Raw genomic sequence first — 461373 nt, 5'->3', positions numbered from 1 at the left:
CCCGTACTCAGTCATCACGTCCAGCGCCACGTCGAGAATGCGTTGGGTCACGGCTGGATCGCGCTCAATCTTTGGTCTGGCCACAGCCTGCACCCTACGTCGACGCGAGCGTGAGCTGCCTAGGCGCCGAAGAATCTCGTCGGGAGAATGCGCCCAAAACCTTGCGTCGACCTCCCCATAACGCTAGCGTCAAGCATTGCGTGATCAGTGATCATGAAACCTTGAGATGGTTGCTCAGCCGAGCCGTCATCCCTACCACGCCATGCCGGCCCACGCCATGACCGATCCATGGATTAGACACCGACGTCTGAGGAGATCGCACACACATGACCAACGTAGAAGCCTCGCCAGCCATCACTCTCGACCAAGAGATCGGCCGCCGTGAAGAGCTGGCCGACCGGTACACCGGTATCCACTTCCTCGAGGACATGGGGGCTGGGATCTTCGGAAAAGCCAAGGGCGAGAATGTTCTGCTCATCGCTCTGCATTACCGCGTCGGTGGATCTGTCTGGGGAGTCGGCGACACGATCATCAACAACACCACGTTCCACGCCGCACCGTATGACCGGCAGAAAATCGAGGACAACGACTTCATCAGCCATCGCATCGACCCGATCCACCGCGTCGATGACTACACGATCACGAAGGAAACCGACCGGGTGGTCTGGCAGGCAGGTGACCGGGCAATCATCGCCCGGCCTCCCTTCTGGGACATCACGGGTGAACACCTCGGCGTCGATGTCGATGTCACCATGGAGCGAACGAGCGAACCCGACTGGTACATCGGCACGTGGGAAGACCTTCCCACCGAGGGACGCGGCGGCCGCGACTTCTGGGCCAAAACCAGCGGCACCATCACCGCCAGGGGCAAAAAATATGAACTCGAGGAGCACTCGTATTCGATCAACGAGCATCTCGTCTTCGGGGAGAACTGGGTCGTCGAGGCCCGCTCCTTCCCGGTCCAATACTTCTACCACCTGTATCGCAGTGACGAACTGCAGATCTTCCTCTACGCACGTCCTGATTCCGGCGTCGTCTACAGCCGAGTGGTGTTCACCGACGGCAAAGAAATCTTCTACGACTGGGACCAGGTCACCGTCGAAGAGGAAGAGTATTGGTTCGACCCGCAGACCCACATCCGGCCTCCGGTCAAATTCCGGGTGAAGCTCGACTCGCCCGAAGGCCGGGTCGAGCTGGCGCTGACCGCCTACAGCCGATCCATCTACTCGTTCCAACTCTCTGAAGGCACACGGACGCACTACAACTACTTCGTGCATAGTCAGGGCCAGTTCACCTCACCCGACGGCAAGACCATCCCCATCAAAGACAGCGAAAACGACACCTGTTTTGCCGAATGGGGACTGACCAGCCCCCTCGGCAGCGGCGCACCACTACTAACACCGTAAGGCCCCACACGTAGTCATCTTGGCGAGCCCCGATACCGTCAGCATGGCGCGCCGGTGATCGACGAGAATCGGGCGTCCAGAGGGGATGCCCCCGACCCAGCCAGCGGTATTGCGCTCGCCGTTTAACATAGTTAACCTAGTGTGCTGAGTCGCCGGGCGAGCATCGGCCACGATTTCGATCGATTATGACAGTCGACTGCCGTAGTATGCGACCCGCGGGTGCTTGGACTTCGCGCTCGTTCGCTGCCGCTACGGAAGGACGTCATGAGCGAGAATCGGCCTACGGCAACATGTCCCGTGAAGAATATTGAGATGAACACTCCGGAGTCGCCGGCGCTAGCGCACTTCCATCTGCTGGATGAGTGTCAGGACGAGGCCCGGCCGGTCTTCCGCAACACCGAGGCCGGCATTGGTTACTGGGTGTTCACCGACAACTCGGTGATCCTGGACGGACTCCAGCACCCGGAGCTCTGGTCCAGCAGCGTCATCGTGCCGACGGAACCGGAGCCGCCGTACAAGTGGATCCCGATCATGATCGACCCGCCCGACCATGCCAAGTGGCGCCATGTGCTGGCCGAGTACTTCTCACCGGGTCGCGTCAAGGGCCTGCGCGACGCGCAGCAGAAGTTGGCCGCGGAACTGATCGACCAGGTCGCGGGCGAGGGTGGGTGCGACTTCGTTGCGCGGATCTCGCGGGTGTTCCCGTCGACGGTCTTCCTGACGATCATGGGCATGCCCGTGGAGGATCTCGAGAAGTTCCTGGCCTGGGAGGACATGATCCTGCATCAGAGCGGGGTGGGCGAGGAAGTCAACGCGGCCCGGCTCGAGGGCATGACGCATGTGATGGGTTACTTCTCGGGCCTGATTCAACAGCGACGCGAGAACCGTGACCCGGATGCCGACGACATCGTCAGCAAGGCCATCGACTGGACCATCGACGACGAACCGATCAACGACCTGGAGCTGCTCAACTGCCTGCTGTTGTTGTTCATGGCCGGGCTCGACACGGTCTCCAACCAGCTGTCGTACGCAATGCTGCATCTGGCCACCCATCCGGCCGACCGCGCCCGGATCGTCGCCGAACCGCAGCTCATTCCGAGGGCCGTGGAGGAACTGCTCCGGGTTTATCCGATCGTGCAGACCGCGCGAAAGGCGACCCGGGACATGGACTTCCATGGGTGCCCGGTCAAGGCGGGCGACATGGCGTCGTTCTCGTTGGCGTTCGCAGGCCGGGACGAATCGGCCTACCCCAATGCCCGCACGGTCGACTTCGACCGCGGCGTCACACGTCACCTGTCCTTCGGCGGCGGCCCGCACCGGTGCCTGGGTTCGCATCTCGCCCGACAGGAGCTGGCGGTGGTGCTGGAGGAGTGGCACAAGCGCATTCCGGAGTACGAAGTCTCGGGGCAGCCTATCGAGCACGGCGGTCAGGTGTTCGGCGTGGATTCGCTGAACCTGACGTGGGGCTGAGGCCGTCGACCCATAGGAAAGCACAATGCCCAACACCGTCGGATTCCTCGGCGCCGGACAACTCGGCGAGCCGATGGTCGAGCGATTGCTCGGCGCCGGCCACGATGTCTCGGTGTACGCCCGCCGCGAGGAGATTCGCCGGCGTTTGGAGGCGAAAGGTGCGGTGGCGGCCGCTTCGGTGGCCGACCTCGCGCGCGGGAGCGACGTCCTCATCTCGTGCCTCTTCTCCGACGCCCAGCTGCGCGAAACCGGGCTCGGTCCAGAGGGTTTCATCGCCAATGCGAAGCCGGGTGCGGTGTTCGTCTCTCACACGACGGGCACACTGTCCACCCTCGAGGCGTTGCGGGACAGTTCTGCCGCGGCGCCGATCGTCCTCGACGCGCCGGTCAGTGGCACCGTCGAGAACATCGATGCGGGCACGCTGACCGTGTTGATCGGCGGGCCGAGTGATGCCGTCGCCTCGGTGACGCCGATCCTGGCCGCATATGCCGACCCGGTGGTGGCGACCGGCGCACTGGGCAGCGCGTTGGCGCTCAAGTTGATCAACAATCTTCTATTCGCAGCCAATGCTCAACTTCTCTGTGCAGCAACGCATCTGGGCGTTCGGCTAGGTGTCGACCCGAGTGTTTTGCTGTCCACCCTGCAGGTGTGCAGCGCCGGGAGCCATGTGGCCGCCCACGCCCATCGCATCGGCGGGATGGATCGTTTCGAAGAACTGGCGGGGCCGTTCCTGCGGAAGGACATCTCGGCGTGCCGTGAGGCGGCGGCCGAGGCGGGTGTGGAGCTGGGACTGTTGGGCACCGCTGTGCTCGAGGGGCCGCTGGCCCTGGACGTCGACTCGGCGACCGCAGGGTCAGACCGATGACGGGCCGGCTCGCGGGGAAGGTGGCCTTCATTACCGGCGCCGCAAGGGGACAGGGCCGTGCACACGCGGTGCGGATGGCCGAAGAAGGGGCCGACATCATCGCCGTCGACCTGGCGGGCCCATTACCTGACTCAGTGCGCTACCCGTCGGCCACCGCCGATGACTTCGCCGAGACGGTGGAGATGGTGAAAGCGACAGGTGGCCGAATCATGGCTACCGCCGCGGACATCCGCGATCTGGATGCGCTGCGGACGGCCGTCGACGAGGGCGTCGAGGCCTACGGCCGGCTGGACGTCATCGTGGCCAACGCCGGAATATGTGTCCCGGCGCCGTGGAACGAGATCACGCCCGAGTCGTTTCGCGACATCATCGACGTCAACGTGACTGGCACGTGGAACACGGTGATGGCGGGCGCGCAGCGGATCATCGACGGGGGTCGGGGCGGGTCGATCATCCTGATCAGCTCCTACGCCGGTGTCAAGGTGCAGCCCTACATGGTGCACTACACCGCTAGCAAGCATGCCGTCACAGGGATGGCCCGGGCCTTCGCCGCGGAGCTGGGCAAGCACGACATCAGGGTCAACAGCGTGCATCCCGGTCCGGTCAACACTCCGATGGGCGGTGGCGACATGATTGCCGCGCTGTTCGCCGCGATCGAGACCAACCCCACGCTGAACAACATGGGGACCCCGTTCCTGCCGCAATGGGCCTGCGAGCCGGAAGACGTTGCCGCCGCGGTGTGTTGGCTGGCCTCCGACGAGTCGCGCTATGTGACCGCCACCCGTTTGTCGGTCGACCAGGGCATGGCGCAGTTCTAGCGAAGCGCCGGATCTGATGCCTTTCGACCACCGTCAGCTGCGCGACAAGTGGTATAGCGCCGGTTGGTACTCCGACCGCACCTGCCTGGACGCCTTCGAAGCGGGGGCGGTCGAGCACAAGGACGTGCCGTTGACATTCGTCATCGGCGATTCGGTGTCCAGTCCGACGGTATGCGAAATCCACGACCGGGCCGTGGCGTTGGCGGCGTCGTTGCAGCGGCTGGCGGTGCGCGACGGCGACGCCGTCGCGGTACAGCTGACCAATCGTGTCGAGTGTGCAGTCGCGTATCAGGCGGTGTTGTTGTGCGGGGCAGTGCTGGTGCCGATCGTGCACATCTACGGTATGGCCGAGGTGGCCTTCGTTCTCGACCAGTCGGCTGCGAAGGTACTGATCATGCCAGAGCGGCACGGATCGATCGTGTATAGCAACAGGCTGCAAGATCTTTCGCGGATCGACTCGCTGCAGCATGTCGTCATGCTGGACGCCGAGCCGGGCGAGGGCTATCTCGCGTGGTCGCAACTGGACACACCCGCCGCCCGGTACCGGCGCCCCGCAGTGGCCGCCGACGACGTCTGTCTGCTGCTGTACACATCGGGCACCACGTCGGCGCCTAAAGGCGTACAGCACACCAACAACACGGTTCTCGCCGAGCAGAGAACCATGCCGGCGCTGCTGGCCGGTAAGCCCGACGACGTGTCGCTGGTGACCTTTCCGCCGGGCCACATCGCGGGCGTCGGGTCGATGCTGCGGCCGTTGCTCAGCGGCGCCCGGACTGTCTTCATGGATGGTTGGGACCCGGCGCGGGCGGTCGAGGTGGTGCACCGTTTCGGCGTGACCTGCACCGCGGGCACACCATTTCACCTCGCGGGCATCCTTGATCTGGGTGACACCGGAGACAAGCTGGCAAGTCTGCGGGAGTTTCTGGTCGGCGCCGCACCGGTCGCCGAGGAGATCGGCCGGCGTGCTGCGCAAGCCGGGATCAGCACCTTCCGCAGTTACGGCGCCACCGAACATCCCACCGTCACCGGCGAACACGAGGGACAGCCGCAGTGGGCCCGGCTGGGTACCGATGGAAAACCGCTCCCGGGCTCCGAGATTCGCATCGTCGGGTCAGACGGCACGGACTGCCCGATCGGGATAGGTGGCGAGGTCGTCGTGCGCGGTCCCGATCAATTCATCGGATACCAGGATTCCGCTTTGAACACTGAGGCGTTCACTGACGACGGTTGGTTTCGCACCGGCGATCTCGGGCACCTTGACGCCCACGGCAGATTGACCATCACCGACCGGATCAAGGACGTCATCATCCGCGGTGGCGAGACCATCTCCTCCGGTCAGGTCGAAGAGGTGCTCAACGCACATCCCGCCGTCGCCGACGGCGTTGCCGTCGCGGCCCCGGATTCGCGTTACGGCGACGTGGTCGCCGCGGTCGTGGTCCTCAAACCGGGGTATGCGCTCAACCTCGACGACCTGCGGGCCCACTTCGCGGCATCCGGGCTGGCCCGGCAGAAGACCCCGGAACGTCTCGCCATCGTCGACGAGCTACCGCGCACGTCGTTGGGCAAAGTGCGCAAGGCGCAACTGCGCAGTGACCACTTCGGCGCCGCTAGGCGTTAGTGTGACCGGACCCCGAAGTCGATGTCCGCAATGCCGGAGAACGGCGTGAAGCCGGCCTTGTCCAGCCATGACGGCGCTGCCTTATGTCCCGGTTCGGGGCGTGCCCAGTCCACCCAGGAGCCCCAGTCCTCGCGGCGCAACTTCTGTTGCAGCGTTTGCGGATGCGCGTCGGCGGCCGTGGCATAGCGCTTCGCGAATTGCTTCATCTCGGCCGGAATCCAAACGTCCTCCTCGGAACGCCACTTGCCGCCGCCGGCATACTCGATGAATTGATACGAGGGGAAGTCGATGGGCAGACCGCCCGGTTGCGGATTGTCGGCGCGATTGAGCACCTTGTATGCGACCCGCGTGCCGTCGACGATGTACCAGACCAGCGGACTGTAGACCTGCGGTGCGGCACCCATCGTTCCCTCGAGGAACTTAGTGATCTCCGTCGGGCCGGTGAACGTTCCGTAGAAGTGGTCGAAGTACGTCGCGTCGTCGGTGAACAGGTGTGCCCAGGCGTGCCAGTCCTCGAGTACCGGCCCGGTCATGAAATACCGCCGGAACTCCCGCTCGACCTCTTCGACGTCCGCCGTGGTAGTCATCCTCCGAGCCGCAGGCCCGTGTTTCGGGTGCCAAACACGTCGGTGGCCATGATGGCGCCGAGTTTCTGTGCATCCCAGCGCTTTTCGCCATTCGAGACAGACGCGACGGGGTGCCAGCCCTTCAGGAGCTGGAGATGTTCGCCCATCGCACGGATCACTTGACCGCTGACGTGGCCGGCCTCGGGGCTGGCCAGCCAGGCCACCACCGGCGACCCCAGTGAGGGGTCCTTGGGGTCGAACTCGTCCTCCGCGCGCTCGTCGGGCTCGATCGGAGCCTGCGCGCCGGGCATGGAGGCCGACATCCGGGTGCGCCCACCCGGGCTGATCGCGTTGACGGTGGCGCCGATCGACGCCAACTCCAGGCTCAGTGTCTGGGTCAGACCGACGATTGCGGCCTTGGCCGCGCTGTAATTGGTCTGCCCGAAGTGGCCGTGCAGACCGGCGCCGGAGGTGGTGTTGATGATTCGGCCGTAGACCTTTCCGCCGGATTCCTTCGATTCCGCGCGCCACTTGCGAGCGACCGCGCGGCTGGTGAGCCAGCTACCGCGAACGTGCACCCGCATCACCAGGTCGAAATCGTCGGCGGTCATGTTCCAGATCGCCTTGTCGCGAACGATTCCTGCGTTGTTGACGACGATGTCCAGCCGCCCCAGCTGCGAGTAGGCACGCTCGACGGCGAGGTCGACCTGCTCCTCGTCGCCGACATCGCTGAAGTCGGAAACAGCGGTACCACCGCGGCTTTCGATGATCGCCACCACCTCGTCGGCCACCTTGCCGGTGCCCTCGCCGGACAGGCTGGTGCCGAGGTCGTTGACGATCACGGTGGCGCCGTGCTTGGCGAGTTCGAGAGCGTGGCCCCGGCCGATGCCGTGCCCCGCCCCGGTCACCAGGGCGACTTTGCCATCGAGCAGTCCGGTCATGGGTTCTCCTCGCTAGGTGTGAAGACTGTCAGATAGGGGCTGTCGGGATCGGTGTCGTCGACCGGGCGGAAGACGGCGGTAACCGGCATTCCGACCCGAAGGTCGTCGAAGTCCGCGCCTTCAATCGTCGTCATCAGCCGAGGGCCTTCGGTCAGTTCGACGAGCGCGGCGACATACGGCACTCGCTCCTTGAACGGCGCCAGATCATTCACGTAGACAGTCGAATACGTGTAGAGGGTTCCAGTTCCGCTGGCCTGTACGGGCGCAACGTCCTCGCTCCAGCAGAACGGGCAGAACGGGCGGGGGTAGTGATGGACCTTGCCGCACGCTGAGCATTCGGCGATCAACAATTGACCCTGCCTGGCGGCCTCCCAGTAGGGAGCGCTTGCCGCGTCGATGGTCGGAATGTCAGCGCGAGCCACCTTTACCACCCGGTGAACTCGGTCGGTCGTTTCTCCACGAACGCCTGCACGCCCTCGGTGGAGTCGTGTGAATACGACTGGATCTCCTGTGCCATTGCCTCCGCGACGAATGCACCGGAGCGGTCGGTGTCGGGTGAGTCGTTGAGCAGCCGTTTGGTGAACGCGATCGCGGAGGTCGGCGCTCCGGCCAACCGGCCGGCGAAGTCGGCGACCGTAGCGTCGAAGTCGGCGGCGCTGACCACCCGGTTCACCAGACCTAGCGTGAATGCTTCGGTGGCTGAGAGCTTTTCGCCGAAGAACGCCATCTCCTTGGCTTTCTGCATGCCAATGCGGCGGGGCAGTAGATAACAGCCGCCGCCGTCGACAACCAGCCCACGCTTGACGAATGACTCTGCGAAGTAGGCGTTTTCAGTAGCGATCACCAGGTCGGAGGCGTACACGACGTGGGCCCCCAGGCCCGTGGCCGCACCATGCACTGCGGCAATCACCGGTTTATTGCAGTCCAGCACGCTGGCCACCAGCTTCTGGGCGCCGTTCATGATGCGCCGGGTCGGCTCCAGCACTCGCTTCTCGCCCCGCGCGCGCCGTTCGGCGAGCGATCCAACGTCGGCGCCGGAGCAGAAGTGCTTGCCGTTGGCCCGCAGCACCACCACACGTACCTTCTCGTCGGCGTCGGCGGCGGCCAGTAGCGCGATGAGGGCATCGCGGTCGTCGGGACGTACCGCGTTGGCGGCTTCGGGCCGGTTCAGGGTGATCGTCAAGACGCCGTCCGCGATGTCGGACAAAACTGCTGCCTGCGTGTTCATGGTGTGTACGTGGCCTTCAGGTGTTTGATGCCGTTAACGAAGTTCGACCTCAGCATGACCGGTTCGCCCGCGGCGGTGATGTCGGGGTAGCGCGCGTAGAGCATCTGGAATGCCACGTTCAGCTCAAGCCGGGCCAGGTGCGCACCCAGGCAATAGTGCGGTCCCGGGCCGCCGAAAGCGATGTGGTTGTTGGGTTTCCGCGCGATGTCGAAGCGCTCCGGCTGGTCGAAGACCGCGGGGTCGCGGTTGGCGGCGGGATACCAGACCACAACTTTGTCGCCGGCGTTGAAGGTGTGGGTGACCTCGCCGTGGGCGTCGGTCAGCGTCACGCCGTCGCGGGTCACCGTACGGCGAAAGTGGATCACCGGGCTGGCGTATCGCAGGATCTCCTCGACCGCGGTGGACACCATGTCGTCGTAGTTCGCCAACAGTCGGTCGCGCTGCTCGGGGTGGGCGCTGAGAATGAGCAGCCCGTGGGTCAGTGCATTGCGGGTGGTCTCGTTGCCCGCGCCGATCAGCAGGATGAAGAACTTCGCCAGCTCCTGGGGTGTGAGGTTTTCTTCGTCGGAGTTGACCAGTTTGCTGATCACGTCGTCGCGGGGATGGGCGATGCGGTCCTCGGCGATGCCCTTGAGCAACTCGATGAGCTGCTCGCTGATTTTGGTGACCGCGGCTCCGATGCCCGCGACGGTCTGGTCGGGTACGTACTCGGGGTCCGAGGCGCCGAGCACGATATTGGTCGCCCGCAGGATGAACTGTTCGTGTTCGCGTGGAACGCCGAGCATGGTGTCGATAATGCGCAGCGGCAGCAGCGTGGCGAACGAAGAGACGAAGTCGCACTCACCCGTGCGCGGCATCTCCTCGAGGATCTCGGCGGTGGTCTCTTCGACCAGGCCACGCAGCTCGGAGAGTATGCGCGGGGTGAAGCCCCGCGAGACGATCTTGCGTAGCCGCATGTGTTCGGGATCGTCCATGTCGATGATGGAGCCGCGGTATTCGCGCATCTCGGCGGTCTGGTCGAAGATCTGCGTGCCCTGCCCGGAACTGAAGTCGCCGGGGCGGCGGCTGATGTCGACGACGTCGCGGTGGGCGCCGATCGCCCAGAACCCTCGGGGCCGCGGCGAGTCGGGTCGGTTGGTGCGGACGAACACCGGGCCGCCGGCCTCGCGAAGGCGCCGGTAGAGCTCGCTCCGTTCAGCCGGACGCTCCTGCCACCACCGCAGATCGATCAGTGGTGCGAACTGCTGCTCGTCGGTGTCGATCGCGCTCACAGCACCCGATTCTGGCACCCATGTCACTTATAGGCAATGCCGGGGTGCTGGATCAGATCGGGCAATGTCTCAATATTTGTTCGCTCGCGGCACGAGTTATCTAACGTTAGTGTCACTGCAAACGGAGGAACGGAGAAGAGCACATGACTTTACGGGTCGGCATCATCGGCGTCGGGTGGGGCGCACGTGTGCAGGTGCCCGGTTTCCGGGCGGCGAAGGGCTTCGAGCCCGTCGCGCTCTGTGCGCGTACACCCGATCGGCTGGAGCGTGCGGCGGCCAAACTGGGCATCGAACAGACCTCCACCGATTGGCAGTCTTTCGTTACCCGCGACGACCTAGACGTCATCTCGGTCGCGACTCCCACCGTGCTGCACCACGAAATGACGATCGCCGCACTGGCGGCGGGGAAGCCGGTGTTGTGCGAGAAGCCGCTGGCGGGCGACCTCGAAGCGGCCCGCCACATGGTGCGTGCTGCGACCGATTCCAAGCTGCCCACCGCCTGCTGTTTCGAAAACCGGTGGAACCCGGACTGGTTGGCAGTCGCCGACAAGGTGCGCTCGGGCTTTCTCGGTTCGCAGTACCTCGCCCGGGTCAGTCGCAGCGCGTCGTATTGGCATCCGAGTCATCCGCTGCAGGCACATTGGATGTACGACCGCGAGCAGGGCGGCGGCTATCTGGCCGGCATGCTGGTGCACGATCTGGACTTCCTGACCAGCCTGCTCGGCCGCCCGGTGTCGGTGTGCGCGGAGGTGCGCACCAGCGAACCTGTCCGCGAACTGCCCGACGGGGGGACCCTACCGGTCACCGCCGATGACACCGCGGCACTGCTGATGCGTATGGAGTCGGGGGTGACCGTCATTTTGAGCCTCTCCGTTATGGGCGCCCACGCCGATCACTACCGCCTCGAATTGTTCGGCTCCGATGGCACCATCATCGGCGACGGCGACTTGCGTTCCGCGGCATACAGCCTCGGCGCCGCCACCGATGCGGGATTGAGTCCCCTGACGGTGGATGAACGCGAACCCGCGCACCCCGAGCGGTTGCCCGGGGGCCTGGCGGGTCACGCCAGCAGGGCTATGGCGCTGATGCTGCAGGACTGGCTGCCCGCGTTCGACGGTGGTCCCAGCGGCGCGGCTACCTTCGAGGACGGGCTGTTGTCGCTCGCGGTGATCGACGCCGCGCACCGCTCCGCCGAAGGTGGAGGGTGGGAGCAGGTGCAGGTTTGAGATGTGCGACTAAAAATAGGCTTCACCTCGACGGTGGCGGGACCCGAATGAACTGCGTCAAGAGTGAACAACGGCGCGGCTTGCAACGTCGTGATCGCCTGCCGTTGGCTCCGACGATGTGATTGATCGTCAAGCGCAGAGGGCTGTAGTCGGGACGTAATCAGTAGCGGAAGGGAAGTGCCCAATGAGAGGCGGACCGTCGATCAAGCATCTCGACGACGTACCGGCTGAGGAGATGCTGCGTTATGAGTTCGCAGATGGCCGTACGGCGTCGATATGGGAGAAGTGGATTGAGCTGTCTCCCCGGTACTTCGCGTTCTGGAACAAGTGGGACCCGGGGGCCATCTCCTCGCAGCACGGTCACACCGGCGATCACAGCAATTTCATCCTGGCCGGCGAGATCCGCTGCGGCGACGTGGTCGCCCGCGCAGGCACGCACATCATGCTTGAGTGGGGGGACGTATTCGGACCTTGGGAGGCCGGCCCGCAGGGGTGTGAACTGTATGGGTTCATCGCCGGTGAGGGACAACCGTTCGGCGGCGATACCGCCGCGTACGAGGCACTGCTCGAGGCGCGTGGCGCCCGGTCGGTACCGTTACCGATGCCAAAAAATCTACCGCCGTGGATACGTGCCAAACTGGGTGCCTCATTCACCTCATCGATTACCAACTGGGTGGCGTCGACCTGAGCCGCGCGGGTGTAGCGCCCGGTCGTCGGGTTAGTTGAGGGACGAGCCGGCATCAACCGTCACGTGCCGGCCGGTTATCGCTCGCGATTCGTCCGCCGCCAAGAATGCCACCGCGGCGGACGCATCCGTGTCAGCCCAGGTCGTAACAGGCCATGACATGGTGGAAAGCGACGCCGCGCCAACGCGATCAACGTCGAGCATGACGGGCCGATACAGCCGTCCGGCGTAGCCAGAGTCGTAGCCGTTCTCCGAACCGCTGGCGGTATTCACCCGAATACCAAGCGGGGCAAGCTGTTTAGCTAGCATCTGCACATACTGCGAAACCATCGACTGCGCGAGTTCATACGCCGCCCCGCCCGGTCCCTGCGGCCGATCGTGAAGAGGTCCTTGCGCCGACGATGAGGGACCAGAAGCGATAAGGGACGCGCCTTCGCTCAAACGTGGCATCGCGGCGCTGAAAGTGTTTACCACGCCGAGAAAGTCGACGTCGAACGTGTCGATGAAGGCCGCGATCGGGGCTTCCGCCCGAGTTGGGGCGATGGCGGCGCTCGCGACGACGACGTCGAGCGCGCCGAGTTGCCGTACCGCGGTGTCGACTGCGATCTCCATTTCGGTTCGATCGCAGACATCGCAGCGGTACACCGCCGCTCGTCGGTCGAGCTTCTCGATCATGCAAGCGGTGCGGTCGAGGTCTTCGCTAGTGGCGAGCGGATAGTCACACGAAGGGATGTTGTCACACAGATCTACCAACATGATGTCTGCGCCTTCGCGGGCCAAACGTAGCGCGTGGCTTCGACCCCGTCCTCTGGCTGCACCGGTCACGAGCGCCACCTTGCCTGCCAGACGTCTGCTGATCACGTCGCTCCTCCCCAGAGCCATCCCGCGGTCGCGAGCGTCCCGGCAGTGTCCACGCACTTCAGCCGAGGAGATGACATCTCGCTTCCTTTCTCACGCTGCACTCGGTCGATGTGCCGCCAGATCGTCCGGTCACGTGCCCAGCGGACCTCGTATGTGAGACCGCATTGCCTCAGCCGAGTGATCCCTCGGCAGGCGGATAAATCAGTACGCCACGGATATTGGCGCCGGCGTGCATGTCGGCGTAGCCGTCGTTGACCTTCTCCAGGGGGTAGGTGCGGGTGACCATGGATTCGAGGTCCACCTGCCCGGCGCTGTACAACTCGAGGATCTTAGGGATGTCGGCACGGGGATTGCCCGAGCCGTAGAGGGTTCCGACAATCTGCTTCTCGGTCAGGGTGAGGTCCATCAGATTAGCCCGGATCTCCCGTTCCAGCATTGGGTGGATGTTGGTGACCACCAGCCGGCCACGCTTGGCCGTCATGGCCAGCGCCTGGCCGACTAGTTGGCCGTCACCGACTCCCATAGCACAGATGAACTTGTCTACGCCGCGGTTCCAGGTAGCTTCGGCAACAACGGCTTTCGCCTCGTTCCAGTCGGCCGCGGTATGAGTGGCTCCCATCTTGACCGCTTCGGCCCGTTTGTACTCCGAGGGGTCGATGACGGTGATGGTGCGGGCACCCGCGAGCCGCGCGCCCTGGACTGCCGCGGCGCCGATGCCACCGACCCCGGCGATGGCAACGGTGTCGCCCGGCCTGACGTTGGCGGCATAGACCGAGGATCCCCAACCGGTGATGAAGCCGCAGCCCAGAAGACAGGCCAGGTCGAGGCGATAGTGGTCCGGGATCTTCACGCAACTGGCCTCGTGCACCACGGTGTGGTGGGCAAACGAGCCGATACCGCAGGCCAGCGCGAGGTCGTCGCCACCGAGATGGTGGCGAGCGGTGCCGTCGTGAATCTGCATGCCCGAGTAGATCTTTGCGCCGAGGTCGCACAGACTCTGGTGGCCCGTCGAGCACGACGGGCACCGTCCGCACGACGGGATGAAGCTGAACACCACGTGGTCGCCCGGCGACAGCCACGACACGTGCTCACCGACGGCCTTGACCACGCCCGCGCCCTCGTGCCCGCCGATGCAGGGCAATCGGATCGGCATGTCGCCGGTGACGAGATGGTCGTCGGAGTGACACATGCCCGAAGCGTGTAGTTCGATCAGCGCCTCGGTCGCCTTCGGCGCGTCGAGCTCGATGGACTCGATGGACCAGGGTGTGTTGCGTTCGAACAAGACCGCTGCTTGAGTCTGCACTGGAATCCCTTCCGGCTCAACGGATGATGGCTTGATGCTCGACAAACCCGGCGATGCCCTCGGGGCCCCCCTCGCGGCCGATGCCGGACTGCTTGAATCCGCCGAACGGGCTGGCGAAGTCGAGCACGGCGGTCGAGTTGACGGCCACTGAACCCACCAGCAGCTGGGCCGCCACCGCCGCCGCCCGTTCCGCGTCGGCAGACCACACCGCGCCGACCAGCCCGTACCGGGAGTCGTTGGCGATGGCCACCGCCTCAGCGACGTCGTCGGCGCCGGTGTCGTCGTAGGCGATCACGACCGCGACCGGTCCGAAGACCTCTTCGCGGGCGATCTCCATGTCGTTGGTCGCGGCGACGACCGCGGGAGAGAGGAACCACCCTGGACGGTTGGGCCGCTCGCCGCCGACCAACACGGTGGCGCCGTCCTGCCGCGCGCGCCGCAGGAACCCCTCGACCCTGTCGCGCGCAGCCTCGTTGATCAGCGGACCGATATCGGTGGCCCGGTCGGCGGGATCCCCGACGATCAGCTCGGCGACGGCGGCCGTCAGTGCGGCCACAAATTCGTCGTAGCGGCTGCGCGGCAACACGATTCGCGTCAGAGCGGCGCACAGCTGACCGTTGTTGCCCATCACGCCGGCGACCAAACCCGGCACCGTCGTCTCAAGCGGCGCATCGGGCAGCACGATGGCCGCGGACTTGCCGCCCAGTTCGGTGCTGCAGCGGCGGATTCGGGAGCCACACGACGCTGCGATCCTGGCACCGACGGCCGTCGAGCCGGTGAAGCTGACCTTGTCGACCCCCGGATGTTCGGTGAGCAGCTCGCCGGTTTCAGCGCCCCCGTTGACGACGTTGACGACTCCGTCGGGCAGTCCAGCTTCCTCGATCGCCTCCATCAGCACGCCGAATTCGAGCGGGGCATCGGGCGCCGGCTTGAGCACCACTGTGCACCCCGCCGCCAGGGCGGGACCGAGCTTTAGCGCTGCGATGAACAGCGGTGTGTTCCATGGCACGATGGCGCCGACCACGCCGACGGGAAGCTGACGCACCTCGACGGTGCCGCCCGTCACCGATGGACGGGTGGTCGAGAAGGGATAGTGCGGGGTGATCGACGCGTAGGCGCGCAGCACGCCGACCGCGGTGATGACCTGACCGAAGGTGCTCCAGGATCGCGGCGAGCCGATCTCCGCGGTGGTCAGGTCGGCCAGTTCACCCTTGCGGGCGCTCAGCGCGTCGGCGAGTCGCCCCAATGCGGCACCGCGATCGGCAGGAGCGACCCGCCCCCACGACTGCAGCGCGCCGCGGGCGGCGGCGACCGCGGCGCCCACGTCGTCGGGGCCGGCAATACCGACGGTGCCCAGCAGCTCGCCGGTGGCCGGCGACGTCACATCCAGTGTTCCGGCGTGCGCGCCCGACACCCATTTGCCTGCGGCATAGCTTGCCGCCAACTCCACCATGGGCACCGATTCTGGCAGCAATGTCATCTTTGGACAAGCAGTCCATTGGCTAAGAAGCGACGATTTAGTTTCAGGTCTTCACTTTTTCTGACAGTATTGGTCACTATGAGTGCATCGTCCGATAACGACGCCGACGGTAATTCCGGACGGCCGTGGGACCTGGTCGTGGAGCAGGGCAAGGTCGCCGAGTTCGCTGAGGCCATGTTGTGCGACGATCCCGCCTACCGTGGTCCTGACGCGATCATCCCGCCGACATTCCTGACGACCGCAGGCCGCTGGGCCCCGGCCGGTGTCCGGGTTGACGTGGGTTTCGACCGCAAGCGCTTGCTGCACGGCGAACAGGAATACACCTTTCACTCCGCCCCGCCCGCGGCCGGTGACGTCCTGACCGCACGGGAGAGGATCGTCGACCGGTACTCGAAACCGGGCAAACGTGGGGGCACGATGCGTTTCGCCACCGTGGTTACTGAGTACCGCGACGCCGGCGGAGCGCTCGTCGCCGAGGCCAAAGCCACCTTCATCGAGACGGCCCCCCGATGAGTCCCGGCGACGGCGCAGGCGGACAGACCACGACGACCACCGCATTGCGTGTCGGCGTGCAGGCGCCGGTCCGCGAGTTCGGACCACTGACTCGGCAGATGTTCGTCCGCTACGCAGGCGCGTCCGGTGATTTCAACCCCATGCATTACGACGATCAACTCGCGCGTTCCGCCGGCTACCCTTCGGTGTTCGCCCAGGGCATGTTCTCCGCGGCGCTGCTGGCCGGGTTCGCCACCGATTGGCTGGGCGCGGGCAGCGTGCGCCGTTTCGGCGTCCGCTTTCGCGAGCAGGTCTGGCCGGGCGACGTGTTGACCTGCTCGGGCACCGTGACCGCCGTGTCGGCGGAGCCTGACGCCGAACGGGTGATCGTGGAGTTGACCGCTACCCGGCAGACGGGCGGCGTCGCGATCACCGGCACCGCCGAGTTCGTCAACCCGCGGAACGCCGCTCGATGCGGCGCGGGTGACGCGGATCGGCCATAGGCTGGAAACATTATGTCCGAAGCCTCGATCGTCCGCCGGGCCAGCTACGGCCCCTCCAGCCCCGCAGTGGGCGCTCGCGGTGCCAACACCCGGGGCCGTATCGCCGAGGTCTCGCTGGAGCTATTCGGCCGGGTGGGCTACTTCGACACCTCGGTCGACGCGATAGCCAAAGCGGCAGGGGTGTCCCGGGCCACCCTGTACCAGTACTTCAAAGGCAAGGACGAGATCTTCCTGGAGCTGCTCAACGAATGCGGCAGCGCGTTGTTTCGGGTGGCGCGTCGCATCGGTCCGCTCGGCCCGGACGAGGTCGGCTTCGACAATCTGAACTGGTGGCTAGGGGAGTGGAGTTGGGTGTTCGACAAATACTCCACGATGTTCGTGCAGTGGACGGCGATCGCCTCGTCGGACACCAAGGTGCGTCCCGAAATCACCCGGTTTGTACGCGGTTATAACCACCGCCTCGCGGAGCGGCTCGCCGGCTCGGGCCTCAACGGCCTGGACCCGGAGGTCGCGGCCATGGCGATGACCGCGCTGGTGCACCGCCTCAATCTGTTCGTGCACACCGACCGGGCTTACGGTCGCAGCGCCAAGGACGCGGTTGACACGCTGTCGGTATTCCTGCAGCTGATGTTGTTCCCCGATACTCCGCGGTCGGTGTTGACGTCGTTAGGTCTGCATGCCAGCGCAGACCCGGGGGCTGACGTGGACGCGCTCGAAGTGCCCCCGGCGCCAGACGTTTCGGGGCTGTCGGTCAGCGAGCGCACCGCCAGCCTCAGTAAGCGTGCCGTCATCACGGTGAATGCTCTGGCCGATGCCGGCGCCGCTCAATTCCGTGCGCGCGGCTACCGCAGCACCAGTGTCGACGACATCGTCGAGTCGGCCAGCGTGGCGCGAGGTACGTTCTACAAGTACTTCAAAGACAAGCAAGATCTGCTCGCTGCCGTGGCCGCCGAAATCTACAGCGCCGGAATGGCGTTCGCCGACCGGATCGCCGAGGTGGATCCTGTGGGCAAAACGTCTACGCTGCCGCACTGGCTGGGCACCTACGTCGAGTTCTACGACAAGTATTCGGGCTGCATCGAGGCCTGGGCCGAGGGCGCCACCGACGATCCCACGATCGTCAGCATCGGCGAGAACGGACAAGTGCAGATGGACATCGGGGCGGCCAGGATGCTGATCCGCGGATCGGATCGGTACCCGTTCGATCCGGTGGTCTCGGCACTGATCTTACGGGCGCTGGTCACCCGCGTGCCGCAGGCGGCCCTCGATCTGCCCGAGCCGATCGACGACGACGAACTCATCGATGTGTTGATCACCTGCATCCGCCGCGGGTTCTTCGGACGCAAGAAGTAAACGGGCTCCGCTATGCGGTCGTAACACCTTGGGCGACAAGCTCATCGATCGCCTTCATCGAATATCCCAAATCGCACAATATTTTTCGGCTGTGCTCACCCAGCGCGGGCACGTCACCGATCAACGGATCGACGCCGGCCAAGGCAGCGGGCGGCGGCAGCGCGGCCGCCGGACCGCCCGGTGTCTGAATCTCCTGCCACCGGTCCCGGCCGACGAGCACCGGATGCAGCCACAATTGGTCCACATCATTCATCCGGGCATGTGCCACGCCGGCCGACTGTAGGCGCTTCTCGAGCTCTTCAGCGCTCAGCCGCGCGGCCGCCGCAGCGATGATCGCCTCCAACTCGTCGCGGTTCGCCACCCTATCGGGATTCGTGGCGAATCGCGGGTCGGCGACGAGATCCGCTCTGTCCAAGACGGTCTCGCAGAGCCGTTGCCATTCGGCTGGGTTCTGTACGGCGAGCAACACGGTTCCGCCGTCGCCCGCCGTGAACGGGCCGTACGGAGCGATCGTTGGATGTCGCGCACCCGTACGTTTCGGCGCCGTTCCACCGTATCGACCGTAGTAGAGCGGTTGGGACATCCATTCGACCAACGCGTCGAACAACGACACTGACACCGGCCGGACAACGCCGGTCGTGGCGCGGGCGTAGAGCGCGGTGAGGATTCCGGAGAAGGTGAACATGCCCGCGGCGATATCGGCGATCGACACTCCGGTGCGCGCCACTTCGTCCGGCGAGCCGGTCACCGACAACAGTCCCGCCTCGGCCTGCACCAGCAGGTCGTAGGCCTTGCGGTTGCGCCAAAGGCCGTCCTGCCCGTACCCGCTGATCGTGGCCGTAACGGTCTGCGGGTGAGTGCGGGAAACCGATTCGGCATCTAATCCCAGCCGGGCCGCTGCGCCCGGTGCAAGATTTTGCACCAGCACGTCGGCGCCCTCCAGCAGACGGTCGAAGATGCGTCTGCCTCCGGGTTGCTTGATGTCTACGGTCAACGACTCTTTGCCGCGATTGAGCCAGACGAAATAGCTCGACTCGCCGTGCACCGCGCGGTCGTAGCCACGGGCGAAGTCGCCACCCTGTGGTCGCTCGACCTTGATCACCCGCGCGCCGAGATCGGCGAGTTGGCGGGTCGCATATGGCGCCGCGACTGCCTGTTCGAGGCTCACCACAGTGATGCCCGCCAACGGGGCATTCGTCATGCGGTGCCTCCGAGGATGATGTGACGAAGATGTCAGAAGAACGATATCAGTTTGTGGTCTTCAATTTCGAATTGCACATGACGTACCGAAATCTGTGAGTACGCAGTGTCAGATGACGGCTGGACTGGTCAGGTGGGAGGCCGCGACGGCCATTCCGGTGATCCATTCCGGCACCGGCTCGTAGACCAGCGGCGTGACCGGCCGGCCGCCACCTGCCGCGCCGGCGGCAAGCCAGGTCCGGACCTCGTTGGCGCCCGCACCGGCGCGGGCGTGGGCGGTGTCCACGAGTTGAACCAACGCGGCGACATCCCAAATCGACATGGCATCCAACACTTCGCCGTCCCAATCGGGACGGATCTTGGTACGCGCGTCCGCCATACCCTCGGCGATGATGCGCGCCCGGTCTTCGTCGCTGAGGTCGTAGGTGTCGACCTCTAAACTCGGCGGTGAATGTGACAACCCTCCGGTGCCGATCACCAGCACCCGCTCGGCGATCCCGTCGAGGAACCGGCCGACTTCCGCGCCGAATTCAGCGACCCGACGACCGTTGGGCAGCGGAGCCGTGGCACAGTTCACCGGCACCGGGATCACCGGCTTGATCGCCAACTCCCCGAGTAAATCCCGAACAGGCTGCGCGAACGCGTGATCCAGCCCGATGTCGCGACATGCGGCGACATCGAACCCGGCCGACAGCAGGTGTTCACACAGCTCGCGTGCCAACGTGGACGGGACATCCAGGTCGCCGGCCGGATGGCCGCCCTCGGCCAGAATCGACGCGGACAGCGCCACCCCGAAGGCGGGCACCACGTGGCGGAATGCCCGACGATGGTCGCCGCCGAACACAATGACGACGTCGGGATCGAACTTCTGCGCTTGCTCGGCCGCTGATGTCAGTGCCGAGCGGAACCGGCGACCGAAGGCGTGTTCGACATCGCGTTCCTTGCCCGGGCTATGGCTCGCGCAGACCACCAACCGCTCCGACGTCACGCTCATCACCTCTTCGCTTGAAGTGACACCAATGTTAGATGAGTCGCCGTCCAGCCATGGCATCACACCGTGATGACGATGCCTTGCGTCAGCGCCACGACGGCGCCGAGGATCACGATGAACGCCACGCATGCCGCAACAAGGCGCACGGTCTCCCCGCGCAGCGCTGCATCGGTCTGCGGAGGCAGGAAGAATTCGGCGGCCAGATCTTTCATGCGGTCACTTGTCACCGCGGCTCCTTTCGGATCACGGAACGTAGGGGCTGTCGGCGCCGGTCACGGTGCGCAACACCACCAGCGGAATGATCAGGAAGACGAAGAAGGTGACTTGGAAGACGATGAACCAAGCGCCGAGCCGCATGAGTTCGAAGCGCCACCGCGGAATCACCACGTCGTAGTTGAGGTAACCGTCGAATTCTTGCTGTTTGGTCAAGACCGCTTGCCTGGCAGCCAAGGCCGTTGCGCCCCGACTCTCGGTGTGGCCGGTCGGATGCGACCCGGTCCGCGGGACGGTGAAACGATCCAAGCGGCAGAATCGCTCGAAATGGTTGAGGCCGCGAATCGGCGATTTACCGGCCCAGTAGGCGATCAGATTGGGCCACACACACATGATGCCGATGGTCCAGAGCAGCGTGATGCGACCCCCGTTGCCCCACTGGAGAACGGGTCCAATGCCGGGATCGTATGTCCACCAACCCATTGCCGTAGCGGTGCCCTCGACCACGAAGTCCCAGACGTAGTTGACCGGAATCGCAAGCACCAGCATGGATTTGAGCATGCTCCAGCCGAACCGTGTGGACACCCATTGACTCAGCCACAGCACCAGGATCGCGTGCACTCCCCAATACACCGCGTACGCGAACGGCATGAACAACGGATCGTGGGGCGTCTTGATCGGCAGCCACTCGAGCAGATGGTGTTGCGCGAAAGCCGGACTGTAGAACAGCATCTGGCCCCAGTCACCGATCGTCTCCATCCAGTACACCGCGAGGCTGTTGAACAGGAACAGAAACCCCCACGTCAGGCGACGCCGCCGGATGACATCGGCGATCGCCAGAACGATGAATAAGCCGCCGGCGATCGGTATCACCCAGTTGAAGAACCAGACACCGGATGGATGGAGGGTCGCCGGTGGCGCTAGCTGTGACGTGGCGAAAAGCATCGTTGCCTCTCAGCGAGCGCGGTTCATTCGGTTGGCTACCTGTGTAACCTAGTTTACTATATTCCGTTTGTCACCAGAACCTGGCTGGAGGTTGGCGCTGGATGACGGCTCGAACGCTGCGGCACCGCGCCGGCTCGGCGGTCGCGAACCTCACCGCGGCGGGCGAGCTTGTCGCCGCAGTCTTGCCGGCGCTTCCCGGATCCGGCCCGTCGTCAGCGGCGGATGTCACGACCGAATGGTTGACGAGACACCTGGCGAGTACGACGCCGGGTGCTGTCGCGCAGCGCATTTCGGTCCTGGACGGCACCACGGGTACGACAGACCGTCGGCGCCTGGCCGTCAAATGGAATGGCCCGGGTCGCGCGGCGGGACTGCCCGACCATCTGTTCCTCAAGAGCACCCCGCTGTCCGCAAAGAACCGCACGATGGTGGCGGCGTTGGGGATGGCAGTCAACGAAGCACGCTTCTACAACGAGGCCGCCGACGAGCTCGGCGGTGTCGCCCCGCGCTCCTGGTACGCGCATGCCGGGGTCGGAGCGCGATTCCTGATCGTTCTCGACGACATCGTCGCCGCCGGCGCCCGGCCGTATGCATTGGCCGACACATGCGACATCGTCCACGCGCAGGGATTGATCGACGCCTTTGCGACACTGCATGCCCGGTTCTGGCAGAGCCCGCGGTTGGTCGGGGATCTGTCCTGGGTCCGAACCTGGAGCACCCGGCCAGGGTACGGCGTGTTGACGACTTTCTACTCTCGCGGCCGCCGCGGTGCGCTTCGCCGGGTACGCCCCGAGGTGACATCCGCGGTGCGCGCTGTCGCGGCGGCTCTCGACACGCATGCAGCTAAGTATTACCGGGAGTTCGAGTCCGGGCCGTTGACCCTGTTGCACGGCGACTCGCACCTGGGCAACACCTTCGCGTGCGCCGATGGGCGTTCCGGACTACTTGACTGGCAAGTGGTTTGGCGAGGGCCAGGATTGCGGGAGGTGTCCTACTTCATGACCACCGGCCTGGAACCGGAGATGCGCCGCTCTGCGGAGCGCGATCTCATCGAGCAGTACCTGGAAGGTCTGCGCGCCGGTGGAGCAGAAGACGTACCAAACTTCGATGTCGCGTTCCAGCGGTATCGCCTCTTTGCCGCCGAGGCCTGGGATGCGACGGCGATGACGATCAATTGGCCGGGCTTGCAGGCACAGCAGAATGCCGACGCCGCCTTTCGCCGGGCATGCGCGGCCGTGCAGGATCATGACACCGCCGCGCTGATGAACCGGTTGTACCGATAGCCGCGTTCGTTATCCGATCCCGCACATTGACACTATGGCAGTGAACTGTCATCTTTGATTAGTCGTGCCAAAGGAGTTGCGCAGTGACGGATTTGAAGTCGCCCCGAAAGGCAGAGTCGTCGGCCATCGAGCCCGCGCGGATCACGACCATTCGGCCGGTGCTGTTCTGGTCGAGCGTGGGTGCGGTTTTCGTCGTCATCGCCGCCTACGTCTACATCTCTTGGATAGTGTCCGGCAATGCCACACCGGTGAATCCGGGGCCGGACCCGATCCCCAGAGTCACTCGTTTGGCGATGACCGCCTTCCAAATCGGCTGTCCGATACTGGCATTGATCGCGATCGTCTACGTAGTCCGCAAGAGCATCCGCGAGCGTCAACTCTGCGTCGAGGCCGCCGTCGTGATCGGCTCGGCCATCGCCTGGTGGCACGACCCGTTGATCAACTGGTTTCAGCCGGCACTGTTCTACAACGCCGGGCTGTTCAACTTCGGCAACTGGACGCAGAACATCCCCGGCTGGCTCAGCCCCGATGGTCGACTGATGGCCGAACCTGTGCTGATGGTCGGAATGATCTACGTCTGGATGCCGCTGGCCATGGGCTCGCTCGCCCGCTGGGGCATGGGTCGCGCCCGGAACAGGTGGCCGGCTTTAGGACCCGTCCGCACCTTCTGTGCCGGTTGGCTCACGGTGTACGTGATCGAGTTCCCGCTCGAGATCTTTGCCGTGCGCCACGGTCTGCTCGGCTACCCGGCGTCGATTCCCGGCGTCACGTTGTGGGCGGGTCAGACCGTGCAGATTCCGTTGTACGGCCCCATCCTGTGGTCGCTGGTGCTGAGTTCGAGTGGCGCACTGATGTTTTTCCGCAACCGTGACGGCAGAATCCGGGTCGAGGCGGGCGTGGAGACGTTGCGGTGGGCCGGGCCAGGGATCAGAGGACTGCTCAGGGTGCTGGCGGTGACCGGATTTTTGCACGTGGTGGCGATCGGTGTGTACGACGTGCCGGTGAACCTCGCCGGCTTCTACGCCGGTCCGACTCAAACCTATCCAAGCTATCTGCGTACCCAGTACTGCGGACCGGGAACGCCCCGGCATTGCCCCGATGGCACCCGGATGGCCGATCGTTAGGTTACGGCTATTTGAGGACCGCGGGCAGCGCGGCGAATTCCTGGCGGATCAGATCATCAAGCGAGCGACCCGGTGTTGACAGCCACTGGTTGAGGGCGCGCTCGACCAATAGCATGCCGACAGCCGCCAAGAGCCGGCATTCGCTGTCGGGTGCCGGCAATCGGCGTCGTTCGGCGATCACCTTGGCGACGGTCTCGGCGTTGGCCTCATGGTTTTTACGCTCGCGGCCGAGCAGCACCAGCGACGATGCAACGGCGTCGTGGTACTGCGCGATCCTTTTGCGGATGCGCTTGAGGCCCGGCGCCAGCAGGGCGAACGAATTGGCCAATGCCTCGAAATCGGATGCCTTCTCCGGTTGAGCCAGGTAGACGCCGCTGACCGCGTCGATGAAGTCGTACTCACCGAAGAAGAGCACCGATTCTTTGGTGGGGAAGTAGCGGAAGAAGGTTCTCGGTGAGACGCCGACGCTCTCCGCGATCTGGTCCGTGGTGGTCTCGTCGTACCCGTTCGTGCTGAACAGGTTCAGGGCGGCGTTGAGCAGAGCATTGCGGACCCGGTCCGCGTGCGCGTCGCGCGGTGATCGGTCGCCCCGGGCCATTGCCCAACCTCCTCCTGCGTACGACTGTCCTGACAGTACAACGATCACGGGTGAGGGCACATCGTTGACACCTGCCGTTGCACCAACGATACTTCCAATTTATGACAGTTGACTGTCAAACGACCCAAGCGCCGGCCGGCGCGGGGTAGAGAGGATCTCCGTCTCGATGACCGAGCTCGGCACAACCGGAACGTTCAACATCAACGATCTGCCCTTCGCGGAAGACCGCACGCGCGCGTGGCGCGAGCTGCGGGAGGCCGGTGAGGCGGTGAGCTCTGGCGAGGAGATTGTGCTCACCAGCGCCGAGGCTGTCGAGTTCGCGGCGAAGAAGCCTGAAATCTTCTCTTCGGCAAGGGCTTTTGACCGGCTGGGAAGTCCGGTTCCGTTGGTACCGATCGCGATCGATCCACCAGATCACACCCGCTTCCGGCGCATGCTCGACCCCTTCTTCAGTCCGAAGAAGATGGCCGAGCGTGAACCCGAGTTACGCCGGCAGGCCGGCGAATTGATCGATGCCATTGTTGCCCGCGGCGAGTGCGACGTGGTTCCCGATCTCGCGACACCGTTTCCCTCGCAGGTTTTTCTGACACTGTTCGGTCTGCCCATGGCCGACCGTGACCGGCTGGTGCAGTGGAAGGACGCGATTCTGCAGTTCACCGATCCGAGCAGCACCGAGGCGACCCCGGAGGTGATGGCTCATGCGCTGGAACTATTCAGCTATCTGACCGAGCACATCGCCGAGCGGCGCGCCGATGCGACCGGTGACGACATGCTCACCCAGCTGATCCAGGACACCGAAGAAGGAGGTATGTCCGACAACGAAATCCTGGGTCTGTGCTTCATGTTCGTGCTGGCCGGCCTCGACACCGTTACCTCTGCCGTTGGGTTTTCTCTGGCCAGGCTGGCGGCCGACGACGACATGCGCCGGCGTATCGCGCACGACTTCACACTCATACCGGCGTTCGTCGAAGAGATTCTGCGTGTCGACGGCCCGGTACCGTTCGCGCCACGTGTCACCACCGAGGAGGTGGAAGTGGCAGGCAGGTTCGTGCCCAAGGACACCACGGTGATGCTCAGTTATGGCAGCGCCGACCGCGATCCGCGCCGATACGAGGATGCCGACGAGATCCATCTCGACAGCAAGGCCGTGCATTTCGCTTTCGGGCGTGGACCGCACCGCTGTCTCGGCTCACACCTGGCGCGTCTCGAGCTCCGCCTCATCCTCGAGGAGTGGCACTCACGCATCCCCGAATACACTCTTGCGCTGGGCAAGCCGCCACAGATGCCGTGGCCGACCGGGACGATGTCCCTGCAATCGGTACCGCTGTGCATCACGCCGTCGGCGCGGCGCCAGTAATCTGGCGCCTGCCGCGCAAAGGCTCAGCCGACCTTCGGGATTATTTCCTCCGCTACCCATTGCATGTGGTCGAGGTAGGCGTTAAGTCCTTCCAGCTCTGGCGGATTCACCCAGGTGTCGGTGACGCCGCGCTCGGCCAGCATGTTGCAGTTGTCGATCACCTGCTGGGCATTTTGGCCAAACTGCGCGTTGGGATCGTCGATGATGGCGTGCTCTTCACCAATGGACAGCACCGCCAGGCTGTAGAACAGGGAGAACGGCCGATCATCGAATTCTGGTTGTGAGCGCAGGTAATCCATCTTGGCCGGCAGTTCGTCGGGCTTGGTCAGCCACGGTGCCCAGCCGTCACCGAATTTGGCCGCTCGGCGCAACACCGCGTCGGCGTCTCCGCCCATCCACACCGTGGGGTGGGGCTTGGAGATGGGCTTGGGTCCGAACGCGACGTCGTTGAACTTGACGAACTCACCATCGAAGGTCGGCGAATCACTGTCCCACAACTCGAACATCGCGGCCAGACATTGGTCCGCGATGCGACCGCGCTTGTTGAAAGGAATGCCGATCGCGTCGTATTCGTCCTTGAGCCAGCCGACGCCGACGGTGGCCTGGGCCCGACCGCCGCTGAGCCAGTCGAGCGTCGCGATCGCCTTGGCCATGACGACAGGGTTGTGCAACGGCAGGATCGTCACCATCGAGCCGATCGTGATCGTCGAAGTGGCGCCCGCAATAAAGGCCTGAGCGGTGGTCGCGTCGAAATAGTGGTTACCGGAAAACTCGAGATGGCTAGTCGAGGTGAGGAAATGCTCGGGCAGGAACACCATCGAGTAACCCAACTGCTCCGCATGTTGAGCGACTCGGGCGATGTCGGCGCCGGTGAGGTGGTGTTCCCACGGCTGCGTGATCGCCGCGACGTGCATGCAGTTCGGCAGATTGACGGCGAATCTCATGTTGCGCCCTCCGATTCCATGGGCCGGTGGCGGACCGCCGACCGAATGATCCGACGGCACGTAGAGCGTGACCCGATCATTATGACAGTCGGCTGCCAATCGTCAAGATCCAAGTGGCCAGCGTTTGAAGATGCAGATCGTCTGACATAGTGGCTCGTCCAGTGCGATAATCGACTACAACTGTGACAGTCTACTGTCAAGCGATACGACCAGGAGAACCATGCACACCGGCCCTAAGGTGCCCTTGACCGATCCGATCCGGGGCAGAAGCGAACCCGATCGCCTCTGGACTCTGACGAACGTTGGCGAAGCGACGCCGGACATCCTCTCTCCGCTGTGCTGGTCACTCTGGGGGACCGGTGTCGAGTTCGCTTCCCGCGGCGGCCTCTACGACTTCGGAGTGCTGGGGTCATCGGCGCTTCGGGTACCCGACGACCCGAATCAGTGGAGCACAGCCTGCTTCTTCGGCAGACAGGCTATGAACGTCGATCGCGCCCGCGAACTCGCCGGGTTGCTGCCCGGAATGACCGGGGATGACTTCGAACGCGACTTGTTGGGCGCAGTGCGGCCTGATGCGGCTCCGACCCGTAGCGACCCCCGCCGGTTACCGGCAGTCGTCGTCAAGGCGCCGTCGGTGCTGGCGCGAGCGCGGTCTGCTCCGCGCCGCCTGCACCAGCGCCAGATGGACTGGTGGCGGGCAACCGTACTAACTGGACGATGGCCTGATCCGCGCAATCTGCTCACTGATTCCTCCTACCGGTTCAGTGCGGCGATGCGGGTGCATGTTCGTACTCGTCTCATCCTCAATGTGTTTCGCGCACAGGTCGAATCGGTTGCCGTCAAGGCGGGTCGTGGTGATCTGGTGCCGGCGCTGTTGGCCGGGTATGGCGGCGTGATCGAAACCGAATTGGCCGATGACGTGTGGTCGTTGGGGCACGGCCGGATCACGTTAGACGAGTTTCTTTCTCGGCACGGTTTCCATGGTCCCAACGAGGGCAATGTGATCGGTCATTCGTGGCGGGAGGACCCAGACGCGGTCCTGCGTGCGGCCGCCGCCCACAGCGGCAGGCCCGAGTCCGACCGCCCGGCGGTGCGTGCAGAACGTGCAGCCGCGACGCGCCGGAAAGCCGAGGCCGACTTGCTCTCAACGCTTCCCGCGGCGCGACGCCTGTTGGTGCGTCGCCTGCTGGCATCGACGGGGGCTCAGGTGCGAGCCGTAGAACTGACCAAGGCCGCGTTCTTGACCGCCGTTGACGGATGCCGCGCGGCAGCCGGCGGGTTCGGTGCTGAGCTGGTCGATGCCGGGACGCTGGATCGGGTTGACGACGCCTGTTACCTGACCGTGGACGAACTGCTGGCTCCGCTGCCCGCGAACGTGCGCGAATTGGTGGAGTTTCGCCGAACCCGGCGCGAGGAGTACCGGCGCCTTGAGGTGCCGTCGGTTTTCACCGGGATGCCGGAGGCCATCGAGCGGTCGAATGAGCCGCCTTCAGAGGATGCCGTCATTCACGGAACACCCGCAGGCCCAGGGATCTTCGAAGGCATCGTAAGGGTGGTGGTCGACCCGGAATCCCAAGACACCCTCGACGACGGTGAGGTGCTGGTCTGCAAGTTCGTCGACCCTGGCTGGACCGCCTTGGTTTCGCTGGCGGGTGCCCTGGTAACCGACATCGGCAGTCCCGCCAGTCACGGGGCGATCGTCGCGCGCGAGCTCGGTATCACGTGCGTGGTCGGAACAGGCAACGGCACCACGGCATTACGCAGCGGCGACCTCGTGCGGGTGGACGGCTCCACCGGTGAGATCGCGGTGCTGACCCGGTCCCGGTCCGCGGTGGAGAAGTGAGCGTGCAGCCGGGCGCGCTCTCTTCGGGTCTGCCCGCGGCCAAAGAGCAAGTCGTGACCAGTTGCCCGCCGGTGCCGGGCTGGACCGAGAATCTGCTATTCACGCCCTACGACCCTGGGCACGATGTCGGCATGTGGCTGCATCTGGGCACAGTTGCCGACATGTGGGAGATGTGGGAGGACCGCGTCCTCATCGCGCTGCCCGCGGACCAGGGAGTGTTGTCCATGTGGGCGTATCACCGCACTGTGCCCGAGCGCCGGCCCGCGGGAGCCAATCTGGCTTTCCGGTGTGAAGAGCCGTTCGTGAAATGGCACATTACTTTTGACGGATTCTGTCTGCGGTCTCCCTATGACGCGATGCGCTCCGCACCATTGCCCGACGGGCCGAAGACCCACGTCCGCCTGGATCTGGAAGTGCACGGTGTGACTCCGGTGTGGGACGCTGAGGCCAGTCCACTGACCGACTCGGGGGCCGGCATGGCCGAACAGAGCTGGGCCAGAGAACACTACGAGCAACTCACCCGTGTCGTCGGCGAAGTCACCGTGGGGTCGGAGACCTTCCCGTTCGACGGTGGTGGCTGGCGCGATCATTCGCGTGGGCCACGCGGGGCCGACACTCTCACCGACTGGGGCGGCCACGTCATCGCCGGGGGAGTCATGCCCAGCGGCCGCGCATTCGGGTTCTGCAGGTATTGGGCCCGCGACGGGCGTATCACGCTGCAGGGTGCTTACGTGGTCACCGACGGTTCACTGCGACACGTGGCACTGGAGGAGATTCCGCCGCCGGCGGTGTTGCAGCGCGACGGTGAGCAATTTGGCTGCAAGCTCGACGGTCAACCTATCGAGGCCACCGTCTGCTCATCGCTGTGGCTATCGATGGCCGACGGCCTGCCCTATGGGCTGGTGAATCCGGCGCAGGCCTACACCGTCAGCTGGGCCGAGGTGACGTGGGGCGGGGAGACCGGCTACGCCTACCTCGAGAGATCGAGTCTCACCGACCCGCCGCCGCGTTGACTATGACAGTTGACTGTCATAGTGTGACGTAATCCCGGCCGTTGCGAAAGGTATCCGACGTGGCTCCGAATCTGTTCATAGCGCTCACCAACCCGATCGAGGGTCAAGATGACGCCTTCAACAAGTGGTACGACGCTCAGCACTTGCCGGAGGTTCTCGACGTCCCGGGAGTTGTTGCCGCCCAGCGTTACGACATCGTCGAACTGAAAGTCCCGGACGGCCAAGAGTTGCCCGCTCAGTTGCCGCCGCCGACACACCGCTACATGGTGATTTACGAGCTGGACAACGAACCCGACGTCGTGATGGCGGAATTCCTGAAACGGGTCATGGCCGGAACGCTGTCGCTAGGGGAGTGGCTCGATCTGACCACCATCTCCCTCAACGGATGGGCGCCACGCGGCAAACGCGTTCTGGCGGATAGCTAGTGGGCGACTTACTTGCTGTCATCCACGCTCAACGCGCGTGTCGTCGTTTTGATCCGGACGGCAAGGTGCCCGATTCCGACGTCGAGCAGATGCTTGCCGCCGCGGTGCACGCACCGAGTGCGGAAAACACCCAGCCTTGGACGTTCATCGTAGTCCGCGACGACCGCAACCGCGCTCTGCTCGCGGCGTGGTGGACAGAAACATGGAACGCGGGCGGAGGTGACTTCGTCAAGCAGAGCGTCGAAGACAAGGCATTGGTTGCTGACCTCGAGTTCGGTTGCAGTCAAGGAGGTTTCGCTGCGGCGCCAGTGGTCATCGTGGTATGCGCTGACACGGACCGGGTGCCGGAGATCTATGCGCCGCCGTCGATCTACCCGGCTGTGCAGAATATGCTGCTGGCTGCCGCCGACCTTGGCTACGGTTCGTGTTTGACTACCGGCATGACCACGTTTGGTGTCGACCAGGTGCGAGAGCTGTTGGAATTGCCGCAGAATCTGATCCCGATGGCCGCAGTATATGTCGGTGTGCCCGCACGCAAGCTCGCACCGCCTCGCCGCCGTCCAGCCACATCGCTGACATGCCGTGAGCGGTTCGGCACACCTTGGTGACTAGATTGGAGAGCCGCTGATGCCATTGGCCATCACCGAAGATCATCGCGCCCTCGCCGAAGTAGCGGCCGCGATGGTCGCCGGGCGTGCCGGCACCGCGGGCGCCCGCCGGATCTTGCTCGACCGTGACAAGAGCGACCGCTGGTGGTCCACCGACGGACTCTGGAAAGAGATGGTCTCCACCGGCTGGCTCGGCCTGCATATCGACGAACGATTCGACGGTCAGGGTTACGGTCTGCCTGAACTGACGATCGTGTTGGAGCAACTGGGCCGCGCTGCGGTGGCCGGACCCTTCCTGCCCACGGTCGTAGTGTCTGCGGTGATCGCTGAAGCCGGGATGGACGGGCAACGGCAACGGTGGTTGCCGCGGCTGGTGTCCGGTGACGTGATCGCAGGGATCGGCACCGACGGCGGTGCTGTCGTTCGCGATTCGGCGGTCACTGCCGCAGCGGTACCGGCATTGGCCGAGTCAGGTGCGGACCTGTTTTTGCTTCCCGCCGGTGACGACCTGGTGCTGCTGGCAGCCGGTGAGGGCGTCAGCGTTCGGACTATCGAATCGGTAGATCGGCTGCTGGCCCCGGTGGTGGTACTCGGCCTGAACTCGGCACCGGTACTTGAAATCCTCCCGGGTGCCGCCGGGACGGCGTGGCGGATCCTTCGACTGCTGGCCGCAGCCGAGGCAGTTGGCGGGTTGAGCGCGTGCACCGAGATGGCGACGGCTTACGCCGCCGGCCGCGAGCAATTCGGCAGACCTATCGGTTCGTTCCAAGCAGTCAAGCATCACTGCGCGAACATGCTGGTCGACACCGAACTCGCGGTCGCCGCTACCTGGGACGCGGCTCGTGCCGATGGTGCGGAGGCCGAGCTGGCCGCGGCCATGGCGGCCGGACATGCGTTGACCGCTTATCAGCGGGTGGCCTTGCAGAACGTGCAGGTGCATGGCGGCATCGGGTACACCTGGGAGCACGACGCTCATCTCTACATCAGACGGGCTACCGTTCTGCAAACATTCGCCGGCGACCAGGATGCGTTGCGGGACAGAGTCATCGCGCTGCAACGCGACGGCGTTCGCCGACGCCAATCGGTAGACCTCCCCGAGGGCGCCGAACAGTATCGCCAGGCCGCACTGGATTTCCGGTCAGAGCTGGAGGCGGCCGACGCCGACGATCACCAAAGGCTCTGGGCGCGCAGCGGTTACCTTCAACCACATTGGCCCACTCCGTACGGCCGGGCCGCCGACAGCGTCGAGCAGCTGATCATCGAAGACGCCCTGCACGGTTTGGGCAAACCTAGTCTCGGCCTCGGTGAATGGGTGGTCCCAACGCTGCTGCAACACGGTAGCCCTGAGCAAGTCGAGCGACTGATCTGGCCGAGCCTGGAGGGCGACCTGCGGTGGTGCCAGCTGTTCAGCGAGCCTGGCGCCGGCTCGGACGCCGCGGCGGTTGCTACCAAGGCCAGGCGGGTCGACGGTGGCTGGGTGGTCAACGGTCAGAAGGTGTGGACCAGTGATGCGGTGAACTGCCAACGCGGTCTGGCCACCGTGCGCACCGATCCGAACGTGCGCAAGCACAAAGGCATCACGGCGATGATCATCGACCTCGCCGACCCGGCTGTGCGCATTCGCCCGCTCACCGAGATCACCGGCGAGACGCTGTTCAACGAAGTCTTCTTCGACGACGTTTTCGTGCCCGATCGTGATGTGGTCGGCGGTGTGAACGACGGGTGGAGTGTAGCGATGGCTGCCTTCGGCAACGAACGCGTGTCGATCGGTGGCGGCTCGGTCACCATGACCGCCGGCGCTTTGATCGATCTGCTGGCCCGCCACCGGCCCGGCGACACTGGCATCGCCCGCGAGGTCGGTGCGTTGCTGATCGAGTCCTACACCTTGGCCACCCTGAACTTGCGTCAGGCCGCCCGAGCCGTCTTCGACGCCGGACCCGGAGTCGAAGGCAACATCGCCAAGTTGTTCGGAGCCGAGCACGCTCAGCGGGTGGCAGAGTTGGCGCTGCGAATTGCCGACCGGGCCATCCTGGTCGGAGAGGAACCCGATGTCGTACACGACTATCTGTTCAGCCGGTGCCTGACGATCGCGGGCGGCACGTCGGAAATTGTGAGAAACCTGGTCGCCGAACGCATTCTGGGCCTGCCACGCGACCCGGCACCTAAGTAGATCGGAGAGACATATGGTTTGTGCCGTGGTCGGGATCGGCCGTACCGAGTATTCCCGCAACTCCGGCCGCACGACCCGCGGCATGGCCGTGGCTGCCTGCCGCGACGCCATCGCCGATGCCGGACTCACGGCGGCCGATGTCGACGGTATCTGCACTTTCATGGCCAACGATTCCGAACAGCCGATCTACGTCGGCTGGGCGCTGGGCATCGACGAATTAGCTTGGGCCAACGCGATGTATGGCGGCGGTAATCTCGTGGCTGACCAAATCGCCACCGCTGCCGCGGTCATCGAGGCCGGTATGTGCAAGGCCGTGTTGGTGTATCGGTCGCTAAACGGACGCTCCGGCTATCGGTTCGGTCACATCGAGGGACCCATGCGGGTCCAGCACCACGACCAGTTCGACACAGCCTCCGGTTTCATGGTGCCGCCGCAATGGTTCGCCATGTGGGCTCGTCGGCACCAGCACGAGTTCGGCTCAAGCAGTGAGGATCTCGGTCAGATCGCGATCACTCAACGACGCCACGCAGGGCCCAACGAGCACGCCCTGCGACGCGAACCGCTGACCATGGATGACTATCTCGCCGCCCGCTGGATCAACGAGCCGTTCCGGGTACTGGACTGCACATCCGAGGTTGACGGTGCGGTGGCGGTGCTGATTGTCGGGGAGGACATCGCCCGCAACACCAAGCAGCCCCCCATGTGGCTGGTCGGATCGTCGAATTCGCAGGGCGGCGCCGGTTGGAGCGAGTGGGACGACCCCACCGAGATGTACTCCCGCTCAGCGGGTCCCAAGATCTGGGAAAAGACAGGCCTGAGTCCGTCGGACATGGATGTGGCCTGCATGTACGACTGCTTCACGTACACGGTGATGGCCACCATGGAGGGCTTCGGCTTTTGCGAGAAAGGCGAAGTCGGCAAGTTCTTCTCGACCGGGCGCGCCACCTACGGCGGAGACGTAGTGGTCAACCCGCACGGAGGGCTGCTGTCCGAGGGTTACATTCACGGCCTCAACCACCATTACGAGGCTGCACTGCAACTCCGCCACGCCGCCGGCGTGCGTCAGGTCGACGATGCCCAGCTCGCGCTGGTCACTGCCGGTGGAGGGCCATTCGGCGGCGCCAACGTCTACAGCAGGGAGAAGCCATGACGAGTCCAGCGCTGGTGGCACCGATTCCGGTGCCTGACCCCGATTCGGCGCCCTACTGGGAGGGTCTGAAGAACGGTTCGTTGATGTTGTGCCGCTGCGACGACACTGGAAAATGGATCCATCCGCCGTTGGAACGCAGCCGGTACACCGGTGGCCCCGTGCACTTCGAGGAAGTCAGCGGGGACGGCACAATTTTCAGCTACATCGTCGTGCGCCAGGCCCTCGTTCCCGGTCGGGTGCCCCCGTATGTCGTCGGGCTCGTCGAACTGGTGGAGCAGCCGGGCTTGCGGATCAACGCGGTCATCGACGCGGATCCAGCCGACGTGCGAATCGGGCAGCCGGTGCAGATGCGCATCGTCGACCTCGGTGACACCGGTTATCGCATACCGGAATTCGTGATCAAGTAGGCGCCCGCGATGACAACTGATCAAAAGCCCGTCGGCGCGGTTGACCGCCGGGGTTCGGCAGAAGGTGCGCACCGGCCGGAACACATGGCGACGCATGTTCTTCCGCTGCACCGATGCACTTCGGAGCTGAGTCACGAGGTCGGCGGCAAGGCCACCGGCCTCGGGGCGCTGACCAAGCAAGGTCTGTCGGTTCCGCCAGGGTTTGCCGTCACTGTGAGCGCCTACCGCGAGGCCATTGCCGCCGCAGGAGTCGCGCCACGCATCGCGGAATCACTGGCGACGACGGGCACCGACCGGGACCGGTCGGCGGCAACCATGACGCTGTTCGACCAAGTCACCCTGCCGGAGAGCCTCGCTGCCCAAGTTGTGGACGCTTACACCCAGATGGGTGGCGGGCCGGTAGCGGTGCGGTCCAGCGCGATTGCCGAAGACACGGCCGAGGCGTCGTTTGCCGGTCAGCAAGATACCTATCTGTGGATCGAGGGTGCGCCCGCGCTGCTCGAGGCCGTTGTGCGTTGTTGGGCAAGTCTTTACACACCGCGGGCGATCGCGTATCGCCGGCGGTTCAACGTGGCTTCCGTTGACGTGGCGATGGCGGTCGTTGTTCAGCGAATGGTGCCGGCAGTCGCAGCGGGCGTGACGATGACGTTGGAGCCGGTGACGGGAGACCGTGGCCAGATCTATATCGCGTCAGCTTTAGGCCTGGGTGAAGGCGTGGTCAATGGCGACGTGGAAACCGATAGCACCTGGGTCGACAAGGCCCGCATGTGCGTGCGCAAGCGAAAGATTGCGCGCCAGACTCGCGCTCATCGGTACGAAAACGGGGCGGTCAGAATTGTCGATCTCGCCCCCGGCGAGGGTGATGTACCCAGCATCGATGACGACACGCTGCTCAAGGTCGCACGCCTCGCCCTACAAATCGAGCAGAACGCCGGGTACGCCGTGGATGTTGAGTGGGCCGTGGACGCCGACGGCGAGGTTCACCTGCTGCAGGCCAGGCCGGAGACCGTCTGGAACAACCGATAGGGCCGAACTTCGAGGATTGCGCGCCAAATGTCCTGCGCCACTGCACCGGTGACCGGTCGACGTGGCCGACGACCAAGGACGATGGTGCTGTTCCTCAGCTCAACAACTTGCCGGTGCCGAGATCCGCATAGGCCTCGGCGAAGCGGCCGAGCACAGCGCGCACGACCTCGACCGAATACATCTGATCGGGCGTAATGGCCCACATGCAGAACCCCCACGCCGGGCTCTGCCGATAGGCGCTCCACATCTGTTCGCGGTCCGGCACCGACGAGACGCCGGCGTCGAGCAGTCGCCCGCGGTAATTGTCGAGGAGCTCGCGCTCATGCTCGCGACGCGAAGCAGGCGACAACGCGCCGATCAACGCGTAGCCGACATCGTGGGACCACGAACCCCGTCGCACCAACTGCCAGTCCAGGAGCCCCACGCGGCCATCCGGTAGAACGTACGTGTTGCGTGGGTGCGGATCCCCGTGCAACAGCGTGATCGGTTCGTGAGCCACCCGGTCCTGCAGGGTCCAGAACGCCGCCTCCATGGCGTCCATGTCGGCGCCCGTTGCGTTGAGAAGCTCCCGCTTATAGGGAATGTCGACGAACGCGCGGATGATCGCGAAACCGTTGGTGCGCAGGAATTCCGCGAACCCGCCGGTGACGGGATGCTGCAGCCACGCCAGGTCGCCGCTCGCATCGAGCCTCGGATTCGCCCAGAACGGGGCGTGCACGCGGCTCAACGTCGCCAACAGCTCGTCGACCTGCTCGACGGGCAGACCGGCCACCGCGTCGGGCACCCGCGCTCCGCGCAAAGTGATGTCCTCGCCGATCACCATGAACTGCGACGGGCCGTCGAGATGTTCAGCGAAGTAGGTCGTCATGGTCTCGACGTCGAGGTCGTCGCGAAGATTGCGATAGAACGTCGTCTCGTCATCCAGCAGAACCGTCCCGCCGCCGCCCTCCGATAGCGACTCGTCGACCGCGGCAGGAAGATCGTGCACCGTACCAAGTTGTGTCTTGACGAAAAGCTTTGATGGCAAGTCGGTGTCGTCATCGGCGTAGTCCACGTCGAGATGGATGTGTGAGGTGGTTCCTTGCCAGGTGCTCCGGACCCGCACATCGGTGACCGTCACCGCGGGCCGGTGGCGACGCAACAGCGAGGTCAGAACGGCCGGAGTCAGGTCCTCGGGAGACCGCAGCGTCACGGGCAAGGCTTGGCTGGTCATGTCGCGTCCTAACCGACGGTTTGACAGTTGACTGTCACACTAGCAGCATCTGGCCCAGCGGAATGATCAATTCTTGACGGGCCGAAACAGCGGCAACCACACGCGACTGTCTTCCTCGCCCGAGAGCGCGGTCCAGTCTTCGAAGAAAACCTCGACGGCCATCCCAACGTGGATCTCGTCCGGGGAGACGTCGACCACGTTGGAAATCAGTCGGGTATCGGGCTCCTCGGCAAGCTCCACCATCGCCACAATGTAAGGCGGTTCGTAACCGGGAATCCAATTCTGGCGGTTGACTGTATACGCCGCTACGGTGGCTCGCCCCGAAACGCGTTCCGGCGCAACGTGAGTGCTTCTGCAGCGCCAGCAGGCCGGCCCGGGCGGATGGAAGAAGTGGCCGCAATCGTGGCACCGGCTGATCAGCAGCTCGCCGTTACGCCCGCCCGTCCAGAACGGCCGCGACTCGGCGGTCGGACTAGGTGCCAAACGCAACTGGGGGCGTTGATAGGTCACGATCCGACCAACGATCGACCGATGACCAGCCGCTGAATCTGGTTCGTGCCCTCGAAGATCTGGGTGATCTTGGCTTCGCGCATGTAGCGCTCGACACGGTAATCCCTGGTGTATCCGTAGCCGCCGAAGACTTGGACGGCGTCGGTGGTGACCTTCATCGCGGCGTCGGTGGCGATCAGTTTCGCCACGGAGGCGTTGCGGGAGTATGGCAGTCCCGCGTCTCGGCGCCGCGCAGCATCCAGGTACGTGGCGCGAGCGGAGTCGACCGCGGCGGCCATGTCGGCCAAGAGGAACGCCAAGCCTTGATGATCGATAATCTTGCGGCCGAACGTTGTTCGCTGCTGGGCGTAAGAAGCCGCTTCGTCGAGCGCGGCCTGCGCCAGCCCGACGGCTACCGCGGCGATGCCCAGACGGCCCGAATCCAATGCACTGAAGGCGATCTGGAGACCTTGCCCCTCGGCACCGATCCGACGTTGCTCGGGGACGAACGCATCGTCGTAGTGTGCCGTAGTAGTCGGGATGGCGTGCAGACCCATCTTCTCCTCGGGTTTGCCGAACGTAAGGCCGTCGGTGCCCTTATCGACTAGAAAGCACGAAATACCCCGTCCGCCTTCGCCTGTGCGAGCGAATAGGTTGTAGAAATCAGCTATGCCGCCGTGGGTGATCCAGGCCTTGGCGCCATTGACGCGGTAACCGCCGTCGGTCGCAGTGGCCTTGCAGGTCAGAGCGGCTGCATCGGAACCGGCTTGCGGCTCGGACAAGCTGTAGGCACCGATCGTGTTACCACCCAGCATGGTCGGCAGCCACTGCTGTTGTTGCTCGTCGGTGCCGAACGCAATCAACGGATGGCAGGACAGCACATGGACACTGACAGCCACAGCGACTGCGGCCCATCGAGCTGCCAGTTCCTCGAGAACCTGAAGGTACACCTCGTAGGGTTGTCCGCCGCCACCCCATTCCTCCGGATGCGGCAATGTCAATAGCCCCGTCTCACCCAGCGTCGCGAAGACGCCGTCGGGATAGGTCTCGTTCTTTTCGTGCTCGTCGACGATCGGATCGAGTACCTTGTCCGCGACATCACCAGCTAGCTGGACTAATTCGCGTGCCTCGGGCGTCGGCAGCAGGCGCTCGACAGTCATGGACGGCCGTCCTGCCACTCGCAGCAAGTTAATTCCGCAGAGAGATTCCAGAGCCGTCGTGCGCTGTCTGCGTCGCGGGCCTTCTCTCTGAGCTTGGTGGGCTTCGGCTTTCCCCACTGATGCATCAAGCCGCGCGGCGCGATGTAGGTGCCGTTGGGCAGCGTCGTGGTAATCGCCTGAATAGTCGAGCGGGCGCCGTCGGATGGGCTCTGCGCGATATGTGGCGAGAGCACCCGGCCCGCCCACTGCAACACGCCTGAACCGTTGCGGGTGATCCCGGTGTCCGTCATGCCGGGATCGGAGGCGTAGGCGGTCGTACCGCGGGCCACCAATTCGCGCACGAACAACAGGTTCGCCAGCTTGGACTCCCCGTACGCCGACCACGGGTTGTAGCGGCGACGGTGGTAGTTGAGGTCATCGAAGTGCATGCGGGCGGTGCTGTAATTGGTGCTTGCTACCGCCACCACCCGATCGCGGATCCGGCCGCCAAGCAGGCATGTCAACGCGAAATGGCCTAAGTGATTGATGCCCATGTGAGCCTCGAAGCCGTCGGCCGTGCGGGTCAGCGGCAAGCCCAACACACCGGCATTGTTCACCAACACATCGACGTAGTCGACGGTGTCGGCGAACTTGCGCACGCTGGTGAGGTCGGCCAGATCCAGCTCGCGCACCGCGACGTCGCCGGGCATCGACGCCGCGGCTTGGTGCGCCTTCGTCAAGGAGCGGCAGGCGATGACCACGTCGTGGCCGGCAGCGGCCATTGCGTGCGCGGTCGCCTTCCCGACGCCACTATTCCCGCCGGTGACGATGATTCGCACGTCGGCCGTGCCCTCCTTTGAGCCTTTGAGACATTTCACGTAAACAGTAAACTATTTATCGTTTTGGTGAAATGGCTAGGGGAGACGCGATGGCTTTCCGCCCGACGAGTCCGGTGCACCCGCTCGGATGAAGTGGCTGGACCGAATCTGCGCTGTCCACGAGCGCAATGAACGTCCCGCTGTCATTGGTACAGCGGGTTCCGTCACTGGCCGCGAACTGATCGGAAAGAGTGTCACAGCTGCGGACTTGCTCGTCGATCTCGACGTGCAGCCAAGTCAGCCCATCCCTGGGTTGCTCACCACCAATGCCGATGCGCTGGCTTTGCTGCTCGGCGGTGCCGCCGCCAACCGACCACTCGCTCCGCTCGGACCTAGGCAGACCGCTGCGGAGTTGGCCGAAACGGTGCGGCGGAGCGGCTCGCCGGTCCTTCTCGCCGAGGCGGCGTTCGTCGAGATGGCTCGGCAGGTCGCCGACGCGGTTGGGATACGGGCGGTGACAATACCTTCCCTGCCAGTGTCGGGGCGTCCGTTGCACCCGGAACCAGCTCCCACGGCAATCTATCTGCACACCGCGGGAACAACCGGAATTCCCAAAATGGTCCCGCTCACCGAGCGAGTGCTCGGCGCTCGCGCCGAGCTGCTACGCCGCTTGATCGGAATCGGCCCCGACGATCGCTATGCCACCGGCTCACCGTTGCATCACATCGGGGGACTGGGCAACGTCCTGGTAGCGCTCACGGCAGGGTCGGCGGTTATCCCCACCAACAAGTTCTCGTTCGACTGGTGGCGCAACCTCAAGCAACTCCAGGCCACTCACTGCCTGCTCGTGCCGACCATGATCGAGATGTTGCTCAGCGAGCGGCTTCTCGACGCCGTTCCGATTAAGACATTGATCTATGGTGCCTCGCCGATCACCGTCGAGACGTTGCGACGGGTTCTTGACGTGCTGCCAGACGTCGCGATGGTCAGTCTCTACGGCCAAACCGAGGGCAGCCCGATCACCAGCCTGGGCCCAGACGATCATCGATCGGCCGCGGTCAAAAATCCCGAGATCCTGTACAGCGTCGGTCGGCCGGTGAGCCGGCTTCGTCTGCGAATCGACGAGCCGGACCCGGCAGGAATCGGCGAAGTGTTCGCCGCCGCGGCGCACCTTTCCGCCCATGCCGCCGATGGATGGTTGCATACCGGTGATCTGGGTGCGATGGATGCTGACGGTTATCTCCGTCTTTGCGGTCGTCGGCACGACATGGTGGTTCGTGGTGGGGAGAACATCTATCCGCTAGAAGTCGAAAATGTGCTTAGCGCCTACCCCGCGGTTGCGGCGGTCGGCGTTGTGGGCGTGCCAGACACGCGACTCGGAGAAACGTTGGCCGCGTTCATAATTCCGACGGACTTGACTCATCCTCCGCGGCCCGATGAGCTAGGGTCCTTCGCCCGTATCAAGCTCGCTGGCTTCAAGATTCCGCAGTACTGGTATTACGTCGACGAGCTGCCGCTGAACAGCGCTGGCAAGGTCGTTCGCGCCACACTTCGGACGTCACATCTTCAGAGCCAGCACGACGCGTCAACGTGAGTTATTTGCACACGCTGGACCAGGAGACGGGGGCGTCGCGTTCCCGAGGATCTGGCGAAGACGCAACTGTCGGAGCTCTCCCCGTTGGCTCACATCGCCGAAGGGAATAACTGAAAGCGCGGCTAGTAGCTGGTCTGGCTGGACTTGTACGGACGTTCCCTGGACACCCATCCGTTATATAGTTTAATGTCTTAATCTATGCCCTTAGCTGTGCGAAGCTGGTCGGATCAAGAGGTGGACCGAGGGGCACTTTTCATGGGCCCGATTGCGGCGACTCTGGTCATTGGTTAGAGCCGCCAGCCATGAAGTGTCGAAAATCGCTGGTTGCTTTGATTGTCGGCGCAGTTGCCGTCGGCGGGCTTCTGTCAACGCCACCGCCGCGGGTACATGCCGCTCCGGCGCCTGAGGTCGAGTACGTCTACGACGTGGTGGTGCGGCGGCATTACGCATTTCCTGGCAATGATGCGCTCAGCTACGGCCACGGAATTTGCGACAAGGTCGGCCGGGGCGAGGGCTACGGGCAAGTCATGGGTGACGTCAAGAGCGACGTAACTCCGAACGACGAGTTCGCGGCTAATTACCTGGTCTCGTATGCCGTCAACTTGCTTTGTCCTGAGCTGATATGGCAGCTGCGGAATTCAGCCGCTGGCTACCAACCGCCAGGCGGAGCAGCCGCGCCGGGTACCTATTACTGAGTCCATCTTTTCGTACTCGCTCGGGCGCTGGCTATCTCGGCACTCGAGGTGACGTCCGATCGTCGCTCCCACGTGATTGTCCGAACGTGGGAATTGAATGTGACGTCAACGATCCGCTAGATATGCAATTCGCTTCAAGGTGGTTCCGCCACACTTCTCCAAGGATCGGCGTAATTCCGCCGCGTGCACGCGAAACAATATCTTGTGCTGGCAGCCAGCTAAACTACTGTGCAACATCGGCTTTCGGTCGCTACAGGCCGACAGGGCCGCGGTCGGGGTGACGAAAATCAGGGTTGTCGGGTGAGGTCTCGGACAGAAGTAGTGCGATTAGTGCTCAAAAGGTCAACGTACAGTGTCGAATTCACTTTGTCCCACGAAGACTGGTGGCACACTCTAGAAATGCAAGAACGACGGAAGCGAGGGCCAGGACGCCCGCTCGCCGTGAATGCCGATGAGACGCGGTTGCGAATCATGGAAGCTGCTTTTACAGTCTTCAGCGAACGCGGCTACGACGGCGCAACGTTCCAGGCCATCGCGGCACGCGCCGACTTGACCAGACCGGCCATCAATCACTACTTCTCAAGCAAGCGGGTTCTGTATCGCGAGGTGCTGAGGGACGCCAACAAATCAATCCTCGAGGCCGTTATTAGTCGGGCAGAATGCGAGAACACGTTTGTGGCACGCCTGACCGCGTTGATCGACGCGGCGGGCAAAGCGAATTCTACGAATGCCGCCGGATCGGCATTCCTACTCACAGCCATACTTGAATCGCAACGCCATCCGGAATGGAACAGCGTTGAGAACGATTCCGTACGGATCACTCGGGAATTTCTTATGCGCGGTGTCAATGACGCGATCGAACGCCACGAGGTCGCCGCGGATATCGATGCGCCGGCCTTGGTCGAGACGCTGATGGTCGTGCTTTGTGGGGTGGGCCTCTATGCGGGTTATCTCCGTAGCTACCAGGTGACGTCGACCATCATCGACATGGTCCAGCAACTTCTGGAAGGCGCGTTCTGGCAATCAACTGAGAAGATGACTGTCGTGCAGCCACCCCACGCTTCTGCGCCAAGCAATGCGTGAAGGATCAGTGACTGCCGCTAATGCGTGCCCCAGATCGCCGCGTTGACTTCGCGTGAGCCGACGGGTCATGTCCCATTGCTTGCGATGGTTGAGAATCTGCCTTGAGCTCATTTGTCCGAATTCTGCGCCACGACGTACGGCGGTTTATCGGCAGAAGTCCGATCGATTCTGTCATATCAACCGGCGCGACGGTCACTCATATCGCGAAGTGCATCGGCCACCGTGGTGAGCGCCCGGAAACTTGCCTCGGGAAGCCGATCAGCGACGTCGGCCTGGGCCAGAACTTGATTGGCTGCGCGTGCGTCATCTGCTGCCCGTTCAGCAAGCCGGGCGACGTGATTGAGCCGCCAGGCGCTGTCCGGCATCCGATGTAATTCGTCCAGTTCGCGCGACCGCGCGCGTACGGCGTGTTGACGCCAACCGGAGGTCATGCTTGATACGCCGTCTGGACAACATACGGGGTCTGCGCATGTCAACGTTCCCCGCAGGTAACCGCTGTTCAACAGCACCTCGGCGACGCGGCTCGAAACGCTGCGTCCGAAGCGGCCCAGGTAGATGCGCTTCGTCATCTGCGGTCCCTTCCCGGGCTCAGGCGGCGGCTTGGGCCGGCGCGCGCGGGTGAACTCCGCTAGGTCACATCGTTCGTCAGTACCCAGTCCGGTTTGGTAACCGACCGCGCCGGCGGCGACAGCTGCTAGCCCGTACTGTCCCTGACGCCAAGCGATTATTGGAACAGCTGCACCCATATGCCGTACGGTCGCCAAGTAGGCGCCGAGCCTGTCCTCGGTGTCGCCCAGAGGTGAGCGACTGGACGACAGGGCCACAGGCACATAGCGGACGTTGATTTTAGCCAGACTCCGGAGGAATTCTTCGACTCCTTCCGCCCAGGAGCGTTGCGAGCCAAAGGCTTTGAGATTGCCAGCGAAAACCGGCGCGACGGGGAGGTTGATGCGTTCACCGGCTAGGTACTCGGCAGTCCTTTGATTGGCCGCGATCTGAATCCGAAACCAGGGGTCGTCCGGCGACTTGGCGTAGAAGTACGGGGGCACCAAGATCGATGCTCCGTGGTCCAATTGGAACGCGAGCGACTGCTGTACGAGGGTGGCTATCGCGGAATCGTCTGCGAAGTGCTGCGCCGTATGTGCCTGGGGTGCGGCGAATTCAAGGGTGGCCCAGGCCGAGGCTGGCGCTTGTTCGTCCTGGAACAGGTGAGTCAACGGGTCGATCAGCAGCGGCAATCCGGCGGCTTCCGCCGCCTCTCGCAATGCGGGCTGTACCGCGGCGGTCGGCGCGTCGATGACGAGTGTGCGCATAGGCACCCGGCGACCTGCGAAGGGCACGCCCGCCGTGGCAGGTGCCATGAGTTCCTCGATCACGCGATTGTCGTTGCGGCCGGCGCGCACGAAGAGGTCCATGGTGCCCTCCAATCTGACTATTGATACGCAACTATACACGAAGTACAGTATGAAGTTAGACATGAAGTGCGTGCGAAGTGAAACAGGAAGTAAGGAATGGCCGTCGGCAAAGCTCAGACCCTCGTCTACACCAGAGTCGTCGCTGATGCGCGCCGCGGACTGACCGTCAGTGAGATCGGTGGCATCACGGGTGTCAGCGAGCGGTCGGTCCACAATTGGGCGGCTGGTAAGAGCAGGCCGGAAGGGGAATCACGGGACCGGCTTCTGGAGCTCAAGTACGTCATTGAGGGACTATCTGACGTCTATGAAGACGAGGGAATCGAGATATGGCTCCATTCCCGGCAGCGCAGCCTCGGCGGCCAGTCGCCACTTGAACTGCTTCGTGACGGCCGCTTCGACGAAGTACTTGATGCGGTCGACCGGCTAGCCGGTGGGCCTAGACGATGACCCGGCCCCGGACGCTCGCTGAGCGGATCGCCGGCATCGGCGGCGTTGAAGTCGAGGGTGTCTTCATGCGCCATGCCGCTCCCAATCGCGACGCGTTCGCAGGTGGATATGCCGGCCGCTGGGGGGAGTCGATCCCAGTCATCTATCTAGGGCGGCCGGTCGACAGCTGCATCGAGGAGGCGTATCGGCATCTCGTGGACGAGGTTGGAGTGCCGGCGCATTTGGTGAAGCCACGCACGCTGTATCGAGTGCGAGTCGAGGTCGAGAATGTCCTTGATCTGCGATCAGAGCAGGCACGCAACGAGGTTGGCCTCGCCGATACGGACATAGCCTCACCTGTCGGGGAATACGCGGCCTGCCAGCGCGTAGCGGCGGTTGCGCATCAGCTTGAATACCATGGCATATTCGCGCCCGCCGCGACCGGCCTTGGTGAAACGCTGGCCCTATTTCGTCAGCGTGTGGGTATCGCCGAACTCCCGGTGGTTGTTGACCAGCAGCAGTGGAACCATTTGCCGCCCCGGCCGGGAACGTCTACTGCTCGCCTTAGCGTCGTGACCGATTGATTATCGTGGCACGCTGTGTAACTGGGTTTATTGTCTACCCGTGATAAGCGGACTCGATCTGACGGCGGCGTTACGAACCGAACTGACGTCTCACACACGGCTATTGCCCAAGCGGCTCGACTATGCGCTGCTTAAGAAGCGGCAGGACCAACTTCGTCGATGGATCGAGGCGCAGACCAAGCTGGCGCATTGGGGTGGGCCGGCCGACATCGTGCAGGCCGAGAAAGTTCACGGCACCAGGCCGCTCGCGGTGATGACGATCGAGGATCGCACGGTGTATCGGGCGCTCGTCGATCGACTGGCGCAGCAGTTGCCAGATGACTTGAGACACCGCCAATCAAATGCAGACTTCCAACGTGCGCCGCTCGATCAAACGCCAGCGGCGACGTATATCACTGTCACCGACATCGCCTCGTACTACGTCTACGTCGATCACGATGTCCTCGTGGACGAGTTGACCTCGCAGACTGGCGATTACGACGCGGTCGAAGCAACTGGCACACTCCTTGACAAGGTAATGGGAAGGGGGATCGGGATACCTCAAGTCAGTACAGCATCCGACGTCCTTGGGGATACCTATTTGGACCGAGCCCGCCGCAATCTGATCAGGCGCGGCTTATCAGTTTTTCGCTATGCCGATGACTTCCGGCTCACGGCTTCGTCGTTGCTCGACGCTCGTCGCGATCTCGACGTGTGCGGTGCGGAGGTGTACCGGCTGGGCTTAATGCTCAATGACACTAAGACCTTCACGAATCGGCGCGAGACATACGAGGCGAACTTGAGCAAGTTTCGCGACGCGGAGAAGCGCCTCTTCGAGACCGCGGTCGATGACGAAGAGGAGGCGGCTGAGGATGGGGTGCGCCTGTTTGGGCTCTCGCTGCTAGTTGACAGCTACTCGGATGAACTCGAGTCAGGCGATGACGACGACGAAGGGCAGGACGAAGACAACGAGGAGGAGGCCGACGGTCCCCAGCCTGATAGTGACTCGAAAGATGCTTCAGAAGAACAGGATTCGTCTGAGGCCGCCACGTTGTCAGACTCGCCGCTTGGCGACGTTGATGAGGACGAGACCATCACTGATTCCGACCAAGCCGTCGAGGCAGATAAGGCGCGCGCGAGCGCGGCTGCGAAGGCATGGTCTCTGTGGCTCGAGCGGCACACGCCGTCATTGGACCCTTGGAGTTTTCCACCACGCGTACCTGAGGACGACGCCGTCGTTCGTAGTTTGTTGGGCTACGCGCTGCCCATTCTGGGCAGCGCTGGCAATACGGAAGTGCTTGACTCCCTGAAACGCATCCTGGACATCGAGCCGTCGCTGACGCCACAGCTGTGCGTGTATCTCGAAAATCTCCCGAGTACTACCGAACGTCGAGAGGCTGGGCTACGTGAGCTCGATGCTCTGCTGGAATCGCCAGTCGCGCTGAGCGACTGGCAAAGACTGTGGTTGGCCCACGCGTTGGGCGCATACGCCGCACCCGAAGAAGCGAAAGACCACCACAGCCAGAGACCACACATCGTGTGGTTGTCTCAGCAACTTCGTTCCGATCAAAGTGGCGTAGCTGCAACGGCGCTAGCTACGCTCGGACGGTTAGGCTGTCGAGCAGCGGCAGATGAGGATCTCGTTCGCGTCGTCGAGCGCGTAACCGCTCCGTGGCGCACACTCGCGTTATTCGGTCTAGCGCTGCTCAATCGCGGTCTGGCGTCTCAGTGCACGGTTGACCGGCTGGACACCATCTTGCTCGAAGCGATGGCTGACGAGTCATCGTGAGCCGCGTTCACAGCCGGCAGGCGGAGGACTCGCTCGGCTTGATAAACCGGACGTTGGCAGGCCATACCGAAGCGTTGCGTGCGCTGTCGAATCGCGACATGGAGCGACGCCGTCGGCTGAGACCTGACGTCGACAGGGTTCAGCTGCAGCGCCAGGCGACGCTCGTTCGATTCGTGTCAATCGCTGAAGCGTTTGTTGTTGAACGACTTACGGACCGCGTCGGTTCCTGGGCCGACGGAACTTCCGAGCACGTCCAGGGGATGTGGTCGTCGGAAGTAATCAAGGCGATTGCGACCTGGGAGAAGCTCAAAGAGCAGTACAAGCAATGGCTAAATGTCAACGACTCGGCTCTATGGCGGCCGATGATAGGGCTAACTCAGGTGCGAAACGCAGTAGCGCACGGACTGGGGGTGCTCACCAAGATGCAGTTGCAACCCAGGAGTTACCAGAGAACGATCGGCATGCTCCGTGAAATCGGAATCTCGCCGGATACGGACCATCGAATTGTGTTGAGCGACGAAGATATAAGGAATGCGGCACGAATCTGTCGCGAATTCGTAGCCGCCCTCGACATGCAAACCCTGGCAGCGGCCGGTGACTGATCACAGCAAGCGGGTCGGCGACCACGCCACTCTGACGGTTCCACAACCAAACAAATCCCGCGCAAAGGCGACTTCCTGCACAACCGTACGGCTATAGGATCCGCCACGAAGATGAGAAAAACCCGTCCGCCATTTCCATGAGAATCCTACAAACCCGCAGGTAAGCGGCTCGACATCCGCCAGGCGGAATGAGAACCTACAGAAAGCTGTAGGTTCTCAAATCCCGTTTCCAATTCTCAAATGAAATGTCCACTTGATGTCCAATTGGACATTTGAGTGAGACGGCTGAACCCGTGGATCGTCGTCTGGCCGTAAGACAAGTCAGCTCATGACTACTGGGGCGGAGGTTCTGCTGCGGCTTACGGCCTCAAATATCAGTACCTGGCGACGCTCGAGTATTTTCTGCGACACCTGCGCGAACACCCCGAGTTGATTCCGTGCGCGGGTCTGGTCGTGGAACCGATGCTCAAAGATACCGATGACGCGAACGACGACATCGTCGATTTCGCGATCGAATTGAATGATGTTGCGGTCCACCACGTTCAGGTCAAGGCCACGACTAAGCCCGACCAATACCCACTGCAACCGGCCGATGCTCGAGCCGGTCGTCGCTGATCATTCGTTGACCATGGACGACGACAACCTCGAACTGATGCGCATCGGCCAGCCGGCCGGTAGCTGGGCCGACCGATGTGAGACTATGGCGACAATGGACAATTGCAATTATGAGAATGAATATATGCGCAGCTACCCGGCGCGGATGCCTCCCATAGCGCGGCGGCAACTCACGGAAGCTGACGGCCTTCGCGACCGGCGTGCGCCCGGGGGCAAGGCATGAGACCGCTGCCGCAGCTCACACCGTGGAATCAATGGTTCTGGACGTCCGGCCAGGACGGCAATCTGCGCATTCAGCGCTGCACCGAGTGTGAGACGTACGTGCACCCTCCAGTGCCGATTTGTCCCTCATGCCGGGCGACAACGGCCGAGCCCGAGGTGGTTTCCGGTCGGGGGACAGTGGTGGGCTATACCGTCAACGCGCACCCATGGCTGCCCGGATTCGAGCCGCCCTACGTCATTGCCGTCGTTGCGCTCGATGAGTGCGCCGAGGTGCGCCTGACCACCAACATCGTCGGCTGCTCACCCGAGGACGTGCACGTCGGTCAGCGCGTCTCCGTGCGATTCGAAAATGTCGACGACGTCTGGATCCCGCTGTTCGAACCCACGGGTGGCACCGATGAGCGGGACCTGCTGGGGCCGCCCGCTTCTCCCGTTCCGCGTCAGCCGGTAACGACGGAGCGGTTTGAGCATCGATCCGTGATATCGGGCATCGGCCGGTCAGCCACCGGCCGCCGGCTGATGGTCGATCCGTTGTCGCTCACGATGGACGCATGTCTTGCCGCGGTTGCCGATGCCGGTTTGGAACTGTCTGATATTGACGGTCTTTCGACGTACCCGGGACCCGTGGGCATGGGTATGAGCGAAGGCGGCATCGCTGCCGTCGAGGAGGCTTTGCGCATACATCCCACGTGGATCAACGGCGGCATGGATCTACCCGGCCAGGGTGGCGCGATCATAGCCGCGATGATGGCGGTGGCCGCGGGCCTTTGCCGACACGTCCTGTGCTTCCGGACGGTGTGGGAATCGACGTATGCCGCGCTTCGGCTACCCGGGGGCGGCGGGCGCGTACCGGGGCCCCAGCAATGGTCGTTGCCGTTTGGCGCCGCCTCGGCGGCCAATTGGATCGGTGTGAATGCCAACCAGTATCTGCATCGATACGGTGCGAATCGGGAACTCTTCGGCATGATCGCCGTGAACGCGCGGCGCAATGCCGCGCTCAACCCGTCGGCCATCTACCGCGAACCGATGACCATGGACGACTACCTCGCCGCGCGGCCCATCACGTCACCGTTCGGCCTCTACGACTGCGACGTTCCCTGTGACGGCTCGATCGCGGTGGTGGTGTCCGACGCGTCGATCGGCGGTGATCTGCCGCGACTGGCCATACGCTGCGACGCCGTCGGAACGCAAGTGGCCGAACGTATCTCGTGGGATCAGGGGACGCTCACTCACGAGCCCCAGGTCATCGGCCAGGCCGCGCATTTGTGGAGCAGAACTGATCTGCGGCCCGAGGACGTCGACCTTGCGTTGCTGTACGACGGCTTTACGTTCAACTGCGTGTCGTGGCTCGAGGCCCTCGGCTTCTGCGGCTTCGGCGAGGCCCAGGGATGGCTGGATGGCGGCCGGCGCATTGCGCTGGACGGCGAGCTTCCACTGAACACGCACGGCGGCCAGCTGTCCGAGGGACGCCTGCACGGATTCGGCTTCCTCTACGAAGCGGTGCTGCAATTGCGCCACCAGGCCGGTAACCGCCAAGTCAAAGACGCACGCACCGCCGTCGTCAGTACCGGTGGGGGAGTTCCATCCGGCGTCATGCTGTTGCACCGCGCGACGTGACGTCGCGACGCTATTCGAAGGCGATGACGCCCCGGATGTTCTTGCCCGCGCGCAGGTCTTTCATGGCCTCGTTGATGTCATCGAGCTTGTACTTCTGCGTGACCAGCTCATCGAGCTTGATCAGCCCCGCCTCATACATCGCCAATAGTTTCGGCATGGCCTCGCGGGGGTTCATTTCGCCGTAGAGCACCCCCTTGAACGTCTTGCACGAACTGACCATGTCAGTGAGGACGATCGGCACCATCAGGTCGGTGATCTTCGGCATCCCGGTCAGCACGCAGGTTCCGCCCTTGCGCAACAACATCATCGCCGTCATTATCATGTCCGCCGGCACGACCCCGGGCGTGAGAACGACCCGGTCGGCCATCACCCCCCAGGTGATCTCCTTGACCAGTTCCAGCGCGGCACCGATGTCGGCAGCGGCGTGGGTGGCCCCGAACGTCGGCGCGATCTCGCGTTTGAACTCGTTGGGGTCCACGGCGACGATGTGCTTGGCGCCGGCGACTTTCGCGCCCTGCACGGCGTTCATGCCGATTCCGCCGACACCGACCACGACGACGGTATCGCCGGCTTGGGTACCCGCCGCGACCGATCCCGACCCGAATCCTGTTGTCACCCCGCAGGACACCAGCGAGGCGGCCTCTAGGGGGATCCAGTCGTGGACTTTGACGAGCGAGCGCTCGGAGGCCACCACGTATTCGGAGAAGGTGCCGACCTGCATCATCGCCATCAGGTCTTCGCCGCCGAGGTGGCGACGGCGGGTGCCGTCGGTGGTCATCGCCTTGCTGTAGATGTCGGCGCCCACGTCGCACAGGTAGGTGTAGCCACTGGCGCACCATCGGCAATTGCCGCAGGCGGGCAGAAACGAAATGGCCACATGGTCTCCGGGCTTCAGTGATGTCACCCCGGGCCCGACCGCTTCGACCACACCGGAGCCCTCGTGTCCTCCGAGCATGGGGAACCATTCGGGCACCGGAAGGCCAGACGCCCGCATCATCTCTTCCATCTCCGCTGTCGGCACACTGTCGCCGGTATAGAAGTGTTCGTCGGAGTGACAGATGCCCGCATAGGCCATCTTGACCAGCACTTCGCCCGCGTGCGGCGGATCGAGCTCCACTTCGGTGACTTCCCAATCCACACCGACACCGCGCAACACCGTTGCTTTGGACTTCATTGCGTCTCTTTCGTTAGGGGTTTCACCATTGGCGGAGTTCCTTCACCGCGTCGGAGGCGCGCGGGGCCAGTGTCAGGTAAGGGATGAAACTGCTGTTGCCGCAGTGGATCACGGAATGGACGACCTCGGTCAGGTGTTCCGCGTCAACGAGGCCGCCCACCATGTACTTGTTCTCCATCCAGTACCTGATGGCCGCTTCCAGAGCGTCGGGGTCCCAGCTTTTGTTGAACTCGGTCTGCGCGTCGCCGGCGCCGCCGAGGCTGTCGCCCACGGCGAGACGGGTGAAGCCGATCTCCGGATGTTCGATACGCCAGGCCTCAACGAGCTTGTCTAAGGCGCTCTTGGTAACCGAGTAGGCCCCGAGCAGCGGCCAAGGCGTCGTGTAGGACGCACTCAGTGAGGACAGGTATACGGCAGAGCCGGCCGTCGCCGCCAAATGCGGGGCGGCGGCCGCGGTGACGAGCGCGGCGCCGGTGACATTGGTCGCGAACAACTGTGCCCATTGTTCCGCGGTCACCTCGCGCAGTGGAGCCAACACACCCATGCCGGTCGTGTACACCAAGGCGTCAAGACCGCCGAGCGCGCCGACAACCTCGGACATCGCCTTTTTGCAGCTGTCGGTGACGGTGACGTCGCACGCGATGGCGACCGCGCCGTTGCCGGCATCCTTGGCGGCCTCGACCAGCCGGTCGTATCGACGCGCCAGTAGCGCGACGTGCGCACCGCGTTGGGCGAGCCCGGTGCCGATGCATCGGCCGAGGCCCGCGGAGGCGCCGACGATGGCGACCCGCATCGGTTGATTTCCGTTGTCAGACATCGAGCTTGGCACTCACGGAGCCGAGGGTCGAGCCCACGGTGCGTTCGAACCGACCGTGGTCGAAGCTGCGGATCTCGACGTCGTGGTCACCGGCACCGGCACGCAGGGCGCCCACCGTGCACTGCTCTCGGGTGCGGTGTTCGAACGGGTCGAACGAATACCACCGACACGCATTCTCGTAGGTGATCTTGTTGATCTCGTCGTCGGGCAGCCCGGCCATGACGAGGGCGAGTTCCTCGGCCGCCGCGGGCCACGACGAGTCGGAATGCGGGTAGTCGCACTCCCAGGCAATGTTGTCGATGCCGACGTCATGGCGCAGCTTGACCCCGATCGGATCGGCGATGAAGCAGGTCAGGAAGCGCTCCCGGAAGACCTCACTGGGCAGTCTGTCGCCGAAGTCCTGGCCCGTCCACAGGTGATGCATTTCGTACGTGCGGTCGAGCCGGTCGACGAAATACGGGATCCACCCGGTGCCGCCCTCCGAGAGCGCGAACCGTACGTCGGGGAATTGCTTGATGACTCGCGACCACAACAGGTCTGCGGCCGCCGAGCAGACATTCATCGGCTGCAGCGTGATCATCACGTCGATGGGCGCGTTGTCGGCGGTCATCGTGATCTTGCCCGACGAGCCCAGGTGGACCGAGAGCACCGTGTTGGTGTCCGACAGCGCCCGCCACATCGGATCCCAATAGTCGTCGTGGAAGCTCGGGAAGCCGAGGGTGGCGGGGTTCTCGGTGAAGGTCACTGAGTGACAACCCTTCTCGGCATTGCGACGGATCTCCTTGGCGCACAACTCCGGATCCCAAAGTACGGGTAATCCCATGGGCAGGAAGCGTCCGGGATACGACCCACACCACTCGTCGATGTGCCAGTCGTTGTACGCCTGGGTGACGGCGAGCGCGAGGCTCTTATCGGGGTGGGTGGCGAACAGCCGGCCCGCGAAGCCGGGAAAGGACGGGAAGCACATCGACGCGAGCACACCGCCCGCGTCCATGTCCTTGATTCGCTCGTGGATGTCGTAGCACCCCGGGCGCATCTCGTCGAAGGCAGTGGGTTCGATGCCGTACTCCTCGCGCGGGCGGCCCGCCACGGCGTTGAGGCCGATGTTGGGGATGATCGCGCCGTTGAACGTCCAGACCTCCGAGCCGTCGGACTGCCGGATCACCCGGGGCGTCTCGTCGGCGTACTTGTTCACAACCCTGCCCTCGAACAGGTTCGGTGGTTCCACCAGATGGTCGTCGACGCTCACCAGGATCATCTCTTCGGGCTGCATGGGACTCCTTGTGCAGAGGTTGAGAGCGAGACTATCAGGTTGTAGAGGAACTATATTCAATTACGGAAATGTACATTTTCAGAACGGTAGCGTTTGACCATGAGCAAATCCAGAAACGCTACCGCCGCAATACTTTTCGGGGCGCTATGGCGAACGAGAGCAACAGCCGGTCGAGGACCTTGGCGGCTCGGCGGCGTGCCCTGGCGGGATTTGCGGCGTGCGCGACCAGACGTGAAGCCTCCTCGAGCGCCGCGACGAGCATGTGCGTCAGCTCCCCGACGGGCTGGTCGTCGATGATGCCCTCTGCGATCGCCTCGCGGACCAACTCGTTGATGAGGGCGATGCTGTTGCCCTCCTGGATTTCGCGCAGGGTCTGCCAGCCCAGCACCACCGGACCGTCGACGAGTATCACCCTCTGCACGGCGGGCTCCGTTGCGGCTTCGAGAAATCCGTGCAGACCGCTCGTGAGCCGTTCCCACGGGTCCGTGCCGGGCGGGGGAGTGGCGATGGACCGCAGCGTAAGGTCGTTCTCAACGTCTTCGAATACGGCCCGAAACAGCTCGGCCTTGTCCTTGAAGTGGTGGTAGAAGGCACCGCGCGTGCCGACGCCCGACTTCGCCACGAGGTCACCGATGCTCGTGTTGAAGAATCCGTGCTCCACGAACAGTTCCCGGCCCGCCTCGATCAGGTCGCGGCGAGTCTGCTCGCCACGGGCACGCCGTTCATCGTCCGCACCACCGCGCTGCGCCATGCCGATGATCGTAGCAACATTCAGTCTGCATGTTGAGGGGCGTGCCCAGGTGTTATCAGCGCACGATCCCGCGAACAGTCATGAGCCCAAGGTCGGCGTGGGACTTGAAACCCGGCGGGCCATCACAGATGGCGGGGATGGCGTTCACTGGTTCCATCGCGGTCCAGGCGTAGCCGATATAGCCGGGCTTCGCGTGGTCTCGTGCATCTTGGCTGCCCCGCAGGATCAGCTCGGTTCCCGGGTCGCCGTCAATCACCACGCGGTAGTGGTAGTAGGGGTCCCAATCAGGTTTCGGCTCGATGGCGTCGTGTTCAACAAACGAGTAGAGCTCGTGCAGCGTGATGAATGGCCTGCCGTCCACCCACGCCGTCCAGAGATGATGCTGGGACGCGACGGTGCCCGTCTTGATCACACCTTTGAGGCCGGGCATGTCCATGTCCGGGGATCCCTCGTACGGGATATCGCGGGTGGCCGTGCCGAGCTGCACGTCTGTCGTGAACTTCTCCACGGTTTTACCCAGCCCTTCGACAACCATCGTCAGCGACTGTGCGAACAACGACCACGCGTCTTGGAAGAGATTTCCCTTCGCAAATTCGACCGGGGTTTTTCCGAACCCCATCTCGTCCAAGTACTTCAGGGTGTCCTTATTGAAGTTCACCGCCTCGTAGATGTGGATGTGGTCGGTCTTGCCGACGATCCGGGCTAGCGTCAGAACGAGAAGGTCCGCGGCGTAGCCGGGGTGGATGCCACCTCCGTGGAACGAAGTACCGCCTTCTTGGCACGCCGCTTCGATCTTGTCGATGTCCGCGCTGTTGGTTTCGGTCCGATGCCACCACGCACCACCCGAGGCAACGACGCTCTTTCCTCCGCGGAGCAGTCGGCAGATCTCGTCGACGTCCGACCAGAGCGGCGCGTAGAACACGCAATCGGCGTCGAGTGTCTCCAAGGTGGCCTTATCGGTGGTTGCGTGTACCCCGATCGGTCCTACCCCGACGAGTTCACCGGCGTCCCTACCGACCTTCTCCGGGCGATTACAAAGCACTCCGACCACTTCGTAGAGAGGGTTGTGTGCGAAGTGGCGCAGTGCGATCGTGCCGACATTACCCATGCCCCACTGGATCACGCGGTACTTCTTCTGGATTGACGGCGCGTGGGACTCCTGCGTCGATGTGAGCGTCATTCCGTCTCCTCCGGATGTGATCCCCCGCTCGGAAAAACTAACATGCCGAAAGTTCGCTTTGCACTTTTCGTAAACCACCATTTTCGGCGGGTGCGAGTTTGCGGTGGCGCGGTGGGCCTCAACCTCCATACTGTATGTTGCCGCTATGGCAGACGAGGTTCGCGCATACGGTTCGGTCGCTCCCCTGAAAGTCGGCTTGCTCAACGACTATCCGACGTCCGGCGACACCGACAACGACAGCGTCGCCGCGCTGCGGCTGGTGATGGATGAAGCCCTTTCCTCGGGACTGATCGACCGGCCGATCGAACTCGTCACCCGCAATGTGGTGGGCCTGCCCAACGGGACCTACCAAGTGGTCGAGCGGGCCTTCGACGAGCTCGTCGCGGAGGGTTGCCTGGCGATCTTCGGGCCGTGGGTGTCGGATAACGTGGTGCCGCTGCGTTCCCACGTCGAGGCCACCGCGCGGGTTCCGATCGTCACTCTGTCGGGATCGGAGGGAGCGCTCGGCGACTGGTGCTTCGCACTGAACAACGGCTCGATGCCCGAGGAGCCGGTGATGCTGGCCGCGGTGATGATCGGCGACGGTCGATCGCGCATCGCCATTGCCTACGAGGCATCGCTCATCGGTAAGGAGTACCTCGCCTTCGCCGAGAGAGCCTACGACGCCGCGGGTTTGAAGGTCGTTGCGACCGTGGCGATTCCCCAGGTCGAAGCCGACAAGTCCGAGACGGTCACTGCGTTGCGTGCGGCGGAACCCGACGCGCTGGTGCACGTCGGGTTCGGGCACGGGCTGTGGGGCTTCACGGATGCGCTGCGCGCCGCGGGCTGGGATCCGCCGCGATACACGACGACGGCGTTCGAAATGGCACACATCAGCGCGGAGTGGAGGCGGCACCTATCCGGATGGATCGGCCTGGACAGCTACGACGAGCGCAACACGGTCGGACAGGCCTTCCTCGGCCGCTTCGAGGCGCGATACGGTCGCCGGCCCGGACACTCGATGCCGGGCCTGTCGCACGACGCGGCCACCGTGATCGTGCGTGGTCTCGCCGCGGCACGGCCGTTGACCGGGGAGGGTGTGAAGAACGGGATGGAGCAGGTGAAGCTCGTCCCGTCGGCCAGCGGCGCGCCGGGAACGTTCCTGCGATTCGGCCGGTTCATCCGACAGGGGTGGATGGGTTCCGATTATCTCGTGGCCCGAAGGGTTTTGCCCGACGGCAGCGCGCACGTTTTCCATGCGGCGCCCAGCGACCACATCGCCCGCGCGGTCGGTGGTGCCTCAGGCTAGTTGGATCGCGCCGAACACCGGTGCTGTCACGACACCGGGTGGCCGGGCCAGCACGTACGGTATGGCGCGAACCGCGCTCATCGCGATCATCAGGTGACCTGGCATGGCGTGCTGGCCCGTCGATGGCGCGCCGTCGAATGCCACGTCGAGCTGGAGTTCAAAGCTGGGCTCACCTTTGATGACCGCGCGGATCAGCGGCGCCTTTTCGCCGGGCGCCAATGGAGCCATGCCCCATTGTGGAAGGTCGCGGGTGAGCACCCACTCCTCGTGAATGGCCAGCAACGGGCGTCCCGACCAGTGGCCGACCCACGAGAATCGCTGCCCGACAACCGTTCCCGCCTCGATCGTGCCGGCCAGGACGTCGATGTCGTGGGGCAGTGTGGTGGCGTCGACCGCCACGTCGATGTGGGACAGGGTGATCCCGAGGACGTCGGCCGTCGCATTGAGGGCCTGGCGGTAGGCCATGTCGAGCTTCTTGATGATCGGGGAGTCAATGCTGACGTCTTCCGGCGGTCTGCCCATGCCCATCAGGTCGACGAGCATCGGCCGACTGTCCACGGCGGAGACGTCGGTGGCCTCGTAGAGGTCGATGCGGTCGATGGACTTACTCAGCCCCGTCACCGTCGCGACGAGCCGCTCGAACATGAAACCGGGGTTCTCACCCGCCGCGTGAAAGCGTGACCCGCCCGCTCGGCACGCCCTGGCGAACATTGCCTCGGTCTCTTCGCCGTAGGTGGGTAGGTGGTTGTACGACGTGGTGGTGATGACGGTGCTACCCGCCGCGAGCAGGCGGCAGATGTCCGCAGCGTTCGTCTCGACGGCGTGGGCCTTGCTGGCCGCGTGCACGACGACATCGGCGCCCAGGGCGATGATCTCGTCCTTGTCCGTCGTGGCGATCACACCCGTCGTCGGTGGCCGCCCGCAGAGCACACCCGCGTCGAGGCCGGCCTTCGCCGGGTCGTACACGAGCACGCCCACTAACTGATAACGCGGGTTTTCAATAAGCTCCTGCAGTGCGGCCCGGCCGACGGCGCCGGTCGCCCATTGCACGACTCGAATAACCAATCGAACGCTCCAGGTTGCTCTTTCGGACTTCCCCGAGTTCTGGTTGGTTCAACCTACATGATGTAGGTTTGCAACCGACAAGGTGTAGGTTGAACGGTCGTACGGGAGGTGGGCACGTGACGGAGCCTGCGGTTGCTGGCGACATCGAGCAGCGCATCCGTGATGCGCAGGAGAAGTTCAACGCCGGAATGGGCGCCGACGGCGCCGCGACCCCCTACCCGCTGCTGCGCGAGTTGCGGCGGAAGGCGGCCGTTCACCCCGGCTGGCCGGAGATGGGCGTCCCCGAGGACGGACCGGACGGCACGAAGACATTCACGGCGTACTCGTTCGACGCGGTCAAGGCCGTCTTCACCGACAACATCACGTTCAGCACCCGGATCTACGAGGACATGGTGCGACCGCTGCAAGGCCCGACGATCCTGGAAATGCAGGAACCCGAACACGCGACGTATCGCAGATTGCACGAATTCGCGTTCGCCAGGTCCTCGATGAAACGCTGGGACACCGAACTCGTTGGGCCCCTCGTGGACCGCACGATCGCGAAGTTCCGCGACAACAAGCGCGCCGACTTGGTCAAAGCGGTGTTCATGCCAATCCCGGTCCGGATCATCGCCGCCCTGCTCGGCTTGCCCGAATCCGATGTCGGCGAGTTTCACCGGCTGGCCATCGACCTGCTGGGCTTTCGTGCCGACATGGAAACGGCGATGAAGGCCTCGGCTCAGATGAAGGAGTATTTCGTCGGGGTCCTCGCCGACCGGCGCAAGTCGCCGAAGGACGACATGGTGACCATCCTGTCTCGGGCCGAGATCGACGGCGTCAAAATGTCCGATGAACAAATCTACGGATTCATGCGCAATCTCTTACCCGCGGGAGCAGAGACCACGTCGCGCTCGACGGCCAGCCTCGCGTTGGGTCTGTTGACCCACACCGACCAGCTCGATGCGCTGCTCGCCGATCGCAGCCTGTTGCCGCAGGCGATCGAGGAGGGCATCCGGTGGGAGACGCCGCTGCTCAACTTCATCCGAGAGGTCACTGCCGACATCGACTTTTTCGGGCTCCATATCCCGAAGGGTTCGACGATGATGGTCAACCTCGGCAGTGCCAACCATGACGAGACGCGATGGGAGGACGCCGAGTCCTTCGACATTTTCCGGGAGCGCAAGCCGCACATCGGGTTCGGTCACGGCGCGCACGTGTGCCTGGGAATGCACCTGGCGCGGTTGGAGAGCACCAAGATCTTCGACGCCTTGCTCGACGAACTCCCGGGGCTGCGGCTGGACCCCGACGCCCCGCCGCCCTACGTGACCGGCACCATGTTTCGATCACCGCCGCGCCTCGACGTGGTATGGGACTAGAGGAAGCCGCCTGACATGACTCGCGTGATCCAGTGGGCCACCGGGGTGACCGGAACGATGTCCTTGCGTCACGTCTTGAGCCGGCCGGACCTGGAACTGGTCGGTGTGCGGGTCTACGACGCGGGCAAAGCCGGGGTCGACGCGGGCGCGCTGTGCGGGGTCCCCGAAGCGGGAGTGTTGACGACCGCCGATCGCGACACCATCATCGGAACCGATGCCGACGTGGTGCTCTACATGGGCAAAGTGGAGACCGACACGCCGGGCTGCTTCGCCGATGTCTGTGATCTCTTGGCGTCGGGCAAAAATGTCGTAGCCACCGGCAGTCGGTTTGTTCATCCCCGCTCACTGCACGAATCGCTGGCCGACGCCATCGAAAAAGCTTGCCGCACCGGCGGTTCGTCGTTTCTGGGGCTAGGCCTGTATCCGGGCTTCGTCGGTGAGTCGCTCGCGCCGATCCTGTCCCGGCTGACCGAGCGCACCAACCGGATCAGTGTGCGGGAGGTGCTGAACTACTCGACCTATGCCAGCCACGACCTGATCTTCAATGCGATGGGCTTCGGTCATGCGCCGGATGATCCCGCCCCGTTGCTGACCAACACCGACTATGCCGCGAGCGCATGGATCGGCAGCGCGACGGTCCTTGCGCAGGCGCTCGGACTCCATATCCGGTCCGTCGAGGGGTTCCGCGAGGTCGTGACGACGCCGAGGGCGCTGACGGTGGCCGCCGGGGAGATTCCGGCAGGAACCGTGGGCGCCATGCGCTTCGGAGTGGTGGTCGACTGCGGCGAGACCACCCTCGCCGTCGAACACCTCACCAGGATGGCCGACGACCTGGCCCCCGACTGGCCGACGGAGATCGGTTATGCGGTGACCTTCGAGGGCAAGCCCAACATGACTTTTCAACTCGTGATCGGCTCCCACGGGGAGGATCATGCCGAGCAGGGCTGTCTGGCCACCGCCATGCACGCCATCAACGCCATCCCCGCCGTGATCGCGGCTGAGCCGGGGCTCTACGACTTGTCGACGATCACCCCGTTCGTCGCGCACTGGACTGAGCGCGGCGTCGTGCCCGCGACGTAGGCGCCCACACCTACAACTATGCGAGGAGAGTTGAGTGCTCAAATCGATTGATTTCCAGGTCCTTCGCGAGGCACCGTCCCTGGCCCATTATCGGCGCGAATGGGTCCCGAGTCCCGGCATGGGACTGTCGGGAATCTGGCTCGGCGCAGTCGTCGCCGACGCATCCGGTCAGAACTACTGGGGGGTGCGGGGATGCGACGACTTCCTCACCGGAATGACCCACGTCGTGTCTCCGGTGTGCGGCTTTCGCTCGCTTCCGAAAGACCTTGGCGCCGAGGCGCCCCACCTCTATCCGGAGTACTCGACGCTCGACTGGTTCGAGCCGCTGCAGTACGTCGACGATGGTAAGGCGGTGCGGCTATCGTATCCGAGCGGGCGAATCGAACGCGACGCCAACGAGTTTCACTGGTATGACGCCAGCAATCGATGGGAGATCCACGGTCGGACGGTCAGCGACATCGTCCTCACCCACGTGCCCGCCCAGGACGGCATCGACGACGATGTCTATTACCGCCATGAGCTGATGTACGCCACCGGCAGGGTCGACGGTGTCGAGGTGTCCGGCTACGCACACCAGGACTTCGCGTACGGTCCGCCGAAAAAGGTGTACACCGAACTCCCGATCGCCCGTCACCTGCAAGGCATGTGGGTGTCTTGGCTGCATGAGTTCGACGATGGGCAGTTGGGCGGCGGCAGCTTCTGGCAGGGGCGCGACGGCGTGGCTTTCGGGCCGGGCTATCAGCTTAAAGACGGTGTCACCACGGCGCATACGGACATCGTTGCGAAGCCGACTTTCAACCAGGCCGGAAGGATGTCCGCGCTCGAGGCGACCATCGGCGCCGATTCTTACACCTTCACCTTCGAATCCAGCGGTAGCCCGCTGCACGTCTTCGGTTCCGTGACCGCAATCTCGTCGGGTGCGCGGCCGGCGCGAAGCTGGTGCTGGGTCGAGTACGCCGGAAACATGCTGACACCGGAACTTCTCGACGCGGCCACCGCCGTGTTCGCGCTGGCGCGCGGACTCGGCTGACCACGGATCAGATGAAGTCGGACCCGCCGTCGACGTTGACGGTGGCACCTGTCACGTAGCCGTTTCGCCGTGACGCCAGATAGGCGGTGACGGATGCGACCTCTTCGGGCAAACCGGCACGACCGACGTCGCAGGGATGGCCATACGTCCGCTCGACCCACGTCATCACATGCTTGGGATCCGATGAGTCCAGCCCCCCTGCGGCAAGCACTTCCCTCAGCGTCTCGGTGAAGCTAGCAGTCACAATGGTTCCGGGGCAGACGCAATTGACCAGGATACCCTCGGCGCCAAGGCTTTTAGACAGGTTCTTGGTGAAACTGGACAGGGCTGATTTGGTGGCCGTGTAAGCCACCAGGCGCGGGCTCTGGCGCTGGATCGAGTGCGCCGAGAGGGTGACGATGCGGGCCCACTCGGCGGCTCGCAACATCGGCAGTGCGGCCCGCACCGAGCGCACAGCGGAGAGCGTTCCCAGTTCGAACGCGGCGTGCCAGTCGTCGTCATCGAGATCCTCGAATGCGCCCGCGTTCGGTCCGACGGTGTGCACCAGGACGTTCAGGCTGTCCCAGGCATGACCAACGGACGCGAACGCCGATGCGATGGATTCGGTGTCGGACATGTCGACGCTGATCGTCAGCACTTCGGGAGCTCCCGCACTGCGGATTTGCCTCGCAGCCGAGTCCAAGTCGGCCTGGCCGCGCGCCATGATCGCCACGGAAGCGCCCTCGGCGCCGAGCCCCTCGGGGATCGCCAGCCCCATTCCCTTGCTGCCTCCGGTGACAACCGCGGTGGCGCCGTCGAAACCCAGATCCATTGAGCCGTCCTCTGAGGTGCTGTGAAGGGCTACTGGCCCTTGATGATTCGGGGCGCCAGGTGAACGATCTCGCTGACCACTGTCGGGTTGGCGCGCGACATCGCGATCAGGGAAAGCATTGCGTTGGCCACGTCCTCCACCGTAGACATCTCGTCCGGGATCTGACCCCCGTGCGCCCAGGCGCGGTATAGATCGGCCAGCAGGTCCCGGTCGGCTCCGCGCAGGATCTCGGTGTCACAAGTGGGGCCGACGCTGACCCGGATCACGGCGATCTCGGGATGTTCGGCCCGCCAGGAGCGCAAGATCTCGTCGAGCGCGGCCTTGCTCGCGTGATAGGCGGCCACACCCGCGCGGGGGCGGCCTACATCGTGGCTCGACGCGATGACGACCGTCGCGCTGTCGGTCAAGTGGGGGAGGGCCGTCCGCAGTACGTGGGAGGCCCCTACGGCGTTGACGGCGTACGCGTGCAGCCAGGTCTCCACGTCGGTCTCTTCGATCAGCGCGAACGGCACCACGGCACTGGTGAAAACCACTGCGTCGAGCTTCCCGAAGTTGGCGGCAACGGCGCTGATGACGGATTCGATGGCGCGCGGATCGGACACGTCGAGTTCGTGGGCCGTTCCACCGAGCCGATCAGCTAGTTCCGAAAGGCGGTCTACCCGCCGTGCGGCGAGGGCCACCGCAGCACCCCTGGAGTGGGCGGCAAGGGCCAACGCCTGCCCGATGCCGGACGATGCCCCGATGATCAACATCCGCGTCCCCGCGATGCTGGAGTGCCGGTCGCTCATTGCCTGCTTCCTTCGGATGTTTTCATGATTGATGGCTGCGCCGACACTACCTTGATTCTCGCATATGAGAATCATTATTCTCAGGCGGGCCGGATCGGCCGCGCTCGACTCGGGCAAAACGGCCGGTTCCGGGGCAGCTGTGCTGCCTTTCGTCGATCGGCGCTGACATGGGCGGTGCGACGAACGGGACGCGTGTCGGTCAGCAAAAGAAACCGCCGGCAAACCCGCGGAGGTCACGGGGCAAAGTCTGACAAAACTGGGCGGAAGGCTTGTTTGCGATTTGCGATAGCGAATACTCTCGACGAGACGACCTGCTCGGCGGGTAAGGAAGGACGACCGCGTGACGCAAACCGTGGGCGGCCAGCCGTACTTCCACCCGTCCGACTTCGAGATCGACGACGCCCCGTATCCGGTGTGGCAGCGCATGCGTGATGCCCTGCCCCTCTACCACCACGAGAAGTATGGATTCTGTGCGCTGAGCCGATCCGAGGGCGTCGCGCGCGAGCTCACCAGTTGCGACGACTACCGCTCGGGCAAGGGCACCATCATCGAAGTCATCCTCAAGGCCTCCCTCCCTGCGAGGTCATGACGTGGCGAATACCGTTGACTCCAACACTGCTACGGGCTCCGTCGAACCGGTTGATGCCAGCGCGTCAACGCTGCTGACCAGGGCCGGGTGGGGGCTTTTCACCGTCGCTTACCTGGCCTTCGCGGTATTGACCGTCGCGACCGTTCAAACGGGCACTCACGGGGATCCCCGCACCACCAATCCCACCCCGGGCCCCGTGCCATATCCGCCCTTCCTCGGGTTCGATAACTGGCCGCTGGTAGTCGCCTTCAGTTCCATTCCGATGGCGCTCGGCCTGATCGGATCGTTGGTGTGGCTCTCGGTGCGACAGCGCAGGCTGCATTGGGCGGTGGTAATCGCGTTCGCAGGCCTGATCACCGGCGCACTGGATCCGTTGGCTAACTGGGCGACGTTCGCGATGTTCGACCCGCGCATGCTGCACTTCCCGCGGTCATGGCCGTATATGAACATCTCGCCCAACCTGGAGCCCGCGTTGTCATTCCTGGGGGGTTACGCGGCCTATTACCTACTCAATGGGCTGGGAATCCTGCAACTGCACGACCGCTTCTTGGATCCTATGGTCCGGAGAACCAGTTGGCTTGCGCGCCATCGGCTTGCCGCGGTTTTCTTCGGTGCGTTCGTCATCGCCATACCGCTTAACGGGTTCGTCCAGTTCAGCTGGTTGAGGTTCGGTATCTTCTACTACTCCGAGGCGGTGGGCCCGACGCTGCGGATCGGCCACATCCATTTCCCGCTCATCATGGCGGTGTACGACTCGTTCATCTTCGCGATGGTTGCCGTCATGTGTGTCCGCGACCAAGGGGGCGAGCTGGTGCTGATCAACCGGATTGCCCGCCGGCTTCCGGCGCGGTCGGGCCGCAAACAGGTCACGCTGACGCGCCAGCTCCTCGTTTCGGCTTCGGTGGGCCTCGTATCGTTCGGGGTACCGCTGGCGGTGTTGTCCGGGCTACGGGTCGCGGGGCTGTCCGCACCCGCATATGAGCAGAACCCGTATCCGAATGTCAAGGTATACGACCCGTATGGGCATCTCGAGGAATCGGGCAAGCCGGGGCCCTTCTACACATGAGCCCGATCCGAAGGGTCCCCCACCAGCGTGTCGAATCGATAATCGCAATTTCGTTGATCGGAGGCAGCGGTGATGACTGACCACGGTTTCGGCCGCCATCGAGTCGTCCACATCGGTACGGGTCTCACGGGAAGAGAAGCGTTGCGGGCCACGATTCTCGATCCGGCACTGGACCTTGTCGGGATAAAGGTGTCGACACCGAGCAAGGTCGGCACAGATGCGGGTCGGCTCTGCGGGGTCGCGGACGTGGGAGTGACGGCCACCGACGACATGGCGGAAATCATTGCACTAAAGCCCGATTGTGTGTCCTACTGTGCGACGGCGGTGCGGCGGGAGGAGGACGCGATCGCGGATATGGCCGCGCTGCTGGAATCAGGGATCAACGTCGTTACAATCTCGACCATCCCGATGGTCTACCCGCCGGCTGCGCCGAAACACTGGCGTACCGCGCTCGATTTGGCTGCGAAGAAGGGCAATTCGACCCTTTACGCTACGGGTAGCGAACCCGGATTCATAAGCCTCAACCTTCCGACCGCCCTGCTCGCCGGCGCGGGCACCGTCGATTCGTATCGGATGGACGAGTACGCGGTGGACTTGGACAAGTCCTATCCGATCTGGGATGTGTTGCACGAGTCAATGGGTTTCGGCAAGCCGGATGGCCACGTACCCGCCCGGATAGCTTCGGGCAAGGTGAATCACGACTGGGAGGCGGTCGTGCGTTACCTTGCGGACGTACTTGGGATCGAACTCGACCGTGTGGAACTCGACTGGGAGACCCTGCTCGCTCCCGTTGATCTACCAACTGCGGTGGGCGTGCTGCCGTCGGGAACGATCTGCGGGCATCGCTGGCAGCTTTCCGGAGTCGCCAACGACCGGCCAGTAGTGGCAGTCCAATATTTCGCGACGGTGAGTTCGACACCGTGGCCCGAACACTGGCCGAAGCCCTCGCGCGTGGAACAGGGCGGAATGGTCTTTCGTGTCGAAGGAAATCCCAGCATGAGCCTGGAACTGTACCTCGAACCGTCCAAGGAAAATCACGTCAATCCGGGAATCACGGCCACCGCGATGGCCGCGGTGAATGCCATTCCTCGCGTGGTGGCCGCAGCGCCTGGCGTCATCGAATGGCCCCTGGCCGGACCCGAAATCGTTACTCGGCTCTCCCGCACCGGACGATGACCCTATTCGCGCTGTTACACGGCGGGCTGCATTACGGCTCCTGCTGGGATGCGGTCACCACGGAGCTGGCGCGGCGAGGCCATCGCGTGATCGCACCTGATCTCCCGGTCGATGACGACTCGGCCGGGGCGCTGGAGTGGGCGCAAGTGGCGATCGCTGCGATTGAGCGAGAAGCTGATGGCGCATCCGACGACGTTGTCGTTGTCGCGCACTCGATTTCGGGACTTTGCGCACCCGTCATCGCCACGCTGTACCCGGTGCGCCGAATGGTGTTTGTCGGTGGCCTCCTGCCCGTCCCGGGCCACTCGTTCGTCGAACACCTGGCCGCCAACCCCGATGCGATCACATTTCCCGAGCCGCAAGAACAAGGTACCGGACCGTTCGGTCTTACCTGGGAATCGGTGCGGGAAGGCTTTTACCATGATTGCCCGGAATCGATGGCACGTCATGCGTTCAGCGAACTACGGCACCAGGCGTTCACCGTGTTCACGGAGCGTTGCCCGATCAGCCGCTGGCCCGATACGCCGTCGACCTACGTGCTCATGCGGGACGACCGCGCCGTGGGGGAGTCGTGGGCTCGGCGCAACGCGATCGGCAGGATCGGGGCACGGGTCGTCGAATTGGACGGCGGCCACTCGCCGTTCTTTGCCCGTCCGGCCGAGCTGAGTGCGGTGCTGCTAAGCCTGGACGACCCCGACATGCTGAAATTGCAGCTGCGGTAACAAACTTCGACTCATCTGATGCCAGCCACGCAACCGCGTTCGCGACGTCCGCGGGCATCGTCACCGCGTAGGCAGCAGTTGCTTGGTGAAGCCGTATTGTGGATGAGGGTAACGGCGCGGTCCGATGTTCACCGTCTAGCGAAATCCAGCGCGTTGCGGGGCGCGGTGATCGGCAGATCCAGCGATGTGGCGATGCCGGGAGCCGCATCGATGACGTACGGGATGGCGTTGACAACGCGCATGGCCGTCGCCTCCATGGCGTTGTCATTCGCCGATGCCGCGGTGCCTTCGGTACCGAAGCGAAGGTCACAGTGGATGTGCGGTTCACCCTCGATCACGATGCGGTAAGTGCCGTGTGGCGCCGACGCCCACTGCGGCGCCAGGTCGGGAGCCATGCGGTTGATGTGCTCGATGGTGATCACCGGATGGCCGGCGACTACCCCGGTGGTCTCGGCCCTCACTGCTCCGCAGGTGCCGGCCGGAATCAAGCCGCACGCCACGTGTAGGTCGCGTGGCGTGATCACGCGCTCGTAGCGTTCGGTGATCTCGTCGAGTTCGACGTCGAGGGCGCGGGCGACGAGACCGATCGGTGGTCCCCAGGCGAACCGCTGTGCGCCCTCGAGTTCGAGCATCGGTTTGAAATCCAGTGGGCGACCGAAACCCATGGCGTCGAACATCAGGTACTCGTTGGGATAGGCCGAGTAGTCAAAGATCTCTTGTGCACGGACCGAGCGGATCGTGTTAGACAGGGTGGACAGTATGACGGCGAACTGGTCGCCGGCGAAGCCGGGTTCGATACCGGACGTGTATATCGTGGCGCCGCCGGCGAGCGCCGCGGCCCGCACCTGATCGGCCAGGTTGGGAATCCACCGGTCGGGAAACATCATTCCGGGCGTGTTGGTCGTGACCACATTGATGCCGGCCCTCAAAATGCGGAGATAGTCGCGCACCGCGGCCGCATCCATTTCGTCGCTCATGGCCGCATACACCACGCAGTCGGGCTTGAGCTTGATGATGTCGTCGAGATCGGCGGTGGTCGTGACGCCGACGGGGCCGACCCCGACTACCTCACCGGCGTCGCGGCCCGCCTTCTCGGGACTGTGCACCCATACACCGACCAGGTCGAGGTGTGCGCGGCGGTTGATCGCGCGCAAGGCGATGCTGCCCACTCCACCGGTGGATATGACTGCGACGCGTAAGATTTGGTCTACCACGTCAATTGCTCCTTCGTAGGGTGCTTTTGCGCTACAGGTCGGGAATTGGCAGGGATGAATTCGGCCCCTGGAGGCCACCGTCGACGATGAAGGTCGAATTGGTGGCATAGCAATCGCGGGTGGACAGATATAGCGTCAGTCGGCCGAGGTCCGCGACGTCGCCGATACGATGCAGGGGCGTCAGCTCCTTCAGCTTCTCCTCGGAGCCCGGCATGAGGTCGAAGCTTGACTGCAGTCCGGTCGTCATAAAGGCGCCCAGGGCGATGGCATTTACCCGGATCTTGGGGGCGAGCTCCTGCGCCATGGCTCGGGTCAGAGCTTCGAGCCCGCCCTTGGCCACGGAATAGGGCAACAATCCACGGATTCCGAATCGACCTGCACCGGAGGAGATGTTTACGATGGAGCCCCGTCCCACCTTCAACATGTGGGGCACCGCGAGCTGGCTCATGATGAAGGCAGAAGTGACGCAGTAGTCGAACGTCTGCCGAAGGTTGTCGTCGGTGAGGCTCAGAAATGGGCCATACGTTGCGAAACCAACGTTGTTGACGAGGATGTCGATTCGGCCGAACTTGTCGACGGCGGTTTGCACCACGCGTTCGCTGTCCGAACGTTTGAGTGCATCGGCAGTGAGCGCGAGGCCTGTACCGCCGGCTAGTTCGATATCCTTGACCGTCGCTTCCACCTCGGACGAAGTTCGTGCCGTGCCAACGATGGTGGCGCCCGCTTCTGCGAGTACCTTGGCGATGCCTTCGCCGACGCCGCGTCCGGCGCCGGTGACTATCGCCACCTGACCGTCCAGCTTGAATTGTTCGAGTGCCATGAGCGCCTCTCCGCACGGGTTTTGGGTTCGCAGCGGCGAATCTACCGTAATGAGAATCAATATTTCCGGTTATCGGAAAGCGCCCTTTAGGGTGTCGTAGAGTCGTTCGTATGCCGCAGCCACTGTTGCACCACGTCGTGTTCGCGATCGGCCTCGAGCGGCTCGACCGCGCTGCGGAGTACCTGAGCGCATTGGGCTTTCAGTTCGAGGCTTTCGAGCTCGAGCACCTCGGCCTGCAAATCCGACTCGACTGGGACCGCGGTTTCGCGCTCATCGCTCCCACCGCGGCTGCACCGACGGACGCGGGCACCGCGGCGGAGTTCTTGTCCCGCAACGGCGACGGCCTGTTCTCTGTCGTGATCCGTACCGCGGATTGTGATGCTGGCGAACACATCGCCGCGCGATACGGCGTCAAGCCCGACTTCCGGCAGCGGCACGAAGGTGACGGCTTCGAGCTGACCGAAGTCAAGCTGGAGCCGTTGTTCGGCATTCCGTTGACACTGATGACCACGAATATGGCAGACGAACAGCCGGTCACCCCTTAGGGTGCGCCAACAGTTCGCTGAGCTGTTGCGCCAGCTCCGACTTCTTGACCTTTCCGCTCGCGGTGAAAGGGAGTTCTTGCTTCGCGGTGACCCAGATGAACTTCGGAACCTTGTACGCCGACAACCGGCCACGCAGTTGCGCCCGCAAGGACTCGCCGTCGAGCGCCGAGTCGCCGCGTGGTACCACCGCCGCCGCGACCACCGTGCCGTGCTCCTCGCTCTCGGCGCCCACCACGTATGCCTCCAGCACGCCGTCGCAGTCGGCCAGCGCCCGCTCGACCTCGCTGGGTGTGATGTTGGTGCCGCCACCCGTCTTGATCAGATCGCCCAACCGACCGGTGAACCTGATCCAACCGTCGTTGTACTCGACGCCGCAGTCGCCCGTCCGGTAGTAGCCGTCTGGAGTGAACACCTCTTCGCGCTCACGTTTGTGCAGGCGTTGCATCAACGAGTATCCGCGAACCCAGATTTCGCCCGGCGCGCCGACGGGCACCGGCCGCCCCGTGTCAGGGTCGACGATCAGATGGTGCAGCCCTTCGATGGATACTCCACCGGTTTCGGACCGCTCGGGCGGCTGCGGCACATAGGGGTCGACCCCAATGTGGTTGCCGCACAGTTCCGTCATCCCCAGCGCGTTAGGGCCCTTGGGTCGACGCGCGGGCGGCACCATCGCGGGCATGCTGGTCCGTTGCACCGAGCTCAGATCGCGTCCAGGAAAATCGGGATGCTCGGCCAGAGTCTTACCCTGCTGGGGCCAGCCCAGCGTGATCGTCGCCCGGTGGCGCTCCATGAGTTCCAGGGCCTCGGCCGCGTCGAACGCGGGCTGGGTGACCAGCGTTGCGCCGTGGTGGATCACGGCATGCAATCCGGTGATCAGACCTCCCACCCAGAAGAAGGGCATGGCGGTGAACATCACGTCGTCGTGGGTGACCCCATAGGTGAACGTGAGGTTGTAGGTATGCCGCACCAGCGCGCCGTGGGTGTGGACGGGACCCTTCGGGTCTCCGGTACTGCCCGAGGTGTAGATGATCGTCGCGTCGTCGGCCGGCGTTACGCACAGTTCCACATCGACCAGGAAGTCGGTGTCGCTGGCCGACATGTTGCCATCGCCGTCGATCGTTGTCGTCCAGGCCTGATCGGATGGCCCCCACACGGCAACGGTCCGCAGGAACGGCGCTTTGGGTACGGCGATGCGGCCCGGCTCGCGCTGATCCGACAGCCCCGGCAGCGCCTCCCGGAGGCGGGCGAGGAAGTCGTGATTGCGGAACCGCGACCACGTCAGGATCGCGTGCAGGTCGGCATGGCGTGCGGTCCAGGCGAGTTCGGACGCCTGGTAAAAGGTGTTGAGCGGCACCGCGACCGCGCCGATGCGTGTGGTGGCGAACCAGGCCAGGGCCCAATCGACGCTGTTCGGCATCAAGATTCCGACGTGATCGCCCTTGCTTATACCCTCCGCCAGCAGGGCGATCGCCAGCGCAGCCGAGCGCCGGTCGAGGTCGATATAGGTCAATTCCTGACCATCGGCGATGAGGAACGGCTTGTCCCCGAAACGTGCCGCGCAGGATCTCACCAGAGCGGGAATCGTGGGCAAGATCTTCGGGAAGGGCATGAGCGCAGGATAGTAGCATTTGCAGAAAACGAGAACAAAGGTTCTCATTCGTTGCTTTCGGCCTACAATTCCGCCATGGCCGCAGAAGCGGGGCGTCGGTCCACTGGCGATCGTTTGGACCGGGTCGAATCGAGTCTCGCGATCAGCCAGCTGCCCAGTAGATACGCGATGGCCCTCGACGCCCGGGATCTCAACGCGCTGGTGGCGTTGTTCGTCGACGACGTCGACGCCGGCGCGGAAGGCCGCGGCAGGGATGCGCTGAAGCGTTGGTACGACCGGGTACTTCGGCGGTTCTACCGCAGCATCCACCTGATCTGCGGCCACCAGTTCGATTTCGTCGACCCTGACCACGCGACCGGATCGGTGTATTGCCGCGCCGAACACGAGGACGGCGACGGGTGGTTTGTGATCACGATGCGTTACGACGATGTCTACGAGCGCCGCGGCGGCCAGTGGTGCTTCGTCAAGCGGCGGGAGCATCCTTGGTACTCGGTCGACGTGACGGAGCGCCCGGGTCCGGAATTCATGCGCTGGCCGACCGACGTTCGGTTGCGTGCGGCCATGCCCCAGCGCATGCCGACGTGGCGGGCCTTCTGGGCCGACGGAGATCCCGCGCTGCCCGAGCGGTTATCGGCGCGCCCATAGCCTCCGGCGCCGGTTGCCTCACGCGCCGACGCGGTTTACAAATCCCTCCGAAACTGACATTCTCAGATAATGCAATCGCGCGTTTTCGCCGTTGCTACCCTGCCGGTGCACTCGCACCCGTACCACTGAGACCGATGGAGGCCGTCATTTCCGACGACAAAGTGCTCAGCGGCGTCCGCGTGTTGGAGGTCGCGGCGTGGACCTTCGTCCCGTCGGCCGGCGCCGTGCTCGCCGAGTGGGGGGCCGAGGTTATCAAGGTCGAGCCCCGCGAGGGCGGTGATCCACAGCGTGGCCTGGTCACGATGGGCATCGTGGACGAGGGCGGCGGCGCGGTCAACTACATGATCGAGATACCGAATCGGGGGAAGAAGTCCATAGGCGTCGATCTGAGCACACCCGGCGGCCAGGACGTCATCCGTAAGCTCGCTGCCACGTGCGACGTATTCCTCACCAGCTATCTGCCGACTCGCCGCAAGAAGATGGGCATCGACGTCGACGACATCAGGGCAGCGAATCCCGGCATCGTGTACGTGCGCGGGTCAGGCCACGGCCCGAAGGGTCCCGATTCGGACAAGCCTGGCTACGACGGCGTCTCCTACTGGGCGCGCGGCGGCATCGCCGCCATGCTCACCGAAGACGGCGACGAGTTGGTGCGGTCGCGGCCCGCCTTCGGAGATCTCCTCGGGGGCATGGCGATCGCCGGCGGGATCGCGGCCGCTCTGTACAGGAAGGCGACCACCGGCCAGGGTTCGGTGGTGGATGTCTCCCTGCTCGGGCTGGCCGCGTGGAACCTCAGCCCCGACGTCGCGGTGAGCCAGATCCACGGTGGCAGCTCGATCCCGAAGTACAGCCACGCCGACGCACCCAACCCGCTGGTGGGGACCTACCGCACCAAGGACGACCGCTACGTCCAGCTGATGATGCTGCAACTCGACAAGTTCTACCCGGAAGCGATGCGCGCCATCGGCCTGCCCGAATTGGTCGAGGATGAGCGGTTTGCCAGTCCCGCAGCACGTTTCGCCAACCGCACGGAACTCATCTCGCTCATGGACGAGGTGTTCGCAAAACGCACACTCGCGCAATGGCGCGAACAGCTGGCCGAACTCTCTGGCGCCTGGGGGGTTGTCCAAACCCCCGGAGAACTCTGTGATGACCCGGCGGTGACCGCCAACGGCTATGTCGCGAACACCGCCACGATGAACGGCTCGCCATACTCATTGCCCACAAACCCCGTCCAGTTCGACGAACGGGCCGTTGTCCCGCCGGGCGCACCCGAACACGGCCAGCACACCGAAGAGGTCTTGATGGAGGCAGGCTTGGACTGGGACACCATCGCGACCTACAAGGAAACCGGGGCGATCCTATGAGTGCAACGCCATCGCAGATCGCGTCTGAGAATCCTGTTGATTTCGACCCGTTCTCGGACGACTTCTTCAATGGAGCGTTCGACACGTACCGTCGCCTGCGCGACGAGGCTCCCGTTTATTACAACGCAAAGTGGGACTTCTGGGCCTTGACCCGTTACGACGACGTGGCGCCCGCTACCAAAGACTACGAAACCTTCTCGTCTGCCAAGGGCGCCACGCTGGACATGGTGCAGGCGCACGACGATGCGCTGCCGGTGCCCAAAGTGATCATCTCGATGGACCCGCCCGAACATCAGAAGATGCGCCGGCTGGTGAGCAACGTGTTCACCCCCCGCGCCATCGCCGCGCTGGAAGACATGGTGCGCGAGAAGGTCTACGAGCGCATTCATGCGCTCGACCCGTCCTCCTTCGACGTGGTAGCCGACTTCTCGGCCCTGTTTCCGAACGAGGTCATCACCACCATGCTGGGAGTGCCGAAGCAGGACCGCGACCAGATTCGTCTCTGGCTCGATCTGCTGCTTGAACGGCGCCCCGGTGAGATCGCCACCACCGCAGAGGGTTTCGAGGCCTCGACGAAGACGGGGATCTATTACTACAACCTGGTGCAGAAGCGCCGTGCCGAACCCTGCGACGACATGATCAGCCGGCTCATCGAGACCGAGATCGAGCGAGACGGGCAGGTCGAGAAGCTCACCGATGTGGATATCACCGGCTTCGCGACCATGCTCGGGGGAGCGGGCGCGGAGACCGTCACCAAGCTCATCGGCAATGCCATGGTCGCCTTCGCCGACTTTCCCGACCAGTGGCAGAAGTTGCAGAAGGACCGTAGCAAGATTCCGGCCGCGATCGAAGAGTTGCTGCGCTACGAAGCGCCGTCACAGTACCAGGTCCGCACCGCTACCCGCGATGTGACGTTGCACGGCAAGACAATTCCCGAGGGTAGCGCCGTCCTGCTCGTCACGGGTTCAGCGACGCGCGATGAGCGGATGTTCCCTGATCCTGACCGATTGGACATCGACAGGGAGCGCAAAATGGGCTTCAATCTCGCCTTTGGCTACGGCATACACAGTTGTTTGGGGGCCGCGTTGGCGAGGATGGAGAGCCGCATCGCCCTAGGCGCGCTGCTCGATCTCCTCCCCGAGTACGAAGTCGATCGCAGCGGGTTGCGGCGGGTGGCAATGTCCAATGTTTGCGGGTGGTCCAATGTCCCCGTCGCACGGCGGGCGGGCTAGCGCCTCTTGAGTCCGTCACTCAGGAATCCCCGCACGACGTGGGCACGGACGAAGTCGGCGACCACGTCGTCGTCGCCCATGTCGAGATAGGGCGACGGGGTGGTGAACAACGAGAACAACATCCGCGCGAACCACTCGGTCGCCGACCGGATGTCAAGGTCACCGCGGACCTCGCCGGTCAGCCGCGCCGCGGAGACATACGGTGCGAGAAACTCGCTGCATTCCCGCAGGAGGGTCGACGCATTCTTGGTCAACATCAGGCTGACCTCGTCCTGGTCGAAATACGATTCGGGCTCCACGACTCGGCGCGCCTGAGCGACGAAAACGCCTGCACGCGTTAGCTTTTCCTCCAGCGTGCTGCCGCCGTGCCGATCGATCGCCGTGGCCAGCCTGCGATAGAAGCGCTGGGACGCCGCCTCCGCACAGCTTTCGACGATCGTCTCCTTGTCCCGGAAGTACTCGTAGAACGTGCTCCTGGACACATCCGCGACACGTGCGATGTCGACGATCGTCGTTTTCCGCAACCCGTGCGTGCGGAAACAGGCGAACGCAGCCGAGATGAGCACCTCGCGGGTGTCGACCGCCGTCGCGTACGTCATCTCGATTCCCGGCTTCCCCGCTCAGCGATCGGGCGCGAGGATCAGTCCGCTCGTCGGAACGCCTGTACCCGACGTGACCAGCACGTGTTCGACGTTGTCCACCTGATTGTGGGAGGTGCCGCGCACCTGTCGGACGCCCTCGGTGATGCCGTTCATGCCGTGAATGTAAGCCTCGCCGAGCAACCCGCCGTTGGTGTTGATCGGCATCCGGCCGCCCAGTGACAGTTCTTCGACCGAGACGAAGTCCTTGGCTTCCCCGCGGCCGCAGAATCCGAGCTCCTCGAGTTGAGTGAAGACGAAAGGCGTGAAGTGGTCGTAGAGGAAAGCCGTCGAAATGTCTTGCGGTTTAAGACCGGAATCCCGCCACAGCTTGTCGCCAACGACTCCCATTTCGGGCAGGCCGGTGATCTCCTCGCGGTAGTAGCTGGTCATCACCTCGCCGTCGTAGGCGGCTCCTTGCGCGGCGGCCGTGATGACGGCGGGCGGCTTGGCCAGGTCGCGGGCGCGCTCGACGCTCGTCACCACCATGGCGACGCCCCCGTCGCTTTCCTGACAACAGTCGAGCAGCCTCAGCACGGGCTCGATGATCCACCGCGATTGTTGGTGCTGCTCAAGGGTTATCGGCTTCTGGTAGAACCAGGCGTCGGGGTTGTTCGCGGCGTGCTTGCGGTCGATAACCGAGATCTTCCCGAAATCGGCGTTGGTGACGCCGTATGTGGTCATATAGCGCTGCGCGTGTAACGCGACCCAGGCGGCCGGCGTCATGAACCCGAACGGCGCATAGGGAGCCATCCACAGCGGCGTCACTCCCGGCTGGCGGCCGGCGCCACCGAAGCGGAACCCGGAGCGCTCGTTGAACGCGCGGTAGCACACCACCGCTGATGCCGCACCCGTCGCGACCGCCATCGCGGCCTGCATCACCGTTCCCGCGGCGGCGCCACCGCCGTGGGGGACCCTGGTGAAGAACGTCAGGTCCCGGATCCCGACATTGCGGGCGACCTCGATCTCCTCGTTGTCGTCGACGCTGAAGGTGACCATGCCGTCGATGTCGGCGGGACGAAGACCGGCGTCGCCTATGGCGGCTTTGACTGCCTCGCAGGCCAGTTGCATCTCGCTGCGGCCCGATTCCTTGGAGAACTCGGTTTGCCCGATCCCGACGAGCGCCGCCTTGCCGCCAATCCCGCAGGAGCCCCTGTTCATGCATCCATGCCTTCGAGCAGGCTGAGCACCGCGGTTCCCGAGACGTGGTCGCCGAGGCTGTTGGCGCCCCTGAACGTGACCTCGATGAATCCTTCGCCGTCGGCCGACGATTTGTCCGTGACCGATCCGGTGAAGCGCATCGGATCATTCGGGTAGGCCGGGACGCCGAGGCGAATGGACAACTTTTTGATCATCGCCTCGGGGCCCGCCCAGTCATGAAGGAACTTCACGCAAAGCCCATTGGTCGTCAGGATGTTCAAGAAAATGTCTTTGGATCCCTGGGAATTCGCAAAGTCGCGGTCATGGTGCACGGGCATGTAGTCGCGGGACGCGATGGCCCCGGCGACGATCAGTGTGGTGGTCACCGGGACGTCCATCGGGGTGACTTCCTCGCCCACGTTGATGGAATTCCATGCGCGCGTGGTGGTGCGGTCGACGGTGGAGGTCATGCGTTTCCTTCCGGGTATGTCGCGCCGAGCCGGGCGAGTTGTTGGGGGGCAGAGCCGAGCGAGAGCTCGATCTGCTTGGCCCACAGGAAATAGCGGTGAAGCGGGTAGGTGACGTCGATGCCCATGCCGCCGTGGACCTGTTGGGCTGATGCGACGACCCGTGCACCCGCCTCGGCGGCCCAGAATTTGGCGATGGCGGCCTCGCGGGCGGCGGGTCGGCCTTCCGCGATCAGCCACGCCGCGTGCCAGGTGGTCCACCGAATCGCTTCGACGTCGATGAATGCATCGGCCAACCGCTGCTGCACGGCCTGAAATGAGCCGATCGGCCTGCCGAACTGCTCGCGCTCGCCGGTGTAGGACGCCGCGATCTTCAACGCGCGCTCGGTCACCCCGACCTGCATGGCGCACAGCCCGACGAGCGCCCTGGTGTACAGCGAGTCGACGGCATCCCGGCCACCGGCCTCGTTGAGTCGGTGCGCGACGGCCCCAGCGAACTCGACGTCGGCGTAGGGCTCACCATTAGTGGTTTCGGCCGGTGTGACGACGACGCCCTCGGTGGCCGTCTCGACGACGAACAGGCCCGGTCCGTCGTCCGCGCGTGCCGAAACCACGATGGCGTCGGCAAGCTGCGCGGCGGGCACGAGTTCCTTGACGCCGTCCAGGATCCAGGCGTCGCCATCGGGCCGTGCGGTGGTGCGTGGGGCGGCCGGGTCGGAGCTTCCCGGTTCGGCGAGCGCGGCGGTCAGTATCGTGCTTCCGTCCACCACCTTCGGTAGGTACCGTCGCTGAGTGGTCGAGTCACCGTGCCGCGCAATCGTATCCGCGCCGAGCACCAGGGTCGCATAGACCGGCACCGGCGCAACACTCCAGCCCACTTCCGCGAGCAGCACGCCGAGGTCGAGGAAGCTGCCACCGCTGCCGCCAACCGATTCGGGTAGCGCGATGCCCAGCAAGTCCGACGCCGCCAGCTCACGCCACAGTGCGGGGTCGAAACGAATCTCGCCCGATTCCAACGCGGTGAGGTGCTCGGTGGTGGCGCGGTGCTCGAAGAGCTGGCGGGCCACCTTGCCGACGGTCTCTTGTTCTTCGGTGAAGGAAAAATCCATGTTCGCCTGGTGCCTCGTGTTCAGCGGGTGGGCCGGAACTGGTGCAGCACCAGCTCGTCCCCGGTCGGGATTGCTTCGAACTTCTCGTAGAAGACCTCGACGGGCATACCGACGTCGATGGCCGCCGGTTCGATATCGCACAGGTTCGACACGATGCGCACACCTTCGTCGAGCTCGATCAGTGCCACGACGTAGGGGTATTGAAGGAAGGGGAGCGGCGGGTATTGCGGCATCACGAAGCTGTAAACCGTTCCGCGCCCGGTTGATTCGATGGAATCCCAGTTGAGCGACTGGCAATTTCCGCACATCGGGCGGGGCGGCACCCGCAACGTCTTGCAGTCGGTGCAGCGCTGGATCAGCAGCTTGTGGTCCTTGAGGCCCGACCAGAAGAATTCGGTGTCCGGGCTGATCGACGGAGCAAGTCTGGTCGCCATCAGCTTCCCGTCTTGAATCGCAGCGTGCGGAACCATTGGCGGCCGATGACTTCGCCGTTCTGATCGCGGTAGGTGGTCACCCACGTGACGAAGAATCCTTTGCCCATCGCGGTCGTCTTCTCGTCGGAGATCGAGTCGAACACCGTCTCACCGGTGATCTCGTCACCGACGCGGGGATAGCGTTCGATCTCAAACTCAGAGTTCGTCGCGATGATGCCCGTGTAACCGGCGTCGGAGAGGAATTGCAGCGGGTTCGTCTTGATCTCGATCGGCACGCCGCCGCGCTCATGGATGCCGGCGAGCTTGGGCGGCGGCATCGTCCAGCTCTGCAGCATCACCGGCGGGGAAACCAGGCCACCGTAGCGGGAGTTCTCCGCGAACTCGGGATCAAGGTAGGCGGGATTCATGTCGTCCAACGCGTACGCCCAGTGCCGGATCATCGCGGCGTTCACCGGATCGGGGGCGCGGGAGGGTCTGCCGACTCCGTCGGTGGGCGTCCCGATCAACGCGTCGAGGCGCTCGCGCAGGTCGTCTTTGGCTAGCTCTGTCACGTGGATTTCTCCTTTCCGGAGGCCCGCACGTCTCGGGGTGCGCGCGGCATCCCGAGGCCGGCCATAGCGATGATGTCGCGTTGAAGTTCGTTGGCTCCGCCGCCGAATGTGTTGATGACCGCCAGCCTGTAGGCGCTCTCCAGCTCGCCCTTGAGCGGAGCCGCCGAGTCCTTGCGGACACCCGCCTGCCCGACGACTTCGAGCAGCTCGCGGGCGACCTGTTGAGTGAGTTCGGTGCCGAAAACCTTTGCCGCCGAGGCCTCGCCCATACCGAGGGCACCCGAGCTCATCGTCGCGTTCACGCGCAGGTTCAGCAGCCGGTAGGCGGCGACCTGCGCTTCCACCCGGGCCAGGGCCTGCTGCACCCAGGGCTGATCGATGACCATGCCGTCGTCGAGCGGTGTCGTCGACGCCCACTTGAGCGTCTTGGCGAAGAGCGGCTCCAGGGCACCGAGGTTGCCCAGGGCGGCGCGTTCGAGGTTGAGCTGGTTCGTCACCAGTGTCCAACCCTGGTTTTCGCCGAGCACGATGGCGCTCTCGGGTACCCGGACGTCATCGTAGAACGTGTAGTACGTGGACACCCCCGGCATGGTGTGTAGCGGCTTCCAGGAGAACCCGGGCGAGTCCGTCGGCACGATGAACAGGGTGATTCCCTTGTGTTTCTTGACGGTTGGGTCGGTGCGCGCCGCCAGCCAGATGTAGTCGGCGAACTCCGCGCCGCTGGTGAACATCTTTGAACCATTGATGACGAACTCGTCGCCGTCCCTGACCGCGGTGGTCCGCAGCGAGGCGAGGTCGCTCCCGGCGCCGGGCTCCGAGTAACCGATCGCGAAATCAACGGTGCCCTTGAGGATCGCCGGGAGGAACTTGGCCTTCTGCTCCTCGGTGCCGTACTGAATGAGCGTGGGGCCCACAGTGTTCAGGGTGACAAACGGCAACGGTGCGTTGACCCTGCGCGCTTCCTCCGAGAAAATGTACTGCTCCAACGCGGTCAGCCCGCCGCCACCATATTCGACCGGCCAGGCGACGCCGAGCAACCCGGCATCGCCGAGCGCCCGCCGGCACTCGGTCATCGCGGCGCCCCCCTCGGTGAGGTTGGCGACGGCGGCGCGGCGCTCCGGGGTCATCACCGCCTCCAGGCGCGTCCGGTAGTCCTTTCGGAGCTGCTCCTGTTCGGGCGTGTAGTCGAAGTCCATCAGTTGCCCGCCCCCAGTCGGATTGGCATGCGTTTCACGCCCGGCACCATGGTTGCGCGCAGCCGGGTCACGTCACCGGTGAGCTCGATCGTGGGAAAGGCGCCCAGTAGCACCTCAAACATCACCCTGGCTTCCAGGCGCGCGAGCTGGGCGCCAAGGCACGCGTGCTCCCCGGCCCCGAACGCGATGTGCGGGTTGGGATTACGGGTGATGTCGAACTCTTCGCAGGTGGGCCCAAAGATCTCTTCGTCGCGGTTGGCGGAGCCGTAGAGCATGACCACTGTGTCGCCCGCCCTGATCTGCTGGCCGCGGATCTCGACGTCCTCGGTCGCGCGGCGGGCCATGTGGGTGACCGGGCTGGTGAATCGCAGCATCTCCTCGACCGCGCTGGGCAGCAGCGACGGGTCCGATCGCAGCAGCGCGAACTGGTCGGGGTGGTCGATCAGCGCCAACGTGCCCAACGCGATCAGGTTGCGCGTGGTTTCGTTGCCGGCGACCAACAGCAGGAAGGAGAAGTTGAGCAGATCCGCGTCGGTGAGCCGCTCGCCGTCGACCTCGGCTGCGGCCAGGATGCTCAGCAGGTCGTCCTGCCCGCTGACCTCGCCGGAGCGCCGCGCGGCGATGAGCTTGGTGAAGTATTCGTACAGCTCACCGAGGGCGACGATCGAGTCCAGTTCGATGTCCGGGTCGGCGGTGCCGACCGCCGCGTCCGACCACGCGCGGAACTGCTCCCAGTCTTCGGGTGGGGCACCGAGCATCTCGGCGATCATCCGGGTGGGAAGGGGCGCGGCGATCTCCTCGGCGAACTCGTACTCTCGCGACGGCTCGACACTGTCCACGATGCCCTTCACGATCTGGCGCACCTTGGGCTCGAGCAACTGCACCTGCCGGCGGGAAAAGCCGGAGTTGATGAGCTTGCGGAGCTGCCGGTGGCGGGGAGGGTCGGTGAAAATGAGGTTGCCTTCCTGAACGGGTTCAGGCTGGCTGGGATCCGGAATCGTGATGCCCTTCGTCGACGAGAAGGTCAGTGGGTGGCCCGAAACGTAGCGGACGTCCTCGTACTTCAACAGCGCCCAGAAGTTGGTGACGTCGTTCCACACCACTGGCGTCGTGTTGCGGAGTTCCCGGTAGACCGGGTAGGGATCGCCGGCGTAGAAGTCCGGAGAGTGCAAGGGAACAGTAGTAGTGGGCACCGCATGCCTTCCTTGGACACTGGGCTGGCCGGACAGATAACGCAAGAATGTCCGTTTCCATGCTGTCTACAGGAGAGCCGGATCATCTGTCAATCGCCGCATATTAGGCTAAAAATGGCTCAAATTAGCCGTTGACGGCGTCGCGGTCGGCGTGTACACACAGGTTGAGTATGTAAGTTATCTCGGTGGCGTCGCCCGCGCTGCTTCACGATCGTGCAGTCAGGAAGGCAGGCAGGATGGCTGGGTCGGGTTCGCTCCTCGAGGCCTACGGTCACTACATTGACGGCCAGTGGACCGACCCGGACTGCGGACGCTACGACGTCGTCAATCCCGCCACCGAGGTGGTGATCCAAACGGCGCCCGATGCGAGCGTGGCGCAGGTCCGGCAGGCGGTCGCAGCGGCCAGGTCCGCCTTCGACACGGGCCCGTGGCCCGCGGCAGAGCCCGCGGAACGGGCCCGCTGCCTGCAACAACTCAGCGATGCGCTGATGGCCAGGAGCGAGGAGATCTACGCACTCGCGCTGGCCGAGTGGGGTTGTTCCGCGAACGAACGGCTGATTCACGTCGACGGACCGGCGTTCATGGTCGGCCATGCCGCCGAGCTCGCGACGGAGCCAGCCGAGGCACCGATGGATGCCTGGGGGGCCGCGGGCACCACGCTGCTGCGCTACGAACCCCTCGGTGTGGTGGCGGCCATGACGCCGTGGAACTTCCCGCACACCCTCAACGTCATGAAGTTGGGCGCGGCACTGGCGGCGGGAAATACGCTGGTGCTCAAGCCTTCCCCGCTGACACCGCTGGCCGGGCTGGCGTTGGCGCGAATCATCGACGAGGACACGGACATTCCCCCTGGCGTCGTCAACGTGGTGACGCCGAGCAGCGTCGAGGCCAGCAGGAGCCTGACCCTGGATCCCAGGGTCGACATGGTGAGCTTCACCGGTAGCTCTGTCGTCGGCCGCGACGTGATGGCGGGAGCGGCGACCACCATGAAGCGCGTTCTGCTGGAATGCGGGGGCAAGTCGGCGACCATCCTGCTGCCCGACGTCGACGTCAGCGACGACCTGTTGGAACGGCTGTTGTTCGAGGGATGCACAATGCATGCCGGTCAAGCCTGCATTCTCAACAGCAGGTTGCTGCTGCCCGAGGCGATCCACGACGAGGTGGTGGACCGGCTCGCCGCACTGTCCCGCGAAGTCGTGATCGGCGATCCCGTCGATCCGGCGGTCACCATGGGTCCGTTGATCAGCCGCGAGCACCTCGACCGTGTCGAGGGCTTCGTCAAACGCGCCGAAGCCGACGGTGCGACCGTCGTGGCCGGGGGAGCCCGCCCGAAGGATCTGAACAGCGGTTTCTATTTCGAGCCAACGATACTCACCGATGCAGCCGCCGATTCGTATATCGCGCAGGAGGAGGTGTTCGGTCCCGTGCTGACCGTCTTGCGGTATCGCGACGACGATGACGCGGTGACCATCGCCAACAATTCGTCTTATGGCCTCGGCGGCGCGGTGTGGGGAAGCGACATCGACCGCGCGGTGGCCATCGCCCGGCGGATGAGGACCGGACAGGTATCGGTCAACGGCACGATCCCCGGAGACGCGCCGTTCGGAGGCTTCAAGCAGAGCGGCATCGGTCGGGAGGGCGGCGTGATGGGACTGCGGGCCTACATGGAGCCCAAGGCCATCGGGATACCCGCGTGAACCGACCCCTGGCGGGCCTGCGCGTCGTCGAGTTGGCCTCCGAGATCGCGGGCCCCTATTGCGCGAAGCTGCTGGTGGACCTGGGCGCCGACGTGCGCAAGGTCGAGCCCCCGTCAGGTGACCCACTGCGCCGTTGGGGTCCCTTTCCCCCAGAGGGCCCTCATCCGGAGCGAAGCGGGCTGTTCGAGTACCTGAACGCCGGAAAGTGCGGCGCCACGGTTGATTTCGCGCAGGAACGTGGCCTTGAGGTCCTGCGCGAGATGATCTCGCAGGCGGATGTCCTGGTCGAAGACTTACCGGGGGGCGCACCTGAGCGCCGGGCGTGGGGTCTGGACGCGCAAACCCTGGCCCGGGTCAACCCGGATCTCGTCGTGGTCCGGATCTCCAGCTTCGGCCAGGAGGGGCCACTGCGTGACCGGGTGACGACTCCGCTGACCCTGCAGGCGGCGGCGGGTTGGATCAACGTGCGCGAGCCCGGCCGGGCGCCGCTACAGGCCGGCGCCCGCATCCCGGAATACATCGCGGGCGGATACGCGGCCCTCGGCGCGCTGACGGCCCTACGCGTCGCTACGGCCGAAACGCACCGGCCGGTCGAGGTGGACGTGTCGATGTTCGAGTCGCTGTTGGCGACGCTGCCCTATCCCATGCTGATGGCCGCGCGCCTGAAAAGCCTTGGCTTGCCGATGAATTCCAAAGCCGCGCCGATGCTGGGTATTGTGCGTGCCTCCGACGGCTGGATCGGGATCAACTGCCTGACCGGTCAGCACTGGCTGGACGTGTGCGCGATGGTCGGGTTGCCCGAGTTCGGCGACCACCAGCTCGCGATCATGCTCGGGGGGCCCGAGCGCGACGAGTTCTTCGCCAAGGCCCAGCCGTTCCTGGAATCGATGTCCGTCGCCGATCTGGTCGAATTGAGCCAGGCCATGCGCATACCCGCGGCGCCGATCACCGACGGCGACACGATCCTGGGCTGCCCGCAGTATGCGGAGCGAGGGTTTTTCGTCGACGCGGCCACCGACGGATGGCGATTCACCAGGCCAGGCGCGCCGTTCCGGCTCTCGAAGACCCCGGTACCGCCGCCATTGCCCGCTCCCGCCCTCCGAACAAACGGCGCGCAGGCCAAGTGGAGCAAGCGCGACGCACCGCGCCCGACGGGTGACGTCGCCGACGTCTCTTTGCCGTTCGCCGGGTTGAAGGTCTTCGACTTGAGCACTTTCTGGGCGGGCGCGTATCTGACGTGCTACCTCGGTGCGTTCGGGGCGGACGTGATCAAGGTCGAATCCATTCAGCGGCCCGACGGACACCGCTACTCGGGCTCGCTGCTGCGCGAGGGCGACGACTGGTACGAGCGCGGGCCGCTGTGGCAGGGAACCAATCTCAACAAGCGCGACATCACGCTGGATCTCACCTCTGCCACCGGTCGAGAGTTGGCGCTGCGACTGGCTGCGGAGGCCGACGTGGTGGTGGAGAACTTCTCGCCGCGCGTCGTCGAACAATTCGGACTGGATTACGACTCCATCGCGCGGGTCAATCCCGGCGTGATCATGGTGCGGATGCCTGGGTTCGGGCTCCAGGGGCCGTGGCGCGACTACGTGGGCTGGGCGCTGAACATCGAACAGGTGTCAGGGATGTCGGCCGCGACCGGTTATGCCGACGGCCCGCCGTGCAATCTGCAGGGGCCCGCCGACCCGATCGCCGGCGTACACGCCTGCGTCGCGCTGCTGGCCGCCCTCGAGCTCAGGCGGTCCACCGGCGAGGGCCAGCTGATCGAGGCGGCGCAAATCGAGGTCGGCGCGGCGGTGACAGCCGAACCCGTCATCGAATACTCGTTGACGGGATCGGTGCGCCCGCGTGAGGGAAACCGCCACCGCGAATACGCGCAGGGCGTCTATTCGACCGGCAATGTCGACGAGTGGGTCGCAGTCTCGGTGCGTGATGACGGTGACTGGCGAGCGGTGCTGGAGGCCATTGACCGTCCCGACCTGCGCGACGACCCTCGATTTGCGTCCGCTGCAGCGCGCCGGGAACACCACGACGAATTCGACGAGGTACTGGCGAATTGGACGTGCGAGCGGACCGCGGAGGAGGTCATGGCGACGTTTGGCCGGCATGGTGTGCCCGCCGAGCGACTGTTGACGGCCGATCGGATGTATGACGTCGAGCAACTCGACGCGCGCGGCTTCTATCAGGACCTGGACCATTCGATCACCGGCCGACAGAGGTTTCCCGGCTGGCCTTTTCGCATCTCGCCGGGACCCGCACACCAGCACAGGGCCGCCGCGCCGACACTCGGGCAGCACAACGCCGAGGTGCTTGGAGCGCTTGGACTTTCCGCTCAGGAGATTGCCGCGTTGCGGGAGCAACGAGTGATCGGGGAACGCGTTCTGAACGCGTAGTCGATGAGCTCGGCCCGTTCGGTCAGGCGTCGATCATCGCGGCGATCGTGTCGACGACGCACGCCGGGCGATCGCTGCCCTCCACTTCGACGGTGACGCGAACCGTGGCCCGGCCGCCTTTGTCGTTGCGCTCAACCTTGAGCAGTTCGGCGCCAGCCCTGATGCGGGAATCGACCGGTACCGGGGCGGGGAAGCGCAGCTTGTCGCTTCCGTAATTGACTTGCATCGCCAAGCCGGTTACCCGGTAGATCTGTTGCACGAGAATGGGTACCAGCGACAAGGTCAGATAGCCGTGGGCGATGGTCTTGCCGTAGGGACCGGCGGCCGCCTTCTCAGGGTCGACATGGATCCATTGATGGTCACCGGTCGCCTCGGCGAACAAGTCGATTTCCTTCTGCGTGACCTGGCGCCAGTCGCTGAAACCAAGGTGCTCGCCGACGTGAGCCTCGAAGTCGGCGATTCCGTCGTAAACCTTCGGGGATGTGCGCGCCCGGGTCATGCCGGAACCTTGAGCCCCAACTGCTCGATAGCGTTGCCTCCCATGATCTTCGCCGTGGCGGCCTCGGAGACACCGTCGAGCCGGTCGACAAAGCTCAGCGGATCACCGATGCCCTCGGGGTGCGGGAAATCGGAGCCGAACATCACGTGATCCTCGCCCATGATGTCGATAATCCCCTTGAGGTCGTCCTCGAGGAACGGATGGATGTAGATGTTTCGCTTGAACACCTCGACCGGGTGCTCGTCGAACTCCTTGGGCATGATCTTGTACGCAGTGTTGAGCTGCTCGAGCAGATTGCGGACCCACCCGCTGCCGTTCTCGACGCAGAAGATCTTCAGATCGGGGAAGCGCGACAACGCGCCGTGGCAGATCATCGCGGCCAGGGTGTCCTCGATGGCGCGGTGGCCCATCACGACTTCGCGTAACGCGCTCGGCTTGAAGGACAGATACTCGTCGCCGCCTTCCCACTCCATGAGGTGTTTTTGGTAGCCGCTGTCCGAGGCGTGCATGGTGACCGGCATGCCGGCGTTGACGACCTCTTCCCAGAACGGGTCGAACTCGGGGAGGCCCATGGAGCGCGAACCGCCGAACCGGCTGGGCACGGGTGCGGGCCGCACCAGGAATGTCTTCATGCCGCGCTCGAGGCCCCAGTGGAATTCCTTGATGGCTTCGTCCACCAGGGGCAGGCAGATCACGGGGGTGGCGAAGATCCGGTCGTGGTAGTTGAACGTCCAGTGCTCGTGCATCCACTCGTTGAGCGCATGAATGATCGCGTGCGTGAGGATGACGTCGTCGGTCGTGCGTTCCTCGATGAGACTGGCGAGCGTCGGATACATGACGCACTGATCGATGCCGAGTTCGTCCATCAGTTCCAGTCGCGGCGCGGGTGACTGGTACGCCGGGATGACATCCATTGCCTCGCCGATGAATTCGCGGAAGTTGAGGCCTTCGGGATTGTTGCCCAGGAAATAGTCCTCCGCGCTGCCCGGCCTGGCGACTCGCTCGAACGTCGGGTTGGGGATCATGTGGCTGATGTGGTCCTTGACGACGAGTTTGGGTCGGCCGTTGACCTCGACGTAGCCGACCTTTCCGCGGTGCTCCTTCGGCAGGTACTTGGTGAGCGCGTCCGTCGTCTCGTACATGTGGTTGTCGATGTCGAAAACCGGGTACGGCAGAGACCGGGGTGACATGAGGCTATCCCTCCTCCGAGCAGCGAATATGATCGTTTACGCTAAGTGAGAACGACGTTATCACTTTGGCTTTTCAACATCCAGACGGGGTCAGGACGCCGGGATCCCTTTCCACGCGTCAATCACGGCATCGGTGGTGGTCACCGTGGCGAGCAGGGACAGCGTGTTATCGATGATGGACTCGGCATACTCCCGTGGATACCCGCTCACCGCGTCACGCGGCAACACGAACTGATAGCTGCGGTTCACCGCGTCCATCGCGAAGTTCTGGATGGCGATGTTGACCGAAACGCCCACTCCCACAATGGTCTTGATGTTCATGTTCCGCAGCACCGAGTCAAGATCGGTACCCGTCATCGGTCCGACGCCGTGGGTGCGGGTCAGCACGAGGTCGCTGGGTACCGGACCGAGTTCGGGCAGGACCGACGCGCCGGGGCTGCCGGGAGTCAGGTCGGCGGCGAACGATTTTCCGGCCATGAACAGCCGGGCATTGCTGTTCGATCCTCGGTTGTCCGGGCGTTTCTCGATCAGGCAGTGCACGACCGCGACACCGGCCGCCCTGGCGGCGCCGAGCAGCCTGGCGATGTTGGGAATGGCTTCGCGCCGGGCCTCTTCGGCGAGCAATGGAAGGCCGGCCTGCGGCCCGATCACCCCGCCCTGGCACTCCTGGGTCACCAGCGCGGTGGTTGCGGGATCGAGCATGGCTTGAAGGCTGGGTTGTGGCATGAGAATAGACGTTATCGTGTGCTGGAACTCAATTTCCACGAGGAGGACCGATGGAGGCTTGGGAGCTTGAAGTGCGGGAGTCGGTACGGCAGACGTTGGCCGACTACACCGCCGCCACCGATCGATTCGATCTTCGTGCGCTGGCGGCGTGTTTCTGCGACGAGGGAGTGCTGGAATTCACCGGCGGTGCCGAGCGCTTGACGGGGCCCGCGCAAATCGAGGCCGGCCTCGGCGCCGCGGTGACCCGGCCTTCGACACCGGGCCAGCCGGCACGGCGCGCTCCGACCCACGTCCGCCACCATGTCTCCAGCATTCGGTTCGGGTCGGTGGCAAACACCAGGGTCGAGGTCAGCAGTTACTTCGCGGTCCACACCGACATCGGACTCGACCACTGGGGCCGCTACCGCGACGTTCTTGTGCCCCTGAATGGTCGGTGGCTGTTCGCCCATCGCCGGATCAGTGTGGACGCGTTCGCGGCCGACAGCCTGATGGCCTAAGGGTCATGCCGTGATGAACTCCTTGGCGAAAGCGCGCGAACGTTCGATGAGTTCGCTCCGGTCGGAGCCGGACGGGGCGATGGTCAACCAGGTGACCCCGGCGGCAGCGAGCCGCGCGATGATGGCGTGACGTTCGTCGGCCGATCTGCTGTCCTCCAAGAGGTTTCCCGCGGAGAAGCAGATGTCCAGCGGTGCGGTGCGGCCGATTTGGGCCGCGTACTGCTTGGCCCAGCCGATCGCGACCTCCAAATCCTCGATGGTCGAGATCTCCGCGGTGCGCGATGCGGCGGCGTAGCCGAACGTGTTGAACGGCGCCCACCCCTGAGCGCGCGATACCGCCCGGCGCACGGCCGGCTTGCTGTTGCCGCCGACCCATACCGGTGGGGGAGTCGTCGGCAGCGGGCGCAGCCGAACACCGCGGGCGGCGAATGACGTCCCCTGGTAGGCGATGTCCTCACCGGTGAGCACCTTGTCCAGCACGTCCAGCGCCTCATCGAGCAGAGCGCCGCGGTTGTCGAAATCGATTCCGAGCGCCTTGAATTCGGGTTTGAGATATCCGGCGGCAGTTCCGAGGATGAGGCGCCCGTTGGACAACGCCGCGAGGCTCTGGATCGATTTGGCGCCGAGAAACGGATTGCGGTAAGCGGCGATGTAGACATTGGTCAACAGCTTGACGTCGGTCGTTGCGGCGGCCGCGAAAGCCAACGCGACGAACGGATCAAGGGCGTGGTGGCCGCCGTGGTCGAGCCACTTCGCATCGGGTGCGGGGTGATCGGTGACGTGGACGGCTGCGAACCCGCTCTCCTCGGCCACTCGCGCGATTTCGGCGATCGCTTCAGCGGTTACGAACTCATCGACCGTTTCGACACGATGAGTCGGCAGTTCGAGGGAAAAGGAGACGGTCACGAGGATCCTTTCATTCAGAGACGAGCGTGGCCAGGCGCTGCGCGTGGTAGTCCGGGTCGCCGAAGATCAGCTGACTGGCCTTGGCGCGCCGGACGTACAAATGGGCGTCGTGTTCCCAGGTGAAGCCGATTCCGCCGTGGATGCGCATGTTGTCGAGCGCAACCTGCAGGAAGGCTTCCGAACACACCATCTTCGCGACCGACGCGGCGGTCGGGAGATCATCGGTGCCGGCCACTGCGGCCGCATGCGATTGGGCCGATCGCGCGCCCTCCACCTGAACCAACATGTCCGCGCACCGGTGCTTCACCGCTTGGAAACTACCGATCGGCCGACCGAACTGAATTCGATTCTTGGCGTAGTCGACGGCCATATCGAGGCACCGTTGCGCCGCGCCGACCTGTTCGGCCGTCAGCGCGACGAGCGCGAGGTCCGATGTGCGGGCAAGGAAGTTCGCGGCACCACCGTCTGTTCCGATCAGCTCCGCCGGTGCGCCGTCGAACTGCACCCGCGCCACCTTGCGGGTGCGGTCGAGTCCGGCCAACGGCGTGCGACAAAGCCCCTCTGGCCCGGCACGTACCGCGAACAACGACACGCCCGCGTCGGTGATGGCCGGCGCCAAGACGACGTCCGCGGTGTGACCGTCGATAACGAGCGGCGCCTCACCACGGATCCGATAACCGGCGCCCCGGCGGTCGGCCCGCAACGTCACGGCATCCGGGTCCCACGCGCCGAGTTGGCCGTTGAGGATCAGCGTCGCGGTGGTGGAACCGTCGACGAACCCAGGAACGAACCGCTCCACCGCCGCGTCGTCCTCGCTGGCGAGAATGGCCTGGGTCGCCAGCGCCACGGTGGCGAAGAAGGGGGAGCACACCAGCGCGCGTCCCATTTCCTCGAACACCACCGCAAGTTCGACCACACCGGCACCGGCCCCGCCCCATCGTTCCGGCACGACTATGCCCTGCAGTCCCAACTCGCCCGCCATCTGGCGCCACGACGCCTCGTCGTACCCGATGTCCGTCGCCATCAGCTTGCGAACGGTCTCGCTGGGCGATGTCGCGCTCAAGTAGTCGCGGACGACGCTGCGAAGTTCGTCGACCTCACTTGACGGCACGCCGGGCCTCCCGGTTCGGCCTCACCCGGGCTGCTGCGGGATCTGTGATACGCAACGCGGCAGACCGAACGCTCAGCGGTGCCCACCCGATCATGTTGTCGTACAGCGGTTTTGATGGAGTCATGTCTTCCTTTGCGCGATCGCGGCTGACGCCGGCGTCCCTCACTCGGGCGCCTGGCCATCCCGCGCGAGATGGCCATTGTCGGATCAGGATAGTATGTTTTGTGAAAATAGAGAATAATCATTCTCGCGCTTAAGGAGCGAAGCGGTGACGACGAAACTCGACTACGGCATCTTTGACTGCGACACCCACTGCTACGAGACGCGGGACGCGTTCACCCGTTATCTGCCGGAGGAGTTTCGGGACCGGGCGATCACCACCGTGCGCGGAGCGGACGGCGTCGAGGTGATCCTTGCGGGACATCGGGTCGCCACGTTCAACAGCGAAGGGGGACTGGGCCTCGATGTCGCTTATCGGCCGGGCTCGCTCAAGGAGATGCTCAAGCAGATGGGATCGGGCAACCCCGAGGAGTCCTACGAGCCGCAACCCATGCAACCGGAATTCATCGAGCGCGGTGCACGCCTTGCCGTCATGGCGGAGCAGAACATCGAGCGTATGGTCATCTATCCCAGCGGTATGGCCCTGGCCGCCGAACACTACGTCGACGACACAGCGGCACTGTACGCCAACCTGCGCTCGTTCAACCGATGGTTCGACGAAGAGTGGGGTTTCAACTACGAAGACAAAATTTTCGCCACGGCGCTGATGTCGTTGCGCGACTTGGATTCTGCGATCGCCGAGACGGAGGCCATCATCGCGCAGGGCGCAAAGTTCGTGCTGTTGCCGACCGGGCCGGCTTACGGTCGATCGCCTGGCGACCCGTACTTCGACCCGATTTATGCACGCTTGCAGGAGGCCGGCTGCATCCTGGTGTTCCACATCATGCCGTTCTGGTACTTCAATGCGATCTCGCCCGCCTGGGGACAAAACTCCGACCCGGCTTCTTGGCACATGTCGGCGTGGCAGTGGATGAATGTCTACGGCCAGCGCCCGATCGAGGAGACGTTGTCCGCTCTCATCTTCGACAACCTCTTCGGTCGCTTCCCGGGCCTGAACGTCCTCGTCGCCGAGCACGGGGCGGAATGGGTGCCGTTCTTCGTCAAACACATGGACAAGAGCAGAGGGATGGGCCGCAACGGGCCTTGGATTGGTGGGAAGCTGACGGAGCGGCCTTCGGCGATCTTCCGCCGTCATGTCCGTGTCGTGCCGTACCCCGAGGACGACATCCCAGGAATCGTCGCGGGCTTGGGATACGACGACTGCTTGGTGATGGGCTCGGATTACCCGCACGCCGAAGGCCTGGCCGTGCCGGCCGAATTTGCCAAGCTGCTCGACCCGCTCGACGACGCCACCAAGCGGCGGATCATGCGTGACAACGCCGACCAGTTGCTCTCCCGGAGCTAACCGCCCGATGGCAGACGACGACGTCGACCTCGACCTGCTGCGCGGGTCTGCGCGGGAGTTTTTGGCCGAGCGCGGCGAAAAGGAATCCGTCAAGGACCTTGCCGCGATGGACTGGACCGCGCTGCTCGTCGGTGAGGAGGCGGGTGGCGCAGGCTGGCGTCCCGTCGAAACGTGCGTCATAGCCGAAGAACTCGGACGAGCGAACGACAGGTCGGCATGGTTCGGTACCACAATGTCGGCCGGCGCGCTTGCCTCGGCGCCCGCCGATGTGAGGGAACAGTTGCTCCCCGGTCTGCTCGCCGGCACGACGGTAGCGGGCTTCGCCGCCGCGGACGCCTCCGCACGGATCATTCGCGGCAATGAAGTCGACATCATTGTGCTTCTGGGACGCAACGGAATTCACCTGATTCGTGACCCGGATCCCGCGCGGACGGTGCTGGACGGCGACTTGCTCGACGTCACCAGAACGGTCTGGCGTATCGACCTCACCGACGCGCCCAGCACCCTGATCGGGCCGCCCGGCAGGGCCACAGAGCTGATGGCCGTGGCTCGGCTGCTCGTTTCCGCCGACTCCTTGGGCGCCGCCTCGATGACCCTTGAACGTCTGACGGCATACCTGCGGGAGCGCGTGGCGTTCGGGGCGCCGATCGCGAGCTTCCAAGCGATTCAGCACCGGCTCGTCGAGCTGCTGGTCTTCGAGGTCAAAGCCCGGGCCGTCATCATGAAAGCGGCGCGCGCCATAGCCTCCGGCGACGAAAGGGCGACCGCCCTGGCGGCGGCCGCGCACGCGTTCGTGGCGGCGAAAGCATCGGCCGCCGTGGACGAATGCATGCAACTGTCTGGCGGCATCGGATTCACTTGGGAGTACCCGCTGCACTACGAACTGCGTCGCGTCTTCACCAACTCTCACCTGATCGGCACGGCGCGGTCGAGTCGCGCGCTGCTGGCGGAGGTGTCCGGCTGGTGAGCGCTTTCGTCAACCGGCCCACCGAGGCGCAGCTGACCGAGTTCAGGCATCGCGTCAGGGCACACATCGCCGAACACGCACCGGCGATCGAGGCGCGCGAAGGCCACCGAGCGCCCGAGACCGCCGAGCAGGAAGCCCTGTTGCGCACGTGGTTCGCCGGCTTGTTCGAGGCGGGGTTTGCCGGTGCGGACTGGCCGGTCGAATACGGCGGTCGCGACGACTACCACCCGCTGCACGACCGCATCGTGAGCGAGGAGATCCTGCGCGCCCGCGCGCCGCGCCCGGTGGACCAGGTGAACCTGGCCGCCCATGTCCTTCTGCACTTCGGGTCCGACGAGCAGAAACGAATGCTGCTGCCATCGATTCGGCGCAGCGAACATGTCTGGTGCCAGTTGCTCAGCGAGCCCGACGCCGGCAGCGACATCGCCGGAGTGCGCAGCCGCGGTACGCGGCAAGACGACGGCAGCTGGCGCCTCGACGGGCAGAAGACCTGGATCACCGACGGCCACTGGGCCGACATGGGCCTCGCTCTGATGCGCACCGACCCGGCGTCGTCGCGCCACCACGGCCTGTCGGTCTTCGCCGTGCCGCTCTCGGCAGACGGCGTCGAGGTTCGTCCGATCCGCACGATCGGTGATGCGATCGAGGTCAATGAGGTCTTCCTCACCGGAGTCCGCGTCGGTGCCGAGAGCCTGATCGGCGCAGCGGGCGACGGCTGGTCAATCATCATGGCGGGCCTGGACTTTGAACGATTCGGCATCGGTGGAAACGTCGTTCTGCTGGAACTGTTGATCGATGATCTGGTCGTCGTGGCCCGCCACGCGCAGGTCGACGGCGCACCCGCGCTGGAGTCCGCCGACATACGCCAGAAGGTCGCCGAGTTGGCCGTGGAGGTCGAAGTGGCCAAGGCGTTCATCGACGATCACGTGGAGCGGCTGACATCGGGCGACGAACGACCGGGTGACGGCTCGATCGCGAAGTTGAGTTTTGCGGAGACATACCACCGCGTCGCGGCTTACGGCGCGGAATTGGCGGCGTCGACGGCGGTCGTCGGCGGCGAAATCCATGAACTGGGGCAGGCCAAACAACGGTTGCGCGAATGCTGGCTGTGGTCGCGCGCCTACACGATATCCGGTGGCAGCTCGGAGATGATGCGGAACATTCTTGCCAAGCGCCGACTGCACCTGCCGAGCCGATGACCTCACGTCCTGCGGCGCAGACCTACTGGTCCCTGGTGGAGACCGCCGCGCGGGCGCACCCCGACTGGGTTGTCCTCGCGGACGACTATGGGCGCAGCCTGTCGTGCGCGCAGCTGCGGGACTCCGCACTGACTTGTGCGGCGGCGCTGGCGCAGCGGGGGATCGGTGCGGGCACGGTGGTGTCCTGGCAACTGCCGACCACGCTGGAGACGATGGTCGTCATGACGGCGCTGGCGCGCCTCGGTGCGGTGCAGAACCCGGTGCTGCCGATATGGCGGGAAAGCGAACTGCGGTTTGTGACAGCACAACTCGGGACCGAAGTCATCATCGTCCCGGGAGTGTGGCGCGACTTCGACCACACCGCGCTCGCGTATCAGCTCGCCCGTGAACGTGCCGGTGAGCGGCCCATGTCCGTCGTGGTCGTCGACCACGACGCACCAGTCACCGGCGGGCTTCGGCTGCCGGTGGGGGAACCAAAAGAGCTGCCTCCACCGCCGAGCGGCGGCGAGGAACCGCGGTGGATCTACTATTCGTCGGGCACGACGGCGGCACCGAAAGGGGCGCGGCACTGCGACCGGTCGGTCATCGCCGGTTCGGCAGGGGTCATCGGGATCGTCGGGGCGTCCAGTCGCGACGTCAACCCGATCGCGTTTCCGGTTTCGCACATCGGAGGCGCCGCGATGCTCTCCGCGGCCCTGCTCACCGGGATGAAGCTGGTGCTGTTCGACGCCTTCGACCCTGTCGAGACCCCTGTCGCCATCGCGGCGCACCGCCCGACTCTGCTGGGCAGCGCGACGCCTTTCTTCGTCGCCTTCATGGCGGCGCAGGCGAAGCATGGCGACGAACCGCTCTACCCCGATCTGCGGGGCTGCGTCGGAGGGGGTGCGCCAATCACCGCCGAGCTCGGTCACCAAGTGCGACAAACGCTTTCGGTCGACGGCGTGGCCAATGCGTGGGGCTTGACCGAATTTCCGGTCGCCACCTCTCAGGCGCCGAACGGTCCGGCGGAGCTGCTGGATCACACCGTCGGCAAACCGGTGCCCGGCGTTGCGGTACGGGTCGTCGACGAAGCTGGACAGCAGGTGTCGCGTGGCACGGAGGGGGAGTTGCGGCTCAAGGGGCCGCAGTGCTTCCTCGGCTACGTCGACGCAACTCTGGATGCCCACGCGTTCGACGCCGAAGGATGGTTTCGCACAGGAGATCTGGGCCGCATCGACGACGACGGCAACGTCGTCGTCACCGGCCGGATCAAGGATGCGATCATCCGCAATGCGGAGAACATCTCGGCCTTGGAGGTCGAGGGTGTCCTGGCCAGCCACCCGGCGGTGGCCGACGTGGCGATCATCGGGGTGCCGGATGAGCGGACCGGCGAGCGTGTTTGCGCCGTCGTCGTCGCGCGCCCGGGTGTGGCGGTGACGCTTTCGTCGGTCTTCGAACACTGTCAAGCGCGGGGACTGAGCAAGCACAAAACGCCCGAACGACTCGAAATCGTGGATGCGCTGCCCCGGAATAGCACCGGCAAGGTCCTCAAGACCGAGCTGCGGGCGCGGTTCGGCTGAAGCACTTCATCGGGCCCTGCTAGACGCCGATGAGCTCCTTGAGGTTGCCGCCCATCACTCGTGCCCTGGTGTCCTCCGGAAGACACTCGAGCTCCTTGACGAAATCCGCTGGCTCGGCCAGCCCCTCGGGGTGCGGGTAGTCCGAGCCGAACATCACTCGATCCGCACCCAGGATGTCGACGAGGTGCGACATGTCCTCCTCGTGGAACGGATTGATCCACACGTGTCTGCGGAAGACATCGCAGGGATGCTCGCTGAAGTCGTATGGCCTCTTGCGGTATACGCGGTCGAACACGTCCATCAGGCGCTGCGCCCACGAGCCGCCGTTCTCGACCACGCCGATGCGCAGGCCCGGGAAGCGCTCGAACACCCCGTGCGCGATGAACGCCGCGAGCGTGTCGAAGATGTTTCGGCTCTCCTCGTAGATGAAACCCCGCAGCTTGCTCAGCGCGAATCCGTTGAACTCCGTAGCTTCCTCCCAGTCGTCGACGTAGCGCTCATAGCCGGAGTCCGAGTTGTGCATCTGCACCGAGATACCCGAATTCTCGACCAGTCGCCAGAAATCGTCGAACTCCGGCAGCGCCGGTGACCGCGACGTGCCGTCCTCGCGCGGAACGGGTGCCGGCCGGATCAATACCGTCCGGGCGCCATTGTTCAGGCACCATTCGAGTTCCTGCACGCCCAGCGCGGGATCGTTCAGCGAGATCGCAGGAACGGGGAAGATCCGGTCCTGGTAGTTGAATGTCCAGTCGTCGAGTAACCACCGATTGAACGCATGCGTGACCGCGTGGGTGAGCTCGGTGTCGGATTTGGTCCGTTCTTCGAGCATGCCCGCTGTCGTCGGGAACATCACGGCGCCGTAGACGCCCTGCCGGTCCATCAGCGCTAGGCGTAGGTCGGGCCGCCTGAACTCATCGGGGCAGCGGATCGGTTCGGCGAGCTCCCGCAACGTCTTGCCCTCTGGGTTTATGCCCCGGAAGTAATCGGACCAGGCGCCGGGTGTGGGGATCACCTCGTATGTCGGGTTGGGGATGCACTCCGTGACCGTGCCCAAGATCTGCAGCTTCTTGCGGCCATTGACGTCGATGAACTTCAGCGCCTCGGCGTATTTCTCCGGCAGATACCGCGTGTAGGCGTCGATCGTCTCGTACATGTGGTTGTCGGCGTCCCAGACCTCAAACGCTTTGTCGTCGCTCACCAGCACCTCCAGCAGGCGTGAGAATATTGATTCTCAATCATAGCGAACGTTGGTATCTGCAGGGAACGGGCTCAGAGGTTCATGAAATGGCCGCCATCGACACCGAGGGTTTGCCCGGTGACGTAGCGAGCGGCGGGACCGATAAGGTATGCCACGGCTGAGCCGATATCGATTTCGGGGTCTCCGATGCGTCCCAGCGGGATTCGGCGTGCCAGCCTTTCCTCCATCGCCGGCTCGGCGCTTATCGCCAAGGTCATCGCGGGTGAATATGCCAGCGGTGAAACAACATTCACCGTGATGCCGTGAGGGGCCCATTCCCGCGCGAGGCTCTTGGCGAAACCGCGCAACGCGCCCTTCATTGTGGCGTAGAGCGGCAGGGTCGCGCTGCCTTCGATGCCGGCGGGCGAGGTCATGACGAGGAAGGTGCCGCCCCGCTTCTTCAACGCGGGAAATGCTGAAACGGCGCAGAAGTGCGCTCCACGAAGTGACACCGAGTAGTGGTCGCCCCAAACGGAACGATCGACATCAGCCAGTTGGTGCGGCTGGCTCGAGGCGTTGCTCGTGGCGTTGTGCACCACGGCATCGAGCCGCCCGGTGGTCGCCAGGGACAGCTGTATCGCGCCCGCCACTGCGTCAGGGTCGGTCACATCGCATCGTGCCCACGTCGCATCGTGGCCCCGCGCGGTGATTTCCTCGGCGACGGCCAACCCGGTCTCGGACCGGGTGGCGACGACGACGTGCGCCCCGGCCGAGGCGAGAGCCATGGCGATGCCGCGGCCAACCCCGGCGCCCGAACCAGTCACCAGCGCGGTGAGACCGTGCAGGCTCATGGCAGCATCACCGCCCCTCCGTCGGCGACGATCGTCTCGCCGACGAGGTGATCGATATCCGGCCGCAAGAGGAATTTCACCGCCTCGACGACGGTGTGGAGAAGCGTCGAATCGTCGTGGACCACAGCCGCGGTGAGGTGCGCGGTAAAAGAGTCCATCTCGGGCGTGAACAGTCGCAGAGGGGCCGCGACCAGGTTGACGGACACGTCTTCGCGCTTCCATTGCCGCGCAGCGGATTTCGCCATCGCGCGGATGCCTTCCACTGCGGTGGTGTACGCCACCAGTCGGGCCGCGCCCGCCATGCCGATTGTCGGCACGACAACGACGATTCGTCCCCCGTGCGGTGCTAACGCGGACCGTGCCCGCTGGAGCGCAGCGAGGGCGGGCCACATCATCCCGTCGACGATATGATCCCATTCCTCGCCACTGAGGCCGGCCGCGTCGGACGGCCGCGGGGCCGGATCGGTACCGACGACTACGACCGCTCCGGTGATGCCCGATGCCAGCCCACGTCCGGGTACCGCGACGATGCCGTCGAGTCCGTCTGCCAGCTCGCGCGCCAGACCGTCGGCCGCGCCCAAGACGACTGTGGACGACGCCACGTCATCGACTCGGCTGGCGCGCTAGGCGGTCATCGTGAATTTTCACCAACTCCCTGAACCCGATACGTACGTACCGGGGTTTGGGTTGGATGCCCCAGTCGTCGCGGGCGGTGTGCTGGCCGGCCGCTTCGGGTGCTCCCCCGAACGGGGGCCCACCGAGTGGATAGGGCTGTTGGCACTGGAGACTGTCGTCGGAGAAGCGCACCTTCATGAGCTCACTGCAGATCTCGGTCAGCGATAGCGTCGGCCAGCCGTACCAGACCGCCATCACAGGTACGGTCAACGAGCCCTCGATGACCAGCCCGAACAGGCAGACGTACAGCCCGCGTTTGAGCCATTTGTGCATTCGCGCCCACGTCGGGGTGGTTCCGACCGGCAACGGCTCGACCGAATCCTCGGTCCCCACACTGGAATTAGACACGGCGGTCCCTCCTTCGGTGCTAGTCGGAAAAGATCTCTCGGTTGACGGTGTGCAGGTACGGGATCGCGAGGAACGGCGTCACGTAGAAGATGTTGAATGCCCACCACCCGAGAACCGGTAGCCCGACTGCCGTATAGCGGACGTCGGCGTACATCGTCATGTTGAGGATGTAGCCGGTCCACACGATCACTCCGAACCAGCACGTCACGATCGTCCACTGGTGGCCCCAGCGTCTCATTTGGAGCAGCCCGATGGCGGCGGCGATGCGCATGGGAAAGGCGATCAGCACGCAGACCATGACCCAGGCCTTCTCGCCTGGCGCAGCGGCTCCGCCGATCCAGAGTTCGTTGTAGTGCCAGAAGTAGCCGGCGTCGATGAGGTTGCCCCATGCGGTGAAGACCGTGCGGGTGATCAGGGCGTGGTTGGCGAATAAATCGAGCGCCCAGCCGATGCTGTTGAGCGCGGCGTCGAGGATGATGACGTATCCGATGAGCGTGACCATCATTGGCCGAACCGACAGCCCGTCGCGCTGCGCCTTTCTCAACAGATAGATCCCTCGGCAAAATATGGGCAGGCCGACGATGCCGAGGACGAGGGTGCCCATGAGCGCGGTGCCGGCGATGCACCATCGATCCGCGCGCCGTTGCATCTCACGCGTTTGTGCCTCGTGCTCGTCCATGGCGGGCGATCGGGTTGGACTCGTCATTGATCACCAATCCCTCGTGAGATACATCTGGAGCTGGATCGCGAACATCGCGATCAGCACTCCGTAGATGAAGACCTGGAACGCGATCAATCCACGTTTGCGTCGTCGATCCTGCTCGTCCACTGTGTCTCCTGCGTCTATCAGAAGGTGCCGATGTTGGCCAGCATCCAGTAGAAGAATGCGACAAGGCCACACATCACTGCCCAGGTCACAGCCAGTCGGACCAGTTCCTGCCACATGAGACCCTCCTAGCGGGGTGACGACTTGCCACCAAACGTTAACATCACTCTCAGAAATGAGAACAATCGTTTTCGTCGCGTAGGCGTTGGAGGGACAGGGTCACACGTCCGCGAGCGCAGCGAGGTCGCGTTTGACCACCTTGCCGACATCGTTGCGGGGCAGCTGTTCGACGAACACGATGCGTACCGGAACCCGGTAGGGCGTCAGACGCTCTCGACACCACGACACGAGGCCGGCCTCGGAGACCGACTCATCGCCTCTGACGACGAACGCCCACGGCACCTCCCCGAGCCGCTCGTCGGGAACGCCGACGACGGCGGCTTCGCGCACCCCGTCGGCGGCCAGCAAGACGTCCTCTACCGTGCCGGGAAACACTTTGAGGCCACCACGATTGATCATGTCCGATACTCGGCCGTCGAGCCACAGAAAGCCGTCGTCGTCGAACCACCCGAGGTCGCCGGTGTGGAACCAGCCGTCGTCGGTCAGCCGGTCCAGGAAGGCTGGATCGATCTTCCGGGCGGCCGTCGTGGGCGTGCGGACCATCACCTCGTCGTCGGCGATTGTGACGTCGATGCCGGGCAGCGGCCTGCCGACCGAACCCAGTTTGGTCTCGCCCCACTCCCGGGCGTCGGCGGCCGACCAGCCCACCACCTCACCCCCGAGTTCGGTCTGGCCGTAGGAGTTCAGCACTATCACCCCGAATTTGTCCCGGAACCGGCGCGCCTGCACGGGCGACAGGGGAGCGGTGATCGACCGCACGATCTTCAGTGGCGAGAGGTCGGCCACCGAGTCGTCGTGCAGAACCATGGTCAGCGCCGCGGGCGGCAGCACCGTGGATCGCAGCTGGTGGCGCCGGACCAGCGCGGCGAAATCCGTCGGGGAGAACCGGTCCATCAGCACGACGCCCGAACCGGCCCGGAACGCGAACAGCACCTGGTAGATGCCGGCCCACAGCGACAACGACAAGGGCACCAGGTTCGGCATGGGGGGCCTCTTCGGTGGGGCCGACGCATTTTCCAAGCCAGGTTTCGTGCCGCGAAGTTTGGCCAGCAGCCGGTCGATCAGATCGAGTACCGTGCTGTGACGAAGCGGCACCGGCTTCGGCGGTCCCGTGGTGCCGGAAGTGAACTGCAGCAGCGCGACGTCGTCGTCGTAGCACGGCTCGCCGGCCGAGTGGCCTGACGACGCGACCCTGGTCCACGACAGCGCCTCGCCGGTGATTACGGGCAGGTGATGAGTCGAGAAACGTTGTGCGAGTGCGGGGGTCGTGATGATGGCAACGGGGCGCAGCGTTTCCAGCTGGGCGAGGATCTCGGGATCGGCCGCCCTGGGGTTTAGCGGTGTGTACACGCCGCCGGCGTGCCACGTGCCGAACAGCGCGGCGATGGTGGTGGCGTCGTTGGGCAGCATCGCGGCGACGACCTGTCCCGTCGCCAGCCCGGACTCGGCGAGCAGCTTGCCGAGTCGCTGGGCACTGGCCGACAGCTCGTCACGGGATACCTCGGCGCCGACCGTGTGCACCGCGACGTCGGGTAGACCGTCCAGCAGCGTTGCGAGGTTCACGAATCAGCCTCCAGGGGAGCCCAGTTCGGAGTTCGCTTGTCCGCGAAGGCCAGGGGGCCCTCGTTCTGGTCCGGATGGCCCCACATCGATGTCAGGTGTTTCGCACCTTCGCGGCACGCATCGGTGAGGCCGTATTCGAGCGCGCCCCATAGTGCCCGTTTGGTGGCGCGCATCGCCGAGGGCGAATTCTTGGCGATCTTCTCGGCGAGCTCCTGGGCGGCGTCACGCAGCTTGTCGGGCGGGTCGATCACCTGGCTGATCATGCCGAGTTCGTACGCGCGCTGGGCGGTGAGCCGTTCGTGACTCCCGACGAGTGCCATCCGTAACACCGCTTCGGCGGGCATCTTTCGCATCAGTGCGATGGTCTCCAGCGCGCTGACCTGACCGATCGAGACGTGGGGGTCGACGAAGGTCGCATCCGACGACGCGATGACGATGTCGGCGTCAGCCACCCAGTGCAGCCCGCCGCCCGCGCACACCCCATTGACGGCAGTGATGACCGGCTTCTCGACATTGCAGTGCCAGGCGCTCAGCTTCAGATCCAGTGTGCGCATGGTCTCCTGGAATTGCAGCACGGCCTCGCCGTCGAGGTCCTCGACATCGGCGCCCACCTGAAACGCCCGGCCGTTCCCGGTGTGCACGATGACGCGGACGTCGGGATCGGCGTTCAATTCCGCCCACGCCCTGGGAAATTCCTCGCGCATCACGGCGTCGTAGGCATTGAGACGGTCAGGGCGGTCGTTGATGATCCATCCGACGGGACCCCGTCGTTCAACGATGAGTCTGTGGTATGTCATGGAACCTCCGCTACGTCGGGCAGCGGTTGCCACTGCGGCGCACGCTTCTCGCGCCACGCCCGGACACCCTCGGCATGATCGGGGTGATTGCGGAGCCGCCAGATCTCCTCGGCGGCGTCGCTGCGCGCCTGCGTCATTCCGACTTCCAAACTGTGCCAGAGCGCCTTCTTCGTGGTGCGTATCGCGGTCGGCGAATTCGTGGCGATCGCGGCCGCGAGACGGCCCGCCGCCGCGCGGAGCTGATCGGCCGGCACCACCTCGGACACAATGCCCAACTGGTAGGCACGCTGCGCCGAGATGCGTTCACCCTTGCCGCTCAGTGTCATTCGCAGAACGGCCTCCATCGGCGACTTGCGCAGCAGCGTGATCGCCTCGTACGCGACGGCCTGCCCGATGGAGACGTGGGGGTCGGTGAAGGACGCCTGCTCGGCGGCGATGACGATGTCGGCGTCTGCGACCAGATGCAGGCCCCCTCCCGCGCACACCCCGTTGACCGCGGCGATCACCGGTTTCCACACGTCGCAGTGCCAGGACGAGATCTTCAGCTCGGCATCCCTGGTTCGGCGGGAGTGTCGTCGCATGGCCGCCTTGTCCCGCGCGACCTGGACCACGTCCATCCCGGTACAGAACGCCCTGCCGTTGGCGGCGTTGACGATCACCTTGACGTCCGGATCGGTATCGAGGTCGGCCCAGGCGGCCTCGAGCTCGTCGAGCATCAGCGCGTCGAAGGCGTTGCCCGCCTCGGGCCTGTCGAGGATCAACCAGCCGATCCCGTCGGCCTTGGACACGATCAAGCGTTCATAGGCGCTCACGAACGGGGAATGTCCTTCCAGGGCTTGCCCTTCCAGGGGTCCGGCTCCTTCGGCAAGCCGAGCACGCGTTCGCCGAGGATGTTCTTGTTGATGTCGGTGGTGCCGCCCTCGGTGCCGTTGGCGAGGCTGCGCATCATGCCCTGCACATCCCGCGGCAGAGCGTCCGGATCGTCGTGGGCAGGCCAGGCGATCGCATCCGTGCCCAGCAGATCGACCATGAGGTCCTGGATCTGCTGATTGATGGTGGCCTGGTGCACCTTGCCGATCGACGAGGCCGCGCCGGGGGACTGGCCGGCCGAAAGCGCTGCGCGCACGCGGTCATTGGTCCAGCCGCGTACCCGCTCTTGCGCCCACAAGCGCATCACCTTGTTCCTGATCACGGGATCTGCCCAGCGTCCGGTCTCCCTGGCGAGGATGATCAGTCGTTCGGCGCTCGACCCGCCGAGGCGGCCCATCCCACCCGAGCCCGAACCCGACACCATCTGTCGCTCGCTGGACAGCGTCGACGCACTCACGCGCCAGCCGTCGTTGACGGCGCCGACGCGGTGGACGTCGGGCACCCGCGCTCCGTCGAGGAAGACCTCGTTGAATTCGGCCTCGCCGGTGATCTGGCGAAGCGGTCGCACCTCGACGCCCGGCTGGTGCATGTCGAGCAGGAAGTACGTGATGCCCTTGTGCTTGGGCTGTTCGGGATCCGTCCGCGCCAACAGGATCGCAAAATCCGCCTGATCGGCCCACGTGGTCCACACCTTCTGACCGGAGATCACCCAGGAATCACCGTCGCGCACTGCGCGGGTGGCCAACGACGCGAGGTCGGAGCCAGCGCCAGGCTCGCTGAAGAGCTGGCACCACTTCTCCTCGTTGCGCACGATCGGCGGCAGGAAGCGCAGCCGCTGATCCTCGGTACCGTGGCTGAACAATGCTGCCGCCGCATTGTTGAGCCCCAAGGGATTCAGACGCGTCAGGCGAAGCGGGCGGAGCACCTCGTCGATCGCGCGCGCGACTTCGTTGCCAACACCCAGGCCGCCGTGTTCACGCGCCCACGTGGGTACGACTAGGCCGGATTCGGCGAAGGTCGGATACCACTGTTGGTAATCCGCAGGGCTGCGGACCGCCCGCATGGTCGCGGCGTCCTTGGCCGCGGCCGAGCGCCAGGCGGCCGGAACCTCGGCCTCGATCCACTGCCGCACCGCCGCGACCGCATCGTCGACCGGCGTGTCAGGGCGGATCGGTAGTTGCGTCATGATCTCAACCTCTTCAGCGGCCCTTGAATGCTGCACCGCGTTTGTCGCGGAAGGCCGCCAAGCCTTCCTTGAAATCCTCACTACGACTCGACAATTCGAGTGCCAATGCCTCGTTCTGGAGATGGCGGTCAAGGTCGAGGCCGTTGGCGCTGTGCAGCAACCACTTGGTGAGTCCGAGCGAAACCGTGGGCGCTTCACCCAGTTCTCTGACGAGTTGTTCGGCCACCGAGGGCAATTCGTCGGATGCGCAGGCGCCGTGGATGATGCCCCACTCGGCGGCGCACGTTCCTCCGATTTCCCGGCCGAGCATCAGCAGCTGTCGGGTGCGTACCAATCCGATGAGCCGTGGCAGTAACCAGGCTGCGCCGCTGTCGGGGGTGAAGCCGCGCGCCATGAACGGCTCCCAGAACCGGGCGTCGTCGGCGGCGACGCAGAAGTCTGATGCCAGCGCGATGTGGAAGCCCAGGCCGATCGCCCAACCTCGGACCACGGCGACAATGGGCACCTGCGTCTGAAGCATCAACGGAATCAGCCGATTTGCCTTGTTCGGTAGGCGGCGCTGCGTGCTGCCCACGCGTGGTTTCCGTTCGGATTTTGCGTTGTTGGCGATCAGGTCCGCGCCCGCGCAGAAATCCGGTCCGGTGGCGTCGATCCTGATGACCCGCACCGATTCGTCGGTGCCGGCATCGACCAGATGACCGATCATCGCGTCCAGCATCGCGTCGTTGACGGCATTACGGCGTTCGGCGCGGTCGAGGGTCAGCCGCAGGGTCGGGCCCTGCTGTTCGGCCAGAAGGCCGGGAACACTGCGGTAACTCATGTGCTCAGCGCTCGGCGAACTGTTCCGTTACGGCGGTCAGCAATTCGCCGAGGTTCGTCGCGCCGCCCGGCGGGTCGGGCAGGCGCACGGGCCCTCGGTCGCGGCTGGGCAGCAGGATGGTCGCGTGTCCCGGCGCGGTGATCTGGCCGCGGTGGTTGGTCGCCGCGAGTTCGAGGTCGACGGCGGGGCGTTCACCGTCGGCGAGGTACTTGCGGACGACGGTACCGGTGACGGTGTGGACGTCGCCGACGTAATTGAACAGACGAAACTCGCAATCGAGCTTCCACAGCCAGGCGTCATCACCCATCCAGTCCGTGCACAAGTGGATCAACCACGTCTCGCGCATGCGCCCGTAGTCGAACGTGGTGGGATTGCCCGCGTTGCGCGCGGCGTCGGGCTCCCAGTGCACGCGTTGCTGGGCATCGGGGACGCCGTACTCGTTGGGCGTGTAGAAGCGGGGGATGCGCTGCCGGTTCCGCCACGCCAGTCTCAACGGACGCACACCGTACATGCCCATACCCATGCCGACGTGCCAGCAGACCATGTCGGTGACCGTCAGCGGGCCCTTTGTCAGCGACCCCAAATCGTCGCCTTCGTCGACGTCTTCCCACCACCGCGGCTCGGCGCCGCGCGGGCTTTCGCGCCCGTAGCGTTCGTCGAGCTCGGCGATCTCGTCAGCGGTCCACGTCTTGAGTTGGACGGCTTCGTATTTCTTCCGGCCCCGCGCCTTGCTGCGCTCGGTGCGAATCATGTTGCGGTACTGGCCGCCCAAGATCGTGCCCTCGTCGTCGCGGAACACCTGGGCGGACCATTCGTGGATGGCGCGGCCGGCAAACTCACTGCTCTTGTCGAGCGCGGCCACCAGGGCATTGCGCCTGAAGACGCGGTGGTTGGCGCGCAGCGGCGCCCACCATTCCCGAGCAGATGAGGCGTAGAAGGCATGCACCCCGCGCAGTGGATCGCCCTTGGTCAGTGCGCGGTCCTCGTCCGAGAGTGTCGTGACTTCGTCCTCCCCGATCAGCGTGTCGCCGCCAACGAGGGCGGGTGGGGCCACAGACTCTCCCCATAAAGACTTCGCGGCGTATTCGGGATCGGCCCACAGCGGGTTGGCGTCACCGTAGCTTTCGGCGACGTGACGAAACGTGTCCTCGTTGGGGCGGTAGTAGTGCGGTGGCTGCGTGTGCGGGACGGCAATGCCGATGGTAGCCCGCAACCTGGCCAATCCCTCGTCGGTGATCCGCCCCGTCTGCCCCATCGGATTGCCTCCTCGTTGTGGCGGCCCGTGTCGTCGCCCGGACAAGGTGGAAATTAAGATACCCGAAAAACGGAAACGCCGTTAACGCAGGGGTGAACGAGATGTCAGAACAAGCATCCGGAATCGTGTGTGCGATCGGTGCCGACGGCGTCGCGCGGGTGACAATAGATCGCCAGGAAACGGGAAACTCGTTGTCTCCGTTGGCGCGTGACGCACTAACCGAAGCATTCGTACGGGCCAATGACAACCCCGCCGTCCGCGCGGTGCTGTTGAGCGCCAGCGGCACCCGGCACTTCTGCGCCGGGGCCGGCCTCGCACCGCAACCGGCGGGCGCCGGGGCCGCCGTCGAGCCGGTGCAAAAGCGTCCGGGTGACATCGCGCGGATGCTTCAGCAGGGCTGGCAGCGGCTGGTCGCGTCCATTCTCGACTGTGACAAGCCGGTGGTCGCGGCGGTCAAGGGCACGGCCGCCGGGGCGGGCGCGAGCTTGGTTCTGGCTTCCGATCTCGTCGTGATGTCAACGGAGGCAAAGCTTGTCGAGGCGTTTGTGCATCGTGGAATCCTGCCGGATTCCGGCGCCATCCACCTCCTGACGAGGATCGTCGGCCTGCGCAAGGCGACCGAATTACTGATGCTCGGTGAGCCGGTCGACGCGGCCGCCTGCGAAAGGCTGGGACTGGTCAATCGGGTGACCGCGCCGGACGACACCGACGCGGTCGCCGAGGAACTCGCCGGACGGTTGGCCGCGGGCCCGACGGTGATGCTGACGCTGACCAAGCGGCTGCTGTCGGTGTCGTCGGAGTCGGATCGGCACCGCGCATTCGAGCAGGAGGCCTGGGCGCAGGAGGTGGTGTCGCGCACGGCGGACCTGCAAGAAGGCCTGGTGTCGTTCGCCGAACGCCGGAAGCCCAAGTTCCTCGGCCGCTGACCTTCCGCGTCAGCCCGCGATGGGTCCGCCCCGAATGGTGAACGCGGCGCTGTCGTCGATCTCGTCGATAGACGACGCCACCGACTCCGCGGTCAGCGCCGTGTCCTCGATTCCCTTGGTGACACCGATGAACACGCGTGACACTTTGCCCGCGCCCACCGAGTAGATGTGCGCGGTGCGGTCGCACGACCGATGACACAGATAGACCACGACGGGCGTGACGAGCTCGGGATGCATGGCCTTGCCGGCGTCACCCATGATGTTTTCCGTCATCCGGGTCCGCGCTATCGGGGCGATGGCGTTGACGGCGATGCCGTTGCGGGTGCCCTCGATCGCGAGAACGTGCATCATGCCGACCAGGCCCATCTTGGCGGCGCCGTAGTTGGCTTGACCGAAATTTCCGAAAAGGCCGGTGCCCGAGGTCGTCTGAACGATTCGGCCGTAATTCTGCGCCCGCATGATCGGCCACACCGCCCGCGTGACGTTGAATGCGCCGGAGAGGTGCACGGCAATGACGGCGTCGACCTGCTCGGCGGTCATGTTCTTGAACGCCGCGTCGCGCAGAATCCCCGCGTTGTTCACCAGCACATCGACCTGCCCGAAGGCCTCCAGCGCGGCGGCCACGATCGCCGCACCGCCCTCCTCGGTGGCCACCGAGTCACCGTTGGCGATCGCGGTACCCCCGGCCGCGGTGATCTCGTCGACCACGGCCTGGGCCGCCGATATCGACGCCCCGTCGCCGTCCACCGAACTGCCCAGGTCGTTGACCACGACCCGGGCGCCGCGGCGGGCGAGCTCGAGTGCATGGCAGCGGCCCAGTCCGCCGCCGGCCCCCGTGACGATGGCTACCTGGTTGTCGAAAGTCATTGAATGCATGGGTGAGAGGTTACATTTACCTAACCGAGAACAACCATTTGCATCTGAGGCGTCGGAGGAGGCTCATGACTGGCCCGGCTGAGTTGCTACGACATGCGCGCCGCAGAGCCGAAGAATTGCGGCCCCGCTACCGAGCGGCCGGTTTCTGGACGGCGGAGCCGATCGACCTGGTGGGACCCACCGCGGCGCGGCACCCTGCCCGGGTTGCCGTCGCGGATCGCGGCGCCGAACTGACCTACGGCGAACTGGACAAGCGCATCGACTCGGCCGCCCGAGCGATGGTCGACGCCGGCCTTGCTCCGGGTGGCGCGATCGTCGCGGTAGTCGGTAACGACGTGGACTCGGTGGTGTCGGTCCACGCGGCGCTGCGGGTGGACGCGGTGGTTCTGCTCGTGCCGCGCAGTGCCGGGGCGACGCAGATCGCCGACATCCTCACCCGCACCGGTGCACGATTCGGCGTAGCGCCGAACTGGGCGACGATCGCCGACGCGGAGCTGTCCGGTCTCTGCGATTGGATCGAACTCGGTGACGATGGCCGAACGGGTACCACCCGGCCGCCGCGGCCGGTGCGGTCAGCCGATGAGCCGTGCTTTGTGCTTTACACCTCGGGCACAACCGCTCGGCCCAAGGGCGTGATTCATTCGCTGAGCACGCTGGCCAAGGCTTCGGCGAATTACATTGCGGCGGCGGGCCTGGGTTCCGACGACCGCATCTTCTTGATCAGCCCGCTCGCGTCGGTCACCGGGGTGTTGCAGGCGCTGTTCATCGGTCCGATGCTGGCGGCTCCAGTGATTCTGGAAGATCGCTGGGACCCGGCGGCGACCTGCGACCTCCTGGTCAGCTCGGGTGGGACGTGGTACGGGGGCCCGGACCGGTTGCTCGACCGGATGCTCGACCGGGCCGTGGCGCGCGGCGCCGTCGTCCCGTTACGCGCGGTGTATCTGGGCGGCACGATGCTGGACCGGCGGATCGTCGAACGCATCGAAGACGAGTTCGGCATCGTTGTGATGCGCGCCTATGGATCCTCGGAGACCCCGGTCAGCACGTCCGGTCTGCGGACCGAACCCCGAGACATCCGCCATGCCGACGACGGTGTGGCGCTCGGCGACGTCGACGTGCGCGTCGGATCCGAGTCCGAACCCACCGAGTGCTGCATCAAGGGTCCGCACACGTTTCTCGGTTACACCGACGCCGAGGACGACGAATACGCGTTCGAGGGGGAGTGGTTCCGAACCGGTGATGTGGCGGAGGTGGTCGGCGGCCGGGTTCGGATCGTCGGCCGGATCAAGGACATCGTGATTCGTAACGGGCTGAAGATCCCGGCCGCCGAAGTGGAGGAAGCGGTCTCGAGGATCGGTGGGATACGCGAATGCGCCGCTTATTCCGTTTCCGATCCCACCACCGGTGAGCGATTGGCTATGGCGGTCGTGCTCGAACCCGGCGTCGAGATCTCGCTCGCCGAGATCGCCCGGACCCTGGGCGCGGAGGGATTGCCGAAATACAAACTGCCCGAAGAACTTGTCTTCTGGGACGAGCCGCTGCCCGTCAACGCCAACGGCAAAGTCGACCGCGCCAAACTCGAAGCGCGGTCGGTCGGGCGGCAGCGGCTGCTCGCCGACCGTCTCGCCACTACCGGATGAGAGATCCCGCCGCCGAACCTAGTCGGCAGCGGGACGGAAGACCGGGACGACGAATCCGTCTTCGCCGTCGCGGAAGGCGATCACCAATTGCATGTCGGCGCGCAAATCTTCGACGCGGCAATTCTCCACGACCGTCATCAGCCGCGGTCCCTCCTCGAGGTCGACCATCGCCAGCACGTACGGCGTGCGCACGTCGAAAGGTGCGGCGTTTTGGTGGATGACGCTCCACGTGTAGAGCCGCGCGCGACCGGTTGCCGGCGCCAACTCGACGTCCTCAGCCCAACAATGCGGACAGAACGGCCTGGCGTACAACGATTTGCGACCGCAGGACCGGCAGGCATTCACCAACAGCCGCCGGTCCTGCGTGGCTGACCACCACGCCTGACCATCGGCGTCGATCGTGGGGCGATCAGGAGCCGTCATCGCTACCTTCCGAGAATCATTGTGGCGCTGTGGGTGAAAAAGCCCCCCATCGCGTGGACGCATGCCAACCTGGCGTCGGCGACCTGACGCGCTCCGCATTCACCGCGCAACTGCCGCACCGCCTCCACCATGAGGAACATTCCTCGCATACCCGGGTGACACGACGCCAGGCCCCCGCCATCGGTGTTGGTCGGCAGCGAGCCGCCCGGGCGAAGCGCTCCGGACTCTATGAAGGGGCCGCCTTCTCCCTTGGCGCAGAAGCCGAGGTCCTCCACGGTCAGCAGGACGGTGGACGTGAAGGAGTCGTAGAGCTGACACACATCGATGTCGGCCGGGCTGACCCCCGCCCGCGCGAACGCGAGTGGCCCCGAGCGCGCCGCCGGCGACGTCGTGAAATCGGGCCACTGGCCCATGCTGACGTGCGACGCCGCGTCGGCCGTGCCAAGAATCCACACCGGATCCTTCGCGCAATCTCTGGCGACGCGCTCGCTGGCGAGCACGACGGCGCCGCCACCGTCGGTGCGCAGGCACACATGCTTGGAGGTGAACGGGTCCGCCAGTAGCGGCGCGGCTGCGACGTCGGCAACGGTGATGCGGTCTCGCTCAAATGCGTTGTCGTTCATGGCTGCCCACTCGTGGGCCGCGACGGCGACTTCGGCCAGTTGGTCGACGGTGGTGCCGAATTGGATCATGTGGCGCCGGGCTGCCATGGCGTACTTGGCGATGAGGGTCGCGCCGTAGGGCGCCTCGTACTGCAGGGCACCGCCGGTTGCCATCGCGGCAGCCGACGCGCGCAGCTGTCGCTTGACGTCGGAGCGTGCGGTCGATCCGTAGGTCAACAGAGCGACCTCGATTTCGCCGGCCGCGATCGCGGCGGCGGCATGGCCGGCCATCACTTCCCAGGAGGATCCGCCGACATTGGTCGCATCGACCCAGGTAGGCCGCAGGCCGAGGTACTCGCTGACTTCCACGGGGGGAAGCAATGTTCCGTGCCCGCCGAAACCGTCGATGTCCTCCTTCGTGAGCCCCGCATCGGCGACCGCCCGCCGCGAGGACTGGGCCATCAGCGCCATGGCGGTCTTGTCGGGCACCCGGCCGCAGTCGGACAAGGCTGCGCCGACGATGGCGACGCGGTTCGATGACATAGCTCATGGTTATCACATCGACGTGGCGTCCGATAATGACCGTTGACAATATTGTGGAAACGTTATTCTCGGTCGGCTACCGTGAGCCTATGACGACGGCGCTGCGGGACGCCTTGCGGGCAGAGACGCTGGTGTTGTGCCTCGCGCTGCTCCACGCGCGCACGCCCGACGTTCCGGCGATCGCTGCGGCGTGTGGATACGACGCGGTATACGTCGATCTCGAACACACATCGACGTCCCTGGATACCGCGCAGATGCTGTGCGCGAGCGCGCTCGGCGCGGGGATCTCCGGCCTGGTGCGGGTGCCGTCTAACGATCCCAGTGTCATCGCCCGCGTCCTGGACGCCGGCGCGGTGGGAGTTATTGTGCCACATATAAATTCGAAACAAGAGGTCGAAGGAGTCGTGCAGGCCGCACGATTTCCACCGATCGGCAACCGGTCCATTTCGGGTCCCAACGCGGTCAGCGGATACGCACCGCGAACAGCGCCCCAATTGGTGGAGCTGCTCGAACGGCGCACGGTCGTGGCCGTGATGATCGAGACCCCGGAAGCCGTCGAGGCAGCCGACTCCATCGCCGCCGTCGACGGTGTCGACATGATTCTCATCGGACCGAGCGATCTGTCCGCCGAAATGGGCATCCATGGACAGTATGAGAATGAGCATTTCCACAGTGCAGTAGAATCGGTCGCGGCGGCTTGTCGTAGTCACGGCGTGGCGCTCGGTATCGCCGGAATAAAGTCGGTTGACCTGCTGAATCGATTCGTGGGACTGGGATTGCGATTCATCTCGGCGGGGACCGATGTCGGGATGATGACCGAGGCGGCCTCAGCCCGTGCGCAAGCGCTTCGCGGACTGCAGAGCCACCGCGACGACTGACATCCACAACCGAAAGCGACGCCCACACACCAGGAGGACCGGATGCCGACAGCCATCTACACCGAACGCGTCACCGACCCAATGGCGTGGACCGGCGCGGACTTCACGAGCAAGGAAGACTTCGCCTTCGACCTGTCCGCCCGCAATGTGGCTGCGCTGGAATCGATCCTGGCCAAGACGGCGAACAAGGACCGCGATGACATCACGCCAGAGGATGCTCGGCACCCCGACCTCGACGACGATCTGGCGCGGCTCTACCACGATCTGATGTTCGGCAAGGGCCTGGCCTGCGTGCGCGGCTTCCCGGTCGAGCAGCATTCGATTGAGGACCTCGAGCGCATCTACTGGGCGTTCTGCACGCACCTCGGCTATCTGGTGTCGAACAACTCCTTTGGTCACCGCATGGTGCGCGTTCAGGAAGAGATCCTGCCGGGCGGCGTGCAGCCCGCTCGCGGCACGAAGTCTCGTGCCGAACTCGCGATGCACAACGACGCCGCCGACATCCTGTCGCTGCTGTGCGTCTACCCGGCGGCCCAAGGCGGCGAAAGCCAGTTCGCCAGCGGCCCGGCCGCGCACAATCGGATCCTGGCCGAACGCCCCGACCTGCTCGACGTGCTCTACGAGGGCTTTCCGCACCACCGACGCAGCGAACAACCCGATGACCAGCCCGATGTCACGCCCTACCACGTCCCGGTCTTCTCCCAGATCAACGGGCGAATCTGCATCAACTTCACCTACAGCAGCATCCTGCCGGCAATGAAGACGCTCGGGCGCGAATTCACCCCGAAGCAAGAGGAGGCCATCGAGCTGCTGCGCAACATACTCGTCGACCAACAGGTCGAATTCCGTTTGGAGTCCGGGGAAGCGGCCGTGGCGAACAACTTCGCGATGTGCCACTCCCGGTCGGACTTCGTCAGCAGCGACGACCCCAAGAAGGCCCGCTGCTTCCTGCGCGCCTGGATGGAGGTCCCGCGCGAAGATCGTCGGCTGCCGATCGGTCGCGAGTACTTCCACATGGAAAACAAGGATCTGCGGCTCGGGTACGACGTGGTGCCCGGGCGCGACGGCGCGATCGCGCGCAACGACTACCGTAACGTCGACACGGCGCTGGCCGACATGTTCAAGGCGGCACAGGCCAAACCCAAGGCACGGCCATGAAAGGCGCACGACAAAGATGACCGGCGGGCCACGACCGCGGTTGGTCGTCGAGCGGTGGACTGACCCCGCCGCGGCGGACGTCCTGGAACTGTCCGGCATCGACATCGTCAAACTCGATCTGACCGCACCCGCCGAATCAGGCTGGGCGGCATTGGAGTCCGCGCACGGCTACCAAGTTGCCACGCGAACCGATGTTGCCTCCGTGGCCGACGGCGCACAGTGGCTGGCCGGTGAGGCATTGATCGCGCGCTGCCCGTGCCTGCTGGCCGTCTGCTCGGCAGGAGCCGGATATGACGTCATCGATGTCGATGCCTGCACCCGCGCGGGGATAGCGGTGTGTAACAACTCTGGGCCGGGAGCGGAGGCGGTGGCCGAGCACGCCCTGGGGTTCATGCTCGACCTCGCCAAGAAGATCACCGTCTCCGACCGCGCGCTACGGAGCGGTCCGCTTCGCGATCGGCTGGCCCTGCGGGGAACTCAGCTGTTCGGCAAGACGCTCGGTGTCGTCGGGCTCGGTGCCATCGGGGGCCGCCTCGTCGAGTTGTGTGCGCCGTTCGGCATGGAGGTGCTGGTCTTCGATCCATACCTCGACGAGACGACCGCGCGGTCTCGCGGTGTGCAGCAAGTGACGCTCGCCGAGCTCGTCGAACGTTCGGACTTCGTGCAGGTTACGTGCCCTCTGACGAGCGAAACGCGCGGACTCATCGGCAGAACGCAATTCGCCGCGATGAAGCCGACCGCCTTCTTCATCACCACGGCGCGCGGGCCTGTCCATGACGAGGCGGCGCTGCTCGACGCGCTCGTCAGCGGCGGAATCGCCGGCGCGGGCCTCGATGTGTTCCACGAGGAGCCGCCCCGGCAGGACAACCCGCTGCTGCAACTCGACAACGTCGTTGCGACGCCGCACACAGCGGGCATCACGGTGGAGGCCGCGCGGGACATCGCCGTCGCCACCGCGACTCAGTGGCAGACGATCTTCGAAGGCCGCATGCCGCCTCGCTTGTTGAACCCGCAAGTCTGGCCTCGCTATTGCGAACGATTCCACGACATCCTTGGTGTTCACCCGACCGCGCGCGTCCCCGCGGCGGCGGAGTGAAAACGACTACCCCCCAACGAGTGTGAGAGAAGGACCGTGACTTGGCGACACACTACGACACGATCGAGGTCGAGGTCAGGGGCCATGCCGCCTGTGTGACCCTCAACCGTCCTGAGGTGCTCAACGCGATCAACGACGAGATGATCGCCGAACTGGCCGTGGCTTATGCGGAAATCGAACGCTCGCAAGATATCTGGACCGTGATCATCACGGGTGCCGGCCGTGCGTTGTGCGTCGGAGCCGACGTCAACAAGGCCGCCGACCACGACATGGAGAACGCGGCAGGCATCGACAACCAGGGCGAACCCATCCTCAGCTCGATGCGGCAGTGGGACGCCCCGCAGGAGGCGACACCGCCGTGGCTGCAGATGACCAAGCCGATCATCTGCGCGGTGAACGGCATCGCCTGTGGGGCGGGAATGGACCTGGTGACCACGGCGGACATCACCATCGCGTCCGAGCGCGCGACGTTGATGGACCCGCATGTCAGCATCGGCGTGACATCCGGGCGCGAAGGGGTCAGGCTCGCCCGTGTGCTCCCGCTGCCCGTGGCGATGCGGCTGATCCTGATGGGCAAACACGAAAAGCTCAACGCGCAGCGCGCTTATGACTTGGGCGTCTTCACCGAAGTGGTCCCGCACGATGAGCTCATGGCGCGCGCCTGGGAGATCGCCGACATCGTGAATTCGAATGCACCGCTGGCGGTGCGTGGTTCACGTATGGCCGTGCGCAAAGGTCTGACGATGCCCATATACGAGGCGGAACTGCTCGCCGAGAATTACCGGATGAAGGTGGCGCTGACGAAGGATGCCATCGAGGGGCCGCGCGCCTTCCTCGAGAAGCGCCAGCCGCAGTGGAAGGCGCTGTAGGGCTCGACCGGCTGCGTTACACCATCCCGAAGAAGTTCTTTGCGTTGGTGGACAGCACCTTTCGCTTGGTCTCCTCGTCCAGGCCCTCCGTCGCCTTGTTTGCGACCTCGAGACTCCGCGGCCAGTTCGTGTCGTTGTGCGGGTAATCGGTCTCGAACATGAGTTGGTCCGGCCCGACCAGATCCAGGATGCGGAACGCGACCGGATCGCCGAAGGTGGAGAACCACACTCGTCCGGGCACCTGGCTGCTGGGCGGTTCGGTCAAGAGGGGGTGTATGCCGCCCCACGCGCGCCGGTCCTCCCAGACCTCGTCGACACGCTGCAGGTAGTAGGGGATCCAGCCCGCTTGCGCCTCGGCGAACGCGAGCTTGAGGCCGGGGAACTGCATGAGCTTGCCGGAGAACAGCCAGTCGACCATGGCGATGGTGCAGTTGACGGCCATCAGTGCGCTCGTCACGACATGCGGGGAGTCCGGAGAGGACTTGGTCAGCGAAGAACTCGATCCGATGTGGAGCATGATCCCCACCTGGTTTCGCTCGCACGCGGCGAAGAACGGGTCCCAATAGCCGCTGTGAATGGACGGCAGGTCCAGGCGAGAGGGCAGCTCGGAGAAGCACACCGCGCGCATCCCCCGGGCGGCCACCCTTTCGACCTCTTTCGCGGCGAGCTCGACGTCCCAGAGCGGGATGATGCCGAGCGGGATCAGCCGACCGTTCGAGCTGCCACCCCACTCGTCGATCTGGAAGTCGTTGTAGGCCTCGACACAGAGCCTGGCGAGCTCCTTGTCCTTGCCGTACAGGAAGCGTTGGCCGCAAAAGCGTACGAGGGTGTTGGGAAAGCAGGCCGAGGCTTCGATGCCGGCAATGTCCATGTCCGCGAGCCGATCCGCGGGACGGTAGCAGCCGGGGCGCATCTCGTCATAGGTGATGGGGTCGGTGGTGAGTTCGTCGATTTCATAGCCGGCGGCCGCGCTGATGAGCGGGATCGGGATAACGGCGTCCTCGTAGTGCCAGATGTCCGCGTCGCGGCCCTCGTCGTCCTCGACGAAAGCCACATCGGACGTGACGGATGGATCCATGCGCCCGCGCGTGCGAACGATCCGCGGGCCGATGTCGCGATAGCGCTCGGGCAGCCGGCTGGTCCACAAATCGGCCGGCTCCACCAGATGGTCGTCCGGCGAGACGATGAGGATGTCTGCGCTCAACGCTGCACTCCTTCGAAAACGGCCCATGGCTTCAGTGAGTGGCACACGGATTCGGAAATGAGAATGACCGTTTCCACGGTACCGCATCAGGCGGCCCGGCGCGCCGGTGCACCTCTGGACTGCCGTCGGACCAAGGCTCCTCGGAGGCGTACCGGCTCTGGGAGAACCGCCCCGGTGCGGGCCGCCGTCGAACCTTCGGGGCCGATGCCGGCAGTAATCACTTACCTGCAGTGAGAATCAACATGCACGTGTAGGTAGATCGCACATTTTCCGCGTCGGGCGGGTAGTCTTTCCGCATTATGCCTACGAAGAAGCCCGCCGGTCCCGATCCCGAAACCGGCTTGGAATTGGTCGACAACAACGTCGAGCTGCACGGCTCGTGGCAGCAACGCACGATCGAGCGGCGTCTGAGTTCTGCCAGAGCGCGTGCACTCGCGCGCAGTTCGCGGTTCCTGGCCACCGCGCTGGAATTGGTAGAGGAGTCGGGCAAGGCCGATTTCACGATCCAGACCCTCATCGACAGGTCGAATCTCAGCCTGCGAGCGTTCTACCAACACTTCGCGGGTAAAGAAGAACTGATGTTGGCGCTCTATGAGAACGTCACGAGTCAGTTCACCGAGGACATTCGCCACGATGTCGCGGCCGCCGACGGTCCGATGGAGCAACTCGAGGCTTTCTGCCGGGGCGTTCTGTCCCGCGCGGAGTCGTCGGAAGCCGTCGGGGGCCGGGTCATGACGATCTACAACCTGAGCCTGGAGATCGAGCGGCCGGACGACTTCGCAAAGGTCTGGGAGCCGCACCTGAAGCTGCTGACGAAGATCCTCACGTCGTGTGCTCGGGCCGGATTGGTACGCACGGATCTGACCCCCGCGCAGCTGACCACGTTGCTGAACACCACGCTGACCGCGCTCGCTCAAATCGGCGTTTTTCATCTGGGCGGCAAGGGTTCCAAGCTGACGGAGGACCAGTTGTGGGCGTGGTGCAAACAGGCCGTCACGCCGCCCGCGTCGGACGTCAAAGCCAAGCCGGCGCGCAAGGCGCCGCGTGCCGCAGCCGGCGGACGGGCCGGACGGCCGAAGAAACTAACGGGGTAGGCCGAGCCCGCGCTGGGCGATGATGCTGCGCTGGATCTCGCTGGTACCCGCATAGATCGTCGTGCCCAAGGAGAATCGCAGCGAGTGGTCAAACCGCCCGCGTTCGGGAGCGGTCGGCTCGAGGTAGCTGCGTAGACCGTCCGGGCCGACGAGTTCGAACACGTCCTGGCTGGCACGCTCGAGCGCCTCGGTGCTGAACACCTTGGACATTGACCCCTCGGCCACCGGTATGTCGCCCTGCTCGACCATCCACACGCACCGGCGCTGCAGCAGCATCGACACCTCGGCCTCCATCGCGACGCGGGCGAGCCGGCGCCGGACGTCGGTATTGGCGATCGGCAGTGAGCCGTCGCCGGACGCGCTGGTGGTTGCCCAATGCTCGGCATGGTGCAGCAGCCGGATCAGGTGGGGCCCCCATCCGGACGCGTGCTCGTCTTGCAGCGACAGGCTGAGCACCTGCCAGCCGCCATCGACTTCGCCGATGCGCCACTCGTCGCCGATCCGGACGTCGCTGTAGAAGGTGATGTTGGTGCGTTCCCCGGAAAGCGTCCATACGGCTTGTGCCGCAAAGCCATCAGAGTCGCCCGGCACCAGGAACATCGTCAGGCCTTTGTGTTTCGGCTTGTCCGGGTTCGTGCGCGCAAGCAGGAACACGAAGTCGGCGAGGTGACCGTTGGTGGTGAACATCTTGGAGCCGTTGATCACCCACCCGTCGCCGTCGCGCACGGCGCGGGTGGCGGCCGCCGCGACGTCCGACCCGCATTCGGGTTCGGTGAAGCCGAGCGCAATGGTGATGTCGCCGTTGATGGCTCCGGTGAGGATGCGGTCCTTCAAGAAGGGGGTGCCGATCTCACGGATGATCGCCGCAACCATCCTGGTTGTCTCGGAGAGGTACACCGGCGCGTCATACCGCATCAGTTCCTCTTTGACGACCTGATCGTCCCATGCGTTGCGGCTCTGTCCGCCGAACTCGACGGGCCAGGCCGGAGCGAAATAGCCCTTGTCGACGAGACTTTTGGCGAACTCGTCGTCGTGTGCGACCCCGCTGCGGTAGATGCGTTCCTCGAATTCGGGGGTCAACACGTCGTGCAAGTGGGCACGGAGTCCGTCGCGGTAGGTCTCGGTCTCCGTATCGAGCTGAAAGTGCATGTATGCACGCCAATCTGTCGTGGCACGCGGCCCAGGACGGTACGTATGGCAATGTTAATCTCAATTTTGAGAGTAACCATATCCGCACGTGACGGGGCGATAACGTGGACCTGAGCCTGACGGGCGAACAGAGACAGTTGGTGGATTCGTTCGCCGCGCTGTTTGCGCGCGAGTCGACATCCGAACGAGTCCGGGCGGCCGAGCCGTTGGGCTTCGACCTCAAGCTGTGGAAGGCCCTGCTGGAGACGGGGGCGGTGGAGATGGCGGTCGACGAGGCGGCTGGCGGATGGGGCGCGCCCGAACTGGAACTCGCGTTGATTGCCGAACAGTTCGGACGCGCGGTCGCGTCCGCTCCCGTCATCGAAGCGCAGGTTGCCGCGCGGCTGCTGGCGGCGTCCGGCGAGGCCGGTACCGGGCTTTTGAATGAGGTCCTCGCCGGTGAGCAGCTGGTCACGTTCGCGCCCCGCACCGGTCGCGGTGGTCGGTTGGGGTTGGTGCCCGGCGGGGCGGTGGCAGACCACGTCATCGCCCTGACCCAGGGGCGGCTGCTGGTGGTGCCGATCGGCGAGAACCGCACCATAGTGGAAAACCTTGGGTCAATGCCGCTGGCGGACATCATGATTGACGATGGTCCCGTCGTGCTTGCGGACGGGCCACAGGCGCGCGGCCTATTCGATGGCGCCCTTGACCTGTGGCTCGCGCTGACCGCCGCGGCTTTGGCGGGCGCGGCCAAGAGGGCCGTGGAGATCGGCGTCGACTACGCCCAGCAACGTCATGCGTTCGGAACCGCGATCGGCTCGTTCCAGGCGGTGTCTCACCCGCTGGCCGACAGCGCCACCGCGGCCGATGGGGCGCGGCTGCTCGGGCTCAAGGCCGCGTGCGCATTCGCCGACGAGCCGGATTGCGTTCGCGAACTGGCTGCGATGGCGTTCGCATTCGCCTATGAGACGGCGCGCGACGCCACTCGGCGCAGCCTGCACATTCAGGGCGGATACGGGTTCGGCATGGAGGGCGACATCCAGCTTTACTATCGCCGGGTTCGGGGATGGGCAATGGTTTTCGGCGAACCCGCGGTCGCATTGGACCGGGTGGCCGATGCGCGCTATGGCGCCGCCGCGGAGTGAACAGAATCGCGACGCGCAAGGATCGCGAAGCTCAGCGTCGCACGCGCCGCGAGTCGGTCGCGGCCAACGTCGAAGACGTCGACGGCAACAACGATCATCCGTTTTCCCGCGCGCACCAACGTGGCGACCGCACGCGCGGGGCCATCGACGATCGGTGCCAGGAAATGGATGGACATGTCCGCGGTTCCCGCGCCGTCGCCGTCGCCGGCATATTTGACCGCAAGGCGCCCTGCGGCGACATCGATGAGAGTGGCTACCAGCCCACCCTGCAGCGCGCCGCGAATGTTCCTCAGGTCTCCTCGGTTGTGCAGGTCAACGACGACCGAGTCATCGGTGTCGACGACGTCGTAGAACGGCAGCTGGGCGAAAAGATGTCCCGGAACGGTGACGTCCATAGGGCGTGGCGCCGCGGGCGAGTTATTGGTCACCGGCACAACGTTAGACGCTGGACCGGACCTGATCTTTCACGGCCAAGACAACCGGGGGAGCGCTCCGCCAGTTCGGCACCCCTTGCGCCTCGCCGGCGGTGGGGAGCTTGTCCTCCCGGATCTGGGCCCAGTGCGAGTGATTCAATTGGTGCAACGCGAAACACGACTGCAGCGCGTTGTAAAAACCCATGTTGTCGACTGATTGGTTTACCGACTCTTTGATGAGCAGGGCCGCCATCGTGGGCACCTCCGCGATGCGTCGCGCCAACTCGAGAGTGCGCTCGGCCAGTTCGTCGCGCCGGAAGATCTTGCTCACCATGCCGAGCCGGTAGGCCTCTTCGATCCCGATCGCGTCACCGGTGAGCATGAGCTCCTTCGTGCGCCGCGGTCCGAATTCCCAGGGATGGCCGAAGTATTCCATGCCGCACATGCCCAGCCGCGTGCCTACCACATCGGCGAAGCGCACCTCTTCGCTGCCCACGATGAGGTCACAGGCCCAGATCAGCATGAGTCCCGCCGAGAACACGTCGCCGTGCACCTGGGCGATGGTGATCTTTCGTAGGTTGCGCCAGCGCAGGTTGTTTTGAAAGAAATAGTGCCATTCCTGCAGCATGGTCCGCTCCGCTCCATCGCGCGTACCGCCGTTGATGGTCACGGTGGGGTGCTGGCCGGGCCCGGGGCCGAACTCGGCACGCGCCTGCTTGGAGCCGATATCGTGGCCCGACGAAAACATCGGGCCCTCGCCGGCCAAGACGACGACGCGGACGTTGTCATCGGATTCGGCGCGGGCAAACGCCTCGTCGAGTTCGACCAGCATGCCGCGGTTTTGGGCGTTGCGCTGGTCGGGGCGGTTCAGCGAGATCCGAACGATCATGCCGTCGTCGAAGGTCTCCCACTTCAAGAATTCGTAATCGCTCACCGTTCGCCCCTTCTTCCCGCATCCGGTAATGGTGTTATCTCTATATGAGAAGATATGTTCTCACAGGTCGGCGGGCGACGACCGGAAGGGGTGCCGATGGCGGACGGTCGAGGTAAGCCGCGAGTGATCCTGTGGGGTCCTGGTCAGGTCGGCATCGGCGCGTTGCGTGCCCTCATCGCCCACCCCGGCCTGGAGCTGGCCGGCGTCGTGGTGCACGCGGAAGCCAAGGACGGCAAGGACGCCGGCGACCTGTGCGGGATGCCCGCGACCGGCGTCATCGCCACGCGGGACATTGGGGCCGCACTATCGGTGGACGCCGACGTGGTGGCTTACTTCGCGTCGGGTGACTATCGCTACCACGAAGCGGCGCAGGACATCGCGCGCTGCCTGCGCGCGGGCAAGCATGTGGTGTGTACTTCGTTGGTGCCGATGTGCTATCCGCCCGCTGCCGACAGGGAAACGGTCGAATTGCTCGAGGCCGCGTGCGCGGAGGGCGGCACCAGCTTCTTCAACAGCGGGGTCGACCCGGGCTGGGCGAACGACGTGATCGCACTGACGATGACGGGCTTCAGCAGTCGTGTCGATCGCATCACCATGCTCGAGATACTCGACTATGGCCCCATCAACCAACCCGACATCATGTTCGAGTTCATGGGGTTCGGACACACCCCCGACCACCCGGCACCGCTCTTCGACCCGGAGCGACTGGCCGCGTTGTGGGCTCCGACCGTCCACCTGGTCGCCGACGGCGCCGGGCTTCCGCTCGACCGCGTCGACACGTCCATCGAAAAGTGGTTGGCCACAGAGCGATACGAGGTGGCGTCGGGCTGGATCGAGCCGGGCACCATGGGAGGCATGCGCTTCAAGCTCGCCGGCATCGTGGACGGCGAGGAGCGCGTTGTCCTCGAACACGTCACGCGCATGGGCGACGGTTCCGCGCCGGATTGGCCACGGCATCCCTCACCGCACGGAGGCTATCGGGTCATCGTTGACGGCCTGCCCACCTACACCGTCGATATCGAGATGCACGGGCGCGGGAACAACATGCGCGGCCTGACCTACGCGACCGTCATGCGCGAACTCAACGCGATCCCCGCCGTCATGGCCGCCCCCACCGGGCTGCTGTCCACCCTCGATCTGCCCTTGGTCACCGGTCCGGTGCGCGGCGGAACGTGGCACGGCGTGCTGCCCGCGACGGCGAAGCGGTGAACGAGCACCCGGTCCCGCAGACGTCGGCGGATCTGTGGGAAGTCATGCGGACCGCGTCGGCGGTGCGGCGCTACCGCGACGCACCCGTCTCGGACGAGGCGATCGACACGTGTCTGCGCGCGGCGAGTTGGGCTCCGTCCGGCGGCAATCAGCAGCCGTGGAAGTTCGTCGTACTGAAATCGAGCAGTTTGCGCGACGTGGTCACCGCGGCGGCCCACACGACGTGGGAGGTGATGACTGAGTTCTATCGGATTTCGATGCCTGAGAACGAGGCTGACGACCCGAAATCGCGTGTGCTGCGAGCGATGGCTGAGCATATGAGCGTCGGCGGCGCGGCGCCCGTGCTGGTGCTGTTCTGTGTCCAGCCACAGCGGGGAACCACCGAACTACAGCAGGGCGGGTCGATCTTTCCCGCCGTCCAGAATTTTCTGTTGGCGGCCCGCGCGCAAGGCCTCGGAGCGGCGATCACCCTGTGGCACGGGTCTTGCGAGGATCAGCTGCGGTCCATGGTCGGAATTCCTGACGATTGGAAGATCGCGTCCCTGCTGACGGTAGGGTGGCCCAAGGGCAGGCACCACCCGGTGCGACGCAAACCACTCGGCGAGGTAGCGGCCATCGACACGTGGGATCAATGCTGGCGGAAGACAACCCCATGACGACGCGCAAACCGGAAATTTCCCTGTATCTCCGGACGTTCACCGACGGCCCGCACCATGATTGGCGCGCGACGCTGGCATCGGCACGGGCCATGGACATCGCGGGCATCGACCGCGTGGTGGTTTCCGACCATGTGGTGTTCGGCGAGAACCTCGAGGCCTACGCCGATCCCTCCGTGGGTGGGTCGTCCGGCGGCCGCCAGCCCACCGGGCCCGACGGAAGCTGGCTGGAACCCCTTACCGTCCTGACGGCGATCGCGGCCACCACCGACCGGATCCGGCTCGGAACGTCGATACTGCTGGCCGCCCTGCGGCGCCCCGCCGTCCTGGCCAAGCAACTCGCGACACTCGACGTGCTCTCCGAGGGTCGCCTCGATCTGGGTGTCGGGGTGGGTTGGCAGCGGGAGGAATACGACGCGGCCGGACTCTCGTTCGCCCATCGCGGGCGGCTGCTCGACCACACCCTGGACGTTTGCAAGACGTTGTGGACCGAGCAGCGCGCCTCCTATGACTCACCCGAACTGTCCTTCGACGGGATCCACCAAATGCCGAAACCGGTGCAACCCGGCGGCGTGCCGTGTTGGATCAGCGGCACGGTGAACGATGCGGTCGCACGCCGAATCGCGAGATTCGGCAGCGGGTGGATTCCCTGGGGCTCTGCGTTCGCCGACCTTCCCGCCGCGATAAAAGCCATGAAAGACAAGGTAATTGCACACGGCGGCGACCCCAGTGAGCTACAAGTTCAAGGCGCCACGCGTGCCGTCAAGGGCGATGACGGATCAATTGACTACGCGGCTTCAGCCGCTCGGGTACCGGCTCTGGTCGAAGCCGGAGTCACCGATGTTCGTTTCACCTTGGCAATACCTACGGACGGCGACCGGGCGGTCGAGGTGCTCTCGCCGCTCGTCGAGGCCTTCCGCGACGTCACGCGGTGATCCAGCGTCCGGGTCTTTCATGCAGCTACGTGACCACGCAGGGAGCGCGAAACCCGCTGTAATACTTCATCATTCCGGTGTCGTCGTGACCTTCGCCGAGCTCGAAGCCAGCGCGAACAGGCTCGCCCACTTCCTGCGACGATCGGGCATGGTCGCCGGGGACACGGTCGCGGTGTTGATGGAGAACAACGAACACATCCACGCCGCGATGTGGGCGGCAAAGCGGAGCGGCCTGTACTACACCCTGCTCAACACGCATCTCAGCCCCTCCGAGATCGCCTACATCGTGGCAGACAGCGGGGCGAAAGCCCTCATCTCCTCGCGGGCGTTGCGGGATGTCTGTCGCCAACTGCCCGAAGAACTTCCGTCGGGGTTGCCACCCGTGGCGCTGATCGCCGACGACGATCTGCCGGGGTGGCGGCGCTATCCCGAATGTGTGGCCACCGAACCGTCGACACCGATCGCCGATGAGTGCGACGGCCAGCTTTTGCAGTACTCCGCAGGCAGCACCGGTCGCCCAAAGGGCATCCGCCGGCCCCTGAACCCCGGCGGTGCCGGTCTTTCGAATCTGTCAACGCCCGTCTTCGGGGCGCTCGGGGTGACGGATCAGTCGGTCTACTTGAGCCCCGCCCCGACTTACCACACCGCGCCGGCCATGTGGACGATGGCCGCGCAGGCGGCCGGCGCGACGACGATCCTCATGGAGAAATTCGACGCCGAACAGGCCCTCGACTGCATACAGCGCCGCGGTGTGACACACGCCCAGTTCGTGCCGACGATGTTCGTGCGGATGCTGCGCATGCCCGAAGAAGCCCGCACGCGCTACGACCTGTCGAGTTTGCGGCGCGTCGTCCACGCCGCCGCCCCGTGCCCGCCCGCAATCAAACGCCAAATGATCGAGTGGTGGGGGCCGATCGTCGACGAGTACTACGGGTCATCGGAAGGCGCAGGCATCTCGTTCATCCGAGCCGACGAGTGGCTCGCCCATCCGGGATCGGTGGGCAGGCCCATGCTCGGTACGCCACACATTCTCGACGAGGACGGCACCGAGCTCGGGCCAGGACAAATCGGTGAGATCTACTACGCGGGCGGTTATCCGTTCGAGTACCTCAACGACCAGGCAAAAACGGCTGCGGCGCGCAGTCCCGAAGGCTGGGTCACCGTTGGTGACGTCGGCTACTTGGACGACGATGGATACCTGTACCTCACCGACCGGCGAAATCACATGATCATCTCCGGCGGAGTGAACATCTACCCGCAGGAGAGCGAAAACCTGCTCGTCAGTCACCCACTGGTGGTCGACGCCGCGGTGTTCGGCGTGCCGGATCCGGTGATGGGTCAGTCGGTGACCGCCGTCGTGCAGTTGGCGGATCCCGCCTTGGCATGCGATGGCCTCGCCGACGAATTGATCGGATGGCTTCGGAATCGCATGGCGCACTACAAGTGTCCGCGGTCGCTGTACTTCGAGGCACAGCTGCCCCGAACTGACGCCGGCAAACTCTACAAACGGAAGCTCATCGGGAAATACGCGGAAGTCAGCGAGTGCTGGCAAAGTGCGCGACGCCCGCAAGTCTGAGCCGCCATGCGCATTCGCGATTTGCCGATTGGCTCTCAAGAAATGACAAAGAATTGAGAATCGGCGCGAATCACCGATCCTGAGATCGGGACGTCGCCGATGGCGCCTCAATCGACCCTGCTTCGCTGCCCATGCCCATTTGGGGGCGGAATTGGATTAGCCGCCGCCGGCGCGGGTACGCACAGCCGAGGTCCGAGATTCTGTAGGTTGTCGAGCCCGATGCAACGCCAATTCGGCTGATTTCGATTGGTCACATTGGTTGAGTCTTTGGCCCCCGATCGCGGCCGCGCGGCGCAGACGCAGCAAATGTCTGAAGCTAATGACCCTGATCGGTGACAGTTTGCCGCACGCGACGTCGCAGACCATTTAGTCAGCTGCTGGTCGCCAAATCCAGGGAAGCATCATGGCCAAATCGAGCCTTCCTCTCGCCGACATTGGTCCTTTCGTGAAGGAAGTCACCGCGCCGCGCCGGAAGATCAGCCCATACCAACACGAACTACGCGTCACGGCCGTGAGCTGGGTCGGCCTATCGGTGATTGTCGTCCTGATATTGGCCGTGGCGCACCATGAGTCCTCGGCCCGGATATCAGAATCACCGGATGCCGCGGCGATGGAATCGAACGCATTTGCTTCGCCGAGGCGGGTGACGCTGCCCGCCTGGCTCACCGAGTCAGAGCCGTCAATTGATGACGTGGTCGTCGCGCGCAATAACATCGCCGCTGCCGCGGCTCGACACGACATCGCCAGGACGGGCGCGGCATGCGGATCCGCCAGCGGTGCGGTTGCCAAACTGCGCCAACAACTTCCGAGCCCGGAGCCGGTGCTCAACAGCACGCTGCGACATGCAGTAGACGACTATGAAATGGGGCTTCCTTTTTGTGTTTCAGCGACCCGGAACTACGACGCTGCGGGTATGAAGCGAGCGGCCCGCTATATCGCTCAGGGAGACGACGCCATGCGCGCGGCGCTCGACATGGTCGGACACAACTCTGACACTCCCGCTTCCGACCTGGGCATGTTGTTCGTGTAGTCCGGCCCCGCGCACAAACGTCCGCCTTGTGTGCGAAGTTGCCGTACCGACCCATAGCGCCTGGGCCGCAACGAGTTCGAGGTTAGTCGAGTGGTGATTGCGAGCCGCGGCGGCTGCGAAACGTGGGATGGGCCAGGGCCGGCCCGCATTCCCCGGGCTCATGCCCCGTCGTCGTCGCGCTGTCATACGGATGTCGAATACGACATGACTTAAGGAACTACCGCCCCGGGGCGTCTTGCGACTTCGAAATCGCTTGGACGAGAGCGCCATCGGTTGTCCGCTCGATGCGGCGGCTGACCTCCGAGGGCACATACGCGATGTGCCGCCACCCGTCGATCACGTCGCGCGAGCACGCCGGCTGACGTTACATTTGTCTGTGCTAGTGTAACTGCGTTGTCGCAACGGGCCGACGGGAAAGTGATGACCGCTGAGGAAGTCGTGCGTTCCGGGATCCCCGCATGGATTCGCAACGATGCCGACGCCGGCAATGGGCCCGACCAGTTCAACAGCCCCGCAGCCCCGATGGAGTTTTGATGACCGTACCGACCGCCCCCGCGGAATCTGACCTGTACTACGACCCGTACAACATCGATCTCAACATGAATCCCTATCCGGTGTTCGCCAGGATTCGGGAAGAAGCGCCGCTCTACTACAACGAACAGCACGACTTCTACGCGTTGAGCCGATACGACGACGTCAACAAGGGTGTCATCGACCACGAGACGTTCATCTCCGGGCGCGGAGCACTGCTCGAGATCATCAAGTCCGGCATGGAAATACCGCCGGGCACACTGATTTTCGAGGATCCGCCGATCCACAACATCCACCGCAACCTGCTGTCGCGGGTATTCACACCGCGCAAGGTGCTTGCGCTCGAGCCGCAGATCCGCGAGTTCACCGCGCGCTGCCTGGATCCGCTGGTCGGGTCGGATCGATTCGACTTCGTCAACGACCTGGGGGAGCAGATGCCGATGCGCGTCATCGGCATGCTGCTGGGTCTCCCCGAAGACCGGCAGCGCCAGATCACCGACCACGGTGAGGAAACCCTGCAGGGCAAGACGGTCGACGCGCTGGCCACCGGTGAGGTGTTCGCGGAGTTCATCGATTGGCGCGCCGAGCACCCGTCCGACGACATCATGACCGACCTGCTCAACGCCGAGTTCGAGGACGAGAACGGCACCGTGCGCAAGCTGCGCCGCGACGAGCTGTTGATGTATTTGACGGTCATCGCCACGGCCGGCTCCGAAACCACCACCCGGCTGATCGGCTGGGCCGGCAAAACGCTGGCCGACTATCCGGAGCAGCGCCGTGACCTGGTGGAGAACCCGAACCTGATTCCCCAGGCGATCGAGGAGATCCTGCGGTGGGAACCGCCGGCGCTACAGATGGCCCGCTACGTCACCCGCGACGTCGAGTACTACGGACAAACCGTGCCGGAGGGCTCGGCCATGCTCATGCTGGTCGGCGCGGCCAATCGCGACCACCGCCGCTTCGCACCGGACGGTGACGTCTTCGACATTCACCGGGAACAGCGCTCGCACATGACCTTTGGCGCCGGCACGCACTTCTGCATGGGCAACGCGCTGGCCCGGCTGGAGGGCCGCATCGCGCTGGAGGAGATCCTCAAACGCTTCCCGGCCTGGGAGGTCGACTGGGCCAACGCGGTGCCGTCGGAGACCGCCGCGGTCCGCGGCTGGGCGGCCATGCCTACGTTGGTTTCCCGTTCCTAAGGCGCAGTGCACGTCGCTTGCGCGTCTGACCACTGCACGACGTCGGAGAGCGCGCGTCGCGGCGTGGGCGGCAAGGCGGCCGCGCTGTCCGCGGCCCAGCCCACCCGAAGCAGCATCTGCGGATAGCCCTGCGCGCCCCACACGTCGTCGCGGACGGCGTCGCGCGTGTCCGGGATTTCCAGGGGCTCGGTGATCGGGCAAGACGCCAGTCCCATCGCCGTCGCCGTCAACAGCAGCGCGCTGGTGGCCTCACCGGCGCGGAGTTGAGCCAGACGGTCGTCGGCCTCGCTGCCGAGCACCAGGATGACGGCATTGTCCTCGGCGGGTGAAGTGCCCGGCGGCTGCGCCAGGCCCGGTCCGGCGAAGATGCGGCCGGGGATCGGTGCGCCGCAATCGTGTTCGGGGATGTTGCGGGCGGGCACGCCGGCCCGCGACCCGTATCGGCCGCTCCACGTGGCGAGTTCGACAAGGTAATCGCGGTCGGTCGCGTGGGATAGCGCGGCTCGCTTCACGATGTCGTGCAGACTTTCCCGGGCGTCAACGACGCGCAGCGTCACTCCCATTCGAGCGGCCACGGCAGCCATCGCGGCGATTTCAGTTGCCGCCACCGGGCGCGCGCTGTAGGTCCGCCGATCCGTTCGGCGCCGCGGGATTGCCTCCGCCAGGACGATCTCGGCGCGATCGGAGGAGTGCGGGGACACCTCGATGGCCGCGAGGTGGTCGGGATCGGCCGGATCGGGGAGGCGGTGCACGTCGGCGCGCCAACCCATCGCCGCCAAAGCGACGACGCAATGATGAAGCGCTGCACCGCAACTCAAGATCAGGTCCCGCCCGTCTGGGTCGGTGTTGGGTAATTGCATGCCCGGATCGGTGTAGAGGTGCAGGCTCGTGCGGTCCACGCGCCACCGCCACGGCTGCGTGTTGTCGATGGAAGGGGCCCGCGTGGCCAGCGTGAGGATCGTTTCGATGTCCTGACCGTCGGGGAAAGGCCGAAGGGCTCCGCCGCTTTGCCGATGATCTTGTTCTTTGACCGTGTCCAACACGACTGCCTCCGGGTTTTCGGCGAGCGATCCCTCTTGCGTCCAGAGATATAAATGAATAATATCCTTTAAATAGGCAGCAGGCAACGGATGAAGGGGTGCTCGGCACAGATGCTCACCGAGACGGCAACGATGTCTGGGCGAAAGTCGCTGAGCGCTAATGCACGGCACCAGAACAACTTTAACCGGCCAAGCCGCCTACCGTTCGGGGGTGACCACCTCGGTTTGGGGACTTTTGGCCCTGCCGTCGTACCCGCGCGGGGCGGAGAATGGTGTTGCGGCTAGTTGCAGATAAAGATGGGAGGTGGCGGCCGTGGATCAACTGACCACTCTTGACGCCGGTTTTCTCAAGGCGGAAGACGCCGACCGGCACGTGAGCTTGGCGATCGGCGGCCTGGCGGTGATCGAGGGACCGATCCCGGCACGTGATGCGCTGATGGCGACCCTCGCCGAGCGGATCCGCTTGTGCCCGCGGTTCGGACAGCGCCTACGCACGCGTCCCTTCGACCTCGGTGCACCCGTATGGGTGGACGACCCGGACTTTGATCTCGGTCGTCACGTGCGGCACATCGCCCTACCGCGGCCCGGCGACGACCGAGAGTTGTTGCAGCTGGCCGCCGACGTGATCTCCCGCCGCCTCGACCGGGAACGCCCGTTGTGGGAAATCTGGATCATCGAGGGCCTCAGCGACAACCGGTGGGCGATGCTGACCAAGATCCACCACTGCATGGCCGACGGTATCGCCGCCACCCACATGCTTGCCGGTCTGTGCGATGACGGCATCGGCGAGAGCTTCGCAAGTCATATCCGCGGCGCCAAAGGATCTGAACGGCAAGGAGTCTCACGCAGTCGAACGGGAATCAACCCGTTGAGCATCCTCGGCGGACTGTGGAACACATCGACCGCGATCACGGCCGCCACCGCCCGCACGGCATTGGGTGCCGCGGAGATTGCCGCCGGTTTGTTGCGTCCCACGACGACGACGCTGAACGGGCCGATAACGACCTTGCGCCGCTACGGGGTCGCGCGGGTTCCCCTGGCCGACATCGCGCAGGTGTGCCAAACCTTCGATGTCACCATCAATGACGTTGCGCTGGCCGCCATTACGGAGAGTTACCGCAACATCCTCGTTCAGCGGGGTGAGGCGCCGTTGCCGGACGCGCTGCGTGCGCTCGTGCCGGTGTCGATGAGGTCGGTCGACGCGTTGGACCGGACGGACAACCGCGTGTCGGTAATGCTGCCGTACCTGCCGGTCGATAAGGAGCACCCGATAGAGCGGCTGCGGGCCGTCCATTCCCGGTTGGGCCGCATGAAGTCTCACGGGCAGAGCCAGGCGGGCCACGCATTCGTGTCGATGGCCAATCGCATTCCATTTCCCCTGACGGCGTGGGCCGTCCGGTTGTTGACCCAGCTGCCGCAGCGCGGTGTCACCACCCTGGCGACGAATGTCCCCGGCCCACGCCGGCCGCTGCAGCTCATGGGCCGACGGGTGCTCAGCGTATTCCCCGTCCCGCCGATCGCCATGCAACTGCGAACCGGGGTGGCGATGCTGAGCTATGCCGAGGATCTGTTCTTCGGCGTCCTGGCCGACTATGAGGCCATCGCCGACATCGACGCGCTGGCCCGCGGGATCGAGCTGGCCGTGGCGCGGCTGGTAGCGATCAGCAAGCAGCACAAACGAACGCGCGGTCGCCGGGGACTATCGCTGGTCGTCAACGTCTAGCCGGCACCCCCGGACCGGAACGCACGGTCAGTCATGATGCCGCACAACCGGATCGGGGAGGAACAAACGGCAGGCGCCGGGTTCCGCGAACGGAATGAGGTCCAGGCCCGGGGTGTCGGTGACGCCGAGCCGCTGCAGCATTCCCTCGACGATCCCGAGATGGACCTGACAGACGATGGTCGGGTAGCGACGGGCCGCGTCCAGCAGCGGACAGCGGCGCAGCGCGATGCCTCGGCGCGCGCCCGAGGCGCCGGGGTCGTCGTCGGGCGCGAAGCCGAGGCGGGCCAACGCCTCGAGCACGGCCTGCCGCGCATCGCCGCCTGCGTGGTTGCGTTCGTCGAGGAGTTCGCGTCCCCACTCGACGCCTGCGGCGCGCGCGTCACGCTCGGGCTGGGCGCTGGTGCGAGCCAGCTGCCCGGCCAGCGCGGTCGCCAAACCGGCGTAGTCCCGCACCGCCACCGCGGGGTCGGCGGCCGACACCCGATACAACGTGGCAGGGCGTCCACGTCCAGCCGTCCTGGCGGTGGATCGTTCGACGAGCCCGAGGGTGACGACGGCGTCGAGATGTTCGCGAACGGTGTTGGCGTGCAAGCCAAGAGCCCCGGCGGCGTCAGTGACCCGGACGGGGGAGTGTGCCCGCACGTAGTCGAGCACCCGCAGCCGCTGGCCGGACAACGCCACGGGTGCCTCCAGCACCGGCGTCGACCGGGGGCCCAGGGCGACCGGCTCTTTTTTCACGGAATTTATTGTAGTAAATTATTAGGCGTCGCACATTGCAACGAGCCCAGCGCAGCGATCGGGCTCGACGGAAAGGAACCGAAAATGCCGGCCAACGATGTGATCGTGGCGTCCACAGCTGCCGATGCCGGCGCGGTCGAAGCCATCACGAACCACCACGCGCAGCTCGCCGGGCAGCTCGCGGTGCTCACCGACGCGATGGTCACGGCGGTCGAGCGCGGCGCGGACTTCGAGCCGACGCGTGCTGCGGCACTGGCTTTCCTGGCCGGCGAGCTGCTGCCGCACGCCGCCGCCGAGGAGGACCGCCTGTACCCGGCCGCCACCCGCACGCAGCGCGCGCGGCCCCTGATCGAATCGATGATCGCGGCGCACCGCATCATCGGCTCCCTCGTCGACGGCATCCGCACGGAACCACCGGTGCGCGCGGCCGGTTCCGCCCAAGCCCTGCGGGTGCTATTCGACGCGCACCTGGTCGACGAGAACGAGCGGATCCTGCCGATCGTCGCCGCCGACCCAGAGGTCTCCCTGGTGGAGGTGACTGAGGGCATGCACGAACTGCTCGGCCACACGCATGCCGTCAACGGCGCCGAGCCATCGCACAATTGCGGCTGCGGCGAAACCGATTCCGACGATCCCGTGCTCGACGTCCGTGAGGTGCCGCATTCGATCCGGCACGCGACGGTGTTCGGCGCGTTCGACGCGGTTCCGGCCGGCGGTGCCCTGGTGCTGGTGGCTCCCCATGACCCGATTCCGCTGCTGCGCCAGCTCGACCACCGCATCTCGGGACGGCTCGAGATCCGCTACGAGCAGCGCGGTCCGGAGGCCTGGCGGTTGCGGCTGATCAAGCGATGAGGGCCGGAGCTAGTCCGGAAAGCCCTTTGCTGTCAGAGTAATTCGCCGGGTACCCCGCTGGGCACCTAGTCTTCGCGCGATAGCGCCGCGCGGGGACACGCGGCGACGGCCTGCTCGGCGAGCGCTTCCTGCTCGGGGGGAACCGGGTCGGTGAGGACCACGGCGTACTCGTCATCGTCGAGCTCGAACACGTCGGGCGCGATGTTCACGCAGAAGGCGTTGCCCTCGCAGCGGTCACGGTCCACTACCACGCGCATTGAGAATCCTCCTTCGATACCTCAACAGGCGTCCTCTAGGTCAGGAGACTAGGGCCTCACGCGTTGGCCTGCTGGCACATCCACCCTTTCGGGGTGTGTCCGGTCTCGATGAACCGGCTCAGCTCCGCGCTTGTTTGTGGCGGCAGGTCGGTGTCGGCGTTCGGATAGATGACCGGCTCCTCTTTGGAGTTGTGCTGGTGAAGCTGGTCCAGCAGCTGCGTGCACGTATCCCTCAGTCGCTGACTGTCGTTCCCGTCGGCGAGCAGATCGTCCAGCGCGGCCATGGTGTGCCAGAGTTGTCCGTGCTCGCGCATCATCACAAAGATCGGCATCACGATCCCGGCCTCCCGCAGCGGAGGGAACAGGAAGACCTCCTCGAGGTAAATGTGGCGGCGCAGCGCTTCCAGCGTGTCGGTCAATAGTTCGCGCTGCACGCTGCCGCAGTCCAGCTTTTCGAGGAAAGCCTCTATCGCGTCATCGATTTCGCGGTGTTCCCGCGTGAGCTCGGCAGATAGCGTCAGGCCGGTCATCGGTATCTCCTCTGCGTCGGGCAGATTCTGTTCTAGGCGAGCTCGGCGTCGACGCTGATCGTGGCGCCAGCGAAAAGTCGCGACACCGGACACAGTGCGGCGGCCTGATCGACCACGGCGGCAAAGGATTCGGCATCCACACCGGCAACGCTTGCCCTGACCTTTAACCGCGACGTGGTGATCGTCGGGACTCCATCGACCGCATCCAGGGTCACGGTGGCGGTGACCTCGAGTCGCTGCGGCGGAGTGTGGTTTTCGCCCAATTTCAGGGCCAAGGCCATCGAAAAGCACGACGAGTGCGCCGCCGCCGCGAGTTCTTCCGGGCTTGTCTTGCCGCCGGGCTGCTCGGTGCGAGAGGCCCAGGTCAGCGGCAGGCCGTCGAGGGCTCCACTGCTGCCCTGCGACAGTTTGCCCTCGCCCGACGCCAGCGGGCCTTCCCAGGTGGTGCGCGCCGCACGTTCCGCGATGCTCATAGTCCCCGATCCCTTTCTCCGGTGTTCTCGGCATTTATACAAGTTTGATTTGTGTAAACTCTAGATGTCGCTGCGCGGGTTGGCCAGAGCGATCGGCCATCGTCATGGTGTTGACGGCCGCCGGTACGCGGTGATGACGTCGGGATCGGGGTCGATGCCCAGGCCGGGCCCCTGCGGGACCGAGATCCGGCCCGCCATCGGCGTGAGGGCATCGCCATAGATGAACGCTTCCAGCTCAAACCAACGCCACTCGATCATGGCGTCGGCGCCGCCGAGCGCAGCGGTCGCATGAAGCGCCGCGAGCAATCCGGGACCGTCGTAAAAGGAGTGCGTCATCACCGGGGTGTTGTGGGCGGCCGCGAGAGGAAAAACCTCGCTCAATTCGCTGATGCCCCCCATCTTGGCCGGGCTGGGCTGAACAAAGTCGACCGCTCCCGCGGCGAGCATCCGCTCGAATTCCAGTAGGGTAGAGGCATTCTCGCCGGACGAGATCGGGATACCGATGGTTCGTCGCAGTGCGGCCAGGCCGTCGAAATTCTCCGGCGGCCACAGCGGCTCCTCGAGGAATTTGAGCCGAACCGACCTGAGTTCGTCAGCGACGGCAGCGGCTTCGGTCAGGGTCCAGGGGCAGCCGGCGTCCACGATCAACTCGACGTCGGGGCCGGCTTCCTCGCGGGCCGCACGGATCGCCGGCATGTCCGCCTCGTGCAGCTTGAGTGTCGCAAAGCCGGCGTCGAGGGCCTGCCGGACGACCGCGCGGACCAGCGACGGGTCGGTATAGCAGGCGAGGCTTGCGTAGCACGGCATGGCGGCGATCCCGCCACCGAGGAGCTGGGACACCGGCGCGTTGGCGAGTTTGCCGGCGATGTCCCACAGGGCGATGTCGACCGCCGAGAGGCCATAGGTCAACGCACCGCCACGCCCGAATACGTGCAGCTTCTTTTGAATCTCCATCATCAGCGGGCGGATTCGCGTGGCGTCCCTGCCGAGGCAGAGCGGTGTGATGAGTTGATCGACAGCGAGTTTGGCCGAATCGACGGCGCTGAAACCGAAGGCTTCCCCCCAGCCTTCCACTCCGTCAGCGGTGGTCACCTTGACGAGCAGCGAGTCCGCCGCGGTCAACGGGTCGCCCCACAGCGACGCTCCGGGTGTGCTGCCCGCCTTGAGCGGGATTCGCAGGGGAATCGTCTCGATCGTGGCGATGACGCCGGCGCGGTCAGCGGCGAAGGGTGGCACGCGGGACTCCTCGGTCATAGTGCGTCGACATCGTCCGTCAGGCTGTTGCGGCAGTGCCGGTGTCGCCGAGCAATTGGCGTAGGACGTATTGCATGATGCCGCCGTGGCGGTAGTAGTCGGCCTCGCCGGGGGTGTCGATGCGCACGAGAGCGTCGAACTCGATTCCTTCGGCTTTGACGTGGACGGTGTCGGGGATGGTGTCGTTGAGCGCGGCAATACCGGTGATCTCGACGGTCTCCTCGCCGGTCAGCCCTAAGGAGTCCGCGGTTTGTCCCTCGGGGAATTGCAGTGGCAGCACGCCCATCCCGATGAGGTTGGAGCGGTGGATCCGTTCGTAGGACTCGGCGATCACCGCGTACACACCGAGCAGGGCGGTGCCCTTGGCCGCCCAGTCCCGCGATGAGCCCGAGCCATATTCCTTGCCGGCGAGGATGACCAGGGGCGTACCCGCCGCGGCGTAGTTCACCGATGCGTCGTAAATGGTCGCCACCGGGCCGTCGGGCTGGGTGAAGTCGCGCGTCCATCCGCCCTCGGTGCCCGGGGCGAGTTGGTTGCGCAGCCGGATGTTGGCGAACGTGCCGCGGATCATCACCTCGTGGTTGCCACGGCGTGATCCGTAGGAGTTGAAGTCGCTGCGCGCAATCCCGTGGTCGGACAGATACTTTCCCGCCGGTGAGTCGGCCTTGATCGCGCCGGCCGGGCTGATGTGATCGGTGGTGACCGAGTCGCCGAGCCTGGCCAGCACCCGGGCTCCGGCGATGTCGGTGACCGGTTGCGGTTGGCGGCCCATGCCGTCGAAGTAGGGCGGCTTGCGCACATAGCTGGAGCTCGGATCCCATTTGAAGGTGTCGGTGTCGGGAACCGGTAGCGAGCGCCAGCGGTCGTCACCGGCATACACATCGGCGTAGTCTTTGCTGAACATTTCGGAGCGCACACAGCCGGCGATGACCTCGGTGATCTCCTCGATGCTGGGCCAGATGTCGCGCAGGTAGACGGGCTGGCCGTCACTGCCAGTGCCCAGCGGATCGCGCAGCAGGTTGGTGTGCAGAGTGCCCGCCAGTGCGTAAGCCACGACCAACAGTGGGGATGCAAGGAAATTCATCTTGCACTCCGGGTGGATGCGGCCTTCGAAATTGCGGTTGCCCGACAGCACCGAGCAGACGGTGAGGTCGTTGTCGGTCACGGCCTGGCTGATTTCGGGGATCAGTGGCCCGGAGTTCCCGATGCACGTAGTGCATCCGTAGCCCACGAGGTTGAAACCGAGCTTGTCCAGATACGGTGTGAGCCCGGCCTTTTCGTAGTAGTCCGTGACCACCCGCGAACCGGGAGCCAGCGAGGTCTTGACCCAGGGCTTGCGGTTGAGCCCTTTTTCCACCGCCTTTTTCGCCAGGAGCGCTGCGCCCAGCATCACCGAGGGGTTGGAGGTGTTGGTGCAGGAGGTGATCGCGGCGATCACCACGTCCCCGTTGTCGACGCTGACCCGGTCCCCGTCCAGGCTGATCTCGACCGGGTGGCGTGGCCAGTTGGTGCCGTCGCCGTTGGTCTGCGGCGGGTGCGGGCGGTCGCCCGGGTGGTCGCTGCTGACCGCGATCGGATCGCTGGCGGGAAACGACTCCGCGGACGCCTCGTCCAAACCCAACTCCATTGCCTCGGTGTAGGTCTGACCCGACAGCAGTCCGGCGACCGCCTGGGGGGCGACACGCAACGGGATGCGGTCCTGCGGGCGTTTGGGCCCCGCGATCGACGGCTCGACCGTGCCCAGGTCCAGTTCGATGGTCTGCGAGAACGTCGGCTCGTGGTCGGGGTCATGCCACAGGCCCTGCTCCTTGGCGTAGGCCTCCACCAGCCGGACCTGGGTGTCGGGGCGACCGGTCAGCCGCAGGTAGTCCAGGGTGATGTCATCGATCGGGAAAATGGCGCAGGTGGCGCCGTATTCGGGGCTCATGTTGCCGATGGTGGCCCGGTTGGCCAGCGGTACGTTGGCCACCCCGGGCCCGTAGAAGTCGACGAACTTGCCGACCACCCCGGTTCGGCGTAACAGCTCGGCCACGGTGAGCACCAAGTCGGTGGCCGTGGTGCCCGCCGGGAGCTCACCGGTCAGCTTCAGGCCCAACACCTGCGGAATCAGCATGCTCATCGGTTGGCCGAGCATGGCCGCCTCGGCTTCGATCCCGCCCACCCCCCAACCGAGCACCCCGAGCCCGTTGACCATCGGCGTGTGGGAGTCGGTGCCGACCAGCGTGTCCGGGTAAGCCTGCGCCCCCTCCGGGCCCTGGCGGGTGAACACGACGCGGGACAGGTATTCCAGGTTGACCTGGTGGCAGATCCCGGTATCGGGAGGCACGACACTGAAATCGGTGAACGCCTGCTGCGCCCAGCGCAGCAGTTGGTACCGCTCGGCGTTGCGTTCGAATTCCAATTCGGCGTTGATCCGGAACGCATCCGGTCGCCCGAAAACGTCGGCGATCACCGAGTGGTCGATCACCAACTCGGTCGGGCACAGCGGGTTGATTCGTTTCGTGTCACCACCGAGGTCGGCGATCGCGTCGCGCATTGCCACCAGGTCCACCACACACGGCACCCCGGTGAAGTCCTGCATCAGCACCCGTGCCGGCGTATAGGCCACTTCCCGCCCATGCTTGGCCGCCGGATCCCAGGCCGCCAGCGCGCTGATCTGCTCGGCGGTCACCAGCCGGCCGTCCTCGTTGCGTAACAGGTTCTCCAGCAAGACCTTCAAGCTGTAGGGCAACCGATCCGCGCTGTCGATCCGTGCCAGTCGGTGGATCTGGTAGGTGGTGTTGCCGACGAGAAGTTGATCACGCGTTCCGAAGCTGTCCGAGGCCATGAGAAACCCCCTAACGGGCTGCCTGATTGTTCATTCGAGCCTACGACAATCGAGTACCTCGGCGGGAGTGGCCGATTGGCACACCGGCCCGAGTGGCCCGCCAAATTTGCACGAGCATTTTCGTGCGAACCGGCCGCATACTGGGTGCATGCCGAAGCTGACCATCCCGTCACTACTGACCAGGAGTTCCGATGACAACCGAGGCGCACACCACTCTCATCAAGCTCACGGGTACGGTCGTGAAGGTAAAGAACGCGACCGATGACATGCGTGGACGGCAGGTAAAGGACAACGACCACAAGCACTTTGGCCGGGTGCATGACGTATTCGTGGACGATCGTGAACGCAAGCCCCGCTTCCTGCTCGTCGACCATGGTGGCCTTCTCGGCGTCGGCGAAAAGAAGTCTCTCGTCCCAGTCGACGTGATCACGGCGACTACCAGTGATGACGTCTTCGTCGGCGACGCGCACGATCACATCTGCGGGGCACCGGCGTATGAGGCAGAACTGGTCAACGATCGTGACTACCAGAGTCGCGTCTGTGGGTATTACGGATGCCTGCCCTATTGGTCGTCCGGCTACGTCTACCCAAGCTTCAACCGTTAAGCGAGTTCGGAGCCTCCGGCTCGCCGAGAGCGACTGCCGACGCCGACAGCGCCCTGGGCGAACCGGCGACGGAGCGCGCGGGTTCGCTGCCACCGCCGGGTCTCAGCCCTTGCGCCGCAACACGTCGGCGAGCGCCCGCCGCGGTGTGGGGGGTGGCGTTCCGTCGAGTGCCGGTGCGACACCCACCCGGACCAAGACCTGCGGCAGGTCGGTGTGACCGGTGATCGCCGCGAGCAGTTCACGGCTGACCGACAGCTCCGTCAGTTGCGACACCGGGCAGGTGGCCAAGCCGGCCATCGTGCATTCCAGGAGGACACTCGACAGCGCCTCACCGCATGCCAGCGCGCTGGCGTGGCTGTCATCCTCGGTGGACAGCATCAGGATCTTCGAGAAATCTCGCGTGATCCCGGCGCGCCGTTCCAGGTTGCGGGTGAAGGGAAAGTGGCGATTGACGCCCACCCGATGCGACTCGGCGGCCGAGATCAGCGAGCTATAGGGGATACCCTCGGATACTTCGAACGGGGCTGTCCACCAATCGAGTTCGAGATGGTACGGGGAATCGTACAGACGCAGCGACTCGGTGAACTCGGCCGCCTCGGTCAGGCGCGGCCGCGTCTCCTCCGGTAATACGTCCAATCGCACACCGTCACCGTCGAACCCGCCGCGTAGCAGCGGCTCGAACGATTCCCAGTCGATCGGCGCGAGGAATGGTAGCCGGTCGGTCCGGCGTTTCAGGATCGCGTCGGCGCGGCGACGCTGCTCCTCGGTCACACCGTCCGCGGCGACGAATTCCACCCGCGCCAGGTGCGTCGGATCGCCCGGTTCGGGAAGTCGCTCGACATCGGCGATCCAGCCCGCGGCCGCCATCCCCACCCGAAGGTGATCGAGCGCCCCGCCGCAGCCGATGTGGGCCTCTCGCATCGATCGGTCCGTGTGTACGACGCGGCTCGTATCGAGAAACAGGTCCAGCCCGGTGCCGTCCGTCACCCACAGCCACGGCTGGGTGTTGTACAGCGACGGGGCGCGGCAGGCCATCCGGACCGCGTTCTCGATGACTGTGGTTTCCACCATGGTGTCCATCACCGCGCACCTCCGATTCTGTGACTGCCGCCGGTCGTTGCGTTACTGGAGACTCCCGCGGCATTCGGTGCTATTATTAATGAATAATATCCTCTAAATAGCTGGAAGGCAATACCGGACGAGAGGACGGATGGGGTGAACGAGCAAAGCGAGGACGAGGCCAGGGGACCGCAGCGCGCGGGGCACAACCGGCAGCGCCAACGAGTTCTTCAACTGGTGCGTGAGCACGACGAACCGGTCGATGCAGCCGAACTCGCCGCTCGCCTTGGACTGCACACGACGACGGTGCGCTTTCACCTTGACGCGCTGTGCGCGGAGGGGCTCGCCGAGCGCACTCGGATCACGCGTGCCGGCGTGGGCCGTCCCCGCACGGGCTACCGCGCGGTGCGCGAGCGGCTGGACTATCGAATCCTGGCCGAGATATTGGCGCTGGAACTCGGCGACACCGCCGACAAGCGGCGCCGCCGCGCCGAAGCCGCGGGGCGGCGATGGGCCGAGCGGATCGCGAAGGACGACACACGCGAAGATGCTGCGGTGCAACGTGTTCCGCACCGGATCACGCCCAGGGATGCCGCTGACGAGCGGACGTCTATGATCACGGCGGTGTTCGACCGGATGGGATTCGGTCCCGAGTTGGTTCCGGCCGAAAAATCGACCCGCGGCAACCAGCGGACCATTCGCCTGCACAGCTGCCCGGTCCGGGAGCTGGCCCGTGAACATCCGGAGGTGGCGTGCGCCCTGCACCGGGGGATGCTGCAGGGCCTGGTGGCCCCGGCGGAGTCGGTTGGCTCCGGGCAGGCGATACACGCCGAGCTGGAACCCTTCGTCGAACCCGAACTGTGCCTCGCCAGGGTGGACGCGCGTGACTGAGTTGCGCGCCCCGATCGGCCAAGGGGTCGCTGACGTGGCCACCCGCGCGGACATCGAGGCGCTCCTGCGCCGCTTCTACGGCCGGGTGATGATCGACGACGTGCTCGCCGAGCCTTTCGCGGAGTTGCGGAGCAAGGGCCTGGATTCGCACATCCCGGTGATGGCCGACTTCTGGGAGACCGTGCTGTTCCGCGCCGGACTCTACCGGGGCAGCGCCCTGCACGCCCACCGCCACATTCATCGGCGAACACCTTTAAGCGGCCGCCACTTTGTCCGCTGGCTGACGGCCTGGAACGAGACCGTCGACGCGATGTTCCAAGGCCCCATCGCCGAGCGCGCAAAGATTCAGGGCGCCAGGATCGCCTGGGCCATGCATCGGCGGCTGACCGGCACCGACACACCGGAACTCGACACCGCGGTCGCGCGCTGAGTGCTCAGACGGCGTGCTGCCGGCGGAAGAGCTTGCGCCACAGCCAGACCGCCGGGTCGTACCTGCGGCCGATAACGCGTTCCTTCATGGGAATGATGGCGTTGTCGGTGATCTTGATGTGTTCCGGGCAAACCTCGGTGCAGCACTTGGTGATGTTGCACAGTCCCAGCCCCTGCTGGTCCTGGGCGAGGTCACGCCGGTCGGCGGTGTCGAGGGGGTGCATTTCCAGTTCGGCGAGTCGGATGAACATGCGCGGTCCGGCATAGGCCTTCTTGTTGTCTTCGTGGTCGCGGATCACGTGGCAGACGTCTTGGCACAGGAAGCATTCGATGCACTTGCGGAACTCCTGCGACCGCTCGACGTCGGCTTGGGCCATCCGGTATTCGCCGGGTAGCAGATCCTTGGGCGGCGCGAAAGACGGTATCTCTCTGGCCTTCTCGTAGTTGAACGAGACGTCGGTGACGAGATCACGTATCACCGGGAAGGCCCGCATCGGGGTGACGGTGACAACCTCGTCCTCGGCGAAGGTGGACATGCGGGTCATGCACATCAATTTCGGATAGCCGTTGATCTCCGCCGAACAGGAACCGCATTTGCCCGCCTTGCAGTTCCAGCGCACCGCCAGGTCGGGCACCTGTGTCGCCTGCAGCCGGTGGATGACATCCAGCACGACTTCACCCTCGTTGACCTCGACGGAAAAATCGCGGAGTTCACCACCCCGCTCGTCGCCACGCCACACCCGGATCGTCCCGTTGTAGGCCATCAGCTCCTCCGTACGTTCACGGTGTTCTCACGTTCGGCAACGCCCGTCGGCCCCTGTAACACAGGAAACATCCGGCGAGCCAACAATTTTCGGGGGCCGAGGTGGGCTGCCATCGCATCCTCCAACTATGGTGGCAGGATTTCCCATTTTTGGTTCACCGTCAAGTAGCGAAGGCCCTTCCCCCCGGCTGTGAGTTGCGGCCGCGACCGACGCGGCAGCCACAATAACGCGCCGGCGGTCAGCCAGTTCGTGCCCTCCTCGGTGTCGAGCCGTCCGCTTCCGGACAACACATGGATCAGGACGTCGGCTCCGGGGGTGGTGTCGATTTCGCCATTGGGCGGCAGTGTGACGACGTTCCAGTCCAGGCCACGTTCGCGCATGCCGGACCTGGGCAGCCGCGCGGCGCCGAGTTCGTTGTCGGCCAGGGGTTTCGCGTTCTCGGTCATCGGCGCCCACTCCATCTGGTTTATACAACCGCACTTGTGTAAACTCTACGGCATGGCATATGTGATAGGGAAGCCATGCGTGGACGTGATGGATCGGGCCTGCGTCGAGGAGTGCCCGGTCGACTGCATCTACGAGGGTGGCCGCGCGCTGTACATTCATCCCGACGAGTGCGTGGATTGCGGGGCGTGCGAACCCGTTTGCCCCGTCGAGGCGATCTACTACGAGGATGACCTGCCCGAGGAGTTGCAGCCGTATCAGGCGGACAACGCGGCGTTCTTTTCCGAAACGCTGGAGGGCCGTGACGGGCCTCTCGGGTCGCCGGGCGGGGCCGCCAAGATCGGCCCGCTCGGCGTCGACACACCGCTGGTGGCCAGCCTGCCCAAGCAGGAACCCGAGGAAGCGTGAGCGCGGTCGTCATGCCACGCGAGGCGCCGCGGGGACTCTCGGGGTGAATGTCGCGGGCGTGCCGCTGCTCGTCGCCTCGTGACGTGAATCCTCGCCTCGCCCATCACATCCGCCCGTACGCGACGGCCATCAGAAGAAAGATCCCCGCGACCAGAAGAAACATCGTCGCCAGCGGGTCGATCACATCGAAAATCATGGGATCGCCGTCAGCTGAGGCCCGCGAGGTGAACGCCGTAGGGGACGGCCTTCAGCAGTGTGACGGTGAGCGCGACACCGCTGGGCAGGGTATAGGTGCGCTGCTCGCCGGGACGCGCACCGGCGATGGCGGCGCCCAGCGGTGATCGGATCGAATAGACCTCCATGCCACCGTATTCGGCGCCGCGCACGCTGAACAGGAACGTTTCGACCTCGCCGGTGTCGTCGTAGCGGATGGTCAAAACCATTCCGGGCTCGGCGATCCCGTCATCGGGCGGGTCCTCACCGACGACCGCATCGACCAACAACTCATGGATCCGTCGGATGCGCACCTGCCACGCACGCTGGACGGCGATCGAATTCTCGTCATTGGAGCTACCGACGGCGTTGGTGTCACACAACTCCCGCAGCGTCGCCAATTCCCGCTGAAGCCGCTCGTAGGCCTGCGGTGAAATCCATGCGGGTTGAGTGCTGGTCATATCTTTTCCCTTTCTTCTGACAGCGTTGGAGCGCGCCCGAGAACGTGCTCGCGGGCGAGGATTCGCGGGAGGCTTGCTTTCCGGGGTTAACGGGTGGCGTGACGCAGGGTCCGGTGCCGCGGGTCGAATTCGGCGAGAGCCTGGGGCTGCTTGCCGGTGGTGATCTGTTCGGCCAACAGCCGCCCGGTCACCGGGCCGTGTGCCAAACCCCACATGCCGTGCCCGCCGGCCACATACACGCCACGCACCAGCTCACCGATCAGCGGGCGGCCATCGGCGGGGACCGCGCAAGCACCGGTCCAGACATTGCTGCGCGCGGCCCAATCCACCCCGTCGAGTAGGGAACTGGCGTCGGCGGCGATGGCCTCCACCCGCTCGCGTGGGTGCGGCTGGTGGTGTCGGCGGAGTTCCAACGCGCCTGAAACACGCAGCGCCCCTTTGTAGGGCGTGCACGCGACGCGAATGTCGGGCAGGTAGATCGGCGCCAGTATCGGGCGGTCCACCGGCACGGTGAACGAGTAGCCGCTCTGGGCCTGGACGGGGACGCGCAGCCAGCGGCCGGCCAGCCGCGACAACCGATCACCGGTGGCGATGACCGCGGCATCGGCGGTCAGCGGGTCGCCGCGGCGCGGGTGCACCACGGCCCCGTGATTCCAGCCGTGGACGTCGTCGACTTCCAGCCTGTGCATCGCCGCCCCGCGGGCCATCACCGAGCGGCCCAGGGCTTCGACGAACCGTCGCGGGTCGACGAACCGCTGTCCATTGATGTTCAGCCCCGCGGTGACTTCCGGGGAGGCCACGGGCACTTGCTCGCGCAGCGCCGCGCCGGAGAGCGCGGTGACATACATTGGCTGTCCGGCGTTTTCGAGCTGCTGCAGCGATTCCAGCATGCGCTGCGCCTCTTTGGTGCTGCGAAACAGCGCGGTGATCGGCGCGTCGGTGACCGGTGCGTCGACCCCGTTGGCGATCAGCACGTCGAAGGCTTCGATGCAGTCCTCGTTGAGCGCCACGCCGGCGCGCAGGGCCCGCTGCGACGACGCACGCCGATGAGGCGCGGACAGCTGCATGAAAATGGCCCCCAGGTGCGCGCCGAGGGTCGACGGCAGCTGCGGCGGCATGGCCGGCTCGCGAACGGCCTGCCATTCGTCGCGCAGCACGCCGGCGGGCTGGAGCGGAAAAGTCAGTGCCGGGGCGATCCATCCCGCATTGCCCCATGACGCGCCCGCTGCAACGCCCGCGCGGTCGACCACCGTGACGTCGACACCACGTTCCTGGAGGAACCACGCCGTGGACAACCCGGCGACGCCGGCGCCCACGACGATCACGGATCTGGGCCCGCCGTCAATAGATTCGACGCCACCCATCGCGCACCTCCGCAACTGATCTTCTGACTGGTGAAGTCCATGGTGGTGTGGACGGGTGCCGCGGTGGTTGCCGGAATCCGACAATGCGGGACTGGGCCGTTGTGCCGAACCGACAACGCCGTTGCTGCCGTTACCTCATCGATGCCCAACCAGGCTGTCGAAGTCCCGTTGCCATCGGGCGTAGCGCGACCGGTCGAGGGCGACACGGACGACGCCGAACAAGCCCGCCGCCAACAAACTCACGGTGGACCAGGTCGCCACGGCGAACGCCACCCCCGCGTCGACAGCGGTCCGCACCGCTGGGCGCACCGGGGCGCCCTTGCCATCGACCCAAATCTCAAACGCGTCACCGGACTTCACGTTCAACGGCGCGGAAACGTCACCGGTGTGCTCGATCCCGTCGACCGACCATCGTGCAGGCACCGTCACCGTTGGGCTTTCGAGATCCCTGCGCGAGTGGCTGTCGCCGATGGACGTCGCGGTCACCTGCCGGCGAGCCTGCTCGGCGTGAACGCGGCTGCTGGACTCGTGGACGGCGGTGCCCACGGCAGCCCCGATGGGAACCCCCAGCAGCGAGATCGCGACGGCCAACACCAACACCAGCGCCTCCACCCGGTCGCTGGCGCGTATCAGCGGGTTGTGCCCGAACAACCGCGAGGACAGTCCCCGCGGCAACGGCACGGTGAAGCTCTCCATGGCGGCGCCATCGTCCGGGTCGCCTGCGGGCCGAAGATGATCGGGACGGTGGGTGCTCATCGGATGTTTCCTATCGACGGGTCGGCGCGGGCTTTGATCGCACACGGCAGCCGGAAACACGCCGCCACTGAAACCGGCCACGGGTGACAACCTCATGATGGCGGGCATGATCGCCACAGGGTTTGCCGAGCCAAGACAACCGGGCCGCGGCGCTTTGTCGGATCCCGACAGCCCCGTCGGTCAGTCGGTGTCGGTTGCCGCGAGCTCGATCATCATCGCCAGCCGCTTTCTGGCGTCGTCCAACGATAGGTTGGTGAGCTCGGCCATTTTGCGCAGCCGGTAACGGACGGTGTTCTCGTGCACTCCCAGGCGTTCGCCGGCCTCGGTCGGGTCGCCCTGGGCCTGTAGCCACGCTCGCAGCGTGAGCACGTAGTCCGTGCCGTTGGCCTGGTCGTGGCGGCGCAGTTCGGCCACCGGTCCGCGGGTCGGGGCGCGCCCTGAGCGTGCCGCGGCTCGCAGCCGCTGCAGCAGGATGTCGTCCCACGACTCGTCGTAGGCCGGCGGCGCGGCGGTCGGCGACATCTCGTGCAATGCCAGGCATTCGTCGGCCTCCTGGCGGGCGGCGGCGAGGTCCGCCAGCTCGGCCACCCCGCTGATCCCGGCGATCACCGTCACCCGCTCGGGCAGGGCCGCGTGCAAAGTCGTCACCCAGCGCCGCGCCGTCGCCGCGTCCTCGCCGGGGAGCACGGTGTAGACGATATTGCCCGCCAACGCGCTGCGCCCCGGCCGTGACCAGCCGAACCCCGTGGTGGCGCGCTCGAACGCCAACAGCAACGCCGCATCGCGGTCGGCCCCGACGAACGCCTGCACCGCGATCACGCGCAAACCGTTGTGCGCCAGGCCCAGCCTGCTCGCCACCGTGGACGCGTCGGCCGCGCCCTCCAGCAACCGGATCACCAGTTCGGACTCGACCTGGCGCTCCAGGTCGGCGCTCGCGCGCGACCGCAGCAGGTGCAGGGCCACGGTGTGCGCGCCATCGGCCAGGGCCCCGCGCGCCGCGTCGTCCAGCGGCGCCGGGCATGCCACCCACACCGACCCGATCAGTTCCGCGCCGGATCGCACCGCGACCACCATGCGTCCGGTCAGGCCCTGGTCAGGGGCCTCGGCGATAAACAGCGGTTCGTCGGAGGTCGCCAGGTGCTCCAGCACCCCACGCGCCTCGAACAGCGCGCGTAGTGGTTCCGGCGTCTGCCGTCCAAGGATCGTCTCGACCCGTGCCGGGTCTGCATGTTGCTGCAGCCTCGAGTACGCCAACACCCGCAACAGACGGTCGTGGATGACGACGGCGCGACCGATCGCGTCTGCCAAACTATCGGCCAGCGCGAACAGATCGGTTGGGCCGCGCCCGGATTCCGTCTCGCGACCTTCCAGCACCAGGCCGTAGACCACCGCCGCGACCGCGCTCCATGACACCGCCTCGTCGATGACCATCACCGCGCCGACACCGGCGTCACTGTCAAAGGTCACCGGTGCGTCACGGTCGCGCAGCACCACCACGATCGCGCGGGCCGACGCCGCCCAGCGCACCGCCTCGTCGTGGGAGCCGGCGCCGATGGCCAGCAAAACGTCGCCGACGACCGGCCGTTCGGTGGGCGGCTCGTGGACGACCACGCTGCGCAGCTCGGTCGAGCGGGGCACCGACGACCAACGCAACCGGACGCCATACCCACCCAGGACGTTCACCAGGCGGTCCAGTGTGATCATGCGCCGGCTCCAACGGTGTGCAGAAACGAGAGGTAGGTGCCTTGTATTGTGCCCCGGATCGCGAGCGGTAAGCCGATTGTGGCTGCGGAGTCGGAATTCGCAGCGGTCTACCGCGGGTTTCGGCCGGACCGCCCTAGGCGGTCAGCCGCAGTGAGGCAAGCCATTACGCCGCGCCAGCCGTCCCATGCGGTCCGTTCTGGTCAACGCGCCCGACGACGTCTAGACTTTTCACAATTTCATTTGTAAAAACATAGGGCGGGCATGTGCCGCGCGGGCCGCGATCAGCCACCGGCCGGCGATGGGCATCTGCGAAGAAAGGGCAGCGGCGCAATGAGTTTTCGCGACGACGGCAAGGTGTACCTCGAAGTCGGGGTCAACGAAGACGCCAGCAAGGATGAAAACCCGAATGTGCCCTACGGCGCCGAAGAGACGGCGCGCGACGTGGTCGAGTGCATGCAGCGCGGAGCCACCGCCGTCCAATTCCATGCCCGCTACGACGACGGCCGGCAGGCGTGGGCCGACGACGAGGTCTCCCGCACCATCCTGGCTGCCGCGGCCCGCGACGTCGACCCGTTGGCCTACCCGGGCTACGCCGGTAGCCTCGACCACATCTGGGCGCTGGCCGAGCACCCACCCGCCGGTACGGGACTGCTGCTCGCGCCGTTCGACCCCGCCCAACACGTCAAGCGTGTGCTGTGGCAGGAGGACGAAAACCAGTTCAAGACGGTCGGTTTCGACGATTCGAACGGTTCGCAGCCGTCTTACCCGCCCGAACTCGACCGGTTCACCAAGCTGGGCCTGGTGCCCAGCATCGGTGTGTTCAACGACGTCGACTTGCGCTGGGTGATACTGGCGGCCCGCATCGGGATCTTGCGGCAACCGCTGAACATCAAGTTGTTCTTTTCCGATCGCTGGGTCTCCTATAACGATCCCGACCCCGATGTCCTCGATTACCTGGTCTCGCGCATCCCGAAGTGGATCGACCACGAGATCGTTGTCGTTCCGTATGCGATGAGCTCCGCCGAACGGCGCCAAGAGCTTTGGGAACATGCGCTCAACCGCGGGCTCGGCATCCGGGTGGGCATCGGGGATTGCCCGACGATATCGCGGACGACCACCAACGCCCAGCTGGTGGATCGCGCGGTCAACCTCGTGACCAAACGGGAACTCACGCCCGCCACGCAGGATGACGTACGCGCCCGCTTCGCCGCGGCCGAGGTGGATGAAAGCGAGTTGGTAAGGGTCGTCGTCAACCGGAACCGGTGTATGGGATGGGGCGTCTGCTACTCGCACGCGCCAGAGATCTACCAACCCGATGCCGAGGGCTACTGTGTCGTCGTGAAGCCCCACGTCGACCCCAGCCTGCTGGAGAAGGCCCTCGAGGGCGCAGCGAGCTGCCCGGAACGGGCGATCCGCGTCGAGGTGTGACATCGCCTCGCGGCCGGACGATGCCCAGCGAGGATCACGGCGGGGGTGTCACCGAGCGCTGCAGGAAAGGCGTGAGTATGTCGACGGGCAGTGGGAAAACCACGGTCGAATTCTGATCGGCGCCCAACTCCAAAAGTGTTTGCAGGTACCGGAGTTGAAGCGAGGCCGGATTCTTCGACAGGGTCTCGGCGGCCTGGCTCAGCTCGTCGGACGCCTGTAGTTCGCCGCGGGCGTTGATGACCTTGGCACGGCGTTCACGCTCGGCTTCGGCCTCCCGGGCCATCGCCCGCTGCATGGATTCGGGGATCTCGACGTCCTTGATTTCCACGACCCGGACCTCGATCCCCCAGGGCCGGGTCTGCGCCTCGATGATGGTCCGAAGATCGTTGTTGAGGTCCTCGCGTTGGGCCAGCAGGGTGTCGAGGTCCGCGCGGCCCAGCAGCGAGCGCAGGGTGGTTTGCGCGATCTGTGAGGTGGCCACCGCGTAGTTCTCCACGGCGAGAATCGCTTTGAGCGGGTCGACCACCTGAAACATCACCACCGCATTGACCCGGGCGGGCACGTTGTCGCGGGTGATCACCTCCTGCGGCGGGATGGTCAATGTCACCACCCGCTGATCGACCCGAATCATCTTGTCCACCAACGGAATCAACCACCGCAGGCCAGGCCCGTACAACGGGCGGGCATGGCCCATCCGGAACACCACGCCACGCTCGTACTCGCGCACCACCGCAAGCGAAAGAAATGTCAGCACGACCACCAGCACCGCGATTGTCACCCCGGCCACCCACAGCAGCGCGCTCACGTCGCCGCGTCCTTCTCCGGTCGGCCCACGCCCCAGCGGGTCGAATAGCGGTCGACCGCGAGAGCCGCCTGGTCTTCCAGCGCGGAGCGGTGCGCCACGTGCCCGGGAGCGTTGGACGGGGTACGCCACAAATGGCCCGCCAGCGGCGTCCCCGCCGCCAGGGCGATGGCTATGACGCCGATCAGTACCAGCAGGTCGGCGGGGGAGTGCAGCCTGGCAAGCATCACCAGCGGCATCACCACCCCCAAAGCTGCTACGCAGCAAGCGATGCCGCGGTGAAAGCGTCCGGCTTCGGAATGCGGCCAGGGGTCGATCTCGCGGCTGATCTCGCGCCCGTGCTCCGAAGTCGTACAGGTCGATTTGACCGGGCAGCTGTTGCACACGCTGGGCTTGGCCCGGTAACGCATCACTCGGTGCTTCGGATCGAAGGAACTCGGCCACAGCCAGTGGTCCTCCGGGCACACCCACGCGTCATGGTCGGCGTGGTAACGGAATTGGCCGCTACGCCACTGCGCGGCGCGCTGCGACACGCGCCGTGCCATCGCGTCGACACCCCAGGCGGTGGCCACCAGTGCCAGTGCGTACCCGGCAACCAGCCATGCCGCGGCGGTGGGGGATGTCATCGTCAACCCTTCTGCGATGCAGCCGGAGTCGGGTCGAGTTCGGTGTAGAGCGGATGTTCGTGCAGCTCGTCGCTGGTCGGCGCGCGTCGGACGTTGCGTATCGCGGTCCACGCGATCCAGACGAACGGCAAGACACCGCCGAGGATGAAGACGAAATCGCCGGGCAGCCGCAGCCATTCGATCAGCGAGTTGCCGGGACGGGTGAGGTAGCCCAGCGACCGCGCCTCGAAATACCCCGTGCTCACGGAGTGGTACAGCTGCAACACCCCCAGCGGCAGCAAGGTGGCGAACACCATCCACGCCAGCCCGATGTTCATGCACCAGAAGGACAGCCGCGCCCACTTCTCCGGCCACTTGTCGGCCGGGATCGCGTAACGGAAGGCGAACATGGCCAGCCCGACGGCGAGCATGCCGTACACACCCATCATCGCTCCATGGGCGTGGTTGGCGGTCAGCGCGGTGCCGATCTGGTAGTAGGACACGATGGGCAGGTTGATCAGGAACCCGAAGATGCCCGCGCCCAAGAAGTTCCAGAATCCGACCGCCACCAGGAACATGACCGCCCAGCGATGCGGGAACGGTGTTTCGTGGCTTTGTTGGCGAGATCCCAGCTGGAGGAACGCCCAGGCCTCGACGGTCAGGAAGGTCAGCGGGATCACTTCGGCGGCGGAGAAGAACGCGCCCAGCGCCATGTGTTCCACGGGCGTGCCGGAGAAATACAGGTGGTGCATCGTCCCGATCACACCGCCGGCGGAGTACAGGATGATGTCGAGGAAGATCACTCCGAGCGCGATCCGCTCGCGCACCACCCCGAGCAGGACGAAGATGTAGGCCACCATCACGGTGGTGAACAGCTCGAGGAAGTCCTCCACCCACAGGTGGACCACCCAGAACCGCCAGAAGTCGGCCACCGAGTAGTGGGTGTCGTGGCCCGCCAACAGGCCCACGGCGTAGAAGGCCGGGATCGCCAGGCCGGTGAAGAAGAACATCCACGGCAGGTTCATCTTCGACTCGCCCTTGAGCTTGCCGCGGATGCCGCGCCAGATGATCGCGATCCACAGGAACAGGCCGACCGTCAGCAGGATCTGCCACAGCCGCGGCAGGTCGAGGAATTCCCACTGCTGGGAGAACAAGCCACCCGCGGGAATCACCCCGTAGATCGAGAGGGCCTCGCAGATCAATGAGCCGCCCACCACCAAGACGAGCGCGCCCAGCAGCCCGTACACCAGCCAACTCTGCCGTCGCGGTTCCCGGCGGCTGATGAAGGGCACCAGGAAGATTCCCCCCGCCAGAAACGCGGCCGCCGTCCAAAACAGCGACAACTGCACGTGCCAGGTGCGGGCGAGGTTGAAGGGCAACAGCTTGGCCAGATCCAGCCCGTAGAACGCCGACAGGTCGGCGCGGTAGTGCTCGACGGCGCCACCCATCAGGGTCTGCGCCAAGAACAGCACCGAGACGATCGCGAAGATCCAGATCGCGGCGCGCTGCGAGGCGGTCAGTCCCACCTCGCCGGGCTGGCGGAACGACAACGTGGATGCCTCCGCGCTGTGCCACCCGATCTTCTGGCTCCACCGCCCGTACACGGCGAACATGATGCCGGTCCCGCCCAGCAACGTGACCAGCGACAACACCGACCACACCACGATCGATGCGGTGGGCCCATTGTCGACCCGCGGCTCGGCCGGCCAGTTGTTGGTGTAGCTGTAACTGTGACCCGGGCGCTCGGCCGCGGACGCCCACGCCGTCCACGCGAAAAACGCGGTGAGGTCATGGATGTCGGCCGTGCTGGTGATCATGTGCGGCAGCAACCCGTACTTGGTGGAGTTCTCGCCGAAGTAATCCGCGTAATGCTGTTGGAGATGGTCGAAGGCGGCCGCCTGCTTATCGGTGAACACCAACGTCTTGGTGTCGGCGTCGTAGCGGTTGGTGCGAAACTCGGCCACCACCCGTTCCTTCGCGTCAGCCGCCCCCTGTGCCCGCCATTGCGCGGCCACATCGTTGGTCGACATGCGCAGATATTCCGCGGTGTAGTCGGGACCGAGGTAAGCGCCATGCCCCAGCACCGACCCGTACTGCATCAGGCCGCGCGCCTGATAGAGCTCTTGGCCGCGGGTGATCTGGGCGTCGGTGAACAGCACCTTGCCCGACTCACTAACAACGTTGGCCGGCAACGGCATTGAGGCGGTGTAGGTCCGGTACACCAAGATGCCCATCACCAAGAACCCGAAGATCATCACCAGCGCCACGCCCTGAGCCCAGCCCTTGCCGATCAACGACGCGGCGGGTGCCGGTGTGGAAGGTCGTGACGGTGCTGATCGGATTGCCATGTGCCGGTGCGCTCCTCGGGCTGAGTGAGGGAGGGAAACGTGTCCGGGTAATTACACAATGGCGATTGTAGAAATTCACTATGAGCTGCATCACGCCCGAGTGCGGGCGCATAACCCCGGTTAGCCGGCTAGCGACCGCGATTCGTGCCCGCCTGCTGGCAAACCCATCCATCGGGTATGCGGCCCGTGACGACGAACCGGGTGAGCTGCGCGCTCGTCGGCGCCGGCAAATCGTAGTCGGCGTGCAGATACACCACCGGCTCCTCTTTGAAGTTGTGCCCGTGCAGTTGGTCCAGCAGCTGGTTGCAGGTGGCGTCGAGCAGTGGACCGCCTGTCCGGTCGGCGAGCAGTCGTGTCAGGGCTTCCATCGTCCGCCATAGCTCGCCGTGTTCACGCATCATCACGAAGACGGGCATCATGATCCCCGCCTTGCGGATCGGCGGGAACAGGAAGGTCTCCTCCAGGTAGATGTGCCGGCGCAGCGCGTCCATCGTCGCCCTCAGCAGCTCGGGTTGCCGGTCGCCGCCGTCGAGCTTTCCGACGAAACATTCGATCGCAGCGCCTATTTCGCGGTGTTGCCGCATGAGTTCGGCGGATAACACCCGGTCGGGCATCACGTGCTCCTCTACGTCAATGTGCAGATCGGGGCGGGCCAGTTCGCAGAAGGTGGCGGGTCAAGCCGGTGGTGTTGCCGGCGACGAGGCAAGGTTCGGTTCCCGTTGCCCGACAGCGAGTCCCTGCTGTAAGCCCCCGATGAGCTGCTGTCGCTGGGCGGGGGCGCCGGCAGGGCTGGTCTGTGCGCAGCTGCAGCTGAGGCCGCCAAAGGGATTGGGGCCGTCGTCACCCGGATCCGGGTCGGCGCCGGCGTGTATCGGCGTCGACGCCCCGAGCGCCACGATGACCGCGGCGCACATCGCCGCGTTTGTCAGGAGCGCCAAAGGTTTTCGGTTCGGCGGCCGGTGCGCAGACCGGTGTGGTGTGGGTGTGTCCATTGCGATTTCCTTCGGATTCGACGAGCTTGCGCCTCCCGTGACGGGCTGCGGACGGGGGCGCTGCATCATCCGGCCACCGGCGAATGCGGGATGAGCGAGACACGCAAACCGACGCGCTGAACCGCACCCTCGGACTCGCGACCGACCATGCCGCCCAGGGGCAGCTTGGACACGGTCGGGCCGGGGGCCGGCGCCGCGGCCCATCCGCCCGGCATGGCGCTGGAGTGGAGGGCCTGCAGGGGCGTGACCGACGAAACGGTGGCGGCCCAACTCGGGGGCACGGACAACGTGCTCAGCGAGCTGGCTTGGCCCACGCCCGCCGCAACTCCGTGACCCAATCCCGCGACCGGCGGGAGATTGCCCAGACCCGCGGCGGCGCCCATACCGCTGATGCCCTCCACGCCGCCGGCGCCCTCGGCCCCCAAAATGGAACCGGCGCCCGCGTAGTCCAGCGCCAACCCCTGGTAGTCCAAACCGAGCCCCTGGTAATCCAAATCGAGCCCGTAGAGGTCTATGCCGATTCCTCCGGTGTCGGCGATCAGGCCTGCGCCGTCGGCGCCGAAACCCGCCGCCTCGCCCGCCAGCGCGCCCGTACCGCCGTCGAGCGCCGGCGCGGCGGCGAGTGTGGAGGCCAGTCCCGTCGCGGCGCCCGCGCCCGTGCTCGCGCTCTTCGTCGCGCCCTTGCCGGAGGCGTTGGTCAGACCCGACAGCGCGCTGAGCGGGGCGGTGGCCCCCGACGATCCCAGCGAAGCGCCCGTGCCCATCGCCGCCTGCGACAGCCCCGTGCTCGAGGACGAGCCGGGTGTCGAAAGGCCTTGCAGGGTTTGCGGCACCGAGGAGGCCCACTGTGTCGCCGTCGCGTGGGCGGTGCTGCCGGATTGCAGCGCCGCGTGGGTGACGGCGCCGATGTGGCCGGCGACGGCGGTCGAAGTCGCCGTTTGGGGCGGCGGCGACGCCACGGGCGAAAGCGCCGAGGCCGACGCCGAACTGGCGGCGTAGCCGTACATCGCGGTCGCGTCTTGCGCCCACATTTCGCTGTACTCGGCTTCGGTCGCCATGATCGCCGGCGTGTTCTGTCCAAAGATGTTCGTTTGGATCAGCGCCAGCAGCCGAATGCGATTGGCCGCGACCAGCGGAGGGGGGACCGTCATCGCGTATGCGGTTTCGAAGGCCGCCGCGGCGGCCGTGGCCTGGGCGGCGGCCTGCTGGCATTGCTCGGCCGTCGCCGTCATCCACGCGATGTAGGGCATGACCGCGGCCACCATCGACATCGACGCCGGTCCCGACCAGGACTCGTCGGTGAGGACGGCGATCACGGCTTGGTAGCTGCCGGCGGCATCAGTCAGCTCGGCCGCCAGCGTCTCCCATCCCGCCGCGGCGGCCAGCAAACTTGCGGGACCGGGCCCCAAATACATCCGACCAGAGTTGATCTCCGGTGGTAACGCGCCAAAATCCATGCCTATCTCTGTCCCTTGTCAGTTCTCTGGGCGGACCGTCCTGACGCCGCGGCGGTCGCACACGACATCCGGTCACGCAATCGATGTGGTGATGAAAAGCCCAAGTGCCCAACGCATCACGCGACGCGACCTGGTGAGCCCGCATTACCTGGGCTCGTTGGATTGACCTCGCCATTGCGCGAATTGGCACACCTGTTTCCCGGCAGCGCACCGGGGTGTGTGTGATGACCACAACGCATCTGCTGAACGGCCCAGACGCGCCGATCAGCAGATGCCGGGGGCACCGGAGCTGATCGCGGCTAGCGTCTGATCCGCCGCGGGTGGGTATTGCGCGCCGGCGAGGTGACGCGCCCGATCAGCAACGGGCGACGCAGAGCTGAATCAAAATATTGTGCCCGGCGGGACTGGACGCCGGCGCGCGTGCCGGCGTATCGACGCGCTGCTGGGACCAAATTATGCCGAGGGTGGGTGGGGCCGACGATCCGGATTGCCGAGGCGTGGAAAGAGCGAAAGTGCTTCCACGATCACGCTTTAACGCGACGCTCTTGAACGCCTTGTCGTCGTTCACCGTGGATCCGACGCTGAGGCGACGTACCGGAACCGACTCGTGGTCGGAGTGCACGGGGTTGGAAAGCGGGCTGACCGACGAGGCGGCCGCCTCCGGCGGCGAGGCGTTGGCGGCCATTTCGGCTCGCAAAGCCCCGCAACCGAGTACAGCTGCAATGAGCGCCAGCGCAGCAACGATGGCCAACGCGGGTTGCCGTCGCGGCCACCGTGAAAGCAGTCCAACTCCGAAATTCACAGTGCCATGCACTCTACCAGCCGCGATACATCGACAGGCAACGCGTCACGTCCAGCAAAACCCGATCGGGCGCCCTCGTCAGACCATCCGTGGTCCGCCGAAACCCGGAACCGCGCCCACCGGGATCAGTGCCAGCGCGATGACGAGAAGGATGAACAGCCGCACCGTCTTTGGTGTAGGTCGCCGATCGATCTCGGGCCTGCGCGCCGCGAAAAGGAGGAAGACGATCGCGAAGTCGAACGCTACGATCGTCAGCCAACGGGTCCAGTCGAACCCGGTCAGAAAGACCGGAATGACCAGCAGCAGGCCGGCGATTACCCAGGCAGTTCGCCCGCGCAAGGCGTCGACGAACGCGCGCAGCGGGACGCCCGAAAGGGCGCTGAGACCCCACACCGTCACCGCGGCGGCACCGGCGCCGAAGAGCACTGAGACGGTGAGGCCGAGTGCGCCGATGTGGCCGACGGTTCGGATTGCGTCCGCGATTCCGTTGGCGTAGTTGGGCATCACATTGCGGCACACCCAGTCGTGATAATCGGTTTGGCTCGGTTGTCCCGCAAGCACGTAGTGCATCAGCGTCGCGGGCGATGTGACCGTGGCAAAGGGGTTGGGCACCGGGTGATGTGGCACCGCCGCGCACAGTTGAGGGGCGATGTCGTGGCGACCGAACGCCGCCACGGCAGCCGTGGTGAGGACTCCCGGCAGCACGGCCAGGAGCATGCCACGGCGCCAGGTGGTTTCCAGGGCCCGGCCGAGGACGATGATTGCCAGGAATGCCCCCAATGCGAACTGCAGCCCTACCGCCTCGTGCACCAGCGTCAAGGCGGCGATGACGGCGCCGTAGGCGGCGCACCATACAGTCGCGGCGGGCCGGGATCGTGTGAGCGCCAACGCCGAGCTGAACGCCGCGAGGGCCGCCCCACCGAACAGGTCCGGCCGAGCCGAGAACGCCGCGAACGGGACACCGAATGGCAACAGCGGCAACACCGCCGCGAGCATCAGTCTGCGTTCAGACCGATGGCGACCCGAGACCACCACACCGGCAACCGTTGCCAGCCCGCCCAAATAGACCAGCGTGGACAGCCAGCGCAGACTGAGCGTGGCCGCGAAGTAGTGGTTCGGGGCCAGCCGGACCAGTTCACCGGCGAGCCCGCGGCGGACGAAGCCATGCGTGTAGTCGGCCGTGTAATACGACATCCAGTACACGTCGAGGGGAACGACCTTGATCGCGAACCACAGCACGGCCGCCGCCCACGCCGCGATCGCGACGGCGACACCCACGTGAATGCGACGCGCGCGTTGATCGGCCTCGAGGGCGAGGTCCTCCACCGTCACGACCCGTCCCCATAGACCGTGGTGGCGGACAAACGCAGGTCGGCCAGCGCGTCGCATGCGAGCTCGCTCGTGGCCGCGGTGATGGGGTGGGCGGCGCTGTGGTAGCCGACGATGGTGAGAAACCGGCTGCCGTTGACCGTTCCTGTGCCGCAGAACAATTGGCCGTGTATTTGCTCGATGCGCGACCGGGTGATGCCCTGCTCGGCCAGCCGCATCGAGAACTCGGTGGCGTCCGCACCGTCGATGCGGCCGACGGCGACATCGAGGCTGCCGAGGTTTGAGCAGCCCACCGGCAGCTGGCCGGCCGACATGGCGATGCCTTCGGCGCGACGGACCAGCCATCGTGGCGTGAACGGAATGAGTGGCAATCCGGCGAGCATCTCGTTGGGTTGGCGAGCCAAAGACGCCAACAGCTCTTTGACATCCGCACGCACGCCGCTCAAGTCGCCAGCCACGGTGTGGGCGTCGACGGTGAGCGTGATCGAGGTCAGCGCGTTGGCGCGGTCGTCATCGGCGGTGCGATCGCTGACCGGAAGCACCACCGTCACGGAGTTTTCGCCGGGGAGCACCCTGCCCATCCGGTGCGCCAGGCGAGCGGCGAACGCGACGCACAGCGTGTTGCTGCTCCCGCCGAGGCTGCGCGCACGTGCCTCCCATGCCGCGGCGTCGGTTTGAATCGTCACCGACCCGAATCCGTTCTGGCGCTGGCCTATTGGGCCGGACGCCCGAGGTGCGCGCGTTTGCGGCTGAGCCTGTCGATCCGCCGAGGCCTTGGCCAGTATCGCCAGCGTCGCGATCAGCGCCCGGACGGCCGCCGGCAGGCTGAGAACGGCGTGGGACAGGTCCTCACGAATCGCGCGCCACCGGCCACGCGAATTCGGCTGTGGGTAGCCGCGATTGAGCGGTTCTCCCTTGACCGCTTCGGTGACGGCCGCTGCCATCGCGAGGCCGTCGACAACGCAGTGTGACGCCACCAGGGTGACCGCCGCCCCACCGTCGTCCAACGGCAGCACGCCGAGGTGAAATGTCGGCCCGTGCTCGGGGTCGACGCGCACCCGCGCGCGTCTTTCGATCCACGCGCCGATCTCGCTCCGTGGGCGCGGCGGTTCGCACGCGATGTCCGGTGAGCGGCTGTCGGCCACCCAGCGATGGCGCCCGAACGGCAGCGGCGAACGCTCGATCCGGCGCCCGAGCAGACCGGCACCGAGACTGTCTCTGAAGGACCGCAATTCGTCGATATCGACGGCGCGGTCATAGACCCATGTGCATTGCACCGTGCTCCCTTGACCGGTGGCGCGCAGCCGCAGAAACGCGGCCTGGTCCAACAGTGCCAGCCTCGTCACTAGCACCCCGCCTCGGCCGCGGCGCGATATCCGCGCACCGCCACCGGCGCGAACACCGCGACCAGGACGCCGGCCCACAGGGCGGCCTGCCACAGCGGCGAGAGCACCGGCCCGCCCTCTGCGAGCGCGCGCATCGCCTCGATCGTCGGTGATATGGGCGAAAAACGGACCACCGGTTGCAGCCAGCCCGGAAAGACCCCGGCGGGCGCGACACCGGTGTTGAGGAACAGCAGCAGCACGCATCCCGCACCCAGCCAGGTCACCATGGCTTTGCCGTCCGCGCGGGCGGCGATCGCGATCACCAACGTCGCCATCCCGGCCGAAATCGCCACGGGCACCAGCACAAAGGCCAGCGCCGCGATCCAGCCGTAGCTGAATCGCAGCCCCAGGGCGACACCGAAGATGGTGAGCACAACGGCGGACGCGGTGGTGCGGGCGGCCTCGGCGACCAGCCGGCCCGCCACCGTGCTGGCCCGATGCACCGGCTGCACCCACAACCTCGTCAGTACGCCCGACTCTCGTTCCGCCGGCAAAGCCAAACCGGCACCAAGGGTTCCGAACACGGCGCCCACCACCGCACACATGGGAACCAGCCCGTACAGGCTGTCGTGTCCGGTGACGGCCAGAACGGCTTTGCCGATCAGCAATTTGTAGACGATGAGGAGGAAGGCCGGGAACAGCAGGGCCTGCACCGCGACGATCGGGTCGCGCCGCCAGCGGCGCAGGAGCCGGCCGGCCTCCGAAGCGCTGTGGCTGACGAAGGCCGTCAGTGACGGTGCATACGAAACCCGTTGCGTCGCACAACTAGCCACTGCGCCCCGCGACGGCGGCGCGGACGCATCCCGCGCCTGTCGAGCGCCCTGAGACGGGATCCGGACCGTGCGGGGCGCGCGGGGGCGTCCGCCGCCGACGCGTCGCTGCATCCGCACCGCCAAAACGCCGAACAACGGCAGCAGCCCCAGGCACCACGCCGATGCCGCCGCCAGATCCCTACCCGTTGCGTGACCGGCGGCGAGTCCGCGCAACGTGTCGGTGACCCGGGAGACCGGCTGATGACGGACGAACGGGCCCAGCCAGGCCGGAAACGACTCCGCGGGAGCGATACCCGTGGACAACAGGACCAGCACCAGCTGGGGCAGCAGCAGCAATTGGCTCGACGATTCGACGGAGCCGACCCGCGAGCCGAGGGCGTCGGCGCCGAGGCACACCGCCATCGCGAACGCCACGACGATGATCACGAACAGGCCCGTGTCGCCCGGACCGCCGGCCATCCGGAAGCCGAACGACCACCCGACGGCGACAGCGGCGACGAGCGCGACGACCGAGCGTATCAAGCAATAGAGCATCCGCGCGGCCAGCGGCACCGCCGCGGGAACCGGCAAAGTCTTGAGACGAGACCCGAAGCCGGAGAGCCGGTCTCGTGCGGCACGGTCGGCGGTCGTCATCGCCCCGAACAGCATCGCCTGCACGATGACCACGGGGAGGACATATTGCGGATAGGTCATCGAGCCGGGATGGATCAGGCTGCCCAACACCAAGGTGAATCCCAGGAAGCAGCCCACGGGCGCCAGCGCCGCGAACAGCAGGTCGGCATCGCGCCGGGAGCCGGATAGTGTGCGCAAGGTGAGTGCCGCCAAGGCACTCATGCCGAGACCTCGGTCGGCGGAGACAATTCCGCGTCACGCATCGGTGTTCAGCCCGGCGTCGGCCACCCGGGTGAACTCGGCGCGCATCGTCTCGACGTAGCGGGAGACCGACCTACGCGCGACGTCGGTGCCGGGGTAAGCGACCACCAGCTGCGTTTTGTCGTGCATGCGATTGACCCACATGCACACCGTCTCCGACAGCCTGTTGTCGCCCCACACCCCGGCACGCAGACCGTCGAAGTAGTCGCCGAACGGCAACTTGCGAATATCGATGTACGACAGCATCGGGACCGGACGGTCCGGAACCTCGATGGGGCCTGACGATCCGTCCGGCGACTCGAGCAAGTGGTAGTACGGCACGGCACCCAGGGCCGTGTTTGCATCGAACGATGCCTGGGCGGCGCTGACGACCTCGTCGAACGAAGCGCCGGCGGTCGGAATTGCCAACGGGACAAAACTGGCCAACCATCCGACCGCGGTGGCGTGGGCGGGATCCCGCCGGTTGTCGAATGGGGTGAGGCCGAAATACGTTGCGGCGCCCGTCAACCGGTGCTCGGTCAGGGCGGCGCAGGCGAACACGCCACCGCTGAAACGCGCGCCCGCGGCGCGGCACGCCGCTTCGAACCGCCGTCCCTGGTCGTCATCGATCAGGTCGAACACGTCGATGGCCCCCGGGGTATCGGCGGCCGCCTCGCCAAGTTCCAGCGGAAATTTCGGCAGCGCTCCGTTGTTCGCCGCGAGAAAGGCTCGCCACGAACGGATCTCGGGTGACTCTTCGGTCAGGCCCCTGGTGTACGCATGCTGATTCGCGCTGTATTCGCGATGGCTGGCGGCGGGTGCCAGCGGACACTGTGCCTGCTGCAACGCGCTGAAGTACATCGTCTGGATGTCGAGGAAGATCACCCCGGCCGACATCCCGTCGGCGCGCAGGTGGTCGACGGCGATCAGGACCGTGAACCGGTCATCACCCTGGATGACGCCGAAGGTGAAGCAGTCCCATTGCAGGGGATCGGGCGTGTCGAGCAGGAGTTTGCGGATCTGCGGCGGTCCCATCTTTCCGAGATCCGTTGGCGCCAAAGTGATGACCTCCGGCTCGGCAATGACGTAGCGAAGGACCTCGTCGTCGTCACCGAAGGCGAACCGGTCGTGGTAGGTGTCGTGTCGCCGCAGGTGCGCATTCACGGCGTAGGTCATCGCATCGATATCACAGACACCGCTGATTTCCCAGGCCCCAATGCACAACCGTGGGATATCACGACCCCGGCTGACCTGGCGTCGGTAGTATCGAAGATGCTGCGACTGCTGATAACTCACCGGCGCCTGATGGTATTGCGCTTCGGCAACACGCCGGTAGGTGGTCGCGGTGGGGTACCAGGATACGACGGTGCCCTCGGCCGTCCAGTCCTCAACCGTTCCCAAGAACATGCGCTACCTTTCGTCCGTCAGCTGGTGACGCCAGTTCGGATGACCTTAATGGCACAGCGCATGAGTTGCTGAACAAGTTGAGGACCCGAGGAGCCCCGTTACGCGGGCCTCCCGATCGCCGCACCGCCGGATGCGTCGACCAATGCGCGCGAGGGAATAAGTTCACCGTGATGTGAGTTGGCGATCCGCATGTTGTCAAGCGGCGCAAAGTCATGACCCGCCGGCGCACCCGCGGCGCAATCATAGAATTCCCCTCTCGGGCCCGAGCAATCTCTCAGGAACTTCTGACAACCCATGGTGTGCCCGTGTGAGGTAGTCAACGACAGGGAGCCGAATTAAATCGCGCGGTTAACACAGAACCGTTGGCCGAACAAGCATTTCTCTCGACGCGATGACCCAATCTGTCGATTCCCACCCACAGAGCGGCGCTGTCTCGGCGAGGCCACCCGAGACGATGCTGGGCCTGCCGAAACGGCGCTTCGGTTACCATATCGTGATGTATGGCCGTATTGGAATAGTGTCAGCAAAACCTTTCTTGCACCGGTGAGTCGGGCAAACAATCACACGATCCGCATAAGTTCCGCGGCGCTGCATCACATGCTCCCGTTGATGCGAAGCCTCGCATGGGATTCGGGCCGATTCCCGACTCCGGCAGCAAACTGCGGCCAACTGGGAATCCGGTCAATAGGGGGCGTCGAGGGCTTCCTCACATCTGAGAACGCATCGTTCCCCTATGCCCCTCAAGGCATTCGACGAGCCCAGGCCCAGGTCGTTTTGGCAGCGCACTGACACTTTGACGGCTTTGGCGCCGGGTTACGCGCAGACAAACAGCCCGGGATCATCGATGATGGTTCGGACACTCCCTCGTTCCCCTCCCGCGAGATTCGTACAGAAGGGACGTTGACGATGCCCGATGAGCTCCGGGGGCCGGCCAGGTTGTTCGATGCCCTGACCACCAAGGGCACCGCCTTCACCGAGGACGAGCGACGCCGATTGGGCCTGATGGGTCTGCTGCCGACGACGGTCAAGACCCTCGAGCAACAGGCCGAGCACTGCTGGCACGAATTCTCCACGCGCCGCGACGATCTCGACAAACACATCTATCTGCGGGCGTTGCAGGACCGCAACGAGACGTTGTTCTACCGGGTTTTGCTCGACCACATCCCCGAGGCTCTGCCGATCGTCTACACGCCCACGGTGGGGGAGGCCTGTCAGCGTTTCAGCGAGATCTACCGCCGGCCGCGGGGATTGTTCGTGTCCTACGCCGAGGGGGAGTGCCTGGACGAGGTGCTCAACAATCGGCCCCAGCGCGAGGTCGACGTGATCGTGGTGACCGACGGGCAGCGGATCCTCGGCCTGGGCGATCAGGGCATCGGCGGCATGGGCATCCCGATCGGAAAGCTATCCCTCTACACCCTCATTGGCGGCATCGACCCCGCTCGCACACTGCCGATCGTGCTCGATGTGGGAACCGACAACAGCGAACTGCTTGATGACCCTCGGTACCTGGGATGGCGGCACCGACGCGTCGACGACGACGATTACTACGCGTTCATCGACAAGTTCGTCGCCGCGGTACGCAGGCAGCTACCCCATGTGCTGCTGCAGTGGGAGGACTTCGCGTCCACACATGCGCAGCCGATCCTCGCTCGCTACCGCGACGAACTCCTTACCTTCAATGACGACATCCAGGGGACCGCCGCCGTCACCGTTGGGGCGCTGCACGGTGCCGCCAAGGTCGCGGGACGCCCCCTGTCGCAGCAACAGGTTGTCATGCTCGGCGCCGGCTCGGCCGGCATCGGTGTGCTCGACATGATTCGCCGCCAAATGGTGAACGAGGGATTGTCCGAAGGCGCTGCCTCGGAGCGCATCTGGGTCGTCGACGTGGAAGGGCTCCTCACCGATGACCGCACCGATCTGTCCGCCGCGCAGCGCGGGTTTGCCCAGCCGGCCGCCCGGGTGGCGGGCTGGGGCGTGTCCGGGCGCGCCCGGCTCGCCGATGTCGTCCACCGTGTCGACGTCGGCGTGCTGCTCGGCTTGTCCACCGCCGCGGGCGCGTTCACCGAAGCGATCGTGCGGGAACTCGCGGGCAAGACCGACCGACCGATCATCTTCCCGCTGTCCAACCCGACGAGCCGGGCCGAGGCGCACCCGGCGGAGTTGGATCGGTGGACCGACGGGCGTGCCCTGATCGCCACCGGATCGCCGTTCGCGCCCCTGCGCCGCGACGGGGTGGAACGCCCTGTCGCCCAATGCAATAACGTCTATATTTTCCCGGCGATGGGTTTGGCCGTCACAGCTGCCCAGGCGACCCGGGTCACTGACGAGATGATGCGCGTCGCCGCGGAGACGTTGGGCGAGGCGTCGCCCGCCCTCGCGGACCCCGACCGGCCGTTGCTGCCCGCGTGGTCGGACGTGCCCGATGTCGCCGTCCGCATCGCGCACGCGGTCGCCATGCAGGCCGTGGTGGACGGCGTCGCCCCGACGCGCGGCGACGCGGAGCTCGCCGACCGTATCGCCGAGGTGCGTTGGCGCCCGGAATATCCCACCGCCGTGAGTCAGTGAACACCGGCCGTCAGTAGACGTCGCGCACGTACCGGTGATTCTTGATCAGCTCGTTGACATAGGCGTGGGCGGCCTCGGCCTCCATCGCGCCGGCGTGGGCCACCAGCGCTCGCAACGCCTCGTCGACGTCCTTGGCCATTCGCTCGGCGTCGCCACACACGTACACGTGCGCACCCTCTTCGAGCCAGCCGAAGATTTCCGCGGCGTTCTCCCACATGCGGTGCTGCACATACTGTTTCGTGGCATCCTTGTTGTCGCGGGAGAACGCCAGGTCGAGTCGCGTGAGCACGCCCGATTCCCGGAAGCCGTGCAGCTCGTCGGCGTAGAGGAAGTCCAGCGCCCGATTCCGCGCGCCGAAGAACAGCCACGCCCGACCCGGCGCCCCGGTCGCCTGCCGTTCCTGCAGAAAGCCGCGGAACGGCGCAATGCCGGTCCCCGGACCGACCATGATGATCGGGACGTCAGCGCCGGGCAGGCGGAAGGTGTGATTCGGTCGCAGGTGCACGCGTGCCGTCTCGCTGCGGTCGGCCAGGAAGGTCGAGGCCACCCCGCCATACCGGCGCCCACGGGCGGTGTACCGCACCGTCGCCACCGTCAAATGCGCGCGATCGGGATGGACCACCGGGCTCGATGCGATCGAATAGTCACGGAATTGCAAGGGACGCAAGGTGTCCACGAGTTCGTCCACACTCAGCTCGCCCAGCCTGATCAGGTCGAGCACGTCCCTGCCGTACAACCACGTGCCGGGCTTCGCGGTTCCGTCACCGGCGAGGGCGGCGACCGCGTCGGCATCCCCGGCGCGCGATGCCACCAGCGCCCGCAGCGCCCGCGACGGAGCCCGAATATCCAGGTGGTGGGTCAGCAGGACGCCGAGCGGCTCGTCGTAGCCGGCCACCGCATGGTCGGGGCCCGCATCGAGTTCGGCGAGCACTGCGTCGACCAAGTCGGGGTCGTTGGCGACATGCACCGCGATCGAATCGCCGGCGCTGTAGGCGATTCCGGCGCCGGTGAGGTCCAACTCGTAGTGACGAACCTCCTTCTCCGAACCCGGCGCGCTGAGCAGCCGGTTCACGACTATCGGTGCCTCGAAACGTTGATGGTGATCCCGGCTCGGCGGGGGAGGAGCGGCCGTTGCCTCCTTGGCAACCGTCGCGACACGCGGTCCCGCATGAGCGCGGTCGGCGGCCAGCAGCTTGACCAGGTCGCCCGTCCACGCCGTCGCGAGTTGCTGGTAGGCGCCGTCCACATCGACACGCGCGGTCAGCCTGACCGCTCCCAGCGCTTGCAGGCGCTCGTCGAGGAGCCGGCCGGCATTGCAGAACAGTTCGTAACTGCTGTCGCCGAGCGCCAGCACGGCGAACTTCAAATGGTCGAGCCGGTCGGCGCTTTCGGCGCTGATCGCCTCCCAGAACAACGCGGCGCTGTCGGGGAACTCGCCGTCGCCGAACGTCGAGGTGACCACGATGAAATGGCTCGCCGATTGCAGGTCGGCGATTTCGACCTGGTTGAGTTCCACCGCTTCCGATTCGATGCCCATGGCTTCCTGGACGGCCTCGGCGAACGACATGGCCGCGTCTTCGGCGTTACCCATGTCGGTGCCGTAGCCCACGATCAGTGAAAACTTCGGTTGGGCGGTCATGGTCGCTTCCTCTGTGTGCGCGGACCTGTGTCGCTGACCGGGCGGGAGCACCGCCCGACCCAGGCCTAGCATAGGGTAGCCTAACCTAACTGACACGGAGGTTGCTCACATGCGCACCGCGATTCACCATCCGCTGATATCGGGGATGGACATCCGCCGGGAGCTTCCGGTGCATGAGTCCAGCCGTCGCCTGCGCGCACTCTTTCCCGGGTGTCCCTTGGTGTATGGCATCGCCGTGCTCGACGATGTCTCGCGACAGCGCTGGTGGCCTCTCGATTCACAGCGGACCGACGCGTTGCTGCGGGCGATGTTCGACGATGCGGCGAAAAACATCGGTCCCCACGCCGCCACGCGGCAACTGGTGGCCAGCCTCATCCACGAGATCATCGGTCGGATGCTGCCGCTGGTGCTGCTGGAAGGAAGAGCCTGGGACGTCGGCCTGGAGAATCTCTGGCTGCACCGCGATCGCGACGGTGCAATCGATTGGGCCGCGGTGGTGGACCCCACGCTGCGCGTGCTGCCCGACGATCCCTGCGCGGCCGCGCGCAGTGGCGATGCCTTCGGGCGGCGCCCGCGCCGAGAAGGCGTGCTCACGCTGCCGAACGAAGCGGCACTGGCGATTTGGGTGGCGCATCGCTGCCACCGAAGTCTGTCGCGGCTGTTCGACTCCGTGCACGCAATCAGCAACGGCGCCGTCGCGGTCACGGCGATGTGGCACATCGTGGGGTCGGCGATCATCGGGGTGGCCGCCCAGATCCCGCGCCCGGCGCCCGTGGACGACCATGTGATCACCCGCCGAAGCCAGGCCATCCTCGATGCGATGGTCGGATTCGGGCTGCCGGTACGCCGATCACGCCGCGCGACAGCGCCTTTGGTCGCCGCACACGCCGGCTCAATCTGACACGGGCGGCCCCCTACGAATGCGGGAAGGCCGACGTCTTTGGCCGGTCGATACCAACTTCGATGTTCGCCTTGCATCACATACATACCGTGTGTATGTTAATACATACTGTATGTATGCGGAGGTGGGATCATGAGTGCCGTGCTCGAGGCCATAGCGAAAGAACGTAGGACCGTTTTGGAGCTTTGCTCGCAGATGCCGGATTCGATGTGGGCCAAGGACAGTGGGTGTTCGGGTTGGTCGGTGCAGGATCTCGTGTCCCATATGGCGTGCAGCTTCTGGTTGGCGGTCGACCCATCGGCCCTGCCCGATCCCGGCGATTTGCCGGCCGAGCGCGCGGCGGACATCTATGTCGAGTCGCGACGCTCGATGACCCCCCAAGAGGTCGTGGCCGATTACGAATCGGTGAGCGCGCGGGGTCTAGAGGTGCTCGCCGCCATCGAAGGTCAGGACGTCGACATTCCGATCGGCGATGTCGGCACCTATCCGGCGTCGGTCGTGCCGACAACCTTCGTCTTCGAAGCCTTCGTCCACATCCGGTACGACCTTTTTTCTCCGGGTGGGCCGCTGCAAGGTGCACCGCCGCCCGTCGACCAGCTACGGCTCGCGCCCACCCTCGACTGGATCGAAGCGGCCCTGCCGCAGCAGAACACGAGTCTGCTCAACGAGTTACAGACAGGCGTGGAGCTTCGCCTCGACGGCCTGTGCGCTCGGATCCTCCGCATCGGCGACCACGACGATGTCGCCGCGCACATCACGTCTGATTCGCAAGCTTTCGTGCGGTGGGTTACCCAGCGCGGTACCTGGGAAAGCTTGGGCGTTCAGGCCGAGGGGGATCCATCGACTCTGAACATGATTCGCCGGCTCAGGGTGTTTTGAGTCCACCGCCGACCTCGACGCTACGCCGTCGGGCGGGGCATCCCACGACCTCCGCGCGGTATGTATGAGAATGCACACGTGAGAGGCGGGGATTGATGGCGAAGGGCGGTCGTCGCACACAGGCAGAGCGCGCGGCCGGCACGCGTGAAGCGCTGGTCGCTGCCGCCCGGCCGTTGTTTGCGTCGTTGGGGTTTGCCGACGCATCCCTGGAAACGATCGTTCGCAACGCGGGGGTGACCCGCGGCGCCCTGTATCACCATTTCGCCGACAAGACAGAGCTATTCGCGGCGGTGTTCGAGCAGGTGGAGGGGGAGATGGCCGCCCGAATGGGAGACGCCGTCGCGGCCGCGGGGCACGGCGATCCCGTCGAGATCATGCGGCTGTGCGCCGCCCTGTGGTTGGACGCGTGCGCCGATCCCGAGATTCAACGCATCGTTTTGCTCGAGGCGCTGGCGGTGCTGGGATGGGAACGCTGGAGCGCCATCGGGCACCGGTACAACATCGGATTCGTCACGGCGCTGCTGACCGAGGCCATTGAGTCGGGCAGCATCCCGCGCCAGCCGATCGAGGCGACGGCCCTGACGATCATGGGGGCGCTGCGCGAAGCGACGCTCTACATCGCGCGTGCGGACGATTACCACCAGGCGCGGGCGGACGCCGGCGTGGTGATGGACAGACTCCTTAGCGCGTTGCGCACCAACGCGATTGGCTAATCTGTCGCCACGTGCGGCGGGTCGTAGATGACCAGGAAAACGAGTTCGTCAGAACCGACGTTTTTCAGACTGTGCACGACATTGGCGGGCACCTTGACGAAGGTGCCCGCCTTGGTCTCCCAGCAATGCTCGCCCAGCTGAACAAGGCCGGCCCCGCGCAGGAAACAGAAAGCATGGTTGTAATCGTGATGATGCGGCGAGGATCCCCCGCCGGGGCCGAACTTCGTCAACTGCGCACTGAAACGTGTGGAGTAGTTATCGCCGGCCAGCTCGTCACTGACCCAGAAACTCGGTCCCAGGCCGGTCTCGTGCCAGACGATCTCCTCGGGCGCGATGACATTCTGTAACACGTTGTGGCTCATGGGATTCTCCTTCGCAGCGAAAGCCTTGGTGCCCGGCATCGTCACGCGGCAATGCTGCCGCCGCCATCGGCGCGAATGATCTGACCGGTGATATAGCCGGCGTCCTCGTCCAGCAATGCGCAGATGGCGTGCGCGATCTCGCGCGGTGCGCCAAGCCGGCGCAGCGGAATGGTTTGCAAAAGACGCGCTTCGCGCTCGGATCCGGCCGGACTGAGCTCGCGGTACATCTCGGTTTCGATCGGCCCGGGCGCCACCGCGTTGACCGTGATGCCGGACTGCGCGAGCTCTCCCGCCCAGATCCGCGTGCACGCTTCCAGCGCCCCTTTGGTGGCGGCGTAGGGCGTGCGCTCCGCGGTGCCCAGTGTCGTCATGCTCGTGACATTGACGATGCGGCCCCACCCGGCCGACAGCATCCCGGGCAGCACCGCTTGCACGACCTGCACCGCGGTGCGCACGTTCAGGTCGTAGGTGGTGAACAGGTCATCCAACTCGATCGAACCGATCCGGCCGAACCGCGCGACGCCGACGTTGTTGACCACGGCGTCGACGCGCCCATCCCGCAGGGCTCGCTCGAGTACCGCGTCGGTGGCGGCGCGGTCGGTGAGGTCCACCGCGTAGAACTCACCCGGGAAGTCGTCCGGCCTGGCGCGCGCGAGGCCAACCGGCATGTCGCCCGACACCGCGAGACGGTCGGCGACGGCCCGGCCGATTCCCTTCGACGCCCCGGTGATCAGCACTCGCTTTGCGGTCATGGTGTCCTCCTTGGCACGTATTTCATGATTACTTAAACGTTTTGGAAAGCCAATCAGACATAACGTTGTTGATATGGCTGATGACTTTGGCCTTATGGAGGACGGATGACGACGTTGTCGCAGCTCAAGACGTTTATTGCGGTGGTCGACCAGGGCGGCTTCACGGCGGCGAGCCGACGGCTGGGGCTCTCGCAGCCGGCCGTCAGCCGCACGGTCGCCACCCTCGAAAGGGAATTGGGGTTGCCGCTGTTCATGCGCCGCCGGGATGGCCTCGCGTTGACCGAAGCCGGAGCCGTTGCGCTGACGCATGCGCGGGAAGCGGTGCGGCAGTTGACGTTGATGCGCACCGAAGTCGCCGGATTGGCGGGCGACATCACCGGGACGCTGAGTCTGGCCAGTCTGCCGACAGCGACCGCCACGCTCATCGCGCCGCAACTAAGGACCTTCGCCCGGCGGCATCCGGCCGTCACCATTCGGCTGCTGGAGGGGAGCAAGGAAGAAATCTTGGACTGGCTCGACCAAGGCGCCGCCGAAGCCGGTGTGGTCAGCTTGCCGAGCAAGGGCCTCGACGCGGCGGCACTCGGCGTGCAAGAAATGGTCGCGGTGGTGCCGGCCGACAGCCGGCTGGCGGCCAAGGACATCGTCACCTACGCCGACCTGGCCAAGGAGCCTTTTGTTCGCGGCACCGGCGGCTGCGCCGATGTGTTCATGCCGATTGCGCGGCGGCAGGGCATCGAATTCGACCTGGCCTTCGAAGCCCGCGAGATCGGGGCGACGCTCGAAATCGTGCGAGCCGGGTTGGGCGTGAGCATCCTGCCCAGCGCCGGCCTCCCCGAGCTGCCCGGTGTCGTAGTGCGGCCGCTGTTGCCCCTGACCGAACGGCGTCTGGGCATCGCGGTGTCCGCGAGTGCGTCGGCGCCCGCACGGGCTTTTCTCGACCAGATCGCCGCACTCGATGTGGATTAGGCTCGGTGACAACGGCTTTGCGGTCGCACATGGCTTCACGCCTGTCTGGGGCCCTCGGATGCCGTAACGGGCTGTCAAGTGGTCGAGCCCCACGTGGTATGTTCGCCGTCGTGAACATCGGCGTGCGCGCGTATTGGCGCTTTATCGAGGCTCCGGGCGGAGCCGGCGATGAGGCGTCTGGTTGACGCACCCGCACGACTGAGACCCGGAGCCCAGCAGTGACCACACGGTCGCTGCTTTTCGCTTTTCAGGGCATCGGGAACCAGCGGCGTGCCCTGGCAGCCAACACAGAAAGACACACCCACCATGTCCCTCACCGACGTCACCACAGCTGTCGACACGTCCGACCATCGGATCGTCTCGTTCCGAGAACTCTCGGCTCCGGCCGCGATTCGCACCGAACTGCCACTGACACCCGCGCGCGCCGAGGCCGTCCAGCGCGACCGCGACGAGGTGTCGGCGATCCTGGCCGGCCACGACGACCGCCTGCTACTCGTGGTCGGCCCGTGCTCGGTGCACGATCCGGCCGCCGCGCTCGACTACGCACACAGGCTCGCCCCGCTTGCGACCCGGTACGCCGAACGGCTGAAGATCGTGATGCGGGTCTACTTCGAAAAGCCGCGCACCACCGTCGGGTGGAAGGGGCTCATCAACGACCCCGCCATGGACGGCAGCTTCGACGTGGAACGTGGGATCCGCACCGCACGAGGGTTGCTGCTCGACATCATCGACGTCGGCCTCCCGGTGGGCTGCGAATTCTTGGAGCCCACCAGCCCGCAGTACATCGCCGACGCCGTCGCCTGGGGCGCCATCGGCGCGCGGACCACCGAGTCGCAGGTGCACCGCCAGTTGGCATCGGGGCTGTCGATGCCGATCGGATTCAAGAACGGCACCGATGGCAACATCCAAGTCGCCATCGACGGCGTCAAAGCTGCGGCGGCGCCCCACCATTTCTTCGGGACCGACGACGTGGGCCGCGCGGCCGTCGTCGAGACCATGGGCAATCCCGACTGCCACGTGATCCTGCGGGGCGGTACCGCCGGCCCGAATTACGATGCGGCCTCGGTGGTCACGGCCATCGAACGGCTGCGCAAGGTCGGGCTGTCCGAGCTGGTCATGATCGACTGCTCACACGCCAACTCCGCCAAAGACCACGTGCGACAGGCGGAGGTCGCCGCCGAGGTGAGCACGCGCATCGCGGCGGGCGAGCGCGGCATCGCCGGCCTGATGCTGGAGAGCTTTTTGGTGGCCGGCGCCCAATCGCTCAGCGGCGAACTGACATACGGCCAATCCGTCACCGACGCCTGCATGGACTTCGCGACCACGGCGGAATTGCTGGCGAAGCTTTACGCGGCGATGGGTGATCGCGGGTAGGTGGCCCTGAGGCGGACAGGGCCGCGCCGAGTGTGGGGCCTAGGCACGGATTTGGTTCATTTTTCGTCCATACACTCGGTGAACCCAGCGCCCTTGCAAACCAACTAGTGATCGCGGCTACCATACGCACGGCGTGGTGCTAGCGCGCCGAAATCTGGCCGGCGATCGCCTTTTTGTCGATCTTGCCGATCGGCGTGGTGGGCAGCGTGGTCATCGGAACCAAGACGTCGGGACGCGCGTGCGCGGCCACGCCACGCCCGTCGAGGTAGCCGTTAAGCTCCGCGAGCGATAGCTCAGGGCCGTTGAAAACGATTGCCGCACAGATCTTCTCGCCCAGATAAGGGTCGGGGAGCGCCACCGCGGCCGCCGAGAAGATCGCCGGGTGGCTGTGCATCTGCTCCTCGAGGTCCGCCGCGGAGATGGTTTCGCCGCCGCGGCAGATGACGTCTTTGACGCGGCCGGTGACCACGACGTAGCCGTCGTCGGTGATCCGGACCAGGTCACCGCTGCGGAAGAAACCTTGCGCGTCAAAGCAGCGCTCGTTGTCGCGCTCGGCGCGAAAGTAGCCGTTGAACGTGTAGGGTCCGCGGACCAGCAATTCGCCTTCCTCGCCGGGGGGCATGGGCTCACCGGCCGCATTGACGACGCGCAGTTCGTCGGCGGCGGACAACGGCCGGCCCTGCGTGTGCTCGGTGAGTTCGGGCGGATCGTCGGGGCGCGTGTAGTTCAGCAGCCCCTCGGCCATCCCGAACACCTGCTGCAGGCCCGGCGTCAAGGCGGTGCGCACCAGGCGGGCGTCCTCGGGCTCCAGCTTGGCGCCACCGACTTGTAAGAGCCGCAAGGTTTTTGGAGTCACCGGTTCCCACTCGCAGGCCTGCGCCCACAGTTTGGCCAGGGCCGGCACCAGGGCGGTGACCGTGACGCCGTGGCGGTCGATGGCGGCGAAGGCCGCCTCGGGGCTGGGATCGGTGCCGAAGACGGTGGTGGCGCCCACCGTCATCGCGCCGAGCAGGCCGGGACAGGCGAGGGGAAAATTGTGACCGGCCGACAGCACCGCCAGATAGACGTCATCGCAGGTGAGCCGGCAGAGTTCGGCGCTGGCCGTCGCGTTGAACACGTAATCGTCGTGGGTGCGGGGGATGAGCTTGGGTGTGCCCGTGGTCCCGCCGGAAACCAGAAGCAGCGCAGGCGATCCCGGGTCGGCCGAGGACGGCGGGCCGGGCGCCTGCTCGCACAACTGCGCCCACGAGGTGAACGGCCCCGGATCGCCGTCGACGATGACGTGCCGCAGCGTTGGGTGTTCCTCGATGAGGCCGAGCGCCATCGTGCGATAGTCGAAACCCGCCGCGGTATCGGCGATCAACAGACCGGTGGCCGCGCTGACCGCGGCGAAATGCCCGAGCTCGGCGGCCCGGTGTCCCGGCAGGCACATCACCGGGACCGCCCCCGCCCGCAGCAACCCGAACAAGGCCACCGCGAACTGGCAGCTGTTCGGCAACTGCAGCAGCACCCGGTCGCCCGGCGCGATACCCAGTGCCCGCAGGCCGCCGGCCGCGCGGTTAGCCTGGTCGTCGAGGTCCGCATAACTGAAGCCGGTACCGCCCACGGCGTCGCGCACCGCGGTTCGATCGGGCCACTGCCGAGCCGCGTCGGTCAGGATCGTGTCCAGCGTCCGTCCCGCCCAATAGCCGGCCGCCCGATAGGCGGCGGCGCGATCAGCGGGGAAGGGCACGAACCCGTCGAGGACTCCGGCCGGCGGCGTTGTGTTCGGGGTCATGGCTCCTTAGACGGGGGCTTAGTAGCGGGGATGCACGGAGTAAGGATAGGGTAACCAAAAAATTAGGGCAGCCTGTGCTAATTCAGGGAGGGTCTGTGGTGCACGCCCCGGCACGCTCGGAGGACATCCGGGCGGAGGTGGCCGAACTCCTCGGCGTCGACGCCGATGCAGTTCAGCCGGGTAGCAACCTCATCGGTCAGGGCCTGGACTCGATCCGGATCATGACCCTGGCCGGGCGCTGGCGCCGCCAGGGCATCGCCGTCGACTTCGCCACGCTCGCCGAAACGCCGACGGTCGAGGCCTGGGCGGAATTGGTCAACGCCGGCAAGCCGAGCGCTGATCGGCCGGCCGAGCCCGCCGATGCACCCGCGGACGCTGGGCGGTCCGGGGAGGACGAGCCCTTTTCGCTGGCCCCGATGCAGCACGCGATGTGGGTCGGCCGCCAGGAAAACCAGCAGCTCGGCGGCGTCGCGGGACACCTCTACGTCGAATTCGACGGCGGAGGAATCGATCCGGAACGCCTGCGCGCCGCGGCCACCGCGCTGGCACGGCGCCATCCGATGCTGCGGGTGCGGTTCCTGCCCGACGGCACCCAGCGCATCGCCCCGGCCGACGAGTTCGGCCCCTTCCCGGTCCACGTCGAGGACCTGCGCGAGCGGAGCACCGGCGAGGCCGACCGGCGGCTCGCCGCCATCCGCGCCGCCAAATCACACCAGCAGCTCGACGGCGCGGTGTTCGAGCTCGCGGTGACGCTGCTGCCGGCCGAACGGTCGCGGCTGCACGTCGACCTGGACATGCAGGCCGCCGACGCGATGAGCTACCGCACCCTGATGGCCGACCTGGCGGCGCTCTACCTCGGCCGCGACCTACCCGAACTGGGCTACACCTACCGGCAGTACCGCCACGCCATCGAGGCCGAGGACGCGCGGCCGCAACCAGCCCGCGACGCGGACCGCGCCTGGTGGGCGCGGCGCCTTCCCGAGCTGCCAGACCCGCCCGCCCTGCCGACCACCGGGGGCCGCGCCGAGAACCAAAGCACCCGGCGCTGGCACTGGCTGGACCCGCACACCCGCGATGCGCTCTTCGCCCGCGCCCAGGCCCGCGGGTTCACCCCGGCGATGGCGCTGGCCGCGGGGTTCGCCAACACCTTGGCGCGCTGGTCGACCACCTCGCGCTTCCTGCTGAACGTCCCGCTGTTCGGGCGCCAGGCGCTGCACCCGGATGTCGACTCCCTGGTCGGTGACTTCACCTCCTCGCTGCTGCTCGACGTCGACCTCACCCGCGCGAACACCGCGGCGGCACGGGCCCAGGTGGTGCAGGACGCGATGCGCACCGCCGCCGCCCATTCGGCCTATCCCGGTTTGGCGGTCCTTCGTGACCTCAGCCGTCATCGCGGCACCCAGGTGCTCGCGCCCGTCGTCTTCACCAGCGCGCTCGGACTCGGCGAGCTGTTCAGCTCCGACGTGACCGGCCAATTCGGCACACCGGGATGGATCATCTCCCAGGGGCCGCAGGTGCTGCTGGACGCGCAAGTCACCGAATTCGACGGCGGCGTCCTGGTGAATTGGGATGTGCGCGAAGGCGTCTTCCCTGCCGGCGTCATCGACGCGATGTTCGCGCATCACATCGACGAGCTGCTCCGGCTGGCCTCCGCCGACGAAGCCTGGGAGGCGCCGGGCCCCCCGGCGCTGCCCGAGGCTCAGCGCGCGGTGCGCGAGGCGGCCAACGGCCGCACCGCCGAACCGAGCGGAGAAGCCTTGCACGACGGGTTCTTTCGGCAAGCCGAGCAGCGACCCGATGCGCCGGCGGTCTTCGCCAGTTCCGGTGACCTCAGCTACGCGCAGCTACGCGACCAGGCGCTGGCCGTGGCGGCCGCGCTGCGTGCGGCCGGCGTCACCGCCGGGGACACCATCGCGGTGATGGGCCCCAAAACCGCCGAGCAGATTCCCGCGCTGCTGGGCATCCTGTCCGTCGGTGCCGTCTATCTGCCGATCGGCGTCGACCAGCCACGCGACCGCGCCGAGCGCATCCTCGAGTCCGGCGGGGTGAGCCTGGCCGTGGTGTGCGGAGGACAACGCCTGTCCATGCCGGTGCCCGAGGTGGTGCTCGCCGACATCCTCGGCGGCGCACCCGCGAGCACCGAGATCACTTCAGCGAGAGTCGATCCCGCCGCGCTCGCCTACGTGTTGTTCACCTCCGGCTCCACCGGCGAACCCAAAGGCGTCGAGGTCACCCACGACGCGGCGATGAACACCGTGGAATTCATCGGCCGCCACTTCGACATCGGCCCCGCGGATCGATGCCTGGCCCTATCGACCCTCGAGGGCGACATCTCGGTCATGGACGTGTTCGTCACCCTGCGCACCGGCGGCTCCATCGTCGTGGTCGACGAAGCCCAGCGACGTGATCCCGACGCCTGGGCCCGGCTCATCGACGCCCACCAGGTCACCGTGCTGCATTTCATGCCCGGCTGGCTCGAGATGCTGGTCGAGGTCGGCCGCGGGCGGCTGTCCTCGGTGCGGGTGGTGCCCACCGGAGGCGACTGGGTGCGCCCCGAGGTGGTGCGCCGGCTGCGGGTCGAAGCCCCCGGCGTGCGCTTCGCGGGACTCGGGGGTGCGACCGAAACCCCGGTGCACAACAGCATTTTCGAGGTGACCGAGCCGATACCCGACGACTGGACGGCGCTGCCCTTCGGCGTCCCGCTGCCCAACAACGCCTGCCGCGTCGTCGACGACACCGGCGCCGACTGTCCCGACTGGGTGCCCGGCGAGTACTGGGTGTCCGGCCGCGGTATCGCGCGCGGCTACCGCGGACGCCCCGATCTCACCGCCGAACGCTTCGTCGAACACGACGGCCGAATCTGGTATCGCACCGGCGATCTGGTCCGCTACTGGCCCGACGGCACCCTCGAATTCGTCGGCCGCGCCGACCACCGCGTCAAGATCAGCGGGTACCGCGTCGAGCTCGGCGAGGTCGAGACCGCGTTGCGGCGCGTGCCGGGGGTGCGCACGGCGGTGGCCGCGTTGATCGCCGTGTCCGGCGAATCCGATGTGCTGGCCGCGCAGGTGTGCGCTGACGATGCCTCCGTGACCGCCGAGGGAATCCGGCAGGCTCTCGCCGACCTCGTTCCCGCGCACATGATTCCGCGCCACATCACGGTCGTGGAGCGGATCGGTTTCACCGATGCCGGAAAGCTCGACCGGCGCGCCGTGGCGCGCGAATTGGAAAGCGCCGTTTCGCAATCGCAGCGGCCGGGCCACCGCGCGCCGTCGACGCCACTTCAATCCGCGCTCGCCACGATCGTGGGCGACCTGCTCGGCCGGCAGAACATCGGTATCGACGACGACTTCTTCGCCCTCGGCGGTGACTCGGTGCTGGCCACACAGGCGGTGGCGCGAATTCGGGCCTGGCTGGACGCGCCGGACATCATGGTCGCCGACATCTTCGCCAACCGAACCGTGTCGGCGCTGGCCGCGGTCCTCGGGGCCGGTGAGCGCGACCCCGGCCGGCTTGACCAGGTCGCCGAGCTATATCTGGAGGTTATCGGCATGGACGCCGAATCGGTTCTGGCGGCCTCTCAGCAACCCGCGAAATCGTAAACGGTGCAATGACATTGAATAATCTGATCACCGTGTCTTCCACGTTCCCGTCCTGGATCAAGCTGACCCGGGGCCCCAACGACGGGTCGGCGGACCGCCGTGCGGGCGCCACGGTGGTATTCCCGCATGCCGGTGCGGCCGCCGCGAGCTATCGGGTGCTGGCGGCGGCGCTGGCCGCCGGCGGCGACACCTACGTCGTGCAGTATCCACAGCGGGCCGACCGCCTCAGCGAGCCCGCACACGAAAGCGTGCACGACCTGGCCGCCGGCCTCTTCCAGGCCGCACCATGGCCCAGCGTCGCACCGCTGACGTTGTTCGGCCACAGCATGGGTGCCGTCGTCGCCTTCGAATTCGCCCGCGTCGCCGAGACGCACGGTGCGGCCGTCCGCAAACTCTGGGTATCGGCGGGTCCGCCGCCGTGCGTCGTCGCCGACATGCCCGAACTGCCGACCAGCGACGACGGGCTGCTGGCGGACATCGCCGATCTGGGCGGCACCGACCCGGAACTGCTTGCCGACGAAGAGTTCTCGGAACTACTGACCACCGCGGTGCGCGCCGACTACGAGGCCTTCAATCGCTACGACCCGAGCCCCGACGTCCGCATCGGCGCCGACATCCACGTGTTGGGTGGCCATGACGACCACCGCATCGGGACCGGTGTGCTGCGCCAGTGGGAAAAACACACCGCGGGATCCTTCGCCGTGTCGCTGTATGAGGGCGGGCACTTCTACGTCTACGACCATGTCGACGCGGTCGCCGCGCAGGTGAATGCCGGGTGATACCGATGTCGAACGATGCGTATGACGCCGAGAGCGTCGACCCCGTGGTGATCGTGGGAATGGGTGTCGAGGCGCCCGGCGGCATCGAAAACGCCGAAGGGTACTGGGATCTGCTGGTGCACGGCCGGGAGGCACTGGGACCCTTTCCCACCGACCGCGGGTGGGCCGTGCGCGAACTGCTCGCCGGCTCGCGCCGCAGCGGTTTCAAGGAGATTCACGATCGCGGTGGATTCCTCAGCGGGGCAACCACATTCGACCCGGAATTCTTCGGCATCTCGCCCCGCGAGGCCGTGGTGATGGACCCGCAGCAGCGGGTGTCGCTCCGCGTGGCCTGGCGCGCCCTGGAAAACAGCGGCATCAATCCCGACGACCTTGCCGGCCACGACGTGGGGTGCTTCGTGGGCGCCTCCGCCACGGGCTACGGGCCCGAGATGGCCAGGTTCTCCGAACACAGCGGCCATCTGCTCGCCGGGACCGCCCTCAGCGTCATCTCGGGCCGCATCGCCTACACGCTGGGATTGGCCGGCCCGGCACTGACCCTGGATTCCTCGTGCGCGTCCGCGCTGGTGGCCTTCCACGTCGCGGTGCGTTCCCTGCAGAACGACGACTGCGACATGGCCATCGCGGGCGGGGTCAATGTGCTCGGCTCACCGGGGTTCTTCGTCGAGTTTTCCAAACAACACGCCCTCTCCGATGACGGCTACTGCCGCCCCTACAGCGCGCAGGCCAGCGGAACCGTGTGGGCCGAGGGGGCGGCGATGTTTGTGCTGCAACGCAAATCGGCCGCGGTGCGCGCCGGCCGCCGGATCCTGGCCGAGGTGCGCGCCACCGCCATCAACCAGGACGGGCGCAGCGCCGGGCTCAGCGCCCCCAGTGGCGACGCCCAGGTCCGCCTCTTCCAGCGGGCCATCACCCTGGCCGGGATCAAGCCCGCCAAGGTGGGCATGATCGAGGGGCACGGCACCGGCACCCGGCTCGGCGACCGCACCGAATTGCGCTCGCTGGCACAAACCTACGGCGACACCGAGGCCGGCGCCGGGGCGCTGCTGGGGTCGGTGAAGTCCAACGTGGGCCACTCGTTGGCCGCCGCCGGCGCGCTGGGACTGGCTAAGGTGCTCGTCTCCGCCGAACACGGGGCCGTCCCGCCCACGCTGCACGCCGACAACGCAAGCCCCGAAATCGACTGGGACAAACAGGGTTTGCGGCTGGCGCAGACCCTGACACCGTGGCCCGCGACCGACGGGCAGCGCATCGCCGCGGCGTCCGCATTCGGGATCGCCGGCACCAACGCGCATCTGATCGTCTCCGTTCCCGAGGTCGCCTGATGCTCACCCATCATCTGCCGGACGGGCGCATCCCGGTGCTGCTCAGTTCCCACGACCCGGAGCTGATCCGCCGGGACGCCGCGGCGATCCTCGATTACCTGGGCCGCATCGACTCGCCGAACGCGACCGCCGCGATCGCATCCACCCTGCTGCGGCTGCGGCGCCCCCGCCGGCACCGCGCCGTGCTGCGCGCGGCCGACGCCGCCGAGCTGGCCGCCGGGCTGGCGGCGATCGCGCGGGGCGAGGAACACGAGCTGGTCACGCACTCCGCGAAGACCACGCCGCCGCGCATCGCGTTCGTGTTCCCCGGCCAGGGAAATCAATGGCAGGCGATGGGCGCCGGCGCCTACCGGGAGCTGCCCGCCTACCGGGAGGCGGCCGACCGGTGCGCCGAAGAGTTCGTCGTCGCCGGATTCGCCTCTCCGCTGCCATATCTGGTGGGGGAGGAAGAGCGTAGCTGGTCACGTCCCGAAATTCAGGGAGCGCAGTTCACCCACGCGGTCAGCCTGGCCGAGGCATGGCGATGCTGCGGTGTGCTGCCCGATATCACCATCGGCCACAGCCTCGGCGAGGTGGCGGCGGCCTATGTGGCGGAGGCGATCTCGCTGCCCGACGCCGTCGCCCTCGTGGTCGCCCGCGCCACCGTGGTCGGCCGGCTGACGGGCCGCTACGCGATGGCGGTGCTGGGCGCCGGCCTCGACGTCGCCGAGTCGCTGCTGGCCGAGGCGCCCGGCTGGGTGGAGGTCTCGGCGGTCAACGGCCCGTCGTCGACCGTGGTCGCCGGCGATCACGACGCGGTGGCCGCCGCGGTGCGCCTGGCGCAACAGCGCGACGTGTTCACCCATCAACTGTCCGTCGACTATCCGGGCCACACCAGTGCGCTGCGGCCATTGCGTGCCAGCCTGGCCGAGCTGACGCCGCGGTCGGCGTTCCGGGACGGGCCGGTGCGCTTCGTCGGTTCCACCCGCGGTGCCGAGTTGGGCGAAGGGACCGATTTCTCGGACTATTGGTATGAAAACCTCTGCGGCACCGTGCGCTTCGATCTTGCCGTGCAGTACGCCCGCGCCTGCGGGGCCGACACGTTCGTGGAGCTCTCGGCGCACCCCTCACTGCTCTATCCGCTGGGCGACATCGTCGGCGACGAGTCGGTTGTCGTCGGCTCGGGCCACCGCGAGCGGCCGGTCACCGAGTCGCTCTCGGCGAGTATCGCCGCGGTCGCGACCGCCGACCCCGGCTGCCGGTGGGCCGATGCCGTCCCGAACGCTGATCAGCCTCCGCTGCGGGGCTTCCCGAACGCGCCGATGCGCGCGGTGCACCTCTGGGCGGCGCCGGAACGAGTGACCGAAGCGGCCTCACCGTCCGCGCCGACCGTGGCCGTCGAGGACTGGCAGCACGCCACCTCGCACACCGTTGCGACACGTCCCGACATCGGCTTCTTCGGTACGGACGCTCTCGCCCGTTCGCTCGCCGATGCCGTTGCGGCGCAAGGCGACTGCCGCGTGGTGGCACCGAACGAGGCGGAGGTCCTGGCAATCGTGGCGCCGCGTCTCGACGAGCACGACGCCACGGCCGCCATCGAGCAGATCGCCGCCCGTCCCGATGCCGGCCTACCCGACTACCCCGCGCTCATCGGGCCGCGATGCCGGGCCGTCTGGCTACTGACCGTCGGCGCCGAACAGGTCGATCGAGACGACACCAACCTCTCGCCGGCGCAGGCGGCCCTGGCGGCGATGCATCGCAGCGTCGGGTTCGAATTCCCCGACCAGGCCTTCGGACATCTCGACCTCGAGCGGGCAGATGTGGACGCCGCGACCGCGCGGGCCGTCGCCGACGTGCTGTCGGGCGACGCGGCCGAGGTGGCGTTGCGGGGCGGCGAGCCGCCGCTGAGCCATGTTCGAAGCCACGTCCGGACATTCCGCGAATGCGGCGAATCGGCGACCAGCCGGGCCCTCGACGCCGCCGCCCTGGACGACGTGGTGATCACCGGCGGCAGCGGGGCGATCGGCCTGCAGTACGCGCGGTACTGCCTCGAACGCGGGGCGCGGACCGTCACCCTGTTGAGCCGCACCGGCGTGGACCCGGCCGCGCTGCGCGAGCTCGCCGACGGCCACGGCGCCGAAGTGCGTGCCCCGCAATGCGATATCACCGACCGCGCCGCGCTGGCCTCCGTGGCCGCGACGCACGCGGGTTCGGGGGCGTCGCTGCTGATCCACACCGCGGGCATCGCGCAGGCACGCTCGCGCGCCGACCTCACCGGTGTCGATGTCGCGGCCGTGTGCGACGCCAAGGTCCGCGGTTTGGCGCTGATGGCCGAGGTTTGGCCGCTGCGGCCGGACTGCCGAATCCTCGCCTGCTCGTCGGTGTTCGGGACCTGGGGCGGCTACGGCCACGCGGCCTACGCGGCGTCCAACCGGATGCTCGATGTGCTGGCCGCCCAGCTGCGGGCCGACGGCCGCGACTGCACGGCAATCCGGTGGGGGCTGTGGCAGGGCGCCGGTGTGGTGGTCGGCAACGAGATCACCCGCACCGAACGCTCGGGCCTGGTGGCGATGGAGCCGGAGGCGGCGATCGAGGCCAGCCTGCACCGCTACGACGGCGACCCGCTGATTTTCGACGCCGACTTCGACCGGCTGCAGGTGTTCTTCGAAAGCCAGGGAATGCCAATGCCGTTCAGTGCTTCGCACAGCGGTGACGGCGGCGCAAAAGAAGACGTCGCCGTCGCGAAGCCGCTCGCCGAGGTGGTACGGGCCGAATTGGCCGCGACGCTGCATCTGGGTGATTCGCTGTCGATCGACCCGGGCACCTCCCTGATCGACCTTGGGGTGGACTCGTTACTCGCCCTCGATTTGCGTAAGCGGCTGCGGCGGACGGTCGGGAACTCGGTTCCGGTGGCGCGCATGCTCGGCGGCATCACCGTCAACGAGCTGATCGACGCGCTGCGCGCCGACTCACCCGGTGGCCCCACGCCGCCGCCCATCGAGCGCACCGGCGCCGCCAACGGTGCGCACCACTCAACGCTCGCGATGCTCGAAAGGTTGGACTCCTAGCGTGACAGACACCACCGGCGCCGGCACCCGTCTCGACGAGGAACGCTTGGAACTGCTGCGCCGCAAGCTCGCTGAACGCGGCCTGGCCAGGCCGACGGGCGCGGCTTCCGTGGCCACCTACGACGAGCCGCGCATGTCCGCCGGCCAGCACCGGATGTGGTTCGTGCAGTCGGTCGATCCCGACAGCGCGCTGCTCAACATCTGCGTCTCCTATCGCCTCCTCGGCGCCGTGGACGCCGCTCGGCTACATCGCGCCGTCGACGCCGTCGCCGCGCGTCACCCCGTACTGCATACGACGTATGACACCGACGGTGACGGCGACCCGCGGCCCGTCGTCCGCGACGACCTACACCCCGAATGGTCCGAGCACGACCTGTCCGGACTGGCCGATCAAGCCCGCCGGTTGCGGCTGGATGTGCTGGCGCAGCGGGACTTTCGCCGTCCGTTCGACCTGAGCAAGGATTCACCCCTGCGCGTCACCGTGGCGCACCTGGGCGCCGACGAGCTGATAATGCTGATCACCGCGCATCACATCGCCTGGGACGACGGCTCGTGGGCGCCGTTTTTCGCCGACCTGACCCGTGCGTACACCGACCCGGACGGCTTTGCCGCGGCGCCGGCGCTGCCGGATCTCGCCACCGACCCGACCGCGATCCGTCAGGCCGATCTGGACTACTGGCGGCCGCTGATGGCCGATCTCCCGGAGCCACTGGAACTTCCCGGCCCCAATGGGTCGGTGGTGCCCAGCACCTGGCGCGCGCAACGCGCGACCGCGCCACTGTCGGCGGACGTCGTCGACCGGGCGGCCGCGCTGGCCCGCGAGACGGGCGCCACGCCCTACATGGTGTTGATGGCCGCGTTCGGCGCCCTGGTGCACCGCTACACCCAGTCGACGGACTTCCTGTTCGCGGCCCCGGTGCTGAACCGCGGGGTGGGAACCGAGGATGTCATCGGGTACCACGGCAACACCGTGGTGGTCCGGCTGCGGCCGCGGCCACACCAGACGTTCCGCGAACTGCTGGCCCAGACCCGGGACGGCGCGGTGGGCGCCTTCGCTCATTCGCGCGCCGACCTGGATTGGCTGGTGCGTGAGTCGAATCCGGACCGCCGGCACGGCGCGGACCGGATGACCCGGGTCAGCTTCGGACAGCGGGAGCCCGACGGCGCCGGCTTTTGCCCGCCGGGCGTGCGCTGCGAGCGCGCCGAGTTGCGCGGTCATTTCAACCAGCTGCCGCTGAGTCTGATGGTCGAGTTGAACCGCACGCCGGATGGCCTGGGCGGCGGCGTCATCGAGGCCGAGTACCTCGTCGAGGTGCTGGATCAGCAGCTGGTGCAGCAACTGCTGCGCCACTACGCCGCCCTGCTGGACAGCGTGCTGTCCGACCCCGACGTGACGCTGTCGGCGTGCGCGCTGATGAACGACGAAGACGCCGAGTGGCTGCGGTCCGTGTCGACCGGTGAAGAATTCGTCACCCCGGCCAGCACCTTGTCCGAGCTGGTCAGCCGGCGAGCGGCGCGCACGCCCGACGCCGTTGCGGTCGTCTACGAGGGGCGCGCCTACACCTACCGCGAAATCGATGAAGAGTCGAACCGCGTGGCGCACTGGCTCATCGAGCAAGGAATCGGCACCGAGGATCGCGTCGCGGTCCTGCTGGACAAGTCACCCGAACTGGTCATCACCGCGCTGGGCGTGCTCAAAGCCGGTGGCGTCTACCTTCCGGTGGATCCCACCTACCCGGAGGACCGGCTGAGTTTCATTCTCGGGGATGCGGACGCCAAACTGGTGCTGCGCGAACCGGTTTCCGGATTGGAGAGCTATCCGACCACGGCGCCCACCGCGTTGCTGCGGCCGCTGAGCCCGCAGAACACCGCGTACCTGATCTACACCTCGGGTTCGACAGGACTGCCCAAGGGCGTGCCGGTGCCCCACGCGCCCATCGCCGAGTACTTCGTCTGGTTCGGCGACGAGTACCGGATCGACGAGACCGACCGGCTGCTGCAGGTCGCGTCGCCCAGTTTCGACGTGTCGATGGGCGAAATCTTCGGCACCCTGATCATGGGTGCCCGGCTGGTGATTCCGCGCCCGGACGGACTGCGCGACATCGGCTACCTCACCGATCTTCTGGCGCGCGAAGGCATTACGTCGATGCACTTCGTGCCGTCGCTGCTGGGACTCTTCCTGTCGTTACCCGGTGTCAGCCAGTGGCGCACGTTGCGGCGGGTGCCCATCGGCGGGGAGGCCCTGCCCGGCGAGATCGCCGACAAGTTCCACGCCACCTTCGACGCGTCGCTGCACAACTTCTACGGACCGACCGAGACGGTCGTGAACTGCACCAGCTACCCGGTGGAAGGCGCCCAGGGCACGCGCATAGTGCCGATCGGCCGGCCCAAGATCAACACGCAGGTGTACCTGCTCGACAACGCGCTGCGGCCCGTCCCTGCCGGGGTGATCGGTGAGATCTACATCGCCGGAACACATGTCGCGCACGGATACCACCGCAGGCCGCAGCTGACGGCCGAGCGCTTTGTCGCCGACCCGTTCACCCCGGGCGGGCGGATGTACCGCTCCGGCGACCTGGCCCGGCGTAACGCCAATGGCGACATCGAGTTCGTCGGCCGCGCCGACGAGCAGGTGAAGATCCGCGGCTTCCGCATCGAGCTGGGCGAGATCGCCGCCGCCATCTCGGTCGACCCCAGTGTCGGGCAAGCCGTCGTCCTGGCCATGGACCTGCCGCAGTTGGGCAAGAGCCTGGTGGGATACGTGACTCCGGCCGAGGGCGCCGGCACGGAAACCGTTGACGTCGAACGCATCCGCGCCCGGGTGGCCGCCGCGCTGCCGGACTATATGACCCCTGCCGCCTACGTGGTGCTCGACGAGATCCCCATCACCGCCCATCAAAAGATCGACCGCGCCGCGCTGCCGCAACCGCAACTGGCGGCCGGCACCGAGTACCGCGACCCGACGACCCCCACCGAAATCCGGGTCGCCCAGCTGTTCTCGGGGCTGCTCGGACACGAGCGGGTGGGCGTCGACGACTCGTTCTTCGATCTGGGCGGCCACTCGCTGGTCGCCACCAAGCTGGTCACCGCGATCCGCGCGGAGTGCGGTGTGGAACTCGGCATCCGCGACGTGTTCGAGCTCGCCAGCGTGGGCCTGCTGGCGGAGCGGATCGACCAGCTGAGCTCGGGCCAACTGACGCAGTCGCGCCCCAGGCTGATCGCAACCGCACACGACCAGCCGATGCCGCTGTCGGCGTCGCAGCTGCGCAGCTGGTTCGCCTACCGCCTGGACGGGCCCAGCCCGGTCAACAACATTCCCTTCGCGGCCAAGCTGACCGGTCCGTGGGACATCGACGCGCTGATCGCCGCCGTCGGCGATGTCCTCGCGCGGCACGAAATCCTGCGCACCAGCTACGTCGAGCTGGACGGCGTGCCCTATCAGGTTGTGGGCCCGGTCGGGGTCGAGGTTCCGGTGCGCCGCGCGGAGGGCGTCGGCGAGGCGTGGCTGCAAGAGCAGCTCGACATCGAGCGGCGCCATTGCTTCGAGCTGGACTCGGAACTGCCGATCCGGGTCGCGGTGCTGCGCACCGAGAACGCGGACGAGCACGTGCTGTCGGTGGTCGTGCACCACATCGCCTCTGACCATTGGTCGGCGGGTGTGCTGTTCTCCGACGTGATGACGGCCTACCGGGCCCGACGCGGTGGCGAAGCGCCGTCCTGGGCGCCGCTGCGCGTGCAGTACGCCGACTACGCGGCATGGCAGCGCACGTTTTTGGGGGACGCCAGTGGCCAGGAGTCCGCTATCGCCGCCGAGCAGCGGGAGTACTGGACCCGCAAGCTGGCCGGGCTGCCGGAGGACACCGGGTTGCGCCCGGACTTCCCCCGCCAGCCGGTGCCCAGCGGGGAGGGCGAATCCGTCGACTTCCAGATCGACTCGGCCACCCGCGCCAAGCTCGGCGAGCTGTGCCGCGAGCTGGGCATCACCGAATTCATGCTGCTGCAAACGGCTGTGGCAGTGGTGCTGCACAAGGCCGGTGGCGGCGTGGACATTCCGTTGGGCACCCCGGTCGCCGGCCGCACCGAGGCCGAATTGGACCAACTGATCGGCTTTTTCGTCAACATCCTGGTGCTGCGCAACGACATGGACGGCAATCCGACGCTGCGCGAACTGCTGAAACGGGCCCGCGAGACGGCCCTGGCCGCCTACGCCCACCAAGACCTGCCGTTCGACCGGGTGGTCGACAGTGTCAGCCCGGTGCGCTCGCTGTCGCGCAACCCGCTGTTCCAGGTCGTCGTGCACGTCCGGGATCACCTGTCCGCCACGCGGGTCATCGAAACCGCCCCCGCGGGCGGCGATGGACGCGACACCGTGTGCACGTCGCTGGACCCCATCTTCGACATGGCCCACGCCGACCTCAGCGTCAACTTCTTCGGCACCGACGGCACCGACGACGTCGGCTACAACTGCAATGTCATCTTCCGTACCGAGCTCTACGCCAGAACGACCATCGAGCGGTTGGCGCAATGGCTGTCGCGGGCGGTCGCCGCGTTCGCCGAGGATCTCGACTTGAGCCTGCGCGACGTTGCGCTGATCGATGCGGGAGAACAGCACCGCATCCTGCAGGACTGGAGCCGCGGCGCGCCGGCACCGCACGACAGGCCGCGCACCATACCCGAGCTGCTGGAACCGAGTCGGGCGTGGGACGCGGATCGGATCGCGGTGCGCTGCGGGGACGAGCGGATCGATTACCCTGCGCTGCACCGCCGTTCGGACAACCTGGCCGCGCTGCTCGCCAAGAACGGGGCGGGGCCGGGCGCGTTGGTCGGGCTGTCGACCCGCCGCAGCATCGACCTGGTCGTGGCGCTGGTGGCCATCATGAAGGCCGGCGCCGGTTACTTCCCCATCGACCCCGGTTACCCCTTGGCGCGAAAGCAATTCATGCTCGACGACGTCGCGCCGTCGGTGGTGGTCGCAACGACCGAAGCGGTGGCGACCATGCCACACGTTGCGGGAGTCGAGTTGATTTCGCTGGACGATCCCCATGTGCGCGACCTGGTGGACAGCGAGGACGTCGATCCCCAGTCGCGGGATTTGCCGCGGCCCCACCCCGACGACCCGATGTATCTGGTGTTCACCTCCGGATCGACCGGCAAGCCGAAAGGCGCGGTGGGCACCCATCGTTCGATGGCCGCCCGGCTGGATTGGCAGCTGCGGCACTACCCGCCGAGGACCGAGGACGTGCGGCTGGCGCAGGCGTCGATCACCTTCCTCGAAGGCGGGATGGAGATGCTGGCCGGCCTGGCCGCCGGCGCGACCATGATCCTGGCCGACGACGACGAGCACCGCGACCCCGAGGCCCTCGGGGAGTTGATGACCCGGTATTCGGTCGCCCAGGTGACCGCCGTGCCCAGCCTGGTCTCGGCGTTGGTGGACAGCCGGCCCGACGCCGTGCGCGCGCTGTCGCGGCTGGTGTGCGGTGGCGAGCCGGTCAGCACGTCGCTGCTGCAACGGCTGGTGTCGGTGTGCGCCGACGACGGTGCGACCGAGTTGCTGAACAACATCGGTTCCACCGAGACCTCCGGCGCGGTTTCCCGCGGGCCGTTGGGCCTGCCGAATCCCCTTGTCGGAAAGCCGGTCCCGGGCGCGCAGGCCTACCTCCTCGACGACGGGCTGCGTCCGGTGCCGGTCGGCGTGGTGGGCGAGCTGTACTACGCCGGTGACCAGCTGGCGCGCGGGTACTGGAAACGGCCCGCCCTGACCGCGACGCGGTTCGTCGCCAACCCCTATGGCGGGGAGCCCGGTTCGCGCTTGTACCGCAGCGGTGACCTGGCCCGGTGGACCGAGGACGGCCAACTGGAATTCGTCGGACGCTCCGACCACCAGGTGCAGGTCCGCGGCTTCCGGGTCGAGTTGGCCGAGGTCGAGGCGACCCTCGCGGCGGCCGACGGCGTCGCCGCCGCGGCCGCGCGCACCTGGGAGGTGCACGGCGGCACGTCGCTGGCCGGATATGTTGTGCCCCAACAGCCCATCGTCGATGACGTCGACAAGGCGGCGTTCGCGGGGGAGGTGCGCGCCGCGATCGCCACGACCCTGCCGGGCTACATGATGCCGTCGTCGCTGACCGTTCTCGACGTCCTGCCCAAGACCGAGTCCGGCAAGTTGAACCGGCCCGGGCTGCCGCTCCCGGCGGTCAGCACCGGTGGCCTGACCGAACCGGCGCGCACGGACACCGAACGGGCGCTGGCCAAGGTGTTCGCCGAACTGCTGTCGACCCCCGAAGTAGGGCGCTTCGACGACTTCTTCGCCCTCGGCGGCGACAGCATCCTGTCCGTGCAGCTGGCCTCGCGGGCGCGCGCCGTCGGCCTGGCCGTGAGCCCGCGCATGATCTTCGAGAATCCGACGGTGCAGCAGCTGGCCGCCGCCGTGGACGCTCTGGGGGACGGGCAGGCTGACGCCGAGCGGGACGACCAGGCGGCCGACGTCCGTTTCGAGCCGATGAGCACCTCCGGCCTCTCGTCCACGGATCTGGCTGCGGTGACCCAACTTTGGTCGTCGTCACGTGAGGGCACGACATGACGGCCGCCGACACCGACGTCGCGCCCGACATCGAGGACGTGATGGCGCTGAGCCCCCTGCAGGAGGGCTTGTACTCGCTGACCACGCTCGCCGAGTTCGCCGACGGCGAAGCCGCGGACGACCCGTACGTGATCGGCATGGCCGCCGACATCTCGGGCGCACTCGACGTCGCGCTGCTACGCGAGTGCGCGGAGAAGATGTTGGTGCGCCACCCGAACCTACGGGCCAGCTTCTTCAGCCGCGGCATCCCGCGGCCGGTGCAGATCGTGCCGTCCCGCGTCGAGTTGCCGTGGCGATCCGTCAGCGCCGCGCGCGAGGACGTGCCGGCGCTGGAAACCGGAGAACGCCGCCGGCCCTTCGACCTGGAACACGGGCCGGCCATTCGCTTCCTGCTGATCGAATTGCCCGGCGCGCAATGGCGTTTGGTGCTCACCGCCCACCACATCGTGATCGACGGCTGGTCGATGCCGGTGTTCATCAACGAGATGATGATCCTGTACCAGGCCGGCGGCGACCTGTCGGCGCTGCCCGTGGCGCCGCGGCCGTACCGCGATTACATCGGCTGGCTGGCCAGTCGCGACCCGGAGGCCAGCCAGCAGGTCTGGCGCCGGCACCTCGCCGGTCTGCCCGGCCCCACCCTGCTGGCCGCCGCCCTGGGCTCGGTGGAGACGACGCAGGGACAGCAGACGGCGCTGCCGCGCACCACCGAACTGCGGCTGCCGGCCGAGGCCACCGCGCGGTTGGTCGACGAGACCCGTTCGCGCGGCATCACCGTCAACACCCTGATGCAGATGGCGTGGGCGCTGGTGTTGTCCCGTCTCACCGACACCGACGACGTGGTTTTCGGGGTCACGGTGTCCGGCAGGCCGCCCGAACTGACCGGCGTCGAGACCATGGTGGGTCTGTTCATCAACACCGTGCCCCTGCGGGTGCGGCTGGACCCGGCCGCCAGCGCCGGCGAACAATGCCGCGCCGTGCAGCGCGACGCCGCCCTGCTGCGCGAGCACAGCTATCTCGGGCACGCCCAATTGCGTGCCCTCGGCGGGGTCGGGGAGATGTTCGACACCCTGCTGGTCTACGAGAACTTCCCGATGAACGGGCTGTCCTCCAGTGGCGAATTGACCGCCGGCGGTGCGACCTTCCGGCCATCCGCCCTGCAAACCCTGTCGCATTTCCCGATCGCCGTCGCCGCCCACATGGATGCCGGCGAGCTGGTGGTGCTGATCGAAGTGATCGACGGCGCGCTGGGCGCCATTCCCGCGGCCACGTTCGGTCGTCGGGTGCTGTCCACCGCCGAGCGGCTGCTGCGGGACTGGGCGCGGCCGCTGCGCGAGATCAGCGTCCTCTTCGACGACGAGGTTGCCCCGCTGCGTGCCGCCGGGGCGCCCGCCGCGACGTCACCGCGGAGCATTCAAGCGCGGTTCGCCGACGTCGTGGCCAGCGCGCCCGACAGCCCGGCGGTCAGCTGGGCTTCTGGCACGCTGAGCTATCGCGAGCTGGATGACCGGTCCACCCGGCTGGCCGCCGAGCTCGCCCGCAAGGGCGTCGCGCCCGAAACACCGGTCGCCATAAGCCTTTTCCGCGATCCGCAGTACGTCGTCGCGATACTCGCGGTGCTCAAGGCCGGCGGCATGTGCGTGCCGCTGGTGCCGGGGATGCCCCCGGAGCGGGTCACCTCGATCCTGCGCCAATCCGGCGCGTCGATCGTCCTGGACGACGAGCTGACCGCACAGCTCCTCGAGGCCGGCCGGCCGCACGACGAATTCACGCCGGTCGACGTCGCGCCCGAACGGGCCGCGTATGTCGTGTTCACCTCGGGCACCACGGGAGAACCCAAGGGCGTCATCGGAACCCATGGCGCGGTGGGGGCGTACGCCGATGACCATCTGGACCGCGTGCTGCGGCCCGCGGCCGCAAGACTGGGCAGACCGCTGCGCATCGCCCACGCTTGGTCGTTCGCCTTCGACGCCGCCTGGCAGCCGTTGGTCGCCCTGCTCGACGGCCATGGCGTGCATGTGGTCGACGAGCAGACCCAGACCGATGCCGAGGCGCTGGTCGCGCTGATCGCCGAGCACGGCATCGACATGATCGACACCACCCCGTCGATGTTCGCCCAGCTGCAGGCGTTCGGCCTGCTGACCGACGTGCCGTTGACGGTGTTGGCGCTCGGGGGAGAGGCGCTCGGCAGCGCCGCCTGGGACCGAATCCGCGAGGCGTGCAACGCCACGTCGATGACGGCGTACAACTGCTACGGGCCGACCGAGACCACGGTCGAGGCGGTGGTCGCCGCGATCGCCGAGCACGACGAGCCCTGCATCGGCCGACCGACCCGGCACACCCGCGGATACGTGCTGGATTCCGGGCTGCGCCCGGTGCCGTGCGGCGCGACGGGCGAACTGTACCTGGGCGGCGCCCAGCTGGCTCGCGGCTACATCGGCCGCGCGGGGGAGACCGCGGCGCGCTTTGTCGCCGACCCCTTCGCGCCCGCGCAGCGGATGTACCGCACGGGCGACCTGGTGCGCCGATTGCCCGACGGCACAGTGCAATACATCGGTCGCGCCGACGCCCAGGTGAAGATCCGCGGCCACCGCGTCGAGCCCGGGGAGATCGCCGCCGCCCTCGAATCGCATCCCGCCGTCCGGCACGCCGGCGTGCTGGTACATCAGCACCGGGGAGCCCCGCGGCTGACCGCGTACGTGGCGACCACCGATACCGCGGGGGCCAAGCCGACGGCCACCGAACTGCGGGCCATGCTCGGCACCCGGTTGCCGCGCTACATGGTGCCGCAGCGCATCGTTTTGGTCGACGAAATCCCGTTGACCCCCAACGGGAAACTGGACGAATCCGCGTTGGCCGCCGCCGACGTCGCCGAATCAGCCGGCGGCGCGGCAACACCCGAGACCGCCACGGAATCCGCGCTGGCCGACCTGCTCGCCGAACTGCTCGGGCACCCGAGCGTCGACGTCACCGCGGACTTTTTGCAGCTGGGACTGGACAGCATCATGGCGTTGTCGGTGGTGCAGGCGGCCCGGGCGCGCGGAATGGCGCTGCGCGCCCGACTCATCCTCGACTGCACCAACATCCGCGAACTGGCCGAAGCGATCGACTCGGAAACCACTGCCGCGGCCCAGCAGGTGGACGAGGCAAGCGGGCCAATGCCGTTGCTGCCCAACGGCCGATGGCTCTACGAGCACGGCGACCCGCGCCGGCTCGCCCAGACCGAGGCCATCCGGCTGCCCGAGACGCTGCGCCGCGAACAGCTGGACGCCGCGCTGGCAAGCATCATCAACGGCCACGAGGTGCTGCGCACCCGGGTCGACCGCTCCACGATGACCTTGGTTCCGGTGCCCGACGCCGACGTCCTGGGGGCACTCGAAGAAGTTGAGGTGGACGCAGAGCTGGCCGCGGCGGTGCCGGCCCACGTCGCCCGGGCCGTCGACCGGTTGGACCCCGAACGGGGAACGCTGCTGGCCGCGGTGTGGCTCCGGCCCCCGGCCGGCGAGAGCGTGCTGTTGCTGGCCGCGCACGTCGTGGCGCTGGACCCGGCGTCGTGGCGGGTGATCCTCGGTGAACTCGGTGCCGCCCTGACTGCGGCGGCGACCGGTCACTCACCGGCCCCCGTACGGGAACACACCAGCTATCGGCGCTGGGCCGAGGCGCTCACCGCGCGGGCGCACGGCCTGGACACCACGCCGTACTGGGCGTCGGAGTTGGACGGCGACGACCCCGACCTCGGCGCCCGGCGGCTCGACCCTGACCGCGATCGGGCCCGCGATCTGATCGTCCGCAACGTCGCGACCGACGCCGACCTCACTCGCCGGCTGCTGAATTCGGGTCTGGCGTTGCCCACGCTGTTGGTCGCCGCCACCGCGGCGACGGTGACCAGCTGGCGCCGGCTACGCGGTCAGGCGACCCCGCCTCCGCTGCTGGCGCTCGAAACCCATGGCCGCGCGGACAGTTTGGTCGACGGGTCCGGCGCGCACACCATCGACACCGGCGACACGGTCGGCCTGCTCAGCTCCATCTACCCGGTGCGGCTGGACTCCGACGACCCGCACAAGGTGGCGGAGAAGTTGGCCGCGATCCCCGGCGATGGCCTCGACTTCGGGTTGCTGCGCTACCTGCGGGACGACACCGCCGCGCGGCTCGCCGGCTTCCCGCCCCCGCAACTGCTGCTGAATTACCTTGGCGCCGCCCACACCGACGGCGGCACCGGGCTGACGCTCGAGCGCGAGCTGCTCGCCGGGGTGTCGCCCGTGCCCGAGCCCGAGCTGGCGGTGCGCCACGAGCTCACCATCGCGGCGATGGTGCTGACATACGGCGGGGAGCGGGTGCTGGCGGCCCAGTGGCGCGCGCTGCCCGACATTCTCACGGACGCGGACATCACCGCGCTACAAGGACTTTGGATCGATTCACTGCGGGAGGTGGTGAAATGAGCACACTGGCGATCGTGGGCGCCGGCGCCAAGGCGGTGGCCGTCGCCGCCAAGGCGTCGGTATTGCGCGACATGGGCGTCGAGGTTCCGGACGTGGTCGCCGTGGAACGCATCGGCGTCGCGGCGAACTGGCAGGCCAGCGGCGGCTGGACGGACGGTGCGCACCGGCTGGGCACCAGCCCGGAAAAAGACGTCGGCTTTCCCTACCGCTCGGCGCTGGTGCCGCGCCGCAACGCCGAGCTGGACGAGCGGATGACCCGCTACAGCTGGCAGTCCTACCTGATCGCCACGGCGTCGTTCGCCGAGTGGATCGACCGCGGCAGGCCGGCGCCGCCGCATCGGCGGTGGAGCCAGTATCTGAGCTGGGTCGCCGACCACGTGGGCATGAATGTGGTGCACGGCGAGGTCGAACGGCTGGCCGTCACCGGGGACCGCTGGGCGATCCACACCCATGAGACCACCGTGCACGCCGACGCGTTGATGATCACCGGGCCCGGCCAGGCCGAAAAGTCCTTGCTTCCGGGCAATCCGCGCGTCCTCTCGATCGCCCAGTTCTGGGACCGCGCCGCCAATCACGACCGGATCAGCGCGGAGCGGGTCGCGGTGATCGGCGGCGGTGAGACGGCCGCCGCGATGCTCAATGAGCTGTTCCGGCACCGGGTCTCGAGCATCACCGTCATCTCCCCGCAGGCGACGCTGTTCACGCGCGGCGAGGGGTATTTCGAGAACTCGCTGTTCTCCGATCCCACCAACTGGCCGGCCCTCACGCTGGCCGAACGTCGAGATGCCTTGGCCCGCACGGACCGGGGGGTGTTTTCGTCGAACGTGCAGGAGGCGTTGCTGGCCGATGACCGCATCCACCACCTGCGGGGCCGCGTCGCCCACGCGGTGGGCAGGCAGGGGCAGATCCGGCTGACGCTGTCCACCAACCGAGGAAGCGAGAACCTCGAGACGGTCCACGGGTTTGATCTCGTCATCGACGGCTCCGGCGCCGACTCGCTGTGGTTCGCACCGTTGTTCAGCCAGGACGCGCTTGATCTGCTCGAACTCGGTCTGGGTGGGCCACTGACTTCGGAGCGGCTGCAGGAGGCGATAGGTTATGACCTGTCGGTCACAGACGTCACCCCTAAGTTGTTCCTGCCCAACCTGTCCGGACTCACCCAGGGCCCCGGATTCCCGAACTTGAGCTGCCTGGGGCTGCTATCCGATCGGGTGTTGGGTTCCACCGTCAGCCCCTCCGCGTATCCCCTGAGAAGGAGACATGATGAGCGCCAACCCCTTTGACGACGGCAACGCCACCTTCGTGGTGCTGGCCAATGACGAGAACCAGCACAGCCTCTGGCCGACCTTCGCCGACACGCCGTCCGGCTGGCGGGTGGTCTTCGGTGAAGCAAGCCGCGCGGACTGCCTGGAGTACGTGGAGCAGAACTGGTCAGATATCCGCCCCAAGAGCCTGATTGAGGCGCTCGCGGGGGAGTAAAGGCCCACCGCGGGGTCCTTGCACTATGCAGGCAGGGACGATTTCCCAGCCGCTGCACGCCTGCGGTACAAGGCTATTCGAGGTATGTCCCGCGTCGCCGCCGTAGCGTCGCCGTAACGTGACCAAGTTGAGACGCAAATTCCGGAGTCACAGGGCACACTTACACCATCTTCAACCATGAAGACGTGTGACCGTGTGCGGCGATCCCCAAGATTTCCGCCACGGTCCATGTGTATCGAAGGGGGACCTGTGAATTCCGTGAAGTCCATTGCCACGGGCGTGGCGGCGCTGACCGCCATTGGCGGCGCCGCCGCCGGTGTGGCTTCAATTGCAGCACCGATGGGTCTGGATCATGTGCAACTGGCTGCGGTCGGCGCGCCACTGCCGCAGGACCCGCCACCGCCTCCGCCCCCGCCGCCGGGTGCGCCGGGCCAGTTGCCGACGGCCGATCAGTTGGCCACTCTGTGCAACCAGGTAACCGACCCCGGCGTCAACTACAGGGAGAAGGCCAACTTCGTTGAAAACGGCGTCAGCCAAAACGAGGGCATGGTGGCCGACCATGACCTGCGAAAGGCCTACCGCAACGGGAACTTTCCCGAGCAGTTCAACGTGACGAACATCGCGCCGGCGGGTCCGAACATGGCCCAGGCCGACGTCGCCATCACGGGCCCGAAGTTCGCCGGCCCCGTGACCAAGCACCTCGCGTTCGTCAACCAGGGTGGGAACTGGGTCCTGCAGCACGACGCGGCGATCGCGCTGATACAGGCCGCGACCGCCACCAACTGATGACCGCGCGGTGCCTGCCGCGCAAACCCGAAGCCGGTCTGGCGCATTCGCCGGACGTTCCGACACTCGAGAACACCCCATGCGTCGCCTTCTGGCGGCGCATGGGGTTTGGCATCTGCGGCCACCGGCAAGGGCGCCCGCACAGCCGGCGCACAGGGTGCTCATGTCGTTCGCACAACGGGCGGCCGTAACGTATCGGTGCCGAGACACGAAGTACGAGACGCAACGGGCACGCTGACACCACCCGAGCGTCGAGATTCGTGCCCACCGAAGGGGGAACCATGAACACTGTCAAAACCCTTGCCACCAGCGTGGCAGCTCTGGCGATCGTCGGCGGCGCGGCCGCCGGCCTGACCTCGATGTCGGAGCCGAGCCCGCAGGTGGGGGTGCAGCTCGCCACGATCGGCGCGCCGCTTCCGCAGGATCCGCCGCCGGCGCAGCCGGTCGCGGGCGCTAATGTCCCGACGCCCGATCAGCTGACCGGCCTGCTCAACAGCCTGGCCGACCCGAGCGTGTCGTTCAGCAACAAGAGCAACCTGGTGCAGGGCGGCATCAGCGGCATCGAGGCGCACGTCGCCGACAAGAAGCTGCAGAAGGCCGCGAAAAACGGTGACCTGCCGCTGTCGTTCGACGTGACGAACATCCAACCCACCGCCGCCGGCTCGGCGACCGCCGACGTGTCGGTCTCCGGTCCCAAGCTGACGTCCCCGGTCACCCAGAACGTCACCTTCGTCAACCAGGGCGGCTGGGTGCTGTCCCGGGCCTCGGCGATGGAGCTGCTGCAGGCCGCCGGTCAGTGATCGGCGCCGGGCGCGCGCAGGCCTAATTTCGCGATGCGTGCCGGATCCGCCAGCACATCGATCGCCCGGATCCGGCCGCCCCGCACCACGAATCCCATGACGGACGCCGCGCGTCCGGCGACGAAGATGACGGCGCCGGCGGCGCCGTTGACGGTCGCGGCGCGCACCTCGCGGTCGGGCCCGGCGTAGCTTCGGGCCACCGTGGCCACCGAGGCCGCACCGTCGGCCCGGAACGCCGCCGCGGGCGGGCCGAAGTCACCCCGCAGCACCACCTCGGGATGTAGCACCGACACCAAACGCTCGAAGTCACCACTGCGGCCCGCCGCGAAGAAGGCGTCCACCACCTCGCGTTGGGCGGCGAGGTCGCCGTCGGGAACCGGATCGGCCCGCTCGATCCGCCGGCGCGCGCGGCTGGCCAGCTTGCGGGCCGACTCCGGCGTCCGATCGACGATGGTGGCGATCTGATCGAACGGCACGCTGAAGACGTCGTGCAGCACGAAGGCCAATCGCTCCGCCGGCGGCAGCGTGTCCAGCACCACGAACAGCGCCAGCCCCACCGCGTCGGCCAGCATCGCGCGGTGTTCGGGATCGAATTCCTCGTCGGCTTCCACGATCGGGTCGGGCAGGCGGGCGCTCAGCTCCTCGCCGCCGTGAGTTCGGCGCTCGCGCAACATGTTCAGGCAGATGCGGGCGACCACGGTGGTCAGCCACGCGTCGGGGTTGGCGACCGTCTCCCCGGAGCTGCCGCTCAACCGCAGCCAGGCCTCCTGCACGGCGTCCTGGGCGTCCTCGAACGAGCCCAGCATGCGATACGCGAGGGCGCCCAACCGCGGCCGGGCCGCCTCGAAGCGCGCCGTCAACGCCCGCAGTGACGGCGATGACGGCGCGGACGCATCGGGATTGGTCACGGGCGACCAGTCTCCGGCAGGGCGCACACGCGGTCGCCGGAAAAGCCCGACGACCCGATGTCGAGCGCGATGTTGAAGCGGGCGCGCAGATTGCCCAGCGTGATGACGTGGGTCAGGCCGACCAGTTGGGCGGTGTCGAAGTGCGCGCGCAGCGCCTCGAAAAGCTCATCGCTCACCTCGACGGGGGTGCGGCTGATCGCGGTCGCGTATTCGAGGATCAGTTTGTCGACGTCGGAAAAGCACGGCGCGTCCCGATAATTGGCCATCCCCAGCAGCTCTTCGTCGGTGATGCCCCATTGCCGGGCGATCTGCGAGCCGAGGTCGATGCAGTATTCGCAGCGCACCGTCGTCGCCGATTTCAGCTCCGCCAGCGCTCGGTGGCGCGGGCTGAGAACGTCCAGCTTCGATTCGGCCTGCTCCAACTTGCCGTAGGCGTTGAGCAGTCTGGGGATGTGCGCATACATCCGCAGCGGTTCCAGCATTCCCGCGGTTTCCAGCCCGGTCATCTGCGCGAGCTTGCGCCTGGTGAAGAAGAAGGCGATCTTGGCGCCCAGGCCGGCGTCGCGGTCGGAGACTCCCTGTAGCCGTGGCATGGCGATCCTCCCGGCAAGTTGTGGTCGTGAACCAACGTCCTCACTAGGTCGACACGCGGGAAGGCCCAAACGTGACCACTAACTCACCCGGGCTGGCCCAGGGGCATGTCCATGTCGAACACGCGGGCGTGAAGCACGGTGCGGTTCCGCAGCGCGGCGCGCACCGCGCGGTGCAGGCCGTCCTCGAGATAGGTGGTGCCCTTCCACCGCACCGCGTGCGGGAACAGGTCGCCGTAGAAGGTGGAGTCCTCCGAGAGCAGGCGGTCCAGCGCGAGCACCGTTGTGGTGGTGACCAATTCGTCGAGCCGGATCTGTTGCGGCGGTATCTGGGACCAATCCCGATAGGACAGGTTGTGCTCGGGATACGGTTTGCCGTCGCGCACGCCCTTGAAAATCATTGGCCGATCTCCCCCGACGCATAGCTGTGGCCCGACCGGTTCATGCTGGAAAGGCTAGCCGGACACCGGCCGTCCCGGCGAGCAGACGCTTGCGCTCCACCGGTGCGGGCGACGGCGCCCGAGACCGTAAAATGAACCGGGTCAAAGCGGTATCGAAGGAGGTGACGACCAGTGGGAACTGCCGATGACCGACGGTTCGAGGTGCTGCGGGCCATCGTCGCTGATTTCGTCGCCACCAAAGAGCCGATCGGTTCCAAGACGCTGGTGGAGCGCCACAACCTGGGTGTCTCGTCGGCCACCGTCCGCAACGACATGGCGGTGCTCGAGGCCGAGGGCTACATCACCCAGCCACACACCAGTTCCGGGCGGGTGCCCACCGAGAAGGGCTACCGCGAATTCGTCGACCGGCTCGACGACGTCAAGCCGCTGTCCTCGGCCGAACGGCGCGCGATCCAGGGATTCCTGGAGTCCGGTGTCGACCTCGACGACGTCCTGCGCCGCGCCGTGCGGCTGCTCGCGCAACTGACCCGGCAGGTGGCCGTCGTGCAGTACCCGACGCTGTCGTCGTCGACCGTGCGCCACCTCGAAGTGATCGCGCTGACGCCCGCGCGGCTGCTGATGGTCGTCATCACCGACTCCGGCCGGGTGGACCAGCGCGTGGTCGAACTCGGCGACGTCATCGACGACCACGAACTCTCCCAGCTGCGGGAGATGCTCGGCCAGGCGCTGGTGGGCAAGAAACTGTCGGCCGCCTCGGTCGCGGTGGCCGACCTCGCCGGGCAGCTGAGCAGCCCGGAAGGGCTGGGCGACGCCGTGGGCCGATCGGCGACGGTGTTGCTGGAGTCACTCGTCGAGCACACCGAGGAACGCCTGCTGATGGGCGGCACCGCCAACCTGACCCGCAACGCCGCCGATTTCGGCGGCTCGCTGCGCTCCATCCTGGAAGCGCTCGAGGAGCAGGTGGTGGTGCTGCGGTTGCTGGCCGCCCAGCAGGAAGCCGGTAAGGTGACGGTTCGCATCGGCCACGAGACGGCCGCCGAGCAGATACTGGGCACTTCCGTGGTGACCACCGCCTACGGCACCTCCGACACCGTGTACGGGGGAATGGGTGTGCTGGGGCCCACCCGGATGGACTATCCGGGAACTATCGCCAGCGTTGCCGCGGTTGCCCTATATATCGGCGAAGTCCTGGGTGCTCGATGAACGCGCACCCGCAGTGTGGGTAGGCGCGGAGAAGACCAGGTATAGGAGAGTCAGGCGTGGCACGCGATTATTACGGGCTGCTCGGCGTGAGCAGAAACGCCGGTGACGCGGAGATCAAGCGCGCGTACCGCAAGTTGGCGCGCGAACTGCATCCCGACGTCAATCCCGATGAGGCCGCGCAGGCGAAGTTCAAGGAAATCAGCGTCGCCTACGAGGTGCTGAGCGACCCCGAGAAGCGGCGGATCGTCGACCTGGGCGGCGATCCGATGGAGAACGCGGCCGCGGCCGGCGGCGGTTTCGGCGGCGGTTTCGGGGGCCTGGGCGACGTGTTCGAGGCCTTCTTCGGCGGCGGTTTCAGTGGCGGCGCGACCTCCCGAGGTCCCATCGGGCGGGTACGGCCCGGCTCGGATTCGCTGCTGCGGATGCGGCTCGATCTCGAAGAGTGCGCGACCGGCGTCACCAAGCAGGTCACCGTCGACACCGCCGTGCTGTGTGACCGCTGCCAGGGCAAGGGCACCAATGGCGACTCGGCTCCGGTGCCCTGCGACACGTGTGGTGGTCGCGGCGAGGTCCAGACCGTGCAGCGTTCCCTGCTGGGGCAGGTGATGACGTCGCGACCGTGTCCGACCTGCCGCGGCGTCGGGGTCGTCATCCCCGACCCGTGCCACCAGTGCATGGGTGACGGCCGGGTGCGCGCCCGCCGGGAGATCAGCGTCAAGATCCCCGCCGGTGTCGGCGACGGCATGCGCGTGCGGCTGGCCGCCCAGGGCGAGGTGGGACCCGGCGGCGGGCCGGCCGGTGACCTGTACGTCGAGGTGCACGAGCAGAGCCACGACGTCTTCGTCCGCGAAGGCGACGACCTGCACTGCACCGTGTCGGTGCCGATGGTCGACGCGGCGCTGGGCGCCACCGTCACCGTCGACGCCATCCTGGACGGCGTCAGCGAGATCACCATTCCGCCGGGCACCCAACCGGCTTCGGTCATCACGCTGCGCGGCCACGGGATGCCGCACCTGCGCACCGGCACCCGCGGCGATCTGCATGTCCACGTCGAGGTGGTGGTTCCCGCCCGCCTGGACGCCCGCGACACCGAACTGCTGCGCGAACTGAAGGCACGCCGCAGCCGCGACGTCCCCGAGGTGCGCTCGACCCACGCCGGCGGCGGCCTGTTCAGCCGGCTCCGCGAGACGTTCACCGGACGCTAGCCAAGGCGCGCCGATGGTCGCGACCCTGTTCTACGCTGACGCGCTGCCCGAGACCGGCGCGCTGGCCGTCCTGGGCGGTGACGAGGGGTTTCATGCCGCCAGCGTGCGGCGGATCCGCCCCGGCGAGCAACTGGTGCTCGGCGACGGCGCCGGCGGCCTGGCGCACTGCGAGGTGGAGCACGCCGGGCGTGACGGGCTGCGCGCGCGGGTGCTCAAGCGCTGGAGCGTCGCGCCCGGAACCCCGCCGGTGACCGTCGTGCAGGCCCTGCCGAAGTCGGAGCGATCGGAGCTGGCCATCGAGCTGGCCACCGAGGCGGGGGCCGACGGGTTTTTGGCCTGGCAGGCCGCCCGCTGCGTGGCCAACTGGCACGGCGCCCGGGTCGAGAAAGGTCTGCGCCGCTGGCGTGCGGTCGCCCGTTCGGCGGCCCGGCAATCCCGCCGGGCCCACATCCCGCCGGTCGACGGAGTGCTGTCCACCCCGGCGCTGACCTCGCGCATCCGCGACGAGGTGGCCGGCGGCGCGACGGTGCTGGCCTTGCACGAGTCGGCCACCGAGCGGCTCGCCGACGCCGACCTCGCGGGAGCGACATCGGTGTTGTTGGTGGTCGGCCCCGAGGGCGGGATCGCCGACGACGAGATGGCGGCGTTGTCCGACGCGGGCGCGACGGCGGTGCGGCTGGGTCCGCAGGTGCTGCGGACGTCGACCGCCGCGGCCGTGGCGCTCGGTGCGCTGGGGGTGCTGACCCCGCGATGGGACCACCCGTCGAGCCTGTAAACACTCGTCGCGCGCTGCACATTGGGGCCAGCGTCGACCCGGCGGTAGGATAAAAACGCTAGAAAACGCCGGAATCGGCGAGCACTTCACACAAGGCAGGCATCGAAAACCACGTGACGCCCCGCGAGACCAGCGCTGCTGACGCAGCCGGACCCCTCCAGGCCGACGCTCAAGTTCGCAGCAGCATCAACGTTCCGCCCCATTCCGTCATGGGCCTGCTGGGTTCGGCAGACGAGAACCTGCGCTCGCTGGAACGCACCCTGGACGCGGATCTGCACGTGCGTGGCAACACCGTCACCATCTCCGGTGAGCCCGCCGACGTCGCGCTCGCCGAACGGGTGATCTCCGAACTGATCGCGATCGTCGCCGGTGGGCAGCCGTTGACCCCGGAGGTGGTCCGGCACAGCGTCGCCATGCTGGCCGGCACAGACAACGAGTCACCGGCCGAGGTGCTCACGCTGGACATCCTGTCGCGGCGCGGCAAGACGATTCGGCCCAAGACGCTCAACCAGAAGCGCTACGTCGACGCCATCGACGCCAACACCGTCGTCTTCGGGGTGGGCCCGGCCGGCACCGGCAAGACTTACCTGGCAATGGCCAAGGCGGTCAACGCTTTACAGACCAAACAGGTCAGCCGCATCATCCTGACCCGCCCGGCCGTGGAAGCCGGTGAGCGCCTTGGCTTTTTGCCTGGCACGCTCAGCGAGAAGATCGACCCGTACCTGCGGCCGCTGTACGACGCGCTCTACGACATGATGGACGCCGAACTGATCCCCAAGCTGATGTCGGCGGGGGTCATCGAGGTGGCGCCGCTGGCGTACATGCGTGGTAGGACGTTGAACTCCGCGTTCATCGTGCTCGACGAGGCGCAGAACACCACCGCCGAGCAGATGAAGATGTTCCTCACCCGCTTGGGCTTCGGATCCAAGATCGTCGTCACCGGCGACATCACCCAGGTCGACCTTCCGGGCGGGGCCAGGTCGGGTCTGCGTTCGGCGATCGAGATCCTCGACAGCGTCGAGGACATCCACGTGGCGGAACTGACCAGCGTGGACGTGGTGCGCCACCGGCTGGTCTCGGAAATCGTCGACGCCTACGCCAAGTTCGAAGAGCCTGACCTCACGATGAACCGGGCGGCCCGGCGGGCGTCGGGCTCGCGCGGTCGCCGATGATGGTGCGGTGAGCGGGTTCCATGAGCATTGAGGTATCCAACGAGTCGGGCATCGACGTCTCCGAGGCCGAGTTGATCAGCGTCGCGCGGCATGTCATCGCCAAGATGGACGTCAATCCGGCGGCCGAGCTGTCGATGGTGCTGTTGGACACCGCGGCGATGGCCGACCTGCACATGCGCTGGATGGACCTGCCCGGGCCCACCGACGTGATGAGCTTCCCGATGGACGAGCTCGAACCGGGCGGGCGCCCGGACGCCCCCGAGCCCGGGCCCTCGATGCTGGGCGACATCGTGCTGTGCCCGGAATTCGCGGCCAGTCAGGCCGCCGCGGCGGGGCACAGCCTGGGGCACGAACTGGCGCTGCTGACCATCCACGGGGTGCTGCACCTGATCGGCTACGACCACGGCGAGCCGGACGAGGAAAAGGAGATGTTCGCGCTGCAGGACCGGTTGCTCGAGGAGTGGGTCGCCGACCAGGTCGAGGCCTACCGCCAGGACCGCCAGGAAGAGCGCGACCGCCGATTGCTGGACAAGTCAAGGTATTTCGACAATTGAGCCGACTCTGGATCCTGGTGGCGGCAGCCATCGCGTTCGCGCCGATCTCGATGATCGTCGCCATCCCCGGCACGGTGGCGCAGGCGGCGCCCTGCGCCGGCGCGGGCTCGAACCCCGTGTCCTGCCAGCGCTGCATGTTCTACGTGAACGCCTATCACACGGCGAACGTGTGCAACGAGGACAAGCGCGGCGTCCAGGGGCCCGCGAGCAACGCGCCGACACCGGTTCCGCAGGTGCCCATCCCGGCGTACGAACCGCCCCCGCTTCCGCCGCCGGTGCAGCAACCGGTGGTCCTGCCGCCGCCCAACGCGGGCCAAAACACCGTCCCGGTGCTCGAGATCAATCCGCCCGGCCCCGATGCGCCGCGAAACGCCCCGGTGGTCGCGCCGCCGCGAGGGCTGGATGCGCCCTCGGTGGCGATCGCAGCGGCGAAGGCCGCGCCGGTAACCCGCGCCGACCCCGCCAACCCGCCGAAGCCGCCGACCGAGGTGGACTTCAACCAGCAGGTGCAAAACGTGGTGAATGCCCACCGGCAAAACGTCGACATCCTCAAGATCGACGAGCACCGGTTCGTGCGGCCGCGCCACTGGGACTACGTCGACTACGACGATGCCTACCGCCGCCCAACCCTCTACAACCCGCTCAATCAGGCGATGACGTTCCGTTACTTCTACAACGGCGCCTACCAGCAGCTGTACCTCCCGCGCGGAGCGCGGATGGTGCTCGACGCCGCGACCGTCGGCGTCGTCCCGTTCACCGCGGTCGGCGACAGCTATGTGGCCTCGGGCAGCTTCTACGGGGGTGGCTCGCTACCGCTCAACGGATACAACGGGCCACCGCCGCCGGACTACAAGCCGCCGGCGCCCCCGAAGCTGTACGACAACGTCGTCGTGTCCGTTCCCGCCAAGGGCGAGACCGTGGAAGTGGGCCACGTGGCGGTGGTGGGCCACGACGGTAGCCAATCCCCGGGGAGCCAGGACACGTTCCTGCTCGACGACTCCACCCTGGCCTGGGGCCAGATCGACAACTCCAGCAGCGCGCCCGCCCAGATCCGGGTGATCAAGACCCAGCCGACGCCGGGCGTCGGCCTCACCGACGACGGCGGCTTCTTGGTGCTGCTCGCCGTTCACCACCCGGAGCCCGGCCAACCCCATCAATCCGTGTGGACCATGGCGCTGCGCTTCGGTGGGTTCGCCGTGGTGGTGGGCCTGGTCGCCTGGCTGCTCAATCGCCGGAACCGCAGCGAGGACGACGCCGCTGAGTCCTCGTGATGCCACAGGGGAATAGTGACCACGTCGAGGGATGACCGTTGACCGGCTGGTCTGAGCTGTTCGCCGCGGTCGCGTTGATCGCGCTGGGCGGGCTTTTCGCCGCGATCGATGCGGCCATCAGCACGGTGTCGCTGGCCCGTGTTCAGGAAATGGTGCGCGACGAGCGGCCGGGCGCGGTGGCGCTGTCCAAGGTGATGTCGGAGCGTCCCCGCTACATCAACCTCGTTGTGCTGCTGCGGATCACCTGCGAGATCACCGCGACCGTGCTGCTGGTGGTGTTCCTCTATGACAACTTCGGGCTGAAGTGGGGATTGTTCGGCGCCGCAGCCATCATGGTGGTGACCAGCTTCGTCGTCATGGGGGTGGGCCCGCGCACCCTCGGCCGCCAACACGCCTATTCCATCGCGTTGACGACGGTGCTTCCGCTGCAAGCGATCTCGTGGTTGTTGATGCCGATCAGCCGGCTCTTGGTGGTGCTGGGTAACGCGGTCACCCCGGGGCGCGGGTTGAGGAACGGGCCGTTCGCCTCGGAGATCGAGCTGCGCGAGGTCGTCGACCTGGCTCAGCAGCGTGGCGTGGTCGCCGCCGAGGAACGCCGGATGATCCAGTCGGTCTTCGAACTCGGCGACACCCCGGCCCGCGAGGTCATGGTCCCGCGCACCGAGATGATCTGGATCGAAAGCGACAAATTCGCCAGCCAAGCCATCAACCTGGCGGTGCGCAGCGGCCATTCCCGCATCCCGGTGATCGGCGAGAACGTCGACGACATCGTCGGCGTCGTGTACCTGAAAGACCTTGTCCAGCAGACGTTTTTGTCGGGCGGCGGCGGGCGGACCATCCCGGTGGCGCAGGTGATGCGGCCGGCGGTCTTCGTGCCGGACTCCAAGCCCTTGGACGCCCTGCTGCGCGAAATGCAGCGCGACCGCAACCACATGGCCCTGCTCGTCGACGAGTACGGCGCGATCGCCGGCCTGGTCAGCATCGAAGACGTGCTCGAAGAAATCGTCGGCGAGATCGCCGACGAGTACGACCAGGCGGAGACGGCGCCGATAGAAGACCTGGGCGACAAGCGTTTTCGGGTGTCGGCTCGGCTGCCGATCGAGGACCTCGGCGAACTGTACGGCGTGCAGTTCGACGACGACCTCGACGTCGACACCGTCGGCGGGCTGCTCGCCCTGGAATTGGGCCGGGTGCCGCTGCCGGGCGCCGAGGTGATCTCCCACGGTTTGCGGCTGCACGCCGAGGGCGGCACGGATCACCGTGGGCGGGTACGCATCGGCACCGTCCTGCTCAGCCCCGTCGAATCCGACGGCTCACCCGATGGCGAGGAACCCCCGCAGCATGACTGAATTCCGTTCCGGCTTCGTATGTTTGGTCGGCCGGCCCAACACCGGGAAGTCGACCCTGACGAACGCGCTCGTCGGGACCAAGGTCGCGATCACCTCGAAACGGCCCCAGACCACCCGGCACACCATCCGGGGGATCGTGCACCGGGACGACTTCCAGATCATCCTGGTCGACACGCCGGGTCTGCACCGCCCGCGCACCCTGCTGGGCAAGCGGCTCAACGACCTGGTGCGCGACACCTACGCCGAGGTGGACGTGATCGGGCTGTGCATCCCGGCCGACGAGGCGATCGGCCCGGGCGACCGGTGGATCGTCGAGCAGATTCGGGCGACCGCGCCCAAGGCGACACTGGTCGCCATCGTCACCAAGATCGACAAGGCGCCCAAGGACCGGGTCGCCGCGCAGTTGGTCGCGGTCAGCGCGCTGGTCGGCGAGCAGGCCGAGATCGTCCCGGTGTCGGCGGTGGCCGGGACGCAAATGGACGTCCTGATCGACGTGCTGGCCGCGGCGCTGCCGCCCGGGCCCGCCTACTACCCCGACGGGGAACTGACCGACGAACCCGAAGAGGTGTTGATGGCCGAGCTCATCCGGGAGGCGGCCCTGGAGGGGGTGCGCGACGAGCTGCCGCACTCGTTGGCCGTGGTCATCGACGAGGTCAGCCCGCGGGAGGACCGCGACGACCTGATCGACGTGCACGCGCTGCTCTACGTCGAACGCGACAGCCAGAAGGGCATCATCATCGGCAAGGGCGGGGCCCGGCTGCGCGACGTCGGCACCGCCGCGCGCGCCCAGATCGAGAAGCTGCTGGGCACCAAGGTGTACCTCGACCTGCGCGTCAAGGTCGCCAAGAACTGGCAGAGCGACCCCAAACAGCTTGGCCGGCTGGGCTTTTAGCGGGCTTTCTACGTGGCGAGCACCCGGATGGTGTTCAGCGACGGATCGGCCGCATCGGGCAGATTCATGCCGGCATTGACGCCCGAGCAAAGATAGTCCAGCACGGCATCGTTGAGACGCTCACCCGGCACGACGGCGGGGATGCCCGGGGGATAGGGGGTGATCTGCTCGGCGGCGATGCGGCCCGCGACGCTGTCCGTGGACACCGTTTCCACCCGCCCGAAAAACGCGTCACGCGGCAACTCGACGGACTCCAGTTGCAGCTCGTCGGGCGAGGGCAGCGCGATGCTCGGCGGCGGCTCGAAGTCGTCGGCGGCGGTGCGCCACGCGCGCAGCGCGTCGGTGAGACGCCCCAGGGTCTCCTTGTCGTCGGCCATCGACAGGGTGGCCAGGATGCGGCGGTGATCGCTCATCCCCACGTCGATGTGCGCGTGCGCCCGCAGCCAGTCGGCGGCCTGATAACCCGAAGTGCCCGTTGCGGATACGTCGATCAGCACCTGCATCCGGTCCAGGTCGTGGGACGCCTGCGCGCCGAGCAACTCGTCGTCGAGAACCTCCACATCCGGGATGAGTTCGATCTCCTCACGCACGTGTCGCGTCAAATCGAGTGCGGCACCGAGCAATTCATGACCGTGCTGCACCATCTGCCGGCGCCAGCCGTCCATGGCGGCGTACAACAGGACGCTGGGACTGGTGGTCATCAGCTGATCCGCGCAGGCGGACAGGCGATCCCGATCGATCAGGTCGCCCTGCAGGTGAAACACCGAACCCTGCTCGAAACCGGCGCCCATCTTGTGCACGCTGACCACGCAGACGTCCGCGCCGGCGTCCATCGCCCAGGTCGGCAGGTCCTCGTGGAACGGCAGGTGTGCGCCCCACGCCTCGTCGAGGATCAGCGGCTTTCCGCGCCGGTGACACACCTCGGCGATCCCGGCGATGTCGGCGCAGGTGCCGTAGGGGCTGGGGCTGACGACGAGCGCGCCGGCGGCCTCGGGGTGCTTGTCCCAGGCCTGTTCGACCTGCTCCGGCGAGGGCGGATGAGAGAAGTGGTGCGCGGCGTCCCAGCGGGGGGTGATCCAGCGCGGCTGCACGCCGGAGAAGATCAGCCCCGCCACGATCGACTTGTGGCTGTCGCGGCTGACCAGCAGGCTGCCCTCGCCGCCGGCCACCGCCATCATCGCCGCCCGCACCGACAGGGAACTGCCGCAGGTGGAGAACCACGCGGTGTCCGCGCCCACTGCCTCGGCCATCAGGTCTTCGGCGTTCTTCAAGTACTTGTTGCTGGTCCGGCGGTCATCCAGGCCGCCGCTGGCCAGTACGTCGTCGAGGAAGGGTTCACGGCCCAGGACCGCGAGGACCCGCTCGTCGGTGCCGCGGCCCTGCCGGTGGCCGGGCGGCGTGAACCCGTATCGGTTCTTTTCCCGATAGTCGGCCAGCGCATCGAGCAGTGGGGCGTCGGATTGGTCCATGGCGAACGTGTACCCGCCTCGTCGGCAGGAAATTCACCGCTCCGACCTGCCCAGACGGCGGGACGCGGCGGTGATCTCAGCCGCTGGGCGCGGGCGCCGGAGGGGTGTCCGCGCTCTGGTGCCACCAGGGTTGGGGCTGCTTGCTGGCCCATCCGCACACGGCTTCGAGCTCGGCGGCCAGCGAGATCAGCATGCCCTCGCTGTTGGCCGGGCCCATCAGCTGCACGCCGATCGGCAGGCCTTCGGAGGTGAAGCCCGCCGGAACGTTGATGGACGGCCACCCCAGGACGTTCCACGGGAACGTCAGCGGGCAGGCCGCGATCATGGCCCGGTCGGTGCCGAAGCCGCTCAACCGGTCGAAGGCCCGCGCCAGCGGCGGGGGCTGGGCGGTGGTCGGCGCCAACACCACGTCGACGATGTCGAAGATCGAACCGACCCGGCGCTGGTCGGCCGCCTCGTGGCGGCGGGCGCTGCGCAGGATCGCCTGCCCCAGCGCGGCGCCCATGCGCAGGTTGGACAGGGTCCGGGGGTCCAGCACGACGCCGTCGCCCAAGCGCTCCTCCCAATCCCGCAGGCCCGCGGTGGACCGGGCGAGAAAGTCCCACGACAACCGCATGCCGTAGTCGGGGTTGCCGGACACCACGGTGTGGCCCAGCAGTTCGAGTTGGTTACCCACGGCGCGCGTCGCCGCCAGGATCTCCGGGTGCAGCTTGGGCCGGAAACCGGTGTAGGGAAACCGGGTTGACAGCGCGATGTTCAGCGGGCCGGGCGCCTTGCCCACATAGTCGGAGGCGGTGATCGCGGGCGGTTTGTGACGGTCCCCCTCGACGTTGCCGGACGCGGCGTCGAGCACCAGCGCCGCGTCGGCGACCGTGCGGGCCAGCACGCCGTTGACCGTGATGCCGTTGAACGCCTCCGGCAGCGGCCAGGTCGAGATCCGTCCGCGCTGCGGCTTGATGCCCACCAGGTGCGTCCATGCCGCGGGGATGCGGATACTGCCGGCGCCGTCGGACCCGATGGCGGCCGTGACCAGGCCCGCGGCCACCGCCGCGGCGCTGCCACCCGACGACCCGCCGGGGGTGTGCCGCCGCGACCAGGGGTTGCGGGTGTGCCCGAAACCGGGTCCGCTGGTGAACGGCCACTGGCCGAGCTCACACGTGTTGGTCTTGCCCACGATCACCGCGCCGGCGGCCTTGAGGCGGCGCACCACCTCGGCGTCGTGCGTCGCCGGCGGAACCGTCCCCTCGGTGCCGAACGCAGTGGGCACGCCGGCAATGTCGACGTCGTCCTTGACGGCGATCGGGATGCCCAGCAGCGGGGCGGTGTCCCCGGCCGCGCGGCGCCGGTCGGCCTCGGCCGCGTCGGCCAGCGCCGACTCGGTGAGCACCACCCGGAAGGCGTTCAGCGTGGGCTGGCTGGCGTGGATGGCGTGCAGCGAACGACCCACCAGGGTGGTGGACGTCACCGAGCGGCTGGCCAACTGATAGAGCAGGTCGGTCAGCGTGGGCAGGCGCTGGTTGCCGGACCCGGAAATGGACCCGACTCCCGACCCCGAAGCGCCAATCACGGGGTACGAGACTAGACGGCGCGGATACCCGCAATGTCGCGGCGGGGTGCAAAACTATGGGGATGCGGCTATACCGAGACCGAGCTGTTGTGCTGCGCCAGCACAAGCTCGGCGAAGCCGACCGGATCGTCACCCTGCTGACCCGTGATCACGGGCTGGTCCGCGCGGTGGCCAAGGGCGTTCGTCGTACCCGCAGCAAATTCGGTGCGCGGCTGGAGCCATTCGCGCACATCGACGCGCAGTTGCATCCCGGCCGCAACCTCGACATCGTCACCCAGGTCGTCTCGATCGACGCGTTCGCCACCGACATCGTCAGCGACTACGGCCGCTACACCTGCGGGTGCGCCATGCTGGAAACCGCCGAACGCCTCGCCGGTGAGGAGCGGGCGCCCGCCCCGGCCCTGCACGGGCTCACGGTGAGCGCCCTGCGGGCGGTGGCCGACGGCCGCCGGTCCCGGGGCCTGCTGCTGGACGCCTACCTGCTGCGGGCGATGGGCATCGCCGGTTGGGCGCCGGCGCTGAACGAGTGCGCCCGTTGCGCCACGCCCGGTCCCCATCGTGCGTTTCATGTCGGCGCCGGCGGCAGCGTCTGCACCCACTGCCGCCCGGCCGGTTCGACGACGCCGCCGCCGGGGGTGCTGGACCTGATGTCGGCGCTGCACGACGGCGATTGGGACTTCGCCGAGAAGACGCCGCAGTCGCACCGCAACTACGTCAGCGGTCTGGTGGCGGCGCACCTGCAATGGCATTTGGAGCGGCAGCTCAAGACGTTGCCGCTCGTCGAACGGACGTATCACGTCGACCGCACCATCGCCGATCAGCGCGCGACGCTGATCGGGCAGGATATGGACTGTGGCTAAAGTCTGGGCCGGCGGACGGGCGGTGATCACATCCGTCACACCCGCATCTGCGTCAACCGGCATGTGTTGTGCCCACCTCCGAGCGACAAAAGCGGGTCACCCGAACGTGTCGCTCGGAGGTGGGCACAAGACACACGCCCTGCGACCGAGGCCAGTGGGGCGCTGGTGACACACCGCGGTTTCCCGCAGCTGCCCCCCGCGCCCGACGACTATCCGGTCTTTCCCGACAAGTCGACCTGGCCCGTCGTGTTTCCGGAGCTGCCGCCGTCCGCCGACGGCGGCCCGTGCCGGCCGCCGCAGCACACCTCCAAGGCGGCCGCGCCCAGGATCGAGGCCGACCGGCTGCCCAACCATGTGGCCATCGTCATGGACGGCAACGGCCGCTGGGCCACCCAGCAGGGGCTGACCCGTACCGACGGTCATCGAGCCGGGGAGGCCGTGGTCATCGACATCGTCTGTGGTGCAATCGAAATCGGGATCAAGTGGCTCAGCCTGTACGCCTTCTCGACCGAGAACTGGAAGCGTTCGCCCGAAGAGGTCCGCTTCCTGATGGGCTTCAACCGCGACGTGGTGCGGATGCGCCGGGTGAACCTGAATGCGATCGGGGTCAAGATCCGGTGGGTCGGGTCGCGGCCCCGCCTGTGGCGCAGCGTGATCAATGAGCTGGCGATCGCAGAAGACATGACGAAGGACAACGACGTCATCACCGTCAACTACTGTGTGAACTACGGTGGTCGCGCCGAAATCGCCGAAGCCACAAAGGAAATCGCACGGCTGGCCGCGGCCGGACGGCTGAACCCGGAGCGCATCACCGAGTCGACGGTGGCGAACCACCTGCAGCGGCCCGACATCCCCGACGTGGATCTGTTTTTGCGGACCTCGGGGGAGCAGCGGTCCAGCAATTTCATGCTGTGGCAGGCGGCATACGCCGAGTACATCTTCCAGGACAAATTGTGGCCCGACTACGACCGTCGCGACCTGTGGGCCGCCTGCGAGGAATACGCCTCGCGCAACCGCCGATTCGGGAGCGCATAGTGCCATCGCTACAGGAGCGTCTGGCGTCGATCCTCCGCGATGTCCTTGCGCTGCAGGAGGAGACCGACGGCGCGCTGACCGTTCACCATGACGGCACCATCGCCTCGTTGCGGGTGGTGAACATCGCCGAGGGCCTTGACCTGGTATCGCTCACCCAGATATTGGCGTGGGATCTGCCGCTGACCAAGAAGCTGAGCGATCAGGTGGCCAAGCAGGCGCGCGACAGCAACTTCGGCAGCGTCAGCCTCATCGAGAAGGTCAATGACAAAGCCGTGCAGCGTAATTCGGGCAAGGGCGCGGCCAAGAACGCCGATGTGATGCTGCGCTACAACTTTCCCGGCGCGGGCCTCACCGACGATGCGCTGAGGACCTTGATTTTGCTGGTGCTCGACACCGGCGCCCAGGTACGCCGCACGCTGACGGCGTAACCGTCAGGGCATGCACTCCGAACAGGTGCCGAAGATCTCGATGGTGTGGCTGACGTCGGAGAAGCCGTGCTTGGCGGCCACGGCCGTCGCCCACTCCTCGACCTCGTGATCGCCCACCTCGATCGTGGATCCGCAACTGCGGCAGACCAAGTGGTGATGATGGTGTTCCGAACACCTGCGGTAGACCGACTCGCCGGTGTCGGTGCGCAGCGTGTCGATCATTCCCGCCGCGGCCATCGACTGCAGCGTCCGGTAGACGGTGGTCAGCCCGATGTTCTCGCCGCGCCGGCGCAGCTCGTCGTGCAGATCCTGCGCCGAGCGGAATTCGTCGAGTGTCTCCAACAGCGTCGAGATCGCCGCGCGCTGACGGGTCGAGCGAACGCTCGCTCCCGATGTCACGGGGTGTCCTCGCTCGCGTGCGCGACGGCGTCCACCACGATGTGCGCGAGGTGATGATCGGCGAGCCGGTACAGCACCTCGCGCCCGGACCGCTCTCCGGCAACCACGCCCGCCGCCTTGAGGATCTTCAGGTGCTGGCTGACCAGCGGCTGGGGCACGCCGAGCGCGTCCACCAGCTCGTGCACGCAGCGATGCGACTCGCGCAGCTGCAGGACGATGGCGATGCGCACCGGCGCCGCCAGCGCCCGCAACAACTCGCCCGCGGCGTCGAGGATCTCCCGCGGGGGTGGGACGGGGTAATCGGCCAGTACGGAGTGCCCACCGGCGCCGAGTCCGCCGTGGTCGTGGGTGACCGCGTCCAGGTCCGTTCCCATGTCGCCGTCGGTGGCGGACGGCATCGACGCAGAACGTGAGGGGGACATCATGGGAGCGGCATCACCTCGAGAAGTGCCAGGTAGTGGGAAAGTATCCGCCGTATCGGCTGCACTCCACTGTCACATGCATGATGACGCATGTCAAAGACCGCGGCGCCGATCGCTACCATGACTGATGCTCTGCGCACGGCGGTCGCCCGCCAAGCGCGCCCACCCAACCCCGGAAAGGGAGTGCACCACCCCGTGGCGTCCGTCATCGACACCGTAGTGAATCTGGCCAAGCGGCGCGGCTTCGTTTTTCCCTCGGGAGAGATCTACGGCGGAACCCGGTCGGCGTGGGACTACGGCCCGTTGGGTGTGGAGTTCAAAGAGAACATCAAACGTCAGTGGTGGCGCGCGGTGGTCAGCGGGCGCGACGACGTCGTCGGCCTGGATTCGTCGATCATCTTGCCGCGGCAGGTGTGGGTGGCCTCGGGCCACGTCGAGGTCTTCCATGACCCGCTGGTCGAGTCGCTGATCACCCATAAGCGTTACCGCGCCGACCATCTCGTCGAGGCCTACGAGGCCAAGCACGGCCACCCGCCGCCCAACGGACTGGCCGACATCCGTGACCCCGACACCGGCGAGCCCGGGCAGTGGACCGAGCCCCGCGAATTCAACATGATGCTCAAGACCTACCTGGGTCCGATCGAGACCGAGGAGGGCTTGCACTATCTGCGTCCGGAGACCGCGCAGGGCATCTTCGTCAACTTCGCCAACGTGGTGACGACCGCGCGCAAGAAACCGCCCTTCGGCATCGGCCAGATAGGCAAGAGCTTTCGCAACGAGATCACCCCGGGCAACTTCATTTTCCGCACGCGCGAGTTCGAGCAAATGGAAATGGAGTTCTTCGTCGAGCCCTCGACCGCGAAGGAATGGCATCAGTATTGGATCGACACCCGGCTGCAATGGTATGTCGAGTTGGGTATCGATCCGGAGAACCTGCGGTTGTTTGAACACCCGGCCGACAAACTGTCGCACTACTCCGATCGCACCGTCGACATCGAGTACAAATTCGGCTTCGCCGGTAACCCGTGGGGTGAGCTGGAGGGCGTCGCCAACCGCACCGATTTCGACTTGGCGACGCATTCAAAGCATTCCGGCGTCGACCTGTCCTTCTACGACCAGGCGACCGACGCACGCTACATCCCGTATGTCATCGAGCCCGCCGCGGGTTTGACGCGGTCGTTCATGGCCTTCCTGATCGACGCCTACGTCGAGGACGAGGCCCCGAACGCCAAGGGCAAGATGGAAAAGCGCACGGTGCTGCGGCTGGACCCGCGGCTGGCCCCGGTCAAGGCGGCGGTGCTACCGCTGTCCCGGCACGCCGACCTGAGCCCCAAGGCCCGCGATCTGGCGGCCGAACTGCGCCAGTTTTGGAATATCGATTTCGATGATGCGGGCGCGATCGGGCGGCGCTATCGGCGCCAGGACGAGATCGGCACGCCGTTCTGTGTGACGGTGGATTTCGACTCACTCGAGGACAACGCCGTGACGGTGCGCCGGCGCGACGACATGACCCAGGAACGCGTCGCGATGAACACCGTGGCCGATTATCTGGCGGCACGGCTCAAAGGCTGCTAATCACCGGGCCGCCGTCGGCGGTGCCATATCGGGTCCCGTTGCGTCGGTGCGCGTCTGGCCGACTCGCGCCGCCGTGAATGATGCGCGGTCGCCGGTTCGCATTTGCGAAATAAGGTTTGCTTAAAAATCGGGCCGCGATGGTGGCGGTGCCCTAGGATCTGCCGTGGGGCATAAGTAGATAGCTAGTTGAGCCATGGGCGGATGTCGGGCGTCTGTCGCTGGAGCCGTTGACTCGGTCGGTTGGGGTGTGGATGATTCCCGCGTTTTTGTTCTTCCCTCCGGAAATCAACTCGGCTTTGATAGTCGGCGGCCCCGGTGCTGGACCTCTATTCGAGGCGGCCTCCGCGTGGGACGGACTGGCGGCGGAGCTGTCGTCCTCGGCGGCCTCGTTCAACACCGTGGTGACGGACCTGGCTGCGGGCCCCTGGACGGGTCCTTCGTCGGCATCGATGACGGCCGCCGCGGCGCCCTACGTGCAATGGCTGCTGATCGCCGCCGCGGAGGCGGAGGTGGCCGCGATCCGGGCCCGGCTGGCGGCGCTGGCGTTCGAGGGGGCGGTGGTCGCGACGGTGCCGCTGCCGGCGGTGCTGGCGAATCGTGCCCGGTTGCTGATCCTGATCGCGACCAACTTCTTCGGCCAGAACACGGCGGCGATCGCGCAGACCGAGCTGGAGTACGTCGAGATGTGGGCGCAGGACGTGGCCGCGATGGTGGGCTATCACGCGGGGGCCCAAACGCTGGTGGAGACGTTGCCGGCGTTCACCCCGCCGCCCGCGGGTCTCGGCGGCGCGGCGTCCGCGGGCCTGGCGGGCCTGGCCGACCTGGTGACGGCGCCCCTGACGCTCGCGTCCCAGTTTTTCCAGGGCTTGTCCTCGCTGGGGACCGCGTTCGCGTCGCAGCTGCAATCGGTGTTCATGGCGCTCTCCCCGGCGGTCTCGTCGCTGACGTCGTTGATGACCTCGACGCCGGTGGCGACCTTGACGACGGTGGCCCAGGCCGGCATGTACCCGGCCAGCGCGCTGATGCCGCCCATGGTGGCGCTGGCCCAGAGCACCGGCCCGGTGGCGGCCGCGCCGCCGGCGGCGCCGGCGCCGGTATTGCTCAGCGCCACCAACGTGGCCGCCGAGGCCCCGCGCAGCGCCCATAGCGTGCTGTCCGACCTGCAACCGCTGGCGGGCGGAGGGCTGGGCGCGCTGGGCGTCGCGTCGGCGGGCCTGGGGACCGCGCGGTTCGTCGGGGCGATGTCGGTGCCCGCGGCGTGGCAAGGGTCGATGCCGGCGTACGTGCCCGCACCGGCGGTGTCGGGTGTGGCCACCGGAGCGCCCGCGGCGACGTCGGCCGCGGCCGGGTCGGGTAACGGCGTGCCGATGACGGCCATGCCGGTGGGCGACAAGGGGCCCGAGGGGGACAAGCGCGGCACCAAGGCGGAGGTGGTGCGGTCACGGCCCAAAGTGGTGCCGCGAACCCGATAATCGCGGTGCCGCTGTTGCGGATGTGCATGGAGTGCACGGCGTGAGAAACCGGAAATTCCGACTAGGTTGGCCGGGGCGGCCAAGCAACGCCGTACCGCAATATGCGAATTCATATAATTCGTCCCGTAAGAACGCGCGCTCGCATGCGTTGCCCCGAGCGGGAAGCGTGGAGCCGGACCCCCGGCGCACCCGCGGCCGACTGCTCGATCCGATCACGACGGCTTACCCTAACGTGCTGTGCGGCAAGGAGTTTGTCCGTAGGAATCGACGGCCGATCGTCCGGGATGGCGCCCGAGTTCCCCGGTGTCGCCGGCCCGCGTGGCCCGCGCGGCGGTCCCCTTACCGGTCGGCGAGAGGCCCGCGTGGTCCGATACACGCTCAAATTAAGGAAAATTGGCAATTCCCGCATATTTTCTTCGGTTTGTCTTACGATGTCAGCGGTTGGTGTAAATAGGTTCGCCACAGCGCCCGAACGCTTAGATCGGCTGTGGAAGGGGGCAGGGGTGCTTTTGCCTCTCGGTTCGCCGTTACCCGATGACACGGTGGCGGCAGTACGCGGTGAGTGCGGTGTGCTCGGCGGTTTATCGGTCCCACTCAAGTGGGGGGTGGTCGTTCCGCCCGACGACTACGACCACTGGGCGCCGAAGTCGGACGCGAGCGCCGACACCACGGAGGAGACACTCGACGCGCCCCGCCCGACGGCGGTCGCCGACGGCGTCTGGAGCGGGTGGGAAGGCGAAGCCGCGGCACGGCCCGTGGGCGTGATCCCGCATTCCCCGGCCGCCGGCTGAAGACCGGTAGGTAGAGAACCGAAAGCCGCCGCGGTCACCCGCGCGCGGCGCGTCAGAATCGGCCGCCGCCACCCATGAACCCGCCGTCGGAAGAACCCGGCGAGCCACCGAACGACGTCGGGCTCCAGCCGCCGAATCCGCCCCGCATCCCCCCGCTGAGCAGGTCGCCGATGATGATGCCGCCGAGCATCGCGCCCATGTCACTACCGCCGCCACGCGTGTAGGCGCGCTGCATCGCCTGCACGTCGTCGTTCGCCAATGACTGAGCGTGAGCGGCCAGCGTCGACGCCGCGTTGGCGTGGGCGATCGCTTCGCTCGGGTTCGTCGCGCCCTTGTCCTGCGCGGCCTGCAGGTGGCGCTTGGCTTCGGCCAGCCGGGTGCGGGCGTCGGGGCCGACGCTGCCGCGGCGCGTGTCGATGTAGTCGGACACCGCGCGCACCCGCGATTGCGCGGTGAACAAGGCCTGTTCCAGTGATCGGCTGAGTCGCTCGGCGGTGGCCTGTTCCTCGGCCAGGGTGGCCAGCAGCCCGTTGAGCGCGGCGTCGGCCTTGGTCACCTGTCCGAAGGCGGCCAGCGGATCTTCGGATCCACCGGCGCGGGCGCTCTCGACGGCCCTGGTGGCCGCGTCGCGGGCCGCCACCAAATCGCCGCTGCGCGTGGGTTTTTTCTGCAGCAGTTCGTTGGCGCGTGCGATGTCATCCTTGATGTCGGCGACGGCCGACGGCAGCCCGTCGATCGCGTGCTGAATGTCGCTGGCCGCGTTGTCCACCGCGTCGAGCAGCGCCCGCGCCTGCCCGAGGGCGGACTCGGCGGCCCGGACCGCGTCGACCAAGCCGGCCTGCCCACCGGTGACGGCGTGGGCGGCCAGCTCACGGGCGGTGCCGATGTTGCGGTCGGCGAACGCCAGCCGCTCCTTGGCCGTCGTGACATTGCCGGACACCGAAGTCAGTGCGGCAGCGCTGAAGTCGTGGTGCAGCGCCGCCAGCCGTTGCTCCGCCGGCGCCAGACGGGTGGTGAGTTCCACGTACTGCTGCGTCAGCGCATCCAGCCGCGACGCGGCGTTGATCACGAGGTCGCGCAGCTTCTCGAAGGCCTCGGTCTGTGACTCCAGCTCGCGGTCGGCCCGCGCCGCCGAGACGATCACCTGGGTGAGCAGTTCGCGCCGCTGGGCGGGTGTTTCCGGTGTGGAGTCGTCGAGTTGTTGGCGCACCGTGAACGCTTGGGACAGAGCCGCTTTGGCGTTGGCCACCGCGCTCGTGAAGGGTCGGGTGCGCTCTTCGCCGAATTCGCCGACCGCCAGGTCCAATTCGTTGGCGCTGGTGCGTAGCGCGTTGTCGACGTCCACCACCAGCGCGCGGGACAGGTCGTCGAGCGTCTGCAGCGGCAGCGCGGCGAGCGCGTCGACGTCGGTGGGGTCGACGCGCCGCGCGGCCGCCAACGCCGCGGCCCGTCGGCGCTGCCCGCGATGACGCATCACCAGCAGCAGGCCGGCCAGCGCGATGAGAATGCCCGCCAGCGTGGCCAGCAGGATCACCCGCCCCGACGAACCGGGCGATGCGTCGAGCCCGTTCGCCGCGGCCACCGCGGCGCCGCTCCAGTCACCGTTGTGCAGGGCGGGTTCGATCTTGTTGCGCCGCAAGCTGTCGACCTGACCGGAGTTGACGCTCTTGATGGTGGACGGCACCAGGAAGGCGTAGGCGCGGCTGGTGGTCGCAACGGCCAGCAGCGCGTCGTAGCCGCCCAGGTCGCTGGCGCGCACGGTGCCTTGTGCCCACCCGGTCGGGCTCTGCCCGGAGAAGTCGTCGACGTAGACCACCCACAGCCGGATGTGGCGGTCGGTGTAGAGCTTGTTGACGGCGGCGGTGACGGTGCTTCGACCGGAATCCGACAGCGCCCCCGCGTTGTCGGTGACGTAGTCGGCCAACCGGAATGATGGTTGCGCGCCGGCGGCCGGTGCCGACAGCAGCCCGCCGCCGAGGCCGACCGTCAGGAGCGTCGCGAGCACGGCGAGCAGGCGAGCGGTGCGCATAGGGCCCAATCTAGCCCCGGCCGACACACGCCAGCGGGCCCGAGTCGAGCCGGACTTGGGCGGGCATTCCCTGGCAGACTGTGCGTCGGTGACCAGGAATCAGCGCGACCCCTACGACGACTTCGACCGTCAGCGACGGGTAACCGAAGCCGCGAAGACCGCGGGTCTGCCGGGCACCGAAGGTCAGCACCGCACCGACTTCGCCCGCGACCGCGCCCGGGTGCTGCACAGCGCCGCCCTGCGCCGGCTGGCCGACAAGACCCAGGTCGTCGGGCCGCGGGAAGGGGACACGCCGCGCACCCGGCTGACGCACTCCCTCGAGGTCGCCCAGATCGGGCGGGGAATGGCCGTCGGCCTGGGCTGCGACCTCGACCTGGTCGACCTGGCCGGCCTGGCCCACGACATCGGCCACCCGCCCTACGGCCACAATGGCGAGCGGGCCCTCGACGAGGTCGCGGCGAACTATGGCGGCTTCGAGGGCAACGCCCAGAACTTTCGAATCCTGACCAGCCTCGAGCCCAAAGTGCTTGACGCCCAAGGCAACAGCGCGGGTCTGAACCTGACTCGCGCGTCGCTGGACGCGGTCACCAAATACCCGTGGCCCCGCGGCGAAGGCCACGGGAGCGCGGCGCGCAAGTTCGGGTTCTACGACGCCGACCGCGAGGCGGCGGCCTGGATGCGCGCGGGCGCCCCGGAGGGCCGGATGTGCCTGGAGGCGCAGGTGATGGACTGGGCCGACGACGTGGCCTACTCGGTGCACGACGTGGAGGACGGTGTCGTCTCCCAACGCATCGACCTGCGGGTGCTGGCCGACGACGACGAGGCGGCCGCGCTGGCCAAACTCGGCGAGACCGAATTTTCCCGGGTGCGCGCCGACGATTTCATGGCGGCCGCGCGACGGCTGTCAGCGCTGCCGGTGGTCGCCGCCGTGGGCAAGTACGACGCCACGCTCGCGGCGTCGGTCGCGCTCAAGCGGCTGACCAGCGAGCTGGTCGGGAGGTTCGCCTCGGCCGCCATCGCCACCACCCGCGCGGCGGCCGGACCCGGACCGCTGGTGCGCTACCGGGCCGAGCTGCAGGTTCCCGATCTGGTGCGGGCCGAGGTCGCGCTGCTGAAAATCCTGGCGCTGCAGTTCATCATGTCCGACCCGCGCCATCAGGAAACCCAGGCCGGGCAGCGTGAGCGCATCCACCGGGTGGCCCACTGGCTGTACGCGGGAGCCCCCCGAACCCTCGACCCGGTCTTCGCCGCGGCCTTCAACACCGCGGCCGACGACGGCGCCCGGTGGCGGGTCATCGTCGATCAAATCGCCTCCTACACCGAGGGCCGGCTGGAACGGATCGACGCCCGCCAGGCCGGCCCGTAGCGGGTCGTGGGGCGCAACAACTTGTCCGGCCCGGGGATCGGCGCGGCCGCCGCGAGTTAGGCTGCCCGACATGAAGAAATTCAGCGGCTCGCCTTTGATGGCCTCCCTTCTGATGGGGCTTCCCGTCGTCGCCATGACCGCCTGCAGTTCACCGCAGCACGAGAGCAGCCAGCCGGGCACCACCCCGCCGGTGAAAACCGCCGCACCGACGTCCTCCGGGGAGGCGACGACCCCGGCACCCGCCGGCGGCTCGCTCAGCGCGGAGTTGAAGACACCCGACGGCCGGACGGCGGCCACCGCGACCTTCGACTTCACCGGCAACTATGTGACCGTCACCGTCAAGACGGTGGCGACCGGCATCCTGACCCCCGGCCTGCACGGCCTGCACGTCCACGAGATCGGCAAGTGCGAGCCGAATTCGGTGGCCCCCACCGGCGGTGCGCCGGGCAACTTCTTGTCCGCCGGCGGCCACTACCAGGCGCCCGGCCACACCGGCAAGCCCGAGAGCGGCGACCTGGCGACGCTCGAGGTGCGCCAGGACGGCGCGGCCTACCTGGTCACCACCACCGATTCGTTCACCCGGGACGACCTGCTGGCCGGTGCCAAGACCGCGCTGATGCTGCACGGCGCCCAGGACACCGAGAACGCGATGGATCGCGTCGCGTGCGGCGTCATCGGAACGGGATAGCGTTCGCCGCCGCGCGCTTAGACTGAGCCGATGTCAAGCCCGGCAAGTTCACGGAGCGACGGCGACGCACGCGCCCGGGGCCGCGGCCGGATTCCCGACCGCGACATCGCCGCCATCCGCGAGCGGGTGCGCATCGACGAAGTGGTCGGCGATTACGTGCAGTTGCGGCGCGCGGGCGCGGATTCGCTCAAGGGGCTGTGTCCGTTTCACGATGAGAAGTCGCCGTCGTTTCACGTCCGCCCCAACCACGGCCACTTCCACTGCTTCGGCTGCGGCGAGGGTGGCGACGTGTACGCCTTCATCCAGAAGATCGAGCACGTCAGCTTTGTCGAGGCGGTCGAGCTGCTCGCCGACCGGATCGGTCACACCATCACCTACTCCGGCCCGGCGACCAGTGTGCAGCGCGACCGAGGCAGCCGAAGCCGGCTCGTCGCGGCCAACGCGGCCGCGGCGGAGTTCTACGCCGCGGCGCTGGAATCCGACGAGGCGGCGCCGGCGCGGCAGTATCTGACCGAGCGCAACTTCGATGCCGAGGCGGCCCGTCACTTCGGTTGCGGGTTCGCGCCGTCGGGCTGGGACTCACTCACAAAGCACTTGGTGCGCAAGGGTTTCGAGTTCAAAGAGCTGGAAGCGGCGGGCCTGTCGCGGCAGGGGCGCCGCGGGCCGATGGACCGCTTCCACCGCCGCCTGCTGTGGCCCATCCGTTCCTCGGCCGGCGAGGTGATCGGTTTCGGCGCCCGGCGGCTCTTCGACGACGACCCGATGGAAGCCAAGTACATCAACACCCCGGAGACGCTGCTGTACAAGAAGTCGAACGTGATGTTCGGCATCGACTTGGCCAAACGCGACATCGCCAAGGGCCATCAGGCCGTCGTCGTGGAGGGCTACACCGACGTGATGGCGATGCATCTGGCCGGGGTCACCACCGCCGTGGCGTCGTGCGGCACCGCGTTCGGCGACGAGCACCTGGCGATGCTGCGCCGACTGATGATGGACGACAGCTTCTTTCGCGGCGAGCTGATCTACGTGTTCGACGGCGACGCGGCCGGGCGGGCCGCCGCCCTCAAGGCGTTCGGCGGCGAGCAGAACCTGGCGGGTCAATCGTTCGTGGCCGTCGCGCCGGACGGCGTGGACCCCTGCGATCTCCGGCTGAAGTCCGGCGACGGCGCCCTGCGCGACCTGGTGGCCCGGCGAACGCCGTTGTTCGAGTTCGCAATCCGGTCGGCGCTCGCCGAGATGGACCTGGACAGCGCCGAGGGCCGGGTGGCCGCGCTGCGGCGCTGCGTGCCCATGGTGGGCCAGATCAAGGACCCCACGCTGCGCGACGAGTACGCCCGCCAGCTCGCCGGGTGGGTCGGCTGGGACGACGTCGCGCAGGTCATCGACCGGGTGCGCGGCCAATCCAAGAACGCCAAAATCCCGGCCCGCGGCGGCGCCGGACCCAAGGCGTCGCGGCGCGCGGAGCAACCCGCCGCCGCGGCCCATGCCGCGGCCAGCCGTCCCGACCCCCGCGACCCCACCCTGTGGCCCCAACGGGAGGCACTCAAGTCGGCGTTGCAGTATCCGGCGCTGGCCGGCCCGGTCTTCGACACGCTGACCGTCGAGAGCTTCACCCACCCCGGCTACGCCGCCATCCGCGCGGCGATCGAGACCGCAGGCGGCACGTCGAGCGGGGTCACCGGGGCGCAGTGGCTCGAGGTGGTGCGCGATCGGGCGTCGTCGCCCTTGACGGCCGCGCTGATCAGCGAGCTGGGCGTCGAGGCCATCCAGGTCGACGAGGAGAAAATGCCGCGCTACATCGCCGGCGTGCTGGCCCGCCTGCAAGAGGTGTGGATGGGCCGGCAGATCGCCGAGGTGAAGTCGAAGTTGCAGCGCATGTCGCCGATCGAACAGGGCGACGAGTATCACGCGTTGTTCGGCGACCTGGTAGCGATGGAGGCCTACCGGCGCAGCCTGCTGGAGCAGGCTAGCGGCGACGAGTAGAGGTCTCGAGCTCCTCGTCGGGCAGCGGCTCGACGTCGCGTTCCATGATGGCGGTTTGGTCGTCGATCTGCGCCAGCGTGACAAAGCCGGCGTCCGGGGAGATCCGGTTCGCGATCTTGCGGCGTCCCCCCTCGATCATCGACTTGGCCACCGGGCTGCTGGTCAGCGCTCGATAGGTGCCGACGATCTGCTCGTATCGCCGACGACCGGCTTTCGAGCCCAGCACGTAACCCAGTCCCAGCACCACGACATACCGGATCAAAGCGTTCCTCCCGACTATCGATGGCTCCATCCTGCCTCACCCGGTGGGGTGTGTGCGCGGTCGACCGGGTGAGACGGTGGCGACCCGCTGCGCCCGGCTACGCCGCGCTTGCGATCGCCACGGGGCCGGACGGTGGCGACCCGCCGCGCCCGGCTACGCCGCGCTTGCGATCGCCACGGGGCGACCCGCGCCAGTTGGGCGTGGTCGTGCCAGTACGCTAGAGTCGTCCCGCGATCGGGTTAGTCCCCTGTAGCTCAATTGGCAGAGCATTCGGCTGTTAACCGAAGGGTTCCTGGTTCGAGTCCAGGCGGGGGAGCAGCAAAATTCAGCGGGCCGCTCGGCCGTCACTGCCCGCTCGCGATACCGGCCGGATTTCCCGCCCATCCCGGCGTCGGCGACAAACCCAGATGCTCGCGCAGCGTGTGGCCTCTGTACTCGGTGCGGAAGCTGCCGCGCTCCTGCAGCAGCGGGACCACCTTGTCGACGAACTCGTCGAGGCCGTGTGGCGTCAGGTGCGGCACCAGGATGAAGCCGTCGCAGGCGTCCGACTGCACGTAGCGGTCGATCTCGGCGGCCACCTGCTGCGGCGTTCCGACGAACTGCTGGCGGCTGGTCACCTCGATGATCAGCTCCCGGATCGAGAGGTTTTCGGCCTCCGCTCGCGCCCGCCAGGTTTGGGCGACCGTCGTGGGATCGCCGTGCCGGACCCGTCCTCTCGTGATGTTCGGGTTCTCGACGGGGTCGACGTCGGGCAGGGGTCCGTCGGGATCGTAGGCCGACAGGTCCACGCCCCACACCTGCTCGAGAAACGCGATCGCGGTCGGACCGCTGACCTGCTGCTCGCGGATGTGGCGCGCGTTGTCCTGCGCCTCGTCGGGGGTGTCTCCCAGCGCGAACGTCGCGCCGGGCAGGACCTTGAGCTGGTCGGGGTCGCGCCCGTGGGCGGCGGCGCGGCCCTTCACGTCGGCGTAGTAGCGCTGCCCCGCCTCGAGCGATCCGTGCAGCGTGAACAGGGCGTCGGCGTGCCTGGCGCCGAAGTCGCGGCCGTCGCTGGAGTCACCGGCCTGCAACAGCACGGGGTGTCCTTGCGGCCCGGCGGGCAGCGCGGCCACGCCGTGGACGCCGAACTGCGGACCGAAATGGTCGACGACGTGGATGCGCGCCGGGTCGGCGTAGGTGCCGGCGTCGACGTCGGCGATCACGGCGTCGGGTGCCCAGCTGTCCCAGAACTTGCGCGCGACGCGGATGAACTCCTCGGCCCGGTGGTATCGGTCGGCGTGGGCGAGGAACCCGCCGCGGCGGAAGTTCTCCCCGGTGAACGCGTCGGAGGAGGTGACCATGTTCCACGCCGCACGCCCGTCGGACAGGTGGTCCAGCGTCGCGAATTGCCTTGCCACCTCGAAGGGTTCGTTGAAGGTGGTGTTGATGGTGCCGGCCAGGCCGAGTCGGTCGGTCACCGCGGCGAGCGCGGCCAGCACGGTGAACGTGTCGGGACGGCCGACGACGTCGAGATCGTGGATTTTGCCGCGGTGCTCGCGCAGCCGCAGCCCCTCGGCAAGGAAGAAGAAGTCGAACAGCCCCCGCTCGGCGGTCTGGGCAAGGTGCACAAACGATTCGAACGAGATCTGGCTGCCCGCGCTCGGATACGACCACACCGTCGTGTTGTTCACCCCGGGGAAGTGGGCGCCCAGGTGTATCTGCTTGCGCTCTCCCGCATCTCGAACAGTCATCCGGTCAGCCCCCATCGTTTGGCGATCAGTTCATGCGAGCGCAGCCGGTCGGCGTGCCGGTGGGTGACGGACGTGATGACAAGTTCGTCGGCACCGGTGACCCGGCGCAGCAGCTCGAGCCGGTCGGCGACCTCATCGGGGTTGCCGACGAATTGTGTTGAGGTGCGGTCGGCCACCAATGCCTGCTGGGCCTCGGTCAGGGGTTCGCAGAAGTCGGGATCCGGGTAGGGGATCGCGCCCCGGCCGCTACGAATGGAATACACCCAGTGGCCGTAACTGGACGCGAGGTAGCGCGCGGTGGCGCTGTCCTCGGCGACCACGACGTCGGCCGACACCACCACGTACGGCCGCGCCAGCCGGGCGGAGGGGCGGAAGGCGTTGCGGTACGCGGTGATCGCGTCGAGCGCGGTGCCGGGGGTGATGTGGTAACTGGCGACGAACGGAAGCCCGCGGGCGCCGGCCACCTCGGCGCTCTGTCCCTTGGTGCTGCCGAAGATCCACGGTGTCAGCTGCGCGTGTTCGCCGGGAACCGCCCGCAGCTGATGGCCGTCGACGGCGTAGGTGCCGTCCAGCATCGCTTCGATGTCGGCGACCTGGTCGGCGAAATCCGCCGGCTGCGCGCACGGTTGGGCGAGCACCGACGCCTGCGCCCGCATCCGTTCGGATCTCATCAGCGGGGTTTGGTCGAACGGTGTGGGGACGAGCAGGCCGTCGACGTCCCGCCACGGCTCGGGCGCGCGGTCGGGCTGGGGGGCGCGCGAGGTCGCGGCCTCTTGCCGCCGCTGCCCGGAGCGGCCCAGGCCCATGTCGATGCGGCCGGGATGCAACGCGTCGAGGATGCCGAAGCTCTCCACCACGGCAAGCGCCGTCGTGTGGCCGACCTGCACGGCGGCCGATCCGACGTGAATGCGTTCGGTGGCCGCGGCGATCTGGCCGATCAGCGTCACCGGTGACGAGCTGGCCACCGCGACGAAGTGGTGCTCGGCGAGCCAGTAACGCTTGTAGCCCCATTGTTCGGCGTGCTGGGCCAGGTCGATGGTGTTGCGCAGCGCCGTCGCGGCGTCGCTGCCGGCGCTGATGGGTGCCAGGTCCAGGATCGACAGGGGAGTGAGGCTCATGACGGCGCCGTCGCGTAGCGGTTGGGGGCGGGCGCCAGGCCGAGGCGGTCCCGCAGCGTCTCGCCCTCGCGGTAGCGGGTGCGGAACCGCCCGGCGCGCTGCAGCAGCGGCACCAGGTCGTCGACGATCGCGGGCAGGTCGATCGCGTTGACCGCGGGCCGCAGCCGCACCCCGTCGACCCCGGCGTCCTGCCAGGCGACCAGCAGCTCCGCCAAATCGCTTGCGCGGCCACGGAAGACGTGCGCGTCGGAGGAGATGGCCGCCCCCGGCGTCAGCGGATCCTCGCCCAGCGACACCACCAGATCGGCGTAGGCCTGGATCGTGCGGCCCGTCGCACGCTGCGCGTGGCCGACCTCGGCCAGGATCGCGCGCAGCGATTCCTCGTCGCGTGGGGTGACGAACACCAGGTCGGCGCTGGCGGCGGCGAATTCGTAGACGCGCGGCGCGTGCGCCACCGCCGCCACCACCGGCTGGCCCTGGGGAGGGCGCGGGGTGATGGACGGTCCCTTGACCGAGAAGTGCTCGCCGGCGAAGTCGATGTAGTGCAGCTTGTCGCGATCGATGTAGCGGCCGGTCGCCACGTCACGGATGACGGCGTCGTCCTCCCAGCTGTCCCAGAGGCGGCGCACCACCTCCACGGCGTCGGCGGCCTCGTGGAAAAGTTCGTCGCCGTCGGGCGCGGATCGCCGGCCGAACAGCACCGCCTCGTGTGCCGTCGGGCTCACCCGCACCTGCCAGCCGGCCCGGCCGTGCGAAATATGGTCAAGCGTCGCAATCGCTTTCGAGACATGGAACGGCTCGGTGTGGGTGACCGTCGCGACGGGGATGAGTCCGATGTGTGCGGTGACCGGCGCGATGCGCGCGGCCACGAGCGTGGCGTCGGCGCGCCCCGCCAGGCGCCGCGGCGAGATCTCGGGCCGGCGGCCCGGCTGCGCATCCAGGCTGTCGTCGATGGTCAGGAAGTCCAGCAGGCCACGTTCGGCGGTGGCGGCCAGCGCGGCCCAGTATCGCCCGCTGAGTTGCCCGCCGCCGGTTGCGTTGTGCGCGAAGGCGTATCGCCACGCGTGGGGGTGCCACCCGTAGCCGTCGAGCCCCACGGCCAGATGCAGCTCGGTCATGACCGGGCCGCGGAATCTGCCGTCGGGACGCCGTCGTGCATCGTGTCCATAACCCACTGTGCAACGCTCAGCGCGGCAATGCATTCCGGGGCGGGGTTAACGTCAGCGTGAGTAATACTCTGCCGAGTTCATCGCCGAAGAATCAGATGGAGAAGTCCTCGCCGTACCAGACTCCGGCTTCGGGGGGCCGGATGACGTGGTTGGTCTGCGCGCCGTCCGCCCGGGCCTCGAGTTTGGTCACCCGGGTCAGCAGCGACTGCAGGCTGACACCGACGAGATCGGGCATCATCGAGTCGTCCGGACTGCCGGGACGGCTGCGGCTGATGACCTGTCCGGGCACCCCGATGACCACCGCGCTGGACGGAACCTCTTTGACCACCACGGCGTTGGCGCCGATGCGGCTGTCGTCGCCGATTTTTATCGCGCCCAAGACCTTTGCGCCCGCGCCGATGATCACCCGGTCGCCGATGGTGGGATGGCGCTTGCCGGTGTCCCTGCCGCTGCCGCCGAGGGTGACGCCGTGGTAGATCGTCACGTCCTCGCCGACCTCGGCGGTCTCGCCGATCACCACGCCGGTGGCGTGATCGATGAACAGCCCGGGGCCCAGGACGGCGCCGGGATGAATCTCGACGCCGGTCAGGATTCGGGTGATCTCGGCGGTGATGCGCGCGATCAGCCTCGCCCCGCGCAGCCACAGCCAGTGGTTGATGCGGTGAAACCAGATGGCGTGCACCCCGGGATAGGCGAAGATCACCTGCAGCGTGGTCGGGGCGGCGGGGTCTCGCTCCCTGGCGGCCCGGATGTCGGTGCGAATGGCGTCGAGCATGACTAATCGGCCAGGTCGGCGAACAGCGGCGTGCTCAGGTAGCGCTCGCCGAAGTCGGGCAGCACGACGACGATGAGCTTTCCGGCGTTTTCCGGGCGGCGGGCGACCTTCAGGGCGGCCGCCAGCGCGGCCCCCGAGGAGATGCCGACCAGCAGTCCCTCTTCGGCGGCCAGCCGCCGGGCCAACGTCATCGACTCTTCGTTGCCGACGGTGATGACCTCGTCCACCAGGTCCATCGCCAGCACCGGCGGGACGAAACCGGCGCCGAGGCCCTGGATGGGGTGCGGCCCTTTCTGTCCACCGGAGAGCACCGGGGACCCCTCCGGCTCGACGGCGATGAATTGTGCGGAGGGCTTACGTTCTTTGATGACCTGAGCCACCCCGGTGAGGGTGCCGCCGGTCCCGACCCCGGCGACGAAGATGTCCACCTTGCCGTCGGTGTCGCGCCAGACTTCCTCCGCCGTTGTCTTGCGGTGGATTTCGGGGTTGGCCGGGTTCTCGAACTGCTGCGGCACGAAGTACCGTTGGTCGCTCTTGGCCAATTCCTCGGCCTTGGCGATGGCGCCCGGCATGCCCTCCGGACCGGGTGTCAAGACGATCTCGGCGCCCAACGCGCGCAACAACATTCGCCGCTCGACGCTCATCGTCTCCGGCATGGTCAACACGCAGCGGTAGCCGCGTGCGGCCGCCACCAGCGCCAGCGCGATGCCGGTGTTCCCGCTCGTCGGTTCGAGAATGATCGTGTCCGGCTTGATCACGCCCGCCTTTTCGGCCGCGTCGATCATCGCGACCCCGATGCGGTCCTTGACGCTGTTTCCCGGGTTGAAGAATTCCAGCTTGGCGACGACGTCGGCGACCGCACCGTCGGTGACCCTGTTGAGCCGGACCAGCGGGGTGTTTCCGATCAGTTCCGTGACGTTCTCGGCGATGCTCATCTACCTTTTGTCTCCAACGATGTAGGACCAGGCCTCTCAGCCTGCCAGCTAATATCGAACTCTATGTTCATCTCGGTCGGGATGGCTAGCGCCGCATAATCGAGTCGAGCCTGATCAGGGCCGCTGCGGCTAGCTCCCGCCAGGGCGTGAATCGGCTCGGACGATACGGTCATCGGTCGCTAATTTTCCTGAAAATCTCCGTGAGCCCGCGTCTTGACGCCGCCGGACAAATACACCGAAACCGCCCTGACATGGGCTAGCGCGCGGATTTCTACAGTGTCAGAGGCGTGCGGATCAACAACAGCGACACGAACAGTCCGCGACGCGCGACGGGACAAAGCGCAGCTGTACGGAGTGTTGCATGCGTCCACTATAGGACAGGCGAGGTTTTCGCCCGTTGGGCTCAGCCGGGATCCGCGCCGTCTGGGCTGGTCATCGCTTCGATCGGCTCGGCGCGAGGGTCTCCGCATGTGTCGGCGCCGTGCCTAGGCGCTGACACCCCACCCGAGCAGCCGCGACGTCAGCAGCACGATGCCGAGGGAGACGGTGGCGACGACCGTCAGCCCGATGACCGCGACGACCAGCGGGCGCCAGCCGGTGCGCGCGATCTGACGGATATCGGTGTTGAGGCCCACGCCAGCAAAGGTCAGCAGGAACGCCCATTTCGACACGTTGGCGAGGTTGGCGGTTTGGCCTTTGGTCAGCCAGCCGGCGGTGGCGATCGCCGACACCGCCAGGAAGCCGAGCACGAATTTCGGGAATTTGTTCCAGACGAACGCGGCCTTGGCATTGGCGCCCCGCGCGATCTCGTCGGCCTGCCCGCGCGCGGCCCAATACAGCGCGAAGCCCAGCACGACGAAACCGATCAGCGCGTTGCGGGTCGACTTCACCAGCACCGCGATCTTGCCGGCGTGGTCGGAGTACAGGTAGCCCGTGGCGGTGGTTTCGGCGGTGTTGTCCACGGAAAGCCCTGCCCACAAACCGAATTCGTGATCGGTGAGCCCGATCGCGTGGCCCAGCGGCGGCAACACGAACAGTGACACCGCGCCCAGCGCCAGGATCGCCGCGATCGCGTAGCTGACATCGGAATTGCGGGCCCGGATCGCGCCCTTGGCCGCCACGATCGCCGACACCCCGCAGATCGACGTGCCGATCGCCAACAACGAGCCGAGCTTGCCCGACAACCCGAACGCGCGGGCCACGACGATGATGATCGTCCCCGCGATCGTCATGTCCACCAGGATCTGCACCAGGCTGATCCCGCCGAGCTTGGCGATGTCGCCCAGCACGAAACGCGAACCGAGCGCCACGATGCCGACCTTGAGCCAGAATTCGTAGGTCAGCACGCCGGAGCGAAAGATCGGGTGCAGGCCAACGGTATTGGTGATGAGCAGCCCAATCACGATCGCCCACAACACGTATTCGATGTCGGGCACCGTCCAGTGCTCGTGTTTGGCCAGCGCGTTCCACCAGATCTGGGCGTACTTGCCCAGCACCCCGACGCCGATCAGCAGCAGGATGCCCGGGACATAGTCGAGCGGACGGGTACTGGTGAACGTGGTTTCGGCAGATGCTTCGCCGGGCTCGACGCGCACCGTGCTCACGCCGGTCACCACGGAACCTTCGGAAGCACGTCGGCCACCGCCAGCGCGACGATGGCGCCGGCCACCGCGGTCGCCCACCAGTCCACCGATATCGCGCCGAGCCTCGCGGTCCAGCGCGGTCCCCGCAGCGCGTCGTCCTCTGGCACGCCCTCACCCACGATGGCCACTCCTCACGCGACTCCCCGGGCGACAGTGGCGGCTTGCGCAGCCGCATCCCGTTGAGGGGAATCGTGGCCCGTGGGTCCGGCGCGTCCAAGTGATTGACTCGGGCAGAATTTAGCTCGCCCGGGGCGGTCGATCAGGTTGGCAGGCCGCGCTTCTCGGCGTCGGCACGGTAGCGGTCCACCCACTCGTCGGAGCGATGGTCGGCCTGGCGTTCGAGCACCGGCTCCGGCGCCAGCTGCGGGTCGAGACCCAGCGCCTCGAGGATGGAGGCCACCACCTGGGTGAGGTTGCGCCACAACACCGGATACGGAATCTCCATGGGCGTGATGCCCTCCTGGGCGAACCAGTTCCGCCAGCCCTCTTCTTGCGCGCGCAGCATGGTGACCACGTGAGCGATCGCCCCGGCGTGGTAGGTGGCGCGTGCGTCGCGGGCCGGGTCGGGCCTGCCCCGCCAGACGCGGGTCTGCACCGCGCGCCAGAAGGACACCGCCTGCGAAATCACGTCGGGCCGGTAGACGTGAATCAGTAGCGGGTCTTCGCCCACCACGTCGCGGATGGCCGCGAGCAGGCCGTCGCCGCTTCGGTCCGGCAGGTTCTTGGCGCGGTCGAGCAGCAGCGGTGTCTGGTTCCACATCAGCTTGCCGCCCCACACCCCGTTCGGCGTCCGTCCGACCGTACGGATGTAGGCGCGCCAGATCTCGGGCGGCGCGAGGTCCGGGGTCCCGGCGTCCAGCGGGTCAAGCAGATTCAGGATCGACTCGTCGTCGACGCCGGCGAACCACTCCCGTGGCTGTGGCGACTGGCTGGTGGCCGGCAAATACTGAAAGAACTCCTGCGGCTCGCCGGCCACGCCGGTCGCGCGCAGCGATTCGACCAGCAGCGTGCTGCCGCTGCGCTGCGACGCCAACACCAGGTATGACGACGGCCTGTTTGTCACCCGCAGAGTCTAACCAGAATTTGAAATCCCAATCTGTCAAGCACGATTAGGGTCGGCGTGAATGAAAACCTTGCGTCGCCCCGATGTTGCCCTTATAGCTCCGGCGCGGACGGCCAGCCAAAGCCACGGTTTCGTGAACCCAAGGGATTCAGGAATATTCGAGGTTTTGTTTCGTCGCAGCCAAAGGAGCCTGCTCGGCGGCGATCTCGCAGACGCACAAGCGCCTGCGCATCAGGTGCTGGGCGTAAACCTTGTCGCGCTGATCGCGCGAGAACGCGAAGTCCAGGTTGACGGGCAGCCCCGCCCAATCCACCCGCTCCTCCGTCACGCCGACGCGTCGTAGGCGGCATCGCAGCGGGCAGCCGTTCTCGAGGACCCGATCGGGTCCATCACAGTCCCGAGTCATACGACGACCCCTTCAGGTGCGCGACCTTCTGAGTGCATGGTGCGACGCGGATGTTTCATCGGCGGATGCGCGATGTTTCCGCCGTATTACAAGTTCGATGTCAGCGGCGGATCGGCGCTAGTAGACGTCGCGGTGGTAGCGCTTGTCGGCGCTGAGCCCTTGCACGTACGCCTGCGCCGCGTCCGGGTCGAGGTTGCCGAATTCGGCCGCGATGTCGCACAGCGCGCGGTCGACGTCCTTGGCCATCGGGTCGGCGGTGCCGCAGACGTAGAGCTGGGCGCCGTCCTGCAACCAGCTCCACAGCTGCGCGCCGCGGTTGCGCATCAGGTGCTGCACGTAGACCTTTTGCTGCTGGTCCCGGGAGAACGCGAGGTCCAACTCGGTGAGAAAGCCGTCGTCACGCATCTGTTCGAGTTCGTCGCGGTAGTAGTAGTCGGTGGCGGCATGTTGCTCGCCGAAGAACAACCAGTTGGGTCCGGTGTGGCCGAGCGCGCGCCGCTCCTGCAGAAAGCCGCGGAAGGGCGCGATGCCGGTGCCCGGACCGATCATGATCATCGGCGTGTCCGGGTCGCTCGGCGGGCGGAAATTGCTCGACGACTGCAGGTACACGGCGACTCGATCGCCAGGGGAACGGTCGGCGAGGTAGGTCGAACACACCCCGCGGCGCGGGACGCCCTGGAAGTTGTAGCGCACCGGTGAGACCGTCAGGTGAACCTCGCCCGGGCACTCTTTCGGGCTCGATGAGATCGAGTACAGCCGCGGCTGAAGGCGTTTGAGCACTCGCAGCCACTCGTGGGCCGACGCGATGACCGGCAGCTGCGCCAGCAGGTCGATGGATTGCCGGCCCCACGACCAATCCGCCAGGGCGCGCTTGTTTTCCGGCTTCAGCAGCTCCGCGAGTTTCGCATCGCCCGTGCGCTCCTGCACGAACCGCACCAGGTCCCGGCTGATGTGGGCGATTTCGATGCGCTCGGTCAGCGCCGAGCGCAACGACATCAGCCCGTGCTCGCCGACCTCGACGGGTGTCTGCGCGTCCAGCCCGGTGACGGACAGCCATTCGTCGACCAGCTGGTCGCTGTTGCGCGGCCACACCCCGAGCGCGTCACCGGCCTCGTAGGTCACGGTTTCTTCCGGCAGGTCGAAAACCAAGTGCCGCACGTCTTTTGCCGATTTCGGCCGACTCAGCACGGTGTTGCGGACCATGCCGGTGATCAGCGGATGCTTCTTGCTGTACGTGCTCGGCGCGGGCGGGCCCGGGCGCGACGGCGCCACCACCGTGGAGGCGCGGGCCGGCGCCGCCGCCCTGCCGTCGCCACCGACGGAGGTGGGGGTCCGGGTCAGGGCGTCGATGATGTCGCCAAGCCACTTCGCCGCGGAGTCGTCGTAGTCGGGTTCGCAGTCGACCCGGCCGGTGAGGCGGGTCGCGCCCAGCTCGGCGAGCCGCGCGTCGAGATTGCGTCCGTGGCCGCAGAAGTCGTCGTAATTGGAGTCGCCCAGCGCGAGCACGGCGTAGCGGGTATCGGTGAATCGCGGCGCGGTCTCGGACGTCAGCGCCCGCCACAGGCCGGCACCGTTGTCGGGCGCGTCGCCGTCACCGGTGGTGCTGGTGATGAGCAATAGCTCCCGCGTTTTCGTCAGCTCGGCCACCGGGAAGTCGTCCATGCTGTGCAATGAGACCGGCAGCTTGGCGTCGGCCAGTCGGGCGGCGATGTCGGCGGCGAGCTCCTCCGCAGTCCCCGTCTGCGACGCCCACAGCACCACGACGGGAGCGCGCTCGGGCGCGGGTGGGGGCCCGGCCGGCGCGACGGGCGGCTGCCCAACGGCCGGCGCCGGAGCCGATGGGGGCGCCACGGGCAGCGCCACCGGCTTGGGTCCGTCGGCGCGCGAGAACAATCCCGCCAGTAGGCCGTCCACCCACAACCGGGTGCCGGAATCGAACGGCGCGCTCGGCGGCAAGGTCGGCACCCCGGCGGCGCGGCGGCCGGCGTCCGAGCGGAGCCCGGTCAGCATCCCGGCGAGGTAGGCGCGGCCGAGTTCGTTGAATTCCGGCTTGGGCAGTGTTGTGACGCCGAGCAATTCGCCCAGGGTGTCGAGTTGGGGCACGCTGATTTCTCGTACCTCCCTGGCCGCGGCGTCCGGTGCGTCGGTGTTCGCCGTCGTCGTGGTGTCCGGATCGGGTTGGGAGACAGCTACTTTCGTCAAGGTGACGGCGCACGCCTTGAATTCGGGCTGGTTCGAGATCGGGTCGACGGCGTCGTTGGTGACGGCGTTGATCGACAGGTACTCGCCGAAGGCATCGTTCCAGTGGAACGGCGCGAAGCAGTTGCCCGGACGCACCCGATCGCTGACGACCGCGGGCAGCACCGCGCGGCCGCGGCGAGAAGCGATTTCGATCGGATCGTCGTCGGCGATATCAAGCCTCGCGGCGTCGTCGGGGTGGATCTCGACGAACGGTCCGGGGTTGAGCTTGTTGAGCTTGGCGACCTTGCCGGTCTTGGTCATGGTGTGCCATTGGTGCGGCAGCCGGCCGGTGTTCAGCAGGAACGGGTAGTCGTCGTCCGGCATCTCCTCGGGCAGCAGGTGCGGGCGGGCGAAGAACGCCGCACGGCCGCTCGGGGTCGGAAAGGCCAGTCGCGGCACCGTGCCGTCGTCGCGGACCAACTGTGATTGGCTGACACCGTCGTTCAGATAGCGGATCGGGTTGCGATCGGCCTCGCTGTCCGGCGCGCACGGCCACTGCACCGGACTCCGGCGCAACCGCTCGTAGCTGATCCCGCGCAGGTCGTAACCGGTCTTCGGGTTCGAGAACCGCTTGATTTCCTCGAAGACCTCCTCGGCGGAGTCGTAACTGAACGCCTCCGAAAAGCCCATCTCGCAGGCGATCCGGGCGATGATTTGCCAGTCCGGCATCGCGTGACTCGGTGCGGGGACCGCCGGCTGGAACAGCGTCATGTTGCGCTCGGAATTGACCATCACCCCCTCAGACTCCGCCCACAGGGCCGCTGGCAATAACACGTCGGCGTATTCGGTGGTCTCCGTCTCGAGGAACGCGTCCTGGACCATCACCAATTCGGCGCGCTCCAGTCCGGCCAGCACCGTCTTGCGGTTGGCAACGGAGGCAACGGGATTGGTGCAGACGATCCAGCACGCCTTGATCTGTCCGGCGGCCATTCGGGAGAACATGTCGATGGTGCCGGTGCCGACCTCGGTGCGCAGCGTTCCGCGGGGGACGCCCCACAGGTCTTCGACGAACTCGCGGTCCTCGGCCGAGGCGACCGACCGCTGCCCCGGCAGGCCCGGTCCCATGTAACCCATCTCGCGGCCACCCATCGCGTTGGGCTGCCCGGTGAGGGAGAAGGGACCGCTGCCGGGCTTGCAGATGGCCCCAGTGGCCAGATGCAGGTTGCAGATGGCGTTGGTGTTCCAGGTGCCGTGGGTGCTCTGGTTGAGCCCCATCGTCCAGCAGCTCACGAAATTGTCGGCCTCGCCGATCATCTGGGCCGCGGCGCGGATGTCGTCTTCGGGGATGCCGGATATTTCGCTGACCTTGGCGGGGGTGTACTGCGCCAGGAAGCTGGGCATCACCTCCCAGCCCTCGGTGAACTCGGCGATGAATTCGGGGTCGGTGTGGCCGTTCTCGACGATCAGGTGCAGCAGGCCATTGAGCAGCGCCAGATCCGACCCCGGGGCGATCTGCAGGAAGAGGTCCGCCTTGTCGGCGGTCGCCGTGCGGCGCGGGTCGACGACGATCAGTTTTGCGCCGGCCTTGACGCGGTCCATCATGCGCAGGAAAAGGATCGGGTGGCAGTCCGCCATGTTGGCGCCGATGACGAAGAAGACGTCGGCGTGTTCGAAGTCCTGATACGAACCCGGGGGGCCGTCGGCGCCCAGCGAAAGCTTGTAGCCAGAACCCGCACTGGCCATGCACAGTCGCGAGTTCGACTCGATCTGGTTGGTGCCGATGAACCCCTTGGTCAGCTTGTTCGCCAGGTACTGCGCCTCGATGGACATCTGGCCGGACACGTACATCGCGAACGCGTCCGCGCCGTGTTCGTCGATGATCGCCCGTAACCGTCTCGCGCACTGGGTGATCGCCTGATCCGGGTCGATGGCCTGCAGCGGTTCGCCGCGATCGGTGCGCACGTACGCCGAGTCCATGCGGCCGGGGGCGCCCAGCATGTCCGCGGTGGTGGCGCCCTTGGTGCACAGCCGGCCGAAGTTGGCCGGATGTTCTTTGTTGCCAACCGACTTGGTGACGTGACCGCGACCCGTTTCCGGGTCCGTTGTGATCTGCAACACCATGCCGCAACCGACGCCGCAATACGCGCACATGGTGTTCACGGCGTTCTCCTCCGCCATGGACTCCGTGGCCACGCTCACGTCCCTCCGTCGAGTGCGTACGGGTTAGCTCCGTATCGAGTGAGTTCATTGTGGAGCAGGCATGTTTCGCCGCCGCTCCCCGCAATTTCCCCCCGTTTACTTTCTTCTCTCACCGGCCGACACGCCAATGTGAAATCGCCGGGGGAATTCGCGGCGGGGGATCGCGTTACCGCAGGTCACCGTTGACCACCCGCCCCGCACGAGGTTACGTCGCGCACCCCGCACGACGCTTCTCAGAACGGGCTTTCCGACCAAACCGACGGAACATTCACAGTCTTCGCTAAGCTCACCGCGTGCGTCGGCTCACTGTGATCGTGCTGGTTTTGCTGGCCTGTGGTTGCGGCGGCAAAGCGCCCACGCCACCGCAGGCCAAGCCCGACACCTGCAAGGCCTCCGACGGGCCGACCGCCGACACCGTGCGCCAGGCGATCACCGCGGTCCCCATCGCGATCCCCGGCACCATCTGGGTTGAAATCGGGCGCGGCCATACCCGCAACTGCCGGTTGTCGTGGGTGCAGATCATCCCCACGATCGCGAATGAGTCGACTCCCCAGCAGCTGCTCTTCTTCGACCACAACAGGCCGCTCGGGACCGCCACCCCGAACCCAAAGCCGTACATCACCGTGCTGCCTCCCTCGGATGACACCGTGACCGTTCAGTACCAGTGGCAGAAGGGAAATGATCAGCTGTGCTGTCCCAGCGGGATCGGGACGGTGAAGTTCCGGATCGGCCCGGACGGCAAGCTGCAAACCGTCGGCAAGGTTCCCAACCAATAACCCGTCGGGCCAAGGGCTTCGACGACGCCGATCGGCTTCGCCTGTCAGCTTGTGACGGCGTCCGCCAAGTTCTCCGGGTGCAGCATCTCGGCGTAACGCAGTTGCTCGGGAACCCCGAAGCCGTCGACCAGTGTCGCGGCGTGCGGGCGCAGCGCCCGGCAGCGGTCGTTGATTCCCCGCGTGACGGCCTTGGCGCGCTCGGTGGACAGGTACCGGTGCTCGATGTACCACGCCTTGTCGTCCTCGATCACCGACAACGCGTACAGGTCGCACAGGATCCCCAACAGCTCGCGGGCCTCCTCGTTCGCGCAGCCGTCGATCCCGGCGACGAACGCTTCGAGCACCACGCGGTCGATGTGGGCGCTCGCCGCGTGCAGCACGTGGTCCTGCACCGAGTTGAACGCGTCGAATTCCGACATCTCTTTGGATTTCGCCTGCAGCCGGCGCGCCACCGACGCCAGCAGGTATTCCTCGCGGTCTTCGAACATCTTGATCTGCGTGCCGCGATTGAACAGGCTGCCCTCTTCCTCGCTGTCCTGGCGGGAGTCCACGATCGTTTGGATAATCGCTTCCGCCGCAGTGCGTTTGATGACGCGTTCACCGACGGTGTTGGCGGCAAAGCGCACCCATTCGACCGGGCTCATGCTCTTGATGTCGTCGGCGTACGCGGTCAGCAGTTCCTTGGCCACCAGCTGGGTCAGCACGTGATTGTCGCCCTCGAACGTGGTGAAGACGTCGGTGTCACCGCGCAGCCCGATCAACCTGTTCTCGGCCATATAGCCCGCGCCGCCGCACGCCTCGCGGGATTCCTGGATCGCGCGGCTGGCATGCCAGGTGTTGGCGGCCTTTAGCCCGGCCGCGCGGGCTTCGAGCTCGCGTTGCTCGTCGGCGTCGGGTGCGTCGGCGCTCTGGACGTCATGACATTTGCTGACCAGTTCGTTCTGCGCGAACTGCAGGGCGTAGGACTTCGCGATCAGCGGGAACAGCCGCCGCTGGTGCACCAGGTAGTCCATGATCAGCACCTCGGAACCGTCGTCGGGGGCGCTGAACTGCCTGCGCTGCAACGCATACCGGGTCGCGATGTCCAGCGCCACCCGGCCGGCGGCGCCGGCGCTGCCGCCCACGGTGATCCGGCCGCGCACCAAAGTGCCCAGCATGGTGAAGAACCGGCGGTTGGGGTTCTCGATCGGCGAGCTGTAGGTGCCGTCGGGGGCGACATCGCCGTACTTGTTCAACAGGTTCACCCGCGGGACGCGAACGTGGTCGAACACGATGCGGCCGTTGTCCACCCCGGGCAGCCCGCCCTTGTATTCGCAGTCCGACGTGGTGATCCCGGGCAGGTCGTTGCCGTCCTCGTCGCGGATCGGGACCAGCACGCAGTGCACGCCGTGATTGACCGGCTTGCCGTCCTCGGTGGTGATCAGTTGCGCGAAAACCGCTGCCATGGTTGCGGTTTCGGCCGCGCCCCCGATGTAGTCCTTGCGCGCCGACGGGGTGGGGGAGTCGATGACGAACTCCTGCGTCTCGGCGTCGTAGGTCGCGGTGGTCTCCAGCGACTGCACGTCGCTGCCGTGCCCGGTCTCGGTCATCGCGAAACAGCCGCGCAATTCCAGGCTGATGATCTTGGGCACGTAGGTCTCGTGGTGGCGCTCGGTGCCCAGGTTCTCCACGGCACCGCCGAACAGCCCCCACTGCACCCCGGCCTTCACCATCAGCGAGAGGTCCGACATCGCCAGCATCTCGATCATCGTGATCGCCGCGCCGACGTCGCCGGTGCCGCCATGTTCTTTGCGGAAGCTGTCGGCGGCCGCGCCGAACGCCGCCATGATCCTCATCTGCTCCGCCACCTTGGTGCGGGCGATCACCGTGTTGGGGGTGTAGTGCGGGCGGAACAGGTCCTCGGTCAGCGTCGTCCGCATCCGGTTTCTGACGTCACGCCACCGGCCGTCCAGCGCGTTGCGGAGATGTTCTGCGGTGCTTGTCTTTTGTGGCGCCATAAGCCGACAGTAATGCGCGGCTCGCGCCGCGGGGAACAAGAACGACGGTTCAGGTGCCGCGGACCGGTGGGCGGTGCTCGCCGGGCAGCGGCGAGCGCAGCCGGTAGAGCGTGAACCCGGCCGCGACGGCACCGAACAGGCCGAGCATCACCATGTCGAAGACCCACCAGCCGCTGTAGTGGGTCCACGTCAAGACGTTGGCGGCCAGCGCGTCGGTCCTGCGTAGATTCACCGTGGACGCCGAGGCCGCGAAGCCCCACTGGGCCGGGACGAACCAGCTGATCTGCTGCAACCCCCACAGGCTCACCAGCTGCACCAGGCTCCCGTTGAAGAGCGCGGACGCCAGGATCACCGGGACCACCAGCGGTAGGACTTGCCGGAGCGCGGTGCCCAGCGCCGAGAGGGTGAGGCCGATCACCGCGGACACGATCGCGGTGGCCGCCGCGGTGACGTAGAGCTCGACCGTGGCGTTGCGCAGCAACGCGGCGTCGCCCGCCGGTCCGCCCCGCACGGCGACGACGATCGCGAACATGACGGCGGTCCACAGGGCGGCGGCCAGCGCGTACACCGTGAGCTTGGCGGCCAGGTAGGCCGGCGCGGACAGTCCTACCTGTTGTTCCCGGCGGAAGACGCGGTGCTCGAGGACCAGGGCGCGGATGGTCAGGGCCGTGCCCAGGATCACCGCGCCGACGTTGAGGGCGGCGAGGATTTCGATGGCTTCGTGCCCGTTGGCGCCGCCCGGCCCGGGACGCGTCAGGCCTGCGTCGCCCGGGATCAGCAGCGTCAGCCCCGCCAGCACGAACGGCAGGATCGCCAGGAACGCGAAGTAGCTGCGATGGGCCAGGAGCAGGCGGACCTCCCGTCGGGCCAGCAACCGGATCTGGCGGCGCCGGGGCAGCCCGGCCGGCGGCGTCCACGGCGCGGCGACCTCGGGCGGGGCGGTCAACGGCTGCGGCCGCGCGCGGAACGCGGCGTGCGTTCCGTCGGGATCGGCGCTCACCCGGGCGAGGAGTTGCGACCAGTCGGTGGTGCCCATGGCGGATCCGGCGTCGAGGGGGGTGCCCAGGTACGCGACCTTGCCCGCCCCGGTGAGTACCAGCACCTGATCGCACGTGTCGACGTCGGTGAGCGACGCGCGCGCCGAGATCGCGACGATGACGACACAGCCGATATTGGCCTGGCGCCGCAGCACCGCCATGACGTGGCGCTGTTGCGCCGGGTCCAGCCCGGCGGTGGGTTCGTCGACCACGAGCAGGCTCGGCCGCGTGATCAGCTCGATCGCCAGGGCGGCGCACCGGCGCACCTCGGGGGCGAGCTTGCGGATCCGGGTGGTGCGGTGCGGCGTCAGGTCGAGCTCGTCGAGCACCTGGCCGACAACCCGCTCGCGCTGCTCGGCCGAGGCCTCCGGTGGCAGCCGGACTTCGGCGGCGTACTGCACGGCCTGTTCGACCGTGAGCTGGCGGTGCAGCCGGTCGTCACGCGCGACGATCCCGATGCGGCTGCGCATGGCTTGCAGTTCGGCGTGCACGTCGTGCCCATCGACGGTGGCGCGCCCGGAGCTGGGTGCCCTGGTGCCGGCCAGCACGGCCAGCAGCGCGGAATTGCGCGCGGCGGAGGGCCCGATGACGGCGGTCATGGTGCCCGGACGGGCCCCGAACGAGATGTCCGACAGGATCTGCCGCCCGTCGACGGCAAGGCCCAGCTGGTACGCCGTCACCCCGGTGGTGCGCGCCGCGGTTCGCAGCGGCAGACGGAAGGTGGAGTTGGCCTCGTCGCTGCGAATGGAGGGGCGCTGGGCGCGCAGCTTCGAGGTGATCACCCGCTCGATCAGGCCCGGGCCTTTTGGTTGTTCGGCCGGTGCGACGGGCGGGTGCGTCGGTGCGACCGGTGGCTGAAAGGGAGGGAGCGCCGCGGGATGCGGCGTTACTGGCGGGGGTGGGGGCGCCGGGGTCGGTGGGGGCGCCACCACGGGCATGCGCTGGGTGGCGCTTTGGGTGGGGACCCGCGGATCGGGCCCGCCGGGCGGCGGGTGTCCCGGTGCGGCGGGGGCGGGCGCGAGCTGGAAAATCAGCCGCGGGCCGTGCTGGGGATCGCCGATGGTGATCCCCAGGCCGTCGCGGATCTCGACCGTCGGCACGCGAAATCCGTCGAGGAAGATGCCGCGGTGGCTCAGATCGATGGCCACCCATTGGGCCCCGGTGAACCGGAGCACCACATCCGGATGGGGCGCGGGCGGCGGCGCGGGACTTCCGAGGCGCTCCAGCGGGATGTCGCAGCCCGGGCCATAGCCGACGAGCACGTCGCGTCCCGGCGAAAAGACATACCTGCTCGGTCCGGCCCACACGGTCAGCGGGGAGGCCGGAACGGCCGAAGCCTCGGTCGGCATGGCCGCCACCTTTCGTCACCGGTCAGCTCGATTGGGTCTCGCCGTCAGGCGCCGGTCGCCCGTTCGGTTACGTGTCTACCCGCGCTCGCGGTCCGCTCTCCAGCATTGTGACGTTCACAGCGAGGTACGGCGGCCCGCGAGCGAGGTGGCCAGGGTGGCATCGTCGAGCAGTCGGCGCAACACGTCGACCGCTTGCATCAACACCTGGCGGTCACCGGCGTCGAGCAGCGCCAATTGGGGTTCGATCGCGGCGGCGCGGTCGGCCCGGACCGCGTTGAGGGTGCGCCTGCCCTCGGCGGTGATGCGGATGCGGACGGCGCGCGCGTCTCCCGGGTCGACCATGCGGGTCACCAGACCCGCTTCCTCGAGGCGACGCACCTGCGTGGTCATCGTCGGTTGCGAACAGTGATCGACGGCGGCGAGGTCACCGATTCGGGCTTCGCCGTGAACTTCGATGGTGGCCAGCAGCCTTGCCTGCGCGGCCGGCAGCGGCATCTGGATGCGCTGGGTGGCGAGGCGGTTGAGCCGCGCGACCACGGCGAGCAGATCGGCCCCCAGCCCCTGCGCTCCCTCGAGCTTTGCGGTGTCGACGACATTGTCCATGTATCCATGGTTGCATAGCTTTGCTAAGCGAGGGCGAAGCGACCAGGCGTGCCGCGCCAAAACCCTTCTTCAGCGGACACCCCCTCGCGGGACTGGCAGAATCGCCCAAGTGACCTTGCTGCGTATTCGGCAACCCGGGGAAGGGGCCCTGCGTCCGAATGAGTTGGCACAGGCCGCGGTCATGGGGGCCCTCTGCGCGGCGATCGAGATCCTCGCCGCGGTAATCCCATTCGCTCAGGGGTTGGGCGTGCTGGGCACCGTGCCCATGGGATTGCTGGCGTACCGCTACCGCCCCCGCGCCCTGATGGCCGCGACCGTAGCCGGCGGGGTGATCGCCTTTTTGATCGCCGGACTGGGCAGCCTGTTCATGCTCGTCGACTGCGCCTGGGTCGGCGGACTGTGCGGAATCGTCAAGCGCAAGGGCCGGGGCACGCCGACGGTCGCCTTCTTGTCGTTGATCGCCGGAGTCCTGTGGGGCGCCGGGTGGGTCGCGGTCCTGGCGGTGCTGACGCGGCTGCGGCAGCTGTTCTTCGACGTCATCACCGCCAATGCCAACGGGGTCGCGGCATTCCTGAATTGGGTACACCTGCCGGGCGTGGGCGACGCTTTGAAGCGATACGTCGCCAACGGGATACACCACTGGCAGCTACTGATTTTCCCGTACATGGTCTTGTTGGTCGTCATCGTTTCGTTCATCAGCTGGTCGGCGCTGTCTCGCCTCCTGGAGCGAATGCGCAAGATTCCCGACGTGCACAAGTTGGACGTCTCCGAGGGTGCTGGCAGTGCTCCGGTGGGGCCGGTGCCCGTGCGGCTTGACAAGGTGTCGTTCCGGTATCCCGGCGCCGACCGGGACGCGCTGCGCGAGATCAGCCTCGCCGTCCAGGCCGGCGAACACATCGCCGTGACCGGGGCCAACGGTTCGGGCAAGACCACGTTGATGTTGATGCTGGCCGGCCGGGAGCCGACGTCGGGAACCATCGACCGCCCCGGCGCGGTGGGGCTGGGCGAAATGGGCGGCACCGCAATTGTCTTGCAGCACCCCAAAAGTCAAGTTCTGGGCACGCGCGTCGCCGACGACGTGGTGTGGGGTTTGCCGCCGGGGGCGGAGATCGATGTGGGCGGATTGCTGCGCGAGGTCGGGCTCGAGGGACTTGCCGAGCGCGACACCGGCAGCCTGTCCGGCGGAGAGCTGCAGCGCCTTGCGCTCGCGGCGGCGCTGGCGCGCGATCCGGCGTTGCTCATCGCCGACGAGGTCACCACGATGGTCGACCAGCAGGGGCGAGATGCGTTGCTGGGCGTGCTCTCTGGTCTTGCGAAACGCCACCAGAGCGCCTTGGTGCACATCACCCACTACGACAACGAGGCCGCCTCCGCCGACCGCATCATCACGCTCAGCGATTCACCGGATAACACCGCCAAGGCCGAGACCCCGGCCACCCACGCCCAGACGCCTCACGTCGCGGCCCCGTCGCGCACGCCGGTGCTCGAGCTCGTCGACGTCAGCCACGAATACGCCAGCGGCACACCGTGGGCCAAGGTCGCCCTGCGCGATGTCAGCTTCGTGGTCGAGCAGGGTGACGGGGTGTTGATCCACGGCGGCAACGGGTCGGGCAAATCGACCTTGGCGTGGATCATGGCGGGGTTGACGACTCCGACCAGCGGTACCTGCCTGATCGACGGCGAGCCCACCCACGAACACGTCGGGGAGGTCGCGCTCTCGTTCCAGTCGGCCCGGTTGCAGCTGATGCGCGACCACGTCGACGCCGAAGTCGCTTCCGCAGCGGGCTTTTCGCATCATGACAAAGATCGGGTGGCCGAGGCGCTGATATCGGTCGGCCTGGACCCGGCGATGGGCACGCGGCGCATCGATCAACTCAGTGGCGGCCAGATGCGCCGTGTCGTGCTGGCCGGGCTGCTGGCCCGTTCCCCGCGGGCGCTCGTCCTCGACGAACCACTGGCGGGATTGGACGTCGGCAGTCAGCGGGGCCTGCTGCGGCTGCTGGAAAACCTGCGCAGGGAACGAGGTTTGACGCTGGTGGTCATCTCCCACGACATCGTCGGGCTGGAGGAGCTCTGCCCGCGATCCCTGTATCTGCGCAACGGCGTGCTCGAGACGGCGTCGACGGCGGCGGGGGGCATGCCATGACCGCGCCCGCGGACGCCAAGTCGGCGAAGGGAAAAACACGGCGCACTCCCCGGCCGGTCGTCCTGCTGGTGCCGGTGCCCGGAACGTCGAAAATTCACGAACTGTGGGCCGGCACCAAACTGTTGGTGGTGCTGGGCGTCTCGATACTGCTGACCTTCTACCCGGGTTGGGCGAGCGTCGGGCTGATGTTGGTGTTGCTGATCACGGCGGCCCGGCTCGCGCACATTCCCCGCGGCGCGCTGCCCTCGCCGCGGCGCTGGATATGGATCGTCCTCGCGGTGGGCGGCATCACCGCCGCTCTCGGCGCCGGAAGCCCCGTGGTCTCGATTGCCGGCGTGCATATCGGGCTGGGCGGCACGTTGCACTTCGTGCGGGTCACCGCGCTGTCGATCGTGTTGATCGGGTTGGGGGCGATGCTGTCCTGGACCACCAACGTCGCCGAAATGGGGCCGGCGCTGGCCGCTTTGGGCCGGCCCTTGCGGTGGTTGCGGATCCCGAGCGACGAATGGGCGGTTGCCCTGGCGCTCGCGCTGCGCGCCTTCCCGATGTTGATCGAAGAGTTCCAGGTGCTCTACGCCGCCCGGCGCCTGCGTCCCAACGAGACTCCGCGCAGCCGCCGGGCGCGCCGGCGCCAGCAGGCGCGGGACATGATCGACTTGCTCACCGCGGCAATCGTTGTGACGTTGCGGCGCGCCGACGAAATGGGCGATGCGATCACCGCCCGTGGCGGAATCGGTCAGCTCTCGGCCGCTCCCGGACGTCCGAAGCTCGCGGACTGGGTGACACTGGCGATCACCGCCGCGGCCGGCGCCGCCGGCGTGGTCGTCGACTCGATCCTCCAGCTTCACTAGGCGCGAAGCCGTGCGCGCCTTCGACGATCCGGGCACCTGGACCGAGCCCGGGGTGCGCCACCTGGCGGCCGACGGGCCCGGAGGGCTTCGCCGGCGCTGATCGCCGAACCGGAAACAGGAGGCGCAATTGGCAGCCACGTCGGTTGGCCTGAAGGAGCAGCTGCTGCGGCGCCGCCCCGTGGTGGGCGCGCACGTCGCGCCCGGTGCCGCGGAGGGCCTCAAGCGCGGCATCGGCACCTTTCAGCTGACCATGTTCGGGGTCGGCTCGACCATCGGCACCGGCATCTTCTTCGTCATGTCCGTGGCCGTGCCCGAGGCCGGGCCGGGAGTCATCGTCTCCTTCCTGCTGGCGGGCCTCGCCGCCGGCCTCGCGGCCGTGTGCTACGCCGAATTGGCCTCGGCGGTGCCGGTTTCGGGGTCGTCGTACTCGTACGCGTACACCACGCTCGGGGAGGTGGTGGCGATGGGTGTGGCGGCCTGCCTGCTGCTGGAATACGGGGTGGCCACCGCCGCGGTCGCGGTCAACTGGAGCGGCTACCTCAACAGGCTGCTGAGCAATGTGGTGGGATTTCAACTGCCACATGCCTTGTCGGCCGCGCCGTGGGACGCGCAGCCCGGCTATTTGAACGTGCCGGCGATCGCGCTGATCGGGATGTGCGCGTTGCTGCTCATCCGCGGCGCCAGCGAATCGGCGAAGGTCAACGCCATTATGGTGATGATCAAGCTCGGCGTGCTCGTCGTGTTCGCGATCGTCGCCTTCACCGCGTTCGACGCGCACCACCTGCGGGACTTCGCGCCGTTCGGCGTCGCGGGCATCGGGTCGGCCGCGGGCACCATCTTCTTCTCCTACATCGGCCTCGACGCCGTGTCCACCGCGGGTGACGAGGTGAACAACCCGCAGAAGACCATGCCGCGCGCGCTGATCGCCGCTCTGCTGACCGTCACCGGCGTCTACGTATTGGTTGCGGTGGCCGCACTGGGCGCGCAGCCCTGGCAAGCTTTCGCCGGACAGCAGGAGGCCGGGCTGGCAACGATTCTCGAGAACGTCACCCACGGCAGCTGGGCCGGCTCGATCCTCGCTGCGGGCGCGGTCATTTCGATCTTCAGCGTCACGCTGGTCACCATGTACGGCCTGACGCGCATCCTGTTCGCCATGGGGCGGGACGGCCTGCTGCCCGCGAGGTTCGCAAAAGTGAACCCGCGCACCATGACCCCGGTAAACAACACGGTGATCGTCGCGCTCGCGGCCTCGACGTTGGCCGCCTTCGTCCCGCTGCAAAAGCTCGCGGACATGGTGTCCATCGGCACCCTGACCGCGTTCGTGGTGGTTTCTGTCGGAGTGATCGTCTTACGGGTGCGCGAGCCCGACTTGCCGCGGGGCTTCAAGGTCCCGGGTTACCCTGTCACGCCGATCCTTTCGGTGGCGGCCTGCGGGTACATCCTCGCCAGCCTGCACTGGTACACCTGGGTCGCGTTCAGCGGCTGGGTCGTGCTGGCGTTGGTTTTCTATTTCGTCTGGGGCCGCCACCACAGCGCGCTCAACGACGAGACGGTCGGCGAGGTTTCGAGCGGCTCGCCGTGATCAGGCGCTCACTGACGCGCCGCGGCGGCGTTGGCCGCCGCCTGAGCGCGCCGTAACGTCGACGCGACATCGCCGCGGCCCAGGAACATTTCGTCGAAATACGGCTGCAGGGCGTCATTGCCCGCGGCAAACCCCGCGCCGCCGGGCGCCGCGATGCGCGGGCCGTTCAGCACGGTGAAGAAGGGCGTGACATCGACGCCCCGGGTGGCCCAGTAGTGAAAGTAGACCGGCTGGGCCGACGACACCGCGGGGATCGCCGCACCGTGGCGGCCCAGGTATTCGTTGCCCTGCCTGCTGCCCATCCAGGCCAGCACCCGGCGCACCGCGTCGGGATGCCGTGATGCCGCATTGCCCGCCGCGGCAATGCCGTTGGTGACGCTGACCCGGCCCGCCGGGCCCGACGGCATTAGCGCCACACCCCAACGGAAGCGGGCATCGCGGGCCACCGGGGCCAAGTTGTAGGTACCGGACTGGAACAGCGCCATCCGGCCGGCCAGGAACTGGTTGCGGGAAAAGTCGCCGTTGTCGTTGGTGTCGGCGGCGGGAGGCGCGACGTGGTCGCGGTTGATCAGGTCGACCAGATATTGAAACGCGGTCACGGCACCGGGATTGTCGAACGCGAACTCGTCGCCGCGCTGAAACACGCCGCCGGCCGACCCGATGTAATTGAGGTAGATCCCCTGGGGGTCATTGGCCGCGTTGTATCCCCACTGCCGCACCCGCCCGGCGTCGAATCCCTTGCTATCGCCGCGGTTTCCGTCGGCATCGACGGTGAGCCGGGCGAGGACGGGCCGCAGCGTGTCCCGCTCGTCGGGACCCCATCGCAACGTGCTCAACTGGGCAGGGTCGACGCCGGCCGCGCCCAGCAGGTCGGCGTTGTAGTACAACGCGATCCCGGCGTCGGTCAGCTGCGGCACGCCCCAAAGCGTGCCGTTGCGGGTGAACTGCTCGACGACCGGTCGCTCCCAGTCCGACGTGGCGGTGGGGCCCAGCGCCGCACCGATATCCAGCAACCGGTCGCTGTCGGCGTACGCCGCGAGGTAGGCGTTGGACAGCCAGAAGATGTCATCGGCGCTGCCGCCCGCCACGTCGGTGCGCAGGGTATTGAAGTAGGTCGAATACGCCACCAAGTTGACGTGCACTTCGATGTCGGGATGGGCGCGACTGAACTCCTGGAACGATTGCCGATAGGCCGCGGCGATCTGATCGCCCCAGATACGCACCGTCACAATGGTCTTGCCGCCATGGGGCTGACCCGAGTAATCCAGCAGCACCGCCGTCGCCGCCAGCAACACCGCAACCGCCCCGAGCGCTCCGGCGACCAGCGTGGAAAACCGGGGCCGGGTCACTTGAGCCCCGAGACGACGATCGAGGCGACGATGTGGCGCTGGAAGGCCACGAACAGCACGATGAGCGGGGCGATGGCAATGGTGGTGGCCGCCATCACCAGCGTCCATTGGGAGTTGAACCGCGACTGCAGGTCGGCGGTCGCCACGGTGAGCACCCGCCACTTGTGGCCGCTCGTGATCACCAACGGCCACATGAAGTTGTTCCACTGCGAGACCACGGTGATCAGCGCCAGGGCGGCCAGGACAGGCCGGCTCGACGGGATCACCACGTGCACGATCTCGTCCAGCGTGTTGGCGCCGTCCAGGCGGGCGGCGTTGACCAAGTCGTTCGGGATCATGCGAAAGTGCTCGCGCAGCAAGAAGATCGCGTAGGGCGAGCCGAACATGAACGGCAGCACCAGCGCCCAGAACGTGTTGCGCAGGCCGAGCTGGGCCATCATGAGATACATCGGCACGATCGTGACCGTCGCCGGCACCATCAGCGTCGCGATGTACACCCAGAACAGCGCGTCGCGCCCGGGAAACTGCAAGCGCGCGAAGGCGTACGCGGCCAGCACGGAAAAGGTCAACTGGCCCACCAGAATCACCGCCGTCATCAACGCGGTGACCGCCGCCGCGCGGCCGAACCCGGCGCCGGCGAGGTCGGTGAAGTTGGCGAGCGTCGGTGGCCGCGGCAGCTGCAGCGGCGTACCCGTGACGAATTGGTGCGCCGAGGTGAACGCGGTCATCAAGCCAAGGGTGAACGGCGCCAACGTGATCAACGCGCCCACGGTCAGCCCGGAATAGATCAGCCCGTTGCTGGCGCGGCTAGGTGAGGTCATAGCTGATCCGTCGCCGAAAATACAGATGCTGAAGCAACGTGACGCCGATCAGGATCACGAACAGCACCACCGCCATGACCGACGCCCGGCCGATCGCCGCCGAACCGAACGCCTCGGCGTAGATGCGGTGGGCCACCAGGTCGGTGCTGCCCGCCGGCCCGCCGCCGGTCAGGGCGTACACCGTGTCGAAAACCTGTGCGGTGCTGACGATCCCGGTCACCAGCACAAAGAAGGTCGTCGGCCGCAACATGGGTATGGTGATGCGCCAGAACCGCTGCCACGCGTTGGCGCCGTCGGTGCGTGCGGCGGCGTGGACCTCGTCGGGGATGGCCAGCAGGCCCGCCAGGAACGACAGCGAGACGTATCCGACGTTGGTCCACACCACGACGGCCGACACGAGCGGCAGCGCGAAGCTGGGATCGGAAAGCCATTCGATGCTGTGTCCCAACACGGTGCTCACGGCGCCGTCGGTGGGAGCCAGGATCCACCGCCACAACACCGCAATCGCCAGCGGGGCGCAAATCCATGGCAGCACAAACACGGTGCGAAACAGGCCGGTGCCACGAAGCTGGCGGGCCAGCATCGACGCGGCCAGCAATCCGAGCGCCGTCTGCGCCGGCACCACGATCGCCACGAAGATCGCGGTGACGATCAGCGAATTGCCGAATGTGCCGTCGGTCAGCACCGACCGCCAATTGGACAGGCCCACAAAGCGCAGCGGTCCCAGCAGATCCCACCGGCACAGGCTCAGCCAGATCACGACCAGGATGGGCAACAGCAGAAAGGCGAGGACCCCGAACAGGCTCGGAGCCAGCAGCGCATAGCCCAGCGCGGTCGATCGAGGACGAATCCTGCGTGCGGCGCCGGCCATGGGGTAATTAAAGCGGGCGCTGCCGCGGTTTGGGGTGAGCGGCCGTTACGGTGGAGCCGTGACACCGAACCGGGGGATCGATGCCGACTTCCTCGGCCTGCCGCGCCACGAACTGGCCGACGCCGCGCTTGCAGCGGCCACCGCGGCCGGGGCCACGCACGCCGACCTGCGCGTTCATCGCATCACCACCGAGATCATCCAGCTGCGCGACGGCGCGCTCGAGACGTCGGTGATCAACCGCGAGGTCGGCCTGGCGGTGCGGGTGATCGTCGACGGCACCTGGGGATTCGCCTCGCACGCGGAGTTGGTGCCGTCGGTCGCCGCCGAGACTGCGCGGCACGCGGTGCAGGTCGCCACCACGCTGGCGATGCTGAGCACCGAGCGCGTCGAGCTGGCGCCCGAACCCGTCTACACCGACGCGACCTGGGTGTCGCACTACCGCATCGACCCGTTCGACGTCTCCACCACCGACAAGATCGCCGTGCTCGAGGAGTACTCGGGGCGGCTGCTCAGCGCCGACGGCATCGACCACGTCTCAGCCGTGCTGACCGCGGTCAAGGAGCAGACGTTCTACGCCGACACGTTCGGATCCTCGATCACCCAGCAGCGCGTCCGCATCCAGCCCACCCTGGAGGCGGTGACAGTCGACCCCGCGGCGGGCAGCTTCGACTCGATGCGCACGCTGATCCCGCCGATGGGCCGGGGTTGGGAGGTCCTAACCGGCGACGAGGTCTGGAACTGGACCGACGAGCTGGCGCAGCTGCCGGCGCTGCTGGCCGAGAAGGTCAAGGCGCCCACCGTTGTCCCCGGTGCGACAGACCTGGTGATCGACCCGACCAACCTGTGGCTGACGATTCACGAATCCATCGGTCACGCAACCGAATACGACCGCGCGATCGGCTACGAGGCCGCCTACGCCGGAACGTCGTTCGCTACACCGGACAAACTGGGCACCATGCGGTACGGGTCGTCGGTGATGAACGTGACCGCGGACCGGACGGACGAATTCGGTTTGGCCACCATCGGTTACGACGACGAAGGAGTTGCCGCGCAGAGTTGGGATCTGGTGCGCGACGGGATCTTCACCGGCTATCAGCTCGACCGGGTGTTCGCGCGGCGCCTGGGGCATGAGCGCTCCAACGGCTGCTCGTACGCCGACTCGCCGCACCACGTGCCGATCCAACGCATGGCCAACGTGTCGCTCCAGCCGGCCCCCGAGGACATCAGCACCGACGAGCTCATCGGCCGGGTCGAGGACGGCATCTACATCGTCGGCGACAAATCCTGGTCGATCGACATGCAGCGCTACAACTTCCAGTTCACCGGCCAACGGTTCTTCCGCATTCGCGATGGCCGCCTCGACGGGCAATTGCGCGACGTCGCCTATCAGGCCACCACGACCGACTTCTGGAATTCGATGGAGGCCGTGGGGGGCCGGTCCACCTGGCGCCTGGGTGGGGCGTTCAACTGCGGCAAGGCCCAGCCGGGGCAGATCGCGGCGGTAAGCCACGGCTGTCCCTCGGCGCTGTTCCGCGGCGTCAACGTGCTGAACACCCGCACGGAGGGCGGGCGATGATCCGCCCGCAGCACGTCGTCAACATCGTGCTCGACGAGGCGGCCAAGCTGGGCGGCGCCGACGAGACGATGGTGCTGGTCACCGACAAGGTCGAGGCGACCCTGCGCTGGGCGGGCAATTCGATGACCACCAACGGGGTTTCGGTGAGCCGCAGCGTGTCGGTGATCTCCGTGGTGCGTCGGGGCGGCGGCGCGCGCATCGGCACGGTCGTGTCCGCCGAGGCGGATCCGCGGGTGCTCCCTGGACTGGTGGCGGCCTCGCAGGAGGCCTCGGGGTCGGCGCCGGAGGCCGGTGATGCCGCGCCGCTGCTCGCCGATAGCGGGGTACCCGCCGACTGGGACGCGCCGGTGCCGGGGACCGGGCCGCTGGTCTTCGCCGACGCGGCCGACTCCCTGAGCCGCGGCTTCAAGGGCGCGGACCGGCTCTACGGCTTTGCACACCATAGCGTTTCGACGACGTTCCTGGCATCGTCGACCGGGTTGCGGCGGCGTTTCAGCCAACCCACCGGGGCGGTGGAGATCAACGCCAAACGCGGCGACGCCAGCGCGTGGGCGGGCGTCGGGACACCCGACTTCGTCGATGTGCCAATCGATTCGCTGCTCGAGCAGCTGTCGACCAGGCTGGGCTGGGCGCAGCGCAGCGTCGAGCTGCCGGCGGGGCGCTACGAGACGATCATGCCGCCGTCGACCGTGGCCGACATGATGATCTACATGGCGTGGTCGATGTCCGGCCGCGGCGCGCAGGAGGGTCGGACCGCGTTCTCGGCGCCCGGCGGTGGAACCCGGGTGGGGGAGCGGCTCACCGATCTGCCGCTGACCCTGTTCTCCGATCCGATGGCGCCCGGCCTTGCCTGCACGCCGTTCGTCGCGGCGAGCAGCTCCTCGGAGACGCTGTCGGTGTTCGACAACGGCATGGAGATCACCCAGGTGGACTGGATCCGCGACGGCGTGATCAACGCGCTGGCCTACCCGCGGGCCACCGCCGAGAAGTACGACGCCCCGGTCGCCGTCGCCGCCGACAACCTGGTGATGACCGGGGGGACGGCCACCCAGGACGAGATGATCGCGGCCACCGAGCGAGGCCTGCTGTTGACCACGCTGTGGTACATCCGGGTCGTCGACCCCACCACCCTGTTGTTCACCGGACTCACCCGCGACGGCGTCTACCTCATCGAAGACGGACGCGTGACCGCCGCCGTCAACAATTTCCGGTTCAACGAAAGCCCGCTGGACCTGCTGCGACGGGCCACCGAGGCCGGTGCGAGCGAGAAGACGCTGCCGCGCGAATGGGGGGATTGGGCGACCCGCGCCGCGATGCCGTCGCTGCGGATCCCGGACTTCCACATGTCCTCGGTGAGCCAGGCCCAATAGTTCGATTGCCGCCGGGCGACACGCGCTCTAGCGTGTGACGAATGGCGGCCCCGGTTTCGGTTCGAGAAGATCAGCTCACGCGCCTGGTGGCGCTGTTTCCCGCGGCGCCCGCCGACGCGCGCATCGCGGCGTTGATCCGGCGGGTGTGCGCGCAGACGGTGTCCCTGCCGCCGCTGCCGTCGGCCGTCGAGGTGGGCGAGCCGGAATCCGACGCCGAGGCGGCCGTCGTCGACTTCGCCGAACAATTCAGCGCCGACGTCGCGGCGATCACCGCCGAGCAACGGTCCCGGTTGTCGAAACACCTCGGGGACCGCACCTTTGGGGTCGTCGTGCAGATGTACATCGCCGACTTCGTCCCGCGGGTGCGGGCCGGGCTGGAAGCGCTCGGGGTCGGCTCGCAGTACCTGGGCTGGGCGGCCGGACCGATCAATTGGGATCACACCACCGACCCGTCGGATCTGGTGTTCAACGACTTTTTAATCGCCGTGGCGCGAATGCGTGCGCTGGACCCGGTCACCTCCGAACTGGTGCGGTTGCGGGGCGCGGCGCAACACAATTGCCGGCTGTGCAACTCGCTACGCGAGGGCGGCGCGCTCGACGCCGGCGGTTCGGAAACGCTGTACGAGGAGATCGAGCGGTTCGAATCGTCGGGTTTGCTCGACGACCGCGCAAAAGCAGCGCTGCGCTATGCGGATGGGTTAATTTGGACCCCTGCGCGCCTCGCCGCCGACGATGCCGCCGAGGTGCGCTCCCGCTTCTCCGAGGCGGAATCCGTCGAGCTCACCTTCGACATCATGCGCAATGCCAGCAACAAAGTCGCCGTGTCATTGGGCGCCGACGCCCCACGCGTCGAGAGCGGCACCGAGCGGTATCTGATCGACGCCGAGGGGCACACGGTATTTAGCTGACCGCGGCCGGTGTTAACCCGGTAGTCGATTGCCGCCCGCCGTTTAGCTGCGCGGACCGCGACGCCCGGCGGCAGGGCTCTGCGACGTTTGCGCCGCGACGTGGCCGGCGGGTGAGCCAGGAGCTCATCCGGGCGCGAGGGCACGAAATGTTAACCATTCGTACATCGACGCGCAAGCGTGCGTTTTCGCTGTGTGCGGGGGTCGTTGGATAACTTAAGCCCCGTCGCCGACACTGAAATGACCACTGAGACGTGACGGTAGCGAAATGGCAGCGTGGCCCCAGCCGGGTGGCCATGGGACGTACGTCATGAGCCGTCATGCCGATGGATTTCCCGGTTCGTTGTTTGCAGCATTCGTAGCTTGGGTTTGCGTCGGAGCCAATCGAGTTCCTGCGCAGAGGGAGGTTCGAACATGACAAGCACCCGTACCCGCTCGCGCATGCGGGTGTCGTCGGTCTGGGCTGCCGGTGTCGCGCTGGGGGCCTCGATGTTCGGCGGAGCGGTGCTTTCAGCGCCCGTGGCTTCGGCGACGTGCGACTTGAGCCCTGCGGATGACCAATACATCAACCTGCTCGCGCAGAACAACATGGTGCACACCGCCGAGTACAGCGACTGTCATGAGGCCGCCGAGGGCCGGTGGTTCGCCAACCAGGTGAAGAGCTCGTCCGATCCGTTCGGTCGGGCCAAAGAACTCGTCAACATGGTGACCAACACGACGCCGCTCAAGGCCGACAAAGCCGAGTGGGAAGTCGAGTCGGCGATCTATGTGTACGCGCCGGAAGTGATCCCGAAGATCAAGGACCAGGCCGCCAAGCAAAACTGGCCGACGGAGTCTTGATCCCCCGGGCCCGCGTCTGCCCTGCCTAACGAATATCCAACGGCCGCAACGGCTTTGAATTTGATCCGCTGTATTTGATGCTGTCAGCTAATTGAATAGCGGCACATTGAACCGCTGACGGCGATGCCGGACGCCGCCGTGCCGGTGGAGAAGCTCGTCGATCCCTGAGCGGAGCGGTCGCTCAAATAGCTTCTCGCGCTAGTGTTTTCAGCCTTCTTTGTTCATCCATTGTTTGTACTCCCGCCGTTTGTCGTGCTCTCTGTCCGTGTACCCATTGGTGTGCGACAGGTGGATCAGCAAATATCTACGCGAAGGAGTTCGAAAGATGACCATCAGACGTACACGCTCGTGCGGGCAGATGCTGGCGTTGGGGGCGGCCGGCGCCGTCGTGGCGACGTCGATGCTGGGCGGAGCGCTGTTGTCCGCGCCGCAGGCAGCGGCCGCCTGCAACATGACCCCGAAGGACGACCAGTACATCAACCTGCTTGCGCAGAACAAGATGATCCACTCCGCCGAGTTCAACGACTGCAACATGACCGCCGAGGGCCGCTGGTTCGCCGACCAGGTCCGCAGCGCTGACAATCCGTTGGCCGCCGGGAAGCGACTCGTGAACATGGTGACCAACACGACCCCGCTGAAGCCCGAGCAGGCTGAGTGGGAGGTCGAGTCCGCGATCTTCGTCTACGCGCCGGAAATGATCCCCGCGATCAAGGGACAGGCGGCACAGGCGTCGTCGCCCGCCTGAGTGCGTTTTGTCGATGGGCGCCGCTACTACGCGGCGCCCATCGCTGTGTGACCTGCCATGTGGGCGCCTGCCGCCCGACGGACACTGATTCCGGTCTTCGGCTACGGTTTCCTACGGAACTACCCCGTCGGGGGCGGTAGCTCAGTTGGTTAGAGCCGCGGACTCATAATCCGTTGGTCGCGGGTTCGAGCCCCGCCCGCCCCACCACGCGCTTTTCACCCTTAGCTATTCGTGGTGCTCGGGCTCGATCCGGATGTTGTGCCGGATCAGCGATCGCGCCTGATGCAGGTGCTTGGCCGCCCACCGGCGATATGTCCGTCGAGCCCAGGACATCCGTTCCTGCGAGCGCTCAGTACGGCGCACCAGCTCTAGGTCGACATGGTCAAGCTCCTCGGCTCCGATTTCGATTCGGTCGCGACCGTGGATGAACTGCAACACCAGCGCATCGGGGTCCAGCAGTTCGCGCTCCCACGCCTCGTGGTCGTCGAGGTCGGCGATGCCCATCGTGTCGGCGGCGTCGCGAAGCACCTCGCCCAATTCGCCATCGAGCAGTTGGCGAAACGCATCGGCGCCCTGGCGCGGATTGGCGATCATCCACGAGTGATACGCGTCCGGCACCCTGTACAGCGTCGCGTCGGCCTCGTTGGCGATTTCGCGCGCGTGCGGGAACGGCACGATCATGTCTTTTTCGGCGTGCACCACCATCGTGGGCATCCCCTCGTCGCGCATGGTGTGCAGCATCGGCGTGTAATCACCGGACTCGACGATGGCCCTGATCGTCCGGACGGCCGCGAGTGGATCACGCAGGTTGGGCACCGCCACCGCGGCCAGCACCCGGAAGTATCCGAGTTGCTCGCTGGGTGAGAGCTGCGTCGGGTCGCCCAGTGTGTCGCGGACAGCGGTGTAGGCCGCGCCCAACGCCTTGGTTGGGGACCTCACCAATTTCGGGATGGTCGTGTCGAACCGCGCTCCGGCCGCCGGGTCGAACAGCACGGCGGCGAGTACCCGCTCAGGCGCGCGTGCGGCCAGCTGGATGGTCATTCGCCCGCCCATCGAATGGCCGACGAACAACGCCTGCCCGATGCCAAGGGCGTCCAGCGTGCGCAACACCGAATCGGCGCGATCGGTGAAGCCGCACGCGTCGCTGGGCAGTCGCCCGGTATCTCCGTGACCGGCGGCATCGACGGCGACGACCAGGAATCCCATTCCGGCGATCCGGCTGAGCATCCGCAGATAGGCCTTCCGACTCAGCAGGAGCCCGTGCATGAACAACAACGGCACTCCGCGGCCGCCGACTGAAAGCCCGATCCGCCGCCCGTCATCGAGTTCCACGACGTGATGGCTCAGGCGGATCCGGCTTGGTGATGTTTCCGTCATGGCCACGGCGGAATTCCCGGCCGGCGGGGCGTCAAAACGGATTGCCGACAGGCCCTCGCTGGTCGCTGCCGGGGAGCGCAGGCTTGTGCGGCCGCAACCGGGGGTACTCGGCTGAGCAAGATGACGCAAATCCCGTATCGACGCACCGACGAAATCGATCCTTCTGTGCGCGTTTACGGGGCGCGGGTGCACAATCTGCGGGGTGTCGACGTCGTAGCGCCGCGTGACGCGCTGGTCGCGTTCACCGGAATCTCCGGATCCGGCAAATCGTCGCTAGCCTTCGGGACCATCTATGCCGAGGCCCAGCGCCGCTACTTCGAATCGGTCGCTCCGTACGCCCGTCGCCTGCTATTGCCAACCGGCGCGCCAAAGGTCGATGACATCACCGGGCTACCGCCTGCCGTTGCACTGCAGCAGCGCCGGGGTTCGGCGACATCGCGGTCGACGGTCGGCACCGTCACCACCCTGTCGAACTTGTTGAGGATGCTGTTCTCCCGCGCCGGGACCTACCCGCGGGGGGCTACGGAACGACTGGACTCCGATGCGTTCTCGCCGAATACCGCGGTGGGGGCGTGCCCCGAATGTCACGGGCTGGGACGAATCCATCGGGTGACCGAAGAGACACTGGTGCCAGACCCCTCGCTGACCATCCGCGAAGGCGCCGTCGCCGCATGGCCCGGCGCGTGGCAGGGCCAAAACCTCCGCGACATCCTCGTCACGCTGGGCTACGACATCGACAAGCCATGGCGGAAACTGCCTAAGCGGCAACGCAATTGGATTCTGTTCACCGAGGAGCAGCCGACCGTCGAAATCGATCCGAGCCAGCACCCCGTGCAAGCCGATTATTACTACAACGGCACGTTTTCCAGCGCCGAACGCCATGTCCGCCACACGTTGGCCAACTCCCATAGCGCGATGATGCGCCGCCGCGTACTGCAATTCGTCGACACCGTCGAATGCCCGGTATGCGACGGCTCTGGGTTGCGGCCGGAGGCGTTGCGGGTGACCTTCGCCGGCCGCACCATCGCCGACTACACGGCCATGCCACTGGGCGACCTCGCGGACACGTTGCGCCCGACGGCTTCTCGGACCGACGCCGCCGCCGCGTACGAGTCCATGACATCCGGCGAGCTGACGGAAGTGGCGACCATGATCGCCGCCGACCTGGTCGCACGCCTGCAGGTACTCATTGATCTCGGCCTCGGCTATCTCACGCTCAGTCGCCGGACCCCGACCGTGTCACCCGGCGAACTGCAGCGGTTGCGGCTGGCCACCCAACTGCGCGCCGGCTTGTTCGGCGTGCTCTACGTGTTAGACGAACCGTCGGCCGGCCTGCACCCGGCCGACGCCGAGCCGCTGCTCGAGGTGCTCGATCGCCTGCGGCGCGCGGGCAATTCGTTATTCGTGGTCGAGCACGACATGGACGTCGTGCGCCGTGCCGACTGGATCGTCGACGTTGGGCCCGGGGCCGGAGAACTCGGTGGGGGCGTGCTCTACAGCGGGCCGGTGCCCGGCCTCGCCGACATCGAGGGGTCCGTCACTCGTCACTACCTTTTCGACGGTGCCCGGCCGCCGCGTCGACAACCACGTACGCCGTCCGGGCAGCTGCGGCTGCGCGGGATCTGCTTCCATAATTTGAAAGACCTCGACGTGGACCTGCCCCTCGGCGTGTACACCGCGGTCACCGGGGTGTCCGGTTCCGGAAAGTCGACACTCGTCGTCAAGGTCCTCGGCGATGTCGTCCACAGCCAGCTCGGCACCGGACGAGCGGTCGAGCCTGCCGAACCCGACGACGACGAAACCGACAGCGGGATAGTCGATCTCGATCATGACGCGAGTATCGGTGTGACGGCAGAGGGGGCCGAAAACATCAACCGGCTGGTATCGGTCGACCAGCGTGCGATCGGACGCACGCCGCGCTCGACGCTGGCGACCTACACCGGCTTGTTTGACGCCGTGCGCCGTGAATTCGCTGCGACCCCGAAGGCGCGCCGCCGCGGTTGGACGGCGGGCAGGTTCTCGTTCAACGTGGCCGACGGTCGCTGCCCCACCTGTCAGGGGGAGGGTTTCGTGTCGGTCGAATTATTGTTCCTGCCAGGCACATACGCCACCTGCCCGGCGTGTCAAGGAGCGCGGTACTCCGACGAGACACTCGAGGTTCGCTATCGCGACCGTACGATCGCCGATGTCCTCGCGATGACCGTCGATGAGGCTTCGGAGTTTCTTGCCGACGTCGCCAGCGCGGCGCGCAGCCTGACCACGCTGCAAGAGGTCGGGCTCGGATACCTCCGTCTCGGACAGCCCGCCACCGAGCTGTCGGGCGGCGAGGCACAGCGGATCAAGCTCGCCGCCGAACTGCAGAGACCCCGGCGAGGGCACACCCTCTACGTCCTCGACGAGCCGGCCACCGGGCTGCACCCTGCCGATGTGGCTCTGCTCGATCGTCAACTGCACCGCCTGGTCGACGCGGGCAACACCGTGGTGGTGGCCGAGCACTACATGCGGATGGTCGCGGGTGCAGATTGGGTGATCGACTTGGGACCGGGAGCCGGCAGCGATGGCGGCCGGGTCGTCGCGGCGGGGCCACCTGAGCAGGTGGCACGGGCCAAACAGAGCCGCACGGCGCCGTACCTGGCGAAGCGGTTGGCGCCGTCTGGCACCCAGTGAAGACGTTGTCTCACCGCGGGCTCGGCGCGGCGGGTGATCCTGGACGCCCGTAGCGAGTTGAGCGTGGAATCGGCGGCGTCGCCAAACTTTGAATGCCCCAAGAAGGGGATCTTCTCTCCGACAAGGAGTCCGACACGAAGCAGCGGGCGACCGACATCGCCTAGCCCCAGTGCGGCGGCACCTCGCTACCCGGGCAGTCCGCATACCGGCAGTTGACGTCCCGCACCCGCCTGCCGGTGACTTTGCCGTCGTTGTCGTAGCTGTATTCGACCGTGGCCTCCGCCGAGCGCCGGCAGTGCGGGCAGACTTCCATTTCGGTTTTGAAGCGCGCCATCATGTCCTCCTGGTCGCAATGCTATTGAAGCGCGCCCCTCGCCACGTGTCCCCGATTAGCTCCGCGCCGAGCGCACTGAAGTGAATTTCAGCGCCTTTTCGGGTGGAATAGGGGGACAGGGGAACCAGCGGAGGTAGCGTCAAAGCTGGTCAAAAGCGCAAATGGGCGGGGCAATGCAGCTGAACTGGTTGAGCGTTGCCGATCTGATCGCCCAGGCCGGCGGCGATCCCTGGGCGGTCAACCGCAGTTTGCAGGCCGGCAACCCCTTTCAGATCTCCCAATTGGCGGAGGCCTTCCACGCGGCGGGCCGGTGCTCCACCGCCGCCCAAGAGGAGTTCGAGCAGGCCCGCAAGCGCTTCGATCAGGCCTGGAACCACCAGCACGGCGACCATCCGATCAACGGCTCAGAAGAAGTGCAGCGGCCAAATCGCTTCGCCTGCAGACCGACCAGTTGCCCAAGATCGCCGCGGACCTGGAAAACATCGCCGCCATGCTGGCCGCCGCGCAAAAAGAGGGCTCCGCGGAGATCGCCACGCTGGAACGACAACTGCAGTTGCTGGACAAACTGATCGGCGCGGCCACCAAGGATCTGCAAGACCCCACCCTCGATGCGAAGAGCCGCCGGGCGCTCGAGACCTTGATCAAGGACGCCAAAGCCGACGCCGCCGATGACACGCGGGACGCCCTCAAGCAGATGAACTCGATCCGCGACACCTACACGAAATCGCTGCGTGAAGCACAGGCGAACGGACACCTCACCCCGCAAGATGCTGCCGCGGTCGCCGAGTTCAAGCCAGCGGGCTTCGGGGACGGGCAAGACGCTCCACCCAGCGACCCCAGGATCACCGGACCGGCCGGCCCGCCCCAACACGAGCAAAACACCTACGACCTGCAAGACCAGTTCCAAGACGGCCAGGGCCCCACCTTTGGCGGCGACCCCCGAGACGGCTTTCCGCGCAGCCCGGCATCGGAGCTCGCGCAAGGGCCGCCGGGCACCCGCCCGCTGCCGACGGGGACCGCGCTGGGGCCCGACGGTCATCGCTACGCGTTTTTCAGCCACCCGGATGGGTCCGTGACGCCCGGGTTCAACGAATTCGCGACCAACGGGTCGGTCTGGGATTACACCGATCCCACCCATCCCGTGAAAGTCGGTGAGCTGCCGGGGATTTACCAGGCCAGCGGCGTTTACGATCCTGCCACCAACCAGATGGTGATCGTCGGCAACACCAGCAACCGGGTAGGCGACACCACCCGCGGCATGTGGGTGTCGGGACCCATCGATCCGGCCAAACCCAACAGCTGGATCAACAACTTGCAGCGCGTCGGCACCGTCAGCCTCCCAGGCGATCGTGAAAGCCAACTGGTCTCGCTCAAAGGTGGTGGATTCATGCTCGTCGGCGCGACCAACGGCGGCCCCGTGCAGGGCATCACCGCCGCCACACCGCAAGGCCTGATGGGGGCGACACCCCAAACGCTGGTGGCCCCCAACCAGCTTCCGACCGTCTACGGCCCCACCATCACGGGCACGACGCTCGACCCCGCGACCGGCCTTGAGACGATTCAGCTTCGAGTGAGCACCTGGCCGCCCGGGCCGACCTATGATCCCAACACGTGGACGACAACCTTCGGCGTCCAACACTAGGAAGGGGGACACCACATGCTGAGCAGGGTGACCCTAGCGGTGATCACCGCGAGCGTTGCGGTCCTGAGCCTGGCATGTTCCCGCAACGCCCCCGGCGTCGCGACGGCCACGCCGCCGCCGAAATTTCCCGATCTGAACGCATTTCAAGCGGTCGACGCCGCGCCCTATACCGCCGCGGCCCGCGCCGGCGGCGCGGCCTATTTCGCGACACCCGATGGGCTGCAGTGCATCCTCCCCAACCCGCCCAAGCCGGGCGATCACGTCAGCGCCAGCTGCGATGGGCCACTGCCTGGTCTGCCGGACAACGCCCCCGTCGGCAGCGACGGCTGCTCGGTGGTCGCCTCGCCGTCATCGCTTCCGACGGACCTCAACCCGTACAGCTTTCAAAAGGGCACCGGCTGCCCGATCATCACCTCGCCGCTGCTCAACGTCGGCCAAAAGCTCACCAAAGGCGACATCACATGCATCGTGGGCGCTGACCGCCTGACCGCCTGCATCGATCCAATCCTCAACCGTGGCTTCGTACTTCAGTCCGCCGGCTCGTGGACGTTCTAACCCGCCGCCGCCCCCCGCAATCGAGGCGGATGTGCTGGCAGCAAAATCCACGTAAGATTGTCGGCGTGAGTCGCATGCGCGGGTTGACGTTGGCAGCGGTGCTTAGTGCCGCCGCCGTTGTGTTCGCGTCCGGCGCGGGCGCCGACCCCGGGTCGCCCTCGTACAACCAAGGCAAACAGGCCATCGATGAGCAGATTCAGCACTATCACGTGCAGCTGAATGCTGACACCGATTGGAACCAGTACTGCCAGAGGGTCCTTCAGAGCGATCTGAAAAGCGGGAAGATCGCTCAAGTGGACTCGGCGCCTGACTTCATTGCCGGATGCACCGACGAGGGCCGTGCCCTCGTAGCGTCCCACTGAAAGCCGCTGTAGCCCAAAGTCTCCGGGATGGCCCGGGCGTAACGCCACGGCGAAAAATCGGCAATAGTTCCACCGTGGCGTTACGCGCGCGGCCGCCCGGGGCAGCAGGTTACAGACCGATGTAGACCGCCTTGGTGTTGAAGTAGGCCTCGATGCCCTTGCGGCCGCGCTCGCCGCCCCACCCGGACTGCTTGTGGCCGCTGATCGGCATCGACGGGTCGGCCGCGAGTGAGGAGTTCACCCAAACCTGGCCCGCCCGAAGCTCATTCACTATCCGGTGGGCGCGGGAGAGGTTCTCGGTCCAGATGGACCCGGCCAGCCCGTAGTGCGTGTCGTTCGCGGCGGCGATTACCTCGTCCTCGTCGTCGAACGGGATCACACAGCCGACCGGCCCGAAAATCTCCTCCTTGATGAGCCGCATGTCGGGCGTGGTGTTGGTGATGATCGTCGCCTCGTAGAAGTAGCCCTTGCGGTCCATCGGCTTGCCGCCGGTGATGATTTGCGCGCCGCCGGCCACCCCGTCGTTGACGATGCCTTCTACCCGTTTGCGCTGCTTGTCGCTGATCAGCGGGCCCAACACCGAGTCGGGATCCTCGCTGCCGCCCATCGGCAGCATCTGGGCGAACTCCGCCAGCCGCTGCACGACGTCGTCGTAGATGCCGCGCTGGACGTAGATGCGCGACGTGCACGAGCAGTTCTGCCCCGAACCGGCGAGCAGGCCCATGCCCGCCCCCAAGATCGCCTTGTCGAGGTTGGCGTCGTCGAACATGATCAGCGGGGACTTGCCGCCGAGCTCGAGCGTCAGCCGCTTGAGGTTGCCGGCGGCCGCCTTGACGATCAGCCGCCCGACCTCCGTCGACCCCGTGAACGAGATCTTGTCGACGTCGGGGTGCGCGGTGAGCGCGGCGCCCGTGGTCTCGCCGTAGCCGGTGATGACGTTCAGGACGCCGTCGGGCAGGCCCGCCTCGCGGAAGATCTCCTCGAGCTTCAGCGCGGTCAGCGGCGTCTCCTCGGCGGGCTTGAGGACGGCGCTGCAGCCGGCCGCGAGGGCGGGCGCGACCTTGAGCATCGCGACGAAAAACGGTCCGTTCCAAGGGATGATGAGGCCGACGACGCCGACCGGCTCGAGCTGGGTGAAGGTGTGGTAGGTCTCCCAGGTGCCCAGCAGGCCGTCGGACACCAGATTGGCCGACTCACCGTGGATCTTGCCGACCCAGCCGGCGTAGTACTTCAGCATGTCGACCGACACCGGGATGATGTGCCGCGCGGCCGTCAGGTTCATGCCGTTGTCTTGGCCTTCGAGCGCGGCGAGCTCGTCGGTGCGCTCCTCGATGATGCGCGCCGCGCGGAAGAGGACATTGGCCCGGTGCGACGCCGGCGCCTTGCGCCACACGCCCGACTCGAAGGTCTCACGCGCGCGGGCCACCGCCGCGTCGACGGCCGCCTGGTCGGAGTCGGGGACCTCGGTGATCAGCTCCTCGGTGGACGGGTTGAAGACCTTAATGGCGTTACTCACGGTTCTCAGTGGCCTTTCGCTCGCGAGAATGCTGTCGTTGCGCGACAGAGGTTACGCGCGTAACCAGTGGGTGTCCAGTGCGTGCGGGGGTCGTGGTGGGCGGGGGTTCTGGGCGGATTCTGCTGGTCGCAGACGTGCGCAGAGCGATTCGGGCCCCGTTGGCCGCGGATGCGGCGCCCTCCTGACCCAACGCGAATTGGCGGCTAAGTTACCTGTATGCGGGTTATTCGCCTGTTCGGTGCCGTCCTGACGATCCTCACCGCGGGCTTGCTGCTGGTAAGCCCCGCCGCCGCGCAACCGCCGTCGAAGCTCACGGATCACGTCACCGACACCACGGGGGTGTTGACCGATTCCGGTCGCGCGGCGGTCAGCGAGGCGATCGATCGGCTGTACCGCGATCGTCACATCCAACTCTGGGTGGTCTACACCGACAACTTCTCTCGCTTCAAGCCCGACAACTGGGCCGATCGCACCCGCAGCGCCAGCGGGCTGGGCGGCCAGGATGCGCTGCTGGCCATAGCCACGAACACCAAGGCGTACTCGTTCACCGTGCCGCCGCAGGTGCAGGGGCCGACCGCTGCCGGGCTGGATAGCCTGCGGCGCAACCAGATTGAACCCGTGCTGGGCGCCAAGGACTGGAGCGGAGCGGCGGTCGCCGCGGCCGACGGGTTGGATAAATTGGCGAGTTCGGCCAAGCCGGCGAGCTCGTCGAAGCCGATCTGGCCGCTGGTCGCGATCGGCGTCATCGTCGTCGTGGTTCTGCTGTTGCTGTTCGTGCTCTATCGCGCACGTCGGCGCCGGCGCGCGCCGGGCAGCGTTGCGGGGCACGGTGATTCGTTGCCGCAGGCGCTGTCCACCGCGGATGCGCGGGTGCGCCAAATCTCGGATTATGTGGCCCGGCATCGCGACAGCGTCGGCGCCGAGGCCCAGGCCCGGCTCGACGAGGCCCAGCGGCATTTGGCGGCGGCGCGCGGCAAGGAATCCACTAACGACGCCGACGCGCTCGCGCACGCCAACAGGGCGTCGACGCTGGCCGCTCAGGCGCAGACGCTGGCCAACGCCGACGTGCTAGGACACCATGGCACGCGACGGCGCCGTTAGCGGTAGGAAGCGCGCAGCAGCGCCAGCGCCTGCTCGACGGTCTCCTCGCTGTCGCGCGTCGCATCGACCCGCAGAACGGACGGTTGCTCGTCGGGTGGCGTGAATGCGGCGCGCAGCTCGGGCCACAGCTCGATCCGCGCATCCGAGACAACGCCCTTCTCCGTGGCGCGCCGCTCGAGTCGCGCGATCAGGGTGGCGTCGTCGGCGTCGCACAGCACGACGCGGAGGTCGGCCCCGAGGCGGTGCGCCAGTTGCCGCATCTGGGCGCGCTCGCGCGGATTGCCGAACGTCGCATCGACGGCTACGCCCCGGCCGCGACGCAACCAGCGCGCGGCATCACGGCGCAGGGCGGCATACGTGCTGCGCGTCATCGCCGGATCGTAGAGCCCCGAACCGAATTCGTCGCTGCCGCGCTGGGTGGGCTCGATGCCCGCCATCCGCTTGCGCGCCATATCGGACGAGAGATGCACCAGCCCGAGTCGGCCGGCGAGCGCGCGCGCCAGGGTGGTCTTGCCGCTGGCCGGCAGACCCATGGTGACCACCATCGGCGGGCGGGGCAGCCCACCCGCGTGCGCCCAGGCCAGGTCGAAGTACGCGCGCGACTCGGCGATGAGCTCACGGTTGTCACCACCGGACGCCTGTTCCGTCTGGGCCAGGCGCAGGCTGCGGACCTTGCCGCGAACGTAGGCCCGGTAGCAGGCGTAGAAGTCGAGCAGGTCGAGCAGACCGTCGTCGCCGCTGGCCCGCACGTAGGAATCGACGAACCCCCACGCCAGATCCGCACGCCCGTGGTATTCGAGATCCATTGCCAGAAAGGCGACTTCGGAGGCGAGGTCGGCGCAACGATAACGCGGCGCGAATTGCAGGCTGTCGAACAGCAGAATCTGGCCGTCGTCGATGCAGATGCTGGCGGCGTGCAGGTCGCCATGGCCATCGCGCACGTGCCCGTCGGCCACCCGTCGCTCGAGCACCGGCGCCCGCGTTCGCAGGAACTCGGCGACGTAGCGTCGGATGTGGTCGTTGACGTCGCTTGAGATGGTCCGGCCGACGAACGGGCCCATCTGATCGAAGTTCTCCTGCCAGTTCGCGGCCACGCTGGACGGGCTGCCGTACGCATCGATGTCGGGGCCGGTTTCGGTCCTGCCGTGAAGCTTGGCCAGGGTGCGGCCGATTCGTCGCGCGAGTCGAAGGTCGACCTCGCCGCGCGCGAGCTTGGCCGGCAGCATGCCCTCCTCCGGCAGGCGCCGCATCCACACCGCCGGCTCGCCCGACCCGGACTTGCCGCCGATGCGGTAGTGGCCGTCCTGCTCGGTGACTTCGACGACGCCCAAGTACATCTGGGGACTGAACCGCCGATTGAGGCGCAGCTCCTCGTCACAGTCGGCGCGGCGCCGCTCGATACTGGTGAAGTCGAGAAACCCGAGGTCCACCGGCTTCTTGAGCTTGTAGGCATAGGGGCCGGCGAGCAGGACCCACGAGCTGTGCGTCTCATGGAGACGCACGTCGTGGGCCGGCGGGTCGTACGCGTCGGGCCGTAGCAAGTCGGCGACGATGCGCGGGTGGCCGTCGGGTCCGCTCGGGTCGAAGGCGTGTGTCATGCTCCCGCCGACGATTACAGGTGGGCTGGGTGGCCGTCAAGGAACGTCAGGTTCGCGCCGGTCGCGACAGTGAGTGCGTGACGGCGGTGCCGTCATAAGCGACTATGTGCGCAGGATGGCGCAGGGGTTCGATGCTGGCATCCGCGTGGACGACGACTCCGCCGCCCGTGGGGATGCCGAGCCCGGTCGCTTCTCCGTGCAGCGATTGGATTGTCCGCGTCAGCCGCGCCCACTCGGCGCGTTCGTCGTGCACGTCGATCACCATGGGGACGAGGCCGAACACGTCGAGCAGTTCGGTGCCTGGGAGCTCAAGGATTCCATAGCGTCCGAGCTGGACCGCGCCGGCCGAAATGCCCACGAGGACAGTGCCTTTGGCGTAGCGGTTCAGGATCGTCTCCTTCATGCCGGTTTTCTCGAAGGTGTTCCAGCCAAGGCGGACATCGCCGCCCGCGAGGACGATCACCTGGGCGCCTTCAAGGAAGGCGCGGTCGGCCCGGCCGAACGACGAATGGATCATGCGACGGTCGGTGATCCCGACGGCGTCCACGGCCGCCTCGAAGATTTCGTAGAACTCCGGCCGGTCGCCATTGGAGGCCCCGATGTAGGCGGCGCTCAACGGTTTGTCTCGAGCCAATCCGTCGAGCGCCGTTTCCAGTAGCGGGCGGCCGTCGCGCTTCCAGAACAGCAGCTGACTATCCGCTAGCAGATAAAGCGGTTGGCGTTGTGGCGCTGTCACTTCGGCTGGTCTCTGCAATTAACCTGATCGAAGTACGCAAGGGCCACCTCGAGATCTTCCCCGTCAAAGACTTCGATGCGGCTAAGGAGGTTTCCCTCGACCACGATCACGTAGGTCAACCGCAATTCCGCGTCAAAACCATCTTGCGAGGTCATTTTCAGCACTTGAGTAGTGACGGTTCCGTATTCGGTGAGCTGATGCACGGCTTCGATGTAGGCGCTGGTATCCGAAGTGAGGTCCCACAGGGCACCGACGGATGTGGCCAGATCAACCCCCGCGATCGATACGAGCGATCGATGATCGATGTAAACCGGATCCGGCGTCGTCGCGGGAAGCTCGTGACGATTGAATTTGGCGTTAGCCCTTGAAGTCACCGACCAAGTGTGCGCGTACGCGGCCGCTTCGCCGGCGAGGTAACGCGCATCGAGTTCCTCGAAGGCAGCATCGATATCGTCGGCGTCGAAAAAGACGTGGGAGGCGATCCGCCCGTCGGTGTCAATTTCGGCGATTCCCAGCAGCTCTACCGCAAATCCCTCCCGCCGGGAGTCGGGATTGAACGAGCGGACGCGGGCGAGCGAGAGGCGCTTTCCACGAGTCGCGATCACCGTCAAGGACACCTGCGCAAGGCCCTCGGCCAGTGCTCGCATATTTGCCATCACGGCATCGCGACCGTCCCAGAAGCCGACATTCACCACTCGACGTCGATCGTCGACGAAACTGTCCGGCGCCAAGATTTCGGCTATCGCCGCCCAATCGTGGGTGCTCGAGCGGTCAAAGAGTCGGTGTTCTGCGCGGCTTGCCGCGTTCTCCAGCTTCCGCGTCTGGCCGTGCAGCTCATCGAACCTGGCGAGCGCGGTGTCTAGGTCTGACTCGTCGAAAAGCTCACAGCGGTTGATCCGATCGCCTTCGAAAGTCATGACGTCGATTACCTGCCACTCGGCGTCGAGCCCTTCGGGCGAAGCCCCAGCCGCGACATGAGTGATCACCGCGCCAAGGCTGCTCAGGCGGTGCACGGCGGCAACGTAGAGGTAGGACTGCGGCGAAAGTTCCCACGCGACGGAGAGATATGCCGCCAGATCACCCGTGCCGATCGGCACCAGTCGTCGGTGATCAATGTTTACCCAATCTGATGTCGTCGCAGGGATTTTCCGCTGGTTCAGCGCCACAAAGGCTTCCGTCACCAGCGTCCAGGTGTGGGAGCGGGTGGAGGCCTCCCCGGCGAGGTATCGCGCATCGAGTTCGGCGATGGCCGCGTCGAAGTCGTCGGGGTCGAACACGATGCTTGTCACGATTCGGTTGTCGTCGTCGATTCCGATCATGCCCAGCGCCGCAGCTTGGGATGCCTCGGGCAGCGAATCTTGGCTTGCGAAGGTGAAACGACAGAGCGCGAGGCGTTCGCCGCGGGTGGCAAGCACGGTCGACCTCACATCAGTCATCCAGACATCGGCGGTGGCCCGCCAGTTCGCCATCTCAAGGTCTCGTCCCCGTCGGATCCCGGCGCTTAGGACGCGACGGCGATCGTCTGAGCAAAACCCGTCGGCGAGTAGTTCTGCCATTGGTTCCCAATCGCGGACCGCAAAATGCGCCAGAAACTTCTCGACAACCCGGGTTGTCGCATTTTTTACCCGCAGCGGCGTTGGGCGCAATTTCTCAAACCGTGCCAGCGCCTTATCGACATCGCTCTCTTCGTAGACTTCCAACCGTGGCTCGTGGGGATCGAGCAAAAAGGAGCGGGCCCATTGCAATTCATTCCCGCGCGCATCGGTACCCTCGATGATGGCGCTGGCGACGACGCCACGGGCATCGAGAGCATGTACCGCCGTCGCCCAATAGCGTGCGTCCGGTACGAGGAGCCACAATTCCTCAATCGCCCGCCGGAAGTCTCCATCTGCGAATGGGACTCGTCGATGATCGGTGTATGCAAGTCGCTCGATCATCGGTCCCGGATGGTGGCTGTTGAGCTCGCGGAGGATGTCCAGGGCACACACCCAGGCGCTCGCGTATGGAGCCGCTTCTCCCGCGAGATACCGCGCATCGAGTTCGGCGATGGCCGCGTCGAGTTCGTCCGCCTCGAATACGACCCGCGCGACGACTCGGTTTTCGGTGTCGATCTCGACGAGGCCGACCACCTCGCTGTGGAACGTGTCGGGCCCTTGCTCAGGGCCGAAGAAACGGGTGCGGCCAAGGAAAAGGCGGTCGCCCCGGGTCGCGATGACGTGTGATGTCATGCTCGCAATCCCGACGTCGGCCCACGCCCTCATATTGTCGATATCGACATCCCGGCCTAGTTGGACTCCCGCGCCCACTACGCGACGACGATCGTCACTCGAAAAGTCGTCGGCCGTCATCTCGGCCATCGCACCCCAGTCGCGCGCCGCGAAGTGCGCCAGGAAGCGGTCGCTGACTTGGCTTGCCGTGTTCTGCAGCCGCGGTGCCTGCCGGTGCAGCTCTTCGAATCTCGCCAGCGCGGCGTCTAAGTCGGACTCGTCGAAGACCTCGACGCGGTGGTAGAGATCGCCGTCGGTTACGCCAACGACGACCGTCCGCCACTCGGCATCAAAGCCCTCCTGCGAAGTGCCGCGCGCAGTATGGGTCATGACCGCTCCCAGCTCATTCAGCCGATGCACCGCTTCGACGTAGACTCTGACATCTGGCGTGAGGTCCCACAGGGCGGGAAGATATCCCGTCAGATCCTCCCGTTCGGCCGCTAAGACCGCTCGATGGTCCACGAACACCGAATCCGGTGTCATGCCGGGAACTTCGTTCCTGTTGGCGGCGGCATAGCCTAGTGCGATGACCTGCCACGCGCGCGCGTAAGGAGCGGCTTCTCCGGCGAGATAGCGAGCGTCGAGTTCGGCTATCGCGACGTCAAAGTCGTCGACTTCGAAGAACACGACTGCGACGATTCGCTCGTCAGAGTCGATCTCGAGCACTCCGAGTACCTCGGTGAGAAATGATTCTGGTCCTTGATCGCGCCCCGAGAAGCGGAGACGCATGAGGGCAAGGCGCCTCCCGCGAGTCGCTATGGTCGTCGGCATCACCTTCGTGGTCCACAGGTCGGCAACTGTCCGCATATGCGCGATCTGGGCGTCTCGACCATGCTGGATTCCAGCGCCTACCACACGACGTCGATCGTCGTTGGAAAAGTCTTCGGAAAGCGTCTCCGCCATAGCGTCCCAGTCGTGAGCCGCGAATTGCGCTAGGTAACGCTCGCCCACACGGCTCGCCGCGTTTTCCAATCTTGCTGTAGGCCGCCCAAGCTCCTCGAATCTCGCGAGCGCGGTGTCGAGGTCTCCCTCGTCGAAGAGCTCGGAGCGGTTGATCTCATCGCCTCGCACCGTCGAAAGGCCGATTTCTCGCCACTCGGCATCGACGCCCGTATCGGAGATTCCGCGCACCACCCGGGTGACGACTGTGCCGACGGCGGTCAGTCGATGCACGGTCTCGATGTAGGCATTCGGAGACAGCACGTCCCACGTGGCGCGAAGGTACGGCTCAAGATCACCGGGCGCGAAGGATATGGTTCGCCGGTGGTCGATGTTGACCCAGTCTTGCGTCGTTGTGGGTAGCTCCTGACGGTTAACCGCCGTATACGCCTGCGTGACGACTTGCCACGTTCCCGCGTGCGGAGCGGCCTCGCCGGCGGCGTAGCGAGCGTCGAGTTCGGCTATGGCGGAGTCGAAGTCGCCGGGGTCGAACGTGACGTAGGCTGCCATCTGGTTGTCGGAGTTGATCTCGACGACTCCGAGTTCCTCAGTGAGGACGCCGTCGGAGGCTTGGTCTGGTCCCGAGGAACGGGTTTGGACGAGGGCGAGACGCGCGCCGCGGGTCGCGATGACTGTCGACGAAAAATTCGTGATACCGACCTCAGCGATAGCTTGCAGGTTCGCAATTTGCGTATCTCGACTGTGTAGGACCCCAGCGTTAACCACGTGCCGGCGATCGTCGTGCGAGACATTGTCGGCCAGTGTCGTCGCCAAGGAGTCCCAATCGCAGGCTGCGAAGTACGCAAAGAAGCGCTCCGCTATCTGGCTCGCAGCATTTTCCAGCCGCTGTGCCGGTCTGTTGAGCTGATCGAACCTCGCGAGCGCGACGTCGAGGTCTGATTCATCGAACAGCTCACAACGGCGGAGTAAGTCACCTTCGACCATGAGAAGGAAGACTTCGCGCCACTCCGCATCGAAGCCCTCATGTGAGCTTCCATGCGTCACGTGGGTGACTACCGCTCCGAGGTTATTCAGCCGATGCACAGCCTCGATGTGGGTACTGCCGTATTGTGCGAGATCCCAGGTGGCACGAACATATTCGATCAGCTCACCGGGGGCGAACTTTGTCCCGCGGCGGTGGTCGATGCTCGCTAAATTCGGCGTCGTCGCGGCGATCTCATGTCGGTTGAGCGCGGCGTACGCTCTTGCGACCACCGACCATGCGTTCGCGTGGGCAGCCGCCTCGTCGGCAAGATAGCGAGCGTCGAGTTCGTCTATGGCACTGTCGAAGTCGTCCAGGTCGTAGACGACGATCAACGTGAGTCGCTCGTCGGCGTCGATCTCGACGACATTGATCGCATCGTTTTGAATCGTTTCCGGGTCGCGGCCGGCCGCCCGCACCCGTGTGAGGGCGAGGCGCTCGCCGCGGATCGCCACGACGTCGGCCATCCCGATCGTGAACCCGAGGTCGGCGGCCACCTGCAGATCCTCGATCACGGATTCTCGGCTGCCTCGGTCCCCGGCATTCACGACCCGTCGGTGATCGGCGCCGGAAAGGCTTTCGGAGACAATGGTTCCTACGGCAGCCCAGTCGCGGGCGGCGAAGTGCGACCAGAAGCGTTCGTATACCCGCGTCGCGGCGTTCTCGAGCCGCGCCCGAGGATGTTCTGTCTCGAATCGGGCCTGCGTGGCATCGAGTTCGGCGAGTGCGGCATCCATGTCTTCGAGGTCGAACCACAGTTGCAGCGAGACGTGGCCGTCTTCATCAATGCCATACAGCAGGAGGAATTCGTCCTGCGGTGCCCCAGGGCCGACGTCCTCCGCGCCGATCACCAATCGAGCGAGCGCCAGACGCTCGCCGCGCACGGCGATCACCGTTTGGGCGAGCCGCATAGGAACTGTCTCCAAAACGCGCCTGTTCACACGTGGAAACTCGCCCGGTGGGACGTCGATCTGTCCAAAGCCGACAATCTTGCGGCGGCTCTCGATGAATCCATCTGGCGCGAATAGCCGCTCGAACTCGTCCCACGCCTCACGGTTTATGGCGGCCACCACGTTTTCGCCTGCTCGCACGCATGCGTTGTCTAGTTCGGCTTTTGGCGCCTCGGAGGGAGTCGGGGTGGGTGCAACGGCAGTCTCGCCGAGAATTACGCGCGCCCTCTCCGCAAGCGCCGCAGCGCCTTTGCGTTCGTACAGCTCGACGGCTTGCTCGGCGGCGCGGCGTGCCGCCACGACGTCGCCGGCGCCGTTCAAAACCGTCGCCAGCGTCAGGCAGGCGTCGCCGTGGTCGACCAGCGCGTCGGTGCGTTCCGCCAAGGTGACAGCTGCCTCGGCAACCTGCCGAGCGGCTGCGTGATCACCGCCCCGCGCCAGCAAGTGCGCACGCAGGGTACGCCACGCAATCGATGCCTTCAGCGCGTGCCCAGCGAGACGCTCGCTCTCCGAACACAATTCGTCTGCCTCGGATTCGCGCCCGAGTGCAAGGTATGCGCGGCCCAACAACGCGGCGGTCTCGGCAGTGTCGGCGTCCAGGCCCATGCGACGAAAGCCGTTGTAAGCCTTGCGCAGATGCGACTCGGCTGCGGCCGGATCGTCGACGATGAGCTCGACGATCCCGGCGAACTGCTCAACTTCCAATAGCGCATGACGCAAGCCGAGCTCGCTCACCGTGCGCCGGGCCGAGTCGATCATCCGACGGGCCGCCGCGGCGCGGCCGCGAAAGGCCTCCAACACGGCCTGGCATCGTGTCGAGGTGGCTTCGACGGCGGGGGAGTCGGTCGTGATCCGCAGCAGCCGCACCACGTCCAGGCACCGCCCCCCCGCACGGGGCACCGGGTTGGGGCCCCACAGCGCCGCGAGGGGAGCACCCGCCAAAACCGCGTTCACGCGGCGGTGTTCGCGCGCGCGACGCGCGGCGTTCAGCGCGTCGTCGAGGGCGCCCTCGCAGTCGGCGATCCGCCCGAGACGGGCGAGGCACCCAGCGCGGACGGTGTGCGCCGTGGCTTCTCCGGCGGCGTCGTCTTGTTCGGCGAGTTTGGCGGCAGCCGCGGCCAACGCGGCTTCGACCTCGTCCAACCGTTCGGGGTGGATCAGCATCGACAGCTGCCCGTCGAAGCAGGTCGCCCATGCCGCCAACCGGGCCGACTCGACTGTGCTTGCCTGCAGTTGGGTGACCGCACCCGCCGCCGAGGACACATCGCCGGCGGCCAACAAAGCCTCGCAGCGCGCGACCAACAGCTCGGCGGTCTGGTCGTCGCGGTCGGGCAGCTCGTCGTCAAGCTCTTCCAGCGCGTGCAGGGCGCGGTGGTACAGGTCGGCCGCGCCCTCGTAGGCGAGACGTGACATCGCCTGGTCGGCCGCGCGCCGACAATAGAAAACCGCCTTGGCGGCGTTTCCGGCCCAGGCGCATTCGAAATAGTGGTGAGCAAGCTCGGCGAGCAACTCGTCGTCGGCGCCGGGCAGCGTCTCGAGCGTTGCGGCGATGCGCTGGTGTAATCGCATGCGCCGCACCGACGCCAGCTCGGCGAGCAGCGATTGCCGGACAATCGCGTGGTTGAACCGGTAGTTGCCACCGGGTTCTTCGATGACGATGCCCGCCCGGCGCGCTTCGTCGAACTCGTCGACGAGGTCCTCGCCGACCACCTGCTCGACCAGCTCCAGGGCGAACCGGCTGCCGACAACCGCCGCCGTGGCGAGGGCTTTGTTCGTCTCGGTCGGTAGCCGGGAAAGCCTGCGGCTCACCGCTTCTCGTACACCCTGCGGCAGGGTGCTCTGATCCCACACGCCGCCGCTCTCATCGACGTGGCGCAAGGCCTCGATGAGGAAGAAGGGGTTACCGCCGGTGACCGACGCCAGCGCGTGCGCGAGTTCCTCGTCGTCGTAGCCGGCTTCGGCGACGTAGGTGGTCACGTCGTCCTCGTCGAGGCCGCCGAGGTTGAGCCGGTTGGCCGTGCCGTCGCGGTGCAGGTCGGCGAGCATCGCCGCCAAGGGGTGGGAGCGGTCGAGGTCGGTGCTGCGGTAGGTGCCGACGATCTGCACGCGGGCGTGGTCGCCGAAGCGCAGCAGGTGCCGCAGCAGGAGCAGCGTCGGCTTGGCCGCCCAGTGCAGGTCGTCGAGGATCAAGAGCACCGGTGCGCTCGCGGAGGCGATTTCGAGCAGGGCAACGGCGGCATCGAAGAGTGCGTATCGCTCGGTGTCGGGATCCGCGTGCGCCGGGGGAGCGAGGTCGGGCACCACATCGGCCAGCCCGGGCGCGAGCGGCAGCAACGCTTCGACGCCACGCAGTCCCCGCAGCCGCTCAGCGCCCATACACGGCACGAGCGCACGCAGCGCTTCCGCGAACGGTTGATAGGGCGCTCCGAGGTCCTCGTCGCACCGGCCGTACAGCACGACCGCGCCCATTTCATAGGCCCGCTGCGACCACTCACCGGCCAGGCGGGTCTTGCCGACGCCGGGTTCGCCGGCGATCAGCACCGTGCGCACGCCCCCCGTCAGTGCGCCCTGCCACGCCGACAGCAGGCCTTCGAGTTCGCGGCCCCGCCCGACGAACGGCCCGGGGCCGACGAGCACCGCCGGAAGCCCGGGGCGCTCCATCGGGGTTTCGGCCGCCGCCGGCTGCGGACGCTGCTCAGCGGTTTCCAGTCGCAACTCGAAAACGTGCTCGGGCCGTGCGAGATTCCGCAACTGGCGCATCCCCAGGTCGGTGAGCACCACGTCGTCGGCGAGCGAGTCGATGACGAGCTCGGCGGTCGCGCCCGAGCACAGGATCTGGCCACCCTCGGCCAGCGACCGCAGCCGCGCGACCCGGTTGACGGCCCGGCCGAAGTAGTCGCCGTCGCGAAGCTCGACCTCGCCGGTATGCAGCGCCACCCGGACGCGGATGGGTTGCCGCAGCGCCCAGGGTTCATGCGCGATCGCGTCCTGCAACTCGACCGCTGCCGAGGCCGCCGCAGACGGCCGTTCGAAAACCGAGAAGGTGGCATCGCCCTCGCCGCGCGTCTTGATCAGCCGACCGCCACGCGACGTGACCACGTGCTCGATCAACTCGTCGTGTCGGGCGAGGGCCGCCGCCATGGCCCCGGCCTCCGCCTCCCAGGCGGCCGTCGACCCCTCGATATCGGTGAGAAGGAACGTCACCGCGCGGGTCACCGACGGAACATGTTGTGCCACAGCAATGTCCAGGGACGAGTCCTGCGCGACGATCGCGGCCTCGAGCCGGCGAAGTTCCGGTCCGGGATCGACCCCCAGCTCGTCGGCAAGCAGCGCCCGCGCCCGTTGGTACGCGCCGAGGGCTTCGCCTTGCCGGCCGGCGCGGTAGAGGGCGAGCATCAGCTGGCCCCACCGCCTTTCGCGCAGCGGAGCATCAGCAATCGCGGCCTCCAGATCGCCGATGACTTCCGCGGCGCGGCCCGTCGCCAGCAACGCGTCGGCTCGATCCTCCACCAGCGCGGCGTGGCCCTCCATCCACCGCGTTTTTTCGGACGTGCCGCGCCGGCCATCGGGAAGTTCGGGGATTCCGCGCCACAGCGCGAGGGCCTCGTCGAACCGGGCCACCGCTTGGCTCGTGTCGCCGGCGGCGGCGGCAGCGCGTCCCAGGCGGGTGGCCGTCTTGTACCGCGAGGCATCGACCTCGCTGTCGGCGAGGACCCAACCCGCGCCCTGTGTCAGGACGAAGCCGTCACCGAGCGTGCGGCGCAGCGCGGAGATGTGGGTCTGCAGGGCTTTGTCAGCGGTGCGCGGCGGATCCTCGCCCCACAGCAACTCGACGAGGGTGTCGGCCGGCACGACGGAACCGTCGTGCAGTCCGAGCATGGTGAGGATGGCGCGAGGTTTCGCGCCCGGGATACCGACGGCCGCTCCGCCTCGCCGGACCTGGAGAGGGCCTAAAACCCCCAGTTCCACCGCTAAAAGGGTACTCACCTTGCCTATCGTCGGCGGGGCAATTCAATACCCGGTCAAGATTCAGTAAAGGCCGCTGCGCCCGCGCGCCGGCAACTCCACGCACTACCTTGGTGCCTATGGACAGCGACCGGAGTGACTCCGCCTTCACCTGGCAGGGCCGGCGCGAACTGGTGGGCCAGATGCACGACCAGCTCGATGAGCTGGTGGCGGCGCGCGACCAGATGGAACAACTGGTGCAGGTCATCGTCGAACTGGGCTCCGATCTGGACCTGGACGTGACGCTGCACCGGGTCCTCAAAGCGGCGATGGAGCTGACCGGCGCCCGCTACGCCGCCCTGGGCATCCGCGCCCCCGACGGCAGCCTCGTGTCCTTCGTGCACGCGGGCATCGACGGGGAGGCAGCGCGACGGCTCGGCGACCTCCCGGTCGGCGACGGGCTGCGCGTCGACGATCTGAGCGCCGATCCGCAGACCGCCGGGCTGCCCGCACAGGACCCACCGTTGCGGGCGTTTCTGGGAATCCCGATCACCGTGCGGGCGGCCAACTTCGGCAACCTCTACCTGGCCGACGACCGGCCCGGGCGCGTCTTCACCGACTCGCAAGAGGGTGCCGTACGAGCGATGGCCACGGCGGCCGCCGCCGCCATCGACAACGCACGACTTTTCGAGCGCGAGCGTGAAACGGCGAAATGGACGACGGCCAGTCGTGAGATCACGACCGCGCTGCTGTCCGGCGACCCGCAGACGGGGCCGCTGCAGCTGATCGTGAACAGGGCGCTGGAGTTGGCCGGCGCCGAGCAGGCGATCTTGCTGGTGCCCCGGGAGCCGGACTCGGTCGCCGACGAGGCCGACACGCTGGTGGTGGCCGCAACGGCGGGCCGCTATTCGTCGGAAGTGATCGGTCGGCAGGTACCGATGGAGGGCTCGACCACGGGCGGTGTGGCGCGACGCGGTCTGCCGCTGATCACCGATTCCTTCCAATACCCGATCGAGGGCTTCACCGATGTCGGTGAACGCCCGGCGATAGTCATCCCGCTCATCGCGGACGGCGCGGTGCTCGGTGTCATCGCCGTCGCGCGCGACCCGCGCCAGCCCCCGTTCGGCAACGACTACCTCGACCTCGTCAGCGACTTCGCCCGGCACGCCGCGATCGCGTTGGCGCTGGCGGCGGGCCGCGAACACGCGCTCAATCAGGAACTGGCCCAAGCCGATACGGTCGAGGAAGCGGTCCACACCGCCGCCGAAGAACTGCGCCGGCTGTGGCGGGCGCGCCGGGTCCTGGCCGTCACCTTTCCGGCGTACGGCTCGTCTACGGAGACGGCCTTCGGCGCGCCGCAGGTGGTGTCGGTGGGCGAGCCCGCGCAGTGGGCCGACCTGCCGTCCGACACCCAAGGGGCGCTCAGCTCGTTGCGGGACGGCGACTTACTCACCCCGACGACGACGCAGCCGGGGACGGCGGGCATCGCCCTGCAGCACCCCGAGGGCGTGCTCGTCGTCTGGATCGACCTGGCCGAGCAACGCCCGTTCACCCTGGAGGACCAGACCTTGCTCACCGTGCTGGCCGGCCGCCTCGGCCAGGGTCTGCAGCGGGTGCACCAAGTCGACCAGCAGCGCGAAACCGCTCTGGCCCTGCAGCACGCGATCCTCGGCCCGGCCGATCTGCCCAGCGGATTCGCGGTGCGCTATCAGGCCGCCACAAGGCCGTTGCAAGTGGGCGGCGATTGGTACGACATCGTCGACCTCGAGGACGGGCGCATCGCGTTGGTTGTCGGCGACTGCGTCGGCCATGGCCTCGCCGCTGCGGCGGTGATGGGTCAGGTGCGCAGCGCCTGTCGTGCGCTATTGTTCGAAAACCCAAGCCCCGCTGCAGCTCTCGCGGGGTTGGATCGCTTCGCCGCGCGGCTGCCCGGCGCGCAATGCACCACCGCGGTGTGCGCGGTCCTGACCCCCGACACCGGTGAACTGGTCTACTCCAGCGCCGGGCACCCGCCGCCCATCCTGGTGCACGGCGACGGCAGCACCCAATTGCTCGACGACGGCCACACCATTGCTTTGGGAATACGGGGGGACTGGTCGCGCCCGGAGGCCCGCGTGACCATACCGGCGCGCACGACCCTGCTGCTCTACACCGACGGGCTGGTCGAGCGTCGCCGCAGTCCACTGGATCGGGGCATATTTCGCGTCGCCGACGTCGCGCAGGACGCCCGAACGCTGGGACTGGAAGATCTGGCCAACCAGGTCATGACCCGCGTCGCGCCGCCGGGCGGGTACCAGGACGACGTCGTCCTGTTGCTCTACCGTCATCCGGCGCCGTTGGAGCTGAACTTCCCCGCCGATGTCAGCCAGCTCGCGCCCACCCGCAACGCCTTGCGTAAGTGGTTGGCCCGCGTCCGGGTGGGCCCCGAGGAGGCCTTGAACGTGCTGGTTGCCGCCGGGGAAGCGGTCGCCAACGCGATCGAGCACGGCCACCGGCACAGACCGGAGGGCCTCATTCGGCTCGGCGCGGTCGCGGTGGGCGATGAGGTGAAGTTGACGATCACGGACACCGGTTCGTGGAAGGCTCCGCAGCCGGCCTCCCATCATCGTCGCGGCCGGGGCATCCCGCTGATGCGAAGCCTGATGCACGACGTCGACATCCGGCCGGCGCACGACGGAACCACCGTTCACCTATCGGCGCGGATCACCTGATGACCACGCCGCTCACGCTCGACACCGCGCGCGGGCGCGACGGGAAACTCGTGCTGGTCGCATCGGGGGAAATCGACCTGACCAATGTCGACGCCTTCACCCTGGCCCTGTCCACCGCCGCCACCGGCAGCGACGGGGCGGTGCTTGTCGATCTCAGCGCCGTGGAGTACCTCGACAGCGCCGCCATCAATGCCCTGGCCGCCCACGCCGACCGCATTGAGCTGGTCGCGCACCCGATCCTGATGCCCGTCCTCAAGGTCAGCGGCCTGACCGAGCTCACCGCCATCGTCCCCGCGCCGCCGACCGAGAAGCGCTGACACTTTCTCGGCGTTGAATATCCTTGCGGCGCAACATATAACCTGTTATGGCTGGCCCATGTGCCTCCTGCGTGCCACGATGGCGTAATGGGTGAGGACGCGCTGAGCTCGGAACGGGAATTCAACGAACACAACATCGAAGAGTTTCGCCGCAATGGTGGCAAGGTCGGCGGACAGTTCGAGGGCTTCCCGCTGTTGTTGCTGACGTCAGAGGGTGCGCGCAGCGGCGCCCAACGCGTCAACCCGGTCGCCTACTTCGACATCGACGGCAAAATCTATATCGTCGGCTCGGCGGCCGGCCGGGACAACCATCCCGCGTGGGTGCACAACATTCGCGCCGTCCCCGACGTGACCGTCGAGATCGGCTCCGACGCTCCCAAGTCGGTGACCGCGCGCGAATTGCCGCGCGAGGAAAGGGATTTGATCTATCCCGTGATCGTCGAGCGCGCTCCCGGCTTCGGCGAATACCAGCAACGCACCGATCGCGTCATCCCGGTCTTCGAATTGATGACCGACTGAAGGCGCGAGCCGCCAACAACATTCAGGTCCGCCGATTCGGCACGCTAACGCGTCGATTGCCGCACAATGATGTGCGCGGGTCCGGCCTGATGCGACGGCCAACGCCGCGCGCCCTGCCCCAAGGACGAAGTGAGGTCGGCGATGAGACGGTATCTGCGGCGCTCCCTGATCGGCGTGTTCGCCCTCGCGCTGGCGGGGTTGCCGGTGACGGTGCTCGGGACGTCCGCGATCGCCCGCGCCGACGGTGAATGCGCCCCGGGCTGGGGCTGGAGCGTCGAGCTGAATGAGTGCGTGTTCTTGCTTCCGGCCGCAAATGGCCCGGGAGGCCCCGGGGGGCCCGGTGGACCGGGCGGGCCCGGCGGTCCTGGTGGGCCCGGAGGCCCCGGTGGGCCCGGCGGACCCGGTGCGCCCGGCCACCCAGGAGCGCACTAAAAGGCCCGCTTAGCTGCGGCAACGCCCGCCTGGAATCGGCGACATCGCCGGATGGTCGGTGCGCGGGAACTCCACCCGCCCGCCGGTCGTTATACCGGCTAAGTAATCCGATTCCGAGGGGGACAACAGCCGCATGCCACGCACAGACAACGACACCTGGGACCTTGCGACCAGTGTGGGTGCGACCGCCACGATGGTGGCGGCCGCCCGGGCGATCGCGACCAACGCCGACAACCCGCTGATCGAGGACCGATTCGCCGAGCCCCTGGTTCGTGCCGTCGGCGTGGACTTCTTCACGCGCTGGGTCTCCGGCGACCTGGTCGCCGCCGATGTCGACGACCACGAGTCCGGCTGGAAGCTCGAACACATGCCTGCCGCGATGGCCGCCCGCACCCGCTTCTTCGACTCGTTCTTCCAGGCCGCGACGCAGGCCGGGATCCGGCAGGCGGTGATTTTGGCGTCCGGCCTGGACGCACGCGCCTACCGGTTGGCCTGGCCCGCCGACATGACGGTGTTCGAGATCGATCAGCCGCAGGTGATCGAATTCAAGGCCGCCACCCTGGCAGAGCTGGGCGCCGCCCCGCAGGCCGAGCTGCGCACGGTCCCCGTCGATCTGCGCAACGATTGGCCAAAAGCCTTGGCGGACGCGGGGTTCGACAACAGCCGGCCCACGGCGTGGATCGCGGAAGGGCTCTTCGGTTATCTGCCGCCCGAGGCGCAGGACCGCCTGCTGGACAACATCACCGCACTCAGCGCCGAGGGCAGCCGGCTGGCGTGCGAAGCTATTCCGGACATGTCCGAGGTGGACACCGAGAAGGCTCAGGAAATGATGCGCAGGGCCACCGCGAAATGGCGTGAGCACGGCTTCGACCTGGAATTCGGTGATCTCGGCTACCAGGGCGAGCGCAGCGACGTCGCCGCGTACCTCGACAACCTGGGCTGGCGCTCAGTCGGCGTCCAGATGAGTGAGCTGCTGGCGGACTTCGGCCTGGACTCGATCCCGCAGACCAACGACTCGGTCTCGGTGGCCGACACCGTCTACTTCAGCTCGGTGCTGGCCAAGTGACCGCACCGCAGCGCCGCGGGCTCAACGAAGCCGTCACCCGGATGTGGACCTTCCTCGCGCCGGCCTACGACCTGCCGTTCCTGCAGCAGTGGGTATACCGGCCGCCGCACAATGAGGTGATCGCGCAGCTGCGCAATCACGGGGCGCGAAAGATCGCTGATATCGCCTGCGGCACAGGGATTCTCAGTGACCGGATCCAGCGTGAACTGAATCCCGACGTGATCTATGGCGTCGACATGTCCGACGGCATGCTCAACCAGGCCCGGGCCAAATCGGATCGGGTGCAGTGGTTGCGCGGCCCGGCCGAACAGCTTCCCTTCGACGACGGTGCGCTCGACGCGGTCGTGACGACCTCGGCGTTCCACTTCTTCGATCAGCCCGCGGCGCTGCGCGAATTCCATCGCGTGCTCGCGCCCGGCGGCCTGGTGGCCGTGTCGGCCCTGAGCACGCGGCAACCGCGGCTGCAGTCTTCCGCGCAGAACCGGTGGAAGCCGCAACACAACACGTCGGCGCCCGAGATGCGGGCGCTGTTCGAAGACGCCGGGTTCGTGATCAGCGATCAGCACCGGATCCCGCGGCCGGTCTGGACCCGCCTCGTGTCCGACCTGTTGACCGTCGGCACCAAACGCTGAAACTCGCGTCGAACCGCGGAAGCGTTCGCCGCCAACGCATTAAACGACGATGCCCGCCTCGCCGATCGGCGAGGCGGGCATCGCGTTCAGCGATCTTTACAGCGGAATCCAGACCCCGAAGAAGTCGAATCCCCACTGGTTGAAACGAGGGTTCCAGTACGGCGTTTCCTGGTAGCCCCAGTAGTCGATCGGGCCGTAAACCCAGTGACCGCCGGGCGGGGGGAGCGGTCGATCCCACGCCGGCCGCGGCGGCGCGCCCGGGCCCCACGGGCCGGGCCCGTCGCCCCACGGGGCGCCGTGGAAGTAGCCGCGCTGGTCATCGCCGTGCCACGGGCCACCCGGGCCACCGGGTCCGCCCGGACCACCGGGTCCACCCTGGTGATCGGGACCGGGGCCGCCGGGACCACCCGGACCGCCCGGGTGATCGGGACCGGGACCGCCGGGTCCACCCGGCCCGCCAGGCCCGCCAGGCCCACCGGGATGACCGGGTCCACCCGGGCCCCCGGGCGGGCCACCAGGACCACCGGGACCACCGGGTCCACCGGGTCCGCCGGGATCGTTGGGCCCGGTGGGGGCGTGGAAGCCCCCGGGCTGCGGTGCGCCATGACCACCGGGACCGGGCGGCGGACCGCCCGGCGCGGCGTTGGCAAACCCGGCGCCCATTCCCAGGGCCGCAGCGCTGAGCGCGCCGGCGATGGTCACCCCTCCGACAAGCTGCTTCAACTTCATGGTGCTTCACCTATCCACTAGGGACTTCTTCAACTAGGGATGTGCTCGGAACCTCCCCCTGACACAACCCAGACGCTAGATAGCTTCCCTATGGACTAGCTGTGTCTGGCCCATGCAATGCTTGGGCGGGGCATCGAAACGCACCGGTTTGGCAAGGCTAGGTTGGCTAGTCGGCCAGGGTTTTCCTCTATATCGTTGCCGCCGTGTCGACTACGTCACATCCGGCCGAACCGCATGTCGGATCGGTGTCCTCGAAGCTGAATTGGCTGCGCGCGGGCGTGCTGGGCGCCAACGACGGGATCGTCTCCACCGCGGGCATCGTCGTCGGGGTTGCGGCGGCAACGACCCTGCGAGCGCCGATCTTGACCGCCGGAAGCGCCGCGCTGGTCGCCGGAGCGGTGTCGATGGCGCTCGGCGAATACGTATCCGTCAGCACCCAACGCGACACGGAAAGGGCGTTGCTGCGCCAGGAGCGTCGCGAATTGCGCGACGATCCGGCCGCCGAACTGGACGAGCTCGCCGAACTCTATGAAGCGAAAGGCCTGACGGCCGCCACCGCGCGCACCGTGGCAGAGGAACTCACCGATCAGAATCCGTTGCTGGCCCATGCCGAGGTCGAACTCGGCATCAATCCCGAGGAGCTGACGAATCCGTGGCAGGCGGCGGCGTCGTCGGCCCTGTCCTTCGCGATCGGCGCCCTGCTGCCGTTGATCGCCATTCTGGCCCCGCCGACCACGTGGCGGATCCCCGTCACCATGGTGGCGGTGCTGATGGCGCTGGTGGTCACCGGAGCGGTCTCGGCCGGCCTGGGCGGGGCGCCGAAGCTTCGCGCGGTGCTGCGCAACGCCATCGGGGGCAGCCTCGCACTGACGGTCACCTACGTGATCGGTCACCTGGTGGGCGCCGCCATCGACTGACCGGCACGGTGCGCATCCAGCGACTGGAAGCGCAACTGTAACATTCACGGTTGCGGATCTCAGCAGGGTTCCGCGATCCCCTCACGCGAAGGGTCATGCAGTGGCCGAGCCCAATTTCGTTCCGGATGAAGCCCGATGGGCGGAACCGGCGCCGTATTTCGTGCGCGACGAAAATCATTTCGTACCAACACAAATCGCGCGCGGCGGCTGGGGTCCATCGCTCAGCGGCCACGTCGTCGGCGGACTCTTGGCGTGGGCGGTCGAGCGGGCCGCGCCGGACGCGCACCTGCAACCGGCGCGGCTCACCGTCGACCTGCCCCGGCCGACGGCGCTCAAACCGCTCGAGGTGCACACCGAGGTGCGCCAGGACCGGCGGCGTTTGCGGCTGGTCGAGGCCGTCATCATCCAGGACGGCGCCCCCGTGGCACAGGCCAGCGCGCTGTTCGTGCGGCGCGGTCCCCAGCCCGACGGACACATCTGGTCACCGCCGGTACAGATGCCGCCGATGCCGCTGGGTGAGACTTCCCCGACGCTTTTCATGCGCACCTACGGCTGGGGCTCGGAGGTGCAGAACCCCGAGCCGGATTGGCCCCAGACCGATGGCCCGAAATACACCTGGTTGCACGAGAACCGCCCGTTGATCGACGACGAACCGCTGTCCGCCTTCACCCGCGCCGCGATGGCGGGCGACATCACGGCCTCGATCGCCAACTGGGGCACCAACTCCCTGGAATTCATCAACGTCGACTACACGCTGACGCTGACCCGGCTGCCCGAGGGACCGCACATCGGGCTGGCTTCCCTCATGCATCACAGCCACGACGGGGTGGCCAGCGGCTCCGCGGTACTTGTCGACGAGAAGGGCCCGATCGGCACCGGTGTGTCGGTCGCCGTCGCGCACTCGGGATTTCGCCCGCCCTCCACCGACCCGACGGTGCGCTGACGTTGGCTGGCGCCGGCACGTTCTGGGCGTTGATTGCCGATGCGGCGCAACGTGGATCGAACCGGCCGCTTCTCGCCGACGAGCACGGTCGCAGCCTGACCGCACGCCAGCTCCACGACGCCGCGTGCGCCACTGCCGCCGCCTTCGCCGAACGGGGTGTCCGCGCGGGGACCGTGGTGTCCTGGCAGCTGCCCACCACCCTGGAAACCCTGGTGGTGATGTCCGCGCTGGCCCGGCTGGGCGCGGTGCAAAACCCGATCATCCCGTTGCTGCGCGAGAGCGAAGTCGGCTTCATCACCGGCCAGTTGAACACCGAATTCCTTGTGGCACCAGATGTTTGGCGCGGCTTCGACCATGGCGGCCTGGCCCGCGAGTTGGCGCGGGACAAGGGTTTTGAGGTCATCACCCTCGACCTGGAAACGCCTCCGTCCGGCGGGCTGCGGCTGCCCGGCGCCCACCACGGATCCCTGCCCGCGCCCCCACGATCGGCCGACGACGCCCGCTGGGTCTACTACTCCTCCGGGACCACCGCGGACCCCAAAGGGATCCGCCACACCGATACCTCGGTCATCGCCGGCTCGGCGGGGGTGGTGGGCATGGTCGGGGCCACGAGCAGCGACGTGGACCCCATCGCCTTCCCGATCGCTCACATCGGCGGGGCGGCGATGCTGGCGACGGCCCTGCTGACCGGCATGCGGCTGGCGCTGTTCGCGTCGTTCGACCCCGCGACGACGCCGCTGGCCATCGCCGCCCACAACCCGACGTTCCTGGGCACCGCCACCCCGTTCTTCGTGGCGTTCCTGGAAGCCCAACGCGCCCACGGTGATCGGCCGTTGTTTCCGTCCGTGCGGGGTGGCCTGGCGGGAGGCGCGCCCATCACCGCCGAACTCGGACGGCAGGTCCGGGAGACCTTCGGCATCGCCGGGATCGCCAACGCGTGGGGGATGACCGAGTTTCCGTGTGCGACTTCGCCGCCCCTGACCGCCCCGCCGGAGGTGCTCGACCACACCGTCGGCCCGCCGGTGCCCGGGGTCAAGGTTCGCGTGGTCGACAACTACGAGGTCGAACTGGGCGCCGGCCAGGAGGGGGAGCTGCGACTCAAGGGCCCCCAATGTTTCCTCGGTTACGCCGATCCTTCGCTGGACGCCGAGGCTTTCGACAACGACGGGTGGCTGCGCACAGGCGATCTCGGCCTGATCGATGCGGACGGCAACGTCCGCGTCACCGGTCGCACCAAAGACGCGATCATCCGAAACGCGGAGAACATCTCCGCCCTCGAGATCGAGAATGCGCTCGCGACCCATCCCGCCGTCGCCGACGTCGCCGTCATCGGGATCCCCGACCCGCGCACCGGCGAACGCGTCTGCGCCGTCGTGGTGCCCGCCACCGCCGACGGTGTGACGCTGGAATCCCTTGTGCAACACTGCCAATCGCGGGGGCTGAGCCGTTACAAGCACCCCGAACATCTCGTGGTCGTCGACACGCTCCCGCGCAATCAATTCGGCAAGGTGATCAAAAAGGACCTGCGCGCGGCGTTTGGGTGACCTTCCCTATTCGCGCACGTGTAACGCCACGGCGAGATTCCGCTGAATTTTTCGCCGTGGCGTTACGCCCGCGGCGCGATGCTATAACCCCTTGGGCGCGTCGCGAACCGCCTGCACCGCCGCGGCGTCGCCGTCGAACTCGACCTGCGCCGCGCGCCCGACGGAGAACAGCAACAGCTCGGCGGGCGCGCCGGTCACCGTGACCGCCGGACCCTGACCGGCGGTGAGCAACGTCTTGCCCTCCGGGGTGCGCAGCGCCACCCGGGCGGGCACCTTGGCGAGCGTCATCCGGGCCATCAGCGGCAGGGTGCGGCGCAGCATCGTGCTCAGCGCGGGCTCCAGCGCGCGCGGCTGCCAGCCCGGCTGCGCGCGGCGCACGTCCTCGTGATGGATGAACATCTCGGCGACGTTGGCGACCGGGTCGAGCAGCTTGAGCGGGGAGTAGACCGGCGGGCCGGCGGCGACCTTGCCGACCAGCTCGTCCCACTCGTTTCGCTCGCTCACCTGGTTTTGCACCTTGGCGGTGTGGGAGGCGAAGAACGGGATCAGGATGCCCGGGGCGGCGTCGGGCCGATACTCCCGGATCATCAGGTGGGCGGCCAGGTCCCGCGTCGTCCAGCCCTCGCACAGGGTGGGAGCGTCCGGACCGACCTCGCGCATGGTGTCCACCAGGGCGGCGCGTTCGCGTTGAGCAACAGACATGGGTTCAGCGTAGAGCCGGTCACCCCCGAAGAGGACGGGTCCACCACACACCGACGGCCGGCGGCTCGGTAAATTTGAGACCGTCCGGCCCTGGAAAGGAGATATAGGAGAAGTCATGAACGCGCGCGTCGAGCAGTTGGAGTTTCAGGCAGAGGCTCGGCAACTGCTGGATCTGATGGTCCACTCCGTCTACTCCAACAAGGACTCGTTCCTGCGGGAGCTGATCTCCAACGCCTCCGACGCGTTGGACAAGCTGCGGCTCGAAGCGTTCCGCAACAAGGACCTCGACGTCGACACCTCCGACCTGCACATCGAGATCGACGTCGACCACCAGGCGCGCACCCTGACCATCCGCGACAACGGCATCGGCATGACCCGCGCCGAAGTGGTCGACCTGATCGGGACGCTGGCCAAGTCGGGCACCGCCGAGCTGCGCCAGCAACTCCGCGAGGCCAAGAACGCCAAGAACGAGGCCGCCTCCGAGGAACTCATCGGCCAGTTCGGCATCGGCTTCTATTCGAGCTTCATGGTGGCCGACAAGGTCGAACTACTCACCCGCAAGGCCGGCGAGAGCGACGCCACCAAATGGGAATCCAGCGGCGAGGGCACCTACACGATCGAATCGATCGACGGTGCGCCGCAGGGGACGTCGGTCATCCTGCACCTCAAGCCCGAAGACGCCGAGGACGAGCTGCACGACTACACCTCGGAGTTCAAGCTTCGGGGTCTGGTCAAGAAGTACTCCGACTTCATCGCCTGGCCCATTCGTATGCAGGTCGAGCGCCGGGAACCGGCTGCCGAGGAAGGCGGCGAGGAGACCGTCACCATCGAGACCGAGACCCTCAACTCGATGAAGGCCCTGTGGGCCAGGCCCAAAGACGAGGTCTCCGAGGAGGAGTACAAGGAGTTCTACAAGCACATCGCGCACGCGTGGGACGACCCGCTCGAAGTCATCGCGATGAAGGCCGAGGGCACCTTCGAATACCAGGCGCTGCTGTTCATTCCGTCGCACGCGCCGTTCGATCTGTTCAACCGCGACGCCCAGATCGGCATCCAGCTCTACGTCAAGCGCGTGTTCATCATGGGCGACTGCGACCAGCTCATGCCCGAATACCTGCGCTTCGTCAAGGGTGTGGTTGACGCGCAGGACATGTCGCTCAATGTCTCGCGCGAGATCCTGCAACAGGACCGCCAGATCAACGCCATCCGCCGGCGCTTGACCAAGAAGGTCCTGTCCACCATCAAGGATCTGCAGTCCGAGCGCCCCGACGACTATCGGACCTTCTGGACCCAATTCGGCCGGGTCGTCAAGGAAGGCCTGCTGTCGGACTTCGACAACCAGGACACGTTGCTGCAGATCTCCTCGTTCGCCTCGACGCACAGCGAGGAGGAAGCCACCACGCTCGCCCAGTACGTGGAGCGCATGAAGGACGGCCAGACGCAGATCTTCTACGCCACGGGGGAGACGCGTCAGCAGATCCTGAAGTCGCCGCATCTCGAGGCGTTCAAGGCCAAGGGCTACGAGGTGCTGCTGCTCACCGACCCGGTCGACGAAGTCTGGGTGGGGACCGTGACGGAGTTCGACGGCAAGCCGCTGCAGTCGATCGCCAAGGGTGAGGTGGACCTCAGCGCCGAGGGCGACGAGAGCGAGGCCGAGCGCGAAGAGCAGCAGAAGGAATTCGCCGACCTGCTCACCTGGCTGAAGGACACCCTGGCCGATCACGTCAAGGAAGTTCGGCTCTCCACCCGGCTGACCGACTCGCCGGCCTGCCTGATCACCGACGCCTTCGGGATCACGCCCGCGCTTGCCCGCCTCTACCGCGCCTCGGGGCAGGACATCCCGGTGGGCAAGCGGATCCTCGAGCTCAATCCGAACCACCCGCTGGTCACGGGCCTTCGCCAGGCACACCAGGACCGCAGCGACGACCCGTCCATCGCTGAGACCGCCGAATTGCTCTACGGCACAGCGCTTCTCGCCGAGGGCGGCGCGCTCGACGATCCGGCGCGGTTTGCCGAGATGCTGGCCGATCGGTTGGCCCGCACGGTGTAGGCCGGGCTTGGGCGCCGGATGCCGAAGTTTTTCGGATTGAAACGCCGCGGGTGGGGATAATTAGGTCCCATGGCTGAGTTCCGCGTCATCGACCCTCACGGGCGGGTGGTCGCGACGAAGAATTTCGCCAACGCCGAGGCCGCGCACGCATGGTTCGTCCACTCGGTCGGCGGCAACACCGAGCTGGGCTGGCGCATGGAGGTCAACGACGACGGGCAGTGGGCCTTCTTCGATGACACCGAAGGCTTTACCGCCCCGGTGAGCCGACGGCCGACGAAGCGCTGAATCAACGATCGTCGCGCGCGGCCGGCCACGTAGGCTCCCACCATGCATGTCGACGCGATGACGACGCCCCAGCCGCTCGCTCAAATCGGCGAACTTGCCCGCCGGACCCAATCCGCCGGCTTCTCCGGTTTGTTGTTCACCGAGACGGGCCGCACCGCCTACCTGAACGCCGCGGTCGCGTCGCAGGCCGCGCCCGGTCTCGAGCTGTCCACGGGTGTCGCGGTGGCGTTCCCGCGCAGCCCCTTCGTCACCGCCGCCGCGGCGTGGGAACTGCAGGAAGCGACCGAGGGAAAGTTCCGGCTGGGTTTGGGAACTCAGGTGCGCACCCACGTCGTGCGGCGCTACGGCACGGCCTTCGAACGGCCCGGGCCGCGGCTGCGCGACTACCTGCTCGCCGTGAAGGCGTGTTTCGCGGCCTTTCGCTCCGGGACGCTCGACCACCACGGCGACTTCTACGATCTCGACTTCATCACCCCGCAGTGGAGCCCGGGACCCATCGGCGCTGTCGACCCGAAAGTCGATATCGCGGCGGTGAATCCGTGGATGCTGCGGATGGCCGGCGAGGTGGCCGACGGGGTGCACGTCCACCCGATCGGCGAACCGGGATACCTGGCCCGCCACGTCCTGCCGACGGTCGCCGAAGGGGCGGCCAAGGCCGGGCGTTCGGTGTCGGACCTCGCGATCATCGTGCCCGTCATGACGATCGTCGGTGACAGCGACGAGGAGCGCGACAAGCAGCGCGAAGTCGTGCGCGCCAGCATGGCGTTCTACGGAAGCACGCCCAACTACGCGTTCATCTGGGACGAGGCCGGTTTCGAGGGCACGACCGCCCGGATCCGGGAGAAACAAAAGGCCGGAGACTTCGCCGGCATGGCCGCCCAGGTCAGCGACGACCACATCGCCGTCTTCGCCACCGAGTCCAGCTGGGACGGCCTGGCCGACGCGTTGACCGACAAATACGCCGGCATGGCAACGCGTTTGGTGATGTACAACTCCGTGGCCGACCAGGACCGCTTCGAGCGCTACGGCGAGGTGGCGCGGCGGATACGGCACCGCCAATAGCGTTACGGCAGAAGGCTATCGGGGCCGTCGAGCATCGGAGTCCGCTACTGTTTGTCGACCTTCGCGGCGATCTGATTGGCGATGTTGACGCCGAGGTCCCCGACATCCTTGCGGCACACGTCGACGTCGATGACGACGTTGCGGCGGGCGGTCAGCGCCCGCTGACAGGGCATCGTGACGTTCGTGCCGTCCCCGTTGACGGTCACGATCACCGACGTGCTCAGCACCCCATTGGCGTTGGACACCTGCCTCACCTTCCACTGAAGCTCGGGGTGGGTGCCGTCGGCGGGGACGGTGTCCTGGCGGTTGGCGCAGGCGGGCCAGCGCTGAGATGACGTGGAGAAGAAGGCGTTCGCCTGCTCGGGGGAGGGATACAACACCACGAACTGGTAGACGTCGGGGCTTTCCAATTGGTTGCCGCGGGGCGGCGTCGGTGCGATGTCGTGGTAGCCGTACACGCCGGTGCTTCCGCTGTCGGCGTATTCGGACGCCAATCCGGCATGGATCGTGTACTTGCATTCGGGCGGAAAGGTGTAGTCGGTGCGGTGCACCGGGTCCTCGCCGAGGTTGGTGAACGGCGGGTCGCTCGTCGTTCCCCGGGTGCCCAGCGCGCTGTCGATGTCGTCGGGGCTGAGCATCAGGTCGGGCAGCGCGGCCTTCGCGAGGGGAGTCTTGGGCGACGCCGTGGTGGTCGTGCTCGACGACGCCGCGGTGTCGCCTGCGCTGCTGTCACCGCACCCGGCGACCAGTAGCCCGGCGACGGCGACGGCGGCAGTTAGCTGGCGCATGGTGGGTGCCCTTTCTGCTTGAGCCGACTCCTCAGGGGTCGTTTGCGGTGGAGCATACGACAGCACTGGCCGCGGCGCGCCGGTTCGGCGCGAAGCGCTATCTTCGCGGGGTGTCCGCAGTGAACTTCGCGTCCGTCGCGCCGATCGTCCCCGTTCGGAATCTCGATGTCGCCCTGGACCGCTACCGGCGGCTCGGGTTCGACGCGCGCGCATACGACGGCCCGGACCGCTACGGCTTCGTCGACCGCGGGTCGGTGTCGCTGCACCTCACCGAGTGGGACGAACACGACCCGTTGCGCACCGCCGCGAGCGTGTACTTCTACGTCAGCGACGCCGACGCGCTGCACGCCGAGTGGTCCGCGCTGGAGAATCTCGAGGGCCGCTTGATCGCGCCGCAGGACACGCCCTACGGATTGCGGGAGTTCGCCTATGTCGATCCCGACGGGACCGCGCACCGGGTCGGCTCGCCCCTGACCTGATCTTCGGCCGTCGCGCCGGCTTCGTGGCGCAGTGGTCACAGGCGCAACACGCGTCCCTCCGCCGGGCGACAGACGAAATGCCCACCTCCGAGCGACAATCCGAGCGGGAGCGGCGGGACACCGCCCCAACACCGGACCACCCCGCGCGGTTGTCGCTCGGAGGTGGGCATTTGCGGTCATCCTCCCCGGGCGGCGCCAAAGCTCCCTACGTGACGGCCGTGGTCAACAAGCGGTGATGCCGCGACGCGCGCGTCAGCTCTCGCGCCGGATCCTGAGCGCGGTGGTGATCATGGGAATCTGCAGCGGCAGCCGGGCCAGGGCCACGATCCGCATCGCCCACGGCTTGTCCCACCACAACCGGACCATGTTGACGTTGCCCGGGAAGACCCCGACGAACAGGGCGACGGCGGCCAGCGCGGCGGTTCGCCGGGTGCGTCGCGGCACCAGCAGCGCCCCGATCGCCAGCTCGGCCACTCCCGACCCGTAGGTGTACAGCCGCGGGCTGCCGGGCAGTTCGACGGGGATGATCGAGTCGAACGGTTTGGGCGCCACGAAGTGCAGGGTGCCGATGCCGAGCAGCATCGCCGCGACGCGGAAGGCGAGTCGCTGGGTGGCGTCACGGCCGGCGAGGGGTCTCGTTGTCATGGAGACATTGTGCCCATTGCGGCCACGGCCTACCCGCGGTCGGCGTCGGTGTAGCGGATGATGCCGCGAATGTTGCGCCCCTCGAGCATGTCGCGATAGCCGTCGTTGATCTGCTCGAGGGTGTACTCGCGCGTGACCATGTCGTCGAGATTGAGTTGCCCCAGCTTGTACAACTCGAGGATCGCCGGGATGTCGTACTGGGGATTGCCGCCACCAAAAATGCTGCCCTGCAAGCTTTTCTGCAGCAGCGAGAGCCCGGCGAGGTTGAGGGTGACATCGTTGGCCATCACGCTGGCCATGCCGGTGACGCAACATACTCCGCCCTTGGCCGTCAGCGCCATCCACGACTCGATGTCTTTGCCGTCCACGTGGCCCACGGTGACGATTACCTTGCGGCACATCATGCCTCGCGTCGCCTCGGCAATGCCGGCCGCGGCGCAGCCCACGTCCGCGAAAGCCGCTGTGGCGCCGAACTTGAGCGCCTGCTCGCGCTTCCATTCGTAGGGATCGACGGCGAATATCCGTCGGGCCCCGGCGATGCGGGCGCCCTGCAGCGCCGCGACGCCGACGCCGCCGATGCCGATGACAGCGACGTCCTCACCCGGTGCGACCGCCGCGCTGCGCACCGCCGAGCCGTAGCCGGTGGTCACCCCGCAGCCCACCAGGCAGGCCACGTCGAACGGGATCGCGGGATCGATTTTGACCACCGAGGTCTGGTGCACCACCGCGTACGGCGCGAACGTCCCCAGCAGTGACATCGGGATGACGTCGCGGCCCCGCGCGGTCACCCGAAACGATCCGTCGGACACCGATTGACCCGACAGCAATCCCATGCCCAGGTCGCACAGGTTGCGCAGCCCCGTCTGGCACGGCGTGCACTTGCCGCAGGAGGGGATGAACGACATGACCACGTGGTCGCCGACGGCCAGGTGCTCGACACCGTCGCCGACCTCGGTGATGATGCCGGCGCCCTCGTGCCCGCCGAGCACCGGGAAGCAGGGGATGGGGAAGTCACCGGTCAGCAGGTGGTGGTCGGAGTGGCACAACCCTGCCGTCTCCAACCGGACCGTCACCTCGCCGGGGCGGGGATCGCCGATCTCGATCTCGTCGATCACCCAGGGTTCGTTGAGATCCCAGATCAGGGCGCCTTTGGTTTTCAACGGGGAGGCCTCCTGAACGTGTACTAACCGCTTAATTGTTAGCGCGGTCACAGACCGGCCCCCACCGAACTTAGACCAATACTATTGTCTATACAGTATTTGAAACGATTCGCCGCGACTGAACGCCGCCAGACCGCTCGAGGTTGAAAACATGGGTACACCCGTCATCGTTGGAGCCGTCCGAACGGCGATCGGCCGTTCCTTCAAGGGGACGCTGGTCAACACGCCGCCCGAGACGCTGATCACCGCGGTGCTTCCCGAGGTGGTGCGCCGGTCCGGTGTGGACCCGGCTGCCATCGACGACATCATTTTCGCCGAATCCCATTACGGGGGCGGCGATCTCGCGCGGTATGCGGCCACCGCGACCGGCCTCGAGCATGTCCCCGGTCAATCGGTCAACCGGCATTGCGCGGGCAGCCTCACCGCGATCGGCAACGCGGCGGCGCAGATCGGTTCCGGCATGGAGCGGGTGCTGATCGCCGGCGGCGTGCAGTCGCTGTCGATGACGCCGCTGACCAACTGGCGCATCCCCGGACCCGAGCTGAAGTTCGAGGAGCGGTGGATGCCGCCGACGCACGTCGAGACGCCCGACGCGCCGGCCAAGGACATGTCGATCACGGTCGGCTGGAACACCGCCCAGACCGTCGGCATCACGCGCGAAGAGATGGACGCGTGGGCGGCCCGCTCGCACCAGCGCGCCGTCGCGGCCCAGGACGCGGGCAAGTTCGTCGATGAGATCCTGCCCCTGAAGATTTCGCAGGCGGACGGTTCGGTCATCGAGTTCGCCGTCGACGAACACCCCCGCCGTGACACCACCGTCGAAAAGCTGGCCGGCCTCAAGGTATTGCACCCCGAGATCGAGGGCTTCTCGATCACGGCGGGCAACAGCAGCGGCACCAACGACGCCGCGGCCGCGGTCGCGCTGGTCGACCGCGAGTACGCCGACGCGGAGAAGCTCAACGTGATGGGCACGGTCAGGGCGTGGGCCGCCGCGGGCGTGCCGCCGCGGGACTGCGGCCTGGGTGCGGTCAAGGTCATCGGAAAGGTGTTGCAGCGCGCCGGGTTGTCGCCCGGCGACGTGGCGCTGTGGGAGATCAACGAGGCGTTCGCGTCCGTGCCGATCGCGGCGTGCCGGGAATACGGCCTCGACGAGGAGAAGGTGAACTTCTCCGGTAGCGGCTGCAGCCTGGGCCACCCGATCGCGGCCTCCGGCGCGCGCATGGTGACCACGCTGGCCTACGAGCTGGCCCGCCGCGGCGGCGGCATCGGCGTCGCGGCGATGTGCGCCGGCGGCGGCCAGGGCGGCGCTGTCGTCATCGAGGTCTAGCGGCGATCGCGAGGGCGGCAAAGCGGGTCGCCGCCATCAGGTCTAGCGGCGTCAGTTACAGAACGTGTAGCCGATGAACTGGGTGCCGCGCGTGTCGCCGCTGGCGTAGTTGGCGAAGTGCACGGCCGGTTTTCCGTCGTACTGCGTGTTCATCTGCTGCACGGACGGCGGCGGGACGTCTTTGGGGAAGGCCAGGATCATGTCGGCGAAAATCTCCAGGCCGGCCTGGCAGATGGCTTCGCGCCGGGGCGGCTGTGGATTCCACGCGTGCACCACGACCGGCTCGGTCAGCTGAGATCCCGTCGCGCAATTCGGGTCGCAGAGCTTGAACACGGCCGTGCCGGTTCCGTCGGCGCCCTGCGGTCCCCAGGAGTTCCACGACATGTCCTGCAGCGCAACCGCCACGCTGGCGCACCCCAGAACGTTGAGCTTCTTGGGACGCGCGACCGGAGGGACGGACGGGTTGTAGCAGCCGGGGATGGCGAAGCTCTCCGGTGCCGACGGCGGTGGGCTGGTGGTGGGACCCGTCGCGCTGTGGTTGCCTTCGGTTACGCGCACCCCCACGACGGCCAAAACCCCGACCAGCACGACCGCCGCGATGCCGATCGCGATCAAACGCCCCCGCGAGATGTGCCGCAACCGCCTCGATGTAGGGACGTTGGCGTTGCCGCTCACAACCACCAGATTACGGACCAGTTTCTGGTCGGGGGTGGCAACCCGCGATGGCTTCTCAGGGTAAAGTTGGTCATCGCTGCCAACTTATCGAGGATTCCGTGGAGGCGCCGATGAATGACCATGACCTGGCCGCGCGGTTGGCCACCGACGCGGGCCAGCTGCTGCTCGGGGTCCGGCAGGAGTTCGCCGACGCGGAAGCGAACGAACGGAAAGCCGCGGGGGACAAGCGATCCCACGACTTTCTGATGGTTGCGCTCGCCGCGCAGCGCCCCGGCGACGCGGTGCTGTCCGAGGAGGGCGCCGACAACCCGGTGCGGTTGCGCGCGGAGCGCGTCTGGATCGTCGATCCGCTGGACGGGACGCGGGAGTTCTCCGAGCTCGGGCGCGACGACTGGGCGGTGCACGTCGCGTTGTGGGAGGCCGGCGAGCTGGTTGCCGGCGCCGTGGCGCTGCCGGCGCAGGGCATCACGTTCGCCACGCCCGACATCGCGTCGCCTCCGGCGGCGCCGGGCAAGCCGCGGATCGTGGTCTCGCGCACCCGCCCGCCCGCCATCGCGCTGAACGTCCGGGACGCGCTGGACGGCGTTCTGGTCGAAATGGGTTCGGCCGGCGCCAAGGTGGCGTCGATCGTCCAGGGCTTGTCCGATGTGTACGTGCACGCCGGCGGGCAGTATGAATGGGACTCCGCGGCCCCGGTGGCGGTGGCGCGCGCCGCGGGGCTGCACACCTCCCGCATCGACGGGTCCGCTCTGGCCTACAACCAGCCGGACCCGAAGCTGCCGGACCTCGTGGTGTGTCGTCCCGAGCTCGCGGAGGCCGTACTCGCGGTTACCGGCTGACCGGCCGCGCCGGCCTGCGTCCAGGGGACTGCTAGACCGTGACGAAATCCGCCATCATGGCCATGTCCTCGTGCTCGAGGTTGTGGCAGTGGACCAGATAGGTTCCGCGATAGTCGGTGAACCGCACGATCACTTCCACGGCTTCGGCCGGGGCCACGTCGACGGTGTCTTTCCAACCGTGATCGAAGCGCCCGGGCGGCTTGTTGTTGCGCGACAAGACTTGAAACGGGTTGAGATGGACGTGGATTGGATGCCGGATGTCGGTGATGAAGCGCCAGACTTCGACATCGCCGATGCGCGGCGTCGCAACCGGAGTGCCGGGCTTGTAGGGCTTGTTGTTGATCGTCCACACACCGGCCCGGCCTTGTCCGAACAGAAAGGTGCGGGTGGTCGTGGCACGCCTCCGGTCCAGGGGTGCAACGCTTTCGCTGAGCCGTTCGGGAATGCTTGATTCGTCTGAGCGGTCGGTGCCGAGGACGTCGAAGCGCATGACCTCCGTAGTGGACTGTGCGCCAAGGGTGTTGACGAGCCGTACCCGGGTGCCGCGACGGTAGCGGGAGAAGTCGACGACGACGTCGAAGCGTTCGGCCGGCGCGATGTCGATCGCGTCATGCGTGATCGGACTGCTCAGAAGCCCACCGTCACTTCCGATCTGGGTGAACGGCGGTCCCTCGGGTGGTGGCGGGTCGAGCCGCAATCGGTAGCGGCGGGCGTTGGAGGCGTTGAGTACTCGGAATCGATACCGTGCGGGATCGGTGTCGAGCACGGGCCATGGCGCGCCGTTGACCAGTACGACGTCGCCGAGCACGCCGTTCATATAGGGGGCGGCGACCTCACCGCCGTCGGCGAGCGGGTACTGGAACGAGCCGTCCGCGGCAAACGATCGATCGGTGATCATCAGCGCGATGTCGCGATCACCCTTCGGCAGCGGCAGGGCCAGCTCTTCATCGTCGTGAACGAGGTGAAATCCCGCGAGCCCACGCCAGACGGCTTGGCCGGTGTAGCCCATTCGGTGGTCGTGATACCACAGCGTCGCCGCGCGTTGCTGCATGGGGTAGACGTATTCGCGTTGCCCGACAACGGAATTGCGTGACATTCCCGCCGCCATGCCGCCGTCACCGGGAGTGACCTTCGGGCCCTGTGGTTCGATGAGGTCGAGCGGATAACCGTCACTGTCGGGCGGGGTATGGCCGCCATGAAGGTGCACAGCAACGGGAACGGGCAACGCGTTGTGGTGGCGGATCACGGTGCGCCGACCCGACCGGGAGACGATTGTGGGACCGGGAAAGGTTCCGCCATACGTCCAGGCGTGCGTCGTGAGGCCGGGCAGTATCGGCAGATCGGCGGCGCACTGGGTGATCTCGTAGTAATCGCTTGCGGCGTCGCTGGCGACGGGGGCCAGCCGAATTGGGATCGGCAACCGCGTCCGGTAGAGCGGCGGCAATGGTACCTGGCTGCGCAGCAGCTTGCCGGGCTCGGCGGGACCCAGCGCCAGCTGCGCCGCGGGCCATCCCGCTCCTGCGACACCGACGCCCGCCGTGAGCAAGCCGGCGCGCAGCAGGGTGCGCCGCTTCACGGTGCCACCTCGCCGTCGACGGCGCGCCGAGCCGGCAGCGGGGTGCGCCAAATCACCGTCGCCACTTGGACAATCCCGACGACGAGCAATACGCCCAGCGGAACGTGTACGGCAGTCAGTCGCAGTTCGCCTGCGGCGAACTCGGCGACGAGCAACAACGTCTGCGCCACGCCGCCCAAGAACGCGCCCCGCGGGCCGCCGAGACGCCAGATCCAGGCGAGGATAGCGACTTGCACCGCAGAGGTGAGGGTGATCGCTTTCGCCCCGAGCGAGTGCAGCATCAGCGCGTCGTACTGGCCGCCGAGAAAATTGCCCGCCAAAGTGGCCTGCGCGAGCGCGAGCACCACCATCGATGCGGTGCTGGCACGCGCCAACAGCAGCGGTCCCCGTGTGGTCGGGCCTCGCCGGCCACCGGCGTTCACAGGACCGCCGGGTGTGCTGCAATCGCCACGCCGAGGGCGGCGCAGTTGAGCGCCAGCAGGAATCCGCCGAACATCATCTGGCCCGTGATGTCGTGGGCCAGCACATGGGTGTACACGGCGCACACAAAAAATATGACCAACCCCGCAGCGGCGGCAATGCCTATTGCCGGTATCCACAGGCCCACGATGAGTCCCACGGTTCCCAATGTCTTCAGGGTGCCGATAGGAAACCTCAACCACGACACCGGCACGCCCGCGCTCGCCATCCCGGGCAGAATCGGCGCGAAGTGAACCAGCGCCGCGATACCCGAGAATCCATCGAAGGCGATCGCAGTGAATGTCACGATCAAATATGCGGTGTGCACCGTGTCCTCCCCGGGGAATTCATCTCGTCGGTATCGAGTCAGAGTCTTTGGCCGACAGTGCCTCTCGACGTACCATCTGCCACAGGGTCGGGGTGGACTGGGTCGTCGAGATGACCACGATGCGCCGGAGGGAAGCCGAGTCGGTGACGAGGGAAATCAGATAGTCGGCCAAGTCGATACGTGCGGTGAACGCGCCCACCGGCTCGATGGGTCCGCTGATGTAGTCGGTCGGTTCGGGCAGGTCGAACAGGCCGGAGGGCCGAACGATCGTCCAGTCGAGGCCGCTGCCGCACACGATGGTTTCCATGCGGCGCATGTCGTCGTACACCGTCTTACCGATCGTCGTCCTGATGATGGGGTCGATCAGGCGCAGCAAGCGCGGGGCGTGCAGGCGTCGCGTGGGATGTACCGACGTGGAGCTCACGACGATCAGGCGGCGCGTCCCCGACGCACGCATGGCGTTGACGATGTTGGTCGTTCCGGTCGAATAGGTGTCGACCCGGTGGCGGGCGAAGGGCACCCCGAGCGCCGAGACCACGGCATCGGCCCCTGCGATGGCTGCACGGACGGCGGAGTCGTTCCGCACGTCGGCCGCCACAACCCTCAATTGCGGGTGCGTGATGGGGAATTCGCGTGGATGTCGGGTCACGGCGACCACGGCGTGCCCGGCGGTCAGCGCGCATCTGACGGCGAGTCGACCCGTTGGCCCGTTGGCTCCGAAGATGACCGTCTTCATCGTTCGCTTCCCAATTTGTCACGACTAGTGATTATCACGGTACATGACGATTATGCACGGTGCCAGACTGAATGTAGGGAGACTGAAGCCGCGCTGCACGGCGCCAGCAGCATGGTGTCGTGACTTCGCGCCGTATGGCTTAGGGAATGCGGCCGACGAGCGCATTGCCTCGTCGCGCCCGCCGATTGGTCAATGACCGACGATCACGCCAGTTGGGGATGAACTCCGGGAATGAGCCCTGCCCCCGCGGCGACGCGCTGAAGAAGGCGGCGCAGCGTGTCGCGTTCTTTCGCAGACAGGGGCGCGGCTATTTCGTTTTCGAGGTTGCGGCCCTGCTCATGCAGCGCGGGCAGCAGGCGGCGGGCCTTGGCGGTAAGCGTGACAGCGACCGCGCGCCGATCCTCGGGGCGCGGTAACCGCTTTGCGAGTCCTCGCTGTTCAAGCTGGTCGATGACCACAACCATGGCATTGCGGTGGATCCCGAGGCGTTCGGAGAGCTGACGCTGGGATTGGCCGTCGGCACTAGCGAGTGCCAGCAGAACTGCGTACGTGCGGGGGTCGGCCCCTATCGACGAAAGCCGGCGCTGGAAGTCGCTGCTGATATGGGCGCCGAGTTGCGCGAGGAGAAACGGGATTCGTTCGTCGAGTTCAGCAATGCCGGAGTGATGTTCACTCGGCGGCTTGGCCAACGTCGGCTCCTCAAGTACTGGACTGTTTGCGCCGCAACGCTTTAAGTAGAAGCGTTGCCAGTGCAGGGATTATCATCCTACAAGATCGTCATCGGCCGGTACAGTTTCTCGGCATCCGGCCGCGCGTACTCCCGCCGTCTCAGAGCAGGGCCTGCTGCCACGACAGGACGCGTGCGGCCAGTTCGGGTCCGCGGTCCTCCTGGATGAAGTGGCTGGCGTTGATGCGGGCGTGCGGCTGGCCCGCGGCGCCGGGGATGTGCTTGATCAGCGGGGTGTCCGCTTGCCCGAGGATGGGGTCGCGCGCACCGAAGATGGCCAGGAACGGCTTCTCCCAGCGCCCGAGCGCCTCCCACGCCCGCCTGTTGGCCGGAATCGCCGGATCGCTGGGCGAGGTGGGGACCAACTGGGGGAACGCGCGGGCCCCGGCCTGATATGTCTTGTCCGGGAAGGGGGCGTCATACCCGGCCCGCACCTTCGACGACACCCGGCGGACGGTCCCGGCGCCCACGATGCGTCCCGCCGGCAGCACGGGGGAGTAGCGCGCAAAGGCGCGCCAGGCATGGAAGGCGGGCGGGGTGCGCCGCTGCGCCGTGGGCAGGAAACCGTTGGCCACCACCAGCCTCCCGACGCGGTCGGGCTGCTCGGCGGCGATGCGCAGCCCGATCAACGATCCCCAGTCCTGCACGAGCAACGTGACATCCCACAGATTGAGGTGCTCGAACCACGAGACCACCCATTCCACGTGCCGCTGGTAGGTGTAATCCTCGATGCGGCTGGGCTTGTCCGACCGGCCGAAACCGATCAGGTCGGGTGCCAGCACGCGGTTCCCGGCGTCGGTCAGGGGCGTGATCATGGAGCGGTACAGATAGCTCCACGTGGGCTCGCCATGCAGCAGGACGATCGGCGGCCCTTCGATCGGCCCCTCGTCGAGGTAGTGCATGCGCAGCGGCCGGGTGTCGCTTGCCGTGACGTCGAGATAATGCGCTACGAACGGGTAGCCCTCCAGGTTTTCGAAACGGGAGTCCGGGGTTCGCAGCACATGCATATCAGCTCCTCCGGTGAACCGGCACCTCTGCTAGCCTCTCTCGCCGAGGCGCATTCGTCTAGTGGGAGATTCATTGAGCTGGGCCGCGCCGGCCATTAAACTGGCTTATTCATGGCAATTCGGCGCGCGGTTCTGCTCATAGCCGACATCGGCGGTTACACGCACTACATGCAGTGGAACCGGACGCACCTTGCCCACGCCCAGCTGACGGTCGCGGGCCTGCTGGAGTCGGTCATCAACGCCGCCAAGGGGCTGAAGCTGGCCAAGCTCGAGGGCGACGCCGCATTCTTCTGGGCACCGGACACCAACGCCAAAGTGGTGGTGTGCGAGCGGCTGTCACGGATGCGCACGTCGTTCCTGGAGCGACGGGAGCGGATGAAAAACGACATCGCCTGCCAGTGCGCGAGTTGCGCGCAGCTGGAGAAGCTGTCGCTCAAGTTCGTCGTGCACGTGGGCGAGGTGGCGGATCAGAAGGTGAAGCGCCATGTCGAGCTGGCCGGCTTCGATGTAATCCTGGTGCACCGAATGCTGAAAAACATGGTGCCGGTAGCCGAATACGTGCTCATGACCGATCCCGTCGCGGAATGCCTCGACGAGTCGATGCGTGGGCTGTGCACACCCATGCTGCACGTGTTCGACGGCATCGGCGAAACGTCGACGCACTACATCGACCTCGCGTCGTTGCAGGTTCCCGCCGTGGAGTCCGAGCGCAGTTTCTTGCGCCGGCTTGGCGCGACGATGAAGTTGGAGTTCAACACCCTGCCGTTCACCCTGGGCATGCGGGAGCCCGCCGAGGGGTTCCGCAACTTGGGGCGCGGGACCGAAGAAATCTCCGCGTAGCCCCCGCGCCGCTACTGAGCGCCGGCGAGGGCGCGGCCCATGCGCGACAGGGCCTCGGTGAGGATAGCGCGTGAGGTGGCGAAGTTCAGCCGCACGTGCCCGGCTCCGCCGGTGCCGAACACGTGGCCGGAGCTGAGCGCCACCCGGGCGTGCTCGAGGAACCAGCGGGCGGGTCCGGACAGGTCGGCGACCACCGCGAGGCCATCGCTTTCCTCTTCGTCGATACCGAGTGCCCGGCAGTCCAGCCACGCCAGGTAAGTGCCTTGTGGCCATTGATATTTCACGCTGGGCAGCTGCTCGGCGACCAACTCGCCCAGCAGCTTCCGGTTAGCGTCGAGGCCGGACAGCGTCGCGTCGAGCCAGTCGGCGCCGCTGCGGAACGCCTCGGCGTGTGCGATGACGCCGAGATGGCTGGCCCCGTGGCTGACCTCCTCCGGCATCCGGTCCAGGTCGGCGGCCGCCTCCGGCCCGGCGATCGCCACCGCCGCCTTCAGCCCGGACAGACTCCAGGCCTTGGACGCCGACGTCAGGGCGAAGGCGTTCTCCGCTCCGGGGACGGTCAGGAAGGGGGTGAACCGCGATCCCGGCAGGATGACGGGCGCGTGGATCTCGTCGGACACCACGCGGACGCCGTATCCGCGCGCGAGTTCGGCCACCGTGCGCAGCTCCTCGGGCGTGTGCACCGTGCCGGTCGGGTTGTGCGGATTGCACAACAGGTAGGCCACGTTCCCGTGCGTCGCGCGGGCCCGGGAAAAGGCCTCCGCTAACGCGCCCAGATCGATGCGCCCCTCGGCGAGCGGCGCTTCGATCACGCGGCGGCCGTCGTGCGCCACGAACGCGTAAAACGGTGCGTACACAGGGGGATTGACGACGACGGCGTCACCGCGATCGGTGACCAGACGCAACACCTCGACGATGCCGAGCATGACGTCGGGAACGAGCGCGGTGCGGCCCACCTCCAAGTCGTCCCAGTCCCAGCGCCGCGCCGCGAATTCGCTGACCGCCTCCGCCAGCGCCGTGCCGCACGGGTATCCGGTGTCGCCGTCGTCGAGGGCCCTGCGCAGCGCCTCGGCCACCGTCGGCGGCAGGTGCACGTCCATCTCGGCGACCCACAGCGGCAGGACGTCGGCGGGATGCGCCCGCCATTTCATGCTGGTGCGAAGCCGCAACTGCTCGAGCGTGAGCTCTTCGAAGGGATTAAAAGTCACTCGGGCAGATTATGTGGCGAACGCGTGCTTCGGAATCGTCAACGGCAGGTCGACCGAGCTGAGCAATCCCGGCTTCGCGGCAACGACATACGGCACCGCGTTGACGACGCGCATCGCGGTGGCGACCATCGCGCCGGCCCCCGAGGTCATGCCCGCGATCCCGGCCCGGCCGGGATCCCGCAGCGTCGCCGCCAGGGTGCAGTCGAGGTCGGGGTCGCCGGTGATCATGACGCGATAGGACAGGTCGCCGATCCCGATGGGCCAGTCGGGCGCGACGTCGTGGGCGAGCCGGGTGACGTGCTCGATGACGATGGCCTCGCGGCCGTCGACCACCCCGATCGCCTGCATCCGCAGCGCGCCACAGGTTCCGGCCTCGACGGTGCCCATCGCGACTTCCAGCGTCCGGTTGGTGACCGCGCGATCGAAACCCTCACGGACTTCCTGGACTTCGACCCCGAGGGCGTCGGCGATCAACCGGATCTGGCCCTGCCATTCGCCGGCGATCGCGCCGGGAAAGCCGATCCAGGGTTGGTAGTCGAGCGGGCGGCCGAAACCCAGCGCGTCGCTCATGATGTCGGGAACCCCGTAATCGTCGTAGAGGCCGATCTCGAACGAGTGGATCTTTTCGATGACCGACGACTGGGTCGACAGCACCAGCGGCAGGTAGTCGGCGGCGAAGCCCGGCTCGATCCCGGACGCGTACAGCGATGCCTGGCCCCGCTTGGCGGCGGCGACCAATTGGTCGCGCCACTCCGCGGGTTCGTAGGCGTGCGGGTTGACCAGCCGCGTGGTGCTGGTCGTCACGACGTTGATCCCGGCTTCGAGCAGCTTGACGTAGTCCGGGATGGCCAGCGCGTCGCGTTCCGGGCCGCTGGCCGCGTAGATGACGCAGTCCGGCTTCAACGCGATCAGCGCGTCGGCGTCGTTGGTGGCTGCCACGCCTATCGCCTCCCCGCCGGCCAGTTCGCCCGCGTCCTTGCCGACCTTGTCGTCCGAGTGCACCCAGACGCCGGCCAGGTCCAGATTCGGGCGCCGGGCGAGGGCGCGGATGGCGATCGAGCCGATGCCGCCGGTCGCCCACACCACCACGCGATGAGTCGTCATCTCGTTCCTCCTCAAGTCCATATCAGCCGCCGGTCTAAGACCAACGGCCGCCGCGGTTTTCGTGTGTTCGCGACGCGCGGCCGGTCCGGGCGGTCAGGTTTAAGAAAGCAGGCACTATCTTAGCGAACAAATTTTAGGTTAGTCTGCAGCGGTGAGGGCCGAATCCGAGTTTTTCCCGCCTCCGGGCTTCGTGGCCGACGACGTGGGCCGGGCCTGGGACGAGTTGGGCCCGCACCTGGTGCACGACGCGGTGATGGCCGCGTCCTACCGCCCCCATGACGACCCGGTGGCCAGCATCACCCGGGCCGACAGCGTGGACGCACTGCGCGCGGAGGGCGGCCCCTACCGCATCTTCACCACCGCCGAGGCAACCGAGTACGTCCGTGGCGGCCGGCCGCTGCCGCTGCACCCGCGGTGCGGCGGCAGCGCCCCCGACGTCGCCTGGCCCTACCTAGAACGCGCCGCGCGCGCCGCCACCCAATAAAAGGAGAGCACCGGTGTCGATCCAACAGCCCCTGCGTGTCGTCGTGTGGTCCACCGGCGGCGTCGGCAAGGTCGCGATCGACGCCGTCCGCCGGCGCCCGGACCTGGAACTCGTTGGGGTATGGGTACATTCGGCGGACAAGGTCGGCCGGGACGCGGGGGATCTGTCCGGCGGCGACCCGCTCGGGGTGGCGGCCACCGACGACGCCGAGGCCCTGATCGCGTGCAAGCCGGACTGCGTGGTGTATGCGGCCAGCGGTCCCGAGCGCGACGGGGCGGCGGTGCCCGATTATCTGCGGCTGCTCAAGGCCGGCATCAACGTCGTGTCGACGTCGTCGACCAGCCTGGTGCATCCGCCGTCGTATTTCGCCCCGGACTGGCGCGACCGGCTCGAGGCGGCGGCCACCGCAGGCGGCGCCTCGTTCTACGCGTCGGGCATCTTTCCCGGCTTCGCCTCCGATCAGCTCGCGCTGCTGATGACGACGCAGTCGAAGCGCATCCGGACCATCACGGCCAGCGAGGTCGCGCTCAACGACCACTACCCGGTGGCCGACGTGATGATGAACGGGATGGGATTCGGCCACCCGCTGGAGTTCCAGCCGATGCTCGCCACGCCCGGCTTCATCGAAATGGCTTGGCAGGCACCGATATACCTGATCGCCGGCGGCCTGGGGGTCGAGGTGGAAGAGGTGCGTGGCTCCCTGGACCGACGGTTGGCCGACCGCGACATCGAGGTGGCATTCGGCACCATCAAGGCGGGCACCTGCGGCGCCGTGCGGACCCGGGCGGCGGGCGTGGTGAACGGTCGCGAGGCAATCGTGATCGAACACGTCATCCGGATGGCCCGCGACGTCGCGCCCGATTGGCCGACCTCGGAGTCCGACGCCACCTATCGGGTCGACATCGACGGCGATCCCGACGTCCACTGCGAGATGAGGATGGGGGAGGCCGAAGGCCACGGCGCGGGGCACGCCGCCATGGCGTCGACGGCGATGCGGGTGGTCAACGCGCTCCCGTATGTGGTCACCGCACCCGCCGGCCTGCTGAGCTCGCTGGACATTCCGATGACGCTGCCGCTTTACGCCTTCGACTGAAGGTGTAACGTGCATCACCAAGATTAGGCCACCTAGGAGTTTGCCGTGTACACACTGCGCTTCGACATGCGCGATCCCGAATGGGCCGCGGCCCCAACCGATCTGTACGCCGCGGCGCCCGAAATGTCGGCCTGGGCCGAGGAGCACGGCGGTCTTGCCGCCGTGCTGTGTGAGCACCACGGCTCCGAGGACGGGTATTTGCCGTCACCGTTCTTGCTGGCCTCGGCGGTGGCGGCGCGCACGCAGCGCCTGGCGCTGAGCCTGATCCTGATCCTGCCGTTCTACGAGACCGTGCGCCTCGCCGAGGACATGGCGGTGCTGGACATCATCAGCAATGGTCGGGCGTCGTACATCCTGGCCCTGGGCTACCGGCCCGAGGAGTTCGAGCACTTCGGCGTGCCGATCAAGAAGCGCGGTCGCGTCTGCGACGAGAAACTCGCGCTGCTGCGGCGACTGCTCGCCGGTGAAACCGTGATCGAGGACGGGCGGCGGATCACCGTGACGCCGCGCCCGCTGACCCCCGGCGGCCCGGGGCTGATGTGGGGTGGGGGAACGTTGGCGGCGGCCCGCCGGGCCGGCAGGTACGGCCTGGGCATGGTGGGCAACGCCAACGCCCCGGGCATCCGGGAGGCCTATGAGGAGGCCTGCCGCGAGCACGGCCACACGCCGGGCCCCACCATGTTTCCCGACCGCAACACCCCGTCGGTCGTGTTCGTCGCCGACGACGTCGATCGGGCGTGGAAAGAGATCGGCGACCACCTGCTGCACGACGTGCGGACCTACGCCGCGTGGAACCCCGGCGACGAGACGACGGCCGGCTTCTCGCACGTGAACACCGTCGACGAGCTACGCGAGACCGGAACGTCACACGTGATTATCTCTGTTCCCGAGGCGGTTTCGTGGGTGAAGGCCGGGCAGGTGCTCAACCTGTCGCCGCTGTGCGGCGGGTTGCCACCGGACATCGCGTGGCCCTATCTCAAGCGGGTGGGCGAGGTCGTGCTCCCGGAGGCCCTGTCGTAATTTTTCGTGCCGAACGTGGAGTTGTTGCGTGAAATGTTCGCGATTTCGCGCAACAACTCGACGCTCGGCGGCTACTCCTCGCCGAAGCGATCGACCAGGTGTGAATTGACGCCGTCGGCGTCTCGCCGCCGCGCCACCAGGTACCCCGCCCCCACCCAGGCGCGCCGCGACCAGTTGCCGAACGACACCCGCGTTCCCGGGGCGCCGGACGCGGCCGGCATCATCTTGACGCGCTCGAGCGCCTCCTTGACCCCCGCGGGCTCAACGGGTGCGCGTCCGCGAGCGCCCGCAACAGGGTGAACGCCACGTCGCGATTCACCACCGGCACACACCATTCCGGGCGCCGCCCGAAGGCCTGCTGGTATTCGTCCAGGAATTTCTGCCCGACGACGTTGCCCTCGTCGTACTGGTCGACCCCGGTCCAGCCCATGAACGCGTTCCACATCACCGGGTTGAGCCACGCGTTCTGGAAGGCGGTCCCGCAGAACCGGGGCGGATCCCAACCCAGCGCGTCGAGCGCCGGGTTGACGAACACGATCCCGAAGCCGAACCCGCAGTGCACGATGGCCTGGGCCTTCGCCTCGTGCAGCGACCGCACGGCGGCCGTCACGTCCCCAGCGGTCTGCGCGATGGGCGCCTCGGCGACGATGCGAATGTCCTTGCGGCGGCAGGCATCACGGAGGTTCTTCAGGTAGGCCTCGCCGACCAGGGATTGCTCGACGAGCACGCCGATCTCGGTGTGGCCGCCCTTGGCCAGCAGGTCGGACCAGAAGATCGGCTCGTCGGTGTGCGAGCCCATCGGGAACGCGAAGAACCATTCGCCGAGCGCGACGTCGGACCCGGTGACGCTGATGCAGGGAACCTTGAAGCGCTCCTCGATGGCCTCTCGCGTCGGGATCGCGTTGTCGCCGATGTTGGGGCCGAAGACGGCCAGGCAGCCCACGTCGCACAATTCGCCGTAGGCGTCGATGACCGCTTTGACCGATCCCTTAGGCAACCCCTCCACCTCGCGGTAGACGATCTCGATCGGGCGATCGATCAGCCCCTGCTCGACGCCCTTGCCGAAGACCAGGTCGAACGGCTGCGTCAGGTCCTCGAAATACGTTGTGGGAAAGCCCTCGGGCAGCCGAAAGTCCATCAGGTAGCCGATTTTGATCGGCTCGGCCTTGCTTTCGTAGCTCATCTGAACTCCTTGGTGCCGAGCGTGGAGTTGTTGCGCGAAATGGTCGCGATTCCGCGCCACAACTCCACGTTCGTCGCTAGCGCGGTTGGTTCGGGACGCCCGGGAACAGCTCGCCCGCCGGCGGCTCGGTGGTCACCCAGCCGCCCAGCTTGGTTGCCAGGTGGGGCGCGAAAACAGCGCCGTAGAGGACGTTTCCGATGACGATCACGGCGACGACGGACAGGATCGAGGTGGTGACGCGGTTCTTCGACCTGTTCTGCGCCCACATCTCGATGACGTTGCGTCCCTGGTCGTCGGTCCGGCCCAGCAGGTAGGTGAAGAGCATCATCTGGATGCCCATCGCCAGCGAGTCGTAGAGCGGGTACTGGTGCAGGGTCCCCTCGCGGATCGCGAGCCCGGGAATCACGCGGCCGTAGTAGAACACGCCGAGCTTGGCGCCCAGGAACCCGTTGAAGAACAGTGCCCAGCAGAAGCCGACGATCAGACCGACCACCAACAGCGTCTGTGGTCTGCGCCAGTTGAACCTGGCCGCCACCCATCGGCCCAGGGCCGCGCCGGTCACGGCCGGCAACACGAAGTAGGAGATGTAGCCGACGGGAACGAACAGCGGCAGCCCGCCCCACGTCATGTCCAGCGGCCACCACGACGGCATCCGGGGGATGGCCGGCGGGAACTGCGCGTACATCGCCCAGTCGTAGGGGGCCTCGATCCACGAGAACGACATCGCCGAGATGCACAGCAGCAGAAGGGGGTGCACGCGCCGCTGGCGCACGCTCAGATAGATCCCGAGGGCGGTGAACGTGATGCCGCCGACGAGCGCGAAATCGCTGGCCGCCTGCATCACCGGCGTCATCTGGGAGCTCACCGGTCGGCCCCTTGACTCCGGCGTGCCTGCGGGTCGAAGCGCAGCACCAGCCCGAAGATCACAACGATCAAGCCGAACAGCGTGCCCAGCATGATGACAGCGCCCACAGTCGCAATCCCTTCCGATTCGAGCTCGACTGATTAGATAGTGCCTACTATCCTAAAGGGAGTCAACCATCGGGTGAGGAGGCAGTGACGTGGCCCAGCGGTCGTCCGGCACGAAACGCGGCGCGGCGGAGGCGTCGGCCTCGGTGCGCCGGCCCCGCGGCGCCCCGCGCAAGCTGCTGCTCGACACCGCCCGGGCCCGCTTCGCCCGCCAGGACTACCGCAGCACGACGACGCGCGAAATCGCCCAGGCCGCAGGCGTTACCGAGCATCTGTTGTTTCGCCACTTCGGCTCCAAGGCGGCGTTGTTCCGTGAGGCGCTCGTCCTGCCCTTCACCGATTTCGTCGAGGAGTTCCGCCAGACCTGGCAGTCGGTCGTCCCGGAGGAGACCGACGAGGAGGAGTTGGCGCGCCGGTTCGTCGGGCAGCTCTACGACGTGTTCGTCGAGCATCAGGGCCTGCTGTTGACCCTGATGGCATCCGAGGCGCTGTCCGAGGAGGAAAAGGCCGACGCCGGCATCGCCGAGATCCGGCAGGCCGTCACGGCGCTCGGGCAGATCAGCGCCGAGGGCATGCACCTGCGCGGGCTGCGCTCGGACCATCCCGACCTGCCCGCCCACTCGACGGTCGCGATGATCGCCGGCATGGCGGCGTTGCGGTCGACCTACTTCGGGACCGAGCCGCCGTCGAGGGAGACCATCGTCGACGAACTCATCCAGGCCATCTTGCACGGCTTCCTGCACAGGAACGGCTGAGCTTTCGAAAGACCGCTCTACTCAGAGGAATTGGTTCATGACAGACACCAGCGCGATCGAGTTGTACTACGACCCCTTCGACTCCGTCATCGACGACGACCCCTATCCGGTGTGGAAGCGGATGCGCGAAGAAGCGCCGCTGTATTACAACGAGAAGTACAACTTCTACGCGCTGAGCCGCTACGAAGACGTGGCGCGCGAACTGCCCAACTGGCAGACCTACCGATCCGGCCGGGGCACCACCGCCGACATCCTGTTCGCCAATATCGAAGTGCCGCCCGGCATTCTGCTGTTCGAAGACCCCCCGCTGCACGACCTGCACCGCCGCCTGCTCTCGCGTGTTTTCACGCCCCGGCGCATGCTGGCCGTCGAAGACCTGGTGCGTGGGTTCTGCGTCCGCGAGCTTGACCCGCTCGTCGGCGCCGGCGGCTTCGACTTCATCGCCGACCTCGGGGCGATGATGCCGATGCGGACCATCGGCTACCTGTTGGGCATCCCCGAGGCCGACCAGGAAAAGATCCGCGACCGCAGCGTCGCCAACATCGAACTGTCCACGGACAGCGACCCGGCCGCGGTCGACGCGAACATCTTCGCGAACTCCATTGCCCTGTTCGCCGAGTACATCGAGTGGCGGGCCAGTCATCCCTCCGACGACCTGATGACCGAGCTGCTGCGGGCCGAGATCGACGAGCCCGACGGCACCCGGCGCCCGCTGTCGCGCACCGAGGTGCTGGCCTACACCGCCATGATCGCCGGCGCCGGCAACGAGACGACCGCCCGGCTCATCGGTTTCATGGGACAGCTGCTGTCGGACCATCCCGAGCAGCGCCGCGAGCTCGTCGCCGACCCGTCCCTCATTCCCGGGGCGATCGAGGAGACGCTGCGCTTCGAACCCCCGTCGCCGGTGCAGGCGCGCTACGTGGCCCAGGACGCCGAGCAGTACGGCCGCGTCGTCCCCGAGGGTTCATTCATGTTGCTGCTCAACGGTTCCGCCAACCGCGACCCCCGGCGGTTCGCCGATCCGGACCGCTACGACATCCACCGGCAGGCGGGCGGCCACCTCAGCTTCGGGCAGGGCCTGCACTTCTGCCTGGGCTCGGCGCTGGCCCGGATGGAGGCGCGGGTGGCCTTCGAGGAGGTGCTCAAGCGCTGGCCGGACTGGGAGGTCGACTACGCCAACGCCGAGCGTGCGCACACCGCGAGCGTGCGCGGATGGGCGCGCCTGCCGGTGGCCACTCGCTGAGCCGCGGCACCGCTAGGGCTCACTCCGGTCCACCAACACCGCGCCGTCGGGCCGGTTTCCCAGCGTCTGCAGCGGGATGTCCCCGCCTTCGGCGGTGAGGCGCACGATCTGCGCGAGCTGTCCTGGGGCGTCGCACTGGAGATAATGGTCGGCGCCCGGCACCACCCAGTAGCGATTGCGGCCCGGCTTGTTCTTCAGATAGGTCTGCCAGACGTGGTTGGGAACCCGCAACGGGGCCACGTTGTCGTGGAGGCCCCACACCACCGTGGTGTTGACTTCGCTGGTGGAAAGCGCCTCCAGCCAACCGGTTTCGTCGGCGGCGCGCTCGTGGAGGTATTGAATGGTATCGGGCAGCACGCGGATTCCGTCATTGTGGGCAAAACACTTGGCCAGCGCGGCGATCTCCGGATCGTCCAATGTCCGCCGCGGCATGAACGTGCTGGCGCCCAAACCGGCCGCCAGCATCTCCGGCGTCGTCGCCGCCGCGGTGGCGCGCCCGGTCCCGGGATCGAGCAGCGCGGTCTGGAACGCGGTGAGGTTCGAAAGGGGAAGGTAGATATTGGCATTCGTCACGATCAGGTCGGCGGGCAGCGACGGCGGATCAAGGGCCGCCAGCATGCCCAGCGCGATCATCCCCACGCTGCTGCCGCGGTCGTGGGTGAGCATGCGGTAGTCGGTGAGCTGCCACGCCTCGGTGATGGCGTAGACCAGCAGCCGCGCGTCGTCGTACAGCGAGTACACATACGGCTCGGGCGGTTTGGCGGACAGGCCGTAGCCGGGAAAGTCGAGCAGGTAGATGTCGAACTCCGCGCGCAGTTCGGCCGCCAGGGCGAAGTAGTCGATGCTCGACGTCGGAAAGCCGTGCACCAGCACCAGCGCGGGCGCGCCGGGCGTGCCGCAACGGCGGCTGAAGATCGTGACTTCTCGGGCCTCGTTGGCCGCGGTGGTCGACCGCCAACGAAGTTCGGTGCCGCCGTTTTGCCACTGCGCGAAGATGTCCAAGCTGTCAGCCTCTCAGAGGGGGCCGCGGCAGACAACCACGGCGGCTAGGGGCACGTCACGTGGATCCCGAACCTCACGTCGCGCACGCCGCTTTGCCCGGGCGTGGTCGCCTGGCCCGTTCCGGTGATCGTGTAGCCCTTGCCGTCCTTGGTCGCCTGCACCTGCGTCGGCGAATTGGTGCCCTGATAGGGCAGCTGATATTGGCCGTTGGGCAGCTTGAGTGAAATCGCGAACCCGTCGACGGTGGGGGGCCGTTCGTCCGAGACGGCCAGCGACACCGACGCCGCGTCGTCGTGCACGCTGATGCGGGTCGTGAGATCCCCCGATTCCGGCGGCGACGCATTCGGCTGGGCCGCCGAGCTCGTGCAGTCGACCGCGGCGATGAGCGTGTGCTTGTTCCCATCGATCATCACGGTCGTGCTCGTCAATGCCGGTGTCGAACTGGGGGGACTCGCCGGGTCACTCTCCTTGCCCGAACAGGCCGGCAGGCTCGCCCCCAGCGCCAGCGCGCCGAGCGCGGAACCCGCACGAACGATCCACGGCCGAGGGTGTGTCATATCGGTCCTCCGCTAGACGGTCATGAGGACTATAGAACCTTGCCTTCTGATTAGATATGCGTTTATATAGATGCATGTCGAATCAAACCACGGCGTGTTGCCCGGCGCTGGGGGCGGCCGCGCTGGCCGAGCCGCAGGCCGCGGAACTGGCGGCGATGTTCAAGGCGCTCAGCGATCCGGTGCGGTTGCGGCTGTTGAGCCTGGTCGCCAGCCACCCGGGCGGTCAGGCCTGTGTTTGCGAGATCTCCCCGACGTTCGACGTGTCGCAGCCGACGATCTCCCATCACCTGAAAACGCTGCGGTCGGCGGGGCTCTTGGATTGCGAACGGCGCGGCACGTGGGTGTACTACTGGGTGGTTCCCGAAGCGCTACAACAGCTTTCATCGGTGTTGCACGTCGACGCCCTGTCGGGCGCGGGATGCGGCTCATGAACGAGGCGGTGAGCGCGCGGCTTTCGACGCTGGATCGATTCCTGCCCGGATGGATCGCAATGGCGATGGTCGCCGGCCTGCTGCTGGGCCGGCTTGTCCCGGGCCTGGGAGGGGCGGTGAGCGCAGTTCAGGTGGACGGGATCTCGCTGCCCATCGCGATCGGGCTGCTGGTGATGATGTATCCGGTCCTGGCCAAAGTTCGGTACGACCAGCTCGATACCGTGACCGCGGACCGCAAACTGATGGCGACGTCGCTGGCGTTGAACTGGTTGGTCGGACCCGCCGTCATGTTCGCGCTGGCCTGGCTCCTGCTGCCGGATCTACCGGAGTACCGCACCGGGCTGATCATCGTGGGGCTGGCGCGTTGCATCGCCATGGTCATCATCTGGAACGACCTCGCCCGCGGGGACCGCGAGGCCGCGGCGGTCCTGGTCGCGCTGAATTCGATCTTCCAGGTCGTCATGTTCGCCGCCCTGGGCTGGTTCTATCTGTCCGTGCTCCCGGGGTGGCTGGGACTGAGCACGACCGGCATCGACGTATCCGCTTGGCAGATAGCCAAATCGGTGCTCATCTTCCTCGGGCTGCCCCTGCTGGCCGGGTACCTGTCGCGCCACCTCGGCGAACGCGCCAGGGGCCGCGGCTGGTACGAAAATCGCTTCCTGCCCCGGATCGGGCCCTGGGCGTTGTATGGGTTGCTGTTCACCATCGTCATCCTCTTCGCGCTGCAAGGCCACCAAATCACGTCCCGTCCTTGGGATGTCGCCCGGATCGCGCTGCCGCTGCTGGCGTACTTCGCGATCATGTGGGCCGGCGGATACGCGCTGGGGGTGCTGCTGCGGCTCGGCTATGCGCGCACCACCACCCTGGCGTTCACCGCCGCCGGCAACAACTTCGAGCTCGCGATAGCCGTGGCGATCGCGACCTACGGCGCCGCCTCGGGTCAGGCGCTGGCCGGCGTCGTGGGACCCCTGATCGAAGTGCCGATCCTGGTCGCATTGGTTTACGTTTCCCTGGCCTTGCGGCCCCGGCTCTTTGGTGCGGCCGACGGTTCGCGGTCGAGCGCCGACAGGCCCAGCGTCCTGTTCGTCTGCGTGCATAACGCCGGTCGTTCCCAGATGGCCGCCGCGCTGCTGCGCCACCTGGCCGGCGACCGCATCGACGTCCGTTCCGCCGGAACGGAACCCGCCGATCAGATCAATCCCGCGGCGGTGGCCGCGATGGCCGAATGGGGCATCGATATCACCGACGTCCCGAAAGCACTCGACGCCGACGTGGTGCGGACGAGCGACGTCGTCATCACCATGGGCTGCGGTGATACCTGCCCGTTCTTCCCGGGCGTCTCGTACCGCGATTGGCCCCTGCGCGACCCCGCCGGTCAGCCGGTCGAGACGGTGCGGGAAATCCGCGAGGACATCGCCGAGCATGTCTATGCCCTCATCCGGGAGCTGCTCGGGATCACGATGACGATCGATGTGCCCGCCACGAAAGGACAGTGATATGTCGCGCATCCAACTCGCTCTCAACGTCGACAACCTCGACGAGGCGATCACGTTCTACACCAGACTCTTTGACGTGGAGCCGGCCAAGGTCAAACCCGGCTACGCGAACTTCGTCGTCGCCGACCCGCCGCTCAAACTGGTGCTGCTGGAAACCGCCGGCCAGGGCGGGACCCTCAACCATCTCGGCGTCGAGGTTCCCACCAGCGACGCCGTGCTCACCGAAAACAGCCGGCTCGCGCAGGCGGGTCTGCTCACCGACGAAGAGATCGACTCGACCTGTTGCTACGCCACCCAGGACAAGGTGTGGGTGAGCGGCCCGGGCGGTGAACGCTGGGAGATCTACACGGTCAAGGCCGATTCCGAGACGTTCGGGCCGGCCGACGAATCGCAGTCCACCTGCTGCGCCTCGTAGCTACGGCCAGGCCTCCCAGGCGATCATGCTGCGCAGCGGCCCGGCGAACACCGGCCGCACAGCCGTTGAGCGCCAACGTTCTTCGATGAGCGGAGCCAAGACTTCGACGGTGGCGAGCGGATCCTCGTCGAGATAGACGACGCTGATGTACTGGTGGTCGGTGCGCCACCCCCGGGGCAAGTGGCTCCACCCGGCGCTGGACCCGAATGTCCACGCGCCGGCCGTACCCGGGGTGGCGAGCAGCGCCGGATAGTGCTCGGCGTGCAGCCATTGCAGCCATTCGTCCGGGCGGCCGTCGCTGGGTTCCTCGACGATCAGCACGATGCCGCGGTGCGGCCGAAACGGCACCACCTCGGGCGAGATCAGCGCGCGCGGCGAGGACCGCCACTGCAGCAGGCGCAAGCCGGCCACTTGCAGCGACGGCCGCACGACGGGAAAGCGGCCGTTGTCACGCAACGCGCGGCCGAGGGTGACGAACTCGTCGAAGGTCTCTTCGACCGGGTCGGTGACCAAATAGTGCACCGCGTTGCCGATGTCGCCCAACGGTCCGTGGGCGGCCAGGCGATGGTCGGCGTAGTCGCCGTCGGCGATCCAGCGCAATCCATGCACGATGCCCGGCAGCTGAAATTGCTCGGGCATGTGATCCAGCAGGTGCCAACGCAGGTAGCTGCCGTCATCGTCGGGCGGCGCCGCGGCGGTGAGGCTGAAGATGCCTGCCTTGACGCGCATTACGTGGCACCGCCGGACGGGGGATGAAGTTCGGCGAGGGCCTGCAGGTTCTCCAGGTAATGGGGCAGCGAGGTGTGCCGGAACACGGCGCTGACAATGGTGGCGCCGTGCGCGGCGGTTTCGGCCACGAGATCGCGGGTCCGTTCCGGTGCACCGATCGGGTCCAGCGGCGAGGGCGTGGGCAGGATGACGTCGAAACCAGGGCCGAGGTCGAAGCGGCTCAGCCAGTCTCGCGCCTGGCGCAGGCTCACGTTGAACGGCGCCCAGCCGTCGGCCAGCGTTGCGGCCCGGCGCAGTGAGAGCAGCGTTTGCCCACCGATCCAGAGGGGGACGCGGTCTTGGACCGCGCACGGGTCGACGACCATGCCGGCGAAGGAGTAGAACTCGCCGTGGTATTCGGGTTCGGGCGTTGACAGCGCGGCGCGCAGGGCCCGCAGCGCGTCGTCGGCGCGCCGGCCGCGGTCGTCGTAGGGCGCGCCGAGCAGGTCGAATTCTTCTTTGAGGCTGCCGACGCCGACCCCGAGGATCAGCCTGCCGCCGCTGATCCGGTCCAGGGTGCCGTAGCGTTTGGCGATCTCGAGCGGATGGTGGTAGCCGAGCACCAGCACGTTGGTGGCCAACCGAATTCGTCGCGTGTGCGCGGCCAGGTAGCCGAAGGTCGCCAGCGGGTCCCAGTAGCGGGTGCCGCGGCGGCCCGTCTCGGTCGCTGGCAGGGCGACGTGCTCGCTGCAGGTCAGGTGGTGGTAGCCGAGCCCGTCGGCGGCCTCGGCGATCCGCGCCAGGTCCTCGATGGTGGCGTCCTTCTCCCAGTCGCCGCTGCTGTGGGGGAACATCGTCACCACCGGGGTGGCGACCGACAGTTTGGCATGACCGCTCATCGGTGCAGGCATCCTCCGGCGTCGACGGGGATGCATAACGTGGTCTTCCCAGGATGATTCATGCGGGGGTAGATTCTAACAGTGCTCGAATCTGGCGGGAGTCGAACCGCCGCCGTGGGTGAGCGGGTGCCGCAGATGACGGCCGCGGTGCGCCGGCCCTATGGCGAACTCGACCGCGCCCGCGTGGTGACCTCGCTGCGCGACCTGGCCCGCCGCGTCGGCGTGCAGGGCGTGACGATGCGCGAGCTGGCCGCCGAACTCGGCTCCGCAGTGCCCTCGGTCTACTACCACGTGCCGGGCAAGCAGGCGGCCCTGGACCTGCTCGCCGAATCCGTGCTGGCCGAGATCCCCGTCGTCGAGACCGGGTCCTGGGACACCCGGCTGGCCGAACTCTATTGCGCGGCCCGTGAAGTGATCCTGTCGGTGCCGGGCATCGCGGGTGTCCTGCAAGCGGGCGGCGGAGGCGACTCCGCCCGTCGGCTCGACAAGCTCAGCCGTATGTTGCTCGCCGAGGCGGGCCTCACCAAACCGGTTGCGGCGGCGGCCCACTCGGTGCTGTACACCTACCTGCTGGGTTCGGTGAGCCTGCAGGAGACGCGGCCCGCCCACCGCGGCAAGCGCCAGGCCGCCAACCACTTTCGCGCCGGCCTCGAGGTGATCATCGCCGGGATCGGGGCCTCGCGACCGGACGGATCGGCGCGGTCGTGAGCATTGCCAAACCCACGCTGGTGAAATCCCTGGTCCCGCAGAACCTGGACACCGCCGCCGACCGCGACGCGGCCGCCGTGCTGGACCCCGACACCTTCGTCACCGGCGCACCGTACGACGCGATGACGCGGCTGCGCGCCGCCTCGCCGGTGCACCCGGTGCAACTGCCCGGGCTGCCCAGGGCGTGGCTGTTGACCAAACACGCCGACGTGCGCCTGGTCAGCCGCGACACCGACACCTTCACCAGCAGCAAGGGCAACACACTGGTGGAGGCCGAGGCCGGGCCGAACTCGGCGATGCTGCCCGGCATCGATCCGCCCCGTCACGTCCACTTCCGCAAGCTGATCAACCAGGGCTTCACCGTCCGCAACGCGCAGCGGCTGGAGCCGAAAATGCGGCAGGTGGCGCGCGGCATCGTCGCCGCCATCACCGACAAGCGCGAATTCGACGCCGTGACAGACATTTCCGCCGAGATGTCGCTGCAGGTGATCGCCGACGTCCTCGGCGTTCCGGCCGAGGACCGGATGGATGTCTTCCGCTGGAGCAACGCCATCGGAAGCCTGGGCATCGAAGATCCCGACTACGCCCCCACGCCGGAAGCACTGGGCCAGGCCGCGGCCGAAATGTTCGCCTACTGCGGGGAATTGGTGGAGCATCGCCGCAAGCACGGCCTCACCGACGACATCTTGTCGGCGCTGCTCGCCGCGGAGGTCGACGGCGAAAAGCTCAACCGCGACCAACTCAACGAGTTCTTCCTACTGCTGGCCATCGCCGGCAACGAAACGACCCGCAACACGCTGAGCCACGGCATCTTGGCGCTCGCCGAGCGCCCCGAGCAACAAGCGCTGCTCGCCCGCGATCCCGCGGCGATCAAGCCCGCGGTGGAAGAGCTGTTGCGCTGGGCGACCCCGGTGATGCACTTCCGGCGCACCGTGGTCCGCGACGTCGAGATCCGCGGGCAGCGAATCCCTTCCGGCGACTGGGTGCTGATGCACTACCTGTCCGCCAACCGCGACGAGGAGGTCTTCGACCGGCCGGACCAGTTCGACGTCACCCGCCCCGACGCCGGCCACGCCGCGTTCGGGGGCGGGGGAGTGCACTTCTGCCTCGGCGCACAACTGGCCCGGCTCGAACTGCGCGTCATGCTCGAAGAACTCTATGCGAACGTGCCCGGCCTGGCCGTCACCGGACCGCCGGACCGGCTGCGCTCGTCGTTCTTCCACGGCATCAAAAGACTGCCGTGCACAACGTGATTCAGCCGCGTTCCACCGGGCGGGACGGATCCGAACTCCACTCCGACCACGACCCGGGATACAAGGCGGCCTCTCGGCCCAGCGCGGCGAGCGCCGCGATCGCGACCGTGGCGGTGACGCCCGAGCCGCAGTAGGCCCCCACCGTGTCGTGACGCTCGATCCCTTGATCGCACAACAATCGGGCGACCGAGTCGTCGTCGAGGAAGGTGCCGTCGGCCGCCAAGACGGCGACACTGGGAAGGTTCTTGGCGCCGGGAATGTGGCCCGCGGCGGCGTCGAGGGGTTCCACGTCGCCGCGGTAGCGCTCCGGCGCTCGCGCATCGAGTAGCGGCACCGAGCCCTCGGCCACCCGCTCGACCGTCAGAGTCGGAAGGCTTCCGGCATACAGATCATCGTGCGGCACAGCCACATTGCCGGGCGCCGGTTCGACGGGGCCGGTCTCGAGGCGGTAGCCGGCCGCGCGCCACGCGGCCAAACCGCCGTCGAGGATGCGGACGTTGTCCAGTCCGGCCGCGGTCAGCACCCACCATGCGCGCGCGGAACCGGCCCGATTCCAGTCGTCGTAGGTCACCACCAGCGCGTCCTGCCGGACTCCCCAGCGGCGCGCGGCGACCTCCAGGTCGCGGCCCGACGGCAGGGGGTGACGGCCCCGCCCGGAAATCGAGTGGTCGCTGAGTTCGTCCTCGAGCGAGACGTACACCGCGCCCGGTATGTGCCCCTCCAGGTACGCCGCGCGCCCGTCGGTTTCGTCGATCCTCCACCGCACGTCCAGGACGCTCACCGGATCGCCGGCGTCGATGACGCCGGCTAACTCGGTGGCGCTGATCAACACCCGATCGCGTGCTTGCACTGGCCCCTCCTTGTCGTCTGCATCGAGACTAGCCAGGCGAATGGCACGGTGTGAGCGGCTATGCGGTCCGTTCGGAGGCGCCGCCGGTAGAGGTGGGCGCGCCCATCGACGCGAGCATCCCGGCCGCCGCCCGGTGCCAGGTGAAATCCTCGGCGCGGCGCCGCGCGGCGACGCGGCGCTGGTGTTCGGGTCGGCCCACGATGGAGCTGACCGCGGCCGCGATGGCGGCCGGGTCGTTGTCGGCCGCCGCGCCGCTGTCGGGCGTGATGATCTCGGTCAGCGCGGACGTGCGAGAGACCACGGCCGGTGTTCCGCACGCCAGCGACTCCAGCGCGGCCAGCCCGAAGGTCTCATGCGGGCCCGGGGCCAGCGTCACGTCGGCCGAGGCCAGCAGCTGCGCCACGACCTCGCGATCGGAGACGAAACCGGTGAAGTCGATCGGTAGGCGCGCGGCCTGGCGCTGCAGCCGGGACCGCAACGGGCCCTCGCCCACGACCACGAGCCGCGCGTCGACGCCCGCGTGGCGCAAGGCGCCGAGCGCGTCGATGCTGCGGTCGACACGTTTTTCCACCGAGAGCCGACCGCAATGGACCAGCAGCAGCTGCGTCGGCGCCGCCCAGCGCCGGCGCACCAGATGCGAGTGGCGGCTCGGATGGAACGTCTGCAGATCCACGCCCAGCGGGATTGTGACGGTATTGCCGGCGTCGATCCGGTCGAACTCCTCGCGGGCGAAAGCGGTGGTGCACACCACGGTGTCGTAGTTCGCGGCGGTGCGTGCGTTGGCCACATCGGCGAACTTCCGCGCGGCCCGGCGCGGAAGCACCTGGCCCACAAGGCGATCCAGGCGCTCATGGGAGATCATCAGCGTGGTGACACCGTGGTCGCGGCCCCACCGGCCCAGCGATCGCAGCGTGAGCCGGTCCGACACCTCCAGCGCGTCGGGCCGCAACGCCGCCAGGAGGGCCTTGACGGGACCCGGCATCACCGCGCGGTAGCCGCCGGTGAAGGGAATCAGCCTGGCGGGCAGGGTGATTCGGACCACGCCGGTGTAGAGCTGGACGTGCCCGGCGCGCCGTCCGGGAACGATCAAGAAGACCTCGTGACCGCCCGCGCAGTATTCGGCGCCCAGCCGGTCGATCGCGGTGCGAAGGCCGCCGGAGCGAGGGCCGTAGAAATTGGCGACCTGTACAACGCGCATAACGCGAGGACACGCGGTGCGCGTGTGCGCACATCAATGCCGAACCGACGCGCGCCTGAACACTGTATGAATTTCGCTCGCGGGTGCCGCTATCCGTTGGCCGGCGGCCCGAACCAGCGCCGCAACGCCGCGCGCAGCGCCTCTTGGTGAGTGCTGCCGAATTCGTCGGCCGCCCAGGCCACATAGCCGTCCGGCCGAATCAACATCGCCGCGGCGGGGCGCTTGGCGGTACTTGCGGTGACGACGTCGACCCGCGCGGCCCAGCCTTGCGCCGCGTTCGCGACGGCGCCGCCGAGGTCGAGCACGACCGGACGGCCATCGTGGAGTACGTCGGCCACCCGTCGGCCGTCATCGAGACTCAGGTCGGGCACCAAGTGGCCCGACAGCGGGTGCTCGTCGCCCACGTCGTAGCGCACGTCGGAGCCCGCCAGCAGCGCCGCCATGTGCCTTTGTGCGTCCGGGAAGGTGAACAGCTCGCCCAACAGCGTTCGCAGCGCGGCGACTTCGGGTCCCGGCGCCATCAGCGCGATCTGGGACAGCGAGTGCATCATGACGCGCTGGCCGACCGGATGGCGCTCGGACTGGTAGGTGTCGAGCAGTCCGGCCGGCGCCGTTCCGTTGATCTCGGCGGCCAGCTTCCAGCCCAGGTTCATGGTGTCCTGCAACCCCAGGTTCAGGCCCGGGCCGCCCATCGCGCTGTGCACGTGCGCGGCGTCGCCGAGCAGCAGGACGCGGCCGACGCGGTAGCGTTCGGCATGCCGGGTGTTTTGTCCGTTGATGCGCCGAAGCGCGTGGGGCCCGGGGCCTTTCGGCTCCTCGAACGGAACGTCGACACCCAGCACCCGGCGTGCGCTCTCGCGCAACTCGGCCAGACTCATCGGCACCTCGTCCACCGGCGGGCCGAATTCGATGGTCCCGAGCAGCGCGCGGCCCGGCTCGAATTCGGCATAGATCATTCCGCCCCGGTCGAAGCGGCTGTGCCCGAAGCGAAGCGGACCGAATCCCGGAACCTCGATGCTGGCGATCTCCGGGCGGCGGTACTGGTCGGGAATGTGCACGTGGGCCAGCCGAGCGACCATCGGTGAGGTGGTGCCGGGAAAGTCGATGCCCAGGGACTTGCGCACCAGGCTGCGCCCGCCGTCCGCGCCGACCGCGTAACCGGCGGCGATGGCGTAGTCGCGTTCTTGCGACGCGACGCTCAGCGCGACGGACTCGGCCCCCGGCACGATCCCGACGAGTTCGTGGCCCCAGCGCACATCCACGCCGAGGTCGCGGGCGCGCTTCTCCAGCAGCCGCACGAGCCGGGGCTGGGGCATGAGCATCGCGTACATCGGGTTGTCGCGGCCCTCGGGGAAGATCAGCGGCATCGCCGCGAACATCCATCCCGGGCTGGGCCGCGGTGGGCACTCGTCACCGGTGAAGTCCCGATACATCCCGCGCATGTCGAGCATCCGAACGACCTGTCCGACAAGGCCGTTGGCCTTCGGCTCGGGGCTGGGGCCGGGCAGGGCGTCCAGCACGACGGGCCTGATGCCGGCCAGCGCCAGCTCGCAGGCCAGCATCAGCCCGTTGGGGCCGGCGCCGGCGACGACGACGTCGGCGTGTTCGTCAGCCATGGGCTGCCTTCTTTCTGGTGGGTTCCGGTAGCCCCGCCTCGACGGCGGCGAAGCCCGAGCGGATCAACGTGGTGATCGCCACCGGGGGGTCGGCCCATGCATAGGCGTCGGCCGCGGCGTCGCCGACGGCCCGCACGACGGACATGACCAGTCGGGGGTACAGGTCATGCTTCGGGTCGGTGCCGGTGCGTTCGGCGACTACGCTGAGGAACTCGTCGAACAGGTTCTGCGGCACCGAGTTTCGAACTTGCGGCTGCATGAGCAGCTTTCGCACCTCGACGAGTTCCCGGCGGCTGGGTGCCCGGTTCTCGTCGCCGTAGACGTCGCCGAAGTCGTCCTCCAAGGGCTCCAGCACGGCGTGGGCGATCGCCGTCCAGAGCGGCTCGTCGGCGGGACGCTCCCGGAGCAATGCGACGCTGCGACGCAGGCGTTCGGCTTGCCGGTAGGCCAGCGCCTCGTATTTGCCGCTGAAGTAGTTGTTGAACGTGCGCAGTGAGACGCCCGCCATGTTGGCGACGTCTTCGCGCGTCACGTTGTCCAGCCCGCGCTCGAAAGCAAGGCGCAGCGCGGCATCGCTGAGCGCGCGCCGGGTGTCGGCCTTTTTGCGTTCGCGCAGTCCGGACATAGCGGCCACCGTACGCAAAAGATGCCCAGTAGGCAATATTGCCCGGTAGGCAGTTTTTCGTCGAGTGTGCACTGAGGGCTTTCGGAGTGAAGCCACGGCGGCGACACGCCGGTGAAGCCCGCCCAGGTTTAACCCGCAACGCCCAGGATTCACACTCGGCGCGAAGACGGGGCGAACGCCGCAGAGAGAGCACGCCAAGCCAAGCGCGCTTAGCGCGCGCCCCAATCCCACCGCGGGGTCGTGATCAGGGTCTGGCCGCCGATGCGCGTTTCACCCCAGTCCTTGTACAGCTCGATCTCGATGGCACCGTCGGAGCCTTCGGCCATCGGCGCCGCGTCCAGAAATTCCAGCAGGACGCGCGAATGCGTGACCACCACAACCTGGGTCTTGGCGGCGGTGGTACGGATCAGCGACGCCAGCGGCGCCACCAGGTCCGGGTGCAGCGAGGTCTCCGGCTCGTTGAGCACCATCAGCGAGGGCGGTTGCGGGCTCAGCAGCGCGGCGGCCCACAGCAGGAAACGCAGTGTGCCATCGGATAACTCGGCGGCGCGCAACGCGCGCAGCATGCCGCGCTGTCGCAGCTGAAGGTCGAACAGCCCGTCGTGGATGGCCACCGAGAGGGTGGCGCCGTCGAACGCCTCGGCGACGGCGCGGCCCAGATCGTCGAACCCCGCTTCGAGGATGGTCTGGATCGCGGCCGCGAGGTCGCTGCCGTCGTCGGAGAGCACCGGGGTGCGGGTGCCGACCTGCGGGTGCCGCGCGGGCGCCCCGCCGTCGACGCGGAAGCCGTCGTAGAACCGCCACCCGCGCAGCCGTTCTCGCACGGCCGCGAGCTCGGGAAGCGCGTGCGGGTGGGCGTATTCGGCCAGCACGCTGTGATACGACGGCAGCGATCGCGACAGCTCGTCGAAACCGCCGCCCGAGTCCGCGCGGGCCTCGGCGAACACCCGCGACCGGCGCACCAGCGTCGTACTTGGCCGCAGCACCGGGCCGGCGAACAACACTTCCCGTTTGATCTCCGGATCGCGGGCGAACACCGACTTTCCGGCGGACTGCGGGATGCCCAGGTCCACCAGATATCCGAAATCGTCCGCGGCGAAGCCCATTTCGAGCGACACGGGCCGGGTGCGCACCGTGCCCTCGGTCTTGCCGGTGCGTCGGGTCCCGGCCACCTGCTCGGGGCCGGCCCACAGCACCGACTGCAGCCCGCCCTCTCGGGCGAGCGACCCGATCACCTCGCCGCGCCCGCAGTCGGCCAGCAGCCGCAGCGCGCGATACAGCGACGACTTGCCGGATCCGTTGGCGCCGGTGATCACCGACAGCCGGCCCAGCGGCAGGATCACCTCGCGCAGCGAGCGATATCCGCGGATCGCGACGGTCTGCAGCATGCGGCCGACTGTACGGTCGGCCACCGACTGGCCCTAGTCGCCCTCGTCCTCGTCGGCCGCGGCGGCGAGGAGCTGTACCTCCTCGAGATCCATCTCGTTCTGCAGCTCGCGCAGCACGATGTCGTCGATGAGATTTTGGTTGCGCAGCGCGGTGATTTCCCGGCGCTTGTGCTCGAGCACGCCCAGGCGCACCTGGCGGACCTTCTCGCGGCCCTTGAGGATGCGGTGGTCGGTCGACCCGTCCTCGGTGGCCAGCACCAGCGCGGCCTTTTCCTCGTATTCGGTTTGCAGCCGCCGGCGCAGGTCGTCGCTGATGCCGACCTCGTCGGCGACCGTCGGCAGCGCGGCGAGCGCGGCCTGGGACCCCCGACAACGAGCCAGTTGCAGTTCCTCGGCGTGGGTGGCGTCCTCGGGCATTTTCGCCCATCGGACCACGGCCGGCAGGGTGCTGCCCTGGACCAGGACGGTCACCAAGATGACGACGGTCACGATGAAGATCAACAGGCTGCGGTCCGGGAAGGGCGCGCCGCTCAGCGTCGTCATCGGCACGGCGACCGCGGCGGCCAGCGATACGGCCCCACGGAACCCCGCCCAGACGGTGACGAAGCGCTGGCGCCAGTTGACCCGACGTTCGCGTTGGACCTGACGCCGGTCGATCAGCCGGATCAGCAGCGTGGTGATCTCGCCCCAGAAGATGCGCGACACGATCACGACGGCGGTGACCACCAGCGCGACGAACAACGCGTGGCGAATTCCGCCGTCGACGCCGGCGATGCCGCGCAGCGCGCCGGGGATCTGGACGCCGACGAACACCCAGAGCGAGCCGTTGAGCAGGAAGGTCGCGATGTCCCAGAAGGCCGAGGATTGCAGTCGCGAGCGGGCCCGGATGACCACGGGTCCGGCGTAGGCCAGGACGAGCGCGGAGACCATCACCGCGACCACCCCGCTGCACTCCATCGATTGCGCGAGCAAGAACGCCGCGAACGGCGTCACCAGGCTCAGCGCCCCCTCCTCCTGGGGCGCGTCGATTCGCTTGCGCAGCAGCGTGACCGCGCCGCCGACGAGCAGTCCGGCGGCGATGCCGCCGAGGTAGGAGCCGATGAACCGGGCCGTCACCTCGGGTGGGCTGATCGCGGCCCCGCCGATCGCGACGTGGACGCTGACGGCGAACAAGACCAGGGCGGTGCCGTCATTGATAAGACTCTCGGCCTTCAGCACGGTCAGCGCCCGGCGTGGCAGCTTCTTCGCGAGGCCGGCGACCGCGGCCGCGTCGGTGGGCGAGAGCACCGCGCCCAGGACGCCCGCCGCGTGCGGATTCATGCCCAGCGCCCGCGCCGTCCACGACACCGCGACCGCGGTCGCGATCACCAGGGCGACGCTGAGGAACACGATGATGCGCGCGTTGGCCCGGATCTCGCGGAAGCTGGTGTTCAGGCCCTCCCAGTACAGGATCGCGGGAAGAAACAGCAGCAACACGATTTCGCCGTTGACCCGCACATGACCGAAATGGGGGACCAGACCCAGCAGCACGCCCATCAAGATGAGCAGCACCGGGGGACCCACGCGATAGCGCCGCCCGATGACCGTCCCCACGATGACGGTGGACACCAGGGCGACGATCAGTTCGAGGCCAAACACCAGCCCATCCTGCCGGATGACACGGTCGGTGGCTGCGCGGGCCGCCCGACGTCTGACGGCCCGCCGGGTCACGCACGATGGCGTCGGCGCCTATCTTCGGTCTGGATCAGACCGATAGGCTCCGGAGCGGAATTGAAGGGGGATCTGGTGAAGGTGAGGCTGCTGGCAACAGTCGCCGTGCTCATGTTGTCGTCGGTGGTGGGCTGCCACTTCGCGTCCAGGAATCCGCCGTCGACCAAGACCCTCCAGGTCCCGATGACCAAAGTGCTGACCCAGAGCGAGATCAACCAGAGCATCACCCTCGACGTCGGCAACACGCTGGTCGTGGAATTGGGTTCGAACTACACCACGCCCTACCGGTGGACGCCCGACACCAAGATCGGCGACTCGGCGATCATCAGGCAGCTCAGTCACGAGTTCGTGCCGCCGGCCTCCGATGCCTTGGGGGCGCCGGGCACCGAGACGTGGACGTTCGCGGCCATGAGGCCGGGGACCACCACCATCGTCGCGACGTACAACAGCTTTGTGGAGAAGGACGCCAAGCCGGGGTGCGTCTATACGCTGACCGTGACCGTGCGATAAGTCCTTGTGGCGTCAGCGGTTACGCGACGGCGACCTGGCGCTGTCGGGCGTAGATCTCGGCGAGGAATTGCTCGACGGCCACCGCGGTGTGCGCTGCGCGCACCGAGCCGAAGATGTCGAAAGCGTGTTGGGTGAAAGGTAATTCGGCGTAGAGCACCGGCTGCGCGCTGGCTTGGCGCAGCTTTTCGACGAAGGTGCGCGCCTGTTCGACGTAGGCCAGCGAGTCGTTGCGGCCGTGCAGGACGAAGAACGGGGGAGCGTCGGCATGGATGTGGTTGACCGGCGACGCGGTTTCGAACGTCTGTCGGTGGGTCGAGGGCTTTTGTTTGATGATCGATTTGATCAGCAGTCCGGGCATCATCGGGTGCAGCGACTTGTCGAATCGGGTGAAGTCGTAGATGCCGTAGAACGGCACGGCCGCCTGCACGCGGGTGTCGGCGTCCTCGAAGCCCGGCTGGAATTGCGGGTCGTTGGGGGTGAGCGCGGCCAGCGACGACAGGTGGCCGCCGGCCGAGCCGCCGGTGATGGCGATGAAGTCGGGGTCGCCGCCGTATTCGGCGATGTGTTGTTTGACCCAGGCGAGAGCGCGCTTGACGTCGACGATGTGGTCGGGCCAGGTATTGCGCGGGCTGTGCCGGTAGTTGATCGCCACGCAGATCCAGCCGAGTTCGGCGAGGTGGCTCATCAGCGGATGCGCTTGTCCGCGTTTGTTTCCCGTCGTCCAGGCGCCGCCGGGGATCTGGAACAGCACCGGGGCCTTGCCGGCCGGATCGAGGTCGCGGCGCCGCCAGATGTCCAGGTGGTTGGCGCCGCCGAATTCGCCGTAGCTGATGTTGGAGTCGTGGGCGTAGTCGCGGTAGATCCGCAGCATCCGTAGGAGTCCGGGCGTCTTGGCGGTGCCGCTGCCGCTCGGCCGGCGCCACAGGCTGGCCGACTCGGTGAGCCGGTCCGGTCCCAGCCCGCTGTCCAACGCCTCGGTCAGCGGCACATTGGCGCGATGGCCGGCGCGGCTCAGGTTGAGCAGGCCGAGCGCCGAGAGCCCGGCGACCAACCATGCCGTGATGCGCACGGGCCGCGTCAGGCGCCGTGCCGTCAGGGCCAGCCCGCCGAGCTGGCTGACCAGCGTCTGCAGCGGCAACTCGGTGACGATGAGCCCGACCATCCACGAGTACAGCGACGGGTAGCCGCCGCGCGCCAGGGGGCGGTAGGCGTTGAGTGTGGACGCCGCGGTCACCGCGGTGACCGCTAGCGACCCGATTTGCCGGGCGAGGTGGATGATTCGAGCTGTCCGCATTGCCTCACCTTACGAAACGGGTGGGTTCGTCTCGGATTAGCGGGCTACGACGCCTCTGCCCTGCTCTCGAGGTTCTTCACCGGGGCGGGGTCGTTCTCGGTCAGCCCGACCTTCGCGGCTCCGCCGGGCGAGCCGAGCTCGGCGAAGAAGTCGGCGTTGATCTGCAGGTATCCGCTGTGCTCGTCGGGCAGGTCGTCCTCGTAGAAGATCGACTCGACCGGGCACACCGGCTCGCAGGCGCCGCAGTCCACGCACTCGTCGGGGTGGATGTAGAGCATCCGGGCGCCCTCGTAGATGCAGTCGACGGGGCATTCCTCGATGCATGCCTTGTCTTTGATGTCGACGCAGGGTTCGGCGATCACGTAGGCCACGAATGTTGTCCTTCCGTCTGGCTAGCGGGGTCAGCCGGCTGCGGGCCGCAGCAACTCGGTCAGGCTGGCTAATTTAGCGCGGCGGCATCCGCGCGGCTCACCGGCCCTTTCGGGCGGCAATGTTTCCCATGCTTCCGGCCCGCGCGGGGCGTGAGTAGAGGTTTGGCGTTGTGGTGTCACAAGCTATAGTTGTGGTCACACGATTTGATTGTGAGCGCTGCATCATGCCACTCAGCCCGCGGCTGCCCGAACTGGCCTCGTTCGAGGCGTTTTTGGCGATCGCCGAGACGGGCAGCCTCGGCCGGGCCGCGCGCGAGCTGGGGCTGACCCAGCAGGCGATCTCCCGGCGCCTGGCCACCATGGAGGCCCAGATCGGCGTCACCCTGGCCGTCCGGACCACGCGCGGTTCCCAACTGACGCCCGCGGGCCTGATCGTCGCGGACTGGGCGACCCGCCTCCTCGACGTCGCCCATGAGGTCGACGCCGGGCTGGGCTCGCTGCGCAAGGAAGGCCGCGAACGCATCCGGGTGTCGGCCAGCCAGACGATCTCCGAGCAACTCATGCCGCACTGGTTGCTGTCCCTGCAGGCCGATGCGGCGCGGCGCGGCGACACCGCGCCGCAGGTCATCCTGACCGCCACCAACAGTGACCACGCGATCGCCTCGGTGCGCGACGGCTCCGCCGACCTCGGGTTCGTCGAAAACCCCGGCACACCAAAGGGTTTGGGCAGCTGCGTGGTGGGGGAGGACGAGCTGGTGATCGTCGTCCCGCCGGACCACAAGTGGGCCCGACGGTCGCGGATCGTGACCGCGCGCGAACTCGCGCAGACGCCGTTGGTGTCCCGCGAACTCCATTCCGGCATCCGCGATTCGCTGGCGGCGGCGCTGCGCCAGGTGCTCGGGGAGGACATGCAGCAAGCCGCACCCGTGCTGGAGTTGACCTCGTCGGCGGCGATGCGCGCCGCCGTCCTGGCCGGCGCGGGCCCGGCGGCGATGAGCCGGCTGGCGGTGGCCGACGACCTGGCGGTCGGGCGTCTGCACGCGGTCCACATCCCAAAGCTGGATCTGCGCCGCAAGTTTCGGGCCATCTGGGTCGGCGGGCGTACTCCGCCGGCCGGGGCGATCCGCGACCTGTTGAGTCACATCATCAACCGCACGACGGCGTAGGACGCTTGGCCGAGCGTGGAGTTGTTGCGGCGTCTCCGGGCGTTTTGCCGCAACAACTCGACGTTCGGCGGGAAGAAGGAGAGAGGCAGGGCTTACGCCGCGGCGTCGGCGGCCAGCGCCTCGTCGTAGCGGTCGAGCACGGTCTCGGCCACCAGCGGGTGCGCGCCCAGCGGGGAGGCCATCCGAATCCCGTTGTCCCGGGCGAAGGTTGACACGCCGTCGGTGATGAATCCCGGCGCCAAGAACCACGGCGCGATCACCAGCCGGCGCGCGCCGCGGCGGCGCAACTGGTCAGCGGCCCGGGCCACCGACGCCTCGGGCCGGGTGGCGAACGCCGTTGCGGCCCCGGCCCATCGGGTGCCGGCGGCCAGCCGAGACGCCACCTTCGCGGTGCGGGCATTGGCGGCCAGGTTCGACGAGCCGATCGCGACGACCAGCACCCCGAGATCTTCGTCGAGGGGCGACACGCCGATCTCGGTCAGACGCTCGCGCAGGACGGTGACAAGACGGTCGTCCTCGCCGAGCACATCGGCCTGCCGGATGCCCTGAGCGCCGGCGCGGGCGATCTGTTCGGGGATGTCCAGGCGCGCGTGATACGCGCTGGCCAGCAGCAACGGGGCCACGACGGCACGGCGGCTCTCGGGCAGCCCGGCCAGCACGTCGACGAAGTTCGGGGCGTTGAGCTCGAGGAACGCCAGCCGCACGTCGAGGTCCGGCCGCATCCGCCTCAGGCGGTCGGTCACGGCTTCGGCGTTGGCGCCCGACCGTGGGTCGCGGCTGCCGTGCGCGGTGAGTACGAGCGTGCTCACCGTAGGTCGTCCTCCTCGGCGCGCAGCGCCCAGGACGCGAAAGCCTCACCGCTGTCACGCTTTTCGAGGTACTTGCGGGTCACCCGGTCGATGTAGTCGCCCAGCTCGGCGCTGGTGACCTTGTGCTGGCGCAGTTTTCGGCCGAAGCCGCTCTGCTCACCCAGGCCGCCGCCCAGATGCACCTGGAAGCCCTCGACCGAATTGCCGTCACCGTCGTCGATCCACTGGCCCTTGAACCCGATGTCGGCGACCTGGATTCGGGCGCACGAGTTCGGGCAGCCGTTGAGGTGCACGCTGATCGGCGCGTCCAGTCGCGACTCGACGTCGGCCAGGCGCTGCTCGAGCTCGGGCACCAAAGTCTGGGTGCGGACCCGGGTTTCGGCGAACGACAGCTTGCAGTACTCAATCCCGGTGCACGCCATGGTGTTCTTGCGCCACGACGACGGCCGCGACGGCAACCCGAGCGCGTCCAGCCCCGCCACCAGTTCGTCGACCTTGTCGTCGGCGACGTCGAGGATGACCAGCTTTTGGAACGGGGTCCATCGCGCCCGGTCGGAACCGGCCTTCTCCATCAGGTCGGCCACGGCCGACAGGGTGCTGCCCGACACGCGGCCGGCGATCGGTGCGACGCCAACGGCGTTGAGGCCGTTCTTGATGCGCTGCACGCCGACGTGGTCGATGGTGTGCTTGACGGGCGTGGGGGCCGGGCCGTCGATTAGCCGGCGGTTGAGGTATTCCTCTTCGAGGACTTCGCGGAATTTCTCGACGCCCCAGTCCTTGACCAAGAACTTCAACCGGGCCTTGGCGCGCAGCCGGCGGTAGCCGTAGTCGCGGAACAGCTGGGTGACAGCCTCCCAGACGTCGGGCACCTCGTTCAGCGGAACCCAGACGCCGAGCCGCTGGGCCAGCATCGGGTTGGTCGACAGGCCGCCGCCCACCCATAGGTCCAGGCCCGGACCGTGTTCGGGGTGGTGGACGCCGACGAACGCGATGTCGTGCGTCTCGTGGGAGACGTCCTGCAGACCGGAGACCGCGGTCTTGTACTTGCGCGGCAGGTTGGCGTACTCGGGGTTGTTCAGCGAGCGGCGGACGATCTCGTCGATCGCGGCCGACGGGTCGAGCACCTCGTCGAGCGAGTCGCCGGCCAGCGGCGAACCGTGGATGCCGCGCGGGCAGTCGCCGCAGGCCTCGGTGGTCTGCAGCCCGACGGAGTCGAGCCGCCGCCAGATCTCGGGGACGTCCTCGATGCGGACCCAGTGCAGTTGGAGGTTTTCGCGGTCGCTGATGTCGGCGGTGTCGCGGGCGAATTCGGTCGAAATCTGGCCCAGCGTGCGCATCGTGTGCGCCGTCATCGCCTTGCCGTCCGAGCGGACGCGCATCATGAAGTACTTGGCTTCGATCTTGTCGGTGTTCTCGTCGCCGGTCCAGCTGCCGTCGTAGCCCTGCTCGCGCTGGGTGTAGAGGCCCATCCAGCGGAACCGTCCGCGCAGGTCGGACTTGTCGATGCTGTCGAAGCCCTGCTTGGAGTAGACGTTGATGATGCGGTCGCGGACGTTCAGCGGCCCGTCGTCGTTCTTGATCTTCTCGGTGTCGTTGAGGGGTTCGCGATGCCCCAGCGCCCACTGACCCTCGTTGCGGGTCTTGACGGGACGTGCGGTGGTCATATGCGTGCTCCTTCGCGAACTTCGTCGCGGCGGCTCAGATTGGCGGCGTGCGGCCGGAGGCGGGCTGCGGGCCTTCTCGGCTACCGGGCATTCGCGATGATGTTGGGTCTGTGGGCACCCGCAGGTTCGTCATTGGACCCACGGGGCGCGATTTCCATAGTGCACGAGTCGCGCCGACGTCAGTAGAGGTCACATGTTGTGAGGGCACAACCTCGCGTTGTGTGCGCTGCTTCACGGCGTTGCCTTGGCGGCCAGAGGGATTGGCCGGACTCACAGTAGTGTGGCCGCTTATGAGCTCCTCCGACATCCATGACGTGATCATTATTGGTTCGGGTCCTGCTGGGTATACCGCGGCGTTGTATGCGGCGCGGGCGCAGTTGGCGCCGGTGGTGTTTGAGGGGATGTCGTTTGGTGGGGCGTTGATGACGACGACCGAGGTGGAGAACTACCCGGGGTTTCGCGACGGGATCATGGGTCCGGAGTTGATGGATCAGATGCGTGAGCAGGCGTTGCGGTTTGGTGCTGATCTGCGCATGGAAGACGTCGAATCGGTGTCGCTGGAGGGCGCGGTGAAGTCGGTGACCACCAGCGAGGGGGACACTGTGCGCGGACGGGCGGTGATTTTGGCGATGGGCGCGGCCGCCCGGTATTTGGGGGTGCCCGGGGAGCAGGAGTTGCTGGGTCGTGGGGTGTCCTCGTGTGCGACCTGTGATGGGTTCTTTTTCAAGGATCAAGACATCGCGGTGATCGGTGGTGGGGATTCGGCGATGGAAGAGGCCACGTTTTTGACCCGCTTTGCCCGCAGTGTGACGTTGGTGCACCGCCGCGAGGAGTTCAGGGCCTCGCGGATCATGCTGGAGCGGGCCCGGGCCAACGACAAGATCACCTTCCTGACCAATAAGGCGGTTGAGGCGGTCGAGGGCGCCCAGACGGTGACGGGGTTGCGGTTGCGTGACACGGTGAGCGGTGCGGAGTCGACGCTGGCGGTGACCGGGGTGTTCGTGGCCATCGGGCATGACCCGCGTTCGGAGTTGGTGCGCGAGGTACTCGAGACCGACCCGGACGGGTATGTGTTGGTGCGTGGCCGCACCACCAATACCTCGATCGAGGGGGTGTTCGCCGCCGGGGATCTGGTGGATCGCACCTACCGCCAAGCCGTGACCGCCGCCGGCAGCGGCTGTTCGGCCGCCATCGACGCCGAACGCTGGCTCGCCGACCACGAGGAAACCGACGTGGACGCGTCCGTGACGCCTGCAATAGGTCGAGAACCGTTGCGTAACTGAGGTTTAGACGGGAAGTTTGGCGGAAGTCGCTCTGCGACCGCCTAGTTGGGCCGGCAGCCGGGTGTATCCGTGCAAGTTGATCAGCCCTCGCGGTTGTGGGGGAGCCGTCAGGCGCAGATCGGGAAAACTCTCGAACAGTGCGCGCAGGGCGGTCGCTCCTTCGATGCGGGCCAGGGCGGCACCGAGGCAGGCGTGGATGCCGGATGCGAACGCGAGGTGGTCGCGCGCGTTGGCCCGGGTGATATCGAAAGTCGTTGGATCGGTGAACACCTTCGGATCACGGTTGGCGCCGCCGAGGAACAGTCCGACCATGTCGCCCGACGCGATGTGGGCCCCGGCGATTTCGACGTCGCAGTTCGGGGTGCGCGCGGTCATCTGAACCGGACTGGCGAACCGCAGGATCTCCTCGACCGCGGAGGGCCAAAGGTCCGGATTGTCGTGCAGCAGCGCCAACTGCTCGGGGTGCTGCAGCAACAGCACGATGCCGTTGCCGATCAGGTTCACCGTCGTCTCGAAGCCCGCGCCGACGATCAGCGCGGCGTTGGCAGTGAGTTCGCGGTCGGTCAGCGAGCCGTCGGCGGCCATGCGGCCGAACGGATTGTCGCTCTTCTGGCCGGCGCGCAGTCTGTGGAGGTGCTCGAGCAGGTAATCGTCGGCGCCGCGCAGCCCGTCGATGGCGTCGCGGTAGGTCTTCCAGTCGATCCCGATGTCCAGCAGCGGGGAACCGCTGCGGCCCCACCCCAGCATGCGCGGATACGAATCACGCGGCAGGCCAAGGATTTCGGCGATAATAGCGACCGGCAGTTGCATCGCGAAGTCGGCGATCAAATCGGGCTGCGGTGTGGCGGCGATGCGCTCGATCAACTCCATCGTCACTTCGGCGACTCGGGTGTCCAGTGAGTCGATCGCGCGCGGGGTGAAGCTTTGTGCCACCAGTTGCCGGTAGCGGGTGTGATCGGGCGGATTCACGATCACCATCGCGGGTGGTTCGACCGGGTTGGCCACGCCGGGGTCGGTTTTGGCGATGAGCGCCTTCAGCGGGCGGGGCAATTCCATCTCGCTGGGCGCGGTGACACCAAAGCGCTTGTCCCGCAGAATTTGTCGACACACGGCATGGTCGACACTGGCCCACACGTACGGGGAGCGCACCACGCGTCCACGCGCCCGGATCTGCTCCATCAGCGCATAGCGGTCATCGGCCGTTCCGCTGCGCAGCAGCCGCGCCAGGGGGTCGCCGCGGCGGGCCTGAACGGCGAAGTACGCCCGCGGCACGCCGTGCATGGCCGCCCACCGGGCCCTGAGTCCGACACGCATACGGATCCCTCCCGGAATATCAACCCCGCTTGCACCCTGCGATACAATGAGACCCTAAATGTCTCGCATGTTCCGATCGCTACGATACGACGACCGCGACGAGCGGGCAAGGAGGGATTCGTGACCTCGACGCGAACGGCGGAGTTCGTGCGGCGACTCACCGAGCCCGATCCCGTCGTGCTGGCGCAGGTCGACAACCCCGACGAGATCACCGCCCGCATCCTGGCCGCCATCGCCGAACAGGCCGAGCTGGTGGGGATGCGCCGGACCACCATGGAAGATGTCGCGCGGCGCAGCGGCGTCGGGCGCGCCACCCTGTATCGGCGGTTCCCGACCAAGGCGGCGCTCGTCGATGCCGTCGTGCTGGCCGAGGCGCGCCGCTTCCTCGAGGGCGACGCGCAGGCCTGGGCGCGTGGCGCGACACTTGAAGAGCGCATGGTCTACAGCACGCTGTTCTCGGTGACGTTCATGCGCGAACACGCCTTGCTCAAGAAGCTGCTCCGCACCGAGCCCGAAACGATTCTGCCCAGCCTGACCATCGACGCGGGCGCCATTCTCGACTTCGCCACCGCGCACGCCATGGGGCTGCTGCGCGCCGCGCTCTACGGCACGTCGAAAACCACGGCGGCTCAGGAGCGCCACCTGCGCACCGTCGCCGAACTGCACACCCGGCTGACGCTGTCATTCATCGTCACCCCGCACACCGGCATCAACCTGGCCACCATTGACGACACCCGCACCTACGTGCGCAACTACCTGATGCCGATGGTCACCGGGCCGAGCTAGTCGGCTGCCGTTGACCGGGGCGAGTCACATGCGCCACTTTCGTCTCTCCGCGAGACGGCATATCTTTTGCCCACCTCCGAGCGACAAACGCGATGCGCGGCAGTGTGTTGTCGCTCGGAGGTGGGCACTTCGTATGGTCGTCCGGACCGCGGTGGCACCGGAATACCGCCCGGCGTCGCACCGGAATACCGCCCGGCGTCGCACCGGAATACCGCCCCGCGTCGGCCCCGGATCACCGGCCCGCGACGTCCCGAGGTCGCCTAACCCCGCGGCGTGAGATGGGCGGTGACGATCGGGGTGACCCGCGCGATGAGTTCGTCCACTGGAGCGGACGCGATCGGTTCGACCTGCAGGACGTGGCGCAAGTAGGCGATGCCCAGGAGTTGGCCCATGGCCAGATCGACACGCAGTTGCGCATCCGATCCCGTCAGCAGTTTGGCCATCTGCGGATACAGCTGGCCCTGAATGAACTGACGCACCAGCGCGGCCGACTCGTCGTGGGTGGCGGCGCCCCGCAGGATTGCCAGTAGGGAAGCGCGCGAGTCCGGCCGCTCCCATGCTTCGAAGAACACCCGCGTCAGGCGCGCGCCGATTTCCTCGCGATCGCCGCCGGCGATGCGCGCGCTGACCTCGGCCGGGTCGAACGGCCACCCCATGGTGGACCGGAACAGCTCGGCCTTGCTGCCGAAATAGTGCCGGATCAGCGCGGGGTCGACGCCGGCGCCGGCGGCGATGTCGCGAACCGAGGTCTTGTCGTATCCCGACTCGGCGAACAGCCGTCGAGCGGTCGCCACGATGTCGTTCCGGGTGTCGGGGTTGCCCGGGCGTCGTCCAATGGGGGGCACAATCCAGAAATTCTACAGTCGTTGACTTCCGGATGCTGCAGCGTTAGCCTGGATCCATAAATTCCCCAAGTGAGGAGTTAAGGAGATGCCAGCACCGCGATGGGTTGCCCGGGCCAACAAAATCGGCCTCAATCGGTTCACCAAGTACATCGCCCCGTGGGCGCCGGGATGGGCAATCGTCGTCCATCGCGGACGCAAATCGGGGCGCACCTTCCGCACCCCGCTGTGGGCTTTCCGCCGCCACAACGGATTTGTGATCGCGCTGACATACGGCCCCGAAACCGATTGGGTGCGCAACGTTCTCGCCGCGGGGGGCTGCGAACTGCAGACCCGGCGCCGGCGGTATCAGCTCGGCGCCCCGGTCGTGTTCCGCGACGAGGACGCCACCGACATGCCGGCGTTCATCCGGTTCATGCTGCGCAAGGTGATCAAGGCGCCGGAGTTCCTCCGCCTCGACATCGTGAGCCAATTAGCAACGGCGCGTTGACGATGGACCTACCGAGCAGCCCGCTGGGGGAACTGGATCCGCAATTCGAGAAGCTCGGACTGGAGGTGGCCGCGTTCACGTTCGGGCTGCCGGGGACGAGCGTTCGCGAAAAGCTGCTGCAGACCGTGACGCTCGACATCTGCCGCGCCCATCTGGGCCTGGCCTTCCGGATGCACGTCACGGCGGCGACGATGCACGGTCTTACCTACGCCGAATTGTTGGCCGCGATCCGGTTCGTCGCCCCGTACTCGGGTTATCCCGCGGCGGCGGACGCGCTGGCCCGTCTCACCGAGATCGCGGCCGAGATCGGATTGGACACAAGCGATCTCGGTGAACAGCCGGAGCCCGGCGCGGTGAACGACGCCGCGGGGCGCCTCGATATCGCCGACGAATGGACCGCCGAATTCGTCGACTGTCAGCTGTCCCGGGCGTGGTCGGAGGACCTGTTGAGCGGGCGCGAGCGCGCCATCATGGCGCTGACCTCCGATGTCGGCCAGCAGGATCTCGACGAGTCGATGCGCCGCCACGTCGAACTCGCGCTCGACGCCGGTCTCAGCGCCGACGACGTCCGTGCCGTGATTCGCTTCTGCGCCGAGTACGGCATCGGGCGCGCCGCGGCGGCCCTGCGGGCGCTTGACGACGTGTTAGTCGGCTAGGGCGTCTGGCTTACGCGTCGCCCGAAGCGAACACGACGTCGGGGTTGAGGATCCCGGCCGGGTCGAAGCCGGCCTTGATGCGGCGCATCAGGTCCACCTTGACGGGATCCTCGAGCTCGACGAAGTACGGGGCCTTGGCGCGGCCGAGTCCGTGCTCGCCGGAGATCGCTCCACCCAATTCCATTGCCAGCGCGAAGATGTCGGTCAACAGCTTCTTCCGCGTCGCGGGGTCCGGGCAGAAGATGGCCAGGTGCACGTTGCCGTCGCCGGCGTGCCCGCAGCCCGCCGCGGCGCCGCCGGCCGCCGCCGCCAATTCGCGTGCGGCGGACAGGAACTTCGGCATCGCGCCGCGCGGCACGACGGCGTCGATGAGGTCGTCGGCGTTGAGCGCCTTGAGCGTCCAAAACGCCTTCTCGCGTGCCTCGATCAGCTTGCGCGCCGCGCCGCCGTCGAGCACATAGGCGTCGACGGCACCCAGCTCGGCGAGCAGCTCACCCGTCGTCTCGACATCCTCGTCCAGCCGATCCACGGTCCGGTTCTCAAGCGCCACAACGAGATAGGCCTGGCAGCTGTCGCGGACGTCGTCGGGAACACCGAGCTCCAGGTTCTGGGTATGGACCAGCGCGGCCATCGTCACGTTGTCGATGTACTCCAGGATGTAGGGCGCCAGGCCGCTGGCGAGGATCTTCGGCACCGCCTGCATGACCTGGTCGAAGTCGGCGAACGGCGCGAGCACGGTGGCGCTGTGGTCCAGGCGCGGATGCAGCTTGACGATCACCTCGGTGGCCAGCGCCAGGGTGCCCTCGGAGCCGACGATGAGCTGGGTCAGGTCGTAGCCGGTGGAGACCTTGGCGATCTTGCCGCCGGTGCGGATGATCTCGCCGGTGGGCAGCGCGGCCTGCAGCCCGAGCACGTTGTGGCGGGCGATGCCGTATTTGACCGCGCGCATGCCGCCGGCGTTGGTGCCGACGTTGCCGCCGACGCTGGAGGACAGCTCGCCGGGGTGGACCATGTACCGCAGCCCCGTGCCGGCGGTCGCGGCGTCCAGTTCGGTGAGCGTCACGCCGGGCTGGACGACGGCGACCTGGTTGGTGACGTCGACCTCGAGCACGGCGTTCATGCGCTCGAACGAGATCAGCAGGCCGTCGGCGCGGGGGATCGCCGCGCCCGACAGGCCGGTTCCCGAGCCGCGGGCCGTCACCGGCACGTGGTTCTCCGTGGCGGCCTTGAGCAGTTGTGCCACCTCGTCGGCGGTCGCGGGCTTGGCCAGGTACGCGGGTCGTTGCGGTGCCTTGGTCAGCACCTCGTCGTGTGCGTAGTCGTCAGAGATGGTGTCGCCCGTTAGGATGTGGTGCGCGCCGACGATCGTCGCGAACCGCGTTGTCATGTCGGTCATCGAAGGCCCACCTTCTCCCGTCGGACAGCCACTCACTGTATCGGGGTGTGGGGGACGGCGGCGCACCGTAGTTGCGGGCGGCGCTGCTGTGCGGTTGCGACACGCGTGAGCCTGCGCACGTTATGTCGACGCCCGATTCGGGAACACGCGGGCTGGACTGTCTTCGACGTTGCGAAAGGATTGCACAGTGGCCTCCTCGTCCCGCGGTTCGCGGCTCGGTACCCGGTTCGGGCCGTACGAGCTGCGATCACTGATCGGCGCCGGGGGACTGGGCGAGGTCTATCGGGCCTACGACACGGTTAAGGACCGGATGGTCGCGCTCAAGCTATTACGTGGCGAGACAGCAGCGGACCCTGGCTTCCAGCAACGACTTTGGCGCGAATGCCGCAAGGTGACGCGCCTGCAGGAGCCCCACGTCCTGCCGCTGCATGACTTCGGCGAGATTGACGGGGTGCCGTTTATCGACATGCACCTGGTTGACGACGGGGGCAGCCTCAAGGACCTGCTGCGCGAGCAGGGCGCGCTGGAGCCCTCGCGCGCGGCATCGATCACTGCCCAGGTGGCGCGCGCGTTGGACGCCGCCCACGCCGCCGGGCTGGTGCACCTCGACGTCAAACCCGAAAACATCCTGCTCACCCACGACCACTTCACCTACCTGGCCGACTTCGGCATCGCCGAAGCCGCCGGGGACGAGCAGATTTCGCGCACCTACATGGCGCCCGAGCGATTCACCACCGGCCGCATCGGGTCGCAGACCGACGTCTACTCCTTGGCATGTGTGCTCTACGAGTGCCTCACCGGGCAGCCGCCGTTCGAGACCGAGGACGCGGGGGAGCTGAAGAGCGCGCACCTGCTGTCGCCGGCGCCGAGGCCCAGCATCATGCGCCGCGGCGTCGGCCGGGACTACGACGACATCATCACCCGAGGCATGGCCAAACAGCGCACGGCGCGATTTGATTCGGCCAGCGCATTGGCCCGGGCCGCCAGCGAAGCGGTGTTCGCGGCGTACGAGCCGGTTTCCGTTGGGGCCGGCCAGCTCCCGCTCCCGCGCACCCGTCCGTTCCCGGCGGTGGCGCTTCCGGATACCGGCCCCGACGGCGACGCCCCCGAGCCGCCCCCTGCGTCGCCGCGGCCGGCGCGCCGACTGGTGGTAGGCCACGCGCCGCTCGTGGTGACAGCGGTGGCGACGGTGCTGCTGATCGTCGGCCTGGTGTTGTCGGTGAAATCCGTTGTCGGCACTCATCACAACAGTTCGGCCTCCCCGGGGCCGTCGTCAGCGCGAGCGGCCGCACCTCCCGCGCCGGTGAGCTCGCCGCCACCGCTGACGCCGACGTTGTCGCGTCCGGTGAAGGGCGCCGACGGGCTCGGGTTCGTCGGCGAGACGGCCCGCTGCGACCCGGGCAACCCGCCGGCCGCCGTGGTACGCACCGCCAAATCGCTGGCGGTGGTCTGTCAAAACCTCAGCGGGACTTACTATTACCGCGGTGAGCGGATCCGCGATGGCGCCCACATCGAGCTTTCCAACGCCAAGCCCGTCGAGGACGGATTCGACGTCACCAATCCGGTCGACGGCGTCGTCTACGAGGTCCGCCCGCACCGGCTGCGGATCATCAGCTACGGGCACGTCGATTCGTCGGAACCCGTCCTGCAGTACGCGACGGCGTCGTAATCACTGGGAAGGCAACGTCTTCGGAATACCCGGCCATGCCAACGCGGCGGGAGCCACATGTCTTTCGAACGCGCTAGCGGATGTGGTAGCGGTTTGCGCACGATCCCGGTGCAAGCACGGCCGAAAGCATTGGTTGCCAACGGCTCCGCTTGAGGCGCGGCGTCGACACGGCGTGGCTGGCGAGCCCGATTCCCGCGCCCAGGATGGGCCAGATCGGCCAGAAGTAGGTGGCGTCGGTCGTCAGGGCGATCGCCGCCCAGACAGTGAGCACGACGACGACCATGGCCAGGTACGCGGCGAGATGGGCGCGCAGTCCGCGACGGGCCGCGGCGACACGGGCGGCGCGCCGGCGGGGATCGTGGCGCCGGATGCGATCGACCGGCAGGTCGGCGAGCAGTTCGCGGAGTTCGTGGTCGGTCTGCGTCTGGAAAGCGGCTTGTAGCCGTCGGTCGTACTCGTCGATCTGCAGGTAGCCCTGGGCGAGGGCCTGGCCGAGCAGGTCGGCCGTGCGCTCCCGGTCGCGGGTGCCGGCGAGCGTGGATGTGGTGTCAAGCAGATTCGTCATGTCGTCTCCTTGGTCGCCGATGTGAATGCCATTAACATAGACTTAATGTTAATGTCGTCAACATGGCTGTGAAGCGGTCGACTGTGCGCCGGCGCGAGAGCTATCACCACGGTGATCTCAAGCGCGCGCTCACCAGCGCGGCGCTGTCGCTGGTGGCCGAGAAGGGGCCGAAAGGGTTCACCCTCACGGAGGCGGCGCGCCGCGCCGGGGTCAGCGCCGCGGCGCCGTACCGGCACTTCGCCGACAAGGCCGAGTTGCTGGCCTCCGTCGCCGAACAGGGATTCCGTGACCTGCACGCCGAGTTGGCCGCGGCGGCCGAGCGCGTGTCGGATCCGAAGGAACGGGTGACGGAGCTCGGGCGGGCCTACGTGCGGTGGGCCATCGCCCATCCCGATCACTATCAGGTGATGTTCGGGGCGTCGCTGAAGGCTGAGCAGGGCCTTGCGATAGCCGGCGAGCAGGCGTTCGGGGACCTGTTCGACGCGATCACCCGGTGCCAGGAGGCCGGGATCGTCGCGGCTCAGGATCCCCGCGAGGTGGCCGGGCCGCTCTGGTCGCTGGTGCATGGCATCGCGTCGCTGGCCATCGGCGGCCACCTGCGCGCGGTGGGCATTACCCAGGCTCCCGAGGAACTCGTGGAGGGTGTTGTCGCTCAAGCGCTTTGAGTGATCACCACGGCCGTTCTGTTTCCCGGCTGGGTCCCCGGGTGAAGGTGACCGGGAGCTTGCCCAGCCCGGTCATGCTCGGGTTGCCCAGGTATTGGTGGACGTTTTCAACGTCGACCTGATAGTCGGGGATGCGGTCGAGGACGGCCTTGACCATCACTGCCGACATCAGCCGGGCGAGATGCGATCCGATGCAGCGGTGCGGGCCCAGCCCGAACGCGACGTGGCGGTTGGGCGCGCGGTCGAGGATGATCTCGTCGGGCCGGTCGAACTCGGTTTCGTCGTGGTTGGCCGAGAGCCAGCTGAGGACGACCCGGTCGTTCTTTCTCAGGCATTGGCCGCCGAGGACGACGTCGTGAGTGACTGTGCGGCTGAGGGTTTGGTTGACCGAGAAGTAGCGCAGGAATTCGTCGGTGGCGGTGCGGTAGAGCTCGGGATGGTCGATGAGTTGCTGTCTGAGGTCGGGGTGAGTGCCCAGGTGCCTTAGCGTCAGTGCGGTTTGCGAGGTGGTGGTGTCGACGCCGCCGCCGATGAGGTTCCACAGGATGTTGAGCAGCTGCTCGTCGGTGAGGCGGTGGCCGTCGAATTCGAAGTGCAGCAGGAAGCTGGTCAGGTCGTCTTCGGGGTTGCTGCGTCTGGCCGTGGCGAATTCGATGACTTCTTGCATCATGGCGGGGACTTTGGCGATCGCGTCGGCGTACTCGTCGCTGTCTTGGGGGACGGCCATGACGGAGTGAAAGAGGTTGGCGTACAAGTGCCAATTGTCGTAGGGCAGGCCCATCAGCTTCATGGTCAGGATGGCCGGGACCGGGCTGGCGTAGTCGAGCACCAGGTCCATCTGTCCAGTTGTGATGTGTTGGTCGAGGAACCAGTGCGCGGACTGCTCCATGAACGGCTTGAGTTTCTCGACGGCGCCGGGGGAGAAGAACGGGGCCAGCGCGTGGCGGAGGGCTTGGTGGTAGGGGCCGTCGACCTCGCCGATGCCCAGGGCCGGCTGGCCGTCGGGGCGCGGGACGCCCATCTCGCCCTGATAGTCGACGCCGTCGGGCGCGTTGGGTTCGTATTTGTGGGCGAAGGTGTCGCCGTCACGGGCCGTGTGGCTGACGGCGTCGTAGCTGCTGAGGTACCAGAAGCCGTCATAGTTCTCGTTCCAGGCGACCGGACATCGTTGCCGCAGTTCAGCATTGACGGCCAGCTCGTTGAGGTTGAACGCGTCGGAATGATGGTCGAAGTCGACGGTGGCGTCGGGCCGGACCTTCGGGCGTGTGACCATCGAAAAGCTCTCCCACGGAAGCGGTCTGCTTAGTTGGCGGTGACGGGCGCTTATTGGTTTATCTTTGCATTATTACGCTTTCGCGTGGCGTGGAGAAGCTTGGTTATAGCGCGGTAGCGATTGCATTCGTCAGGGGTCTGACTTGCTGCGGAGGTTGGGTTGAGTAGTCATCGAACGGTTTTCAATCACGTTGGGTTGTGCGTCACGGATCGCGAGCGGTCGCGCCGCTTCTACGAGGGCCTGCTGGGGTTCCAGTTCTGGTGGGAGCTCGACCCGCCCGACGGTGCGACGTCCCAGCTGGTCGGGCTGCCCGAGCCGCTCGGCGTGCACGCGACCTATCTGGTGCGCGACGGGTTCGTGCTCGAACTCATGGACTACTCGAAGCGTCAGGTTCATGCCGGCTCGGAGCGGGTGATGGACCAGATCGGCCTGACGCACATCTCGTTCTCGGTGTCGGATCTTCCTGGCGTGCTGGCTCAGGTGGCCGAGTTCGGGGGAGCGGTGGTCGATTCGTCAGTGTCCGCCGGGGCGGCGATGATTCGGGATCCCGATGGGCAGTTGCTCGAGTTGCTTTCGGATGGGTGGTTGAGGGCGTTACCTGCGCGGCCGTAACGTGGCGAGCTCCGCTCCGCAGTCTCGCAGTCGCGTCGCGATACGTCGAAGGGGTCAGGAGTTCGCAGATGGTTGTTGAATAGACGCACGGTTGTCGGGTCGCTGATGGTGTACTCCGGCTGTTTCGAATCCTGCCGGGGGCACCAAGCGGTTACGCAGTTCAGACGCCATTTTTGGCCTTGTCGCGAGTGCGCCGTGCAACAACCGGACGACTCGTGTCTTGCCTCCGGCGGTCGCCAGCTAACGCGCGATTTGAGGAGGTCAAATGGGCGGAGACCAGCTCTTGTTCAGCGGGACGCGGAAACTCACGCCGGGCGGCCACCCGGGCGCCGGCATCACGGTCCACTCGCGCGGCGACGGGATCATCGTGCGCATCACAGACCAGGAAGGCACCTGGTACGAGGTCTTCCTCGACACGACCGCGACGACGAACCTGGTCGAGACGCTGACCGACGACCCGACCTCGTGGGGCTGGCGGCCGCAGTCGCCAGTGTAGGAGGCGTCAACCTCGCACAGCGGCGATGATTGTTTCCACCGCCGCCTGCGGGGACTCGTGCTCCCAAACCCGTATGACTCTCCAACCGAGTTCAGTCAAATGGGCAGTGGTTGCGGCGTCCCGTTCCCGATTCTTCAGCAGCTTTGTACTCCACGCGGTCGCGTTGAAGGTGGGCCGGTTGCCATGATCCGGACAACCGTGCCAGAAGCAGCCGTCGACGAACACCGCAACTTTCCGCCTCGTGAACGCGACGTCGATGGTGCGTCGGGGAAGCTCGGGAACCCTCAGTCCGACTCGATAGCGCAAGCCGTGCGCGTGGAGCAGGCGTCGGATTTCAAGTTCGGGTCGCGTGCCCAAGCGCGGTTGACGCGCCATCCTCGATCGGACTGCTTCGGACATGGGCGCTGGAAAGCGCATGGATGAAGCATAGGTAATCGGGCCGCGTAGTGGGTTCGCGAGCCGCGTCGCGGGCAGGATCTGTCAGGGCTCGGCGATACTCTGTGGATCAATTCCTAGGAGGTCGAGACTTGACGGTGTCAGATGATCGGAAGCTTCGAGTTGTTGACCTTTTCTGCGGGCCTGGCGGGATATCTGAGGGCCTCCGGCAAGCTGGCTGCGACACCGTTTTTGCGCTGGACTACGACAAGCAAGCCGTCGAGACGTTCGGTGCCAACCATCCCGAAGCTGTGGTTGTCCACGACGACATCCGAAACCTTGACCCGTCGACATTGCCTGAATGCGACATCGTCGTCGGCGGACCGCCCTGCATCGAGTTCTCGACCTCTAAGGGCTCTCGCGGAAACATTCTGGAAGGGCTCGAACTCGTCCAGGCGTACCTGCGCATCGTCCACTACGTGAAACCAAAGTGGTGGATCATGGAGAACGTTCCGCGCGTGACGAAGTTCTTGCCCGATGTGATTCCACTTTCTTGGATAGGGCTAGATGAAGACGGGACGCTGAGGATTCCAGTACGGAACGTATTCAACGCTGCCGAATATGGGGTGCCTCAGCGCCGCAAGCGATTCCTGATGGGTTGCTACCCAGTGCCGCAGCCCACCCATTCAATTAGTAAGCAGTCCGAAGTGAGCTTGACGGACAGCGATCTGCCGACTGCACCAACGCTTGGCGATATCCTCAAGTCTCTTCCGAGCGCCACGAAAAATGCGCAGAAGCGCAGTTACGTTGATCCGAACTATGGGTTCGAATTGGCGACCAAGGATTTGACTGACCAGTTTCACGAGACGTGGATTGACGATCGCGAAGCACAGCGACTCCGCGGACTGAAACTCAATCATCCCTACATGGGGAAGATGTCGTTTCCCGATGACCTCACGTCACCCGCTCGGACAGTCGTGGCAACCCAGCTGGGACGCGAAACGCTGGTGATCGAAGACGGTGGCCGCTTCCGTCGCCCAACTGTGCGGGAGGTCGCGACTCTTCAAAGCTTTCCGTTCACCTACCAGTTTTTTGGTTCCGCTTCGGCAAGGTATCGACTCGTCGGCGACGCGGTTCCGCCGCTACTCGGGTTCGCGATTGGAAGGCTTATCCGCGACGAAGGTGGATTGCCGCCGATTGATGCGCCGGTGGGCGCGACCGCTGCCGCGATCAAGCGGGCACCTGCACTGCCTCCGCTACCTGATCGAACAGCCAAAAGAGCCCAGAACAAGCCCGACCGCAAGTTCGCGCAGATGCTGCCTGGCAAAGAGGTTCGCGGCTGTAGAGCCGAATTAGATAACCGTGGCGACCCAGCTGGCACCGGCGTGATTGTCCGGTGGAGAGCGGTGCTTCACGTGGGTGAGGGATCGACACGCCAAGAGATGGAGGTCGACACGGTTGTGGCGACGAGAGCTCTAACGGCGTTCTACAACGAGCCCGAATTCGCGCAACTCATCGTCGAATTGCTCCATGACGTCGATAAGTTCTTGTCCGACACGCCTATTGAGGTGACGGCGCTTCAGACCGCTTGGGTTGACGCTGATACCGATGGCGGTCCAGACAGTTTGGTGGATCAACTGAATTCCCTCGTCGACAAGTGGCTGCCTCGTTCGAGATGGTCGAATCTGCGCAGGACCACCACGTCGTTGCCCATCCTCAAACCGACGGGAATTCGTGTGCGCGTCGCAGTTGGCCTGTTGCTTGCGGCGAGGGTTGCCGAGTTAGCAGGCCGCGTCGAGTCGCCCACAGACTTGCTACTCCTCGATCGCTGGCAATCGGCGGTCGATCAGGAGGGCTCGGGCCCGGCTGCTAAATCAACGACCGACCGTCTGTCCCTTTTTTGATCCGAGGTGCCGCGAAGTCCTCATGATCGTGCTCGACCGCGTAGATGGCCAGCGCTAGGTCGGGAAGATCGTAGAGCGGCAGGTATTGCTCCAGCTCCTCGAAGTTTCCGATCCGGTCGGTCAAGTATTTCGCCAGACTCCTCGTCGGCAGAATGAGAATCCCCCCGAGACAGTCGCCGCCAGTCTGAGCAAGCCTCAGGCGGTTCATCGATCGATGGCTCGACGAGATATTGCCCGTCTCCCACTCGAGCCCGACATAGCCATTTGGATAGGTCTTGACCGCATCGAGCTTCAATTGGTTGCTCGCGACCCTCCACCCATCGAGCGCTAACGCCGCTAGAAACCCCTGATGAATCGGCTTGACCCCATTGCCTTCGTCGCGCTTCTTGCCTGACTGAGGATGGATAGTGAAATCGTCTGCTCCCTCCGGCCAGACGACCCTACCGATCGCCGTTTCGACCTCTCGAAGCGCCTGCTTCCAGATGGGCCCAGTCACTCTCTGCCCGAGCAGTACCCGCCTTACAATCTTCAATCCACTTGGCCTTCCGAACGCTGATCGTCCGGAAGGCTACGGGTTGCGTGCCGAAATTCCCAGTTCCCTCACGCTGCGCTAGGGGCCAAAAGTTCCAGACGCCGGCGTCACCAAAGAGCCGATGCCAACCGGGGGGCGATGTGCCCATGGGGGAGGGGCACCTGCCCTGGGGCGCCGGGCAGGGTCGGGCCGGCACGGGCTGTGTCCGCTCAGCCCGTCCGGCTCCCGGCCCGACCGCAGGTCCGATTACGGCGTGGCGTCCAGCTTGACGGTCACGACGCGCTCGGGCTTGGCGACCACGGCGCCGAATCGGAATGTGATTCGCAGCGCGACCGAGTCCTGCCCGAACAGATAGTCCGAGCTGGTGGCCACGACGATTGGCCCGTAGGCCGACAGGACCGCGCCTGTCGAGGACTACAAGCGCGCCGTGCGGCACGTCGCGGTCCACGAGGACACGCAGGTTGAGCAGCTGTCGTGCCGGTGCGGTCGCGGTGCCCGCTCCGAGTAGCGCGGCGTTGCTGTCGGCGGCGAGCTTCAGCGTCTGCAGCCTCGCCTAGTCCGGCGGGTGGGCCAGGATGTGCGTGGCCTGGCCGCCGTCGGTGTCGACGTTGGCGACGGCCGCGACCACCGCGTCGAGGTTTTCGGCGGTCACGATATCGCCCGTGCCCGCGGTCAGCGACTGGCTCGGCAGGCCGGCGGGCGAATTGGTTGCGGACGCGACTGGCGCAGCTTGGGTCAGGAAGGCGCGGTTGGCCTTGCGCACCAGCGCCTCCCGCGGCCTCGGAGATGACGGCCGCGTCGTCCTGCCCCACTCCATCCCGTCCCCCCGCGAGACGGGAACGATCGGCCTGACCTTGCCGGTGTGGATGGTGTTGTGTCGTTCGCTCGGAGGTTCGCTACTCGCGAGTAACCTTAACTTGACGCTCGGTTAACGGTGGAGGTGGCGATTTTGAGCACGCTTACCGAGGACGCTGCGTCCGCCTCCAGGAATCGACCATGCGCGCTCACCGCCTTGACCCACACCAAATCCGACTGCCGATACAACTGCCCATCCGGCGCAACGTACCGCCCCATGCCCGGGTCGTAATGCAGCACTGCAACCGACGGTGACACACCAGAGCCATTGGCGCCAAACGCGCTTGGCGCCGCCGGCACGGCACCCGCATCGGGCGGTGTTGGCGGCTGTTGACCGTCTGCGGCGCCGGCGGCCCCGGCGGTGTTCCTGCGGGCGCCGCCCCGGCTGCGATGGCGTCCCCTCCACGGGACCAAAAGTCCTCTGCTCGATATCCACCCGATCATCCGGCGGCAGACCCTGCGGCAGAAGATTCGGATCCATCGGAAACGGCCCCAGCGCGTGCTGCCTCTCCGCGAGAGGCACATATTTCTTATCGCTATTGCAGATCGCGACTGTGGGGGCGCGCTTTCCGGGCTTGCTCATGCAGGGATAGTTACGCGACCCGCGCACGGATAACGGCGAGACTTGCGGCAGCTTGCAGTAGACGTTATCCGGAATATCGGCCTCGCTCACATTGGCGGGCGAGCGCCAACTCGACGGCGGCAGGAACCCCACCGTATACGCCGGCGGGTTAGCGATGGTCAGCGTGAACCCGCCGACCGCCAGGCCGGTCGGATTGTTCGTGACACCGTACGAGCCGTAGGCCGCGACCGACGGGGGCAGTAGCATTAGCAGCTGTTCGAGCGCGGCGTGATAGATCACCCCGATCTGCCCGATGGTGGTCAGGTTCACCAAGAACACCGGCAGGTTCGGCTTCAGCTGATCCAGGAGCCGCGAAACCTCTTGCGCAAAGCCGGGTCCGGTGTGCAGCAGCTTCCCGATCTGCGAATCGTCTTTCACCATCTGGTCGGTGAAGCCGGCCGGTTGCGCCCACATCGCGTCTGGTCCGAGGTCTGGGGCCTACGCATAAAAGCGCCTGACATCGTCGACCGGAGCGCGGGTGCGGTCGACGACGGCGAGGCGTCGTGCTACAGCTTGCTCGACGAATCCAGCATGGACTCCAGGTCGTAGCTCGCTCCGTTGAACGCCGTGAACGTCTCGCCGAGCAACTGCCCGAGCTTTCTTTAAGGATGTTCTTGACCAACGCGCTGAGCTTGTCGAGCATCGGCCCGACCGGGCGCGGAATGCTGGTGTCGCGCAAGCGATCACCACCCGTCGCGCAGATAGGGCGCTGTTTCCGCGCGCGGTGCCGGATCGACATTTTGTTCACATACCGCCGACATGCTGTGCACGTCGGCGGATATCTTCGGCGAGGTGCCAATCGCCAGTGTGGATTTTGCGCCGGTGGTGGTTGCCCGACGCGGTCATCTTGTCGACCTGCACGCCCCGATAGGTGACATTGCTGAACTCGCCTGCATCGGGGAGCTCCAAGGTGTGACGGTGGCGTCCCTCGGGCTGCGAAGTGACCTGAGTCCGGCGGGCGCCATGAACGGGGGTGAACGCGCGAAAGCGGTAAGCGCATGCGCTTATCGGTTCCGCACACTTCCTTCTACCGGCCGAAACTAAGCTCGAGGAGCCCGCAACGAAAGGTAGGCCGCGTGACCCGCATGCCGCTCGCCAACGCAGACGAGCAACCCGAACACATCAAAGAGCTCCTCGAACGCCCCGGAACGCTCGACGTGCTGCGCCTGATCGCCAACGCCCCCAACGTATTCGAAGAGTGGGCGCAGATGGCCGGGCAGCTCTTCGACAGCCCGACCTTCACCCCGCGGATGCGCGAAGTGATCATCCTGCGGGTCGGCCACCTGCAGGAGTCGCCCTACGAGCTCGCCCAGCACGTGGTCTTCGCCCGAAAGGCAGGGCTCACCGACCGACAGATCGACGCCCTCCAGAACCAAGCGGACCTCGACACCGCCGGGTTCAGCGGCGACGAACGCCTCGTCATCGACACCGTCACCGAGCTGTGCACCACCCGCCGCCTGTCCGACGACTCCTTCGGCAGGGCCCACGCCCTGCTCGGCGACGAGGCGCTCACCGAACTGCTGATGATCGTCAGCTGTTACTACGGCCTGGCGTTGGTGCTCAACGCCGTCGACCTCGACATCGACGCGCCCGCATGACCCGCACCCCGTACCGCGAACCCGAGGACATGCCCGAGCTTGCCCGCGAATTGACCGCGCGGCGGGGCAATCTCAACGTCTACCGCGCGCTGGCCAACGCCGAGAAGGTGTTCACCCGCTGGATGGTCGCCGGCGACGCCGCCCTGACCAGCCCGGTGCTGCCGAGAAGGCTGCGCGAACTCATCGTCCTGCGCACCGCCTATCTCATGGACTGCGCCTACGAGCTCGGCCAGCACAGAGACGTCGCGCAAACGGTCGGGATCGACAGCGACACCATCGACGCCCTCACGTCCGAATCCGATTGGCAAACCGGCGATTTCGACCCCACCGAGTTGGCCGTGCTGCACCTGACCACCGAGCTGGTCACCACCCGCCGCGTCGCCCCCGAGCTTTTCGCTCAGGTCCACCAAGTCCTCGGCTCGGAGGCCACCATGGAGGCGTTGATGGTCATCAATCGCTATGCGGGCCTGGCCCTGATGCTCAACGCGCTCGATGTGGATCTCGACGAGACCGCCCGGCTTCCCGTGCCGCCGACGCGATGAGGCGACGGTAACCCGCGGTTCCCCCACCGGCCAATCGGCCTTCCCGTAATGTCCACGGTGTGGTGGTGCGCAAGCAGCCGTCGACCCGCCTGTCGGCCGAGGACTGGCTCGAGGTGGGCTACACCGTGCTCGCCGAAGAGGGGGTGCGCGCACTCAAAGTCGAACGCCTCTGCCAGCAGGCCGGCGTCACCCGCGGCAGCTTCTACTGGCACTTCGAGGACATCGACCACTACCGGGCCGCGCTCGTCGAATCCTGGAACAAGTTCCTCGAACGCGACCGCCAGGCGCTGTCCAAGCTCGACGAGCTGCCACCCCGGGAGCGCCTGTTGGCCCTGACGCGCACGCTGGTCAGTCCCCAGTACTGGATGCTCGAGCGTGCGATGCGTGAATGGGCCCGCCTGGATCCGGTCGCGGCCGAAAACATCCGCGCGGCCGATCGGCTCCTGTTGCGCACCGTGGTGAAGGCCTACTGCGACTACGGGTTCAGCTTCGAGGACGCCAAACTGCGCGCGGAGTTGACCTTCGCCGCGGGAATCGGACTGCTGCACCTCACCAGCTCGGCCGAGCAGGCCCAATCGCTGTCCCAGCGAGAACGATTCCTGGCCGTGATGCTGGGCGAGGCGGGAACCGCCGGCTCAGATCATGGCGATGGGTGAGATCTTCGCGCCAATCGCCAACGCCCCGGCCAACTCTCGGCTCGTGTCGTAATCGAACACCACATGCCCCGCGGCGATGTCCACATCGCGCTTGGCGCGCTGCAACGGGCTGGACAGGAAATGCGCGCTGGCGCCGGCCGCCTCCAACAGATCGGCGATGATCGCCCGGCACTCGTGCACCGTGCGCGCGGCCGCCAGCCGGGCATCGGCCCGCACCGACCGGCTCACCCGCCCGCCGCTGACCACGATCGCCTCGATCTCGTCGGCGGTCGCCGCGATCAACGCCCGCAGCGCGCTCAGCCGCACCCGCGCCTCGCCGAGCCGGATCTGCGCGGCAGGCTGATCCTTTTGCGCCACCCCGCTGTAGGCCAGCACCCGCCCGCCGAGCCGCTCGGCGAACAGCTCGGTCACCCGTTCGGCCGCCCCGAGCACGGGCATCGACGCCGTCAGCGCCAGCGCGGGCACCATCGGCCACCGGTACGTCGGGACCCCGTGCGCCAGCGCGCCGGGTGCAGTGCCGCCGTAGATGTCGGCCACCGCGACCAACCGATGCTCGGGGACGAACACGTCGTCGACGACCAGATCATGCGAACCGGTGCCGCGCATGCCGGCCGTGTGCCAGGTGTCGACGACCTCGACCCGGTCGGCGGGCAGCACGACGAGCACCGGGTCGATCCCGTCCGCGCGCTCGATCAGCGCGCCGACGATCATCCAATCGGCGTCCATCGCCCCCGTCGCCCACGCCCACCTGCCGGTCACCCGCACCCCGCCGTCGGCCGGGACGCCGCGGCCGGTCGGGGCCAGGGGCGCTGGCGCCAGCACCGGTCCGGACGCGAACACCTCCTCCTGCGCCCGCGGATCGAACAACGACAGCATCCAGTTGTGCAGCGCGTAGAAACCCAGCGTCCAGGCGCTCGAGGCGCAGCCGTGCGCCATCCGCCGAATCGGTTGCATCAGTTCGGGAAACGACGCCTGCAGCCCGCCGAACCGCGCCGGAAGCAACAGGCGGAACAGCTCGGTCTGCCGGAAATCGCTCACCGTCGCCGCGGGGAGGCGCCGCAGCCGCTCGGCCTCCTCGGCGCGCTCGGCCAGCCGCGCCACGAATTCGTCGGTGATGCCGTGCAGGGGACGGCTGTCGACCACGGACATGCCGACGACCGTAACATACTTTTTAGTATGTAGCGGCGCCGGTTGTTACCATCGCCCGGTGAGCGATCGCCCGGGAGGGATGCGATCACGCCGCGACGTCCTGAAGATCGCCGGTGTCCTGCCGGCGATCCTCGGCGCCGCCGCCGTCCTGCCCGCCCCGCGCGCGGCCGCCGGTGTCGCCGGGATGTCGGTCTTCCTCGATCCCGGCCACAACGCCGTCAACGACGCCTCGATCAACCAGCAGGTGCCCAACGGCCGCGGCGGCACCAAGCCGTGCCAGACCTCGGGCGCCGCGGCCGGCGACGGCTATCCCGAGCACGCGTTCACTTGGGCGGTGGTGGGGCTGATCGCCGACCAGTTGAACCAGATGGGCGTTCGCACCCAGCTCTCGCGCGACGGCGACGGCGGCGTCGGCCCGTGCATCGACCAACGCGCGGCCGCGGCGAACGCCATGCGCCCGGACGCGATCGTGAGCATCCACGCCGACGGGGGACCGCCGTCGGGCAGCGGATTCCACGTCAACTACTCGAGCCCGCCACTGGGCGATGTTCAGGCCGGGCCCGCCGTGCAGCTGGCCCACGCGATGCGGGATGCCTTGGCCCAGTCGGGGTTACAGCCGGCGAACTACATCGGCTCCGACGGCCTGTACGGCCGCGACGACCTCGCCGGGCTGAACCTGGCCCAATACCCGGCGGTGCTGGTCGAACTCGGCAACATGAAAAACGCGGGCGACGCCGCGCGGATGGAAAGCGCGGACGGCCGGGCGGCCTACGCCGCCGCGGTCACCCGGGGGATCGTCGCCTTCCTCAGCGCCAAGGCCGGCTGACTCAGCTGCCGAAGCCTCCGCTCGCGGGTGGCGGCGCCGGGGCGGGGCCGCCGAGGCCGAGGTGGCTGGAGGCGAAGGCGACGCCTTTGTCGATGATGGAGCCGTCGTCGGCGTAGGTGTTGTGGGCGGCGAAGTTCATGCCGTCGGAGCAGACGGGGTCTTCGGTGGCGCAGACTTTGAGGGTTTTGTCTTGGTAGGCGGGTCCGATGACGACGGGGGGTTCGCCGAGGAAGTTCATGGCGCGCACGTTGGGCATGCCGAAGAGCACGACTGAGGAGACGTGGTTGGCGACGTCGGGGGACAGGGGTTTGGGGACGGTGGCGGGGTCGATGCCTTCGGGGACGGCGGCGGAGGTGACAAAGCCCATGACGGCGGCGCCTTGGGAGTAGCCGCCGAGGACCATTTTGGTGTTGGGGCAGTCATGGGCCATGGATACGACGTGGGCGCCGGCGTCGCGGATGCCGTCGATGCCGGTGTCCCATTGGTCGGTGGCGGGGTAGTTGACGGGGTAGACGTCGAAGGAGCGGTCGCCGACGCGTTGGTGCAGGGCGTCGACGAAGGCTTGGCCGGTGGGGCCGACGCCGGGTTCTTCGCCGGTGCCGCGGGCGAAGACCACTTGCACGTCGGGACATTGGGCGGCGGCGGTGGGGATGAGGGAACCGGAGACGGCCGAGGCGGCCATGCCCGATGCGGCGATAACTACTGCTGGACCAACGGAACGAACAATTCGACGCACGATCATGCCGTCCAACGTGCCCATGCGAGCCCCTCCCAAACTGTCAACTTGCCGACCATTTCGTGATGTTTTCCTGTATACCGGCGCGCGCCGGCATGCGGTGGATAGCGGCTCCGTCGCCTCCATCGGACCGACGCGGCCAGTGCGCATCTGGTTACCAAAAAACACTTTAAGCCGTCGTTTGATTTCGTCTGTCGAGGGTAGCCGCAGATCGCGGGACTCTGCCAATCAGAGGGGCGGCGACATGGCAACGGGCGAAACGGGTTTCGGCGGTGTAACCTTCGATCTCTTTTCCGTTCAACACCACTCGGTGATATCGGGCCGCGACGACGACCCGCGCGCGCGACGCAACCCGCGCAGGACCGAATGGGATTGCCTCCGGCCCCGCGACGAGGACGCCGGTGCGGCGAATTGGTATCCGCGTAAGCCGAAAATGCTGAGCGGGCGCACAGGTGTCGGCATGGTCACATACGGGCAACGCTCAGGTGCGCTCGGCGTGGCGCCCTATTAGAGTGACGTATCTTAGGGAAAGCTTATGATTCGTTAAGTATGGAAACAGGTAGCACGGAGCAAGGCTGTGAAAACGGACCGTTTCGACGCGATCATCATAGGCGCAGGTTTCGGCGGCATCGGCGCCGCAATTCAGCTCAAGCGCCTCGGTTTTGAGAACTTCGTCATCCTCGACCGAGAGGATGACCTGGGTGGCACCTGGCATGTCAATCACTACCCGGGCATCGCCGTCGACATCCCCTCCACCACGTACTCGTACTGGTTCGAGCCCAATCCCGGGTGGTCACGGTTGTTTGCGCCGGGCGCCGAGGTCAAGGCGTACGCGGCCGACGTCGCCGACAAGTACGACGTGCGCCGCCACATGCGGTTCAACACCACCGTCGAAGGCGCCGAGTGGGACGAGGACGCCGCGGTCTGGCGGGTGACGCTGGCCGGCGGCGAAAACCTGACCACCCGCTTCCTGATCACCGCGACCGGCTTCCTGTCCCAGCCGCGCCTGCCGGACATCCCCGGCATCACCGGCTTCGAGGGCAAGATCGTCCACACCACGGCCTGGGACCACGACTACGACTACACGGGCCGCCGCATCGCGGTCATCGGGACCGGCGCCTCGGCGGTTCAGCTCATTCCCGAGCTTGCCAAGCAGGCCGGCGAGCTGACCGTCTACCAGCGCACCGCGACCCACATCATGCCCAAGCCCGACTTCGAGTTCCCGCAGGCGGTGCGACGCCTGTTCGCCCGGCTGCCGGCCTCGCAGCGCGCGCTGCGGTGGGTCACCGACATCATCCTGGAAATCATCATGGTCGTCGGGGCGCTGCACTATCGGGAATCGCGGGGGCGCGGCAACATCTCGGCCGCCGACCTGGCCAAGATCAACCGCTTCCGGTGGATCCGGGACAAGGATCTGCGGGCCAAGTTCACCCCGGACTACGACTGCGGCTGCAAACGGCCCACCCTGTCCAACAGCTTTTATCCCGCGTTCGCCAAGCCGCACGTGCACCTGGAGACCAACTCGATCGAGCGGATCGAGCCGGACGGCATCGTCACCACCGACGGGCGCAAGACCGTCATCGACACCCTGGTCCTGGCGACCGGTTTCGACCTGTGGGAGGCCAACTTCCCGGCCATCGAGGTGATCGGCCGCAAGGGCCGCAATCTCGGTAAGTGGTGGCGCGAGACCAGGTTCCAGGCCTACCAGGGCGTCTCCGTGCCGTACTTCCCGAACTATCTGGGCCTGGCGAGCCCGTTCGCCTTCTCCGGACTGTCCTTCTTCCACACCATCGAATACCAGATGCGGCACATGGACCGGCTGCTCGGCGAGGTCAAGCGCCGGGGCGCGACGACGTTCGAGGTGACCGAGGAAGCCAACGACCGGTTCATGGAGCGCATGACCAAACTGCTGGACAGTTCGGTGTTCTACAGCGGCGACTGCGCCACGTCGCGGTCGTACTACTTCAGCCCCAGCGGTGAGGCGTCGCTGCTGCGGCCCACGTCGACGCTCAATTCGGTGCGCGAAGCGCAGACCTTCCCGCTCAGCGACTACGTGATCGCCTAGCGCCTCAGCGGCGCGCGGATCCGGTCAACGGTTGCCCGTTGGCGGACTGCAGCAAGCAGATGGCGGTGCTCGGGGTGGGGTTGGCGCCGGTGCGGTCCTGGTTCGAGTCGATCAGATAGGTGATCGAAAACCGGCCGGCGTCAACGGATTGCCCGGTGTAGGGGGCGAGTCCGGCGGCGCAGTCCTTGGTGGCGACGGCGGCGATGGCGGTGTCGACGGCCATCGGGGCGCGCAGATACACCTCGGCCAAATGTGCTGTCGCGCAGTCGACGACGGTGACGTCGACGCGGCTGCCGTCGGCCGGCGGCAGGTCGGCCACGCACTCACCGGCCCGCAGGTCGATCCATTTCTCGGTGTGCGAGCCGGGCGGCAGCGGAGCGGCGATGGCGGCGGTGCAGGGGCCCAACATGGCCGCGACGACGAGGACGCCCACCGGGTGAAGGGGTGAAGTGCGCATCGCAGCCTCCCTTGCTCTTAGCGGTGGAGTTTAGGAGGTGTTGGTCAGCGCCGGGTCCGGTTTTCCCGACGACATCGATACGAACCCGCGCACGCAGCGCGCGGCCAGCCACCAGTTCGCCGGCTTTTTCATGTCCAGCCCGCCCAGGAGCTGTTTGACCATGGTCAGGCTGTCGAAGTAAATGCGTTCGCAGACAAGGGTTTCGGTGTCGTCGAAGACGAAGTAGGCGGTCATGCGGACACGGAATCGGCTGCCTGTCGGCGGGACCTTGCCCAGGTAGCCGCGGTGGGTGCCCATCAGCCAGAATTCGACGATCACCGCGTCGGCGCTGTGCCGCAGCGCGATGATTTCGTGATCCTGGTCGGGAAACGCCGTGCGGGTCTCGGTGTAGTAGCCGCGCACCGCCGCGTCGCCGTCGTGCACGAGCATCTGGGGGATCAACTCGTAGCGCGGATGCGGGAACGTCGCCAAGACGTCGTCCCAGGCCTGGCGGACCTCGTCATGAAAGTGGTCGAGCACGAGCTTCTGGCGCGCGGCCAGCACCTCGGGCGGCGGGAACGCGGGGATGGTCACGTGGTCAGCGTAAGCCCATGACCTCGCGATCAGAGGCGACCTACCGCGGGGGAGTCCAGGCGACCGGCAGGGTCTTGATGCCGTGGATGAACTGCGACAGCAGCCGCGCGGGCTCGTCCGTCGCGACGATGTCGGGGATCTCGCGTCGCAATTCGTCGAAGACCACCCGGATTTCGCGACGGGCCAGGTTGGCGCCCAGGCAGAAATGCGCGCCCCCGCCGCCGAAGCCGAAATGGGGATTGGGGGTGCGCGCGACGTCGAAATGCCAGGGATTGTCGAACGTCGACTCGTCGCGGTTGGCCGAGTTGTACCACAGCGTGACCTTGTCGCCGGCCTTCATCTTGGTGCCGGACAGCTTGAAGTCCCGGGTCAGCGTGCGCCGCATGTAGATCACCGGGGACGCCCACCGCACGATCTCCTCGACGGCGGTGGGCGTCAGGCGGTCGAAGTTGGACCACCACTTGTCCCGCTCGGCGGGGTAGCGCGACAGCGCCAGCACACCGTGGCTGATCGCATTGCGCGTCGTCTCGTTGCCGGCCACCACCAGCAGGATGAAGAACGACGCGATCTCGGCCGACGTGAGCCGTTCCCCGTCGACCTCGGCCTCCACCAGGCTGGTGGTCAGGTCGTCGTGGTGATTCGACCGCCGGTCCTCGGCCAGCGCGCTGGCGTAGGCGCCGATGTCCATCGACACCTGGAGGAACTCCCCGAAGTCCGTGGCCAGGTCCGGGTCGCCGAACCCGAGAATCACGTTGGTCCAGTGGAAGATTCGCTGATGGTCCTCCTCCGGGATGCCCATCATGTCGCAGATGACCTGCAGCGGCAGCGGACCGGCGAGCTCGCCGACCAGCTCGGCCTCCCCGTCGGGATGGTTCGCGATCAGCGAGGCGACCAGCCGGCGGGCCCGCTCGCGCACCGACGCCTCGATGCGCGCCACCACTTTCGGGGTGAACGCGCGGCTGACGATCGAGCGCAGCCGCTGGTGTCGCGGATCGTCGAGCACGATCATCGAGCCGAAGTACTCGCTGATCTCCGGGGTGTTGTCGTTGATCGTGATGTTGGGGCTGGAGCTGAAGATGTCCGGATGACGGCTCGCGAAATACACGTCGTCATGCTTGGTCAGCGCCCAGTGCCCGTTGCCCGGCTCGAACCCCTCGTACTCGACCGCGGGCCAGAACGAGATCGGCGCCTCGCGGCGCAGGGTGGCGAAGGTGCCGTCGCGGACGTCGTCGTCGAGCGCCCAGAAGTCCAGCGACTCGAGGTGGATGTCGGCCAGCGGGATCTCGGGCGGCGGCGCCCCGTTCGTCCGCGCCGCCAGGCCCTTTTTGGGACCCGTCTTGAGGCTCACCTAGACCTCCTCGTGTCGTACGGGGGCGGCACGGTCAGTGGGTGCAGACCGTTCGGGCGGGCGTGCCGACCGTGGCCGTCGCCGCGCTGACCACGTTGCCGTCGACCAAGATCTTGCAGGAGATGGGGCCCGGCCCCTGCGCGCTGATCGTGAACACCTCGCCACCGAATCCGGTGAACTCCGTCGACCACGGCAGCGGCGCATTCACCTGATGCAGCTGCCCGGTGTCGGTTTGGTAGTAGATGAATTCGGCGACCGCGGGCCCGTTGACCTCGTAGCGGATCTGCGGCATCTGGGGCAGCGCGTGGGCCACGCCGCCGGCATTCGCGAACCCTAAACCGACGGCCAACACGATCGCAGGTCCGGTGAGGTGCTTCGTCATGAATTGCATCGTGTCACCACGGGCGACGGTAGGGAAGCTTAATGTGAAGTTCCAAGCGGGGGCTGGTGAGTGGAAAGGTGGCGTAAAGGCATGGCGGGACACGGCTCAAAGCGCGTGGTGGTGTTCGGCACCGGCTTCGTCGGCAAGATGGTGATCCCCGAGATCGTCAAACACCCCTCGTTCGAGTTGGTGGGCGTCGGCGTCAGCAACCCGGACAAGGTCGGCCGCGACGTCGGCGAGATCTGCGGAATGGGCGAGAAGGTGGGCATTCTCGCGACCGACGACATCGACGCCCTGATCGCCCTGAAGCCCGATGCGCTGGTGCATTACGGCCCGACGGCCATGCACGCCAAAGAGAACATCCTGCTGATCACCCGGTTCCTGCGGGCCGGCATCGACGTGTGCTCGACGGCGATGACCCCGTGGGTGTGGCCGACGATGCACCTGAACCCGCCGAACTGGATCGAGCCGATCACCGAGGCCTGCGAACTGGGTGAGTCGTCCTGCTTCACCACCGGCATCGACCCCGGATTCGCCAACGACCTCTTTCCGATGACGTTGATGGGCCTGACGTCGGAGGTGCGGCGGGTGCGCGCGTCCGAACTGCTGGACTACACCAACTACGAGGGTGACTACGAATTCGAGATGGGCATAGGTCGCGAGCCCGAATTCACGCCGATGCTGCAGGACCGCGACATGCTGATCTTCGCGTGGGGCGCCACCGTCCCGATGATCGCCCACGCCGCCGGCATCATGCTCGACGAGATCACCACCACCTGGGACAAGTGGGTGACACCGACGGAGCGCAACTCGGCCCGCGGCGTCATCAAGCCCGGCCACGTCGCCGCCGTCCGGTTCACCATCAACGGCGTCTACCAGGGCGAGACCCGCATCCAGCTCGAACACGTCAACCGCATCGGGCTCGACGCCGCCCCGGACTGGCCGCGGGGCCACGACAACGACGTCTACCGCGTGGACATCGAGGGGACCCCGAGCATCTTCCAGGAGACCGCGTTCCGGTTCACCGACGGCTCCGGCCGCGACGCCGCCGCGGCCGGCTGCCTGGCTACCGGGTTGCGGGCCCTCAACGCCGTGCCGGCGGTCAACGACCTCCGGCCGGGCTGGGTCACCCCGCTCGACCTGCCACTCATCGCCGGGGCCGGCAACATTCGCTGACCGGCGCACAGCGGCCACATAGCCGGCACCGACACGCGATACAGGATTTGGCGGCACAATAGCGGCTAGCCGGATGCGAATTGGTGCTGCGAACAACGGGGATCGAACTATGGCCAATGGAGCTGGGACCGCACTGGGCCTATCGATCGGTGTCACCAACCTGGCGGCCGCGACCTCCGATAACGCCATCACCCGCAAACCCGTACTGACCCTGTATCCGGACCGGCCCGCCGAGATCGGCATCCCCGCCGAAAACCCCCGCCTGCAGGGGCCGGGCGTGGTGCTCACCGGCTTCGTGAACCGCGTCGGCGACCCGCGCGGCGTCGTGGCCCCCGACGGCTCGGTGCACCGCGGCGAGGTGTTGCTCGCCGACGGGTTGCGGGCGCTGGCCTACGCCGCGACCGGCGGACGCCCGCTGCCCGACGACGTCGCGGTCACCTACCCGGCCCATTGGGAGTCGCCGGCGGTGGAGGCCCTGGGCGCCGCCCTGGGCGAAATCCCCGAATGGTCGGGGCGCGCGCGCCCGATCCTGTTGATTCCCGACGCGGCCGCAACGCTGCTCGCCGTGCGGACCAACCCGGGCATACCGGCGCGCGGGACCGTGGCGGTGTGCGATTTCGGCGGCAGCGGCACCAGCATCACGCTGATGGACGCCGACGGTGACTACCGGGCGGTGGCGCCGACCGTGCGGCACCGCGACTTCTCCGGCGACCTGATCGACCAGGCGCTGCTGGGGGTCGTGGTGGCCAACATGCCGACCACCGGCGCGTTCCCGACGGGCACGGCGGCGATCGGCTCGCTGAGCCGGCTGCGCACCGGGTGCCGGATCGCCAAGGAACAGCTGTCCTCGAGCGCCGCGACGACGCTGACCAATGGGCTGACCGGGGCGCAAGGTGAAATCCGGCTCGCCCGACACGAACTCGACGACGCGATCCGACCGGCGCTGACCGGCTTCCTCGCGCGGCTGGATGAAACGTTGGCGCGCAACGGGATCCGCGACCTCGTCGCGGTCGTGTCGTCGGGGGGCGGGGCGAACCTCCCGGCCATCACGACCACGCTGGCGCGGCATCTCCGCGTCCCGGTCGCCACCACGCCGCGGCCCCAACTCACCGCGGCGGTCGGCGCCGCGCTGCGGGTGGCGCGTGGCGCCGGCGATGCGACGTCCGCGGCGCCCGCCGTGCCCGCGACCGCGACGGCTCGGGCGGCGAGGCCCGACCGCACCGCGACAACCCAACTGCCGCCCGCGGGCCCAACGCCGATGCCGATCCGGGCCTGGTCGGCCACGGCCCACCAGTCGCGCGTCATGCCGGCCGGTGACGCGGAGGCACCGACCACCCGGGTCGCCGCCCCGGCCGCGCGGCGCAAGCGGTTGTTCGCCCGGTGGCGCCTGCTGCCGGCGGCCGCCGTCCTTGTCACCGCCGCGGCGGTGCTGCTGGTGGGGGCCGCGCTGGCGGTCGGGCTGAACCCGCCGGACAAATCGGCGACGACACCCGCCCCGGCGGTGACCACGACGCCGCCGGCGCCGGCGAGCGCGACCGCGCAACCCGGGCCCGTGGACGTCCCGGTGCCGTCGACCTCCGACACCAACCCGCCGGCCGAGACCGAGACGCCGATGACCACGACGCCGCGGGCGACTCCCCAGGCGGCCCCGCCCCCGCGCCCGGCAGCTCCGCGCCGCGTGGCCGTCCCGCCCATTCCGCCGATTCCCGGGCTCAACGAGCCGATCCCCGGGCTCGACCGGGTCAACCAGATCCTTCAGGAGATCCAGGGCGGCCTGGGCGTCAACGCCCTCGGGCCGTTACCCGCCCGCTGAGCGACTCTTACCCGCCCACCGAGGGTCGGTTCACGAATTACCTTTCGGTGATACGTTTTTCGCCCTTGTTCTCCGCGGTGGCTGCTTCCCTCAGCACCTCGTTGAGGGACTTGTCCTTCTCGATCTGGTCCTGCAGATCCTTCTGCTCGCGGCCGTCGTCGTCCTTGGCCTGGGAGTCCGTGCCCTCGGCGACTTCATGCTTCGGGTTACCGTCCTCGTCCAACCATTCGTTGACGGCGGTGCCGGACACGCTCCCGCCGGTGCCGGGCAGCACGATCGTGGGCTTGTCCTTGTAGGCCTCCATCATCTTGGCGGCCTCTTCTTTGTCGTCCTCGTCCGGCTCCGGCTTCTCGGTCAGTCGTTGCTCGTCGTCCTGACCGGACGATTTGTCGTCCTGCACGCTCATGCATCTACCCCCTTGCATCGCAGATTCGGCGATGGCGGGGGATTACCCGTTGCGCGGCTGTGCCGAAACTCTCCTCAGCGCGCCCCGTCGCCCTTGACCAGCACAACCAGGGCCTGCGGGATCCGCATCGGCTCGGGTGCGGTGGACAGCCGCTCGGCGACCGCGCCCTGCAGCTGCTCGACGAACTGCCCGGCCCGTGGGTCGTGGATGCCGCCGTCGAGCGCGCGCGCCAGGGCGGGGAACAGCGCGGACCGCGCGAAGGCGGCCCACTGGGCGCCGAAGGCGTGCGCGTCGTGGTCGGACTGGAAGCGGGCCCAGAATCGATCCTCGGCGTTGAAGATCTCGAGGTGCTCGATCATCAGCCCTTCGAACCGCCCCTTGGGCGCGAACGGCGCGCGAAAATCCTTCTCGGTGCGGGCGAAGGTGGGAATTGTCATGCGCCGCAGCTCATCTGGGCTCAGCAGGCCGTCGCGTCCCTGCTCGTCCAGCGCGCCGACGATCGCGTCGAGCAGCGGCGCGAAGCCCGCGGTCTCGTCCTCGTCGGCCGCCAGCGTCAGCGCCACCAGCCGGCCCTCGGGCGCCAGTTCCCGCCCGCGGAACGCCACGAAGTTGTGCCAGTCCAGGGCGGCCTGGTCGGAGTAGGCGGACCGCACCGCGTCGTCGGCGGTGCACGAGACGTGCACGTGATCGGGCACCTCGCAGGGCGTTCGGCTTAGCCACTGCGTCGCCCAGGACGTCCAGCCCAGGTTGACGGTCTTGGACGGGACGATCTGGTTGTAGAAGGACCGGCCGATCGCCGAGGTGAACGTGGCCCCGTCGAGGTGCAGGTAGCTTTCCGGGTCGTCGGCCACCGTGCCGAACAGCGCCGTGAAGTCGTTGCGTGGTACGTCGGTGTGCGCCACCAGGATTGCGTGATCGTGGCTGGTGCGCCGGCGCAACACCGCGATGGCCGCCGACAGCGGCCGCAGCGAATTGTGGCCGTTGGCGGCGCCGTAGTCGGCGAGGACCATCGGCTGTGGAGACCGGGGCAGCGCCACCTGTTCGGCGGCCCGCTCGAACACCGCGATCGCCTTCGCCAACCCGGCCGCCCGCAGCCGCGACGCCTCGCTGAAGGTCGGCTCGGGGCGGACCACAATGCTCGATTCGGGCATCGGCGGTTCAGGCTGCATAGGGCAACGATAGTGGTTGGGCTGGTGGTCAGTTCGGCGTGGCGAACGGGCCGGGCGATGTCAGTGGCCGCGCGCCACCCATTCCTCGTAGTGCACGATCTCGTCACCGATGGTGGTGCTGTCGCCGTGGCCGGTGTGCACCACGGTGTCGCCGGGCAAGGTGCCCAGCCGCCCGGAGATCGACTGCAAGATCGTCGGGAAATCCGAATAGGAACGCCCCGTGGCGCCCGGCCCGCCGGAGAACAGGGTGTCCCCGCTGAACACCACACCGAGCTCGGGGGCGAACCAGCACACCGAGCCGGGGGAGTGCCCCGGCGTGTGCAGAGCCAGCAGCTCGGTGCCGGCGATGTCGATCGTGTCGCCGTCGGCGATGGCGCGAAAGTCCTTGTCCGGGTGGGTCATTCGCCACAACACGTCGTCGCCGGGGTGCAGCAGGACCGGCGCGTCCAGGGCCGCGCCGAGTTCGGGGGCCACCGTGACGTGGTCGTTGTGCCCGTGGGTGCACACCACCGCGACCACGTTGCGCTGACCGACCGCGGCCAGGATGGGCTCGGCGGCGTGCGCGGCGTCGAACACCACGACGTCGGAGTCGTCGCCGACGATCCAGATGTTGTTGTCGACTTCCCAACTGCCGCCGTCGAGTTCGAACGTTCCGTGGGTGACCAGGCGTTCGATCGCCGCCATCAGAGCACCACCACCGAACGCAGCACCTCGCCGCCGTGCATCTTGTGGAACGCCTCCTCGATGTCGCCGAGCCCGATGCGTTCGGAGACGAACTGCTCGAGCGGGAGCCGGCCCTGCAGGTACAGGTCGATCAGCGTGGGGAAGTCGCGTTCGGGCAGGCAGTCGCCGTACCACGACGACTTCAGCGAGCCGCCGTGGCTGAAGAAGTCCACCAACGGCATTTCCAGGGTCATGTCGGGGGTCGGAACACCCACCAGCACAACGGTTCCGGCGAGATCGCGGGCGTAGAAGGCCTGCTTGTAGGTTTCGGGCCGGCCCACCGCGTCGATCACCACGTTCGCGCCGAACCCGTCGGTGAGGTCGGCGATGGTGGTGACCACATCGAATTCGCGGGCGTTGACGGTGTGCGTGGCGCCGAACTTGCGCGCCCAGTCCAGCTTGGTGTTGTCGGTGTCCACGGCGATGATGCGCCGCGCGCCCACCAGCGCCGCCCCGGCGATCGCGGCATCGCCCACCCCGCCGCAGCCGATCACCGCGACGGTGTCGTCCCGGGTGACGGCGCCGGTGTTGATCGCCGCGCCCAGCCCGGCCATCACGCCGCAGCCCAGCAGACCCGCGACCGCGGGGTCGGCGGCGGGATTGACCTTGGTGCACTGGCCGGCGGCCACCAGCGTCTTGTCGGCGAACGCCCCGATGCCCAGCGCGGGCGTCAGCTCGGTGCCGTCGGTCAGCGTCATCTTCTGGGTGGCGTTGAAGGTGTCGAAGCACAGGTGCGGCCGCCCGCGCTTGCAGGCCCGGCACTGCCCGCACACCGCGCGCCAGTTCAGGATCACGAAGTCGCCCGGCGCCACGGCGGTCACGTCCGGCCCGACCGCCTCGACCCGGCCGGCGGCCTCGTGGCCGAGCAGGAACGGGTACTCGTCGTTGATGCCGCCCTCGCGGTAGGTCAGGTCGGTGTGGCACACCCCGCAGGCGATCACGTCGACGAGAGCCTCACCCGGCCCGGGGTCCGGGACGACAATGTCGACCAACTCGACGGGTTCGCCCTTCTTGCGTGAAATCACGCCGCGCACTGTCTGACTCATGGGCTCCAACCTACTGATCGCCGCCATACATCTCGCGGCGGGCCGTCCACCCATCGGGCCGGTGTAGCGTCGCAGGGCGTGACGGCCAGGGAGACCACCGAAGAATTCACCGAACGCATCGCCGCGACCCTCGACGGCGCCAGCCTCACAATCCTGTTGAGCATCGGGCACCAGACCGGCCTGCTCGACACCATGGCCGGCCTGCCGCCATCCACCAGCGCCCAGATCGCCGACGCCGCCGGGCTCGACGAGCGCTACGTCCGCGAGTGGCTGGGCGGCATGACCACCGGGCGCGTGGTGGAATACGACGCCGACACCGCCACCTACTCGCTGCCCGCCCACCGCGCCGGCGTGCTGACCCGCGCCGCCGGGCCCCAAAACCTCGCCGTGGTGGCCCAATTCCTGCCGCTGCTCGGCGAGGTCGAACAGAAGATCATCGGCTGCTTCCGCGCGGGCGGCGGCCTGCCCTACAGCGAATTCCCGCGCTTCCACCAGCTGATGGCCGAGGAGAGCGGCGCGATGTACGACGCCTCGCTCGTCGACGTCGTGCTGCCGTTGGTGGACGGCCTCGTCGAGCGGCTGCGCGCCGGCGCCGACGTGGCCGACTTCGGCTGCGGCAGCGGCCACGCCGTCAACGTGATGGCACAGGCGTTTCCGGCGAGCCGCTTCACCGGCATCGACTTCTCCGAGCAGGCCATCGCCACCGGCATCCGCGAGGCCGCCGACCGCGGCCTGACGAATGCGACGTTCGAAAGCCACGACCTGTCCGAGTTGGACAAGCCCGAAGCCTACGACGTCATCACCGTGTTCGACGCCATTCACGATCAGGCCCGGCCGGCGCGGGTGCTCGAGAACATCTACCGGGCGCTGCGGCCCGGGGGCGTCCTGCTGATGGCCGACATCAAGGCGTCGAGCCGGCTGGAGGAGAACGTCGGCGTGCCGATGAGCACCTACCTGTACACGACGTCGCTGATGCACTGCATGACGGTGTCACTCGCGCTCGACGGCGCCGGGCTGGGCACCGCGTGGGGAACGCAGCTGGCCGTCGCGATGCTCGGCGACGCCGGGTTCGACGATGTGCGGGTCGCCGAGATCGAGGCGGACCCGATCAACAACTACTACATCGCCCGAAAGTGATGGCGCCCCTCGACGTTCTGGCCGACTGGCCGGTCGGGGCCGCGGCCGCTGCCGTCGTCGGGCCGGGCGGCGTGCTGGCCGGCCACGGCGACCCCGGGCGGGTGTTCGAGCTGGCCTCGGTGACCAAGCCGCTGGCGGCCCGGGCCGTGCACGTCGCCCTCGAGGAGGGCGCCGTCGACCTCGACACGCCCGCCGGCCCGCCCGGTTCTACCGTCCGCCACCTGCTGGCGCACACCTCGGGCCTGTCGATGCACTCCGAGAAGGTGCTGGCCGCGCCCGGCGCCCGCCGCATCTACTCCAACCAGGGCTTCACCGTGCTGGGCCAGACCGTGGAACGCGAGACCGGCATCGACTTCGCCCGCTACCTTGCCGAGGCGGTGTGCGAGCCGCTGGGCATGGCGGCGACCCGCCTCGACGGGGGCGCGGTGGCCGCCGGGTTCGGCGCGACGTCGACCGTGGCGGACCTGGCCGCGTTCGCCGGGGACCTGCTGCGCCCGGTGACGGTCTCGGCAGGCCTGCACGCCGAGGCCACGACCGTGCAGTTTCCCGGCCTGGACGGCGTGCTGCCCGGATACGGGGTGCAGCGGCCCAACGACTGGGGGCTCGGATTCGAGCTTCGGGACGCGAAATCGCCGCACTGGACGGGCGCGCGGAACTCGGCGCGAACGTACGGCCATTTCGGCCAGGCGGGCGGGTTTATCTGGGCGGATCCGGAAATCGAGCTCGCGCTGGTGGTGCTGACCGACCGCGAATTCGGGGAGTGGGCGCTGCGGCCGTGGCCGGAGATTTCCGATGCCGTGATAGCCGAGTACAGCTAATTCGGACTGCACACTAGCGCAACACGGGTATCACAAGGCACAATAGACACGCAGGACACACAAATAATCGAAGATTTCGCGCAAGCTGCCCTGCTTGCCGGGTCCACAGGTCGTTGGGGAAGACGTCCCTGGTGGAACCGAAGGAGCAGGAAATGCGAGCGTCGAATCAATTCGCCGACGTGACGACTGGCGTGGTGTACGTGCACGCTTCGCCGGCGGCGGTGTGCCCGCATGTCGAGTGGGCGTTGTCGTCGACCCTGGGCGCCAAGGCGAACCTGAACTGGACGCCCCAGCCGGCGATGCCCGGTCAACTGCGCGCGGTCACCAACTGGGTCGGTCCCGTCGGCACCGGCGCCAAGTTGGCCAACGCGCTGCGCTCCTGGTCCGTGCTGCGGTTCGAGGTCACCGAGGACCCCAGCCCCGGAGTCGACGGCCATCGGTTCAGCCACACCCCGCAACTCGGCCTGTGGAGCGGGGCGATGAGCGCCAACGGCGACGTCATGGTCGGGGAGATGCGGCTGCGGGCGATGATGGCCCAGGGCGCCGACACCCTGGCCGCCGAACTGGATTCCGTGCTGGGAACGGCCTGGGACGAGGCGCTCGAGGCGTATCGCGACGGCGGCGACGGCGGCGAGGTGAGCTGGCTGAGCCGGGGGGTCGGTTAGTTTTCCCGGCGGTGGGACGCAAGAGCCTTCGCGCCGAGTGAACGGCGCTGACCGGTCTAGCGAAAAGGCCGGGCCGACTACGGAACCCGCGGACGGCTAGGTCGGTTCGCAGATCACCACCGGAATCACCCGGTCGGTCCAGGATTGGTATCTGGCCCACCGCGGGTTGTGCGCGGTGAGTCGCGGCCACAGTTGTGTGCGTTCCGTCTCGTCGGCGACGCGGGCACGCATGCTGCAAGTCTGCGCTCGGATCTGGACGCGCACATCGGGGTTGGCGCGGAGGTTCAGAAACCACATTGGGTGTGTGGGCAGACCGCCCTGTGACGCCACCAGGACCAGTCGCGCGTCGTCGGCCATGAATATCAGTGGAGTGGTGCGGGATAACCCGCTCTTGCGGCCGGTCGTGGTCAACAGGCACAGTGCGAGTCCCAACTCGTGGCCGGCAAGGCGGCCGTCGGTGGCGCGATAAATAGCCACGTTCGCCTTGGAAACCCATTTCAGGAGTCGCGGAGCCAGAACCGAAATGAGGACGGGGGGCCGCTTGGCGTCGACCCTGCGAGTGTTAGCCGGCCAACGCCACATTGTTTCTGTTCCTTGTTCGGGTCGCGCGCTCGGCAGGTCTTCTTTTAAAGGATTATAATTGTTAAAATAGACTTTGTGCAGGTGCACACATCGGGACGGCAACGCTACGGGTCAGTCAGCCATGGCGGAAAACAGGCGACGAGCTATCCGGGAAGTAAGAAGCGGCCATGAAAGATATCGAAACCCCCGTAATCGAAGCGCTCGGTGATCACGATTACCTCGTGCGTGTCGGCCAGGACGAGGATCGTGTGACCATCCGGGTGCGGGCTACGCCCGAGGTCGTCGCGCGCATTGCCGGACCCGAGGCCGACGAAGCGCGCGTCATCGCCGCGACCATGGCCTATCTGACGGTGCGTCAGCGCCCCGACGATCTACCACCGCAACTGGACCTCGACGACGTCATCGCCGCTTACGACGATTACCTCGATGACGTCCGTAACGAAATCGGCAACCTGCGGTGAACGGTGCGCATGGCTACCGGGCCGGGCGCAAAATCTGCAGAGCGCCTGGCACCACGGAGATCTCGGCCGGCAGCGCGCACGCGAAGTCGCCGTCGGCGTAGACGTTGATGCCGGGGCACTCGACGTGGATCGATCGGGCGCGCGCGGTGCTGACCTCGTCGAGGTCGACGTGCGTGCCCTTCATCACGGTGGGGAACAGGCGGACCAGCTTGGTGCGGGATGCCGAGTGCACCATGGTGATGTCGAGCAGGCCGTCGGTGTAATCGGCGGCGGGACAGATCCGCATGCCGCCGCCGTAGCTGCGGGTGTTGCCGAAGGCGGCCAGCGTGATGTCGGCGTCGATCTCCGTGGTGCCGTCGAGCACCAAGCGAAAGGGTAAGAGCCGCAACTGCGACAGCTCGGCGAGCATCGCGAGGTAGTAGCGCAGCCGGCCGTGCGGCCAGCGCATCCGGTTGGCGCGATCGGTGACCAGCGAATCGAAGCCCGTGGCCGCCACGGTGCCGAACCACTTGCTCACCCCTTCGCTGTCCGTAATCCGGCCCAGGTCAATGGTTTCGGTCCAGCCGTCGACGACGAGGTCCGCGGCCGCCTCGGGGTCCTGGGTGGGGATGCCGAATGCGCGGGCATGGTCGTTGCCGGTTCCCGCGGGAACGATGCCGACGGGAATGTCGGTGCCCGCCAACACCTGCAGCGCGTTGGAGACGACGCCGTCGCCGCCGGTCACCATGACCGCGTCGGCGCCCTTGTCCAGCGCCGCGCCGACCAGGTGCCGCGCATCGTCGGCGTCGTCGCCGATGATCTCGACGACCTCCACCCCCCGCTTGTGCAGCCGGGCGATCGCGACCTGCGCGGCGCGCACGGCGGTGCCGTGCCCCGAGATCGGGTTGGTCAGCGCGATCACCTTGCCGACCTCGCGCCGGCGCAGCGGAGTCACGGAATCAGCTTGCCGGGATTGAGGATTCCGGCCGGATCCAGGGTCGCCTTGACCGCGCGCAACACCTGCACTCCCAACTCGCCGATCTCGTCGCGCATCCACGGCCGGTGATCGGCGCCGACCGCGTGGTGGTGGGTGATGGTCCCGCCGGTGGCCATGATCGCATCCGACGCCGCCCTTTTCGCGGTCTTCCATTGTTCGATCGGGTTGCCGCGCTGGCCCGCGACGACGGTGAAGTACAACGAGGCGCCGCATGCGTAGACGTGCGAAATGTGACACATCACCAGCGCCGGGGTGCCCGTCTCGGCAAGGGAGTCGGTAAGTGCCTGGGTGACAGCGGTTTTCAGCGCGGTGACGTTCGACCAGTCCGTGGCGGTCTCCAGCGTCTCGCACAGCGCACCGGCCGCGAGCAGCGAGTCGCGCAGGTAGGGTGCGCCGAACCGGCCACGCTCCCACGCCCGCGCGGGCCCCTCGCCCAGCGAGGTTCCGCCGCGGGCCGCGAGCAGCGCGCTGGTTTCCGCGTGCCGGCTCTCGACGTGCTCCTCGGTGCCCTCGAACATGGTGATGGCCAGGCATCCGCCGGTGATCTGGGATTCGCCGATCGCCTCGGTGGTGGCCAGGTTGACGCCCGTCTCGGCCTCGTCGGAAAGCCGAACGACGGTGGGGCCGGTGGCATTTTGGGTGACGGCCCGCAGGGCGGCGGCGCCGGTCTCGAAATCGGGGAACGACCAGGCCTCGTAGCGCACGGCCGCCGGGGCACGGTGGACCCGCAGCCGCACCCGGGTGATGACGCCCAGGGTTCCTTCCGAGCCGATCAGCAGCTGACGCAGATCGGGGCCCGCGGCCGATTCCGGTGCGCGGCCCAGGTCCAGGGTGCCCACCGGGGTGATCACCCGCAGTCCGCGCACCATGTCGTTGAACCGGCCGTAGCCCGCCGAGTCCTGCCCGGACGAGCGGGTCGCGGCGAAGCCGCCGATGGTGGCGTACTCGAAGCTCTGCGGGAAATGGCCGAGCGAAAAGCCGTGTGCGCCAAGGAGTCTTTCGGCGTCGGGCCCGGTGACGCCCGCCTCCAAGACGGCCTGGCCGGACACCTCGTCGAGCGAGATCAGCCGATCGAGGCGACGGAGGTCGAGCGAGACGACGGCGCCGAACTGGGCGCGATGCGGGTCCAGCCCGCCGACCACGCTGGTGCCCCCGCCGAAGGGCACGACGGCGATGCGGTGCTCGCTGCAGTGGCGCAGGATCGCGGCGACGGCGTCCTCGTCGGCGGGCAGCAACACGGCGTCGGGCGCGTCCTGCGGCCCGCGTTGTTTGCGGTTGAGCAGGTCGACGGTGGACTTGCCGCCCGCGTGCAGCAACCGGTCGGAGTCCGCCGTGCGGCAGTAGTCGGCGCCGACGATGGCGGCCAGCGCCTCCCGATCGGTCGGCGACAACGCCGACGGCCGCAGCTCCACCTGGTCGGGTTGCAGTTCGGCCGCGGGGGACCCCTCGACCCCCACAGCCTGCTGCAGCAACGACCGGATCCCTTCCGAGAGGGGCTTGGCCGCGGCGGGATCTCCCCACGCGTTCCATTTCATGGGCGGCAGGAGCCCCTCGGGATGCGTCATGCGTTACAGTATTACATATGTTGTCAATCCGTAACGAGCTGGATGTCGGGGAGCGGATCCTCGCGGCGGCCGCCAGTTGTGTGGTCGACTTCGGCGTGGACCGGGTGACCCTCGCCGAGATTGCCCGACGCGCGGGAGTCAGCAGGCCGACGGTCTACCGGCGCTGGCCGGACACCCACTCGGTCGTCGCGGCGCTCTTGACCCGGCACGTCACCGAGGTGATGAGCGACGCGCCGCTGCTCGGCGACGACCGGGAATCGCTTGTGCGACAGATCGTTACAGTGGCCGACCTGCTGCGCCAGGACCCGCTGGTGATGTCGGTCCTGCACTCGGAGCTCGCGACCACCTACATCACCGAGCGCCTCGGGACCAGCCAGCGCATGTTGATCGACGCCCTGGCCGCCCGCCTGCGAGTCGCCCAGCGCCACGGCAGCGTCCGCAGCGGCGACCCGGTCCAGATGGCCACCATGGTGTTGCTGATCGCGCAGTCGACCATCCAGTCGGCGCGCATCGTCGCACCGATGCTCGACGCCGACGCGCTGGCCGCCGAGCTGGCCCACTCGCTGAACGGATACCTGTCGTGATTCCTGACCCCACCGCCTTGAACGCCGCGCGGCGCGCCGCCGACCTGACCGCGCTCGCCGAGGGCGAGCCGCTGGACGTCGTGGTGATCGGCGGCGGCATCACCGGCGCAGGGATCGCGCTGGACGCCGCGGCGCGCGGGCTGCGCGTCGCGCTGGTGGAAAAGCACGACCTGGCGTTCGGCACCAGCCGCTGGAGTTCCAAACTCGTCCACGGCGGCCTGCGCTACCTGGCGACCGGCAACGTGGGCATCGCCCGCCGCAGCGCCATCGAGCGCGGAATCTTGATGACCCGCAACGCGCCCCACCTCGTTCGGGCGATGCCGCAGCTGGTGCCACTGTTGCCGTCAATGAGCCCGGGCACGCGGGCGCTGGTGCGGGGTGGGTTCCTGGCCGGTGACCTTTTGCGGGCGCTGGCGGGCACGCCGGCCTCGACTTTGCCTCGGTCGCACCGGATTTCGGCGCGCCGCGTCGTGGAAATGGCCCCCACCGTGCGGCGCGACGGCCTCGACGGCGGATTCCTGGCCTACGACGGGCAATTGATCGACGACGCCCGACTGGTCACCGCCGTCGCGCGCACCGCGGCGCAGCACGGCGCCCGGATCCTCACCCATGTGTCGGCGTCGCAGGCCACCGGCACCTCGGTGCGGTTGACCGATGCGCGCACGGGCGAGGCCTTCGACGTCTCGGCTCGCGCCGTCGTCAACGCGGCCGGGGTGTGGGCGGGCGAGATCGACGGCTCGTTGAAGTTGCGGCCCAGCCGCGGGACGCACCTGGTGTTCGATGCCGCCGCGTTCGGCAATCCGACTGCGGCGCTGACGATTCCGATTCCGGGCGAGCTCAACCGCTTCGTCTTCGCCATGCCCGAACAGCTGGGCCGGGTCTACCTGGGCCTGACCGACGAGGCGGCGCCCGGCCCGATTCCGGATGTGCCCGAGCCGTCGGTCGACGAGATCACGTTCCTGCTCGACACGGTGAACACCGCGCTGGGGACGGGCCTCACCGCCACCGACGTGATCGGTGCCTACGCCGGGCTGCGGCCGCTGATCGACACCGGCGAGGGCCGCACCGCCGACGTCTCGCGCGAGCACGCCGTCGTCGAATCGGCGTCCGGGGTGATCAGCGTGATCGGCGGCAAGCTGACCGAATACCGTTACATGGCACAAGACGTGCTGGATCGCGCCGTCCGGGCGCGGCGGCTGCGCGCCGCGAAATGCCAGACCCGCAACCTGCCGCTGATCGGGGCGCCGGCCAACCCGGGGATCACCGCGGCGCCGGATGCCGGGCTGCCGGAGTCGCTGGTGTCGCGCTACGGCGCCGAGGCCGCCAAGGTTGTCGCCAGCGCCGCCTGCGAGCGGCCGAGCGAGCCGGCCGTCGAGGGAATCGACGTCACCCGAGCCGAATTCGAGTACGCGATCACCCACGAGGGCGCGCTGGACGTCTCCGACCTCCTCGACCGGCGGACGAGGATCGGCCTGGTGTCGCGCGATCGGGAGCGGGCCGTCGCGGTGGCCGAGGAGTTTCTGGCGCGGTTCGGTTAGGGCGCCCGCCCGATGTCCTCGTGCCACAGCTCGGGGTGCTCGGCGATGAAGGCGGACATCATTTGTGTGCAGCGCGGGTCATCGACCACGGTGACCGTCACGCCGTGCTGCGCCAGCCATTCGTGCCCGCCGGTGAACGTGCGGGATTCGCCCACCACCAGCGCGCCGATGTTGAACTGGCGCACCAGGCCGCTGCAATACCAGCACGGCGACAGCGTCGTCACCATCACCGTGGAGCGGTAGTCGCGCTGTCTGCCCGCGGCGCGAAACGCGTCGACCTCGGCGTGCAACGACGGATCACCTTGTTGCACACGGCGATTGCAGCCGCGCCCGAGCAGGACGCCGTCGGCGGTGAACAGGGCGGCGCCGATGGGGATGCCGCCCTCGGCCAGCCCGGACCGCGCTTCCTCGAACGCGACGTCCAGCATTGCCGGTGCTGAGAGGCTCACGCGTTCATCCTCCACTACGCTCCAGCGCAGGGATAGGCGATCTCGATACTTGGGATCCGTCGCATCGGAAGGGGCCGAGATGGCGTCGCGGGTTCCCGTGCTCATCGTCGGTGCCGGCGCGGCCGGGCTCGCCACCTCCGCGCTGCTGGCCAAGTATGGGGTCCGGTCGATGCTGATCGAGAAGCGTCGCGAAGTCTTCATCTATCCGAAAGCCCGCAACCTGAGCTTTCGCAGCCTGGAGATTCTGCGCGGTCTGGGGTTGAGCGATCAGGTGCACGCGGTCGCCGATGGGGTTTCCGGCATGGTGGTCAAGCCGACGCTGAACAGCGTGGACCAAGCGCCCGCCATGGACATCGACGCCATCTTCGCGCCCTTCGTGGGACTCAGCCCGGAACCCCCCGCGCAGTATTGTCCGCAGAGCAAGCTGGAGCCGATGCTGCTGGCCGACACCCGCCGGCGAGGAAGCGAGGTCCGCTACGGAACGGAGCTGGTGTCGCTGGAACAGGACGACGCCGGCGTGACGGTGGTTGTGCGCGAGCGCGATTCGCGAAGTACCGAGACGGTGCGGGCCCAGTACGTCGTCGCCGACGACGGTGTGCACAGCCCGATCCGCGAGGCGCTCGGCGTGACCACGTCGGGATACGGCGCGCTACCGATCTTCATCGTTTTCGTCTACTTCAAGGCGCCGTGGCGACGGTTCGTTCCGGATCTGCTCGACGGGGACGGCGTGCAGGTCAAGAACCCCGACGTGGACGGGATCTTTCTGGTGGCGCAGGGCGACCTCGGCATGTTCATCACCACATACCTGCCGGGCGAGGGGGAAACGGCCGAGCAATTCACCGCTGAGCGCTGCGTCGAGCTGCTCACCAAGGCGATCGGCGAGCCGATCGACATCGACGTCATCGAAATTGCACCGTGGCAACCGTACGAGCGGGTTGCCGACCAATTCGCTTGTGGGCGAGTATTTTTCGTCGGCGACGCCGCCCACACCATGCCGCCGTTCAAGGCCGGGGGCGCCAACACCGCGATCCAGAGCGCGGACAACCTGGCCTGGAAGCTCGCTGCGGTGGTAAACGGCGTGGCCGACCCCGCGCTGCTGAGCACGTATCACGCCGAGCGGCACCCGGTCGGGCGGTTCAACGCGCGCCAGTCCTTGACCGGCCCGACGCTGGCGCTGATCAGGCTGGACGACGACCGACCCCAATTGCCGCCGGAGGAAGAGGCGCCGATGTTCGCCTTGCTCGCGGGCTACCAGTACCACTCGGCCGCAGTCATTTCCGGCGCGCCGGCCCCGGCGGATCCGGGCGCAGTCTCACTGGTGGACGAGCTGCGAGGGCAACCGGGCACCCGGGTCCCGCACGTGTGGGTGCGCGACGGGGTTTCGACGCTCGATCTGCTGGGCCCCGGGTTCACCGTGCTGGCAACAGACGAGCGATGGTGCGCGGCAGCGGCTTCGGTGTCGCTGGCCGCGCATCGCATCGACAGCCACGAGTGGGCGACGATCACCGGGCTCGCGCCGGACGGGGCGCTGTTGGTCCGCCCGGACGGATTCGTCGGCTGGCGTGCGGAGACGCTGCCGACCGATCCCGAAAGCGAACTGCGCCGGGCGCTCTCGACGATCCTGGGTCGGCCGCGGGCGTAACGTGGCGGCGACTTCTGTCGCGATTTTTCGCCGTGGCGTTACGTCCGCGGTAAGTAGGTGCCTTACAGCGGGATGTTCTTGTGGCGGCCGCGGCGCGCGGGCGCCTGCGCCAGCGCCTCGGTGAGCTTGCTGCGGGTGTGCGACGGGTCGATCTTCTCGTCGACCACGCCGATCTCGATGGCGCTGTCCACGCCGCCCGCGATCCGCTCGTGTTCGGCGGCCAGCTCGTCGTGCAGCGCCTCGCGCTCGTGCTCGGGCGCGGCGGCCAGCTTCTTCTTGTGCAGAATGCCCACGGCGGCCTTGGCGCCCATCACCGCGACCTCGGCGTCCGGCCAGGCGTACACCTTGGTCGCGTTGAGCGAGCGGGAGTTCATCGCAATGTAGGCCCCGCCGTAGGTCTTTCGGGTGACCAGCGTGACGCGCGGAACCGTGCACTCGCCGAACGCGTGCAGCAGCTTGGCGCCGCGGCGCACCACGCCGCCCCACTCCTGGTCGACACCGGGCAGATAACCCGGCACGTCGACGACCACCACCAGCGGAATGCCGAACGCGTCGCACAGACGCACGAAACGCGCTGCCTTCTCGGCGCTTTCGGAGTTCAGGCAGCCGCCGAGGCGCAGCGGGTTGTTGGCCAGCACGCCGACCGTGCGGCCCGACAGCCGGCCCAGCCCGATCACCATCGACGGCGCCCAGTTGGCCTGGAACTCGTCGAACGGCGTCTCGTCGTCGAGGATCGCGGTCACGATCGGGCGCACGTCGTAGGCCCGCCGCGCCGACTCTGGCAGCAGCGCGTGGATGTCGGTGTCACCGGCCTCGGCCTTGGTGCGGTCGAAATGGCCCTGCTGGCAGAACAACCCGACCAGCCGGCGGCCGCGCTCGTAGGCGTCGAGCTCGTCGTCGGCGACGATGTGGCACACCCCGGACTTCTTGTGGTGGGTCTCGGGGCCACCGAGCGAGGCCATGTCGACGTCCTCGCCGGTGACGCTGCGCACCACGTCCGGGCCCGTGACGAACACCCGGCTCTCCGGCGCCATCACGACGACGTCGGTCAGCGCCGGCCCGTAGGCGGCACCGCCGGCCGCGAAGCCGACGACCACCGAGATCTGCGGGACATAGCCCGAGGCGCGGATCATCGCCTCGAACACCAGGCCCACCGCGTGCAGCGCCTTCACACCCTCGGCCAGCCGGGCGCCACCGGAGTGCCAGATGCCCACGATCGGGCTCTGCTCCTCGATGGCGGTGTCGTAGGCGTCGACGATGTGCGTGCAGCCCTCGATGCCCATGGCGCCGCCCATCACGGTGCCGTCGGTGCAGAACGCGATGGTGCGCACACCGTTCACGGTCCCGGCGGCGGCAAGCACGCCGGAGCGGTCACGCTCGTGCAGGAGTTCGACGCTGTCGTCGTCGAAGAAATTGCTCAAGCGCAACAGCGGGTCGCGGGGGTCGAGCGACTCGCCGACCGCCTCGGGGGCCGTGATAGTCATCGCAGTCTCCTGATATTCCGGTGTTGCTCGGTTTAGTACCGCCCGAAGGCGATGGCCACGTTGTGTCCGCCGAATCCGAACGAGTTGTTGATCGCGTACTCGTAGTTGCCGGGGCGGGGTTTGCCGGCCACCACGTCCAGGTCGATCTCGGGGTCGAGGTTTTCCAGGTTCAGCGTGGGCGGCACGACCTGGTCGCGCAGCGCGAGCACGGTCAGGATCGATTCGACGGCGCCCACGGCGCCCACGGAGTGGCCCAGGGCGGCCTTGGGGGCGTAGACGGCGGCGTTGCCACCGTGGGGGCCCAGGGCGTTGTTGATGGCCCTGCCCTCGGCGACGTCGCCGACCGAGGTGCCGGTGGCGTGGGCGTTGACGTGGTGGATGTCGCTGGGGGAGAGCCCGGCGAGCTGGATGGCGCGGGTCATGGCGTGCCCGGCGCGTTCGCCGTTGGGGTCGGGGGCCACCATGTGGTAGCCGTCGGAGGTGATGCTGGCGCCCATGATGCGGGCCAAGATGTTGGCCCCGCGGGCCTTGGCGTGCTCCTCGGTCTCGATCACCATCAGGGCGCCGGCCTCGCCGAACACGAAGCCGGTCCGGTCGCGGTCGAACGGGCGGCACGCGCCGACGGGGTCGTCGTTCTTGGTCGACATCACGATCCGCATCTGGGCGAACGCCGCAATCGGCACCGCTTCGATCTTCGTTTCGACCCCACCACAGATCGCGATGTCGGCTTCGCCGAAGACGATGTTGCGCCACGCCTGGGCGATGCCCTCGGAGCCCGACGCGCACGCCGATATGGGCGTGAGGACCCCGGCCTTGGCGTGCCGTTCCAGACCCACCGCCGCCGACGCGCCGTTGGGCATGTACTTCTGCACGCCGAGGGGGGAGACCGCCTTCATGCCACGAGCGCGCATGTCGTCGTAGCTGAAGACCATCTCTTCCGACGAGCCCAAACCGGTACCGATCGACACCAGCAAGCGGTCGCTGTCGACCTCGGGCGAGCCGGCGTTCTCCCAGACCCGCCGGCCCAAGATCGTCGACATCCGTTGCAGGTAGCCCGACCGGCGCAGCTCGACGCGGGTCAGCTGGCTGTCGAATTCCTCTAACAGATGACCGCCGATGCGTACCGGCAGGTCAAACTCCTCGACGAACGGATCCTCGAGTTTGCGGATACCACTTTGGCTGTCCAGCAACAGCTTCCAGGTGGTCTCGGCGTCAGTCGCCAGTGCGGTCGTCATGGCAACGCCAGTGACGACCACGTTCGGGAGAGTCTTCCCGGTAACCAGCTCTGTCATGGGTCTTGCGAACGTTCCTTTCCTGCTCAGTGGTGACCGCGAACCCGGCGGGGCCGGGACGCGGATCGCCACCTTCCGTGGTGTCCGGCTCCTCTTCGGGCCGTTTGCGGCCCGCGTCGTCGCCGGACGCCAGCTCTAGTAACGCCCGAAGGCGAGTGCCACGTTGTGGCCACCGAAGCCGAACGAGTTGTTGATCGCGTAACGGAAATCGCCGTAGCGAGGTTCGCCCGCAACAACATCCAGGTCGATCTCGGGGTCGGGGGTTTCGTAATTGAGGGTGGGTGGAATGACGCCGTCGCGCAGGCTCAGCACCGTGAGCACCGACTCCAGCGCCCCGACCGCACCGATCGAGTGGCCCAGCGCCGACTTCGGCGCGTAGACCGCCGCCTGCTGGCAACCGGCGACGCGGATGGCGTTGGCCTCCGCGGTGTCACCGATCGGCGTGGCGGTCCCGTGCGCGTTGACGTGGTCAACGTCCTTGGGGGACAACCCCGCCAGCTCGAGCGACCGCGTCATCGCCCGACCCGCACGCACACCGTCGGCCGCCGGGGCCACCATGTGGAACGCGTCCGACGTGATGCCGGCACCCATCAACCGGGCCAGCGGCTTGGCGCCGCGGGCCTTGGCGTGCTCCTCGGTCTCGATGAGCATCAGCGCACCGGCCTCGCCGAACACGAAGCCGTCGCGGTCCTTGTCGAACGGCCGCGATGCGCGCTCGGGCTCATCGTTGCGAGTCGACATGGCCCGCATCATCGAAAACGCCGCGATCGGCAGCGCCTCGATGGGGCCCTCGACGCCACCGCACACGGCGACGTCCGCGTCACCCATGACGATCTGACGCCAGGCGTGGGCGATCGCTTCGGAGCCCGACGAACACGCCGACACCGGGGTAATCACGCCGGCGCGGGCGCCGAGCTGCAGGCCCACCACGGCGGCGGCGCCGTTGGGCATGATCATCTGGACGGCCAGCGGCGACACCTTGCGGGGGCCGCCCTCGTTCATCAGGTCGTAGCTCTCCACGATCCTTTCGGCGCCACCGAGGCCGGTGCCGACCACGACCGAGAACCGGTCGGGATCGAGCTCCGGGTTGCCGGCGCTCTCCCACAGCTGGGTGCTGAGCAGCTTGGCCAGCCGTTGGACGTACGACATACGTCGCATGTCGAGCCTGCTCATCTGCTCGTCGATGGGCTCCTTGAGGTGTCCACCGATCCGGACGGGCAGGTCCCACTTGGTGATGTAGTCGTCTTCGAGGACGTGGATGCCGCTTTCGCCGGCCAACAAACCCTTCCACGTGCTCTCGACGTCCGGCGCGATCGACGTCGTCGCCGTGACGGCGGTTACCACAACGCTGGGGTAACCGCCGTTAGCAGTGGAAGGCTTACTCACTTGGTGTCCGCTTCCAGCCTTGCCTTGACGTTGGCGACCGCGTCGGGGTTCTCGGTCTCCAGCTTGGCGCGCAGCGCCTCGGCAGCCTCGGGGTTCTCTTCCTCGAGCTTCTGGATGTAGGAGACGACGTCACCGACGGTACGCAGACCGGCGAGGTCCTCGTCCGGGATCTTGACGCCGTACTTGTCCTCGGTCTGCACGGCGATCTCGACCATCGACAGCGAGTCGATGTCCAGGTCGTCGACGAAGGACTTCTCCGGGGTGACCTCGGAGGGCTCGATACCGGTGACCTCTTCGATGATCTCGGCGATACCGGCGATGATTTCTTCCTGGCTGACAGCCACAGCGTGCTTCCCTTCGTAATGTGTTGTGAGATAGTCGAACTGACGTGCTATGTGGTTGTACTGGATGCGGCCGACTTAGAGCTCGGCCAAAGCGTCCAGGTCTGCGGGCGACTTGACGGCGCGAGCCGTAACTCCCCGAAGTTCTCGTTTGGCGATACCGGTGAGCGTGCCCGCGGGCGGGAACTCCACGGCCGCACCGACTTCCAGCTCGCGCAGCGTCGCGGTGCACAGGTCCCAGCGCACCGGCCGGGTCAGCTGGGCGACCAACGCCTCCATCGCCGCGGGGGCCGAGGCGACGGGCTTGCCGTCACGGTTCGACAGCAGCGTCGCGGTGGGCTCGGACGTCTGGACGGCGGCGGCCGCGGCGGCATAACCGTCGAGCGCCGACGCCATGTACTTGGTGTGGAACGCACCGGCCACCCCCAGCGCGCGCACGCGGGCCTTGGCCGGCGGGTCTTCGGCGAGCTTCTCCAACGCGTCCAGCGAGCCGGCGGCGACGATCTGCCCGGCGGCGTTGCGGTTGGCGGGGAACAGGTCGAGCTGCTCGAGGCGGGCGAGGACCTCGGCCTCGTCACCGCCGAGCACCGCGGACATGCCGGTGGGCTCGACGGCGCACGCCTTGGCCATCTCGGCGCCCCGGGTGGCGGCCAGGGCGACGGCGTCGTCCGCGGCCATCACGCCGGCGATCGCGTAGGCGGCGATCTCACCGACGGAGTGACCGGCCACGACCAGGTCTTCACCGGCGAGCAGGCCGCGCTTGGTCAGCTCCTGGTGTGCGAGCAGCGTGGCCGCGACGACCAGCGGCTGGGTGACCGCGGTGTCGGTGATCTCGTCGGTCGATGCGGTGGTGCCCAGGCGCACGAGGTCGAGGCCGCTGGCCTTGGACCACAGCGCCAACTGGTCGGCGGCGCCGGCGAGCTCCAGCCACGGCGAGAGCATCCCCTCGGTCTGCGAACCCTGTCCGGGCGCAAGCAATGCAATCACGTGTTTAAGAGAACACTGTGGAAACGGTTTTGGCGGGTGTAACAGATTATGAACCTCGTCTTAGGTTTTTGTGTACACCCTACAAAACGGCTCCGTAAGCTACGGGTTTGATATCGTCCCGCGACCTGTCGTCTGGGTCACTATCACCCGATCTGGCCCACCGCAGCCCCTTTGACCGGCAGCGGAACGACGGGCATGGCGTTGTTGGCGGCGCTGCCGGGATGCGTCGGATAGTTGAGCTGGCCCACCGTCGCCGCCACTCGCAGGACATATGCGTCACGCGGCTGCATGGGATCGCGCCCGGTGAAGTCGGTGATCCGCTTGAGTCGGTAGCGCACCGTGTTTGGATGAACGAACAACTTTCTGGCACAGGCTTCAATCGCGCCGCCACAATCTAAGTAAGCGTCAAGAGTTTCGATGAGCGTCGGGCCGGCGTCTGCCAACGGCCCCATCACGTCGGTGTGCAGCGCCACGATCGCCGACGCGTCGCCCATCAGGGCCCGTTCCGGCAGGAGCTCGCGCGCCAGCACGGGGCGCGGCGCCCCGCGCCAGCCACCGACGGCGTTCATCCCGGATATCGCCTCGCTGGCGCTGTGGTAGGCCGCGGTCAGCATGGGCGCCGTCGGCCCGACGACCACGGGGCCGTCGGCGAACGCGGCCAGCAGCTCCCCGAGGAACTTGTCGGTCGGCGACAACTGCCCGGACACGATGGCGACCAGCCAGGTGCCGTGCACGTCGGTGAGGGCCGCACGGCCGTGCTGCGCGGCGATGTCGCGGACGTGCTGACTCGCGCGCTCACTGTCGCCGGGGCCGGTCGACCCGTCGCGCCCGGGCGCCGGGGTTCCGACCACCACCGTCGCGGGCTCGGTGGTGTCCCAGTTCAGGGCGGCCGCGCGGGACAGCAGTTCCGGGCCGGTGTCGCCGCGGACCACCGCGTCGACCACGCTGGCCTCCATCCGGCTGTCCCAGGTGCCGCGCGCCTCGGCCGCGTCGGCGTACGCCCCCGCCGCGGTGAACGCCAGGTCGCGGGTGTACTTCAGGATGCCCACGGTCAGCGCGGTCAGCTGCTCCTCGGAGCGGGCCAGCAGCGGGACGACCTCCTCGAAGATGTCCATGGTGACGCGGACCATGTCGACGCTGTGACGCAACGCGATCCGGCGCTGCAGCTCCTGGGGCACCAGCTCGAAGGCCTGCGCGGTGTAGCTGACGTTGCTGTGTGGGTCTTGCATCCATTCGACGAAGTTCACGACGGCCGTCTGCACCACCAGCGCGACGCTGGCCCGTTGGGACGCCTCCAGCTCGGCGAAGAACGGCAACCGGTCCTGCATGGCGTTGACCGCCTCGGTGGCCAGCCGCCCGGAGTGCTGCTTGAGCCGGCGCAGCACGGATTCGGGGACCGAATCCAGCGTTTCCAGCGGCGACCGGGGATGCTTGGCGAACGGGCCGGCGAAGGGATTGTCACTCACCCCTAAAACGTACGCGACTTTTCTGGAAGTTTCCGCCAAAGAGGCGCGTGGCGCCGTGCTCGAACGTGCGGCTGGCCGCACGCTCGGCGAGCGGCGGCCGGTGGAGGGCTGGAAAGCCCGGCTCGCCGGGCGCTCCATGCCGAGCCCCCGGCTGGCCGGGCGCTCGGCGAGCCGGGGAGTCACGCGCCAGCCCTTATGCCAGCCGTTATGCCGCCCTTTTAGGCCACGCCGGGGTCCGACGTCTGCTCCGGCGCGGCCTGCACGTCGTCGATCCGGTACTGGCGGGCGGCGGCCACCGGCACCGAGGGGTCGATCTCGCCGTCGCGGGCCAGCGCCTCGAGCACGGCCACCACCTGCGACTCGGCGTCGGTGTTGAAGTACCGCCGCGCCGCGGGCCGGGTGTCGGAGAAGCCGAACCCGTCGGTCCCCAGGGTGACGTAGGTGCCGGGCACCCAGGGCCGGATCTGCTCGGGAACGGCGCGCATCCAGTCCGAGACGGCGACCACCGGGCCGACGGCGTCCGACAGCGCCTGGGTGACGTACGGGACGCCCGCCTGCCGGTCCGGGTGGCGCAGCCTCGCCCGGTCCACCGCGACGCCGTCGCGGTTCAATTCGCCCCAGCTGGTCACCGACCACACGTCGGCGGCGACGTCCCATTCGGCGGCCAGCATCTTCGCGGCGTCCAGCGCCGCCGGCATCGCCACCCCCGACGCCAGGATCTGTGCCTTGTTGGCGCGCTGCTCGGTGGCGACGTGGTAGCGGTACAGGCCCCGCAGCACGCCCTCGGGATCGAAGTTGTCCGGCTCGGGCGGCTGCACGTACGGCTCGTTGTAGACGGTGATGTAGAAGAACACGTTCTCGGGGTCCTGCCCGAACATCCGGGCCAGCCCGCTTTCCACGATGTAGGCGATCTCGTAGGCGAACGCCGGGTCGTAGGCGACCACCGCCGGGTTGGTGCTCGCCAGTAGCAGCGAGTGCCCGTCGGCGTGCTGCAGGCCCTCGCCGGTGAGCGTGGTGCGTCCCGCGGTGGCCCCCAGCAAGAAGCCGCGCGTCATCTGGTCGGCGGCCGCCCACAGGCCGTCGCCGGTGCGCTGGAACCCGAACATCGAATAGAAGATGTAGATCGGGATCATCGGCTCGTTGTGCGTCGCATACGAGGTGCCGGCCGCGATGAACGACCCCACCGACCCGGCCTCGTTGATGCCCTCGTGCAGGATGTGGCCGACTTCGCTTTCCTTGTAGGCCAACATCAGATCGGCGTCCACGGCGGTGTACAGCTGGCCGTTGCGGTTGTAGATCTTCAGCGACGGGAACCACGAGTCCATGCCGAACGTGCGCGCCTCGTCGGGAATGATCGGCACGATGCGCGGGCCAACTTCCTTGTCCCGCAACACTTCCTTGAAGGTGCGCACCGTCGCCATGGTGGTGGCGACCTCCTGGGTGCCCGAGCCCTTCTTCAGCGCGGCGTAGATGTCGCGGCTGGGCAGCCGCAACGCCTTGGCCTTCGTCCGACGCTCGGGAAGGTAGCCCCCGAGGGTGCGCCGGCGGTCGATCATGTAACGGATCTCCGGGGCGTCGGAGCCGGGGTGGAAGTAGGGCGGCAGGTACGGATCCTCTTCCAGCTGGGCGTCGTTGATCGGTATCCGCATGGCATCGCGGAAGTCCTTGAGGTCTTGCAGCGCAAGCTTTTTCATCTGGTGCGTGGCGTTGCGACCCTGGAAGTGCGCGCCCAGCGAGTAGCCCTTGATGGTCTTCGCCAGGATCACCGTGGGCTGCCCCTTGTGGTCGACGGCGGCCCGGTAGGCGGCGTAGACCTTGCGGTAGTCGTGGCCGCCGCGCTTGAGATTCCAGATCTCGGAATCGCTCATGTTCGCGACGAGCGCCTTGGTGCGCGGGTCGCGCCCGAAGAAGTGGTCGCGCACGTAGGCGCCGTCGTTGGCCTTGTAGGTCTGGTAGTCCCCGTCGGGCGTGGTGTTCATCAGGTTCACCAGCGCGCCGTCGCGGTCGGCGTGCAGCAGGGCGTCCCACTCGCGGCCCCAGACCACCTTGATGACGTTCCAGCCGGCGCCGCGGAAGAACGACTCGAGTTCCTGAATGATCTTGCCGTTGCCGCGCACCGGGCCGTCGAGGCGCTGCAGGTTGCAGTTGATCACGAACGTCAGGTTGTCCAGGCCCTCGAGCGCGCCGACGTGCAGCAGGCCGCGGCTTTCCGGCTCGTCCATCTCGCCGTCGCCCAGGAAGCACCACACGTGCTGGTCTGAGGTGTCCTTGATGCCGCGGTCGTGCAGGTAGTGGTTGAACCGGGCCTGATAGATCGCGTTCATCGGGCCCAGACCCATCGACACCGTGGGGAATTCCCAGAAGTCGGGCATCAGCCGCGGGTGGGGGTAGGACGGCAGGCCGCCGCCGGGATGGCTGTGCTCCTGGCGGAAGCCGTCGAGTTGGTCGGTCGTCAGCCGGCCCTCCAGGAACGCCCGCGCGTAGATGCCGGGGGAGGCGTGGCCCTGGATGAACACCTGGTCCCCGCCGCCGGGATGCGACTTGCCCCGGAAGAAGTGGTTGAAGCCGACCTCGTAGAGCGCCGCGGACGACGCGTAGGTCGAAATGTGGCCGCCCACACCGACTCCCGGGCGCTGGGCGCGGTGCACCATGATCGCGGCGTTCCAGCGGATCCACGCCCGGTAGCGCCGTTCGACGTCCTCGTCGCCGGGAAACCACGGCTCCAATTCGGTGGGAATGGTGTTGACGTAGTCGGTGGACGTCAGCGACGGAATGGCGACGCGCTGCTCGCCCGCCCGCTCCAGCAGCCGCAACATCAGATAGCGCGCCCGCGACGGGCCGGAGCGCTCCAGCAGTTCATCGAAGGACTCCAACCACTCCGAGGTCTCTTCGGGATCGATGTCGGGGAGGTAGGAAGCCACCCCCTCGCGGATCACCCGGACGCGGTCGGGTTCGGTTGCGCTGTTGGGACTTGTGGCCAGATCGTGGCGCACGAATTCGGTTGTCAACCCACTACTCCTGTAATTGGCGGGATGTGTGACGTGAGGGCGGGTCGCGCCCTCTCCACCATCGTGCCGCACCGGTGTTTCGGGCGGGCAGCCGCCATCTGGTAGCCGGCAAAGGCTCACCCGGTGCGCGTCAACTCGGCGTGTATGGGGCGGGTGCACAAGCCACCCGGTAACGTCAGGCCTGTGCTCATCCGGTGGCGTGCCGTCCCCCCGAGGCAGGTGGGGGCTTTCCCCCGGCGTGGCGCGTTGGCCCTGGGCTGTGTCGCCGCCGCGCTGATGGGCATCGTGGGATGTACCTCCGTCACCAACGGAACTGCGACCCCCGACACCAAAGTCGCCCCCGCCTACCGCCAGTCGGTGTCCGCGTCGGTGTCGGCCTCGTCGGCGACGTCGAGCGTCCGGGAGTCCCAGCGCCAGCAGTCGCTGACCACCAAGGCGGTGCGCACCGCCTGCGCCTCGCTGATCACCACCAGCAAGAACGCGATCGACAAGACCAACGAATTCGTCCAGGCGTTCAACTCGGGCCGCGGCACCGGCCCCACCGAGGGCCCGGCGATCGACGCCCTCAACGACAGCGCCACCACGGTGGCCAACAGCTTCAATGACGCAATGTCGCAGCAGATCAAGGACGCGTTCAACGCGTACATCGACGCCGCGCACTCGGTGGCCAACGCCATTGGCACACACGCGGGGACGTCGGAATTCAACAAACGCGTCGATCAGCTCAACGACACGAAAAAGAAGGCGATCAAACTCTGCTTGGCAACGTAATGAGGCGGAAGTGTGAACGGGGTTCGCGCTGTGCGACGATAATCCCGAAGCGCACATCGCGAGGGAATTGAAGGAGGCTCCACGGTGGTCGCGGCGGATCACGCCCCGAGCTACGCTCGCAAACTGGGCATCCAACCCGACCATGTTGTCCAGGAGTGGGGCTGGGACGAAGACACCGACGATGAGATCCGCGCGGCGGTCGAGGAAGCCTGCGGCAGCGAGCTGCTCGACGAGGACACCGACGAGGTAGTCGACGTCGTGCTGCTGTGGTGGCGCGACGGCGACGGCGACCTGGTGGACACGCTGATGGACGCGATCGGCCCGCTCGCCGAGGACGGCGTGATCTGGGTGCTGACCCCCAAGACCGGGAAACCGGGACACGTGCTGCCGGCCGAGATCGCCGAGGCGGCCCCCACTGCCGGTCTGATGCCGACCTCGTCGGTCAACCTGGGGGATTGGGCCGCCAGCCGTCTGGTGCAGCCCAAGTCCCGGGCCGGGAAGCGTTGATGCTGTCGGTCGGCACCGCCGCCCCGGACTTCACTCTGCGCGACCAGAATCAACAGCGCGTCACGCTGAGCTCCTACCGCGGCGCCAAGAACGTGCTGCTGGTGTTCTTCCCGCTGGCGTTCACCGGGATCTGCCAGGGCGAGCTGGACCAGCTGCGCGATCATCTGCCCGACTTCGAGAACGACGACAGCGCGGTGCTGGCCATCTCGGTGGGTCCGCCGCCCACGCACCGGGTCTGGGCGCTGGACAGCGGCTTCACCTTCCCGGTGCTGTCGGATTTCTGGCCGCACGGCGCGGTCAGCCAGAGCTACGGCGTGTTCAACGACGACGCCGGCTACTCCAACCGCGGGACGTTCGTCGTCGATCGGGCCGGGATCATTCGATTCGCCGAGATGAAACAGCCCGGGGAGTCGCGCGATCAACGGTTGTGGACCGACGCCCTGGCGGCCTTGAGGGCCTGATTTTGGGGACTTGGCCGGCGGGCGGGTAGCCTGCCCGCAGCAACGGGCGCGTAGCTCAGTGGTAGAGCTCTGGTTTTACACACCAGCGGTCGGCGGTTCGATACCGTCCGCGCCCACTCCTTTTGGCGGTTCGCGGCCGTAACGTGGCGGCGACTTTAGGCGCCGATTTTCGCCGTGCCGTTACGCCCGCGGGGACTACTCGCAGGGCCGGTACTCGGGCCCCGAAATCCAGGCCCGGGCGCCGGCGAGCACCGCGGCGTGCACCGCCCGGGCGATCCGGGCGCCGAACACCGAGCGCGGCCCGCCATAGGTCTCCTCGGCCCCGTCCGTCGGGCAGTGCACGACGACCGCGTCCGACGCGGTTCCGGTGGCGCGCACCCCGACCTCGTGCAACGCCTGCGCCTTGGCCTCCGTGGCGGTGGCCACGGCGTTGACCAGCGCCGCCCCGGACAGCCGCACCGGCACCGCGACCACGATGTTGATGGTCCCCACCCGGTACCCGTCGCCATCGGTGAGCGGCCGGTACTCGACGATCTCGTAGTCGGTGAACGCGGTCGTGCGCAGGCCGGCTGGCACCTCCCGGCGGAAGTGCCGGTCGGGCGCGGCCGCCCAGGCGGGGCTGGACAGCCCGACCGTCGCGGTGGCGTGCACACCGCCGTCGGCGGCGAGGTGGTGACGGGTCACGTCGACCGCGGTGAGCAGCCCGCAGCCGGTGCCGGCGAGACCCAGCGCGGAGCCGATCTCGGTCAGGTGGCGGTCCGGGTCGGTCCGGTCGTAATCCAGGGGGACCGTCGCGTTGACCAACCAGTCGCGAGCGCCGACGCCGCCGCCGAGCGGGCCCGACGAGATGCACAGCCGGGGCTCGCGGAATTGCCAGACGAGCAACGGGATCGACCGACTGTGTTCCACTCGCGTGGTCAACCTGGGATCCATGGTCACATCCTCGCGTGCCGACCCACCCCGCGCGTCGCCGGTGTCACCGACGGCGGCACTATGAAGCGCGTGAAACCGTTCCGCATCGACGTTTCCGACGAGGTTCTCGACGATCTGCGCGCGCGGCTGGCCCGAACCCGTTGGCCCGAGGCCGAATGCGTCGACGACTGGAGCCAGGGCATGCCGCTGGCCTACACCCGCGAGCTGGCCGACTATTGGGCCAACGACTACGACTGGCGGGCGCGGGAGGCCGCGCTCAACCGCTTCGACCACTTCATCACCGAGATCGACGGGCTCGACATCCATTTCATCCACCAGCGCTCGCCGCACGAAGGCGCCTTCCCGTTGGTGATCACCCACGGCTGGCCGGGCTCGATCGTGGAGTTTCACAAGGTGATCGAGCCGCTGACCAACCCCGCGTCGGGTCGCGCCGAGGACGCCTTCCACGTCGTGTGCCCGTCGCTGCCGGGCTACGGGTTCTCCGGCAAGCCCACCGGCGCGGGCTGGGGCGTGGAAAAGATCGCCGAGGCGTGGGAAACGCTGATGCTGCGCCTGGGCTACGAGCGCTACGGCGCCCAGGGCGGCGACTGGGGCGCCGCCGTCACCACCCAGATCGGCCGCAACCGGGGCCACTGCGCGGCCATCCACCTCAACATGCCGGTCGGCAGGCCCACCAAGGAAGCGCTGTCGAATCCCACCGAGGAGGAGCGGCAAGCCATGGCCGGGTTGGCCAATCACCGCAAATGGGGCACCGGCTACTCCAAGCAACAGTCCACCCGGCCGCAAACGCTGGGCTACGGGTTGGCCGATTCGCCGGTGGGCCAGCTGGCGTGGATCGTCGAAAAGTTCTGGGACTGGGCGGATTGCGACGGGCATCCCGAGAACGCGGTCAGCCGCGACGAGCTGCTCGACAACGTCATGGTCTACTGGGTGACCAACACCGCCGCGTCCTCGGCCCGCCTGTACTGGGAGAGCTTCGCGGTCTGGGGTAGGGGAGACCGCGTCGAATTGCCCACGGGCGTCGCGGCTTTCCCCGGCGAACTGCTCAAGGCGCCGCGCAGCTGGTGCGAGCCGGTCTACAACATCACCCACTGGACCGACATGCCGCGCGGCGGGCACTTCGCGGCGTTCGAGGAACCGGAGCTGTTCGTCGAGGATCTGCGCGCGTTTTTCGCGACGGTGCGCTGAACGAATCAGCCCGGCGGGGCGAAGAACTCGAGCGCGATGCCGTCGGGGTCGCGGAAACTGAGGCCCGAGCCGTAGGGGGCGTCCACGATGCCGCCGTGCTCGATGCCGAGTTCGCCCAGCCGGGTGACCCAGTTCTCCAGCTCGGCGCGGCCGGCGCAGCCGAAGCCGACGTGGTCCAGGCCCACGCGGTGTTCGCTGAATCGTTCGTCGGTAGCCGGGCGGTCGTGCTGGTGAATTCCGAAGACGGTGCCGCCGTCGAGCATCCACACCTGGTGCCGGAAGCCGGCGTCGGTGTGTTCGTCGAGCATCGGGTCGGTGCCGAGCAGGTTGCGATACCACGGGCCGCTGACTTCGATGTCGCGCACGGTGACCGCGACGTGGTTGAGCGCTGGGAAAGCCATGGTGTCGACTCTAGCCCCGGACGCCCCGGTAGGCCCGGCGTGCCCGAGATCTACTGCCCCACAGGCAAAGTGATGCGACCCGGGTCGCGCGCCGGGCGCCTCGTGGGGACGGTCACCTCCGGTGTGAGACGCTGCCGGGGTGTTTGCGACGCCCCGCACGGCCGGCGTGCTGGTCGGTTACCTGGCCGATCGCGCGCTGGGCGACCCGCGACGCTGCCACCCCGTCGCCGCGTTCGGCACCGCCGCCGCCGCGCTGGAGAGCCTGACCTACCGCGAGAGCAGGGCCGCCGGCGCCGTCCATGTCGGCCTGCTGATCGGGTCGCTGGGCCTGCTGGGGGCGGCGGCGCAACGGGCCGCCGGGCACGGCGGCCGGCCGTGCTCGATCGCGGTGACCGCCGCGGCCACCTGGGTCTGCCTGGGCGGAACGTCGTTGGCGCGCACCGGGCTGGCCATGGCGGAGCTGCTGGAGCGCGGCGACGTCGAGGGCGCGCGCGGGCTGCTGCCGTCGCTGTGCGGGCGCGACCCCGCGTCGCTGGACGGCGCGGGCCTGACCCGGGCGTCACTGGAATCGGTCGCCGAGAACACCTCCGACGCCCAGGTGGCGCCGCTGCTCTACGCGGCGGCCGGCGGGGTGCCCGCGGTGCTGGCCTACCGCGGCGTCAACACCCTGGACGCCATGGTCGGCTACCGGTCGCCGCGCTACCTCCGATTCGGTTGGACCGCAGCGAGATTGGACGACGTCGCCAACTACATTGCCGCGCGGGTGACGGCGTCGCTGGCGGTGCTGTCGGCGCCCCTGGTCGGCGGCTCAGCGTCGGGGGCGGCGCGGGCGTGGCGGCGCGACGCCGGCCGCCATCCCAGCCCCAACGCCGGCGCCGTCGAGGCGGCGTTCGCCGGGGCGCTGGGTGTGCGCCTTGGCGGGCCCACCCAATACCGTCACGAGCTGCAGATCCGGCCGACGCTCGGCGACGGCCGGGAACCCACGGTGGCCGACCTGCGGCGGGCGGTCGCGCTGTCGTCGCTGGTGCAAGCGGGCGCCGCGCTGCTGGCCGGGCTGCTGTCGGGTTATCGGCGTCGGCCGTAACGGTCGGCGAGTTTGTCCTCCACCGTCGGCGGTGCCTCGGGGGCGGGCGCCAACGCGGCGGCGGGTGACTGCTTTTCCTGGCGGCGCGCCCGGATCTCGGAATAGGCGAAGTAGCCCAACCCGATCGGGGCGAGAATGCCGAACGCGATCCACTGGATGCCATAGGACAGGAACGGGCCGGCGTCCAGCTGCGGCACGCCGACGACCCCAAGGCCGCCGGGCTGACCGTCGACCAATTGCAGATAGGACCCGGCCAGCGGGACCTTGGTCAGCACGGCGATCTGCCCGGTGTCGATCGAATACACCTGCTGCACACCGTCTCCCACGAACGGATCCTTGCCCGCCACGGGGGGCTCCGAGTTGCGCAGCCGTGCCGTGACGGTCACCGTGTCGGCGGGCGGGCGGGGGATCGGCGGAACGCGAGATCCCTCCAACGGACGCACGTAACCGCGGTCGACCAGCACGGTGGGGCCGCCGTCGACGACGAAGGGCGCCAGCACCTCGAAGGCCGGTTTGGAGTCGATCACCCGCAGCCGGGCCAGCACCTGGACGTCGGGCAGGTAATGCCCGGTCGCGGTGACCTGACGCCACTGATCGCCGGGGGCGACCGAGTTCTGCTGCGGCAGCAGGGTTTTCACCGGGACGGGCGCGGTGTTCAGGGAGTGCTCGATTTGGTGGTTCTCCCGCGAGGTCCTGTTGTGCTTGCCCAGCTGCCACGGCGCGAGCACCGTGAAGCACAGATAGGCGAATGCGATGACCACCAGTGCCAGCACGATCCAGCCCGGGCGCAGCACGAACGCCAACCTGCGCATCACCCCGACCCGTTCTGCGCGAGGCGTTCGTCGACCCAGTCGTGCAGCCCGGGCAGTGCGGCCTCGATGACGGTGTAGACGCGTTCGAAGTCGCTGGTGTCGCCGTAGTAGGGGTCGTCGACGTCGGGGGTGTGTGCGCCGGTGCGCGGATCGAAAGACCGCAGCATCTTGACGCGCTCCTCGTCGGCGCCCAGGTGCCGCAGCATCCGGGCGTGGTTGCGGTCCAGGGCCACCACCAGATCGGCCGCCAGGTGCTCGGCGTCGACCTGCGCGGCGCGGTGCTCGGTCGGGTAGCCGTGGGCGCGCAGCACGCCGGCGGCCCGCTCGTCGGCGCACTCGCCGACGTGCCAGTTGCCGGTGCCGGCGCTGCTCACCCGCACCGCGTCGGCCAGACCCCGGCGGCGCAATTGGTCGGCGAACATCTTCTCGGCCATCACCGACCGGCAGATGTTGCCGGTGCACACGAACGTGATGTGCAGCGGCTCGCGCTCAGACACCCAGGGCCCTCCGTAGCTCGTCGACGGTCGCGGCGTGCGTCACCCCGCTGAACGTGTCGGCCCGGCCGTACCCCCAGCCGACCACCACCGTGTCGATGCCGTGCGCGGCGGCGCCGTGCACGTCGTGGCTGCGGTCGCCGACCATCAGCACCCGCTCGGGCAGCGGCTCCAGCTGCGAAAGCGCATGGGCGAGCACCTCGACCTTGGCTTTGCGGGAGCCGTCGGGGCTCGCCCCGGCGATGACCTCGAAATGGTGGTCGAGCCCGAAATGGGCGAGGATGCGCCGCGCGGTGGGTTCCAGCTTGGAGGTGGCCACGGCCAGCCGGACGCCGGCGGCGCGCAGGTCGACCAGCAGGGCCTCGATCCCGTCGAAGAGCGCGTTCATCGCCCACCCCCGGGCGCCGTACTCCGCGCGGAAGGCCGCGATCGCCTCCTCGGCGTCGTCGCCGAGCTCCATGGACCGGAAGGTGTCGTCCATCGGCGGGCCCACGATCTGGGCGACGAGGTCGCCCGGGGGCACCGGCGCGCCGATGTGATCGAGCGCATGCAGGAAGCTGGCCACGATGCCCTCTGCGGAGTCGGTCAGCGTGCCGTCGAGATCGAAGATCACCAGCTGCGCCCCTGGGGCTTGGCGATCGGTGGACGTTGCGCCTGTCACCTCACCATTGTCCTCGATGGGCGCGGACGGGTACGACGGTGTTGCCGGTGTTCGTCCGGCCGGCCCGCGCGGCGCACTAGTGTTTCACGGATGGCGAGTCTGAACCTGAGCCCGCCTGCGGCGCGCTATCACGGCGATCAGGCCGTCGCGCCCGGGATGCTGGACTTCGCCGTCAACGTCCGTCACGGCCAACCGCCCGACTGGCTGCTGGGGCGGCTGGCCGCGCGGCTGCCCGACCTGGCGCGCTACCCGAGCGTCGACGACGTCCGCGCGGCGCAGGACGCGGCCGCCCAGCGGCACGGCCGGGCCCGCGACGAGGTGCTGCCGTTGGCCGGGGCGGCGGAGGCCTTCGCGCTGCTGGGCAACCTGCGCCCGGCGCGGGCGGCGATCATCGCGCCGGCATTCACCGAGCCGGAGGCGGCGCTGAGTGCCGCCGGAGTGCCGGTGCACCACGTGGTGCTGCGGCCGCCGTTCGACCTCGCGGGCGCGGTGGTCCCCGAGGACGCCGACCTTGTCGTGGTGGGCAATCCCACCAATCCCACCTCGGTGCTGCACCGCCGCGAGGAGCTGCTCGCGTTGCGCCGGCCCGGCCGGATCCTGGTGGTCGACGAGGCTTTCGCAGACTCGATTCCCGGGGAGCCCGAATCGCTGGCCGGTGACGCGCTGCCCGACGTGCTGGTGCTGCGCAGCTTGACCAAGACGTGGGCGCTGGCCGGGCTGCGGGTGGGCTACGCGCTGGGGTCGCCGCAGGTGTTGGCGCGGTTGACCGCTGTGCGGGCGCACTGGCCGGTGGGCACGCTGCAGCTGGCGGCCATCGCGGCGTGTTGCGCCCCGCAGGCGGTTGCCGACGCGGCAGCCGGGGCGGCGCGACTGGGGCGGCTGCGCGCCGAGATGGTGGCCGGGCTGGCGTCGGTGGGCGCCGACGTGGTCGACGGCCGGGCGCCGTTCGTGCTGTTCCGCATGCCGGAGGCCGTTGCATTGCGAAAACGACTGCATGACAGGGGAATTGCCATCCGTCGCTGTGATACGTTCGTCGGCTTGGACGAGCAGTACCTGCGGGCCGCGGTGCGCCGGGAGTGGCCGCTGCTGGTGCAGGCGATTTCGGAGGTGCGCCGGTGAGCGTGAAGCTGGCCGACGTCATCGCGGTGCTCGATGAGGCGTACCCGCCTCGGCTTGCTGAGGCATGGGATTCGGTGGGCCTGGTATGCGGTGACCCCGACGACAAGCTGGAGTCGGTGACCGTCGCGGTCGACGCGACGCCCGCGGTCGTCGACGAGGTTCCCGATGCCGGCCTGCTGCTGGCCCATCACCCGCTGCTGTTGCGGGGGGTGGACACCGTGGCGGCCAGCACGCCCAAGGGCGCGCTCGTGCACCGGATGATCCGGACCGGGCGTTCGCTGTTCACCGCGCACACCAACGCCGACTCGGCCAACCCGGGGGTGTCCGACGCTCTGGCGGCCGCCCTCGGGCTCGAGGTCGAGGCCGCGCTGGAGCCGGCGACGGGCGCGCCCGGCCTCGACAAGTGGGTCATCTACGTGCCCAACGAGAACGCGGAAGCGGTGCAGGCGGCGGTGTTTGACGCCGGGGCCGGCCACATCGGCGACTACTCGCATTGCAGCTGGACCGTCACCGGGATCGGGCAGTTCCTGCCGCACGAGGGGGCCTCGCCCGCGGTGGGCAGCGTCGGCAACGTCGAGCGGGTCCCCGAGGACCGGTTCGAGGTCGTCGCGCCCGCGCGGGTCCGGGCCGCGGTGCTGGCGGCCCTGCGCGCCGCCCACCCCTACGAGGAGCCCGCGTTCGACATCTTCGCGATGGTCCCCCCACCCGGCGACGCCGGGCTGGGCCGCGTCGGCACGCTGGCCCGACCGGAACCGTTGCGCGACTTCGTCTCCCGCGTGCACGCCGCGTTGCCGCGGACGTCCTGGGGGGTGCGGGCCGCGGGTGACCCCGACATGCCGGTTTCGCGGGTCGCCGTCTGCGGCGGCGCCGGAGATTCGCTGCTGGCCGCCGCGGCCGGCGCGGGGGTGCAGGCCTACGTCACGGCCGATCTGCGGCACCACCCCGCCGACGAGCACCGCCGCGCCTCGGACGTTGCCCTGATCGATGTGGCACATTGGGCAAGTGAATTCCCGTGGTGCGAACAGGCCGCCGACCTGCTGCGGTCGCGTTTCGGTGCGGAGCTTGCGGTGCGGGTGAGCGCGATTCGCACCGACCCTTGGAATGTCGAGCGCGGTGACAACGAGTCCGGGGGAGAAGGGTCATGAAAGCCGAAGTGGCACAGCAACGTTCGCTGCTCGAGTTGTCGAAACTGGATGCCGAGCTGTCCCGCCTCACGCACCGGGCGGCCCATCTGCCGGAGCAGGAGGCCTGCCGGCGCATGCAGGAGGAATACGACGCCGCCGGCGACCGCATCGGTGCGGTGCGGATCGCCCTGGAAGACATTGACGCCCACGTCAAGCGGCTCGAATCGGAGATCGACGCGGTGCGCCAGCGCGAAGACCGTGACCGGGCGCTGCTGCAGTCGGGAGCGACCGACGCCAAACAACTGGCGGACCTGCAGCACGAGCTGGAGACCCTGCAACGTCGCCAGACCAGCCTGGAGGATTCCCTCCTCGAGGTGATGGAACGTCGGGAGGAGCTGCAGTCCCAGCTGGACACCGAGCAGAAGGCCCTCGAAACCCTGGAGGCCGAAATGGCCGGTGCGCGGCAGGCGCTCGACGCCGCGCTGGCCGAGCTCACCGAAGCCCGCGAGTTGCATTCGTCACAACGCGACTCGCTGAGCGCCGCGCTGGACCCGGCCCTGTCCGCGCTCTACGAACGGCAGCGCGCCGGGGGAGGGCCGGGCGCCGCGCAGCTGCTGGGAAAGCGGTGCGGGGCCTGCCGGCTCGAGATCGACCGCGGGGAGCTGGCCCGCATCTCGGCCGCCGCCGAAGACGACGTGGTGCGATGCCCGGAATGCGGCGCGATCCTGCTGCGGGTCAAGGGATTCGATCAGTGAAGGTCGTCATCGAAGCCGACGGCGGATCACGCGGCAACCCCGGGCCGGCCGGCTACGGCGCGGTGGTGTGGACCGAGGACCGCGCGACCGTACTCGCCGAGAACAAGCAGGCCATCGGCCGGGCCACCAACAACGTCGCCGAATACCGCGGCCTGATAGCCGGTTTGGACGACGCCCTGAAGCTGGGCGCCAGCGAGGCCGCGGTGTATCTGGATTCCAAGCTGCTGGTGGAGCAGATGTCCGGGCGGTGGAAGGTCAAGCACCCCGACCTGATCGAGCTGCATGCCCAGGCCCGAGCGCTGGCGGCGCGGTTCGACAGGATCAGCTACTCGTGGATTCCGCGGGAGCGCAATTCGCACGCCGATCGGTTGGCCAACGAGGCGATGGACGCCGCGGCCCGGGCCAACGGTGCGGCGGAGACGCCCGAGCCGGCCGAAGAGCCCGAGCCCCCCGGCGCCGAGGCGGCGAAAGCCGTTGCGGCACCGTCGCCGACGGCGCCGGGCTGGACCGGGGCGCGCGGCACCCCCACCCGGCTGCTGTTGCTGCGACACGGGCAGACGGAGCTGTCGGTGCAGCGCCGCTATTCGGGGCGCGGCAACCCGGCGCTCACCGAGGTGGGGCGGCGGCAGGCCGACGCGGCGGCGCGGTATCTGGCTCAGCGCGGGGGGATTTCGGCGGTCTTCTCCTCCCCGCTGCAGCGGGCCTACGACACCGCGGCGGCGGCGGCCAAGGCCCTGGGCCTCGATGTGACCGTCGACGACGACCTGATCGAGACCGATTTCGGGGCGTGGGAGGGGTTGACGTTCGCCGAGGCCGCCGAGCGCGACCCGGAACTGCACCGTCGTTGGCTGCGCGACACCAGCACCGCCCCGCCGGGCGGCGAGAGCTTCGACGCGGTGCACGACCGGGTGTCACGGATCCGTGACCGCGTCCTCGCCACCCAGCAAGGCACGACGGTGCTGGTGGTGTCCCACGTGACGCCGATCAAAATGCTGCTGCGGGAGGCGCTGGACGCCGGGCCGGGCATCTTGTACCGGCTGCACCTCGATCTGGCGTCGCTGAGCATCGCCGAGTTCTATTCCGACGGAGCCTCTTCGGTGCGATTGGTGAACCAGACGGCGTACCTAGCCGGCTGAGGGCGACGCGCCGCCGTAGTCGCCGAAGGACCACAGGTTGCCTTCGGGATCGCGGACGGTGAATTCGCGTGCGCCGTAGTCGGTTTCGGCCAGCGGCCGCACCACCTCGGCCTTGTGCCGCAGCACCCGTTCGTAGAGCGCGTCGGGATCGGCGGTGACGACGTAGCCGCCGGCGGTGCCCGGTTCGCGGCACCACTGTGCGTCGGGCTTGTGGGTGCCCAGCATGATCCCTCCGCAGCCGTACGGCCAGTTCAGTTGCGCGTGATCGACGGTCTCGCCCTGGCCGTAGCGCGCCGTGAGGACGAAGCCGAATGTCTCGACGTAGTAATCGATCAGCGTGGGGGCGTCATGGGTCTGCAATGTCAACCAGACGGTCGGATTCGAAGCGGTCATGGTCCCACTGTGCGCCGAACGAGTGGCCGCCGTCTTGAATGTTTCGGAACTCGTCGGCCAGCCACCGTCGCGGCGGCACTCCGACGAACCGGACGAATTCGCGGGTCAGGTGGGCCTGGTCGCTGTACCCCGTGGCGGCCGCGACCCCCGCGAGGTCGACGCGTCCGTGCCGGCGCGCCGGCGCGCCGACGCGGCGATGCGTGCCGTCGCGTGCTGGAAGCGCATCAGCATCGCCACCGTCTTGGGCGAGCGGCCGACCTCCTGGCCGAACAGCGTCGTCAGGTGCCGGGTGGTCACGCCGACCGTCTCCGCCACCGCGGCCACCAATATCCGGCCCCGGCTGCGCTCCAGCAGGTGCCAGGCATGCGCGACCTCGGGACGCACGCTCGCGCTCTCGCGGCGCCGCCGTGCCTCGACGAGGTAGCGGGCCACCAGGGCGAACACGTCCGGCCAGCCGTGCGCCTCGGTCACCCGATCGTGCAATTCGAGGCCGCCGCGATCCAGCACGGCGGTCGCGTCGTACTCGGCGACGGGAAGCTCGGCGCTCGGCACGCCGAACAGCGCGCGCGATGCGAGCGGATGCACCGCCAGCTGCACGCCGGCCTGGCCCCGGCGCTGCCGCACGTGGCTGGCCTGCACGTGCAGCCCGCTCAGCAGCAGCGGGTTGGGGCGCGCGACGGCCAGCGCGTCGGCGGTGTCGCCGGCTTCCACCCCGTCGTCGAGGCTGACGATGAACGTCAACATCGCGGATGGCATGCCGCGGTGCACGGTCTCGGGAACGTCGAGCGTGCGGTATCCGACCATGGACGTCACGCCCGGCGCACTGTGCGGCGGCGCCAGGTGGTATTCCGAGCCCCGGTCCATCGCTCCACGCTAACGCCGCACCGGTCAGCTGTGCAGGTGCAGCCGCTCGCCGTGCGGGCCGAAGATCACGATCGCCTCCACCGGCCCGTCCACCACGCCGAACCAGTGCGGTGTCCACGTCGAGAATTCGACGGCCTGGCCCGGGTCGATGGTGAAGTCGCGGTCGCCGAGGATGAGGCGCATCCGGCCGGAGAGCACGTACATCCAGTCCTGGCCCTCATGCACGGGCAGCTCGGCGGGCGGGTTGCGCCGGCGGGCGCTGACCCGAACCTTGAACGCGTGCAGGCCACCGGCGGGGCCCTGGCGGGTCAGGGGCCAGTAGGTGACGCCGTGGTGGGTGTGCGCGGCGCCGCGCACCCGCGGGTCCGGCGCCGACCCGGTCTGCAGCAGCTCGTCGGTGCTCACCGACAGGGCCCGGGCCAGCCGCGGCAGATGATCCAGCGCCAGGCGCCGTTTGCCGGACTCCAGGCGGCTCAGCGTCGAGACGTCGATGCCCGCCCGCTCGCCGACCTCCTGCAGCGTCATGCCGCGCTGCGCGCGCAGCTCCCGCAGTCTGCGCCGCACCACCAGGTCGATATCGGGGGTTTTTGCCTGCATGGCAATTCAGCTTGGCAAGTCGGGGCGGAATCGGCAAGCTCGCGGTATGGACAGTTCGTGCAAACCCGATGATGCCCAGCAATTCTGGGAAGACCGCTACCGTTCGACCGAGCGGGTGTGGAGCGGCCGGGTCAATCCCCGGCTCGCCGAGGTGGTCGCCGACCTGCCGCCGGGCCGCGCCCTGGACCTGGGCTGCGGGGAGGGAGCCGACGCCCTGTGGCTGGCCGACCGCGGGTGGCAGGTGGTGGCCGTCGACGTCTCGGACACCGCGCTGCAACGCGCCCGCGCGGCCGCATCGGCGCGGAATATGGCCTCCCGCATCGACTTTGAGAGGCACAACCTCAACGAGACGTTCCCGCAAGGGATGTTCGACCTGATCTCCGCCCAGTATTTTCATTCGCCGGCCCGCCTGGACCGCGAAGACGTGCTGCGGCACGCCGCCGAACGGGTGAATCCCGGTGGCGTGCTGCTGATCGTGGACCACGGGGCGGTGCCGCCGTGGGCGCAGCACCACGATCACTCCTTCCTCGGCATCGAGGAGGTGATCGCCTCGTTGCGGCTGGATTCGACCGCCTGGACGCGGCTGCGGGCCGAGGCCGTCGAGCGCGAAATGACCGTCAACGGGGAAACGGCCAGGGTGCCCGACCACGTGATCGCGTTGCGGCGAGACCGATAACCCTCATGCCGCGTCGTGAAAAATCAGTCCCATGGCGTAGCGCTGCCCGGTGCGAACCACGGACACGCCGTGGCGCACCGGCGCCGCGGACCAACCGCGGGCCGAGGGCACCGGCCGCTCCCGCGTGGTGAAGACGTAGCCGTGTCCCTGCGGCAATTGTGTTGCCGTGCCCCGGGATTGCGCCCGCAGTCGCTGCTCGACCAGCAGGAACTCCCCGCCGGTGTAATCGGTGGCCGGGTCGCTGAGGTTGATCACCACCTGCAGGGGGAACACCAGGTCCCCGTAGAGGTCCCGGTGCAGCGCATTCCAGTCGCCCGCACCGTATTTCAGCATCAGGGCGGTGGATCGGGTCTGGCCGGCGGCGTGGCAGGCCGCCAGCCAATCGTCGAGGCGGTCCGGCCAGGGCGCGTCCCGGCCGAGCTTGGCCCACCAGTCGCGGGCGATCGGCAGAAGCCGGGGGTACAGCGCCTGTTTGAGTTCCTCGATCGGCGCGGGGTAGGGCGCGTGGAAATAGCGGTACTGCCCGGACCCGTACCGCTTGGGCGCCATGTCGATCGTGGAGCGGAACAGGGCGTCGTCGGCGTAGAGCGCGCGCAGCCGCGCCGCCTCGCTGGGCGTGATCAGTCGCGGCAGCAGCGCCCCGCCGTACTCGTCGACCGCGGCGGCGATCGCGTCCCAATCGCCTGAATCGACACGCCTTTTCCACCGGGACATCGCGGGCCTTCCCATTCGTGATCCGAGTCCACGGTAAACGGTTGCTGGCCCCGGCCCGGTGCAGCGGGTACCGTTTATCGTCGCGGACGAGTTGGCCGGGCGGCCGCGGGCCGTCGCAAGGCGGTTCGAGGAAAGTCCGGACTTCACAGAGCAGGGTGATTGCTAACGGCAATCCGAGGTGACTCGCGGGAAAGTGCCACAGAAAACAGACCGCCACCCTCGCGGTGGTAAGGGTGAAACGGTGCGGTAAGAGCGCACCAGCATCCCGGGTGACCGGGGTGGCTCGGCAAACCCCACCCGAAGCAAGGCCAAGAAGGCCGCACCGCTGGTGCGGCCGCGCAGGCGTTCGAGGGCTGCTCGCCCGAGCCTGCGGGTAGGCCGCTCGAGGCACCCGGTGACGGTGTGTCCAGATGGATGGTCGCCGCCGCACCGCCGTTGCTCACGCGCGGCGGTGGGGAACAGAATCCGGCTTACAGGCCAACTCGTCCGCCTTCAGCCCCTTCGGCGACTAGTGCCCGGCCTTGCGCACCGCCTTGGCGAGCTTGCGCAGCGTGCCGTCGAGTTCGCGGCGGCACCGCTGCGCCAGGTCGGCCTCCCGCTGATACAGCAGGCCGTAGGTGAAGGTGTCCTCGCCGGCGGCGTGCGCGACGTCCGCCTCCTGGCGCAGGTGTTCCCGGCTGACCACGCTGTCTTGATGATCACCGAGCAGCGACTGCACGGCCTTGGCCCGCTCGGACACCTTGGCTTCCCCGGTGGCGGCCGCGGTGTATCGAAGTCGCTTGGCGCGCTTGCGGATTCGATGTATCGCTTCGTCGCGGTGGTGGTCGCCGGGGTTCTCCCGATCGACCTGGGCGGCGACCTTGGCGGCCTTGCGGACCTTCTTGTAGGCGGCCTCGATGGTGACCGGGGCCTGCTCCTCGGCCGCGGCGGCGCCCGGGGACGCGGCCGCGATCGCCTCCAGGGAGTCGAGCAACCGGAAGTAGCGTTGCGAGCGCATCGCGATCAACGAGCGGCGCAGGCCGGTCTGGTAGCGGCGCTGCGCGCCCCCGACCAGCCGTTCGCGCACCGGACCGCGCACCAATTCCGGTGCGAGGCCGTCCAAGTCACGCTCGTAGCGCTCGGCGAGCACCTCCGCGTCGCGCGCCATCCCCAAAATCCCGGCGAGCTCACGCAGCTCGTCCAGGACCCATCCCTCGTCGGGCAAGCCGAACGAATCCTGGTAGTCGCGCAGCAGGCTGCGCAGCTTGCGGGTGGTCACCCGCATCTGGTGGATGGAGTCGTATGCGTCGGCGCGCACGGCGCGATCCCACACCAGCAGCTCGCGGACTTGCTCGGCGATGGCGCGCTGCAACGGATCCTCGCTCGGCTGCGCGCCGTTGGGCGGTGGCGGGGTGCCGAGCACCCGCGCCAGCTTGGAGCCGTGTCCGGCGGGCGCGGCGCCGGCGTCCAGCAGCCGGTTGCTCAACCGGTTCAGCAGTTCGGTGCCGGCCGCGCCGTTAAAGTGGCCGCCCGCTTCGAGGAGCTCCAATTCCCACTCCCGCCATTCGAGCTCGGTGGGCGGCGCACCGGATTCATCGGAGCTGTCATCGGGCCCCCGCGTCGACCATGCGGTGACGGAGTCGTTGCTGAACTCGGCCAGCGCGACGCCCGCGGCGTCGTACAACACCTGGCTCTCGCGCTCGGTGGTGATGCGCGCGACCGGCTGCAGCGGACGGTCACGGACGATCGCCAGCACGACGTCGGCCAACTCGGCGGGCACGGTGTTGTTGCCGTCGGGTCCGGACGCGTCCAGCGGCGCGCGGACCTCGGTGCGCGCGTCGGGCCCGGCCGGCAGCTTCAGGTGCCACCCGGCGTCGGAGCCGCCGGTGCGGCGGCGCAGGGTGATCTTGTTGCGTGCGAGGTCATGTGCGGGCGTGTCGAAGTACGTCGCATCCAGGGTTTGCGTCGGCGCCTTCTCGACGTGGGCGACCGCGGCGATCCCTTCGAACGACGGCGACACGGTGGACTCGCCGACGTCGAATTTGCGCTCTACCTCCAGGTGACGCGAGGTCTGCGGCGCTTTTGCAGGCATCTTCGGCTCCGTTGAGGGCGCGTCGCCGCGGCCTTGAACGTGGTGGACGGTGGGGATGAGACCCATAGCCTGCCATACGGAGGTGACGACGTTATGGCGGCGGCGGAGGAGGGGGCGGAGCCGTCGTCTCGTCCTCCGGCAGCGGCGCATAGACCGCGGGTGGAGGGGCATAGCGGGCGATGTTGTCGGCGATGTTGGTGCAGCCGCTTACCGAGATGCGTCGGCCCGCGCCCACGCACACGGTCGCTTCGACCCGATCGGCGGATGGCGCCGCGGTGAGAATCGCGGGGACGGACCCCACGCCCGAGAACACCAGCAATGCGGCAAGCCCGCGGCGGCGATTCATCTGCACTCTCCTTCCGACCCCTCAGTGCATTGTGCCGTCACAGCGCGGCGGGCGGGCCCGGAATCTGAATATCGACGCCGCCTCCGACGCCGCCGCAGAAAAGTGTTAAGCGGTGTGCACGTTCGGGGTGCGGACGTGTTCGGGACGAAGGCCGCGCCCGAAGGCGATCGGCGGGATGGAGCGCAGCGGGCCCCGTCCCACGATCGCGGGGATCGGGATGGGTGACAGGTCACCGCCGTTCAGATTGGGCGCGATCACCCGGTCCTGTGCGAACACCTGGATCGCCTGGATGACCCGGGCGGGCAGCTCTCGCCGACGCTGCACCTTGGCGAGGTCCGCGTCGCGCAGACGTCCGTCGCGCAGTGGGGCGCACAGGATGTTGGCGGCCGCCACCGCATCGGCGACAGCCAGATTGATGCCGACGCCACCGATCGGCGACATGGCGTGGGCCGCGTCCCCGATGCACAGCAGGCCGGTGCGCCACCACCTCTCGAGCCGGTCCACCCGCACGTCGAGCTGACTGGTCTGGTCCCAGGAACGAAGGTCGTCGACGTGTTCGCGCAGCTGTGGCCGCGCCGCCACGATGCGCTCTTTGAACGCCTCCAGCGACCCGTCGCGGGGGTCGGACCCCTTGGGCATCAGATACGCGATCTGCCAATAGTCGCCCCGGTAGATCAGCGCCATGGTGAGGCCCCGACGGGCCACCCCGTACAGCTCCTGCGGATCGCCAGGTCGCCAGTTGAGCCGAAACCACAACACGTCCATCGGGGAGTGCGCGGCGGCGGTCCTTAGGCCGGCCGCCGCCCGCACCGCGGACTTGCGCCCATCCGCGCCGACGACCAGGTCGGCGCGCACCTCCACTTCGGGCGCGCGCGCCCCGATCACCCGATCGCCGTCAAAGATCAGGTCCTTGACTTCGGCGTTGCGGATCAGCGTGAATTCCGGGTAGGCAGAGGCCTTTTCGGCGAGGAAGTCGAGGAAGTCCCACTGCGGCATCAACGCGATGTACGGCTGTTTGAAACCCAACCGTTTGACCACGCCGAAGTTGCCGAAGGTGCGGATCGTCCCGTCGGTGTCGAACGCGACACGGTCGACTTTGGTGTGCGGCAGGCGCAGAAGCTCATCGACCAGCCCGAGCTCGTCCATGATCCGCAGGGTGCTCGGGTGCACCGTGTCGCCGCGGAAGTCGCGCAGGAAGTCATTGTGCTTCTCCAAGACGACAACCCGGATCCCCGCGCGGGCGAGCAAGAGCGCGTGAACGAGACCGGCGGGGCCCCCACCGGCTACGCAAACCTGGGTCTGAAGCACTTCCGCCACGGCCCGACCCTACCGCGGTCGCGCACTTGTTTGCCGCCTGATTCGCGCGTGCGCGGCGGGCAAACCCCTTATGGTTTGCGGTACGAATACCGCTCGCCTTGAGCGATGGTCGACGAAGGAGCGTTTGCATGGGGTCTTTTGTTCGCCCGACGGCCCGGGCCGTTGCCGGCGGGATGGCGGCTTGCGCGGCCACTGTGGCAATGCTTTTCGCGACGGCGGGTTGGGCCGCCGCGGACGTGCCGGCCGACGAGCCGGAGCCGGCGCCCGCGTCGCAACCCAATTGCACGGCGGCCGACCTGGCCCAGGTGTCCTCGGGCGTCGCCGCGGCCACGTCGGCGTACCTGTTCACGCACCCCGACGTCAACGACTACTTCACCAGCTTGAAGGGCCAGCCGCGCAGCGACATGCGTGATCAGTTGAAGCAGTACATGGACGCCAACCCGCAGACCCACGCCGACCTCGAGGGCATTCGCCAGCCGCTCACCGACTTCCAGAATCGGTGCCGCTGACGCCTGCGGGTCAGCCGGCCGGCGGCGGCCGCAGATGCATCGCCAGGTCGCTCAACTCGAGGATCGTCTCAATCTCGGTGTCGCGGAACGGCCGTCCGTCGGGACCGAGCAAGTCGTGAAACCATTCCTGCGGCATCGCCGGATCCGGGTTCGGGTGGTCCCAGGAGTCCCAGGGAAAGAACGTCTGGGTTTTGCCGGCGACGAATCCCCAGTTGAACGCGCCGACGCCGGCGCGCTTCGCGATCGGCAGGATGTTTTGCACCGTGCTGCCCAGCGGCCGGGCCATGTACTCGGTGCACAGGATCGGGCGCCCCAGCGGGACGAGCTCGGCGATGCGCCTCTCGAACGCCGCCGGCTCGCCGTAGCAGTGGAAGGTGATGACGTCGGAGTTGTCGAGCTGGATCCCGGCGATGACGCTGCGGCGCGCCGGGTCGGCCCACTCGCCGTGCCACACGCCGCTCGTCAAGGGCTGGCGGGGATCGACCAACCGCGCCCACTCGAACACCTGGGGCAGCAGGTTGGCGACCAGGTCGAGCTTGTCCTTGCGCTCCACTGAGGCGTAGGTGTCCGCGGGGTTGTCCGGCTCGTTCCACAGGTCCCAGCCCAAAATGCGGTCGTCATTGCGGAATTGGGTCAGGATCCCGGTGACATAACCGCGCAGGGTGCGGACGTAGCCGCGGTCGCCGAGGCGCTCGGCGCCCGGGCTCTGCACCCAGCCGGAGTTGTGGATGCCGGGTCGCGGCGCGGGCTGCGGACCCGGGCGCGGGAACGGATCCCAACACGAATCGAACAGCACGAACAGGGGTTTGATGCCGTGGCGGGCCGCGATGTCGACAAACCGCGCGAGCCGGCCCTGGAACCCGCGGTGGTCCTGCGCCCAGAGCAGATCGTGCAAAAAGACCCGCACCGCGTTGAACCCGTTGGACTGGGCCCAGCCCAGTTCGGTGTCGATGCGCCCGGGATCGAAGGTATCGGCCTGGAACATCTCCAGCTGGTTGATGGCATTGGACGTGATGTAGTTGGCGCCCACCGGCCAGCCCTGCGCTTGATACCAGCGGTTGGCGCGCTCGGGTGACCATCGGCTTGCCTGCGGCGAGGTGCGCGGCGGCTGCGCGGACGCGTGCGGTGTGCGGGCCAAAACGATGCCTCCTGCCACTAGCAGCGGGAACTTCAGCACCGTTCGACGGTGTACGAAGCCACCACGGTCCCCCCGGTCGATGTGGTCCACCTTTGCTCTTTTGAGTCCGGATCGTCTCTTAACAACGATCGTACATGCCTGCCACACAACGTTTTTCGGCACTTTCGTTGTGACCGGGGTAACGTGGTGGTCAACGAGGCGGGACCCTCAGCGCGGTGGTCCCGGCGCGCAGCAGGACGTGCCGTGAATCGTGCGGTGGCGCGCCGGATCAGAAGCAGTGTTCGTCGGCGGGGAAAACCCCACCGGCCACCTCTTGCGCATATTGCGTTGCGGCGCGGCGCAATTCCCCGCCGATGTCGGCGAAGCGCTTGACGAAGCGGGCGGCCTTGCCGCTGCTCATGCCGGCCATGTCCTGCCAGACCAGGACCTGGCCGTCGCAGTTCGGTCCGGCCCCGATCCCGATGGTCGGAATGGTCAGCTTGCCGGTGATCTGGGTGGCCAGCTCGGCCGGCACCATCTCCATCACCACGGAGAACGCCCCGGCCTCGGCGACGGCGATCGCGTCCGCGACGGTCTGTTCGGCCGCGTCGCCGCGGCCCTGGACCCGGAAGCCGCCGAGGCTGTTCACGCTCTGCGGGGTGAACCCGATGTGCGCCATCACGGGGATGCCGGCGGCGGTCAGGCAGGCGATCTGCTCGGCGACCCGCTCGCCGCCCTCGAGCTTCACCGCGTGCGCGCCGCCCTCCTTCATGAACCGCGTGGCGGCGGCCAGCGCGGCGGCGGGCCCGGCCTCGTAGCTGCCGAACGGCAGGTCCGCGACGACCATGGCGTGCTGGGCGCCGCGCACCACGCCGCGGACCAACGGGATCAGTTCGTCGACCGACACCGGCACGGTGGTGTCGTAGCCGTAGACGACGTTGGCCGCCGAGTCGCCGACCAGCAGGACCGGGATGCCCGCCTCGTCGAAAATGCGGGCGGTCGAATAGTCGTAGGCCGTGAGCATCGCCCACTTGTGCCCCTCGGCCTTCCACTTCTGCAGGTGGTGGGTGCGGATCTTGGTGAGCGGCTGCGCGGGCGCAGGCGAGTTGGCACCGTAAACGTTGTGCTCAGACATCATTGTCCCTAGTGGGTGGTCGGGTCGATCCTCGTGGCCCAAAGCGGGTCCCCGGGTTCGTCTGACGGTGTCATTCTGCCATTTCTTCGGCGCGGTTGAAACGGCGCGACAGTGTGAGACAGGCCATGCTCCGCGCGCGGCGGTGCCGCTGATCAGGATCTCAGGTTTCCTCTGGCAGCATATGTTGGCATGGGTTTGACTCGCCGAGGCACGCGCGCGCGCACGCTGCTGATCTGGACGTCGGTCGCTGCCGTCGCGCTGCTGGTGGCGGGCTGCGCGCGCGTGGTGGTGGGGCGCGCCGTCATGTCCGAACCCAAGCTGGGCCAGGCGGTGGAGTGGACGCCGTGCCGGGCCGCGAACCCGAAGGTCAAGCTGCCGGCCGGCGCGTTGTGCGGCAAGCTCGCGGTTCCGGTCGACTACGACAACCTCGACGGCGACGACGCCACGCTGGCGATGATCCGTTTTCCCGCGACCGGCGACAAGATCGGTTCGTTGGTGATCAACCCCGGCGGGCCGGGGGAGTCCGGCATTGAAGCGGCGTTGGGCGTCGTCCAGTCGCTGCCGAAGCGGGTCCGCGAACGGTTCGATTTGGTCGGCTTCGATCCCCGCGGGGTGGGCGCGTCGCGCCCCGCGGTCTGGTGCAACTCCGACGCCGACAACGACCGGCTGCGCACCGAGCCCAACGTCGACTACAGCCCGGCCGGCGTGGCCCACATCGAGGACGAGACCAAGCAGTTCGTCGGCCGCTGCGTCGACAAGATGGGCAAGGGCTTCCTGGCCAACATCGGGACGGTCAACGTCGCCAGGGACCTCGACGCCATCCGGGCCGCGCTCGGCGACGACAAGCTGACCTACCTCGGCTATTCCTATGGCACCCGGATCGGCTCGGCGTACGCCGAGGCCTTCCCGAACAAGGTGCGGGCGATGATCCTCGACGGGGCCGTCGACCCCAACGCCGATCCCATCGAGGCCGACCTGCGGCAGGCCAAGGGATTCCAGGACGCGTTCAACAACTACGCCGCCGACTGCGCGAAGCAACCGAGCTGCCCGCTGGGCACCGACCCGGCCAAGGCCGTCGACGTCTACCACAGCCTCGTCGACCCGATGGTCGACCCCAACAACCCCATGATCGGCCGGCCGGTCCCGACCAACGACCCGCGCGGGCTGAGCTACAGCGACGCCATCGTCGGCACCATCATGGCGCTGTACTCACCGAACCTGTGGCACCACCTGACCGACGGCCTGTCCGAACTCGTCGACCACCACGGCGACACCCTGCTCGCCCTGGCCGACATGTACATGCGCCGCGACGCCCACGGCCACTACACCAACGCCACCGACGCGCGGGTGGCGGTCAACTGCGTCGACCAGCCGCCGATCACCGACCGCGCCAAGGTGATTGACGAAGACCGCCGCTCCCGGGAGATCGCACCGTTCATGAGTTACGGCCAGTTCACCGGCAACGCGCCGCTGGGCACCTGCGCGTTCTGGCCGGTACCGCCGACGAGCAAGCCGCACACCATTTCCGCGCCCGGCCTGGCGCCCACGGTGGTGGTGTCGACCACGCACGACCCGGCGACCCCCTACAAGGCCGGCGTGGACCTGGCCGACCAGCTGCGCAGCTCGCTGCTGACCTACGACGGAACCCAGCACACCGTCGTCTTCCAGGGCGACAGCTGCATCGACAACTACGTGACGGCCTATCTGGTCGGCGGCACCACGCCGCCCAGCGGCGCCAAGTGCTGACGCCGAACGTGCACTCCCGGCGGGATTTTCGTCGATTCGTCGCCGTGCGTGCACGCTCGGCGGCGACGCGAGCCGGTTGAGAGCCGAGACCAAGGCGTAATCGTTTCGCGCTGCCACGGGTACCCGCGGCTGCAACGATGACTGCCATGTCGCGCCTGAGACCCTTGAGCTCGGCGCTGCTTTCGTTCGGTCTGGTGCTCGGTGGTTCCGCCGCGCTGCCGGTGGCCGGCGCCACGCCCGAGCCCGGTGCCGGGCAGACCCCGGCCCCGAACCCGCCGGCGGCGGCGGTGCCGCAGGGCTGGGGGAGCTGCGACCAATTCGTCTCGGACACAAGCGATATCCCCGCCGCGCGATGCACCACGGTGTCGGTCCCGATCGACTACAACAACCCCGGGGGCGCCCAGGCCAAACTGGCGGTCATCCGCGTGCCCGCGACCGGACAACGGATGGGGTCGTTGCTGGTCAATCCCGGCGGTCCCGGCGGCTCGGCGGTCGACATGGTGGCCGCGATGGCGCCGGACCTGGAGAACTCGCCCGTGCGGCGCAACTTCGACCTGGTCGGCTTCGACCCGCGCGGGGTGGGCCACTCCACTCCGTCGCTGCGCTGCCGCACCGACGCCGAGTTCGACGCGTACCGGCGCGAACCGATGGTCGACTACAGCCCGGCCGGTGTCGCGCACATCGAGCAGCTTTACCGGCAGCTGGCCCAGCAATGCGTCAACCGGATGGGCAGCGCGTTTCTGGCCAACGCGGGCACCGCGTCCGTCGCGCGTGACATGGACGCGGTGCGCCAGGCGCTGGGCGACGAACAGATCAACTACCTGGGATACAGCTACGGCACCGAGCTGGGCACCGCCTACCTGGAGAAGTTCGGCAACCACGTGCGGGCGATGGTGCTCGACGGCGCCATCGACCCGACCGTCGGCCCGATCGACGAGAACGTCAACCAAATGGCCGGATTCCAAACGGCTTTCAACGACTACGCCACCGACTGTGCGCGCTCGCCTGGCTGCCCGCTGGGCACCGACCCGTCCCAATTCGTCGCGCGCTACCACGCCCTGGTCGACCCGCTGGCCACCAAGCCCGCCCGCACCGCGGACCCCCGCGGGCTGAGCTACGCCGACGCGACCACCGGCACCATCAACGCGCTCTACACCCCGACGCACTGGAAATACCTGACCAGCGGCCTGCTCGGCCTGGCGCGCGGCACCGACGCCGGCGACCTGCTGCTGCTCGCCGACGACTATCAGGGACGCGGCCGCGACGGGCACTACTCCAACGACCAGGACGCGTTCAACGCGATCCGCTGCGTCGATGCCCCGAACCCGACGGACCAGGCCAGCTGGGTGACCGCGGATCAGCGGATCCGCCAGGCCGCGCCCTTCCTCAGCTACGGGCCGTTCACCGGAAACGCTCCCCGCGATTTGTGCGCGCTCTGGCCGGTGCCGCCGACGTCGGCGCCGCACGCCGCGCCGGCCATGGCGCCGGGCAAGGTCGTCGTCGTCTCCACCACGCACGACCCGGCGACCCCGTATCAGGCCGGGGTGAACCTGGCGCGCCAGCTGGGTGGCCCGCTGATCACCTACGACGGCACGCAGCACACCGCGGTGTTCAACGGCGACCAATGCGTGGACAACGCCGTGGTGCGCTACCTGGTCGCGGGCACGCCGCCGCCGGCCGCCTACACCTGCCGGTCCTGACCAGCCTGCCGCGGCCATCGCAACGGTTCTGAGCGGGCATCGGTAACACAGAATTAACAGCCGTTGCATACTGTTCGAGTTATGGATCGTCAGAAGGAATTCGTGCTGCGCACGCTCGAGGAACGAGACATCCGCTTCGTTCGGCTGTGGTTCACCGATGTGCTCGGCTTCCTCAAGTCGGTCGCCATCGCCCCGGCCGAACTCGAGGGCGCCTTCGAGGAGGGCATCGGCTTCGACGGATCCTCGATCGAGGGCTTCTCGCGGGTCTCGGAGTCCGACACCGTGGCCAACCCCGACCCGTCCACCTTCCAGGTGCTGCCGTGGGCGTCGCCCAACGGTCACCACCACTCGGCGCGGATGTTCTGCGACATCACGATGCCGGACGGCTCGCCGTCCTGGGCGGACCCGCGGCACGTGCTGCGCCGCCAGCTGCAGAAGGCCAACGACCTGGGCTTTTCCTGCTACGTGCATCCCGAGATCGAATTCTTCCTGCTCAAGGCCGGCGCCGACGACGGGACGCCGCCGGTCCCGGTCGACAACGCCGGCTACTTCGACCAGGCGATCCACGACTCCGCCTCGAACTTCCGCCGCCACGCGATCGAGGCGCTGGAGTTCATGGGCATCTCGGTGGAATTCAGCCACCACGAGGGCGCGCCCGGACAGCAGGAGATCGACCTGCGCTTCGCCGACGCGCTGTCGATGGCCGACAACGTGATGACGTTCCGCTACGTCATCAAGGAGGTGGCGATCGAGAACGGCGCCCGCGCGTCCTTCATGCCCAAGCCGTTCGGGCAGCACCCAGGCTCCGCGATGCACACCCACATGAGCCTGTTCGAGGGCGACGTCAACGCGTTCCACAGCCCCGACGACCCGCTGCAGCTCTCCGATGTGGGCAAGTCCTTCATCGCCGGGGTCCTCGAGCACGCCTCGGAGATCAGCGCCGTCACCAACCAATGGGTCAACTCCTACAAGCGACTGGTGGGCGGCGGCGAGGCGCCGACCGCCGCGTCCTGGGGCGCGGCCAACCGCTCCGCGCTGGTGCGGGTGCCCATGTACACCCCGCACAAGACGTCGTCGCGGCGCGTCGAGGTCCGCAGCCCCGACTCGGCCTGCAACCCGTACCTGACGTTCGCCGTGCTGCTGGCCGCCGGGCTGCGCGGGGTGGAGAAGGGCTACGTGCTGGGGCCGCAGGCCGAGGACAACGTGTGGGACCTGACCCCCGCCGAGCGCCAGGCGATGGGATACCGCGAGCTGCCCACCAGCCTGGACAGCGCGCTGCGTGCCATGGAGTCCTCCGAGCTGGTTGCGGAAACCTTGGGGGAGCACGTCTTTGACTTCTTCCTGCGCAACAAGCGCACCGAGTGGGCGAACTACCGCAGCCACGTCACCCCGTACGAACTGAGCACCTACCTGTCGCTGTAGCGGTTTCATGCGCCGCCCGCGCCTGAAGATCGGCGGGTTGCGATACCGTCGTGGTCGTGACCAAACCCGCGACGCAGCGCCCCCGGCTGCCCAGCGTGGGCCGGCTCGGGTTGGTCGATCCGCAAGCGGCCGAACGCATAGCGCAACTGGGCTGGCACGACCACGACGACCAGGCCCACGTCGACCTGCTGTGGTCGCTGTCGCGCGCCGCGGACCCCGACGCCGCCCTGCTCGCCCTGGTGCGGCTGGCCGAGAACAAGGACACCGGGTGGGACGAGCTCAACGCCGCCCTGCTCACCGAGCGCCCCCTGCGCGGGCGCCTGTTCGGTGTGCTCGGCGCGTCGCTGGCCCTCGGGGATCACCTGATCGCCCAGCCGCAGTCCTGGAAACTCTTGCGCGGCAACGTCACCCTGCCCACCCACGACCAGCTGCGCACGAAGTTCACCGAGTGCGTCGAGGAGGCGCTGGCCGACCCCGGTTCGGCGATGGTGCGCCTGCGCACCCTGTATCGCGATCAGCTGCTGGTGCTGGCCGGGCTGGACCTGGCCGCCACGGTCGAGGACGAGCCGGTGGTGCCGTTCACCGTGGTGGCCGCGCACCTGTCGGACCTGGCCGACGCCGCGCTGGCCGCCGCGTTGCGGGTGGCCGAGAGCACCGTGTGCGGCGACAAGACGCCGCCGCGGCTGGCGGTCATCGCGATGGGCAAATGCGGTGCCCGCGAACTGAACTACGTCAGCGACGTCGACGTCATCTTCGTCGCCGAGCACGCCGACACCCTCACCACCCGGGTGGCTAGCGAGATGATGCGGCTGGCCTCCGAGGCGTTCTTTCAGGTCGACGCCGGCTTGCGGCCGGAGGGCCGCAGCGGCGAGCTGGTGCGCACCGTCGAGTCGCACATCGCCTACTACCAGCGGTGGGCGAAAACCTGGGAGTTCCAGGCGCTGCTGAAGGCGCGCGCGGCGGTGGGCGACGCGGAGCTCGGACAGCGCTACCTGGACGCGCTGATGCCGATGGTCTGGGTCGCCTGCGAGCGCGAGGACTTCGTGGTCGAGGTGCAGGCGATGCGGCGGCGGGTCGAGCAGCTGGTGCCCGCCGAGGTCCGCGGCCGCGAGATCAAGCTCGGCAGCGGCGGGCTGCGCGACGTCGAATTCGCCGTGCAGCTCCTGCAGTTGGTGCACGGGCGCAGCGACGAGTCGCTGCACGTGGCGTCGACGGTGGACGCGCTGACCGCGCTCGGCCAGGGCGGCTACATCGGGCGCGAGGACGCCGCGAACCTCACCGCCTCCTACGAGTTCCTCCGCCTGCTCGAGCACCGGCTGCAGCTGCAGCGGCTCAAGCGCACCCACCTGCTGCCCGAGCCCGACGACGAGGAGGCGGTGCGCTGGCTGGCGCGGGCCGCCCATATCCGGCCCGACGGCCGCCACGACGCGGCCGGGGTGCTGCGCGAGGAGCTGCGGCACCAGAACCTGCGGGTGTCGCAGCTGCACGCGAAGCTCTTCTACCAACCGCTGCTGGAATCGATCGGCCCGGCCGGGCTGGAGATCGCGCACGGCATGACCTCCGAGGCCGCCGAGCGTCAGCTGGCCGCCCTGGGCTACGAGGGCCCGCAGTCCGCTTTGAAGCACATGTCGGCGCTGGTCAACCTGAGCGGGCGGCGCGGCCGGGTGCAGTCGGTGCTGCTGCCCAGGCTGCTGAACTGGATGTCGTACACGCCCGACCCCGACGGCGGGTTGCTGGCCTACCGGCGGCTGTCCGAGGCGCTGTCCGGGGAAAGCTGGTATCTGGCCACCCTGCGCGACAAGCCCGCCGTCGCCCGCCGGCTCATGCACGTGCTGGGGACCTCGGCGTACGTGCCGGACCTGTTGATGCGCGCGCCCCGGGTCATCCAGGACTACGGCGACGGGCCGAGCGGCCCGCACCTGCTCGAGACCGAGCCCGCCGCGGTGGCCCGCGCGCTGGTGGCCTCGGCCGCCCGCTATTCCGACCCGGTGCGGGCGATCGCCGGGGCGCGCACCCTGCGGCGCCGCGAGCTGGCCCGGGTGGCGTCGGCCGACCTGCTCGGCATGCTCGAGGTCGTCGACGTGTGCAAGGCGCTGACCTCGGTGTGGGTGGCCGTGCTGCAGGCCGCGCTGGACGCGATGATCCGGACCAACCTTCCCGCGGACGGTAAGGCGCCGGCGGCCATCGCCGTCATCGGCATGGGCCGGCTGGGCGGCGCCGAACTGGGCTACGGCTCGGACGCCGACGTGATGTTCGTGTGCGAACCGGCTTCTGGCGTCGAGGATTCCGTCGCCGTGCGCTGGGCGACGACGGTCGCCGAGCAGGTCCGGACGCTGCTGGGAACGCCCAGCGTCGACCCGCCGCTGGAGGTCGACGCCAACCTGCGGCCCGAGGGCCGCAACGGTCCGCTGGTGCGCACCCTGGCCTCCTACGCCGCCTACTACGGGCAGTGGGCGCAGCCGTGGGAGGTCCAGGCGCTGCTGCGCGCGCACGCGGTCGCCGGCGACGCGGAGCTGGGGCAGCGGTTCCTGCTGATGGCCGACAAGACGCGCTATCCACCCGACGGGATGTCGTCGGAGGCGATGCGCGAGATCCGCCGCATCAAGGCCCGCGTCGACGCCGAGCGGCTGCCGCGCGGCGCCGACCCGAACACGCATACCAAGCTGGGCCGCGGGGGACTCGCCGACATCGAATGGACCGTGCAGCTGCTGCAGCTGCGGCACGCCCACGAGATCCCCGCGCTGCACACCACGTCGACGCTGGCGTGCCTGGACGCGATCGCCGAGGCCGACCTGGTGCCCGCCGACGAGGTGGAGCTGCTGCGGCAGGCCTGGCTGACGGCCACCCGGGCCCGCAACGCGCTGGTGCTGGTCCGGGGTAAGCCCACCGACCAGCTGCCGGGCCACGGACGCCAGCTGAACGCGGTCGCCGTCGCCGCGGGCTGGCCGACCGACGAGGGCGGCGAATTCTTGGACAATTATTTACGGGTGACGCGACGCGCAAAGGCCGTCGTGCGCAAGGTGTTTGGAAGTTGAGTCAGGAGGCCGGCGCGTTGGACGCCATATTCGAGGTGCTCAGCGCGACGGAAGCCGATCGCGTGACCGCGCTGTATGCGCCGTTGGCCGATGCGGTCCGCGGGCTCGTCGACGCGACCATCCGCACCGAGGCCGACGACGACGTCGTCGCCGAGGCCCGGCGGGCGATCGAGGCCGTCACCGCATCGCTGCGGGAACGCACCCGCCCGATCGGGGTGAGCTACCGCGTCGACGGCCGCCCGCTGCCGTTGGGCAACGCCGCGATCGGCGTGTGCAACCCCATCGCCCCGCCGATCGTCGTGCATCACGAGGGCGACGGGCGCTGCTGGAGCGAGTTCGTTCTCGGCTCGGCCTACGAGGGCCCGCCCAAGCTGGTGCACGGGGGCGTCAGCGCCCTGGTGCTCGACCACATGCTCGGCGAGGCGGCCAGCGAGGGCCTGTCAAAGGCGCGGTTCACCGGGACCATCACCGTGAAGTATCTGCGTGGCACGCCGCTGGGCCCGCTTCGTTGTGAGGCGTGGGTCGACGGCAAGGAGGGCCGCAAAGTCTTTGCGCGCGGCACCATTTCGGATTCCAATGGCGTCACCGTCGAGGCCGACGGCGTCTTCATCGAGCCGGCGTGGGCGGCGGAGGAGCAGTGAAGTTCTACATCAGCAGCGCCTTTTTGAACACCCGCGAAATCATCGAGCTGGCCAAGGCCGCCGACGAACTCGGCTACGACGGGATCGGCATTCCCGACCACGTCGTCAACCTCGAGACGCTGGACACGCCGTACCCGTACACCAAGGATGGGGAACGGCGCTGGCAGCCCTTCACCGACTGGCCCGACCCGTGGGTGCTCGTCGGCGCGCTCGCCCAGGTCACCACGCGGTTGCGCTTCGTCAACACCGTCTACATTCCCGCGATGCGCAACCCGTATTCGGCGGCGAAAGCCATTGGCACCGCGGCGGTTTTGGCGTCGGGCCGGGTGGAGCTGGGCATCGGCGTGGGCTGGTGCCGCGAGGAATTCGCGTTGATGGGTGAGCGATTCGAGGCCCGTGGCAAACGCACCGACGAAATGATCGAGCTGATGCGGGCGCTGTGGTCGCCGGGCTGGACGGAGTTCGAGGGTGAGTTCTATACCGCGCCGCGCCTCGAGATGCAGCCCACCCCGCCGCCGATCCCGGTGTACGTCGGGGGACTCAGCGAGATCGCGCTGCGCCGCGCCGCCCGCAACGACGGCTGGATCGGGGATCTGATCAACACCGAGCGGGCGCTCGATGCCATCGGCCGGCTGCGGGAGATGCGGGCCGAAAAGGGTTTGTCCATGGACGATTTCACTGTGTTGACCCCGCTGACCGACGCGTTCACCACCGCCGACTATCGGCGCGCGGAGGCCGGCGGCATCACCGGGATCATCACGATGCCGTGGATGTTCTACGCCGGGCCCGATGCCAGCCTCGACGACAAGATCGACGGCATGCAGCGCTTCCGGAAGGACCTGTCACTCGACGGGTAGGAGACACCTGCTTTGCGGCGGGTTTACCGTGCGTAGGGGTCGGTGATCTCGCGGAGCTGATCCAAGATCTGCTGCAGCAGTGTGAAGTTGCGGGTACCCAGGTAGGCCTTCCACTCCGAGTGGATCTCGTCGAGAGTTGCCGTGGCTACCGCGACCGCGCGCCGGCCACGTTGCTCGATGACGATCAGTCGGGCGCGGCCATCCGCGGGGTCGGGGACCCGGCGGACATAGCCCAAGCGTTCGAGTTGATCGACCAGGACGCCCGCGCTCTGCTTGCTCATTTGCGCCTGTTCGGCGAGGTCTGTGAGGCGCGAACCGTCCGGGGCGATGCGCTGGAACACGCGGCACTGGGCAAGGGTCCAGTCGTCGAATCCGGCATCCTGGAGCGCCCGGAAAATCCGGTCCTCGGTGTACCGGTACGGGATGAACAACGACACCCCTAGGTCAATCCGCTGCTCGTCGTTCATGCTGCCCTCGGCTCCATCGCCCACGTGGTCCAACGAAATTCACACCCTACGTCCACCGCTACTGCGCTCGGCGGCCCTGCATCACCTGGGTGACTTGCTACCTGCCGCTGTTGCGGGCATGGCCTCCGACCATCAGAGTAGTAAATATCATTGACCACCATAGACGTCGGGCTTGGTCCTAATCTGTTACGGATTCTTGACATTAGCCGAGAGCATAGACGATAGTAGTCAACATTCCTGACGATTTACCCCGGCGATGGAGGGGCGGCTACCGCGATGCGGGCCCCGCTCACCATCCCGCCCTTTCATCCGTTTCATCCGTTCTAGAGAAAGCGAAATATTGTGAAGTTTCTTGTCCTTGGAGCAACCGGCCGCACCGGCCGTCTCTTCGTCACGAAGGCCCTCGACCAGGGTCACCAGGTCACCGCCCTCGTTCGGCGGGCCGACGCCACCGTTGACCCGCGTGCCCACGTCGTCGGCGGCGACGTCACCGACGCCGCCGTCATGGCAACAGCAGCCCGAGGGCACGACGCGGTCATCAGCGCACTCGGAGTCAAAAACGTCCGCCAAACCCCGACGCTGATCACGGACACTGTCCGCGCCGTCATCGCGTCCGCCAAAACATCGGGTGTTGACCGGTTTGTGATCGTGTCCGCATTCGGAGTCGGCGACTCCCTGGCCAAGGCATCGTTTCTCGCCGGCCTGATATTTCGCACGGCGCTGCGCAAGAAGTACGAAGACAAAGCTGCGTCCGAAGTGCTCTTGAAAGCTAGCGGGCTGAAATGGACCCTCGAATACCCCGGGGCATTGAACGACGGGGTCGGCGGCCGTTACACCGCGAGGGCGCTCGATGACGTCACGACGTTGCCGATGCTCCCCTCAACCTCTCGCGGAAACGTCGCCGACTTTCTCCTCCACTCCGCCTTAGAGGACACGTTCATCCGTCAGGTCGTCGTCGTCACCGACGCCAAATAGGTCGCCGCAGCGGGAGCTGCCCAAGGGGCAGGTTTCGGCGGCGGAACTCGCCGCGGATGCAGTCGCGGCGGCCGAAAACGAAACCACCCGCGCGGCAACCGAACCGCGCGGGTGGTTTCGTCAAGCGTCCTTAAACGTCGTAGTACAGCGCGAATTCGTAGGGGTGCGGCCGGATCTGGACCGGCAGGATCTCGTTCTCGCGCTTGAAGTTGATCCACGTCTCGATGAGGTCGGGCGTGAAAACGCCGCCCTCGGTGAGGTATTCGTGGTCTTCTTCCAGCCGGTCGATCACCGCGGACAGCTGCGTGGGCGCCTGCGGGATGTTGGCGGCCTCTTCGGGCGGCAGCTCGTAGAGGTCCTTGTCGACCGGGGCCTGCGGCTCGATCTTGTTCTTGATGCCGTCCAGGCCGGCCATCAGCATGGCCGAGAACGCCAGGTACGGGTTGCCCGAGGAGTCGGGGCAACGGAACTCGAGGCGCTTGGCCTTCGGGTTGGTGCCGGTGATCGGGATCCGGACACAGGCCGAGCGGTTGCGCTGGCTGTAGACCAGGTTGATCGGGGCCTCGTAGCCGGGAACCAGACGCTTGTAGGAGTTCACGGTGGGGTTGGTGAACGCCAGCAGCGACGGGGCGTGGTGCAGTAGGCCGCCGATGTAGTGGCGGGCGGTGTCCGACAGGCCGGCGTAACCGGTCTCGTCGTACATCAGCGGGCTGCCGTCCTTCCACAGCGACTGGTGGGTGTGCATGCCGGAGCCGTTGTCACCGAACAGCGGCTTGGGCATAAACGTGACGGTCTTGCCGTGCTGCCAGGCCGTGTTCTTGACGATGTACTTGTAGAGCATCATGTCGTCGGCCGCGTGCAGCAGCGTGTTGAACTTGTAGTTGATCTCGGCCTGGCCGCCGGTGCCCACCTCGTGGTGACCCTTTTCCAGGCTGAAGCCGGCGGTGATCAGGTTGGACAGCATCTTGTCGCGCAGGTCGACGTAGTGGTCGACGGGGGCGACGGGGAAGTAGCCGCCCTTGGGGCGGACCTTGTAGCCGCGGTTGGGGCTGCCGTCGAGCTCGTTGGGCGAGCCGGTGTTCCACCAGCCCGAGATCGCGTCGATCTCGTAGAACGAGCCGTTGGTGCGCGAATCGAAGCTCACCGAGTCGAAGATGTAGAACTCGGCCTCGGCGCCGAAGTACGCGGTGTCGGCAACGCCGGTGCTGATCAGGTAGTTCTCGGCCTTACGGGCGATGTTGCGGGGGTCGCGCGAGTACGGCTCGAGGGTGAAGGGGTCGTGCACGAAGAAGTTCAGGTTCAGGGTCTTGGCTTCGCGGAACAGGTCGATCTGCGCCGTCGCGGGGTCGGGCAGGAGCAACATGTCCGATTCGTGAATGGACTGGAATCCGCGAATGGACGAGCCGTCGAATGCCAAGCCGTCCTCAAAAACGCTCTCGTCGAAAAACGAAATCGGAATGGTGAAGTGCTGCATGATGCCGGGCAAATCACAGAACCGCACGTCGACAAACTCGACGTTCTCGTCCTTCGCGAGTTTGAAGACGTCGTCGGGCGTCTTTTCCGTCACAGAGTGCTCCTTTACTTGGTGAGATCCGCGGCCTGACGCTAGGGAGCAGATGTTGCCCGTCAGTCAACCCGATGTTGCGCGCACGTTACGTGACCATGCCACACGCAAAAAGTGGCCGCTTTGGCGGCGGGTTCTATTGTGGGGCCATGGATCGCAAGATCGTATCTTTTCTGGTGGCAGAGCGCACCGTCCGCCCACCGTTCCGGACCCGGCCGTCGGTTTATTCGGACCCCGGTCCGCGGCGATGATGCCGGAATCGCGATCCGCCTACCCCGGTGAAAAGCTGGGATTGCCCGAGAGCGGGCCGGGCTCGCTGGCGCGGATGGGACGACGGCTGGGCGCGCTGACCATCGACTGGCTCATCGCGTTGGGCCTGGCGGCGCTGGCCATGCGGCTCGGGTGGTTACCCGAAGGGGCGCTGGCGACCGCCGAGCTGGTGATCTGGTTCGTGCTGGGCGTGGTCTCGGTGCGACTGTTCGGCTTCACGCCCGGCCAGCTGGCGCTGGGTCTGCAGGTGGTGACGGTGGACGGGCGCGGGCTGGTCGGCACGGGCCGCGCGGTGGTGCGCGGCCTCCTCGTCGGCACCGTGGTCCCGGCGCTGTTCACCGACTGGGACGGTCGCGGGCTGCAGGATCGGCTGACCGCGACGGCCGTGGTACGGCGCTGAGCGCCGAGTTCGACCCGCTGCGATTACTTGCGGCGCACCGTGCGCTGCACGCCGCGCATCTTGCCGGCGTTGGGCAGCGGACCCTTGGGCATGACGGCGGCCCCGGCCCGCGTCCCCAACGCGGCCAACCGGGACTCCAGCGTGTCCATCTGCTTGACGGTGATGTTGGCCGGCAACCGGGTGAGATGGCGCTCCAGCTTGGCCAGGGGCACCTCGTCCTCGCCGTTGCCGACGATGATGTCGTAGATCGGCACGTCCCCGATCAGGCGGGCGGTGCGCTTCTTCTCCTGCGCCAGCAACGGGCGCACCCGGGTCGCCGAGCCCTCGCCGACCAGGATCACGCCGGGACGGCCGATGACCCGGTGCACGGCGTCCAAGTGGCCGGTCGCGGCCACGCCCGGGGTCACCCGCCACTTGCCGCGCAGGTTGTCCAATGCCCATGCGGCCGCCCCGGTTTGGCCTTCGGCCTTGCGGTAGACGGACTTCTGGGCGCGGCGCCCGAAGACGATGAACGCGACCAGCGCGCCCAGCACCACGCCGAGCGGGATCAAGGTGATCATCGTCAGCCCGCCGGCCCAGAGCCCGACGCCCACCGAGACGCCCACGATCAGCACGAAGGCGCCGATCATGTACGGCAGCAGGCGCTTGTCCTCCTGGCGTTGCAGGTTGAACGCCTGCCACAACTGGGTGCGGCGCTCCCGCGCGGCGGCCTTGCGGGCGGCCTGCGCCTGCGCTCGGGCGGCCTTGTTCTCAGCGGCAGTGCGGGATTTAGCCATAGTCAAAGAATACGTAGCGCCCCGACGGTCACCGTGCCGCGGCGTCCGAGGCGCGGGCGGCGGCCGCTTGCTGATACAGCCGCCCCGCGCGATACGACGAGCGCACCAGCGGCCCCGACAGCACCCCGGAGAACCCCAGCTGCTCGGCGTGCTGCGCGAACTCGACGAATTCCTCCGGCTTCACCCACCGCTCGACGGGGTGATGCCGCGCCGAGGGCCGCAGGTACTGGGTGATGGTGATGATGTCGCAGCCGGCGTGACGCAGGTCGGCCAGGGCGGTGCGCACCTCGTCGGGGGTCTCGCCGAGGCCGAGGATGAGGTTGCTCTTGGTGACCAGCCCGGCGTCACGCGCCGCGGTGAGCACGTCCAGGCTGCGCTGGTAGGTGAAGGCCGGCCGGATGCGCTTGAAGATCCGCGGCACGGTTTCGACGTTGTGCGCCAACACTTCCGGGCGCGACTCGAACACCTCGGCCAGGCGGGCGGGCTCGCCGTTGAAGTCGGGGATCAACAGCTCGACGCCGGTCGACGGGTTGAGTTCCTTGATGGCGCGCACCGTCTCGGCGTAGAGCCACGCGCCGCCGTCGGGCAGGTCGTCGCGGGCCACCCCGGTGACCGTGGCGTAGCGCAGCCCCATCGTGCGCACGCTGTCGGCCACCCGCCGGGGCTCGTCGCGGTCCAGCTCGGCGGGCTTGCCGGTGTCGATCTGGCAGAAGTCGCAGCGACGGGTGCACTGGTCACCGCCGATCAGGAAGGTCGCCTCGCGGTCCTCCCAGCACTCGAAGATGTTGGGACACCCGGCCTCTTCGCAGACCGTGTGCAGGCCCTCGCGCCGGACCAGGCTCTTGAGCTCGGTGTATTCCGGGCCCATCCGGGCCCGCACCCTGATCCACGGCGGCTTGCGCTCGATCGGGGTTTCGGCGTTGCGCACCTCCAGGCGCAGCAGTTTGCGTCCCTCGGGTGCGACAGTCACATCGCTGATGCTACGCGCGCGGCGCTGTCGTGCTCGCGCACCGGCAGCACCCCGTCCAGGGCGTCGCAGACGGCATCGGCGACGCTCGTGCGGATGTCGTCGACGCTCACCGGGCGGCGCAGCTCGGCGGACAACGACGTCACCCCGGCGTCGCTGATGCCGCACGGCACGATGGCGTTGAAGGCGCCCAGGTCGCAGTCGCAGTTGAGCGCGAACCCGTGCAGGGTGGTGGCGCGCGACACCCGCACGCCGATCGCGGCGACCTTGCGGTCGGGCCGGCCGTCGGTGCCCGGCACCCACACCCCGGACCGGCCCGGGACGCGGACCGTGTCCAGGCCCAGGTCGGCGCAGACCTTGATCAGCGCTTCCTCGAGCCGCCGCACGTAGTTGACCACGTCGAGCGGTTCGGCCAGGCCGATGATCGGATACCCGACCAGCTGACCGGGACCGTGCCAGGTGATCTTGCCGCCGCGATCGGTGTCGACGACGGGGGTGCCGTCGGCCGGGCGTTCGTGCGGCTCGGTGCGCCGTCCCGCGGTGTAGACCGCCGGGTGCTCGAGCAACAGCAACGTGTCGGCGCCGCCCGCGGCCCGGGCGTCGGCCAGGTCGCGCTGCTGTTGCCAGGCCACGCGGTAGTCGACGGTTCCGAGCTGGCGGACGTCGATCAGGGACCGGCTGGACCGGATGGAATCGATCACCTTCGCGACGGTACTCGGCCCGCGCGCGCCAGGGTGACGCACGTGCCGCTAGTCGTGGTCGCGCCGGGCGGTGGCGTAGCCGAGCGCCTCACCAATCGTGTTGTGGTGGAACAGAAAACCGGCGCGCTCGAGCGCCGACGGGATGGCCCGCTGGCCCGTCAGCAGGCCTTCGTCGGCGAACTCCCCGAGCGCGGCCCGCACGGCGAACCCGGGCAGCATCAACGGCGTCGGACGGTTGACCGCCCGCCCGAACGCGGTGGTGAACTCGGCGTTGGTGACCGGCGCGGGCCCGGTCATGTTCACCGGCCCCGACAGCGCGGTGTTCGATATCGCGAACAGCAGCGCGCGCACTTCGTCCTCCAGCGTGATCCACGACATGTACTGCCGACCACTGCCCAGCCGGGCCCCGAGGCCCGTGCGGAACAGCGGCCGCAACCGCCCCAGCGCGCCACCGGCGGGGGAGAACACCAGCCCGGTGCGGGCCAGCACCACGCGGGCGCCGCCGTATTGGGCCGGCAGCGTGGCGGCCTCCCAGTCCTCGCACAGCCGGGCCAGGAAACCGCTTCCGGCGCGGTCGTTTTCGTCGACAACGCGGTCCTTGGTGTTTCCGTAGAAACCCACCGCGCTGGCGTTGACCAGGGTTGCCACCCCGGCGTCGGCGACCGCGTGCGCCAGGACTTCGGTGGGGGCGATGCGGCTGTCGCGCAGGGCCTGCTTGAAGGCGCCCGACCAGCGGCGCTTGCCGATGTTGACGCCGCACAGGTTGACGACGGCGTCGACGTCGCCCAGCGTGTCGGGGTCGAGGTCGCCGCTCTCGGGGTTCCAGTGCACCTCGTCGGCGTTGCTCGGCGCGCGACGTACGATGCGCAGCACGCGGTGGTCGGCGGCCCGCAGGGCCGCGGTGAGGGCGGAGCCGATCAGCCCGGACGACCCTGCGACCGCGACGACGAACTTTTGACCAGCCACGTTCGCGCTCAGAGCCCGAGGTCGGCCTCGAACGCTCCCTCTTCGAGCCGGTGCTTGATGGTGGTCAGGAACCGCCCGGCGTCCGCGCCGTCGATCAGCCGGTGGTCATAGGTCAGCGGCAGGTAGCAGATCGAGCGGACACCGATCGATTCGTTGCCGAATTCGTCGACGATCACCCGGGGGCGTTTGACGATGGCGCCGGTGCCCAGCATCGCGGCCTGCGGCGGGACCAGGATCGGGGTGTCGAACAGCGCCCCCTGGCTGCCGATGTTGGTGATCGTGAACGTGCCGCCCGAGAGCTCGTCGGGTTTCAGGTTGCCCGAGCGGGCGCGCGCGGCGATGTCGGCGATTGCCCTGGCCAGCCCGGCCAGCGACAGGTCGCCGGCGTTGTGCACGACGGGGGAGAGCAGTCCCTGTTCGGTGTCGACCGCGAAGCCGAGGTGCTCGGCGTCGAAGTAGGTGATCTCCTTGGTTTCCTCGTTGTAGCTCGCGTTCACGTTCGGGTGGATCTTGAGGGCGTCGATCACCGCGCGGGCGATGAACGGCAGGAAGGTCAGGTTGACGCCTTCGCGTTCGGCGAACGCCGCCTTGGCCCTGGCCCGCAACCCGACCAGCCTGGTCATGTCGACCTCGTGGGTCTGGGTGAGTTGGGCTGTGGCCTGCAGGGATTCGCGCGTCTTGTTGGCGGTGATCTGACGGATCCGGCTGGCCTTCTGGGTGGTGCCGCGCAGGTGCGCCAGCGCCGGTGCCGGGGTGGGCGCGGGAGCGGCCTTGCGGGCCTCGCCGGCAGCGGGGGTGGGAGTAGCGGCGGCGGCGGGCGCCTTGTCGGCCTGCTGCTTGCGCTCGGCGGCCGCCAGCACGTCTTGCTTGCGGATGCGGCCGCCCACTCCGGTGCCGGTGACCGATCTGAGGTCGATGTTGTTCTCGGCGGCCAGTTTTCGCACCAGCGGCGTCACATAGGGGGTGCCGTCGCCGCTTGCGTCCGCCGGCTGGGCCTGTGCGGGTTGGGCTTTCGGCTCGGGTGCCGCCTTCGGTTGCGGTGCGGGGGCCGGCGTCGGTTCGGGCTTCGGCTGCGCCTGGGGCTGGGGCTGTGGTTGTGGTTGTGGCGCGGGTTCCGGCTTGGGTTCGGCCTTGGGCGCGGGCGGCGGCTGCGGCGCGGCGGGGGCGGCGGCCTCGGAACCGCTGCCGATGCGGGCCAGCTCGCCGCCAACGGGCACGGTGGCGTCTTCCTCGGCGGTGATGCTGATCAGCACACCGGCCACCGGCGACGGGATCTCGGTGTCCACCTTGTCGGTGGACACCTCGACAAGCGCGTCGTCGACCTGGACCGAATCGCCGACCTTCTTTAGCCAGCGGGTCACGGTGCCCTCGGTCACCGACTCACCCAGTTCGGGCATCAGCACCGGGGTGGCGTCGCCGCCGCCGGAGCTCTGCTGGGCCGGCTGCGGCTCGGGCTGGGCCTGGGGCTGCGGCTCGGGCTCGGGTTGCGCCTCGGGCTGGGTGGGGGGCGCCGACTGCGCCTGCGGCTCTTGCTGGCTCGGCGCCTGGGATCCGCCGTCCTCGTCGCCGATCACGGCCAGCTCGCCGCCGACCTCGACGGTGTCGTCTTCCTGGGCGACGATCTTGGTCAGCACACCCGCGGCCGGCGACGGGATTTCGGTGTCGACCTTGTCGGTCGACACCTCGACGAGCGGCTCGTCGAGTTCGACCGTGTCGCCTTCCTGCTTGAGCCAGCGGGTGACCGTCCCCTCGGTGACGCTCTCACCGAGTGCCGGCATCTGGACGGAGAAGGCCATCTTTTCTGACTCCTCGATCGCTCGTGGGTCGGGGCGGGTCGTGCAGCTCGCTTGTGGAAGGCGAAGTAGCAATCCAAAACTATCCTGTCACTGCGGCCGCGCCGCCACGCAGCCAGGGCAGATACCGCGCGCTGGCCGGGTGACCCCGATCACGCTTGCTACCGTGTGGCCACGGCAGCCAGAGCGGGAGGTCCGATGCCGCCATCACAACAACTACCCCGGCATTTCGTCGACAGCGCGGACGGCGCGCGCATCGCCGTCTACGAAGAGGGCAACCCCGAGGGCCCCACCGTGGTGCTGGTGCACGGCTTTCCCGACTCGCACGTGCTGTGGGACGGGGTCGTGCCGCTGCTGGCCGAGCGGTTCCGGATCATCCGCTACGACAACCGCGGCGTCGGCCTGTCCTCGGTGCCCAAGCCGGTATCGGCCTACAGCATGGATCGCTTCGCCGACGACTTCGCGGCGGTGACCGGCGAGCTGAGCCCGGGCGCGCCCGTGCATGTGCTGGCCCACGACTGGGGCTCGGTGGGGGTGTGGCACTACCTCAAGCGCCCCGGCGCGGGTGACCGGGTGGCCACGTTCACGTCGGTGTCCGGACCCGCTCAGGACCAACTGGTCGACTACATCTTCACGGGCCTGCGCGCGCCGTGGCGTCCGCGTACTTTCCTCCGGGCGCTCAGCCAGGCGCTGCGGTTCACGTACATGCTGCTGTTCTCGATCCCGGTGCTGGCGCCGTTGTTCCTGCGGCTGACGCTGTCGGTGCCGGCGCTGCGCCGCAACGCGGTCGACAACATTCCCGTCGAGCAGATCCATCATTCCGACAAGCTCGCGCGCGACGCCGCCCAGTCCGTGAAAACCTATCCCGCCAACTACTTTCGCTCGTTCTCCGGTCGCAAGGGCGGCGTCGCGGTCATCGACGTGCCGGTGCAGCTGATCGTCAACACCAGGGACAAGTACGTGCGGCCGTACGGGTACGACCACACCCCGCGCTTCGTGCCGCGGCTGTGGCGCCGCGACATCCGGGCCGGTCACTTCTCCCCGATGTCGCACCCGCAGGTGATGGCGGCGGCGGTGCACGACTTCGCCGACCTGACCGAGGGCAAGCAGCCCAGCCGCGCCCTGTTGCGCGCGCAAATCGGGCGCCCGCGCGGATCGTTCGGCGACACCCTGGTGTCGGTCACCGGCGCCGGCAGCGGCATCGGGCGCGAGACCGCGTTCGCGTTCGCGCGCGAGGGCGCCGAGGTGGTGATCAGCGACATCGACGAGGCGGCCGTCAAGGCCACCGCCGCCGAGATCGCCACCCGCGGCGGCGTCGCGCACGCCTACGTGCTCGACGTGTCCGACGCGCAGGCGGTGGAGGCGTTCGCCGCGCGGGTCAGCGCCGAGCACGGCGTACCCGACATCGTGGTCAACAACGCCGGCATCGGGCAGGCGGGCGGGTTCCTGGACACCCCGGCCGAGCAGTTCGACCGGGTGCTCGACGTCAACCTCGGCGGGGTGGTCAACGGCTGCCGCTCGTTCGGGCGGCGGATGGTGGAGCGCGGCACCGGCGGCCACATCGTCAACGTGTCGTCGATGGCCGCCTACGCCCCGCTGCAGTCGCTGAGCGCGTACTGCACGTCGAAGGCGGCCACCTACATGTTCTCGGACTGCCTGCGCGCCGAACTCGACACCGCCGGCGTCGGCCTGACCACGATCTGTCCCGGCGTCATCGACACGAACATCATCAAGACCACCCGCTTCGACGCGCCCGCGGGAAAGCTGGCCGAGGCCGTCGACGGGCGCCGCGGGCAGCTGGGCACGATGTTCGCGCTGCGGCGCTACGGCCCCGACAAGGTCGCCAACGCGATCCTGTCGTCGGTCAGGAAGAAGAAACCGATCCGCCCGGTCGCGCCGGAAGCCTATGCGCTGTACGGACTTTCGCGGGTGGCGCCGCAGGGTCTGCGCAACGCCGCGCGGATGCGGGTGATCTGAGGCGATTACGGGCCCGTGGCCGCGCCGCGGCGCCCGGTCAGCAGGGTGGCGCCGATCGCGATGACGCCGAGCACGGCCAGCGGGATGGCCCACGCCCGGCGGCCACCCACCGACGACTGGCACTGCGCGACAAAGTCGGTGTGCGGGACGATCTGGTTGAGGATCGGGATATTCGCGCCATTGCTGTTGTTCGCGCTTCTGGCCTCGGAGAGATCCGTCGCGACGGCGTTGCCGCACCCCACCGAGTGGCCATTGCTGTCGGTGACCGACACCGGCGCCAACAAACCGATGACCCCGGCCAGCAACAGCACCGCGCCCACACCGATGATCAACCGTCGCGCCGTCATGGTCCGCCTTTCTCGCCATTTCCTGCCGGGGATTACGACCGCTTGCAGATTAACCGGAGCGAAGCGCCGATAAACCCGGACGGATACAGCGCCCGTGGGTGGGTATCCCGCCGCAGTAGTCACGAGCGGAAAGGATGTGCGGTGATCACTGCGACGCGAGAGGTGCCCGTCCCGTGCGAGCGGGTGTGGGAGGTGCTTGCGCAGGGCTGGACCTACACCCAGTGGGTGGTCGGCAACAGCCGCATGCGCGCCGTGGATCCGAACTGGCCGGAGGCCGGCTCCTCGATCAGGCATTCCATCGGGATCTGGCCGCTGGTGATCGACGACGCCACCATCGTGGAGGAAAGCGAACCGCCGCACAGGCTGGTCTTGTGCGCCCGCCTGGGGCCGATGGGCGCCGCGCGGATCACGATGCTGCTGCACGAGATTCCGCAGGGGTGCCGGATCGAAATGATCGAGGTGCCGGTCGAGGGCCCGATGAGCCTCGTTCCCGATTCGGTCGCGTTGGCCGCGGCCTACCCGCGTAACAAGGAGTGCCTGTTGCGGCTGGCGGCACTAGCGGAACGTCTGGAGCCGAGCCAGGTGAAGTGACCGTGCACGACGCTGCCGACGCGGTCGTCATCGGTGCCGGGCACCACGGGCTGGTTGCCGCCGCGATGCTGGCCGACGCGGGGTGGGACGTGCTGGTGCTGGAGGCCCAGCCGGAGCCCGGCGGCGCGGTGCGCAGCGCCGAGTTGACCCCGGGCTACGTCACCGACCTGTTCAGCTCGTACTACCCGATGACGGTGGCTTCACCCGCGATCGCCGCACTGCGGCTCGAGGATCACGGCCTGCGATGGTCACACGCGCCCGCGGTGGTGGGCCACCCCCGCGGCGGCGCCGACGACGACCCGCCCATCATCTACCGCGACCCGGCTCGCACCGCCGCGGAATTCGCGCGCCGCGAGCCCGCCGACGGCGAAAACTGGTGGCGCGTCGTGAAGTTGTGGGAGCGCATCAAGGCGCCCCTGCTCGACGCCATGCTGGCGCCGTTCCCACCCGTGCGCCCGCTGCTGCGGCTGCTGGCCGAACTCGGTACGTCGGAAGCGATCCGGGTCGCGCGCCTGCTGGTGCAGCCGGCCAACACCATGGCGAGCGAGCTGTTCGCCGGGGAGGCACCGCGAGTCTTGTTGTTGGGCAACGCCATGCACGCCGACGCCCCGCCCGATGCGCCGATCAGTGGCGCCATGGGCTTTTTGATGACGATGCTGGCCCAGGACTGCGGCTGGCCGGTGCCGGTCGGCGGGTCGGGTCAGCTGACGGCCGCGCTGGTCAGCCGTGCCCGCTCCGCCGGCGCGCGAATCGAGTGCAACGAGAACGTTTCTCGCATCGAGGTGCGGGGCGGCCGGGCGGTCGCGGTGACGACGGCCGGGGGGCGCACGGTGCGGGCGCGTCGGGCGGTAGTGGCCGACGTGACGGCGCCGCGACTGTTCTGCGACATGCTGCCCGCCGACGCGGTGCCGCCCAAGGTGCGGCGCGACCTCGAGCACTTCGCGTGGGATCCGCCGGTGGTCAAGGTGAATTATGCGCTGCGCGAGCCGGTTCCGTGGCGGGCGCAACGGCTGCGCGGGGTGGGCACCGTGCACCTCGGGGCCGACGGCGACGGGCTGGTGCGCTGGATGGCCGACCTGAACACCAAGACGGTGCCCGATCATCCGTTCATGTTGCTGGGGCAGACCACCACCGCCGACCCCACCCGGTCGCCGCCGGGCACCGAAAGTGTGTGGGCGTACACGCATTTGCCCCGCAATGTCGCCGACGACTCCTCTGCCGAGCGCCTCGCCGGCTCGGTTGACCGGGTCATCGAGGAGCATGCGCCCGGCTTCGGCGCGGCGGTGATCGACCGGTTCGTGCAGCGCCCGTCGGACCTGGAGGCCAGCGACGCCAACCTGCACCTGGGCGCGCTCAACGGTGGTACCGCGCAGCTTCAGCAGATGCTGATCTTTCGACCGGCGGCCGGGATGGGCCGGGCCGAAACCCCGGTCGAGGGGCTGTATCTGGGCAGCGCGTCGGCCACCCCGGGCGGTTCGGTGCACGGCGCCTGCGGTCGCAACGCGGCCAACGCCGCGCTGGCCGCCGGCGGGGTCAGCGGCTGGCCACGGCGCAGGCTGACCCGCGCCGCGATGTCGCTGCTGACGAAATAATCTGTGCGTCAGCCGTTTTCGGCGATGTCCTCGAGGACCGCGAACATGGTGCGGACCGGCACGCCCGTGGCGCCCTTGGGCGAATACCCCCACGGCCCGCCGGTGTTGTAGGCCGGGCCGGCCACGTCGATGTGCGCCCAGCCCACGCCGTCGGCGACGAACTCGCGCAGGAACACGCCCGCCACCAGCATGCCGGCGAAGCGCTGCCCGCTGATGTTCGACAGGTCGGCCACCGTGGACTTCAGGTCCTCCTTGAGTTCGTCGGGCAGCGGCATCGGCCAACCGTTTTCGCCGACCCGCTGCGAGATCGCGGCCACCCGGTCGCGGAACTCGTCGCTGCCCATCACGCCGGGGATCCGGCTGCCCAGCGCCACCGTCTGCGCGCCGGTCAGCGTGGACGTCTCGATCAGGTAGTCCGGGTTGTCCTCGCAGGCGCGCACGATGGCGTCGGCCAGGATCAGCCGGCCCTCGGCGTCGGTGTTCTGCACCTCGACGGTGATGCCGCCGTACTGCGTCAGCACGTCACCCGGGCGCTGCGCCGTCGCCGACGGCATGTTCTCGGCCATCGGCACGGTGGCGATCACGTCGATGGGCAGCTGCAGCTGCGCGGCCAGCGTGACCGTCGCGATGACCGCCGCGGCCCCGCCCATATCCGAGGTCATGTAGTGCATCCCGGCTGCCGGCTTGATCGAGATGCCGCCGGTGTCGAACGTGACGCCCTTGCCCACCAGGGCGACTCGCTTCGCCTGCTTGGACCGCTTGGCCAGCTTCGCGCCCCGGTGGGTCAGCCGCACCAGCCGCGGCGGCCGCGACGACCCCTGGCCGACGCCGATGATCCCGCCGTAACCGCCCTTGCGCAGCGCCTTGTCGTCGAGCACCTCGACCTCGAGCCCCACCGACTCGCCCAAAGCCCTTGCGCGCTTGGCGAATTCGTCAGGGAACAGGTGGCTCGGCGGGGTGTTGACGAAGTCGCGGGCGGTGGCGACCGCGGTCGCGACGGCCGCACCGTGCGCGGCGTCCCTCTTGGCGTCCTTGGCGGTGGCGAGCACCGTGATCTTGCCCAGCCCTTTGTCTTTGGGTGCGGACTTGGGGCTGCGGAAGTCGGTGAACCGGTAGCTGCCCAGGATCAGGCCCTCGACGGCGGCCGAGACGACGCCGTCACCGGGCAGCTCGCCCAGCGTGGTGATCACGGCCGCGGTGCTGCCCAGCGACCGCGCGGCCACCCCGGCGGCGCGGCGGACCGTGTCGGCCGGCCACTCCGGCCGCGGCTTGCCCAGGCCGATCGTCAGCACGCTGGACACCGGCAGCGAACCCACCACCAGCCGGTGCACCTGGTCGGCGCCGCCGGTGGCCTCCAGCGCGCGCAGCCCGGACTCGATCTCGGCGACCGCATCCGAGGACAGGAACGGCCCGGCCTCGGTGACGGCCGCGCCCGGCTTGTCGTCGTCGCCGGTCGAGACGACGGGCACGATCAGCACGGTGGACGCGGCGGCGCGCCGGGGCAGCGAGGAGGCGACAGTGACAGCGGGGGAGGCGTAACCGGGTTCTGTGCTCATCCGCATCACCCTAACGGGCCGCCCGTCGCGGCCCCTTAGGGTGAAGAGTCGTGAGCAACGAAGCCGACCTTCTGCACGGACCGTTAGAAGACCGTCACCGCGACCTGGGTGCCAGCTTCGCCGAGTTCGGCGGCTGGTTGATGCCGGTGTCGTATGCGGGCACGGTCAGCGAGCACAACGCGACGCGCAACGCGGTCGGCCTGTTCGACGTCAGCCACCTGGGCAAGGCGTTGGTGCGCGGGCCGGGCGCCGCGCGGTTCGTCAACGCCGCGCTCACCAACGACCTGAACCGGATCGGGCCCGGCAAGGCGCAATACACCCTGTGCTGCACCGAATCCGGCGGGGTCGTCGACGATTTGATCGCCTACTACGTCGACGACGACGAGATCTTTCTGGTGCCCAACGCCGCCAACACCGCGGCCGTGGTCGACGCGCTACAGGCGGCCGCGCCACCCGAACTGACCATCACCAACCTGCATCGCTCCTATGCGGTGCTGGCCGTGCAGGGCCCGCGCTCGGCCGACGTGCTCGGCGAGCTGGGCCTGCCCACCGACATGGATTACATGGCCTACGCCGACACCTCGTATTCCGGGGTACCGGTGCGGGTCTGCCGCACCGGCTACACCGGCGAGCACGGCTACGAGCTGCTGCCGCCGTGGGAGTCCGCCGGTGTGGTGTTCGACGCGCTGGCCGCCGCGGTCAAGGCGGCCGGCGGCGAGCCGGCCGGCTTGGGCGCCCGCGACACGCTGCGCACCGAGATGGGCTATCCACTGCACGGGCACGAACTGTCGCTCGACATTTCCCCGCTGCAGGCCCGCTGCGGCTGGGCGATCGGCTGGAAGAAGGAGGCGTTCTTCGGCCGCGACGCCCTGCTGGCCGAGAAGGAGGCGGGGCCGCGGCGGCTGCTGCGCGGGCTGCGGATGACCGGCCGCGGGGTGCTGCGCGCCGGGCAGACCGTGCTGGCCGGCGACACCCCGGTCGGGGTGACCACCTCGGGTACCTTTTCGCCGACGCTGCAGGCCGGCATCGCGCTGGCGCTCGTCGACACCGACGCCGGGGTCGAGGACGGCCAGGAGATCACCGTCGACGTCCGCGGCCGTCGCGCAGCCTGCGAAGTCGTGCGCCCGCCGTTCGTCGCGGTGAAAACCCGCTAGCCACGCCGCCCGCGCGGGCGAAATCCGATTCGGCGGGCGGATATACAATCGGCGGATGACCAGTGGCTCCCTCGAGTTCACGGTTTCGCGCTCGACACGTCCGGCGACCGACACCGAACGCGAAACCATCCTGGCCGAGCCGGGTTTCGGTAAATACTTCACCGACCACATGGTGGCGATCGAGTACGACGAGGGCCGGGGCTGGCACGACGCGCGCGTCATCCCCTACGGCCCGATCGAGTTGGACCCGTCGGCGCTCGTGCTGCACTACGCCCAGGAAATCTTCGAGGGCCTCAAGGCGTACCGCTGGGCGGACGGCTCGATCGTCTCGTTTCGCGCCGAGGCCAACGCCGCCCGGCTGCGTTCGTCGGCGCGACGGCTGGCGATTCCCGAACTGCCCGAAGAGCTGTTCATGGAATCCTTGCGCCAGCTCATCGCCGTCGACAACGCCTGGGTCCCGTCCGCCGGTGGGGAAGAGGCGCTGTATCTGCGCCCGTTCGTCATCGCCACCGAGCCCGGACTGGGCGTGCGGCCCTCCCGGCAATACCGCTACCTGCTGATCGCCTCGCCGGCCGGCGCCTACTTCAAGGGCGGCATCAACCCCGTCACGGTCTGGGTGTCGACGGAGTACGTGCGGGCCAGCCCCGGCGGCACCGGCGCGGCCAAGTTCGGCGGCAACTACGCCGCCTCGCTGTCCGCCCAGGCCGAAGCCGCGGCTCACGACTGCGACCAGGTGGTGTGGCTGGACGCCGTCGAGCGACGCTTCGTCGAGGAGATGGGCGGCATGAACATCTTCTTCGTGTTCGGCAGCGGCGGGTCGGCGCGGCTGGTCACGCCGGAACTGTCCGGCTCACTGCTACCCGGGATCACGCGAGATTCGTTGCTGCAGTTGGCCATTGACGCCGGGTTCTCCGTCGAGGAACGCAAGATCGACATCGACGAGTGGCAGAAGAAGGCCGCCGCCGGCGAGATCACCGAGGTGTTCGCCTGCGGCACCGCCGCGGTCATCACACCCGTCTCCCACGTCAAGTACGGCGACGCCGAATTCACCATCGCCGACGGCCAATCCGGCGAGGTGACGATGGCGTTGCGCGACACGCTCACCGGGATTCAGCGGGGCACCTTCGCCGACACCCACGGCTGGATGGCCCGGCTCGGGTAGGCAGCTCGGGTAGCCGCTCGATCGCCCGGCCAGGCGGGCGCTCGGGTGTCGGCGCCCGGCTGGCCGGGCGCTCGGCGCGTTAGAACCGCACCAGGGCCGCGAGCGCCACCGCGCACACCGTCGTCGTCAGCTCGATCGCGGCGCCCAGCACGTCGCCGGTGATCCCGCCGAAGCGGCGCGCGCAGTGCCGCACCAGGACCGCGCCGCAGCCCAGGCCCAGCAACGCCGCCGCCGGTCCGTGCCACGGCCGCGGCCCGGCCGCCAGCGAAATCCCCAGCAGCACCGCGACCCAGGCCGTCACCACCGCCGTCGGCTGGCTGCCGGCGACCGCCGCACCCAGCGCGCTGCCCTCGGCGGCCGGCACCGCGCGGTGACCGGCCAGCACCGCGGCGACCCGCCCGGCGAACACCGCCACGGCGATCCCGACGACGCCGCGCACCCCGCCGCCCGCGCCCAGCGCCGAGAACGCCAGCCCCTGCAGCAGCACCACGACGACGACGGCGGCCACCCCGAACGGCCCGGTCGATCCCTCCCGCATCACCGCCAGCGCCCGCTGCGGCGGCCCGTAGCAGCCCAGGCCGTCGGCGGTGTCGGCGACACCGTCGACGTGTAGGCCACGCGTGATCAGCAGCAGCACCACGACCGCAAGCACCCCCGCCAGCGGGGTGCACCGGCCGAAGGCCAGCTCCGCGCCCCAGGTGATGGCCGCGGCCAACGCCCCCAGGCCCGCGCCCACCACCGGAAACGCCGTCAGGGCGCCGCGGCCCATCGGCGCGGTCCGCGCACCCGGGACGGGCAGCACCGTACCGAACGCGAAAGCCGTTGCCAGCGAACGGATCACGACGGGGGAGCAGCCTGGTCGGGGCGGTTGGACACGCCGGCCTCGGTGAACGTGGCCATCGACGACAGGGCGGCCACCGCGGCGCGCAGCACCGGCACCGCCAGCGCGGCGCCGGTTCCCTCGCCCAGCCGCATGCGCAGGTCGAGGATCGGCTCCAGATCCAGTGCCGTGAGCGCCAACGCGTGGCCCGGCTCGGTGGACCGGTGACCGGCCTGCCACCACATCCGGGCGCCGGGAGCCAGGTGCTCGGCGACCAGCGCGGCCGCGGTCACCGCCATGCCGTCGAGCAGCAGCGGCGTGCGCCGCACCGCGGCGTGCGCGCAAAAGCCCGCCATCGCCGCCAGATCCGCCCCGCCCGCGCAGCGCAGCAGCGCGACCGGATCCGGCAGCACCTGCCGCGCCCGGAACAGGGCGTCGCGCACCGCGGCGGTCTTGCGTCCCCACCCGGCGTCGTCGATCCCGGTGCCGAAGCCCACCACCACGACCGGCTCGGCGTTGGTCAAAGCCGCCACCAAAACCGCTGCGGCCGTGGTGTTTCCGATGCCCATGTCACCGGCGATCAGCAGATCCGCGCCCGCGTCGACCTCCTCGTCGGCGATGGCGGCGCCGGCGGCCAGGGCCCGCTCGGTCTCCTCGTCGCTCAACGCGTCCTGCATCCTGATGTCGCCGCTGCCGCGCCGCACCTTGTGGGCGCCGATCGGTGGACTGAGCGCCTCCGCGTCGACCGCCAGGTCCGCGACGCGCACGCTCGCCCCGGCGATGCCGGTCAGCGCGTTGATCGCTGCCCCGCCCGCGTCGATGTTGGCGACCATCTGCGCGGTCACCTCCGGCGGGTACGCCGACACCCCCGAGCGGGCGACGCCGTGGTCACCGGCGAACACCACCACCCGGGCGCGCTCGAACCCTCGCGGGGGGCATTGCCCCTGGCACGACGCGATCCACACCGACAGGTCCTCGAGGCGGCCCAGCGCGCCGCGCGGCTTGGTGAGGGCGTCCTGGCGCGCGCGGGCGGCGGCCGCGGCGCCCGCGTCGGGCGGTGACACGACGGCGAATTCCATTAGGCCCCCGACGGTTTGATCGGCACCGCCTGCCCGGCCACCACCAGCACCACCCGATCGCACAGCCGGGCGAGGCGCTGGTTGAGGCCGCCGAGTTCGTCGGCGAACCGGCGCCCGGCGGCGGTGGCGGGCACGACGGTCAGCCCGACTTCCGGGCTGACCAGCACCAGTGTCGAGGCGAAGCCGCCGACCGCGGACAGCACGTCGTCGACCGGCGCCGCCACCGAGCCCCCCTCCCATGCGTTCTCGCGGTCCATCGCGCCGGCCAGCCAGGTGCCCAGATCGTCGACCAGGGTGGGGGTGTCCGCGGATTGGCGCAATTGCGTTGCGATGTCGCAGGCTTCGATCGTCGACCAATGCGCGGGCCGGCGCTCACGATGCTCGGCGACCCGGTGCGCCCAGGCCGCGTCGTCGGCACCGGCCGGACCGGGAGCCAGGTAATGGACCGGCCGGCCGGGCGGCAACCCCGCGGCGATGGCGTCCTCCGCCCACCGTGACTTGCCTGACCTGATCCCGCCGAGCACCAGGGTGCGCACCGGCGTCAGCCGGCCTTCGGGTAACGGTTATTCGACACTGGCGCCATGCTTCACCTGGGGCCGCGGCGCCCGCAGCCGGCGCATCTGGGAGGCGCGGCCGGCGGCGTAAAGGCCTAGCTTCCAACGGCTTTCGGTGTTGTCGGGGAATTTCGCGTCGACCAGCTTGCTGACTTTGCGGCCCAGGATCAGGCCGTCGACGCTCATCACCGCCATCAGCGCCAGCATCGCCGGGGAAATCCAGAGCTGCAGCTGCGGGACGCCGAACATGACGAACATCAAAAACAGGGTCGACGGCATGAACAGGCCCAGCAGGTTGCGCCGGGAATCCACCACGTCGCGCACGTAGCGTCGGATCGGGCCCTGGTCGCGCGGCAGCAGGTAGCCCTCTTCGCCGGCCATCATGCGATTGCGGCGCTCCGACATGCGCGCGCGGTTGGCGGTCTTTTCGGCGCGGCGCTCCTCGCGGCTGAGCTTGGGGCCGGCCAGCGATTTGCGCCGGGCCCGCGCCTCGGCGGAGGTCATGGGTGCGGGCGCGACGGGGCCCTTCTTCGCGTTCCGGCGGGCCTCGTTGCGCTTGGGCGTGGGGCGCCCCTTGGGTCCGGTCCGGCGGGGTGCGGCGTCCGGGCCGCCAGCAACGTCGGAGGCGGCCGACACGGCCACGGTTTCGTCGAGGTCGGTGTCCTGGCCCTTCTTGCGACCCAAAAGCTTCACAGGGGCCAGGTTACTTCGCGGATGACGCGCGCCGGAATTCGCCTGGAATGCCTTGCTATTAGACCTGCGTTAGTGCCGCACTTGGCCCTACTCTTACACGTGATGAATGGCTGCCTTTGATGGACGACGGGTCGATGGCCTCGGATGATGCTGCCCCCGGCCTGGCGCCCGGCCGCCTTCAGCTACCCGCGATGCAGGTTTTGGTGGCCCCGGACTGTTACGCCGACAGCATGTCCGCCCTGGAAGCCTCCGCCGCCATCGCGACGGGCTGGACACGGTCGCGTCCGGGCGACCGGTTCATCGTCGCGCCGCAGTCCGACGGTGGGCCCGGCTTCGTCGAGGTGTTGGCCAGCCGGCTGGGGGAGATGCGGCGATTGCGGGTGTCGGGGCCGCTAAAGGCCATGGTGGAGGCCGAATGGGTCTTCGATCCCGGGTCGGCGACCGCATACCTGGAGTGCGCCCAGGCCTGCGGTTTGGCGCTGCTCGGCGGTCCGCCCACCCCAGAGACCGCGATGGCGGCCCACAGCAAAGGCGTGGGGCAGCTGATCGCCGAGGCGCTGCGGGTGGGGGCGACGCGGATCGTCGTCGGGTTGGGTGGCAGTGCGTGCACCGACGGCGGCCAGGGCATGATCGCCGAGTTGGGCGGCCTGGACACCGCCCGCCGCCAACTGGGCAACGTGGAGCTGATCGCCGCCTCCGACACCGAATACCCCCTGCTCGGTCCGTGGGGAGCGGCCCGAGTGTTCGGGCCGCAGAAGGGCGCCGACACGGCCACCGTCGCGGCGCTGGAAGTTCGGCTGCAGGCCTGGGCGCTCATTTTGGAGGCGGTGGCCGGGCGCGACGTGAGCGCCGAACCGGGCGCGGGCGCCGCCGGCGGCATCGGCGCCGGGCTGCTCGCGCTCGGCGGGCGGTGTGAGTCCGGGGCCGCCATCATCGCCGAACACACCCGGCTTTCCGACGATCTCGACACGGCGGAGTTGATCGTCACCGGCGAGGGCCGCTTCGACGAGCAGTCCCTGCACGGGAAGGTGGTGGGCTTTCTGGCCGACGCGGCCCGGCCGCGGGGCATCCCGGTGGTGGTCCTGGCCGGCCAGGTCGATCTGGACAACGCGACGGTGCGCTCGTCGGGGATCATGGCCGCGTTGTCGATCGCCGAGCACGCAGGATCGGTGCGGCTGGCCCAGGCCGACGCCGCCAATCAGCTCATGGGTCTGGCCTCCGTTGTGGCGGCGCGACTCGGGAATAGCGGTCCTGCAAGGTACCGTTGATGGTGTGGACTTTCCGGCAGTCCGGCGGCGCCGGGCGTGATCGGTCCCCGCTCAACAAATGAGGCATGTAGGAGAAGCAATGACGGTGCAAAACGAGTCGAACGCCAAGACCCACGGCGTGATCCTGACTGAGGCCGCCGCCACCAAGGCCAAGTCGCTGCTGGACCAGGAGGGTCGCGACGACCTGGCGCTGCGCATCGCGGTCCAGCCGGGCGGGTGCGCTGGGCTGCGCTACAACCTCTTCTTCGACGACCGGTCGCTGGACGGCGACCTGATCGCGGAGTTCGGGGGTGTGACCCTGACGGTGGACCGGATGAGCGCGCCCTACGTCGAGGGCGCGTCCATCGACTTTGTGGACACCATCGAAAAGCAGGGGTTCACCATCGACAACCCCAACGCCGGCGGGTCGTGCGCCTGCGGCGACTCGTTCAACTGATTTCACCGCGAGACTGCGACTACCGACGCGTTCCCCGAGTAGGGCCGTCGGCGGTTGCGGTCTCGCGGCAAGAAAAGCTCTAGTACGAGCCCCCGGTGCGCAGCACGTATGAGCACACCATGATCTGGCCGCGCTGGAAGAGCAGCTGCGCGATGCCCTGCACCTGCCCGCGCATGGGTCCCCCGCTCACCGGCGACACCCGCATGGTGAACAAAGCCTGAGCCTGGTACTGCGACAGGTACACGATCTTGTCGATCGAGGTGATCTCCACCTCGGAGAACTGCTTGCGGAATGCGTCGCTACTGAGCTTGGCCAGCGCCTGGTCGGATCGCTTGTCCTGGACGGCGTCGTAGAGGCCGCACAGCGCGTTCCGGGCGATCTCGTTGATGTCGCGGTGCTCGAGCGCGTCCAGGTATCCCTGAATCGCCGTCTTCGCCGCGCCCTCGGAGAACGTGGTGCCGGTGTTGGCCCCGTTGGTGCGCACCCCGTAGACGATGGCCACCGTCATCACCGCGACGAGCGCGATGGCCAGCGCCACGCCGACGATCAGCCGCCGCCTGGAGCGTGGCGGCGGATACGGCGCCGGCCCCGGGGGCGGCCCGGCATAATTGCCCGAAGGGGGTCCCGCCTGCGGAGCCGGGGTGAAGCCCGGGCCGCCGGTGGCGGGGTCATCGGGGAACTCGAGTGGCTCGGATTCGCGTGGGGGCTCGTGTCCGCTCGGTCCGTTGCCGCCGCCAGCGTGGTTCGGCGAGTGCGGGCCTGCCATCGTGGTTCTCCTACGGTGGTAGACGGGACTGCAAGCGGGTTGCGGCGCACGCATTGTGATCCCGGCGACTTGAGTGAGTTCCCTAGGGAGGCTAGCGCAGACCTTGCGGCGACCGTGCACGCGACGACGGTCGGAGGCGCCTGAGTAAGCTAGATAACCTTACTAACGAAGGATGGAGATTTCGTGACGATCGCGGTGACAGGTTCGATTGCGACCGACAATCTGATGCGGTTCCCCGGCCGGTTTTCCGAGCACCTGCTGGCCGAGCACCTGCAGAAGGTGTCCTTGAGCTTCCTGGTCGACGACTTGGTGATTCACCGCGGCGGCGTGGCGGGCAACATCGCCTTCGCCATCGGTGTGCTGGGCGGCGACGTCGCGCTGGTCGGCGCGGCCGGTGACGATTTCGGCGAGTACCGCGACTGGCTGCAGAGCCACGGCGTCAACTGCGACCACGTGCTGATCTCGAAGACCGCGCACACCGCGCGCTTCGTGTGCACCACCGACGAGGACATGGCCCAGATCGCGTCGTTCTATCCCGGCGCCATGTCCGAGGCCCGCAACATCAAGCTTGCCGACGTCGCGTCGTCGGTCGGCACACCCGACCTGGTGATCATCGGGGCCAACGACCCCGACGCGATGGTGGTGCACACCGAGGAGTGCCGCAAGCTCGGCCTGCCGTTCGCCGCCGACCCGTCCCAGCAGCTGCCCCGCCTGTCCGGGGAGGAGATCGACAAGCTGGTCGACGGCGCGGCCTACCTGTTCACCAACGACTACGAGTGGGAGCTGCTGCTCTCCAAGACCGGCTGGTCCGAGGCCGACGTGCAGCAGAAGGTGGGCCTGCGGGTGACCACGCTCGGCGCCAAGGGCGTCGACATCGTCGAGCGTGACGGCACCACCACGCACGTCGGCGTGGTCCCCGAGACCAGCCAGACCGACCCCACCGGTGTCGGCGATGCGTTCCGGGCCGGTTTCCTCACCGGGCGCAGCGCCGGGCTGAACCTCGAGCGTTCGGCACAGCTGGGCTCGCTGGTGGCCGTGCTGGTGCTGGAGTCGACCGGAACCCAGGAATGGGCGTGGGACCGCGAGGTCGCCAAGACCCGTCTGGCCGACGCCTACGGCGACGAGGCGGCCGCCGAGATCGCCGCGGTGCTGGGTTAGCGCCGTTTCCCCGACGCCCTTTCTCGCCCGGGCCGCATCGAGTGTGAACCCACGGCGTCGCGTGTGCGCTGACGGCGCCGACACGCCGACACACCGCGCCCAGGGTTCACGATGAAAGCCCAGGATTCACACGCGAAGCCCGGGCTTACAGCTGCACCGGATACATCGGCTCGCTGATCTGCGGCACCACACTGCGCTCGACGAAGATCGCGTGCCAGAGCATGAAGATCAGCAGCGTCCACAGCCGGCGGCTGTGATCGCCGGCGCCGCTGCGGTGCTCGTCGAGCATCCGGTGCACGGCCGCCCGGTCCACCAGGTGGTCCGCCTGCGACGACGCCGCCAGCTCGTAGGCCCACTCCAGCAGCTCGCCGGTGCGCAACCAGTGCCGGATCGGCACCGGGAACCCGAGCTTGGGCCGGTGCAGGACGTGCGCGGGGACGATCGGCTCGAGCGCGCGGCGCAACGCGTACTTGGTGGTCGTGCGGGTGATCTTGGCGTCGACGGGCAACCGGGACGCCACGGCGAACACCTCGGGATCCAGGAACGGCACCCGAAGCTCCAGCGAGTTGGCCATCGTCATCTTGTCGGCCTTGACCAGGATGTCGCCGCGCAGCCAGGTGAACAGGTCGATGTGCTGCATGCGGGCCACCGGGTCCCAGCCCGCCGACTCGGCGTACAGCGGCGCGGTCACGTCGGTGTGGGTCCACTCCGGGCGGAAGCCGGGCAGCGCGTCGCGCAGCTGCGCGTCGGAGAAGCTGCGGGCGTTGCCGTAGTAACGCTCTTCGAGCGTCAGCGAGCCGCGGTGCAGCAGGCTCTTGCCCCGCATCCCCTCGGGCAGCGGGCGCGACACCTTGCCCATCGACCGCCGCAGCGGACGCGGCAGATGGTCGAAGGGCTTCAGCGACAACGGCTCCCGGTAGATCGTGTAGCCGCCGAACAACTCGTCGGCGCCCTCGCCGGACAACACCACCTTGACGTGCTTACGGGCCTCGCGAGCGACGAAGAACAGCGGCACCAGCGCCGGGTCGGCGACCGGCTCGTCGAGGTACCAGACGATTTCTGGCAGGGCGGCGACGAACTCGTCCGGCGTGACCACCTTGGCGATGTGGCGCGCGCCGATCGCCTCCGCCGAGGCCACCGCGACATCGATCTCGGAGAATCCCTCCCGCTCGAAGCCGGTGGTGAACGTGATCAGTCGCGGGTTGTGCCGGATGGCCAGCGCCGCGATGGCGGTGGAGTCGATGCCGCCGGAAAGGAAGGACCCGACCGTCACGTCGGCGCGCATGTGCTTGGCCACCGAGTCCTCGAGCACCGCGGTGATCTCGTCGTACCGGGCCTGCTCGCTGCCGCGGGCGATCGGGGTGGCGGCGAACCGGGGCACGAAGTACCGGGTGACCTCGGGTTGCAGGCGGTCGGGGCGGATCCGGGCGTAGCAGCCCGATTCCAGCCGGCGCACCCCGCGGTGCAACGTCTCGGGCTCGGGCACGTACTGCAGGACGGTGTAGTGCTGCACCGCCCGCTCGTCGATGCGCGTGTCGAACCCGATCAGCTCGGCCAAATCCAGCAGACACTTTTTCTCGCTGGCCACCGCGGTGCCGCCGGCACCGGTCGCCATGAACAGCGGTTTGATGCCGAAAGGGTCTCGGGCGCAAAACAATTCGCGGGTAACGGTGTCCCACAGCGCGAAGGCGAACATGCCGCGCAATCGGGTCAGGACATCGGTGCCCCAGTAGTGGTAGCCGGCGACGACGGCCTCGCCGTCACCATCGGTGGCGAAGACGGCCCCATGGGAGGTGGCCAGTTCGTCGCGCAACTCCAGGTAGTTGTAGATCTCGCCGTTGAACACCAGCACGTAGCGGTCGGGCGCCTCCGGCGGCCCCCAGCGCAGCGGCTGGTGCGAATGCGCGATGTCGATGATGGACAGCCGGTTGAAGCCGAACACCACCGAACCGTCGGTGTCCGGGTCGACCCAGGTGCCGGGCTCGTCGGGCCCGCGGTGGCGCATCGAATGCGACGCGCGCGCGATCGCGTCGTCGGCGCGGGCGGCGGCCGCCTCCTTGTCCCCGTCCTCGGGGGCGGCAACGAACGCCAGCAGACCACACACGGCGCCCCAGTATGCCGCACTTGGCGACCGCTCGTGGACGTCGCACCCGGCACGGCGCGAGACTGGCGGGCCGGGGTTTCGTCGCCCGCCTCAGGCGCGTGGTCTACGCTGCGTAGTATTCGATATCCGAGCAGGAGGCGCCAACGTGACCCCTCGCGAGCAGGACCGTTCGCAATCTTTGTCGCAGGGTAGGTTTCAGCGCCGTCCTGGGGGCTCCGCCACCGGTCTTTCCCGCCGTCTCCGGCCGCTGGCGCTGGCCGTGACGCTGGGTGTGCTGGCGATGTTCCTGAGCGGGTGCAGCAGCTGGGCCGACGCGCTGGCCCTGGGCTGGCCGAGGGGGATCACGCCGCAGGCGCAGCTCAACCGGGAGCTGTGGATCGGCGCGGTGATCGCCTCGCTGGTCGTCGGCGTCATCGTCTACGGCCTGATCTTCTGGTCCTCGGCGTTCCACCGCAAAAAGGCGACCGACACCGAGCTGCCCCGCCAGTTCGGCTACAACATGCCCTTGGAGCTGGCGCTCACCGTGACGCCGTTCCTCATCATCTCGGTGCTGTTCTACTTCACCGTCGTGGTGCAGGAGAAGATGCTGCACATCGCCAAGGATCCCGAAGTGGTGATCGACGTCACGGCATTCCAGTGGAACTGGAAGTTCGGCTATCAGCGCGTCGATTTCAAGGACGGCACGCTGACCTACGACGGGGCGGACGCGGCGCGCAAGAAGGCCATGGTGTCCAAGCCGGAAGGCAAGGACGAGCACGGCGAAGAGCTGGTCGGGCCCGTCCGCGGCCTCAACACCTCGGACCGCACCTACCTGAACTACGACAAGGTCGAGACGCTGGGAACCAGCGACGAGATCCCGGTGCTGGTGCTCCCGACCGGCAAGCGCATCGAATTCGATCTGGCGTCCGCCGACGTCGTCCACACGTTCTGGGTTCCCGAGTTCTTGTTCAAGCGCGACGTCATCCCGAACGCCGACGCGAACAACTCCGTGCACGTCTTCCAGGTCGAAGAGATCAACACGCCCGGGGCGTTCGTCGGCCACTGCGCCGAGTTCTGTGGCACCTATCACTCGATGATGAATTTCGAGGTTCGCGTGGTGTCGCCCAACGACTTCAAGGCCTACCTGCAGCAGCGGATGGATGGCAAGAGCAACGCCGCGGCGCTGCAGGCGATCGGACAACCTCCCGCCGCGGTGACCACGCACCCGTTCGACACCCGCCGCGGCCAGTTAAGCCAGTAGGTTAGGACACCAAATGCATATCGAAGCCAGGCTATTCGAGTTCATCGCCGGGTTCTTCTTTGTGGTTGCGCTGCTCTACGGGGTTTTGACCGCGCTGTTCGCCACCGGCGGGGAAGAGTGGGCGGGCACCACCGCGCTCGCGCTGACGGGTGGGCTGGCGCTGATCGTGGCCACCTTCTTCCGGTTCGTGGCGCGCCGGCTCGACACCCGGCCCGAGGACTACGAAGGCGCCGAGATCAGCGACGGAGCAGGGGAATTGGGCTTCTTCAGCCCGCACAGCTGGTGGCCGATCCTGATCGCGCTGTCGGGCTCGGTGGTGGCGGTGGGCATCGGGCTGTGGCTGCCGTGGCTGATCTTCGCCGGCGTCATGTTCGTCCTGTCGTCGGTGGCCGGACTGGTCTTCGAGTACTACCTGGGTCCTGAGAAGCACTGATTCGCGGCATAAAGGTCACAATCCGATCACGTGATCGCTTGCGCCGATCGCCACGGCGGCTCTGCCCGTTTTGGGTTCGGTAGTGTTTCGCGCAGGCAATGAGAAGTTCCCAGCGCGCCCGGCAACGAGGTGATTGCGGAGTTTTACGCGCAGGTGATGCAGTCGAACAGGGTAGGCAAAGGGCAGAGATGAGCGGGTCGAAACCCCCGGGATGGGAACCTGACGAATCCGATCCTGTCGACCCGATCAGCCACCACGCGGACGCCGGTGACGACCCCGCTGACGACGGGGAGCCCGGCGGCGACCACGACGTCGAGGGCGCGGCGGAACCCTTCGACGACAGCGCCGAACTGGCCGCCGCTGACCAGACGGACGCATACTCGCGTGCCTACTCGGCCCCGGAGTCCGAGCACTTCACCAGCGGCCCCTACCTACCCGCCGATCTGCGGCTCTACGACTATGAGGACTACGACGAGTCCGCCGACGAGGACGAACGCAGCACCGCGCGCTGGCCGTGGGTGGTGGGGATCGCCGCCATCGTGGCCGCGATCGCGCTCGTCGTATCGGTGTCGTTGCTGTTCGCCCGGACCGACACCACCAAGCTGGCCAACCCCAACACCACCACCGCCCCGTCCACGCCGCCGATGCAGGACGAGATCACGACCACCAAACCACCGCCGCCGCCTCCACCGCCACCCACGACCGAACCGCCGCCGCCCCCGACAGCAACGGAGACACAGACTGTGACGGTGACGCCCTCTCCGGCACCGCCGCCCCCGCCCGCACCCGCTCCGGCGCCGCCGGCGACCTCCACCGCGGCGGCGCCACCGCCGCCCACGACGCCGGCCGGGCCGCGGCAGGTCACCTACTCGGTGACCGGCACCAAGGCCCCGGGCGACATCATTTCGGTGACCTACGTCGACGCGTCCGGGCGGCGGCGCACCCAGCACAACGTGTACATCCCCTGGTCGATGACCGTCACCCCGATCTCGCAATCCGACGTGGGCTCGGTGGAGGCCTCCAGCCTGTTCCGGGTCAGCAGGCTCAATTGCTCGATCACGACGAGCGACGGAACCGTGCTGTCGTCGAACAGCAACGACTCGCCGCAGACGAGCTGCTGATGGTCAGCAGATATTCGGCATACCGGCGCGGGATCGGCGACGACACCGTTTCGCCCGAGGTGATCGACCGCATTTTGCTCGGCGCGTGCGCCGCCATCTACCTGGTGCTGTTGGGCGTCAGCGTGGCCGCGGCCGTCGCGCTCACCGATTTGGGCCGGGGCTTTCACAAATCGGCCAGCAGCCCGCACACCACGTGGGTGTTGTATGCGGTCATCATCGTTTCCGCGCTGATCATCGCGGGCGCGATCCCAATACTGTTGCGGGCCCGGCGGATGTCTCAGTCCGAGCCGGCCGCCCGGGCGATGACAGCGCCGAACCGGCCGCCGGTGCGCCTGATGTCTCAGGCGCCGCGCACGGCGGCCGAGCGGGCCCGGCAGGCCACGGTGCAGGCGGCGCCGCCGAAGACGGATGCCGAGTGGTCAGGGGAGACGGTGGACCGAGTCTGGTTACGCGGCACGGTCATACTGACCGGCACCATGGGTGCGGCGCTGATCGCGGTCGCGACGGCGACCTACCTGATGGCCGTCGGCCACGACGGCGCGTCCTGGACGGCGTATGTATTCGCCGGTGCCATCACCGCGGCGATGCCGGCGGTCGAGTGGCTGCATATCCGCCAGCTGCGCCGCGTGGTCGACGAGCGCTGACGCGTATCGCCGTCGAGGCGTAAACCATCGACACATAAAGCATTGCGACGACACGTCGTGCGTCGTCGCAACGCTTTATGTCGCGCGCGCTCGTGGGTGATTGCGGGTGCTCGATTGCCCGGCTCCCGCGTCGGCCAGGGGGCCGATGGGGAGCCGGGCTGAGCGGGTCAGTGCTCGCCGTTGGTCGAGCCGTTGGACGAACCGTTCGTCGAACCGTTGAGGCTGTCCTGGTGTTCGCGCAGCGCGGTCAGGGCACGCTGCTCGGAGCGGTGCGCCGCCTCCCGCAACGCCGCGTCCTCGGACGCCGGATCGGCGAACATGAAGCTGCCGCTGCCCGGCGTCCCGGCCGAGCCCAGCTTGTTCATCTTCTTGGGCAGCGCCGCGCCCTGGTACTCGAGCGGCAGCGGGTGGCCGTGGTCGTCGACCGGGCCCAGCGGCTGGTGCAGCTCGATGTAGGCACCGTGCGGCAGCCGCTTGATGATGCCGGTCTCGATGCCGTGCTCGAGCACCGCGCGGTCGCTGCGCTGCAGCCCGATGCACCACCGGTAGGTGACGAAGTAGACGATCGGCGGGACGATCACCATGCCGATGCGGCCGATCCACGTCGTCGCGTTCAGCGAGATGTCGAACTTGAACGCGATGATGTCGTTCATCGCGCTCAGCGTGAGCACCATGTAGAACGCGATCGCCATCGCGCCGATCGACGTGCGCACCGGCACGTCGCGCGGGCGCTGCAGCAGGTTGTGGTGCGCGTAGTCACCGCTGAACCGCTTCTCCAGGAACGGGTAGATGATCAGCAGGATGAAGACCCCGCCCATGATCAGCGCCACCCAGACCACCGCCGGGATGGTGTGGTGCCAGAAGTAGAACTCCCATGGCGGCCAGATACGGGCCAGGCCTTCGGTCCACATCATGTAGAAGTCCGGCTGCGAGCCCGCCGAGACGTGAGATGGCTTGTAGGGCCCCAGGTTCCAGATCGGGTTGATCTGCAGCAGACCGCCGAGCAGACCCAGCACGCCGACGATCGCGGCGAAGAACGCGCCGGACTTCACGGCGAACACCGGCATCACCCGCACGCCGACCACGTTGTGCTCGGTGCGGCCCGGTCCGGGGAACTGGGTGTGCTTCTGGAACCACACCATGGCCAGGTGCAGCCCGATCAGCGCCAGGATGATGCCGGGCAGCAGCAGGATGTGCAGGGCATACATGCGGGGGATGATGTAACCCGCTGTGGCGCATTCGTTTCCGACGCCGCCGCAGGGGAAGTCACCGCCGAACAGGGCCCAGTGCAGCCAGGTGCCGATCACCGGCATGCCCAACGTGATCGAGGACAGGGCCGCGCGCAACCCGATGCCCGACAACAGGTCGTCGGGCAGCGAGTAGCCGAAGTAGCCCTCGAACATGGCCAGGATCAGCAGCAGCGAACCGATGACCCAGTTGGCCTCGCGCGGCCGACGGAACGCGCCGGTGAAGAAGATGCGGGCCAGGTGCACCATGATCGACGCCGAGAAGATCAGCGCGGCCCAGTGGTGGACCTGACGAACGAACAGGCCGCCGCGCACCTCGAAGGAGATGTCGAGGGTCGACGCGAACGCCTTCGACATGTCCACCCCGCGCAGCGGCTGGTAGGCGCCGTTGTAGGTGACCTCGCCCATGGACGGGTCGAAGAACAGCGTCAGGTACACCCCGGTGAGCAGCAACACGATGAAGCTGTACATCGCGATCTCGCCCAGCAGGAACGACCAGTGGGTGGGGAACACCTTGTTGAGCTGTCTGCGTACGGCAGCCGAGGGGTGATAGCGCGTATCGATGTCCTCGCCCTGGCGGGCCAGGACGTCGCCGATCTTCGGGGGACTCAGTTTGGGACTCATGATGTCGTCCTCTCCCAGAATGCCGGTCCGACGGGCTCGATGAAGTCACCGTTGGCGACCAGATACCCGTTGGTGTCGATGGTGATCGGCAGTTGCGCCAACGCACGCGCCGCCGGCCCGAAGATCGGCTTGGCGAAGTGCAGCGCGTCGAACTGCGACTGGTGGCAAGGGCACAAGATTCGGTAGGACTGCTCCTCGTAGAGCGACGCGGGGCAGCCCAGGTGCGAGCAGACCTTCGTGTAGGCGAACAGCTCGCCGAAGTTGAAGCTCTCCTGGCCCTGCCGCTTGACCACACGGTGCATGTCGGTGGGGCGAATCCGGATGAGCATCACGGGATTACGCACGCCCTGGTTGATCGCGCGCAGCTTTTCCTGCGACTCCGGGGTGGTGCCGTCACCGTCGGACTCCCGCCACGGGAAGACGGTTTCCATGCCGCCGGCGTCGATGTCCTCGGGCCGCATCTTGACGAACGGCGACCCGGCGAAGCTGCCGGTGGCGCGCGCCAGGTAGATGGTCTCGCCGTGGTAGCGCGGGGTCCAGTCGGAGGTGAACAGCACCGCCTTCTTGCCGTTGGCGGTCTGCACCACCGGCTTCCACGGGTTCTTGATCAGGCCGCCGGCAAACGCCACCAACGTGGACAGGCCGAACGCGCCCAGCCCCACGCCCAGCGACAGCCCGACCAGCTTGCGCCGCCCGATGGTGGAGCCGCTGTAGGCGTCGGCCAGGTTCGCCACGACGGTCTTGCGGTCGACGTCGCGGGAGGCGCCGTCGTGCCGGTCCTGAATCGAAATCTCTTCGGGGATAAAGCGTTTCTGGTACAGGATGGTGCCGATCCCGATCGACAGGATCGACATCCCGAAGGTCAGGCCGTACAGCGGGGTGGTCAGCGAGTAGAGCCAGCTGTCCGCGGCCTCCTTGGGCTTGTACTCCCACGGCCAGAACAAAAAGATCAGCAGCAGCGCCAGCCCGAAACCGCCGCCGCCCAGCAAAAGCCACAGGGCAACGCCACGCTCGGCGCGCTTCTCGGCTTTGGTGCCCTCGACCGGCCAACGGTTTTCCTTGAACACGGTCTCGACGCCGTCGAGCTTGCCGCCCAGCGCCACCAGCTCCTGTTGAGACATCGCGGCCAGCGCGGCGTCGTCGGGCTCCCGCTCGCCGGTGCCGTGCGGGTTTCCGCCGGTGTCCGAGCCGCGAACGTTTCCGTGGTCAGCTGAGTCGCTCATGCCCGTGCCCCAATCCACAGTGCCAGCCCGATCGCGGCGACCATCCCGATGATCCAGGCGGCCATCCCCTCGGGCGCGGGTCCGAATCCGCCGAGGCCGTAGCCGCCCGGCTGACGCTCTTCGGTCACCGCCTTGATGTAGCCGATGATGTCCTTCTTGGCCTCGAAGGACAGCTGGCGGTCGGAGAACTTCGGCATGTTCTGCGGACCGGTCCGCATGGCCGCCAGGATCTGCTGCTCGTTGGCGGGCTCCAGGTCCGGCGCGTACTTGCCGGACGACAGCGCCCCGCCCTTGCCGGTGAAGTTGTGGCAGGACGAGCAGTTGAGCCGGAACAGGTCACCGCCGCGGCCGAGGTCCTCGCCGCGCAGCGAGTGCATCGCCAGGCTGCCGTCGGGGTTGCGCACGGTCGTCGGGCCGCCGCCGTTGGCCTGCACGTAGGCGCCCAGGGCGTCGATCTGGCCCTCGTCGAAGATCGGTTCCTTGCGGGGCGCCTGCGCCTCGCCGGTCATCGCCGGCATCCGGCCGGTGGACACCTGGAAGTAGACGGCTTCCTCGCCGACGCCGATCAAGCTCGGCCCGCGATCGGGCACGCCCTGCAGGTTGGCGCCGTGGCAGGACACGCACGACGTGTCGAACAGCTGCTTGCCGGTCCGCAGCAGCGCCGAGTTCGACTCGTCCGCGACGGCCACCTGCGGGCGGGGGGTCAGGACGGCGGCCACACCACCGGCGATGGTCAGCGCGATCAGCAGCAGCAGGCCGCCCGACAAGCGGCGGCGCAACCGCCGTCGCGAACGGTCACGCTGCCCCTGGTGCGACTGAGGAAGCCGCGAACCGGATCGGGTAGACCCCAGTTTCTTCAACCGAGCACTCCTGTTCGTCCAGCGCCTGCTCATCGGATGAAATAGATCACGGTGAACAGTGCGATCCACACGATGTCGACGAAATGCCAGTAGTACGAGACGACGATGCTGGCCGTAGCCTGCGCCGGCGTGAACTTGCTCATCGCGGTGCGGGCCAGCAAGAAGATGAAGGCGACCAGGCCGCCGGTCACGTGCAGGCCGTGGAACCCGGTGGCCAGATAGAACACGCTGCCGTAGGCGCTGCCGGGAATGGTGGTCCCGTGGGTCGCCAGGTGGAAGTACTCATACCCCTGCCCGCAAACGAAGAACAGGCCCATCAGGAAGGTGATGACGTACCAGCGGCGCAGCCCGAACACGTCACCGCGCTCGGCCGCGAACACGCCCATCTGGCAGGTGAACGACGACGCGATCAGCACCAACGTCACGGGGACGGCCTGGTACAGGTTGAGCTCGGTCGGCGGCGGCGGCCATTTTCCGCCGGATTGGGCACGCGCGGTGAAGTACATCGCGAACAGGCCGGCAAAGAACATCAACTCGCTGGAGAGCCAGACGATGGTGCCGACACTGACCATGTTGGGTCGATTCAGCGAATGAACGCGCGACGTGATTGCAGTACCTGAGGTCCCGACAGCGCTGGTCACATCCGCAAGTATGACGCTTTGTAGTTGTTGATCTCCACCCGGGGCGCAATTTGATGCCTCGCGCGTCGCGCGCGCGTGTGTTCGGGCCGCCCGCGGCCGACGGTTGGGGCCGCTGTGGTGCTCGTGGGACCATCGGCGCGTGGCTTTGTCATCTGAGGTTTCGCCGTCCGGCGGGTCCGCGACGTCGTGGCCGCGGGTGCTGGGCCGGCTGACGGGCGGTCAGGACCTGACCCGCGGCCAGGCCGCCTGGGCCATGGACCAGATCATGACCGGCGCGGCGAGCGCCGCCCAGATCGCGGCCTTCGCGGTGGCGATGCAGGTGAAGGTGCCCACGTCGGCCGAGGTGATCGAGCTGGCCGAGGTCATGCTCGGCCACGCGCTGCCGATGCCCGATTCCGGTATGCCCGAGGACACCGTCGACATCGTCGGAACCGGCGGCGACGGCGTCAACACCGTGAACCTGTCCACGATGGCGGCGATCGTGACGGCGGCCGCGGGTGTGCCGGTGGTCAAACACGGCAACCGGGCGGCCTCGTCGTTGTCCGGTGGCGCCGACACGCTCGAGGCGCTCGACATCCGCATCGACTTCGGACCCGACGAGGTGGCGCGCAGCCTCGCCGAGGTCGGCATCGGGTTCTGCTTCGCGCCGTTGTTCCACCCGTCGTACCGGCACACTTCCGCGGTGCGCCGCGAGCTCGGCGTGCCGACGGTGTTCAATCTCCTTGGGCCGCTTACCAATCCGGCCCGGCCCCGGGCCGGATTGATCGGCTGCGCGTTCGCCGACCTGGCCGAGGTGATGGCCGGGGTGTTCGCGGCCCGCCGCTCCAGCGTGCTGGTGGTGCACGGCGACGACGGGCTCGACGAGTTGACGACCACGACCACCAGCACGATCTGGCGGGTGCAGGCCGGCACCGTGGACCGGCTGACGTTCGATCCGGCCGGGTTCGGCTTTCCCCGCGCCGACCTCGACGACCTGTTGGGCGGCGACGCGCAGGCCAACGCCGCGGAGGTGCGTGCGGTGCTGGCCGGCGCCAAGGGCCCGGTGCGCGACGCCGTCGTCCTCAACGCCGCCGGCGCGATCGTGGCCCACGCCGGGTTATCCAGTCGCGCCGAATGGCTGCCGGCGTGGGAGGACGGGTTGGCCCGCGCCGGCAAGGCCATCGACTCCGGCGCGGCCGAACAGCTGCTCGCGCGTTGGGTGCGGTTCGGCCAGCAGGTCTGAATCGCGCAGGGCTTGCTCGGCGGCCAGCCGCGCCGAGCGGGCCGCCTCCGCCCACGCCGCCCACCCGCCGGCCGATCGCAGCGGGGACGCCCAGCCCGCGCCGTCCCCGGTTGCCTGGACCCGAACGATGCGCACGCCGGGAGCGCCCAGCCAGCGCGCGATCAGCGCGGTCTCCTCGACCAGCGCCCCGCCCAGCGGGGCCGGCGCGGGCAGAATCGCTTGTGCCCCAGCGGTAATCGCGTCGACGACCGGCATCGGCGGCACCCCCCTTGGGGCGTTGCCCGCGGCGGCGAGTTGGCCGTGGCGGATGACGGCGAGGTGATAGCCGCCCTGGCCGTCGGGCGCGGCGGCGACCAGCTCGGGCAGGGCGACCAGGGCACGCAGCCGCTGACCGCGCCACAGCGTCTCGACCGCGGCGGCGGTGCGGTCGCGCAGCCGCGCGGCGCTCTCGAAGTGACGCCGCTCGGCGAGGGCGGCGACCTGGGCCACGGCGGACGTCAGGGCGACGTTGTCCGCGCCGTCGACCAACGCCGCCATGCGCGCGACGGCCGCGGCGTATTGGGTGGCGGTGACGTCGCGGGCGGCCGGGCACGGTGAGACCTCCGCCTCGGCGCACAGCGGTCCGTGTAATGCCGTGCGCCCCAACCGGTTCGTGCAGGTGCGCAGCCCGGTGAAGCGGGACAGCAGGGCGGCGGTGTCGGCGGCGTCGGCGCGCGCCCGGAACGGGCCGACGGCGCGGTCGTGGCGCGGGGCGCGCACCACCGCCAGGCGGGGGAAGGCCTCGTCGGTCAGCGCCACCCACCACCAGCGCTGCGGGAACCGGGATCGCCGGTTGTACGGCGGGGCGTGCGCGGCCAGCAGCCGCAGCTCGCGCACACCGGCCTCCAGCGCGTGGGCGCACTCGACATGGTCGACCGCGCAGGCCAGCGTGACCATCTCCTTCATGCGGCCGCGCGGATCGGCGCCGGTGAAGTACTGCAAGACCCGCCGCCGCAGGTCGACCGCGGTGCCGATGTAGAGCACCTCGTCCGACGGCCCGCGGAACAAATAGACACCCGGGCGGTGCGGGAGCCCGTCGGCGAGCACGCGTTTGCGGCGCTGGGCCGGTGCCACGTCGGGCAGATAGGAGCGCAGGTCGGCGTAGGTGTGCACGCCCTGGTTGCCCACGCGTTCGATGAGGGCGTGCAGCACGTCGACGGTGGCGCGTGCGTCGTCGAGGGCGCGGTGGGTGGGCTGGGTGGTGACGGCGAACAGCCGCGCCAGCGACGCCAGCCGCACGCTGGGCGCCTCCTCGCGGCTGAGCACCCGGCGGGCCAACCGCACCGTGCACAGCACCTGCGGCCGCGGCCAGGCGATGTCGCACCGCTGCGCGGCGGCCCGCAGGAAGCCGATGTCGAAACCGGCGTTGTGCGCGACCAGCACGGCCCCCTGATCCAAGCGGGCGAACTCCAAAAACATCGGCAGCACGGCGTCGATGGTCGGCGCGTCGGACACCATGGCCGTGGTGATGCCGGTCAGCCGCACGACCTGGGGCGGGATGCTGCGCTGCGGATCGATCAGCGTGGCGAACTCGCCGAGCACCACGCCGCCGCGCACCTTGACCGCCCCGATTTCGGTGATGGCGTCCGGCTCGGTTCCCGCGGCGGATTTGGTGCGTCCGCCGGTGGTCTCGAGGTCCACCACGACGAAGGTGGTGTCGCGCAACGAGAGTTCGTCGGGCGTGAAGGGTGATCCCACGTCGGCGAAGCTCAGCTGAGTCGCCCCGCGTGCAGTCACGGGGGTGACGTTAAGCACGACGGCTGACATCCGCGGCGTCCCACGCCGCGGCCCCGGGGAGATGTCGGTGCCCGCGGTTACCGTTCGGGCAGACCGGCGTGATGTTCGTCGGAGCCAGACCGAGAGGACCGATCCCGATGGCACCAAGAACTGGACCCACCGACGTCGCCATGCCGCCGCCCGAGCCGGGCGCGCCGGTGGTGATCGACTGTGACGACTGCGCGGTGCGCGGACCCGGATGCCGCGACTGCGTGGTCAGCGTGATACTCGGGGTCCCGGATACTTTATTGCAGGACGAACAAGCGGCATTGGAGGTTCTCGCCGAGGTCGGCCTGGCTCCGCGACTTCGTCTGGTGCCGATTCGTCGGGACCGCGGATCTGGTGTAGCGTAAATGCCTTGTCCGCCAACGGCCCTCGGTCAGGCGGAATGGATCACATGAAAATGACAGAATTCTTTCTAATTTCTTAACCGCCCGCTTTGGACAAACGCCGATATCGTTTCGTAACCTGTTTGAGACCTAAACCCGCTCGACGACCAGTGTTCGTCGATGGCCGTTTAAGGAAGCAAATCTTGAGGCTTGATTCTAGTTGCCTGGTTGCGCGTGTCCTGACACGTTCGGCCCTAGGGACGCTAGCTGGCTTCGCGATTCTGTGCAGTGTGGTGATCGCCCCCTCGTGGGCGGACCCGGCCCAGGACGCCATGGCAAAACTCAACGAGCTGTCGCGCCAGGCGGAGCAGACCACCGAGGCGATGCACAGCGCCCAGCTCGACCTGAATGACAAGCTGGCCGCCCAGCGTGCCGCCGACAAGAAGCACAACGACGACCAGGCCGCCGTCGACGCGGCGAAGGTCCATCTGGCGTCGTACCAGAACTCCGTCAACAACCTGGCCGCGGCGGCGTACATGGGTGGTCGCGTCGACGGCATGCAGGCCATCCTGACCGCCGGTTCGCCCCAGGGGCTGATCGACAAGCTCGCGGTGCAACGCGTGATGGCCACCCAGATGGCCAGCCAGATGAAGAGCTACCGCATCGCCGGCGAGCAGGCCGCCAAGGCCGAGCGGGAGTCCGCGAAGTCCGCCGCCGACGCCAAGAGCGCGGCCGAGCAGGCCGCCGCGGTGCGAGCGAGCTTGCAGTCCAAGCAAAGTCAGCTGCAGGTGCAGATCGCGGTGGTCAAGTCGCAATACATGTCGTTGACCGCCGACCAGCGCACCGCGCTGGCCAATCCCGCACCCGCCGCCGTCCCCGCGGCGGCGCCGCCGGCGCCCGGTGCCCCGGCGCCGGAAGCGGCACCCCCAGGACCCGGGCAGGCGCCGGGTGAGGCCCCGCCTCCAGGCGGCATGCCCGGTATGGCTCCCGGCGGTGGGGTCGGCGGCGGTGACCGTGCCACCGTCGTGCAGGCCGCGCTGACCCAGGTCGGCTCGTCCTACGTATGGGGCGGCGCCGCGCCCGGCGGATTCGACTGCTCCGGACTGGTGATGTGGGCGTTCCAGCAAGCCGGCATCTCGTTGCCGCACTCCAGCCAGGCGATGGCCCACGGCGGTCAACCCGTTTCGCTGTCGGACCTGCAGCCCGGTGACGTGCTCACCTTCTACTCCGACGCCTCGCATGCCGGCCTGTACATCGGTGACGGCATGATGATCCATTCCTCCACCTACGGTGTGCCGGTACAGGTCGTGCCGATGAACTCCTCGGGCCCGATCTACGACGCCCGCCGTTACTAGACACTCCACGCTGCGTCGGCGGCTTCCGCTACTGCTGGCCTGGGTCTTCGTCGTCGAATTGATCGTGGCCGCGGCCGTGCCGTTCGACGCCGAACGCAGCAGCCGGATCCGGCCCCCGCAGCTGATCACGCCCGCGCGCAGCCAGGCCAGCGCCTCGACGAAGTCGATCGTCGTCGGCGACCGCACCGTCGGGCTGCTGGGCCTCGGCGGCCCGTCCAGCGAGCGCCTGTTGTTTCGGGTGGCCTCGGACATGGGCGCCGCGATCGGCGCCGTGGAGGCGTTCTGGGGCCTCGACTGGCCACGGGAAATCTCGATCGTCGCGGCCGGCACCGACGAGGAATTTCGCGCCGCCGCCGGCGGGGGACCGGCGGCGCAGTGGGCCGACATCGCCGCCGCGACGGTCTCCGACCGGATCGATCCCGTTCGCCGGGTCGCCCTGGGCCAGCGGATCGTGTTCGCGCCGGGTGCGGCCAACATGAGCGCGGCGTCCCTGCGAATCGTGTTGGCCCACGAGCTTTTTCACTACGCCGCACGCGCGGACACCGTTGCCGACGCGCCCCGCTGGCTCACCGAGGGCGTCGCCGACTTCGTCGGCCGCCCCCCGACGCCGGTGCCCAAGGAGGGGTTGCTGCCCATGACGCTGCCGTCGGACGCCGACCTGGATGTGCCGGGGGCGCCGCGCTCGCTGGCCTATGACCGCGCCTGGTGGTTCGCCCGGTTCGTGGCCGACACCTTCGGGGCGCCGAAGCTGCACGATCTCTACCTGGCGACCTGCGGCCTCAGGCGCGCCGACATGGCGACCGCCGCCCACGACGTGCTGGACACCAGCGAGGCGGGCCTGCTCACCGCCTGGCGCCAGTGGCTGACCCACTAACGACGCACCGGGCCGTGTGCACGCACGGCGCCGCCGCCACGCTAGCCTGTCGCAGGTGAGTCGGGTCCTGCTGGTAACCAACGACTTTCCGCCCCGCCCGGGCGGCATCCAGTCGTACCTCGGTGAGTTCGTCGGCCGACTCGTCGAGGCCGGGTCGCATTCGGTGACGGTGTACGCGCCGCACTGGAAGGGCTCCGATGCCTACGACGAGGCGGCCGGCTACCGCGTGGTGCGCGATCCGGGCACCCTGATGCTGCCCGGCCGGGCGGTCGACGCCCGGATGCGGCGGCTGATCGCCGACGACGGCATCGAGACCGTCTGGTTCGGGGCGGCCGCGCCGCTGGCGCTGCTGGCCCGGCGAGCGCGGGGCGCGGGGGCGAAGCGGGTGGTGGCCAGCACGCACGGCCACGAGGTCGGCTGGTCGATGCTGCCGGTCGCGCGGTCCGTGCTGCGGCGCATCGGCGACGACACCGACATCGTCACGTTCGTCAGCCGCTACACGCGGTCCCGGTTCGCACCCGCCTTCGGGCCCAAGGCTTCGCTGGAATACCTGCCGTCCGGGGTGGACACCGACAAGTTCCGGCCCGATCCCGCCGGGCGTGCCGCGTTGCGTCGGCGCTACGGGTTGGGCGAGCGGCCCACGGTGGTGTGCGTGTCTCGGCTGGTGCCCCGCAAGGGCCAGGACATGCTCATCAAGGCGCTGCCCTCGATCCGGCGACGCGTCGACGGGGCCGCCCTGGTCATCGTCGGCGGCGGACCCTACCTGGAATCACTGCGGACGCTGGCCCGCGACTGTGGGGTGGCCGACGACGTGATCTTCACCGGCGGCGTGCCGGCCGCCGAACTGCCCACGCATCACGCGCTGGCGGACGTGTTCGCGATGCCCTGCCGCACCCGCGGCGCCGGACTGGACGTCGAGGGACTGGGCATCGTCTTCCTGGAGGCCTCCGCGAGTGGCGTGCCCGTCGTCGCCGGAAAGTCCGGGGGAGCCCCGGAAACCGTGCGGCACAACGAAACCGGGCTCGTCGTCGACGGTTGCTCGGTGACCGAGATCGCCGACGCCGTCACCGAGTTGCTGACGGATCGGGACCGGGCGGCCGCGATGGGCGCGGCCGGGCGCGACTGGGTGACGGCCCAGTGGCGCTGGGACACCCTGGCGACACGGCTGGCCGGGCTGCTCGGCTAGCGGTGCGCGCGGTCAGTCCTTTTCGTAGATGGCCTCGATGTCGGAGGCGAACTTCTCGGCCACGACGTTGCGCTTGACCTTCATCGTCGGCGTCAATTCCCCGGTGTCCTCGGTGAAGTCGACGGGCAGGATGCGGAACTTGCGGATCGACTCGGCGTGCGACACCGCCTGATTCGCGTCCTTGATGGCCGCGTCCACCTCGGCGACGAGGTCGGGATCGGTGGCCAGATCGGCCACCGACGCGCCGGATCCCTTCTGGTTGCGCTGTTTCCAGCCGTCGAACGCCTCGGGATCAATGGTGATCAGCGCGCCGACGAACGGCTTGGCGTCGCCGACGACCATGGCCTGGCTGATCAGCGGATGGGCCCGCAGCCGGTCCTCCAGCACGGCGGGGGCGACGTTCTTGCCGCCCGCGGTAACGATGATCTCCTTCTTGCGCCCGGTGATCTTCAGGAACCCGTCGTCGTCGAGCACACCAAGGTCGCCGGTCTTGAACCAGCCGTCGGTGAACGCGTCGGCGGTGGCCTGCTCGTTGCGCCAGTAGCCGCTGAACACCACGCCGCCGCGCACCAGCAGCTCGCCGTCCTCGGCGATGCGCATGCTGTTGCCGGGCAACAACGTTCCGACCGTGCCGATCTTGACGTTGCCGACCTGGTTGACCGTGATCGCGGAGCTGGTCTCGGTCAGGCCGTAGCCCTCATGGATGGTCAGGCCGACGCCCCGGTAGAAGTGCCCCAGCCGCGACCCCAGCGGCGCCCCGCCCGACACGGACGCGTGGCAGTCGCCGCCCAGCGCCGCGCGCAGCTTGCGGTACACCAGCCGGTCGAACAGCGCATGCTTGGCGCGCAGCACCGGCCCCCGCCGGCCCCCGTCGGAGGCCTCGCTCCAGTCGACGGCGGTTTGCACGGCCATGGCGAAGATGCGCCCCTTGCCGTCGTTGGCGGCGTTTTGCTCCGCCGTGTTGTAAACCTTCTCGAACACCCGCGGAACCGACACCACCACCGTCGGTTTGAACACCGCGAACATCGGCAGCAGGTTCTTGATGTCGCTGGTGAATCCGACGGTCACCTTGTTGGCGAACGCGGACAGGGTCAGCGAGCGCGCCAGCACGTGGGCCAGGGGCAGGAAGATCAGCAGCCGCTGGCCCTCATCGAGCAGCGTCGGCAGGCTCTCCTTGGCGCCGCGGGTCTCGTACAGCAGGTTGGAGTGCGTCAGCTGGCAGCCCTTGGGCCGCCCGGTGGTGCCCGAGGTGTAGATGAGCGTCGCGGGGTCCGCGGCCCGCAGGCCCTCCAGGCGTGCGGTGAGCTCGGCCGGTTCCACCGACTCGCCGGCCTCGACGAGCTGGTCGAGCGCCTTGGGGCCCGACCCGTTGATGTGCAGCACCCGGCGCAGGGCGGGCAGTTCGGCGGTCAGCTCGGTGACCATCGCCGCGTGCTCGTCGGTTTCGGCGAAGGCCAGCACCGCCTCGGAGTCCTGCAGCACCCAGCGCACCTGTTCGGCCGACGACGTCTCATAGATCGGCACCGTGACCCCACCGACCGCCAGGATGGCCAGGTCGAGGATCGCCCATTCGTAGCAGGTGGCACAGAAGATCGACACCCGGTCGCCCGCCTGCACCCCCAGGGCGATCAAACCCAGTGCGGCAGAGCGGATCTGACCGGCGGCCTCGGCGCAGGTGACGTCGGTCCACTCGCCGTCGACCTGGCGTTGGTAGATGACAAAGTTCGGGTCATCGCGCTCGTGCTCGAAGACCATCGCCGCGATGTTGTCGTCATCGTCGACCGGAAAGCGGGCGGGGACGCTGTACTCACGCACTCTTATGACCTCAATTGACCTCGTGACGTTTCCCGGCAGCCCGGGTTGCTGTCGACCAGCCTAATCCGAGCATCGAGCCTGCACGGCCACAGTCCGTGCGGCCGGGACCCCGACGCCCGCCGCACGCGGGTGTGTGAAGCTGTGGGCATGAACAGCATCCAGATCGCGGATGAGACGTTTGTCGCCGCCGACGGCGCACGGGTGGGCGCCGCGGTCGCTGATCGGGCGAGTTGGCGCCGCTGGTGGCCGGACCTGCGGCTGCAGGTCGTCGAGGATCGCGCCGACAAGGGCATCCGGTGGTCGGTCACCGGCGCGTTGACGGGGACCATGGAGGTCTGGCTGGAACCGTCGCTGGACGGGGTGGTGCTGCACTACTTCCTGCACGCCGAGCCCACCGGCGTGGCGGCCTGGCAGCTGGCCAAGCTGAATCTGGCGAAAATGACACACCGCCGCCGAGTGGCGGGCAAGAAAATGGCCTTCGAGGTCAAGACGACACTGGAACGGTCACGTCCGGTCGGAGTTTCTCCGGTAGTTTAGCCGGGTCGGGTCCGCGCGGAGAGTACCGTTTCGGACCGAGACCCACGGGGGTCCCCGCACGGCCGGTTCGGAGCAGCCGGGACCCATCCGCTCGCGGGAGAGAGGGCAGCAACCAGGTGGCGGAGAAGACGACGCAAACCATCTACATCGACGCCGACCCGGGCACCGTGATGCGGGTGATCGCGGACATCGATTCCTACCCGCAGTGGATCTCGGAGTACAAGGAAGCCGAGGTTCAGGAGAAGGACGCCGACGGCTACCCGAAGGTGGCGCGGATCGTCATGGACGCCACCGTCCTCAAGGACACCATGGTCATGTCCTACCAATGGCCCAAGGATCGCCAATCGGTGAGCTGGACGCTGGTCTCGAGCTCGCTGCTGCGTTCCCTTGAGGGCTCATATCGGTTGGCGCCCAAGGGATCTGGCACCGAGGTCACCTACGAACTCTCCGTCGACCTGGCCATGCCGATGATCGGCCTGCTCAAGCGCAAGGCCGAGCGTCGTCTGACCGACACGGCGTTGAAGGATCTGAAGAAACGAGTCGAGGCTGAGTGAGACGGCTGCGCCCGCCCCGGCCCGGATCAGTCTCTTCGTTGGGAAAGGCGGGGTAGGGAAATCCACCCTGGCTTGCGCCACCGCGGTCAGTTCTGCGAGCGCGGGACAGCGGGTGCTGGTGGTGTCCACCGACCAGGCGCACTCGCTGGGTGATGTGCTGGGCACCCCCATCCCACCCAGCCAGGACGAACTGGTGCGGGTGCTCGCCGATGACGCGGAGGCCGGCGGCGGATTTCTCGATGCGCTGGCCTTGGACACCCTTGCCCTGCTCGAGGTCCGTTGGCGTGAGGCCGTCGCCACGTTGGACCGGCGGTTCCCCGACTCCGAATTGAGCACCATTGCGCCCGAAGAGCTTTCGGCGTTACCCGGTGTCCAGGAGGTGCTCGGTCTCTACGCCGTCGGTGAGCTGGCCGGCTCGGGACGATGGGACCGCGTGGTGGTCGATTGCGCGTCGACCGCGGACGCGTTGCGGATGTTGACCTTGCCCGCCACCTTCGGGCTGTACGTCGAGCGGGCGTGGCCGCGGCATCGCCGGCTGTCCGTCACCGCCGACGATGGCCGCTCGGCGGCGGTGGTCGAGCTGCTCGAGCGCATCAGCGCGAGCGTGGAGACGCTCGGCGCGCTGCTCACCGACGGCGAGCTGGTCAGTGCGCATCTGGTGTTGACCCCCGAGCGGGTGGTCGCCGCGGAGGCGGCCCGCACCCTGGGGTCGCTGGCGTTGATGGGCGTGCGCGTCGAAGAGCTGATCGTGAATCAGGTTCTGCCGCAAGACGACTCATACGAGTACCGCAACCTGCCCGAGCACCCGGCCTTCTACTGGTACACCGAACGCATCGCCGAGCAGCGCAGTGTGCTCGACGAGCTCGACGCCACCATCGGTGAGGTGGCCCTCGTGATGACCCCACACCTGTCCGGCGAGCCGATCGGCGCCAAGGCGCTGGGCGCGCTGCTCGACGCCGCCCGCCGCCGGGGAGGCACCGCGCCGCCGGGCCCGTTGCGGCCCGTCGTCGACCTCGAATCCGGGACGGGACTTGGGTCCGTCTACCGGATGCGGCTAGCGTTGCCGCAACTCGATGCGTCGGCGCTGACCCTCGGGCGGGTCGACGACGACCTCATCATCAGCGCCGGCGGATTGCGGCGCAGGGTGAGGCTGGCGTCGGTGCTTCGGCGCTGCATCGTGCTGGACGCGCGCCTGCGGGGTAGTGAGCTGACGGTGCGTTTTCGACCAGATCCGGAGGTGTGGCCTAAGTGAGTGGGGCTCATCCCGAAATCGGTCCGGAGCTGCGCAGGCTCGCCCAGACGATCCTGGACGGCATCGACCCCGCGGTGCGCGCGGCCGCGGCGCTGACGGCCGGCGCCGGACCGGGAACGGGCAAGTGTCAGCAGGTGTGGTGCCCGGTGTGCGCCCTGGCCGCGCTGGCGACCGGCGACCAGCACCCCTTGCTCACCGCGATCGCCGACCACAGCATCGCCCTGCTTCAGGTGATCCGTGACATCGTCGACGACATCGACCGGGCGTCGCGCCCGACGCCGGAACCGCCGCCCGACGGTCCGCCCGGCGGCGCGGCCGACAGCGGCGACGCCGCCCCGCGGACGCGTTATCAGCCCATCCCCGTCACGCTGGACGAGTGAGGGCGCTGCGTCGCAGGTGGTCCCTTCCCGTGGGGATAGGTACAGTTGGCGCAGTACATCAGCGGGGTGTAGCCGAGAGGGAGGGCCATGTGGTACTGGCTATTCAAGTACGTGCTCCTCGGCCCGTTGCTGTCACTGCTGGGGCGGCCGAAAGTTGAAGGCCTAGAACACGTTCCGAGCTCCGGGCCGGCGATACTGGCAAGCAATCACCTGGCCGTGATGGACAGCTTCTATCTTCCGCTGGTGGTGCGGCGCCGAATCACCTTCCTGGCCAAGTCGGAATATTTCACCGGCACCGGTTTGAAGGGGTGGTTCCAGCGGTGGTTCTTCACCGCCGTCGGGCAGGTGCCGATCGACCGGACCGACGCCGACAGCGCCCGGGCCGCGCTGACCACCGCGCAACAGGTGCTGGGTGAGGGCAAGCTGCTGGGCATGTATCCCGAAGGCACGCGGTCCCCGGACGGCCGGCTCTACAAGGGCAAGACGGGGCTGGCGCGGCTGGCCCTGCAGACCGGGGTCCCGGTGATCCCGGTCGCGATGATCGGCACCAACGTCGTCAACCCGCCCGGGACCAACATGTTGCGGTTCGGCCGGGTCACGGTTCGCTTCGGCAAGCCGATGGACTTCTCGCGCTTCGACGGGCTGGCCGGCAACCGCTTCATCGAGCGGGCCGTCACCGACGAGGTGATCTACGAGCTGATGGGGCTGTCCGGGCAGGAATACGTCGACATCTACGCGGCCAGCCTGAAAAAGGGCGGTGACGCGGCCGACGGTGAGGCCGCGCGGATTCCCGAGACCGCGGCCGGTTAACCGACGGCGGTAGCCGGCGCCAGCGGCTCCGGCGCGGCCTCCCGCGAAACGCCGCGGGCGGTCACGGTGACGCCGGCCGCGACGATGACCGCCAGCGCCCACCACACGTACGACATCCCGGCGAGTTGGCGCCACCACACCGCGCTCGCCTCGTGATGCTTGGGCAGCAGGTCGATCGGCGTCCACCTCATCAGCGCCACCCCCACGGCGCTGACGACCATCAGCAGTGCGTTGCGGCGCCGCCAGCCCAAGACGGCCGTCACCAGCACCGCGGGCAGCACCCACACCCAGTGGTGCGACCACGACACCGGCGAGACCACCAGCCCGAACAAGGCGACGCAGACCAGCGCGAGCGTGGGCTCGCCGGCGCGCAGCACCCGGCGCATCGCCCACACCGTCGCCGCCAGCACGAGCAGGGACGCCGCCACCCACAGCAGGAAGCGCTCCTGCTGTCCCAGCCCCAGCCGGGCCAGGGCGCCGGCGATGTTCTGGTCGGTGTTCAACGACGCCGAACCGATCCGGTCGGTGTGATGCACGGTGTGCGTCCAGTACTCCCAGGAGTCGTTCCAGGCCAGCACGAAACCCAGCAGCGTCGCCCCAGCGAACGAGGCCAGCGCGGTCAACGCCGCACGGTGATCGCGGCGCAGCAGGAAATAGAGCAGGAAAACCGCCGGCGTCAGCTTCAGCGCCATGCCCACCCCCAGCAGCAGCCCGCGCGGCCACGGCGTGCGGCGCGGCACGCAGTCAGCGATCACCAGCGTCATCAGCACCACGTTGATCTGGCCGAAGGCGAAGTTCGAGCTGATGGGTTCCAGCCAGACCGTCGCGGCCGCGGCGGCGACGACGGCCAGCCACCACCGGCGCAGCCAGGCCGGGCCGGGCAGCACGGCCGACGCGCTCCAGACGTCGAGCCGGGTCAGCACGATCACGGTCGACACGACCAGCAAAACCAGCGTCAGGGCGGTGATCGCGACACTGGCGGCCGGCATGTGCATCCAGGCGAACGGGCAGAACACGATGGCGGCCAGCGGCGGATAGGTGAACGGCAGATCGACGATCGGCGTGTGGAACAACACGTCGCCGCGGTACAGCGGGCGGCCGTCCATCCAGGCCCGGGCGCCCATCTGATAGACGTCGATGTCGATGCGATACGGGATGTGCCCGAACAGCTGCCACGCCGCGTAACCCAGCCCCGCCGCGGCCGCCAGCCAAGCCGCGCCCCACACCAGCGCCCGCCCGGGGGCACGCTTACCTGAGAAGCCCGCCCCGGGCGCCTGCCGTGTACTCATGTCGCACAACAGCGTAATGGGTGCCCGCGCCCGGACACCCCTGGTGCAGCGCGGCTCCCACGGCCGCGGCGCGGGGAGGCGTAGGTTTCAAGGGTGCTCCACTCGTTCGTGGACGAGATGTCCCGATGGTTCGAACATGACATTCACGACCGGGGCCACCTGCCACTGTTGTGCTGCCTGGTGGCCTTCATCCTGACGTTTTTCGTCACGCGGACGTTCGTGCGGTTGATCCGGCACCGCGTCGAAAACGGCCGGCCCACCAAGTGGTGGCACCCGCGCAACGTCCACGTCGGGGGAGTGCACATCCACCACGTCACGTTCGGGGTGGTCCTCACGTTGCTCTCCGGGCTGACGCTGGTGACCCTGTCGATCGACGGGCACGAGCCCCAGTTCATGATGGCCGCCACGTTTTTCGGGATCGGGGCCGCCCTGGTCCTCGA

The 461373-nt window shown here is 67.4% G+C and carries 423 protein-coding genes, 3 tRNA genes, 1 other RNA gene and 7 pseudogenes (2 of these 434 cut by a window edge); 215 read left to right on the top strand and 219 right to left on the bottom strand.

The features are described 5' to 3' along the window. A protein-coding gene (locus tag QGN30_RS18740; RefSeq protein ID WP_020188803.1) for a TetR/AcrR family transcriptional regulator crosses the window boundary here: on the bottom strand, positions 1 to 84 show its 5' portion. The gene continues 519 nt to the left of window position 1, outside the view; 84 of the gene's 603 nt are visible here — the first part of the coding sequence; the start codon lies at positions 82 to 84; its stop codon lies off the left edge, out of view. Positions 85 to 326: 242 nt separating this feature from the next. On the opposite strand from QGN30_RS18740, the gene QGN30_RS18735 reads away from it, so the two are divergent. The 5 genes from QGN30_RS18735 (at position 327) to QGN30_RS18715 (ending at position 6177) form a co-directional block, all read left to right on the top strand. Next, positions 327 to 1406, top strand: coding sequence for a hypothetical protein (locus QGN30_RS18735; protein WP_009953849.1), 1080 nt, complete (start codon positions 327 to 329; stop codon positions 1404 to 1406). A 312-nt stretch (positions 1407 to 1718) separates the two neighbouring features. Beyond that, the gene (locus QGN30_RS18730; RefSeq protein WP_009953850.1) at positions 1719 to 2876 is read left to right on the top strand and encodes a cytochrome P450; all 1158 of its coding nucleotides are present in this window, start codon (positions 1719 to 1721) and stop codon (positions 2874 to 2876) included. A 25-nt stretch (positions 2877 to 2901) separates the two neighbouring features. After that, positions 2902 to 3741, top strand: a complete 840-nt coding sequence (locus QGN30_RS18725; RefSeq protein ID WP_225330865.1) for an NAD(P)-dependent oxidoreductase — start codon at positions 2902 to 2904, stop codon at positions 3739 to 3741. Further along, positions 3738 to 4559: a mycofactocin-coupled SDR family oxidoreductase gene (locus QGN30_RS18720; RefSeq protein ID WP_014379538.1), complete on the top strand. Its 822-nt coding sequence runs from the start codon at positions 3738 to 3740 to the stop codon at positions 4557 to 4559. Before QGN30_RS18725 ends, QGN30_RS18720 begins: the two co-directional genes overlap by 4 nt. Before the next feature lie 16 nt (positions 4560 to 4575). Further along, positions 4576 to 6177, top strand: a complete 1602-nt coding sequence (locus QGN30_RS18715) for an AMP-binding protein (protein ID WP_014382037.1) — start codon at positions 4576 to 4578, stop codon at positions 6175 to 6177. On the opposite strand, the gene QGN30_RS18710 is transcribed toward QGN30_RS18715, so the two are convergent. Genes QGN30_RS18710 through QGN30_RS18690 form a run of 5 tightly spaced genes read right to left on the bottom strand, consistent with a single transcriptional unit; the run spans position 6174 to position 10183 of the window. After that, entirely contained in the window at positions 6174 to 6764 is a 591-nt protein-coding gene (locus QGN30_RS18710) for a nuclear transport factor 2 family protein (protein WP_014382038.1), read from the bottom strand. The genes QGN30_RS18715 and QGN30_RS18710 overlap by 4 nt on opposite strands. Next, complete coding sequence (locus tag QGN30_RS18705) at positions 6761 to 7684, bottom strand: SDR family NAD(P)-dependent oxidoreductase (RefSeq protein WP_009953855.1); 924 nt, start codon at positions 7682 to 7684, stop codon at positions 6761 to 6763. Before QGN30_RS18705 ends, QGN30_RS18710 begins: the two co-directional genes overlap by 4 nt. Further along, positions 7681 to 8115, bottom strand: coding sequence for a Zn-ribbon domain-containing OB-fold protein (locus QGN30_RS18700; protein WP_009953857.1), 435 nt, complete (start codon positions 8113 to 8115; stop codon positions 7681 to 7683). Before QGN30_RS18700 ends, QGN30_RS18705 begins: the two co-directional genes overlap by 4 nt. Continuing rightward, positions 8109 to 8912, bottom strand: coding sequence for an enoyl-CoA hydratase/isomerase family protein (locus QGN30_RS18695; protein WP_011724944.1), 804 nt, complete (start codon positions 8910 to 8912; stop codon positions 8109 to 8111). The genes QGN30_RS18700 and QGN30_RS18695 overlap by 7 nt, the downstream gene beginning before the upstream one ends. Beyond that, on the bottom strand, positions 8909 to 10183 hold the full coding sequence (locus tag QGN30_RS18690) for a cytochrome P450 (protein WP_014382040.1): 1275 nt from the start codon (positions 10181 to 10183) through the stop codon (positions 8909 to 8911). The genes QGN30_RS18695 and QGN30_RS18690 overlap by 4 nt, the downstream gene beginning before the upstream one ends. Positions 10184 to 10326: 143 nt before the next feature. Between QGN30_RS18690 and QGN30_RS18685 the strand changes: the two genes are divergently transcribed. Continuing rightward, positions 10327 to 11409 (top strand): Gfo/Idh/MocA family protein, encoded by a 1083-nt coding sequence (locus QGN30_RS18685; RefSeq protein WP_038535469.1) that lies wholly within the window; start codon positions 10327 to 10329, stop codon positions 11407 to 11409. A 184-nt stretch (positions 11410 to 11593) separates the two neighbouring features. Continuing rightward, the gene (locus QGN30_RS18680; protein ID WP_011724946.1) at positions 11594 to 12097 is read left to right on the top strand and encodes a hypothetical protein; all 504 of its coding nucleotides are present in this window, start codon (positions 11594 to 11596) and stop codon (positions 12095 to 12097) included. A gap of 30 nt (positions 12098 to 12127) precedes the next feature. Here QGN30_RS18680 and QGN30_RS18675 read toward each other — a convergent pair whose 3' ends face one another. The 3 genes from QGN30_RS18675 to QGN30_RS18665 all read right to left on the bottom strand — a co-directional run bounded on the left by QGN30_RS18675 (position 12128) and on the right by QGN30_RS18665 (position 15738). Then, positions 12128 to 12919, bottom strand: a complete 792-nt coding sequence (locus QGN30_RS18675; RefSeq protein WP_080516395.1) for an SDR family oxidoreductase — start codon at positions 12917 to 12919, stop codon at positions 12128 to 12130. 205 nt (positions 12920 to 13124) lie between these two features. After that, positions 13125 to 14258, bottom strand: a complete 1134-nt coding sequence (locus QGN30_RS18670) for an NDMA-dependent alcohol dehydrogenase (protein ID WP_085289264.1) — start codon at positions 14256 to 14258, stop codon at positions 13125 to 13127. 16 nt (positions 14259 to 14274) lie between these two features. Continuing rightward, positions 14275 to 15738: an aldehyde dehydrogenase gene (locus tag QGN30_RS18665; RefSeq protein WP_038535475.1), complete on the bottom strand. Its 1464-nt coding sequence runs from the start codon at positions 15736 to 15738 to the stop codon at positions 14275 to 14277. Between the two features lie 78 nt (positions 15739 to 15816). On the opposite strand from QGN30_RS18665, the gene QGN30_RS18660 reads away from it, so the two are divergent. From QGN30_RS18660 to QGN30_RS18650, 3 genes are read left to right on the top strand one after another with little or no spacing between them, the layout of a single operon-like run. Next, positions 15817 to 16251, top strand: a complete 435-nt coding sequence (locus tag QGN30_RS18660) for an FAS1-like dehydratase domain-containing protein (protein ID WP_080749702.1) — start codon at positions 15817 to 15819, stop codon at positions 16249 to 16251. After that, entirely contained in the window at positions 16248 to 16733 is a 486-nt protein-coding gene (locus QGN30_RS18655; protein ID WP_009953867.1) for a MaoC/PaaZ C-terminal domain-containing protein, read from the top strand. Before QGN30_RS18660 ends, QGN30_RS18655 begins: the two co-directional genes overlap by 4 nt. Positions 16734 to 16745: 12 nt before the next feature. Continuing rightward, positions 16746 to 18086, top strand: coding sequence for a TetR/AcrR family transcriptional regulator (locus QGN30_RS18650; protein ID WP_038535478.1), 1341 nt, complete (start codon positions 16746 to 16748; stop codon positions 18084 to 18086). 10 nt (positions 18087 to 18096) lie between these two features. Here QGN30_RS18650 and QGN30_RS18645 read toward each other — a convergent pair whose 3' ends face one another. The 4 genes from QGN30_RS18645 to QGN30_RS18630 form a co-directional block, all read right to left on the bottom strand. After that, positions 18097 to 19287 (bottom strand): CaiB/BaiF CoA transferase family protein, encoded by a 1191-nt coding sequence (locus QGN30_RS18645; protein ID WP_038535480.1) that lies wholly within the window; start codon positions 19285 to 19287, stop codon positions 18097 to 18099. A 108-nt stretch (positions 19288 to 19395) separates the two neighbouring features. Beyond that, on the bottom strand, positions 19396 to 20280 hold the full coding sequence (locus tag QGN30_RS18640; RefSeq protein ID WP_080749703.1) for a 3-carboxyethylcatechol 2,3-dioxygenase: 885 nt from the start codon (positions 20278 to 20280) through the stop codon (positions 19396 to 19398). A 56-nt stretch (positions 20281 to 20336) separates the two neighbouring features. Continuing rightward, positions 20337 to 20504, bottom strand: coding sequence for a DUF7156 family protein (locus tag QGN30_RS18635; protein WP_157742820.1), 168 nt, complete (start codon positions 20502 to 20504; stop codon positions 20337 to 20339). A gap of 16 nt (positions 20505 to 20520) precedes the next feature. Beyond that, the gene (locus tag QGN30_RS18630) at positions 20521 to 21435 is read right to left on the bottom strand and encodes a spirocyclase AveC family protein (protein WP_157742821.1); all 915 of its coding nucleotides are present in this window, start codon (positions 21433 to 21435) and stop codon (positions 20521 to 20523) included. Positions 21436 to 21536: 101 nt separating this feature from the next. Between QGN30_RS18630 and QGN30_RS18625 the strand changes: the two genes are divergently transcribed. Further along, complete coding sequence (locus QGN30_RS18625; RefSeq protein ID WP_248923593.1) at positions 21537 to 22718, top strand: phosphotransferase; 1182 nt, start codon at positions 21537 to 21539, stop codon at positions 22716 to 22718. Between the two features lie 293 nt (positions 22719 to 23011). Further along, positions 23012 to 23638 (top strand): annotated as a pseudogene (locus tag QGN30_RS25775) (spirocyclase AveC family protein); the annotation flags it as partial. A 211-nt stretch (positions 23639 to 23849) separates the two neighbouring features. On the opposite strand, the gene QGN30_RS18615 reads toward QGN30_RS25775, so the two are convergent. Then, entirely contained in the window at positions 23850 to 24440 is a 591-nt protein-coding gene (locus tag QGN30_RS18615; RefSeq protein WP_036473862.1) for a TetR family transcriptional regulator, read from the bottom strand. Between the two features lie 166 nt (positions 24441 to 24606). Between QGN30_RS18615 and QGN30_RS18610 the strand changes: the two genes are divergently transcribed. After that, positions 24607 to 25797 carry a cytochrome P450 gene (locus QGN30_RS18610; protein WP_038535483.1) on the top strand — a complete coding sequence of 397 codons (1191 nt, stop codon included), beginning with the start codon at positions 24607 to 24609 and terminating at the stop codon, positions 25795 to 25797. A 23-nt stretch (positions 25798 to 25820) separates the two neighbouring features. On the opposite strand, the gene QGN30_RS18605 is transcribed toward QGN30_RS18610, so the two are convergent. Next, positions 25821 to 26741 (bottom strand): TIGR03619 family F420-dependent LLM class oxidoreductase, encoded by a 921-nt coding sequence (locus QGN30_RS18605; RefSeq protein ID WP_042792280.1) that lies wholly within the window; start codon positions 26739 to 26741, stop codon positions 25821 to 25823. A gap of 238 nt (positions 26742 to 26979) precedes the next feature. On the opposite strand from QGN30_RS18605, the gene QGN30_RS18600 reads away from it, so the two are divergent. Genes QGN30_RS18600 through QGN30_RS18565 form a run of 8 tightly spaced genes read left to right on the top strand, consistent with a single transcriptional unit; the run spans position 26980 to position 35383 of the window. After that, entirely contained in the window at positions 26980 to 28584 is a 1605-nt protein-coding gene (locus tag QGN30_RS18600) for a PEP-utilizing enzyme (protein WP_232517826.1), read from the top strand. Further along, positions 28581 to 29597 (top strand): hypothetical protein, encoded by a 1017-nt coding sequence (locus tag QGN30_RS18595; RefSeq protein WP_042792282.1) that lies wholly within the window; start codon positions 28581 to 28583, stop codon positions 29595 to 29597. The genes QGN30_RS18600 and QGN30_RS18595 overlap by 4 nt, the downstream gene beginning before the upstream one ends. 59 nt (positions 29598 to 29656) lie before the next feature. Beyond that, positions 29657 to 30022: a DUF4286 family protein gene (locus QGN30_RS18590; protein WP_038538517.1), complete on the top strand. Its 366-nt coding sequence runs from the start codon at positions 29657 to 29659 to the stop codon at positions 30020 to 30022. Then, positions 30022 to 30630, top strand: a complete 609-nt coding sequence (locus QGN30_RS18585; protein WP_038535487.1) for a nitroreductase family protein — start codon at positions 30022 to 30024, stop codon at positions 30628 to 30630. Before QGN30_RS18590 ends, QGN30_RS18585 begins: the two co-directional genes overlap by 1 nt. 19 nt (positions 30631 to 30649) lie before the next feature. After that, positions 30650 to 32800, top strand: a complete 2151-nt coding sequence (locus tag QGN30_RS18580) for an acyl-CoA dehydrogenase (RefSeq protein ID WP_038535490.1) — start codon at positions 30650 to 30652, stop codon at positions 32798 to 32800. Between the two features lie 13 nt (positions 32801 to 32813). Further along, a complete protein-coding gene (locus QGN30_RS18575; protein ID WP_038535492.1) occupies positions 32814 to 33950 on the top strand; it encodes a thiolase C-terminal domain-containing protein in 1137 nt (378 codons plus the stop codon). Continuing rightward, entirely contained in the window at positions 33947 to 34357 is a 411-nt protein-coding gene (locus QGN30_RS18570) for a Zn-ribbon domain-containing OB-fold protein (RefSeq protein WP_038535494.1), read from the top strand. The genes QGN30_RS18575 and QGN30_RS18570 overlap by 4 nt, the downstream gene beginning before the upstream one ends. Positions 34358 to 34366: 9 nt before the next feature. Continuing rightward, positions 34367 to 35383, top strand: coding sequence for a PEP/pyruvate-binding domain-containing protein (locus QGN30_RS18565; protein WP_082278480.1), 1017 nt, complete (start codon positions 34367 to 34369; stop codon positions 35381 to 35383). 94 nt (positions 35384 to 35477) lie between these two features. Here QGN30_RS18565 and QGN30_RS18560 read toward each other — a convergent pair whose 3' ends face one another. From QGN30_RS18560 to QGN30_RS18545, 4 genes are all read right to left on the bottom strand, one after another. Then, positions 35478 to 36596: a phosphotransferase gene (locus tag QGN30_RS18560; protein WP_042792283.1), complete on the bottom strand. Its 1119-nt coding sequence runs from the start codon at positions 36594 to 36596 to the stop codon at positions 35478 to 35480. 66 nt (positions 36597 to 36662) lie between these two features. Continuing rightward, a complete protein-coding gene (locus tag QGN30_RS18555; RefSeq protein WP_038535497.1) occupies positions 36663 to 37106 on the bottom strand; it encodes a Zn-ribbon domain-containing OB-fold protein in 444 nt (147 codons plus the stop codon). Continuing rightward, positions 37103 to 38245 carry an acyl-CoA dehydrogenase family protein gene (locus QGN30_RS18550; RefSeq protein WP_038535500.1) on the bottom strand — a complete coding sequence of 381 codons (1143 nt, stop codon included), beginning with the start codon at positions 38243 to 38245 and terminating at the stop codon, positions 37103 to 37105. The genes QGN30_RS18555 and QGN30_RS18550 overlap by 4 nt, the downstream gene beginning before the upstream one ends. After that, positions 38242 to 39063, bottom strand: a complete 822-nt coding sequence (locus tag QGN30_RS18545) for an SDR family NAD(P)-dependent oxidoreductase (protein ID WP_038538523.1) — start codon at positions 39061 to 39063, stop codon at positions 38242 to 38244. The genes QGN30_RS18550 and QGN30_RS18545 overlap by 4 nt, the downstream gene beginning before the upstream one ends. A 127-nt stretch (positions 39064 to 39190) precedes the next feature. Here QGN30_RS18545 and QGN30_RS18540 point away from each other — a divergent pair, with 127 nt between their 5' ends. From QGN30_RS18540 to QGN30_RS18530, 3 genes are all read left to right on the top strand, one after another. Beyond that, entirely contained in the window at positions 39191 to 40636 is a 1446-nt protein-coding gene (locus QGN30_RS18540; RefSeq protein WP_038535502.1) for a class I adenylate-forming enzyme family protein, read from the top strand. Between the two features lie 302 nt (positions 40637 to 40938). Continuing rightward, on the top strand, positions 40939 to 41331 hold the full coding sequence (locus tag QGN30_RS18535; RefSeq protein WP_080749704.1) for a DUF732 domain-containing protein: 393 nt from the start codon (positions 40939 to 40941) through the stop codon (positions 41329 to 41331). Positions 41332 to 41730: 399 nt separating this feature from the next. Further along, entirely contained in the window at positions 41731 to 42414 is a 684-nt protein-coding gene (locus tag QGN30_RS18530) for a TetR/AcrR family transcriptional regulator (RefSeq protein ID WP_051473036.1), read from the top strand. 176 nt (positions 42415 to 42590) lie between these two features. Here QGN30_RS18530 and QGN30_RS18525 read toward each other — a convergent pair whose 3' ends face one another. Further along, positions 42591 to 43829, bottom strand: coding sequence for a hypothetical protein (locus QGN30_RS18525; protein ID WP_042909672.1), 1239 nt, complete (start codon positions 43827 to 43829; stop codon positions 42591 to 42593). Between the two features lie 96 nt (positions 43830 to 43925). Here QGN30_RS18525 and QGN30_RS18520 point away from each other — a divergent pair, with 96 nt between their 5' ends. The 4 genes from QGN30_RS18520 to QGN30_RS18505 are packed head-to-tail and all read left to right on the top strand — an operon-like array spanning position 43926 to position 47209. After that, complete coding sequence (locus tag QGN30_RS18520; RefSeq protein ID WP_042792285.1) at positions 43926 to 44276, top strand: antitoxin Xre/MbcA/ParS toxin-binding domain-containing protein; 351 nt, start codon at positions 43926 to 43928, stop codon at positions 44274 to 44276. Next, positions 44273 to 44839, top strand: a complete 567-nt coding sequence (locus QGN30_RS18515) for an RES family NAD+ phosphorylase (RefSeq protein WP_051475315.1) — start codon at positions 44273 to 44275, stop codon at positions 44837 to 44839. The genes QGN30_RS18520 and QGN30_RS18515 overlap by 4 nt, the downstream gene beginning before the upstream one ends. Positions 44840 to 44879: 40 nt before the next feature. Then, entirely contained in the window at positions 44880 to 46607 is a 1728-nt protein-coding gene (locus tag QGN30_RS18510; RefSeq protein ID WP_134770555.1) for an RNA-directed DNA polymerase, read from the top strand. Further along, positions 46604 to 47209, top strand: coding sequence for a hypothetical protein (locus QGN30_RS18505; RefSeq protein WP_042792287.1), 606 nt, complete (start codon positions 46604 to 46606; stop codon positions 47207 to 47209). Before QGN30_RS18510 ends, QGN30_RS18505 begins: the two co-directional genes overlap by 4 nt. A gap of 321 nt (positions 47210 to 47530) precedes the next feature. Here QGN30_RS18505 and QGN30_RS18500 read toward each other — a convergent pair whose 3' ends face one another. Then, on the bottom strand, positions 47531 to 47794 hold the full coding sequence (locus tag QGN30_RS18500; protein ID WP_009976076.1) for a hypothetical protein: 264 nt from the start codon (positions 47792 to 47794) through the stop codon (positions 47531 to 47533). A 249-nt stretch (positions 47795 to 48043) separates the two neighbouring features. Here QGN30_RS18500 and QGN30_RS18495 point away from each other — a divergent pair, with 249 nt between their 5' ends. Next, positions 48044 to 49663 carry a thiolase C-terminal domain-containing protein gene (locus QGN30_RS18495; protein WP_038535724.1) on the top strand — a complete coding sequence of 540 codons (1620 nt, stop codon included), beginning with the start codon at positions 48044 to 48046 and terminating at the stop codon, positions 49661 to 49663. A 10-nt stretch (positions 49664 to 49673) separates the two neighbouring features. Here the strand turns inward: QGN30_RS18495 and QGN30_RS18490 are convergent, their stop codons facing one another. The 5 genes from QGN30_RS18490 to QGN30_RS18470 form a co-directional block, all read right to left on the bottom strand. Further along, positions 49674 to 50837, bottom strand: a complete 1164-nt coding sequence (locus QGN30_RS18490; protein ID WP_248923595.1) for an NDMA-dependent alcohol dehydrogenase — start codon at positions 50835 to 50837, stop codon at positions 49674 to 49676. Positions 50838 to 50859: 22 nt separating this feature from the next. Next, complete coding sequence (locus QGN30_RS18485; protein ID WP_372456533.1) at positions 50860 to 51630, bottom strand: SDR family oxidoreductase; 771 nt, start codon at positions 51628 to 51630, stop codon at positions 50860 to 50862. A gap of 16 nt (positions 51631 to 51646) precedes the next feature. Next, complete coding sequence (locus QGN30_RS18480; RefSeq protein WP_038535730.1) at positions 51647 to 52927, bottom strand: amidohydrolase family protein; 1281 nt, start codon at positions 52925 to 52927, stop codon at positions 51647 to 51649. Positions 52928 to 53045: 118 nt separating this feature from the next. Continuing rightward, entirely contained in the window at positions 53046 to 53678 is a 633-nt protein-coding gene (locus QGN30_RS18475; protein WP_014382226.1) for a TetR/AcrR family transcriptional regulator, read from the bottom strand. A 55-nt stretch (positions 53679 to 53733) separates the two neighbouring features. Further along, a complete protein-coding gene (locus QGN30_RS18470; protein WP_038535732.1) occupies positions 53734 to 54858 on the bottom strand; it encodes an NAD(P)H-dependent amine dehydrogenase family protein in 1125 nt (374 codons plus the stop codon). Between the two features lie 145 nt (positions 54859 to 55003). Between QGN30_RS18470 and QGN30_RS18465 the strand changes: the two genes are divergently transcribed. Beyond that, positions 55004 to 56146: an ABC transporter substrate-binding protein gene (locus QGN30_RS18465; protein WP_248923596.1), complete on the top strand. Its 1143-nt coding sequence runs from the start codon at positions 55004 to 55006 to the stop codon at positions 56144 to 56146. Here the strand turns inward: QGN30_RS18465 and QGN30_RS18460 are convergent. After that, complete coding sequence (locus QGN30_RS18460) at positions 56138 to 57196, bottom strand: NAD(P)H-dependent amine dehydrogenase family protein (protein ID WP_014379726.1); 1059 nt, start codon at positions 57194 to 57196, stop codon at positions 56138 to 56140. The two genes, QGN30_RS18465 and QGN30_RS18460, sit on opposite strands and share 9 nt — an antisense overlap. A 131-nt stretch (positions 57197 to 57327) precedes the next feature. On the opposite strand from QGN30_RS18460, the gene QGN30_RS18455 reads away from it, so the two are divergent. Genes QGN30_RS18455 through QGN30_RS18445 form a run of 3 tightly spaced genes read left to right on the top strand, consistent with a single transcriptional unit; the run spans position 57328 to position 60676 of the window. Continuing rightward, positions 57328 to 58566, top strand: a complete 1239-nt coding sequence (locus QGN30_RS18455) for a cytochrome P450 (protein ID WP_038535735.1) — start codon at positions 57328 to 57330, stop codon at positions 58564 to 58566. Positions 58567 to 58581: 15 nt separating this feature from the next. Further along, positions 58582 to 59646, top strand: a complete 1065-nt coding sequence (locus QGN30_RS18450) for an NAD(P)H-dependent amine dehydrogenase family protein (RefSeq protein WP_031351582.1) — start codon at positions 58582 to 58584, stop codon at positions 59644 to 59646. A 34-nt stretch (positions 59647 to 59680) separates the two neighbouring features. Next, the gene (locus QGN30_RS18445) at positions 59681 to 60676 is read left to right on the top strand and encodes a hypothetical protein (RefSeq protein WP_038535737.1); all 996 of its coding nucleotides are present in this window, start codon (positions 59681 to 59683) and stop codon (positions 60674 to 60676) included. A gap of 7 nt (positions 60677 to 60683) precedes the next feature. Here QGN30_RS18445 and QGN30_RS18440 read toward each other — a convergent pair whose 3' ends face one another. Further along, positions 60684 to 61487, bottom strand: a complete 804-nt coding sequence (locus QGN30_RS18440) for an SDR family NAD(P)-dependent oxidoreductase (protein WP_038535739.1) — start codon at positions 61485 to 61487, stop codon at positions 60684 to 60686. Between the two features lie 29 nt (positions 61488 to 61516). Beyond that, complete coding sequence (locus QGN30_RS18435; protein ID WP_009976099.1) at positions 61517 to 62275, bottom strand: SDR family oxidoreductase; 759 nt, start codon at positions 62273 to 62275, stop codon at positions 61517 to 61519. A gap of 340 nt (positions 62276 to 62615) precedes the next feature. On the opposite strand from QGN30_RS18435, the gene QGN30_RS18430 reads away from it, so the two are divergent. The 4 genes from QGN30_RS18430 (at position 62616) to QGN30_RS18415 (ending at position 65828) form a co-directional block, all read left to right on the top strand. Continuing rightward, the gene (locus tag QGN30_RS18430; RefSeq protein WP_198347167.1) at positions 62616 to 62864 is read left to right on the top strand and encodes a cytochrome; all 249 of its coding nucleotides are present in this window, start codon (positions 62616 to 62618) and stop codon (positions 62862 to 62864) included. A gap of 1 nt (position 62865) precedes the next feature. Then, a complete protein-coding gene (locus tag QGN30_RS18425) occupies positions 62866 to 63930 on the top strand; it encodes a spirocyclase AveC family protein (RefSeq protein WP_038535740.1) in 1065 nt (354 codons plus the stop codon). A gap of 252 nt (positions 63931 to 64182) precedes the next feature. Continuing rightward, positions 64183 to 65106, top strand: coding sequence for a dihydrodipicolinate reductase (locus QGN30_RS18420; RefSeq protein ID WP_038538557.1), 924 nt, complete (start codon positions 64183 to 64185; stop codon positions 65104 to 65106). Further along, positions 65103 to 65828 carry an alpha/beta fold hydrolase gene (locus QGN30_RS18415; protein ID WP_014941635.1) on the top strand — a complete coding sequence of 242 codons (726 nt, stop codon included), beginning with the start codon at positions 65103 to 65105 and terminating at the stop codon, positions 65826 to 65828. Before QGN30_RS18420 ends, QGN30_RS18415 begins: the two co-directional genes overlap by 4 nt. Before the next feature lie 128 nt (positions 65829 to 65956). Here QGN30_RS18415 and QGN30_RS18410 read toward each other — a convergent pair whose 3' ends face one another. Continuing rightward, positions 65957 to 66997: an NAD(P)H-dependent amine dehydrogenase family protein gene (locus tag QGN30_RS18410; protein ID WP_014941636.1), complete on the bottom strand. Its 1041-nt coding sequence runs from the start codon at positions 66995 to 66997 to the stop codon at positions 65957 to 65959. A gap of 76 nt (positions 66998 to 67073) precedes the next feature. Then, positions 67074 to 67862, bottom strand: coding sequence for an SDR family NAD(P)-dependent oxidoreductase (locus QGN30_RS18405; RefSeq protein WP_009976108.1), 789 nt, complete (start codon positions 67860 to 67862; stop codon positions 67074 to 67076). 137 nt (positions 67863 to 67999) lie between these two features. On the opposite strand from QGN30_RS18405, the gene QGN30_RS18400 reads away from it, so the two are divergent. After that, a complete protein-coding gene (locus QGN30_RS18400) occupies positions 68000 to 68407 on the top strand; it encodes a hypothetical protein (RefSeq protein ID WP_248913594.1) in 408 nt (135 codons plus the stop codon). On the opposite strand, the gene QGN30_RS18395 is transcribed toward QGN30_RS18400, so the two are convergent. Beyond that, a complete protein-coding gene (locus QGN30_RS18395; RefSeq protein WP_009956520.1) occupies positions 68397 to 70016 on the bottom strand; it encodes a class I adenylate-forming enzyme family protein in 1620 nt (539 codons plus the stop codon). The genes QGN30_RS18400 and QGN30_RS18395 overlap by 11 nt on opposite strands. A 168-nt stretch (positions 70017 to 70184) precedes the next feature. Between QGN30_RS18395 and QGN30_RS18390 the strand changes: the two genes are divergently transcribed. The 3 genes from QGN30_RS18390 (at position 70185) to QGN30_RS18380 (ending at position 73260) form a co-directional block, all read left to right on the top strand. Continuing rightward, positions 70185 to 70661 (top strand): nuclear transport factor 2 family protein, encoded by a 477-nt coding sequence (locus QGN30_RS18390; RefSeq protein ID WP_326567361.1) that lies wholly within the window; start codon positions 70185 to 70187, stop codon positions 70659 to 70661. A gap of 134 nt (positions 70662 to 70795) precedes the next feature. Beyond that, a complete protein-coding gene (locus QGN30_RS18385; RefSeq protein ID WP_248923597.1) occupies positions 70796 to 72028 on the top strand; it encodes a CaiB/BaiF CoA transferase family protein in 1233 nt (410 codons plus the stop codon). Then, the gene (locus QGN30_RS18380; protein ID WP_009956517.1) at positions 72025 to 73260 is read left to right on the top strand and encodes a cytochrome P450; all 1236 of its coding nucleotides are present in this window, start codon (positions 72025 to 72027) and stop codon (positions 73258 to 73260) included. The genes QGN30_RS18385 and QGN30_RS18380 overlap by 4 nt, the downstream gene beginning before the upstream one ends. Here the strand turns inward: QGN30_RS18380 and QGN30_RS18375 are convergent. Genes QGN30_RS18375 through QGN30_RS18340 form a run of 8 tightly spaced genes read right to left on the bottom strand, consistent with a single transcriptional unit; the run spans position 73257 to position 79967 of the window. Then, a complete protein-coding gene (locus QGN30_RS18375) occupies positions 73257 to 73859 on the bottom strand; it encodes a TetR/AcrR family transcriptional regulator (RefSeq protein WP_009956515.1) in 603 nt (200 codons plus the stop codon). The two genes, QGN30_RS18380 and QGN30_RS18375, sit on opposite strands and share 4 nt — an antisense overlap. A 21-nt stretch (positions 73860 to 73880) precedes the next feature. Continuing rightward, positions 73881 to 75059 (bottom strand): lipid-transfer protein, encoded by a 1179-nt coding sequence (locus QGN30_RS18370; protein WP_038535748.1) that lies wholly within the window; start codon positions 75057 to 75059, stop codon positions 73881 to 73883. After that, a complete protein-coding gene (locus tag QGN30_RS18365; RefSeq protein WP_038535750.1) occupies positions 75056 to 75508 on the bottom strand; it encodes a MaoC family dehydratase in 453 nt (150 codons plus the stop codon). Before QGN30_RS18365 ends, QGN30_RS18370 begins: the two co-directional genes overlap by 4 nt. Beyond that, positions 75505 to 76614, bottom strand: a complete 1110-nt coding sequence (locus tag QGN30_RS18360) for an acyl-CoA dehydrogenase family protein (protein WP_038535752.1) — start codon at positions 76612 to 76614, stop codon at positions 75505 to 75507. Before QGN30_RS18360 ends, QGN30_RS18365 begins: the two co-directional genes overlap by 4 nt. 20 nt (positions 76615 to 76634) lie before the next feature. Further along, positions 76635 to 77048 (bottom strand): Zn-ribbon domain-containing OB-fold protein, encoded by a 414-nt coding sequence (locus tag QGN30_RS18355; RefSeq protein WP_038535754.1) that lies wholly within the window; start codon positions 77046 to 77048, stop codon positions 76635 to 76637. Continuing rightward, positions 77048 to 77599, bottom strand: coding sequence for an FAS1-like dehydratase domain-containing protein (locus QGN30_RS18350; RefSeq protein WP_009976136.1), 552 nt, complete (start codon positions 77597 to 77599; stop codon positions 77048 to 77050). Before QGN30_RS18350 ends, QGN30_RS18355 begins: the two co-directional genes overlap by 1 nt. Further along, positions 77596 to 78795: an acyl-CoA dehydrogenase family protein gene (locus tag QGN30_RS18345; RefSeq protein ID WP_008255398.1), complete on the bottom strand. Its 1200-nt coding sequence runs from the start codon at positions 78793 to 78795 to the stop codon at positions 77596 to 77598. The genes QGN30_RS18350 and QGN30_RS18345 overlap by 4 nt, the downstream gene beginning before the upstream one ends. Next, complete coding sequence (locus tag QGN30_RS18340; RefSeq protein ID WP_008255399.1) at positions 78795 to 79967, bottom strand: cytochrome P450; 1173 nt, start codon at positions 79965 to 79967, stop codon at positions 78795 to 78797. The genes QGN30_RS18345 and QGN30_RS18340 overlap by 1 nt, the downstream gene beginning before the upstream one ends. A 257-nt stretch (positions 79968 to 80224) precedes the next feature. Here QGN30_RS18340 and QGN30_RS18335 point away from each other — a divergent pair, with 257 nt between their 5' ends. After that, positions 80225 to 81685: an aldehyde dehydrogenase family protein gene (locus QGN30_RS18335; RefSeq protein ID WP_036458598.1), complete on the top strand. Its 1461-nt coding sequence runs from the start codon at positions 80225 to 80227 to the stop codon at positions 81683 to 81685. Next, complete coding sequence (locus tag QGN30_RS18330; protein ID WP_036458600.1) at positions 81682 to 84081, top strand: CaiB/BaiF CoA transferase family protein; 2400 nt, start codon at positions 81682 to 81684, stop codon at positions 84079 to 84081. Before QGN30_RS18335 ends, QGN30_RS18330 begins: the two co-directional genes overlap by 4 nt. A gap of 22 nt (positions 84082 to 84103) precedes the next feature. Here the strand turns inward: QGN30_RS18330 and QGN30_RS18325 are convergent, their stop codons facing one another. The 3 genes from QGN30_RS18325 to QGN30_RS18315 all read right to left on the bottom strand — a co-directional run bounded on the left by QGN30_RS18325 (position 84104) and on the right by QGN30_RS18315 (position 86472). Continuing rightward, positions 84104 to 84580, bottom strand: coding sequence for a MaoC family dehydratase (locus QGN30_RS18325; protein ID WP_008255402.1), 477 nt, complete (start codon positions 84578 to 84580; stop codon positions 84104 to 84106). Next, a complete protein-coding gene (locus tag QGN30_RS18320; RefSeq protein WP_095763045.1) occupies positions 84577 to 85770 on the bottom strand; it encodes an amidohydrolase family protein in 1194 nt (397 codons plus the stop codon). The genes QGN30_RS18325 and QGN30_RS18320 overlap by 4 nt, the downstream gene beginning before the upstream one ends. A 90-nt stretch (positions 85771 to 85860) precedes the next feature. After that, positions 85861 to 86472 (bottom strand): isochorismatase family protein, encoded by a 612-nt coding sequence (locus QGN30_RS18315; protein ID WP_009956502.1) that lies wholly within the window; start codon positions 86470 to 86472, stop codon positions 85861 to 85863. 74 nt (positions 86473 to 86546) lie between these two features. Here QGN30_RS18315 and QGN30_RS18310 point away from each other — a divergent pair, with 74 nt between their 5' ends. Then, complete coding sequence (locus QGN30_RS18310) at positions 86547 to 86993, top strand: nuclear transport factor 2 family protein (RefSeq protein ID WP_008255405.1); 447 nt, start codon at positions 86547 to 86549, stop codon at positions 86991 to 86993. A 3-nt stretch (positions 86994 to 86996) separates the two neighbouring features. Here the strand turns inward: QGN30_RS18310 and QGN30_RS18305 are convergent, their stop codons facing one another. Beyond that, positions 86997 to 87899 (bottom strand): TIGR03619 family F420-dependent LLM class oxidoreductase, encoded by a 903-nt coding sequence (locus tag QGN30_RS18305; RefSeq protein WP_008255406.1) that lies wholly within the window; start codon positions 87897 to 87899, stop codon positions 86997 to 86999. A gap of 10 nt (positions 87900 to 87909) precedes the next feature. Continuing rightward, positions 87910 to 89010: an acyl-CoA dehydrogenase family protein gene (locus tag QGN30_RS18300; RefSeq protein WP_008255407.1), complete on the bottom strand. Its 1101-nt coding sequence runs from the start codon at positions 89008 to 89010 to the stop codon at positions 87910 to 87912. Positions 89011 to 89278: 268 nt separating this feature from the next. Here QGN30_RS18300 and QGN30_RS18295 point away from each other — a divergent pair, with 268 nt between their 5' ends. Genes QGN30_RS18295 through QGN30_RS18280 form a run of 4 tightly spaced genes read left to right on the top strand, consistent with a single transcriptional unit; the run spans position 89279 to position 94200 of the window. Further along, positions 89279 to 90475: an amidohydrolase family protein gene (locus QGN30_RS18295; protein ID WP_008255409.1), complete on the top strand. Its 1197-nt coding sequence runs from the start codon at positions 89279 to 89281 to the stop codon at positions 90473 to 90475. A gap of 7 nt (positions 90476 to 90482) precedes the next feature. Next, complete coding sequence (locus QGN30_RS18290) at positions 90483 to 91442, top strand: acyl-CoA dehydrogenase family protein (protein ID WP_008255411.1); 960 nt, start codon at positions 90483 to 90485, stop codon at positions 91440 to 91442. After that, on the top strand, positions 91439 to 92641 hold the full coding sequence (locus tag QGN30_RS18285; RefSeq protein ID WP_225346071.1) for an acyl-CoA dehydrogenase family protein: 1203 nt from the start codon (positions 91439 to 91441) through the stop codon (positions 92639 to 92641). Before QGN30_RS18290 ends, QGN30_RS18285 begins: the two co-directional genes overlap by 4 nt. Continuing rightward, positions 92638 to 94200: a class I adenylate-forming enzyme family protein gene (locus QGN30_RS18280; protein ID WP_225346072.1), complete on the top strand. Its 1563-nt coding sequence runs from the start codon at positions 92638 to 92640 to the stop codon at positions 94198 to 94200. Before QGN30_RS18285 ends, QGN30_RS18280 begins: the two co-directional genes overlap by 4 nt. Before the next feature lie 19 nt (positions 94201 to 94219). Here QGN30_RS18280 and QGN30_RS18275 read toward each other — a convergent pair whose 3' ends face one another. From QGN30_RS18275 to QGN30_RS18225, 11 genes are all read right to left on the bottom strand, one after another. Next, positions 94220 to 95404 carry an amidohydrolase family protein gene (locus tag QGN30_RS18275; RefSeq protein ID WP_225346073.1) on the bottom strand — a complete coding sequence of 395 codons (1185 nt, stop codon included), beginning with the start codon at positions 95402 to 95404 and terminating at the stop codon, positions 94220 to 94222. A 65-nt stretch (positions 95405 to 95469) separates the two neighbouring features. Continuing rightward, the gene (locus QGN30_RS18270; RefSeq protein ID WP_014379751.1) at positions 95470 to 96228 is read right to left on the bottom strand and encodes an SDR family NAD(P)-dependent oxidoreductase; all 759 of its coding nucleotides are present in this window, start codon (positions 96226 to 96228) and stop codon (positions 95470 to 95472) included. Then, positions 96225 to 96830: an SDR family oxidoreductase gene (locus QGN30_RS18265; RefSeq protein ID WP_009956488.1), complete on the bottom strand. Its 606-nt coding sequence runs from the start codon at positions 96828 to 96830 to the stop codon at positions 96225 to 96227. Before QGN30_RS18265 ends, QGN30_RS18270 begins: the two co-directional genes overlap by 4 nt. Before the next feature lies 1 nt (position 96831). Continuing rightward, positions 96832 to 97236, bottom strand: a complete 405-nt coding sequence (locus tag QGN30_RS18260; protein ID WP_009956486.1) for a hypothetical protein — start codon at positions 97234 to 97236, stop codon at positions 96832 to 96834. A gap of 34 nt (positions 97237 to 97270) precedes the next feature. Next, complete coding sequence (locus QGN30_RS18255; RefSeq protein ID WP_009956485.1) at positions 97271 to 97930, bottom strand: hypothetical protein; 660 nt, start codon at positions 97928 to 97930, stop codon at positions 97271 to 97273. 366 nt (positions 97931 to 98296) lie between these two features. After that, a complete protein-coding gene (locus QGN30_RS18250) occupies positions 98297 to 99760 on the bottom strand; it encodes a class I adenylate-forming enzyme family protein (protein WP_009956483.1) in 1464 nt (487 codons plus the stop codon). Then, positions 99757 to 100557 (bottom strand): enoyl-CoA hydratase/isomerase family protein, encoded by an 801-nt coding sequence (locus tag QGN30_RS18245; RefSeq protein WP_009956482.1) that lies wholly within the window; start codon positions 100555 to 100557, stop codon positions 99757 to 99759. The genes QGN30_RS18250 and QGN30_RS18245 overlap by 4 nt, the downstream gene beginning before the upstream one ends. Continuing rightward, on the bottom strand, positions 100554 to 101369 hold the full coding sequence (locus QGN30_RS18240; protein ID WP_008255430.1) for an enoyl-CoA hydratase/isomerase family protein: 816 nt from the start codon (positions 101367 to 101369) through the stop codon (positions 100554 to 100556). Before QGN30_RS18240 ends, QGN30_RS18245 begins: the two co-directional genes overlap by 4 nt. Then, complete coding sequence (locus tag QGN30_RS18235) at positions 101366 to 102613, bottom strand: acyl-CoA dehydrogenase family protein (protein WP_009956481.1); 1248 nt, start codon at positions 102611 to 102613, stop codon at positions 101366 to 101368. The genes QGN30_RS18240 and QGN30_RS18235 overlap by 4 nt, the downstream gene beginning before the upstream one ends. Positions 102614 to 102626: 13 nt before the next feature. Continuing rightward, on the bottom strand, positions 102627 to 103433 hold the full coding sequence (locus tag QGN30_RS18230; protein WP_136245244.1) for an enoyl-CoA hydratase/isomerase family protein: 807 nt from the start codon (positions 103431 to 103433) through the stop codon (positions 102627 to 102629). Positions 103434 to 103437: 4 nt separating this feature from the next. Next, positions 103438 to 104688, bottom strand: a complete 1251-nt coding sequence (locus QGN30_RS18225) for a hypothetical protein (RefSeq protein ID WP_225346074.1) — start codon at positions 104686 to 104688, stop codon at positions 103438 to 103440. Positions 104689 to 104780: 92 nt separating this feature from the next. Here QGN30_RS18225 and QGN30_RS18220 point away from each other — a divergent pair, with 92 nt between their 5' ends. Next, the gene (locus QGN30_RS18220) at positions 104781 to 105614 is read left to right on the top strand and encodes an enoyl-CoA hydratase/isomerase family protein (protein WP_014379757.1); all 834 of its coding nucleotides are present in this window, start codon (positions 104781 to 104783) and stop codon (positions 105612 to 105614) included. A gap of 9 nt (positions 105615 to 105623) precedes the next feature. Here the strand turns inward: QGN30_RS18220 and QGN30_RS18215 are convergent, their stop codons facing one another. Then, entirely contained in the window at positions 105624 to 106490 is an 867-nt protein-coding gene (locus tag QGN30_RS18215; RefSeq protein ID WP_036458613.1) for an SDR family NAD(P)-dependent oxidoreductase, read from the bottom strand. 116 nt (positions 106491 to 106606) lie between these two features. Between QGN30_RS18215 and QGN30_RS18210 the strand changes: the two genes are divergently transcribed. Continuing rightward, the gene (locus tag QGN30_RS18210; protein WP_225346094.1) at positions 106607 to 108130 is read left to right on the top strand and encodes a class I adenylate-forming enzyme family protein; all 1524 of its coding nucleotides are present in this window, start codon (positions 106607 to 106609) and stop codon (positions 108128 to 108130) included. 18 nt (positions 108131 to 108148) lie between these two features. Here the strand turns inward: QGN30_RS18210 and QGN30_RS18205 are convergent, their stop codons facing one another. Both QGN30_RS18205 and QGN30_RS18200 read right to left on the bottom strand, forming a co-directional pair. After that, the gene (locus tag QGN30_RS18205; RefSeq protein WP_225346075.1) at positions 108149 to 108553 is read right to left on the bottom strand and encodes a Zn-ribbon domain-containing OB-fold protein; all 405 of its coding nucleotides are present in this window, start codon (positions 108551 to 108553) and stop codon (positions 108149 to 108151) included. 2 nt (positions 108554 to 108555) lie between these two features. After that, positions 108556 to 109698 carry an acetyl-CoA acetyltransferase gene (locus tag QGN30_RS18200; RefSeq protein WP_009956472.1) on the bottom strand — a complete coding sequence of 381 codons (1143 nt, stop codon included), beginning with the start codon at positions 109696 to 109698 and terminating at the stop codon, positions 108556 to 108558. A 35-nt stretch (positions 109699 to 109733) separates the two neighbouring features. Here QGN30_RS18200 and QGN30_RS18195 point away from each other — a divergent pair, with 35 nt between their 5' ends. The 4 genes from QGN30_RS18195 to QGN30_RS18180 are packed head-to-tail and all read left to right on the top strand — an operon-like array spanning position 109734 to position 113699. Further along, on the top strand, positions 109734 to 110576 hold the full coding sequence (locus QGN30_RS18195; protein WP_014382258.1) for an HpcH/HpaI aldolase family protein: 843 nt from the start codon (positions 109734 to 109736) through the stop codon (positions 110574 to 110576). A 42-nt stretch (positions 110577 to 110618) separates the two neighbouring features. Beyond that, positions 110619 to 111734 (top strand): TauD/TfdA family dioxygenase, encoded by a 1116-nt coding sequence (locus QGN30_RS18190; RefSeq protein WP_014382259.1) that lies wholly within the window; start codon positions 110619 to 110621, stop codon positions 111732 to 111734. A gap of 16 nt (positions 111735 to 111750) precedes the next feature. Then, positions 111751 to 112830 carry a hydroxyacid dehydrogenase gene (locus QGN30_RS18185; protein ID WP_225330873.1) on the top strand — a complete coding sequence of 360 codons (1080 nt, stop codon included), beginning with the start codon at positions 111751 to 111753 and terminating at the stop codon, positions 112828 to 112830. Positions 112831 to 112871: 41 nt separating this feature from the next. After that, positions 112872 to 113699 carry an enoyl-CoA hydratase/isomerase family protein gene (locus tag QGN30_RS18180; protein WP_009956468.1) on the top strand — a complete coding sequence of 276 codons (828 nt, stop codon included), beginning with the start codon at positions 112872 to 112874 and terminating at the stop codon, positions 113697 to 113699. Positions 113700 to 113715: 16 nt separating this feature from the next. Here QGN30_RS18180 and QGN30_RS18175 read toward each other — a convergent pair whose 3' ends face one another. Continuing rightward, the gene (locus QGN30_RS18175) at positions 113716 to 114903 is read right to left on the bottom strand and encodes an amidohydrolase family protein (protein ID WP_009956467.1); all 1188 of its coding nucleotides are present in this window, start codon (positions 114901 to 114903) and stop codon (positions 113716 to 113718) included. A 299-nt stretch (positions 114904 to 115202) separates the two neighbouring features. Between QGN30_RS18175 and QGN30_RS18170 the strand changes: the two genes are divergently transcribed. After that, positions 115203 to 115997 (top strand): TetR/AcrR family transcriptional regulator, encoded by a 795-nt coding sequence (locus QGN30_RS18170; RefSeq protein WP_009956465.1) that lies wholly within the window; start codon positions 115203 to 115205, stop codon positions 115995 to 115997. On the opposite strand, the gene QGN30_RS18165 is transcribed toward QGN30_RS18170, so the two are convergent. After that, positions 115986 to 117146: an acyl-CoA dehydrogenase family protein gene (locus QGN30_RS18165; RefSeq protein WP_009956463.1), complete on the bottom strand. Its 1161-nt coding sequence runs from the start codon at positions 117144 to 117146 to the stop codon at positions 115986 to 115988. The genes QGN30_RS18170 and QGN30_RS18165 overlap by 12 nt on opposite strands. 104 nt (positions 117147 to 117250) lie before the next feature. Here QGN30_RS18165 and QGN30_RS18160 point away from each other — a divergent pair, with 104 nt between their 5' ends. Continuing rightward, positions 117251 to 118270 (top strand): acyl-CoA dehydrogenase, encoded by a 1020-nt coding sequence (locus QGN30_RS18160; protein WP_009956462.1) that lies wholly within the window; start codon positions 117251 to 117253, stop codon positions 118268 to 118270. Here QGN30_RS18160 and QGN30_RS18155 read toward each other — a convergent pair. Beyond that, positions 118249 to 118665, bottom strand: a complete 417-nt coding sequence (locus QGN30_RS18155) for a PaaI family thioesterase (RefSeq protein ID WP_009956461.1) — start codon at positions 118663 to 118665, stop codon at positions 118249 to 118251. The two genes, QGN30_RS18160 and QGN30_RS18155, sit on opposite strands and share 22 nt — an antisense overlap. Before the next feature lie 43 nt (positions 118666 to 118708). Further along, entirely contained in the window at positions 118709 to 119617 is a 909-nt protein-coding gene (locus tag QGN30_RS18150) for an enoyl-CoA hydratase (protein ID WP_009956460.1), read from the bottom strand. A gap of 123 nt (positions 119618 to 119740) precedes the next feature. Between QGN30_RS18150 and QGN30_RS18145 the strand changes: the two genes are divergently transcribed. The 6 genes from QGN30_RS18145 (at position 119741) to QGN30_RS18120 (ending at position 126753) form a co-directional block, all read left to right on the top strand. Further along, a complete protein-coding gene (locus QGN30_RS18145; protein ID WP_014382262.1) occupies positions 119741 to 120826 on the top strand; it encodes an NAD(P)H-dependent amine dehydrogenase family protein in 1086 nt (361 codons plus the stop codon). A gap of 44 nt (positions 120827 to 120870) precedes the next feature. Continuing rightward, positions 120871 to 121482 (top strand): nitroreductase family protein, encoded by a 612-nt coding sequence (locus QGN30_RS18140; protein WP_036390609.1) that lies wholly within the window; start codon positions 120871 to 120873, stop codon positions 121480 to 121482. Next, positions 121458 to 122417, top strand: a complete 960-nt coding sequence (locus QGN30_RS18135; RefSeq protein ID WP_009956456.1) for a TIGR03619 family F420-dependent LLM class oxidoreductase — start codon at positions 121458 to 121460, stop codon at positions 122415 to 122417. The genes QGN30_RS18140 and QGN30_RS18135 overlap by 25 nt, the downstream gene beginning before the upstream one ends. 19 nt (positions 122418 to 122436) lie before the next feature. Continuing rightward, positions 122437 to 123993: a fatty-acid--CoA ligase FadD4 gene (gene fadD4, locus QGN30_RS18130; RefSeq protein ID WP_020188845.1), complete on the top strand. Its 1557-nt coding sequence runs from the start codon at positions 122437 to 122439 to the stop codon at positions 123991 to 123993. Between the two features lie 403 nt (positions 123994 to 124396). Continuing rightward, complete coding sequence (locus QGN30_RS18125; protein ID WP_009956454.1) at positions 124397 to 125023, top strand: hypothetical protein; 627 nt, start codon at positions 124397 to 124399, stop codon at positions 125021 to 125023. Between the two features lie 533 nt (positions 125024 to 125556). Beyond that, complete coding sequence (locus QGN30_RS18120; RefSeq protein WP_009956451.1) at positions 125557 to 126753, top strand: cytochrome P450; 1197 nt, start codon at positions 125557 to 125559, stop codon at positions 126751 to 126753. Here the strand turns inward: QGN30_RS18120 and QGN30_RS18115 are convergent. Then, the gene (locus QGN30_RS18115) at positions 126750 to 127796 is read right to left on the bottom strand and encodes an Acg family FMN-binding oxidoreductase (RefSeq protein ID WP_009956450.1); all 1047 of its coding nucleotides are present in this window, start codon (positions 127794 to 127796) and stop codon (positions 126750 to 126752) included. The two genes, QGN30_RS18120 and QGN30_RS18115, sit on opposite strands and share 4 nt — an antisense overlap. A 310-nt stretch (positions 127797 to 128106) precedes the next feature. Here QGN30_RS18115 and QGN30_RS18110 point away from each other — a divergent pair, with 310 nt between their 5' ends. Further along, positions 128107 to 129516 (top strand): WS/DGAT/MGAT family O-acyltransferase, encoded by a 1410-nt coding sequence (locus QGN30_RS18110; protein WP_009956449.1) that lies wholly within the window; start codon positions 128107 to 128109, stop codon positions 129514 to 129516. A 27-nt stretch (positions 129517 to 129543) separates the two neighbouring features. On the opposite strand, the gene QGN30_RS18105 is transcribed toward QGN30_RS18110, so the two are convergent. Continuing rightward, positions 129544 to 130254: a helix-turn-helix transcriptional regulator gene (locus QGN30_RS18105; RefSeq protein ID WP_014382268.1), complete on the bottom strand. Its 711-nt coding sequence runs from the start codon at positions 130252 to 130254 to the stop codon at positions 129544 to 129546. Positions 130255 to 130338: 84 nt separating this feature from the next. Here QGN30_RS18105 and QGN30_RS18100 point away from each other — a divergent pair, with 84 nt between their 5' ends. Then, on the top strand, positions 130339 to 131106 hold the full coding sequence (locus tag QGN30_RS18100) for a DUF2249 domain-containing protein (protein WP_009956447.1): 768 nt from the start codon (positions 130339 to 130341) through the stop codon (positions 131104 to 131106). Positions 131107 to 131171: 65 nt separating this feature from the next. Here the strand turns inward: QGN30_RS18100 and QGN30_RS18095 are convergent, their stop codons facing one another. The 5 genes from QGN30_RS18095 to QGN30_RS18075 all read right to left on the bottom strand — a co-directional run bounded on the left by QGN30_RS18095 (position 131172) and on the right by QGN30_RS18075 (position 136447). Beyond that, the gene (locus QGN30_RS18095) at positions 131172 to 131363 is read right to left on the bottom strand and encodes a ferredoxin (RefSeq protein WP_020188847.1); all 192 of its coding nucleotides are present in this window, start codon (positions 131361 to 131363) and stop codon (positions 131172 to 131174) included. Positions 131364 to 131419: 56 nt separating this feature from the next. Beyond that, a complete protein-coding gene (locus QGN30_RS18090) occupies positions 131420 to 131893 on the bottom strand; it encodes a hemerythrin domain-containing protein (RefSeq protein WP_009956445.1) in 474 nt (157 codons plus the stop codon). A 32-nt stretch (positions 131894 to 131925) separates the two neighbouring features. Next, positions 131926 to 132366 carry an OsmC family peroxiredoxin gene (locus tag QGN30_RS18085; RefSeq protein ID WP_009956443.1) on the bottom strand — a complete coding sequence of 147 codons (441 nt, stop codon included), beginning with the start codon at positions 132364 to 132366 and terminating at the stop codon, positions 131926 to 131928. A gap of 102 nt (positions 132367 to 132468) precedes the next feature. After that, the gene (locus QGN30_RS18080) at positions 132469 to 133620 is read right to left on the bottom strand and encodes a mandelate racemase/muconate lactonizing enzyme family protein (RefSeq protein WP_009956442.1); all 1152 of its coding nucleotides are present in this window, start codon (positions 133618 to 133620) and stop codon (positions 132469 to 132471) included. A gap of 19 nt (positions 133621 to 133639) precedes the next feature. Beyond that, positions 133640 to 136447 carry an aconitate hydratase gene (locus QGN30_RS18075; protein ID WP_009956441.1) on the bottom strand — a complete coding sequence of 936 codons (2808 nt, stop codon included), beginning with the start codon at positions 136445 to 136447 and terminating at the stop codon, positions 133640 to 133642. Positions 136448 to 136638: 191 nt separating this feature from the next. On the opposite strand from QGN30_RS18075, the gene QGN30_RS18070 reads away from it, so the two are divergent. Continuing rightward, the gene (locus QGN30_RS18070; RefSeq protein WP_009956440.1) at positions 136639 to 137052 is read left to right on the top strand and encodes a PRC-barrel domain-containing protein; all 414 of its coding nucleotides are present in this window, start codon (positions 136639 to 136641) and stop codon (positions 137050 to 137052) included. A 102-nt stretch (positions 137053 to 137154) separates the two neighbouring features. Here the strand turns inward: QGN30_RS18070 and QGN30_RS18065 are convergent, their stop codons facing one another. After that, complete coding sequence (locus QGN30_RS18065) at positions 137155 to 138135, bottom strand: Acg family FMN-binding oxidoreductase (protein ID WP_014382270.1); 981 nt, start codon at positions 138133 to 138135, stop codon at positions 137155 to 137157. 132 nt (positions 138136 to 138267) lie between these two features. On the opposite strand from QGN30_RS18065, the gene QGN30_RS18060 reads away from it, so the two are divergent. Together QGN30_RS18060 and QGN30_RS18055 are read left to right on the top strand one after the other, a co-directional pair. After that, the gene (locus tag QGN30_RS18060; RefSeq protein WP_014382271.1) at positions 138268 to 139002 is read left to right on the top strand and encodes a helix-turn-helix transcriptional regulator; all 735 of its coding nucleotides are present in this window, start codon (positions 138268 to 138270) and stop codon (positions 139000 to 139002) included. Next, positions 138995 to 139432 (top strand): group III truncated hemoglobin, encoded by a 438-nt coding sequence (locus QGN30_RS18055; protein WP_009956434.1) that lies wholly within the window; start codon positions 138995 to 138997, stop codon positions 139430 to 139432. Before QGN30_RS18060 ends, QGN30_RS18055 begins: the two co-directional genes overlap by 8 nt. Before the next feature lie 4 nt (positions 139433 to 139436). Here QGN30_RS18055 and QGN30_RS18050 read toward each other — a convergent pair whose 3' ends face one another. Together QGN30_RS18050 and QGN30_RS18045 are read right to left on the bottom strand one after the other, a co-directional pair. Further along, on the bottom strand, positions 139437 to 140195 hold the full coding sequence (locus QGN30_RS18050) for a succinate dehydrogenase/fumarate reductase iron-sulfur subunit (RefSeq protein WP_009956433.1): 759 nt from the start codon (positions 140193 to 140195) through the stop codon (positions 139437 to 139439). Between the two features lie 125 nt (positions 140196 to 140320). Next, positions 140321 to 140641: a hypothetical protein gene (locus tag QGN30_RS18045; RefSeq protein ID WP_225330875.1), complete on the bottom strand. Its 321-nt coding sequence runs from the start codon at positions 140639 to 140641 to the stop codon at positions 140321 to 140323. A 52-nt stretch (positions 140642 to 140693) separates the two neighbouring features. Here QGN30_RS18045 and fdxA (QGN30_RS18040) point away from each other — a divergent pair, with 52 nt between their 5' ends. Then, entirely contained in the window at positions 140694 to 141047 is a 354-nt protein-coding gene (fdxA, locus tag QGN30_RS18040) for a ferredoxin (RefSeq protein ID WP_009956431.1), read from the top strand. Between the two features lie 206 nt (positions 141048 to 141253). Here fdxA (QGN30_RS18040) and QGN30_RS18035 read toward each other — a convergent pair whose 3' ends face one another. The 4 genes from QGN30_RS18035 to QGN30_RS18020 form a co-directional block, all read right to left on the bottom strand. Continuing rightward, complete coding sequence (locus tag QGN30_RS18035) at positions 141254 to 141721, bottom strand: GreA/GreB family elongation factor (RefSeq protein WP_095562593.1); 468 nt, start codon at positions 141719 to 141721, stop codon at positions 141254 to 141256. A gap of 86 nt (positions 141722 to 141807) precedes the next feature. Further along, a complete protein-coding gene (locus tag QGN30_RS18030; RefSeq protein WP_038535805.1) occupies positions 141808 to 143085 on the bottom strand; it encodes an NAD(P)/FAD-dependent oxidoreductase in 1278 nt (425 codons plus the stop codon). 135 nt (positions 143086 to 143220) lie between these two features. Beyond that, positions 143221 to 143841, bottom strand: a complete 621-nt coding sequence (locus QGN30_RS18025; protein ID WP_051019731.1) for an Rv1733c family protein — start codon at positions 143839 to 143841, stop codon at positions 143221 to 143223. A gap of 180 nt (positions 143842 to 144021) precedes the next feature. Further along, on the bottom strand, positions 144022 to 145545 hold the full coding sequence (locus tag QGN30_RS18020) for a PucR family transcriptional regulator (protein WP_095562594.1): 1524 nt from the start codon (positions 145543 to 145545) through the stop codon (positions 144022 to 144024). A 330-nt stretch (positions 145546 to 145875) separates the two neighbouring features. Between QGN30_RS18020 and QGN30_RS18015 the strand changes: the two genes are divergently transcribed. Beyond that, a complete protein-coding gene (locus QGN30_RS18015) occupies positions 145876 to 146973 on the top strand; it encodes a 3-keto-5-aminohexanoate cleavage protein (RefSeq protein WP_009976203.1) in 1098 nt (365 codons plus the stop codon). Positions 146974 to 147007: 34 nt separating this feature from the next. Here QGN30_RS18015 and QGN30_RS18010 read toward each other — a convergent pair whose 3' ends face one another. The 9 genes from QGN30_RS18010 to QGN30_RS17970 form a co-directional block, all read right to left on the bottom strand. Beyond that, positions 147008 to 147778, bottom strand: a complete 771-nt coding sequence (locus tag QGN30_RS18010) for a slipin family protein (protein ID WP_009976204.1) — start codon at positions 147776 to 147778, stop codon at positions 147008 to 147010. Then, positions 147775 to 148401, bottom strand: coding sequence for a hypothetical protein (locus QGN30_RS18005; RefSeq protein WP_248923598.1), 627 nt, complete (start codon positions 148399 to 148401; stop codon positions 147775 to 147777). Before QGN30_RS18005 ends, QGN30_RS18010 begins: the two co-directional genes overlap by 4 nt. A gap of 2 nt (positions 148402 to 148403) precedes the next feature. Next, positions 148404 to 150728, bottom strand: a complete 2325-nt coding sequence (locus tag QGN30_RS18000; protein WP_014384363.1) for a nitric-oxide reductase large subunit — start codon at positions 150726 to 150728, stop codon at positions 148404 to 148406. 128 nt (positions 150729 to 150856) lie between these two features. Further along, positions 150857 to 151342, bottom strand: a complete 486-nt coding sequence (locus tag QGN30_RS17995) for a hemerythrin domain-containing protein (protein WP_014379778.1) — start codon at positions 151340 to 151342, stop codon at positions 150857 to 150859. A 443-nt stretch (positions 151343 to 151785) separates the two neighbouring features. Next, positions 151786 to 153177 (bottom strand): PPE family protein, encoded by a 1392-nt coding sequence (locus tag QGN30_RS17990; RefSeq protein ID WP_014384367.1) that lies wholly within the window; start codon positions 153175 to 153177, stop codon positions 151786 to 151788. A gap of 880 nt (positions 153178 to 154057) precedes the next feature. After that, positions 154058 to 155311: a hypothetical protein gene (locus QGN30_RS17985; RefSeq protein WP_095562596.1), complete on the bottom strand. Its 1254-nt coding sequence runs from the start codon at positions 155309 to 155311 to the stop codon at positions 154058 to 154060. Beyond that, a complete protein-coding gene (locus QGN30_RS17980) occupies positions 155308 to 156654 on the bottom strand; it encodes a wax ester/triacylglycerol synthase family O-acyltransferase (protein WP_248923599.1) in 1347 nt (448 codons plus the stop codon). Before QGN30_RS17980 ends, QGN30_RS17985 begins: the two co-directional genes overlap by 4 nt. Continuing rightward, entirely contained in the window at positions 156654 to 158300 is a 1647-nt protein-coding gene (locus QGN30_RS17975) for an ABC transporter permease (RefSeq protein ID WP_225330879.1), read from the bottom strand. Before QGN30_RS17975 ends, QGN30_RS17980 begins: the two co-directional genes overlap by 1 nt. Positions 158301 to 158333: 33 nt before the next feature. After that, positions 158334 to 159725 (bottom strand): condensation domain-containing protein, encoded by a 1392-nt coding sequence (locus QGN30_RS17970; RefSeq protein WP_225330880.1) that lies wholly within the window; start codon positions 159723 to 159725, stop codon positions 158334 to 158336. 906 nt (positions 159726 to 160631) lie between these two features. Here QGN30_RS17970 and QGN30_RS17965 point away from each other — a divergent pair. Beyond that, the gene (locus tag QGN30_RS17965) at positions 160632 to 162290 is read left to right on the top strand and encodes an NAD-dependent malic enzyme (protein ID WP_225330881.1); all 1659 of its coding nucleotides are present in this window, start codon (positions 160632 to 160634) and stop codon (positions 162288 to 162290) included. 10 nt (positions 162291 to 162300) lie between these two features. Here QGN30_RS17965 and QGN30_RS17960 read toward each other — a convergent pair whose 3' ends face one another. Beyond that, positions 162301 to 163929, bottom strand: coding sequence for a diflavin oxidoreductase (locus QGN30_RS17960; RefSeq protein ID WP_225330882.1), 1629 nt, complete (start codon positions 163927 to 163929; stop codon positions 162301 to 162303). 109 nt (positions 163930 to 164038) lie between these two features. Between QGN30_RS17960 and QGN30_RS17955 the strand changes: the two genes are divergently transcribed. The 3 genes from QGN30_RS17955 to QGN30_RS17945 all read left to right on the top strand — a co-directional run bounded on the left by QGN30_RS17955 (position 164039) and on the right by QGN30_RS17945 (position 166422). After that, positions 164039 to 164830 carry an iron reductase gene (locus tag QGN30_RS17955; RefSeq protein ID WP_201408171.1) on the top strand — a complete coding sequence of 264 codons (792 nt, stop codon included), beginning with the start codon at positions 164039 to 164041 and terminating at the stop codon, positions 164828 to 164830. Positions 164831 to 165025: 195 nt separating this feature from the next. Then, positions 165026 to 165709 carry a maleylpyruvate isomerase family mycothiol-dependent enzyme gene (locus QGN30_RS17950; protein WP_038535828.1) on the top strand — a complete coding sequence of 228 codons (684 nt, stop codon included), beginning with the start codon at positions 165026 to 165028 and terminating at the stop codon, positions 165707 to 165709. A 95-nt stretch (positions 165710 to 165804) separates the two neighbouring features. Then, positions 165805 to 166422 carry a TetR/AcrR family transcriptional regulator gene (locus QGN30_RS17945; RefSeq protein WP_009955693.1) on the top strand — a complete coding sequence of 206 codons (618 nt, stop codon included), beginning with the start codon at positions 165805 to 165807 and terminating at the stop codon, positions 166420 to 166422. Here QGN30_RS17945 and QGN30_RS17940 read toward each other — a convergent pair. After that, complete coding sequence (locus tag QGN30_RS17940) at positions 166419 to 166784, bottom strand: cupin domain-containing protein (RefSeq protein WP_225330884.1); 366 nt, start codon at positions 166782 to 166784, stop codon at positions 166419 to 166421. The genes QGN30_RS17945 and QGN30_RS17940 overlap by 4 nt on opposite strands. Positions 166785 to 166825: 41 nt before the next feature. After that, positions 166826 to 167536, bottom strand: coding sequence for an SDR family oxidoreductase (locus QGN30_RS17935; RefSeq protein ID WP_009976223.1), 711 nt, complete (start codon positions 167534 to 167536; stop codon positions 166826 to 166828). 105 nt (positions 167537 to 167641) lie between these two features. Here QGN30_RS17935 and QGN30_RS17930 point away from each other — a divergent pair, with 105 nt between their 5' ends. After that, a complete protein-coding gene (locus tag QGN30_RS17930) occupies positions 167642 to 168502 on the top strand; it encodes a LysR family transcriptional regulator (RefSeq protein ID WP_014382291.1) in 861 nt (286 codons plus the stop codon). 306 nt (positions 168503 to 168808) lie between these two features. Continuing rightward, complete coding sequence (locus tag QGN30_RS17925; RefSeq protein WP_248923601.1) at positions 168809 to 169876, top strand: 3-deoxy-7-phosphoheptulonate synthase; 1068 nt, start codon at positions 168809 to 168811, stop codon at positions 169874 to 169876. A 139-nt stretch (positions 169877 to 170015) separates the two neighbouring features. Here the strand turns inward: QGN30_RS17925 and QGN30_RS17920 are convergent, their stop codons facing one another. Continuing rightward, positions 170016 to 171653, bottom strand: coding sequence for a (2,3-dihydroxybenzoyl)adenylate synthase (locus QGN30_RS17920; protein WP_014384379.1), 1638 nt, complete (start codon positions 171651 to 171653; stop codon positions 170016 to 170018). A 95-nt stretch (positions 171654 to 171748) separates the two neighbouring features. On the opposite strand from QGN30_RS17920, the gene QGN30_RS17915 reads away from it, so the two are divergent. The 10 genes from QGN30_RS17915 (at position 171749) to QGN30_RS17870 (ending at position 194481) form a co-directional block, all read left to right on the top strand. Continuing rightward, a complete protein-coding gene (locus tag QGN30_RS17915; protein ID WP_248923602.1) occupies positions 171749 to 175252 on the top strand; it encodes a non-ribosomal peptide synthetase in 3504 nt (1167 codons plus the stop codon). An 8-nt stretch (positions 175253 to 175260) separates the two neighbouring features. Further along, positions 175261 to 176031, top strand: a complete 771-nt coding sequence (locus tag QGN30_RS17910) for a thioesterase II family protein (RefSeq protein WP_009955701.1) — start codon at positions 175261 to 175263, stop codon at positions 176029 to 176031. 5 nt (positions 176032 to 176036) lie between these two features. After that, positions 176037 to 177356 (top strand): beta-ketoacyl [acyl carrier protein] synthase domain-containing protein, encoded by a 1320-nt coding sequence (locus QGN30_RS17905; protein WP_050782800.1) that lies wholly within the window; start codon positions 176037 to 176039, stop codon positions 177354 to 177356. Beyond that, positions 177356 to 180403 carry a mycobactin polyketide synthase MbtD gene (gene mbtD / locus QGN30_RS17900; RefSeq protein WP_095562598.1) on the top strand — a complete coding sequence of 1016 codons (3048 nt, stop codon included), beginning with the start codon at positions 177356 to 177358 and terminating at the stop codon, positions 180401 to 180403. The genes QGN30_RS17905 and mbtD overlap by 1 nt, the downstream gene beginning before the upstream one ends. 1 nt (position 180404) lies before the next feature. Next, positions 180405 to 186980 (top strand): non-ribosomal peptide synthetase, encoded by a 6576-nt coding sequence (locus QGN30_RS17895; RefSeq protein ID WP_095562599.1) that lies wholly within the window; start codon positions 180405 to 180407, stop codon positions 186978 to 186980. Further along, a complete protein-coding gene (locus tag QGN30_RS17890) occupies positions 186977 to 191416 on the top strand; it encodes a non-ribosomal peptide synthetase (protein ID WP_095562600.1) in 4440 nt (1479 codons plus the stop codon). Before QGN30_RS17895 ends, QGN30_RS17890 begins: the two co-directional genes overlap by 4 nt. Next, positions 191413 to 192699 (top strand): NADPH-dependent L-lysine N(6)-monooxygenase MbtG, encoded by a 1287-nt coding sequence (mbtG, locus tag QGN30_RS17885; RefSeq protein ID WP_008255571.1) that lies wholly within the window; start codon positions 191413 to 191415, stop codon positions 192697 to 192699. Before QGN30_RS17890 ends, mbtG begins: the two co-directional genes overlap by 4 nt. Further along, on the top strand, positions 192680 to 192895 hold the full coding sequence (locus QGN30_RS17880; RefSeq protein WP_095562601.1) for an MbtH family protein: 216 nt from the start codon (positions 192680 to 192682) through the stop codon (positions 192893 to 192895). The genes mbtG and QGN30_RS17880 overlap by 20 nt, the downstream gene beginning before the upstream one ends. A 249-nt stretch (positions 192896 to 193144) precedes the next feature. After that, positions 193145 to 193681 carry a hypothetical protein gene (locus QGN30_RS17875; protein WP_009976241.1) on the top strand — a complete coding sequence of 179 codons (537 nt, stop codon included), beginning with the start codon at positions 193145 to 193147 and terminating at the stop codon, positions 193679 to 193681. A gap of 281 nt (positions 193682 to 193962) precedes the next feature. Then, positions 193963 to 194481 (top strand): hypothetical protein, encoded by a 519-nt coding sequence (locus QGN30_RS17870; protein WP_042911352.1) that lies wholly within the window; start codon positions 193963 to 193965, stop codon positions 194479 to 194481. On the opposite strand, the gene QGN30_RS17865 is transcribed toward QGN30_RS17870, so the two are convergent. The 3 genes from QGN30_RS17865 to QGN30_RS17855 form a co-directional block, all read right to left on the bottom strand. Beyond that, positions 194475 to 195389, bottom strand: coding sequence for a sigma-70 family RNA polymerase sigma factor (locus QGN30_RS17865; RefSeq protein WP_136245809.1), 915 nt, complete (start codon positions 195387 to 195389; stop codon positions 194475 to 194477). The genes QGN30_RS17870 and QGN30_RS17865 overlap by 7 nt on opposite strands. Beyond that, complete coding sequence (locus tag QGN30_RS17860) at positions 195386 to 195982, bottom strand: carboxymuconolactone decarboxylase family protein (protein WP_014384383.1); 597 nt, start codon at positions 195980 to 195982, stop codon at positions 195386 to 195388. The genes QGN30_RS17865 and QGN30_RS17860 overlap by 4 nt, the downstream gene beginning before the upstream one ends. 83 nt (positions 195983 to 196065) lie before the next feature. Next, positions 196066 to 196380, bottom strand: coding sequence for a type II toxin-antitoxin system VapB family antitoxin (locus QGN30_RS17855; protein WP_008255581.1), 315 nt, complete (start codon positions 196378 to 196380; stop codon positions 196066 to 196068). 171 nt (positions 196381 to 196551) lie between these two features. Between QGN30_RS17855 and hrcA the strand changes: the two genes are divergently transcribed. The 8 genes from hrcA to era all read left to right on the top strand — a co-directional run bounded on the left by hrcA (position 196552) and on the right by era (position 204801). After that, on the top strand, positions 196552 to 197583 hold the full coding sequence (gene hrcA / locus QGN30_RS17850; RefSeq protein ID WP_009953090.1) for a heat-inducible transcriptional repressor HrcA: 1032 nt from the start codon (positions 196552 to 196554) through the stop codon (positions 197581 to 197583). 56 nt (positions 197584 to 197639) lie between these two features. Next, the gene (gene dnaJ, locus QGN30_RS17845) at positions 197640 to 198788 is read left to right on the top strand and encodes a molecular chaperone DnaJ (protein WP_008255583.1); all 1149 of its coding nucleotides are present in this window, start codon (positions 197640 to 197642) and stop codon (positions 198786 to 198788) included. Positions 198789 to 198801: 13 nt separating this feature from the next. Continuing rightward, complete coding sequence (locus QGN30_RS17840; protein ID WP_225330889.1) at positions 198802 to 199563, top strand: 16S rRNA (uracil(1498)-N(3))-methyltransferase; 762 nt, start codon at positions 198802 to 198804, stop codon at positions 199561 to 199563. Positions 199564 to 199676: 113 nt separating this feature from the next. Further along, complete coding sequence (locus QGN30_RS17835; RefSeq protein ID WP_029384281.1) at positions 199677 to 200735, top strand: PhoH family protein; 1059 nt, start codon at positions 199677 to 199679, stop codon at positions 200733 to 200735. A 20-nt stretch (positions 200736 to 200755) separates the two neighbouring features. Beyond that, complete coding sequence (gene ybeY, locus QGN30_RS17830; RefSeq protein ID WP_008255587.1) at positions 200756 to 201289, top strand: rRNA maturation RNase YbeY; 534 nt, start codon at positions 200756 to 200758, stop codon at positions 201287 to 201289. Positions 201290 to 201339: 50 nt separating this feature from the next. Further along, positions 201340 to 202560 (top strand): hypothetical protein, encoded by a 1221-nt coding sequence (locus QGN30_RS17825; protein ID WP_263646491.1) that lies wholly within the window; start codon positions 201340 to 201342, stop codon positions 202558 to 202560. A gap of 38 nt (positions 202561 to 202598) precedes the next feature. Continuing rightward, on the top strand, positions 202599 to 203909 hold the full coding sequence (locus QGN30_RS17820) for a hemolysin family protein (protein ID WP_008255591.1): 1311 nt from the start codon (positions 202599 to 202601) through the stop codon (positions 203907 to 203909). Beyond that, positions 203902 to 204801, top strand: coding sequence for a GTPase Era (era, locus tag QGN30_RS17815; protein WP_008255596.1), 900 nt, complete (start codon positions 203902 to 203904; stop codon positions 204799 to 204801). Before QGN30_RS17820 ends, era begins: the two co-directional genes overlap by 8 nt. A gap of 8 nt (positions 204802 to 204809) precedes the next feature. Here era and QGN30_RS17810 read toward each other — a convergent pair whose 3' ends face one another. Then, complete coding sequence (locus QGN30_RS17810; RefSeq protein WP_036458648.1) at positions 204810 to 206270, bottom strand: aminotransferase class I/II-fold pyridoxal phosphate-dependent enzyme; 1461 nt, start codon at positions 206268 to 206270, stop codon at positions 204810 to 204812. A 76-nt stretch (positions 206271 to 206346) separates the two neighbouring features. Continuing rightward, positions 206347 to 207837 (bottom strand): amidase, encoded by a 1491-nt coding sequence (locus QGN30_RS17805; protein WP_008255598.1) that lies wholly within the window; start codon positions 207835 to 207837, stop codon positions 206347 to 206349. A gap of 62 nt (positions 207838 to 207899) precedes the next feature. Here QGN30_RS17805 and recO point away from each other — a divergent pair, with 62 nt between their 5' ends. The 3 genes from recO (at position 207900) to QGN30_RS17790 (ending at position 210160) form a co-directional block, all read left to right on the top strand. Continuing rightward, entirely contained in the window at positions 207900 to 208697 is a 798-nt protein-coding gene (gene recO / locus QGN30_RS17800; protein ID WP_008255600.1) for a DNA repair protein RecO, read from the top strand. A 165-nt stretch (positions 208698 to 208862) separates the two neighbouring features. Beyond that, complete coding sequence (locus tag QGN30_RS17795) at positions 208863 to 209732, top strand: decaprenyl diphosphate synthase (RefSeq protein WP_008255602.1); 870 nt, start codon at positions 208863 to 208865, stop codon at positions 209730 to 209732. Next, positions 209732 to 210160, top strand: coding sequence for a hypothetical protein (locus QGN30_RS17790; RefSeq protein WP_008255604.1), 429 nt, complete (start codon positions 209732 to 209734; stop codon positions 210158 to 210160). The genes QGN30_RS17795 and QGN30_RS17790 overlap by 1 nt, the downstream gene beginning before the upstream one ends. Positions 210161 to 210163: 3 nt before the next feature. Here QGN30_RS17790 and QGN30_RS17785 read toward each other — a convergent pair whose 3' ends face one another. Together QGN30_RS17785 and QGN30_RS17780 are read right to left on the bottom strand one after the other, a co-directional pair. Beyond that, positions 210164 to 210559, bottom strand: a complete 396-nt coding sequence (locus QGN30_RS17785) for a Fur family transcriptional regulator (protein WP_008255605.1) — start codon at positions 210557 to 210559, stop codon at positions 210164 to 210166. Beyond that, positions 210556 to 210981: an ArsR/SmtB family transcription factor gene (locus QGN30_RS17780; RefSeq protein ID WP_173662756.1), complete on the bottom strand. Its 426-nt coding sequence runs from the start codon at positions 210979 to 210981 to the stop codon at positions 210556 to 210558. Before QGN30_RS17780 ends, QGN30_RS17785 begins: the two co-directional genes overlap by 4 nt. Before the next feature lie 183 nt (positions 210982 to 211164). Between QGN30_RS17780 and QGN30_RS17775 the strand changes: the two genes are divergently transcribed. The 3 genes and pseudogenes from QGN30_RS17775 to QGN30_RS17765 all read left to right on the top strand — a co-directional run. Further along, positions 211165 to 212556 (top strand): glycine--tRNA ligase, encoded by a 1392-nt coding sequence (locus QGN30_RS17775; RefSeq protein WP_038535844.1) that lies wholly within the window; start codon positions 211165 to 211167, stop codon positions 212554 to 212556. 251 nt (positions 212557 to 212807) lie between these two features. Then, entirely contained in the window at positions 212808 to 214028 is a 1221-nt protein-coding gene (locus QGN30_RS17770) for a PPE family protein (protein WP_038538568.1), read from the top strand. A gap of 503 nt (positions 214029 to 214531) precedes the next feature. Continuing rightward, positions 214532 to 214676, top strand: a pseudogene (locus QGN30_RS17765) (hypothetical protein); the annotation flags it as partial. Between the two features lie 195 nt (positions 214677 to 214871). Here the strand turns inward: QGN30_RS17765 and QGN30_RS17760 are convergent. Beyond that, positions 214872 to 216848, bottom strand: coding sequence for a TPM domain-containing protein (locus QGN30_RS17760; RefSeq protein ID WP_038535847.1), 1977 nt, complete (start codon positions 216846 to 216848; stop codon positions 214872 to 214874). Positions 216849 to 216936: 88 nt separating this feature from the next. Here QGN30_RS17760 and QGN30_RS17755 point away from each other — a divergent pair, with 88 nt between their 5' ends. The 3 genes from QGN30_RS17755 (at position 216937) to dnaG (ending at position 220885) form a co-directional block, all read left to right on the top strand. Next, positions 216937 to 218214 (top strand): deoxyguanosinetriphosphate triphosphohydrolase, encoded by a 1278-nt coding sequence (locus QGN30_RS17755; protein WP_009953073.1) that lies wholly within the window; start codon positions 216937 to 216939, stop codon positions 218212 to 218214. A gap of 70 nt (positions 218215 to 218284) precedes the next feature. Continuing rightward, a complete protein-coding gene (gene sodC / locus QGN30_RS17750; protein ID WP_009953071.1) occupies positions 218285 to 218902 on the top strand; it encodes a superoxide dismutase[Cu-Zn] in 618 nt (205 codons plus the stop codon). Between the two features lie 30 nt (positions 218903 to 218932). Beyond that, the gene (gene dnaG, locus QGN30_RS17745) at positions 218933 to 220885 is read left to right on the top strand and encodes a DNA primase (RefSeq protein ID WP_248923603.1); all 1953 of its coding nucleotides are present in this window, start codon (positions 218933 to 218935) and stop codon (positions 220883 to 220885) included. On the opposite strand, the gene QGN30_RS17740 is transcribed toward dnaG, so the two are convergent. Further along, entirely contained in the window at positions 220869 to 221147 is a 279-nt protein-coding gene (locus tag QGN30_RS17740; protein WP_009953068.1) for a hypothetical protein, read from the bottom strand. The genes dnaG and QGN30_RS17740 overlap by 17 nt on opposite strands. A gap of 243 nt (positions 221148 to 221390) precedes the next feature. Here QGN30_RS17740 and QGN30_RS17735 point away from each other — a divergent pair. Beyond that, a tRNA-Asn gene (locus QGN30_RS17735) sits at positions 221391 to 221463 on the top strand. Positions 221464 to 221491: 28 nt separating this feature from the next. On the opposite strand, the gene QGN30_RS17730 is transcribed toward QGN30_RS17735, so the two are convergent. The 10 genes from QGN30_RS17730 to QGN30_RS17685 form a co-directional block, all read right to left on the bottom strand. After that, on the bottom strand, positions 221492 to 222877 hold the full coding sequence (locus QGN30_RS17730; protein WP_248923604.1) for an NtaA/DmoA family FMN-dependent monooxygenase: 1386 nt from the start codon (positions 222875 to 222877) through the stop codon (positions 221492 to 221494). Then, positions 222874 to 223995, bottom strand: a complete 1122-nt coding sequence (locus QGN30_RS17725; protein WP_008255641.1) for an LLM class flavin-dependent oxidoreductase — start codon at positions 223993 to 223995, stop codon at positions 222874 to 222876. The genes QGN30_RS17730 and QGN30_RS17725 overlap by 4 nt, the downstream gene beginning before the upstream one ends. Beyond that, positions 223992 to 225113, bottom strand: a complete 1122-nt coding sequence (locus QGN30_RS17720; RefSeq protein WP_136245804.1) for an LLM class flavin-dependent oxidoreductase — start codon at positions 225111 to 225113, stop codon at positions 223992 to 223994. Before QGN30_RS17720 ends, QGN30_RS17725 begins: the two co-directional genes overlap by 4 nt. Before the next feature lie 142 nt (positions 225114 to 225255). Next, complete coding sequence (gene cysE / locus QGN30_RS17715) at positions 225256 to 225939, bottom strand: serine O-acetyltransferase (protein ID WP_064938756.1); 684 nt, start codon at positions 225937 to 225939, stop codon at positions 225256 to 225258. A gap of 2 nt (positions 225940 to 225941) precedes the next feature. Next, the gene (cysK, locus tag QGN30_RS17710; protein WP_008255646.1) at positions 225942 to 226874 is read right to left on the bottom strand and encodes a cysteine synthase A; all 933 of its coding nucleotides are present in this window, start codon (positions 226872 to 226874) and stop codon (positions 225942 to 225944) included. A gap of 485 nt (positions 226875 to 227359) precedes the next feature. Further along, positions 227360 to 228490, bottom strand: coding sequence for a YeiH family protein (locus QGN30_RS17705; RefSeq protein WP_008255648.1), 1131 nt, complete (start codon positions 228488 to 228490; stop codon positions 227360 to 227362). Next, the gene (locus QGN30_RS17700) at positions 228484 to 228636 is read right to left on the bottom strand and encodes a hypothetical protein (protein WP_162130882.1); all 153 of its coding nucleotides are present in this window, start codon (positions 228634 to 228636) and stop codon (positions 228484 to 228486) included. Before QGN30_RS17700 ends, QGN30_RS17705 begins: the two co-directional genes overlap by 7 nt. Positions 228637 to 228776: 140 nt before the next feature. Further along, positions 228777 to 229580, bottom strand: coding sequence for a trehalose 2-sulfotransferase (gene stf0 / locus QGN30_RS17695; RefSeq protein WP_008255650.1), 804 nt, complete (start codon positions 229578 to 229580; stop codon positions 228777 to 228779). Between the two features lie 148 nt (positions 229581 to 229728). Continuing rightward, positions 229729 to 229986 carry a hypothetical protein gene (locus tag QGN30_RS17690; RefSeq protein ID WP_369798898.1) on the bottom strand — a complete coding sequence of 86 codons (258 nt, stop codon included), beginning with the start codon at positions 229984 to 229986 and terminating at the stop codon, positions 229729 to 229731. 117 nt (positions 229987 to 230103) lie between these two features. Further along, the gene (locus QGN30_RS17685; RefSeq protein WP_038538572.1) at positions 230104 to 234345 is read right to left on the bottom strand and encodes a bifunctional nitrate reductase/sulfite reductase flavoprotein subunit alpha; all 4242 of its coding nucleotides are present in this window, start codon (positions 234343 to 234345) and stop codon (positions 230104 to 230106) included. Between the two features lie 329 nt (positions 234346 to 234674). Between QGN30_RS17685 and QGN30_RS17680 the strand changes: the two genes are divergently transcribed. Then, on the top strand, positions 234675 to 235142 hold the full coding sequence (locus QGN30_RS17680) for an LppP/LprE family lipoprotein (RefSeq protein ID WP_008255654.1): 468 nt from the start codon (positions 234675 to 234677) through the stop codon (positions 235140 to 235142). A 44-nt stretch (positions 235143 to 235186) separates the two neighbouring features. On the opposite strand, the gene QGN30_RS17675 is transcribed toward QGN30_RS17680, so the two are convergent. The 3 genes from QGN30_RS17675 to QGN30_RS17665 form a co-directional block, all read right to left on the bottom strand. Next, complete coding sequence (locus QGN30_RS17675) at positions 235187 to 237139, bottom strand: acyl-CoA dehydrogenase family protein (RefSeq protein WP_014379818.1); 1953 nt, start codon at positions 237137 to 237139, stop codon at positions 235187 to 235189. 49 nt (positions 237140 to 237188) lie between these two features. Further along, the gene (locus tag QGN30_RS17670; RefSeq protein WP_008255656.1) at positions 237189 to 239525 is read right to left on the bottom strand and encodes an ATP-binding cassette domain-containing protein; all 2337 of its coding nucleotides are present in this window, start codon (positions 239523 to 239525) and stop codon (positions 237189 to 237191) included. A 114-nt stretch (positions 239526 to 239639) separates the two neighbouring features. Next, positions 239640 to 240128: a MarR family winged helix-turn-helix transcriptional regulator gene (locus QGN30_RS17665; protein ID WP_008255657.1), complete on the bottom strand. Its 489-nt coding sequence runs from the start codon at positions 240126 to 240128 to the stop codon at positions 239640 to 239642. A gap of 109 nt (positions 240129 to 240237) precedes the next feature. Between QGN30_RS17665 and QGN30_RS17660 the strand changes: the two genes are divergently transcribed. The 4 genes and pseudogenes from QGN30_RS17660 to QGN30_RS17650 all read left to right on the top strand — a co-directional run bounded on the left by QGN30_RS17660 (position 240238) and on the right by QGN30_RS17650 (position 244707). Continuing rightward, positions 240238 to 242274 (top strand): ATP-binding cassette domain-containing protein, encoded by a 2037-nt coding sequence (locus tag QGN30_RS17660; protein ID WP_225336764.1) that lies wholly within the window; start codon positions 240238 to 240240, stop codon positions 242272 to 242274. Further along, a complete protein-coding gene (locus tag QGN30_RS17655; RefSeq protein ID WP_008255659.1) occupies positions 242271 to 243125 on the top strand; it encodes an energy-coupling factor transporter transmembrane component T family protein in 855 nt (284 codons plus the stop codon). The genes QGN30_RS17660 and QGN30_RS17655 overlap by 4 nt, the downstream gene beginning before the upstream one ends. A 10-nt stretch (positions 243126 to 243135) precedes the next feature. Continuing rightward, a pseudogene (locus QGN30_RS25770) lies at positions 243136 to 243210 on the top strand (hypothetical protein); the annotation flags it as partial. Positions 243211 to 243252: 42 nt separating this feature from the next. Further along, positions 243253 to 244707 carry an amino acid permease gene (locus QGN30_RS17650; protein WP_008255660.1) on the top strand — a complete coding sequence of 485 codons (1455 nt, stop codon included), beginning with the start codon at positions 243253 to 243255 and terminating at the stop codon, positions 244705 to 244707. An 8-nt stretch (positions 244708 to 244715) separates the two neighbouring features. Here the strand turns inward: QGN30_RS17650 and QGN30_RS17645 are convergent, their stop codons facing one another. The 3 genes from QGN30_RS17645 to QGN30_RS17635 are packed head-to-tail and all read right to left on the bottom strand — an operon-like array spanning position 244716 to position 247748. Next, entirely contained in the window at positions 244716 to 246056 is a 1341-nt protein-coding gene (locus QGN30_RS17645; RefSeq protein ID WP_038535855.1) for an extracellular solute-binding protein, read from the bottom strand. After that, positions 246053 to 246877, bottom strand: coding sequence for a carbohydrate ABC transporter permease (locus tag QGN30_RS17640; protein ID WP_089151605.1), 825 nt, complete (start codon positions 246875 to 246877; stop codon positions 246053 to 246055). The genes QGN30_RS17645 and QGN30_RS17640 overlap by 4 nt, the downstream gene beginning before the upstream one ends. Then, positions 246864 to 247748 (bottom strand): carbohydrate ABC transporter permease, encoded by an 885-nt coding sequence (locus tag QGN30_RS17635; protein ID WP_008255663.1) that lies wholly within the window; start codon positions 247746 to 247748, stop codon positions 246864 to 246866. Before QGN30_RS17635 ends, QGN30_RS17640 begins: the two co-directional genes overlap by 14 nt. Before the next feature lie 58 nt (positions 247749 to 247806). Between QGN30_RS17635 and QGN30_RS17630 the strand changes: the two genes are divergently transcribed. The 6 genes from QGN30_RS17630 to QGN30_RS17605 all read left to right on the top strand — a co-directional run bounded on the left by QGN30_RS17630 (position 247807) and on the right by QGN30_RS17605 (position 253391). Further along, positions 247807 to 249324: a TldD/PmbA family protein gene (locus QGN30_RS17630; protein ID WP_136245304.1), complete on the top strand. Its 1518-nt coding sequence runs from the start codon at positions 247807 to 247809 to the stop codon at positions 249322 to 249324. Then, positions 249321 to 250694: a TldD/PmbA family protein gene (locus QGN30_RS17625; protein WP_136245303.1), complete on the top strand. Its 1374-nt coding sequence runs from the start codon at positions 249321 to 249323 to the stop codon at positions 250692 to 250694. The genes QGN30_RS17630 and QGN30_RS17625 overlap by 4 nt, the downstream gene beginning before the upstream one ends. Positions 250695 to 250735: 41 nt before the next feature. Then, positions 250736 to 251602 (top strand): carboxymuconolactone decarboxylase family protein, encoded by an 867-nt coding sequence (locus tag QGN30_RS17620; RefSeq protein ID WP_136245302.1) that lies wholly within the window; start codon positions 250736 to 250738, stop codon positions 251600 to 251602. 438 nt (positions 251603 to 252040) lie between these two features. Continuing rightward, positions 252041 to 252439 (top strand): hypothetical protein, encoded by a 399-nt coding sequence (locus QGN30_RS17615; protein WP_009953104.1) that lies wholly within the window; start codon positions 252041 to 252043, stop codon positions 252437 to 252439. Positions 252440 to 252764: 325 nt separating this feature from the next. Further along, the gene (locus QGN30_RS17610) at positions 252765 to 253184 is read left to right on the top strand and encodes a DUF732 domain-containing protein (protein WP_051019733.1); all 420 of its coding nucleotides are present in this window, start codon (positions 252765 to 252767) and stop codon (positions 253182 to 253184) included. 130 nt (positions 253185 to 253314) lie between these two features. After that, a tRNA-Ile gene (locus QGN30_RS17605) sits at positions 253315 to 253391 on the top strand. Positions 253392 to 253409: 18 nt separating this feature from the next. Here the strand turns inward: QGN30_RS17605 and QGN30_RS17600 are convergent. Further along, positions 253410 to 254561: an alpha/beta fold hydrolase gene (locus QGN30_RS17600; protein WP_201407803.1), complete on the bottom strand. Its 1152-nt coding sequence runs from the start codon at positions 254559 to 254561 to the stop codon at positions 253410 to 253412. Positions 254562 to 254681: 120 nt separating this feature from the next. On the opposite strand from QGN30_RS17600, the gene QGN30_RS17595 reads away from it, so the two are divergent. After that, positions 254682 to 257228 (top strand): excinuclease ABC subunit UvrA, encoded by a 2547-nt coding sequence (locus tag QGN30_RS17595; RefSeq protein ID WP_014379843.1) that lies wholly within the window; start codon positions 254682 to 254684, stop codon positions 257226 to 257228. A gap of 160 nt (positions 257229 to 257388) precedes the next feature. On the opposite strand, the gene QGN30_RS17590 is transcribed toward QGN30_RS17595, so the two are convergent. Then, the gene (locus QGN30_RS17590; RefSeq protein WP_225331400.1) at positions 257389 to 257562 is read right to left on the bottom strand and encodes a 5'-phosphate oxidase; all 174 of its coding nucleotides are present in this window, start codon (positions 257560 to 257562) and stop codon (positions 257389 to 257391) included. Between the two features lie 173 nt (positions 257563 to 257735). Here QGN30_RS17590 and QGN30_RS25765 point away from each other — a divergent pair. From QGN30_RS25765 to QGN30_RS17575, 3 genes and pseudogenes are all read left to right on the top strand, one after another. Next, a pseudogene (locus QGN30_RS25765) lies at positions 257736 to 258316 on the top strand (putative alpha/beta hydrolase); the annotation flags it as partial. 903 nt (positions 258317 to 259219) lie between these two features. After that, entirely contained in the window at positions 259220 to 259759 is a 540-nt protein-coding gene (locus QGN30_RS17580; RefSeq protein ID WP_020188863.1) for a hypothetical protein, read from the top strand. Between the two features lie 74 nt (positions 259760 to 259833). Continuing rightward, positions 259834 to 260121, top strand: coding sequence for a hypothetical protein (locus QGN30_RS17575; RefSeq protein WP_014941705.1), 288 nt, complete (start codon positions 259834 to 259836; stop codon positions 260119 to 260121). A 109-nt stretch (positions 260122 to 260230) separates the two neighbouring features. On the opposite strand, the gene QGN30_RS17570 is transcribed toward QGN30_RS17575, so the two are convergent. Next, a complete protein-coding gene (locus tag QGN30_RS17570; protein ID WP_009957735.1) occupies positions 260231 to 261637 on the bottom strand; it encodes an aldehyde dehydrogenase family protein in 1407 nt (468 codons plus the stop codon). Positions 261638 to 261853: 216 nt separating this feature from the next. Here QGN30_RS17570 and QGN30_RS17565 point away from each other — a divergent pair, with 216 nt between their 5' ends. Next, positions 261854 to 262738 (top strand): TPM domain-containing protein, encoded by an 885-nt coding sequence (locus tag QGN30_RS17565; RefSeq protein WP_009957736.1) that lies wholly within the window; start codon positions 261854 to 261856, stop codon positions 262736 to 262738. Here QGN30_RS17565 and QGN30_RS17560 read toward each other — a convergent pair. The 3 genes from QGN30_RS17560 to QGN30_RS17550 are packed head-to-tail and all read right to left on the bottom strand — an operon-like array spanning position 262735 to position 274179. Further along, positions 262735 to 264336 carry a bifunctional aminoglycoside phosphotransferase/ATP-binding protein gene (locus tag QGN30_RS17560; protein ID WP_248923605.1) on the bottom strand — a complete coding sequence of 534 codons (1602 nt, stop codon included), beginning with the start codon at positions 264334 to 264336 and terminating at the stop codon, positions 262735 to 262737. The genes QGN30_RS17565 and QGN30_RS17560 overlap by 4 nt on opposite strands. A gap of 46 nt (positions 264337 to 264382) precedes the next feature. Beyond that, positions 264383 to 265072, bottom strand: a complete 690-nt coding sequence (locus tag QGN30_RS17555) for a Type 1 glutamine amidotransferase-like domain-containing protein (protein WP_014379851.1) — start codon at positions 265070 to 265072, stop codon at positions 264383 to 264385. After that, complete coding sequence (locus QGN30_RS17550; RefSeq protein ID WP_333901232.1) at positions 265069 to 274179, bottom strand: BTAD domain-containing putative transcriptional regulator; 9111 nt, start codon at positions 274177 to 274179, stop codon at positions 265069 to 265071. The genes QGN30_RS17555 and QGN30_RS17550 overlap by 4 nt, the downstream gene beginning before the upstream one ends. 116 nt (positions 274180 to 274295) lie before the next feature. Between QGN30_RS17550 and QGN30_RS17545 the strand changes: the two genes are divergently transcribed. The 6 genes from QGN30_RS17545 (at position 274296) to QGN30_RS17520 (ending at position 279832) form a co-directional block, all read left to right on the top strand. Beyond that, positions 274296 to 276866, top strand: coding sequence for a SpoIIE family protein phosphatase (locus tag QGN30_RS17545; RefSeq protein ID WP_201406167.1), 2571 nt, complete (start codon positions 274296 to 274298; stop codon positions 276864 to 276866). Next, a complete protein-coding gene (locus QGN30_RS17540; protein WP_008255707.1) occupies positions 276866 to 277183 on the top strand; it encodes an STAS domain-containing protein in 318 nt (105 codons plus the stop codon). The genes QGN30_RS17545 and QGN30_RS17540 overlap by 1 nt, the downstream gene beginning before the upstream one ends. An 87-nt stretch (positions 277184 to 277270) precedes the next feature. Then, a complete protein-coding gene (locus tag QGN30_RS17535; protein ID WP_009957744.1) occupies positions 277271 to 277702 on the top strand; it encodes a nitroreductase family deazaflavin-dependent oxidoreductase in 432 nt (143 codons plus the stop codon). 141 nt (positions 277703 to 277843) lie between these two features. Then, positions 277844 to 278134, top strand: coding sequence for a hypothetical protein (locus QGN30_RS17530; protein ID WP_085318490.1), 291 nt, complete (start codon positions 277844 to 277846; stop codon positions 278132 to 278134). A gap of 133 nt (positions 278135 to 278267) precedes the next feature. Then, positions 278268 to 279200: an SAM-dependent methyltransferase gene (locus tag QGN30_RS17525; RefSeq protein ID WP_225331396.1), complete on the top strand. Its 933-nt coding sequence runs from the start codon at positions 278268 to 278270 to the stop codon at positions 279198 to 279200. Beyond that, positions 279197 to 279832, top strand: a complete 636-nt coding sequence (locus QGN30_RS17520) for a class I SAM-dependent methyltransferase (RefSeq protein ID WP_009957746.1) — start codon at positions 279197 to 279199, stop codon at positions 279830 to 279832. Before QGN30_RS17525 ends, QGN30_RS17520 begins: the two co-directional genes overlap by 4 nt. Positions 279833 to 279928: 96 nt before the next feature. Here QGN30_RS17520 and QGN30_RS17515 read toward each other — a convergent pair whose 3' ends face one another. Beyond that, positions 279929 to 280561: a chitin-binding protein gene (locus QGN30_RS17515; protein ID WP_248923606.1), complete on the bottom strand. Its 633-nt coding sequence runs from the start codon at positions 280559 to 280561 to the stop codon at positions 279929 to 279931. 203 nt (positions 280562 to 280764) lie between these two features. Here QGN30_RS17515 and QGN30_RS17510 point away from each other — a divergent pair, with 203 nt between their 5' ends. The 3 genes from QGN30_RS17510 to QGN30_RS17500 all read left to right on the top strand — a co-directional run bounded on the left by QGN30_RS17510 (position 280765) and on the right by QGN30_RS17500 (position 283965). Further along, positions 280765 to 281478: a VIT1/CCC1 transporter family protein gene (locus QGN30_RS17510; RefSeq protein WP_014384435.1), complete on the top strand. Its 714-nt coding sequence runs from the start codon at positions 280765 to 280767 to the stop codon at positions 281476 to 281478. A 100-nt stretch (positions 281479 to 281578) separates the two neighbouring features. Next, complete coding sequence (locus QGN30_RS17505) at positions 281579 to 282421, top strand: thioesterase family protein (RefSeq protein WP_248923607.1); 843 nt, start codon at positions 281579 to 281581, stop codon at positions 282419 to 282421. A gap of 2 nt (positions 282422 to 282423) precedes the next feature. Beyond that, positions 282424 to 283965, top strand: coding sequence for a class I adenylate-forming enzyme family protein (locus QGN30_RS17500; protein ID WP_014379857.1), 1542 nt, complete (start codon positions 282424 to 282426; stop codon positions 283963 to 283965). 81 nt (positions 283966 to 284046) lie between these two features. On the opposite strand, the gene QGN30_RS17495 is transcribed toward QGN30_RS17500, so the two are convergent. Beyond that, positions 284047 to 284667, bottom strand: a complete 621-nt coding sequence (locus tag QGN30_RS17495; RefSeq protein WP_009952304.1) for a TIGR03085 family metal-binding protein — start codon at positions 284665 to 284667, stop codon at positions 284047 to 284049. 115 nt (positions 284668 to 284782) lie between these two features. Between QGN30_RS17495 and htpG the strand changes: the two genes are divergently transcribed. The 3 genes from htpG to QGN30_RS17480 all read left to right on the top strand — a co-directional run bounded on the left by htpG (position 284783) and on the right by QGN30_RS17480 (position 288064). Continuing rightward, positions 284783 to 286717, top strand: a complete 1935-nt coding sequence (htpG, locus tag QGN30_RS17490) for a molecular chaperone HtpG (RefSeq protein WP_326565084.1) — start codon at positions 284783 to 284785, stop codon at positions 286715 to 286717. Between the two features lie 69 nt (positions 286718 to 286786). After that, positions 286787 to 287002 (top strand): hypothetical protein, encoded by a 216-nt coding sequence (locus tag QGN30_RS17485; RefSeq protein WP_008255723.1) that lies wholly within the window; start codon positions 286787 to 286789, stop codon positions 287000 to 287002. Positions 287003 to 287044: 42 nt separating this feature from the next. Further along, entirely contained in the window at positions 287045 to 288064 is a 1020-nt protein-coding gene (locus tag QGN30_RS17480) for a TIGR03617 family F420-dependent LLM class oxidoreductase (RefSeq protein WP_008255724.1), read from the top strand. 44 nt (positions 288065 to 288108) lie between these two features. Here QGN30_RS17480 and QGN30_RS17475 read toward each other — a convergent pair whose 3' ends face one another. Then, a complete protein-coding gene (locus tag QGN30_RS17475; protein WP_008255725.1) occupies positions 288109 to 288852 on the bottom strand; it encodes a sensor domain-containing protein in 744 nt (247 codons plus the stop codon). Positions 288853 to 288971: 119 nt separating this feature from the next. On the opposite strand from QGN30_RS17475, the gene QGN30_RS17470 reads away from it, so the two are divergent. After that, positions 288972 to 289331, top strand: a complete 360-nt coding sequence (locus tag QGN30_RS17470) for a bleomycin resistance protein (protein WP_014711398.1) — start codon at positions 288972 to 288974, stop codon at positions 289329 to 289331. Between the two features lie 252 nt (positions 289332 to 289583). Here QGN30_RS17470 and QGN30_RS17465 read toward each other — a convergent pair whose 3' ends face one another. Continuing rightward, positions 289584 to 289976: a DoxX family protein gene (locus QGN30_RS17465; RefSeq protein ID WP_008255727.1), complete on the bottom strand. Its 393-nt coding sequence runs from the start codon at positions 289974 to 289976 to the stop codon at positions 289584 to 289586. A 29-nt stretch (positions 289977 to 290005) separates the two neighbouring features. Beyond that, complete coding sequence (locus QGN30_RS17460) at positions 290006 to 291136, bottom strand: NDMA-dependent alcohol dehydrogenase (protein WP_014941720.1); 1131 nt, start codon at positions 291134 to 291136, stop codon at positions 290006 to 290008. Between the two features lie 151 nt (positions 291137 to 291287). Between QGN30_RS17460 and QGN30_RS17455 the strand changes: the two genes are divergently transcribed. Beyond that, positions 291288 to 292463: a thiolase family protein gene (locus QGN30_RS17455; RefSeq protein WP_009952300.1), complete on the top strand. Its 1176-nt coding sequence runs from the start codon at positions 291288 to 291290 to the stop codon at positions 292461 to 292463. A gap of 51 nt (positions 292464 to 292514) precedes the next feature. Here QGN30_RS17455 and QGN30_RS17450 read toward each other — a convergent pair whose 3' ends face one another. Then, the gene (locus tag QGN30_RS17450) at positions 292515 to 293078 is read right to left on the bottom strand and encodes a hypothetical protein (RefSeq protein ID WP_014382325.1); all 564 of its coding nucleotides are present in this window, start codon (positions 293076 to 293078) and stop codon (positions 292515 to 292517) included. A gap of 170 nt (positions 293079 to 293248) precedes the next feature. Between QGN30_RS17450 and QGN30_RS17445 the strand changes: the two genes are divergently transcribed. Continuing rightward, on the top strand, positions 293249 to 293977 hold the full coding sequence (locus tag QGN30_RS17445) for a 3'(2'),5'-bisphosphate nucleotidase CysQ (protein ID WP_095763094.1): 729 nt from the start codon (positions 293249 to 293251) through the stop codon (positions 293975 to 293977). A gap of 31 nt (positions 293978 to 294008) precedes the next feature. On the opposite strand, the gene QGN30_RS17440 is transcribed toward QGN30_RS17445, so the two are convergent. The 6 genes from QGN30_RS17440 to QGN30_RS17415 form a co-directional block, all read right to left on the bottom strand. After that, positions 294009 to 295553, bottom strand: coding sequence for a multicopper oxidase family protein (locus tag QGN30_RS17440; RefSeq protein WP_009952296.1), 1545 nt, complete (start codon positions 295551 to 295553; stop codon positions 294009 to 294011). Then, on the bottom strand, positions 295550 to 295975 hold the full coding sequence (locus QGN30_RS17435; protein ID WP_009952293.1) for a hypothetical protein: 426 nt from the start codon (positions 295973 to 295975) through the stop codon (positions 295550 to 295552). The genes QGN30_RS17440 and QGN30_RS17435 overlap by 4 nt, the downstream gene beginning before the upstream one ends. Then, positions 295972 to 296340, bottom strand: a complete 369-nt coding sequence (locus QGN30_RS17430; RefSeq protein WP_009952292.1) for a DoxX family protein — start codon at positions 296338 to 296340, stop codon at positions 295972 to 295974. Before QGN30_RS17430 ends, QGN30_RS17435 begins: the two co-directional genes overlap by 4 nt. Positions 296341 to 296359: 19 nt before the next feature. Continuing rightward, on the bottom strand, positions 296360 to 297076 hold the full coding sequence (locus QGN30_RS17425; protein WP_038535890.1) for an NAD(P)-dependent oxidoreductase: 717 nt from the start codon (positions 297074 to 297076) through the stop codon (positions 296360 to 296362). Between the two features lie 203 nt (positions 297077 to 297279). Beyond that, positions 297280 to 297765 (bottom strand): MarR family winged helix-turn-helix transcriptional regulator, encoded by a 486-nt coding sequence (locus QGN30_RS17420; protein ID WP_009952290.1) that lies wholly within the window; start codon positions 297763 to 297765, stop codon positions 297280 to 297282. A 139-nt stretch (positions 297766 to 297904) separates the two neighbouring features. Further along, positions 297905 to 298810, bottom strand: a complete 906-nt coding sequence (locus QGN30_RS17415; RefSeq protein ID WP_008255736.1) for a haloalkane dehalogenase — start codon at positions 298808 to 298810, stop codon at positions 297905 to 297907. A gap of 111 nt (positions 298811 to 298921) precedes the next feature. Between QGN30_RS17415 and QGN30_RS17410 the strand changes: the two genes are divergently transcribed. Then, complete coding sequence (locus tag QGN30_RS17410) at positions 298922 to 299650, top strand: DUF2652 domain-containing protein (protein ID WP_008255737.1); 729 nt, start codon at positions 298922 to 298924, stop codon at positions 299648 to 299650. 11 nt (positions 299651 to 299661) lie between these two features. On the opposite strand, the gene QGN30_RS17405 is transcribed toward QGN30_RS17410, so the two are convergent. Next, positions 299662 to 300801: a MalY/PatB family protein gene (locus QGN30_RS17405; RefSeq protein WP_263650155.1), complete on the bottom strand. Its 1140-nt coding sequence runs from the start codon at positions 300799 to 300801 to the stop codon at positions 299662 to 299664. A 66-nt stretch (positions 300802 to 300867) separates the two neighbouring features. Next, positions 300868 to 301962 (bottom strand): NAD(P)H-dependent amine dehydrogenase family protein, encoded by a 1095-nt coding sequence (locus QGN30_RS17400; RefSeq protein ID WP_038535901.1) that lies wholly within the window; start codon positions 301960 to 301962, stop codon positions 300868 to 300870. A gap of 151 nt (positions 301963 to 302113) precedes the next feature. On the opposite strand from QGN30_RS17400, the gene QGN30_RS17395 reads away from it, so the two are divergent. Genes QGN30_RS17395 through QGN30_RS17385 form a run of 3 tightly spaced genes read left to right on the top strand, consistent with a single transcriptional unit; the run spans position 302114 to position 304559 of the window. Further along, positions 302114 to 302446, top strand: coding sequence for a hypothetical protein (locus tag QGN30_RS17395; RefSeq protein WP_051473039.1), 333 nt, complete (start codon positions 302114 to 302116; stop codon positions 302444 to 302446). Positions 302447 to 302459: 13 nt separating this feature from the next. Further along, positions 302460 to 303539 carry an NAD(P)H-dependent amine dehydrogenase family protein gene (locus QGN30_RS17390; protein WP_225331391.1) on the top strand — a complete coding sequence of 360 codons (1080 nt, stop codon included), beginning with the start codon at positions 302460 to 302462 and terminating at the stop codon, positions 303537 to 303539. Positions 303540 to 303584: 45 nt separating this feature from the next. Continuing rightward, positions 303585 to 304559, top strand: a complete 975-nt coding sequence (locus QGN30_RS17385) for an LLM class flavin-dependent oxidoreductase (RefSeq protein ID WP_038535903.1) — start codon at positions 303585 to 303587, stop codon at positions 304557 to 304559. Positions 304560 to 304630: 71 nt separating this feature from the next. Here QGN30_RS17385 and QGN30_RS17380 read toward each other — a convergent pair. Further along, positions 304631 to 305742 (bottom strand): annotated as a pseudogene (locus QGN30_RS17380) (ABC transporter substrate-binding protein). Positions 305743 to 305818: 76 nt separating this feature from the next. Next, on the bottom strand, positions 305819 to 306607 hold the full coding sequence (locus QGN30_RS17375) for a spirocyclase AveC family protein (protein ID WP_009952281.1): 789 nt from the start codon (positions 306605 to 306607) through the stop codon (positions 305819 to 305821). A 196-nt stretch (positions 306608 to 306803) separates the two neighbouring features. Here QGN30_RS17375 and QGN30_RS17370 point away from each other — a divergent pair, with 196 nt between their 5' ends. Both QGN30_RS17370 and QGN30_RS17365 read left to right on the top strand, forming a co-directional pair. Next, entirely contained in the window at positions 306804 to 307466 is a 663-nt protein-coding gene (locus tag QGN30_RS17370) for a TetR/AcrR family transcriptional regulator (protein WP_009952280.1), read from the top strand. 37 nt (positions 307467 to 307503) lie between these two features. Next, complete coding sequence (locus tag QGN30_RS17365) at positions 307504 to 308709, top strand: cytochrome P450 (protein ID WP_009952278.1); 1206 nt, start codon at positions 307504 to 307506, stop codon at positions 308707 to 308709. A gap of 12 nt (positions 308710 to 308721) precedes the next feature. On the opposite strand, the gene QGN30_RS17360 is transcribed toward QGN30_RS17365, so the two are convergent. After that, a complete protein-coding gene (locus QGN30_RS17360; protein WP_009952276.1) occupies positions 308722 to 309711 on the bottom strand; it encodes an alpha/beta fold hydrolase in 990 nt (329 codons plus the stop codon). A gap of 44 nt (positions 309712 to 309755) precedes the next feature. Continuing rightward, positions 309756 to 310268, bottom strand: coding sequence for a lipoprotein LpqH (locus QGN30_RS17355; RefSeq protein WP_014379878.1), 513 nt, complete (start codon positions 310266 to 310268; stop codon positions 309756 to 309758). Between the two features lie 74 nt (positions 310269 to 310342). Here QGN30_RS17355 and QGN30_RS17350 point away from each other — a divergent pair, with 74 nt between their 5' ends. From QGN30_RS17350 to QGN30_RS17340, 3 genes are read left to right on the top strand one after another with little or no spacing between them, the layout of a single operon-like run. Continuing rightward, positions 310343 to 310699 (top strand): ArsR/SmtB family transcription factor, encoded by a 357-nt coding sequence (locus tag QGN30_RS17350; protein WP_009952272.1) that lies wholly within the window; start codon positions 310343 to 310345, stop codon positions 310697 to 310699. After that, positions 310687 to 312195, top strand: a complete 1509-nt coding sequence (gene arsB / locus QGN30_RS17345) for an ACR3 family arsenite efflux transporter (protein ID WP_009952270.1) — start codon at positions 310687 to 310689, stop codon at positions 312193 to 312195. Before QGN30_RS17350 ends, arsB begins: the two co-directional genes overlap by 13 nt. Position 312196: 1 nt before the next feature. Further along, positions 312197 to 312610: an ArsI/CadI family heavy metal resistance metalloenzyme gene (locus QGN30_RS17340; protein ID WP_009952269.1), complete on the top strand. Its 414-nt coding sequence runs from the start codon at positions 312197 to 312199 to the stop codon at positions 312608 to 312610. On the opposite strand, the gene QGN30_RS17335 is transcribed toward QGN30_RS17340, so the two are convergent. Continuing rightward, positions 312611 to 313339, bottom strand: a complete 729-nt coding sequence (locus tag QGN30_RS17335; RefSeq protein WP_038535906.1) for a hypothetical protein — start codon at positions 313337 to 313339, stop codon at positions 312611 to 312613. Further along, positions 313339 to 314217, bottom strand: a complete 879-nt coding sequence (locus QGN30_RS17330) for an LLM class F420-dependent oxidoreductase (RefSeq protein ID WP_225331389.1) — start codon at positions 314215 to 314217, stop codon at positions 313339 to 313341. Before QGN30_RS17330 ends, QGN30_RS17335 begins: the two co-directional genes overlap by 1 nt. A gap of 81 nt (positions 314218 to 314298) precedes the next feature. Here QGN30_RS17330 and QGN30_RS17325 point away from each other — a divergent pair, with 81 nt between their 5' ends. Continuing rightward, on the top strand, positions 314299 to 314925 hold the full coding sequence (locus QGN30_RS17325) for a TetR/AcrR family transcriptional regulator C-terminal domain-containing protein (RefSeq protein ID WP_248923608.1): 627 nt from the start codon (positions 314299 to 314301) through the stop codon (positions 314923 to 314925). Beyond that, a complete protein-coding gene (locus tag QGN30_RS17320) occupies positions 314922 to 316178 on the top strand; it encodes a cytochrome P450 (protein WP_248923609.1) in 1257 nt (418 codons plus the stop codon). Before QGN30_RS17325 ends, QGN30_RS17320 begins: the two co-directional genes overlap by 4 nt. Position 316179: 1 nt before the next feature. On the opposite strand, the gene QGN30_RS17315 is transcribed toward QGN30_RS17320, so the two are convergent. From QGN30_RS17315 to QGN30_RS17290, 6 genes are all read right to left on the bottom strand, one after another. Further along, the gene (locus tag QGN30_RS17315) at positions 316180 to 317028 is read right to left on the bottom strand and encodes a sulfurtransferase (RefSeq protein WP_009952265.1); all 849 of its coding nucleotides are present in this window, start codon (positions 317026 to 317028) and stop codon (positions 316180 to 316182) included. 58 nt (positions 317029 to 317086) lie between these two features. Next, positions 317087 to 318226 carry a glycosyltransferase gene (locus QGN30_RS17310; protein WP_009952263.1) on the bottom strand — a complete coding sequence of 380 codons (1140 nt, stop codon included), beginning with the start codon at positions 318224 to 318226 and terminating at the stop codon, positions 317087 to 317089. 89 nt (positions 318227 to 318315) lie between these two features. Continuing rightward, positions 318316 to 319842: an FAD-dependent monooxygenase gene (locus tag QGN30_RS17305; RefSeq protein WP_009952262.1), complete on the bottom strand. Its 1527-nt coding sequence runs from the start codon at positions 319840 to 319842 to the stop codon at positions 318316 to 318318. Then, positions 319835 to 320467, bottom strand: a complete 633-nt coding sequence (locus QGN30_RS17300; protein ID WP_136245276.1) for a TetR/AcrR family transcriptional regulator — start codon at positions 320465 to 320467, stop codon at positions 319835 to 319837. Before QGN30_RS17300 ends, QGN30_RS17305 begins: the two co-directional genes overlap by 8 nt. 209 nt (positions 320468 to 320676) lie before the next feature. Continuing rightward, entirely contained in the window at positions 320677 to 321855 is a 1179-nt protein-coding gene (locus tag QGN30_RS17295) for an AAA family ATPase (protein WP_009952259.1), read from the bottom strand. Between the two features lie 33 nt (positions 321856 to 321888). Next, positions 321889 to 323493 (bottom strand): Na+/H+ antiporter, encoded by a 1605-nt coding sequence (locus QGN30_RS17290; protein WP_014379881.1) that lies wholly within the window; start codon positions 323491 to 323493, stop codon positions 321889 to 321891. Positions 323494 to 323640: 147 nt separating this feature from the next. On the opposite strand from QGN30_RS17290, the gene QGN30_RS17285 reads away from it, so the two are divergent. Beyond that, positions 323641 to 324075, top strand: a complete 435-nt coding sequence (locus QGN30_RS17285; RefSeq protein WP_020415603.1) for a protease inhibitor I42 family protein — start codon at positions 323641 to 323643, stop codon at positions 324073 to 324075. A 19-nt stretch (positions 324076 to 324094) separates the two neighbouring features. Here QGN30_RS17285 and QGN30_RS17280 read toward each other — a convergent pair whose 3' ends face one another. Together QGN30_RS17280 and fdxA (QGN30_RS17275) are read right to left on the bottom strand one after the other, a co-directional pair. Beyond that, positions 324095 to 325369, bottom strand: coding sequence for an alpha/beta hydrolase (locus QGN30_RS17280; RefSeq protein WP_095763112.1), 1275 nt, complete (start codon positions 325367 to 325369; stop codon positions 324095 to 324097). Between the two features lie 44 nt (positions 325370 to 325413). After that, positions 325414 to 325740 carry a ferredoxin gene (fdxA, locus tag QGN30_RS17275; RefSeq protein ID WP_008255784.1) on the bottom strand — a complete coding sequence of 109 codons (327 nt, stop codon included), beginning with the start codon at positions 325738 to 325740 and terminating at the stop codon, positions 325414 to 325416. A 224-nt stretch (positions 325741 to 325964) separates the two neighbouring features. Between fdxA (QGN30_RS17275) and QGN30_RS17270 the strand changes: the two genes are divergently transcribed. Beyond that, complete coding sequence (locus QGN30_RS17270) at positions 325965 to 326906, top strand: LysR family transcriptional regulator (RefSeq protein WP_014384467.1); 942 nt, start codon at positions 325965 to 325967, stop codon at positions 326904 to 326906. A gap of 92 nt (positions 326907 to 326998) precedes the next feature. Here the strand turns inward: QGN30_RS17270 and QGN30_RS17265 are convergent, their stop codons facing one another. Both QGN30_RS17265 and QGN30_RS17260 read right to left on the bottom strand, forming a co-directional pair. Next, positions 326999 to 327715 (bottom strand): sirohydrochlorin chelatase, encoded by a 717-nt coding sequence (locus QGN30_RS17265; protein ID WP_136245275.1) that lies wholly within the window; start codon positions 327713 to 327715, stop codon positions 326999 to 327001. After that, positions 327712 to 329379 carry a nitrite/sulfite reductase gene (locus QGN30_RS17260; RefSeq protein WP_064893938.1) on the bottom strand — a complete coding sequence of 556 codons (1668 nt, stop codon included), beginning with the start codon at positions 329377 to 329379 and terminating at the stop codon, positions 327712 to 327714. The genes QGN30_RS17265 and QGN30_RS17260 overlap by 4 nt, the downstream gene beginning before the upstream one ends. 290 nt (positions 329380 to 329669) lie before the next feature. Here QGN30_RS17260 and trxB point away from each other — a divergent pair, with 290 nt between their 5' ends. Next, positions 329670 to 330662: a thioredoxin-disulfide reductase gene (gene trxB, locus QGN30_RS17255; RefSeq protein WP_248923610.1), complete on the top strand. Its 993-nt coding sequence runs from the start codon at positions 329670 to 329672 to the stop codon at positions 330660 to 330662. A 3-nt stretch (positions 330663 to 330665) separates the two neighbouring features. On the opposite strand, the gene QGN30_RS17250 is transcribed toward trxB, so the two are convergent. After that, complete coding sequence (locus QGN30_RS17250) at positions 330666 to 331976, bottom strand: cytochrome P450 (protein WP_009952236.1); 1311 nt, start codon at positions 331974 to 331976, stop codon at positions 330666 to 330668. A 120-nt stretch (positions 331977 to 332096) separates the two neighbouring features. Between QGN30_RS17250 and QGN30_RS17245 the strand changes: the two genes are divergently transcribed. Next, positions 332097 to 332762: a TetR/AcrR family transcriptional regulator gene (locus tag QGN30_RS17245; RefSeq protein ID WP_009952237.1), complete on the top strand. Its 666-nt coding sequence runs from the start codon at positions 332097 to 332099 to the stop codon at positions 332760 to 332762. Between the two features lie 260 nt (positions 332763 to 333022). Here the strand turns inward: QGN30_RS17245 and QGN30_RS17240 are convergent, their stop codons facing one another. Then, the gene (locus QGN30_RS17240; protein WP_014382338.1) at positions 333023 to 333607 is read right to left on the bottom strand and encodes a TetR/AcrR family transcriptional regulator; all 585 of its coding nucleotides are present in this window, start codon (positions 333605 to 333607) and stop codon (positions 333023 to 333025) included. Between the two features lie 85 nt (positions 333608 to 333692). On the opposite strand from QGN30_RS17240, the gene QGN30_RS17235 reads away from it, so the two are divergent. Beyond that, entirely contained in the window at positions 333693 to 334094 is a 402-nt protein-coding gene (locus tag QGN30_RS17235) for a nitroreductase family deazaflavin-dependent oxidoreductase (RefSeq protein WP_008255802.1), read from the top strand. Between the two features lie 2 nt (positions 334095 to 334096). Next, on the top strand, positions 334097 to 334750 hold the full coding sequence (locus QGN30_RS17230) for a carboxymuconolactone decarboxylase family protein (RefSeq protein WP_014382339.1): 654 nt from the start codon (positions 334097 to 334099) through the stop codon (positions 334748 to 334750). Positions 334751 to 334760: 10 nt separating this feature from the next. On the opposite strand, the gene QGN30_RS17225 is transcribed toward QGN30_RS17230, so the two are convergent. Further along, positions 334761 to 336146 (bottom strand): FAD-binding oxidoreductase, encoded by a 1386-nt coding sequence (locus QGN30_RS17225; protein WP_248923611.1) that lies wholly within the window; start codon positions 336144 to 336146, stop codon positions 334761 to 334763. Positions 336147 to 336333: 187 nt separating this feature from the next. On the opposite strand from QGN30_RS17225, the gene QGN30_RS17220 reads away from it, so the two are divergent. Then, entirely contained in the window at positions 336334 to 337815 is a 1482-nt protein-coding gene (locus tag QGN30_RS17220; protein WP_136245273.1) for a serine/threonine-protein kinase, read from the top strand. 73 nt (positions 337816 to 337888) lie between these two features. Here QGN30_RS17220 and QGN30_RS17215 read toward each other — a convergent pair whose 3' ends face one another. Continuing rightward, positions 337889 to 338380 (bottom strand): DUF1707 domain-containing protein, encoded by a 492-nt coding sequence (locus QGN30_RS17215; protein ID WP_136245272.1) that lies wholly within the window; start codon positions 338378 to 338380, stop codon positions 337889 to 337891. Positions 338381 to 338448: 68 nt separating this feature from the next. On the opposite strand from QGN30_RS17215, the gene QGN30_RS17210 reads away from it, so the two are divergent. Continuing rightward, positions 338449 to 339045: a TetR/AcrR family transcriptional regulator gene (locus QGN30_RS17210; protein WP_136245306.1), complete on the top strand. Its 597-nt coding sequence runs from the start codon at positions 338449 to 338451 to the stop codon at positions 339043 to 339045. A gap of 4 nt (positions 339046 to 339049) precedes the next feature. Here the strand turns inward: QGN30_RS17210 and QGN30_RS17205 are convergent, their stop codons facing one another. Then, complete coding sequence (locus QGN30_RS17205) at positions 339050 to 340318, bottom strand: cytochrome P450 (protein WP_248923612.1); 1269 nt, start codon at positions 340316 to 340318, stop codon at positions 339050 to 339052. 159 nt (positions 340319 to 340477) lie between these two features. Here QGN30_RS17205 and QGN30_RS17200 point away from each other — a divergent pair, with 159 nt between their 5' ends. Together QGN30_RS17200 and QGN30_RS17195 are read left to right on the top strand one after the other, a co-directional pair. Next, complete coding sequence (locus QGN30_RS17200; protein WP_095562639.1) at positions 340478 to 340930, top strand: VOC family protein; 453 nt, start codon at positions 340478 to 340480, stop codon at positions 340928 to 340930. Between the two features lie 265 nt (positions 340931 to 341195). Further along, on the top strand, positions 341196 to 341426 hold the full coding sequence (locus QGN30_RS17195) for a hypothetical protein (protein WP_095562640.1): 231 nt from the start codon (positions 341196 to 341198) through the stop codon (positions 341424 to 341426). 6 nt (positions 341427 to 341432) lie between these two features. On the opposite strand, the gene QGN30_RS17190 is transcribed toward QGN30_RS17195, so the two are convergent. Next, positions 341433 to 341801 carry a very short patch repair endonuclease gene (locus QGN30_RS17190; RefSeq protein ID WP_248923672.1) on the bottom strand — a complete coding sequence of 123 codons (369 nt, stop codon included), beginning with the start codon at positions 341799 to 341801 and terminating at the stop codon, positions 341433 to 341435. 158 nt (positions 341802 to 341959) lie between these two features. Here QGN30_RS17190 and QGN30_RS17185 point away from each other — a divergent pair, with 158 nt between their 5' ends. Next, the gene (locus QGN30_RS17185) at positions 341960 to 343705 is read left to right on the top strand and encodes a DNA cytosine methyltransferase (protein ID WP_232517827.1); all 1746 of its coding nucleotides are present in this window, start codon (positions 341960 to 341962) and stop codon (positions 343703 to 343705) included. Here QGN30_RS17185 and QGN30_RS17180 read toward each other — a convergent pair. From QGN30_RS17180 to QGN30_RS25755, 5 genes are all read right to left on the bottom strand, one after another. After that, positions 343671 to 344201: a hypothetical protein gene (locus QGN30_RS17180; RefSeq protein ID WP_157742828.1), complete on the bottom strand. Its 531-nt coding sequence runs from the start codon at positions 344199 to 344201 to the stop codon at positions 343671 to 343673. The two genes, QGN30_RS17185 and QGN30_RS17180, sit on opposite strands and share 35 nt — an antisense overlap. A gap of 282 nt (positions 344202 to 344483) precedes the next feature. Further along, a complete protein-coding gene (locus QGN30_RS17175; RefSeq protein WP_269769257.1) occupies positions 344484 to 344609 on the bottom strand; it encodes a hypothetical protein in 126 nt (41 codons plus the stop codon). A gap of 181 nt (positions 344610 to 344790) precedes the next feature. Further along, positions 344791 to 345000, bottom strand: coding sequence for a hypothetical protein (locus tag QGN30_RS17170; RefSeq protein WP_095562644.1), 210 nt, complete (start codon positions 344998 to 345000; stop codon positions 344791 to 344793). A 165-nt stretch (positions 345001 to 345165) separates the two neighbouring features. Then, complete coding sequence (locus QGN30_RS25760; RefSeq protein WP_232517802.1) at positions 345166 to 346128, bottom strand: hypothetical protein; 963 nt, start codon at positions 346126 to 346128, stop codon at positions 345166 to 345168. Positions 346129 to 346458: 330 nt separating this feature from the next. Beyond that, the gene (locus tag QGN30_RS25755; RefSeq protein ID WP_232517803.1) at positions 346459 to 346623 is read right to left on the bottom strand and encodes a hypothetical protein; all 165 of its coding nucleotides are present in this window, start codon (positions 346621 to 346623) and stop codon (positions 346459 to 346461) included. A gap of 167 nt (positions 346624 to 346790) precedes the next feature. Between QGN30_RS25755 and QGN30_RS17160 the strand changes: the two genes are divergently transcribed. From QGN30_RS17160 to QGN30_RS17150, 3 genes are all read left to right on the top strand, one after another. Beyond that, positions 346791 to 347312, top strand: a complete 522-nt coding sequence (locus tag QGN30_RS17160; protein WP_198347173.1) for a carboxymuconolactone decarboxylase family protein — start codon at positions 346791 to 346793, stop codon at positions 347310 to 347312. Then, on the top strand, positions 347309 to 347854 hold the full coding sequence (locus tag QGN30_RS17155) for a carboxymuconolactone decarboxylase family protein (RefSeq protein ID WP_095562646.1): 546 nt from the start codon (positions 347309 to 347311) through the stop codon (positions 347852 to 347854). Before QGN30_RS17160 ends, QGN30_RS17155 begins: the two co-directional genes overlap by 4 nt. Before the next feature lie 113 nt (positions 347855 to 347967). Next, positions 347968 to 348510, top strand: a complete 543-nt coding sequence (locus QGN30_RS17150; RefSeq protein WP_172417570.1) for a TetR/AcrR family transcriptional regulator — start codon at positions 347968 to 347970, stop codon at positions 348508 to 348510. Here QGN30_RS17150 and QGN30_RS17145 read toward each other — a convergent pair. Continuing rightward, on the bottom strand, positions 348490 to 349659 hold the full coding sequence (locus QGN30_RS17145; protein WP_248923613.1) for an acyl-CoA dehydrogenase: 1170 nt from the start codon (positions 349657 to 349659) through the stop codon (positions 348490 to 348492). The genes QGN30_RS17150 and QGN30_RS17145 overlap by 21 nt on opposite strands. A gap of 79 nt (positions 349660 to 349738) precedes the next feature. Here QGN30_RS17145 and QGN30_RS17140 point away from each other — a divergent pair, with 79 nt between their 5' ends. Beyond that, positions 349739 to 350485: an Rv3717 family N-acetylmuramoyl-L-alanine amidase gene (locus tag QGN30_RS17140; protein ID WP_095562647.1), complete on the top strand. Its 747-nt coding sequence runs from the start codon at positions 349739 to 349741 to the stop codon at positions 350483 to 350485. A 1-nt stretch (position 350486) separates the two neighbouring features. On the opposite strand, the gene QGN30_RS17135 is transcribed toward QGN30_RS17140, so the two are convergent. After that, positions 350487 to 351245, bottom strand: coding sequence for a cutinase family protein (locus tag QGN30_RS17135; protein ID WP_248923615.1), 759 nt, complete (start codon positions 351243 to 351245; stop codon positions 350487 to 350489). 220 nt (positions 351246 to 351465) lie between these two features. On the opposite strand from QGN30_RS17135, the gene QGN30_RS17130 reads away from it, so the two are divergent. Beyond that, positions 351466 to 351732, top strand: coding sequence for a hypothetical protein (locus QGN30_RS17130; protein ID WP_202378698.1), 267 nt, complete (start codon positions 351466 to 351468; stop codon positions 351730 to 351732). 66 nt (positions 351733 to 351798) lie between these two features. Next, complete coding sequence (locus QGN30_RS17125; RefSeq protein ID WP_201406993.1) at positions 351799 to 353286, top strand: flavin-containing monooxygenase; 1488 nt, start codon at positions 351799 to 351801, stop codon at positions 353284 to 353286. A 4-nt stretch (positions 353287 to 353290) separates the two neighbouring features. On the opposite strand, the gene QGN30_RS17120 is transcribed toward QGN30_RS17125, so the two are convergent. From QGN30_RS17120 to QGN30_RS17105, 4 genes are all read right to left on the bottom strand, one after another. Next, positions 353291 to 353695 carry a septum formation family protein gene (locus QGN30_RS17120; protein WP_248923673.1) on the bottom strand — a complete coding sequence of 135 codons (405 nt, stop codon included), beginning with the start codon at positions 353693 to 353695 and terminating at the stop codon, positions 353291 to 353293. A gap of 78 nt (positions 353696 to 353773) precedes the next feature. Next, the gene (locus tag QGN30_RS17115) at positions 353774 to 354316 is read right to left on the bottom strand and encodes an ester cyclase (protein ID WP_202378699.1); all 543 of its coding nucleotides are present in this window, start codon (positions 354314 to 354316) and stop codon (positions 353774 to 353776) included. Positions 354317 to 354356: 40 nt separating this feature from the next. After that, positions 354357 to 355664 carry a cytochrome P450 gene (locus QGN30_RS17110; protein WP_202378700.1) on the bottom strand — a complete coding sequence of 436 codons (1308 nt, stop codon included), beginning with the start codon at positions 355662 to 355664 and terminating at the stop codon, positions 354357 to 354359. A 34-nt stretch (positions 355665 to 355698) separates the two neighbouring features. Continuing rightward, on the bottom strand, positions 355699 to 356046 hold the full coding sequence (locus QGN30_RS17105) for an MmpS family transport accessory protein (protein ID WP_026071561.1): 348 nt from the start codon (positions 356044 to 356046) through the stop codon (positions 355699 to 355701). Positions 356047 to 356136: 90 nt separating this feature from the next. Between QGN30_RS17105 and QGN30_RS17100 the strand changes: the two genes are divergently transcribed. Both QGN30_RS17100 and QGN30_RS17095 read left to right on the top strand, forming a co-directional pair. After that, positions 356137 to 357222: an NAD(P)H-dependent amine dehydrogenase family protein gene (locus QGN30_RS17100; RefSeq protein WP_202378701.1), complete on the top strand. Its 1086-nt coding sequence runs from the start codon at positions 356137 to 356139 to the stop codon at positions 357220 to 357222. A 109-nt stretch (positions 357223 to 357331) separates the two neighbouring features. Further along, positions 357332 to 359035 (top strand): Hsp70 family protein, encoded by a 1704-nt coding sequence (locus QGN30_RS17095; protein ID WP_248923616.1) that lies wholly within the window; start codon positions 357332 to 357334, stop codon positions 359033 to 359035. Between the two features lie 37 nt (positions 359036 to 359072). Here QGN30_RS17095 and QGN30_RS17090 read toward each other — a convergent pair whose 3' ends face one another. The 4 genes from QGN30_RS17090 to QGN30_RS17075 all read right to left on the bottom strand — a co-directional run bounded on the left by QGN30_RS17090 (position 359073) and on the right by QGN30_RS17075 (position 362379). After that, the gene (locus QGN30_RS17090; protein ID WP_064937153.1) at positions 359073 to 359441 is read right to left on the bottom strand and encodes a hypothetical protein; all 369 of its coding nucleotides are present in this window, start codon (positions 359439 to 359441) and stop codon (positions 359073 to 359075) included. A 74-nt stretch (positions 359442 to 359515) separates the two neighbouring features. Next, on the bottom strand, positions 359516 to 360610 hold the full coding sequence (locus tag QGN30_RS17085) for a class I SAM-dependent methyltransferase (protein WP_248923617.1): 1095 nt from the start codon (positions 360608 to 360610) through the stop codon (positions 359516 to 359518). A 60-nt stretch (positions 360611 to 360670) separates the two neighbouring features. Further along, positions 360671 to 361294: an MBL fold metallo-hydrolase gene (locus tag QGN30_RS17080; protein WP_248923618.1), complete on the bottom strand. Its 624-nt coding sequence runs from the start codon at positions 361292 to 361294 to the stop codon at positions 360671 to 360673. Then, entirely contained in the window at positions 361294 to 362379 is a 1086-nt protein-coding gene (locus tag QGN30_RS17075; protein WP_248923619.1) for an S-(hydroxymethyl)mycothiol dehydrogenase, read from the bottom strand. The genes QGN30_RS17080 and QGN30_RS17075 overlap by 1 nt, the downstream gene beginning before the upstream one ends. A gap of 78 nt (positions 362380 to 362457) precedes the next feature. Between QGN30_RS17075 and QGN30_RS17070 the strand changes: the two genes are divergently transcribed. From QGN30_RS17070 to QGN30_RS17060, 3 genes are all read left to right on the top strand, one after another. Then, positions 362458 to 363516 (top strand): class I SAM-dependent methyltransferase, encoded by a 1059-nt coding sequence (locus QGN30_RS17070; protein ID WP_095763148.1) that lies wholly within the window; start codon positions 362458 to 362460, stop codon positions 363514 to 363516. Then, entirely contained in the window at positions 363516 to 364334 is an 819-nt protein-coding gene (locus tag QGN30_RS17065; RefSeq protein ID WP_201407764.1) for a serine hydrolase domain-containing protein, read from the top strand. Before QGN30_RS17070 ends, QGN30_RS17065 begins: the two co-directional genes overlap by 1 nt. Before the next feature lie 152 nt (positions 364335 to 364486). After that, positions 364487 to 364999: a DUF3145 domain-containing protein gene (locus tag QGN30_RS17060; RefSeq protein WP_008255895.1), complete on the top strand. Its 513-nt coding sequence runs from the start codon at positions 364487 to 364489 to the stop codon at positions 364997 to 364999. Between the two features lie 96 nt (positions 365000 to 365095). On the opposite strand, the gene QGN30_RS17055 is transcribed toward QGN30_RS17060, so the two are convergent. Then, positions 365096 to 365581 carry a nitroreductase family deazaflavin-dependent oxidoreductase gene (locus QGN30_RS17055; RefSeq protein ID WP_248923674.1) on the bottom strand — a complete coding sequence of 162 codons (486 nt, stop codon included), beginning with the start codon at positions 365579 to 365581 and terminating at the stop codon, positions 365096 to 365098. A 167-nt stretch (positions 365582 to 365748) separates the two neighbouring features. On the opposite strand from QGN30_RS17055, the gene QGN30_RS17050 reads away from it, so the two are divergent. Beyond that, positions 365749 to 366042 carry a hypothetical protein gene (locus tag QGN30_RS17050; protein WP_248923620.1) on the top strand — a complete coding sequence of 98 codons (294 nt, stop codon included), beginning with the start codon at positions 365749 to 365751 and terminating at the stop codon, positions 366040 to 366042. A gap of 13 nt (positions 366043 to 366055) precedes the next feature. Here the strand turns inward: QGN30_RS17050 and QGN30_RS17045 are convergent, their stop codons facing one another. Continuing rightward, a complete protein-coding gene (locus QGN30_RS17045; protein ID WP_014379915.1) occupies positions 366056 to 366976 on the bottom strand; it encodes a diacylglycerol kinase in 921 nt (306 codons plus the stop codon). Next, on the bottom strand, positions 366973 to 368553 hold the full coding sequence (locus QGN30_RS17040) for an FAD-binding oxidoreductase (protein ID WP_333901744.1): 1581 nt from the start codon (positions 368551 to 368553) through the stop codon (positions 366973 to 366975). Before QGN30_RS17040 ends, QGN30_RS17045 begins: the two co-directional genes overlap by 4 nt. Positions 368554 to 368600: 47 nt before the next feature. Between QGN30_RS17040 and QGN30_RS17035 the strand changes: the two genes are divergently transcribed. Beyond that, the gene (locus QGN30_RS17035; RefSeq protein ID WP_009957851.1) at positions 368601 to 369167 is read left to right on the top strand and encodes a TetR/AcrR family transcriptional regulator; all 567 of its coding nucleotides are present in this window, start codon (positions 368601 to 368603) and stop codon (positions 369165 to 369167) included. Then, complete coding sequence (locus tag QGN30_RS17030; protein WP_416366863.1) at positions 369164 to 370705, top strand: glycerol-3-phosphate dehydrogenase/oxidase; 1542 nt, start codon at positions 369164 to 369166, stop codon at positions 370703 to 370705. Before QGN30_RS17035 ends, QGN30_RS17030 begins: the two co-directional genes overlap by 4 nt. Here QGN30_RS17030 and QGN30_RS17025 read toward each other — a convergent pair. Next, positions 370702 to 371133 (bottom strand): nucleoside deaminase, encoded by a 432-nt coding sequence (locus tag QGN30_RS17025; protein ID WP_038535977.1) that lies wholly within the window; start codon positions 371131 to 371133, stop codon positions 370702 to 370704. The genes QGN30_RS17030 and QGN30_RS17025 overlap by 4 nt on opposite strands. Positions 371134 to 371233: 100 nt before the next feature. Here QGN30_RS17025 and QGN30_RS17020 point away from each other — a divergent pair, with 100 nt between their 5' ends. Then, the gene (locus tag QGN30_RS17020) at positions 371234 to 372796 is read left to right on the top strand and encodes an FAD-dependent monooxygenase (protein WP_248923622.1); all 1563 of its coding nucleotides are present in this window, start codon (positions 371234 to 371236) and stop codon (positions 372794 to 372796) included. A gap of 62 nt (positions 372797 to 372858) precedes the next feature. Here QGN30_RS17020 and QGN30_RS17015 read toward each other — a convergent pair whose 3' ends face one another. From QGN30_RS17015 to aceE, 7 genes are all read right to left on the bottom strand, one after another. Beyond that, positions 372859 to 374280, bottom strand: coding sequence for an acyl-CoA carboxylase subunit beta (locus tag QGN30_RS17015; RefSeq protein WP_008255905.1), 1422 nt, complete (start codon positions 374278 to 374280; stop codon positions 372859 to 372861). Positions 374281 to 374312: 32 nt separating this feature from the next. Continuing rightward, complete coding sequence (kasB, locus tag QGN30_RS17010; RefSeq protein WP_008255906.1) at positions 374313 to 375572, bottom strand: 3-oxoacyl-ACP synthase KasB; 1260 nt, start codon at positions 375570 to 375572, stop codon at positions 374313 to 374315. A gap of 135 nt (positions 375573 to 375707) precedes the next feature. Further along, on the bottom strand, positions 375708 to 376958 hold the full coding sequence (kasA, locus tag QGN30_RS17005; protein WP_008255907.1) for a 3-oxoacyl-ACP synthase KasA: 1251 nt from the start codon (positions 376956 to 376958) through the stop codon (positions 375708 to 375710). Further along, the gene (gene acpM / locus QGN30_RS17000) at positions 376955 to 377302 is read right to left on the bottom strand and encodes a meromycolate extension acyl carrier protein AcpM (RefSeq protein WP_008255908.1); all 348 of its coding nucleotides are present in this window, start codon (positions 377300 to 377302) and stop codon (positions 376955 to 376957) included. Before acpM ends, kasA begins: the two co-directional genes overlap by 4 nt. Before the next feature lie 75 nt (positions 377303 to 377377). Next, the gene (locus QGN30_RS16995) at positions 377378 to 378286 is read right to left on the bottom strand and encodes an ACP S-malonyltransferase (RefSeq protein WP_009952717.1); all 909 of its coding nucleotides are present in this window, start codon (positions 378284 to 378286) and stop codon (positions 377378 to 377380) included. A 143-nt stretch (positions 378287 to 378429) separates the two neighbouring features. Further along, a complete protein-coding gene (locus QGN30_RS16990; RefSeq protein WP_095562659.1) occupies positions 378430 to 379752 on the bottom strand; it encodes a PucR family transcriptional regulator in 1323 nt (440 codons plus the stop codon). 218 nt (positions 379753 to 379970) lie between these two features. Continuing rightward, positions 379971 to 382760: a pyruvate dehydrogenase (acetyl-transferring), homodimeric type gene (aceE, locus tag QGN30_RS16985; protein WP_009952714.1), complete on the bottom strand. Its 2790-nt coding sequence runs from the start codon at positions 382758 to 382760 to the stop codon at positions 379971 to 379973. 183 nt (positions 382761 to 382943) lie between these two features. On the opposite strand from aceE, the gene QGN30_RS16980 reads away from it, so the two are divergent. The 4 genes from QGN30_RS16980 (at position 382944) to QGN30_RS16965 (ending at position 384615) form a co-directional block, all read left to right on the top strand. Continuing rightward, positions 382944 to 383531, top strand: a complete 588-nt coding sequence (locus QGN30_RS16980; protein WP_036390648.1) for a hypothetical protein — start codon at positions 382944 to 382946, stop codon at positions 383529 to 383531. An 84-nt stretch (positions 383532 to 383615) separates the two neighbouring features. Beyond that, entirely contained in the window at positions 383616 to 384038 is a 423-nt protein-coding gene (locus QGN30_RS16975; protein ID WP_008255913.1) for a DUF3052 domain-containing protein, read from the top strand. Beyond that, the gene (locus tag QGN30_RS16970) at positions 384038 to 384499 is read left to right on the top strand and encodes a peroxiredoxin (protein ID WP_009952711.1); all 462 of its coding nucleotides are present in this window, start codon (positions 384038 to 384040) and stop codon (positions 384497 to 384499) included. Before QGN30_RS16975 ends, QGN30_RS16970 begins: the two co-directional genes overlap by 1 nt. 44 nt (positions 384500 to 384543) lie before the next feature. Then, a tRNA-Val gene (locus QGN30_RS16965) sits at positions 384544 to 384615 on the top strand. A gap of 79 nt (positions 384616 to 384694) precedes the next feature. On the opposite strand, the gene QGN30_RS16960 is transcribed toward QGN30_RS16965, so the two are convergent. Beyond that, positions 384695 to 385432, bottom strand: coding sequence for an adenosylcobinamide amidohydrolase (locus QGN30_RS16960; RefSeq protein WP_179293438.1), 738 nt, complete (start codon positions 385430 to 385432; stop codon positions 384695 to 384697). Between the two features lie 60 nt (positions 385433 to 385492). Between QGN30_RS16960 and QGN30_RS16955 the strand changes: the two genes are divergently transcribed. Further along, a complete protein-coding gene (locus QGN30_RS16955; protein WP_009952709.1) occupies positions 385493 to 386620 on the top strand; it encodes an epoxide hydrolase family protein in 1128 nt (375 codons plus the stop codon). Positions 386621 to 386625: 5 nt separating this feature from the next. Here the strand turns inward: QGN30_RS16955 and QGN30_RS16950 are convergent, their stop codons facing one another. Continuing rightward, positions 386626 to 387021, bottom strand: a complete 396-nt coding sequence (locus QGN30_RS16950) for a VOC family protein (RefSeq protein WP_009952707.1) — start codon at positions 387019 to 387021, stop codon at positions 386626 to 386628. Between the two features lie 139 nt (positions 387022 to 387160). Between QGN30_RS16950 and QGN30_RS16945 the strand changes: the two genes are divergently transcribed. Beyond that, positions 387161 to 388105 (top strand): cobalamin biosynthesis protein, encoded by a 945-nt coding sequence (locus QGN30_RS16945; protein ID WP_095562661.1) that lies wholly within the window; start codon positions 387161 to 387163, stop codon positions 388103 to 388105. Here QGN30_RS16945 and QGN30_RS16940 read toward each other — a convergent pair. Genes QGN30_RS16940 through QGN30_RS16930 form a run of 3 tightly spaced genes read right to left on the bottom strand, consistent with a single transcriptional unit; the run spans position 388087 to position 390072 of the window. Next, a complete protein-coding gene (locus QGN30_RS16940; protein ID WP_009956025.1) occupies positions 388087 to 388917 on the bottom strand; it encodes an SURF1 family cytochrome oxidase biogenesis protein in 831 nt (276 codons plus the stop codon). The two genes, QGN30_RS16945 and QGN30_RS16940, sit on opposite strands and share 19 nt — an antisense overlap. Beyond that, positions 388917 to 389351, bottom strand: coding sequence for a low molecular weight protein-tyrosine-phosphatase (locus tag QGN30_RS16935; RefSeq protein WP_231119635.1), 435 nt, complete (start codon positions 389349 to 389351; stop codon positions 388917 to 388919). Before QGN30_RS16935 ends, QGN30_RS16940 begins: the two co-directional genes overlap by 1 nt. Before the next feature lie 55 nt (positions 389352 to 389406). Beyond that, positions 389407 to 390072, bottom strand: coding sequence for an HAD-IA family hydrolase (locus QGN30_RS16930; RefSeq protein WP_029385120.1), 666 nt, complete (start codon positions 390070 to 390072; stop codon positions 389407 to 389409). A 90-nt stretch (positions 390073 to 390162) separates the two neighbouring features. Between QGN30_RS16930 and cobC the strand changes: the two genes are divergently transcribed. The 4 genes from cobC to QGN30_RS16910 are packed head-to-tail and all read left to right on the top strand — an operon-like array spanning position 390163 to position 394206. After that, positions 390163 to 391191, top strand: coding sequence for an Rv2231c family pyridoxal phosphate-dependent protein CobC (gene cobC, locus QGN30_RS16925; protein ID WP_038535993.1), 1029 nt, complete (start codon positions 390163 to 390165; stop codon positions 391189 to 391191). Then, a complete protein-coding gene (locus QGN30_RS16920) occupies positions 391188 to 392336 on the top strand; it encodes a Nif3-like dinuclear metal center hexameric protein (RefSeq protein WP_038535995.1) in 1149 nt (382 codons plus the stop codon). The genes cobC and QGN30_RS16920 overlap by 4 nt, the downstream gene beginning before the upstream one ends. Next, entirely contained in the window at positions 392333 to 393070 is a 738-nt protein-coding gene (locus QGN30_RS16915; protein WP_009957046.1) for a zinc ribbon domain-containing protein, read from the top strand. The genes QGN30_RS16920 and QGN30_RS16915 overlap by 4 nt, the downstream gene beginning before the upstream one ends. Next, the gene (locus tag QGN30_RS16910; RefSeq protein WP_038535997.1) at positions 393067 to 394206 is read left to right on the top strand and encodes a bifunctional RNase H/acid phosphatase; all 1140 of its coding nucleotides are present in this window, start codon (positions 393067 to 393069) and stop codon (positions 394204 to 394206) included. Before QGN30_RS16915 ends, QGN30_RS16910 begins: the two co-directional genes overlap by 4 nt. Here the strand turns inward: QGN30_RS16910 and QGN30_RS16905 are convergent. From QGN30_RS16905 to QGN30_RS16895, 3 genes and pseudogenes are all read right to left on the bottom strand, one after another. After that, entirely contained in the window at positions 394195 to 394599 is a 405-nt protein-coding gene (locus QGN30_RS16905) for a VOC family protein (RefSeq protein WP_036396753.1), read from the bottom strand. The two genes, QGN30_RS16910 and QGN30_RS16905, sit on opposite strands and share 12 nt — an antisense overlap. Continuing rightward, positions 394553 to 395403 (bottom strand): annotated as a pseudogene (locus QGN30_RS16900) (helix-turn-helix domain-containing protein). Before QGN30_RS16900 ends, QGN30_RS16905 begins: the two are co-directional and overlap by 47 nt. Positions 395404 to 395487: 84 nt before the next feature. Further along, the gene (locus tag QGN30_RS16895) at positions 395488 to 396060 is read right to left on the bottom strand and encodes a helix-turn-helix domain-containing protein (RefSeq protein WP_009953559.1); all 573 of its coding nucleotides are present in this window, start codon (positions 396058 to 396060) and stop codon (positions 395488 to 395490) included. Positions 396061 to 396106: 46 nt separating this feature from the next. On the opposite strand from QGN30_RS16895, the gene QGN30_RS16890 reads away from it, so the two are divergent. Further along, the gene (locus QGN30_RS16890) at positions 396107 to 396736 is read left to right on the top strand and encodes a class I SAM-dependent methyltransferase (RefSeq protein WP_009953561.1); all 630 of its coding nucleotides are present in this window, start codon (positions 396107 to 396109) and stop codon (positions 396734 to 396736) included. A 3-nt stretch (positions 396737 to 396739) separates the two neighbouring features. On the opposite strand, the gene QGN30_RS16885 is transcribed toward QGN30_RS16890, so the two are convergent. Continuing rightward, positions 396740 to 397450, bottom strand: a complete 711-nt coding sequence (locus QGN30_RS16885; RefSeq protein ID WP_014379935.1) for a 2OG-Fe(II) oxygenase — start codon at positions 397448 to 397450, stop codon at positions 396740 to 396742. An 87-nt stretch (positions 397451 to 397537) separates the two neighbouring features. Here QGN30_RS16885 and rnpB point away from each other — a divergent pair. Then, positions 397538 to 397939, top strand: an RNA gene (gene rnpB / locus QGN30_RS16880) — RNase P RNA component class A. A 19-nt stretch (positions 397940 to 397958) separates the two neighbouring features. On the opposite strand, the gene QGN30_RS16875 is transcribed toward rnpB, so the two are convergent. The 3 genes from QGN30_RS16875 to QGN30_RS16865 all read right to left on the bottom strand — a co-directional run bounded on the left by QGN30_RS16875 (position 397959) and on the right by QGN30_RS16865 (position 401184). Then, a complete protein-coding gene (locus tag QGN30_RS16875) occupies positions 397959 to 399521 on the bottom strand; it encodes a CYTH and CHAD domain-containing protein (RefSeq protein ID WP_014379936.1) in 1563 nt (520 codons plus the stop codon). Positions 399522 to 399612: 91 nt separating this feature from the next. Next, complete coding sequence (locus QGN30_RS16870) at positions 399613 to 399867, bottom strand: hypothetical protein (RefSeq protein ID WP_026071567.1); 255 nt, start codon at positions 399865 to 399867, stop codon at positions 399613 to 399615. Positions 399868 to 399972: 105 nt separating this feature from the next. Beyond that, positions 399973 to 401184 carry an FAD-dependent oxidoreductase gene (locus QGN30_RS16865; protein WP_248923623.1) on the bottom strand — a complete coding sequence of 404 codons (1212 nt, stop codon included), beginning with the start codon at positions 401182 to 401184 and terminating at the stop codon, positions 399973 to 399975. A gap of 173 nt (positions 401185 to 401357) precedes the next feature. On the opposite strand from QGN30_RS16865, the gene QGN30_RS16860 reads away from it, so the two are divergent. After that, a complete protein-coding gene (locus QGN30_RS16860; RefSeq protein WP_009953566.1) occupies positions 401358 to 401693 on the top strand; it encodes a heme-binding protein in 336 nt (111 codons plus the stop codon). A gap of 10 nt (positions 401694 to 401703) precedes the next feature. Here the strand turns inward: QGN30_RS16860 and QGN30_RS16855 are convergent, their stop codons facing one another. After that, positions 401704 to 402912, bottom strand: a complete 1209-nt coding sequence (locus QGN30_RS16855) for a 1,4-beta-xylanase (RefSeq protein ID WP_196233651.1) — start codon at positions 402910 to 402912, stop codon at positions 401704 to 401706. 187 nt (positions 402913 to 403099) lie between these two features. Next, a complete protein-coding gene (gene panB / locus QGN30_RS16850; RefSeq protein WP_008255960.1) occupies positions 403100 to 403945 on the bottom strand; it encodes a 3-methyl-2-oxobutanoate hydroxymethyltransferase in 846 nt (281 codons plus the stop codon). A gap of 189 nt (positions 403946 to 404134) precedes the next feature. On the opposite strand from panB, the gene QGN30_RS16845 reads away from it, so the two are divergent. The 6 genes from QGN30_RS16845 to QGN30_RS16820 all read left to right on the top strand — a co-directional run bounded on the left by QGN30_RS16845 (position 404135) and on the right by QGN30_RS16820 (position 413346). Then, positions 404135 to 405691 (top strand): alpha/beta hydrolase, encoded by a 1557-nt coding sequence (locus QGN30_RS16845; protein WP_008255962.1) that lies wholly within the window; start codon positions 404135 to 404137, stop codon positions 405689 to 405691. Between the two features lie 137 nt (positions 405692 to 405828). After that, entirely contained in the window at positions 405829 to 407391 is a 1563-nt protein-coding gene (locus QGN30_RS16840) for an alpha/beta hydrolase (RefSeq protein WP_201405952.1), read from the top strand. Between the two features lie 81 nt (positions 407392 to 407472). Continuing rightward, entirely contained in the window at positions 407473 to 408813 is a 1341-nt protein-coding gene (gene glnA / locus QGN30_RS16835) for a type I glutamate--ammonia ligase (protein ID WP_008255967.1), read from the top strand. A gap of 50 nt (positions 408814 to 408863) precedes the next feature. Further along, positions 408864 to 411848: a bifunctional [glutamine synthetase] adenylyltransferase/[glutamine synthetase]-adenylyl-L-tyrosine phosphorylase gene (locus QGN30_RS16830; protein ID WP_095763157.1), complete on the top strand. Its 2985-nt coding sequence runs from the start codon at positions 408864 to 408866 to the stop codon at positions 411846 to 411848. Next, positions 411845 to 412489, top strand: coding sequence for a PaaI family thioesterase (locus tag QGN30_RS16825; RefSeq protein ID WP_014382371.1), 645 nt, complete (start codon positions 411845 to 411847; stop codon positions 412487 to 412489). Before QGN30_RS16830 ends, QGN30_RS16825 begins: the two co-directional genes overlap by 4 nt. Continuing rightward, entirely contained in the window at positions 412486 to 413346 is an 861-nt protein-coding gene (locus QGN30_RS16820) for a TIGR03619 family F420-dependent LLM class oxidoreductase (protein ID WP_014379943.1), read from the top strand. The genes QGN30_RS16825 and QGN30_RS16820 overlap by 4 nt, the downstream gene beginning before the upstream one ends. Positions 413347 to 413369: 23 nt before the next feature. On the opposite strand, the gene QGN30_RS16815 is transcribed toward QGN30_RS16820, so the two are convergent. Continuing rightward, positions 413370 to 413813, bottom strand: a complete 444-nt coding sequence (locus tag QGN30_RS16815) for a MarR family winged helix-turn-helix transcriptional regulator (RefSeq protein ID WP_008255975.1) — start codon at positions 413811 to 413813, stop codon at positions 413370 to 413372. A gap of 342 nt (positions 413814 to 414155) precedes the next feature. Between QGN30_RS16815 and QGN30_RS16810 the strand changes: the two genes are divergently transcribed. Next, positions 414156 to 414788, top strand: a complete 633-nt coding sequence (locus tag QGN30_RS16810) for an NAD(P)-dependent oxidoreductase (RefSeq protein WP_038536007.1) — start codon at positions 414156 to 414158, stop codon at positions 414786 to 414788. A 130-nt stretch (positions 414789 to 414918) separates the two neighbouring features. Here QGN30_RS16810 and glnA (QGN30_RS16805) read toward each other — a convergent pair whose 3' ends face one another. Next, on the bottom strand, positions 414919 to 416355 hold the full coding sequence (gene glnA, locus QGN30_RS16805; protein WP_008256020.1) for a type I glutamate--ammonia ligase: 1437 nt from the start codon (positions 416353 to 416355) through the stop codon (positions 414919 to 414921). A 244-nt stretch (positions 416356 to 416599) separates the two neighbouring features. Between glnA (QGN30_RS16805) and QGN30_RS16800 the strand changes: the two genes are divergently transcribed. Next, complete coding sequence (locus QGN30_RS16800) at positions 416600 to 417022, top strand: RDD family protein (protein ID WP_038536009.1); 423 nt, start codon at positions 416600 to 416602, stop codon at positions 417020 to 417022. Between the two features lie 23 nt (positions 417023 to 417045). On the opposite strand, the gene QGN30_RS16795 is transcribed toward QGN30_RS16800, so the two are convergent. The 5 genes from QGN30_RS16795 to sucB are packed head-to-tail and all read right to left on the bottom strand — an operon-like array spanning position 417046 to position 422228. Beyond that, a complete protein-coding gene (locus QGN30_RS16795; protein WP_008256022.1) occupies positions 417046 to 417798 on the bottom strand; it encodes a DUF4191 domain-containing protein in 753 nt (250 codons plus the stop codon). 28 nt (positions 417799 to 417826) lie between these two features. Continuing rightward, positions 417827 to 418768: a lipoyl synthase gene (lipA, locus tag QGN30_RS16790; RefSeq protein WP_038536011.1), complete on the bottom strand. Its 942-nt coding sequence runs from the start codon at positions 418766 to 418768 to the stop codon at positions 417827 to 417829. Beyond that, entirely contained in the window at positions 418765 to 419466 is a 702-nt protein-coding gene (gene lipB / locus QGN30_RS16785; RefSeq protein WP_038536013.1) for a lipoyl(octanoyl) transferase LipB, read from the bottom strand. Before lipB ends, lipA begins: the two co-directional genes overlap by 4 nt. Positions 419467 to 419514: 48 nt before the next feature. Further along, a complete protein-coding gene (locus tag QGN30_RS16780; protein WP_038536015.1) occupies positions 419515 to 420432 on the bottom strand; it encodes a TIGR01777 family oxidoreductase in 918 nt (305 codons plus the stop codon). An 8-nt stretch (positions 420433 to 420440) separates the two neighbouring features. Then, the gene (sucB, locus tag QGN30_RS16775) at positions 420441 to 422228 is read right to left on the bottom strand and encodes a 2-oxoglutarate dehydrogenase, E2 component, dihydrolipoamide succinyltransferase (RefSeq protein ID WP_038536017.1); all 1788 of its coding nucleotides are present in this window, start codon (positions 422226 to 422228) and stop codon (positions 420441 to 420443) included. A 195-nt stretch (positions 422229 to 422423) separates the two neighbouring features. On the opposite strand from sucB, the gene QGN30_RS16770 reads away from it, so the two are divergent. Further along, positions 422424 to 424202 (top strand): SDR family oxidoreductase, encoded by a 1779-nt coding sequence (locus QGN30_RS16770; protein WP_038536019.1) that lies wholly within the window; start codon positions 422424 to 422426, stop codon positions 424200 to 424202. Positions 424203 to 424207: 5 nt separating this feature from the next. Here QGN30_RS16770 and QGN30_RS16765 read toward each other — a convergent pair whose 3' ends face one another. Next, positions 424208 to 424549: a hypothetical protein gene (locus tag QGN30_RS16765; RefSeq protein WP_008256029.1), complete on the bottom strand. Its 342-nt coding sequence runs from the start codon at positions 424547 to 424549 to the stop codon at positions 424208 to 424210. 141 nt (positions 424550 to 424690) lie between these two features. On the opposite strand from QGN30_RS16765, the gene QGN30_RS16760 reads away from it, so the two are divergent. Both QGN30_RS16760 and QGN30_RS16755 read left to right on the top strand, forming a co-directional pair. Beyond that, the gene (locus tag QGN30_RS16760; RefSeq protein ID WP_008256037.1) at positions 424691 to 425140 is read left to right on the top strand and encodes an SRPBCC family protein; all 450 of its coding nucleotides are present in this window, start codon (positions 424691 to 424693) and stop codon (positions 425138 to 425140) included. After that, entirely contained in the window at positions 425137 to 426732 is a 1596-nt protein-coding gene (locus tag QGN30_RS16755) for a phytoene desaturase family protein (protein WP_038536024.1), read from the top strand. The genes QGN30_RS16760 and QGN30_RS16755 overlap by 4 nt, the downstream gene beginning before the upstream one ends. A gap of 8 nt (positions 426733 to 426740) precedes the next feature. On the opposite strand, the gene QGN30_RS16750 is transcribed toward QGN30_RS16755, so the two are convergent. After that, the gene (locus QGN30_RS16750) at positions 426741 to 428288 is read right to left on the bottom strand and encodes a leucyl aminopeptidase (RefSeq protein WP_009956001.1); all 1548 of its coding nucleotides are present in this window, start codon (positions 428286 to 428288) and stop codon (positions 426741 to 426743) included. A gap of 50 nt (positions 428289 to 428338) precedes the next feature. On the opposite strand from QGN30_RS16750, the gene gcvT reads away from it, so the two are divergent. Both gcvT and QGN30_RS16740 read left to right on the top strand, forming a co-directional pair. Next, complete coding sequence (gene gcvT / locus QGN30_RS16745) at positions 428339 to 429442, top strand: glycine cleavage system aminomethyltransferase GcvT (RefSeq protein WP_014379950.1); 1104 nt, start codon at positions 428339 to 428341, stop codon at positions 429440 to 429442. A gap of 55 nt (positions 429443 to 429497) precedes the next feature. Further along, positions 429498 to 430604: a branched-chain amino acid aminotransferase gene (locus tag QGN30_RS16740; protein ID WP_008256044.1), complete on the top strand. Its 1107-nt coding sequence runs from the start codon at positions 429498 to 429500 to the stop codon at positions 430602 to 430604. Between the two features lie 79 nt (positions 430605 to 430683). On the opposite strand, the gene QGN30_RS16735 is transcribed toward QGN30_RS16740, so the two are convergent. Genes QGN30_RS16735 through QGN30_RS16720 form a run of 4 tightly spaced genes read right to left on the bottom strand, consistent with a single transcriptional unit; the run spans position 430684 to position 433699 of the window. Continuing rightward, positions 430684 to 431445, bottom strand: coding sequence for an adenosylcobinamide-GDP ribazoletransferase (locus QGN30_RS16735; protein ID WP_014379951.1), 762 nt, complete (start codon positions 431443 to 431445; stop codon positions 430684 to 430686). Next, complete coding sequence (gene cobT / locus QGN30_RS16730) at positions 431442 to 432503, bottom strand: nicotinate-nucleotide--dimethylbenzimidazole phosphoribosyltransferase (protein WP_014379952.1); 1062 nt, start codon at positions 432501 to 432503, stop codon at positions 431442 to 431444. The genes QGN30_RS16735 and cobT overlap by 4 nt, the downstream gene beginning before the upstream one ends. Beyond that, positions 432503 to 433039, bottom strand: coding sequence for a bifunctional adenosylcobinamide kinase/adenosylcobinamide-phosphate guanylyltransferase (locus QGN30_RS16725; protein WP_014379953.1), 537 nt, complete (start codon positions 433037 to 433039; stop codon positions 432503 to 432505). Before QGN30_RS16725 ends, cobT begins: the two co-directional genes overlap by 1 nt. Before the next feature lie 27 nt (positions 433040 to 433066). Then, on the bottom strand, positions 433067 to 433699 hold the full coding sequence (locus tag QGN30_RS16720) for a DUF3043 domain-containing protein (protein WP_225331213.1): 633 nt from the start codon (positions 433697 to 433699) through the stop codon (positions 433067 to 433069). 242 nt (positions 433700 to 433941) lie between these two features. Between QGN30_RS16720 and QGN30_RS16715 the strand changes: the two genes are divergently transcribed. Both QGN30_RS16715 and QGN30_RS16710 read left to right on the top strand, forming a co-directional pair. Further along, the gene (locus QGN30_RS16715) at positions 433942 to 435018 is read left to right on the top strand and encodes a glycerate kinase family protein (protein ID WP_008256049.1); all 1077 of its coding nucleotides are present in this window, start codon (positions 433942 to 433944) and stop codon (positions 435016 to 435018) included. A 79-nt stretch (positions 435019 to 435097) separates the two neighbouring features. Beyond that, entirely contained in the window at positions 435098 to 435454 is a 357-nt protein-coding gene (locus QGN30_RS16710) for a HesB/IscA family protein (RefSeq protein WP_008256050.1), read from the top strand. Positions 435455 to 435533: 79 nt separating this feature from the next. Here QGN30_RS16710 and QGN30_RS16705 read toward each other — a convergent pair whose 3' ends face one another. Further along, the gene (locus tag QGN30_RS16705) at positions 435534 to 436220 is read right to left on the bottom strand and encodes an Rv0361 family membrane protein (RefSeq protein WP_008256051.1); all 687 of its coding nucleotides are present in this window, start codon (positions 436218 to 436220) and stop codon (positions 435534 to 435536) included. A gap of 183 nt (positions 436221 to 436403) precedes the next feature. Between QGN30_RS16705 and QGN30_RS16700 the strand changes: the two genes are divergently transcribed. Then, positions 436404 to 437378, top strand: coding sequence for a carbohydrate kinase family protein (locus tag QGN30_RS16700; RefSeq protein WP_008256052.1), 975 nt, complete (start codon positions 436404 to 436406; stop codon positions 437376 to 437378). Positions 437379 to 437523: 145 nt separating this feature from the next. Here the strand turns inward: QGN30_RS16700 and asnB are convergent, their stop codons facing one another. Further along, a complete protein-coding gene (asnB, locus tag QGN30_RS16695; RefSeq protein WP_326564988.1) occupies positions 437524 to 439482 on the bottom strand; it encodes an asparagine synthase (glutamine-hydrolyzing) in 1959 nt (652 codons plus the stop codon). 145 nt (positions 439483 to 439627) lie between these two features. Here asnB and ctaC point away from each other — a divergent pair, with 145 nt between their 5' ends. The 4 genes from ctaC (at position 439628) to QGN30_RS16675 (ending at position 442920) form a co-directional block, all read left to right on the top strand. Then, positions 439628 to 440722, top strand: coding sequence for an aa3-type cytochrome oxidase subunit II (gene ctaC / locus QGN30_RS16690; RefSeq protein WP_026071572.1), 1095 nt, complete (start codon positions 439628 to 439630; stop codon positions 440720 to 440722). 13 nt (positions 440723 to 440735) lie between these two features. Continuing rightward, positions 440736 to 441155, top strand: a complete 420-nt coding sequence (locus QGN30_RS16685) for a cytochrome c oxidase subunit 4 (RefSeq protein ID WP_008256055.1) — start codon at positions 440736 to 440738, stop codon at positions 441153 to 441155. 188 nt (positions 441156 to 441343) lie between these two features. Next, on the top strand, positions 441344 to 442276 hold the full coding sequence (locus QGN30_RS16680; protein WP_008256057.1) for an MmpS family transport accessory protein: 933 nt from the start codon (positions 441344 to 441346) through the stop codon (positions 442274 to 442276). Further along, positions 442276 to 442920 (top strand): DUF2561 family protein, encoded by a 645-nt coding sequence (locus QGN30_RS16675; protein ID WP_009957143.1) that lies wholly within the window; start codon positions 442276 to 442278, stop codon positions 442918 to 442920. Before QGN30_RS16680 ends, QGN30_RS16675 begins: the two co-directional genes overlap by 1 nt. A gap of 167 nt (positions 442921 to 443087) precedes the next feature. Here QGN30_RS16675 and qcrB read toward each other — a convergent pair whose 3' ends face one another. From qcrB to ctaE, 4 genes are read right to left on the bottom strand one after another with little or no spacing between them, the layout of a single operon-like run. Then, positions 443088 to 444791, bottom strand: a complete 1704-nt coding sequence (qcrB, locus tag QGN30_RS16670) for a cytochrome bc1 complex cytochrome b subunit (protein ID WP_009957144.1) — start codon at positions 444789 to 444791, stop codon at positions 443088 to 443090. Next, complete coding sequence (gene qcrA, locus QGN30_RS16665; protein WP_008256067.1) at positions 444788 to 446014, bottom strand: cytochrome bc1 complex Rieske iron-sulfur subunit; 1227 nt, start codon at positions 446012 to 446014, stop codon at positions 444788 to 444790. The genes qcrB and qcrA overlap by 4 nt, the downstream gene beginning before the upstream one ends. Further along, on the bottom strand, positions 446011 to 446874 hold the full coding sequence (gene qcrC, locus QGN30_RS16660; protein ID WP_026071573.1) for a cytochrome bc1 complex diheme cytochrome c subunit: 864 nt from the start codon (positions 446872 to 446874) through the stop codon (positions 446011 to 446013). The genes qcrA and qcrC overlap by 4 nt, the downstream gene beginning before the upstream one ends. Before the next feature lie 29 nt (positions 446875 to 446903). Next, positions 446904 to 447515 (bottom strand): aa3-type cytochrome oxidase subunit III, encoded by a 612-nt coding sequence (gene ctaE / locus QGN30_RS16655; RefSeq protein ID WP_008256075.1) that lies wholly within the window; start codon positions 447513 to 447515, stop codon positions 446904 to 446906. A gap of 139 nt (positions 447516 to 447654) precedes the next feature. Between ctaE and trpD the strand changes: the two genes are divergently transcribed. Next, positions 447655 to 448737: an anthranilate phosphoribosyltransferase gene (trpD, locus tag QGN30_RS16650; protein WP_050782818.1), complete on the top strand. Its 1083-nt coding sequence runs from the start codon at positions 447655 to 447657 to the stop codon at positions 448735 to 448737. Here trpD and QGN30_RS16645 read toward each other — a convergent pair. Then, positions 448675 to 450543 (bottom strand): annotated as a pseudogene (locus QGN30_RS16645) (DEDD exonuclease domain-containing protein); the annotation flags it as partial. The gene trpD and the pseudogene QGN30_RS16645 overlap by 63 nt on opposite strands. Before the next feature lie 107 nt (positions 450544 to 450650). On the opposite strand from QGN30_RS16645, the gene QGN30_RS16640 reads away from it, so the two are divergent. The 4 genes from QGN30_RS16640 (at position 450651) to pimB (ending at position 454296) form a co-directional block, all read left to right on the top strand. Beyond that, positions 450651 to 450905 (top strand): hypothetical protein, encoded by a 255-nt coding sequence (locus tag QGN30_RS16640; protein ID WP_263646885.1) that lies wholly within the window; start codon positions 450651 to 450653, stop codon positions 450903 to 450905. A gap of 179 nt (positions 450906 to 451084) precedes the next feature. Next, a complete protein-coding gene (gene ripC / locus QGN30_RS16635) occupies positions 451085 to 452236 on the top strand; it encodes a peptidoglycan hydrolase RipC (RefSeq protein ID WP_038536030.1) in 1152 nt (383 codons plus the stop codon). Between the two features lie 58 nt (positions 452237 to 452294). Next, positions 452295 to 453110 carry a DUF4157 domain-containing protein gene (locus tag QGN30_RS16630; RefSeq protein ID WP_038536032.1) on the top strand — a complete coding sequence of 272 codons (816 nt, stop codon included), beginning with the start codon at positions 452295 to 452297 and terminating at the stop codon, positions 453108 to 453110. Between the two features lie 55 nt (positions 453111 to 453165). Continuing rightward, positions 453166 to 454296, top strand: a complete 1131-nt coding sequence (gene pimB, locus QGN30_RS16625) for a GDP-mannose-dependent alpha-(1-6)-phosphatidylinositol monomannoside mannosyltransferase (RefSeq protein WP_009953493.1) — start codon at positions 453166 to 453168, stop codon at positions 454294 to 454296. A 12-nt stretch (positions 454297 to 454308) separates the two neighbouring features. On the opposite strand, the gene QGN30_RS16620 is transcribed toward pimB, so the two are convergent. Beyond that, a complete protein-coding gene (locus QGN30_RS16620; protein WP_008256088.1) occupies positions 454309 to 456111 on the bottom strand; it encodes an AMP-dependent synthetase/ligase in 1803 nt (600 codons plus the stop codon). Between the two features lie 147 nt (positions 456112 to 456258). On the opposite strand from QGN30_RS16620, the gene QGN30_RS16615 reads away from it, so the two are divergent. The 5 genes from QGN30_RS16615 (at position 456259) to QGN30_RS16595 (ending at position 459644) form a co-directional block, all read left to right on the top strand. Further along, positions 456259 to 456648, top strand: coding sequence for a hypothetical protein (locus QGN30_RS16615; RefSeq protein ID WP_009953492.1), 390 nt, complete (start codon positions 456259 to 456261; stop codon positions 456646 to 456648). A 116-nt stretch (positions 456649 to 456764) separates the two neighbouring features. Next, positions 456765 to 457202, top strand: coding sequence for an SRPBCC family protein (locus QGN30_RS16610; protein ID WP_009953491.1), 438 nt, complete (start codon positions 456765 to 456767; stop codon positions 457200 to 457202). Continuing rightward, a complete protein-coding gene (locus tag QGN30_RS16605) occupies positions 457195 to 458454 on the top strand; it encodes an ArsA family ATPase (RefSeq protein WP_193375147.1) in 1260 nt (419 codons plus the stop codon). Before QGN30_RS16610 ends, QGN30_RS16605 begins: the two co-directional genes overlap by 8 nt. After that, complete coding sequence (locus tag QGN30_RS16600; RefSeq protein WP_009953489.1) at positions 458451 to 458834, top strand: hypothetical protein; 384 nt, start codon at positions 458451 to 458453, stop codon at positions 458832 to 458834. Before QGN30_RS16605 ends, QGN30_RS16600 begins: the two co-directional genes overlap by 4 nt. Before the next feature lie 87 nt (positions 458835 to 458921). Further along, the gene (locus tag QGN30_RS16595; RefSeq protein ID WP_008256099.1) at positions 458922 to 459644 is read left to right on the top strand and encodes a lysophospholipid acyltransferase family protein; all 723 of its coding nucleotides are present in this window, start codon (positions 458922 to 458924) and stop codon (positions 459642 to 459644) included. Here the strand turns inward: QGN30_RS16595 and QGN30_RS16590 are convergent. Next, positions 459641 to 460933, bottom strand: coding sequence for a glycosyltransferase 87 family protein (locus QGN30_RS16590; RefSeq protein WP_193375232.1), 1293 nt, complete (start codon positions 460931 to 460933; stop codon positions 459641 to 459643). The two genes, QGN30_RS16595 and QGN30_RS16590, sit on opposite strands and share 4 nt — an antisense overlap. A 117-nt stretch (positions 460934 to 461050) precedes the next feature. On the opposite strand from QGN30_RS16590, the gene QGN30_RS16585 reads away from it, so the two are divergent. After that, a protein-coding gene (locus tag QGN30_RS16585; RefSeq protein WP_172417573.1) for a hypothetical protein crosses the window boundary here: on the top strand, positions 461051 to 461373 show its 5' portion. It continues 538 nt past the right edge of the window; 323 of the gene's 861 nt are visible here — the first part of the coding sequence; the start codon lies at positions 461051 to 461053; the stop codon falls past the right edge of the window.

Source organism: Mycobacterium sp. 3-98, assembly GCF_035918355.1.
In the GTDB taxonomy this organism is placed as follows: domain Bacteria; phylum Actinomycetota; class Actinomycetes; order Mycobacteriales; family Mycobacteriaceae; genus Mycobacterium; species Mycobacterium intracellulare.
The sequence above is the reverse complement of the archived record's forward strand: the minus strand, read 5'-3'. Positions and strand labels throughout refer to the sequence as shown.

Bases quoted from the DNA above. Each gene is read 5' to 3' on its own strand.
- QGN30_RS18665 (WP_038535475.1), bottom strand. From the start codon at position 15,738: ATGACATTGCTGCCAGAATCGGTGCCCATGGTGGAGTTGGCGGCAAGC.
- QGN30_RS18315 (WP_009956502.1), bottom strand. From the start codon at position 86,472: ATGCTCGATCCCGCAACCACCGCGCTGGTGACCCAGGAGTGCCAGGGC.
- QGN30_RS16680 (WP_008256057.1), top strand. From the start codon at position 441,344: ATGAGCGGGTCGAAACCCCCGGGATGGGAACCTGACGAATCCGATCCT.
- QGN30_RS16715 (WP_008256049.1), top strand. From the start codon at position 433,942: ATGCAGGTTTTGGTGGCCCCGGACTGTTACGCCGACAGCATGTCCGCC.
- QGN30_RS17025 (WP_038535977.1), bottom strand. From the start codon at position 371,133: ATGCTGGACGTCGCGTTCGAGGAAGCGCGGTCCGGGCTGGCCGAGGGC.
- QGN30_RS18270 (WP_014379751.1), bottom strand. From the start codon at position 96,228: ATGAGCCTGCACGGTCTCACCGCGCTGGTGACTGGTTCGGGCGCCGGG.
- QGN30_RS17495 (WP_009952304.1), bottom strand. From the start codon at position 284,667: ATGTCTGTTGCTCAACGCGAACGCGCCGCCCTGGTGGACACCATGCGC.
- QGN30_RS17515 (WP_248923606.1), bottom strand. From the start codon at position 280,561: ATGAAGTTGAAGCAGCTTGTCGGAGGGGTGACCATCGCCGGCGCGCTC.
- QGN30_RS18215 (WP_036458613.1), bottom strand. From the start codon at position 106,490: ATGCATTCAATGACTTTCGACAACCAGGTAGCCATCGTCACGGGGGCC.
- QGN30_RS17615 (WP_009953104.1), top strand. From the start codon at position 252,041: ATGCGGGTGTCGTCGGTCTGGGCTGCCGGTGTCGCGCTGGGGGCCTCG.
- QGN30_RS18355 (WP_038535754.1), bottom strand. From the start codon at position 77,048: ATGGCGACCAGACTTGCTCCGTCGATCAGCCCGGACACCGAATTCTTC.
- QGN30_RS16590 (WP_193375232.1), bottom strand. From the start codon at position 460,933: ATGAGTACACGGCAGGCGCCCGGGGCGGGCTTCTCAGGTAAGCGTGCC.
- QGN30_RS17355 (WP_014379878.1), bottom strand. From the start codon at position 310,268: ATGACACACCCTCGGCCGTGGATCGTTCGTGCGGGTTCCGCGCTCGGC.
- QGN30_RS16905 (WP_036396753.1), bottom strand. From the start codon at position 394,599: ATGACCGCTTCGAATCCGACCGTCTGGTTGACATTGCAGACCCATGAC.
- QGN30_RS16870 (WP_026071567.1), bottom strand. From the start codon at position 399,867: ATGAATCGCCGCCGCGGGCTTGCCGCATTGCTGGTGTTCTCGGGCGTG.
- QGN30_RS17100 (WP_202378701.1), top strand. From the start codon at position 356,137: ATGGCGGGACACGGCTCAAAGCGCGTGGTGGTGTTCGGCACCGGCTTC.
- QGN30_RS17975 (WP_225330879.1), bottom strand. From the start codon at position 158,300: ATGAGTGCCTTGGCGGCACTCACCTTGCGCACACTATCCGGCTCCCGG.
- QGN30_RS18640 (WP_080749703.1), bottom strand. From the start codon at position 20,280: ATGAGCGTGACGTCGGAGCGGTTGGTGGTCTGCGCGAGCCATAGCCCG.
- QGN30_RS17085 (WP_248923617.1), bottom strand. From the start codon at position 360,610: ATGCAGCCTGAACCGCCGATGCCCGAATCGAGCATTGTGGTCCGCCCC.
- QGN30_RS18290 (WP_008255411.1), top strand. From the start codon at position 90,483: ATGGCAGACGACGACGTCGACCTCGACCTGCTGCGCGGGTCTGCGCGG.
- QGN30_RS16685 (WP_008256055.1), top strand. From the start codon at position 440,736: ATGCATATCGAAGCCAGGCTATTCGAGTTCATCGCCGGGTTCTTCTTT.
- QGN30_RS17580 (WP_020188863.1), top strand. From the start codon at position 259,220: ATGCTGAGCAGGGTGACCCTAGCGGTGATCACCGCGAGCGTTGCGGTC.
- QGN30_RS18520 (WP_042792285.1), top strand. From the start codon at position 43,926: ATGGCCGTCGGCAAAGCTCAGACCCTCGTCTACACCAGAGTCGTCGCT.
- QGN30_RS17080 (WP_248923618.1), bottom strand. From the start codon at position 361,294: ATGGCGGCGATCGAACGCCTGGTCACCCACGGAACGTTCGAACTCGAC.
- QGN30_RS17655 (WP_008255659.1), top strand. From the start codon at position 242,271: ATGACCGCGCCCGCGGACGCCAAGTCGGCGAAGGGAAAAACACGGCGC.
- QGN30_RS17050 (WP_248923620.1), top strand. From the start codon at position 365,749: ATGAAAGATATCGAAACCCCCGTAATCGAAGCGCTCGGTGATCACGAT.
- QGN30_RS18450 (WP_031351582.1), top strand. From the start codon at position 58,582: ATGACTCGCGTGATCCAGTGGGCCACCGGGGTGACCGGAACGATGTCC.
- QGN30_RS18725 (WP_225330865.1), top strand. From the start codon at position 2,902: ATGCCCAACACCGTCGGATTCCTCGGCGCCGGACAACTCGGCGAGCCG.
- QGN30_RS17270 (WP_014384467.1), top strand. From the start codon at position 325,965: ATGCCACTCAGCCCGCGGCTGCCCGAACTGGCCTCGTTCGAGGCGTTT.
- QGN30_RS17455 (WP_009952300.1), top strand. From the start codon at position 291,288: ATGGGTACACCCGTCATCGTTGGAGCCGTCCGAACGGCGATCGGCCGT.
- QGN30_RS16740 (WP_008256044.1), top strand. From the start codon at position 429,498: ATGACCAGTGGCTCCCTCGAGTTCACGGTTTCGCGCTCGACACGTCCG.
- QGN30_RS18015 (WP_009976203.1), top strand. From the start codon at position 145,876: ATGAGTTTTCGCGACGACGGCAAGGTGTACCTCGAAGTCGGGGTCAAC.
- QGN30_RS17130 (WP_202378698.1), top strand. From the start codon at position 351,466: ATGGCAACGGGCGAAACGGGTTTCGGCGGTGTAACCTTCGATCTCTTT.
- QGN30_RS17720 (WP_136245804.1), bottom strand. From the start codon at position 225,113: ATGACCGAGCTGCATCTGGCCGTGGGGCTCGACGGCTACGGGTGGCAC.
- QGN30_RS17955 (WP_201408171.1), top strand. From the start codon at position 164,039: ATGCGCACCGCGATTCACCATCCGCTGATATCGGGGATGGACATCCGC.
- QGN30_RS18715 (WP_014382037.1), top strand. From the start codon at position 4,576: ATGCCTTTCGACCACCGTCAGCTGCGCGACAAGTGGTATAGCGCCGGT.
- QGN30_RS17445 (WP_095763094.1), top strand. From the start codon at position 293,249: ATGAATGACCATGACCTGGCCGCGCGGTTGGCCACCGACGCGGGCCAG.
- QGN30_RS17610 (WP_051019733.1), top strand. From the start codon at position 252,765: ATGACCATCAGACGTACACGCTCGTGCGGGCAGATGCTGGCGTTGGGG.
- QGN30_RS16960 (WP_179293438.1), bottom strand. From the start codon at position 385,432: ATGGATCCCAGGTTGACCACGCGAGTGGAACACAGTCGGTCGATCCCG.
- ybeY (WP_008255587.1), top strand. From the start codon at position 200,756: ATGAGCATTGAGGTATCCAACGAGTCGGGCATCGACGTCTCCGAGGCC.
- QGN30_RS18525 (WP_042909672.1), bottom strand. From the start codon at position 43,829: ATGGACCTCTTCGTGCGCGCCGGCCGCAACGACAATCGCGTGATCGAG.
- QGN30_RS17340 (WP_009952269.1), top strand. From the start codon at position 312,197: ATGTCGCGCATCCAACTCGCTCTCAACGTCGACAACCTCGACGAGGCG.
- mbtG (WP_008255571.1), top strand. From the start codon at position 191,413: ATGAGCACACTGGCGATCGTGGGCGCCGGCGCCAAGGCGGTGGCCGTC.
- QGN30_RS17965 (WP_225330881.1), top strand. From the start codon at position 160,632: ATGCCCGATGAGCTCCGGGGGCCGGCCAGGTTGTTCGATGCCCTGACC.
- QGN30_RS17015 (WP_008255905.1), bottom strand. From the start codon at position 374,280: ATGACTATCACGGCCCCCGAGGCGGTCGGCGAGTCGCTCGACCCCCGC.
- QGN30_RS18345 (WP_008255398.1), bottom strand. From the start codon at position 78,795: ATGGACTTCGACTACACGCCCGAACAGGAGCAGCTCCGAAAGGACTAC.
- QGN30_RS18255 (WP_009956485.1), bottom strand. From the start codon at position 97,930: ATGGACGAGCACGAGGCACAAACGCGTGAGATGCAACGGCGCGCGGAT.
- QGN30_RS17300 (WP_136245276.1), bottom strand. From the start codon at position 320,467: ATGTCCGGACTGCGCGAACGCAAAAAGGCCGACACCCGGCGCGCGCTC.
- htpG (WP_326565084.1), top strand. From the start codon at position 284,783: ATGAACGCGCGCGTCGAGCAGTTGGAGTTTCAGGCAGAGGCTCGGCAA.
- QGN30_RS17840 (WP_225330889.1), top strand. From the start codon at position 198,802: ATGGTCGCGACCCTGTTCTACGCTGACGCGCTGCCCGAGACCGGCGCG.
- QGN30_RS17590 (WP_225331400.1), bottom strand. From the start codon at position 257,562: ATGGCGCGCTTCAAAACCGAAATGGAAGTCTGCCCGCACTGCCGGCGC.
- QGN30_RS16875 (WP_014379936.1), bottom strand. From the start codon at position 399,521: ATGCCTGCAAAAGCGCCGCAGACCTCGCGTCACCTGGAGGTAGAGCGC.
- QGN30_RS17540 (WP_008255707.1), top strand. From the start codon at position 276,866: ATGACCACGCCGCTCACGCTCGACACCGCGCGCGGGCGCGACGGGAAA.
- arsB (WP_009952270.1), top strand. From the start codon at position 310,687: ATGCGGCTCATGAACGAGGCGGTGAGCGCGCGGCTTTCGACGCTGGAT.
- QGN30_RS18390 (WP_326567361.1), top strand. From the start codon at position 70,185: ATGGCCCTCGACGCCCGGGATCTCAACGCGCTGGTGGCGTTGTTCGTC.
- QGN30_RS17565 (WP_009957736.1), top strand. From the start codon at position 261,854: ATGCGGGTTATTCGCCTGTTCGGTGCCGTCCTGACGATCCTCACCGCG.
- QGN30_RS17530 (WP_085318490.1), top strand. From the start codon at position 277,844: ATGAGACGGTATCTGCGGCGCTCCCTGATCGGCGTGTTCGCCCTCGCG.
- QGN30_RS17235 (WP_008255802.1), top strand. From the start codon at position 333,693: ATGCCAGCACCGCGATGGGTTGCCCGGGCCAACAAAATCGGCCTCAAT.
- QGN30_RS17855 (WP_008255581.1), bottom strand. From the start codon at position 196,380: ATGATTTTCAAGGGCGTGCGCGACGGCAAACCGTATCCCGAGCACAAC.
- QGN30_RS18165 (WP_009956463.1), bottom strand. From the start codon at position 117,146: ATGCACTTTCAGCTCGATACGGAGACCGAGACCTACCGCGACGGACTC.
- QGN30_RS18405 (WP_009976108.1), bottom strand. From the start codon at position 67,862: ATGGCACTCGAACAATTCAAGCTGGACGGTCAGGTGGCGATAGTCACC.
- QGN30_RS17055 (WP_248923674.1), bottom strand. From the start codon at position 365,581: ATGTGGCGTTGGCCGGCTAACACTCGCAGGGTCGACGCCAAGCGGCCC.
- QGN30_RS18320 (WP_095763045.1), bottom strand. From the start codon at position 85,770: ATGTCACCCCGGTCTCTGCCGTACCCGGTTTTCGACATCGACAACCAC.
- QGN30_RS17410 (WP_008255737.1), top strand. From the start codon at position 298,922: ATGGCAATTCGGCGCGCGGTTCTGCTCATAGCCGACATCGGCGGTTAC.
- QGN30_RS16940 (WP_009956025.1), bottom strand. From the start codon at position 388,917: ATGCGCAGGTTGGCGTTCGTGCTGCGCCCGGGCTGGATCGTGCTGGCA.
- QGN30_RS17330 (WP_225331389.1), bottom strand. From the start codon at position 314,217: ATGAGCGGTCATGCCAAACTGTCGGTCGCCACCCCGGTGGTGACGATG.
- qcrB (WP_009957144.1), bottom strand. From the start codon at position 444,791: ATGAGTCCCAAACTGAGTCCCCCGAAGATCGGCGACGTCCTGGCCCGC.
- QGN30_RS18695 (WP_011724944.1), bottom strand. From the start codon at position 8,912: ATGAACACGCAGGCAGCAGTTTTGTCCGACATCGCGGACGGCGTCTTG.
- QGN30_RS17065 (WP_201407764.1), top strand. From the start codon at position 363,516: ATGGCGCCCCTCGACGTTCTGGCCGACTGGCCGGTCGGGGCCGCGGCC.
- QGN30_RS18200 (WP_009956472.1), bottom strand. From the start codon at position 109,698: ATGTCATCGAACCGCGTCGCCATCGTCGGCGCAGCCTTGTCCGACTGC.
- QGN30_RS17040 (WP_333901744.1), bottom strand. From the start codon at position 368,553: ATGAAATGGAACGCGTGGGGAGATCCCGCCGCGGCCAAGCCCCTCTCG.
- QGN30_RS18535 (WP_080749704.1), top strand. From the start codon at position 40,939: ATGAAGTGTCGAAAATCGCTGGTTGCTTTGATTGTCGGCGCAGTTGCC.
- QGN30_RS16815 (WP_008255975.1), bottom strand. From the start codon at position 413,813: ATGAACGACGAGCAGCGGATTGACCTAGGGGTGTCGTTGTTCATCCCG.
- QGN30_RS18735 (WP_009953849.1), top strand. From the start codon at position 327: ATGACCAACGTAGAAGCCTCGCCAGCCATCACTCTCGACCAAGAGATC.
- QGN30_RS16595 (WP_008256099.1), top strand. From the start codon at position 458,922: ATGTGGTACTGGCTATTCAAGTACGTGCTCCTCGGCCCGTTGCTGTCA.
- QGN30_RS17335 (WP_038535906.1), bottom strand. From the start codon at position 313,339: ATGCGCGTCAAGGCAGGCATCTTCAGCCTCACCGCCGCGGCGCCGCCC.
- QGN30_RS18710 (WP_014382038.1), bottom strand. From the start codon at position 6,764: ATGACTACCACGGCGGACGTCGAAGAGGTCGAGCGGGAGTTCCGGCGG.
- QGN30_RS17635 (WP_008255663.1), bottom strand. From the start codon at position 247,748: ATGGCCGGCGCCGCACGCAGGATTCGTCCTCGATCGACCGCGCTGGGC.
- QGN30_RS16795 (WP_008256022.1), bottom strand. From the start codon at position 417,798: ATGGCTAAATCCCGCACTGCCGCTGAGAACAAGGCCGCCCGAGCGCAG.
- QGN30_RS17525 (WP_225331396.1), top strand. From the start codon at position 278,268: ATGCCACGCACAGACAACGACACCTGGGACCTTGCGACCAGTGTGGGT.
- QGN30_RS18070 (WP_009956440.1), top strand. From the start codon at position 136,639: ATGACAACCGAGGCGCACACCACTCTCATCAAGCTCACGGGTACGGTC.
- QGN30_RS16840 (WP_201405952.1), top strand. From the start codon at position 405,829: ATGACTGCCATGTCGCGCCTGAGACCCTTGAGCTCGGCGCTGCTTTCG.
- QGN30_RS18560 (WP_042792283.1), bottom strand. From the start codon at position 36,596: ATGACCAGCCAAGCCTTGCCCGTGACGCTGCGGTCTCCCGAGGACCTG.
- mbtD (WP_095562598.1), top strand. From the start codon at position 177,356: ATGCTCACCCATCATCTGCCGGACGGGCGCATCCCGGTGCTGCTCAGT.
- QGN30_RS17425 (WP_038535890.1), bottom strand. From the start codon at position 297,076: ATGAAGACGGTCATCTTCGGAGCCAACGGGCCAACGGGTCGACTCGCC.
- QGN30_RS17925 (WP_248923601.1), top strand. From the start codon at position 168,809: ATGTCCCTCACCGACGTCACCACAGCTGTCGACACGTCCGACCATCGG.
- QGN30_RS18515 (WP_051475315.1), top strand. From the start codon at position 44,273: ATGACCCGGCCCCGGACGCTCGCTGAGCGGATCGCCGGCATCGGCGGC.
- QGN30_RS18650 (WP_038535478.1), top strand. From the start codon at position 16,746: ATGTCCGAAGCCTCGATCGTCCGCCGGGCCAGCTACGGCCCCTCCAGC.
- QGN30_RS18280 (WP_225346072.1), top strand. From the start codon at position 92,638: ATGACCTCACGTCCTGCGGCGCAGACCTACTGGTCCCTGGTGGAGACC.
- QGN30_RS16955 (WP_009952709.1), top strand. From the start codon at position 385,493: ATGAAGCGCGTGAAACCGTTCCGCATCGACGTTTCCGACGAGGTTCTC.
- cysE (WP_064938756.1), bottom strand. From the start codon at position 225,939: ATGCTCGACGCCATTCGCACCGACATCCGGGCCGCCAGGGAGCGAGAC.
- QGN30_RS17140 (WP_095562647.1), top strand. From the start codon at position 349,739: ATGCGATCACGCCGCGACGTCCTGAAGATCGCCGGTGTCCTGCCGGCG.
- QGN30_RS17305 (WP_009952262.1), bottom strand. From the start codon at position 319,842: ATGGCTGACGAACACGCCGACGTCGTCGTCGCCGGCGCCGGCCCCAAC.
- QGN30_RS16970 (WP_009952711.1), top strand. From the start codon at position 384,038: ATGCTGTCGGTCGGCACCGCCGCCCCGGACTTCACTCTGCGCGACCAG.
- QGN30_RS17620 (WP_136245302.1), top strand. From the start codon at position 250,736: ATGGCGGCCCCGGTTTCGGTTCGAGAAGATCAGCTCACGCGCCTGGTG.
- QGN30_RS17675 (WP_014379818.1), bottom strand. From the start codon at position 237,139: ATGGCGCCACAAAAGACAAGCACCGCAGAACATCTCCGCAACGCGCTG.
- QGN30_RS16800 (WP_038536009.1), top strand. From the start codon at position 416,600: ATGATGCCGGAATCGCGATCCGCCTACCCCGGTGAAAAGCTGGGATTG.
- QGN30_RS18155 (WP_009956461.1), bottom strand. From the start codon at position 118,665: ATGGACGTCACCGTTCCGGGACATCTTTTCGCCCAGCTGCCGTTCTAC.
- QGN30_RS18235 (WP_009956481.1), bottom strand. From the start codon at position 102,613: ATGACGCAACTACCGATCCGCCCTGACACGCCGGTCGACGATGCGGTC.
- QGN30_RS18655 (WP_009953867.1), top strand. From the start codon at position 16,248: ATGAGTCCCGGCGACGGCGCAGGCGGACAGACCACGACGACCACCGCA.
- QGN30_RS17095 (WP_248923616.1), top strand. From the start codon at position 357,332: ATGGCCAATGGAGCTGGGACCGCACTGGGCCTATCGATCGGTGTCACC.
- QGN30_RS17995 (WP_014379778.1), bottom strand. From the start codon at position 151,342: ATGCCCGACCGGGTGTTATCCGCCGAACTCATGCGGCAACACCGCGAA.
- QGN30_RS16640 (WP_263646885.1), top strand. From the start codon at position 450,651: ATGGCACCAAGAACTGGACCCACCGACGTCGCCATGCCGCCGCCCGAG.
- QGN30_RS18540 (WP_038535502.1), top strand. From the start codon at position 39,191: ATGAAGTGGCTGGACCGAATCTGCGCTGTCCACGAGCGCAATGAACGT.
- QGN30_RS18385 (WP_248923597.1), top strand. From the start codon at position 70,796: ATGGAGGCCGTCATTTCCGACGACAAAGTGCTCAGCGGCGTCCGCGTG.
- QGN30_RS18005 (WP_248923598.1), bottom strand. From the start codon at position 148,401: ATGACATCCCCCACCGCCGCGGCATGGCTGGTTGCCGGGTACGCACTG.
- QGN30_RS17935 (WP_009976223.1), bottom strand. From the start codon at position 167,536: ATGACCGCAAAGCGAGTGCTGATCACCGGGGCGTCGAAGGGAATCGGC.
- QGN30_RS18570 (WP_038535494.1), top strand. From the start codon at position 33,947: ATGACGAGTCCAGCGCTGGTGGCACCGATTCCGGTGCCTGACCCCGAT.
- cobT (WP_014379952.1), bottom strand. From the start codon at position 432,503: ATGGAATTCGCCGTCGTGTCACCGCCCGACGCGGGCGCCGCGGCCGCC.
- QGN30_RS17890 (WP_095562600.1), top strand. From the start codon at position 186,977: ATGACGGCCGCCGACACCGACGTCGCGCCCGACATCGAGGACGTGATG.
- QGN30_RS17485 (WP_008255723.1), top strand. From the start codon at position 286,787: ATGGCTGAGTTCCGCGTCATCGACCCTCACGGGCGGGTGGTCGCGACG.
- QGN30_RS18495 (WP_038535724.1), top strand. From the start codon at position 48,044: ATGAGACCGCTGCCGCAGCTCACACCGTGGAATCAATGGTTCTGGACG.
- QGN30_RS18645 (WP_038535480.1), bottom strand. From the start codon at position 19,287: ATGACGAATGCCCCGTTGGCGGGCATCACTGTGGTGAGCCTCGAACAG.
- era (WP_008255596.1), top strand. From the start codon at position 203,902: ATGACTGAATTCCGTTCCGGCTTCGTATGTTTGGTCGGCCGGCCCAAC.
- QGN30_RS17155 (WP_095562646.1), top strand. From the start codon at position 347,309: ATGACCCGCACCCCGTACCGCGAACCCGAGGACATGCCCGAGCTTGCC.
- QGN30_RS16890 (WP_009953561.1), top strand. From the start codon at position 396,107: ATGGACAGTTCGTGCAAACCCGATGATGCCCAGCAATTCTGGGAAGAC.
- QGN30_RS18230 (WP_136245244.1), bottom strand. From the start codon at position 103,433: ATGAGTTACCGCAGTGTTCCCGGCCTTCTGGCCGAACAGCAGGGCCCG.
- QGN30_RS17560 (WP_248923605.1), bottom strand. From the start codon at position 264,336: ATGACACACGCCTTCGACCCGAGCGGACCCGACGGCCACCCGCGCATC.
- QGN30_RS17020 (WP_248923622.1), top strand. From the start codon at position 371,234: ATGGCGTCGCGGGTTCCCGTGCTCATCGTCGGTGCCGGCGCGGCCGGG.
- QGN30_RS17625 (WP_136245303.1), top strand. From the start codon at position 249,321: ATGATCCGCCCGCAGCACGTCGTCAACATCGTGCTCGACGAGGCGGCC.
- QGN30_RS17600 (WP_201407803.1), bottom strand. From the start codon at position 254,561: ATGACGGAAACATCACCAAGCCGGATCCGCCTGAGCCATCACGTCGTG.
- QGN30_RS18090 (WP_009956445.1), bottom strand. From the start codon at position 131,893: ATGACCGGCCTGACGCTATCTGCCGAGCTCACGCGGGAACACCGCGAA.
- QGN30_RS18375 (WP_009956515.1), bottom strand. From the start codon at position 73,859: ATGACGTACGCGACGGCGGTCGACACCCGCGAGGTGCTCATCTCGGCT.
- QGN30_RS17760 (WP_038535847.1), bottom strand. From the start codon at position 216,848: ATGCGCACCGCTCGCCTGCTCGCCGTGCTCGCGACGCTCCTGACGGTC.
- QGN30_RS18075 (WP_009956441.1), bottom strand. From the start codon at position 136,447: ATGGCCTCGGACAGCTTCGGAACGCGTGATCAACTTCTCGTCGGCAAC.
- QGN30_RS18120 (WP_009956451.1), top strand. From the start codon at position 125,557: ATGACCGTACCGACCGCCCCCGCGGAATCTGACCTGTACTACGACCCG.
- QGN30_RS16705 (WP_008256051.1), bottom strand. From the start codon at position 436,220: ATGGCAGGCCCGCACTCGCCGAACCACGCTGGCGGCGGCAACGGACCG.
- QGN30_RS17945 (WP_009955693.1), top strand. From the start codon at position 165,805: ATGGCGAAGGGCGGTCGTCGCACACAGGCAGAGCGCGCGGCCGGCACG.
- QGN30_RS18135 (WP_009956456.1), top strand. From the start codon at position 121,458: ATGCTGGCGGAAGACAACCCCATGACGACGCGCAAACCGGAAATTTCC.
- QGN30_RS17960 (WP_225330882.1), bottom strand. From the start codon at position 163,929: ATGACCGCCCAACCGAAGTTTTCACTGATCGTGGGCTACGGCACCGAC.
- QGN30_RS18490 (WP_248923595.1), bottom strand. From the start codon at position 50,837: ATGAAGTCCAAAGCAACGGTGTTGCGCGGTGTCGGTGTGGATTGGGAA.
- QGN30_RS17225 (WP_248923611.1), bottom strand. From the start codon at position 336,146: ATGACCGACATGACAACGCGGTTCGCGACGATCGTCGGCGCGCACCAC.
- QGN30_RS17415 (WP_008255736.1), bottom strand. From the start codon at position 298,810: ATGCATGTGCTGCGAACCCCGGACTCCCGTTTCGAAAACCTGGAGGGC.
- QGN30_RS18660 (WP_080749702.1), top strand. From the start codon at position 15,817: ATGAGTGCATCGTCCGATAACGACGCCGACGGTAATTCCGGACGGCCG.
- QGN30_RS18720 (WP_014379538.1), top strand. From the start codon at position 3,738: ATGACGGGCCGGCTCGCGGGGAAGGTGGCCTTCATTACCGGCGCCGCA.
- QGN30_RS18085 (WP_009956443.1), bottom strand. From the start codon at position 132,366: ATGAGCATCGCGGAACGTGCGGCGCGCACCACCTGGGAAGGCCCGCTG.
- QGN30_RS18000 (WP_014384363.1), bottom strand. From the start codon at position 150,728: ATGGCAATCCGATCAGCACCGTCACGACCTTCCACACCGGCACCCGCC.
- recO (WP_008255600.1), top strand. From the start codon at position 207,900: ATGCGGCTATACCGAGACCGAGCTGTTGTGCTGCGCCAGCACAAGCTC.
- QGN30_RS18680 (WP_011724946.1), top strand. From the start codon at position 11,594: ATGAGAGGCGGACCGTCGATCAAGCATCTCGACGACGTACCGGCTGAG.
- QGN30_RS17535 (WP_009957744.1), top strand. From the start codon at position 277,271: ATGGGTGAGGACGCGCTGAGCTCGGAACGGGAATTCAACGAACACAAC.
- QGN30_RS18185 (WP_225330873.1), top strand. From the start codon at position 111,751: ATGACCGGCGGGCCACGACCGCGGTTGGTCGTCGAGCGGTGGACTGAC.
- QGN30_RS17770 (WP_038538568.1), top strand. From the start codon at position 212,808: ATGATTCCCGCGTTTTTGTTCTTCCCTCCGGAAATCAACTCGGCTTTG.
- QGN30_RS17120 (WP_248923673.1), bottom strand. From the start codon at position 353,695: ATGTTGGGCCCCTGCACCGCCGCCATCGCCGCTCCGCTGCCGCCCGGC.
- glnA (WP_008255967.1), top strand. From the start codon at position 407,473: ATGGATCGTCAGAAGGAATTCGTGCTGCGCACGCTCGAGGAACGAGAC.
- QGN30_RS18440 (WP_038535739.1), bottom strand. From the start codon at position 61,487: ATGGATCTGGGTTTCGACGGCGCCACCGCGGTTGTCACCGGAGGCAGC.
- QGN30_RS18190 (WP_014382259.1), top strand. From the start codon at position 110,619: ATGCCGACAGCCATCTACACCGAACGCGTCACCGACCCAATGGCGTGG.
- QGN30_RS18380 (WP_009956517.1), top strand. From the start codon at position 72,025: ATGAGTGCAACGCCATCGCAGATCGCGTCTGAGAATCCTGTTGATTTC.
- QGN30_RS17090 (WP_064937153.1), bottom strand. From the start codon at position 359,441: ATGAGCGTGCAGGACGACAAATCGTCCGGTCAGGACGACGAGCAACGA.
- QGN30_RS17310 (WP_009952263.1), bottom strand. From the start codon at position 318,226: ATGCGCGTTGTACAGGTCGCCAATTTCTACGGCCCTCGCTCCGGCGGC.
- sucB (WP_038536017.1), bottom strand. From the start codon at position 422,228: ATGGCCTTCTCCGTCCAGATGCCGGCACTCGGTGAGAGCGTCACCGAG.
- QGN30_RS17365 (WP_009952278.1), top strand. From the start codon at position 307,504: ATGACAGACACCAGCGCGATCGAGTTGTACTACGACCCCTTCGACTCC.
- QGN30_RS16675 (WP_009957143.1), top strand. From the start codon at position 442,276: ATGGTCAGCAGATATTCGGCATACCGGCGCGGGATCGGCGACGACACC.
- QGN30_RS18705 (WP_009953855.1), bottom strand. From the start codon at position 7,684: ATGACCGGACTGCTCGATGGCAAAGTCGCCCTGGTGACCGGGGCGGGG.
- QGN30_RS18365 (WP_038535750.1), bottom strand. From the start codon at position 75,508: ATGACCTCCACCGTCGACCGCACCACCACGCGCGCATGGAATTCCATC.
- QGN30_RS17215 (WP_136245272.1), bottom strand. From the start codon at position 338,380: ATGACGAATCTGCTTGACACCACATCCACGCTCGCCGGCACCCGCGAC.
- QGN30_RS18025 (WP_051019731.1), bottom strand. From the start codon at position 143,841: ATGAGCACCCACCGTCCCGATCATCTTCGGCCCGCAGGCGACCCGGAC.
- QGN30_RS17280 (WP_095763112.1), bottom strand. From the start codon at position 325,369: ATGCGGACAGCTCGAATCATCCACCTCGCCCGGCAAATCGGGTCGCTA.
- QGN30_RS16615 (WP_009953492.1), top strand. From the start codon at position 456,259: ATGAACAGCATCCAGATCGCGGATGAGACGTTTGTCGCCGCCGACGGC.
- QGN30_RS18310 (WP_008255405.1), top strand. From the start codon at position 86,547: ATGGAGGCTTGGGAGCTTGAAGTGCGGGAGTCGGTACGGCAGACGTTG.
- QGN30_RS17690 (WP_369798898.1), bottom strand. From the start codon at position 229,986: ATGACTCGGGACTGTGATGGACCCGATCGGGTCCTCGAGAACGGCTGC.
- cysK (WP_008255646.1), bottom strand. From the start codon at position 226,874: ATGAGCATCGCCGAGAACGTCACGGAACTGATCGGAAACACCCCGCTG.
- QGN30_RS17950 (WP_038535828.1), top strand. From the start codon at position 165,026: ATGCCGGATTCGATGTGGGCCAAGGACAGTGGGTGTTCGGGTTGGTCG.
- QGN30_RS16770 (WP_038536019.1), top strand. From the start codon at position 422,424: ATGCCGCCATCACAACAACTACCCCGGCATTTCGTCGACAGCGCGGAC.
- QGN30_RS17260 (WP_064893938.1), bottom strand. From the start codon at position 329,379: ATGACCACCGCACGTCCCGTCAAGACCCGCAACGAGGGTCAGTGGGCG.
- QGN30_RS17400 (WP_038535901.1), bottom strand. From the start codon at position 301,962: ATGACGACTCATCGCGTGGTGGTGTGGGCGACCGGCGGCATCGGCTCG.
- QGN30_RS17480 (WP_008255724.1), top strand. From the start codon at position 287,045: ATGCATGTCGACGCGATGACGACGCCCCAGCCGCTCGCTCAAATCGGC.
- QGN30_RS18035 (WP_095562593.1), bottom strand. From the start codon at position 141,721: ATGACCAGCACTCAACCCGCATGGATTTCACCGCAGGCCTACGAGCGG.
- cobC (WP_038535993.1), top strand. From the start codon at position 390,163: ATGGCGAGTCTGAACCTGAGCCCGCCTGCGGCGCGCTATCACGGCGAT.
- QGN30_RS17640 (WP_089151605.1), bottom strand. From the start codon at position 246,877: ATGACCTCACCTAGCCGCGCCAGCAACGGGCTGATCTATTCCGGGCTG.
- QGN30_RS18245 (WP_009956482.1), bottom strand. From the start codon at position 100,557: ATGACATACCACAGACTCATCGTTGAACGACGGGGTCCCGTCGGATGG.
- QGN30_RS17145 (WP_248923613.1), bottom strand. From the start codon at position 349,659: ATGTCCGTGGTCGACAGCCGTCCCCTGCACGGCATCACCGACGAATTC.
- QGN30_RS18475 (WP_014382226.1), bottom strand. From the start codon at position 53,678: ATGGCGCAGCGCGGTGGTGCGGACGATGAACGGCGTGCCCGTGGCGAG.
- QGN30_RS18195 (WP_014382258.1), top strand. From the start codon at position 109,734: ATGACCGTTGACAATATTGTGGAAACGTTATTCTCGGTCGGCTACCGT.
- QGN30_RS17725 (WP_008255641.1), bottom strand. From the start codon at position 223,995: ATGAGCCTCACTCCCCTGTCGATCCTGGACCTGGCACCCATCAGCGCC.
- QGN30_RS18480 (WP_038535730.1), bottom strand. From the start codon at position 52,927: ATGCAGCCCGAAGAGATGATCCTGGTGAGCGTCGACGACCATCTGGTG.
- QGN30_RS16750 (WP_009956001.1), bottom strand. From the start codon at position 428,288: ATGAGCACAGAACCCGGTTACGCCTCCCCCGCTGTCACTGTCGCCTCC.
- QGN30_RS18730 (WP_009953850.1), top strand. From the start codon at position 1,719: ATGAACACTCCGGAGTCGCCGGCGCTAGCGCACTTCCATCTGCTGGAT.
- QGN30_RS18360 (WP_038535752.1), bottom strand. From the start codon at position 76,614: ATGGATTTTTCCTTCACCGAAGAACAAGAGACCGTCGGCAAGGTGGCC.
- QGN30_RS18100 (WP_009956447.1), top strand. From the start codon at position 130,339: ATGCCGGCCAACGATGTGATCGTGGCGTCCACAGCTGCCGATGCCGGC.
- QGN30_RS17405 (WP_263650155.1), bottom strand. From the start codon at position 300,801: ATGAAATGGCGGGCGCATCCCGCCGACGTCCTGCCGCTGTGGGTCGCC.
- QGN30_RS18470 (WP_038535732.1), bottom strand. From the start codon at position 54,858: ATGACGCTCACATCGACGCAGGAGTCCCACGCGCCGTCAATCCAGAAG.
- QGN30_RS17910 (WP_009955701.1), top strand. From the start codon at position 175,261: ATGACATTGAATAATCTGATCACCGTGTCTTCCACGTTCCCGTCCTGG.
- QGN30_RS18030 (WP_038535805.1), bottom strand. From the start codon at position 143,085: ATGGGTGGCGTCGAATCTATTGACGGCGGGCCCAGATCCGTGATCGTC.
- QGN30_RS17105 (WP_026071561.1), bottom strand. From the start codon at position 356,046: ATGACGAAGCACCTCACCGGACCTGCGATCGTGTTGGCCGTCGGTTTA.
- QGN30_RS18625 (WP_248923593.1), top strand. From the start codon at position 21,537: ATGACGGCTCGAACGCTGCGGCACCGCGCCGGCTCGGCGGTCGCGAAC.
- QGN30_RS17205 (WP_248923612.1), bottom strand. From the start codon at position 340,318: ATGGTCACACGCCCGAAGGTCCGGCCCGACGCCACCGTCGACTTCGAC.
- QGN30_RS17575 (WP_014941705.1), top strand. From the start codon at position 259,834: ATGCGCGGGTTGACGTTGGCAGCGGTGCTTAGTGCCGCCGCCGTTGTG.
- QGN30_RS18610 (WP_038535483.1), top strand. From the start codon at position 24,607: ATGACCGAGCTCGGCACAACCGGAACGTTCAACATCAACGATCTGCCC.
- QGN30_RS18020 (WP_095562594.1), bottom strand. From the start codon at position 145,545: ATGATCACACTGGACCGCCTGGTGAACGTCCTGGGTGGGTATGGCGTC.
- QGN30_RS17230 (WP_014382339.1), top strand. From the start codon at position 334,097: ATGGACCTACCGAGCAGCCCGCTGGGGGAACTGGATCCGCAATTCGAG.
- QGN30_RS17350 (WP_009952272.1), top strand. From the start codon at position 310,343: ATGTCGAATCAAACCACGGCGTGTTGCCCGGCGCTGGGGGCGGCCGCG.
- QGN30_RS18685 (WP_038535469.1), top strand. From the start codon at position 10,327: ATGACTTTACGGGTCGGCATCATCGGCGTCGGGTGGGGCGCACGTGTG.
- QGN30_RS18140 (WP_036390609.1), top strand. From the start codon at position 120,871: ATGCGGACCGCGTCGGCGGTGCGGCGCTACCGCGACGCACCCGTCTCG.
- QGN30_RS18170 (WP_009956465.1), top strand. From the start codon at position 115,203: ATGCCTACGAAGAAGCCCGCCGGTCCCGATCCCGAAACCGGCTTGGAA.
- QGN30_RS16710 (WP_008256050.1), top strand. From the start codon at position 435,098: ATGACGGTGCAAAACGAGTCGAACGCCAAGACCCACGGCGTGATCCTG.
- QGN30_RS17465 (WP_008255727.1), bottom strand. From the start codon at position 289,976: ATGACAACGAGACCCCTCGCCGGCCGTGACGCCACCCAGCGACTCGCC.
- QGN30_RS17970 (WP_225330880.1), bottom strand. From the start codon at position 159,725: ATGTTCTTGGGAACGGTTGAGGACTGGACGGCCGAGGGCACCGTCGTA.
- panB (WP_008255960.1), bottom strand. From the start codon at position 403,945: ATGTCTGAGCACAACGTTTACGGTGCCAACTCGCCTGCGCCCGCGCAG.
- QGN30_RS18575 (WP_038535492.1), top strand. From the start codon at position 32,814: ATGGTTTGTGCCGTGGTCGGGATCGGCCGTACCGAGTATTCCCGCAAC.
- QGN30_RS17250 (WP_009952236.1), bottom strand. From the start codon at position 331,976: ATGCGTGTCGGACTCAGGGCCCGGTGGGCGGCCATGCACGGCGTGCCG.
- QGN30_RS18530 (WP_051473036.1), top strand. From the start codon at position 41,731: ATGCAAGAACGACGGAAGCGAGGGCCAGGACGCCCGCTCGCCGTGAAT.
- kasB (WP_008255906.1), bottom strand. From the start codon at position 375,572: ATGACAGAGCTGGTTACCGGGAAGACTCTCCCGAACGTGGTCGTCACT.
- QGN30_RS18080 (WP_009956442.1), bottom strand. From the start codon at position 133,620: ATGACCGAGGAGTCCCGCGTGCCACCCTTCGCCGCTGACCGCGCCGGC.
- QGN30_RS17860 (WP_014384383.1), bottom strand. From the start codon at position 195,982: ATGCCACGGCTACAGGGAGTCTCCGACCGCGACGCCGGCCTGGGCGCC.
- QGN30_RS17665 (WP_008255657.1), bottom strand. From the start codon at position 240,128: ATGGACAATGTCGTCGACACCGCAAAGCTCGAGGGAGCGCAGGGGCTG.
- QGN30_RS18335 (WP_036458598.1), top strand. From the start codon at position 80,225: ATGGCTGGGTCGGGTTCGCTCCTCGAGGCCTACGGTCACTACATTGAC.
- QGN30_RS18550 (WP_038535500.1), bottom strand. From the start codon at position 38,245: ATGACTGTCGAGCGCCTGCTGCCGACGCCCGAGGCACGCGAATTAGTC.
- QGN30_RS17195 (WP_095562640.1), top strand. From the start codon at position 341,196: ATGGGCGGAGACCAGCTCTTGTTCAGCGGGACGCGGAAACTCACGCCG.
- QGN30_RS18325 (WP_008255402.1), bottom strand. From the start codon at position 84,580: ATGACCCGGGCGCGCACATCCCCGAAGGTTTACGACGGAATCGCCGAC.
- QGN30_RS18415 (WP_014941635.1), top strand. From the start codon at position 65,103: ATGACCCTATTCGCGCTGTTACACGGCGGGCTGCATTACGGCTCCTGC.
- trxB (WP_248923610.1), top strand. From the start codon at position 329,670: ATGAGCTCCTCCGACATCCATGACGTGATCATTATTGGTTCGGGTCCT.
- QGN30_RS17670 (WP_008255656.1), bottom strand. From the start codon at position 239,525: ATGCCGACCGAGGCTTCGGCCGTTCCGGCCTCCCCGCTGACCGTGTGG.
- QGN30_RS16935 (WP_231119635.1), bottom strand. From the start codon at position 389,351: ATGGCCGAGAAGATGTTCGCCGACCAATTGCGCCGCCGGGGTCTGGCC.
- QGN30_RS18435 (WP_009976099.1), bottom strand. From the start codon at position 62,275: ATGAGCGACCGGCACTCCAGCATCGCGGGGACGCGGATGTTGATCATC.
- QGN30_RS18630 (WP_157742821.1), bottom strand. From the start codon at position 21,435: ATGCTTTTCGCCACGTCACAGCTAGCGCCACCGGCGACCCTCCATCCA.
- QGN30_RS17810 (WP_036458648.1), bottom strand. From the start codon at position 206,270: ATGGACCAATCCGACGCCCCACTGCTCGATGCGCTGGCCGACTATCGG.
- QGN30_RS18050 (WP_009956433.1), bottom strand. From the start codon at position 140,195: ATGGCCTACAACGGGACGATCCGGGTGTGGCGTGGCGACGAGCGGGGT.
- QGN30_RS17940 (WP_225330884.1), bottom strand. From the start codon at position 166,784: ATGAGCCACAACGTGTTACAGAATGTCATCGCGCCCGAGGAGATCGTC.
- QGN30_RS18580 (WP_038535490.1), top strand. From the start codon at position 30,650: ATGCCATTGGCCATCACCGAAGATCATCGCGCCCTCGCCGAAGTAGCG.
- QGN30_RS16860 (WP_009953566.1), top strand. From the start codon at position 401,358: ATGGCGGCTTGCGCGGCCACTGTGGCAATGCTTTTCGCGACGGCGGGT.
- QGN30_RS17475 (WP_008255725.1), bottom strand. From the start codon at position 288,852: ATGCGCCAGCTAACTGCCGCCGTCGCCGTCGCCGGGCTACTGGTCGCC.
- QGN30_RS18205 (WP_225346075.1), bottom strand. From the start codon at position 108,553: ATGACGGCTCCTGATCGCCCCACGATCGACGCCGATGGTCAGGCGTGG.
- QGN30_RS17825 (WP_263646491.1), top strand. From the start codon at position 201,340: ATGATCGTCGCCATCCCCGGCACGGTGGCGCAGGCGGCGCCCTGCGCC.
- QGN30_RS16765 (WP_008256029.1), bottom strand. From the start codon at position 424,549: ATGACGGCGCGACGGTTGATCATCGGTGTGGGCGCGGTGCTGTTGCTG.
- QGN30_RS18485 (WP_372456533.1), bottom strand. From the start codon at position 51,630: ATGCGGGTCGCCATCGTCGGCGCCTCCGCGGGCCTCGGCCGATGCATC.
- QGN30_RS16950 (WP_009952707.1), bottom strand. From the start codon at position 387,021: ATGGCTTTCCCAGCGCTCAACCACGTCGCGGTCACCGTGCGCGACATC.
- QGN30_RS18095 (WP_020188847.1), bottom strand. From the start codon at position 131,363: ATGCGCGTGGTAGTGGACCGTGACCGCTGCGAGGGCAACGCCTTCTGC.
- dnaG (WP_248923603.1), top strand. From the start codon at position 218,933: ATGTCAAGCCCGGCAAGTTCACGGAGCGACGGCGACGCACGCGCCCGG.
- fadD4 (WP_020188845.1), top strand. From the start codon at position 122,437: ATGCAGCTACGTGACCACGCAGGGAGCGCGAAACCCGCTGTAATACTT.
- QGN30_RS16895 (WP_009953559.1), bottom strand. From the start codon at position 396,060: ATGCAGGCAAAAACCCCCGATATCGACCTGGTGGTGCGGCGCAGACTG.
- QGN30_RS18465 (WP_248923596.1), top strand. From the start codon at position 55,004: ATGGCAGACGAGGTTCGCGCATACGGTTCGGTCGCTCCCCTGAAAGTC.
- QGN30_RS16915 (WP_009957046.1), top strand. From the start codon at position 392,333: ATGAAAGCCGAAGTGGCACAGCAACGTTCGCTGCTCGAGTTGTCGAAA.
- QGN30_RS17920 (WP_014384379.1), bottom strand. From the start codon at position 171,653: ATGACCCCGAACACAACGCCGCCGGCCGGAGTCCTCGACGGGTTCGTG.
- QGN30_RS17870 (WP_042911352.1), top strand. From the start codon at position 193,963: ATGAACACTGTCAAAACCCTTGCCACCAGCGTGGCAGCTCTGGCGATC.
- QGN30_RS18605 (WP_042792280.1), bottom strand. From the start codon at position 26,741: ATGAGATTCGCCGTCAATCTGCCGAACTGCATGCACGTCGCGGCGATC.
- QGN30_RS17930 (WP_014382291.1), top strand. From the start codon at position 167,642: ATGACGACGTTGTCGCAGCTCAAGACGTTTATTGCGGTGGTCGACCAG.
- QGN30_RS17780 (WP_173662756.1), bottom strand. From the start codon at position 210,981: ATGTCCCCCTCACGTTCTGCGTCGATGCCGTCCGCCACCGACGGCGAC.
- QGN30_RS17990 (WP_014384367.1), bottom strand. From the start codon at position 153,177: ATGGATTTTGGCGCGTTACCACCGGAGATCAACTCTGGTCGGATGTAT.
- QGN30_RS17880 (WP_095562601.1), top strand. From the start codon at position 192,680: ATGAGCGCCAACCCCTTTGACGACGGCAACGCCACCTTCGTGGTGCTG.
- QGN30_RS17075 (WP_248923619.1), bottom strand. From the start codon at position 362,379: ATGAGTCAGACAGTGCGCGGCGTGATTTCACGCAAGAAGGGCGAACCC.
- fdxA (WP_009956431.1), top strand. From the start codon at position 140,694: ATGGCATATGTGATAGGGAAGCCATGCGTGGACGTGATGGATCGGGCC.
- QGN30_RS17135 (WP_248923615.1), bottom strand. From the start codon at position 351,245: ATGGGCACGTTGGACGGCATGATCGTGCGTCGAATTGTTCGTTCCGTT.
- qcrA (WP_008256067.1), bottom strand. From the start codon at position 446,014: ATGAGCGACTCAGCTGACCACGGAAACGTTCGCGGCTCGGACACCGGC.
- QGN30_RS18395 (WP_009956520.1), bottom strand. From the start codon at position 70,016: ATGCCCTTCCCGAAGATCTTGCCCACGATTCCCGCTCTGGTGAGATCC.
- QGN30_RS17545 (WP_201406167.1), top strand. From the start codon at position 274,296: ATGGACAGCGACCGGAGTGACTCCGCCTTCACCTGGCAGGGCCGGCGC.
- QGN30_RS18045 (WP_225330875.1), bottom strand. From the start codon at position 140,641: ATGACCGAGAACGCGAAACCCCTGGCCGACAACGAACTCGGCGCCGCG.
- QGN30_RS18225 (WP_225346074.1), bottom strand. From the start codon at position 104,688: ATGGGGCAGACGGGGCGGATCACCGACGAGGGATTGGCCAGGTTGCGG.
- QGN30_RS17730 (WP_248923604.1), bottom strand. From the start codon at position 222,877: ATGACTGTTCGAGATGCGGGAGAGCGCAAGCAGATACACCTGGGCGCC.
- sodC (WP_009953071.1), top strand. From the start codon at position 218,285: ATGAAGAAATTCAGCGGCTCGCCTTTGATGGCCTCCCTTCTGATGGGG.
- QGN30_RS17685 (WP_038538572.1), bottom strand. From the start codon at position 234,345: ATGGCGGAGGAGAACGCCGTGAACACCATGTGCGCGTATTGCGGCGTC.
- QGN30_RS17295 (WP_009952259.1), bottom strand. From the start codon at position 321,855: ATGCTGCAGACCGTCGCGATCCGCGGATATCGCTCGCTGCGCGAGGTG.
- QGN30_RS18565 (WP_082278480.1), top strand. From the start codon at position 34,367: ATGACAACTGATCAAAAGCCCGTCGGCGCGGTTGACCGCCGGGGTTCG.
- QGN30_RS17595 (WP_014379843.1), top strand. From the start codon at position 254,682: ATGACGCAAATCCCGTATCGACGCACCGACGAAATCGATCCTTCTGTG.
- QGN30_RS17905 (WP_050782800.1), top strand. From the start codon at position 176,037: ATGTCGAACGATGCGTATGACGCCGAGAGCGTCGACCCCGTGGTGATC.
- QGN30_RS17060 (WP_008255895.1), top strand. From the start codon at position 364,487: ATGCGAGCGTCGAATCAATTCGCCGACGTGACGACTGGCGTGGTGTAC.
- QGN30_RS18370 (WP_038535748.1), bottom strand. From the start codon at position 75,059: ATGAACAGGGGCTCCTGCGGGATTGGCGGCAAGGCGGCGCTCGTCGGG.
- QGN30_RS16885 (WP_014379935.1), bottom strand. From the start codon at position 397,450: ATGTCCCGGTGGAAAAGGCGTGTCGATTCAGGCGATTGGGACGCGATC.
- QGN30_RS25760 (WP_232517802.1), bottom strand. From the start codon at position 346,128: ATGTGGGCGCAACCGGCCGGCTTCACCGACCAGATGGTGAAAGACGAT.
- QGN30_RS17035 (WP_009957851.1), top strand. From the start codon at position 368,601: ATGTTGTCAATCCGTAACGAGCTGGATGTCGGGGAGCGGATCCTCGCG.
- QGN30_RS17190 (WP_248923672.1), bottom strand. From the start codon at position 341,801: ATGGCGCGTCAACCGCGCTTGGGCACGCGACCCGAACTTGAAATCCGA.
- QGN30_RS18125 (WP_009956454.1), top strand. From the start codon at position 124,397: ATGGCCAAATCGAGCCTTCCTCTCGCCGACATTGGTCCTTTCGTGAAG.
- QGN30_RS18615 (WP_036473862.1), bottom strand. From the start codon at position 24,440: ATGGCCCGGGGCGACCGATCACCGCGCGACGCGCACGCGGACCGGGTC.
- QGN30_RS16845 (WP_008255962.1), top strand. From the start codon at position 404,135: ATGGGTTTGACTCGCCGAGGCACGCGCGCGCGCACGCTGCTGATCTGG.